Source organism: Lutibacter citreus (assembly GCF_003260195.1).
Lineage (GTDB): Bacteria > Bacteroidota > Bacteroidia > Flavobacteriales > Flavobacteriaceae > Lutibacter > Lutibacter citreus.
Genome location: NZ_QEIH01000001.1, coordinates 288,358 through 749,730, shown reverse-complemented (window position 1 = coordinate 749,730; position 461,373 = coordinate 288,358). Strand labels below are relative to the sequence as shown.

Genomic DNA, 461,373 nt, shown 5'->3' with positions numbered 1-461,373 from the left:
ATAACGATTTCTGGTTTGGATTTGAGCAAGAATACTTTATTATGGATGCTGACAATGATTTACCTTTAGGTTTCCCAAGAGGTGGTTATCCTGCTCCACAAGGTATGTACTACTGTTCAGTTGGTGGTAAAAACACTCATGGACGTGATTTAGTTGAAGAACATGCTGATTTATGTATAGAAGCTGGTTTAAACTTTGAAGGTATTAACCAAGAAGTTGCATCTGGACAATGGGAATACCAATTATTTGCAAAAGGAGCTAAAAAAGCTGGAGATGAAATCTGGATTTCTAGATATTTATTAGACCGTTTAACTGAAGGTCGTGGAATGTATATTGAATACCATCCAAAACCATTAGGAGATACTGACTGGAATGGATCAGGTATGCACGCTAACTTCTCTAACTCTATTTTAAGAGAATGTGGTTCAAAAGATAAATATATTGAGATATGTGAAGCTTTCCGCCCACTGGTAAAAGAACACATTGAAATTTATGGTGAATTTAACGATCAACGTTTAACTGGTAAGCACGAGACTGCTTCAATCAACGATTTCTCTTGGGGAGTTTCAGATAGAGGTGCATCAATTCGTATTCCAATTATAGTTGTAGAAAAAGGATACAAAGGATGGTTAGAAGATCGTCGTCCTTCTTCAAATGCAGATCCATACAAAGTAGCTTCAAGAATTATTAAAACGGTTAAGCCAATTAAATAATCTTTCACTTAATAAGTAAAAAAAAACACTGCAATTGCAGTGTTTTTTTTTACTTATTTTTTTAATAAAAATTAAACTAACATTGTATATATAAAGCCTAAATATAACGATAAAAGAATTAGACCTTCTTTCCAACTCAATTTCATTTTCACTGGTGCAAATACTAACGGAAAAACTAATAAAGCAAAAGCTAGCATCCAATAAATATCACTATTTAACAATCCTTCGTCTGTAACTTTAACTGGAGTAATTATAGAGGTTATACCCAATACTGCCAAAATATTAAACACATTAGACCCAATAAGATTCCCTAAGGATATTGCTTTTTCTTTTTTTAATATTGCTATTATTGAAGCTGCTAACTCAGGAATACTTGTCCCAACAGATACTATTGTAATACCTATAACTCGCTCACTAACATTAAATTTTTGAGCCATTCCTACAGCTCCTTCAATTAATAGTTCTGAACCTCCCCATAAAGCAACACCTCCAATTACTAAAAATAAAACATCTTTATATAAAGGTAGTTCAACATCATCTTCAGGAACCTCATCAACTACCGCTGTTTTTTGAAAACGTAATAAATAAATTAAAAAAACTATAAGCAAGGATAACATTATAATTCCTTCATACCTCACTAATTCACCATCAAATGCAATAAACCCATATAAAAGTAATGATGCAATAATCATCACAGGCCAATCTGTTTTATAAAAACTTTTTTCTACGCTAATAGTAGAAATTAAAATAGTAATCCCTAAGACCAATCCTAAATTGGCTATATTTGATCCTATTACGTTTCCTAATGCAATATCTGCGTGTCCTTCTAATGCAGATCTAATACTAACAATTAATTCTGGAGCTGAAGTTGCAAAAGAAACAACTGTCATACCAATTACTATTTTAGGAATAAGTAATCTTAATGAAAATCCTACTGCTGCTTTCAATAACCAATTTCCTCCCAAGATTAGTAGAATTAAACCAATTACTATAAATAAAAAATCCATAAATATTTTTTTGATGCAAATATAATAGAATATAAATCTTAAAAGTTGATGATTTAAAAATTAGCTAAACTTATTATGTTGTTAAATAGCTATTACTGTAGTTTAAATTTTTTAATATTATTTTCATTTTATAAATACTAGTTACGAAACTAGAATTAAGAATTACAAACATTTTATTTTAACCTAGAAACTTTTAAATACGAACAGTATTAATTCTAATTAAAACATTAACCTATATCACAAAATCTATTTTTAAATCGCATCTTACATTAAATAGGTTTACAACTACTTAGGAATATTTAAATTGAACTATTAACTCTTATATTAAATGAAACTTCTAGAATATTTTTTTTGGACGAACCTTAAACCGCTTACTCTATAAAATATCCTTAGATAGGATTTCAAAAAACCAATAATAACATATCATAAAGATCTTACATTTTGTAAGACTTTTTATTAGTTTTATTTTAGCTATATGAAAAAATCAATTTTTAAGATTATTGCAAAAATCAACAAAATTATCATTCCTAGCTATACAAAAAAAGGAATGGATTTAGCAAAAGCATCAAAATGGCAACTAGCTATAATTGGTTATCGATATTTTGTTACAAAAAATAGTTTGTAAATAATTAAATTATGTTATATTTGCACCCGTTAAAACGGCCTCGTGGCGCAACTGAATAGCGCACTTGATTACGGCTCAAGAGGTTACTGGTTTGAATCCAGTCGAGGTCACAAAATATACAAGCAACTATCTAATTATTAGGTAGTTGCTTTTTTATTAATAGTACTCCCCTCCTAACACCTGCCTTAACTTCTTGTTTTACAATAAATTACTTAGGTCTATTTCTTTTGCTCGTTTCACATTTTAAAGCTTTTCTACGTTCATTTTATCAATATTTCTAGAATTTAATTTAAATACTTATCTTAATTTTAGCTGTTTTAGGAAAGTAAACAACTGTAAAACCATTCTTTTTAATTATTTTTTTATTAAAATTGAAATTTAAAATTGTTTTGCCCTCCATTGAGAATAAAATGATAAAAGGGTAAAACAAGCATTTAATTCAAGGTGAAACTAGATAACCACTTTAAAATTTAATAAGTTGGGGAAATATGATAAAAAAAATGGAAATGGAGAAAAATGGACTTTATAAAAAAACTACCTCCAAAAGTGGTAATAATTATTCAAATCTCTAAAAAAAATAAAACACAACTCAAAAGCTCCTTTTTAAAGTTTTTGTTTTTAGAATTGTTTTTAAAATTATATATAAAAAGTAATAAATCTTTTATAAACACCTACTTATTTTAATTACAATTTCATCTTAAAAATTTCAAAATCATTTCTTTTAAAGCTTTAAATTGAGACGAATAACTCTTTTTTAATATAAATATTAAATATTTTATAAATAAGTTGAAAATTTATCAAATAATTTTTTAATAAAAACAATTACATAAACAACAGTTAATCAGGCTCTAAAAAACAAAAACAGGAACTAGTTTAATTAACTAACTCCTGTTTTAATTTATATATTTAAAAAAATATTTAAATGATGATAAAAGTCATAGAATATAAGAAGCTATTCGTATAAATTTGTCTCATATTTCATTACTTATTGAGATAGGTAATGTTTTTGATTTTTTTAGTTAGTAGTAAAAAAAAGAGAATTTGCAAGTCAAATTCTCTTTTTTTAATTGTGCTAAATAGTAAATCTCTTCTTACAAAGTAACAACTGAATTTTCTTCAGCTCCTAAACCACTATTCACAAACTTATCTGCGTTAGTGTCGTTTACCCATTTTTCACCATCTAAAAGATATTTAAATTGAAATTCCTTTTCAGCAGGTAAATCAATAACAACTTTAAATGATCCATTCTTTAACTTTTTCATAATAACTGGCTCAGCAGTGTTCCAGTTATTGAATTCTCCCAACAAATCAACTCTTTCTGCTTCTAAAGCTTCTTCTTTATCTAATAAGAATGTAACTTTACAAACAGGTTTACTTTTTAAATATTGTTTTTTCAAACTCATAATATTCTAATTTTTAATATGATACTACAAATTTACAGTATCATTCCTTGTTATTTTACAACTCTATTTCCTAATTAATATTCTAAATTAACCCAAATTAATAATTTTTAAATTTTTAGGTTAATTATTAACCAAAAATACTAATTTTTAAAAAAGTTTCAATTCTATATTAACCAATAAGTTTATTCATCTGATTTTTTGGCTAAAAACACATCTTTTCACTTAAATTCATTTTCCACTTTAAACTGACACATAAATCACATCATAAAAAAATGGTTTAATCATATTTTCTCCGCACTTAAAAATAATGAAAAACAAAATCTCTAAAAATTATAAAATTAATTTATTTTTTATATTTCAAAAAATCTCGTAATTTAAAAACTTAATTAATTGAATATCTGTCAATTTAAAATTTATGGGGAAAAAATTCAAAGTAAAAGTAGACGAGTCTTTTGAATTCAATTTAAAAACTTCTGATATAGATCAATTAGATTTAATCAAACTATCAAAAAAGAAAATTCATGTTATCAACAATAACAAATCTTTTAACGTTCATTTAAATGAAGCTCATTTTTACAAAAGAAATTATGTAATCACAATAAATGAGCACATTTACAATGTTAATATTTCAAATCAATTAGATCAATTAATTAATGAGTTAGGATTATCTAGTGGCATCTCAAAAAAGATAAATCTTATAAAAGCTCCTATGCCCGGTATGATCCTAAAAGTTAACGTTATCAAAAATCAACAAGTTAAAGAGGGTGACACGCTTTTAATTTTAGAAGCAATGAAAATGGAGAACTCTATTTTAGCTCCCAAGGATGGAATTATTAAGGCTGTAAACATTAAATGTAACGAAACGGTTGAAAAAGGCGAACTAATGATTGAAATGGATTAGAATTATAGCCTCCTTATTTATATTAAAAATCTATTATGAAAAAAATATTAGTCGCAAACAGAGGTGAAATAGCCATTAGAGTTATGAAAACCGCCCGTAAAATGGGGATAAAAACAATAGCTATTTATTCTGAAGCAGATAGAAATGCACCACACGTAAGATATGCAAATGAATCTGTTTGTATTGGTGAAGCCCCTTCAAGCAAATCGTACTTAAACGGAAATAAAATAATTGAAGTAGCCAAAAAATTAAACGCAGATGGAATTCATCCAGGTTATGGATTTTTAAGTGAAAATGCAAATTTCGCTGAATTATGTGAGAGAAATAACATCATATTTATCGGACCAAAATCAAAATCAATAAAAATGATGGGAGATAAATTAGCTGCTAAAGATGCTGTAAAAAACTACAAAATTCCAATGGTACCAGGAATAGATAGAGCTATTTCCAACCCTCAAGAAGCAATAGAAATTGCACACAAAATAGGATTTCCAATTTTAATTAAAGCTGCTGCTGGTGGTGGTGGAAAAGGAATGAGAGTAGTTCAAAAAGCTGAAAATGTAGAAGAACAAATGCAACGTGCAATCTCAGAAGCAACCTCAGCCTTTGGTGATGGATCTGTTTTTATTGAAAAATATATTACATCTCCAAGACATATAGAAATTCAAGTTTTAGCAGACAGTTATGGGAATGTACTTCAACTTTTTGAAAGAGAGTGCAGCGTTCAAAGAAGACATCAAAAAGTATTAGAAGAAGCTCCTTCAAGTATCCTATCTGAAGAATTAAGAAATAAAATGGGAGAAGCAGCAATTATGGTTGCTAAATCATGTGACTACTTAGGTGCTGGAACTGTTGAGTTTTTAATTGATGATAAGTTAAATTTCTATTTTCTTGAAATGAATACTCGCTTACAAGTTGAACATCCTGTTACTGAACTAATTACTGATGTAGATCTTGTAGAACAACAAATTTTAATTGCAAGAGGACAAGAAATCACAATTAAACAAGAAGATTTAAAAATTAATGGTCATGCACTAGAACTTAGAGTTTATGCTGAAGATCCTTTAAATAATTTTTTACCAAGTGTTGGTAAATTAACTACTTATAAAATTCCTACTGGTAAAAATATAAGAGTTGATAACGGATTTGAAGAAGGAATGGAAATTCCAATTTATTACGACCCAATGCTCTCCAAATTAATAACTTACGGCAAAACAAGAGATGAGGCCATTCAATTAATGATTGACGCCATTGAAAACTATAAAGTAGTTGGTGCAATGACAACCTTGCCTTTTGGAAAATTTGTTTGCAAACATGAAGCTTTTAGATCAGGTGCTTTCAATACTCATTTTGTTGAAAATTACTACACTCCTGATAAACTCGAAAAAGAACTTAAAGAAGAAGCCCAATTAGCCGCTTTAATTGCTTTAAAAATTCATTTAGATGAGCAGAAAATATTAAAAATACCTGGCGCAAACTACCTAAATAAATAATTATGGATAAAGAAATGAACACTAAAATTGAAAAATTAGATAAAAGAGTTGCGTTAGCTCATTTAGGTGGTGGTAAAAAACGAATAGCCAAACAACATTCTAAAAAGAAACTAACAGCTAGAGAAAGAGTAGCTTATTTACTAGATGAGGGTTCCTTTGAAGAAATGGGAGTATTAGTAACCCATAGAACTACTGATTTTGGTATGCAAGACCAAATTTTCTTTGGAGATGGTGTTATAACTGGTTATGGAACCATAGATAATAGATTAGTTTATGTTTTTGCTCAAGATTTTACTGTTTTTGGAGGTGCTTTATCTGAAACTCATGCTGAAAAAATTTGCAAAATTATGGATGCTGCAGTAAAAGTTGGAGCTCCTTGTATTGGCTTAAATGATTCTGGAGGTGCAAGAATTCAAGAAGGAGTTCGCTCCCTAGGTGGTTATGCAGATATTTTTCATAAAAATGTTCAGGCATCTGGAGTAATACCTCAAATATCCGCAATTATGGGACCATGTGCTGGTGGTGCTGTATATTCTCCTGCAATGACTGATTTTACAATAATGGTTGAAGACACCAGTTATATGTTTGTCACAGGCCCAAATGTTGTTAAAACTGTAACAAATGAAGAAGTTACTTCTGAAGAGTTAGGTGGAGCAAGCACACACTCTACCAAATCTGGAGTTGCACATCTTACTTCTGCAAATGATATAACTTGCTTAAATGATATTAAAAAACTATTAAGCTACTTACCGCAAAGCAATAAAGAAACAACTAAAAAGCTTCATTATGTTGTTGGTGAAGAATTACGTGAACATCTTATTAATCTAATTCCTACAGATGCTCACAAACCATATGATATGCATTCTGTAATTGGTGGAATTATTGATGAAGATACATTTTTTGAAATTCAGAAAGATTATGCAGAAAATATTATAGTTGGCTTTGCAAGACTTGCGGGAAGAAGTATTGGAATAGTTGCCAATCAACCAATGCAACTTGCGGGTTGTTTAGACTCTAACAGCTCCATAAAAGCAGCAAGATTTACTCGTTTTTGTGACTGCTTTAATATTCCTCTATTAGTATTAGTTGATGTACCCGGTTTTTTACCAGGTACCGATCAAGAATGGAATGGAATTATTAAAAACGGTGCTAAACTACTATATGCTTTAAGCGAAGCTACCGTTCCTAAAATTACGGTTATTACCAGAAAAGCATATGGAGGCGCTTATGACGTAATGAATTCTAAACATATTGGTGCAGATATGAATTTTGCCTGGCCTACAGCAGAAATAGCAGTTATGGGAGCTAAAGGAGCCGCCGAAATTATTTTTAAACGAGAAATAGCAAACGCAGAAAATCCTGAAGAAAAACTAAAAGAAAAAGAAGCTGAATACGCCTCTTTGTTTGCTGACCCTTACAAAGCTGCTAGGCGTGGTTTTATAGACGAAGTAATTTACCCTAAAAACACACGAAGAAAATTAATTAAAGCGTTTAAAATGCTTGAAGGAAAAGAAATTAATACCCCAAAAAGAAAACATGGAAATATTCCTTTATAAAATTATACTTTAGAAAAACCACTAAATATAAAAATATTGTAAGAAGATGTTGTATCTTACGTCTAACATTAAAAGAGTTAGTTTTTCATTTTTTAAATTAATAATGTTCTTTTGGTTAATTATAATAACTCTTTTTTGGAAAGGTCAGCATTTTAATGGTGACCTTTTTAAATTATTTCTGCAGACAAACCTTTTGTTAATAATTTTGAACACCTAGGTTCAAGGTCTTTATATTCTCCTGTTTTCACAGTACATTTTCCTTTATAATGAACTAAAATAGTACATTGTTCTGCTTGCTCTAAAGTATGTTCACACACTTCAATTAATGAATCAATTACAAAATCAAAAGTATTAACCTCATCATTAAAAAGCACTAATTCGTATTGATTTACTTCTTTTTCAAGAGTATCAACTTCTTCCTGTATTTTTCTTTCCGTACTCATAATTTCTACTAATTTATAAAAATTTCAAACAAACTATAGATTCTGCCGTTTTAATTTTAAACACTTCTGTTAATTTTATAGCGTTTAAATCCCTTTTAAAAACTGTTATATTATTTGAATCTTGATTTGAAACTATCAACCATTTTTCATTTGGTGAAATGGTAAAATCTCTTGGAGTTTCTCCCCCAGAATCTTTCTGATCTAATAATGTTAACTTTTCATTTTCTATATTAAAATTAAAAACGGCAATTGTATTACCCCCTCTATTTGAAACATATAAAAATTTCCCATCTGAACTCATTTTAATACCAGCTGCAGAAGGTGTTTCTTCATAATTTTCGGGCAAAGAACTTACTGTTTCAACTACTTTAAATTTAGAATTCTCTTTTTTTAATATTGAAACTCCTCCTGTTAGCTCATTTATAACAAACCCCAATTTACCTAAAGGATGAAAAACAATATGCCGTGGCCCTTCACCTAAAGGGATACTAATTTTATAATCTTCAATTAATTTGTTTTCTTTTAAATTATAAACAACAACTTTATCGATACCTAAATCTGGAACAAAAATTTGATTCCCATTGCTTTCAATCATATGCGAATGTGCACATTCTTGTCTTTCTACATTTACACTTGTTCCAACATTATTAATTGTTTGAGAAGTTGGTTCTAATGAACCATCTTTGTTTATTGGGTATAAATGAGTACTTCCTGTTTCATAACACACCACACCTAAAGTTACATCATTTACTAAATTTAAATGACAAGGTAACCCACCTTCAATAGATTGTTGGTTAATTAATTTTAATGAATAATCCTTATTAATTATAAACGAAAGAACCACTGGTTTCTTATCTTTTGAAACCTCTTCAAAACTAAATAAATATTTTTTATTGTTTGAAATAGCAATATAACTTGTATTTCTTCCTAAAAAAACATGGAGTAATTTTAAAGCTCCTGTAGTTTCATTAAAATCAAAACAATAGATTCCCTTTCCTGTTCCAAATAGGCCAGGTCCAACATCTTCAGTATAAGAACCACCATATAAAATCATTATTCAAAAATATATTTTAAAGATACCCAATTATTACGTTCAATTATTTTATCTATTTTCATTCCGTATTTAGAAACTTCAGCGTCTAAAATTGGAATGTCATTTTCATAAAAACCACTAAATAAAATTGTTCCATTTTCATTTAAACAACTCATATATGATTGCATATCATTAAGTAAAATATTTCTATTAATATTTGCTATAATTACATCATATTTTTTGTTTAATAATAAAGAAGCATCACCTTCATAAACTGATATTTGGCTACAATTATTACGCTCAACATTTTCCATTGAATTTTCATAACACCAATTATCAATATCAATAGCATCAATTGGTTGCGCACCTTTCATTTCTGCAAAAATTGCTAAAATCCCAGTTCCACAGCCCATATCTAACGTTTTTTTGTTGGTTAAATCCATCTCCAACAAATGTTGCACCATCATATGAGTAGTTTCATGATGTCCTGTTCCAAAACTCATTTTTGGCTCAATAACAATATCGTATTTTAAATTAGGGTTCTCATGAAAAGGCGCTCTAATACTTACCATATCATCCACTTGAATTGGGTTAAAATTCTTTTCCCATTCACTATTCCAATTAGTTTGCGCAATAACTTCTTCTACATAAGAAATTTCAAACTCTTTAGAATTTAATATTTGAATATCTTCTAATATCTCTGCATTCCAATCTACCTCTTGAATATAAGCGGTAACTCCGTCTTCATTTTCAACAAAACTTTCAAAACCTGCAAAACCTAATTGAGCAATTAATATTTCTGTTCCTGGTTCTTTAGGTAAAACCGTAAAATTGTATCCAATATATTTTAAATCCATAATCTTATTTTTCAGCATACAAAAATACGGTTTCCTTTTAACATAAAAGAAAACCGTATTTAAATTTTATTGTTCTAATTTCTTTAGAAAGATTTTACTAAAGCAATAAAGTTATCAGCATTTAATGCAGCTCCACCAATTAAACCACCATCAACATCTTCTTTAGAAAATATTTCTTTAGCGTTTTTAGGGTTTACACTTCCTCCGTATAATATTGATACGTTTTCAGCTACTTCTGCATTGTATTTAGCAGCAACAATTTTTCTAATAAAAGCGTGCATTTCTTGCGCTTGTTCTGGAGATGCAGTTTCACCTGTACCAATAGCCCAAACTGGCTCATAAGCTAAAACTATGTTTTTCCAAGCATCTGCTGGTAAATGGAATAAACCATTTTTAATTTGACTTTCAACAACATTAAAGTGGTTACCAGATTTTCTATCTTCTAAAACTTCACCAAAACAGAAAATTATCTCTAATCCATTTGCTAATGCAGCATCAACTTTTTCAGCTAAAATAGCATCAGTTTCACCAAAGTATTCACGTCTTTCTGAGTGACCTAAAATAACACTTTTTAAACCTAATGAAGTTAACATTTCAGCAGAAATTTCTCCTGTATAAGCACCACTTTTTGCTTGGTGCATATTTTGTGCAGCAACTTCAACATTAGAACCTTTTGCAACTTTAACAACTTCGCTAATATTTACAAAAGTTGGAGTAATAATTACTCTTGTGTTATCTAAAGCTAAATCTTTAACATTATTAACTATTTCACCAGCTAATTGTACCGATTCTTGAACGTTTTTGTTCATTTTCCAGTTACCTGCAACAATTTGTTTTCTCATGATATTATATTTTTGATATTATTGTTCTAAATTAACCCTACAAATTTACAATTAAAAGCCTAAAAACTAGCTTAAAACAAGTCTGGATTGCGCAATCGTTTTCGATTAATTTTTGAAGTAAAAAGGCTATTTAATTCTTATTTTAGGATCTAATAATCCATAGATAATATCCACCAAAATATTAATTACAATAAACATTGATGCTATCACTAAAACGCTTCCCATAATTATAGGTAAATCCAATGTATTTAAGGCGTTTACAATTTCTTTTCCCAGTCCATTCCAATTAAAAATATACTCTACAAAAACAGCTCCTGCCAATAATGAAGCAAACCAACCACTTATTGCAGTTACAACCGGATTTAAAGAGTTCTTTAATGCGTGAGTTTTTATTATTTTAAAGGTTGAAAGTCCTTTCGCTTTTGCAGTTCTTATATAATCTTGATTTAATACTTCTAGCAATGAATTTCTCATTAATTGAATTACAACAGCCAACGGGCGAATTCCTAATACTATTGAAGGTAACAACAAGTTTCTCCATTCAATGTATACTTTATCACCAAAATCATCTACCTCATACAAACTTCCTGTCATATTCAAATTTGTGTATTTATGCAATACAAAACCAAACAACCAAGCAAATAAAATAGCAGAAAAAAACGATGGAACACTCATACCTAATGTACTAATAATTGAAATAATTCTATCGAAAAAAGAATCTTTGTATAACGCAGATAGTATTCCAAAAAAGATCCCAATAATAATGGCAATTGTAATAGCCGAAACAGCCAAAATTGCAGTATTTGGTAATGTTTCTCTAACTACTTCTGAAACATTTTTATCGTTCATTTGAAATGATTTACGCAAATAAGGATATTTTACAACTATAGTTTTTTCACTAGAAGAAAACACTTTCGAAAAAGAATATTTCTGATTATCTAAGTAAGTATAATTTTCAGGATTTGTACTATGAATAGAAATTGGAGACAAATCATTTAAATAATATAAATATTGTGTAGAAATTGGCTGATCAAAACCATATTTCTTTCTAATATTTTGAAGTTGTTCAGTATCTTCTCGCTGATCAAGCATCATACGAGCAGGATCACCAGGCAAAATATTAAACAAAAAGAATATGACCGTAACAACCCCAAAAAGTGTTAAAATCCCGTAAAATATTTTATTTATTATATAGTTAAACAATACAGATTATTTATTGAACAAATATAGCTTAAACTATTAAAATTACTACTTTTGCGTAATTCTTTATTCAAAACTATGAACAAACAAGAACTTATAGCTCAAATTCAGAAAAAAAAATCGTTTTTATGCATTGGTTTAGATGTTGATTTAACCAAAATCCCAACGTATTTACTTTCTGAAGAAGATCCAATTTTTGAATTCAACAAACAAATAATTGATGCAACACATCACTTAGCCGTTGCTTACAAACCAAATACTGCTTTTTATGAAGCTTATGGTATTAAAGGTTGGCAATCTTTAGAAAAAACCATCAATTATATAAACTCAAATTATCCTGAAGTTTTTACAATAGCCGATGCAAAACGTGGAGATATTGGAAATACTTCAACCATGTATGCAAAAGCATTTTTTGAAGATTTAAATTTTGATTCCGTAACGGTTGCCCCTTATATGGGAAGTGATTCAGTTGAACCATTTTTAGCTTTTAAGAACAAAACTACTATTTTATTAGCATTAACATCTAATAAAGGAGGCTTGGATTTTCAAGGTTTAAAAACCGAAAAACAAGAAATATATAAAGAGGTTTTAGAAACAGCTCTTACTTGGAAAAATTCTGAAAATTTAATGTTTGTAGTTGGAGCCACTAAAGCTGAATATTTTAAAGACATCAGAAAAATAGTTCCAAATCACTTTTTATTAGTTCCCGGTATTGGTGCTCAAGGTGGTAATTTTCAAGATGTTTGTAAATATGGGTTAAATAAAGATTGTGGTTTGTTAATTAATTCTTCAAGAGGAATTATTTATGCAGGAAAAGATGAAAATTTTGCAAAAAAAGCACAAGAAGAAGCACTGAAGTTACAACAAGAAATGGCACATATTTTAAATGAAAACAATTAAAGATCAAATAGGACGAGAAATTGTATTAAAATCAATTCCTAAAAGAATAGTTTCACTAGTTCCCTCACAAACAGAATTATTATGTGATTTAGCATTAGAAAATGAAATAGTAGGAATCACTAATTTTTGTGTTCACCCGTTTCATTTAAAATCTACAAAACCAATAGTTGGAGGAACAAAGAAAGTAGATTATGAAAAAATAAAGGAATTAAAACCCGATTTTATTTTATGTAATAAGGAAGAAAATTCTTATGAAATGCTTCCTGAATTAGAAAAAATTGCACCTACTTATTTTTCTGATGTAAATACTATAAATGATTCAATAGATTTAATATTACACTTAGGCTCTTTTTTAAACAGAAGAACTGAAAGCGATAACCTTGCTCATAAAATAGAATATAAATTAGCTGATTTTAAACAATTTATAATGGACAAACCCTCAAGAAGGGTTGCTTATTTTATATGGGCTGAACCTTGGATGGTTGCAGGAAACGATACTTATATTAATGAGATGTTAAAACTAAATAAATTTGAAAACATTTATGATCACATGAGTCGCTACCCAAAAATTGTAATCAACAATATTAGACATGATGGTGATCCTGAAGTACTTATTTTCTCTTCTGAACCTTATAAATTTGAAGACAAGCATGCTATGGAAATTGGCTCTTTTACAAACCGTTCTATAACTGTTTTTGCAGATGGTGAAATGTTCAGTTGGCCAGGTGCAAGAATGCTTTTAGCCTTTGATTATTTTAAAGAGTTACATAAAAAACTAGAAAGTCATTTTTAAATAAAAATCACTTTCTTATTCAGATTCAAGAATAATAAATAAAAAAAGCCTTTCAATTTAAATTTAAACTGAAAGGCTTTTTTATTGTATTTAAACTATTTTATTTGTCTTGCAAGGCAAAAACTTTCTTTAATAAATCAGAACTTCTTTCACTTACTTTAGTTCTAATCTTAAGTTCTTCAACTTCAACCATTGTAAAAACCCCTTTTAACGCTTCACTTGTAACATATTCTGTTAAGTCTGAATTTACATTGTTTGTTAAAGGTAATGTATTATATTTTGTAATTAAATTACTCCAAATTTCATCTGCTCCAACTTTTTGGAAAGAGTTTTGAATAATAGGTCTAAATTTAGCTGTTAAAGCTTGTGTTGTTGATGTTTTTAAATAATTTGTTGCTGCATTTTTATCACCTAATAGTATATCCTTTGCATCATTAAATGACATTCCTTTTATGGCATCTACAAAAATTGGAATAGCTTCACCAACAGCATCTTCAGCTGCTCTATTTAAAACTTTCAATCCTTCATCTGCTAATTTAGATAACCCTATTTTTCGTAAAGTATTATCTACCTTTTGTAATTCTGCTGGCAATAAAATCTTAGTTAAATTATTTTTATAAAAACCATCTTTAATTGCTAATTTAGAAACTTGTTTGGTAATTCCAACATTCAATGCTTCTTTAAGCCCACTTCCTATTTGATCATTTGTAATTACACCTCCAGTGGTAGGTAATTGATTTATTACTTGTTGTAATTCTGAACAAGCTGTAAATTGAAAAATTGCAACTATTAAAATTATTCTTTTTATCATTATTTTTTTTATTTTTTAAATGAATCTGTTTTTTTATCGTATTCAAACGGACAATGTTTACATCCGTTTTTGCAGCAATATCCCCTTTTTAAATGATATTGTTCTGTAAAAACTCGAAAACCTTGTTCGTTTACATAAAAATCTCCTTCTGTTGGAGAAATTGGTTGTGTAAATTCCATAGCGCAAAAATAGCATAAAAAAAAGCGTTCTTAATTATAAGAACGCTTTTTTAATTATCTAACTTATTATTTTTTTTCTGGAGGATATTCCGAAATAATTTCAAAAACAAACTCCTTAATTCTTTCTTCTTTTTTAGCAACATTACGTGATGTATTTAAAAAACCACTTCCAATTCCTTGCCAAGCTAACTCTTTCTTTTCGGCATCAATCAAATCAATAAACAAAGTACCTTCAGTATATTTAGAAATCTGCATTCCAAAATTTGGCCCATAGTACCAAGGATGCCATCCCATATAAAACTGATTGTTATTATATATATCTACTTTTTGTCTTGCTTTCGTAAAAATATTAACTAATAAATCTGGATTATCAGACTTTGTAAATCCTTTTGCTAACATTTCATTTTCAATAGCTTTCAATATTCTTCTTTTATCTAGGTCCGAAATTTCAGCCTTGTCAATTCCTTTTTTATAAAAAGCAAATGTTTTATATTTTGAAAAATCAGTTTTAGTATCATAATCAGAAGTAACATTTACTGTACCACAAGAAGAAGCTACTAAAAAAAGTAATATTAACGGTAATATTTTTATCGCTTTCATTTCTATATATTTTTAAATTAATCAACCCTTAATCTCAAAATAATTCAATTCAAGATTCATCAAATAAACATCAATAACCATACCAAAAAACTGATAATTAATCCATTCAAAACTTATAACTTTTGAATATTTGATTAAAATGGAATAAAATTTGATTTACATAATAATGTTATGATAATAATATCCAAATACATTGTACCAAAAAATTATATAGGCCTTACAATTTATCCTTTCATCTTCCTGAAAAATAAGAAACTCATAAATAATCAGTTTTTATTAAATCATGAAAATATTCATTTACAACAACAAAAAGAATTATTGTGGATTTTCTTCTTTATATGGTATGGTAGTGAATATTTAATTCTCTTAATTCAATATAAAAATCATAATAAAGCTTATAAAAATATAAGTTTTGAGAAGGAAGCTTACAAAAATGAGGAAAATTTAAATTACCTTTTAAATAGAAAAAACTTTAATTTTATCAACTATTTTAAATAATAAAAAACTTAACCTACCTTAATATTTAACTCTAGTTAAATACAACGGTTTTATTATTATACACCATAACTTTGCGTTTTGTATGCAGTTTTAAAGCTCTAGACAAAACTATTTTCTCTAAATCTCTACCTTTTAAAATAAAATCATTTATTGTATTTGAATGAGAAACACGAGTAATATCCTGCTCAATAATTGGTCCTTCATCTAAATCTTCTGTAACATAATGACTTGTTGCTCCAATAATTTTCACACCCCTTTTATATGCTGAATGATAAGGTTTTGCCCCGGGGAAAGCTGGTAAAAATGAATGATGAATATTAATTATTTGATCTGGATATTCAGCAATTAAATTAGCTGAAATAATTTGCATATAACGAGCTAGAACAATAAAATTTATATTGTTTTCCTTTAACAATTTTAATTGAGCTGCTTCCGCTTCTTGCTTAGTGTCCTTTGTTACTTTAATACAGTGAAACGGGATATCAAAAGATTTTGCAATATACTCTAGATCTGGGTGATTACTTATTATTAATGGAATCTCAACGTCTAGTTCATTTGAATTGTATCTACTTAAAATATCATACAAACAATGTTCATATTTAGATACAAAAATAGCCATTTTAGGTTTTAAGTCTGAATCGTGTAACTGCCAATTCATTTCAAATTTCTTACCAATTACTTCAGCAAAAATATTTTTGAATACCTTTAAAGAAAATACTTCTTTAGAGAACTCACATTCTAAACGCATAAAAAACATGTTCTCTTCCCTAGCAACATACTGATCTATATATACAATATTACCATTTTGTTGATGAATAAAATTGGTTACAGAACCTATGATACCTTTTCTATCGTTACAATTTATTAGAATGGTTATTCTTTTCATTTCCCTATAAAATTAGGCATCAAAAATACTCAAAAAATGAATGTGAATTTATTATAATTTAAATCTTTATCTATTTATTATTAAATATGAAATATTTTTAAAATATTCATAAATTGCATTACCAATACTAGCTAAAATTACAGAATGAACAAAATTAAACCATATAAACCCAAAAATAAAATACGAATTGTTACTGCAGCCTCACTTTTTGATGGGCATGATGCATCAATTAACGTAATGAGACGTATTATTCAGGCAACAGGAGTTGAAGTAATCCATCTGGGTCACGACAGAAGTGTTGAAGAAGTTGTAAACTGCGCTATTGAAGAAGGAGCAAATGCAATTGCACTAACATCCTACCAAGGAGGTCATAACGAGTATTTTAAATATATGTATGATTTACTTAAGGAAAAAGAAGCTTCAAACATTAAAGTTTTTGGAGGAGGAGGCGGTGTAATTCTTCCTGAAGAAATTAAAGAATTAATGGATTACGGAATTACTCGTATTTATTCTCCAGATGATGGCAGAGAAATGGGCTTGCAAGGTATGATTAATGATATGGTTGAAAAAAGTGATTTTGCAACCGGTGAGTTTATTGATTTTAATATTGAAGAGTTAGCAAATAAAAACTCCCATCAAATAGCAAAAACAATCTCGGGAGCTGAAAATTTTTCAGAAAAACATATTAATTTTATTTCTGAAATTAGAAAACGATCAAAACAATCTAAAATTCCTGTTTTAGGAATTACAGGAACTGGTGGTTCAGGGAAATCATCTACAGTTGATGAGATTGTTAGACGTTTTTTAATTGATTTCCCTAAAAAAACAATAGCAATTGTTTCTGTTGATCCTTCAAAAAGAAAAACTGGAGGAGCACTATTAGGTGATAGAATTAGAATGAATTCTATTAAAAACGAACGTGTTTATATGCGTTCTTTGGCTACCAGACAAGCAAATTTAGCGCTATCAAAACATGTAAATGATGCCGTTGATATTTTAAAAGTTGCTGGTTTTGATTTGGTTATTTTAGAGACCTCTGGAATTGGGCAAAGTGATACAGAAATATTAGATCATTCTGATGTTTCTTTATATGTAATGACCCCAGAATATGGTGCTGCAACGCAATTAGAAAAAATTGACATGATTGATTTTGCCGATGTTATTGCTTTAAATAAATTTGACAAACGTGGTGCTTTAGATGCCTTGCGCGATGTTAAAAAGCAATACCAACGCAATCATAATTTATGGGAAAATGATGTTGAAACTATGCCCGTTTATGGAACTATTGCTTCGCAATTTAACGATCCAGGAACCAATGAAATATACACTGTTCTTATTAAAAAACTGAACGAAAAAACAGCAAGCAATTTTAAAAGTTCTTTTATATTAGATGATAAATTAAGTAAAAAACAATTTATTATTCCTCCTAACAGAACCCGTTACTTATCAGAAATTACTGAAAACAATAGAGCTTATAGCAAAGCAAGTATAGCACAAAAAGAAATTGCTCAAAAATTATATGGTATTTATAAAACAATTCTTTCTGTCTTTGCGAATGAAACAAAGCAATCTCTTATTATAACATCTGGATTAGATAATGATGAGATTCTGAAACAAGTTCAGAATGACGAAATTCCGTTTATAAAATTACTTTTAGCACAATTTGAAAAGGTTAAACTAAATTTAAATCCTCATAATTGGAATATTATTTTAAACTGGGAAGCTAAAAAACAATCGTATAAAAATGAATTGTATTCATATAAAGTACGAGATAAAGTTATAAATATTAAAACACATAGCGAATCACTTTCTCACACTCAAATTCCAAAAATAGCTTTACCAAAATATGAAGCCTGGGGAGATTTGTTATTATGGAATTTAGAAGAAAATGTTCCTGGAGAATTTCCATATACTTCTGGTCTTTTTCCTTTTAAAAGAACAGGTGAAGATCCAACAAGAATGTTTGCCGGTGAAGGTGGTCCAGAACGTACCAACAGAAGATTTCATTATGTAAGTTTAGGCTTACCTGCTAAACGATTATCAACAGCTTTTGACTCTGTAACATTATATGGAAACGACCCAAATATACGTCCAGATATTTATGGTAAAATAGGAAATGCAGGTGTTTCAATTTGCTGTTTAGATGATGCAAAAAAATTATATTCTGGTTTTGAATTAACAAATCCTACGACTTCTGTTTCAATGACAATTAACGGTCCAGCACCAATGATGCTAGGTTATTTTATGAATGCTGCCATTGACCAGGTATGTGAAAAATACATTATTGAAAATAATTTAGAAAAAGAAATTGAAGAAAAAATAGCTGCTATTTACAGTAAAAAAGGAGTTGAAAGACCTAAATACCAAGGAGATTTACCAGAAGGAAATAACGGTTTAGGACTGCTTTTATTAGGTATTACTGGAGATGAAGTTTTACCTTCAGAAATTTATAATAAAATAAAAAACGAAACTATTTCAAAAGTAAGAGGAACTGTACAAGCTGATATTTTAAAGGAAGATCAGGCTCAAAACACGTGTATTTTTTCTACTGAATTTGCATTGAGGTTAATGGGTGATGTTCAAGAATATTTTATTAAAAACAACATTCGAAATTTCTATTCTGTTTCCATTTCAGGATATCATATTGCGGAAGCTGGAGCAAATCCAATTTCACAATTAGCATTTACCTTAGCAAACGGTTTTACGTATGTAGAGTATTATCTTTCAAGAGGAATGGACATAAATAAATTTGGTCCAAACTTATCATTCTTTTTCTCTAACGGAATTGATGCAGAATATGCTGTAATTGGAAGAGTTGCTCGTAAAATTTGGGCAAAAGCCATGAAACATAAATATGGAGCAAACCCAAGAGCTCAAATGTTAAAATATCATATTCAAACATCTGGAAGAAGTTTACATGCGCAAGAAATAGATTTTAATGATATTAGAACAACACTGCAAGCTTTGTATGCAATTTACGACAACTGTAATAGTTTACACACCAATGCATATGATGAAGCAATTACAACGCCAACCGAAGAAAGCGTAAGAAGAGCAATGGCTATTCAACTAATTATTAATAAGGAGTTAGGGTTAACCAAAAATGAAAATCCAATTCAAGGATCATTTATTATTGAAGAACTAACAGATTTGGTTGAGGAAGCAATTTATGTTGAATTTGATAGAATTACAGATCGTGGAGGAGTTTTAGGCGCTATGGAAACTATGTACCAACGCAGTAAAATACAAGAAGAAAGTTTGTATTATGAAACTTTAAAACACAATGGTGCATTCCCAATTATTGGTGTAAATACTTTTTTAAGCAGTAAAGGTTCACCAACAATTTTACCTCAAGAAGTTATTAGAGCTACAGAAGAGGAAAAACAATATCAAATTGCTGTTGTTGAAAATTTAAACAAAGGAAATAAATCAAAAACAGCGAAACAACTTCAATTATTAAAAGAAAAATCTATTAATAATGAAAACATTTTTGAACAATTAATGGAAGCTTGTAAAGTTTGCTCTATTGGTCAAATTACAGAAGCTTTATTTGAAGTTGGAGGACAATACAGAAGGAATATGTAAAATATTTTATTTTAAATGCATCTTTTTAGTCTTTTCACAGTCTACTAAGTGAATTTAAAATTTAATATTATGAAAGATAAAAATGAATGCACTTGTAACTGTGATGGTTGCAAAACTGGAAACTGTGAAAACTGTACTTGCGATAATTGTAACTGTACAAATTGTAACTGTTAAAATATGACAACAAATCAAGTTTGGAATAAATATTCAACAGATTTAAAACAATTTATCATCAGCAAAGTAAAAGATACTACTATTGCTGATGATATTTTGCAGGATACTTTTATTAAAATTCACACAAATATTCATAGATTAAAAGATTTAGATAAGCTTAAACCTTGGGTTTTCTCAATAGCTAGAAATTCTATTATGGATTATTTTAAATCTAAAAATCTTGTTTTTGATTTACCTGAATTGGAAATAAATTATGAATTAGAAGAACAAGATCACTCCGAAAAAGATTGTTTAAGAGGTATTTTAAAAAACCTACCAAAAAAATATAGAGACCCTTTATTTTTATCGGATATAAAAGGGCTTAAACAACAGGAAGTTGCCGACTCGTTAAACTTACCCTTACCAACCGTAAAATCTCAAATACAACGCGCTCGTAAACTAATTGCGAAAGGTTTTATGGATTGCTGTGGTTATGTAATTAATGAAAAAGGTGTTTTACAAGGTGAATTAAGGGCTAAAAAAGATTGTACCGTTTGTAATTTATAAACTCATTGTTTTATAAAAAGGTTCATGAAATTATTTATTTAAGGTTACTATAAATTTACTTCCCTTCCCTAGTTCACTTTCAACTTTAATATTACCTCCTATCTTTTCAACAAATTCTTTACATAAAATAAGTCCTAACCCTGTACCTACTTCTCCATTTGTACCTTTTGTAGAAATTGTTTTATCTATTTTAAATAATGTGCTTAAACTATCTTTACTAATTCCAACTCCAGCATCTTCAACTATTATTTTAACTCCTTTATTAACTTTGTTTTCTATTACTTCTAAACAAACTATTTTTATTTCCCCTCCTATATATGAGAATTTTAAGGCATTAGAAAGTAAATTTCTTATTACTGTAGAAAGAATATATTTATCTGATTTAATAGTCAATTCTTCATTGCAAATTATGTTGAATTTTATCTTTTTATCTATTGTACTTTTAAAAGTTATATCCATTGCATTAGCTATAACACTATTTAAGTTAATAGATTCTTCATTAATTTGAATTTTATCTGAATGAGATCTAGACCACTCAAGAAGATCACTAAGTAGTAAAAACGATTTATTTGCAGAAGAGTGGATTATTTTAAGAAATTCCTTAACTTTTTCTAAATTAGAATTTTCAATATTTTCAATTGACAATTTACTAAAACCAATTATATTGCTTAATGGTGTTTTTAAATCATGACCAATAATCGAAAAAAAGCTATTTTTCATAGCATTTAACTCTTTGAGCTTTCTTTTACTTTTAATTAAAGAAGTTTCCGTTCTTTTTTGAAATGATATATCTGTTACTGAACAAAGCACTCCAATTGGACTATCCTTATCATCTTCATTATAAATTACAGTCTTAGCAACTTTTAACCATTTTAAACCTTCACCACCTAAAACTTCCCATTCTTCTTTTCCATGAATCCTTCCAGCCAATACTTCTTTATCTCCTTTAATATATTCCTCAGCTTCTTTTTTAGGAAAAAAATCATAATCTGTTTTACCTATAATTTCTTCTTTTTTTTTCCCTAAAAAGTCACAAAAAGATTTGTTTGCCTCAATATATACCGAGTTAATATCTTTTACTACATAAATATATGGTGTAGCCTCTAAAATATTTTTATAAAAATCGTTTTTATTTATATCCAATAAATGAGTATAATCTGCCTTAATAATTTGACTTTTGGATTCATTATTTTTGAGTTCACTAATTTCAGACTCTAATTCTAATATCCTATTTTCAAGATCATAAGATGTAGATTTTTTAACTACCATTATAAAAATATTTTTGACAAATATAATTATATTATTAAACCATCCAATAAATGAGCGATTTATAAAAAGCTTACAACATAGAATTCAAGTAAAGTCTATGCATTTTTCTAAGACTTTTTAATTCTTTTCTGAGTAAACGAACAAAATCTTTTCCTTGAATTTTAGAATCTTCTAATTTCACACAATTTATATACAACCTATCAATTATATATTGCAATGACATTGCATACTTTAATTTTAATACTGGGTTTTGTTGAATTTCAGCTTCAGCAACTTTTGGCACTAAACCTAAAGAATCCATTACTAAATTATCTGCATACCTATCCGATTTTAATTTAGAAATATGCATAGAATTAATATCTTTTTCATTTGTAACATACGCAGCAATACGTCTTGTCAAACGAAAAATATCAATAGATTTTTGATAAATCCTTGATTGTTTTAATCTATTTTCTGGTGATTCTGGCATTTTATAAATTAATCTAACTCAAATTTACTTCTAAAATTTAAAGCAAATACTATAATTTAATTTAAATTTTAATATTTGTTAACCAACAACACTTACAATTATAAAAATTGATGCTATAAAATTTAAACACTAAACTTTCTAAAAAAAATATAAACAACTAACAAATTAATAACTTGCTTGAAATTATAGAATTACAGGAAATGAAAATATAATATTATTAAAGACTATTTAAACCGATCGTTAAAGAAAGAAATCTTTGGTTAACTCACTAAATGAAATATAGCAACACCGTAAATAGCAAACCTAGCGAAACGCAATAATCCAAATAATAACACACCTTTTAAAGGATATTTAATCATACCACCTGCCATACAAGTTATAGAAAATGGAATTGGTAATAATGCGCCAACAGCAATTAAAAAACCACCCCATTTACTTGTGTTTTTTAAGTGTTTAGACAATTTTGTTTCAAAATAATTTTTAACAACTTCAATAGTTAAGATACTTTTACCAATAAAATAAGATACAACACCACCAATATATGAAAGTGAAGCCAGAATGCTTAAATTAACAATCGGATTTGAAGTTTTTTTAGTCCAAGCAATAAAAATTTCTGGCGGAATTAAACCTAATAAAGATTCTGACGCAAAAAATACTATTAAAATTTGAAGGTCTGTAAATACCGTAGTTATTTGTTGTAACCCTTCATTTATACTATAAACATATTTATTAAAAAGCACCAAACTAATTACTATAATTGTTGCTGGTAATAATGCTTTTTTTAAACTACTTCCTAAAAAAGAATAAAACCCAGTATATGAATAGTATTGATGTAACAATGCTATTTTTGATTTTCTTTGGGTCCTCACTCGATCTTTCATACTTACTTATTGATAATTTTAGCTGAATTGCAAAAATAACAATTATTTTTTTTAATGCTACAACAAAATAGCAATTGAGACTAGATTTACAACAATTTTAACATTAATCTAAAAAAAGGACTATTAATTCTCCTTATCAATAATAGTTAAGCCCAATCTAATTTTAAAATACTCTATTTCTGAATTCAAATGCTCGTAATAAGGTTTTAAGGCAGGTGGACTTTTCAATTCTTCTTTTGCTTTTCTTATTTTTTCAACTTCTTCTTTAGTTACAAAATCATAAATTTCAATATCTTTTCCTTCTGTATATAATAATGCTAAATGAGAAAAAATGGTTGTAGATTTTAAATTTCTTTTTTCGGCAATTTCATCAATATTTAAACCCTCCTTATATAGGTCATAAGTTACTTTATGCGTATCTTTCTTTTTTCTCGTTTTTATTTTCTCATTAGAAAACTTCACAATTTCGGCTATAAAATCTTCTCCATAAACTTCTAACTTTCGCTGTCCTACACCACTTATTTCTAAAAAATCAGATTCACTCATTGGTCTGGCTCTTTCCATTTCTTTTAAAGCAGCGTCGCTAAAAACTAAATATGCAGGAATATTTTCAGCAATGGCAATTTCCTGACGTAATTTTCTAAGTCTTTCAAACAATGAATCTTTCACCGCTTTTTTACTTTTAACTGTTTTAGCTGTTTTTTGAACAGCTGGCTGCTCAGTAACATCAATAGGCTGTGTTAAATTAACAGTTTCTTTTTCAAACAATACTTTTTTCGAAAAACTTGTTAATTGTAATGCGTTATTTTTATGAAAAGCTATTTCACAAAACCCTTGATTTGTAAGTTGAATTAAATATTGTTGCCAATCTCTCCAAGAAATATCACTTCCTACTCCGTGAGATTTTAATTTATCATAACCTTTTTCTAAAATTGTTGCATTGTGAGCTCCACGAAGTACATCTATAACAGTACCCATGGCTTCAGACTCCTTTAAACGAGTAATAACAGAAAGTGCTTTTTGAGCTATTATTGTTCCATTAAAAAACTGTGGTGGGTTTTTACAAACATCACAATTTCCACAATCTTCTGCCAGTAATTCCCCAAAATAACTTAACAATATTTTTCTTCGGCAAGTAGTAGCTTCAGAAAACTGTTTCATTCTGTCTAATTTTGCTGATTGAACTTCTTCATTTGAAGCTCCACTTATAAACTTCTTCAACTGAATTACATCTGCATAACTATGAAACAACAAAGCATTTGCCTTTAAACCATCTCTACCACATCTGCCTATTTCTTGATAATAGCCTTCAATATTTTTAGGCATATTATAATGAATTACCCACCTAACATTAGATTTATCAATTCCCATTCCAAAAGCTACAGTAGCACAAACAACTTTTGTTTTATCATATATAAAATCCTCTTGTGTTTGTGAACGTTCAGCAAAATTTAAACCTGCGTGATACGCCGCTGCATTAATTCCATTTTGCTTTAATTTATTAGCAGTTTGCTCAGTTCCCTTTCTACTTAAACAATAAATAATTCCAGATTCATTAGGCTGTTTTCTAATAAACTTAATTATTTGTGAAATTCTATCATTTGCCGTTCTAACTTCTAGCTCAATGTTTTTTCTATCAAAAGAAGAAATAAATTGTGTTGCCGCTGGTATTTTTAATTGCTCTACAATATCTGCTCTAGTTGCTTTATCTGCAGTTGCAGTTAATGCAATAATTGGTGTATTTGGTAAAGATTGTTTTAAAAAACCTAGTTGTTGATATGAAGGTCTAAAATCGTGTCCCCAAGATGAAATACAATGCGCTTCATCAATAGCAACTAAACTAATAAACTTTTCATTTAATATATTTTCTAGCAATTGCAAACTCTCTGGTGCAACATATAGCAGTTTTAATTGTTTGTTATAAATTTTCTCAAAAATTTCTTCTTGTTCAAAACTTTCCTGACTACTATTGTAAAAATCAGCTGCAATACCGTTAGCTTTTAAACCGTCAACCTGATCTTTCATTAAAGCAATTAATGGCGAAATAACCAAGGTTAAACCATCTAATAACAATGCGGGTAATTGAAAACAAATAGACTTCCCTCCTCCTGTTGGCATTATTACTAAATTATCCTTTTTTAAAAGTACCGATTCAACAATTTTTTCTTGTTGATCACGAAAACTATCATATCCAAAATAGGTTTTTAATGTGGGTATTAATTTTTCTTTTATTTCTAATGATAGCATTTAACAAATTTTTGACAAAAGTACGTTAATTAACAAATTAGAAAAAATTGAATTTCCAAGCGCATATCAATCCTTAATTTATATATACACCAATGATATGAAGATACATTTAACATATCCTAAATTATAGTACCAATAGTATAGAAATCTGTTATTTTACGCTCTTGTTCTTTAAAAAAAATCGTGTTACCCTCATAAAACTTTCGTAATTTTGCAAACTTGAATGAATGACTTATAAATTAAAATAAAAAGACATGAGCAAAATTATGACAGTCGACATTTTGTCGAGTATTAAAGGAGCACAGCCATCTGAGTCTGTGAACAAATTATTTGATGTAATAAAAAATGCAAATTTAACAAATAATAATTCTTTAAATAATGTTAATAATAATTGCGTGTCTATAAATAATTTAAGAGAAGATGTTGTAATAGAGAGTTCGGCTATAGAAAAACAACTAATTATAGAAAACTTCCCGAACAAGAAAAATGGATATTTAGTAGTTGCGAAAGTTATAGAAGGTTAAAATGGATTCTCAAATAAAACACATACACCAACAACTGGTGTCTAAAGAAATAACTTGTACAGCTTTGGTACAAGAAAGATTAGATTTACTTAAAGAAAACACTTATAACACTGTAAATTCCTTGCTTGAAATTACAGCTCTAGAATTAGCAGCTAAAGTAGATGCTAAAATTCAAAAAGGCGAAAAAATTGGTCTGTTAGAAGGAATTCCTTTTGGAATTAAAGATGTATATATGGTTCAAGGAACATATACAACTGCTAGTTCAAATTTGTTAAAAAATTACAAATCACCTTATACAGCAACAGCTATTCAAAAATTATTAGATGCTGGGGCAATTCCTTTAGTAAAAGAAAATTGTGACAGTTTTGGTCACGGATCATCTAGTGAAAATACTATTTTTGGAGCTGTAAAAAATGCAATCAATCCAGAATTGGTTGCAGGAGGTTCAAGTGGTGGATCTGCTGTAAATGTAGCCAAAGATTATACTGTATTTTCAATTGGTGGAGATACTGGAGGATCCATTCGTCAACCAGCAGGATACAATAACATTTATGGTTTAAAACCAACTTACGGAAAAATTTCTCGTTTCGGATTAATGGCATATGCTTCATCAACTGATTGTGTTGGTCCATTAGCAAAAACGGTTGAAGATATTCGTATTATTTTGAATGTAATGAGTGGAAAAGATTCTAAAGATCAAACTTCTTATAATTCAAAAAGTATTTCTGAAAAAGAAATTTCAACAAACACAATTAAAACCGTTGGTTATTTTAAAAACTTTATTGAAAGTAAAGCTATTGATCCTGATGTAAAAGCTGATTTTTTAGCTAGTATTGAAAAAATTAAAGCAACCGGAATTAAAATAAAAGAATTAGATTTTTTTAAATCTGATATTTTAGTTTCAACATATTATACTTTGGCAATGGCTGAAACAGCTTCTAACTTATCTCGATTAGATGGAACTAATTATGGTAATAGAATTGAAGCTGAAAACTTAATTGAAACCTATGCCGTTACACGTTCTGAAAACTTTTCAGAAGAATCAAAACGAAGAATTGTTGGGGGAAATCAAGTATTATCCCAAGGATTTTCTGATGAAATATACTTAAAAGGATTAGCTTTAAGAGATCAAATTTCTGAAAATTTTAGAAAAGATTTTCAAGAAGTAGATGTGATTTTATCTCCCGTAACTCCTAGTTCACCTCCAAAAATTGGTGAAAGTTTAAAAGATCCACATGCAATGTATTTATCAGATGCATATACCGTAGGGTTTAGTTTAGGTCAATTACCTACACTTACGGTTCCTCAAGGAACGGTTACTGGCTTGCAAATTTCTGCAGCAAAAAATAATGAAGAATTGGTACTGAAGTTTGCTAACTTCTTAAAAGATACAATATAATGGAATTGGAACAGTTAAATGCGGCTATAAAAGCCAACGATTTAGAATTGGTAATTGGACTGGAAACACATGTTCGATTAAATACCAAAACAAAGTTGTTTTGTTCTTGTCCAAATCAAGAAATAGAAACACCAAACCACAACATTTGTTCAGTTTGTACAGGACAAATGGGAATTTTACCGGCAATAAATAAAGAAGCTATTACAAAAGCTATTTATTTTGGAAAAGCAGTAGAATCTTCATTTGATAATGAAGTAATATCCTGGGATAGAAAACATTATGAATACCCAGATAATCCTAAAAATATTCAAATTACGCAGTTTCATAATCCAATCATTCCAGACGGACACGTATCTTGTTACCGAAATGATGGATCACAATTTACCGTGAACTTAACTCAAGTTCATATTGAGGAAGATGCTGCAAAATTAATGCACGAGAAAAAAGTTTCGTTAGTAGATTTTAACAAAGCTGGTGTGCCATTAATTGAAATTGTTACTGAACCTTGTATTAGAAATATTGAAGATGCCTCAACTTATGCACAATACATTCAACGTATTGTTCAAAATTTAGGAATTTCTGAAGCAAACCTTGAAAAAGGAGAGTTTAAATCAGATGTTTCTGTTTCTTTACGTAAAAGAAGAAGTTACGATTTAAACCCTAGAACTGAAATTAAAAACTTGAATTCGTTTAAGTTTATGGTGGATGCTTTAAAGGAAGAAATTGAAAAACAACTTAATTATTACGTTGAACATAAAGAGTTTAGACCAGATCAAACAACAGTACTTTGGGATGCAGATTTAAAGCAAACCAAAACAATGCGTAAAAAAGAATTTGAAGCTGATTATCGTTTCATTTCTGAACCAGATTTACCTTTTGTAAGTATTAAAAATGAAATTAAAGCAATTTCTGTTGATACAAGCGCATTGCCTTTTGCTGTTGAAACTGTTTTAATTAAAGGTGGAGTTTTACCACAAGACGCTAAATTCTTTACTGCAGATGCTGTTCGCTCAAAAGTATTTATGGATATCAATAATGAATTGAAAGATCCTTCTTTTGTTGCAAAAACTTTGGTAAATAATATTAAGCCAGATGATTATGTTGCTATTAATAATATAGACAGTTTAATTGAAATTTTTCAGTTGTTTAAAGCTGAAAAAATCACTGCTGTTTTAGCTCAAAACGGAATTACTTCTTACTTAAAAGATAGAACTTTTGATTATAACAAGTATTTTGAAGACAATACTATTTCAGAAGAAAAAATTAAAGAAGCTATTCAAAAAGTAATTTCAGAAAATGAAGCTATTGCAAATGATATAAAAGCTGGAAACCAAGGTAAAGCTGGTATTTTAGTTGGTAAAATTATTGGAATTATTGGAAAAGGAGCTTCAGGAAAGGTTATTAGAAAAGGTATTTTAGATGAATTAAGTTCCGTTGGGACTAAGCAAACTAAAAGTGATTCAGACAAAGACACATCTACAGATCATACTTCAGAAAAAAAAGATCATGATGAAAGCTTACCCGAGATTCCTATTATTATAAAAGATAATTATAGAACACATAAAGCCTCTCAATTATCTGAAAAAACAATCTCAGAAAAAGTAACTTTAGCAGGTTGGGTTTCTAGTGTTCGTGACCACGGTGAATTAATGTTTATTGATTTAAGAGACTCTAGTCAGGAAATTTTTCAAGTACGTTTAAGTAGAGAATCATTTCCTAATTTAGATGAATTGGTAAAACTAAAACCTGAAACTGTAATTTCTGTAACTGGAATTGTGGTTCAAAGAAATGAAGATGATTATAATGCTAGTTTAAGAACTGGTAAAATTGAATTAGAAACTTCTGAATTAGAAATTTTAAATTTATCTAAAACGCTTCCTTTTGAAATAAAAAGAGCCACAAAAACTAGTGAAACTGTTCGTTTTCAATACAAATTTTTAGATCACAGAAATGATGATGTTAGAAGAGCAATTGTAAATCGCCATAAGGTTATTAAACTAATGCGTGATATTTTAGATGAAGAGGAATTCTTAGAAATTGAAACACCAATTTTAACAGCCGGAACCGATGAAGGAGCTAGAGAATTTATTGTTCCTACACGTAAACAAGCAGGTTCTTTTTACACCTTACCACAAGCACCTCAACAATTTAAACAAATGTTAATGGTTAGTGGTTATGAAAAATATTTTCAAATTGCACGTTGTTTTAGAGATGAAGATTCTCGTGGAGATCGTCAGCCAGAATTTACGCAATTAGATATTGAAATGGCATACGCAAGTATGCAGCAGATTATAGATTTAAACACCAAAATGTTTAATGAAATAGTGAAAAAAATATATGGTAAAAAATGGATTTTACATCCGTTTGAAGTAATTACCTACAAAGAAGCTATGGACTTTTACGGTTGTGATAGACCTGATTTACGTTTTGGATTGAAAATGCAAGACATTACCAACATTGTAAAAGATACAACGTTCCAAGTATTTAGCAAGCCTATTGAACAAGGGGGAATTGTAAAATGTATTAAAGTTACTGCAAAAGAGCAAGGAAGCAAGCGTATGTCTAAAGGTCAGATTGAAAACTTGACTGCAATTGCACAACAAAACGGACTAGGTGGTTTAGCTTATATTATTGTAAATGAGAATGATTTACAATCTCCTATTATTAAGTTTTTAGGTGCAGAAATTGCTGCAGGAATTATTAATGAAACAAATGCTGAAGTTGGTGATATTGTATTTTTCTCTGCCGCAGATTATGAAACAGCAAACAAAGCTTTAGATGCTGTTCGTCAGGAAATGGGAAAAATATTAAATTTAATTAACCCTAAAGAATTACGCCCTGCTTGGGTTGTAGATTTCCCAATGTTTGAAAAAACTGATGAAGGTAGATGGACATTTACTCACAATCCATTCTCAATGCCTGCTATTTACGATTTAGAGAAACATATGAGTGGTAAAGAGGACGAAATTGGAACTATTATAGCTCAGCAATATGATTTAATCTTAAACGGTTTTGAAATTGGTGGAGGATCTGTTCGTGCGCACAAAGCTGAAATATTAGAGGCAACTTATAGAAATATGGGTTACAATAAAAATGAAATGATTAAAAGTGTTGGAGCTATGTATAAAGCTTTCCAATACGGAGCACCACCACACGGAGGAATTGCTTGGGGAGTTGATAGATTAATGATGATTTTAGAGAAAAAAGCTTCTATAAGAGAAGTAATGGCTTTCCCTAAAACAGGAACAAGTGATGATTTACTTTTCGGAGCTCCTTCAATGTTATCAGATAAAAAAATTGAAGAACAAAATGTTAGGGTTCTAAAAAAGTAATTCTACTTTTAATATTAAAAAAAAGGCTGAATAAAAAGGAATTAAAACCGTCATTCTGAAATTGAAGATTCAGCATAGCTGATTAAGTTCAGATTGACGAATATTTTACTTTTTTATCAGCCTTTTTTTATAAATTAAATCCAATAGTAAACATTAATACTTTTATAACAGTTTCCTTAATTAGTAATAACATTTTAAATAGTCAATAAACTATCATTTATTAATTTACCCTACTTGCGCATCTCAAAACTATATTTTGCAATTAGCTAAATTTATTATAGTAAATTTACGCCTTAATAAATAAACTTTATGCCACAAATAACATTAGTAATTGCAAGTATTTTAGGAGGATTAGCTGTAATTTTCGGTGCTTTTGGAGCGCACGCTTTAAAAAAGATACTTTCAGAAGAACAATTAAAAAGTTTTGAAACTGGTGTAAAATACCAAATGTATCATGTTGTTGTTTTATTACTTATTGGGTTCAATTTCAATTTAGAGTCTGCCTCTGAAAAATATATGGTTTATTCATTTATACTAGGAATTATACTATTTTCTTTTAGTATTTATGGCTTAGTTATTTCTTCAGCTAAGAATAAAAAATTGCGATTTTTAGGCCCAATAACACCTTTGGGAGGATTGTTATTAGTTTTAGGATGGTGTTTGTTAACTTATAACGTTTTAGGATAATAGAAGTAGTTATTTATTCTATTTAATAATAGTAGTAACCTATTTTTAAAAATAAAAAAACCAGCACTTTACAAAAGTAAGGCACCAGTTTTTCAAACATTTATTCAAATAATTTATTTTGAAGAAAATAATTTTGGTTTAAAGGTAAACATTACCCAAGCCCAAGAGTTGTTTTCATCCTTGTCACCTCCTTTTATTAATTCCATAGAATCATTAGCAAATAATAAAGAATAACCTGCATTTACCGTAATATCATTGGAAATTTTATATCCTAAATTAAGATCTATTTCAGCACCTAAATTGTTGTCTTTTTTCACAGAACCAATATAAATATCAGCTGCAGAAGAAAAGAAATGAGGCATTAAAGTAGCAGAGAACTTATCTTTTTTATAAGTTACAACAGCATTTAAATCAACTAAACCAACATTTGCTCCGTGATTACCAACATAAAAATAATCCATCCAACCATTAAATTTATGGTTAGTACCATATAAAGGTGAGAAAGATTTATTTTTAGAATCTAGATTTGTATTTGTTGCAAAATCAATATCTGAACCTGATAAGTATTCTGCTCCAACACCTACTGTAAATTCATTTGAAGCTTTATATTTTAAGTTTGCAGTTAAATAACTTGCACTAACATCATTATTACTATTCTCTCCACTTTGCAAGTATGCAGCAGCATCCGCAGCAATTTTATTTTTTCCATAAGTTAATCTACCTCCTAAAGTTTGAGTGTAATCAACTTTTTGATCAGCTCCATCTAAAAATTCAATACCATTATTTAAAGCCAATAAACTTAATCCAAAATTATCATTTAACTTACTATTGTACCAAGCATATTGAAACGTTTTATAACCAGCTACATTTGAATATAAATTATCTAATGCTGCTTGAGAATCAGAATTTAATGCAAACCCTAAATCAAGTTTACTATTCTCTGAAATTTTAAATTTAGCTAGCAAAGCATCATGACTTCTAGCTTGCTGTGCCCAACCTACGTTACCAAAAATTCTACTATCATCATAAACAATCTCTTGTCTACCAAATTTTAAAGAAAAAACATCAGACAATAAAGCTTCAGCCCAAGCTTCGTGTAATTGTGTAGATTTATCATCTGAAGCCAATGTACTAACATCACCCCAAACACGAACATTTTGTAAAGAAACTCCTAATTTAATTTTATCTTGTGTAAAATTGAAGTTTAATCGTGTACGTTGAGAAACAAAATTTGATCCATCAGCGTTAGTTGGTAACAGAGACTTAACTCCATGTTGATTTTCATAACGAGGTCTAATTTCAGCAGACAAATCAAATTGTTGAGCAGATAAAGTTGTTACTAATAGCGTTACTAATACTGTTAAAAAGAAAAATTTTTTCATTTTAAATAATTTTAATTTTGTTGAAATTTATAAATATAAAGACCTTTTTATCTTTATATAAAGCGAAAATACATGCATTAATAGATTTAATCACTGACTTTTGTCAACTTTTTATATTTTTTTATAAAAAAGATATAATTATAATTGAAAACAGAACTAAATAAAACAGCACACTTGCTTTCCAAAATATATGTGCCTTTTTAAGCTCCATAAAATAAAATGAAATTCCAATAAATTTTACAACTGCAAGAATTATAATTATTGATGAAGCATAATATAAACTAGAATTTGAAACTAAAGCAGAAATAACGGTTAACACTATTAAAGCAATCCACACTCCTAAAAACTTAGAATTCTTCATGTTAAAATATTAAATAAATTATAGGAAATAGTAATAACCAAATTAAATCACACATATGCCAAAAGGCTGCACCTGCTTCAAAATCTTCAATATTTGTTGAGTTTTTTCCTTTTTTAATTCCATAGAAAATAGAAATTAAAATAACCAAACCAACAATAACATGAATTACATGGAACAAGGTTAGCATCCAATAAAACGAGAAAAAAATATTATACCCAATAGTTAATCCCGCACCTATTTTTCCATAATACTCAATACTTTTTAGTATTAAAAATAAAACTCCTCCTAACATTGTTAGTTTTAAATACAATGAAGTTTTAGTTGTATTATTTTCTTTATAGCTTTCAACAGATTTTGCCATAAAAAAACCACTTGTAATTAAGAATACAGTATTTATTGCTCCAAAAGTTGAGTTTAATAACAAACGTGAATTATGAAATATTACAGGCTCATCTTTACTATAAAACACCATAGCTATTAAAGCCATTCCGAAAGTAATTAGCTCCAAAAAAATTACTATCCACATTAAGATTCCACCTGGTGGATAATAAAGACTTTTATGATTTATTTTTTGTGTTTGCATACTATAAATTTAATCCCAGTCTAACAATCTTTTTTGACCTTCAAGTTTTTGAATTTCTGTAATATCTTGCGACATTTCAATTACACCCTTGTACTCTTTTTTGTCATTTCTTATTGCAAAATATCTAATATGAATTATGCGTCCTTTAAAATTAAACCAAAACTCAGCAACATCTTTTGTTCCTGCTTTAAATTCTTCAACAATACGTAAAACCATATCAACACTTTTTGGAGGATGGCAAAAACGAACCTCTCTTCCAATAATTCCTTTACTTCTAGGAAAAACACGATCATCTCCCCTGTTGTAAAATATTACTTTATCATTTTCATCAACATACGTAATATCTATTGGTAAAAAACGAAGTAATAAATTTACTTGTTCAGGTGTCATATATCCCTCATCATAATGAAAAGTATTATCTAATGAAAAAGATAATTCACGCTTTTTAAAATCTTGACTCGGGTGAACATATTCTTCCTTTTCAATTGCCGGAAATGGTACCGGTTTCTCTAATAACATCCAACCTATTTCTTCATCACCTTGGTAAAACTCTTTCCATTCATCTTCACTCAACAAATCCATTGAATTTGGAAACAGACGTGTATCTTCAATAGACATTAATCGCTTAACACCTTCAATTAAATATGGAATATTATCAACAATTTTTTCTGTATTTTTTTCTGTATTATATCCATTTAACAAACGAATTTGATCACGTAAATTATCATGAAAAGACCACATACCTTGGCTTGGACCTTCCCAACCGTGTTTTTCTAAATATGGAAATAATTGATTTTCTTTACGTGCAAAACGTTTTTCAATGGTGGTTAATTGATTAAAAATATTGAAGTATTTTTGAAAATCTTCAACAGGATCAGCATCATATAATTCTAATAATATATTTTGTATTAAGGCTCCTTCCTGGTAATAAACTTTTATAGGATGTCCTTCTGGTAATTTTTCAACAGTTGGTAAAAATGAATTCATTATTCAATAATATTTAAAGCTTTTGGTATTAATACATTTTTTTCAAAATGCATGTATTTATGAACTTCGTGCTCAAGTTGTTTTAAATTTTTATACAGGAATTTGTATGAATTACAACCGTCTTCCGGAACTTGATAATTTGATGATAAACTAGCTATTTCTTTAAAAGAATCTCCAATTAATTTTTGAGCAATTTCATTTCTTTCAATGGCTTTTTGAAAGGCTTGCAATGTATCTATTGAAACCTCCTCAGATTTTTCATTTGCATCCACAATTTCATTAATAATTGGATACAAACTCATAAGTGAATTTCTAAACGTTTCATTAATTACTAATTCAACATTTTTATATAAATCATTAATTTCAACTAATTCTTTATGTGCTCCACCGTGAACATTTGCAACTTTTTCAGCATAAGGTGATATTTCATAAAAAGCATCGCTAATTACTATATGATACACCTCTTTTACTTGATCAATTAATGTTGGTATATCCAATTCTTCAATAGCAACACCTCCAGAAATTTTATTATTTAAAGCTTCAATTTCTTGTTTTAAAACTTCAAAATCAATTCCCTTTTCATTACAAGCTTTCTCTAACGTATCTCCACCTCCACAGCAAAAATCAATTTTATATTTGCTAAAAACGTGATCAGACCCAAGGTTTTTTGATACTACCTCAGCAACTGTATTTTCTTTTGTTATATCCATAATCATATATTTAGAGTACAAATATACATAATAAAAGACAAAGTTATCCTTTTTTATTTAAATAACACAATAAACTATACTACAACGTTTTAGGTAAGTAATTAAATGAATAAAACTAGCTGATTTTCAACAATTAAATTAAGATTGATGCTTGATTTTTTCGTACAACTGAACTAAAGATTTTAGTAATTCTACTGGTGTAGTTAAAATTTGATAGTGGTTTTGACCAAACATTTGTGGCAGATAATATTTTGCCTGAGCTTCAATTGCAAGAGCATAAGAATTAATATTTCGTTCGTTCAATTCACGAAGTGCTTGCTTAACATCGTTAACTCCGTATTTCCCTTCATACTTATCGTAATCGTTTGGTTTTCCGTCCGAAATTAAAATTACCCATTTATTTTTTGTGTCTCTCTTATCTAACATAGCACCTGAATGACGCAATGCAGCTCCAATTCTTGTATATCCACTAGGTTCTACTGCACCAACTTTAAATTTGGCTTTATTCCAATCTTCATCAAAACCTTTAATTGTTATATATGAAGAATGATTTCGTGTTTTTGAGTAAAAACAATCAATAGAGAAATCTATATTAAACTCTTCCAAAATTTCTCCAAATAATATTGAAACTTGTTTTTCAACATCAATCACTCGGTTTCCTGCCGCGTAACCATCACTAGACAAACTAACATCTAACAATAATAAAATGGATAAATCTTTTTCTTTTTTTCTTTTTGAAATATATATTTTTTCCGAAGGTGTATGTCCAGTTTTTACATCAACAAATAAATCTGTAATAGCATCTATATCAAACTCCTCACCCTGTGTTTGTCTGCGTTGTTGTTGGTATTTATTATTAACCGTAGTTAACATTTTTCGCAAACCATTTAAAGTTGAACGGTTATCGTTTAATGTTTTTTTGTAATATGGAACATCTGTTTTTAATAATGATTTTGGGTACACTTTACAAAAATCAGGTTTATAGCTTCGCTTTTTATAATCCCATTCATCATATTTTATACAATACCCTTTCTCATCAATTTCTGAACTTTCTGAAACCGTTGTGTTTTCAATAAAATCAGCCTGATAAACAGAATGCGCAGTATCATCAACACGAACTGTATATTTCATATTAATATCTTCTAACGCATTGGAATGATCATCTAATTCATCTTCACCATCAAAATCACGGAATTTCCCACCAAATTCTTCAGCAGTTTCTACTTTTTCAAACTGATGTTGCAAAACAGCATCTTCCTGTTGTTTAATATCTACCTGAACAGAAATAATTTCTTCAACAGCATTAGATTTTAAAATAGTTTTTGGCTTCTCTTCATCTGCTTTTTTAACCTTTTCTGTAAAATTCTGTAATTTTTCTTCTGAAGCTTCTTCAGGATTATTCCGCATCCATTTTCCGTAGATAAATGAAAAGTCTTTAGCAGTGTTACTTTTTTGTTTTTCAGAATAAAATTGAACAAATTTGTTATGATATTTTTCCGTTACTGGAAATTGTTCAAACAATGAATCCAAAACTTTATTAGAATTTTCTTTGGCTTTCTGCTGACTCTCTGCCAACTCGTGTTCTTGATTATCATTCCAATTTAACTCTAAATTCTTTTGAACTGACAGATATAAAATTCGAAATAAATAAAATGAAATATTTTCATCAACAGAAGAAAATTCAACAAAACGACCCGGAAGAAAAAAGTTATTATTTTTATAACCTCCTTCTCGTTCAGCTTCATAAATTTCAATAGATTCACCAGTAATAGCACGCGCCAAAATAGTTAAACGAGGTTTTAAATCGTTTAAATTTACAGCATGTAAAATATCTGCCTGCCTTTTTTTACTTTTCCGTTTAAAGTAATAGGCAAGTTTTGTAAAAAGATATTCATCTGGTTCAAACATTACTTTTAGTTATTGAGTTTAGTTTTTGGTTAATTGCTATTTGTTGTTGTGTGTATTTTTATGTTGATGAGATTCTGAAACAAGTTCAGAATGACGTGACGAACTAATTATAGTGTTGACTCCGCTCAGTAACCGTCAAATTCCAACTTCTGACTTCTGACTTCCAACTTCTCACTTCCAACTTCTGACTTCTGACTTCTCACTTCTGACTTCCTTAAATCATTAAGTTACATAAATCTTTTAACGCTTCAAGCACATCTAAATCATCGGTTAAAGGTTCTACAATTGCAACTTCAACGGATAAACGTTTTGGTAATCCGCTATGAATTAATTTAGCAGCATCAACCAACAAACGTGTTGAAACAGTTTCTGCCAAACCAAGCTCTGTTAAATTTCTAATCTTAGCAGCAATATTTACTAGTTTTTTAGCAATATCCTTATCTACCTTAGTTTCATTTACTAATATTTCAGCTTCAATTTTAGCTTCAGGATATGCAAATGAAGTTGCTATAAATCGCTGACGAGTAGATGGTTTTAATTCTTTAAATCCTTTTTGATAACCAGGATTAAAGGATGCAACCAACATAAAATCTTCGTGAGCTTTTACAGTTTCACCCAATTTATCAATAAATAATTCTCGTCTATGATCGGTTAATGAGTGAATGGCAACAATAACATCTGGTCTTGCTTCTGCAATTTCATCTAAATAAATTATTGCTCCTTGTTTTAAAGCGGTTGTTAAAGGACCATCAGACCAAATAGTTTCGGCCCCTTTTATAATATATCTTCCAACTAAATCCGTTGAAGATGTTTCTTCGTGACAAGAAATTGTAATTAGTTTTTTATCTAATTTATGAGCCATATACTCAATAAATCTAGATTTACCAGTTCCTGTAGGACCTTTTAATAAAAACGGAATTTTGTTTTTATAAGCATGTTCAAACACCTCTACTTCTTTTCCTATTTGATGATAATATGGTAATTGTTTGCTCATACTTATTTTGTTGTTATTTCAATAATTTTTGAAATGGTTTCTTTATTATCAACTCCTAATCCTTCTTGCTGATGTACTAATTCTCCACCAGCATTAAACACACTAATTATATTAGAATGTGAAAAATCTAACGGTGAAATTTGTTTGTATTTTACGGCTAAAACATTAGCAAATTCACGAACTCCAGAAACAGAACCTTGTAAAAATGTCCATTGTTCATCATCCATATAATTTTCAATTGCAAATGCTTTTAATTTTTCAGGTGTATCCGTTTCCGGATCTATACTAACCAGTACAAAATTAATATTGCCTAATAAACCTCTTGGAATCTCTTTTTCAATATTTCTCATATCGGCAACCAATCTTGGACAAGCAGCTTTACACGTGGTATAGATCATTACCATTACCAAAGTTTTACCTTTTAAATCCTCTAATTGAATAGTTTTACCTTCTTCTGTATTCCACTTAGATGTTAAGTTAAATATGGAATTATCCGAAATTTCATCTGTTGCTATTTTTTTTAAAACTTGTTCTGAAATAGGTTTCAAATCCATTTTACAAACACTGCAACTTCCAGGTTCTGTATATGTTTTTTCACCTTCACATTTCATTGGACATTGATAAACTACTTCAGCTTTTTTATTTGAAGTGTTTTTACAAGATTGAAATCCAATTACAACAAGTAAAATAACTACTATGTATTTTAATATTTTCATGTGATTATTATTTTTTTAAAGGTCATACTTCGTCTCAGTTCAGCACGTCCTAATTGTTTTGTTCGCTATATGAACGTATAGCGAGATAAACTTTTTAGCATCTTGATTTCATTTTATAAATCTTTTACACATCTAAAACCTAGGTTTTTCATTGTGTATTTTGCTTTACTGCTTCCACGAATTGCATAACGCATAAAAGCCGCATAATTCATTAAATCTGTAGCACCAAGTGCAGCGCTTCCACAAAACAGATTACTATCGGTATCAACATCTTTACGAGATTCACCTGAAATTAATACTGAATTAAAATCTGAAGTCCATTCCCAAACAAGTCCGTGCAAATCGTAAACACCCCAATAATTTTTAAATGTGGAACCTATTTCATTATTAAATGTTTTTGGTTTTTCGTACCACGCTAAAATAAAATCGTTATAGTTTTTTAAGATTCTAGCATCTGGAATATCCTCATTTGCCATTGCTACATATTCCCATTCATCAATAGTTGGCAATCTTTTTCCCTGACATTCACAATAATCATTTGCCGCAAACCAAGAAATATTTGTTATTGGTGCTTTTAATAATTGATTATCACCTAAAATTGTATCTGATTTCCAACCTCTTAAATAATTGGCATCAGCAAATAAACTTTTAACGTTGGATTTTCTCCATTTAGGATATTTTTTAACAAACTGAAGATATTCTTCATTAGTAACTGGATATACATCCATTTGAAAATCACCAATTGTTACTGTTAACGAATCTCTTCCATATAAAGGAATATAAGTACCTCCTTTAATTAATACCATTTTAGATTGACAATTAACATGAATTGTAAAAAATAATAACATCCCAAATATCAATCTAAAAATAGTATTCATTATATAAATTTTAGTGAGAATTTTTAACTTCAGTAACCATCATTGGAGTAACTTCGGTTTTGTTATTTCCCCAAGAATTGTAAACATAGGTTAATACATCAGCAACTTCATCATCAGTTAACGTTTGTTTAGTCATAACACTGTTATATTTAGCTCCATTTACAGTAATTTCACCTGTTTTACCGTGTAATACAATACCTATTGCTCGTTTTACATCTGCATTTAAATAATCTGAATTTGCTAAAGGAGGAAATGCATTTGCAATACCTTCTCCATTTGCTTGGTGACAAGCAAAACAAGTTTTTGTATAAATTTGGCTTCCTGATTCAATTTTTTGAGCTAACGATTTATTTGGGTTAACTTCTTTTTTATCAGCTCCATTTGGCATTGTTTGTATAGTTCCACCTTCAGGATTATAAATTCCTTCTTGTTTTACACCAGAATAAAGTTGTTTGTCTTCTTCTCCTTTTACTTTTAGCATTCCTAAAGCACCTTTATTAAAGGCTCTAAAAATAGCGTGATCAACCAAAATAAATGTTCCAGGAACTTCAACTTTAAACTCTACAATTGCTGCACCACCTGACGGTATTGAGGTTGTTTGTACATTTGTATTAATAGATGAACCTCCTTCAATATGAACTCTGTCGAAAATTTCACCAATAACATGGAAAGATGAAGTTAAATTTGGACCACCATTTCCTATATATAAACGAACTGTTTCGCCAACATTTGCAGTTATTGCATTATCACCAGTTAATGCCCCAACAGATCCGTTAAAAACAACATAATCAGCATCTTCATCAACTGCTTTTTGCATATCGAACTGTTGTAAACCTGGCTCTCCATTTTCTCCTTTTGTATAAAAATCACCTTGCATAATGTAGTATTCCTTATCTACTTTAGATAAACCTCCTTCTGGTTCTACTAAAATTAAACCATACATTCCATTAGCAATATGCATACCTACAGGTGCTGTTGCACAATGGTATACAAACAATCCTGGGTTTAATGTTTTAAAAGAAAATGTTTTTTCGTGACCTGGTGCTACAAATGAAGAAGTTGCACCTCCACCAGGGCCAGTTACCGCATGTAAATCTATATTATGTGGTAATTTATTATCTGGGTGATTTGATAATGTAAATTCTACTTCATCCCCAACTCTTGTTCTAATAAAACTTCCAGGAACAGAACCTCCAAAAGTCCAATACATATATTTTACACCATCAGTCATTGTTCCTTCTTGTTCCAATATCTCCAAATTAACAATTAATTTTTTTGCAGGTCTATCACCAACCGGAGATGGTACAAAAGGCGGAGCTGTTAATTCGGCATCCATTGTTCCAGACACCTGTATTTTTGAAGAATCAACAATTTTCTTTTTTTCTGATTTAGAACAACTCGAGACTACAAGTAGCACTAGCACTAATAAAATTGTGCTAGTTAGTTTGTTTAGTTTTTTCATTTTTTTGAGTTTTAGTTATAGTTTCATTTTTCAAAATATATTAAAATTTTGAGTTTATAATATTTGAAAAAAAATGGAGAAATTAAATCCCAAATTCAGGACTTAAATTTAAAATAACCAGAGTCTTCATTTATAATGTAGAGACCTACACATTAATTTAAACTCTGGATATCAATCTATAAAATATCTAATTATGAATCTCTAAAGCTTCATCGGTTGGTGTACCGTGCTTGTAAAAATCTATCATGTATAAAATAACACCTGTTGTAAATAACGTAGCACAAACAATTAAAACCATAAAATGAACTTCGGTTAATTTTTGTACTTCCATAAAGTCTATTTTCATAATACGCTCTAAATACACCTGTGCAACACCCGCTACACCAAAAGCAACCGTCATACCGATCATTCCAATATTTGAAAACCAGAAAGCCATTCTTCCTATTGTACTATCGTATAATTTTCTCCCTGTCATATTTGGTAAACTATAACTAATAATAGCTAAAACTATCATTGCATACGCTCCCCAAAATGCTAAATGTCCATGCATTGCTGTAACTAAAGTACCGTGTGTGTATAAATTTGTTTGAGGTAATGTATGTGCAAAACCTAACAATCCTGCACCAACAAAAGATACAATTGCAGCTCCAAGAGTCCAATATAAGGCTAATTTATTTGGGTGTTTTTTCTCACCTTTTCTGTACATATTTACAGCAAATAATGCCATTGCTAAAAATGCTAAAGGCTCTAATGCTGAGAATATACCACCAACAACTAACCAAATTTTATTTACACCAATATAGTAATAGTGATGTCCTGTTCCTAAAACTCCCGATAAGAAAGTTAAACCAACAATTACATATAACCATTTTTCAATAACTTCTCTATCTACACCAGTTAATTTTATTAATAAGAATGATAAAATACCACCCATAATTAATTCCCAAACACCTTCTACCCATAAGTGAACTACCCACCATCTGAAAAATGAATCTGTTACTTGGCTATCAAAAGGTAACATACCTGGTAAGTATAACAATGCAGCAAATAAAAGCCCCATTGAAAGTACCAATGATGTTGTAGTTCTTCGTTTTGATTTAAATAAGGTTAATAAAATTATTCCTAAAAATAAAAGCACATTAACTACTACTAGGTAATCAAGACCTCTAGGTATTTCTAAAAATTTACGTCCTTCCCAAATATTAAAGTGAAAACCAATAATTGCAGCAACACCTACTAATGCTAAACTAATTAATTGAACATAAGCTAATTTAACACTTACCAATTCTCGCTGAGACTCTTCAGGAATAATATAATAAGCTGCTCCCATAAAACCAGATAGTAACCAAACTACTAGAAGATTTAAATGTACTGCTTTTGCAGTGTTAAAAGGTATAATTTCATGTAACCCGTCATATCCGGCATGTGCAAAACCCATAATAAAACCGTAAACTATTTGCAAACCAAACAATAACATTGAAAGGGCAAAAAACCAATAGGCTACTTTTTGTGATTTATATTTCATAATGTCTTTTCTTATTTGTTATTTTTATCTTTTGCTAATGGAGATATTTTTCTATCTACACCTACTACGTCACCAAAACCGTTTAAATCAATTTCACCTATCCATTTGAAAAAAGCTACTACATCAGAAGCTTCGGCTTCTGTCATTCCGTAAGCCACCATTTTTCTACCATTGGGTTGCCAAGGTCCTTCAGACATTAAAATACTTTTAATAACTTGTTCTCCTTGTCCGTTGTACTTTAAGTTTAAACGATCAATAACTTTTGTTAATTCAGGAGCATAGTAACCTCCTTCTCCTAATATAGTATGGCAGCCCATACAATTATTAGTTTCCCAAATTTCTTTCCCCCTTACCACAGCAGGAGTAATATTCTCGTGGTTTGTTTGATCAACATCTTTTGAAAGCGAAAAAATAGTAAGTCCTATGAAAATAAGGAATGTTACTAATGTTCCACCTAAAAAGAATGCTCTTGCTTGTTTTTTAGATAACATTTGTTTGTTTGTTTAGTTGTTATATTATTACATAATATTAAAAGGTCTTTTTATCCTTTATAGATGCAAATATATAAATATTTAATTTTACAAACAAATGACAAATGTCATTATAAAAACTATTTAGAGTCTTTTATTTCTCCAGGAATAATATCTTTCAGTGTTAATTTACGACCTTGAGCTACAATCTCTTCAGAAAACTCCATGATAGTTTTATCTCTAAACTTTCCTAAAATACTTTGTTTAAATGGTTCTACAATAAAATGAACTGGACAAGGGTTTGCCCCATCACACTCATTTAAACCCAAAAAACATTCATTTAGCCTGTTTAAGCCATCAATATTTTCAATAATATCTAAAACAGATTTCTTTTGATTACTCTTTGTTAAGTAAAAACCTCCATTTGGTCCTTTTGTAGACGAAATTATTTTCCCTTTTACCAACTGTTGAAACAATTTAGCCAAAAAAGGACTAGGAACATCTATAGTTTCTGCAATAACTTTTACACTAATTTTTTTCTTTTCTTCTACATGTTCTGCCAAAAATAAAGTTGACAAAATTGCATATTTACTTGCCCTAGATAACATCATAACACTTATTTTTCAATTTCAATGCTGTAAAATTAACAAAAAAAGATAAATAAGTATTATATTTTATCAAATTCAATTGTAAAATGTCTCATTATTGGTGCTTCATTAATAATTTTATACCCAGATTTTGCTTCTTCCCTTGTATTATAAATCATCTTTAATGTTGCTGCAACGTAATCCATATGATTATTTGTATAAGTACGTCTTGGAACAGCTAATCTTACCAGTTCCAATTCTGGATATCTGTTTTCACGAGTAATAGGATCTCTATCTGCTAATATCGTTCCAATTTCTACACCTCTAATCCCTCCAACAACATATAACTCCAAAGCTAAAGCTTGAGCTCGAAATTCTTCTCTTGGAATTGTTGGTACAAATTTATTTGCGTCTAAAAAGATAGCATGACCACCAAACGGTTGCTGAACCGGCACCCCATATTCAACTAACTTTTCCCCTAAATATGCTATTTGCTCTACCCTACTCTCTAAATAATTAAATTCCGTAGATTCTTCTAAACCTACAGCTAACGCTCCCATATCTCTACCGTTCATTCCTCCATAAGTTATAAAACCTTCAAACATTATATTAAAAACAGTAGCTTCTTTATATACTTTTTTATTATTTAAAGCTATAAAGCCTCCCATATTTACAAGACCATCCTTTTTTGCACTCATAGTCATTCCATCACCATATGAAAAAACTTCTTTTACAATTTCCTTTATTGTTTTGTTTTCATAGCCTACTTCTCTTTTTTTTATGAAGTAAGCATTTTCTGAAAAACGAGCTGCGTCAAAATATAATGGTATATCGTATTGTTTACACAATTTAGATACTTCAGAAATATTTTTAATTGAAACTGGTTGTCCTCCAGCACTATTACAAGTAATTGTTAAAATAACAAACGGAATTCTTTCTTTTGGGTATTTTTTAAAAACTACTTCCAATTTATTTATATCAATATTCCCTTTAAAAGGGTGCATATTTGATGTGTCAAAAGCTTCATCAATAGTACAATCAATAGCTGAAGCTTTTCTAAATTCTATATGTCCTTTTGTTGTATCAAAATGTGAATTTCCAGGAACAACATCACCTTCTTTCACCATAGCCGAAAATAATACATTCTCAGCTGCTCTACCTTGGTGAGTTGGCAAAAAATATTTAAAACCTGTTATTTTTCTAACTGTTTTTTTAAGTTTTTTAAAAGATGATGACCCTGCATAACTTTCATCTCCAACCATCATTTCAGCCCACTGTCTATCGCTCATTGCTCCAGTTCCTGAATCTGTTAACAAATCAATAAATACATTTTCAGATGCTAAGTTAAAGAGGTTGTAATGAGCTTTTTTAATCCATTTTAAGCGTTGATTTTTTGTTGAACGTTTTATATGTTCAATCATTTTAATTTTATACGGTTCTGCATATGGTAATTCCATGAAATATAATTTTTAATTTAAAAAGCCTAATAAAATTGATACTAATTAATGTGAAGAAACTATTTAATAAAGCATTCAGGTCGCTTTATATTTAAAAATAGGTTTATATTAGTATATGCTTTCATATTTAGTAAGTCACTCTATACAAATTTATAAACATTTCTTAAAATTATCTATTTTTCAGATATATTTATTCCATATTATATGCTACAATCATCAATATTAACAATAAAGGTTACAATTCTACTTAAAACAAAATTTTAAACAAGTTAAAATTAGTTAATAAGACCATTATCTGACATTTATCACTATTTTTGCAAAATATTTATTTTAACGATTAAACAATTGAAATGAACAAATTTCTTAAACTTATTTATTCAACCAGATTAATGGCCGTTTTGTTTCTTGTATTTGCAATTGCAATGGGAGTAGCAACTTTTATTGAAAATGATTACGGTACTGAAACTTCAAAGGCTTTAGTTTACAACACTTGGTGGTTTGAAGGAATTATGCTACTTTTTGTTTTAAATTTCTTTGGTAATATTTTTAAATATAAACTATTTAGAAAAGAGAAGCTTGTTGTTTTATCTTTTCATTTAGCTTTTTTATTAATTATAATAGGTGCTGGAATAACAAGGTATATTAGTTATGAAGGAATAATGCCAATTAAAGAAGGCACTGCAACTAATAAATTTCTTTCTGAAAAAAACTATATTAGTATTACTATAAATGACGGGAAAGAACAAAAAACACCTGTTCAACACCCAATTTTACTATCTGCCTTAGGAAACAACTCATATAATTATAAAACAGACTTTAAAGGAACTGATGTTTCTGTAAAGTTAACTAATTACATACCAAATGCTTCAGACGTTTTTGAAGAAAGTGAAAATGGAGAAGAATACATTCTTTTTGTTGAATCTAGTAATGGCGGAAGACATAACCATTATATTAAAAAAGGTACATCTGAATTAGTTCATGGTGTTTTGGTAGGATTTGATGCTCCAACAATAAACACAGTTGACTTTAATTTTATTGATAATAAACTAAAAATAAAATCGGCCGTAGATGGAAATTTCTTTAGAATGGCAGATAGCTTTCAGGGTTCAATCACCAAAGATTCTGTACAAGATTTTTCAATATTAGCAGTTCATAATTTAGCTGGTTTACAATTTGTAATTCCTAAAAACCCAGTGAAAGGAAGTTACAAAACTGTTTCTGGTGACAAAGATCAAAATTCTTTAGCTCAATTAAATTTTGATGTTTCCGTTGGAAATGAAACCAAACATATTAAACTTAATGGAGGTAAATTTGCAATTCAACCAGCAACACAATTTTCTGTTGGAAATTTAAATTTCAATATGAGTTATGGTTCAAAACAAATGGAATTACCTTTTAGTATAAAACTAAACGATTTTCAATTAGATAATTATCCAGGTTCAGAAAGTGCCATGTCTTTTGCTAGTGAAATTACTGTAATTGACCCTAGTGAAACTTTTGATTTTAGAATTTTCATGAATCATATTTTAGATTATAAAGGGTATAAATTCTTTCAATCTAGTTACAATATTACCTCTGAATATGAAGAAACACATCTTTCTGTAAATCACGATTTTTGGGGAACCCTAATAACTTATATTGGTTATTTCTTACTTTATACATGTCTTATTTTAATAATATTTATGAAAAACACTCGTTTTGACTCATTAAGAAAAAGTCTTCAAAAAATGAGAAAGAAAAAGAGTTCAATTGCTATTTTAATATTACTTCTTATTTCATCAGTAAGTTTTTCTCAACAACATAATCATAATTTAACAGCAACACAAATTGACTCTGCTTTGGTTGCCAATGTTATTGATGCAAATCATGCTGAAGCATTTAGTAAAATAATTATTCAGGATGCCGGAGGGAGAATGAAACCAGTGCATACCTACGCTTCTCAATTATTGAGAAAAGTAAGTAAAGATGACACCTATAATGATATGAATGCTTCTCAAGTATTTTTATCTATTCAACAAAATCCACGATTATGGTTTCAAGTTCCTATTATCTATGTTGAAAAAGGAAATACTAAATTAAGAGATATTATTGGAATTCCTCACGAACAAAAATTTGCTACACTAGCTAACTTTTTTGATACTAAAGGAATGTATAAAATTTCAGAGTATCAACAAAAAGCTCAGAAAAGTAATATTAAAAGTAAGTTTGAAAAAGATATTATAAATGTAGACAGAAGAGTGAACTTATTCTACTCTGCAATAACGGGAGATATCTTACGAATATTCCCTATTCCAAATGACCCAAAAAACACTTGGGTTTCGCAAAACAAATTAAATGACGCTCATTTTAAAGGACAAGACTCTTTATTTGTTCGTCAATTATTACCAATATACGTTCAAACACTTTCAGAAGCTTCAAAATCTAATGATTATACAACCGCCAATCAATTATTAAAAGGATTGTCTGATTTTCAAAAGAAATTTGGAAGTCGTGTTTATCCTTCAGATGATAAAATTGAATTAGAAATTGCATATAATAAATACGATGTATTTAAAAAGCTCTTTAGTTACTATATGTACATAGGTACTTTAATGTTTTTCTTTGTAATATTTCAAATTTTCAACAACAATAAAACAATCAACTATTTAATAAAAGGGAGTATTGCTATTATTATAGGCTTATTTATAATGCATACTGGTGGTTTAATAGCACGTTGGATAGTTAGTGGTCACGCACCTTGGAGTAACGCTTATGAATCTATGATTTATGTTGGTTGGGCAACAATGCTTTTTGGATTAATTTTTGGAAGAAAATCTTCTATGACAATTGCTGCAACTGCTTTTTTAACGGCATTTATTTTAATGGTTGCACATTGGAATTGGATGGATCCTGAAATTGCAAATCTTCAACCGGTATTAAATTCTTATTGGTTAATGATCCATGTTGCTATAATTGTAGCTAGTTACGGTCCGTTTGCCTTAGGTATGATTTTAGGATTAATTGCATTAATTCTTATGATTTTAACTACTTCAAAAAATAAAGCTAAAGTTGGTTTAATGATTAAGGAAATAACTATAATTAACGAAATGTCTATCACCGTTGGTTTAATAATGCTTACTATTGGTAACTTTTTAGGTGGTCAGTGGGCTAATGAAAGTTGGGGTAGATACTGGGGTTGGGATCCAAAAGAAACTTGGGCATTAATAAGTATTATGATTTATGCTTTTGTTTTACACCTAAGATTAGTTCCTGGATTAAGAGGACGGTTTATTTTTAATGTTGCATCTGTTGCTGCATTTGCATCTATTTTAATGACCTATTTTGGTGTTAACTTTTACCTTTCTGGGTTGCATTCTTATGCTAGTGGAGATAAAGCAATAACTCCTACATTTGTTTATTATGCAATTTTGGTTGTATCTGTTCTATCAATTTTTGCCTTTATTCAGTATAAAAAACATTACAAAAAATAATTAAACTCAAAGCAAAAATGTAACTTTGCATCTTAAAAAATAAAAATCAATGTTTAATAAGTATATAAAATTAGTAATAGCGGCAGTAATTTTAGTTTGGGCAATTTTTCAATTTGTTGATGGAAACATTATGAATGGAATTTCAATAACTCTATTGGCTGGAATATTTGTATTGTTCTACTTTAAAAATGAATTTATATTATTGGCCTTTTTACAATTAAGAAAACAAAATTTTGCTGGGGCAAGTAAATGGTTAACTTATATAAAAAACCCAAGCAGTGCTTTAATTAAAAAACAACAAGGATATTATAATTTTTTACAAGGAATTATGGTTTCCCAAACAAACCTTACTCAGGCTGAAAAATTCTTTAAAAAAGCTTTAAGTTTAGGGTTAAATATGAAGCACGATGAAGCAATGGCTAAACTACAACTGGGTGGAATAGCAATGTCTAAAAGAAGAAAAAGAGAAGCAACTATGCTTATAAATGAAGCTAAAAAATTAGATTCTCAAGGTGTTTTAACCGATCAAATTAAAATGATGAAAGATCAATTGAAAAAGATCTAATTCCTTAAAAATAATCATAAAAAAAAGCGCAACAATTGTTGCGCTTTTTTTTATGATTAAAGTTTTACTATTTTAAAATAATTGATGAAAGATCACTATTGTAGTGAACAATATAAACTGCATTATTTTCAAAACTTCCAAATTGTTTCTTGCTATAATTAAACTTAGAAGAAATTCTTGATGATTTACCAGCTTTAAGTGCTTCTTCAAAACTTTCTTTACTAGCCAATCTTGCTAAAACATCGTAAGTAACATCAAAACCTCTAACAGCAAATTTAGATGGATTACTATTATTTTCTGAACGAAAGTGACTGTAAAATCTTTTAACATTCGCATCCTCTACATTTATAAAATCTTTAGATGCAAAAATAAAGTTCAATTGCCCTAAAAAACTATTATCAATAGTATCAAAATTTTTCCCCTTATTAACAGAAAACAACGTAATATTATATTCTTCCTTAAAACCTTTTAGGTTATTAATAGCAGCCGCTGTTGTAACATTTTCATCACTAATTAAGAATATCCAATTATTAGAATCAAGGCTTAGCTTTTCAGCAAAATTAGAATTATTAATATATCCATCATTAGATTTAATAACAGATACATTTTGAATAGAATCAAAAGACTTTAAAGTACTTACTGCTTTCCATAAATTACTTTGAGAATCTGCTTTCCCATCATTAATTATTATTACATTTTCACCTGCATATATCTTTTTCATATAATCTAATAAAATACTTTCTAAATCATTAGAGTCTGATTTAACTAAATTAGATCCTGATAAATCTTTTTGCTTTTTTGAATACACTGGAGCAATAACAGGCACATCTACCTGTTTTGATAGCCAATGGGCTTTTTCATAAAATAAAGGTCCAATTATAACATCTGTAGCTCTAAAATCATTCTTATCAACAATAGTTTTAAGTTTATAATTTGATTTTTCAGTATCAAAATAACTCACATTAATTTTAAGTCCTTTTCTTTTTAATGAATCAATTGCAATTTCTGCACCCATATGAAAATCAGTAGCAATACTTAAAATACTATTATTATTTCCAAAACTTCTAGCTCTTGTAGAATCTGTGTACTTATCTATTTGATAAGGTAACATTATTGCTACATTAAGTGTTTTATTAAAATTTAAATTTTCAACAAACAGACTAGATTCATCAAGTAATTCATCTCCTTCAGTTAATTCTAATCCTTCTTTAAGTCTAATTTTCAATACCATTCCTAACTTCAACCCTTCCTTTAAAGTAGGATTTAGTTTTAACAGTTCATCTTCCGTTACCTCAAATCGTTTAGTTAAATTATAAACGGTATCATCTTTTACAACAGTATGTAAAACATAAGTTACCTCTGTTAAGTCTTTGTTGATTTCTTCTTGAATAGGAATTTTTATTTTCATCCCAATCTTTAAACCTGTTGCTAACTGAGGATTTAAAGCTTTTAATTCTTCAATAGTTACATTATTCTTTTTTGAAATACCATATAAAGTTTCTTTTGGCTTTACAATATGGTACTCTCCTTTAAAATCATCTTTAACTTCAATAATTTTACCATAATTTATATTTGGTACAATTATAACGGTATTTGCTTTTGGTTTTCTTCCAACATCAGGGTTTAATTTCATTAAATCCCTTCTTGAAATCTTATAAACCTTTGCAATACTTTTTATTGTTTCACCTTTTTGAACAGTGTAAGGTACATACTTTTTTTGCTGAGCTACTAATGTAATAGTGCACAACATTAAAATTGAAAAAACAAATTTTATTATTCTCATGTGTCTACATTTTTATTTTAATAGGTGACACATGATTTTTGCTATTAGTCATTTTCTTACGTGTCAAAATTGGAAATGCTCGTTTCATAAATATATTTAATTTAAGTGGTTCTTATTCCCACTCAATAGTTGCTGGTGGCTTAGAACTAATATCATATACTACTCTATTAACGCCTTTAACGCCATTTATTATTTTATTTGAAGTTTTTTGTAAAAACTCATATGGTAAATTTACCCAATCAGCGGTCATACCGTCTGTAGATTCAACTGCTCTTAAAACAACTGCTTTCTCATATGTTCTTTCATCTCCCATAACACCAACTGAATTTACGGGTAATAACATTGCTCCAGCTTGCCAAACTTTATTGTATAAACCGTCTTCTTTTAAGCCTTTAATAAAAATATGATCAACTTCTTGTAACATTCTTACTTTTTCAGCTGTAATATCACCTAAAATTCTAATTCCTAAACCAGGACCAGGAAAAGGATGGCGACCTAATAATTCTTCATCAATTCCCATTGAACGTCCAACTCTTCTTACTTCATCTTTAAATAACGTATTTAAAGGTTCAATAATTTTCAACTTCATAAAATCAGGTAAACCACCAACATTATGATGTGATTTAATAGTTGCTGAAGGTCCTCCTGTTGCTGAAACTGATTCAATAACATCAGGGTAAATTGTTCCTTGTGCTAACCAGCTAACATCTTGAATTTCATTTGCTTCATCATCAAAAACCTCAATAAACACACGACCTATTATTTTACGTTTTCCTTCAGGATCAGATTCTCCTGCCAGTTCTTTCAAAAAACGTGCCGAAGAGTCAACTCCTTTTACATTAAGCCCCATATGTTTATATTGGTCTAATACGCTTTCAAATTCATTTTTACGTAACAACCCATTATTCACAAAAATACAATACAAGTTTTTACCAATGGCTTTTGAAATTAAAGTTGCAGCAACTGTAGAATCTACACCTCCTGATAATCCTAATACAACTTTATCATTACCTAGTTTTTTCTTTAACTCAGCTACAGTTGTTTCAACAAATGAATCTGGCGTCCAAGTTTGCTTTAAACCAGCTATATTAACAAGGAAATTTTTTAAAATTGTTAAACCATCTTTTGTATGATAAACTTCTGGATGAAATTGAATTCCATAAGTTTGTTCATCTTTAATTTTAAAAGCTGCTTTATGTACATCATGAGTACTCGCTATTAATTCAAAAGTATCAGGTAAATTTATAATTGTATCACTATGGCTCATCCAAACCTGACTCCCAATATTTACGTTTTCAAAAAACACTTCATCTTCCTTAATAAAAGATAAATTTGCTCTACCATACTCACGTGTATTAGAAGCTCCTACTTCACCCCCAAAATTATGAGCCATATATTGCGCTCCATAACAAACACCTAATAAAGGTATTTTTCCTTTAATACCAAACAAATCTGGATGTGGTGCATCTTCAGCTCTTACTGAATATGGGCTTCCTGAAAGGATCACGGCTTGGTAATCTTCTACGTTAAAACTTTTACTGTTATATGGGAAAATTTCACAAAAAATGTTTAATTCTCTAACTCTTCGGGCAATCAACTGCGTGTATTGCGAACCGAAATCTAAAATAAGTACCTGATGTTGCATCCGCAAAAATAATATTTAATTAATTATACACTAAAGCTTTGAGATTTTTTTTCCCAACTTTACAACAAACAGCCAATTTATAAGGCTTCCATAAATTACTTTTAATGCATTTTTATCTATTTTAAATATTTCTTTATAAATAAAAACACCTATTTTTTAATTTAACGCAATTTTTAAGCTTTTTAAGACACTTTTACGCAATTAATAAATTGTTAATAACTTAAAACCAACCCGGCTTCTAACCTTTTCTTTTACCTTCACTTATTGTTATATTTGTGTGTTAGAAATTTACATAAAAACTAAGATTTTATGAGCGAAGAAGCAAAAAAAAATAATTATGACGCTTCCAGTATTCAGGCGTTGGAAGGAATGGAACACGTACGTATGCGTCCATCCATGTATATTGGTGATGTTGGAATTAGAGGTTTACACCATTTAGTATATGAAGTTGTAGATAACTCTATTGATGAAGCAATGGCTGGACATTGTGATACTATTAATGTTATTATTAATGAAGATAATTCTGTCTCTGTTAAAGATAACGGTCGTGGTATTCCGGTTGGAATGCATAAAAAAGAAGGTGTTTCTGCCCTAGAGGTTGTAATGACCAAAATTGGAGCTGGTGGTAAATTTGATAAAGATTCTTATAAAGTTTCAGGTGGTTTGCATGGTGTTGGTGTTTCAGTTGTAAATGCATTATCAGCCCATTTAAGAGCTACCGTTTATTCTGGTGATGGACAAATTTGGGAGCAAGAGTATGAGCGAGGTAAAGCAATGTACCCAGCAAAACCAATTGGAGAAACTACTGAAAAAGGTACAATGGTTACTTTTACACCAGATAAAACCATTTTTGCGCAAACAACAGAATACAATTACGAAACTCTAGCAACCAGATTACGTGAGCTGGCTTATTTAAATAAAGGATTAACAATTACTTTAATTGATAGAAGAACAGCTGATGAAGAAGGAAATTTTGCCGTTGAAACTTTTTATAGTGATGAAGGCTTACCTGAATTCATTAAATATCTTGATGCTACACGTGAGCAGTTAACAGCTAGTGTAATTTCAATGGAAGGTGAAAAAAATGGTGTTCCTGTAGAAGTTGCAATGGTATACAATACATCTTACACTGAAAATTTACATTCTTATGTAAATAATATTAATACACACGAAGGAGGAACGCATTTATCAGGTTTTAGAAGAGGTTTAACAGGTACTCTTAAAAAATATGCTGAAAATTCTGGAATGCTTAAAAACCTAAAATTTGAAATTGCTGGAGATGATTTTAGAGAAGGTTTAACTGCAATTGTTTCAGTAAAAGTTGCTGAACCACAATTTGAAGGACAAACAAAAACAAAATTAGGGAATCGTGAAGTTTCTGCTGCAGTTAGTCAAGCAGTTTCAGAAATGCTAACTGATTATTTAGAAGAAAACCCTAATGACGCTAAAATAATAGTTCAAAAAGTAATTTTAGCAGCAACAGCACGTCATGCAGCTCGTAAGGCCCGTGAAATGGTGCAACGTAAAACTGTAATGAGTATTGGTGGTTTACCTGGTAAATTAAGTGACTGTTCTGAAACTGATCCAGAAAAATGTGAAATTTTCCTTGTTGAGGGAGATTCTGCGGGTGGAACAGCAAAACAAGGTCGTGATAGAGCTTTTCAAGCTATTTTACCTTTACGTGGTAAAATTTTGAATGTTGAAAAAGCAATGCAGCATAAAGTTTTTGAAAATGAAGAAATCAAAAATATGTTTACTGCTTTAGGTGTTTCTATTGGAACTGAAGATGATCCAAGAGCTTTAAATTTATCTAAATTACGTTATAATAAAATTGTTATTATGTGTGATGCCGATGTTGATGGTAGTCACATTGCTACATTAATTCTTACTTTCTTTTTTAGATACATGAGAGAATTAGTTGAAAATGGACATATATTTATTGCTACTCCACCTTTATATTTAGTAAAAAAAGGACAAAAAAGAGAATATGCTTGGGATGATGATCAGCGAGATATGATCTCTTTAAATTTAGGAGGGAATGTAAATGTTCAACGTTATAAAGGTCTTGGAGAGATGAATGCTGAACAACTTTGGGATACAACTATGAATCCGGAGTTTAGAACTTTACGCCAAGTTGTAATTGATAATTTATCTGAAGCGGATAGAGTTTTCTCTATGTTAATGGGAGATGAAGTACCACCACGTAGAGATTTTATTGAAAAAAATGCAAAATACGCAAATATAGACGCTTAACCATAGCTTTTAATTATACATATAAAAAGACCACTGAAAAGTGGTCTTTTTTTTTTCATATATTTGAAAAATATAACCCCACAATATAATCTATGAAAACTACATTTTTTTTAACAGTCGCCCTAATTTTAACTCTTTCAACAAAAGCACAAAGCCCAAATGGTTTTGAAGCTATATTGCTTACAGGAACAGAAGATGCCTCTATATTAACAAAAGCATACATAAAACCCGCTATGAAAGGATTAATTTATGGAATGAATAATGGATGGTATCACACCGCTAAAACTCATAAAACATTTGGTTTTGATATTTCCTTTGGATTAAATACTGCACTAATTCCAACAGAAGATGAAATATTTAAATTTGCAGAATTAGGATTATCATCATCAACAACATCAACCTCCACTTCAGGAGCAACTGTAGCAGGAGAAAACTCTTTAAAGGCTCCAGTCACTTTTAAGGGGACCGTAGAAGGTCAAGAAGTTACTACTTCATTTAATATGCCAGGTGGAGTTAAAGACGATCTACCTTTAAGCGCAATGCCTTCTCCCAATATTCAACTATCAGTTGGATTACCAAAAAAAATGGATATTATTATACGCCTTGTCCCAGAAGTTGGCTCAGATAATGTAAAAGGTAAATTATATGGTTTAGGATTAAAAAAAGATATCACTAATATTTTTGGCCAATTTGAAAAACTCCCTTTAAATATTTCATTGCTCGGCGCTTTTACAAAAATGAATGTAAACTATGATATTCAAAATGATAGTTCAATTTCAGGAACAAATCAAGAAGCTGAATTTAAATTAAATTCATATACCGTTCAAGCTATTGCATCTTTAAACTTTCCTGTATTTAACCTTTATGGAGGAATTGGATATAACGGAGGAACCTCAAAACTTAATATGAAGGGAACTTATGAATTAAAATACAATACCAATGCTCCAGCTCCAAATGACACAATAACTAAAGAAATTACAGACCCGTTTTCTTTAGATTTTGATGCAAAAGGAATAAGAACTACTCTTGGTGCTCGATTAAGTTTAGGTCCTATAAAAATTTATGGAGATTACACATTACAAGAATACAATACAGTTACTGCAGGAATAGCAATTAGCATCCGATAAAACAATGACATATGTCATATAAGCCATTGAAAATAGGGTGTTTTAACTTTTTTTTAAAGTAAATAACGATTTCGTAAATTAAGACATATGTCATAATTATATAATATAAAATTAGTATTTTTGTTACATCAAAAAATGAATATTAATACAATAATAAAAATATGAAAGTAACAGTAGTAGGTGCTGGTGCAGTTGGTGCAAGTTGTGCTGAGTACATAGCCATTAAGAATTTCGCAGACGAAGTAACAATAATTGATATTAAAGAAGGTTTTGCCGAAGGTAAAGCAATGGATTTAATGCAATGTGCATCATTAAATGGGTTTGACACTCAAATTACTGGTGTAACAAATGATTACACTGCAACAGCAGGTAGTAACGTAGCCGTTATTACAAGTGGTATTCCTAGAAAACCAGGAATGACTCGTGAAGAATTAATTGGTATTAATGCAGGAATTGTAAAATCTGTATCTGAAAATTTAATTAAACACTCTCCTGAAGTTATTATTATTGTGGTTAGTAACCCAATGGATACTATGGCTTATTTAGCTCATAAATCTACAGGATTACCAAAAAATAGAATTATTGGTATGGGTGGTGCTTTAGATAGCGCTCGTTTTAAATTCCGTTTAGCTGAAGCTTTAGGATGTCCTTCATCTGATGTTGATGGAATGGTAATTGGAGGTCACAGTGATACTGGAATGGTACCTTTAATTGGTAAAGCAGCTCGTAATAGCGTAAAAGTTTCTGAATTCTTATCAGAAGAAAGAATGCAACAAGTTGTTCAAGATACTAAAGTTGGTGGAGCTACATTAACTAAATTATTAGGAACTAGTGCTTGGTATGCTCCAGGTGCAGCTGTTTCTGCAATGGTTCAAGCAATTGCTTTGGATTCTAAAAAAATGTTCCCTTGTTCTGCTTTATTAGATGGTGAATACGGATTATCTGACATTTCAATAGGTGTACCATGTATTATTGGTAAAAATGGAATTGAAAAAATTGTTGAGATTGAATTATCTGACGCTGAACTTGCTAAAATTCAAGAAAGTGCAGTTGGTGTAAAAGCTACTAACGCTTTATTAGACTAATTATAGTTTAAAACATATAATTTAAAAACTCCTCAATTTTAAAATTGAGGAGTTTTTTTTATTTAAGATAATCCTGAAATAACACCATTATCGTCTATTTGCATATTTTCTGAAGCAGGTACAGATGGCAAACCAGGCATACGCATCATTTGTCCAAATATTGGAATAATGAATCTAGCACCTGCAGAAATACTAATTTCACGCACTGTTACTACAAATCCCTTAGGTCTACCTCTTAAAAATTCATTATCAGTAAATGATTTTTGAGTCTTAGCATTACAAATTGGAAACTTATTAAAACCTAATCTTTCAATTCTTTTTAAATTAAGTTTTGCTTTCTTATCAAAATCAACACCATCAGCTCCATAAATTTCTTTTGCAATTATTTCTATTTTTTCTTTAATAGGTAAATCCCAATCATATAATGGCTTAAAATGAGAATTATTATTCTCAACTACATTTACAACTGCTTCAGCCAATTTTACGCAGCCTTTACCTCCATTCGCCCAACCATCTGAAACCACAGCCTGAACACCAATTTTTTCACACTCATTTATAATAAAATTAATCTCATCTTGAGAATCCCCCATAAAATGATTAATTGCAACAACTGGCTCAATTTCAAACTTTCTAATATTTTCAATATGTTTTTCTAAATTACAAAACCCAGATTTCACACAGTCTAAATTTGGTTGGTTCAATACATCTTTACTAGCACCACCATGATGTCTTAACGCTCTAATTGTTGATACCAACACCACTGCTTTTGGGCTTAACCCAGAAGCGACACATTTAATATTTAAAAATTTCTCAGCTCCTAAATCAGCTCCAAAACCAGCTTCAGTAACAACATAGTTAGAAAGTGAAAGTCCCATTTTTGTAGCAATAATTGTATTAGTACCTTGAGCAATATTTGCAAAAGGACCTCCATGAATAATTGCTGGGTTCTCTTCTAAAGTTTGAACTAAATTAGGTTGAATAGCATGCTTTAAAAGAATGGTCATTGCACTTTCTGCTTTTAAGTCTCTCGCAAAAATTGGCTTTTTATCAAAGGTAAAACCAATTAATATATTCCCTAAACGCTGTTTTAAATCTTTTAAATCTTTAGCCATACACAAAATAGCCATCACTTCAGAAGCAGGTGTAATATTAAAACCATCTTCACGGGGAATTCCATGTGCAGTTCCACCAAGCCCAATCGTAACATGACGCAATGCTCTATCATTTAAATCAATTACGCGCTTCCATAAAATAGATCTGGGGTCTAAATTTAAATTACAACAGCTACTTTGTAAATTATTATCTATTAAAGCAGAGAGTAAATTATTAGCCTTTTCAACTGCATTAAAATCTCCTGTAAAGTGTAAATTAATATCTTCCATTGGTAAAACCTGTGAATATCCACCTCCAGCTGCTCCACCTTTCATTCCAAAAACAGGTCCCAAAGAAGGCTCTCTTAAAACTACTGTTGCTTGTTTTCCTATTTCATTTAACCCTTCCGTTAACCCAATTGAAACAGTCGTTTTCCCTTCTCCTGCAGGAGTGGGAGTCATTGCCGTTACTAGTATTAGGTTGTTTTTCTTTATTTTTTCTTCATCTATTAAACTTAATGGTAACTTCGCTATATATTTTCCATATAATTCCAAATCATCTTCATCAATATTTATTTTTTCTGCAATTTTTTTAATTTTCTGCAGCTCCTTGCCTTGCGCTATTTCAATATCAGTTAAATGCTTCATATTTTTAATATTTATGACAACAAATATATAAATTCCACCGTACGAAATAAATTTAAACAGTAAAGCTTAAATTAATACCCATAAAAAGGCAAAAAAGTATTGTCAGTCTCTATTTGAAATTATATATTTGCACGTTTATTACAAAAGAATTTTTTATTAAAATAATTTAAAATGCAGAACAAGGGACTTATAAAGTTATTCGCTATCCTATTTGGGTTAGTTAGTTTATACCAATTATCATTTACATGGTTTACAAATGGTGTTGAAGATAAAGCAAAAATATATGCTGAATCTAAATCTGAAGACGGAAAAGAATTGGCAAAATTAGAAAGAGTTTATTTAGACTCAATCGCCAACAAACCAGTTATTGATTTAGGTTTTGCTAAATTTAGCTACAATGACATTCGTGACAAAGAACTAAATTTAGGATTAGACCTTAAAGGAGGTATTAATGCTATTTTACAAGTATCTGTAAAAGATATCTTAATTGGTTTATCAAACGAATCTAAAAACCCAGTATTTAACGAAGCTATTGCTAAAGCAACAGAAGCGCAAAGAAGTAGTGATGATCGGTTTTTAGATTTATTCTTTAATGAATTTGAAAAAGCAAGTGCTGGAACGGTTAAATTAAGCGATCCTAGTATCTTTGGAAATAAATCTCTAAGAGAAAAAATCAACTTTAAACTTTCAGACAAAGAAGTGCTTCCTATTATTGAAGCAGAAGTTACTGGTTCTGTAAATACTGCTTTTGAAGTATTAAGAAGTCGTATTGATAAATTTGGTGTTACTCAACCAAACATTCAACGTATTGGAAACTCTGGTCGTATTTTAATTGAATTACCAGGAGCAAAAGATATTGACCGTGTAAAAAAATTATTACAAAGTACTGCTGAATTGCAGTTTTGGGAAGTTTACACAAACCAAGAAACTTCAAATTTCTTTTTTCAAGCAAATGCCGTTATAGGTGAATACTTAAAAGATGAAGCTCCAGAAACGGATGAAGATGCAACAACTGCAAAAGATGATTTAGAAGATTTATTAGGTGAAGTTTCAGATTCAGTTGCTGCAAAACCTGCTGAAAATTTATTTACTTATTTATCACCAAGTATTCCTCAATCACAAAATCAAATTTCTTCTGTAATAGGGACTGCTAAAGTTATTGATACTGCTAAAGTAAATTCTTACTTAGCAATGAAAGAAGTTAGAGCTTTACTTTCAAATGATATGAAGTACGCTAAGTTTCTTTGGGATGCTAAATCTTTTACAACTGCTTCAGTTGATGGAAGTGATGCTACTGAATTAATCTACTTATACGGAATAAAATCTAACAGAGAAGATGCTCCTACAATTGAAGGAGATGTTATTGATGATGCGAGTCAAGAATTTGGACAAACAGGAAAACCTGAGGTTAGTATGACTATGAATGCTAGTGGTACAAGACAATGGGGGAAAATGACTACAGAAAATGTAGGGAAATTTGTTGCTGTTGTTTTAGATGATAATGTACACACTGCTCCCTCTGTAAATACAGCTATTACAACTGGTAGAACTTCTATTTCAGGTGGAAGTATGACAGTTGAAGAAGCTCAAGATATTGCAAACGTTTTAAAAGCTGGTAAATTACCTGCTGCTGCACATATTATTCAATCTGAAGTTGTTGGACCATCACTTGGTCAAAAAGCAATTAATAGTAGTATGAGCTCATTTGGTTTAGCCTTATTATTAGTATTACTTTGGATGATCTTTTACTACGGTAAAGCTGGAGTATTTGCTGATGTTGCTTTATTAGTTAACTTATTATTTATTTTTGGTATTTTAACGGCCTTCGGAGCTGTATTAACTTTACCTGGTATTGCAGGTATTATTTTAACAATAGGTATGTCGGTTGATGCCAACGTAATTATTTTTGAAAGAATTAAAGAAGAACTTGATAAAGGAAAAGGTTTAAAAGGAGCCGTTGAACACGGATTTAGTTTTAAAGGTGCCTTATCTGCAATTATAGATGCTAACATTACTACAATGCTTACAGGTATTATTTTATATGTATTTGGAACAGGACCAGTAAAAGGTTTTGCTTATACATTAATGGTAGGTATTGTTACTTCTTTATTCACCGCAGTTTTTATTACTAGATTGTTAATTGACTGGTATGCTGCTAAAGGAAAATTATTTACATTCAATACTAATATTACCAAAAAATGGTTTCATAGAATTGATATTGAATTCTTAAAAAGACGTAAAATTGCATATGCAATTTCAGGAATAGTAATTATTGTAGGTCTTGGATCTTTATTTACAAATGGATTAAATTATGGTGTTGATTTTGTTGGAGGTAGAAACTACGTTGTTAAATTTGACAAAGTTGTTAGCCCTACAGACGTTGCCGCAACATTAAAAGATGCTTTTGGAAGTGCTCCTGAAGTTAAAACTTATGGTGAAGCTACTCAATTAAAAATTACAACAAAATTTAAAATAGAAGAAGAAGGAAATCATGTAGATGACGAAGTTCAAAACCTATTATTTAAAAACTTAAAAAGTTATTTACCTGCTGGATTAACTATGGATGAATTTAAACCTGGTTTTGACGGAAAGAAAACTGCAGGTATAATGAGTACTGTTAAAGTTGAACCTACTATTGCAGATGATATTAAAACTGCTGCAGGTTGGGCTATTTTTGGTTCATTATTAGTTGTATTCTTATACATCCTTTTAAGATTTAGAAAATGGCAATACAGTTTAGGTGCTGTAATAGCAGTATTCCACGATGTTTTAATTGTATTAGCAATATTCTCTATATTCTATAAAATTTTACCATTTGATATGGAAATTGGACAATCATTTATTGCCGCAATATTAACGGTGGTTGGTTATTCATTGAATGATACCGTGGTAATTTTTGATAGAATTCGTGAATTTACAGGAATACACTCTGGATGGAAATTTTCTAAAATTGTTGATACAGCCTTAAGTAGCACTTTAGGTAGAACAATAAATACATCTTTAACAACTTTAGTTGTGTTAATGGCAATCTTCTTATTTGGTGGAGATTCTATTAAAGGATTTATGTTTGCATTAATAGTTGGTGTTGTAGTTGGTACTTATTCATCACTATTTATTGCATCACCTTTAATGTATGATACAGTAAAAAAAGTAGATTCTAAAAAATAATATTTTTAAAGAATTTAATACATAAAAAACCGTCTTGAAAATTCAAGACGGTTTTTCTATTTCAAATTAGCATTTTAAATTATCAACATCTTTGATAATTATTTATTGATTATTACATTTGTAACAAACAGAAACAATGAGCATAATAAAACTACACGACAAATATTTCAAATCGTATATTTCGGAAAATGAAATACAACAAGCAGTACAATCTTTAGTTAAACAAGTAGAAAATGATTGTAAAGGTGAGACTCCAATATTTATTGGTATTTTAAATGGCTGCTTTATGTTTGTAGCAGATTTTGTACGTGAGTATAATGGAGATTGTGAAGTGTCATTTGTTAAACTAGCATCTTATCAAGGTACTGAATCTACAGGGAAAATTAAACAACTAGTTGGAGTAAATGAAGACTTAGAAGGAAGAACTGTTGTTATTCTTGAAGATATAATTGATACTGGTAACACTCTTCAAGAAATTTATAAAATCTTTGAAAACAAAAAATTAAAACAACTTAAAATAGCAACTTTATTCTTTAAACCTGATGTGTTTAAAAAAGAACTTCCAATTGATTATATTGGAATCTCAATACCAGACAAATTTATTGTAGGGTACGGTTTAGATTTTGACGGAATAGGAAGAAATTTTGCTAGCATATATCAACTTACAACAAAACCAACCATGAAAAACATTGTATTATTTGGCCCTCCAGGTGCAGGAAAAGGAACTCAAGCAGATTCATTAAAAGAAAAATATAGCTTAAAACATATCTCTACAGGTGACGTTTTTAGATTTAATATTAAAAATGAAACTGAACTTGGTTTATTAGCAAAATCTTACATGGACCAAGGTGATTTAGTTCCTGATGAAGTAACAATTGATATGTTAAAAGCAGAAGTTGAAAGAAACTCAGATGCAAACGGATTTATTTTTGATGGTTTTCCTCGTACTGAATCTCAAGCTGCAGCTTTAGATACCTTTTTAGAAGAAAAAGGAGAAGCTATTAGTGGTATGGTTGCTCTTGAAGTTCCAGAAGACTTATTAGTTGATCGTTTATTAGAACGTGGAAAAACTAGTGGTAGATCTGATGACCAAGATGAAAGTAAAATTAGAAACAGATTTAACGAATATAATACCAAAACAGCTATATTAAAAGATTACTACCAAGCTCAAAATAAATATTTTGGAGTTAATGGCGTTGGAAGTATTGAAGATATTACTGTTAGGTTAAGTGAAGTTTTTGATAAACTTTAATAACTAAGGTTTAAATAAATTAGGTTAACAACATTAAAAAATTCCTCCCTTTGAAGGAATAATTATAACAATGACTGAAGGAAATTTTGTAGACTATTTAAAAGTATATGCCTGTTCTGGTAGTGGTGGTGGTGGATCTACTCATTTACACAGAGAAAAGTACATTACAAAAGGTGGTCCAGATGGTGGTGATGGAGGACGTGGTGGTCATATTATTGTTCGTGCAAACTCTAATTTATGGACTTTATACCACTTAAAATTCAACAAACATTTTAGAGCTGACCACGGTGGTCATGGAGCAAAATCTAGAAGTTCGGGTAAAGATGGTGGCGATGTATATATTGAAGTACCTTTAGGTACAATAATTAGAGATGCTGAAACTCAAGAAGTACTTTTTGAAATTACAACTGAAAATACAGAGCAAATCTTATTAGAAGGTGGTATGGGTGGACTTGGAAATTGGAATTTTAGATCTTCAACAAATCAAACACCTAGATATGCACAACCTGGTATTGAAGGAAAAGACGCTTGGTTTCAATTTGAATTAAAATTATTAGGGGATGTTGGTTTAGTAGGATTTCCAAATGCTGGTAAATCTACATTACTTTCAGTATTAACTTCAGCAAAACCAAAAATAGCTGATTACGCTTTTACTACTTTAAAACCTAATTTAGGAATAGTTGAATACCGTGATTTTCAAACTTTTGTAATTGCAGATATTCCTGGTATTATTGAAGGTGCTGCTGAAGGGAAAGGTTTAGGACATAGATTTTTAAGACATATTGAACGTAATTCAATCTTATTATTTCTTATTCCAGCAGATTCTGATGATATTAAAAAGGAATATGCTATTTTACTAAATGAGTTAAAACAACACAATCCAGAATTACTGGATAAAGAGCGTTTATTAGCTATTTCAAAAAGTGATATGCTAGATGACGAATTAATAGATGAATTAAAAAAGGAACTTCCAGAAGGTATTAAAACCCTATTTATTTCTTCAGTAGCGCAACAAGGTTTGGTTGAATTAAAAGATGATCTTTGGAAAATGATTAATGCTTAAATTAAACACTAAAACTATTTTTTCTTATAGGGTGCTTTTAAATAAAACACTTTAATTAAAACAAGATTTAAAAACTAAAAAGCTCAAGTAAAAATTTTACTTGAGCTTTTTAGTTTTTAAAAATAATTGGTAATGTAAATTCAATAGATACAGGCATTCCTCTTTTTATACCAGGTTCCATTTTTGGCAATACATCAATTCCTTTTTTTATTAAACTATCCAATTTAGGAATTTGGTTTTTAATTATTTCAGAAGAATTTATATTTACAAGAGACACATTCCCTTTATTATCAACAAGTAGTTTCACCAAAATAGTATCGTTTACCTTTTCAGCAATAATCAATTTATTTGAATCTAAAGTTGCATATAAATGTTCCGAAAGTTTTATTTGAGAACAAATTCGTTGTTTTTCTTCAGAAGGAATACTATCACAACTCGGAAACAACGGAAAAACGTCAACGCTATTAAAATCTATAATAGTGTCTATTACTGGTATAGTTGTTTTCTCTGTATTATTCACAAAATAAGTACAAGATAAAACAAGTACACTTAAAATTAACAATGCAATTAATTGCTTCAAAATAAGTTTTAAATTCACAATGTGAAAATACAACTTTTTCGTTTAGTCAACAATTTCAAAATGCATAATTAACTTTGAACTAACTATTCAACCTTACTTGTAATTTCAACAACTCCATTTTCACCTTTTACACCATACTTTTTTATTGCTGCCTCACCTTTTAGTACATCAATCCTCTTAATTTCATCTGGTTTTATATTTTTTTGTTCTTCCTCGGTAATTTCTTTACCATCTAAAATAAACAATGGTTTATCTTCAGTGCTCATATTATCAAGATCTAACAATGTTTTCTCACTTTTTTTACCTTTCACTTTAAAAGCAATTGGTAAACTATACTTAACATTTACAAATTTGTTTTTATGCTTTCCTGGTTTCATCTTAGGAATTAATTTAACAACTCTTATAGCTTCTTCAACTAATTTTTCATGAGCTGCTCTTGCCTTAACATCTATAATATTTCCTTCATAATCTATTTTAAACAATACAAAAATTCTAGAAATACCAGGATTTAAACCTAGGTTATCACCTAACTCAGAATTAAAATTAGAAGCAACATGCTTTGTTATTCCTTCCTGTAAGCATTTTCTTAATTCATCTTGTGAGCCTTTACAACCTTCAAAGATTGGAACTTCATCAATAGTTGCAAAAGAGACATCTTTAATAGAGTCTAATTTTAAGTTATTAGCTTCAGGAAATTCTAAAGAGTTAGTACTTATAGAAAAAGATTCTATTTCTGAATTATTTTTTGAAAATGAACTAAACATTAACATGCCTAATAATATAGGAACTAATAATAAATATTTAAGTTGATTTACTTTTTGAGATTTACTTTTTGAAATCATAGTTATTCTTTTTTTAATTAATGAATGTTTATAAAATTGATTTATAAATGAAATATTTTCTACATTAAATGTTTCTGATAATAATTTATTAAAATATGTTTCTTTAGTACTATTCTTAACTACCTCAGCATCAGAAATAAACTCGTGTAATACCGTAATTCTTTTTTGATATATATAAACCAACGGATTAAACCACATTACAATCTTTAGAATCTCAAAAAAAAGTAAATCTAGAGTATGACGTTGTTTACAATGAATAAGTTCGTGTTCAATTATAACTAATTCATTACGATCAAATAATTCTTTATTTATAAAAATATAGTTGAAAAATGAAAAAGCAGATTGTTTAGATTTTAAAATAACCAAATTATACTTCTCTTTTTTCACAACCTTACTACTATTAATTAACTTAAATATTTTAACCAATCTTTTTATAAAAACAATTGAGATAATTATTGCTCCAACAAAAAATACAATTTGAAAATAATTAATATGAGCAACATTTGAATTTGACAACACAAAAATACTTTCAGGATTAATTATTACTTCAGGTAATCTATTTAATTGCTGGTTTACAACATCATTACTAATCCTTTCCAATCTTACCCAAGGAATTATAAATGAAATTAAAGGAGTCATTAAAAGGTAAAATCTATTCCAGTTAAAAAACGTTTCCTTTTGTAAAAACAAATCGTAAACTGCCAAAAATATAGTTTGAAAAAATAGTACTTGAATAATATAATTTATCATTTCTCTGTCTTTTTGTCGTTAATTTGCTTTAAAATTGATTCCAATTCGTTGATATTAACATCATTTTTTTTCATAAAAAAAGACACCATATTATTAAAAGAACCTCCAAAATAACCATCCATTAACTTGTGTAAACTTTGATTACTATAAGCTGTTTTTTTAACAAGAGGAAAATAAATATGCCCTCTCCCCTTAGCTTTATGGTCTACAAATTTTTTTGTTTCTAAAATCCTAATTATCGTAGATACAGTATTATACGCTGGTTTTGGCAAGGGTAATTCTTCAATAATTTCTTTTACGGAAGCCTCTTCCAAATTCCATAAAACTTGCATTAACTGCTCCTCTGCTTTTGTTAATTGTTTACTCATATTACCAACTAAGTTTTTAGTTTAAAAGACAAATATAACTAAATATTTAGTTTAAACTAATTTATTAGTTATAAAATTGCACGATTGTTGCAATTAAATTCCTATAATTTAAATTTGATAAAAAGTTACATATGGATATTTTTCTTTTAATTGTTGGTGTTTTATTTGCCTTTCTTGGTGTTTTAGGCTCTTTTCTTCCTGTTTTACCAGGACCAATTACTAGTTGGGCTGGATTACTGCTTCTTCATTTAACTAATGCCGTTCCTATGAATTGGACTTTTCTTGGAATAACTTTGGGAATATCCCTTATTATATGGATTATTGATTATATAATTCCTGCCTTGGGAACTAAAAAATTTGGTGGTACCCGTTATGGAGTTATAGGAACAATGGTAGGTTTAATTTTAGGCTTGCTCTTCTTTCCTCCTTTTGGAATAATAATAGGACCTTTTATTGGTGCATATATTGGCGAAATGTTAAATAATAAAGATTCAAAAAAAGCATTAAAGGCTGCTTTTGGTTCATTTATAGGTTTTTTAACTTCAACCTTCTTAAAATTTATAACAGCTATTGTATTTATTGGATTGTACTTTTCAATCTTTTGGGAGAACAAAGAAGCGTTTTTAAGTGTTTTTCAATAATAAAACCTCTATAAAATAAAAAAAGCGTCCCGGTTTTTCGGGAAGCTTTCCATTGGTTTAAAAAACCTATTGACGCTATTAAACGCCAAAACAACACAACTTAATCGCCGTAAAGCGATACGCAAAGATATAAAATTTATTATTTCAAATCATAAATAAAATAGTTTTTCTTTCTAAGCTATATTAATTACGTATTTGATTGTATCTTTGCGAACCGTTAATAAAAAGTAATTTAAATAGATCGCATAATGCAATTATCAGCACTTGAAATAGTTAGAAGAGAATCGTTACAAAAGTTACGAGAATTAGGTATAAATCCTTATCCTGCTGAAGAATTTAAGACAACCTCAACCATTGAGAAAATAACATCAAATTTTGATGCTTTTGAAGGTAAAGAAGTTGTTTTAGCCGGAAGAATGATGAGTAGAAGAATCATGGGAAAGGCTTCATTTGCTGAACTTAAGGATACTTCTGGCAGAATGCAAATCTATGTAAATAGAGATGAGATTTCTTCAGAAGAAGATCCAACAATGTACAATACTGTATTCAAAAAATTATTGGATATGGGAGACATTATTGGTATTAAAGGTGAAGTTTTTAAAACCAAAGTTGGTGAAGTATCTGTAAAAGTAAAAGAACTAACTGTACTATCTAAAAGTTTACGTCCCTTACCTGTTGTAAAAACAGATGCCGACGGAAAAGTGCACGATGCTTTTTCTGATGCCGAGCAACGTTACCGCCAACGTTACGTAGATTTAATTGTAAATGACCACGTAAAAGAAACGTTTATAAAAAGAACAAAAATCACAAATTCAATGCGTGATTTTTTCAATAAAAAAGGATATTTAGAAGTTGAAACGCCTGTATTACAACCAATTCCAGGTGGTGCAGCTGCAAGACCTTTTATGACACACCATAACGCTTTAGACATGCCATTGTATTTACGTATAGCGAATGAGTTATATTTAAAACGATTAATTGTAGGTGGTTTTGATGCTGTATATGAGTTTGCTAAAGACTTTAGAAATGAAGGAATGGACAGAACTCACAATCCAGAGTTTACGGTAATGGAGCTATATGTTGCATACAAAGATTACCACTGGATGATGAATATGACGGAGGAATTACTTGAAAAAATTGCAATTGACACTAACGGAACTAGCGAAGTTACAATTGGAGAAAATAAAGTAAGTTTTAAAGCTCCTTATCCTAGAGTACCAATTTTAGAAGCTATTAAAATTCATACTGGTTATGATGTTGCTGGGTTGGGTGAAGTTGAATTAAGAGATGTTTGTAGAAAAGTTGGCATAGAAGTAGACGAAACTATGGGTATTGGTAAAATGATTGATGAATTATTTGGTGAAAAATGTGAGCACCTTTACATTCAACCAACATTTATTACTGATTATCCAAAAGAAATGAGTCCGTTAACAAAAGAACATAGAGATAATCCTGCTTTAACAGAGCGTTTTGAATTAATGGTAAATGGTAAAGAATTAGCAAATGCTTATTCTGAGTTAAATGATCCAATAGATCAACGTGAACGTTTTGAAGATCAATTATCATTATCTGAAAAAGGTGATGATGAAGCAATGTTTATTGATCAAGATTTCATTAGAGCTTTAGAATATGGTATGCCTCCAACTTCAGGAATTGGAATTGGAATTGACCGCTTGGTTATGTTTATGACCAATAATGCATCTATACAAGAAGTATTATTTTTCCCTCAAATGAAACCAGAGAAAAAAGCACCAGCTTTTGAATTGAACGATGATGAAAAAGCAGTTTTTGAATTACTTAAAAAAGTTGAGAAAATTGAATTAGCAGAATTGAAAACTAAAAGTGGTTTAAGCAATAAAAAATGGGATAAAACCATTAAAGGCTTAACTAAAAATAATATTGCCAAAGTTAATAATACAGATGAAGGTTTATTTGTTGAACTAGTATAATTAATACTTTATGTAAAATTAGACTTGTTCTAGTCTTTTAAAATATAAAAAAAGGAATTACTTAAATGTAGTTCCTTTTTTGTTTCAGTTACAACCTCAATCATTTAGTATTATAATTAGATAATTTTTATAAAATCTTAATCAGTTAAAATTCTTAACTTCGAAAACTTAATTTAAAATCTAAACATGTTTCAAAAATTAAAAGGATTTTCAAGAGCATTCTGGACCGCAAATATTGTAGAACTTTTAGAAAGAGGTGCTTACTATGGTGTATTTATTGTAATTACACTTTATCTATCAAGAATATTAGGATTTACAGATGTTGAAGCGGCATTAATTTCTGGTGTTTTTTCTGGAGGTTTGTATTTATTACCAACATTTTCAGGAGCATTAGCAGATAAAATTGGATTTAAATATTCCTTAATAATTGCATTTTCATTATTAAGTATTGGTTATTTTGGTTTAGCTTCTCTTCCAACAGCATTAGAATCAATTGGACTAGTTGACTATTCTAATGGAATTAATTTTACAGGATTAATTGAGTCAAGCCACAGATGGGCAATTGTACCAATTATGTTGATTATAATGATTGGTGGTTCTTTTATAAAATCTGTAATAACAGGAACAGTTGCTAAAGAAACTACTGAAGCAAATAGAGCAGCTGGGTTTTCAATATTTTATATGATGGTAAATATTGGTGCCTTTTCTGGAAAAACAATAGTAAAACCTTTAAGAAGCGCAATGGGAGATATGGGATTGGTTTACATCAATTACTTCTCTGCCGCAATGACTGCTCTTGCATTAATTATGATCATCTTTTTTTATAAAAGTGCAAAACACGACGGAGAAGGAAAAACTCTTAGTGAAATTTGGACATCACTTATTAAAGTAGTTACCAACGGAAGATTAATTACACTTATAATTATTATTACTGGTTTTTGGATGGTACAACATCAATTATATGCAACCATGCCAAAATACGTTTTACGTATGGCAGGTGAAGGAGCTTCTCCTTCTTGGTATGCAAATGTAAATCCATTAGTTGTGGTATTAACAGTTACTTTTATAACTAGAATTATGTCTAGTAAAACACCTTTATTTTCAATGACAGTAGGTATGTTTATTATGCCTTTATCTGCAATTGCCATGGCAAGTGGAAACTGGTTTCATGGTGGTGAAATTGATTTAGGTTTTATTAGCATGCATCCTGTAGCCCTAATGATGATTGTTGGTATTATTTTACAAGGTTTAAGTGAGTCTTTTATTTCACCAAGATTCTTAGAATTTTTCTCAATACAAGCACCAAAAGGTGAAGAAGGTTTATACCTTGGCTTCAGCCATTTACATTCCTTTTTAGCATCTATTATTGGTTTTGGTTTATCAGGTTACTTACTTTCTAAATATTGTCCAGATCCAAAATTATTTGACACAACCGAAGCTTGGCAAGCCGCTACTGTAAATGCACATTATATATGGTATTACTTTGCTGCAATTGCATTTGTATCTGCTATTTCATTAATTATATATGGAAAAGTTATAGCTAAATTAGATGCTAAAAAAGCTAACTAATTGCATACAATTAAAATTCTAGATTTTATTAAATATAGAATTTCAATTTCAAACAAATTAAACCTTCATTCAAAATAACTCATTGAGTACATTTTAAATGAAGGTTTTTTTATTTCCTCTTAATTGTCTCTTTTATATTTACCTAATTATTAGTAACTTGTAAAATAGAAAATATCACAATTTTAAATTCGTGTATTATGAAAAATTATCAAAACTTCTTAAATATAAAGCTAAGCCTAAAAACTGTTTTTTTATTTTTTGTTTTCCTTGGTTTTCAAAATTCCAATTATGCTACAAATAAAATATTAACAGACACTATTGGGTTTGAACAGTATAGAGGAATTGTAATAAATAGTAAAAACAAAAAACCTTTGGTTTATGCCACTTTAATAGTTAACAATACTAATATTAGCTCTATTACTAATTCTCACGGTGAATTTCTTTTAAAAATTCCTACGGAATATAAAAATAACCGAATTACAGTCTCCTTTTTGGGGTATACAAGTAAAGTAGTTGATTTTAAAGATTTTGATAAAGAAAAAATTGTAATTAAACTAGAAACTCATATTGAAGAATTAACAGAAATTGCAATTGAAGTTAAAGATCCTGAAACACTTATTCGTGAGATGCTAAATAGAAAAGTAGACAACTATTTTGATTTCCCTACAGAAATGACGGCTTTTTACAGAGAAACCATTAAGAAAAGAAGAACCTATGTATCGCTTTCAGAAGCTGTTGTAGATATTAAAAAACAATCATATAATAGTAGCCGAGTAGATTTATTAAAGTTATTTAAGGCTCGAAAAAACACCGATTATAACAAACTTGATACCATTACATTAAAATTAAAAGGAGGACCATTAAGTGCAATTAGAATTGATGTTATGAAAAATACCTCCGATTTTTTCGATTTAGATACTTTTGAAAAATATGATTTCAAATTTGATACCTCAACTAAAATTGATAACAGGCCTATTTATGTAGTAAATTTTAAACAAAAGCCTTCCGTTGAAGAATCTTTAAATTATGGAAAATTATTTATTGATGCCAATACCTTTGCCTTAACTAGTATTATCTTTCACGTTAATTTAGAAGATAAAGTAGCCGCTACTAGAAGGTTTATAGTTAAAAAACCACGAAAAGCTAAAGTTGAAGCTATTGAAGCCTCCTATCAAATTAATTATAGAGAAAAAAACGGAAAATGGTTTTACGCCTATAGTAGAATTCAATTAGGTTTTAAAATTAATTATGACAAAAGATTATTCAATTCTGTATATCATTTAACTATGGAAATGGCAATTACTAATTGGAAAAAAAATACTGAAGGCAACACCTTTAAATTTAAAGAAAGATTAAAATCTTCAGTAATTTTAAGTGATGAAGCCTCAGGTTTTTCAGATCCTGAATTTTGGGGAGATTACAATGTTATTGAACCTGAAAAACCAATTGAATCTGCAATTAAGAAAATTCAAAAGCAATTGAAAAAAGCTAAAAAGTAATTAAATTCGAATTTTAACAAAAAAGCCGTTTTACAAAATGTAAAACGGCTTTTCTTTAACATATTTTTAAGATTTTTTAGATCGTCTTTTAATACTTTTAAAAAAAATCTATTATCAAACATCCTACTATTTATGATTAAAAAAATATGTACAAGCCTTGTAGCTTTAGTGCTTATTCTTGGTTTTTCAACAGATATAAATGCTCAAAGAAAAAAGAAGAAAAACAAAAAAAGTGATATTGAAATTCCAAAGCCACCTCCACAAAAAAAAGGTGCTATACAACCTTATTCTAAGGTTATAACTAAAGAAGTAAAAACAGATTCGGGGCTATTTAAAGTTCATTTTGTTGATGATAAATACTTATATGAAATACCAGATACTCTTTTAGAAAGAGAAATGTTAATGGTTACGCGTATTGCCAAAAATACTTCTAACACTAAAAATTTTGGAGGTCAAAAAGCAAATACTCAAGTTTTACGTTGGCAGAAAAAAGGTAAACAAATTTTATTGAGAGTAGTATCTTATAATACCGTAGCAGATGAAAATTTACCGGTTCATGAAGCCGTTGCAAATTCAAACTTTGAACCTATATTATTTACCTTTCCTATTAAAGCCTTTTCAAAAGATAAAAAAGGAACCGTAATAGACGTAACTGATTTATTCACAACAGACGTAAAAGCAATTGGTTTACCAAGTTACGCTAGAAAGGGATATAAAATAACACGTTTAGATACTAAAAAATCATTTATTGATAGTATAAGAAGTTACCCTTTAAATATTGAAAGTCGCCATGTAAAAACATATGCGGCAACTGCTCCTCCATCTAATACTAGCACAGGAACTGTTTCTGTTGAAATGAGTAATTCTATGATTTTACTTCCAAAAGAACCTATGAAACGTAGATATTTTGATGAACGCATAGGCTGGTTTACTACTACGCAGACTGACTATGGGGATGAAGCTCAAAAAAGTAAAAAAAATATATTTTTAGATCGTTGGAGATTGGAAGTAAAAGATGAAGATCTTGAAAAATTTAAACGAGGAGAATTAGTAGTTCCTAAAAAACAAATTGTTTATTATATTGATAGAGCTACTCCAAAAAAATGGAGACAAGCAATAAAAGATGGAATTGAAGACTGGCAAGTTGCTTTTGAAGCTGCCGGTTTTAAAGAAGCCATTATTGCAAAAGACCCACCAACTAAAGAAGAAGACCCAGATTGGAGTCCTGAAGATGTTCGTTATTCAGTTGTCCGATATTTAGCATCTCCTATTCCAAATGCAAATGGACCACATGTTAGCGATCCTCGTTCAGGTGAAATTTTAGAGTCAGACATTAACTGGTACCATAATGTAATGAGTTTGGTTAATGGCTGGTTTTTTGTTCAAACCGCTGCTAATAATCCAGATGCTCAAAATTCTGAATTTAGTGACGAAGTTATGGCTGAATTAATTCGTTTTGTATCGTCTCATGAAGTAGGTCATACATTAGGATTACCTCATAATATGGGTAGTAGTAGCGCTTACAAAGTTGAAGATTTACGTAATCCCGAATTTACTAAGAAATTTGGTACGGCTCCTTCAATAATGGATTATGCAAGATTTAATTATATAGCACAACCAGAAGACAAAGGCGTATCATTATTTCCAAATATTGGAGTTTACGACAAATATTCAATTGAATGGGGATACAGACCTATTTTAAATGTTTCCTCAAAAGAAGAAAAAGCAACATTGAATAAATGGATTATGAAACACGCAGGTGATCCTCTTTATCGATTTGGGCATCAGCAAGTAGGCGATGTAGTTGACCCAAGTTCTCAAACTGAAGATTTAGGAGATGATGCTATTTTAGCGAGTTCTTATGGTATTAAAAATCTTAAAGTAGTTGTTTCTAATCTAATTAATTGGACAACTAAAGATGGTGAAACATATGAAGACTTAAAAACAATGTATGGACATGTATATGCTCAATTCAATAGATATATGGGACATGTTGCTGCCAATATTGGTGGTGTTTATGAAAATTATAAAACATCTAATCAAGAAGGAAAAATATATGAATATGTTGATAAAACACATCAAAAAAATTGTTTAAAATTTATTAATAGTGAATTATTCAATACTCCAACTTGGTTAATAGACAAAGAAATTATTGGTAGAACAGCATATTCTGGTTTCACTGAAAAAATGAGAGCAACACAAACAGCCACATTAAATAAAATTTTAAGTTTAGGAAAAATGATGAGAATGGTTGAAAACGAAACTTTAAATGGAGCTACCGCATACACATTAGTTGCACTGATGTACGACCTAAGAAATGGTATTTGGAGTGAATTAAAGTATAATAAAAGCATTGATACTTATAGAAGAAATTTACAAAGAGCATATGTAGAGCGTTTAGCCTATTTAATAACAGCTAAGGATATTAGTGATAAAAAGTCTTCAAGTTATGTTAAAACAACTTCAGTTACTGTAAAACAATCTGATATTATTCCTATAGTTAGAGGAGAGTTAAATAGAATTAAAAGAGACGCTCAAAGAGCTTCTAATTCTGTACCAAATACAATTACTAGATATCATTTACAAGATATTGTAAAGCGTATAGACGGCATACTTGATCCTAAATAAAATTCAATTAAAAAAGTATTTTAAACCGATGTTAATAGCATCGGTTTTTTTGTGCGTTTTTCTTTTAAAACAAACTCTGTAAATAACAATTGTAATTATTGAATAATTTTTTCTAATACCTTAATAGCAGCATATTTACCACTTGTTCTCAATCAATAATTCTTTAATTAACAACCTTTATTTTATGTGACTAAATAGCTAAAAGAGTGTCAAAAGAAAGTATCTAAACTTAAAATTATTATGATAACTCCAATTAATATTGCAACTAAAGTAAAATACGAAGAAAAGTATAGAGTTTATTTAAACCAATACTCAATAAATGGATGGAAAACTAGAGTAACAAGTTTAGAAGATTTTATTCAAAAAATAATTCCTAATAATTAAATAATAAAATTTAATTTTTTACTATAAAAGCAAACCTTTTATACTATTAACTGCAGTAAAATTTAAAAAATTTCTGATTAAGATAATACTACATTATTTAGCCTTAATAGTAAAGTTAATTTAGATATAAGCTTACCTTAATTTGTCTTATAAAAAAAGCTTCCAATTTTGAAAGCTTTTTTTAAATATTTAATATTTCTCAGGAACAAATGTTTGATAATCTATTGGTGGCCTTACATATCCAATATACTCTGGTAAAGAAGGTAATTCAATAGGTTCTAAATTCATTTTCTCATAAGGTATTTTACTTAGAATATGGCTAATACAATTTAGTCTTGCTTTTTTCTTATTATCTGCATTTACAACAAACCAAGGTACTTGTTTAGTATCTGTATGGGCAAACATAGCATCTTTAGCTTTTGAATATTCTAACCAACGTGACCGAGATTCTAAATCCATTGGACTAAATTTCCATCGTTTTACTGGGTTCGCTATTCTATTCTTAAATCTTCTTTCTTGTTCTTCATCACTAACTGAAAACCAATATTTTAATACAATAATACCAGACCTAACTAGCATTCTTTCAAATTCTGGACAAGATCTTAAAAACTCATTATATTGTTTATCTGTACAAAACCCCATTACTTTTTCTACTCCTGCTCTATTGTACCAACTTCTATCAAATAACACAATTTCACCAGCTGCTGGTAAATGTGGCACATAACGTTGAAAATACCATTGAGATTTTTCTTTTTCAGTAGGAACACCCAGCGCAACTACTTTACAAACTCTAGGATTTAATGGTTCTGTAAATCTCTTTATAGTTCCTCCTTTTCCTGAGGCATCTCTTCCTTCAAAAATAACAACTACTTTTAATCCTTGAGATTTTACCCATTCTTGAAGATGTACTAATTCCTTGTGTAAAATTTCAAGTTCTGCATCATAATTTAACTTTTTCCCTTTTCCAATTTTTGTGTTTGATTCTGCCATACGCTAATTTAAAAAAAAACATAAAAAAAGCCTTCATTTCGAAGGCTTTTTACTTTAATATTTTATTTTTTACAAACCAAGAGTTTTAACTCCTTGTTCAAAAACAACATCAACAGGTATATTTTGCTCACTTAATTTATCCAAATCAGCTTGTAAATCAGCAGGAATAATTCCTTTTTCAGCAACTAACTTTTTTACACCATCATAGTCTCCATTACCTTGTAATGTTAAAATTAAGTTAGATAAATCTTTCATAGCACCTTCAAGTTTATCATAATTTACTTTATAAGTTCCATCTTCATTTTTAGAAAATGCTCCTTTTTCTTTAAAAAAGTTAAAACGAATCATATTTGCTTTTCCGTGTGCACTTGAAGCTCCAAAACGTACAGAACGGAAAATACCAGCCATAAATGTGGTCATATAATCTTTCATATCTCCATCAATTTCACCTTTTTTGTGTAATTGTTGTACCATATATAAACCAAGAATATCTGCTTTACCTTCTTCTAATGCTGAAGCTAATTCTTTTAGTGAAGCTCTTACCATTCCTTTTCCGTTTATGGTTTTTTTAATACCTAAACCGTGAGCTACTTCATGAAACATTGTATTTGCAAAAAAAGCATCAAAAGTAATGTGTTTTCTTTGACTTTTTTCAATTAATTTATCTGCAATAGGAATTAAAATTTTATCGAATTTAGCTCGCATTGCATTTTTTAACTGCAAACGTCTTGAACCGTTTTTTAACTGAACTTGTTCATCATTTGGTAAATTAATTGCAATTGTTTTACTACCAGCATTACAATCACCTGAGTAATACACCACATCATACGCGTTTAATTCTGAATCTGTTCCTGGTTTTTCTTGCTTGTAAGCTTCATCAACAGGCAAACCAACTTGTAATTCTGGTAAAAACTGTGCAAATTTCTCTAGTTTTTTACTCCATAACATATCTTTAATTAAAACATATGCTGAGTGTGAAGCTTTGTTTCCAAATAATTGATCTTCATAAGTTTCAATTGGACCAATAACAATATCTAATCTATTGGTTTTCATATCCATCCAAGCAAAATCACTTGCTTGATAATCATCTGTTAAAAAAGCTTGAGACCGTAATTCTAAATATTTTTTTAAACCAGCATCTTCAGCTAATTTTGAAGCTTCTAATAACAAATCTGAAACTTCTTTAACTTGGTTTTTAAACTGAACTTTATAAGGAATGGTTTTTAAACTTCCATCTTCATTTCTTCTAACAAACGTATATAAACTTGATTTGCTTTTATCCTTAAAAGCTTCAAATTCTGTTTTTGTCATATCAGCGGGATAGTAATTTGCCCCTAAAGGTTTTGCTCCTATAGCTTCAACAAAAGATTTATTCCCATTTAATCTATCCCAAGGACCGTAATTAATTTCAGTAAATTTTTTGGTATCTTCATCTCTAATTCCTTTCATTAATTCTACTTTGTTCCCGTAAGATTCATACCAAAACAATGCATTCATTTTATCAGCTGCCTTAATTAAAATCGGCAACATTTTACGCTCATTTTCAGATAAAACACTTACATTTGAAGTTAATTTAAAAGACACATATTTATCCAATTTTTTTTCCATTGTAGTTGAGCTTTCTTCAACAATTACCTGTTTTTTAGGTTTACGAGCTTTTTTTTCCTCGGTACAAGAAAATAAAACTATAGCCACAAAAAACAATATTATTTTTTTCATATTAAAAAATTTAAATCTATTCAAAAATAAGCTAATCCCATGGGTATATCAAAAAATCTCATATAATTTAATACTATCTATGAAATAAAGGAAATAAAGACATATATGTTACTGATAAAGACATTTAAATCTTTAATTATTGACATTTTTGTTAAGTTTGATGTAATTATTATAAACCGTTATATTAAACTTTTTACAAACTTAAAACAACCATAAAACACTTTCAAAAAAATTAACATTCAGTAAAAAAGGGGAAACACTGAATAACAAAACTGGCTTTTCACTATAGTTTAAACCGTATTCATTTTAAATACCAATAATAAAATAAAACAACAACCCAAATTATATATTATGAAGAAAATTACTTTACTAATTTTATTACTATTCTTTTTTTACGTTGGGTTTTCCCAAAATGAATTTATAACAACTTGGAAAACTACTTCGGCTAACGAATCCATTATAATTCCAACATCTGGGACAGTTAATGATGTATATTCTTACACTGTTAATTGGGGTGATGGATCACCAAATGAAACTGGGGTTTCAGGTGATGCAAATCACTCTTATACAAATGCAGGCACCTACACCGTGAAAATATCAGACAACTTTCCTCGAATTTATTTTAATGGAAATTCAGATACAGATGCCTCTTTAAATAAAAACAAAATAATTAGTATAGAGCAATGGGGAGATATAAACTGGAAATCTTTTTGGAAAGCTTTTCAAGGGTGCACCAATCTTGAGGCAATTAATGCTTCAGATGCCCCAAATTTAACAACAAAATATAATGAGAATTCTTTTGACAATACAAAAGCAGAATGGATAGGTTATGCTTTTAGATTTACAAAATTAACTTATGTAAACCCAGCTATAAATAATTGGGATGTTTCTGAAAGTAAACGACTTGATTTGATGTTTGCTGACTCGGGTTTTGATGCGGATATTAGTAATTGGAATATAGCAAGTGCAGTAAACGTTCAGAGTTTTTTTAGAAATTCTAAACTATCAATTGAAAACTATGAAAAATTATTAATTGGCTGGAGTACAAATGTTCTACCAACTGGCCTTGATTTTAATTCTGGTAATAGTGAATATTGTAGTGATGAAGCAGAAACTGCCAAACAACTAATTGAGAATACTTATCTTTGGAATATAACCGATGCAGGTAAAAACTGCCCTGTTATTGAAACTCCATTTATAACTACTTGGACAGTAGATACAGGAGATAAAATTATTATTCCTATAACGGGATCTGGATATTCCATAGATTGGGGAGACGGCTTTATTCAAACCAATCAAAGTGGAACAGCTTCTCACACCTATTCAGGAAGTCATACTTCTACTGTTACTGCTGAAAAAGGAAATATTACTATTGAAATTTCAGGTGAAATTACCAGTGTTATTCTAAAAAATTCAGCTAGTAATACAAAACTAATTTCAATTGAACAATGGGGAACAATGCCTTGGAGTTCTATGGCTAGTAGTTTTGAAAATTGTAGTAATTTAAAATACATACATGATTTAGAATCCCCAAATTTGAAAAATGCAATCACCCTTAAAAAAGTATTCATAAGAACCGATTTAAGTGGAATTACTAATGAATTAAATAATTGGGATGTAAGTACAATTGAAGATTTTGGGAATGTATTTTCCAATACTAAATTTAATGGTAACATTGATAAATGGGATGTTTCTAATGCTAAGAAATTCACATATATGTTTTCAAAAAACCCTGTATTTAATCAAGATATAGGAAATTGGGATATTGGAAATGCTTTTGATTTGGCTGGAATGTTTGGTGATGCAATCGCTTTTGATCAAAATCTTTCAAAATGGGACATTAGAAAAGTAACTAATCTTCAAAACTTTTTCAACAGTTCTACACCTGGTATTTCTTCAAAGCTTTCTGTTGCAAATTATGACGCCTTACTAAATGGTTGGAGTAGTTGGATTGCAGAATTACCATCATTAGCAACAAGTCCAAAATTTGGTGATAGCAAATATTGTAATTCTTTAACTGCTAGACAAGCATTAGAAACCGCTTGGGGAAAAGTAATTAATGATAAAGGAACAGATTGCTCTACATCCTCTTTTAACACTACCTGGAAAACAACTTCGGCAAACGAGTCAATTACTATACCAACTTTTGGTACTGGATATAATTATTATGTTGATTGGGGAGAAGGAGGATTAACAGTAAATGGTCCCTATAACGGAGATGCTACTCATGAATATGTTATGCCTGGTACTCATACAATTAAAATAAGTGGAGATTTTCCTAGAATTTATTTTAATGGTAATGCAGCTTCTAAAGACAAGTTGATAAGCATTGATCAATGGGGAACTATTCAATGGAAATCTTTCGCCAAAAGCTTTAAAGGTTGTTTAAATTTAATTAGCATTATTGCAACCGATGTGCCAATTTTATCTAGTGTAGAAAAAATGTATATGAATAGTGCCTTCCAAGACACCCCTAATTTAGAAAATATAAACCCTGCATTTAATAATTGGGATGTAAGTAATGTTGTACATATGGGATCTCTTTTTTCATACAATACAAACTTGGTTGCTAATGGTTTCATTAGCAACTTTAATCCAGACATTAGTAATTGGGACGTAGGTAAAGTGAAATTTTTCTCCTATATGTTTAGCAATAGAGGTAAATTTAATTCAAATATAAGTAATTGGAATGTTGAAAGTGGAGAAAACTTTCAAGCAATGTTTAACTATAATTCATCGTTCAATCAAGATTTAAGTGCATGGAATGTTGAAAATGCAACTAATATGATTTCAATGTTTTATGCTGCATCATCATTCGATCAAAATATTGGAAGTTGGAATGTAGGCTCTGTAAATGACATGACTGAAATGTTTAAAGGTGTTACACTTTCAACTAATAATTACGATGCTCTATTAATAGGTTGGAATAATTCACTCAGTTTACAACCTAATGTTACTTTTTATGGTGGAAATAGCAAGTATTGTGCTGGAGCAAGAGCTCGTGCTAATTTATTATCTGCCTCAGGGCATAATTGGACAGCAATTGCTGATGGTGGCCCTGTTTTACCAACTGCTAGTTGTAAACCTATTTCTATATATTTAGATAGTACAGGAAATGCAACTATCACAGCAGAAATGATAAATAATGAATCCCAAAGTTGTGATAATAGTACGGTAACTTTAAGTGCTAGCAAAACTGCATTTACTTGTGATAATATTGGTGCAAATACAGTAATCCTAACAGTTACGGACAATTATGGCAACGAAAGTAATTGTAACGCAACAGTTACAGTACTTAAAACGGAAGCTAATTTTACTAGTAATTATTCCTTTGCTTGCGGACCAAACACGGTTAAATTCAACAATACTTCTTTAAATTCCAGTTTGAGCGATAGCTGGCAATGGGACTTTGGAGATGGTAAAACTTCTACTGAAGAAAGTCCAACACACACCTATACTGCCGATGGAAAATTTGATGTTACCTTAACGGCTAATATAAATGGATGTACTTCTGAGAAAAAAGTAGAAAATTTAATTGAAATTAAAAATCTAAAAGCTTCATTTACTTCTATTGCTGAATGCCCTGATTATAAAAAAGTAATTTTTGAAAATAAATCTGTTGGAGCAACCTCTTGGAGTTGGGATTTTGGAGATGGTAATACTTCTACTGAAAAAAATCCAACACATACATACGCTTCTTTTGAAACTTATAATGTATCCTTAACAGTATCAGATCCTGCTGGCGGAACCTGTACTAGTAACTTTGTTAAAGAAATAGTAGTTGAAAATAAGGACAAAGAAGATCCAAAGGCAATTTGCAAAGATATATTTGTAAATCTTAATTCTCAAAATATTGCGAATATAACAGCTGATATGATTAACAATGATTCAACTGACAATTGTGGTATTGCTTCTATTACAGCATCCAAAACCTCTTTTAATTGCAGTGAAATAGGTGAACATGTTGTTACTTTAACTGTAACCGACTTAAGTGGAAACACAGATTCTTGTGAATCTATTGTAACAGTTAGAGATTTAATTGCTCCTGTTGCTATCTGCAAGGCTTTAACTGTTGAATTAGATGAAAATGGAGAAGTTACTGTTGCAGCTAAAGATTTTGACAATGGATCAACTGATAATTGCGGAATTTCAATAATGGCTACAAAGATTAATTATCGACTTAATTATTTAGATAATAAATTTACTTGTGAAGATATTGGAACCAAAGATGTTGAGTTTATTGTTAAAGATAGAGGAAACAATAGAACAAGTTGTTTTACAACTTTAACTATTGTAGATAAAATTGCCCCAATAGTTGTTACCAAAAATATTGATGTATTATTAAACGAAGATGGAAAAGCTTCTATTTCAGCAAATGATATAGAAAATGGTTCAAGTGATAATTGCGGTATTGAATCTATTAGTTTAGATAAAACATCTTTTAATTGTACTAATATTGGTGAAAATACTGTAATATTAACAGTTACCGATGTTAATGGAAACGTTTCTGAAAAAGAAGCTATTGTTACTATTAATGAAACAATAAAACCCGAAGTATTAACTCAAGATATTTCTATTCAATTAAATGAAAATGGAACTGCTGAAATTACAGCTGAACAAATTGATAATGGATCAAATGATAATTGTGAAATAGCATCTATTGTTTTAGATAAAACATCTTTTGACTGTTCTAATATTGGAGAAAATAAAGTTACTTTAATTGTTACGGATGTAAACGGAAATAAAGCTACTAAAAATGCAATTGTAACTGTTAAAGACATTCTAAAACCTATTGTTTTAACTAAAAATGTTTCTGTTCAATTAAACCTTGAAGGAAAAGCTTCAATCTCAATTACTGATATTAATAATGGTTCAACTGACAACTGTAACATAAAATCTTTAAACTTAGATAAAACTTCCTTTAACTGTTCTAATATAGGTGAAAATATAGTGAATCTTACTGTTTTAGATGTGAACGGAAATAGCGCTAGTAAAAATGCAACAGTTACCGTTAAAGAAACAACTGCACCAATTGTAAAAACTAAAGATTTAAATCTGAAACTAAACTCTGAAGGAAAGGTTACTATAACACCTACAGATGTTGATAATGGTTCTTCAGATAATTGTGCTATTGAATCTATGGTTATTGATTATAACTCTTTTGATTGTAGTAATATTGGTAAAAATAATGTAACACTAACTGTAACGGACAAGAGTGGAAATAAATCTACAGGTGTTTCTATTATTACAATTATAGATGATATTGCTCCTATAGCGTTAGCTAAAAACATTACAGTTGAATTGGATGCAAATGAAAAAGCAACCATTTCTGTAAATGACATTGATAATGGATCTAGTGACAATTGTAGTATTGCTTCTTCAGTTATTGATAAAGATTCTTTTGACTGTTCAAATATTGGAGAAAATATTGTTACACTTACTATTACAGATGTAAATGGAAATAAAACTAGTACCAAAGCAACTGTAACTATTAAAGATATTATAGCTCCAGTAGCAAATTGCACTGTTCCTTTTGATTTAGTTTTAGATGAAACTGGAAATGCTTCAATTTCAATAACTGATATTAATAACAATAGTAGCGACAATTGTACCATTAAATCAACCTCTATTGATAAAACATTATTCGATTGTTCAAATATTGGTGAAAACACAGTTACCTTAACAGTTATTGATATGAGTGGAAATAAATCTACTTGTACTACAACAGTTACTATTAAAGATAATACTTCACCTATTGTTATAACAAAAGATCTTACCATTGAATTAAATTCCTCTGGAAGTGCTTCAATTACTTCTGAAGATATTAATGATGGTAGTTTTGATGAATGCGGTATTGACTCAATTAATTTAGATAAAACAACTTTTAACTGTCCTTTAATAGGCGAACAAGTTGTAACTCTTACAGTTTTAGATAAAGCAGGTAATAGTAGTTCAGAAAAAGCAATAATAACTTTTACTGCTCCTGACCTTGATTTAGATGGAATTGCAGATGCCTGTGATGATGATGTAGATGGAGATGGTGTTAACAATGATATAGATAATTGTAACACAAGCCACAATGCAGACCAGGCAGATATAGATGGAAATGGTATTGGAGATGCTTGCCAAGGTAAATTATATGTACCACGAAGTTTTTCACCAAATAATGATGGAATAAATGATGATTTATTTATTGAAGGATTACATAATTATCCTGGTAATAAATTAGAGATTTATAACCGCTGGGGAAACAAAGTTTATGGAGATACTAATTACCAAAACCATTGGAACGGTGTTGCTCAAGGAGCTAATGTAATTGGAAATAATGAAAAGGTACCTGTGGGCGCGTATTTCTATGTCTTAACTATTAAAAATCAACTTATTTACAAAGGTTGGATTTATATAAACTATTAAAAAAAAGATAAATGAAAATTATATCACAATATATATGTATAATAATACTAATATTAAATAGTTTTAATGGGTTTTCTCAACAAGACCCTCTTTATACTCAATACTATAATAATTTTAGTTTAATAAATCCTGCTTACGCTGGTAGTCATGGTTATTTTACAGCTACAGCAAGTATTAGAAGTCAATGGGCAGGAGAAGATGGGGCCCCTAAAACTGAAGCTATATCTGTACATGGAGCAACCGGAAAAAATGTAGGGTTAGGTTTATCAATTGTAAATGACAAGGTTTTTGTTTTAAGTGAAAAGCACATTTATGCTGATTTTTCATATGCTTTAAAAGTTTCAGAAAAATCTACTTTAGCATTCGGGATAAAAGCAGGAGCTAGTTTTTTAAATATTGATTTATTAGAATTAGAAATATTTAATGATCCTCTTTTAAATGAAAACATAAATCAAACTAACCCCAACATTGGAGTTGGAGCATTTTATTATTCAGATAAGTTCTATGTAAGTTTATCTACAATAAATCTACTTGAATCAACACGTTATGAAAAACGGAATGTAGTCACTTCTGCAAATAAAAATATAGTGGCTTATCTGTCTTCTGGTTATGTTTTTGATTTAAGTAAAGAATTTCAATTAAGACCTTCATTTTTAATAAGAGCAGTAAATGGAGCTCCGCTAACAACAGATGTTTCAGCAAGTTTTTTATGGAATAACTTATTAGAAATTGGAATTTCTCATAGATTTGATGAATCTATTTCAGGCTTATTTCAAATTAGATTAAATGAATATTTAAAATTAGGTTACACTTATGATAGTTCTACGCAAAATATAGGAAACTATACTAGTGGTGCTCACGAATTAAGTATAATAGTTAACTTAAATAAATCTTCTTCTAAATTTAAAAAACCTAAAGTACCATTTAATTGGTAGTACAAATAAAAAAATGTTATAGCTTTTATAACAATAATTTAAAATCTCAGAGAGTTTAACTTTCTGAGATTTTTTATTTTTACAAGTTTTAATTTTACCTATAATGTTGTTTCTCTTTTAAATTTAGTTTTACACATAATTTAAAAGTTGGGTATAGCTATTGAACAATAGCTTAAGGTTTATCAAATTACAACAATGGTTTTCACAAGCTTTCATTTATTCTAAATATGGGGAAAATAATACTAAAAGAAACCATCTCTTCTCTAGATGAAAAACAAATATTCTAAATAAATTTTATCAAAACATATAGCACACTCATAACACCAATGTATTAATATGCTGTTTTAAAAATATTTTACTCTCTATTTAATATCCCAAAATAAACTACGTGGTACTACGTATAAAATTACGTGGTACCACGTATTGTTTCATAAAACTGCCTAAACTATTTTTACAAATTGTATAAAGGAAAAAATAGCAATATAACTTATATTAATTTTCATAAAAAAATGAATTATAAAGTAATATAGCTCAAATACAAGAATGTCAAATACTTAATATTTTACACTATTTACCTTGTATTTCATATATTTTATTATATTATATTGAAATATTAACATTTATAGAGATGTTTTATATATGTTTATAACCATAACTAAACTAACTTTAAAATGAATCATAACTCCTCAAGAAGGTTATTTTTGCGAAATACTGCAATGGTAACAACTGGAATCGCATTATTTTCTTCAACATCTGCTATAAATGCTTTTACTAAAGAAGCCTGCCCGTTTGAAGGGTACAATCCTTATGCCGAAGAAACTTCTGATTTAAGAACATCTTCAATATATGGTAAGCATTTATCTGTTGAAGGTATAATATTTGATAAAACCGGAACTTTCCCATTATCAAATACTTCTGTTGAAGTTTGGCATTTATCACCTAATTCTAATAAATACAAACACCAAGCTATTTTAAAAACCAATAATAAGGGTGAATATAATTTTGTTACCGACTTTCCTAATAAAGAAACAGGTAAAATGTCTAGAATTTATTTTAAAGTTTCAAATAATTCAAAAACTTATTTTACCGAATTATTAGTAAACGATTTTGGAGCTCATATTACAGGAAAGCATTGGGAGGAAAATTATCAGTTAAAAGAAAAATTATTTCCACTAAAAGAGGGAGCTTCAAATTTCTCTACAGTGCAATTCAACATATCAATCTAATTAACATAAACTTAAAAATATTTATTATTATGGAACCATTTATAGGACAAATACAAGCATTCGGATTTAATTTTGCACCAAGAGGTTGGGCGCAATGTAATGGACAAATTATCGCCATTTCCTCTAACACCTCACTATTTGCACTTTTAGCTACCACCTATGGTGGTGATGGACGAACAACTTTTGCTTTACCAGATTTAAGAGGTAGATCTATGGTACATATAGGTCTTCCTGGTACTGAGTTAAGCGGAATTAGAATTGGAGAAAGAGGGGGAAGAGAGAATATGACCCTTAATATTTCTAATTTACCATCACATACACATACTGTTACAGTTGCTACCAGCTCAAGCCTTGGATCAGAAGCTTCGTCAACACGTTTTATAGCAAATAATCCTGGAGGGTTTAATGAAGAAGCTTCAGGTAGCCAATTAGCAGGAGTTACAGTTGGTAATACAGGAGGTCAACAGGCTTTCAGTACAAGAAGTCCATATTTGGGTATAAATATTTGTATTGCTTTGATCGGAATTTACCCATCTAGAAGTTAAAATGAGCTATAAAATTGCACTTTTATTACCAAGGTCAGATATGTTCCCATCCCTTGCTTTAGACTTTTTAAACGGTTTAAAGCAAGTTTTAAACAGTACTAATAATAACAATATTTTTCCGAATTTAATTATTGAAGGTATTGGTAACGCTACAAATGATTCTTTATTAAGAATCGCTGAAAAAATGATTTTACAAGAAAATGTAGATTTAACAATCTCTTTTTGTGGCATTAACCATCTTAAAGAATTAACAAATATTTTTAATTCTTATAAAAAACCACTCATACATATAGATTTGGGTGGTCATATGTTAAAAAAGGAACATTTAAGTTCATATGTATTACATCATACGCTAAATTTATGTCAATCATCATATCAATCAGGCATATATGCTGCTAAAAAATTTGGAAAAAATGCAGCTTTAGCAATTTCTATATATGATGGAGGCTATCATTTATCTCAAAGTTTTATAAAAGGATTTACTGAAAACGGCGGAAACATAGTTTACACATATGTAAGCCCTATGGATTATAAATCTGAAACTTTTGAAACAATGATAAAAGGGATTGAAGAATCAAATCCTGATGTAGTATTTAGCTTATTTAGCTATAAAGAAGGGATAAAAGTTTTTGAGGCATTCGCTAAATCAGGTTTAAATGGAAAAATTCCCCTTTTAACTATCCCTTTGATGGCGGATGAAACCATTAATACTAAAAATTATGAAATTGAAGATGTATACTCATTAGCATCTTGGGCTTTTGATGAAGAATCTCTTGAAATGAAAAATTTTATAGAAAACTATAAAAAATTATATCAAGAAAAGCCAAATATTATAAGTTTATTAGGCTTTGAAGTTGGGTTAACCATTATAAAATCAATAAATACTGATGGTAGAATTCCTTTAAAAATTGCAAAACATTTAAAATTAAAAACTATTACCACCCCTAGAGGTAAATTAACATATAATAATTTTAATGAATCTCAATTAACACAATTTAAACTCCGAAAATTAGAATATCATAAAACATCATACCATAACACAGTTATAGAAACTTTAGATTCACCTTATAATGAAAGTTTATATCAAGAATTTGAAGAAACTCCTTTAACAGGATGGCTAAATCCTTATATCTGTACATAAAAATATTATTATGAAAAAAAATACTTTTTTTACATTATTTCTTATTCTATTTATAGTTACAACTAATGTTTTTTCACAAAAAGTTGCAGTTATTGGTATAAACCATATAACTCCCGATGGCTTTTCGTTTGTAGCAACAGAAGATTTACCTTCAGGTGAAATCATCTATTTTACTTCAAATGAATATGATGCTGTTAACAACGAATTTACAATTAATGAACAGCCAATTGGAGAAGGCCTTGTTGTTTTTACAGCAACTTCAACTATTAGTAAAGGTACTGTTGTTTTTATTGATGAAACAGGAGAAACAACTAATCTATTTACTGTTACATGTTCTGGAGGAGGCTCATGCGGTACTGCTATCTTTAATACCTCTTCAACTGAAAGCTTTTCATTAGCTACAAATGGCGACAGTATTTATGCTTACGCAGATACAGATTCAGATCAAACCAATGGCATTGGCGAAATTTACTCAGTAATGTTTACTGGTACAGGGGAAGGTGCTAATCAAAACGGTGGGATTATTCCATCAAATGAAAATCCAACTCAAGGAGGAAATCATCCAAATGCAATTGTTGTAGATGGATTTCCTGATGATGGAGATATTCTTATTGGACCTGATAGAGTAGAATATAAATTTGACCCTTCTACTCTAAGAGATGCAGTAAGTAAAGCATCCTTAGAAAACCCAACAAACTATCTATGGTTACAATCTAACCAAGATTTATCTATCGTTCCTTTCACAAACTTAAACTTTCCTCCGGCTGTTACAAGTATTGCACTTACAGGCGCACCGGCAGCAAATGCATCTACAGTTGACTTTACTGTTACTTTTAATGAAAGTGCTAATAACATAAGTACAGACGATTTTCAATTAACAACTACCGGAACAGCAGGAGGAACAATTAGTTCTGTTAGTGCAGCATCAGGGAGTTCTATAACTGTAACTGTTGGAACAATTGTAGGAACAGGAACAATTCGTCTCGATTTAAAAAGTAATACCAATATTACCGATGATTTAGGGAATGGAAATGGAACCAATGGCTTCGTTTCTGCCTATATTTCAGGCACTACACATACCGTAGACAGGGATGCGCCAGTAGCACCAACCACCCCAAATATTACCGCCGCCTCTGACACCGGTTTATCGACCACCGACAATATCACAAGCGATACCACGCCGACCTTTATAGGTATTGCCGAGGCCAACTCTGAAGTTACCATCACTTCCTCAATATCCGGCGTCGTGGGCACTACTACTTCGAACAGCTCCGGCAATTTTCTGGTCGCCAGCAGTACCATTCCCGAGGGCAATCATACCATCACTTACACGGTTGTCGATACCGCTGGCAACAACAGCCCCCCCTCTTCTGGGCTCATTGTGATAATAGATACAACCGAACCGGCTGCGCCGAGCACACCCGATCTGCTCGCAGCTTCTGATACTGGATCTTCAAACTCAGACAATATCACCAATAACAATACACCAACCTTAACTGGTACGGCAGAAGCCAATTCCATAGTTACCATTATTTCCTCTTTGGATGGCACTCTCGGAACTACAGTCACCAACGGTGCCGGAGCTTGGGACTATACAACTTCAACATTAACTGAAGGTACTCATATATTCACCGCCACAGCTACTGATGTAGCGGGTAATAACGGAGTAACTGGATCTGGTCTTTCGGTTACAATTGATACCACTCTGCCAACTGCAATTTGTAAAATTTATACATTACAACTTAATGCTACTGGAAATGCCACACTTTTTGCTACAAACATAGATGATGGTTCTGCAGACAATATTGGTATTTCCACATTAAGTATTAGTAATGCCACCTTTAATTGCAGTAGTATTGGAGATAATACAGTTACACTAACTGTTACAGATTTAGCAGGGAATACAAATACTTGTAATTCAACGGTTACTGTTGAAGATAATATATCACCAGCAGTAACATTTACAGCGCCAGCTGATTTATGTATTGATGAAGGAGTACAAACTAATCTTGGTGGTGCAACTGCTGTAGGGGGAGTTTACTTAGGACCTGGTGTTACCGACGATGGAAACGGAACAACCTATAGTTTTGACCCTACAGCAGCTGGTGTTGGAACACATACGCTAACTTATACTTTTACAAATGCTAATGGATGTACAAATAGTGCTTCTGACGATGTGGAAGTATTTGCTTTACCAATAGTAACATTTACATCGCCTGCTGATTTATGTATAGATGCTGGTGTACAAACAAATTTAGGTGGAGGAACAACTGCAGGTGGTGTTTATTTAGGGCCTGGAGTTACAGATGACGGAAATGGAACAACTTATAGTTTTAACCCAGCTGTTGCCGGTGTTGGAGTACATACTTTAACATATACTTATGAAAATAACTTAATAACTCAATTAGGAATAGACATAGACGGTGAGGCTGCTGGTGATTATAATGGCTATTCAGTATCCTTATCTTCAGATGGAAACACAGTTGCCATTGGTGCACCTAATAATGATGGGAGTGGGTCAAATGCAGGACATGTGCGTATCTACAAATGGAATGGCACAGCTTGGATTCAATTAGGAACAGACATAGACGGTGAAGCTGTTGGTGATTATAGTGGCCAATCAGTATCCTTATCTTCAGATGGAAACACAGTTGCCATTGGTGCAGTATATAATGATGGGAATGGAACATCTGCAGGACATGTGAGTATCTACAAATGGAATGACACAGCTTGGATTCAATTAGGAACAGACATAGACGGTGAAGCTACTGGTGATTATAGTGGCTATTCAGTATCCTTATCTTCAGATGGAAACACAGTTGCCATTGGTGCACGATCAAATGATGGGAGTGGGTCAAATGCAGGACAGGTGCGTATCTACCAATGGAATGGTGCAGCTTGGATTCAATTAGGCACAGACATAGACGGTGAGGCTGCTAGTGATCAAAGTGGCTTTTCAGTATCCTTATCTTCAGATGGAAACACAGTTGCCATTGGTGCACCTAATAATAATGGGAATGGATTATCTGCAGGACATGTGCGTATCTACAAATGGAATGGCACAGCTTGGGCTCAATTAGGAACTGACATAGACGGTGAGGCTGCTGGTGATTATAGTGGCTATTCAGTATCCTTATCTTCAGATGGAAACACAGTTGCCATTGGTGCACGATTAAATGATGGGAATGGAACAGATGCAGGACATGTGCGTATCTACCAATGGAATGGTGCAGCTTGGATTCAATTAGGCACAGACATAGACGGTGAAGCTGCTGGTAATTATAGTGGCTCGTCAGTATCCATCTCTTCAGATGGAAACACAGTTGCCATTGGTGCTCAATCAAATGATGGGAGTGGATCAAATGCAGGACAGGTGCGTATCTACCAATGGAATGGTGCAGCTTGGGCTCAATTAGGAACTGACATAGACGGTGAGGCTGCTGGTGATTATAGTGGCTATAAAGTATCCTTATCTTCAGATGGAAACACGGTTGCCATTGGTGCACCTAATAATGATGGGAATGGAGCAGATGCAGGACAGGTGCGTATCTATAATTTGCCTAATGGCTGTTCAAATTCAGCATCAGATACTATTGAAGTATTCGCTTTACCAACAGTAACTTTTACAGCACCGGTGAGTCCTTATTGCCCTAACACCACATCAAACAACCTTGGAGGAGGATCTCCAGCCGGAGGTATTTATTCTGGACCAGGCGTTACAGATGATGGTAATGGATTAACTTATACTTTTGATTCAAGCGTATCTGGTGAAGGAGATATTACTATTACCTATACATTTACAAATACTAACGGATGCACATCTAGTGTCTCTGAAGATGTTACTGTAGAAGATAATATACCTCCAACGGTTGTTACTCAAAATATCACTGTGCAACTTGATGCCAATGGGAATGTAACAATTACACCTGCACAAATAAATAATGGTTCAACAGATAATTGTATCATTGCTTCTATAAGTTTAGATAAAACAACTTTTACCTGTGAAGATACTGGTGAAAATACCGTTACTTTAACCGTAACAGATGTTAATGGTAATGTAGCAACAGAGGATGCAATTGTTTCCGTAAAAGACAACATTCCACCAACAGCTATTTGTAAAAACCTTACTTTAGAGTTAGATGAAAATGGAGAGGTTAAAATAGCTCCAAAAGATATAGACAATGGCTCAACCGATAATTGTAGAGCCCTAGCTTTAGGATTTAAAATTAATAACACACAGTATTTTACTGAACAAACGTTAGACTGTTCTTTTATAGGAGAAAATCAAATTGAATTGATAGTTAGAGATGGAGGAGGAAATAAATCCAGTTGTTTTGCAACTGTAACAGTTTTAGAAACCGTTGCTCCTACTGTAATTACAAACAATATTGCTATTGAATTAGACGCAGATGGTGTTGCTAGTATTGTTGTTGCTGACATTGATAATGGAAGTAACGATAATTGTGAAATTGAAACTTTAGCTTTAGATATTACAGAATTTGATTGTTCAAATATTGGAGAAAACACCGTTACATTAACAGCAACAGATATTAATGGAAATAGCACAACTGCAACAGCAATTGTAACAATTGAAGACAACATCGCTCCAACAGTAATCACTCAAAATATAACTGTTGAATTAGATGAAAATGGAACTAGAACAATTTCCGCAGACCAAATAAACAATCAATCAACAGATAATTGTGAAATTGAAACTTGGGAGTTAGATGCAACAACATTTGATTGTGCAAACCTTGGAGAAAATGTAGTAACACTTACAACAACTGATACTAACGGAAATAGTTCAACTGCAACAGCAATTGTAACCGTTGAAGACAACACCGCTCCAACAGTAAACACTCAAAATATAACTGTTGAGTTAGATATTAAAGGAACTGTAACAATTACAGCAGATCAAATAAACAATGGTTCAACAGATAATTGTGAAATTGAAACTTGGGAGTTAGATGTAACAACATTTGATTGTGCAAACCTTGGAGAAAATATAGTAACACTTACAACAACTGATACTAGCGGAAATAGTGCAACTGCAACAGCAATTGTAACTGTTGAAGATAACCTTGCACCAACTGTAATTACACAAAATATAACTGTTGAATTAGATGCTGATGGAAATGCAACTATTTCAGTTGATGCCATAAACAACGGTTCTTCTGACAATTGTGAAATTGAAAGTTTAGTTTTAGATACCACAACTTTTGATTGTACTAACATTGGTGAAAATAATGTGATACTTACAGTTACCGATGTAAATGGAAATAGTGCAAGTGCTGATGCAATTGTAACTGTTGAAGATAACCTTGCACCAACTGTAATTACACAAAATATAAATGTTGGATTAGATGCTGATGGCATTGCAAACATCGTTGTTGCTGACATTGATAATGGAAGTAACGATAATTGTGGTATTGATGTTATGAGTATTGATCTTAGTTCTTTTGATTGTAGTTCTGTGGGTGAAAATATTGTAACATTATCTGCTACGGATATTCATGGTAATAGTGCCAATACTTCTGCCACGGTAACAATTGTAGATACTGTGATGCCCGTTGCAAGTTGTGTGGCTCCTTTTGCATTGGCCTTAGATGATACTGGTAGTATTTCTATTACTGCTGCTGATATTGACAATGGCAGTTCTGATAATTGCGAGATTGCTTCCATAGAAATTGATAAAGATTCTTTTGATTGTAATGATCTTGGTGATAATTTGGTTACTTTAACAGTAACAGACACCAGTGGAAACAGTACTTCTTGTACAACTACAATTACTATTGAAGATGCTACTGACCCACTTGTAATTACTCAAAATATTTCTGTTGAGTTAGATAGTAATGGAAATGCAACAATAGCTGCTCAAGATATAGATGATGGAAGTTTTGACAGTTGTGGAATCGCTTCTATAAGTTTAGATATCACAACTTTTAATTGTCCAACATTAGATGAACATACGGTAACATTAACTGTTACGGACAATGCTGGTAACAGCGCTTCTGAAATGGCATTTGTAACATTCACTTCTGATGATTTAGATAATGATTTAATTGCAGATAGTTGCGATGATGATCTGGATGGAGATGGCATTGATAATTCAATAGATAATTGTCCGGATGTTTCAAACTCAAACCAAGCCGATATAGATAGAAATGGTATTGGTGATGTATGTGATGAAGGTGAACTAGAAATACCAAAAGGATTCTCTCCTAATGGAGATGGCGCTAATGATGAATTTATTATTGCCGGACTTCATAAATATCCAAATAACAGTATACAAGTCTATAACAGATATGGAAATATGGTGTATGAATCTAAAGCATATCAAAATTACTGGGATGGTATTTCTTCAGGTAAAAACAGAAGACTACCAGCAGCACCCTACTTTTATGTGTTAAGCATAAATGGAGGAAGTAAAATAGTAAAAGGATGGGTTTATATTAATTATTAAAAAAAATAAATATGAAAAATAAATTAAAACAACTCGTAATTATAAGTGCTTTTTTAACAATCTATAAAAGTAATGCGCAACAAGACCCATTATATACACAATATTATAACAACTTTAGCTTAATAAATCCTGCATATTCAGGAAGTCACGGATTGTTTACCGCAACAGCTAATATAAGAAGTCAGTGGGCAGGAGAAGCCGGTAGTCCGGAAACCCAAACACTTTCTTTACACGGACAAACGGGTAAAAGCGTAGGTTTAGGATTGTCTATTGTAAACGACAAGGTTTATGTATTAAACGAAACGCACGTATATGCAGATTTCTCTTATTCAATTTATCCTAGTGAAAATTCTACGTTAGCTTTTGGATTAAAAGCAGGAGGTAGTTTTTTAGATGTAGATTTGCTAAAATTAGGCATTGAAAACGATAATTTATTCAGTGAAAACATCAACCAGTTTAATCCAAATATAGGAGCAGGAGCTTTTTACTATACCAATAAATTTTACTTAAGTATCTCAACGGTAAATATTTTAAAAACAAAACGCTATACTAAAAGTGATAATGTAGTTTCAAGCGCTTCAGATGAAATGGTATTTTACTTTTCATCGGGCTATGTTTTTGATTTAAATGATACATTTAAACTAAAACCATCCGTAATGTTTAGAGCTGTAAATGGAAGTCCGTTATCAACTGATATTTCTGCTAGTATTTTATGGAATGATAAATTAGAATTTGGAATCTCTCACAGAGTAGATGCATCCATTTCTGGATTGTTTCAAATAAGATTAATGGATAATTTAAAAATTGGATATTCATATGATGCAGTAACATCCAAACTATCAAACTATAACAATGGTTCCCACGAATTTAGTATTATCTTAAATTTAGGAGGGAATGAAACAAATAAATCAAAAAGAAAACCACCATTTTATTGGATGAAAGGTGAAAATTCTGAAGAAATACAGGAAATGGATGTAAATTAGAGCTATTAAAAATAAATAGACATTCATATTAAAAATAAAAAGAGCCCCAATAATTGAGGCTCTTTTTATTTTTAATATATTTTAGTGAGATTATTCTTTTTTAACTATCCCATCTATTATTTCTTGAATTCTTTTTGAATCAATATTATAATCTAAGGTTATGCCTTTTTTCTCCGGAAATTGTTCAATCATTAATGTAGTAGAAGGGAAAGCAAAATCTACTCCAATTTCAGCAGCCAATTTTAAAATAGCTATATGCAAACTATGTTTGGATGATTGTTCTTTATTCCAATCTAAAGCAACAAAATATACATTTACAAGAATTAATAAAGACGAATCTCCAAATCCAGAAAACTCAACATTAAATGCATCATCTCTAGTATTTTGATGTAATTTTATTATTTTTCGAACTCCTTCAACAAAAGCATCAATTAATTCTGGCGGAGTATCATAACGCAATCCCAAATTAGTAGTATACCTTCTGTATGCTCTTAATCCTTTGTTATTAACTACCATTTCAGACAACGAACTATTTGGTATTTGATATACCGATGTGTCAGCTGCTCTTACAGTAGTGGATCTAAAACCAACCGTTTCAACTGTACCTACAACGGTTCCTGCTTCAATCCAATCACCAATATGAAAAGGCTTGTCTAAAAAGATCATTACGGTACCTATTAAGTTTTTAACGGTATCTTGAGATGCTAAAGCAACTGCCAAACCACCAATAGAAGCACCTGCAATTACAGTTACCGGTTTAATTCCAAATAATGTTAATAATTTTAAAAAACCTATAAACACAACAATTCCTGTTAAGAAATTATTCAATATAGGTACTAATTGATCATCTAATTTACTATCCGTTGTTTGTACATACTCTTCGTAAATACTCATAATAACTTTTACCAATTTTAAAAACACATAAATCCAAAATACAGTTACCATTATATTTAATGATAAAAATAAAATAGTGTTTAAATCTAGCGGTAATAATAATGAAGGTAAATAAGACTTTACAAACCAAATTACAACTAACAAAACAATTGGTCTTGTTAATTTTTTTAAAGCCGTATTTATCTTATCATTTGTTTTTGGAATAATCCACAATTGAGTTTTCTTTAAAATAAAATAAACTATTTTTTTAAAAATAAAGAATACTAAAAAACTTAAAACTAAGAGTATTATTAAACCTAGATATTGCCAAAGTTCTAAAGTGAAAAATTTCTGATGCCCAATTTCTGGTATAATTTGTTTAATTTTTTCTGTATACCAAGGAAAAACTTCCTTATATAAATCGTTTACTTTAGCTGTTGTTTCTGAAGAATAATACCACTTTCCTCCTATTCTTTCAACATAAACTTCAGGCATTATATAAGGAAAAAGCAAATATCTTTGTCCTATTTTATAATCTGTTGTATCTGAATAAACCTTATTTGTTGGAACTTTTGAAAAATCTACCTTTAAACCCTTTCCGTCTAATATCTTCTTTAGTTTAATTGCTATTTCTTCAGCCTCTTTCCCTTCAAATCCATAAATTGTTTTAGCAGCCTTTTCTGGCTCATATGAATCTGATTGTAAAAAATACAAGTGTGTATAAATGGTTGAATTAGGATTACTTAAATCAACTTTCACCTCTTTTTGCGCAAAAATTGAAGTTGATATTAACAAACAAAATAATATTATTTTCTTCATTTTGAAAACCTTAAAATTTAGATTCAAATTTAATTTTTTTTTCTGTCGTTATAAATAATATTTTAAATATTATCTACTTTTCCTTTTATTAAATTTTTTCTTTTTCTTTGAAGAAAAAGTAATAGTATCGTTAAACGTATCTTTTGCTTTTTCACTTTTATTTTTTTTCCAAGAATTGGTTGAAGGAAGTAACTTTTGCAATAAATCTTCTCGTCCTACTTTTGTTAGCGTATTTCTTATCCAAGCTTGATTTTCTTTTTTGTACCAAAAGAAAAATCTGTGCTGTTCATCTTTTTCTTTTTTAGATTTTGGTGTTCTTGTTTCTTTTAAAGAATATGGATGAAATCCACTATAATAAATAACCGTAGCAACCGTCATAGGTGTTGGTGTAAACCCTTGAACTTGTTCTAACTGAAAACCTAAATCTTTAGTTTCTGAAGCTAAATTCGCCATATCTTCCAATTCACAAGCAGGGTGATTTGATATAAAATAAGGTATTAATTGAAGGTTTAATTTTTTTCTAAAATTAATTTTATCAAACCGCTCTTTAAACTTATGAAAATAAGAAAAAGAAGGTTTTCTCATTAATTTTAAAACCGCATCAGATGTATGTTCGGGAGCTACTTTTAATCTTCCAGAAACATGTTTAGTCATCACTTCTTCCGTATAATCATCTAACTCTTTTGGATCTGCTAATTTATTAAATTCAGGAACTAATAAATCATGTCTAATTCCACTACCTATAAATGATTTTTTAATTTTCGGATGGTTATCAACTGCTCTATAAAGTTCTGTTAATGGTTTATGAGAAGTATCTAAATTATGACAAATAACTGGTGAAATACAAGATGGAGAAACACATTTATCACATATTTCCTGAACCTTTCCTTTCATTTTATACATATTTGCCGAAGGTCCTCCAATATCTGATAAATAACCTTTAAAATCTGGCATATTTGCAACCTGATCAACTTCTTTTAAAACAGATTCCTGACTTCTACTTGCAATAAATTTTCCTTGGTGAGCTGATATGGTACAAAAACTACATCCTCCAAAACATCCTCTGTGAATGTTAATTGAGAATTTAATCATTTCAAAGGCCGGAATTGGCCCTCTTTTATTATACTTTGGATGAGGTAATCGCGTAAATGGTAAATCAAAAGATGCATCAATTTCCTTCTCTGTCATTGTCTCATAAGGAGGGTTAATAACTAAAGTAGAATTACCTACATTTTGAAAAACACGATTTGCAAATAATTTATTTGATTCTTGTTCAATTACTTTAAAGTTAGAAGCAAATAGCTTTTTATCTTGTAAACAAACCTCATGTGAATGGATTGTAACATCACTCCAATTTTTATTTTTTGGAATTTCTTTGTCTTGTGGTAATAAAAATGCTGTTTGTTTTATAGTTGTTAAACTTGAAAACGGCACACCTTTTTGCAACAAATTTACAATTTCACGTAAAGGTTGTTCTCCCATTCCATATACCAAAAGATCTGCTTTAGAATCTTTTAATATTGTTGGTTTTAAAGTATCACTCCAATAATCATAGTGCGTAACTCTTCTTAAAGAAGCTTCAATCCCTCCAATTAAAACGGGAACATCTGGAAATTTCTCTTTTAATATATTAGTATATACTGAAGTTGCATAATCTGGTCTAAAACCTTTATCTCCATTAGGTGTGTAAGCGTCTTTATCCCTGCTTCTTTTACTTGCAGTATAATTACTTACCATTGGATCCATACATCCGCCTGTAACTGCAAAAAACATTTTTGGAGTTCCAAGCTTAGTAAAATCTTGTAAATTATCATGAACGCTGGGCTGAGGAACAATAGCAACTCTTAATCCATAACTTTCTAATATTCTACCAACCACAGAATGCCCAAAAGCTGGATGATCTACATAGGCATCTCCGCTAAACAATATTACATCTAGCTCATCCCATCCTCTAAGTTTTACCTCTTTATTTGTTGTAGGTAACCAATCTGAAAGTTTATTCATTATCATATTTTGCAAAAATACACTAAATAAAACAATTCTAAATAAGCTATAAAAGGTTAATATGTGTTAACGAGTGTTAACATATTAAACCTTTTTAAAATATATGGGTCTTAGAAGCAAATACATTTATAAACCTTAAAATAACATATAAAATGAAAAAATTAGTTGGAATTCTTACTTTAGTCTTAGTATTTACATTATCAAGTACTGTAAATGCTCAACAACAACAAAAGAGATCTCACAAGAAATCAAATTATTCTTCTGAGCAAATGGCAACATTAATGACCAAAAAATTAACACTTCATTTAGACTTAGATTTAAAACAACAAAAGGAAGTATTAAATTTAATCACTAAGGAAGCTACACAAAGAAAAGCTATGATGGAGAAAATGAAAGAAAGACGCGCTAATGGTGAAAAACCAACTGATGCTGAAAAATTTGAATTTGAAAACAACCGTTTAGATAGACAAATAGCTCAAAAAAATGACATGAAAAAAATTCTTTCAAATGAGCAATTTGAAAAATGGGAAAAAGTACAAAATGCAAAAATGAGACACGGTAAAAAAAGCAAGCACTCAAAAGGGAAAAAAAATTCAAATATGAATAAAGGTCAAAGAACTAAAAAAGCTTAAAAATAAAATTTAGTTTGGTTACTAGTTTAGATAGATGAAAAAGCGCTGCATTAATTTTGCAGTGCTTTTTATTTTATTAACACCAAGGTTTGACCTATAGAAATATCATTAGATTCAAGACCATTTATTTTTTTTAATTCACCAACTGATAAACCGTATTTTCTAGAAATTGAATACAAGGTATCTCCCTTTGCTACCGTATAACTGGTAACAGAATTAGATATTGTATTTTGCGGTTTATATGGTTTTCCTAAAACTTTAGTATCATATTTATGTAAGTCGTATTTTTCTATAAGAGCAATCAATTTTGCTGGGTATCTCCTATCTGTTGCATATCCTGCAGAACTTAACCCTTTAGCCCACCTAACATAATCTCCTTCTTTTAACTTAAATAATTTTGCATACCGTGAACGGCCTGTTAAGAATAAAGAATGATCTTTAAAAGATTTAGCAGGATCTTTGTATTTTCTAAAACATTCTCCTTTTTCATCATCATCATGATATACTTTTTTTCCTGTCCAACCTTTATGACATTTAATCCCAAAATGATTATTTGATCGCAAAGTAAGTTCACTATATCCACTACCAGACTCTAAAATTCCTTGAGCCAAAGTAATACTCGCTGGAATTTTATGCGTTCGCATTTCATACATAGCTGTAGCATTAAAACGTTCTATATATTCTAATGTTTTGTTTTGATATGTAGATTCTTTTGTAACAGGTTTTGTTGAAACAACATCTTCTCTTTTAGTCTCAACAACTTCTCTTTTATGCTTTATGGTTTTTCTTACAACCTTCTTTTTTGATTTACAACTTACAATTAAGCTAACTATTACTAAACTATATAAAAAGTATTTCAATTTCATTATTATTCAATTATGGGTAATTTTTTATTTTTCAATACATTGTTCATTCCTATAATTCCTTGTAAACCACCAGTGTGAATTGCTAGAATTTTTGATCTTTTGGGAAAATAATCTTTTTTAATTAAATCAACAATACCATACATCATTTTTCCCGTATAAATAGGATCTAATGGTATGTTAGTTTCTTTTTTGAACTTATTTATAAAATAAATTAATTCTTCAGATACTTTTCCATATCCTCCAAAATGATAATCAGTATTTAAACTCCATTTTTTTGAAGTTAGTACATACTTTTTAATTTCATTTTTAAGAAAATCTCCTTTTAAAGCAGGAAAACCAACAACTTTTTGATGTGGTTTTAATGAATTTATTACTCCTGAAATAGTCCCACCTGTTCCTATTGACGAACAAACAATATCGTAAATTTCATCTTCTTTATTTAATATCTCTTCACAACCTTTTACAGCTAATTTATTTGTACCACCTTCAGGGACTAAATAAAATTTACCAAATTTATCTTTTAAATTATTAATAAATTCTTTGGAAGTTTTGTTTCTATAATCGCTTCTAGATACAAACTCAAATTGCATGTTATGCTCAGAAGCAAACTTTAAAGTAGCATTAGTTACAAATGTCTCATCCAATTTAAAAGCCAATTCATCTCCTCTAATTACCCCAATTGTTTTAAATCCAAACTCAACACCAGCAGAAGCTGCAGCTGCAATATGATTTGAATAAGCACCTCCAAAAGTTAAAAAAGTATGATGCTTTAATTTCTGTGCTTCTTCTAAATTATATTTTAATTTTCTGTATTTGTTCCCTGAAATAAAAGGATGTAATTCATCTTCTCGTTTTACAAATATTGAAATGTCTTTATCTTCAATTTCAGAAAAGTGAACTTGTTGTACTCTGCTATTTTTATTTTCTAAGAACAATTTTCAACTTTTTCTTCAATTTCAGACCAATCTTCCATTAGCTGCTCAACCTGATTTTTCTTCTCTTTATAATTTTCGAAAAAATTTGGAATCGCCACCGTAGTATCATAATCTTCATCAAGAGCGGCATCCATTTCTAAAACTTCTTTTTCCAAAGTATCAATTTGGCTCTCAATTTTTGATAATTTATTTTTAAGTTTCTTCAACTCTTTTTCTTCGTTTCTAGATAATTTATGGTCCACTTTTTTAGCCGTAACTGGCTTTTTAGCCACCACCGTACGTTTTTCTGCTTCACGTAAATTTTCAATTTGGTGCTGCTCCAAGAAATAATCAATATCTCCTAAATATTCTTTAATCACCTTATCTTTAAAACCGTAAACTGTAGTAGTTAAACCCTGTAAAAAATCTCTATCATGTGAAACAACAATTAGCGTTCCGTCAAATTTATTTAATGCTTCTTTTAGCACATTTTTAGATGCTATATCTAAGTGATTTGTTGGCTCATCCATTATTAAAACATTAAACGGAGACAATAATAGTTTACATAGTGCCAATCTATTTCGCTCACCTCCCGATAACATTTTTGCCTTTTTATCTGCCGCTTCACCACTAAATAAAAACGCACCTAACATATCCCTAACTCGCATACGGTTAGTATCTGTAGCGGCATTTTCCATAATTTCCAGCACAGTTTGTTCTGGCTCTAAATGCTCGGATTGATTTTGGGCAAAATATCCAATTTGTACATTATGTCCTAATTTTAAATGGCCACCATAAGCTATTTCGCCTACTAACATTTTTGCCAAAGTAGATTTCCCTTGTCCATTTTGACCCACAAAAGCAATTTTACTATTTCTTTCAATAAGTAAATCAACGTTTTCTAATACGTGTTTATCTCCATAACTTTTTGATAAATTTTCAGCTTCAACAACAATTTTACCAGGTTCTTTAGAAATTTGAAATCTAACATTCATCACCGCATTATCATCATTATCAACTTCAATCCGTTCAACCTTATCCAGTTTTTTAATTAAAGATTGCGCCATAGTTGCTTTGTTAGCTTTGGCTCTAAACTTATCAATTAATAATTGGGTTGCCTTAATTTCTTTTTCTTGATTTTTCTGTGCTTGAAGTTGTTTTTCTTTTATTTCTCCACGTAATAATAAAAATTGTGAATATGGCTTCTTATAATCGTAAATTTTACCTAATGAAATTTCTATAGTTCGGTTAGTAATATTATCTAAAAACATTTTATCATGCGATACCAATACAATTGCTCCTGGATACCCCTTTAAGAAGTTCTCCAACCAAATTATAGATTCTATATCTAAGTGATTTGTTGGCTCATCTAATAATAAAATATCATTATTTTGAAGTAATAATTTAGCTAGCTCAATACGCATTCTCCAACCTCCAGAAAATGTATCAGTTAACTTATCAAAATCATCTCTTTGAAATCCTAATCCTTGTAATATTTTTTCAGTATTTCCTTTATAATTATAACCTCCCAATAATTCATAACGATGCGAAAATTCATTTAAATTAACCATTAAATCATGATAGTATTCACTCTCATAATCTGTTCTTTCTGCTAGTTCTACATTAATTCTATCTAATTTAGCTTCTAGTTGTTTAATTTCTTCAAAAGCTTCATACGCTTCTTCCAAAATTGTTCTTCCTTCAACAAAATCAATATCCTGACGTAAAAAACCAATACGGATATCCTTGTCAAAAGCCATAGTTCCACTAGAACTTTCAATATCTTTAGAAATTACTTTTAATAAAGTAGATTTCCCTGCACCATTTTTCCCTATCAATCCTATTCTATCTCCTTTATTCAATTTAAATGTGATTCCTGAAAACAAATCGGAACCGGCAAAAGAAACCGTTAAATTATGTACGTTAAGCATTTAATTATTTTAATTTTATGTAGTTTTGCGTTTTATCAAAATTCTTGCAAATTTACTATAAATTAAATTGGTACTGAATTAAAGTTTTTAGTTTTCTAAATATTATACATTGAATAACGTACAAACAAAGCATGTTTAAAAAAGGATCAAAGCTATATAGCATTATATTTAATAAATGCCCAAGGTGCCATGAAGGTGATTTTATGGAAGAAAAAAACATCTTTAACTTAAAAAAAGCATCAATAATGAAGGAAAGATGTCCAAAATGTAATTTAAAATACATGATGGAACCATCTTTTTATTATGGAGCTATGTATGTAACTTACGCATTAACTGTTGGTATTTCAATAATAACCTTCATAATATCTACGTTGGTTTTTAATTTAAGTATGATTGAAAGTTTTATACCAATTGTACTTGTGCTAATATTAACTTCACCAATATCATTAAGGTTTTCAAGAATAATTTGGATAAATATATTTGTACACTATGATCCAAATTCAATAAAATCTAAAACCGACTAATTGATATTTCTTTAGATAACTCAATATCGTTTTCTAAATAGTTGTATAACTCTTTTGAAGATTTAGGAGCAATCATTACTCCTCTTGTGCCTAAACCATTTAAAATGGCCAAAGAATGATATTTAGGATGTTTTCCAACTAAAGGTCTTCTATCTTTAACTGTTGGTCGAATTCCGGCAACATGGTCCACAATTTTATATGAAACATTAATAACGGTTTCAAGTTTTTCTATCAATTCTTTTTTTCCTGAATCTGTAGGCAGTGTAGTTTTATCCTTCCAATTAAATGTTGCTCCAACTTTAAAATAATTATCACCCAAAGGCATCACAAAAACTGATGCTTTAATCATAAAATCTACATTTAAATTAGGTGCATGAATTATTAATAATTCACCTTTAGCTTCTTGCATTGGTAAATAATTAAAAAATGGATTTTTAACCAACCCAAACCCTTCACAAAATACTACTTTTGATGCCTTAACATCATCATACTCCACGCCTATATCATTAATTTTTAAGCTCTTATAAATAAACTTATCCTTTCTAATTATGTTTTTATTTAATAAATAATCTCTATAATCATTAATTAGTTCTTTTGTATCTATGCGACCTGTATCTATTAACTTTCCAAACCCAAAATCCGATTCAACCCCTTCATACTTATTAAGTTCAATTTCAGGAATCATATATTGTGAAAGTAATGGTTTATCACAAGCTACAAACCAATTATTCTGCTCTTCAACAGATTTGAAAACTCGATAAATATCAACATCATAAATGTATTTCTTTTGAAAATCTCTTTCTAACGCTTTATAAAAAGGTATTGCAATTTCAAGTTGCTCAATTGCACTCCATACGGGTGTAAATCTTTTTAAAATTACAGGATTATACATTCCTCCAGCTACAATAGATGATTGCTGCGAATTATCTTCATAAACAACGTATGATTTATTATGTTTCTCTAATTCTCTTGAAAAAGCAAGCCCTGCTAGCCCTAAACCTACAATAATATAATCTACCTTCATCTTTAAACATTACTTTTTTAAACAAAAAAACTCTTGCAAAAGGCAAGAGTTTTTTTTATGTTTTTCAATAGAATTAGTAATTCCACATATCAAGCTCTTTGTTTCTAATATCATCTTTAATTTTATTAGATTCAAGTACTTGAAATAAAGAATTTCCTTTTACATATTCAGATATATCTCTATCTCCGTAAATATTTTCTTCTCTATAAATAATAGAACTAAATCTTCTAGCATTTAGTAAATGATCATAAGAAATTGGAAACGAAGAATTTTTTGGATTAAATACTTTCATATCGTGTAAAATATTTCTTGAATCTGGGAACCAAACCCAAAATAACGCCAATTGTTCAGTAATATCAATATCTTCTCTTCCCATGGTTTGAACATCTGGTGCAATAGGAGCAATACCTAATAGTCTATACTTCATTTCACCCTGTCTTTTGTCAAAATACCAAAGACCTTTAATTTTAAAACCTTCAATATCTTGAGATGTAAGATTTATCTTATCAACATATTCACTAATGTTAGTTGCCCCAGCATTTAACTCATCATAACCAGCATCAGTAGTATCTATTCTAAATAGTTTCCTATTGATTTCTGCCTTTGTCATTTTAGAATTAAAATATGAATCATCATAAACTTCAGTAATTTGATCATTTTTAATTCCTTTTAATAAAGTATCAAATAATGATCTTCTATTTCCTGAAACATTAGTTGTATCAACAGGATAATAATATGGTAAATTAATTTTTTCATTTAAATCAACATATTCCCATACCACTTTAGACCATAAAATATCTCTATCATCAACGTAACCATATTCTAATGGTTTATCATTATCAACTTTTTGTTGTTGAACAGTCTTTTTCCCAATATCAGAAGGTGTTTTGACATTTAATAAATTAGATTGAGCATTTATAACTTGCACCATTATTAACGCCAAAATAAAAATTCCAATATTTTTCTTAGTCATCATTTATTTCAATTTATTGAATTTCAACACTTACAGGTGAAGCATTTTTAATTTTATAAGTTGTATTTCCTACTAACGTAGATTTTACATCAAATATTGTAATAACATCTCCTCTTTTAGCTTTTGCAATAGCCTTCTTTGCTGATGAATTCATTTTATTACCTCTTACTACTACCGCTCCTTGACCAGGAACTTTAAGTGTAAATCCAGTAGTACTTAGTTTTAGGTCAAAATCAAAATCAGGTAATTCAGCACCAACTGTTGAGTTACCTAAACTTGTTTTAGGCATTTTTACAACACCCGATTGTTTTCTTACTGTACCTTGAGGTGAAGGAATATCTTTAATTCTAAAAGTTTGAGATGAGCTTACAGTTTTTCCATTTTGTAATTTTCCAGAAACATTAATTTTCACTTCTCTACCAGATGATGGTGTCATAATATATTTTCCTGAACCTGCAACTTTTCTTAATCCACCTGCTGTAGCTTTCACTAAATTATCAGCAATACCTGGAATTGAAATAGTCATTGGGTTTGGTACACCTCTGTAAACTACATTCATTTTATCTGCTGAAATAACCGCACTATTAGGTGTTGGTATAACTGCATAGCTTGAAGAAATTGGAATTTCAATTGCTTCTCCATTTTCTGTAAATACAAATTTTCCTTTTATATTATGTTCTCCAACATTTCCTGCTGGAAAATCTAATAATACTTGACCTTCTTTAATACTAGATTCAGGTAATTTAGAACCTCCTATTTCAACTAAATCAGCTTTTAAAGTTGGATCTTTTTTACCTAAATAAATTTTACCTGTAAACTTTTCTCCTTGAAAGAAAGCCGTTTTATCTGCAACAACAATTGCTTCAAAATTAGTTAAAGAAACATCACTTTCTAACTGACCTCCTAAAAGGCTTCCAAATATTTCAGATTGTGTAGTTTTAATATCTGTTTGCATTGATGTTAAATTGGTAACAGTAGAAATTAAAGGAAATCCTTCATATCTATTATTTAGCCAAGGTTGTTTTTGAATAGCATCTTTAATTTTTTGATCTGAAGTATCAAATCTTTTATTTATTGAGGCTACCAACGGGCTATTCTCCCCAATTAATTTAATAACACTATTTTTATACCCAGAGATATTATCTAAAAACTCTTGACCTGCCTTGGTGAAGGTATTATTTTTAAAGAAATGTTCATCTACAACTGCAGATTGGTCCATTGCTTCATAATTCTTTATATCTTCTTGTCCTTTAAGTAATAAAACTTTTTTAGCATTTAAATAATCATCAAATTCTTTTGATAACTTATCAACTTGCTTAGCCTTATCAAATAAAACACTATATTTTTCTGGTTGCTCACCTGCCTTTGTTGCTAAATTTGCAAGTATCTCTTTATTTTTTACTGTAGCAGTAACATTATTATCTGCTAATTTTTCATTCATAAAACCAAAAGCTGACAAAACCTCTTTGGACATATTCATTGCTAACATAGAAATAAATACTAAGTACATTAGGTTAATCATTTTTTGCCTTGGTGATAAATTACCTGAAGCCATTCTAATTAGTTTTTTAATTAATAAATTTAGTTTTTAAACTAATTATTTTTTTGGAGTCATAGCAGTTAACATACCTCCATAAACACCATTTAAAGATGATAAATTAGCTGTTAAAGATTCCATTTGTTCTTTTAACTTACCTGCATTTTCAGCCGCTTGTGAATTAATTTCGGTTTGTCTAGAAGTACTTTCTAATTGAACTTTATATAAACTATTTAATGATTCCATTTGTGAAGCAGCTAAAGATAATTGCTCACTATATTTATTGGTAGCTGCAATAGAGTCTACTGCAGGTGCTATATTTTCAGCAGCTCCTTTAAAGTTTCTAATGCTATCTCCTAAGCTTTGCATTAAGCTAGCATCTAATTTAGCATCTTTTAGCATATCATCTAACTTTTGAGATAAAACGCCTTGAGCCTCAAAAGCTTGTTTTTTATCTTTTTCTTTTTCCATTCCTCCTGTTAATTCAGGATATACTAAAGACCAGTCTAACTCATCATCTACAGGTTCAAAAGCTGAAATAGCAAAGATTACTGCTTCTGTTATTAAACCAATTGCTAACATTACCCCACCTGTTAAAAATCCGATATGGAAATGTGTTAGTTTAAAAAGAGCTCCTACAATAACTACAGATGCTCCAAGCCCGTAAGCCATATTAAATATTTTTTTTATTTTTTTACTCTGTGCCATAATTTAAATATTAAAGTTTGTTAATTGTTATTGGGTTGATTATTCTTTTATTAATTCAGTTCCTAAAAAATCTTGAACAGTTCTAAAACCTATAAAACTTCTTGCGGAATCGGAATATTCATAGTCACGAGTACTTACTTCTAAAAAATAAGCAACATCTTTCCATGAGCCTCCTCTAATTACTTTTCTATGATTTTTATCTTTTCCTACATTTGGATTCATTGTAGATGTAATATAATAGGATTCATCACTGTAAGTTGAATTTGTCCATTCAGCAACATTTCCTGCCATATTATATAATCCATAATCATTTGGAGGATATGATTTTGCTTCTACAGTATATAAAGCTCCATCTACAGCGTAATTACCTCTACTTGGTTTAAAATTAGCTAAAAAACAACCTCTATCTGATGTTGTATAAGGTCCTCCCCAAGGGTATGTTGCATTTTCCAATCCACCACGTGCGGCATATTCCCATTCAGCTTCTGTAGCCAATCTAAATTGAGGGATTAGGCTTGGTCTTCTTGTAGTACTTAAAAAATCATTTTTCTTTTTTGTTCTCCATCTACAAAATGCTTTAGCTTGAATCCAAGACACTCCAACTACTGGGTAATCATTAAATGCTTGATGGTAAAAATAATCCTGATGCATTGGATCATTATATGAATAATTAAAATCTCTTACCCAAACTGTAGTATCTGGATAAACTTTTATTACTTCTTGTTTTATAAAATCTCTTCTTTTTCCTTTTTTACGTGCTGCTGCTTCTTGATCTAACCAATAAAATTTAAATTTTAGTCTATCCACATCAAGCATTCTTCTACCTTCAAAACTATCCTCAATTGGTGTTAATACAGAATCAATCATAACCTCTGCATATTCTTCACTTGGAAATTGATTAACATTCCAAATAATTTCTTCATCCCAATTTAACATCTTTCCTTGTGTAGGAGAATTTAAATCACCAAGACTACCATAAGTTTTCATCATATATTTTTGATATGGTGACATATCTGTTGAGTCTATATTTAAAAACTGATAATCTTCTAAAACAGGCTCTCCCTCTACAGACATTAATTCTGAATATAAGGCTAATTCAGTTCTTACGATTGAATCTCTAACCCAGTAAACAAACTCTTTATATTCACTATTGGTAATTTCTGTTTCATCCATATAAACTGGACGAACTGTAACAGTTCTAGATGGGGAATTAAGTGAACCTGCAACATCTTCACTTTGTTTACCCATTGTAAAAGATCCTCCAGGTATATAGGTCATCCCTAGTGGTCTTTCAGAATGCCAACTATTTGAAGATCCAACTCCAACTAATTCACCTTGTTCATTAGATCCGCAACTAAGTACTAAAAAAACCAGTGAAATATACAATGATATTTTCTTCATATTAATTTTTTGTTCTGTTATGGTAAACGTATTACTAATTATTTTAAAATACAATAATATTTAATCAGTTTAAACTGTTAAAATTATATTTTATTATATATAATCTGAAAAATTATACCAACTTTTTTAATGTTCTTATCCATCTTTCAGGGATATCTTGATTACTTGCACTTATATAATCTTGATATGTACAAGGTATTAACGCATGTCTTTTAAATTTATTATTATTACTTATATCTATTTCCATCCACCATCTTCCACTTTTATGACTCTTATAAAAATGTAATATTTGATCTTCTATTGGAACAATAAACTTTTTATATTGATCTTTTAGACCAAAAGGATAATCATGAGCTCTATAATTATACCCCTCTATGAAATACCAAATCATTTGAGAAATTAATTGAGCCGTTTGATTTTTATCGTCAAAAATAGGATTATATTCAAAAATACCAAATGAGGAAACTTTATCACTTATTCCTGCATATCTGGAGATTGCACAAATTTCCGCTCCTGAAAGTCCATTAGGACCAGCATTTTTATTTGCTGGAGCATAAGAATTTTTAATAGAGGATATATCTACACTAACAATATCAGCATCTCTTAATATTGGTTCAACAATTTTAATATCGTTTACTAGTTCTCCTAATCTGTGCGTTTCAAAAAACAAGCTATCTAACAAATCTAATTCATCTTGTGAATTAAAATAGGTTTGATACCCTAAATTGCAAAAATTAAATAAATTATTAGGTTCGTTCATTACAACCTTACTCAAATATGAGTTTGAAGCTAATTCATCTTCTATTGAACCTAAATCAAACTTATTATCAACCGCAACAATATTTACTGTCTGCTCTAATTTATCATATGCTCTATAATTTGCATATGTTAAATCCTGACCTCCACCAATAATTATTGGGATAATTTTATTTTTTATCAAATATTCGAGTGATTCACCCAAGGCAAAATAAGTATCTTTAATTGTATGCCCTTCAACTATATCTCCTAAATCCACCACATTAACTGGCCAATTTCCAGGATATAATTTATATAATTCTTTACGGATTTCGTTAAGATTTGTACCTGTACCGTTATTTCCAACGGAACCTCTTCCGTCCAAAACACCGATAATTGCAATTTTTTTATTTATTAAATCAGGTTGACTACTCTTATCTGAATATATATCAATGCATTGTCCAAATGTGCGGTCGGACTGCATTTCTATAAAAGATAATATAGAATTATCAACGGGATTTAAGTAATCGAAATTCATTCTAAGGGGTTAAAGCACTATTTCGGACGGCAAGATAACTAAAAATCTTATTTCTTTTTAGTTTTTCTTTTAGTAGTTTTCTTTTTTGGTGCTTTTTTTTCTATTATTCCTTTCACTTCTTCTAGAGTTAGCTTGGTCGCATCAACGGTTTTTGGTAATTCTATTTTTATTTTACCTTTTAAAATATTAAATCTTCCCCAACGTGCCTTTTCAACTCTAATACCTTCTTCTTCCCAATTGTGGATTACTTTTTCAATTTCTTTTCTTTTTTTGTCTTCAATTAATTCAACCAAATTTTCTCTGGTAAGATTATCAAAATCGTATTTTTTATTAACATTAATAAACATACTATTCCATTTTATAAATGGCCCAAACCTTCCTACTCCTTTTTGAATTGGTAAATCTTCATATGTTCCAATAGGTGCGTCTGCTTCTTGTTTTTCTTTAATTAACTCAATAGCTCTGTTTAAATCAACAGACATTGGGTTCTCATCTCTTGGAATAGACACAAACATTTTATCAAATTTAATGTACGGGCCAAATCGTCCACTTGCAACTATTACATCAACATCTTCATATTCACCAATGGTTTTAGGAAGTTTAAATAAATCCATTGCCTCTTCATAGGTAATTGTTGTTAAGGTTTGATCTCCTTGTAAGCTCGCAAATTTTGGTTTTTCCTCGTCTGTAGCTTCTCCAATTTGAACCATTGCTCCAAACCTACCTAACCTAGCGTATACATTTTTACCGCTATCAGGATCAATTCCTAACAAACGTTCTCCTTTAGCTCTTTCTGCATTTGCTGCAACATCTTCAACTATTGGGTGAAACGTTTTATAAAAATCTTTAATCATTTCAATCCAATCTTCCTTTCCTTCAGCAATATCATCAAATTCAGATTCAACCTTAGCCGTAAATCCAAAATCTAACACGTTTGAAAAGTTTTCAACTAAAAAATCGTTTACAATATTTCCAATATCAGTTGGAACAATTTTCCCTTTATCCGAACCTACTTTTTCTGTTAATACTTCAGAAACAACCTTATCGTTACTTAATATAATTTGAGTATAATCTCTATCTACTCCATCAATTGCTCCTTTCACAACATATTCTCTTCTTTGAATAGTTGAAATTGTTGGCGCATAAGTAGATGGTCTTCCGATCCCTAGCTCTTCTAATCTCTTAACTAAAGAAGCTTCAGTATATCTGTAAGGTGGTCTTGAATAACGTTCTGTGGCAATAATATTCTCATTAGAAAGCAAATCTCCAATTGTTAAATTTGGTAACATACCATCTTGCTCTTCATCTTCATTATCGGTTCCTTCTAAATATACTTTTAAGAAACCATCAAACTTTATCATTTCACCATTTGCAGTGAAAATTGTTTTATTATTTGAATTAGAAATTTTAACATTCGTTCTTTCCAATTGAGCATCACTCATTTGTGAAGCAAGCGTTCTTTTCCAAATCAAATCATATAATCTGTCCTGATCATAATCAACAGAAACAGTATGAGTACTCATATCAGTAGGTCTAATAGCCTCATGCGCTTCTTGTGCACCTTTAGTTTTATTACTAAAACTTCTTGGCTTGCTATATTCCGCTCCATATGAAGATGTAATTTCTTCTTGTGCATTAATTTTTGCATCATCAGATAAATTTACACTATCTGTTCTCATATAGGTTATTAAACCTGCTTCATATAATCGTTGCGCCATCATCATTGTTTTGGCAACTGGAAAATATAATTTTCTTGAAGCTTCTTGCTGCAAGGTAGATGTTGTAAAAGGCGCTGCAGGAGACTTTTTTGCTGGCTTTTTCTGTAAATCATCAACTTTAAAATCAGCCGCAATACAAGAATTTAAAAATGCTTCTGCATCTTTCTTTGTTTTAAAATTCTTTGGTAAATTAGCTTTAAACTTTTTCCCTTCTGAATTTGAAAATTCTGCTACTACTTTATAAGATGCAACTGGTTTAAAACTTGTAATTTCTCTTTCTCTTTCAACAATTAATCTAACTGCTACAGATTGTACCCTTCCGGCAGATAAACCTCCTTTTATTTTTCTCCAAAGTACAGGTGATAATTCATACCCCACCAACCTATCCAACACTCTTCTTGCTTGTTGAGCATTAACTAAATTGTAATCTATACTTCTTGGATTCTCAACAGCTTTTAATATTGCTTTTTTTGTAATTTCGTGAAAAACAATACGTTTTGTGTTAGTATCTTTTAGTTTTAACTGCTCAAATAAGTGCCAAGCAATTGCTTCTCCCTCGCGATCCTCATCCGAAGCCAACCAAACTGTATCAACTTTCTTTGCTAAATCTTTCAGTTTTTTTACAACTGCCTTCTTATCAGTAGAGACTATATATTTAGGCATAAAATCGCCTTCAACATCAATTCCTATTTCTTTAGATGGTAAATCTGCAATATGTCCAAAACTAGATTCTACTTGAAAATCTTTTCCCAAAAATTTTTCTATTGTTTTTGCTTTTGCAGGTGACTCTACTATTACCAAGTTTTTTGCCATAAATATTCTCTTTTTAGATAAAATACACCATTCAGATATTTGGTGTTTTAGGTTTGCAAATGTATATAAGATTTTTAAAACTTATCAAATACAATTTACAAAAAAACAGAAAAGCAGGCTGTAGAGCCTGCTTTTACTAACTAAATAAATTATTAATTTAAATGAAACTCACTCAATAAATCAATGCTTTCACCTGAATATTTGTATTGATAAAGTGTATTATCACCTATTAACAACAAATTATTTTCCATTGGAATTACATCAAAAGTATTTATATTTTTAAAAGTATTTATTAATTTAAGCTCTTCAACATTTTCTTTATTGTACACCTTTAATCCTGAAGTACCATCACATATAAAAAGTAAATCATCCTTTATTCCCAAGCCGTATGGGTTGTCCATAGAATAAGATTTAACGTGTTCAATATTATAAATATCAGAAACATCTACAATTTCTAAACTACTATCAAATGCACCACAAAAATTCCCAGCTCTTAGCGTAATATACGCATATTTATCATCAACTACAACAGGATCACAAGCTGTACCGTGCTGAAATTCTGACACAAATTGAGGTGAGCCCGGTTTTGAAATATCATAAATATACATTCCACTCATACTTCCCAAAAATAATTGATCTCCTCTATTAAAGATAGTTTCAATATCAAAACCCGCATGAACATCATTTAATTCTCTAGGTTTTTCTAAATTCGAAATATTAAAAATATTTATATTATGACTATCAACCGCATATAAATATTCATCAACAATTTTAAATCTTGCTAAAGAACCTCCTTGCCCAGTTGATTCTGAAGAAGCTAAAGCAAAAGTATTATCAAAAAACACCCCTCCTGTATTATAATCATTTTTCACATCTTCAATATTTCTTCGTTCTTGAGAAATATCCCAACCTACAATAATTTCATTTTGAGTATTATCTCCCTCTCCGTAATCAACAATTAAATTATCTACTAAAGGCATTGGAACATACCAAGGAAACACATCTTCTAATCTAGCTACTTCAAAAATGTTATTTAAATCTGAAATGTCAAAAACCACTAAATCCATTAAACTATCGGCATATAAAAAATCGCCTTTAATCTCCATGTCTTTATTGGCTATAATTTTAATAAATGCTTTTTTAACAGGTTGAGCTGGATTGGAATTATCTATAATATGAATTCCTTTTTCAACATCATTAACCAATACAAGATTTTTATATGCGTATATTTTCCCTGATTCATCAATTGGTCTTGGAGCTATTATATCAACAGAACTTCTTAAAGCTTTGAGCGACATATACTCCGCTTTTGCAACATTTACGGTTTCAAGATTATCATCTTTTTCATTACACGAAAGCATAAATAAAAGTGTTGCAAAAATTAAAAAAATATTTTTAGTTTTCATTTTAGTTTGGTTTAGTAGTTAATACTATCATCAATTTGTATTTTAGAACAAGCCTACCTTATTAATACGTGTAAATTCTTTAAAACGCTACACAAAATTATATATTTTTAATTTACCATCTGAATATCAACATTTAACCCTCCAAAAACAAGGGATTAATCACTTTTAAAAATACAATTTGAAAATGTTAATTTTCTGCCAATATGTCATATTTTAGAAAAATTGGTTATATCTTTGCAATCCAATAAAAAAATAATGGGTAGCGAAAAAGTTATAGAAGAAAAAAAGCAAGGACAAGCGCTTTTAACGGATAAGATAGATGGAAACCATAAAAAACTTTATATAGAAAGTTATGGTTGCCAAATGAATTTAAATGACACAGAAATTGTTGCTTCAATACTTTCAAAGGAAGGTTACAATACCACTCATTTACTGGAAGAAGCCGATCTTGTTTTGGTAAATACTTGTTCTATTAGAGAAAAGGCAGAACAAACCGTTCGTAAACGTTTGCAAAAATATAATGCTGTAAAAAAAATAAACCCAACAATGAAAGTTGGTGTTTTAGGTTGTATGGCTGAACGTTTAAAAACTAAATTTTTAGAAGAAGAAAAAATAGTTGATTTGGTTGTTGGACCAGATGCTTATAGAGATTTACCTAATTTATTAGAAGAAGTTAGTGAAGGGCGTGACGCCGTAAATGTTATTTTATCTAAAGAAGAAACTTACGGAGATGTTTCTCCTGTAAGATTAAATAGTAATGGTGTTTCAGCATTTGTTTCAATTACTAGAGGTTGTGATAATATGTGTACTTTTTGCGTTGTACCATTTACTCGTGGACGTGAAAGAAGTAGAGACCCGAAAAGCATTTTAGAAGAAATAAGAGGTTTAGTAGCCAATAATTATAAAGAAATAACTTTACTGGGCCAAAATGTAGATAGCTACCTTTGGTATGGTGGTGGATTAAAAAAAGATTTTAAAAACGCCTCAGAAATAGCTCAAGCAACAGCTGTTGATTTTGCTCAATTATTAGATTTAGCAGCCACTGAATTTCCAAAAACCCGTTTTCGTTTTTCAACATCTAATCCTCAAGATATGAGTTTAGATGTTATCCACACAATGGCAAAACACGAAAACATATGTAAATACATACATTTACCTGTTCAATCTGGAAGTACTTCTGTTTTAAACAGAATGAACAGACAACATACCCGTGAAGAATATATAGAATTAGTTGATAATATTAGAAAAATATTGCCAGACTGTGCCTTATCACAAGATATGATTACAGGTTTTTGTGGTGAAACAGAAGAAGAACACAAGGATACCTTAAGTTTAATGGAATATGTAAAATACGACTTCGGTTTTATGTTTGCCTATTCTGAAAGACCAGGAACACCTGCCGAAAAACGTATGATAGACGACGTTCCAATTGAAGATAAGAAAAGGAGATTGAATGAAATAATTCAATTACAACGTAGTCATGGTATGCTTAGAATGCAGGAATTTATTGGTAAAAAATATGAAGTTTTAATTGAAGGAACTTCAAAAAAATCTGATTTACATTGGAAAGGGCGAAATTCACAAAATGCTATGGTAATTTTTGAAAAAGGAGACGAACAAATTGGTGATTTTGTTAATATTATAGTTGAAAATTGTACATCTGGAACGCTATTAGGAAAAAGAATTTAAGATTATGGAATCACTGCAGGTAATTAAACAACGATTTGGAATTATTGGAAACGATGCTCATTTAAATCGTTCATTAGAAAAGGCAATAAGAGTAGCCCCTACTGATATTTCAGTTTTAGTTACAGGAGAAAGTGGTGTTGGTAAAGAAAATATCCCTAGAATAATTCATAATTTATCGCATAGAAAACACGCCAAATATATTGCTGTAAACTGTGGAGCAATTCCTGAAGGAACCATAGACAGTGAACTTTTCGGACATGAAAAAGGGGCTTTTACCGGTGCCACAGCTACCAGAAATGGCTATTTTGAAGTGGCTGATGGTGGGACAATATTTTTAGATGAAGTAGGTGAACTACCATTAACTACTCAGGTAAGACTGCTTAGAGTTTTAGAAAATGGCGAATTTATTAAAGTAGGTTCTTCTAAAGTTCAAAAAACAGATGTTCGCATAGTAGCTGCAACTAATTTAAAAATGCAGGAAGCCATTAACAAAGGTAAATTTAGAGAAGATTTATATTACAGATTAAGCACTATTGAAATTGATTTACCACCATTACGTGAACGATTGGGAGATATTCATTTATTATTTAGAAAATTTGCCTCCGATTTTGCGCAAAAATATAAAATGCCTACAGTTAGATTAACTGACGATGGTGTTAAACTTTTAGAAAATTACAGCTTCCCTGGAAATATTCGTCAACTAAGAAATATTGCTGAACAAATATCTGTAATTGAAGAAAACAGAATAGTTTCATCTGAAGGGTTGTTACAATATTTACCTAATAAAGGAACAAACCTTCCTTCTGTTATTGGCAGCAACAATTCTAAAAGTGATTTTGCAAGTGAACGAGAAATTATGTATAAAATCTTGTTTGATATGCGAAATGATATCAATGATTTAAAAAAACTTACTTTAGATTTATTAAAAGGGAAAGACACGTCAGAAGTTCAAGAAGAAAACAAAAAATTGATTCAAAAAATTTACCAAGAAAAATCTTTTAAAGAACAAGATAATCAAGTAGAAGTAGTTAGAATTAATGAAAAATATACAGACACTGAAGATTTTCATTTTGCAGAAACCATTGATTCTGACGAAAGTTTATCAATACAAGAAAAAGAAATTGAATTAATTAAAAAATCATTAGAACGAAATAATGGTAAAAGAAAACTCGCAGCAAAAGAACTAGGAATTTCAGAAAGAACATTATATCGTAAAATAAAACAATACGATTTGTAGTTTAATAATTAACTTTGAACTCAAAAATATTAAAAACACTAAAAACATTAAATGAAAAAAATTGGTATAACCTTAGCTCTACTAGTAAGTTTTACGCTTGTTAAGTGTGGTATTTATTCATTTACCGGTACAAATATTAGTCCCGATGTAAAAACTATTCAAATAGATTTTTTCCCTAATAATGCAGTTTTGGTTGAGCCTTCTTTAAGTCAAACATTTACAACCGATTTTAGAGATTTATTTGATACTCAAACCAATTTAACATCAGTTAGTTCTGGCGGTGATTTACAATTTGAAGGTGAAATTACTGGCTACAAAATTAATCCAATGACTGCTACTGCTGAGCAAACTGCAGCGCAAAATAGATTAACAATTACTGTTAATGTTCGTTTTTTCAATAATAAAAATGAAGATGACAACTTTGAAACAACATTTTCTCATTATTATGATTTTGATGGAAGTTCACAATTAGTAGGAGGTTTATTGGATGATGCTTTTGATGAAATAATTGAACGAATTACCCAAGATATTTTTAATGCTTCTGTAGCTAAATGGTAAATTTATGAATAATAATGAGTTTTCTTTATTAATGCAAGACCCAACAACAATAGACGTTTCAAAAACCGAAAAATTGGATGCAATTATAAATGAATATCCTTATTTTCAATTGGCAAGAGCGCTCCAATTAAAAGGTTTAAATAATACTAATAGTTTTAAATATAATGAATCATTAAAAAAGACGGCGGCACATACTATAGATCGTTCAGTGCTTTTTAATTTTATTACGTCATTAAATCTATCAAATAAATCTTCAAACAACGAAATTATTTTAGAAGAAATAGAAGTTATAGAACCTATAACTGTTGAAGTTTTTCATAAAAAAGAAAATATTACACCTAAGCAAAAAAAACAAATTGTAACAATTAAACCTAAATTAAAGGAAGATAACAATAAAAAAAGCGCTTCTGAAATTTTAGAAATAGGCAAACCTTTAAATTTTAAGAGTTCAGAGCCACATTCATTTAATGAATGGATGCAATTAGCTTCAAAAAAACCAATTATTAGAGAACATTCAATAAAAAAAGAACCATTAAAACCTAATAAAAGTAGTTTAATTGAAAAGTTTATAAAAACAAACCCAAAAATTAAACCTTTAGATAAAAACGCTATAAACAAAGACGTTTCAAAAGAAAGCTCATCTGAAAATGATAGCTTAATGACCGAAACTTTAGCTAAAGTTTATCTAGAACAAAATAAATTTGAAAATGCAATAAAAGCTTACCGCATTTTAAGTTTGAAATATCCAGAAAAAAGTGGTTTCTTTGCAGACCAAATTAAAGCAATAAATATTTTACAAAAAAATAAGTCATGACGTATACATTATTTCTAGTTCTGATTATGATAGTAGCATTCTTGCTAATATTAATTATTATGGTTCAAAACCCTAAAGGAGGAGGATTATCTTCTTCGTTTGGAGGCGGTGGTACACAATCTTTAGGTGGTGTGCAAAACACTACTAACTTTTTAGATAAAAGTACTTGGACTCTTTCAATAGCTTTATTAGCTCTAATCCTTTTATCTAACTTTGCTGCTCCTAAAGTAAATGCAGTTGATACAAGTTCAGAAATTGAAAATACTATTGAAAATCGTGAAGTACAAGATACACCTGCACAGCCTATGGCTCCAGAAACACAAGATAGTGTACAATAATTCTTTACTAAGATTTTAAAAAAAATGCCAACGTGTCACACACATTGGCATTTTTTTTTGTTTTTTTTCTTCAAATAGTACTTTTGTCAGTTTTAAAGAATTGGCACGTTTTTGGGAAGCTAATCTTCCTAATTAATAATTTATAAACCAAAAAACATGAGTAAAATAAATATCAAACCGTTAGCCGATAGAGTTTTGGTGGAACCTCTACCTGCAGAAACAACAACAGCTTCAGGATTAATTATTCCAGATTCAGCAAAAGAGAAACAACAAAAAGGAACTGTTTTAGCAGTTGGTAACGGAACTAAAGACGAGCCAATGACTGTTAAAGTTGGTGACACTGTTTTATACGGAAAATATGCTGGTACTGAAATTGATGTAGAAGGTACAGAGTACTTAATCATGAGAGAAAGTGATATTTTAGCAATTGTTTAATTTTTAAAAAATTAGCTTAAAATAATTAATAACTAACAAATAGCCAATGGCAATTAGCCTATAGCTCTTTTGAAAAAAAACATAAAAAATGGCAAAAAATATAATTTTTGATATAGAAGCACGTGACGGATTAAAACGTGGAGTTGATGCTTTAGCAAACGCTGTTAAAGTAACTTTAGGACCAAAAGGAAGAAATGTTGTAATAGGAAAAGCATTTGGAGGACCTGCAATAACTAAAGATGGTGTAACTGTAGCAAAAGAAATTGAACTTGAAGATCCCCTTGAAAATATGGGAGCTCAAATGGTAAAAGAAGTAGCTTCTAAAACCAACGATTTAGCAGGTGACGGAACAACAACAGCTACTGTTTTAGCACAAGCTATTGTTAAGGAAGGATTAAAAAATGTAGCAGCCGGTGCAAATCCATTAGATTTAAAACGTGGAATTGACAAAGCTGTTGAAGCAATTGTTGAAAATTTAAGAGCACAATCTCAAGAAGTTGGAAACAAATCTGATAAAATAAAACAAGTTGCATCAATTTCAGCAAATAATGACGAAGCTATTGGAGATTTAATTGCTCAAGCTTTTGAAAAAGTTGGAAAAGAAGGTGTAATAACTGTTGAAGAAGCAAAAGGAACTTCTACTTATGTAGATATTGTTGAAGGAATGCAATTTGATAGAGGTTATTTATCTCCTTATTTTGTTACTAACACAGACAAAATGTTAACGGATTTAGAAAATCCTTACATTCTTTTATTTGAGAAAAAAATAACAAATCTTAAAGATTTATTACCAATATTAGAACCTGTAGCACAAAGCGGAAAACCATTATTAGTAATTGCTGAAGATGTTGAAGGTGAAGCTTTAGCTACTTTAGTAATGAATAAATTACGTGGTGCTTTAAAAATTGCTGCTGTAAAAGCTCCTGGATTTGGAGATCGTAGAAAAGCAATGTTAGAAGATGTCGCTATCTTAACTGGAGCTACTGTTATTTCTGAAGAAAGAGGTTTAACTTTAGAAAAAGCTACTTTAGATATGTTAGGTACTGCTGAAAGAGTTACAATTGATAAAGACAATACAACTATTGTAAATGGTGCAGGTGATGCAGATATGATTAAAGCAAGAGTTGCTCAAATTAAATCTCAAATAGAAACTACTACTTCAGACTACGATAAAGAAAAACTGCAAGAACGTTTAGCTAAATTAGCTGGTGGAGTTGCTGTTTTATATGTTGGTGCTGCAAGTGAAATTGAAATGAAAGAGAAAAAAGACAGAGTTGATGATGCATTACATGCTACTCGTGCTGCTGTTGAAGAAGGTATTGTTGCAGGTGGTGGTGTTGCTTTAGTTAGAACTATTGAAGTATTAAAATCAATTACTACAGATAGTTTAGATGAAGTAACAGGAATTAAAATTTTAGCAAGAGCTATTGAAGAGCCATTAAGACAAATTGTTGAAAATGCGGGAGGTGAAGGTTCTGTTGTTGTAGCAAAAGTATTAGAAGGAAAAGGTGATTTTGGTTACAATGCTAAAACTGAAGAATACACTAATATGTTAAAAGCTGGTATTATAGATCCTACTAAAGTAACACGTGTTGCTCTAGAAAATGCAGCTTCGGTTGCTGGAATGATTTTAACTACGGCTTGTACATTAGTTGACATTAAAGAAGATGCTCCTGCCGGTGGAATGCCTCCTATGGGTGGTGGAATGCCAGGTATGATGTAAAAAACAATTATTTTTTATATAAAAAAGCTTTACAGAAATGTAAAGCTTTTTTTATTTTTATTGTATCCTGATATAAAATAGTTTAATTCACTTAATTTAGTCTTATAAGGTATAAACAATTTATATCAAGCTAACCATACCTCTTTTAAGCATCTAAAATTTAAACTCATTAATAATGAACACAAAAAATAATTCATTTAAATAATATTAAATATTTTTTAAATTTACCAAGTCCTTAAATTCAAATTTCAAACAAATTTTAAGTACTTTTGTTCATTCTAAAAAAATATAAATTTCCCTAATGAGCACCAACGAAAGCATAACAAACATTGAAGATTGCAGAGAACTATTAAAAAAGGAAATTAAAACATTTCCTGATTGGCCAGAAAAAGGAGTTAATTTTAAAGATGTACAAAGTATTTTATACAAACCAGAATTAGCTACACTTACTTCACATTATTTACAAGAATTACTTCCAAAACAAGGGGCAGATTTTTTATTCAATAAAATATTATGTTTTGATGCTAGAGGTTTTTTATTTGGATTTGATTTAGCAAAAGCATCCAAAACTCCAATGATTTTAGCTAGAAAACCGGGAAAACTTCCTGGTGAAATAATTACACAAACTTTTGAAAAAGAATATGGTACGGATGAAATTCAAGTGCAAAAAGGCTTAATTAATCCTGGAGATAAAGTTTTAATACATGATGATTTATTAGCTACAGGAGGCACGGCTACTGCTGCTGCAGAGATTATCTTAAAATGTGGCGCAGAAATAGCTGGATTCAATTTCATAATGGATTTATCCTTTTTACCAGGGAGAGAAGCACTTCAAAAATATGTAAGTAATGATAAAATAAAAGCATTACTAACTTTCTAAAACAAAAAAGGGCCTATTTAGTATACTAAATAGGCCCTTTTTTGTTTTTATAGGAAAACGAACTAGGCTTTACATTCGCAACTTCCCGGTTCACAATGTGAACATTCTTTTTGCATTTTAGCAACTTCTTTTTCACAAACACATTCACCTGGTTCACATTTACAATCTCCTCCATCTATACATTTACAGTTATCTGCATGCTTAGCTTCTTTCTTTGAGGATTTTTCTTTTAAATCCATTTTACAAACTGGACACGAACCTTTTTCAGCATATATTTTTCCTTTTTCACAATCCATTGGACATTGATAAGCTAATTCTGCAGAACTACCTTCTTTTGAATGATCGTGATTTTCATGATTCATTTCTCCTTTTTTTGAATCTTTACAAGAAGTAAACATCAATGAAACAGATAACACTAATGTTAAAACAAAAATTATTTTTTTCATACTTTAATTTCTAAATTTAGATTATTTATTTGCCTAAAATACTAAAAATTATGTATTCTTATTTTTTATTATAATTTTTTGATAGTAATTAAAGGAGTAAGTAAAGTAAATAAGAACAATAGATTAAGTTATCTGTGTATAAAAAAACCTCAATTATTATTTGGCTTTTCAACAAATAATAATGAATATAACATAAACAAAACTGCATAAATCCTAAAAACTTAACAAGAAAAATTAGGACTGTTTTATTATTATATGCCAAAGAGTTTTATTTTTGCAAAAAATCATAAATAAAATGAATACACCTCTACTAAAAGAATCTGTAAATAATATTTTTAAAAGACATTCAAGTAATGAAAAAACACTACAAGAAATATGTGATCTTTTAAAACAAAATATTAGTTATTATAATTGGGTGGGATTCTATTTTAAAAATGGAAATAAAGAAGAACTTAAGCTCGCACAATTTGCAGGTGAACTTACCGAGCATACTATTATTCCTTTTGGTAAAGGAATTTGCGGACAAGTTGCTGTTAGTAATAAAAATTTTGTTGTACAAGACGTTTCTAGTCAAGATAACTATATTTCTTGCGGATGGAAAGTGAAAAGTGAAATTGTAATTCCAATTTTTGTAAAAAACAAAAACATTGGTCAGATTGATATTGATTCGCATTCCGTAAACCCTTTTACAAAAGAAGATGAGGTTTTATTAGAATTCATTTGCGAAAAGGTATCTCAAATTTTATAATTGAATTTTAATATAAAACTACACCTAAAATATTAAAGAAAATACTTCGTTTTATAAAAAAAGGAATAAATAAATTGTTTAATTATCAACGAAAGAAATTTTACACCATAAATTATAATGAATTTGTTGAAAAGTTTAATATAAAAGTTAAAAAAACAACTAAAATTCACCTTAAATTATATTGTTTAAGCTATTGATAATTATTAGCTTTGCGCAAAAGCAACAACACTACAAATGAATACAACTAAAAAGGCAAAATCTGCACTAATTTCAGTCTTTCATAAAGATGGATTAGCGCCAATTGTTAACAAATTAAACGAATTAGGAATTACAATTTATTCTACAGGTGGAACTGAAAGTTTTATTAAAGAACTAGGAATAGATGTTATCCCTGTTGAAGACTTAACCTCTTACCCTTCTATATTAGGTGGAAGAGTTAAAACTTTGCACCCAAAAGTATTTGGAGGAATTTTAAACAGACGTGAAAATGAAGGTGATCAAAAACAAATTGAAGAATTTGAAATTCCTGAAATTGACATTGTAATTGTAGATTTATATCCTTTTGAAAAAACTGTAGCAAGTGGTGCTCCTGAACAAGATATAATTGAAAAAATTGATATTGGTGGTATTTCTTTAATTAGAGCTGCTGCTAAAAACTTTAAAGATGTAATCTGTGTATCTTCTATGGATCAATACAGTGAATTTTTAAATATTATTTCTGAAAACAACGGTGCTACAACAATTGAACAACGTAAATTATTTTCAGCAAAATCATTTGCAGTTTCTAGTCATTATGATACAGCAATATTTAATTATTTAAATGATGACCAACCAACTTTTAGACAAAGTTTTGATACTGTAAAACAATTACGTTATGGTGAAAACCCACATCAAAAAGGGTATTTCTATGGTGATTTAGGAGAATTATTTGACCAATTACATGGAAAAGAATTATCCTTCAACAATCTTTTAGATGTTGATGCTGCGGTAAACCTAATTAAAGAGTTTAAAGGTGAAGCGCCTACTTTTGCTATTTTAAAACACAATAACGCTTGTGGGTTTGCGCAAAGAGATACTTTAGCTCAAGCTTATGTTGACGCTTTAGCTGGAGATCCTACTTCTGCTTTTGGAGGTGTATTAATTGCAAATAAAGAAATTGATGAAGCAACCGCAACTGAAATTCACAGTTTATTTTGTGAGGTTGTAATTGCGCCTTCTTATTCAGATGCTGCTTTAAAAATCTTAAAAGGAAAGAAAAACAGAATCATCTTAATTCAAAAAGACGTTGAATTTCCTAATATTAGTTACAGAACTGCATTAAATGGTGTATTAGCACAAGAACCAAATAATGTAACAGATACTAAAGAAGGATTAAAAAACGTTACTAAAAGAATAGTTTCTGATAATGAAATTGAAGATCTTTTATTTGCTTCAAAAATATGTAAGCATACAAAATCGAACACAATTATTTTAGTTAAAAATAAACAATTGTGTGCTGGTGGTACAGGACAAACTTCACGTGTTGATGCTTTAGAACAAGCAATTGTAAAAGCAAAAACATTTAATTTCGACCTAAATGGAGCGGTAATGGCCAGTGATGCTTTTTTCCCTTTTCCTGATTGTGTAGAAATTGCTGGAAAGCAAGGAATTAAAGCTGTGATTCAACCTGGAGGCTCAATAAAAGACCAATTATCTATTGATTATTGCAATGATAATAATATTGGAATGGTTTTCACAGGAACACGTCATTTTAAACACTAATTTCACTAACTTTGTGAAGTTAAATTAAAAATTAAAAAACAATTAAAAAAATATGGGTTTTTTCGATTTTATGACCGAAGACATTGCCATTGATTTAGGTACTGCAAATACACTAATTATTCATGATGGTAAAGTTATAGTTGATGCTCCTTCAATTGTTGCAAGAGATAGGACTACTGGAAAAATAATTGCAACTGGAAAAAAAGCCAGTTTAATGCAAGGAAAAACTCATGAAAATATAAAAACAATTAGACCTCTTAAAGATGGTGTAATAGCTGATTTTGAAGCTTCGGAGCAAATGATAAAAGAATTTATCAAAAACATTCCAAGCATTAAAAAACGTTTTTTCACTCCATCTTTAAGAATGGTTATTTGTATTCCTTCTGGTATTACTGAAGTTGAAAAACGTGCTGTAATAGATTCTGCTGAACATATGAATGCTAAAGAAATTTATCTTATTCATGAACCAATGGCAGCCGCTATAGGTATTGGTATTGATACTATGCAACCAAAAGGAAATATGATAATTGATATAGGTGGTGGTACAACAGAAATTGCAGTAATTGCTTTAGGCGGAATTGTTTGCGACAAGTCTGTTAAAGTTGCTGGTGATGTTTTCACTGCTGATATTGCTTATTATATGAGAACACAACATAACCTTTATGTTGGAGAACGAACTGCTGAAAAAATTAAAATTCAAATTGGAGCAGCAACTGAAGATTTAGAAACTCCTCCGGAAGATATGCTTGTTCAAGGTCGTGATTTATTAAGCGGAAAACCTAAACAAGTTCAAGTATCATTTAGAGAAATTTCAAAAGCTTTAGACAAATCTATTTTAAGAATTGAAGACGCTGTTATGGAAACATTATCTAAAACACCTCCAGAATTAGCAGCAGATATTTACAATACAGGAATATATTTAGCAGGTGGAGGTTCTATGTTACGTGGTCTTGATAAAAGATTATCTAGAAAAACTGATTTACCTGTTTATGTAGCTGAAGATCCTTTAAGAGCAGTTGTTAGAGGTACAGGAATAGCTTTAAAAGACCTAAACAAATACAAAAATGTATTAATGAAATAATACAACTTTACTTCTAGTTAATATATGCAGCAATTAATTTATTTCTTTAGAAAATTTAAATATTTTCTGCTATTTGTACTTTTGGAAATAGTTGCATTTATTTTTACAATTCAACATCATTCATATCATAAAAGTAAATTCATAAATTCCGCTAATTCAATTACCGGAGGAATTTACAATTCTGCAAATTCAGTGCAAGAATTTTTTCAACTAAAAAAAGATAATCGCTTGTTAATTGAAGAGATTACAACCTTAAAAAATTCAATTAATACTGTAAACATTAACAAAACTAGAGACAGTTTCAAATTATACAATTCAGATAAGTTCAGACAAAAATACCAGTACACTTTTGCTAAAGTAATTAACAATAATTTTACAAATAGAAATAACACCCTAACTATAAATAAAGGTTTAAACCAAGGTGTTACTTCAGATTTAGGTGTAATAAATAGCAATGGTATTATTGGAGTTACAAATAGTACTTCAAAAAACTATACTACTGTTCTTTCAATATTAAATAATAGTTCTAAGATTAATGCTCGTTTAAAAAACAGTAATCATTTTGGAACATTAACATGGGATGGTGAAGATTACAATATTTTGCAACTTATTGATATTCCTAGACAGGCACAAATAAAAAATGGAGACACCATTATTACTGGTGGAAAGTCAGCCATTTTCCCTGAAGGAATAAATATTGGAATAGTTAATAGTTTTAAGTTTGAAAATAACCAATACAAAACAATTAATATTGAATTATTTAATGATATGAGCAACTTAGGGTATGTTCAAATTGTAAAAAATCTGGAGAGAACTGAACAATTAACCCTCGAAAAAGAAAGCGCTAATGAATAATTCAATTTTAAAAAATTCTTTTCGCTTTATTTTATTAGTAATTGTTCAAGTACTTGTATTAAATAATTTAAATTTATTTGGCTTCCTAAATCCAATGATATACATCATTTGGGTTTTCCTATTCCCTATTAGAAAAAGTAAATCTTTATTTTTAATTTTAAGTTTCTTATTAGGTTTAACTATAGATTTTTTTTCAAACTCAGGAGGAATTAATGCAGGAGCAACTTTATTCATTGCCTATATAAGATTACCTATTTTACAAGCCGTTTTAAAAAAATCGGATTTTGATTATTTATTATTTAACCTAAGAGCAATTTCATTTGGAAAAGCATTTACTTTTATTAGTATTTTAACTTTTATTCATCATTTTATTATTTTTAGCTTAGAGTACTTTAGCTTTAATTCTTACTCGTCTATAATTTATAACACTTTATTAACAAGTATTTGTACAATAATTATAAGTATTTTAAGTATTATATTATTTACAAATAAAAAATAAATGAAAAGATCTGGACTATTAGCCTTTTTAATTATTTTAGTTGCAATAATATTTATAAGCAGGTTGTTCTATTTACAATTAATTAACAATTCTTATACTACTCCAACTCTAAATAGTTCTGCAGTTAAAGTAACTTATGATTATCCAGAAAGAGGATATGTTTATGACAGAAAAGGAACTCTGTTAGTAGCAAATCAACTTTCTTATGATATAATGATTATTCCAAGGGAAGTAAAACCTTTGGACACATTAGAATTCTGTGATTTATTAAAAATCACTAAAGAAGATTTTATTAAAAAATATACAAGAGCTAAAACCTATTCACCAAGAATACCTTCAACATTTGTTGCCCAAGTATCAAAATCTGATTATGCCTATTTACAAGAAAAAATGCATAAGTTTAAAGGTTTTTTTATTCAGAAAAGGTCTTTACGGGAATATCCTATTAAATCTGCACCAAACGTACTTGGCTATATTAGTGAAGTAAATGAATCAATGATTCTAAAAAACCCATATTACCAGCTAGGGGAATTAATTGGAACTGCAGGTATTGAAAAAACATATGAAGAAACTCTTAGAGGAACTAAAGGAGTAAAACATATACAAAGAGATAGATTCAATAGAGAAATTGGACCTTATAAGGGAGGTATATATGATACGCTACCAGTACCTGGGAACGATTTGTTCTTAACAATAGATAGCAAGCTTCAAAAATACGGTGAAGATTTAATGGTTAATAAACGTGGAGGAATAGTTGCAATTGAACCTTCAACTGGAGAGATTTTAGCATTAATTTCCATGCCTACATACGATCCTAATTTAATGGTAGGAAGAGAACGTTCAAAAATTTTCTCACAACTTTATTTAGATACTATAAGAAACCCCCTATTAGATAGAGGTTTAAAAGGTGAATATCCTCCAGGCTCTCCATTTAAAGTTATTACAGCTTTAGCTGCATTGCAAGAAAAAGTAATTACCGAAACTTCAACTATTAAATGTATTAATAATAAATATCACTACGGAAACCGAACAATGGCCTGCCATTGTAATACTTTTGGTAGTCCAGTAGCCTTAAATAAAGCTATTTATAGATCTTGCAATAGTTATTTCTCAAACGCCTATAGAAAAACTATTGAAAAATATCCAACTCCCGAAGAAGGAATGAATGTTTGGAGCTCTCATGTAAAAAGCTTTGGATTGGGAAATTATTTAAACAATGATTTATCTGTTGGTAGTAAAGGCCTTGTTCCTGATGGTAATCTTTATAACAAATGGTATCCAAATGTTGGTTGGTCTGCAACTTATTCCATTTCAAATGCAATTGGACAGGGAGAAGTATTAACAACCCCAATTCAATTAGCAAATATGACTGCTGCGGTAGCAAACAGAGGTTATTATTTCACTCCTCACATAGTTAAAAAAATAGAAGGGCAAGAAATTGATGAAAAATTTACAATCCCGAAACACACCTCAATTGATGAAAAATATTTTGAGCCTGTTATTGAAGGTCTATTTAATGTGTTTGAAAACCCTAGAGGAACCGCACATTGGTCTAAAGTTAAAGGAATTGAAATTTGTGGTAAAACGGGAACAGCTGAAAATCCTCATGGCCAGGATCACTCTATTTTTATTGCTTTTGCGCCCAAAGACAATCCAAAAATAGCCATTGCTGTTTTTGTTGAAAACGGATATTGGGGATCAAGATGGGCTGGTCCAATTGCTAGCTTAATGATTGAAAAATATTTAAAAGGAGGAACTTCTACTCCTTGGAAAGAACAAGCTATGTTTAATGGTAGTTTAGAAGATGAGTATAACAAACAATTAATAGAAGAAACGCCACAAATTGAGAAGTAGAAAAACAAATATATTTTACGGTATAGACTGGATATTGGTACTTTTTTATTTTGTGCTTATATTTTTTGGGTGGATAAATATCTATTCTGCTACTGCAACAGATGAATCACTAGATCTCTTCAATTTCTCAACAGAATATGGAAAACAACTTATTTGGATTTGTCTCAGCTTCCCTCTTATTCTATTGATATTACTTTTTGAAGCAAAATTTTATGAAAAGTACGCTTCACTTATTTATATAGTTTGTTTATTCTCCTTAGCAGGGCTTTTTGTGTTTGGTAAAAATATAAATGGCGCAACCTCTTGGTACGATTTTGGAGGTTTTAGCCTTCAACCTTCAGAGTTTGCAAAAGCTGCTGTTGCTTTAGCAATCGCAAAATTAGTGAGTGAAAAACAATTCAATTTAAATAAACTAAATAATCAGGCTCAAGCCTTAATAATTTTATTTATTCCGGCTGTATTAATTACTTTTCAGCCAGATCCTGGATCAGCATTAGTATATTCAGCTTTTGTGTTTGTTCTTTATAGAGAAGGACTTCCTTTTTATTACATAACAATTGGATTTATAGCTGCGTTTCTATTTGTTGCTACATTATATTTTGGCTTTTTATATTCAATATTAGGCTCTATTGGTTTATTCTTATTGGTGTTATTATATTTTATTTACTATAGAAATAAGGCTTTTAAAAAGGGTTGGGTTAAAATAGTTGGAATTTATTTAATATCAGCACTATTCATTTTTAGTGTAGACTTTGTTTTTAATAATGTCTTTGAACAACGTCACAGAGATCGATTTAATATTCTATTAGGAAAAACAGTAGATGTAAAAAGTATTGGATACAATACCAACCAGTCTGTAATAACAATAGCCTCAGGAGGTATGACGGGTAGAGGTTTTTTAGAAGGTGAACGAACTCAAGGAAATTTTGTGCCAGAAAATCAAACAGATTATATTTTTACTATTGTAGGGGAAGAATGGGGCTTTATTGGAAGCCTTACTGTTATTCTTGTTTTTGTATTTTTTCTTCTCAGAATTTTACAAATAGCTGAAAGGCAAAAATCTAAGTTTAGTAGAGTTTACGGCTATAGTATAGCTGCAATATTTTTCACACACTTTACAATTAATATAGGAATGGTTATTGGAATTTTACCTACTATTGGTATCCCACTACCCTTTTTTAGTTACGGAGGGTCTGCGCTATGGGGATTTACTGTATTGCTTTTCTTATTTATCAGGTTAGATGCTAATCGCTCTTATGAGTGGTAAGAACACATCTAATTATTATTTCTAAATATTTTTCAACAAAAAAAGCATCCAAATTGGATGCTCATTATTTTTATAAATAAAAAACCTAATTAAAGCGTAGCTACTTGCTTAGCTAATTTAGATTTCATATTACTTGCTTTATTCTTATGAATAATGTTGTTTTTTGCTAACTTATCTAACATTGCAACTACTTTTGGAAATAATTCCTCAGCTTCTTTCTTTTCTGTTGCAGCACGTAAGTCTCTTACAGCATTACGTGTAGTTTTATGCTGATATTTGTTTCTCAACGCCTTAGCTCTATTGCTTCTTATTCTCTTTAATGCCGACTTATGATTTGCCATTATAATTTTTGTTTAAATATTGTAGTCCGTAGGGGAATCGAACCCCTGTTACATGGATGAAAACCATGCGTCCTAACCCCTAGACGAACGGACCATTATTATTATTCTTATTATTTCAAGTAGCAAATATAATATATTTTTTGCTACAAACTACTTTTGTAGTCCGTAGGGGAATCGAACCCCTGTTACATGGATGAAAACCATGCGTCCTAACCCCTAGACGAACGGACCGCTAATTTGCAATTAAGAAATAAATATCTCAATTTGCGGTTGCAAAAATACATGCTTTTTTTTACCAAACAATGTTTTTTTTAAAAAATTTAATAAGCTTTTGCAAATAATACTCTTTGTGTAGACTTTTCGCCAGTAAAAACACACTTTCCTTCTTCAATTTTACCATCTAAAGGTATACATCTTATAGTCGCTTTCGTTAATTCTTTAATTTTATCCTCTGTTTCGGCCGTTCCATCCCAATGAGCAGACACAAAACCTCCTACATTCTCAATAGCATCTTTAAACTCTTCAAAAGTATTTACTACTGTAGTATGTTCCTTTCTGTAATTAATTGCTCTATCAAATAAATTATTTTGAATTTCCTCTAATAAATTTGAAACAACCTCCACTACATCATCTTGAGAAACTGTTTGTTTTTCTAATGTATCTCTTCTTGCAACTTCAACTGTATTACTTTCTAAGTCTCTTTTACCAATTGCTATTCTAACTGGCACACCTTTTAATTCGTATTCAGCAAATTTTGCTCCTGGTCTATAAGTATCTCTAGTATCAAATTTAACCGATATACCTTTTTCCTTTAATTCTTTAACAAAAACATTTACTTTGGCTGAAATCGCTTCTAATTGCTCCTCTCCTTTATAAATTGGCACAATTACAACTTGTATTGGCGCTAATTTAGGTGGCAATACCAAACCTAGATCGTCTGAATGCGTCATAATAAGCCCTCCTATTAATCTTGTAGAGACTCCCCAAGAAGTTGCCCAAACATATTCTTGCTTTCCTTCTTTTGAAGTGTATTTAACATCAAATGCTTTAGCGAAATTTTGTCCTAAAAAATGAGATGTCCCTGCTTGTAAAGCCTTTCCATCTTGCATTAAAGCTTCAATTGTATATGTTTCATCAGCTCCGGCAAAACGTTCACTTTCAGACTTAGCTCCTTTAATTACGGGCATTGCCATATGGTTTTCAGCAAATTCAGCATATACATCTTGCATTTGTCTTGCTTCAATTAGTGCTTCTTTTTTTGTAGCATGAGCCGTATGACCTTCTTGCCATAAAAACTCTGCTGTTCTTAAAAACAAGCGAGTTCTCATTTCCCAACGAACAACATTTGCCCATTGATTTATTAATAAAGGTAAATCTCTATAAGATTGAATCCACCCTCTATAAGTATTCCATATAATTGCTTCAGAAGTTGGACGAACTACTAATTCTTCTTCTAACTTAGCTTCTGGATCAACACGAAGTTTCCCTTTATTATCAGGATCATTTTGCAATCGATAATGTGTTACTACAGCACATTCTTTTGCAAAACCTTCAGCATTTTTCTCTTCTGCCTCAAACAAACTTTTTGGCACAAACAATGGGAAATAAGCATTCTCATGGCCAGTTTCTTTAAACATTCTATCTAATTCTGCTTGCATTTTTTCCCAAATTGCAAATCCGTATGGTTTTATAACCATACATCCACGAACTGCTGAGTTTTCAGCTAAATCGGCCTTTACAACCAGCTCATTGTACCATTTGGAATAATCTACTTCTCTCTTTGTTAAATTCTTACTCATAATAAAAGTTTGGCATAAATATTGCATCTTTTTTATTGAAAAATGCTAATTTGGACAAAATTAGTTTTTTTTAAATAGTTAACAATAAAAAATTTAAATGATTATGGAAGTTTCAAAAATCTTATACCGAAAAAGTTCTCAAATTACTTTGATTTTATTGTTATTTGTAAGTTTATATTCGTGTGGTACTTACCAAAGCGCTTACAATTATGAAGATGATGGGATTTACGCTTCAGATAATCAAATAAAAAATAATGATGTTGTTACTGTAGATCAAGAAGAATTTGATGAAAATTATTTTTCATACAAACTTGATGAAATTCAAAATGTTGGAGAAGAAGATGTCTTTACTGACATAGATGACTATTATTATGATGACACTTATGACAATGATTCAATAAACGCTGAATACTATGAACCTTGGGAACACACAAATAATGTTACTATTAATGTAGATTCAGGTTTTGGAAGTATGGGGTATTATTGGCATAATCCTTTTTATTACAACCAATTTAATAATTACTACCCTTTTTATCAAAACTATTACAGCCCATGGAGAAATTATAGATCTTGGGGTTATGGTGGTTACAACAACGGATTTTATGATCCTTTTTATGGAGGATATGGATATTACGATTATAATTACCCTTATTATGGCTATAATTATGGTTATGGCTATTATGGTTACAACCGTTATGGGTATTCTAGATTTGGGTATTCTGGTTTTAATGGTTATTACCCATACAATAACAACCTAAGAAGATATGATTCTTACGGAAAAAGATCTTCATATTCTGCAAACTCAAGAAGATCTGGTTCAAATAATTCAACTATAAGTAGAAGAAGCAGTTCTTCAAGAACTAATAGTAACATTGGTAATTCTTCTTCAACTAGAAGATCTTCTACAAATTCTTCGAACACTAGAAGTAGATCTACAAACAATAGAAGCATTAATAGAACTCCTTCTAGATCATATAATAGTGGGTCTCAAAGAGGTTATACTCCAAGTCGTTCATACCCTTCAAGATCATCTTCTTCAGCAAGACGAAGCACATCTTATAGCTCTAGTCCTACTTCAGCTCGCTACTCATCAAGTAGTGCAAGAAATAAAAATGTAAATACTAATTATGTTTCAAATAAAAGGTCTTCTAGAACAAATTCAAGGCCTTCTTCTAGCAGTACAAGTTCTAGATCTACGAGAACCTACTCTCAACCAAGTAGTAGCTCATCAACTAGTTCTACAAGATCTTATTCGTCTCCAAGCTCATCATCATCTTATAGTTCATCCTCGTCTAGAAGTTCTTCTGTTGGTTCTTCTTCATCAAGAAGTTCATCTTCAAGAGGTTCGTCTAGAAGATAATTAATATTAATAACGTATAATTTTAGCTTTATGAAAAATATAATTCTATCTGCAGTGGTTTTTTGCATTGCACTCATATCAAACGCCCAAACATTAGGTTATAATGATCTTGGTGTTTTATTTTCAAATGAAAGTATAAATGGAACTGCACGTTACAATGCAATGAGCGGAGCATTTGGAGCATTAGGTGGAGATTTATCTGCCATTGAAACAAACCCTGCTGGAGCTGCAGTATTTATGAATAGTGAATTCTCTTTAACTTTTGCAGCAGATAATATTGAAACTTCAGCAAATTTTTACGGAAATAATATATTAACTGAAAATGATAACTCAAACATTACACAAGCAGGTGGGGTGTTTGTATTTAGTACCAATAACAGATCTAACTGGGGTAAAGTTGCTATTAGTTTTAATTATAGTAATATAAATGATTATGAAAACAACTGGTTTGCAAATGGAAATAGCGGATTTGCGCCTGTTACTGATTTATATGATACAGAACCTATAGTTTACATAAATTCTGAAAATCAAACATTTGAAAATTTCACTGATGGTGAAACCAAAAAATATTCTTTTACAATTGCTTCAGAATACAATAATAATTTATACTTGGGAGCGTCAATAAACACATATGATTTAGAATATTTTCAACGTACCATTATAAACGAATATAATAACGATGGAAATGGAAACACCTTAGATATTTCACAAGCTCAAGAATTATTTACTTATGGTAATGGTATTTCACTAAATTTTGGTTTAATCTCAAAATTAAATGATAATATGAGAATTGGACTTGCTTTTCAATCACCTATTTGGTATTCTCTTTCTGAAGAATTCTTAGAATATGATGACAATGTTAATGAACCCAATAATGCTTTAGGCTTAACACCTGGTTACTCTGGAATAAATGGGTTTGACTACAATTTAAAAACACCTAGTAAATTAACAGGAAGTTTAGCTTATATTTTTAACAAACAAGGTTTAGTTAGTTTAGATTACACTTATAAAAACTACGGAAACACGAAATTAACAAATGCTGAATTTTCAAACGAAAATCAAAATTTTAAAACAGATTTGGAAAGCTCAGGAGAATTAAGAATTGGAACTGAATGGAGAATTGAAAATATATCATTAAGAGGTGGTTATTTTTATCAGGAATCACCTTACAAAAATGCTATTGATTCAGATAATGTTGACGGATTTTCTTTTGGTGCGGGATTAAAGTTTAGAGGTGGTAAAATAGATTTATCATACCAAAAACAATCTAATACTTTACCATATAATATTTATGGCTCTCTTAGTAATGACGTAGATTCTGCAGAATTAAACATTGACAGATCTAAAATAACAGCTACCTTAGTTTTAAATATCTAAAATTAATAACATATAAATTAGAACGTCTCTTTAAAAGAGACGTTTTTTAATTTTAACAAAAAACCTAAAATTGTTTTAGTACTTTTACACAAATATTCAATAAAAATGGAACCTATTTCTTTTACAATAAATACAACAACTTCAGATACAATTATTAAACTTACTGCAACTAGCGTTTTAACTAGCGGAAGTCACGAATTTAATAATATTGATGAAGCCAAAAACTCACCACTAGTTCAACAATTATTTCATTTACCATTTATTAAGCGCGTATTAATATCTGCAAACTTTATTGCCTTAGAAAGATATGCTATAATTGAATGGGATACTGTACAAGAAGAAGTTAAAGAACAAATAGAAAACTATTTGAATAGCGGAGGTGAATTAATAATTGAAGAAGAATCAAAAAAATTGGTTCCTGTTGAAGTTTATTCTGAGGTTACACCAAACCCTGCTGTTTTAAAATTTGTTTCAAACAAAAGAATTGTTGAAAAAGATTTTGAATTTAAAAATATTGAAGAAGCTAAAGGCTCTCTATTAGCAACCGAATTATTTAATTTTCCGTTTGTAAAAGAGGTTTTTATATCTGAAAACTATGTTTCTATTACTAAATTTGACATTGTAGAATGGAGCGAAGTTACTAATGAAATAAGAAGTTTTGTAAAACAATTTATTGCTGAAGGAAAAACAGTTGTTTCAGAAAATATAGAAACAAACTCCAAAGCCGAAAACAAAATTGAATCAACTGAAACTGAAAATTTAGATGATGTTTCTAAACAAATAATAGATATTTTAGATGAATACATTAGACCGGCAGTGGCAGCTGATGGCGGAAATATCTTATTTCAATCATACAATGAAGAAGAAAAAATTGTAAGTGTTATTTTACAAGGAGCTTGCAGTGGTTGCCCTTCTTCTACTATAACATTAAAAAATGGAATTGAAAACATGTTAAAACAACTAATTCCTGGTAAAATTGAAGAAGTAGTTGCAGTTAATTACTAATCTATTTTTATGGCAGAAAAAGTAAAACCTTATAAAGACTCCAATCTTGGAAAAAAAGAGCAGGTCACCAAAATGTTTGATACTATTTCAAATGAATACGACGGGTTAAACCGTGTTATTTCTTTTGGAATTGATGTAAGTTGGAGAGAAAAAGTTGTTAAGATTATTGGAGATTCCAACCCTAAAAACATTCTTGACATTGCAACAGGAACAGGTGATTTAGCTATTAATTTAACAAAAACTAACGCTTCAAAAATAATTGGATTAGATATTTCTGAAGGCATGCTAAACGTTGGTAAAGGCAAAATTGAGAAATTAAATTTAACAAACCAAATAGAAATGGTTTTAGGTGATTCTGAAAAAATCCCATATGAAGATAATTTCTTCGATGCCATAACTGTTGCATTTGGTGTTCGTAATTTTGAGGATTTAGAAAAAGGGTTATCTGAAATTTATAGAGTTTTAAAACCTTCAGGTACATTTGTGGTACTGGAAACTTCTGTTCCTACCAAAAGTCCTTTTAAACAAGGATATACTATTTACACTAAATATATAATGCCTACAATAGGTAAAGTCTTTTCAAAAGACAAATCTGCGTATAAATATTTATCAGATTCTGCAGCATCTTTTCCTTATGGTAAAGCTTTCAACAATATTTTATCAAAAATTGGGTTTATAGATATTGAAAATAAGCCACAAACCTTGGGTGTAGCTTCTATTTATATAGCAAAGAAATAGTTTATGCAAAAATTTATTACTGTAGTAGTTCTGTTATTAATAGTAACTAGCTTAAATGCGCAAAAAAGAGATATTGTTCAATACAAACAAAACTGGGACAAGCAAACTATTTTTTGGGGATATTACTTAGGTATAAATTTAAAAGATTATAAAATATCTTATAAAGAAGGAGGATCTTTTGTTAATGTAACTCCTAGCACGGGGTTTAATGTGGGGTTAATTGGAGATTTAAGAATTACTAACAATTTAAATATTCGGTTAGAACCAGGCTTATCAAGCAATACAAAAGAATTAGCTTTTACCCATATTTCGGGAGCATTAGACAGTATTAGAGATGTAAACTCTACTTATTTAAGAATTCCTCTTTTATTAAAACTAAATACAAACAGATATAATAACATTAGACCATATCTTGTTGGAGGTGTTTCTTACGATTATAATTTTTCAAGTAATCAGGATAATCCAGATGATAATTCAGACGGTGAATTTAGAATGAAAAAAAATAATTTTTCTTACGAAATTGGTATTGGTGTTGATTTTTACTTGCCTTATTTTATTTTCTCTCCTTCAATAAGAGGTGTATTTGCTATAAATGATGAACTTGTTAGAGATAAAAGTTCTACCAGCCCCTGGACAGGAAACATAGATTATTTTGGTACACGAGGGATATTTTTAAAATTTGCCTTTCACTAGTTTTATCTTTTAAATTCACTTAGTAAAATTGCTGTTGCTGTAGCTACATTTAAACTTTCTGTTTGCTGTAAATCACCAAACCGAGGAATAGAAATACTATTATTTAGAATACTTAAAATTTGAGTACTAATACCATTAGCCTCATTCCCCATTACTAAAATGGCACTTTTAAGTAGTTTTGATTTATATACATTGTCTCCTTCCATTAAAGATGCATAAACTGGCTTTGTAGTGTTCTCTAAATAATCTTTCAAATTAGTATATAAAACATTAATTCTTGTTAAAGATCCCATTGATGCTTGCACAACTTTTGAATTAAAACAATCTACTGTATCTTCCGAGCAAACTAATTGTTCTATTCCAAACCAATCACAAAGCCTAATTATTGTTCCTAAATTTCCTGGATCATTTATCCCATCTAAAGCCAATTCCAAACCAATAACATCATTAGTTATAAATTCTGGAATTTTAAAAATTGCTAAAACATTATTTGGCGACTTTAATGAACTAATCTTTTTTAATTCATTATCAGATATAAGTGAACGATTCTCTAAATTATTAAAAGAAAAATCATCAACACAATAAAGATGCTCCAATTCAAATTTTGAATTTAAAAATTCATTTACAACTTTAGTTCCTTCAACAATAAATAATTTGTATTTTACTCTGTACTTTTTTTGACGTAAACTCGTTATTAATTTTAGTTGACTCTTACTTAAACTCATTATTGGAATTATAAAAATAGAAATTGGGTAATACTTTGAAAAGTTTTACATTTGAAACAAATTTAAACTCTTATTTATTGAAAAACAATTTTATAATATTAATAATTCTATTAAGTATAACTTTTAGTTTTTCTTCGTGTAATTCTGTTAAGTACGTATCTGAAAATGAACACCTCCTAACCCAGAATTCTATAATTGTTAATAACAAAAAAAACGTTAAGGATGAAATATCCGATTACATTATTCAGAGACCTAATCAATTAGTTTTTGGGGTACCTTTTCCTCTCTACTTTTACAATATTGGAAATAAAAATTTTGAAACTACTTTTGAAGAATGGGAAACCAATCACCCAAACACTTATAATTTCACAAACAGTGTATTTTCTAAAAAACAAACTATAGGTTTATTCAATTTTAAAAAAAACACACATAAATGGTGGCTCACTAATGGAGAGGAACCTGTTGTTTTCGATTCAAAAAAAGCCAAACTAACAGTAAATAATCTTACCAATCATTTTCAACAAGAAGGCTATTTTAATGTAAAAGCAAGTTATAAGGTAAATTATTCAAAAAATAAAAAAGCAACTGTTAATTATATAGTAGACACAGATAGAGTTTATACTATTGATTCTATAAAAACAAGTATTGAGTCTAAAGTTTTAGATTCTATTTATTCATTAAACAAAAAGAAATCATATTTAAAAAAAGGAGCTCAGTTTAAGTATTCTTATTTTACAGATGAACAAGATAGAATAACCGAATTATTTAGAAATTCTGGTATTTATAGATTCAATAAAAATGCAATATTGGTTGATGCTGACACGGCCAATTACAAATCAAACATTGATTTAATAATAAATGATAGTATTGCAAATGTTCCTTTTAAAATTCAAAAAATAAAAAACATAAACATTTATACTGATTTTTCTTACAATACAAAAGATAACCCTGCTAAGGATAGTTTAAATTATAATGGATTTTTATTTCTGTCACAAAAGAATTTAAAATACAACCCTAAATTATTATTGAATTCAGTTTTTCTTGAACCTAACTCAATTTACCAAGATAAAACAAGAGAATTAACAAGAAAAAATTTAAGACGATTAAATAATTTTAGAACAGTAGATATTAAATACAATGAATTAGAAGATGATTACCTAGAAGCTTCAATTTACTTAACACCACTAAAAAAATATTCAATTGCTGTTAGTTCTGAACTTACCCATTCTAATATTAGACAATTAGGTATTTCTACAAAATTATCATTTTTAAATCGAAATATTTTTAAAGGATCAGAAATACTGAAATTTTCCGTTCAAGGATCATTTCTAGATTCAAAAGACGCTGCAGACAATGAAAAGTTCTTTAATGCTTGGGAAGTTGGAGCTGATGTTTCAATTGAATCTCCAAGAATATTGTTTCCCGTTAATGTAAACAATCTAATTTCTAAAGAAATGTCTCCTGCTACAATGTTTACAATTGGTACTAGTTTGCAAAATAACATAGGGTTAGACAAGCAAAAATTTACCGGAATAATAGATTATACTTGGCAAACAACTAAAACAAAAAAACATAGTTTTCAAATACTTAACGCTCAATTTATAAAAAACTTAAATATAGATTCATATTTTGACATTTATACCTCTGAATATAATGATTTAGTAGAAATACAAGAAGAATATTTCTCTGGAGTTGATTTAAGTGAAGATTCTGCTATATCATTTATTAAGACTTATATTAATGATGCTTTTGAATCATCTAACGAAACTGAATATCAAACAGCAAAAAATATTGAAGCTAGGTATAATATTATTACTGAAGATGTTGTAATACCATCCGTTGCATACACATTTACCTATAATAATAGTGAAAATTATAAAGATACCAATTTTTCATTTTTTAAAGCTCGTTTAGCGTCTTCGGGTAGTTTACTTACTTATTTATCTTCTGAAAAAGATGAAAGTAATGTAAAAACAGTATTTAATACTCCAATTGCACAATATGCAAAAATGGATTTAGAGTATAAGAAATTCTGGAATTTTTCTTTAGAAAATGTATTGGCGTTTAGATCTTTTATTGGAATAGCTTTACCATACAATAATTCAAATTCAATCCCATTTAGTAGAAGTTACTATATTGGAGGGCCAAACGATTTAAGAGCTTGGAAAATTTATGATTTAGGCCCCGGAACCACTAAAACTGGATTAGAGTATAATATTGGGAACCTAAAATTTTTAAGTAGTTTAGAATATAGATTTAAAATAATTAATAGTGTAAAAGGAGCATTTTTTATTGATGCCGGAAATATTTGGGATATTTCAAATTCAGAATTAAATACTTCGGAAGCAAAATTTAAAGGATTTAGTTCATTACAAGATATAGCTATTGGTTCTGGTTTTGGTTTAAGATATGACTTAAGTTTTATCTTAATCCGTTTAGATTTAGGATTCAAAACTTATGAACCTTACTTAACTCAAAATAAATGGTTTCAACATGTTAACTTTAAGAATAATGTGTATAATTTTGGTATAAGTTATCCGTTCTAAAAAACACTATAAAACTATTTCGTTTTCGCTTTTTTTCAATTCAAAATCAAATAACTACGTATAAATCATTAATTTTGGTAAATCAAATTTAATACAATTAACACAAATAAATATTATGAGTGACACAATTAAAACAGGTGTAGCAACAGGAAGCCAAGTTCAAGAAATATTCAAATTGGCAAAATCAAAAGGATTCGCTTTACCTGCAGTAAATGTAATAGGTTCAAACACTATTAATTCTGTTTTAGAAACAGCAAAGAGTTTAAACTCACCAGTTATTATTCAATTTTCAAATGGTGGAGCTCAGTTCAATGCTGGTAAAGGATTATCTAACGAAGGTCAAAAAGCTGCAATAGCAGGTGGAATAGCTGGAGCAAAACACGTACATACTTTAGCAAAAGCCTACGAAATTCCAGTAATTTTACATACAGACCACTGTGCTAAAAAATTATTACCTTGGATTGACGGTTTATTAGATGCTGGAGAACAATTCTACAAAGAGAATGGTGTGCCATTATTTAGTTCTCATATGATTGATTTATCTGAAGAACCTTTAGAAGAAAATATCAAAATATGTAAAACTTATTTAGCTCGTATGGCTAAAATGGGTATGACTTTAGAGATTGAATTAGGTATTACAGGTGGTGAAGAAGATGGTGTTGACAATTCTGATGTTGATGCGTCTAAACTATATACACAACCTGAAGAAGTTGCATATGCATATAATGAATTAAAGAAAGTTAGTGACAATTTTACAATTGCTGCATCTTTTGGTAATGTTCATGGTGTATACAAACCAGGTAACGTAAAATTAACTCCAAAAATTCTTGACAATTCTCAAAAATATATTGAAAAAGAAAACGGAACAGAAGCAAACCCAGTAGATTTTGTATTTCACGGAGGTTCTGGTTCTACTTTAGAAGAAATTAGAGAAGCAATTGGTTACGGTGTTATTAAAATGAACATTGACACAGATTTACAATTTGCATTTACTGAAGGAATTAGAGACTATATGAATGACAAAATTGAGTACTTAAGAACTCAAATTGGAAATCCAGATGGAGCTGATGTACCTAACAAAAAATACTACGACCCACGTGGTTGGTTACGTAAAGGAGAAGAAACTTTTAAAGCTCGTTTAACTGAAGCTTTTAAAGACTTAAATTGTGTAGATGTATTATAAATTATACAATTAAATTATAAAAATTTTAAAGAGAACATATTTTTTATGTTCTCTTTATTTTTTTTTAGTAATTTGCACATCTATTTTTCAACTAAAACAATATATATATGTCATCTTGGTTTAAAAGAAAAGATAAGGGAATCCAAACCCCTACTGAAGATAAAAAGGATGTACCAAAAGGCTTATGGTATAAAACACCAAGCGGTAAAATTATTGATACCGAAGAGTTAAAAGAAAATTATTATGTAAGTCCAGAAGATGGATATCATGTTAGAATTGGAAGTGCTGAGTATTTTGAAATTCTTTTTGATGATAATAAATTCAATGAATTTGATAAGGATATGGTATCAAAAGACCCATTGAAATTTACAGATACAAAAAAATATACAGATAGATTAAAACAAGCCACTCTTAAAACAAAGTTAAACGATGCTATTAGAACCGCTGTAGGAAAATCATGCGGAAAAGACTTAGTTATCGCTGCTATGGATTTTGCTTTTATAGGAGGATCAATGGGAAGTGTTGTTGGTGAAAAAATTTGTAGAGCAATTGATTACTCTATGAAAAATAAGATTCCTTTTTTACTAATATCAAAATCAGGTGGGGCAAGAATGATGGAAGCCTCTTACTCTTTAATGCAATTAGTAAAAACATCTGTAAAACTAGCTCAATTAGCTGAGGCTGGATTACCATATATATCATTATGTACCGATCCAACAACAGGTGGAACAACCGCATCATATGCAATGCTTGGTGATGTAAACTTTGCTGAACCAAATGCATTGGTAGCCTTTGCAGGACCCAGAGTTGTAAAAGACACCACAGGAAAGGATTTACCTCCAGGATTCCAAAAATCCGAATTTGTTTTAGAACACGGTTTTTTAGATAAAATTATTGAAAGAAAAAACCTCAAAAAACAAATAAATCTATATATAGATTTAATACAAAACTTACCAGTAAGAAATTAAATAAAAAAAGGCGAGCTTAATTAAATGCTCGTCTTTTTTACATGTAAATTTTTTCTTTTCAGCTACTTTCACAATAAACTAAACATTTATAACTAAGCTTTTTAAAACTGAAAACACTTTTTTAATTGTTAAAAATAAGTATATCGCAATTAATTGTTAATCAAAATAATAATGGTATATTTGCCGCCTGTTAGCTTGCAATTGTTGCACTAACAATACATAAAAATTATTATTAAAATTAATGTTAGCATGTACTTAACAAAAGAAAAAAAAGCAGAGATTTTTGCAAAACACGGTGAATCAGCAACAAACACTGGTTCTTCAGAAGGGCAAATTGCCTTATTCACTTACAGAATTAACCACTTAACAGAACATTTAAAAAAGAATCGTAAAGATTATAATACTGAGCGTTCATTAGTGAAGTTAGTAGGTAAAAGAAGAAATTTACTTGATTATTTAATTAAATCTGATATTGTAAGATATCGTGAGATAATTAAAGAATTAGGAATAAGAAAATAATTTCTAAAAAAATTAAGAGGCAATTATTGCCTCTTTTTTTTTATTTTTTTCAATCTAAAAGAAAGCTTAAATTAAACTTTTCATTGGTAAAGACAACACAACAACAACCAATTGTTTAATTAAATTTTAAAAAATTATTTATGATACCTAAGGTACATACACAAATTATTGAATTAGGAGATGGAAGAACTATCTCTATAGAAACAGGAAAATTAGCAAAACAAGCGCACGGTTCGGTTGTTGTTCAAATGGGTAAAGCCATGTTACTATGTACTGTAGTTTCTAACTACAAACAAAGTGATCTTGACTTTTTACCTTTAACAGTAGATTACAGAGAAAAATTTGCTGCTGCAGGTCGTTACCCAGGTGGTTTCTTCAAAAGAGAAGCAAGACCTACAGATGCTGAAGTATTAACAATGCGTTTAGTAGACAGAGTTTTACGCCCTTTATTTCCAAAAGATTACCACGCTGAAACACAAGTAATGATTCAGTTAATGAGTGCTGATGAAGATGTAATGGCAGATTCATTAGCTGGCTTAGCTGCTTCTGCTGCTATTCAGTTAAGTGACATTCCTTTTGAAACTCCAATTTCTGAAGTTAGAGTTGCAAGAGTTAATGGTGAATTTGTTATCAACCCAAGTAGAACATTATTAGAACAAGCTGACATTGATATGACTATTGGTGCATCTGCGGATTCTGTTATGATGGTTGAAGGTGAAATGGATGAATGTAGCGAAGAAGAAATGGCTGAGGCTATTAAATTTGCTCATGAAGCTATTAAAATACAATGTGCTGCTCAAGTTGCTTTAGCAGAAGCTTTTGGTAAAAAAGAAACTCGTGAATATGCTCCTGAAGAAGAAAATGAAGAATTAGCTGCAAGAATTCATGAAGCTGCTTACCAAAAATGTTACGACATTGCTAAAAAAGGAACTTCTAAAGTTGAAAGAACAAATGCATTTGCTGCGGTAAAAGAAGAAATTATTGCTTCATTTACTGAAGAAGAAATTGCTGAATTTGGTGGATTAGTTGGAAAATACTTCAACAAAGCGAACAAAACAGCTGTACGTGAATTAACATTAAGTGAAGGTTTACGTTTAGATGGTAGAAAAACTACTGAAATTAGACCAATTTGGTGTGAAGTAGATTACTTACCATCAACTCACGGTTCTGCAATATTTACTCGTGGAGAAACTCAAGCATTAGCAACAGTTACTTTAGGAACATCAAGAGAAGCAAACCAAATAGATATGCCAACTTACCAAGGTGAGGAAACATTCTATTTACATTATAACTTCCCTCCTTTCTGTACAGGTGAAGCAAGACCTTTAAGAGGTACTTCACGTAGAGAAGTTGGACACGGAAACTTAGCACAACGTGCATTAAAAGGAATGATTCCTGACAATTGTCCTTATACTGTAAGAGTTGTATCTGAAGTATTAGAATCTAACGGTTCTTCTTCAATGGCTACAGTTTGTGCTGGTACAATGGCGTTAATGGATGCTGGTGTTCAAATGAAAAAACCAGTTTCTGGTATTGCTATGGGATTAATTTCTGATGGTGACCGTTATGCTGTATTAAGTGATATTTTAGGTGATGAAGATCATTTAGGTGATATGGACTTTAAAGTAACAGGAACTGCTGACGGTATTACTGCTTGTCAAATGGATATTAAAGTAAAAGGATTATCATACGAAATTTTAGTGAGTGCATTAAAACAAGCTCGTGATGGTCGTTTACACATTTTAGGAAAATTAACTGATACTATCGCACAGCCAGGTGAAGAAGTAAAAGCACATGCTCCAAAAATGATTACAAGAAGAATTCCAAATGAATTTATTGGAGCTCTTATTGGACCTGGAGGAAAAGTAATTCAAGAAATGCAAAAAGAAACTGGATGTACAATTGTTATTAATGAAGATCCAGTAACTGAAGAAGGAATTGTTGAAATTTTAGGAACTGATCAAACAGGAATTGATTCAGTATTAGCTAAAATAGATTCTTTATTATTTAAACCTCAAGTTGGTAGCGTTTACGAAGTAAAAGTTATTAAAATGTTAGACTTTGGTGCTGTTGTAGAGTATTTAGAAGCTCCAGGAAACGAAGTTTTATTACATATTTCTGAATTAGCTTGGGAACGTACAGACAATGTTACAGACGTTGTTAATATGGGTGATGTATTTGATGTAAAATATTTTGGTAGAGACCCTAAAACTCGTAAAGAGAAAGTTTCTAGAAAAGCTATTTTACCAAAACCTGAAGGTTTTGTTGCTAGACCACCTCGTGATAACAACAAACCTAGAGATAATAGATCTAGAGATAACAGAGGTGATAGAAAACCAAGACAACCAAGAAACGATAAAGAATAGTAACTTATTTTTTAGTGAATATTAAAAAAGCCTCTCTTAATTGAGAGGCTTTTTTTAGTTTAAAAACAAAAGAAGGTAAATTACAAACAATTTTATTTGCAACTTACCTTCTGCCGTTTTTTAGAAAAACTTAGTATGTTTTTCTAATTTTTGAAATCTAAGAAATGACTAACCCATAATCATATCTACACTTGAAAATTAAGCTTACAAGAGTTTTAATCATAAGCTATAACTAATGGTTTGTTTTAACTCTCTTAAAAATAGAAATTAATTAACTCTTTATTTCTATTAAGTTTTCTAATAAACGATTTTATTTCTTATTTTATTTCAATATCCTGATCTACAAATTTCTTAATTGGTAAAACAACCGTTCCTTCTTTAGTTTTAATTGTAATACATATATTATCAATTTGCTGAATTACTCCTTCAAAGTTTTCTGTTTTTATCTGTTGCCCAACTTCAAAATTTTTCCTTGAATAAAATCCAAATAATAATCGAGTAACAATATCTCTGGCTCCTAATCCAAAAGCTATTGTAAAAGCAATTAATACAGAACCTAAAATTAAGGTTAAATTGTTTGTAATAATGTCTGTCTCTATTTCAGCCTGATTTAAAGCTGTAATTGAAACTACAACTACAATTGCATAAAAGGCAATATTTCCAACTAGATTAGCGCCACTTAATTCCAAAGATTTAAAAGTATCATGAATTGCATTCTTAATTAGTGAAGCCATATAAACTCCAACAACAAAAATTAACAACGCACTTATTAAAACTGGTAAATAGGCAATAAAACTCCCTATACCTTCAGATACCATTTTTAAACCTAACATATCTGATGCGATAACTATAAATATTAAAATCAAAAAATATTTTACAAACTTTAATATTATTTTAGAAGGAACAACCGTATAATCGCTTTTTCCAAAAAGTTCAGCATCATTTAATTTAGTTGTTAAGGAATCAATGTTTGATACTTTTAATAATTTTTTAAGTATAAAATTAACAACCTTTAATATTATCAAGGCTAAAATAATTAAACCTATTCCCAATAATAATTTAGGCATAAAACCTAAAAATTGATTCCATAAATCTTGCGCAAAGGATAAATTCATCTGATCTAATTGAATACTTAATTTCATTATTTATAATTTTGGGTTAGTTTTCTAAATTTACTTCTTTTTATTATTAATTGGTTTCTTTTCCGTATCCAACAGCTCAGAAACAGTATTAGGGTATTTTATTACAAAAAGATCGGCCAAATCAATAGAAAGCTTTATTAATGATATATCATTAATAACTTTTTCCTTCAATATTTTTGGAACCTCTTCGTTATGTAATATTTTCTTAAAAGGGTTATCCATTATTTAAGATTTTTATATACACTAATTAACTTTTCTTTTGCTCTTTTCAAACGCATTTTAACAGCGCTCCCCCCTATATCCATTGCTTCCTGAATTTCTTTTATTGAAAAATCATCTTGATATTTTAGCAATAAAATCATTTTTTCATTTGGATCAATCATTTCCAAAGCCTTTTTCAGCTTTTCAGATTTCATACTAAAAATAGTTTCATCACTTGAATCTAAGTCAGTATCATCCGGAATTTCACCTTCAAAATTCTTTTCATTTTTCTTATAATTATTTCGTGTAACATAATTTACACAAAAATTATATGTAAAAGAATACAGCCAGGTTGAAAACTTAGCTGTTCCTTTAAATGTTCTTAACTTAATAAAAAGTTTAATAAAAATATCATGTGTTAAATCTTGTGCCTCTTCTTTTGATGAAGCAAAACCATAACACTTATTGTAAACAACAGATGAATACCTATCATACAATACTGCAAACAAATGGGTGTCATTTGATTGCACTATTCTTTGAATTAATTCGTTATCCGATAATAACGATATGTTATCCGGTTGTTTCAAAAAATTACTATTGGGTTATAAGTTTTAGACACTAATTGATTTATTAAGTCACATTAAAAAAAAATCTTATTCTTTTTTGTAACATTTACAAAAATACAACGTATATATTATGTAAGCTATACATAAATCAAAAAAAATTAGATTTTAAATGAGACAACTAAAAATTACCAAGCAGGTTACTAATAGAGAAACTGCTTCATTAGATAAATATTTACAAGAAATTGGAAAAGTTGACTTAATTACTGCTGAAATGGAGGTAGAATTAGCACAACGTATTAAAGCTGGAGATCAAGTTGCGTTAGAAAGATTAACAAAAGCCAATTTACGTTTTGTTGTTTCTGTAGCAAAACAATACCAAAATCAAGGATTAACTTTACCTGATTTAATTAATGAAGGCAATTTAGGATTAATAAAAGCAGCAAAACGTTTTGATGAAACTCGTGGGTTTAAATTTATCTCTTATGCTGTTTGGTGGATTCGTCAATCAATTTTACAAGCATTAGCTGAGCAATCTCGTATTGTTCGTTTGCCTTTAAATAAAATTGGTTCTATTAACAAAATTAATAAAATGTATGCTTTTCTTGAGCAAGAGAATGAAAGACCTCCTTCTGCTGAAGAAATTGCAAAAAAATTAGATATGACCGTGAACGATGTTAAAGAGTCTATGAAAAACTCTGGTCGTCACGTATCAATGGATGCTCCACTTATTGAAGGTGAAGATTCTAATTTATACGATGTATTAAATACTGGAGAATCTCCAAACCCAGATAAAGCATTATTACACGAATCTTTAAAAGTGGAAATTGAACGTGCTTTAGAAACATTAACTCCTAGAGAGGCGGATGTTGTGCAATTGTACTTTGGTTTAGGTGATGCTCACCCAATGACATTAGAAGAAATTGGTGAAACTTTTGATTTAACTCGTGAACGCGTTCGTCAAATTAAAGAAAAAGCTATTAGACGTTTAAAACATACTTCTAGAAGTAAAATTTTAAAAACATATTTAGGATAATATTTTAATTACGAATTAGTAATTCGTAATTGAGAATTCACATTTAAAAAAGGCTTTTTGTTATTTCAATAACAAAAAGCCTTTTTATATATTTGTAAAAACTTAAATAACACTACTAAAAAATGAATAAACTTATTGCTCCATCAGTATTAGCGGCAGATTTTGGAAACTTACAAAGAGATGTTGAAATGATTAACAACAGCAAAGCTGATTGGTTTCATATTGATGTTATGGATGGTGTTTTTGTACCAAACATTTCTTTTGGAATGCCTGTTATTAGCGCCATTAAAAAACACGCGAAAAAAACAATGGATGTGCATTTAATGATTGTAAATCCAGATCGTTTTATTGAAGACTTTAAAAAAGTTGGAGCAGACATTTTAACCGTACATTATGAAGCTTGTACTCATTTACATAGAACAGTTCAAGCAATTAAAGCTGCGGGAATGAAAACTGGTGTTTCTTTAAACCCACACACTCCTATTGCTGTTTTAGAAGATATTATTAAAGATCTTGATGTAGTTCTTATTATGAGTGTTAATCCTGGTTTTGGCGGACAAAGTTTTATTGAAAATACATATAAAAAAGTACAACAATTAAAAGCTCTAATTGTATACAGTGAAGCTAATACATTAATTGAAGTAGATGGCGGAGTAACCGATCAAAACATAGAGCAACTTTCAGAAGCTGGTGCAGATGCTTTTGTTGCAGGTAGTTTTGTGTTTAAAAGCGAAAACCCAACAAATACTATTGCTGATTTAAAAAACTTAGTTTGCCCAAGTTAAACGGCATCTAATTCATATTGCTTTAGTAAATACATTAAAATATCTGTAGTTGTAATTATTCCAACTAAAATGCTATTATCAACTACTGGTAGTGCATGAAATTCGTTTTTTGATAAAATTTCAACTACAGCTTTTATTGTAATATTTGAATTAATGTGTATTGGATTTTTAACCATTATTTGTTCTATACTCAACATATTATAAATAGCGTTGTCTATTTTAATTTCCTGGGCATCATACGAATCTAAAAAACTAATTCTTTTTAAATCCGTTAAACTTAACATACCAACAATATGCTTATTTTTAACAATAGGAATATGACGAATATGGTTTTCCTTAAATGCTTTTTCAGCTTTATACAAATCATCATTTAAGCTTAACGTAATAAGTTTTTTTGTCATTATTTTAGATACCGGCTCAAGACGTTTCATAAAATTAGTTTTTTAGTTTACTTTAAAGTTCGATAAAATGAATTAAAATTATTATGATTTAAGTCATATTATTAATTTTGGAGGTAGTATCTTAGCTTCATCTTCAAACTAGTTTTTATCTTAATAACTATGTACTACAAGGTTTTTATCTTTTTAACATCTTTCCTCTTTTTAGGATGCTCATCTTCAAAAGAAGAAAAACTTCATATTGCAACTGCTGCAAACATGCAATTCGCTATGAAAGAGCTAACTAAAGAGTTTACGCAAGAATTTGGTGTAAAATGTGAAGTAATTATTAGTTCTTCAGGAAAACTAACTGCACAAATAAAAGAAGGAGCTCCTTATGATATTTTTGCTTCTGCAAATATGAAATATCCTGAAGAATTGTTTACAACAGGTTTCAGTATTAAAAAACCAAAAATATATGCATTAGGAAAACTTGTACTTTGGACAATGATTGATACTCTTAAACCGTCCATTAAAATTTTATCAAATAAAAGTATAAAACATATCGCTTCTGCAAATCCCAAAACAGCACCTTATGGAATTCCCTCAGAAAACGTATTAAAACATTACAATTTATTTAATAACCTACAACATAAACTTGTTTATGGAGAAAGTATAGCACAAACAAACCAATTTATAACTACTATGGCTGCCGAAATAGGGTTTACCGCAAAGTCAGTTGTTTTATCCCCTTACATAAAAGGTAAAGGTAATTGGATTGATATAGACCCAAATTCCTATAAACCTATTAAACAAGGCGTTGTTATTTTAAAAAATGGCCCTGGTTTAGCTAAACAAAAAGAATTATTCTATAAATTTCTGTTTTCAGAAAAAGGAAAACATATTTTAAATAAATTTGGGTATTCAACAGATTTGTAAATGAATGTATTAAAAGGTAACATACATAAATTAACGGTTAGCAATAATTTAACTTTAGTTAGTACTAAAGTTAATAATATTGAAATATTTGCCATTGTTATTGATACCGTAAATTCTGCACCTTATTTACAAGAAGGTAATGCTATTGATGTTTTATTTAAAGAAACAGAAGTTATAATTGGTATAGGAGAAACAAATGAATTAAGTATAAGAAATCAATTTATAGGAAAAATTGAAAGCATTAATTCTAATGAATTATTAAGTAAATTAGTAATTAAAACATCTGTTGGTTATATAAATTCAATAATTACTACGCATTCTTTAAAGCGGTTAAATTTAGAAATAGGAACTTTAGTAACCGCAATGGTAAAAACAAACGAAATTATGCTATCCGAATGATTGATTGGCAACCTTTAATATTAACTTTTAAATTAGCTTTTATTACAACAATAATATTGTTGTTTGTTTCTATTCCTTTAGCTTATTGGTTGGCTTACACAAAATCTAAACTAAAACCCGTATTTGAAACTTTTGTTAGTATGCCATTAGTTTTACCACCAACAGTTATTGGATTTTACTTATTAATTGCATTTAGCCCCTCAAACTCATTTGGAAGTTGGCTTAATAATTGGCTAGGTATAAAACTAGTATTTTCTTTTGAAGGCTTACTAATAGCATCTATAATTTATAGTTTACCTTTTATGGTACACCCAATACAAGCGGGGTTTTCAAACTTACCTAAATCATTAAAGGACATGTCTTATGTTTTAGGAAAATCAAGAACAACAACTATAATAAAAGTACTTTTACCCAATATTAAAACATCTCTACTTACAGGAATTGTACTTGCTTTTGCACATACTATAGGAGAGTTTGGGGTAGTTTTAATGATAGGTGGAAATATTCCAGGAAAAACAAAAGTTGCTTCCATTGCTGTTTATGATGAAGTTGAATCTTTAAACTACGATGCTGCAAATTCTTATTCATTAATTCTATTTGCACTTACATTTACAATATTACTAGTTGTCTATTTAATAAATGGAGGTTATTTAAATCACATTAAGAAATGATTGAAATTGATATTCATAAAAAATTGACATCTTCCTTAGGTGAAATGGATTTAAATATTCAAACAACAATTACAAAAGGTAGCTTAGTTACTTTATATGGAAATTCAGGCGCTGGAAAAACATCTATTTTAAGAATTATTGCAGGGCTTCTTCAACCAAACTCAGGAAATATTATTGTAAATGGAGAAACTTGGTTAAATAGCGCTAAAAGAATAAATTTAAAACCTCAGAGACGAAAAGTAGGTTTTGTATTTCAAGATTACGCGCTGTTTCCAAATATGACTGTTAAAGAAAATTTATTGTTTGCACTAAATAAAGGTGATAACACTAAAATTGTAAATAGTTTAATTGAAATTATTGAACTTGGAGAGTTGCAAAACAGAAAACCAGAAACACTTTCAGGCGGTCAGAAACAACGCGTTGCTTTAGCAAGAGCTTTGGTTCAAAAACCTTCTATATTAATGTTAGATGAACCACTTTCTGCATTAGATTCTGAAATTAGATTTAAATTACAACAGTATATTTTAAATGTTCACAAAGAATATAACCTTACAACATTATTAATAAGTCACGATATTTCTGAAATTATAAGAATGTCTGATAAGGTTCTTGAAATTGAATTTGGAAAAATTACGCGTCAAGGAAAACCTAACCAAGTTTTTAACTATAAAGATTTAAGTGCTAAATTTCAATTCACAGGAACAATTATTGAAATTAAAACACAAGACTTTCTATATATCCTTACAATTAGAATTGGTAAAGATTTAGTAAAAGTAGTTGCTGATGAAACCGAAGGTGAACATTTAAAAGCGGGTGATAAAATCTTGGTTTCTGCCAAAGCTTTTAATCCCATCATTCATAAAATAGGTTAGGGATTATTTTTTATTATGTATCCATGGTTATTTTAAAATAAGAAATTTGTAAATTTCTTATAATATACTTTTAATTTATAGTTAAATAAAACTCTTCGTTAACCTTCAAAATAACATATATCACAACTTTTTTTAAAATTTAATGGGCATACACTTTGCTTTTTTAAAATTTCTAAATTTACTGTTAAAAATCATTTTCAAATTTAAAACAGCTCCAGAGCTGCTGTATTTTAACATATTTTTAAGAATAAGCACATATGTTTCAACTTAAAAAACATATGTTATCCGTTTAACTTGTTTTTTTTTAAACATTTGTAACATCTAAACTTAAAAACAAATTAAATATGAAATTCAATTTTCTTGTTAATTGGAAACTCAAAGCCTCTTTTATAGCAGCAATGTTATTATTGAGCTTTAGTGCAATTCAAGCGCAGACGCTTACCGTAAAGGGTAATGTAACTGGAGATGGGCAACCACTACCAGGTGTAACAGTCTTAGTAAAAGGTACAACTAACGGAGTATCAACAGACTTTGATGGAAATTATGTTATTAAAGCCAATTCAACTGACACATTAATATTCAGTTTTATGGGATTTAGTTCAAAAGAACAAAGGGTAAACTCAAGAACTAGTATAAATGTTGTATTAGATACTGATGTTGCTGCTCTTGAAGAAGTTGTAGTAATTGGTTATGGAACTCAGAAAAAGAAAGAATTAACCGGTGCTGTTGTGCAAGTAAAAGCTGATGTATTGGCTCAAACTACAACTTCAGATATTGGTGCTGCTTTGCAAGGACAAATTGCAGGTGTAAACGTTGCTTCTAGTTCAGGTGCTCCTGGTGAAGAAGCAAACATTGTTATTCGTGGTTTTAGTTCATTAATGGATGGACAAAGTGGTCCATTATACGTAGTTGATGGTATTCCTTATGATTCGGATCCTCAATTAAGTATTAGTGAAATACAATCTGTTGATGTATTAAAAGATGCCGCTTCTGCTTCTATTTATGGAACTCGTGGTGCCGGAGGGGTAATTTTAATTACTACTAAACAAGGTACAGTTGGTCAAATGAAAATTTCAGTTGATTCTGAATATGGTGTCCAACATATTACTTCTAGTTTCGATCAAATGACTAAAGAAGAATATACCTACCTTCATAATTTAAGAGGCTCTTTAAATACTAATAAAGTACAAGGAGGAGTTGATGGTGATATTTCAAGAAATGCAAGTTATTTTACGAATAACACAAACATTGGAGATGTATTATTAAATGACAATGCACCAATTCAAAATCACCGTATTAATGTTTCTGGTGGTACAAAGGGATTAACATATAACTTTAATGCCAACTATTTCCAACAAGAAGGGTCTTTCTACAACTCTGACTACAAAAGATTTAACGTACGTGCTAATACGATGTTTACCAAAGGTAAATGGAAAATAAATACTGCATTAACCTTTAAAAGAGATGATCAATTAAAGCCTTGGACGGGTATGATGAATAGAATTTATGAATACCTTCCTTTTAAACCTGCAATTAATTTAGATGCCAATGTACTTTCAGACGCTTCTGAAATAAGTACTGACGATCCTCTAAATGACTGGAAACTTAATGAAGCTCGATCTTTAGCTAATTCGTTAAGAACTATTAAAACCACAGACAACAGAGCTGGTAACAGCCATACTGGAAATATTACAATTGATCTTGATGTAACAGAATCATTAAAACTGACTGGTAGATTTGGAATTCAATATGGAGATAATAAATGGGTGAAAATAGTTCCAAGATATGATATTTACAATACGGAAGGTAATTTAATTACGAATCCCGCAAATATTACATCACAACAAATTACAGACATTACTTCATCTAAACTTACATCAGAGGTTTTTGCTAATTATAGTAAAACATTTGGATTACACAGTGTAAGAGTTTTAGCAATGACTTCATTTGAAGAATCTAAAAATGAACGCTATAGCTTAGAAGTTAGAAATAATTTAAATCCTGCAATTACAGTTTTAGACAATTATGAATTACTTTGGGATATTTCTTCTGGAGGATATGATTTCACAAAAACATTGATTGGTAACTTAGCCAGAATACAATATAATTATGATGGTAAATACTTATTAAGTGCAAGTGGACGTTATGACGGTTCTTCGCAATTTGGAGAAGATAACAGATGGGGGTTCTTCCCTTCAGTATCTGTAGGTTGGAATGTATCTGATGAAAATTTTTGGGATCCATTAAAAAGTGTAGCTAACTCTCTTAAATTAAGAGCTAGTTATGGTACTACTGGTAATGATAGATTTTCACCATATAGTAACCAAGCAGTTGTAGAACCAGGAAATGACTATGTTTTTGGTAGTAATAGTCCTTCTGGAGATGTTAATAATCCATCATCAGAATCAGGTGCTCTTGGAACCACTCAATTGGCATATTCAAATGCAAATTTAAAATGGGAAACCAATGTTGAGCAAAATTTCGGTTTCGACCTTGGATTGTTTAGAAATAAATTGACTATTTCTGGAGATTTTTACAAAAATGAAAAGAAAGATTTATTATATCAAATTGTAAACCCACCATCAACTGGTGTATCAGGAGGTAATCGTAGCACCGTATTTAATGTTGGTAATATGGAAAACTCTGGTGTTGAATTTGCTGTAAATTACAGACACAAAACAAGTGGAGATTTCAGTTGGAACGTTTCAAGTACCTTTACACAAAATACTAATATTGTTACAAAAACAAGTCCAAATAATCCTATTATATACTTAAATAATGGATATCTTTCTACTAAAGGTTCTAGAGAAATTGTAACTGTTATTACAGAGGGTTACGAAGCAGCTGCCTTCTTTTTACGTGAAACAGCTGGAATTATAAAAACTCAAGAGCAATTAGACCAGTATAAAGTATTAGATGCTAGTGCTAAAATGGGAGAGTTAATGTATATAGATCAATTAACTGTGGATACAAATGGTGACGGGATTGCTGATGCTGCCGATGGACAACTGAATGACAGTGATAGAGTATACCAAGGTAGTGGATCTCCAGATTTTGAAGGAGGGTTGAATTTCTCTGCAAAATTCAAAAGATTTGATTTTTCAATGGCATGGTATGGTTCCTATGGTGCTGAGATAATGAATGGTAGTAAAGCGTATGCATACCAGGCAGGTGTACATAAAGATTTATTCTATTCTTGGACACAACATAACCAAACTTCCGATGTGCCTTGGTATGATGGTAATGGAACCAGATCTTATAGAGGTGGTTCAGACTTTTTCTTAGAAGATGGAGATTTTATTAGATTGAGAAATATTTCTTTGGGGTATTCACTACCTAAAAAGGTAATTGAAAAATTAGGATTTAGTAAATTTAGAATTTACGCACAAGCCCAAAACATATTGACTATTACTGACTATACTGGTTTTGATCCAGAAGTAGGTGGTAACGGATTAAGCACGCGTGGAATTGACCAAGGAAGATATCCAATATCTTCTCAATTCAAAGCCGGTATACAACTTCAATTTTAATTTAAAACAGGCTGAAGATGAAAAATATACACAGAAAATATAAAAAAAATATATTAATGATACATAAGACATTTTATAAAGGTTTAATTGCCCTAGCTGTAATTGCCTTTTCATTTCAATCCTGTTCAGATGAATTGGAGCAAGTGAACCCAAATGCACTAACACTTAGTACATATTGGCAAAGTGCAGGTGACCTAAATGGCGGATTAAATGCTGCTTACGCCTCACTAAGAGACGAGAATATTTTAGGTATAGAATGGGAATATACACGTACAGATATTGCGGTACCATTCTCACAAAGAAGTAAATCAACAGGTAACCCAATTTATGATCAAAGTTTTGATTTAACAACCAATCAGGTACAAAGCAAATGGGATGCATGTTATAAAGGTATTTTTAGAGCGAATCAAGTAATTGATGGATATAAGAAAATTGAATCTACTTTTGTAGGAGATGATGCGATAGAAACAGCTAATTTAATAGTTGCACAAGCCAGAGCCTTAAGAGGTTATTTTTACTATGTTTTACACCACGCATATAACAAAGGGTCAGTGCCATTATTTGATGCAGTTCCTGTAGATCTTGCAGATTTTCAAAAAGCTTTTTCTTCTGCAGAAGAAGTACTAGCATTTTACAGAGCCGATTTACAATTTGGAATGGATAATTTACCAGGAACTTACAATGCTTGGCAATCTGAAGTTGGAAATGGTAATTTAGGACGTATTACAGGTGGTTTTTGTGAAGCTTTATTTGCTAAAAGTTATATTAATGAAAATGATTTTGCTACTGCAGAAATCTACTTAAAGAATGTAATGGATAATTATGGATATAACCTTACTGCTGATTTAGCTGAAAGCCTTACAGGTATGGCTGAATTTAATGAAGAATCGATTTTTGAAATCAATTATTCATATGATGCCAATCCATTAGGTTTAGGAGAACAAAATCTTTCTCAAAGACTTTCACACAGGTTAAACGACGGTAGTGTAGTTCAATATACTTCTTGGCTTACACAAAAATACAGAAATGAAAGAGTAGATCCTTTAGATCCTGCAAACAGAGTAAATAGAAATATTTACCTTGCTAATGGTGATCTTGATAGTATTCAGGAAAATGTTTTGAGATATTACAGCCATCGTATGAACAATTCTATGTCGTCTGTTGATGATAGAGATGGTACAATGTATGGTGAAAATAATGCATTGTATGGAGCAGCAGTAAGCGCTGGTACTCACTCAAGACAATTCCCTAACTATATTAAAAAGTTTACAGGCTGGAATGTAAATAATGGTGGTGCTGGTGAAGATGAAAGCACTGATAAGAATGATAGATCTGATATTAATATTCCTATTATGCGTTTAGCTGAAGTATATCTTTTATATGCTGAATGTATGATTGAAAAAGGAGATTTAACTGAAGCGTTAAGATATATTAACCGTATTAGAAAACGTTCTCATTTAATTTTATTAGGAAAATCTAGTGAGTCAAGTGCCGAATTTGCAGGTGGAACTACTACGTATATGGATGATATTGATTTAGATGCTTCAAACGGAGAGCAATTTGTAACTTTAAGTAATTTAATGGACCATTTAAGATTTTCTGAAAAACCACTAGAGCTTGCATTAGAAGGTGACAGAACAATTGACTTAAGACGTTGGGGGGTTTGGAAAGAACAATTAATACATATTGCATCATTTCAATATGATAGTTGGAATTATAAAAACAACGCTCAGGCTAAAAACCCTACTAGATGGAGATCATTTGCTATGCCAATAGGAGAGATTCCTACATATTCAGATCCCAATCTTCCGGTTTATCCATTTAGACTACCAAAAGAAAATCCAGCAGACCTTTTTGTTAATGGAAATAGAAGAGCTAACGAACCTCATTTAAGAGATCAATTAACGGGTTCTCAGAACTTTATTGAAGATATTCATAGTTACCTTCCAATACCGCAAGATGAGATTAATTCTAACTTAAACTGGAATAATTAATTTAAGAATTCAGATTTAAAACCTGAAAGTTTAAACTAAAATATTAAATTATGAAAAACATAAATAAACTAATAAAAACAATGTTTTCATTGTCGCTTATAACACTACTATTTATTAGTTGTGATGATGATGAATATGTAGCTCCTGGATCTTTTACAGATTTGTCGTTTACTTGGACAACGGGTGCTTCCTCAGACAGAGTGTCGGAGGTAAATCGATTCTATTCCATTAGTGATCTATCAGCGGGAGCTGAATTCGTTGAATGGACAATTCCATCAAGTGCTTTCTTTTTAAAGGGGCCAGTTCCTAATAATTTAGACAATCACGATGCCTATATTCAAAATCCTGGAGAAACTACATCTAATGATAAAACAATTAGTGTATTATGGAAAGAAGGAGATTCGCTTTCCGAAATAAGATACTATGGTATTTTTAATGATTCCACTTCTTTTATCTTTAATTTATATTACGACAACACACCTGGAATTCAAAGAGATGTACCAGACACTATTAAAACTGTGAATATCGATGGTAAATGGATCGCTGATTATACATTCTTAATTGATGTTTACGATACTGTAGTTGCGGTTCCTGAAGTAAGATATATGGATGGAACAATTCTTGACCATCAAAACACAGATGCTGTTACCGTAACTTTTGGAGATAAATTAATTTTCGAAGATATGAGTGGATTAAGACCTGATAATGAAAATATTGGACGCCCTGAAACTGCTAAATGGCGTATGCACACTCTTGAAAGTGATACAACACAACAAACAAATGTTTTTAACCAAACTACAACTAGAGTTGAATTAACAGATAGAATAGTAGATACTATTACGTTTGATGACCTTGGTGAATATCAAGTTGAATTAAAAGCATCAAGAGCAAGAACGGAACGATTAAAAGCAAGTGATAATATTTATGATATTCCTACTGTATTTACCGTTGTACCTTTAAATGAACCTTTAACATATTTAGGAGATGTTGTAGAATCTGATGCAGATTTAATTCAAATAGACTTAAGTCATAGAATAAGACCATTAACAGAAAATGTTGCTGGTAATTTTACTGTAGAAGTTGATGGAATTGCAAAAACTATTGAGTCTGTATCTAGAAATAGTAACGGTACACGATTATTTATAGCTTTAGTAGACCCTATTGTTCCTAGTGATGCATCAAAAATAGTTACTATTTCATATGATGGTGCTAATGCAGACCTTAGATCTTTTGACGAACGTCCACTAGAAGCATTTGATAATTTACCAATTGATGTTTATGTTCCACAACCAGTGGTTCAACAAGGAGATATTGTTGAATTAGAGGATCAAACAATACAAATTCCTTTTGACTCAGCATTTGATCCTACATCATTAACTGATCCAACTGTTGGATTTGAAATTTTAGTAAATGGAACATCATTTGATATTGCTTCAATTAGTATTAATGTTAGTGACGCTAAAGTATTAGATGTTAAATTGGTTGAGCAAATTTACAGACCTGATGTAATTACTGCTTCATATGATGGCTCTGGTACTATTGCCAATGTTGGAACTGGAATAATTAATGCATTCATTGCTAAAACAGTGGTAATGCATGATGTAAACTTATTTGGAGAAGGTGGAATGGAAGATGCGGAAGGATCTTCTTGGGTAGCTGATGCAGCTAATGCAGGAGGGACTGTTGAGTATTCAACAGAGCAAGCTGCTAATGGAACTTATAGTCTTAAAATGGCTACAGTTGGTGCTGAAAGAGCAAGAGCCAATAACTTGTTAAGTCCTGCTGATCTAAAAGCTGGTGTAACTTATTCTATTACTTACAAACAATATATTGTTTCAGGGAATACAATGACAGCTGATAAAGTTTACACAATGGTTCCTAAAACTCAGTTAAAACCAGTAACTTTTTATAACGATAACCCTAAAGATGCATGGTTTGATGTAACTTATGATTATACTCCAGGTTCAGATGTTTCTCAATACATGTTTATTCAAATAAACCCAGGAGAAGGAACAATTTATTTTGATGATTTCAAAGTGCAAACAAAAGAAGTTAGACCTTAATTAAGTTTATAATATTTAATAAAAAACCTGCAATTAACATTGCAGGTTTTTTTATATACTTGTGTTACATAATATTGTAATGTAGGCAACAAAATTTAGTACATTTGCAAAATGGAAAACGAAGTTTCAAAAATATTTGGTTTAAGAGCTGTAATAGAGGCTATAGATTCAGGTAAATCAATTAGCAAGGTATACTTACAAAAAGGTTTAAGTAGCCCTTTACTTTCAGAATTGAATATACTTATAAAAAGAAATAAAATTTCTACGAGTTTTGTTCCTATAGAAAAACTAAACAGGTTATCTAAAAACGGGAATCATCAAGGAGTTGTTGCACAAACCTCAGCAATTGAATTTGCAGATTTAGATGCACTTATTACTTCTTCTTTAGAAAAAACAAAGGCACCATTATTTCTATTATTAGATCAAGTTTCAGATGTTCGAAATTTTGGAGCTATTATTAGAACTGCTGAATGTACAGGAGTTGATGGAATAATTATTCAAAAACAAGGTAACGCACCCGTTAGCGCTGATACTATAAAAACTTCAGCAGGAGCAGCATTTAAATTACCTATTTGTAAAGTTGATCATATAAAAGATGCAATTTTTCAATTTCAAGCTGCTGAGATACAAATTGTAGCGGCTACTGAAAAAACAGATAATCTTGTTTATAGTGTTGATTTTACTTTACCTACAGCATTAATTATGGGTTCTGAAGATAGAGGTATTAATCCTTCTATTTTAAAAATAGTTGACGTAAAAGCTAAACTTCCTTTATTAGGAGATATAGAATCTCTAAATGTTGGTGTGGCTTGTGGAGCTATTTTATACGAAGCAACAAGACAAAGATTATTATAATTTAATAATCTCACTACAAATAAAAAAAGGTGTAAAACTATTAAATTAGTTTTACACCTTTTTTTTATTTAAAAATCTAAATTTCTTCTATAGATTCAGGTTCTTCTTCTGGAGGATTAAAATTACCATCTTCATCAAAATAGCTTTCAAACTCTTCATTTTTAGTATATTCAAACTTTTTCTGTTGAGGCCCCATTTTTCGATATATAACTGCAAATAAAATTCCTGTTATAAAACCAGCTAAATGACCTTCCCAGGAAATTCTTTCTTCAGTAGGAAATATATACCAAATTATACTTCCATACAGAAAAACTACAACAAAAGAAAGTGCCGTTAATCTATAGTATTTCCTAATTATACCGCTAAAAAAGACAAAACTCACCAATAAATACACAATTCCACTAGCTCCTATATGATAAGAAGGTCTTGCTATTACCCAGGTTATTAAACCTGTTAAAATCCCTCCATAAATAAGAATTTTAAAGGCTATCTTTTTATAAAAAAAGAATAAACTCCCCATCATTACTAATAATGGAACTGAATTATTAAATAAATGTTTAGCATCTCCATGTATAAATGGAGAAAATAAAATACCTCTTAACCCCACCAAAGATCTTGGATAGACTCCATATTTATTAAAATTATAACCAAATTTAATTTCAATAAAATAAACCAGCCACATTAATATTATTATAAAAACAGGAATTGAGACTACTCCCCTATTATATTTAAAATTCTGTTGATCCATAGTTTTATTGTATATCAAATATACACCCAAAAACTTAAAAAGGAAATAATGACAGTTCCTTTAAAGTTCCTTTCATTTATTTATTATTTTTACTCCATGAATGAACCATTAGCAGAAAGAATTCGCCCAAAAACTTTAGAAGACTATATTAGTCAGCAACATTTAGTTGGAAAAAATGGCGCATTAACTCAACATATTAAAAGAGGATTTATTCCTTCTCTAATATTATGGGGGCCTCCTGGTATTGGTAAAACCACTTTGGCTAATATAATTTCAAAAGAATCTAAACGACCTTTTTACACGTTAAGTGCTATAAGTTCAGGCGTTAAGGATGTAAGAGACATTATTAATAAAGCAAAACAAAGTGGTGGTTTATTTACTGAAAAAAATCCCATTCTATTTATTGATGAAATTCATAGATTTAGTAAATCTCAACAAGATTCTTTATTAGGAGCTGTAGAAAAAGGTTGGGTAACTTTAATTGGAGCAACTACAGAAAACCCTAGTTTTGAAGTAATTCCTGCCCTACTTTCACGTTGTCAGGTTTACATTTTAAATTCCTTCAGTAAAAATGATTTAGAAGAGTTGCTAAAAAGGGCTCAAAGTAAAGATGAATTCATTTCAAAGAAAAAGATTGAAATTAAAGAAACAGAAGCTTTATTAAGAGTTTCTGGAGGAGATGCTAGAAAATTATTGAATATTTTTGAATTGGTTGTTAATTCTGAAGATGAACCTATTGTTATAACTAATGAAATGGTTTTATCAAAAATTCAAAAAAATACCGTTTTATACGATAAAACTGGTGAGCAACATTATGATATTGTTTCTGCTTTTATTAAATCTATTAGAGGAAGTGATCCAAATGGCGCTGTTTATTGGCTTGCAAGAATGATTGAAGGTGGTGAAGACGCTAAATTTATTGCTCGTAGACTTTTAATTTTAGCTTCAGAAGATATCGGAAATGCAAACCCTACAGCCTTAATTATGGCAAACAACACCTTCCAAGCTGTAAATACTATTGGCTTTCCTGAATCACGCATCATTTTAAGTCAGTGTGCTGTGTATTTAGCAAGTTCACCAAAAAGCAATGCGAGTTACGAAGCTATTGGAATGGCGCAACAAATGGTTCGTGAAACTGGTGATTTATCCGTTCCATTACATTTGCGAAATGCCCCTACAAAATTAATGAAGGAGCTTAATTATGGAAAAGAATATAAATATGCCCATAGCTACGATGATAACTTTGTTGAGCAAGAATTTTTACCAAAAGAAATACAAAATACTCAATTTTTTAAACCAGGTAATAATCCTAGAGAAAATAATTTAAGAGACTTTCTTAAAAAACGGTGGAAGAATAAATACAATTATTAATTGTCATTCTGAGTGATAACGTAGAATCTTAGGTGTTAGTAAATCTAGTATTCTTTATTTCGTTTCACTTCAGTCAGAAATTCAAGTTAAATCCGTCACACTGAACTTGATTCAGGGTCTCATCATATTAGTTAAAAGTAATTATAAAATGCTGAAACCAGTTCAAGCACAACGTAATTATTAATCTACCCTTTTATAAATTTTAGAACCATTATTAATATCTATTTTTAGATTCCCGTTGTTAATTACTTCTAATAACTGAGGCTGTTTAAAAGCAGCCCATTTTATAATATAAATTGTTGGTTTTGATGTTTTGTAAATTGTAGCAAATTGTAAATTTTCATCACCTCCAATTACTGAGTAAGCATTATTTTTTTCAGTAATTACACTTTTTCCCCAATTATCAAATAAAAAGGCTCCGGTAACATTATTACTAACAACCTTATTTATAGTTTTTATTTTATTTTCAACAGAAGTTTTAGCTTTTTCTTTAGTTGCAATAGGTTTAGAAACCTCTTTTTTTACAATCTCCTCTTTAACTATTGGTAACTCTTTAGCAACTACTTGTTCCACCTTTTGTGGTTGTTCCGCTTTTACTGCAAATACTTTTTCAGATATATTTGTAGTTGGTTCATATGAATAATTTAAATTTTCAATATCCTCAAAAGCTGTTCTAATTACAGAATGATACGCTTTCTTAAAGTCCTTCTCTTTTGTTTTTGCTTCTTTAGTAACAATAACCACACGATTATTGCAATCTACTAATTCTATAGTAATTTTGGTTGCTAAAAATGAAGGTATAGTTTTAACTTTTGCTTTTAATGCAAGACATCTATCTCTTGCTAAATCTTCTGGATATGTTTCATCTGTAAACAATGCTGTAAACCCAGCTCTTTCAAATAAAAATTTTGTTAGTGAATTCACTTGATAGCTATCTTCTTCATTTTGAAATTCAAATTGCTTTGGAACCAAAATGTATTTGTAATTATTAATGGTTTTTTGAGCAAACAATGCTGATATTGTTATTAATAAAAATGATATTGTTAAAATTGATTTTCTCATTTGATATATGTTATAAGTATTTTTTAATTTCGTTTAAATTATTTACCGATTTGAAATTTTCAGAAATGGGCTGATTGTTAAAATTACAAAAAATAACATCTAAGCCAACATTTTTTGCGCCCATAATATCTGCCTCCCAATTATCACCAATCATTATTGATTCACTAGAAAGTGCATTTGCCTTGTTTAATGCATATTCAAAAACTCTAGGATTTGGTTTTTTCACACCTACTTCCTCTGAAGTTATAATATTGCTAAAATATTTACCCAACCCTGAATTTATTATCTTTCTGTTCTGTACTTCTTCAAACCCGTTCGTAATTATATGCATTTTATAATTTGGTTGCAAATAATCTAGAATTTCAAACGTACCATCGAACAAAAAATTATTCAATGGTAAATAATCGATATAATCAACAGCTAAAACATCAATCAATTCATCATCAACTTCAACCTTTATTATTTTGAAGGTGTCTTTCAGTCTTCCATAGCGTAATTCTTCCTTTGAGACCTTTTCTTCTCTATAAAGTTTCCAATATCTTTGATTTACACCTTGGTAGTAATTTATAAACTTTTCAAAACTTATAGTTACATTATGTTTTTTAAAAATAGACTTGAATGCTAAATCTGAATTAGTTTCAAAATCCCAAAGGGTATGATCTAAATCGAAAAAGATGTGGTTAATATGTTTCATTTATTATATATTTGAACAAAGTAATAAAAATGGTTTTTAACATTACATAAAAATGCATATTTAATTAACCAAATAATCAGATTCTAAAAAATAAATGCAAATACGTTCTTATTTTGAGGAAAAACTAAAAAATAAATTTTTAAAAAACTTCCTAACCCTCTTAACTGGTTCTGTAATTGGGCAATCAATTATTTTGTTTTCAATTCCTTTCTTAACAAGATTATTTTCAAAAGAAGCATTTGGTATTTACACTTTATTTACTTCAACTGTAATACTATTAAAAACACTTGCTACACTTAATCTTGAATTGGCTATTATTTTACCTAAGAGAGATAAAGATGCCGTAAATATATTTGCGCTAAACATTTTAATGATATTTATTTTTAGTATTCTATTATTGTTTATTGTATTTTTTTTTAAAAACAATTTAGCATTATTCCTAAACATAGAACAATTATCAAATTTTATTTACTTAATTCCGTTAAGTGTATTTTTACTTGGAAATATTTCAGCCTTAGAATATTGGAACAATAGAAAAAACACCTTTAAAAATATCACCATAGGCACTATTTCAAAATCCGCAACAATGAGTTCATCTCAGTTATTAACAGGTTTTAGTAGTTTTAAATCGATTGGCTTAATTCCTGGATTGTTGGTCGGACAATTTTTAAACGTAATTATTTTAACAAAATTCTCTTTAAAAAGCCTAATAAGTTTAAAAGATCATATATCAATCAAAAGAATGTTCTACCTTGTTTTTAAATATAAAGATATCCCTGTTTTTAACACCATTCTAACCTTTACAAATAGTTTATCAAATGAATTACCTGTAATTCTTATATCAAAATATTTCGGGTTTGGCACGTCAGGTTTATATGGCTTAACAGTTAAAATTTCTAAAACACTACCTGGAATAGTTGGACAATCAATTAGTTTAGTTTTTTTTAATGAAGCTAGTAGATTATATAATAATGATGGTGACCTACATCAATTATTAAAAGTAATGCAAAAAAAGCTTTTTATTGTTGCTCTCTTAATATTTGTTCCTGTTTTTATTATTTCTTATTTTTTAGATTTTATTTTTGGTAATAATTGGAATGAAGCTGGAATATATGTTCGAATTTTATTACCATGGTTATTTATTATGTTTTTAAATTCACCTATATCGTCTCTAATAGAAATTTTAAACAAACAAAAAACATTTTTAGTTTACGGGATAATTTTACTTATTGCACGTTTTTTAGCATTATATTTAGGATTTACAATATTTAATGATATTAAAATTTCACTAATGTTTTTTTCAGGAGTAGGAGTCTTATTTAACTTATTTGTTTTTATATATTTTTTAAAAATTACAAAACATAGCAATCTTCAACAAAAAAAAGTTTATAAATAAATATAAATTATGGTTTTAACATTTACTGGAGATCTGAGCATAACAGGCTCATTTGTTGAAAAAATAGAAAATAATGAAGAAATATTTTCTTCTAAAATTTTGACCGAATTAAACAACAGTGATTATGTAATAGCCAATTTAGAAGGGCCTATAACTGATATAAATCCTAAAGAATCAACAAATGTAAAATTTAATAGTCCTAAAAAATCAATAGATTATTTATCCGCAAGAAATTTAAATGTCTTTAATTTAGCCAATAATCATATTCTTGATTGTAAATCAAATGGTTTAATTGATACTATTAAAACTATAAATCATAATAATTGTAAATATTTTGGGGCTGGAAACAATTTAGCTTCAGCAACAAAAACTTGTGTATTACAAAGTGAAGATATAAGAATAGCACTTGTTGGTTTAACTGTTCCAAGTGTGAATTGCAAAAATGAAACTTTTAAAATTTGCACTACCAAACATTTAAATATTTTAAAAAAAAATATTTCTAAATTAATAAGTAACACGGATTACATAATCATAAATTATCATGGAGGTGAAGAATTTACAAATTATCCTTCACCTACTAAACGCAGATTCCTTAAAAAAATATCTAGAATTGAAGGTGTTGATATTGTAATCTGTCATCATTCTCATACTTTACAAGCTTATGAAAAATATCGTGGAAAATACATATTTTATTCTTTAGGTAATTTTATTTTTGATATACCAACACATTATCCCTATAAGTACACCGATAAAGGATTTTTATTGAAATTTTATTTTTCAAAAAATAAATTCCATTTCGATTTGGTTCCTTTTTATAGTAAAAAAGGGAACATCAAAGATCTTAACAAAACCGATTTTAATAATTATTTTGATACACTTTGTGATTTTAATAATTATAAACAAAAATGGAGAGCTGAAGCTTATAGAGTTCTATTTAGGTTTAACCTAATTCCTCAAAAAGAAAATATTTCTATTGAACGGTCTATCCCATTGCAAGAAAAATCTCTTTTACAACTTATTTTTTCGAGTAAATTCTATTCAAAAGCAATAAGTATTCTACTAAGTAATAACTATAGAACACTCTATATTAGTGCTATTATACATAAATTGAAATTAAATAATAAATTTTTTCAGCTACTATTTAATAGGTAAATTAATACGCTTTAACTTTTTATTCCTATGCATACGTCAATTTTAAAAAATAATAAAGGTTTCCAATGGTATTCTAACCAGAATATTTGTATAAAAGGTAGTTTTTTCGATTCTAAAAATAATTATTATGAGAAGGAAAAATTAGTATCCTTTTTTATAAATATTGAAAATAGTGAGCAATTTATAAAGAGAATAAAAAATATTAACGGAATTTTCACCGTCTTAATTAAACTAAATCATCAAATATTTATTGCTTCAGATACAACAAGAATATTTCCTTTATTTTATACTTTTAAGAATACTGAATTAAATATTTGTGATGATATAGAATATTTAAAAGAGAAATTTAATCTTAAAGAAGTTGATGAAAAATCGTCAAATGAATTCTTATCTTCTGGTTTTACAACCGGCAATAAAACACTTTTAAAAAACATTTACACTCTTCAATCAAATGAATATATAATTTTTGAAAACAATAGAATTAATAAGAAAGGATTTTTCTTTTCCTATGCTACTAAAAAGTTTAACAATTCTGAATATTATGAATTAAGGAAACTAGCCATTGAGGCTTTTGAAAATGCATTTAATCGTTTAATTGTCTCATTAAATAGCAGAACCGTGGTTATTCCTTTAAGTGGTGGTTACGATTCTCGCTTAATTGCCTTAATGTTAAGAAAGCATAATTATAAAAATGTTATTTGCTATACATATGGCAAAAAAAACAATATTGAAATTGAAAATTCTAAAAAAGTTGCGGAAACTTTAAATTTTAAATGGGTTTTTATTGAATATACAAATCAACTTCTTGAGAACTATATTAAATCAGAAAAATTTAAAGAATTTGCTCATTACACTTGCAAATATATTTCAATGCCTTCTTTACAAGATTTTTTTGCAGTAAAATATCTTTCGGAAAACAACCTTATTCCAGATGATTCAATTTTTATACCAGGTCATTCAGGTGATTTATTAGGCGGAAGTCAATTTTTAAAAGTTATTCCAGAAAATTTAAAATCTTTTGAAATTTCCAACTTAGTTTTAAAAGAAAAATTTAATCATAATAAAATCTCACATAAATCTAAAAAAGCGATAAAAAAAAGCATCGAACAATTACTTCTCGAATTTGACAATAATTATTTTAATAAGGAACCATCATCAGTTTTTGAAGATTTTGATATAAAAGAAAAAATTACAAAAATAATTTTTAAAGCTTCTGGAGGATATACATTTTTTGGCTACGAACACAGATTTCCTTATTGGGATAAGGAACTACTGTTATTTTTTAAAGATGTGCCACCAAAATATAAAAAAATGAAGCTTTTATATGATGACGTATTAAAAAACTATTATTTTAATCTATATAAAATAAATTTTGAGAATGAAATACAACCAACATATTTTAAAATATATTTACAAAAAATTAAAAAAATAATTAAACTAATCTTTCCTAAAACTTTAATAAAATATTTTTTACGTAAAAATGACTGGCTAAATTCTCAAGCTATCACCAATGAAATGATTAAATCTATAAAAGAGAATGGCATTCATTACAATACAAATATTAAATCGTATAACGAAGTAAATATTCATTGGTATCTTAACTTTGCTAAAAACTTCATTAAAAAATAAAATATGAGAAAAACAACTTTGTTAAATAGAATTGATTTCCTCTTATTTGGCTGGATCGTAAATTTAGTATATCCAGAATATTACCGTCCAAAATATGGATATCAGAAATACTATATTTTATTTTTCCATTATTTAATTCCTCAAAAATTATTTCGATTAAATGGTTCAGTTAAATGGCCTGTGCACTTCACATCAAAAATTAGTTCGCCCGAAAACATTACAAAAGGTATTATTTGTGATCCAGGTGACAATCCAAGTATTTACATACAAGCTAATAATGGTATTATAATTGGCTCTAATGTTGGTTTTGGAGCAGGAACTAAAATAATATCATCAATTCATTCACATAAAAACCACTCAGAACACGATAAAACGAGTCCAATAATTATTGGTGATAATGTTTTTGTTGGAGCTAACAGTGTAATACTTCCTAGTGTTCACATTGGAGATAATGTTGTAATTGGAGCGGGAAGTATAGTTATTAAAGATATCCCTTCTAATTGTATTGCTGTTGGTAATCCATGCAAGGTTATAAAAATAAAGGATGCCTATCTCGAAGATTTTTCTACAATAATATTTAATAAAGAAATTCCAAAAATTTATTCAGATTTCTTGAAATAATTAAAACATTTTTTGAAAACCAAAATACTTTTCAAACTCCCCTCCAAAACTTTTATAAAAACCGGCAACACCATTTATCATCGAGCCTTCAAAATCCAATTTTACCATACTCCCAGAAAATTGAATCATCAATTCATTTACGAGCAAAGTTGGAATCCCCAAACCTTTACCTTCCTGATTTGAAAATGGCAACAAATAGGTAATTTGCTTTTTCTCTTTTAACCACAGCAATCCCGTTATTAAATTGCCATCCTTTAAAACTCCCCATAATTTAATACTTGGATTGTTTGAGTTTAATAATTTATTGAGTGTCTTTAACTGACTAGGATGTAATTTATAATTTTTATTAGACTCCAAATAATACTTCAAAAAAACATCTTTATTTATTCTTTTTTCTATTCGAAAATTGGATTTTTCAACACTTTTTAAAATACGTTTCCTATTTGTATTAAATCCTTTATAAATATCTTCATACGATTTATTTAAAGGCAATATATAATTTGTTCGATTTTCTACTTTAAACAAACTTAAATCATTCTCAGCATTAAACTGAATAGTAACTTTTTTAAACTTTTTAGGAATAGAGTTAATAAAATCTCGAATTAAATCAGAATTTAATTTTCGGCTTGAAAAAATCCCTAATTGCTGTGTCCAAGCTGGTGGATATATATACTTAATAAAATATTTTTGTCGCCAAGGCATAGGCATTACGGCCTCATAATCATTCAATATTAATACGTCCCAATTATCTGCAACACAATCTAAATACCAACTATATGCGTAAATTCTGCTATTAATTGAATTTTCAATACAAGCATTATATTTTTGAATATCAATCTCTTTTCTTTTTAAATATTGAATCATTTATTATTCTATCAACATTTTCTTGTAAATCTCACTCCAACCTTTCCATTTATCATTTTCACTTAAGGTATCATTATGAAAAACACTTATAAATGTTCCATTTACTTTTTTAATTTCATTTTTAATTTCTATAATTTTCTGTAAACTTTCCGTATTTGAAAGTTTCATTCCATCTTTAAGAGCCATATCCATTATTGCGAATGGAAACAACTTTAACGGAGTTTGAATTTCAAAATCTAAATCATAAAAATAATAAGGAGAACATGTACTTGCTCTAAAACCAACATGTTTAGCATATCCCATTGAATAATCTTCTTCAATATCCAAATCAATTAAATTTTGATAAGTTTCAGGAATAATTAATCTTATATAATGTTGGCGCGAAAATGTTACAGGAGTATTTATAATTCCTTCCAATCTATGTTTTTCCTTTTTTAACTTTTCTTCATTTTTAACAGCAAAATAAGATGGTTTTAATCCTACTTTGGCATAATCGGCTACAGATTTTATTAAAGAAATAAACTTAGTGGAGTTAGAAGAAATATTTTTATCATAGGTTGAAAAATCACTAATCAAAAAGAAAAATAACGTGTTTATTTTATAATTCTTTTTAATATTTAATATTTCCGAAAATGTATTATAAGGATCTTTTCTTAAATTTAAATTAGATAATAAATGATGCCATAGATTAACAAATCTTAAATGCACCAGATCATTAATATAACCTCCTATGGATCTTACAACTCCCTTATGTTTGTAGGCAAAAGCCATATCAACATCAATGGTTGAGATTAAATCAAACTCTCTACTTTTAATTTCATAATTTGGAAATTTCTCTTTCAATTTTTCCAAAAATTTTCTCGCCCATATATCAATAACAGGCTTTTCTAAAAAACCATTTTTAAATGCTAAACTTTCATTTGCTGGAAATCGTTCATGCTGATCTTGTACGTGAGGTAAATATTCCTCATACCTACTAATTAAATAAAAACTTGCTGCAAATAAATCATAAGGAACACTTGAAGCCTCCCCTGCTGGAAAAAAACAAGGAGTTTCATCCCAATTAGAAATATTAATATCTACATCATTAATACCTTGTTCAAATAATAAATCATGGCTTCTAATAAAAAACTCTGAAGCCAGCGGACTTTTTGCATAAGTGATTTTTGGCCCATTATGTGCCACAAACTCATCAACCTTTGTTGAGAACTTTACGCGTATTTGTAATATTCTAACAAAAATATGCTTAAATATAAAATTAATTCTGGGTGTAATTTTCTGTGTATAAACTAATAACATTTATTTTTTTATAAATATTGGTCTAATTATATTAAACTTTCATCTGCAAAGCTAAAGTACGCATTTTCGGTTATAATTATATGATCTAATACTTTAACATCAAGTGTTTCTCCTGCTTGTTTTAATTTGTTTGTTATCATTTTGTCTGCATTGCTGGGTTGCAATTTCCCTGAAGGATGATTGTGACATAATATAATAGCTGTTGCATACAGTTCAATTGCTTTTTTAAAAACCAATCTAACATCAACCAAAGTGCCTGTTAAACCACCTTTACTCATCTGGTACTTTAATAAAACCTTATTAGAATTATTCAAAAAAACTATCCAAAATTCTTCATGTTGTAATTCACCAATTATTGGTTGCATTAAATTAAACACTGTTTTACTACTTTTTATTTTTGGTACCTCTAGTGCTTCTTCCAACCTTCTTCTTCTCCCTAGTTCTAAAGCTGTTATTATTGAAATTGCTTTTGCTTCACCAATTCCTTTAAATTTTTGTAATTCTGAAACTGATAATTTCCCTAACCTATTTAAATTATTTTCTATTGAATTTAAAATTTTCTTAGCCAAATCTACAGCTGTTTCATTTCTACTCCCCGACCCAATTAAAATAGCTATTAATTCAGCATCTGATAATGAAGCCTTTCCTTTAAGTAATAATTTTTCACGGGGCCTATCATCTTCTGCCCACGATTTTATCGAAAGGGTTTTCTTACTATATTCCATATCAATTTTTTTTTCAAAGATAAGAGTAATATCTTTGTTGTAAATATATTAAGTATATGAAAATTATTATTGCTGGTGCAGGTGATGTTGGATTTCATTTAGCCAAATTACTTTCATTCGAATCTCAGGATATCTATTTAATAGATTCTGATACTGAAAAATTAGAATACGCCAGTAGTCATATTGATGTTATCACTAAAAAAGGAGATGCAACTTCTATTAAACTTTTAAAAGAAGTTGGTATTGCTCAAGCTGATATTTTTTTAGCGGTAACAGAGTCTCAAAACACTAATTTTACAATTTCAGTTTTAGCAAAAAAATTAGGAGCAAAAAAAACAATTGCCAGAATTTCTAATCACGAATTTAGTCAAAATTCTGATATTGATTTTTCTGAAATTGGAATAGATTTTATGATTTCTCCAGGTGAATTAGCATCTGATGAAATTAAAATGCTCTTAAACCAATCTGCATTTAATGATACCATTCAGTTTGAAAATGGAACACTAAATATATTAGGAAGCACTTTAGATTACAATTCCCCGCTAATTAATTTAACGGTTCAAGAAGCCCGAGAAAGATTTTCAAATATACAATTTATAACTATTGCTATTAAACCAGAAAATAGCGACGAAACTATAATTCCTCGAGGAAACACTGTATATCAGGCAAATGATCAAATTTACTTTTCAGCCCCAAAAGAAAGCATAAAAGAGTTATACACCTTAATGGGTAAAACCCAATTTGGAGTTAAAGACGTTATGATTTTAGGCGGTGGAAAAATTGGTGTAAAAGCAGCCAGAAACCTTTGTAGCAACTTTAATATTAAACTTATTGAAATTAATAAAGACAAAGCTTTTGAAGTTGCTGAAAAAATTCCAAATGTTCTCGTAATAAAAGGAGATGGAAGAAATGTTGAGCTATTAGAAGAAGAAAATATTGCCGAAATGGATGCTTTCATTGCTGTTACAGGAAATTCTGAAACTAACATAATGTCCTGTTTAGTTGCCAAATCTAAAGGTGTTAAAAAAACAATAGCTTTAGTTGAAAATATGGACTACATAAATATTTCGCAAACAATTGGTATTGATACTTTAATAAATAAAAAATTATTAGCCGCAAGTGCTATTTTTAAACATGTAAGAAAAGGTGAAGTTTTAAAACTGGCCAACTTACATAATGTTGATGCTGAAGTTTTAGAGTTTTTAGTAAAAGAAAATTCTCCTGTTACTAAAAATGTTGTGAGAAATATAAGAATTACTAAAAAAGCTGTTTTTGGTGGCGTTATCAGAAGTGGTGTTGCCCATATGACTTTTGGAGATTTTCAAATAAAAGCTGGAGACAAAGCAGTTGTATTCTGTTTACCTGAAGCTATTCATAAAGTTGAAAAATTATTTAATTAATAATGAAACAACTTAACATTAAAATTATAATTAGTTTCTTAGGTTTAATATCTATGCTTAACGGATTGTTTATGCTAATTGCTGTGCCTTTTAGTATTTACTATGATGAAGAATCTAAATGGGGAATTTTATACGCTGGTATAACAACTATAGTATTAGGCTTTTCTCTTTGGTTTACTAATAGAAATGCTAAAAAAAACTTAGGAAAAAAAGAAGGTTATATTATTGTAACCTTAGGATGGTTAATGCTCTCTTTTACGGGTGCTTTACCATACACTTTCACTAATACAATCCCTCAATTCACCGATGCCTTTTTTGAAACTATCTCAGGATATTCAACTACTGGATCCTCTATATTAACAGACATAGAATCTATGCCAAAAGGAATATTATTTTGGCGAAGTGCAACCCATTGGATTGGTGGAATGGGAATTATTGTTTTAACAGTTGCCATATTACCTTTATTAGGTATTGGAGGTATGCAGTTATTTATGGCTGAAGCTCCAGGACCAAGTGCAGATAAAATGCACCCAAGAATTACTGAAACAGCCAAAAGGCTTTGGTTAATCTATTTTTCATTAACATTTACTGAATTTTTTCTACTGAAATTTGCAGGTATGACTTGGTTTGATGCCATTAACCATGCAATGGCAACTATGAGCACAGGTGGTTTCTCTACTAAAAATGCAAGTGTAGCATATTATAATAATTTCCCAATAATTCAATACATAATAACAATATTTATGTTTATTGCTGGAGCTAATTTTGTGCTTACTTATTTTGCATTAAAAGGTAAAATTCAAAAAGTTTTTAAAAGTGAAGAATTTAGATATTACTTTTTTGGTGTTATTGGTTTTACCTTAGTACTTACTGTAATAATTTTAAATTATAGAGATCCAAATTTAGTAACAACTATTCATCATCCAGAACCTTGGGGAAAAGTTGAAAGTGCTTTTAGGCACGCATCTTTTCAAGTAGTTTCAGTACTTACAACAACAGGTTTTGTTTCTGCTGATTTTACAATGTGGAGTTCCATTGGTACAATACTAATGTTTTCATTATTTTTTATAGGAGGTTCTGCAGGTTCTACCAGTGGAGGTGTTAAAATTGTAAGACATATTGTAATTATAAAAAATAGTATTTTAGAGTTTAAAAAATTACTACACCCTAATGCAATTTTACCATTGCGTTATGATGGTGCTCGTGTACAACAAAATATTGTATTTAACATACTTTCCTTTTTTGTATTGTATATGGGAATATTTATAGTTAGCTCAATAATTTTAGCAATTTTCGGTCTAGATTTTATTTCTGCAATGGGAGCTGCAGCATCATCACTAGGTAATATTGGTCCGGCAGTTGGAACGGTAAGTCCTGTTGATAATTTTTCACATTTATCAATTCCGGCTAAATGGACTTGTTCTTTTTTAATGCTAATTGGTAGATTAGAATTGTTTACCGTTTTAATATTATTTACACCATTTTTCTGGAAGAAATGTTAATTATAAATACCAACTATTTATTTTTATTTCAATAAAGAGCACACACAATTTTTAAAAATGTGTTCTTCTATTTTATGCATAAAACTACATGTGTTACAAAAAATAATATCATCTTTTGATTTATCAAATTTTTAATGAATAAGCCCTTTTATTTTTTATTGAACTACTTTTTGTTTAACGCTGCTGCTAACGGAGATAAGTCTATCCATTCTGAAGCTGGAATATTCAATTCTTCAGTATTTGTAAAAGTCCTATCTGTATAATAATACTTTATATATAAACCATAAAACGGTTCTTTTATAATCTTAACTTTTTTAATTCCTGAAAGTGGAAAATCCCAATTATGAAAAAAACCATTTATATATACGAATTTTTTTCCTATTAATATTTTTCCATCATTTTTCAGATTCCTATTTTTATAATAAAATGGCATTCCGAAGGCAAAAAATGATAAAAAGACAATGAGACCAATTAAGACAAAAAACATGGCTAATTTTCCTTCATCAATAACTAAAATAAATATTCCAAAAATTATAACTGAAAGAAATGAAATTACTAACAGAATACCTTTATTTTTTGACTTTTCGTTTTCAAATAAGAAATTAACATAGTTTCTTTTTTCTAAATCAGATAAAGTCCAAGCAGCTAATAATTTTTCACCAGATATTAAAGATTGTAATTTTTTTTCTCTACTTCTAAACATAAACCCAATTACTATAGCTGATAAACAAAAGAATATTGAAAGCATTACAATAGCTGGATGAATTGGTAAACTATCAAAATCCATAATTGCCACTACTACCACAAATGCAAAAAAACCAGCAGCATACCAAGATTTTTTAACAATGGATGTTTGATTGTTTTGTAGCTTAATTACCTGATTTATTTTATTTATCTCGCTTTTATTTATATCAACATAATTTTGCTTATCTAATTTTTGCTCTATTGGTTTAGGTGTTTCCTTATTTTTCTTAATATTTTTAACCTTCTCACCACAATTGTTGCAAAATTTTGAGTTTTCGTCTAATTCTTGTCCACAATTTTTACAAAACTTCATAAGTTTATTTCTTTAGTTTTTTAATATTCCAACTGCTTTTTGTTAAGGTGCTAAAAAACACCAATTTGTTTTCTTCCTCATAAAAATGTAATGCAAAATCACCTTTTACACCCCTTAAGTGAACTATTGCTTGATAATTATTTGAACCAAATGGAGTTATTTTGGCTTCGAACAAACCATTTTCATCTTTTCCTACAACAATATTGTCTTTTCTAGTTAAAATAATTACGGCTTCTTTTTCTTCTAAAATAATTCCAGCGGGATCATACCATTTACCTTCTAATTTTGTTAACTGCTCAATTGGTGAAAATGGCTTTTCTGAGGAATCTACATCCTTTAAAAAAGATTTTCCAATAAAAAACAGTACCGTTAAAACAACTATACCTAAGAATGCTATTGAAAGTCTCTTTCCTTTATTTGGTTGGTTTAAACTTTCTTCAACAAGATTTACTTCTGCATTTTTTTTAGCATTATTTTGATTGTTACTGCTTTTTAGTGAAGCACCACAATTGGTGCAAAATTTTGTTTTTCCTTGGATTTTAGTTCCACAATTTGGACAATTATTTGATTCCATAATAACTAACTTTTTTTGTTACCACTAATAATAAGTTTCACATTTATAATAATTAACAACACTAAACACACAATAACAATTAAGTAAAAAACATCCGAGCCTATAAATTCAATCAATTGCATTAAATATGAAAAAGCAAGAATTGCTTGTAACACCAAAACTATCTTTGCGATTATATTAAAAGGTTTTTCCTTTTTCTTACGGAAAAAATAAATAGCCCCAACTATTGCCGAAAAAATAAGAATCCCGGTAATTTCATTGCTTCCAGAATTAAAAAGTACAAGAAGTACATTCACAACAATATAAAAAAGCATCCATTTTTGACCTTTCGTAGATCTTCCCGTTTTTTCTAAATTTCTACCTTCATTTTCTATATCAATTTGAGATTTAGATGCATTATTGTTAGATTTAGAAAACCCTTCTTCAATAATATTTTTAGCTTCATCTCCTACAAATGCTTTAGCCTTATTCCCAATTGTGTTTTTCACACTATCTTCTAAGCTTTTTACCACACCTTTTTGCATTTTTCTTTTTGGAGGTGGTCTTCTTTTGTTCTTATCAGAATCTACTGTTATTTCCATTCCACAATTTGGACAGAATTTAGAATTATTTTTATTATCAGTTCCACAATTAGTACAGTATGCCATAGCTTTATATTTTAGTTTAATTTATTACCACAATTTGCACAAAATTTAGAATCTTTTATTACTGGAGTTCCGCAGTTAGCACAGAATTTTGGCCTTTTTTCCATCTCATCATTATTAATATCGTCATCATCATATTCTAAAATAATCATACAATTTGTTGAAATTTTATTCTGAATATGAACTGGATAATGATAACCAGAAAGATCTAAATATGGACAATCTGCAATTGTATTATGAAGTTCTAAGGATTCATCATCAATAGAGATCCATTTTAATTTTCCTTTTTTAATCCAGGAAGCAATATCAAAATCATATTCCTCTTCATCATCAAAAGTACTGCCCATAACAGCTAATCCATCAATGTCCTCAGCCAAATATTCATTAGTTCCCCAAGTATTAATTCGTTCTATTTCTAAAGTTTTATCTTTTGAATAGTAAACGATAGGGTAAGCATCATAGATTCCAATCTTAATATGAGATAAAACAGCAATAATATTTTCATCATTTAAAAGTCTTGGAGAAACCCAGGGTACTGCTGGCCCAGGTTTCATGGAAAATGAGACTTCGGGAAGTTCATCGAGAATCGAAATACTTCCTGTTATTGCAAAAAAGGTCTTGATCTCTTCTTCAATTCCTCTTACAGGTTGTTCAGAAACCCACCAGGGACCATCCAATCCAAAAGTATCAATAGAAAGTCCAAAAGGTTCATTAGAAAAAGGACAACGCGATATTATTTTATAAACTAACCCCTGTATATATTGACTCTCTACTTCTTCGAGCTCAGTTGCTGTTTTATCAAGCTTCTTCATTAAATACTCTTGTACAATCTCATCATCAGAATTGTTTTCCATTTCAAAGGAAAACTCTTCCATTTTTTTTCTGAGTTGAAAGATTGTTGCAATAATTTTATTTCTTTCTTCAATTGTGATTTTTTCAGTCTTCATATATAGTAATTATCCTTTGTACAATACACTTTTAATTTTCACACCTTTAGAAGTCCCTGGATCAAATTGAACTAAAGACTCTTTTTTACCTTTTTTACTAACATTTTGTGCTATAGATTTATCCCCATCCATGGTATGAGTTCCTATTATTTTTTCGTAGATTTCTTTTGCAATTCTTCTATCGTTTGGATCTTTTATACTTCTCCAATCCCATTCTACATGTGCCCCATGTTCAATATTAGTTTTAACATTTGATTTTCTTAATTCATTAATTATTTTATTAATCCTTTCCGGAGGTAATTTTTGTCCGTTAGCACCTCTTATATCAAATACATCAATATCACCTGTAAATGGTTTACCCGTTAATCTGTCATAAACAACTCCTTTTTTAACATAAAGTTTGTCATAATTTTCAATAATATGTTGAGCCTGATCTGTATACTCTGCACTTCTTTGTCTATATCTTTTAACAATTTCTCGGCGCATCGCTTTAGGTAATTTCTTTATCTGTTGCCTTGAAAGTTTTGGCTTGAAACTTCCAACCTTTCCTATATTTTTCTTTGAAGCACCCAAAAAAGTATCCAAAGCATTAATTGTTTTGTTTTTTACAAACATTTTTTTAGGTACCGCCTCACCTGAATTCAATAATCTTCTGGCAGCCCCAGTAGTAGGTCTTGTTATTATTCTTGCTTTAAATTTGTTTGCTACTCGTTGTATGGATTTTATACTACTACTTGTATAACCACTCACATCTGGTGGATTTGGATCCTTTACGTAATCTTTGGTTCCTTTCTGATCTTTAACAGTAGTTTTATCTTTTGGATTATTTTTAGCATCAACCTTTTTTTCATTCTCTGCTTTTAATCTAGCTTGTCCTTTTTGTACTTGACCATTTAAGAAAACTATTATAAGTTCATCTCTTAATTGTCTTGCCGTCATTTTTGCAGCTTCTGGTATTGATTTTGTTCTTCCGTAAGATATTGCAAATGTTGCTACAGCATATATTGCCCAAACTTTTATCTTATTTCCTTTATAAATTTTTTCAATATTTCGAGTATTTATAACACCCCCTTTGGCAACACTGAAAAGAACTTCTTTAAAACTTGATATTTGTGCATCAATAAAATCATCTACAGATTTTCCTTCTATAACCATTCCATATCCTGTAAGTGTAATTTCTTTAAAGGTACTTGCTCCAAAACCTGTGAAAGGCCCCAGATAAGTAGAGACAACAACTTGAAATGCAATATCACCCATCCAAACAACCCACTCTAGAGTATCAATTATTGCATCATAAGAATTAGCTTCAGAAATGTATTTTTCAGCTTCATTTATCATTAAATCGTGAGCGATTAACCAAATCTTTTTTCGGAAAGCAACCATTCCTTCAACATCAAACTTATCCTTGTTCCGCTCGAGCATATCGAGAAGTTTATTTCTTTCTTTAGAATCTTTGAAGTAATCATAAATAGTAGTCTTACAATCATTATAGGCTTTTTCCCAAGCTGGAAATTTATCACCCATGCCGTACGATTGAACTTTTAGTGTTATAATCTGTTCAAAAGCTTTTGGATTTTCTGTATTAGAAACAGGTGCTTTTACCAGATATTTAAGATTATAGACATCACCAAATCCCGGAAATTTATTAGGAACTTCTATACTATAATATCCATGGTGCATAGTGGTAATAAATTTTTCAAAATAGAGCTTTGGTTCTAATACTGTATTTATATTTTTTTCGACTTTATTATCACTAACCAATTCGAAACTTAGATTTTGTAGGGCTTTTTTATCTACCTCCATTTGATCTGTTTCTGGATTATACCAGTTTAATGAAAATTCTAATTTGTCTTTAAAATCTCCTTTGGCAAGAAATGTGATTTCGTTATTCTTAGTTACTCCACTTTCAATAAAAAGTCCTTCTTTTGTAACCATTACGTAAATATGTCTTTCCAATGGTTTTTCTTCTTTTTGTTGTGCAGAGATTACGAATAGTTTACGCAGATATTTTTCTCCCTCTTTTGGTTCTATAATAGGCCCTGTTAAGGTGATGTTTACTTTTGTTTCAGAAACTTCTTCAATAGCAATCTCTGTTAAAGGTTCGCTATCGGGAGTTTCATAATCTTTCATATAAATTGCCTTAAATTTCCAAGGGATTTCACCATCACAGTTTTCAATAAATGCTTTGCAAGTAACTTCAGATTTTTCTTCAGAAACTGGAAAAGTAATATCTTCTAAATTGGTTTCCAGCATACAATCTAGTAATTGTATTTCTAAATTATTTTCTAGACGTATATCTTTTTCTTCTTCTTTATATTCTACATAAATATCTAAAGTAACCGATTTAGGAGGATGTGAAATATCATATTCTCCTTTGGGGTCAGAAGCCCCAACAAGAATAGCAGCCCAACCTTCATCAAAATACGGCCCTTCATCTAATAAATCAACCCATCGATCTTTTGAATTATCAAATTTTATTTTTTTTGTTAATTCTGGAATATCATTATCATCTGCATCCACTACTTGTGCAAAACAAGTTAGGTTTTGGTCTATATTGGGGCGCAAACTCCGTGTATTACCTGGTGCGGTTTCTATGATTAGGCGGTTTTGCATTCCAGCGTTTATCCGCACTTGTTTTTGATAGGAATGTCCGTCAACACTTGCAGTAACCGTAATATAGAATTGATTTTCTTTAGGCTTGTCTTTTAAAGATAATTGACTATTAAGAGTACCAACCGCACTAAAAGGCATTACCTTAAGTGCTTTTTCTGAATTTTGAATTTTTATAGTAGCATTGGCTAGTGATTTTCCTTTTTCTGTGATTTTCCACACTTTTGCTGTTAAGGTTTTTGACTCGTTTGGTTTTAAAGAAAACTCTTCTTTATTTAATTGTAATACGTAACCTGCTTTTTCTTCATCTTTTTCACTTTTCTTTTTAGAATTCTTTGATTTTTTTAACCGCTTTCTAATTGCAACAATAGCTGCACCTAAAGCTGCACCACCAATAATAACTTCCCAAGGAAATTCATCATCTTCAGAATCTGGATAGGCAGGGTCTTGTTCTGAAGAAGGAGAACTATTCTCATTTAAAATTATATCTAATTTTGGTGCAAATCCAGGTGCGATATCTCCCTTAATTATTTCATTTCTTAAGTCATTATATGCCTGCCCAATAGAAACATTTTCAGGATCAGGATATTTTGAAACTAAAAAATAACCACCATCGTTAAGATAAAAACTTTCTGTATCATATTCATAAGATAAATATGGTTGGCCGAACATATGGTAGTAATGAATATCTTTTTTTCCTCTATTTTTACCCCATATAGGTATATTATCGTAAGTTATTGTTCGTTTCTCAGTAATCTTTACAGCATAGACAAGTCCTGAGATATTAAATCTAGAACATCCTGAAACTTCATAAGGTTGGCGTGTTTTTTCAAGTAGGTCTCTTCGATGATGTTTAATGGGTGAAGAGAACTCAATACTCTCTATTATAGTTTCGTCTGTATACCCCTCACTTCCTCTACTCTTTTTATTAATTATATTCTTTTGATTACTTATGTATTTGTTTTTTACTTGTTTAATTTCTGATTCAGTTGGAAATCTATCCCAGCTTTGCCCATAAAGAGAATTAACACCCAAAAACAATCCAATAAATAATAGAAGAGAAAGTTTAAAACACCTTTTCGAGGAATGAAAAAAACTACTATTTGAATATAAAGAAGAAATCTGGAATATTTTCATAACCATCTAATTAAATAATCAATTAATAATGGGGTTACTAATCCAATTACGATTGATTTTTTAACTAGTAGTACTTTAAATTTACAACTTGTTTGTTGATTTTCAAAGAGAAACAACAAAATTAAATATTATAGTTTAATGTCTTTATTCTTTTATTTAAAAAAAAACATTAAATTAATTCGTTCACTTTCTCAAAATCCAAACCTCCATAATTTCCTGAGCTCATCAATAACAGCGCAGAATTATCAAAATTTTGATTAAATAGATACGCTCTAAATTCTTCAGGGTTTGTAAAAATGATTAAATCTTCTCTATTAAAAGCGTCCTTAATTTGCTGTTTAGTAACTTTTTCTAGTTTTTTAATTTCAACTGCGTGAGGAGAATAAAATACTACAGCAACATCTGCACTATCCAAAGCACCTTCATATTCTTTTAAAAAATCAGCATTTAAACTACTATAGGTATGTAACTCCAAACAAGCCAATACAGTTCTATCAGCATACTGATTTTTAACCGCATTCGTTGTTGCTTCAACTTTACTTGGCGAATGCGCAAAATCTTTAAAAACTACTGTAGATTCACTTTCGGCAATTTTCTCTAAACGCTTACTGGCTCCTTTAAAAGTTGCAATGGCTTCATAAAATTGCTCTTCATTTATTCCCATATGTTGGCAAATCCATTTTGCACCAGCCATATTTTGTAGATTATGTTCTCCAAATATTTCTAAAGGCATTTCACCATCAGGAGTTTCAATAAAAGTTGTTCCATTTACAATGGTATATTTTGGAGTTGAATATGCATACTTTTTAATCGGATTTTCAGAAGATTCCACCACTTTTTTAACCTCTTCATCTTCTTCATTATAAACCATAATTCCACCGTTGGTTAATGAATCTGTGAAAATTGAAAATTGCTCTACATAATTTTCAAAAGTTGGAAATACATTAATATGATCCCAAGCAATTCCACTAATCAACGCAATATTTGGTTTGTATAAATGAAATTTTGGACGTAAATCTATTGGTGAACTTAAATATTCATCACCCTCCAATACCATAAATTCATTTTCATCCGTTAAATGAACCATAGTTTCAAAACCGTCTAATTGAGCACCAACCATATAATCAACCTCAACATCATGATAATTCATAACATGTAAAATCATTGAGGTTATGGTAGTTTTTCCGTGAGAACCACCTATAACAACACGTGTTTTATCTTTACTTTGCTCGTACAAAAACTCAGGATAAGAATATATTTTTAAGTCTAATTCTTTTGCTTTTAACAACTCGGGATTGTCACCTTTTGCGTGCATTCCTAAAATAACCGCATCAATTTTTGAAGTTATTTTTTCTGGAAACCAACCAAATTCTTCTGGTAATAAGCCACGTTTATTCAAACGAGACTTTGATGGTTCAAAAATAGTGTCATCACTTCCCGTAATTTGGTATCCTTTTTGTTGTAAAGCAATAGCAAGGTTGTGCATAGCGCTTCCTCCAATAGCAATAAAATGTATATTCATACTAAAATTTTTGTTGCGTAAATGTACAAAATAGCTTTCAAAATTTTTATAAATTTAGAAACACTAATTAAAAAGTTACATTAACTCATTATAACGTGTTGTTTACTCAATTAAACGTTTGGTTGATACTTAAACAAAGTATCTTTAGATTATAAATGATATAATTATGAAAAAAATTGCCTTAACTATAATGACAATATTTTTATTTTCACACATTTCAAAAGCTCAACAATTTGATAATTACAGTAGTTTGTGGAAAGAAGTTCAACAATTTGAATTGAAATCTTTACCAAAATCGGCTTTAAAAGTGGTTGAAACTATTTACAATAAAGCTAAAAAAGAAGAGAACTCACCGCAAATTACTAAAGCTTTAATTTATAAGTCTAAATTTGCTTTAACTTTAGAAGAAAATGCGCAACTAAAGGTTATTAAGCAGTTTAAAACTGAAATTGAAGATTCTAAAACACCAACCACAAATGTTTTAGAAAGTGTATTAGCAAACTTGTACTGGCAATATTTTCAACAAAATAGATGGAAATTTTACAAACGAACAAAAACAAACGAAAAAGTTGATGAATCCGATTTTAGTACCTGGGATTTAGAAACTATTTTCTCTGAAATTCATTTTCATTTTCAAAACTCTTTAAAAAACGGAATTATACTTCAACAAACAAAACTTGAAGTATATAATGAAATTTTACATTTACAAAAAGATTCTAAAAAATACAGACCAACATTATTTGATTTTATTGCAAATAACGCTTTAGACTTTTATAAAACAACTGAAAATTCTATCGCAAAACCTGCTGAAAAATTTGAAATATCAGCAATACATTTTAACAATATTGACAACAATTTAATTGAAAAACCAAAATACTTTTCTTTACAATATAATGCTCTTGAAATATATAATGATTTAACTGCTTTTCATTCAAAAACCAACAATTTATATGCATTTGTTAACACAGAATTAGAGCGTTTAAAATTTATAAAACAAAATGCTCATTTTGAAGGAACAGACAGTATTTATTTAGCAAAACTAGAATCATTAAAAAATGAAAATAAAAAACATGAATCTTCTACCTTAATAGATTTTGAAATTGCTACAATCTACAGGAATGAGGGTTTAAAATATAAACAAAATTCTAATGAAAATTCTCAATTTAAAATTACTGAAGCATTAGAAATCTGTAAAAAAACCATTGAAATATTTCCTGAAAGTTTAGGTTCAAAAAAATGTAATAACCTAAAAGAAAACATTTTAAAGCCAACCTTAACAATTACGGCAGAAAAAAATATCCCATCCAATTTACATAGTAAATTTTTAGTCTCATATAAAAATTTAAATAACCTAAACACTTCTATTTACAGTTTATCTGATAATGAAATTAGAGCATTTAATAAAATTAATAATGATTCTAGTAAAATTGATTTCATTAAGAAATTAACGTTAGTTGAAACTGTTCAAAATACTTTAAAAAACGAAAAAGATTATCAATTACATAGTACTGAAATTATTATTCCACCAATTAAAAATGGTAAATTTCTTATTATTTGCTCTCCTGAAAAGGAAGTTACAAAAAACGGAATGTTTGCAACTGCAACAATTCAAGTAACTGATATTTCTTTAATTCAAAAAAGTAATAACGAACAAAACACATATCAAGTAATAAACAGAAATACAGGAAAGCCTTATATCAATGCTAAAATAACTGTGAAAAATTATAATATTGGCAGATACAACAAAGCCATTTCACGAAATTTTACAACTAACAAATATGGCAAATTTAGTTTCACAACAAATAGTTATCATAGAAGCGTTGTTATTTCTGTTGAAACTGAAACAGAAAAAGCCTCATTTGGAGATTATTACTTAAATGAAAATAGAAAGCCAAATAACAACAATGAAAAAGAATATACGACAGTTAAACCTTTTATTTTTACGGATAGAAGTATCTATAGACCTGGACAAACAGTTCATTTTAAGTCTATTTTTATTGAAAAAACGGGAGATAAATCAATACCATTTAGCAATAAAAATGTTACAGCCGCTTTATATAATGTAAATAATGAAAAAGTTAAACAAATTGATTTAAAAACTAATGAGTTTGGTTCGGTTAGCGGAAAATTTATACTACCAAATAATGGCCTATTAGGACAATACTATTTAAAATTAAATACAAAAGAAAATTTTAATAACACAACCTATTTTTCAGTTGAAGAATATAAACGACCAAAATTTGAAACAGAATTTAAACCTATAACCGATACTTTTAAAGTAAATGATTCAGTAACTGTAAAAGGAAATGCCATTGCTTTTGCTGGAAGTAACATTACTAACGGAAAAGTAACCTATAGAGTTCATAGAAAAGTAGTATATCCGCGTTGGTTTTATTGGTACAGACCTTCGTTTAATGCTGTGGAAGCTATGGAAATTACGCACGGAGAAACAATAACTGATAATGAAGGAAACTTTGAAATTACCTTTAAAGCCATTCCTGATAAGAGTTCAGATAAAGAAAATAAGCCTGTATTTACTTATGAAATTGAAGCTGATGTAACCGATATTAATGGAGAAACCAGAAGTGCAACTACCAATGTTAAAGTTGGTTACCACACACTAACAATTACTGCAACAATTAACGATAAGATAGATAATGTAGAGAAAAATCATAAAATTAATTTAGAAACCACTAATTTAAATGGTGAATTTTCTGCAACTAAAGGAGTTTTAAAAATTTATAAATTACAAGCTCCTCAAAACGTTTTACGAAACAGACCTTGGAATGTTCCTGATTATCAAGAAATTTCTAAAAAAACATATCAGCAATTATTTCCTCACGAACCTTATACCAATGATGAAAATAATATTAATAATTGGAAAAAAGGAGAACAAGTATTTGAAACTAATTTTAACACTGAAGAAAGTAAAGAAATTACTCTAAAAAAAATTAACAATTGGAAAACTGGCAACTATACTATTGAAGTTGAGGCAAAAGATAACTACAATCAATTAGTTGAAGATAAACAACGTTTTAGAGTTTTCAATTCAAAAAAACCACAAATAGCCGACAAGCAATTATTTGAAATTTCAACAACTAAATTCACTTACAAACCTAATGAAACAGCCATTTTAAAAATAGGTTCAGCTTCAAATAATATGGCAGTAACTATTGCTATTGAAAAAAACCATAAAATTGTAAGTCAGCAAATTATAAATTTAAACGATGAAGTTAAATTCGTTAAAATTCCTGTTACTGAAAATGATTTAGGTGGTTTTGTAATTAAATATTGTTTTTCAAATTATAATGAATTTAAAAGTGGAACCATTCAAATTCCTGTACCAAATTCCATAAATAATTTAGAAATTGAAACACGAACTTTTAGAGATAAACTACAACCAGGACAAGATGAAACTTGGAGTTTTAAAATAAAAGGTAAAAACACTGACAAAGTTACTGCTGAAATTTTAGCAAGTATGTACGATGCTTCTTTAGATGAATTTAAATCGCATAGTTGGAATTTTGATCCAATTCAGCATACTTCTTATCACTCATATAATAATTGGAATAGTCGTAATTCTTATGGTAACACAAACTTTAGAGTCTATAATTTACCAAGAAATAATTATCAAAATAACACTCAACAATTTGATGCTTTAAATTGGTATGGATTACACTTTGGGAATATTAGAATGATGCGTTCTTTAAGTGGAAGAGTTTCAGGAATTGAAATGAAAATGAACAAAACTGTAATGGTTGTAGAAGATGAAATGGAGGTTGAAGAATCAATAATAGAGTCTACAGCAGCCGATATGAACGAAAAAATAATGATTAGAGGTACGGGATCTATTAAGGGTAATTCTAGCCCATTAGTGGTTGTTGATGGAGTTATTGTTGATGCTAACGTTTTAGAATCTTTAGACATGAATAATGTTACATCTTTTGAAGTATTAAAAGATGCTGCTACAACTTCAATTTATGGTTCTCGTGCCGCTAATGGAGTTATTATAATCACTACAAAAAGTGGCCAAGAAAAATTAGAAAAAGAATTATCTAAAGTTAAAGCTCGTAAAAACTTTAATGAAACTGCCTTCTTTTTCCCTCATTTAAAAACAGATGAAAAAGGAAATGTAAGTTTTAGTTTTACAATGCCAGAAGCGTTAACACGTTGGAAATTACAATTATTAGCACACACTAAAGATTTAGCAACTGCAACAAAAACATTAACAACAGTAACTCAAAAAGAGTTGATGGTATTACCTAACCCTCCTCGTTTTTTACGTGAAGGCGATGTTTTACAGTTTTCAAGTAAAATTTCTAATCTATCAGCTAAAACTTTAAATGGGATTGCTCAATTAGTGTTAACCGATGCTATTTCAGGAAAAGAAATCAACAATTTAATTGATAAAAACGCAACAACTCAAAATTTTATAGTTGACGCTAAAGGAAACACCAACGTAAATTGGACGTTAACTATTCCAGAAAATGTGCAAGCAATTCAATATAAAATTGTGGCAAAAGCTGGTGAATTTTCCGACGGAGAACAAAATGTGCTACCTGTTTTATCTAACAGAATGTTAGTTACAGAAACGTTACCAATGTGGGTGCGTAGCAATCAGACCAAAACATTTTCATTAGATAAATTAAAAAATAATAAATCAACAACATTAAAGAATCATAAATTAACGTTAGAGATTACTTCCAATCCGGCTTGGTATGCAATTCAAAGTTTACCGTATTTAATGGAATATCCGTATGAATGTGCTGAACAGACATTCTCTCGTTATTATGCAAATACTTTGGCAAGTCATATTGCAAATTCAAATCCACGAATTCAAGAAGTATTTAATTTATGGAAAACAAGCGATGCTTTGGTTTCTAATTTAGAAAAGAATGAGGAATTAAAATCTATAATTATTCAGGAAACTCCTTGGCTACGCGATGCACAAAGTGAAACCGAACAAAAGAAAAGAATTGGCTTATTATTCGATTTAAATAAAATGAAAAACGAGCAAGAAATTGCTTTAAATAAATTGAAAGAATTACAGTTTTCAAACGGTGGTTTCCCTTGGTTTAAAGGAAGTAAATATCCTAACCGATATATTACGCAACACATTGCATCTAGCTACGGACATTTAAAACACTTAAATGTTACCGAAAATAAAGAAACTGAAAAAATGATTTCAAAAGCTGTTCAGTTTTTAGATGATGAAATTTTAGACGACTATAATAAACTTTTAAAGGAAGGTAAAAAAATTAGAGATAAAGCAAAAACAACCTCTAAAGGAATTAAAGCGGAAAAAGAATTTTTAGCTAAAAACCATTTAGGAAATACACAATTGCATTATTTGTATATGAGAAGTTTTTATAAAGACTTAAAAATTTCAGAAAAAGTTAAAGAAGCTATTGATTATTACACAAAACAATCTGCAACTTATTGGACAGATTACAACTTGTATTCAAAAGGATTAATTGCTTTAATTCAACATAGAAAGGATAATAATAAAACTGCTTCTGCAATATTAAAATCTTTAAAAGAAAATAGCATTTCTTCTGAAGAATTAGGAATGTATTGGAAAGAAAACACTGCAAGTTGGTATTGGTACAAAGCTCCAATTGAAACACAAGCACTATTAATTGAAGTATTTTCTGAAATTGAAAATGACATTGCCACTGTTGACGAGCTGAAAATTTGGTTATTAAAAAATAAGCAAACTTCACAATGGAAAACTACCAAAGCAACTACCGAAGCTGTTTATGCTTTATTATTACAAGGAAGCGATTGGCTTTCTGTAAATGAAACCGTTGATGTTACTGTTGGAAACAAAAAAATAGAACCTTCAAAACTAGAAAACGTAAAAGTTGAAGCAGGAACAGGTTATTATAAAACTTCTTGGAATGGAAATGAAATTACTCCAGAAATGGGACAAGTAACTATTTCTAAAAAAGATGAAGGTATTGCTTGGGGTGGATTGTATTGGCAATATTTTGAAGATTTAGATAAAATTACTTCTGCGGAAACACCGTTAAAATTGTCGAAAAAATTATTCTTAAAATCGAATACTGATACAGGCAAAGAATTAACTGAAATTACAGAAACTTCAAACTTAAAAGTTGGGGATTTAATTACTGTTAGAGTTGAATTAAAAGCTGACAGAGAAATGGAATTTGTACATATGAAAGATATGAGAGCTAGTGGTTTAGAACCTATAAATGTTTTATCTAGTTATAAATGGCAAGATGGTTTAGGTTATTATGAAAGCACTAAAGATGCTTCAACAAACTTTTTTATGGAACGTTTACCAAAAGGCGTATATGTTTTTGAATACGATTTACGTGTAAACAATGCTGGAAATTTCAGTAATGGAATTACAACTATACAAAGTATGTATGCTCCTGAATTTAGCAGCCACAGCAAAGGAATTAGATTAAAAGTAAACAAATAAAATAAATCAGATTTATTTAACACTTTAAACAAGCACAAAAGTCTTAATAAGAAAATAAAAAAGCGATAAGTTTACCTATCGCTTTTTTTTATCTATTTAGATGTATATTTATAACCCAAATCTTCTTTTAGTATTCCAAGTTGAACTTTTTGTATTTCTTAAACCTACAACAGTTGTCCTTTTCTTTACTTCTTGATTTTTTAGTATTTTAGTAACTTTCATAATTTGATATTTTTAATTTTAGTAGCCGGCAAAAGTACTGTAACTTAAACTCCCTTTAAAATTAATATATACTTATCTACGAAAACGTTTACATACCAGCAATTACAAACCCTACTACATATAAATCAAAACATTAACACCAATATAAAAAAAACACTACTGCTACTATTTTGGGCTATAATTTCTAAAACAGCCATAAAAACCACTACTTATTTAAATAAAAGAAGAGTAATTTTAGAAAAATAAAACAATTCAAAACCCAAATATTACAATTTTATTTTAATTTTTTCTGTTTCATTTACATCATATGAATGAGAAAACCCAAAAACTTTATATAAAATTTTTCCTTTATAATTCACCTCTATCTTTTTACTAAAAAGACTCCCTATTAAACCTCCAATATTTTTGTTTGAAAAAATACTATCTGTTGGAATATTAACTTTTAAAGGAATGGTAAATTCTTCTTTTGCAGGCACATCAAAACTATCTGAAGTTACTGTTGCCATTTCATTTCCGTTAACAAAGACTTTGATTCCATCTGCTTTTAAATTACCTCCAATATCATTTAGATTCCTAAACAAGGCATCTCCTTTTATTGTTATATAAGTTTTCGTGGATTCCAAAACTTTTATGTTTTTAACCCCTATAAATTCAGGTGGTTCTTTCACGGTACAACTAATAATAACAAATGCAAACGCAAATAATAACCCTAATATTTTTTTTAACATCTTCTTTTTATAAATAAAATTTTGAGTAAAAATATGAATTATTTATTTTTTCGATTTTGAATTTGATCTTTTTTTTACTTGCTTTTGCCAATGGATTAAAATTTAAAGCTAATTGCAACCAATACTCTAAATCGTTATCCAAATCTAATGCATCTGCATTTAAGTAAACATAACCTTTCATTGGTCTGCCTGTAAAGGTCATTTCGCTACATCCTTCCTTTAAAAGTGCTTCTTTATAATTTTCTGTTCCAATTCTTGCCATTAATTCATCCTTAATAATACCAACACACATTTTATTTTCAACCATAAAACACAAGCCTCCAAACATTTTCTTTTCGAAAAAATTCACTTTTTTATCATTTAGAATTCTATTTATTCTATCTGCCAAATGTTAATTATAAGCCATAATTGTTTGTTTAAAAATTCAACTCAATAAGTTACCTTTGCCTAAAAATATAAAAAAATGGATTTAAATCTGATTCCGAAGATAAAACATACAAATAGTAATAACTTTTTTTTATTAGCTGGACCTTGTGCTATTGAAGGTGAAGAAATGGCTTTACGTATTGCAGAACACATTTTAAAAGTGACAGACAAGTTAGAAATTCCTTTTATTTTTAAAGGAAGTTTTAAAAAAGCAAACAGAAGTAGAATTGATAGTTTTACAGGAATTGGAGATGAAAAAGCGCTTAAAATATTGAGGAAAGTTTCTGAGACTTTTAATGTTCCAACGGTTACCGATATTCATACAAATGAAGATGCTGCATTGGCGGCTGAATACGTAGATGTTTTACAAATTCCAGCTTTTTTAGTTCGTCAAACAGATTTAGTAGTAGCTGCTGCAAAAACAGGAAAAGTGGTGAATTTGAAAAAAGGACAATTTATGAGTCCAGATGCAATGAAACATGCTGTACAAAAAGTTAAAGATTCTGGAAACGATAAAGCTTGGATTACTGACAGAGGAACTATGTTTGGTTACCAAGATATGATTGTTGATTTTAGAGGAATTCCTGAAATGCAAAAATATGCACCTACAATTTTAGATATTACCCATTCTTTACAACAACCAAATCAAACTAGTGGGGTTACTGGTGGAAGACCAGATATGATTGAAACAATTGCAAGAGCTGGTGTTGCAGTTGGTGTGGACGGTTTATTTTTAGAAACTCATTTTGATCCTAAAAACGCAAAAAGTGATGGCGCAAATATGCTTGATTTACAATATTTAGAAGGTTTATTAAGTAATTTAGTTGCTATTAGAAAAACAATTAATAAATTTAAATAACCATTTTAGTTATGCTAAACTCGTTTTAGCATCTCATCCTATAAAACTAAACTTAATGCGACCCTGAAATAAATTCAGGGTTACGGTACATATATTATATAAACCAAGCTCTTTTACTATTTTCAATTGAAAGGGCTGCATCTTTTAATAATTGAATAAACATTTGTTCATCAAAATCTTCAATTGATTTTACTTGAAGTGAGCGAACCTGCTTTCTTTTATTATAATTTTTAAGCTGAGGATATTTTTCTTCTAATATAATTCCTTGCACAAAAGCAATATCAACAAAACTGGTCCCTTTTAAAACATTTAAATACAACATTGGCTTTTTATTAATATTGAAAAATGGAATTCTATAACTAAACTTTTCCTCAACTTGGGGTAGTGTTCTATTAATAATACTTCTTATATAAAGCATTATTGATTGGTAAGGTTCCTTTTGGCTATATAAATATTCGTCTATTGGCTTCATAAAAAAACACCAACAAGATATAAAATCTTAATGGTGTTTTAATAATTAATATTCTAAAAATAACTATTTAAATATTCTATCCACATTTAGAGTGTCCACAACTTTTACATTTTAAACATCCTTCTTCATAAATTAACCCTTCCGGATCTCCACATTCAGGACATTTTTTATCAACAGCTTCTGTACCATCTATAACAAATTGTTTTAAAGTACGCGCAATACCATTTTTCCAAGTATTAATATTAGTATCGTACATATTTAGGTTGTTAACCAAATCAACAACATAAGGAATTGGCATTCCGTGACGTAACACTCCTGAAATTAACTTAGCATAATTCCAGTATTCTTTATCAAAAGTTCTAGATAAACCTTCTAAAGTTACTTTGTAACCTTGTTTGTCTGCAAATTGGAAATCGTATCTAGTTTTACCTTCATCATCTTTATTTTTAATTACCCAACCACCTTCTAACCAACTAGGTAATAAAAATGCATCTTCTAACTTACCTGTAAAAATTTCATAAGGACGTTTATCTATTAAACCAACAACTGCTACCCATTTATCATAGTCGTTTTGAAAACGAACTACTTTTGCTTCAATTGTTTTTGGTCTTTTAGGGAAAATAGTTTCAGCAAAACAATCTCCTTTTTTCTTTTCTTTTTTATCATCATTTGCAACAAGAATACCACTTCTAGAACCATCTCTATAAACTGTAATTCCTTTCAATCCTTGTTTCCACGATTCAATATAAATATCACCTACTTTTTCAACTTCAACATCTTTAGCTAAATTAATTGTTGAGCTAATAGAATGCGTTGTATATTTTTGAACCAATGCTTGCATTTCCACACGCTTTCTCCAATCAATTTCAGGTGCTGTAGCTCCTTTATATGGACTTTTTTCAATATCTGTTTCACCAGTAATTTCCATCCAAGTTTTTAGTTTTCCGTGATAAACATCAAATTCCTCAAATGCATCTCCCATATCATCTACATAAGCAACCTTAGCATTTTCATCTCCGTCATTTACCTTTCTTCTTCTTTTATATGATAATAAGAAAACAGGTTCAATTCCTGAAGAAGTTTGAGCCAACATACTTAAACTTCCTGTTGGTGCAACCGTACTAATTGAAATATTTCGTCTTCCATAAGTCATCATTCTGTCATATACATCTGGAAAATCTTTTTCCATCATTTGGACAAACTCAGAATACTTTTCAATATCAGTATTAAACACCTCGAATTTTCCACGAGTTATTGCCATATCAATACTACTATCAAACTCACCTCTAAGTTTAGTTTTCATAATTTCATCAACAACCTCAATTGCTTCATCAGTATCAAACTTTTTACCTAAGGCAGCCATTGCATCAGCTAAAGCAGTAAATCCTAATCCTGTTCTTCTTCCTTTCTTACCTGTTTTATATAATAATTTCCAAGTATCAATTTCAACTTGTTTAATATCATTAGGTTCTTTATCATGCATTATTTTGTTAAAAATCTTATCAACGGCCTCTAGCTCTAAATCAACTAAATCATCCATTAAACGTTGAGATTCATATACAACTTTATAGAATTTTTTATAATCAAAAGATGCTTTATCTGTAAAAGGATTGTCTACAAAACTATATAGGTTTACAGCTATTAAACGACAACTATCACCACCTTGCATTGCAATTTCTGAACAAGGATTTGTTGAGCTATTTTTAAATCCAGGATATACTGAAGATGTTGAATAATAATGTTGACGATCCCAAAATATTAAACCAGGTTCAGCAGTGTTATGAGCACATTTTATTATTGAATCCCATAATTTTTTTGCTTTAACAGTTTTAGTATACGTTGGTGTTTTACTTTCAATTGGCCAACGCAATGTATAATCATCATCATTAACAACCGCTTGCATAAATTCATCCGATAATCTTAATGAAATATTTGCACCTGTAATTTTTGTTAAATCTTGTTTTACAGTAATAAACTCTTCTATATCTGGATGCGCAATATCCATTGTAAGCATTAATGCTCCTCTTCTACCGTTTTGTGCAACTTCTCTTGTTGTATTTGAAAAGCGATCCATAAATGAAACAGCTCCCGTTGTAGTTCCTGCAGAATTAGAAACCTGAGCTCCTCTTGGTCTTAAATGAGATAAATCAACTCCAACTCCACATCTACGTTTAAATAACTGTGCTAATTGTTGGTCTGTATGAAAAATCCCTCCATAAGAATCCAATACTGGTGGAATTACCACACAATTTGATAGTGAAGCAATCACATTTTCATTTCCTAAAGACGACATAACACTCCCTTGAGGAATGATGTATTTAAAGTCTTTAAATAACTCATAAATGCCATCTTCAGATAAAAAATCACGTGTTTTACCATATTCAGATAAACCTTCAGTGCTCTTTTCTTTGTTTGCATACTTTTTTTCCATCCTACCAAATTCAACTGCCATTCTTTTATGCATTTGATCAGGCACACACTCTAAGTATTCTCCTTTTTTATTTTTAACAGCATACTTGTTCATCCAAGTAGTAGCTGCAAGTTCGTCCCCGTTAAAGTAAGCTAAACAACTCTCTAACACGTCTTTATATTCGTAAATTTTAGGAAATACTAATTCTTCTGTCATCATGAGATTAAATAATTTGAATCAATTTTTGAAAAAATAAAATTAGATAATATTTAATTCTAAACCTCCTTGACAAGAAATTAGTAATTAACATTTTTATGTTGAAAAGTTGTTTTAATAGAAAATATAGACTTACTTTGCATTTCAAAGTACTTTTATCATGAGTGAAAAAGATTATTTACAAGACCTTACAGAAATTAAATCTATAATGAATAAATCTACAAGGTTTGTTTCCCTTAGTGGACTCTCTGGAATTTTAGCTGGAGTGTATGCTTTAGTAGGTGCTTTTTTTGGTAAATACTTAATTAATTCGTATCAGTCTGGCGAAGGAACTATTGCTTTCTTACCAATCTCATTTTTTGAACTAATTTTATTAGCCGTAGCCTTATTAGTTTTAATACTATCCGTTACTACAGCTTTTTTTCTTACAAAAAAGAAAGCAAAAGCAAACAATGAAAAAATATGGAATACATCTTCTAAAAGATTGTTAAAAAGCTTTTTAATTCCGCTTATTACAGGAGGATTATTATGTATTGTAATGTATCAATACAACCTCATAGGTTTAATTGCTCCTTTTACTTTAGTGTTTTATGGGTTAGCTTGTGTAAATGCTAGTAAGTTTACCTTAGGAAATATACATTATTTAGGAATTGTAAATATTCTCATTGGATTAGTTGCAACTCAATTTATTGGTTTTGGAATTTATTTTTGGGCATTAGGTTTTGGAATTTTTCATATATTATATGGAGTTATGATGTATACAAAATATGATAAATAAATTTTATGAAATTAACATGGCCAATTTTTATATACAAGAGAATAATTAATAACAAACACCAAGTGTCACTTATTAAAGTAAAAAATTAGACACATGAAAGATATTCTTAAAAATATTAACAAAGCATTTGACAATAAAATAAGACTTGGAATAATGGCCGCTCTTATGGTAAACGAATATCTAGATTTTAATTCATTAAAAGAAATTTTAGGAGTAACAGACGGAAACCTAGCCAGCCATATAAAAGCACTAGAAAAAGTGGATTTTATAAAAATTGAAAAACAATTTATTGGTAAAAAACCAAATACTAGATACAGCATATCTAAACTCGGAACACTAGAATTTAAAAAGCACATTGCCGCATTAGAAAAATTAATACATAACAAATAATATTTTTTTAACTATTTACTTTGTTTTTCAAAGTACTTTTAATTTACAATAAAATGAATAAACCACAAAACAAATTTGGAAACTGGATTAAAACATCAATCTCAGCTAGAATGCTAATGGTAGGATTATTAATCCTTATCTTATTAATTCCTCTCTCCTATATTAAAAGTTTAATTACTGAACGCTCTAACAGACAAGAAGAAGTTGTTAATGAAATAAACAAAAAATGGGGTAGCGAAGTACTTATCTATGGTCCAATATTAAAAGTTCCCTATAAAACATACACCGAAAAATTAATAACCAATGGAGATACCCAGAAAGTGACTAAAGAAACTTTAGAACATATTAATTACGCCTATTTTTTTCCAAATGATTTAAATATTACAAGTCAAATAAATCCTAAAATTAAAAAAAGGGGCATTTACAAAACATCCGTTTATAAAAGTGATTTGCTGTTAAACGGTGAATTTAAAAAACCCGATTTCAGTTCAATTGAAGCAACAGACAAAGATATACTATGGAATAAATCGACGGTAATTATAAAAACATCAAACTTAAAAGGAATAAACAATCAAGTAGAAATACTGTTAAATAAAAACAACTATTCTTTTGTACCTAAATATGAAGCGCAAAAAAATGGTAATTACAAAAACAAATCATTTCATAAACTTGAAACTTCATATCTTAAAATAGAAGAATTTACAAATAATAAAAACACTCCATTTTCAATTAGTTTAACTGTTAGCGGAAGTAAGCAATTAACAATAATTCCCATTGGTAAAGAAACTAATTTAAATGTAAAATCAAACTGGAAAACCGCAAACTTTATTGGTAGTTTTTTACCTTTAAATTCAGATAAAATTTCAGAAAATGGGTTTGATGCAAAATGGAAAGTATTACATATTAATAGACCCTTTTCTCAAGAGTATTTTCAATTACTTCCTAATTTAACTCAATACGCTTTTGGAGTTAATTTTATGATTCCAGTAGACGAATATCAAAAAAGTGAACGTTCAGCTAAATATGGATTTTTGGTAATAGCTTTAACTTTCTTAATATTTTTCTTAATACAAAGTATTAGTAATATTCCAATTCACCCGTTTCAATATTTAATGATTGGGCTAGCATTAACAATGTTTTACACCTTATTAATATCAATTTCTGAACACAGTAATTTTTTTAATGCTTATTTAATTGCCAGCATTTCAGTTATTGCACTTATTACCCTTTATTCTAAGTCTATACTAAAAACATTTAAATTCCCATTATTTATAGCTATTTCACTAACTGCTCTTTACACATTTATTTATGTAATTATTCAACTAGAAAATTACGCTTTACTTGTTGGAAGTATTGGTTTGTTTACAATTTTATCTATTGTAATGTACGCTTCAAGAAAAATAGATTGGAATTAAAAGCGAAGTAATTAAACGTCATTGCGAATGAAACGCAGAGTAATGAAGTAATCTGTTAATTTAGAACTACAAATAATTTTTAGATTCTGTTCAAGAGATTGCTTCGTCGCAAAAGTTACTCGCAATGACGGTTTTAAATAATTCCGTAAACAACTGTATTTCCATTAGTTATTTAACAAAAAACTCATATAGGCTTTAAAACTTTATAAACTACAAATGTTAAAATTCATCCCTAAAAACTTTATTGTTTTTATTTTACTCTTAATTATTGAAGTAATAATTGCACTGTATATTAAACAGCATTTTATTAGACATGTTTTTGGGGATTATCTGTGTGTAATTATGCTCTTTTATTTTTTTAGAAGTTTTTTAAAGCTAAAACCAATTTATACAGCATTAATTGTACTAATAATATCCTTCTTTATTGAAATACTACAACTTATTAATATAATAAGTATCTTAAATATTCAAAATAATATTATTAAAATAATTTTAGGTACATCCTTTAGTGTAATAGACTTAGTTGCTTATTGCTTAGGAATTTTAACTGTTTTAATTATTGAAAAATTAAACAGTTCTCAGTTTTCTCACTAAATCTTCTAAGCCATTTAATTGAATTTCATAAACCAGCCTAAGCATGTCTCCTAACTTCCCTTTTGGAAAACCTTTGTTGTTATACCATACAATATAATGCTCTGGTAATTCTATTAAAAAGGTACCTTTATACTTTCCATATGGCATTTTGGTATTTGCCAATTTTTCCAATTCGTGTTGTTGGTTATTCTCCATCAATAAAATCCTGTAGATAGTTAAAACGTTCAGTTAATTTCTCATCCTGAGTCATTCTAGCTCTAAAAAGAACCCCATTTTCATCATTATTAAAAAAAGCGGGAATTACATTTTTTGAAAAACTTTCTCCAAAACCTTCTGAAGCATCTTTTGGTAACTCACAAGGTAAATTATCTACAGCCATTACTGCAATTGCCTTTTTATTTTTAAAATCTACTTCTTTTTCCTTTATAGGATTGTAACCATACATTGGTTCTGCAATGGTTGACGACCTAATTGTTGAAGCTACTGGACCATCAATATCACAACTAATATCTGCAATAGCTTTTATATGAAAATCTTCTGATTTTGCATCTTCCCTTGTAAAAAGGTACGGTGCTCCATCTCCATAAAAATGACAAGCTATATATAAATCTGCCACTTTGGCAAACCTCATAAAATCACTTAAATATTCGGTTGGGTTGTTAAAAAAATCTTGTTGATTTTTAACCTGTCCATCTTTTCTTTTATTATAATCTAAAACATCTATTTGCACATAAACAGCTTCGTCAAAAGTTTTTGTTAAAAAGTCATGTACTGTCACCTTTTTCATCCCCATACCTTTCAGCATTTCTTTTGCTCCATTTCCTACTCTGCCCTTTCCTGTTAAAAGCACTTTTATTGCCGGTAGTTTAATTTTTTGCAATTCGTGAATAAGCATTAATTGATCGTGTAAATCTTCTGCTTTAGGTAATTTAAACAAATTAAATTTTAATCCGTAGGTTCTAAAACCGTTATAAGCACCAACAATACCAGCATATCTACCAAAAGCCACCAACCTTTGTCCTTTCTCATTTACTATTACTTCGTGATCATACAATTCAATATTATTAGCTAAAATAGCTTGCAATAACCCTCTGTTATAACTTTGTTTTTTAATAGTATGTGAAAAGAAAAAGTATTTTTTGTTTGGAATTAAGTATTTAATAGGCACCTCTTTTACTCCCAATAAAACATCGCAATCACTTACATCATTAACAACTTCAATCCCTTCAATTTTATAATCTTCATTGGTGAAAAAACGATCTTCAGACCTTTCTACTTTAATAGAAAGATTAGGATATTTTTTCAACAATCTTCTACATTCTTTTGGAGATAAAACCACTCTTCTATCGGGTGGATTCTTGCGTTCTTTAATGATTCCTATTTTCATTATATAAGTTGGTATAAAATTTGTACTAAGGTATTATGAATTAAAGGAAGAAACAAATAATTAATCTAACGGATTTTTTATACATTTGCATTCTTTAAAAGATTAAGATCTTTGACTTATTGGGGACGACTGGTTTTGACTGCAAGGTCAATTAAACTAGAAGCATGTCGAGTAATGAAATAGCACTCGTAAATCACAATTTCAAATTTTTAAACGGCGAAGATAACTACGCTTTAGCTGCTTAATCCGAATTATAGTAGGATGAGCCTCGGCACACTAGGTGTGCAAGCTGAATGCCCACTGAGAGCCTTGGTTAGCGGCGATCAATTTACGGGCATCGTAAAAGTTAACATAGAAATGCTATTGTTTCGCTAGCATTTTGAAACTAAAGAAACTAAGTTTTAGGTAGATTGTTTTCGATCAGCCTTTTATCGAAAATTTAAAGAAAACTAAGCATGTAGAAGCTACTTTGGTTGCTTGTTTGGACCCGGGTTCGATTCCCGGCGTCTCCACTATTACACCTTACAAACCCTTATTCTATAAGGGTTTTTTATTTTGAGCTCGTGGTAGCGTTGATAATCTATCCAAACTTATTTTATATTGTTGTATCAAACAAATTTACTATTTTTATACTTAATTACTAATTATTAATATAAAACGATGAGTGTCTTCAATATTTACATTTTACTTATACTGGTAAGTTTCGGTTTTAGCTTAATCCATTTCTGGATTGTTTCACAAAGATATGCAAGTAAATTTGTTCCTTATTTTTTCAATCAAAAAATAATATGGGATCCAAATATTGATAGGTTAAAACTTATATTTACAGCAATAATTTTAATATCTCCTTTAGTTGCATTAAAATCTATTATAGAATTTAACTTAAATAATGAGTATTTTAATTTTATTGGATTAAGTACTATTATACTCCTTGGAATTTTATGCCTGTGGTTTGATGTTAAAAAACTTAATCCTCTTAAAAATAATTCGTTCAAAAAACAAGAAGATAAAAATATTCCTTCTGAAAATGAAATTTCATTAAAAAAAAATATTTCTCAGGAAACGACAAACAAAAATTATATTATTAATTATTTCAATACTTTTCAATATAATTACTCAAATATTAACTTTTTTAATAAAACGGAATTAAAATCAAATATTAAAAATCAGACTAGAGGCCCAAAACAATTCACAAAAAATATTTTTATTGCACTTAAGTATTATATTATTCATTATTATGACAAGGAACAAAGATCTAACGACTTCCATATAACAAAAAAATCATTCTTTGAAAGAATAGCCACTTTAGAAAATATAGATGCTGGAACTTTAAAAAGTGAATATGGTAAAATTGAAAAAGATCGCAACCCAGATATTTTTTTACGAGATAGAAAATATAAAAAATACATACTTCACCTTTTACAAGATACTACAATAAAGAAAAATAAAGAAATTATTACTCTTTTAGAAAAATTCAAATAATAAAGGGAAAAAGAATTAATTCGAATTAATTCTCATATACTTTGTTACTCATATTTGTGGAAATAAATTAAAAACCATAAAATATGAATTATTACGTAGATCCATTTAAGAATCTTTTCAAACAATTAGATGAGATAAAAGAAATAGCCCTTTCAATTAAAGATGCTCCAAAAGAAGATTACACACTAAAATTCTATACAGTCCCTGAGGCTAGTAAAATTTTGAAAGTAGATTCACAAACTATCAAAAATTATAACAAAGCTGGTTTTCTTCATATAGAAACTTATGGAATTAACCGAAAATTAATCCATCATTCCGACCTATTTACTGAGGACAATAAGCCCAAGTCATATAAATATCTAAGAAAGTCATAATAGTTCGATCAAAAACTAGCTATTATGGAAAATTCAAAAAGGATTTTTACTGGGGTATGGATACCTAAAGATATTTATTTAAGTACAGAGGCTAAATGGATAACTAAAGTTTTGTTTATAGAAATCCACAGTTTTACAGCGAATGGAAAACCTTGCTTTTTTTCAAATAATTATATCTCAAATTTTCTAGGTGTTTCTGATAGACAAGTTTCAAGATTAATTTCAGACTTAAAAAAATTGGGATGGATAACTGAGACACATTTTGATGGTAGAAAGAGATACTTAAAGAGTAACCTTGAAATAAATTTTCAAACTGGCGAAGCTGCATTGACAAAATTGTCTAAACCAGAAAGTCAAAAAAATCCTTCCAGCATAGACAAAAATGTCTACCATAATATACCAATTAATAAGTCCATTGATTTTTCTTTTGAAGAAAATAATTTAGACACGCCAAAAAACAAAAGAGGTGCCCCTCTTAATTAAATTATAAAAAATGAAACAATCAAATTCCATAAATAGTATCCTAAAAAAACACTCTTTAATTTTAGGAAAAGGGAAAAAAAATAAACAAAAATCAGAAAGTGATATTGATACAAATCAATTGAAGCAACTTTTTAATATTGAAGCAAAAGAATATTATACCTCCAAAAATAAAATATTCACTATTGATACTAACAATAAAAACTTCTTAAACCAATTATGCCGATACTTTTCAAAAGATGAAGCCTTTGAAACTATTCATAATGGAGACTTAAACAAAGGTTTATTTATATTCGGAAACCCTGGTGCCGGAAAAACATCAAGCCTCTCTATTATACATCAAATCTCAAAAAAATACACCTTGAAAAACCTGTGGTTCCCAATAATTGAAACATCAGAAGTTGTGATGAAATTTAATACAGAAAAAAATAAAGATTTTGTCATTAAATACTATTCAAATGGCAACTATATGCTAGATGATTTAGGTTCAGAACCTTTTGCTAGTAATATTTTTATATATGGAAAAGAAGATATTTTTATTCGAATTTTAGAAGCACGTTATGTTCAATTCATTTCAAAAGGTACCAAAACTTATATAACCTCAAATTTAACACTTCAAGAAATTAAAAAACGATATGGATTAAGGATTGAAGATCGATTTATTGAAATGTTTAATATTCTAAAACTGGATGGAGAAAGTCGTAGATGAAAGAATTCAATCATTTTTTTAATCAAAAAAACCTTTTCTATGAGCAATGCAATTGCGAATAGCCAGGCGGGATGTTGTACACGTAGTGTGCGCACTTCCCACGACTGGCAAGAGCAATATCTCATATTCTCTTTACTCCATTTAAAATTAAAAATTTATGAATAAAAATATCCTAAAAAATAAAAAAAGAGTAGTCTTTTATTTAAGTACAGAAGACAAAGAATTACTAAATGGTCAGTGTGAATTATTGCAAATAAGAGCTTCGTTTTTTATAAGAAATTCAGTCCTTGAAAAATTAGGAAAGCCAATTTTTAATGTCAAAAAGCAAGATTTAGATACAAAAGGTTACATCTCAGAATTGATTAGAATTGGAGTTAACTTGAATCAAATATCCAAAAAATTAAATTCTGGAGTCAAATTTATGTTGGCAGATCAACAGACTGTTTTAAATGATATAAAAAATATTAATAACCACATTTTAGAAATAAAATCTAAACTATAGTTTGTAATGGAAAATTCAAATACCAAAGCTGTTTTCAATTTAATGCAAAATATCGTTGATAAACTTGATGAAGTTTCAGCTAAAATTGACATAAAAAATGATACTGTTCAAAAACCTGAATCAGACTTTTTAACAAACCTACCTATTGAATTCAATAAGTTATTATTGCAACAAAATAATATTTCAAAAAGAATTGATACTTATAATCAAGAACTCACTAATTCTTTAAAATCAAGCATAGGCACGAACGAAACCAATAATTATGAATGTATTATTTTCGGTAAAGACTCCCCACTTAATACCAAATTTGTAATTATTGTTATAGCATTTATATGTATCTCCTGGGCAGCTATAAAATATGTCCCTCCATTTTTATTGAATCGTAGTGAATTAAAACAAGAAAAAGAGAATTACCAAACTTTTTATAACTACATCTACTTAAAAAAATTTGAATCCCATAAAGAATTACCGCAAGACTTGGAGAATTTATTTGAGAAAATAAAAAGTAAAGAAGCTATTTTAATGAATGAATATAATGAGCTAAACGAAGTTTATAAAAAGGAAATGCGCAAACAAAAGTTAGAAAGTGAACTTAAAAAATTACAATAATGATAACCAAATTACAATCTATTTCATACACTCAAAATGCTTTAGAGTATTGCGAAAGGGGGGGAGACATTATTTATTCAAATCAATGTCTAGGAAACAGCAAAGATATCTATTTACAGATGCTAGAAAATAATGCATCTAACGATAAATGCTTAAAACCAACATTTCATATTAAAGTTAGGATAGCTCCTGAGGATAGGAAATTGCTTTCAATCGATGACTGGCTAAATATTTCAAATGACTATGCTGCTAAAATTGGTTTCCAAAATAACCCATTTGCAGTATATGTACATGAGGAAGGAACTAAAAAAGAGCATATTCATATAGTTGCATCTAGGATTACAGAAAATAATAAAGCTGTTTCTGATAGTTACACACATTATAAAAATATGGACTTCTGTAGAGAGGTTGAAAAAAAATACAATCTTCGAAAAGTTAAACGAGTTTTCGAAACAGTGAAGAATAATGAGGTTTTTAAATCTTCTGATAAACGAATTCAACCTTTAAAAGAAAAGATATTTAAAGCTATTGAAATGTCCGATTCTATAGATGATGTAATATTTCATTTAAAAAATGAGGAAATTAAAGTTAAAATTGGAAGAGGAATAGGGTTCACTTACAAAGATGTGTATTTTAAAGGATCTAAAATTGACAGGGGGCTTTCACTAAAAGGAATTGAAAAATTATTAAGTTATGAACACCAACAAAACCAACAACTAGAACAGAATACTCAACAAAATACTTTTCAGAATACGGAACAAAATACTGAAAAGTTTAATTCAGATTTAATATTTGATACTGTAAATAATTTAATCGAAAATAATTCAGATTCTAATGATTTTGAAGATGCTCCAAAGAAACTAAAAAAACGTAAAAACCGAAGAAGATTATAATATGACTAAAATTATACTCATAACACACCAAAAAGGTGGTGTTGGGAAGTCAACACTAGCTTTTTTACTAGCTCAAAATATCAGCAGCAATGCCAAAGTAGCTGTTCTTGATATGGATGTACAAGGAAGTTTGTCTCAATTAAAAGATTTAGTGACAGATTTTGATATCATTCCATACCAGGATACAATAGAAAAAATTAAAGATTTAGAGTACGATTTTATTTTTATAGTTACTCCACCCTACTTGTCAAATCATTTATCAAAATTAATGCAACTAGCTGATTTGATTTTAATTCCAACGAAAGCAGGTTTTTTAGATTTACTAGCTATAGAAAGCACCATTAATTTGATTAAATCAGAAAGTAAAATTGGACAAGCAATGGTAGTTTTTAACATGATTAAAGTGAATACTACTTTAACGATTGATATACTAATTGGACTGGAAGAGTACAATATAAAAATTGCAAATACACATATTAGCGATCTCGTTTCTATTACACGATCTGTACTAGAAAAAGGGATTAAAAGCAATAAAAACGCTCAAAGACAACTTGATAATCTTACAAAAGAAGTATTAACAGCACTTGTATGAAAATATAATGCTATAAATCTATAATTATGGAAAAAACAGATTTTAATAAACTCATTAACAAAGCAAAATCTTCTAACAGTAATAAAACAATTCAAAAAGTAACACCTGTAAACTCAAAAACTGCTGATGAAACCCAATTCTCATTTTATATTGAGAAAGAACTTCTAAAAAAACTAAAGTTAAAAGCGTTAGAAGAAGATGCAAGTATTAAGTCAATTGTAAATAAGAGTATTGAAACTTATTTAACTAAACAATAAATATAGAATTAAGAAAAAGAATACTTAAATTTGAATTTAAATTAGAAAAATTTAATATTAAATATAAAGCGTATAGCTTTTGATTTGGTCTAGAAACTCGCCAGTTTTAATTCCTCCAATATCAAAGTTAAGACGCCCACGTTCTGCGTGGGCTGTTCTTATTTGGAGGAAAGGTTTCTGGCGAGACCACTAAGACCGATAAGATACAGTTCCACGCTTTTTTTATTCCTAAAATTATGAACGAAACAAATTTCCATTCAAAGTATCTCATTGAAATACTAATAGAACAATATCAGGCTAATGAAATAGAATTATCTACTTTTAATAACATTATCAATAATGAAAAACTAGCCTTTAAAGTGATTATATTTATTTCACAAGTTGAAGCATTTGTTCCATATGAAGATTTGGATTTTAGAAAAAAAATAATACAAGGAGCTTGCCACATTGCATTAGAAGCACTTTCTGAAAATCCTACAATAAACTTATTTGAGTCCTTTTTAAAAAAAATATGAAGTGACTACAATGGTGACTAGTTATAATTAAAAATACTAATATTTTTTTAATTACTTAAATATATAATTGTACAATTATATAATCTTATTTGTAATAGACTCCCTATATTTAACCTTAAAAAAAGCTATGATTACAATTAATGATAAATTATACATTACAAAAGAAGTAAACAATATTGTTGTTAGCTATGCTAAAACAATTGTATTACGTAAATTATTAATCAATTTTTCATTTAAAAAAGATAGCAAAAATAAAATTATCACCGACCATTTAGAAAGTGTAAATCATTGTAAAGGAGTGTTAGATGTGTTTGTTGAAGAAGAAATGGATGATTTTATATATCCTTTTGTGAAAAATCTAGATAAAGATGAAACAACAGCACTACATTTTTGGACCTTAAATAAATTATACTTGAAATATTTCCAAGATTCAGATTATAATGATGATGATGGTATTGACATAGAACATTCTGATGCCGATTTTGATTTCAAATTTGGAAGAAAGTTAGCACATAAAATATATGAGCCCGAATTTACAGAATTAGATAATGATTTAATTAAAGAGTTGAAAAATCTACTTGCCAACTTTGCTTCAGAATTCGATTTGTCTATGGTAACTAAATATACAAGACAAAACATTCTAGAAACAATCGAGAATTATTGCAGTTAAATTTATTTTTCAATTATACTAATACCTATATTCTTATATAAATGTATTTTTCTATAATTATATAAAAAGGTTTTGTAAATTTATTGCTTAAATTTGATAAATCAGCAAAACAGTTGATTTCAAATAGAATTGCTAATTCGAAATTTACTTAATGGCATTATATCAAACCTCAGTACTTAAAAATTACCTGAATAGACAGGACGAACTTATTGTCCAAAAAGCATATAAAAAATATGTAAAATACTTTCACAATACTGGTATTCAAGAAAATATTAAAAAGTCAAAAGAAGAAGAGTATCAAGGTATTTTTTTAACGGAACTCTTTGTAAATATCTTAGGATATACCATTAAGCCAAATGTAGATTTTAATTTAGTTGCAGAATATAAAAATCAAACCAATGCTCAAAAAGCAGACGGTGCAATTTTAAAAGAAGAAACAGCAATTGCAGTTATTGAATTAAAAGGTACAAAAACTAAAGATTTAGAAAGTATTCGTAAACAAGCATTTGATTACAAAGCAAATCAAAAAGGTTGTGAATATGTAGTAACTTCAAATTACGAAAAACTACGATTTTATATTAATGATGCAACGGAGTATGAAGAGTTCAACCTATTTACACTCACAATTCAAGAATTTGAGTTACTCTATTTATGTTTAAATAAAGAAAACATATTTAATAATTTACCTTTAATAATTAAAGAAGAATCAATAACTGAAGAAGAGAAAATAACAAAAAGTTTCTATTCAGATTATTCAATGTTTAAGCGTGAATTATTTAGAGATTTAGTTAAAAAAAATGCAAAGGATTTAAAACTAATTCGTTCTTCTGAATTGAGTTCAGAATCGAGTACTTCTGAAGAAAAAGAATTGCATCAATTTGAGAAAAATGTAAAGTTGACACTCTTTAAAAAATCTCAAAAATTAATAGATCGATTCCTATTTATATTTTTTGCTGAAGATAGAGATTTATTACCACCAAATTCAACCATTCAAATTTTAGATAAGTGGAAAGAGGATATGGAATTTGGGGATGAAAGACCGCTTTACAACCTATTTAAACAATACTTTAACTACTTAGATTCTGGAAGAAAGCAAGTGGGTAAAAGAGCCGAAATATACGCTTATAATGGAGGTTTGTTTAAGCCAGACCCTATTTTAGACCAATTAGTAATTGATAGTGAGTTATTATACAAATACACTAGTAAACTGGCTAAGTACGATTTTGAAAGCCAAGTAGATGTAAATATTTTAGGACACATTTTTGAAAACTCTTTAAATGAAATTGAAAGTGTAAATGCTGAAATTGAAGGAGGCGAATTTGACAAGCAAACAAGTAAACGTAAAAAAGATGGTGTTTTTTACACGCCCAAATACATTACTAAATACATAGTTGAAAATACGGTTGGCAAATTATGTGAAGAGAAAAAACAAGCTCTAGTTTTTAAAGAAGAAGAATATTACAAAAGTAGAAAAGGTCGTCAAAGAGAAACCTTAGAAAACCTACTAAAAATACTAGATGATTATAGAGCCTGGTTATTGCAATTAACTATTTGTGATCCTGCTTGTGGTTCTGGAGCATTTTTAAACCAAGCCTTAAATTTTTTAATAAAAGAGCACCATTATATTGATGAACTAAAAGCAAAACTATTAGGCGGTGGTTTGGTATTTAGCGATATTGAAAATACGATATTAGAAAACAACATATACGGTGTAGATTTAAATGAAGAATCTGTTGAAATAGCAAAACTCTCTTTATGGTTACGCACCGCACAACCAAAGCGTAAATTAAACGATTTAAGTAACACTATTAAATGTGGCAATAGTTTAATTGATAATAAAGCAATTTCTGGTGATAAAGCCTTTAATTGGGAACAAGAATTTCCTCAAATATTTGAAAAAGGTGGTTTTGATGTTGTCATCGGGAATCCTCCTTACTTAAGAGTTCAAGGGTTAAGAAAGAATTTTAGTAAAGAGTCAGAATTTTATGAGAAAACATTTAAATCAGCAACAGGTAGGTTTGATGTTTATGTGCTTTTTATGGAAAAATCATTCTTTTTAATCAAGAAAAAAGGTATTGTTTCCTTTATACTTCCTCATAAATTTTTAGTTAGTGATTTTGGTGAAGGTATTAGAGATTTTTTTATTCAAAATAAATCTGTTGAGTCTATACTCACGTTTGGTTCAGAAATGGTGTTTTCTGATGCATCAACATATACCTGTATTATTAACTTAAAACATAACAATTCAGAAATAAAATTTAAAGAAATAAAACCCAACGAGATTTTTAATATTTTTGATTTTGAAATTGCGAATTACGATTCTTTATCAAAGGATAAATGGAATTTAACGAATCAAACAATAGAAAAACTTTTTAATAAATTACATTCACAACCTTGGACTGTAAAAGATGTTTTTGAAAACATCAGTCAAGGTGTAGTTTCCGTTGGAGATGATATATTTTTAATGAAAGGTCATATTCAAGGAGATTTGTTTATTGGTTACTCTGATAAAATAGGACAGAATATTACTATTGAAGCGGAAACGGTTAAGCCTTTACTAAAAGGTGAGGATGTGAAAAAGTATGCCTCTTTAAACAATAGTTATTTTTGTTTATATCCTCATTATGAGAAAAACGGAAAAACTATTCCTTTCGAAGAAGAATACTTTAAAGAAAACTACCCTTTGGCTTATGATTATATGCTTCCTTTTAAAGATGAGCTAATAGAAAAAAAGATTAGATATAAAACTAATCCTAAAGCTTGGTATAGTCTTCATAGATCAAGAGAAATGAGCCTTTTTGAACAAGAAAAAATTGTAACTCCAGAAACATCTTTTGGAGGTAATTTAACTATTGATACTTATGGGTATTATCATAATACTCAAGTTTATACGCTTGAAAAGAATCAAAATGTAGAATGTGATAATAAATTTTGGTTAGCGATTTTAAATTCTTCTGTTTTTTGGTTTTATTTACAACAGACAGGTGCAGTTTTAAGAGGTGGTTATTTTAGATTTAAAACAAAATATTTAGAACCATTTCCATTACCAAAACTTGAAAGCATAGAAGGTCAAATACCATATGTTGAGAAGGTTAATTTAATGCTTTCTAATACTAAATATTTTCAAAATATTACAGGTAAGTTTACAAAATACCTTCAATCTCAATTCCAAATAGAAAAACTAACTAAAAAACTACAAAATTGGGATGAATTAGATTTTGGAGATTTTATTAAAGAACTAAATAAAGCGATTAAAGCGACCAATAAAGAACGTTTAAAAGCAAACCAACAAGAAGTACCATTACTAACTAAAAAAGATGAATTTGAGTGGTTAGATTTATTTGAAGAAAACAAACAAAAAGCACAAGAACTACAAAATCAAATTAACCAAACAGATAAAGAAATTGATGCTATGGTATATGAATTATATGGGTTAACGGTAGAGGAAATTAAAATTGTAGAGAATAGTTAAAAATCATTTATGGAAAATTTATTAGAAATATTAGCAACACCTAAACAAGTTGGGTTATTGATGGGCGCAGGAGTATCTAAAGCCTGTGGATTGCCAAATGTAGAAGATTTGACTAAAGATGTTAGAAAGAAAATTGACAATGTGAAATTTAATGAGTTATTAGAAGATGAAGATAATGTCGAAACTATATTAAACAAAGTTCAGCAATTAAAAACACTAATTTCTGGTGATAAAAAGATAAATGAATTGACCATAGACCTGGTTGAAACTATCGAAAAGGATATTAAGGAAACTATATTTAAAAAGTTATCTATTCAAACACCATTTGATAAGTTATCTGATTTAGTTATTTGGCTTAACTTCATTAATGGAGAAAATCAAAAGGAAGTGTTTACTTTAAATTATGATTTGCTAGTGGAAAATGCTTTAGAGAAGAATAGTTTACCATATTTTTCTGGATTTATAGGGAATGTAAAACCATTTTTTATGGCTGATTCTGTAGATGATTTCACAGGACTTTATGTTAAACAAAGTTGGACGAAATTATGGAAATTACATGGATCTCTTAATTTTAAAAAATCCAAAACAAAGCAGATATTTATTGAAAATAATACGAATTCTGAATATGAAGATTTATTAATATACCCTTCAATGGATAAATATTTATCATCAAGAAAAGCTCCTTTTATAGCATATTTGGATAGGTTTCGGAAGTATTTATTAAATAATGAAAAGGTATTACTTATATTGGGTTATTCGTTTTCTGATGACCATGTAAATGACATTATAATAAATGGCTTGAACAATAATTCTAGACTTTCTGTTTTTGCATTTTGTTATGATGAAAAAACACTAAACAAATGTATAGATGTACTTGGTAAATATCCTAATATTTCGGCTTATTCAGATAAACAGAAATTTGTAAATAAAACAAAATCTAAATTTAAAAGTAGCACAAACATTGGTGATTTTAATAATTTTATTACAGTTGTAAATTCATTAGTTAATCAAAATAAGCCTATGAAGGCTGATGAGGAAAATATTTAATAATGGAAAAAGAATTTATAAATGGTAAAATTGGCAAAGTAATCGAAGTTAATTCTGAGAGAGTAATTATTGAAGTAAGTGAAGAGCTTAATAATTACAATATTATACATAAAGGAAATCTTTATAGAATTGGCCAAGTTGGAAGTTTTATTAAAATCATTAACGGCTTAACCTGTCTTTATTGTGTTGTTGAATCTTTTTCAACGTTTTTACAATCAGGAGATAGTATTATTAATAAAAAAGTAATAAATGTAGCTCTGTTAGGTTATAAAACTATTCATGGCGAATTTGAAAGTGGAGCTAAAATAACTCCGAGCATAGATGATTTTGCATACATAATTGATGAAGAAGATGTTAATATAATCTTTAAATCAGATGTTAAGTACCCGATTAAAATTGGTGACAATTACTTCTCTAATAGTCTACCAGTTTATGTTAATTTAAATGAATTCATACTTAAACATTCATTAGTTGTAGGAAGTACTGGAAGTGGGAAATCAAATACGGTAGCTTATTTACTAAATAATATTGTTTCGGAATACCCTAGCTCAAGGTCGGTTATTATTGATATTCATGGGGAATATATGAATTACCTGAATAAAGATGCTACTGAATTTTCTGTATTTAGTAAGGAAAATAAGTTCATTATCCCTTATTGGATGCTAGATTTTGAGACCTTATGTAAACTATTTGGTTTTCAAATAAATACAATGTCTTCTGCTACTGATTTATTTAGAGATAGAATACTTCAAATGAAGAAAGATTTTATTTCTGGAGGTGAATTGAAAGATAAGATTAGTCTTAATGATGTTGATATAAATTCTCCTATTCCATTTAATATAAAAGAAATTTGGTTAGAATTTTATAGTAGAGGATATGGAACATATACAGTTTCTGGTGAAAGAGTTCCAAAGAACTATGCTTATAAAACTGATGAACATGGAGCTGAATTAAAAGGAAATGCAGAAAAATTAGAAAAGCCTGAATTTCAAGTTTACACAGTGATTGGAACTGCTCCTTATAAATCCAATGAAGTTAATTTTAGAGGTATTTCAGATTCTATTTTAAATATTATCAGTAATGATGATTTTAGATTTATGTTTGGCAATGATGAATTCATAAAAGGGGAAAAAAATATTGAAGAGTTAATTTCTAGCTGGATTGAAAATAAAAAACAAATAACAGTTTTAAATTTAAGTGGAATACCATACAACATTCTTGACGTTGTAATTGGAATTATTTCTAATCTATTATTTGATATAATTTATTATTCGTTAAAAATCAATAAATCCTATGAAGGTAGGCCATTATTAATTTGCTTTGAAGAAGCTCATAAATACCTAAATTCAAATACTCAAAATAGTTTTTCCCAAAAATCTGTTGAAAGAATAATGAAAGAAGGGAGAAAGTTTGGAATTGGAGCTATGATTATTTCGCAAAGACCAGTTGAAATACCAAATGCGATTATTTCTCAAGTTAGCACTTTCATAGCGCTTAGGTTAACAAATAGTAGTGACCAATCTCAAATTATCAAATTTGCTCCAAACAATTTTTCAACCTTTCTTAAGTCATTACCATCTCTTGGAAATGGAGATGCTTTTGTGATAGGTGAATCAATGAAGATACCTATGAAAGTAAAAGTTCCGTTATTGGAATCTGTCAAGAATATTGATTTTGACAAGAAGATTGGAATTTGGAAAAAAGAAAAAAATGAAAAATTTAGTTACACAAATACTATCGAAAGATGGATACAAAAATAATATGATATGGAAAATTTAGAATGGAATGAAATTGGACACGATTCAGACAATATAATTAGAATTGCTCATTCAGGGCAAGATTTATACGTTGAATTCAAAAATGAAAGTGGTTATAAGTATGACAACGTACCTATAGAAATTTTTCAACGAATATTAAACAAAGAATGTATAAGTAAAAGTAAAGGTAGACCATCATATGGCTCTACTTTACATCAATTAGTAAAAAAGGCTGGATACATACCCGAACAATATAAATAGTCCCTTTTATTTTTATCAATTTAGACTACTGAAATTATTAAGGTAAAAAACAAACCCAAATAATATGTCCTAATTGTGGTACATCAATAGATATACAAGATATATTATCACATTAATTAGAAGAAGAAATAAAACAAAGTGAAACCAATGCCCAAATGCTAATACAAGCGGTGTTAAAAGAGGCGTTTAAAGAAAAATATGAGTTTAAATAATTTTTACAAACTAAGAAAAAATTTCATTTTATTAGGTTTAACAGGAAAAATGCAGTCTGGTTCAAGTGAAATAACAAAACTTTTAAGTCAAGAAAAGTTAGATAAAGAACAGATAGATTTTTTCACGAATTTTCAAGAAATATACAAAGATATAAGTGATGGTGAATCTAGTAAAATTCGTAGAATAAATGACTTTTTTAAATACGAAGGTAATTGGGTGAAATTTGATGTTTTAGATTATAGGAATGTTTTGCTCTTATTTATGTTACATCACAATTATGATGAAAATTCACAAAAATTTGCAAATAACATTTCTAGTTGGATATGTAGATTAGGAAACTATAAAGATGATTATCCCGAAAAAGATAAGTTTATAACACCTAGATTTGGAGGAACAGTTGATCTTGCAAAAGGAAGTGATACATTTTTAAAAACAGATTTTAAAGATGCCTTAGAAGAACCATTAACTAAACTAAACATAACCTTTGAAAAAGATACTCTTTTAGATTTCTTAGATAAAACAGAAGATAATTTCTTCTTCAATGAAAACTATAAACAATTTGCAAATTTATTTTACAAACAACTAGATGCTTACAGTCCATTTTTAAGACACAAACTAATGCATGTAAGTGCTTATTGTTTAAGAAGGTTTGGGACTTTAGAAATAGAAGTAATAAAAGAAGATTCTGAAAATTTAGGATTAAATCATATTTATATTATTGCGAATGCAATTAACCAACTAATTAAAATTCATAGAAAAGCATCACTAGGTGTGAATAAGGATAAAGTAGCTCATGTAATTATTGATAGGTTAAAAAATTCTTATGAATTAATGTACTTTAAAGAAAAGTATTCTGGTTTTTACATGATTGCCTCAAACTGTAATGAAGCTGAAAGAAAAAATAGAATTAAAGAAAAATATGACAATCTCACTTTTAAAACAGATAAAGAAGAAAATTTAAAACTAATTTCAGATTTAGATGAAACTGAATACAAAGTTAAAGAGTTTAAAAAAGGGATTTTTGATAGCTTCGATGTCGAAAACTGTGTTCAAAAAGCAGATTACCACATGTATTTAAATAGAGTAGAAGATAACAAAACTATACTAAAAACATATTCTTCTGCAGCAGATAAAATAAAAGATAAGGAATTAGAAAAAACAAATGAATTTTATGTTTATCAACCTCATTCTTTACAAATATTAAAGCTTATTGCACTTATACAACAGCCTGGTTTAATTACACCTACTTATATTGAACGTATTATGCAAATTGCACATACCACAAAGTTAAATTCTGGTTGTATTTCAAGACAAGTTGGTGCGGTTGTAACCGATTCTAGTTTCTCTGTTAAGGGCATTGGATGGAATGATGTACCACAAGGACAAGCACCTTGTGCAAATAGAGATTTAAGAGATCTAATTAACAATAAAGAAAAAGATTTTACACAATTTGAATTAGGTAACACAGATTACACGTATGATGATGGTGAAAGTTTTAATAAAAAAATAAAATCTGATTTTGTTAAGTTTTCTACTAATTTAAATAAAAACCTAGAAGGAAGACCCTGTGCTTATTGTTTTAAAACTTTTCACAATAATTACGAAGGCGTAAATAACCAGGTACATACAAGATCTTTACACGCAGAAGAAAATGCCATGTTACAAATTGCTAAAAATGGTGGTCAAGGTTTATATAATGGAAATTTATTTACAACAGCTTCTCCTTGTGAGTTGTGTTCTAAAAAAGCCTTTCAATTAGGAATAAAAAACATTTTCTATATTGATTTATATCCTGGAATATCTCAACAACACATTCTTCAAGGAGGAATGAAAAGCAGTTCTAATCCTAATGTATATCAATTTCAAGGTGTTATTGGTAGAGGCTATCAAAAACTATATGAACCTTTTATGACTATAAAAGATGAAACTATTTTAAGATCGGGAATTCAACCAACACCTAAACCTAAAAAAGAATCAGAGCCAGAACTCAATAAATAATTATTTTTTAAATTAACAAAGTTATACCTCTATGAAACTACTAACTAAATCGCGCTTTAAACTAGGACTTGAGTGTCCTAATAAATTGTACTATACTCGTAAAAAAGAATATGCAAATAAAAAGCAAGAAGATCCTTTTTTACAAGCATTAGCACAAGGTGGTTTTCAAGTAGAGGAGTTAGCACGTATGCACTATCCTAACGGTGTACTTATTGAAGGGAAGGACGGAGAATACGAACAACTCTGGCAACAAACACAAACATTATTAACGCAAGAAAATGTAATAATATATGAGCCTGCTTTTCTTGTTGATGGGTTATTTATAAGAGTAGATGTCTTAGTGAAAAAAGGAAATAGCATTGAGCTTATTGAAGTAAAATCTAAATCTTTCACACCAGATGATGATTATCTATTTATAGGTAAAAGAGGTAGTATGGTTTCTAGTTGGAAACCTTATTTATTCGATATCGCTTTTCAAAAACACGTCATTCAACTATGTTTTCCTACTTGGAATATACAATCTTATTTAATGATGGCTGATAAAACTAAAAAAGCTAGTATAGATGGGTTAAATCAATTATTTAGAATTAGTAACAAAGAAGGAAACAGAACAGGGATAACAAAAAAAGTAAACACCTTAGCAGAAACAGGAAATCCTGTTTTAGGAAGAAAAAATATTTCACAAATAGTGGCAGATATAGAAGCTGATAAACATAAATATCATGATAATTTAGGCTTTTTAGAATCAATTACTTTTTTAAAAAACAATTATTTAAAAGATAATTATGCCAATTGGCCAACAAGTTATGCTACTTGTAAAGCTTGCGAATTTAAATGTACTCCTGAAGATGATAAAAATGGTTTAAAATCAGGGTTCAAAGAATGTTTTATAAAGCAACACAAGTGGACAAAAGCCGATTTTAATAAAGAAAATATTTTTGATATTTATAATTTTAGAAAAGGAAATAAAATATTTGAACAAGGTCTTTTTTTTAAGGATCAACTTACCGAAGAAATAATAGATTTAAAGTTAGATGCTAATAAATTAACAACATCAAATAGACAAATTCTACAAATAGAAAAGGCTATTGAAAAAGATAAGTCCCTTTTTGTAGATAAAGAAGGGTTGAAAAAAGAAATAGAAAGCTGGAACTATCCTTTACATTTTATAGATTTTGAGACAAGTACAGTTGCTCTGCCTTTTAGCAAAGGATTGAAACCTTATGAGCAAGTTGCTTTCCAATTCTCACATCATATCTATCACAAAGACGGAAAGATTGAGCACGCTAATGAATACATAAATAACAAAGCAGGGTTCTTTCCGAATTTTGAGTTTATTAGAGCTTTAAAAAAAGCTTTAGAAAATGATAATGGTTCAATACTTAGATATTCTAATCATGAAAATACAATTTTAAATGCAATTTATGTTCAATTATTAGCTTCTAATGAAGCTGATAAACAAGAATTGATAGATTTTATTCAGCATATTTCTCATTCAAAAAAAGAAAGTACCATAAAATGGAAAGGAGAACGAGATATGATAGATTTGTGGGAAATAGAAAAAAACTTTTATTACAATCCATTAACAAAAGGATCTAATTCTATCAAAGAAGTTTTACCAGCTTCACTAAATTCTAGCAAATTTTTACAAGAAAAATATTCTAAACCAATAAAAGATATAAAAATTACAAGTAAAAACTTTTCAGAAAATCATATTTGGCTAGAGGTTGAAAATGAAATAGTAAATAGTCCATATAAAATGTTACCATCTGTTTTTGAAGGTTGGTCCGAAGAACAATTAGAAAATACTTTATCTGAAATTGAAGATATAGACAATGGAGGTGCTGCTTTAACGGCCTATGGCAAACTACAATATACAGATATGACACAATCAGAAATAGATGAATTATCCTCTGCGTTACTTAAATATTGTGAATTAGACACACTAGCAATGGTAATGATATTTGAGCATTTTAAGGAAATTTTTTAAGACTTATATCCTTTATGGGATAGTGTCAAATGCTCTCTGTGGAGCTAGTTTAGTCCGGAATATACAATTTATTAAGTTGCATATTTTTACGCTTGCTAATCAACTACAATTGGATTTAAGTTATTAATAAAAGAAATTGCTGATTCAAAATCGAAATATCTCTCTTTTACAATCTCACATTTATATTTCATTGGTAAATATGAACCCCATTTAGAAAAACCCAATAAAGATTCATTTTTCTCAAGTTCTAAACTAAGATGTGAATCTATTTTTTCATACACTTCATTAATTAGGGTAATTAGTCCTTTAAAACTATTATAACTCATTTCCAATTCGAAACAGCTGCTATGGTCATCAAGTGATACTTTTGTCCCTGTTAAGTTTATTAAGAAGCTTAAACTCTTATTTATTTTAGTTCCAGTAAATGAATAAATAATAATTTTATTCTCCTTAATTACTACAGGACGGTCATGATTATAATACTGTATTTCGAATCCTCTAAAGTCATTCCTTAATTCTCTTAATATAGATTGACTTTCTAAGTTTAATTCATCATAAGATTCATCCGTTTTTAATATACGTAGCATTTGTTCTCTTACTTTTTCATGAATATTTCCTCCACCACCAAAAAACATAGGTTTTTTACCATCAAATGCTGATATCACTTCAATTTTTGAACCTTTGAAATCAACATCTCTAATTTTCCATATTTTTGCTGCAAGTAATATATTTTCATCTATTTTAATTTGTGGAGAAAAAGGAATGTCTCCAATTTTCCTACCTGAATGCATTACTTTAAATGTTGGTTCCGATATAAACACACTATAAAACTCTCTAGAATTTACGATGTTTTCTCCTTCAATTCCTAAAATTATATCATGTTGAATCACTTCAAGATAATCCAACACAATTGCTTCATCTATAATTGAATTTAATTCAATTTCTGGCACCATCTCAAAGGCAATATTCATTTTTAAACGATTTACTAAATCAATCCTTTTACAACCAGACAATTGTTTAACTATTGAAAGTAATTGATGAAGTAAAATATCGTAAGGTTTATTAGCTGATTTAATAGGTTCTAAAAATTCTTCTTTATACAATTGCCAACAGGCTAATGTTTGCAATAGGCTCCATTCATTTGTCGCATATAAATTAATTATACTTTTTTCTCCATCTTTACGTCCACTTCTGCCCATTCTTTGAACAAGTGAGGCAACAGAGTGAGTAGAGTCTATTTGAACAATTTTATCAACGGTACCAATATCAATACCAAGCTCTAAAGTAGAAGTACAAGAAATGCAAAAATTAAATCTTTCATTATTCTTTGCGAAATACTCAATACTTTCCCTAATTTCCTTATCAACAGAGGAATGGTGTGAATAATAATTCTTGTGACCTCCAACAAGATTAGAAATTTTTCTCAACTTCACAGCGATTTCTTCAGTTCTTCCACGACTATTAGGAAATACAAGAACCTTGCTCTCACTTGTTTCACGATATAAATCTTTTAATAAATCTAGAGAAAGCTCAGCAGAACTATTTTTAAAATATTTAAACTTTGCATCTGTTTCTTTCTTTGTTCTATCTAATAACACTTTAGTATTAGTTACATCACCTGTTATTTTTTTAGCTTCAACATAATTGTCATTGCCAATTGTAGCAGATAAACCTATAGTTGTAATTTTGTACTTATTTAATTGTTGAATTCTAGAAAGTAAAGACATTAATTGAATACCTCTATCAACACCTAAAAAAGAGTGTATTTCATCGATTACAATATATTTCAAATTCCCAAATAACAAAGAAACATTATATGGAGCATTTACGAACATGGCCTCCAATGATTCAGGTGTAATTAAAACTATTCCATTCGGATTTTTAATTAAGTTCGTTTTTAAAGACCTATTGGCTTCCCCATGCCATTTTGTTACTTTAATTTCTAAATCCTTACATAAATCTTCAATCCTAAAAAACTGGTCATTAATTAATGCAATCAAGGGTGATATGTACAATACTTGCACTCCCTTTTGGTTAAAGTCTGTTTTTGAAAGTATAGGTAAAAATGCCGCTTCAGTTTTTCCAGATGCAGTCCTTGATGCTAAAATATAATTATTATCCGTAGTTAATATTTTTGATATTGCAGCAGCCTGAATAGGGCGCAATGATTCCCAACGTTTATCACGTATATATTTTCGAACTGGTTCTGATAATAACTTATATGACATTACAATTCTTCAATTGAATCAAGGTTTTTTTCATCAGGTCTTTCATCCGTAATCTCTATATCTAAAATCAAACTCGATTTATCAGCCTTAGGGTTTTGCCTCAAAATACTCAAGATATTTAAGAAGTCCCTTATAACCTCACGAGGAGTTAGAAACTCATCAGCCCCCGGTTTATTAAATATTTCTTCCATAAACAATTGGATATCATGTTCTGAAATATTCAGTTCAATTCCAAAATTTAAATCAAAAATTTCCTTTAATTTCTTAAGAAGTACAAATATCTCATTATGGTCCAACGGAGCTAGCTTAATAACTGGCTGAGCAAAATCACGATGCTTTGCAGTTTCAAATTTATTTGACTCTAATCTTGTCTTTAATGCATCATAACTGAACAAACCTCTCCTCTCATTTTCAAGAAACTCTTTAGTTCCTGCAAAATTTATAAACAAGTTTGCTACTTTTCCTTGAAAACAATCATTGAATATGGTTAGAATCTTTTCGTAATTTTTTGCTCTTGTTGCTGAAGTAGAAATCTTATATAAATTAACTGCCTCGTCAAGATTAATCATAAAGCCACTATATCCCATACTTACGAATAAACGGCTGAAATTTTTGAGCATATCATAATAATTCAAGTCATTTATAATTTCTCGAACTCCTAAATCTTGACGAGCTTCTGTTTTTGTCCGATATTCCCCTTTCAACCATTTTAAGGCACTTCTTCTTAAATAGTCATCATTCTTAATATAACCTTCATAATATTTTATTACAACAACTCCGAAATCAAAACCTCCTGTTTCCGTGACTTCATTAACTGTCTGCATAATATTTTCTTGAATAAGATTAAAATAGCATTCATCCCTAATTTTAGTAATAGGAATGTTGTTAAGCTGCGCCGTTTTAGAAACAACTTGTTCAATCCATTTATCCAATAAAGTAGGTAAAGCTCCACCTTCTGGCTTTGTTTGAATTGCTATATTATCCATTATTGCACTATATAGAGCCACAGCTTTACCATCATTAGAATAAAGTCTGTTATCCGGTGTAAAATCAGCATTGGCTACAACAAATTTTTGTTTTGTTGCAACGATATTTAATAAATGAAGCATAAAAGATTTTCCTGACCCAAAATCTCCAATCCAAAATTTCACCATGCTATGACCATTTTTCACATCATCTAATGCTGAAGTGAAAGCTTCAATTTCTAGCTGCCTACCAACTGTAATATACTGAACTCCAATCCTAGGAACTACACCTCCCGAAAGTGAATTTATTATTGCTGTTGCTTCTTTTGATTTAATTTTTAATGCCATATCTTTTATTACTTATAATACTATTTCTTTATAATATGATTCTTCAATAATATAATTTTCTTCATCTTCCTCTATTAATACTTCCCCTTCAAGATAATCTTCACATATTTCATTTATACTATCTACAAGCTGGTTCTTAAATAACCCATTCTCTAATGCGAATTTATCTACTTCATCTTGATGAATTAAAAACAAGTTATTTGCTATTTTTAAAAGTAACTTTTCTTGAATATCATTTATGCGTAACTCAGGTTTAAAAATCGAGCTTTTTTTTGAAGAAGAAATGAATGCTAATTCAACTTCTTTATTTTCTTTACTTTCAACTCCATCGTCTTCATTAAGATACTCATTTAATAATTCAACAGTCCCACTATGTTTATGCTCAACCTCTTTAATTTCAGTTTTATTTAGAAGAATTTTCTTTCTTTTAGGAATATAGATTTTTGAAATACTTTCCAATGCACTTTCAATATTCCTTGTTCTAATTAATTCCTCTATTATTACTGTAAATTCAGTTAATTGCTCTTCAGTTTTAAATAATGATTTTTTAACTGAATTCATCAGTTGTTTGTTATTAAACTTTTTAGAATTCAAATCATAGTAAATATATGTTGCATAATATTTTAAAGCTTGAACATCATCATGTTTTGAAATAAACTTAGATGCCTCATAAAAAATATTTTCAATATTTGAACATTTTTTATTAGCTTCCTCAAGATCAGATATTCCTTTAATAAAAATATCCTTTTTTTCTATTTGAAAAGAATTTTTTAAATCTGCGAATTCTATTTTCCACCTATTTACATTCTGTCCATTTAATTCAACCTGTGTTAAAATGTCAGGTTCTTCAATTTGACTTTTAAATTCTTTAATTAATTCTTTAATAATATCTCCAATTCTTTTTTCAATTTCTTGATTTATATTATTATCATAGAACAGGAAATCTTCAGAAAGACTCTTTTTGTGTCCAAAGTTTTTACGAACAGAGTTTTCTACTCGCCTAAATATTGTGAGATAGGTATCAGATTCAATCCTTTGGTTAGAATAAGATATATCATAGTAAACTTGTTCAGAGTTATTTCTAGTTTTATAAAACTTAGTGATTTTCTCTTTAAAATAATTAACTTCTTTTGTAATTGAACTATCCTTTGCATTTAAATGCTTATTCGATTCCTTTAAAATAAAAATATACTGCTTTATTACAGCAATAAGACAACCTTTAATATTAGTAAAACCATTTGATTGCTTCCGAAATTTATTCAACCAAGCAACTTCCTGTTTACTGAGCCCTAGTTCATCTTTATACTTTTTACCTAACTTATATTCATCTGGATCATAATCAGAATATCCATACTCATATTGATAACTAGAATTCTGTAAATTTTGAAGTTTTGTTATTGAATAAGAATCATTTCTATTCTTTAATAAGTCCTTTAAAGACATTAAACTATAGCTCTTTGTTTTAGGACATATTTCTCCTAAAAATTTAAACCGTTCCTCAAGAAGTTTAATATCTTTATTGTCCTCATAGTCATTAAGTAAATCAAAATATAAAATGAATGCATAGTTTGTAAATCCTTGAATGTTTACAAATTCTCCCTTTAAAAATAATTTTCTAAAATACTTGTAAAAGTTCTTCTGCTGTTGATTAGCATTGTTTATTTCATTGTAAGAATAAACATAAGTATGGCTCCAATAAGGTACTTCAATAGCCGTGTCTTTTTCTATACTTAGATCTAGAATTTCTGAATTAACATCAATAATTGTATTATCTACATTATAATGAATGGTTTTATTTTTTTCTAATTCTTCTTTTTCATCTTGGAAACTTTTATAATTAATTATGCTATCATTTTTAAGAGTTGTATTGTTGTATTTGTTATTAAAATCCTTCTTTTTCATTATCACTAATTTAAAAAAATCAATTAATCCAATTAAGAAAGGAAAAGGAGTCCAACAAAATAGTAAAGAAATTATACCTCCTTTTTTTTGCCCTAAGTAGAATTTTTGAAACCCAAATATTCCTAAGAAAAGAGCGAGAGTTGATGCAATATACCTATCTCTATGTTTCTTTCCAGATTTCGATACAAAATATATAATTCCAAGAACAAAACAAAACCCCAACAGTACTTGATAAAAGGAATTATCATCATTTAAATTTTGTTTATTATCATCCTTAATTAGGTCTGTTTTTTCTTCAAATTCCTTAAAATATTGGCTTGATGTAAAACCAACTAGCTCCCTATGCTTAATTTTAACCCAATTAGAATTTATTGTTTCTAACAATTCAACAGTATCTTTTTTTTGAATTACTTTTAAAGGTTTATAGGATATTCCTGGACCACTCCTCATATTTATATCAGAAGTTATTATTCTAAAATTTTGAGTATAAATCTTAATCGAAAAACTTAAAAATAAGACAACCAGAAAAAATCTTAAATTCATAATTAATTTAATAAACCCTAGCAAGGAATAAAGAAAACTTGCAGAATATAATTTTTTATTTGATTTAAGATTCAACGTTCTTTTATTTTTTTTGTATGAAGTTAGCTTCTTTTTTATTAAATTCTAAATTAACATAATCCAGAGGAATTTTCTCTTGCTCTAATCTCCAGTTATTTTCTTTTAATTTGTTATAGATTACTAATTCAGGCTCAGTTAAGTTAAGCTCAATTGACACTTTTGAAATAGTTCCTAAATCATTTTCAAAGAATTTATCAAAAGTATTTTCATCCATCAAAATACTTTGTGTTTTAGGAAAATAGCCTCTAACTTGTGATAAAATCTCAAAACCTTGAGCATCTAAATCTCCCCAATATAAAATTTCAACTTCGTTTAGCCATTCTATATTTTTTATATTAGAAACTTGAAAACCCTTTCCGAAAATGGCAATTGTATTTTCTTGATTTGGTAAAGTCAGCGTAGTGTATAAGTTTATTTTATTTTCAACAATGATAACCCGCTTAACTGGAATTTTTAAGGTACTAAATTGACTTACAGGTATTGAAATATCGCTGATTCCTGAAAAATATTCTGAACTTATTAATTCATCCAAAATTTTAAATCTAACAAGAGATTCGCTATACTTTAAGCTAAATCTCTTCTCAAAATCATTTTCAAATAGATTTACTGAATTTGCAATAATTATATCTAATAGCTCCTTAATTATTCCTTTGTTATTTTCAATAAACTTTGTATGAACTTTAATAGGTAATTCTCTAATATATAAATTAGGTTTTGGATTAATTTTAAAGAATCTACATACTTTTAAAATGTTATTCCAAACGGAAATATTAGCAACTAATTTAAGTGGGTATTTTTCAATCCAAGGCTTAGATTCTGGAAATTCCTCTATAGTTTGTTTGCTTAATAAAATAAAAAGATCTACTTCCTTTTCTTTTTTTAAAAATTTAATAAAATCATTCTTTGTTTCAAAATAAATGCTTGAAGGAAAGCTTTGTGTGCCTAACAATTTCGTTTTTCTTACTTCATAAGTAATCGTGTATCCAAATCCTTTTTTTTCTTTTGAACTAGCAATTAGATTAGTAATTTCATCTTTAAAATTTGAAAGAGACTTACCTGGTTTTTTATCACCTAAAATAACCAATGGGAAAATTTCTATTTTTTCAACTATAGATTGAAGAAAATTTTTATACTTTCTCTCAGCTTTTATTTTTATTTCTTTAGCACTTATCATACTCCAACAACATATTTTTCTCGCTCTTCTTGAAATTGCTTAATCGGCATATCATACAACCAAGAATTTCTGTCGTTTTTTCTTTCAACAAAATGAACAAAAGAAATATGAGGCTCAACGATATGAATATTATCACTAGGTGTTACTACTAAAAGTTGTAAATGAAGTTGTTTACATAATTTCATTAAATATTGAGCTTTGTCTTCATCTTGAGCTTTAAATGCTTCGTCAATCGCTATAAAACGGAAAGAATTAGTTTGCAATCCTTCTTTTGTCAATCCAAATTGATACGCAATTGCAGAACCTAAAATAGTATATGTAAGCTGCGCTTTTTCACCTCCAGACAATTGCCCCATCCCAGAATATGTTTTAAACTTTTGATTTGTTTCTAAATAAAATTCTTCAGCTTTGTATTCAAACCATGAGCGAACTTCCATTGCTTTATTTCGCCATTTTTCATCTTCTAATTTCTTTATTAAAGGTTCAATATGATTTTCAAAATGTACTTTTTTCCCATCTATTGAACTATCAATTTCTTTAAAATTTGGTATTGCATTATGCAATAGATTTTTAAACTCTTTTATCTCATCACTAGTTTTAAATTGAGCAATGAGTTGGATATATGTTTTTGGACTATTTTTAAATTCAATTTCCCTCAATGCATCATTTAACGAATCAATATTTTTCTTTATGTCATCTCCCCAATTTTGAAAAAACATATTAAAACCACCTACTTTATCTGTAATAGTATCTTCTAAATATTTATTAAAACGATTTTCAAATTCAATAAGCCCTTCTTCTATTAGATCTTTGTACTTATCTTGATATTCACTTATGAATTCAATTTTTTCAGGCAAAGAACTAACATCTGAACGCCAAGACTTGTATTTAGATGAAATTGATTCAGAAGGGTTTTTAAAAGCACTGATTTTCGGAATTACTTCCTCTTTTAAATTTGATTTGTTTTTGTTTAATTCGGTTAATTTTAAAGAATTATTTGTTTGAAATGAAGCCCTAACAACTTCAAAATTCGAATAATTAATATTTAATAAATTTTTATTTTCAAATTCAAATTCAACCAAGTCTGCATTAATTTCTTCAATAACATTTAAAATACTTAGATGATTTGCTAATTGACTTTCAGCATCATCAAGCGAAATTTTCAATTTTGATTTTGTATCCTTTTCTTCATCTATCAAGTCTCCGTTTTTACTCAAAAGTTCTTTAGTTTCTTTCAATTGTTCTTGAAGCACCCTTACTTTATCATTTGCTTTTTCAAGCTTTGTTCTTTGTTCTTGTTTTAATTTTATTTCTTTAGCAAACGTGAGCCAATCTATTTCGTCAAACTTAGTGTATAGTTTGAATAATTCAGAATAATCATCTTGAAGTTCTTCAATCTCATTAATAGACTTATCTATTTTTCTTAACTGTACTAAATTTTCTTTTTGCTCTAATTGATAAAGTTTTAATTCTTTTTTCCACCATTCTAATTTTTCTTTATTATCCCAACCTAAAATATAATTTTCTTTACTTATGATATGTTTACGGTCATCCTTTTCATGTCTTCCTTTTCCAAACTTGACGAGTCCTTTCTTAGTTATTGCTTTTTCTTGGACATTAAACTCTTCCAAATTATCTGCACATATATAATTAAATTGTTGAATTATTTTTTCTTCAATCCAATCTGTATATAAGTTATTTGGTTTAAAACTAATCTTATTGATTAAGTATTTTTTATCAAAACTAATGCTCTGCATAGTTAAAAGAGAAACTTGTTGCCTATAACATTGATAGTTTATCTTCCCTTTTAAATTAATATTATTCACATATTTATTCACTTGATGGTAGTATTTTTCTGGAACAATTAATTGTAAAGAAAAATTATGAAGTACTTTTTCTATTGAAGACTCCCATTCTTTTTCAGAATCATTTATATTAATTAATTCTGCAATAAATGGTATCTCTTCTTTAGTTGCTCCAATTTCTAATAAAATTTCTTCTCTAATTTGAGCAACTCGTCCTGAAATATTATTTTTGTTTTGCTGAAGTATTTTTACCGTCTCAAGACCATTACTTACATTAAACTCTATTTCATCTTGTTGATTCTTTATCTTTCTTAAATCGTCCCTAAGCGCATCTTCCTTATGTTTACACTCAGCCTTTTTAATCTTAGTTGTTTCTCTTGTTTGTAAGAAAACTTCTTTATTAGGGTTTGTTGGTAAACTTAGTTTTTGTGATAATGAATTGTAATTATCTAATTTGTTTTTTCTAGTATCTCTGAGTTTTTCAAATCTCAGGATTTCTTTACTTAATTCTGATATTTGTTTGCCAACTTCATCACTTTTAATTTGAACACTTAAATCAGTTTCTTCCTCTTTCAAATCAATTTCTTTCGCTTTTAGCTTTTCAATTTCAGCATCACAAAGGACTAGCTTAGCATTGATTACTTCAATTTCTTTTTCACAAATATTTTTCCCTTTTATTGAAAACCAAAATACACTAATTTCTTTATCAGCTTTTAAATTCTTAATACTACCCTCAATTTTTTCAAGTTGGTTTGCAATATTATTTATAGGTTCAAGTTGTTTAATTTGCTCTTTAGCTTTATCAATATTATTTTTTGCATCCATTAAAGTAACAAAGCTCTCTTTAAGTTGAATGTATTCATTTTCAGCATCTCTCCATTCTAGCATATTTACACGAATAAATTCATCTAAATCACCTAAAACCTTAATTCCAACAACTTGATTAAATAAACTAAGAGCTTTTGATGATTTCATACCAAATAAAATAACCATTCTTTCGGCATATTTTGTTGGTCCCTCAAAAAACTCTACTTTTTTCTTTAGACTATTGGAATTATATATTTTATCTATTAGTTTTTTCCAATTTCCTTTTGAATCAAATGGGAAAAAATCATTTTCAATATTTAGGGATTGATGAGCAATGCCAAATGATCTTTTTAACACTCCACCTGAAAACCATCTTACCTGGAAAAGTGTCACAGTTTTCTGGTCTGTATTAGCAAAACAAGCCAAAATAACAGAATATGACTTCTTATTTCTTAACATTTGAGTTGTACTACTTAACTCACCTTCTTTCTGTATATCACCATAATGACCAAGAACATAACTTTCTTCATCTCTATCTCCTTTTTTTTCTACACCAGATGATTGATTGTAAAAACGGTCTTTTTTAGATGGAACTAGTAATGTTAATAGAGCATCAATATATGTTGTTTTTCCTGAACCATTAGCTCCAGTTAAAAGAGAGTTATTACTTAATGGACTGATTTTGAAAATTTGTTTGTCAAAAGTCCCCCAATTATAAACTTCCATATATTGAAGTCTAAACCCTGCTTTATCAGAACTTGTACTAAATAGACTGTACATAATTTTTTAATTTTTCTTTAAATTCATTCAAAATATCAAGTGTCACCTTTTCTTTAATTATTCTATGTATTTTATACCTTGCCTCTCCCTCATTATTTTTTATTTCTTTCAAATAACCTAATTCTATTACACGTTTAATATAAGTATCTAAATCTTTTAAAAATTTAACTTTATTATATTTTTCAGGTAGAAATAATTCAATTTCATCTCTAAGTTCTGTATGTGAAATATTCTTTTCTAACCCTTGAAATTCAATTGGATTTTGCTCGAATTCTTCTATAATTTGCCTTAGTATTACTAAAAGTATTGACATTTCAAAACCAACTTGTCTTCTTGAAACCAATCCTATGGTATTTCCATCATTGTCTATTTCAAATTGTTTCACAAAGGCATATCCATCATCTTCTTTAAGAATCAATTCTAAACCAATTTGATTAATATAGTCTTGAATTTCATCTCTGTAATTTAATATTTCAGCCCAAGTAATATCTTTACTTTCTACTGTTCCTCTTAGCAATTTAACTATCGCTTTTGAATATGGTTTTATTTTATCTTGTAAGTGACTCATTTAAGAAGTATAATTTCAGGGATTTTAATTGATTTTAAGTTTTTAGTATCAAAAACTATTTCTTGTTGTTTGTCGGGATTAAAATTATGAGTAAAATCTTTGATTACATTAAAATATCCAAAAAGCTCAGGTAAACCTTTATCTATTCCTCCATTAGATTCAATTACTTCAAAAAGAGTAGTTTGAGAATTTATGTCCAATGCTTTTTTGATTCTATTAGAAAGTTCTTTTTTGTCGATAACATCTTTATCAAAGATTTTATTTAATTGATCTGATTCATAAATATTATTGTCAGCTAAAACTGGTTTACTATTATATACAATATCTTCCTTTTGTTCGTGAGTTAACCGTTTTTCAAAAGGGATTTTCAAATACAATTCATCTTCTAATTCAATTGAGAGATCAGGAGTGATTTTCAACTTGCTTATTTCACTTAAAAATGACTTAATTTCTTGAATTAATTTATCTGTGATTTGCTTTTGCGATATTTGATTATCTTTAATAATTCGACTCAACTTTTGAGCCATCTTATCATTTGCTTTTGTTACTTTTCTACCAGAATTATAAAGGTGATTTTTCATTCCTTTTAGAAACGAATCTTTGGACTCAATACTTTTTTGAGACAATGTTTCAAATAATTCAAGTGTTAGGCTTTGCCATTGTTCTTGAAGCCCTCTATCCATTAAAAATCTCCAGAAAGCATAAAAACTTTTTCCTTGATGACTATCTTTTAACTCATCAAGGGCATCAAATGTAAAACCAAGGATATCACTCTTTGTTAAGCTACTATCGGAATGTTTGTGGTATATTTCTTTTGTAATATTTTTGAAGTTGTCTTCAACTTCTTTAAAGTCCGACAACAGCTCTTTTGCTGATTGATTGAGGTTATTGAATTTTTCAATAATTTGATAATCTTCAAAAACATTAACATCTTCTCCAAATTGTAATTGTTGAATTTGATGTTCAATTTCAAGTTTTTTACTCGTAAGTATTTCAATCCGTTTTTCTATATCTTCATTCGTATATTCAACCAATTCTTTTAACTGGTTAAATATATCTTTGAATTTTGATTCTGCTCCTACAAATTCTTTCTTTTTTAAGCTTGAAAGCCAGTCGATAGTTTTATTAGTATGAGAAGTTAATTCAAAATAAATTTCATCATTTTCACTATAATTCGTTAGAAATCCTTTTGAAGTCCAGTTCTTTATATATTTTTTTGCTTTCTCTTCAAATGTATCAAATACTTTAATGTCACTCTCTTCATCATCCTGAACGTTTTTATATTCTAAGAAGTCAGAAAGATCAGCATGTAGTTTATCCGAAGTAATTATAGTTTCTTCCCCCTTGAATTCTCTAATAAAAAATTCAATAGTTAAATCTCTTTGTCTAATTCTTAAAAGCTCAACACTTGGAGAATTAGACAATATTTCAATCATCTCATCTGGTTCTATCATATATTTCGGATAGCAACTGGGAAATTATGCCCACACATTGTTGGTGCATTTTAGAAAAAGGGCAATATCTCTTAGCAATTATTAAAGCATAAAAATAGTGAAATTTATATAAATATAGAATTATATAAATCTATATTTTATAGAACAAGGAGGTTTTTGTTTGGTTTCTAAAAATATTTATTAATTAGCAGAAATTTTTCAGGTCTAATTTCTGTTTAAGTAGTTACCAAAACTTGAATTGTGCTATATTTAAAAATCGACTCATAAGGATTTTAAATAAATAGTTTCATTATTTGGGTTTCGGACAGCTATATAAATACATTATAATTTTATTTGCCTGAAAAGCACTTCATTTATTTAAGAGCTTTTATAACGTTACACTTCTAAAGAATTTTTATACTCCAATTTACTAGTTATGTAACTAAATTTAATTCTGTCAATAAATATTGTATTGTTTCCTGGTTAAAAGTATTCGATTCATTTTCAATAACGAATAGTTGAAAATCAGTTTTATTTATCCCTAGTTCTTTTAATTTTTCAAATCCAACAGAAATTAAGGCTACATCAAGAAGTGACTTTGTTTTTTTTGTAAGTTTGATAATCATAATTTAATTTATTAAATATTTTATCAAAGCTCTATATTTAATTTTTAATCAAAGTGTCATAGCAGTAATGTTACATATATATTTTATATCTATCCAATTACAAAAGTAAAAACTTATAAGACAATTTAATCAAACATAAAAGCTCTGGCTTTCAAATCTTGATCTGTTCTTGATAACCCTATATTATTAGCTACAATTCTCCAATTATTAACGGCGTGTTTAACTTCATTTATTATGCTAATGGCTTCGTCATTTCCTAACCTGAAATATTGTGAAACATCAAGAGCCAAATCTAAATCTAATGCATTGTCATTTTCAGAAATATTTAATTTTAATCCCGTTCCAGTTTCAACTGGATTAATATCATATGCTGGAGAAAGAATCCAACCATTATTTGTTAAAATAAAACCGTGATTCCTTAAATGATCATCTGTATTGGAAACGCAAATACTAAATACTATTCTTCTCCATAACTGTTTTAGATCCGTTTCAACATTAGCACCATTAGTTGAAATAAATTCTACCAATTCTAAATAACTAACTCCATCCGAATAATCTTGTCCATCCGTATATCCTAACAAAGTCATTGCAGATGCAAAATGAATTCTTTTTCCCTCTTGGGTTCGGTCAAATCTTTTAGTTAAAAATGTATGATATTTACTACTAAATTTTTGAGCTCTACATTCTGACATTTCAATACCCGATTCCAAAGCTAATTCATAAGTAACCATTTCCCATGCTCCAATATTTTCTCCATCATTTTTACTTGGAAATTTCGCAATCCATAATTCATTATTCTTATCTACTATACTTGCTTTTGGTCTAGCACCACCCAAAGAAGAACCTGGAGCAACCAACATACTTAACCAATTCAAATAACCTGGATCATCTACAACATCTTCATCTTCTAATCGTAAACTAATTTGCTCTAGCTCTCTAATAGATGACCAGGGTGGACTTGCTAATTTTTTATTATCATTTAAAAAAGGTCCATCAATTTCTAACTTAAATCGTAATGCACCCATCCTGTGTCCATCATAAACACCTAATAAATAATCTGTTTCAAATAAACTACTTTCTTTTCTTTCTTCTAATCTAGCCATTGCAGCTTCTCTCCTACGCATTAATATTCTTCCCCAACGATCTGGAGAAGAATCTAAAAATAGTCCGAAATTAGTTTTAATATCATCATTTAAATAATGTAATCCAGCATACAATTGCAAATCAGGATCTAATAATTGAGCTTTATCTGAATTTAACCACTCTTTGTCATATTCAAACGAAAATATTTCTTTCCCTCTTAATAATTCGGCAAAAAGTATACCCATCAACTGAGGTGTTTCCAATCCATCCCAATCAGCATATACAAATATTGATCTTTTAGTATTTCTTTTAATCATCATTTATTTTTTAGGAGCCCTCTCTTTTACTGTTAATTTAGCATCTTGTAATTTTCTTCCTAAAACATCATCCTTAGCAACATCAAGAAAATCCTTTTCTAAACCTAAAACTTGAAGTACCAATAAATAAGAGCCAATACTAACACTTTCAGAACCTTTTTCAATACCTGATAAAGTAGGTCTGCTCATATTTGCTCGTTCAGCCACTTGTGCTGCACTCAATTTTCTTCTAAGTCTTGCGAGTTTAATATTCTCACCTAACTCAGATAGAATTCTCTTTACCTTTGGTAATAATATAACTTTTCTTCTTGCCATAATCAAATATAATGTAAACTATATATTACAAATATAGCATTTTTTGGTAAATATAGTTTACATTATTAATAATATTTAAGATTCTTATAAATTTTCACATCCCACCAAACACAGATTCCACAGCATCAATTCTAGCAGTGTTATTGACTTGATGATAAATATTAAAAGATTTAATATCTCTATGCCCACTTATGCTCATTATTGTTTTATCAGCAATTCCATTATTTCTCATTATGGTAATAAATGTTCTTCTAGCCGTATGCGAAGATATTCGTTGATAAAACTTCTTTATAAAAGTTACTTGCTCAACACCTTTAGTTCTTGTGTATTCAACCTCATGAATAAATCCGGCATTTTCAACAACTTCTTTTATATAATCATTACACTTTTGTATTGTAATTATTGGAAGTTCATAATTATACTTCACTAAAATCCCCTTTGAAATAGCAATTAAAGGAATTTCCCTATCTGGTTTTGAAGAATCTTTTTCTTCTTTCAAGACAAAATAATTATCAAATACAACTCGCTTATTTACTTTCTTCAATTCACCACCTCGTAAACCCGTTAAAGATTGAAAAATAAAAATATCCTTAACCTTGGTTAACCTATCAGAACTACAATCAAAAGAATTTAAATATTTAACATCTTCCAATGAAAAAACTTCTTGTCGAGTTAAATCTTTAGCTGGCTTAACAAAATCCATAAAGGCATTATTGAAAGTAAATTCTTTTTTATAAGCCCAATACATAAATGTTTTAAACAACCCAACATTTCTGCTAAATGTACTTGTATAATGATCTTTATACTCATAACAGAAATCAGTAAAATCAGTGTAAAATGAATTGTTAATTTTACTAAAAGTTAATTTATATTTATTTACTTTTTCAAATTCAAGCAATATATTTTTTACATTATAATATCTCTTTACAGTAGTTTTTTTCCATTCTTTTCGTTTAATTTTCTCATCCATAAATTTTTCATAAACATCAAAAAAAGAACTTTGCTTAGCTGTTACAATACCAAAGGCTTGATTTAAATACTGTTTTAACAAATCGCTATTAAATTCCGTTTTACTTAATTCACATCTAGATTCAAATGTATCAAACTCATCGGTGAACTTATTTAATGTATTGGTAATCTTTTTTTGATTAATAGCTATATTTTTCCCCTTATTCTTGGGTTTATTATTTTCAAAATCCCAGTGAATAGGGTGTATTGTTTTTCTTGTTGAATAAACAAATTGCTTTTGTTCATTTTTAAAATAACACGAAAAAAGTATTAATGTTTCCTTTTCACCTTTTGGTTTTCTCAAATAAAATGTGTGCCTCATAATTTTAATTATTTTTATGCGTTGATAAAATGGTTGATAATTTTATTATATCTTATTATTAAAAAAAATGATAATAAGGCATAAAAAAATTGCTCAACACCTTGTTTTACAACAACATAAGAACAATATTTGGATAATAAAAATTAACTTAAATATGAGCCGGCGTCTCCACTATTATCAATTCAACACAATGCAAACAATCGCTACCCCCTAATAAATCAATAACTTACTACTCCTCCCACATCTTGTAAAAGCATTATTACAGTACCATTTTAATTCCCATTTTATATTATTTTATTTTGGGTACTGCTTTTTTTTATATAATTTTATTATCTAAAAAATTGAAAATGAAAACAACATTCAACATCATATTCTTTCTTAAAAAAGTTCCCCCGCCTAAAAATGGAGATTTCATTTTTTTTCACAAAGCTCGTCTTGAAACTTAAAAATTCTCTTTCTCAAAAAAATTAAATCGAAATTAAAGACAACGTATTTGGATGTTTTAACAAAAAAAATCACATTCCAAATTCTAACGATATATGATATTTAATGAATCTGAGAGTGTAACTCAGAAAATAACACTTTCAATAGATTCTATAAGGACTGTTTATTGTCGTGCAATATATATTATTAAGACTAATCAAGGTAAACTAAATAAACATCACATAAACCGACTTCATATCCAAACAGAATAAAAAATAAACTAACAACATATAAAAAAAATTACTAAATTTGGTTTAGCTAAAGGTTGTTGCATTTTTAAAACTTCTGAATTTCCTTCAGAGACCCCTAGCTAATAAAATCGCAACTTTCCTTATACATTAAAGTAACCTCCAATTTTAAAAAGTACCCCTACATTTAATAACTTAACCCTTTAAGTTGAACTATTTTAAACTAAACAAGAAATGCTAAACCTTATAGAAAACAGGATATATGCAAAAAAACAAAGAAAAACTGGAGCAAATAATTTTTAATGACTATATCTTAAAACCATTCATTAATCAGGTTCATAAAGATTTAAATGCATTTTGTATAAATGAAGAGTTCTTTAAATATATAGAATTAGGTAAAGCAACTTCTAAGATTAGAGATAGTTTGCAAAAACAAAGTTTTGTTTCTAAAAATATAGGTTTAGTTGTAAATGACGATTTAGAAACTTACGCTTCAATATTTGCAATTTGGTTAGAAGGCTTAGCATATGTACCTCTTCACCCTCTGCAGCCTATTGAAAGAAATATAGAAATAATTAGTCAAGCAGAGGTGGGTTTAATATTAGATTCTTCATTTGATAATAAATATGAAAAATTTAGAAAAATAAACACAAATGAATTATTATTTACTAAATTTAATTTAGAAATAAACAAAATAGAAGATAGTGAATTAGCGTATATTTTATTTACATCAGGAAGTACCGGAAAACCTAAAGGTGTGTCTATTACCAGAGAAAATGTAGGAGCTTTTATGAAATCATTTTTTGAAATAGGATTTGATATTACTGAAAAAGATAGATGTTTACAACCTTTTGATTTAACATTTGATGTTTCTGTCCAGTCTTACTTAGTTCCGCTAACAAAAGGAGCATGTACATATACAATACCGCATAATCAAATTAAGTTTAGCTATGTATATGGACTATTAGATGATCATAAAATTACGTTTGGAGCTATGGCTCCTTCTATGTTAAGATACCTTAAACCTTATTTTGATGAAATTGAAATACCTAGTATGAGATATAACATTCTTACAGCTGAAGCTTCCCCTGTTGAATTGGTTGATGAATGGATAAAATGTGTGCCTAATGCACGATTATTTAATTTTTATGGACCAACTGAAGCCACTATATATTGTACATATTATGAAATAGATAGGAAAATAGAGAATAAATCATTAAACGGAATGTATTCTATTGGTAAAGCAATGAAAGGTTTAGAGTCTGTTATACTTTTTGATGGTGCTATTACTAAAAAACCAGGTATTAAAGGAGAATTGTGTATTGCCGGAAATCAAGTTACACCCGGCTATTGGAAGAATGAAAGCAAGAATAAAGATTCATTTATAATAAAGAAAATTAATCATAATGAGTTAAGGTTTTATAGAACTGGCGATTCCTGTTATTTTGATCAAGATGGCGACATATTATTATTTGGAAGAATTGATCACCAAGTAAAAATACAAGGATATAGAATAGAGCTTGGAGAAATAGAATATAAAGTTAGAGATTATCTTAACGGAGTAAATGCTATAGCAATCGCTTTTACTAATAAAAATGGCAATACTGAACTTGCATTGTTCATAGAAAGTTCCGAAGTGTCTAGTGATGACGTCAAAAATTATTTGGCAACTAAATTACCACTCTACATGATTCCTTCAAAACTTTATTTTTTGAAGGAATTTCCATTAAACACGAGTGGAAAAATTAATAGACTAGAACTAAAATCATTAATAAAATAAGGTGTATTATGAACATTAACTATAAATTTCATCATATAGGAATTGCAACAAAGAGCATTAATAAATGCATAACATTTTATGAGAAGCTGGGTTATTCACCGTCTGACATTAAAATCGAACCTTCCCAAAATGTACGAATTTGTTTCTTAAAAAAAGAAGATAATCCAATAATTGAGATAATTGAAGAATTAAATGAAGATTCAGCCATATCCTTAATACTGAAGAAAATGGGATCAACAGTATATCACACTTGTTATGAGGTAACTGATATTGTTGCCGCAGCAGACGAATTAGAAGATAGCGGGTTTAGATTGTTATTTGAACCTAAAATTTCAAACACAATGGATAATGGTTTATTTTGCTATCTATATTCTGTTAATTGTGGATTTATAGAATTATATCAAAAACAAATTTAAGATACTCGTTAATTGTATTTATATAATAATACTAATAGGAACTCATTCTTTTATTCTTGCATTTAAATTTAAAATATAAAAAAGAGCTATAAAATAAATTTTCAGTCTATTCAGTTTAAGGTCAGGATTTTAAAACTAAATATATTTTTAAAAAAACAAAGATTAATTAAATCTCATAAAATAAAGTTTAATACATACTCTATACCTTAGCTATTAATAGATAATAGAAAAATATTACTAACCATAAAATAATTAATATGAATAAGACTAAAATAACACAAGAAGTTGAAGCTATCTTCAGAAAAGTTTTTGATGACGATAAATTAGTAATTAACATGACAATGACTGCAAACGATGTTGATAATTGGGATTCTTTAACCCACATGTTGCTAATTGTAGAAGTGGAGAATACTTTTAATATAAAGTTTAAATTAAGAGATTTGAATAAAATGAAAAATGTTGGAGATATGATTGATCTTTTAGTACTAAAAATTGGATAATAGCCTATGATATTTAATTCTCTTAGTTTTTTAATATTTTTTGTTATTGTATTCTTTTTATATTATTTCTTATTTAAAGAAAATACCAAGTACCAAAATTGGATATTACTTCTTTCAAGTTATTTCTTTTATGGATATGTAAATTGGAAAATTATCCCAATACTCTTAATTGCTACTGTTATAATATTTACTTTAGGTATTGCAATTCATTCAACTGAAGAAAATGAAAAGAAATCTTCTTGGTTAGCAACCCTAGGTATACTGCTAGGAATTGGTTTATTAGTTTATTTCAAGTATTTCAATTTTTTTATTGATTCATTTTCATCCGTTTTAAACACGTTAGGATTAAAATCAAATATAGGAACCTTCAATATTATTATGCCCATTGGTATAAGTTTTTTTACTTTTAAACTAATTAGTTATATTATTGAAGTTCATAGTGGCCAAATTGAACCATCTAAAGATTTTGGAGTCTTTGCAACTTATGTAGCTTTTTTCCCTACAATTATGTCTGGCCCAATAGATAGACCAAATAATTTTATTCCTCAACTTTTAAGCAAGCGATCATTCAAATATGATTTGACCGTAAATGGTTGTAGACAAATTCTGTGGGGTTTATTTCAAAAAGCAGTAATTGCAGATAATTTAGCTACGATTATTAATGGAGTTTGGGATGATATCCCAAACCAATCAGCGAGTAAATTACTCCTTATTGCAATTCTTTATAGCTTTCAACTATACACTGACTTTTCTGGATATTCGCATATGGCAATTGGTGTTGGTAAAATTCTTGGTTTCCATATTACTAAAAACTTTAATTACCCATATTTTTCGAGGAATATAGCTGAATTCTGGAGGAATTGGCATATATCTTTAACATCTTGGTTAACAGATTATATTTTTATGCCATTAAGTTTCAAGTTTCGATCTTTTGGTAATTGGGGTTTAATTTTGGCTATAATTATTAATTTCATATTAGTTGGGCTATGGCATGGAGCAAATTGGACATTTGTTATTTATGGTCTTTTTCATGGCTTACTTTTTATTCCTCTGATTCTTACAGAAACAATTTTTAAAAAGAATAAACTAAATGTAAACAAGTATGGGTTACCATCGATAAATGATTTTTTTAAAATTATTGGAACATTTTCAATTTGGACATTAAGTTTAATAATTTTTAGAGCTGACAATATTCTTCAGGCTTGGAATTATTTCTTAGACATTTTTTCTCCCTCCCTTCTTAATGCTCCAAAATTCACAAGTCACGATTTAGCATTAATTTTTATAATAATTATTTTTATATTTATTTTTATGCTGATTGAATGGTATGGTAAAGAAACAGAATGCCCATTATTCCAACTAGATAAAATGAAAAATAAATATAGTCGTTGGGTTATCTATTTTATTATTTTATTATCAACAATAATATTTACTGGAGGGAAACAAGTCTTTATTTATGTTCAATTTTAAACCAAAAAATTAAATGAAAAAATTTATTGGAAATATAATTTTATTTTGCTCAATTATAATCACCATTTTATATTTATTAGATTATACTATTACAAAAGGTTTAAGAAAAACGCATTTTCATACGTTTAATAATTTAACGAAAATATACAATAGTGAGTTAAATTCTGATTTAATAATTAACGGTAGTTCTGCAGCCAAATTTCAATTATCACCATACTTACTTGATTCTATTTTGGAGCTAAATTCCTACAATCTTGGTATGGAAGGAGTAGGATTTATCCCTCAAAACTTACAAAGTGATCTCTATTTAAAATATAATAAAAAGCCAAAAATAGTACTTCAAATATTAGGTGACTTTGAATTATTTAGAAGAGACGGATTAATTGGTTATATGCAATTCTCTCCTTATTTAAATATGGATGAGGTTAAAAAAGTAACCAAAATGTATAAAGGATTTTCAGTTTTAGATTATTATATTCCGTTTATTAGATATTATGGAAGTCCTTTTGATATTATAGATGGATTTTTCAGTTTTTTCGGTTTAGAATTAAGAAAACCCACTGGATATAAAGGCTATTTTGAACAGGACTTAAAATGGAATAGTGCTTTTGATAAATTCAAAAAAAACTATAAGGACGGTAGATTTATAAAAATGGATCCTGAATCAATGAAACTATTTGAGATTTATATTGCAAAGTGTAAAAAAAGTAAAATAAATATCTTTTTTGTTTATCCTCCAAACTACTACGAATACAACCAATATATAAAAAACCAAGATGAGATTATATCATACTACACTAAAATATCTAAAAAATATCAAGTTCCCTTTCTTAATTATTCAAATAATCCCCTTTCACTTTCAAAAGAATACTTCTATGATTCACAACATTTAAATAAAAAAGGAGCTGAGTTATTCACTAAAATACTAAGTGAAGATATTAAAAAAATAATTGAAGACTCAAAATAGAAAACTTAAAATCTACATTTTAAGTTTTTACTTTGAAGACATTTTATATTTGTTACATTTTCAATAATTTTAATTTAAACAAGATATTAACAAATATTCAAAACCCTGCGTTTTCATTATTTATTATAAACTGCCCTTTTTAAGGGTGATTTCCACAGCTCCATTTCCTCCTCTAACTCCCCAATGGCCTGCTTCATTGCCAATTAACACTTTAATAGTTTCAACTTGAATTGGCTGTATTGAAGAAATTTCATCAACAACAATCCCATCAACTACTAATAGTGCATAAGGGTCTGCAAAGAAAGAATTGGGGCCTCTTGTTATTAAGAGCACCTTCTCGCTTCCTGTATCATCTGAAATTCTAGCTCCTGGACAAACACTTTGAATAACTTCAAATATTGATGTCATATATTCAAAATTATTGTTATCTATTAATAAATTTTCTACGCAATAATCTAAAATACTTTTTTCTAAATTATTATTTTCTAAAACACTTTGGTAAGACTTTTCATTATTTCTATAAATCATGTTAAAGTTTAATGAATCTTGCTTGCCCAGCTTAACATACTGATATTCAAAACCATCTAACTCTACTCTTAACATATCTTTTTTCTTACATGAAATACTAAACAATCCCAGTGAATCTGTCATTACCTTCTCTTTAGACTTTTTTGCAGTAATATTTACACCTTTTAGTGGAAATTTCTTAAATGCAGTAACTTTCCCTTTTATAATTTGAGTTTGAGCCATTAGTGGCACATTTAATAAACAAATTATTATAATAACAAAACAGCTTATTTTTTTCATTTGACAAACGTATAATATCCAATTCTTAAATTTAAAACAAACAGTTTTTTAACAACTATTTATTACCCTACTAAATTACACACAATTTTTTAAAACAATCATTCCAAATCCAATAAATAATAATTATAATGAATTTTTGAGCCCTTAATCTTAAGTTTAATTATCTATTTTAAATCAATTATTGAGCCCTTAAAAATTAATTAAAATTTTAACAAAATTTAATATTTTATTTGCAAATAAGTTGTATCTTTGTAACTGGTAAGCCTTACGGTTTATCAATCTTTTTCATAGCAATTTTCCTCACTCAAGACTTTGAGTGAGGTTTCTTTTTTATAAAGACCTTTAAATTAATTAAATGTTATTAAATATACCTTATTCAGAGTGGGTTGGCTATACAGCCTCAGTAGTACTAATGATTTCTTTTTTAATGAAAAATATATACACCTTAAGAATAATAAATTCTATTGGCGCCATACTTTTTATTTTATATGGAATAATGTTAAATACCTCTTGGCCAATTATTATCACTAATCTTTTTATTTTATTAGCAAACATATATTACCTTTACAATAGATCTAAATTAATTTAAAATAATTCCATTTTTGAAACGAATTATTGTTTCTGTAACAAATGACTTAGTAAACGACCAAAGAGTGCATAAAGTTTGCTCCACTCTCTTAGAGATGGATTATGACATTGTATTAATTGGAAGAAAATTAAAGAATAGTCAATCTATTGAAAGACCTTATACAACTATTCGCTTAAATTTAATTTTTAACAAAGGATTTCTATTTTATGCTGAATACAATATTCATTTATTTTTTAAACTACTTTTTTTAAAAAAAGATGTTTTATTAAGCAATGATTTAGATACATTACTACCAAACTATTTAATTAGTAAACTTTTTAAGAAGAAATTAGTTTATGATAGCCATGAGCTATTTACAGAAGTACCTGAATTAATTGATAGACCTTTTGTAAGAAGCTTTTGGTTAGCTATTGAAAAATTAATTTTACCCAACATAAAAAACAACATTACTGTATGTAAATCAATAGCCAAGTATTATAAATTTAAATATGGCGCTGATTTTTCAGTTATCAGAAATTTTCCTAAAAAAATAAATAGCATAAAAACAGGAAGTTTTCCATTTAAAATTGAAATTCAAAAAATAATTCTTTATCAAGGTGCTTTAAACATAGGTAGAGGTCTTGAACTAATTATTGACACAATGCTTTTTTGTCAAAACACAATTCTTGTAATTATTGGGTCAGGAGATATTGAACACGCTTTAAAAAAGAAAGTCTTAGATTTAAAACTATCAGATAAGGTTAAATTTATTGGTAAAATTAATCCTTTTGAATTAAAAAAATTAACTCGACTAGCGGATTTAGGATTGAGTTTAGAAGAAGATATTTGTTTAAGTTATAGATTTGCCCTACCAAACAAATTATTTGATTACATTCAGAGCAATGTTCCTGTTTTGACATCGGATTTACCAGAAATGAAAAACATTGTTTTAAAATATAAAGTTGGTGAAATAGTAAAAAATAGAAATCCCGAAAAATTAGCAAGTCAAATTAAAATATTACTTAAAAATACCAATTACTTTTCAATTGAAAAATTTGAATACCCAAAGAATGAATTAAATTGGGAAAAAGAAAGTGAAAAGCTAAAAAACATTTATCGTAATTTAAAATGATTGTTATTTATAGCGAAAACATATCAAACCGTTTGATTTACAGTTTAAATGTAGTTTTTAATCATGTATTAAAAACTACATTTAAAATCGTTAATCTTGAAACTTTTGACAATTCTAAAAATCAAGTTCGTGTAAATTACAGTTCTAAAAATTTAAAAGATTGTATTTCAATTATTCCTCATAAAATTCTTTTTGAAACTGATATAAATAAACAGAAGATTAAACCTAAATGGATAGAAGATGTTCCATATTTCTTTAAAACATGTGATAATTCACTTTATGGTTTTGACATCTTTGCAAGTACCTTTTTTATGGTTTCTCGGTATGAAGAATATTTTCCCAAAAATTTAGATAATCATTATAGATTTAAAGCTGAAGATTCATTTGCTTTTAAAAATAATTTTTTAGAGCTTCCAGTTGTAAACCTATGGGCATTAAATTTAAAGAAAGAAATTGCTAATCTTTATCCAGATTATAATTTTCCTCAAACCAAATACAAGTATATAAATTCAATAGATATTGATATTGCATATGCATATAAAGGTAAAGGGATTTTTCGGTTGTTTGCTGGATTTACAAAATCAGTTTTAACTTTAAATAAAAGTGAATTAAAAAATCGGCTTAAATTTATTCTAAAAAAACATGACATTTACAATTCTTATGATTTCATAAATAAAATTCAAGAAAAATATAATACTACAAATCACTATTTTATTAATTTAGGAGATTATGCCAAATTCGACAAAAACTTGCATCATAAAACTAATTCAATTCAACAATTAATAGCCTCTCTTAACTTAAACAATAAAAACCAGATTGGAATTCACCCTTCCTACGCTTCAAACAAAAATCCATTAAAAATTGGAATTGAAAAAAAACGATTAGAGAAAATAACCAATCAAAAAATAACTAATAGCAGACAACATTTTTTAATGTTAAGCTTCCCAAGCACCTACGAAAATTTATTAAAAAATAACATATCCCATGATTATACAATGGGTTATGCCAGTAAAATTGGATTTCGGGCAGGCATTTGTTCAACCTTTCCCTTTTTTAACATATTAAAAAATGAGGAAGAAGATTTATTAATTACTCCTTTTCAAATAATGGATGGAACTTTAAATCATTATGAAAAATTAAAGCCCGAGCAGGCAATTAAAAAAATAAATAAAATTATTAATTCTATAAAAAAAGTAAATGGATCATTTGTATCCTTATGGCACAATTCATCATTAAGCGAAACCAATGATTGGGAAAATTGGACAATTGTTTATGAAAAATTAGTTGAAGAGGCTAGTAAACATTAAGTTTTATTCCGCTTTTGGAACTGAACACAAATACCCCAATTTATATAAATCGAACAAAAATAGAGAGGGGAAATTACTTAATAAATTTCTTTCTATCGGTTTTTTAAAAATGTAAAATAAACCTTTAATTATCCAATTTAGTTTTACAGAAGATAGAATTCTAAAGCTTTTTAATAACTTTAAATTGTCTCCTTTAATTATTGCATTATTACTCAAATATAACAAGTTTTCAATCCCTTCTTTGGTTTTATTTAAAAAAGTTAAATTATTTTCAATACCAAGATGAAAAACAGGATTATTAATATGATCAATTTTAATTCTGTTAAGTTTTAAATTTTCAACAAAGAGAACATCTTCAAAACCATATTTAACTATGTTTTCATTAAATTTTATAGAGTTAAAAATTGTTTTATGAATCAAAACATTTGTACCAGTAGCAAATTGATAAGGGCTTTTTTTCCTTCTTTCAGCTGAAATTTCTTCTCTTTTTTTCCCATAAACCAATCTAAGAGGTTTATTTTCAATTTCATCTACCTCCTTATATTCAATACCTCCAAAACAAACCTTTGTATTGTTTTTTTTAATAAAGTTTAAATAATTAGAGATGAATAAATCCTCTTTTGGAATAACATCTGCATCTAAAAAAAGTAGCCAATTGAAATTTGATTTTTCAACCAACAAATTTCTAATTTTACTTCTGCCAATATTTGTACTAAGTGTTATTAAATTAGTATTTAGGAAACTATTAACAAACTTATTTTCAGTAATATATCTATTTGAAGCATCACAAATACAAATAACTTCAAAATCAACTAAGAGCCCTTCAAATTGAGCATGTATCGTTTCAACAAGTTTTACTACATTATAATTATATATTGGTATTAAAACCGATAGCATTAAACTCCAGAATTTTTTTGCTGTACAACTTCAAACAATTCTCCCCCTTCACATTTTAAGGTTCTATAAGGAAATTTTAAAATTAATGCATAATCATGTGTTGCCATTAAAATTGTTTTTCCAGTTTGATGAATTTCTTTTAAAACATTCATAACACCAACAGAAGTAGCTGGATCCAAATTTCCGGTTGGCTCATCTGCTAAAATTAAATCAGGATCATTTAGTAAAGCTCGTGCTATTGCTACTCTTTGTTGTTCTCCTCCAGAAAGTTGAAAAGGCATTTTAAAGTCTTTAGTTTCCATACCTACTTTAGATAAAACCTCCATTATTTTTGACTTCATTTTTTCTGAATCTTTCCAACCCGTTGCTTTTAAAACAAATTTTAAATTTTCAAAAACATTTCTATCATTCAATAACTTAAAATCTTGAAATACAATTCCCAATTTTCTTCTTAAAAAAGGAATTTCCTTTTCTTTTAACATGTTTAAACTAAAATCTACAATACTTCCTGTTCCTTTTTCAAGAGATAAATCTCCATACAAAGTTTTCATTAAACTACTCTTACCACTTCCCGTTTTACCTATTAAATAAACAAATTCTCCTTGGTTAATATTTAGATTCACTTTCGATAAAACTAAATTATCGCGTTGGTATATTTCTGCATTCTGTAAAGAAAGTATGGTTTCAGACATTTAATTGGTTTTTAACAAAACTAAATATTTAAAAATAAAATTTCAACATATAGTCATTTATAATTAAAATTATTGACAAATATTAAAAATTGGAACAACTATTGCTATCAACTGTTGATAAAAAAACAACTAAAAAATGCAATTTCGAAAAAAAAATGCGTTATTAGATTATAGTTTTAAACTTCAATTTTTATTAAAATGAATTATAAAAAATTCGTACTACCATTTATAATATTTTTTATTACCTGTTCAACGTATGCGCAAAAAACAGCTATTTACACAAATCCCTTAAAAGATTATAATCATGCTATTGAATTATATCAAAATAAGGCTTACGTGGCTGCCCAACATAAGTTCAATAATATAAAAAGTAATTTTGAGAACACTTCAGAATTAAAAGCTAATTGTGAATATTATGCCGCAAATTGTGCTATTAGATTAGGACAAAGAAATTCGGATAATTTAATGCAAAATTTTGTAGATAAATATCCAACAAGTACTAAAAGAAATAATGCTTTTATTGATGTTGCTGATTATTATTTTAAAATTGGCAAATATTCATATGCCGCAAAATGGTATAAAAAAGTTAACACTACTAATTTATCCTTAAAAAAAGAGGAAGAGTATAATTTTAAATATGGATATTCATTATTTGTAAATAAAAATTATTCTGAAGCTAAAAACTATTTTTTAGGATTATTAGATTCTCAAGAATATGGAGCTCAAGCCAAGTATTACTATGGTTTTATAGCTTACAACCAAGATGATTACACCACGGCAGATAAATATTTAGGAGAAGTTGAAAATAATACTTCCTTCAAAAAAAATGTATCCTACTATTTAGCTGATATGAATTTTAAACTAGGTAAGTTTGAAACTGCTATTGAAAAAAGTGAGCCTTTATTAGCAAAATCTAGAGGTTTAGAACATTCTGAAATTTCTAAAATAATTGGAGAGAGTTATTTTAATCTTCAAAAATATGACAAGGCTATTCCACATTTAAAAAAATATAAAGGGAAGAGAGGAAAATGGAACAATACAGATTATTATTTGTTAGGTTATTCTTATTACAAACAAAATGATTTTGAAAATGCTATTAATTATTTCAATAAAATAATAAATGGTGATAATGCTGTATCACAAAATGCTTATTATCATTTAGCTGAATGTTACTTAAAATTAGATAAGAAAAATGAGGCTTTAAATGCATTTAGAAATGCCGCGCATATGAAATTTGAACCTGAAATTCAAAAAGACGCTTGGTTAAATTATGCGAAATTAAGCTACGAAAACGGGAATCCTTATAAAAGTGTCCCTGAGGTTTTACAAGAATATAATACGTTATACCCTAATTCAACACACAATAACGAGATAAACGATTTAATTATTAGTGCATATATTACTTCTAAAGATTATAAAGGAGCCTTAGAGTTCTTAAAAAATAAAAAAAGCAAAAAAGATATAGGACTATATCAAAAAGTTGCCTTTTACAGAGGTGTTGAATTATTTAATGAAGGAAAATTTGAACAAGCAAATGAAAAATTTAAAAACTCCATCTCTAACCCACAAGATCCTTCTTTTACCGCAAAATCAACATTTTGGAAAGGAGAATCCAACTATAGGTTAAATAATTTTACAGATGCCTTATCAGATTTTAAAAGTTTTTCTGTAAATACCGAAGCCTCTAAAACAGTTGAATTTGAACAGGTAAATTACAACCTTGCTTACACCCTATTTAAACAAAAAGAATATTCTAAATCAATTGAATATTTTAAAAAATACATCAATAAAAACACCAATGATAAAATAAGAATAAATGATAGTTATTTAAGAATTGCTGATGGATATTTTGCAAACAGAAATTACTCAAGTGCTATTAATTATTATGACAAAGCTATTGGTTTAAATGGTATTGACGGAGATTATGCTCATTTTCAAAAAGCTATTAGTTACGGCTTAACTGGAAAAGAAAATCAGAAAATTGATGAATTAAACTTTTTTCTAAATAAATACGCAAGATCAACTTATAGAGATGATGCATTTTATGTTTTGGGTAATTCATATATTAAAAAAGGGAATACACAAAAAGCAATTTCAAATTTTGATCAACTTATAATTAATTTTAAAAGGAGTCCGTTAGTATCTAAATCACTTCTTAAAAAAGGTTTAGTTTATTATAACAGTGATCAAAATGAGAAAGCTTTAGCTAGCTATAAAAATGTGGTTAACAGATTTCCTAATACAGCTGAAGCCAGACAAGCGGTTAAAGATGCACGTCAAATTTATGTAGATTTAGGAAGAGTTGACGAATATGCTAGTTGGGTAAAAACTGTTGATTTTATAAATGTAACCGATGCTGAATTGGATAATGATACTTATGAATCGGCTGAAAAACAATACTTACAAAACAATCACAATAAATCAATTACTGGATTAAAAAGATATATTCTAAAATTTCCAAATGGTTTACATTTACTTCAAGCAAATTTTTATTTAGCGCAATCATTATTTTCAGTTAACAAACGTACCGAATCTATTCCTTATTACACTTATGTAACAGGGCAGCCGCAAAATGAATTTACTGAAAATTCTTTATCTAGGTTAGCTTTAGTTTTATTAGAAAACAACAATTGGCAACGTGCCATTCCTATTTTAGAAAGGTTGGAAAATGAAGCGGATTTACCTCAAAACATAACCTTTGCACAATCCAATTTAATGAAAGGATACTACGAGAATAAAAACTACAACAAAGCTGTTAAATATGCCGAAACTGTACTAAAAAATTCAAAATTAGAAACCCGAATAAAATCTGATGCTCATATTATAATTGCCCGTTCTGCCATAAAAACAAATAATGAAAATAAAGCTAGAGCAGCTTATAAAGAAGTTGAAGCAATTGCTACTGGAGAATTAAAAGCTGAAGCTCTTTATTATAACGCTTATTTTGAAAATAAAGACGGTAGTTACAGAGTTTCAAATCAATTAGCTCAAAAAATAGCTTCAGAATATTCAGCTTATAAATATTGGGCTTCAAAAGGATTAATTATTATGGCAAATAATTATTATGAATTAAAAGATGCCTACCAGGCTACTTATATTTTAGAAAGTGTTATTAAAAACTTTTCACAATTTAATGATGTAGTTGATGAAGCTAAAGCGGCACTTAGTAAAATAAAAATAGAAGAAGCAAAAACTAATGAATCTGTAAAAAACTAAAATTTACAAATTCAAAAGAAAACATTTTATAGTTAAACAGAAAAATTTATCCAATGCGTAAGCTAATTATAAGTTCAATATTCATATTAACAGCAACTATTTCTTTTTCTCAGGAAACTAGAATAGACACTTTAAGAACTGAAGAAATATCGGTTGTAAAACCATATACGCCTTCTATTTCAGATGCTTTTAAAATAAAATCAAATCCTGTAATTGATACATTATCAAAAATTAAAAAAGAAAAAGTTAATTATAGTATTTTCAGTATCCCTGTAGCGTCAACCTTTACTCCTTCAAAAGGAAAAGCAAAAGGTATAACTAGAGCTCCAAAAGAACAGTTATATGATAATTATATATCTGCGGGTTTTGGAAATTATACCAGCCCTTTATTTGAAGCATATTTACATACGGGAGATCCTAGACATAACGATTTTGGAGTTTTCATAAATCATCATTCTTCTGAAGGAGGAATAAAAGATTTACAATTAAATGACAATTTTGCTAATACTAGAATTGATGCTTTTTATGAGCAATTTGATAAATACTACAATTGGCAAATAAATGCAGGTGTACAACGTAAATTGTTTAATTATTACGGAATACCAACTAATGTTCAATTTGATGAAACCGTTGTTAATTCAATTGATGAAAAACAAATTTACAAGAATATTTATGTAGGAGGAAATGTAAGTTTTGAAGATTCATTTTTTAAAGGAGCTACTGCTGAGTTAATGAATTTTTCAGACAATTATGATAGTAATGAATTTAGGTTTACAGTTAAGCCAAAATTAGAATTTCCTATTTCAACTGAATTTATTAATAGTGAATTTTTAGTTGATGTAATTAAAGGGAAATTTGAGCAAAACTATCAAAATTCAAATGCAATTGATTATAGCTTTTTAAATCTTGGTTTTAGCCCAAGTTTTGAGGTTTTACGTGAAAATTTAACCGTAAATCTAGGTGCTAAAATTTATTATTCAAGTGATTTAGATAATAAAACCAATAAATTTTATGCCTATCCAAATGTTACAGCTTCACTTAAAGTAGTTGATGAAGTATTTATTTTGGTTGCAGGAGCTACTGGTGATTTAATTCAAAATAATTATCAAGATTTTTCAAATGAAAATCCATATGTATCGCCAACATTAAATATTTTACAAACAGATAAACAGTACAAAGCTTTTGTTGGTGCTAAAGGTAAATTGGCTTCAAACGTTAGTTATAATTTTGAAATAAGTCATACAAATGAAAATGATAAACCTTTGTTTATTCAAAATCAAACAAAAACAAATGGAAGCTTAGATGTTTCTCAAGGATATGAAGCTGGAAATTCATTTAACGTAATATACGACAACATTAAAACATTAGGATTTTCTGGAGAGGTTGCTATTGATGTTTCAAAAGAATTTAATTTTGGTGGTTCTATAAATTATTCAAATTACACTACAGAAACCGCATTAGAAGCCTGGAATTTACCATCTATAAAAGCATCAATTAATGCCAATTACCTTAACAAAAATTGGTTTGCAGGTGCAAAATTATTCTTTAATGGAGAAACTAAAGATTATATAATTCCATATGGTTTAAGCAATACTGAAGGAAATATTATTGAAAATAATTCTTACGTAGATTTAAATTTAAATGGAGGATATATGTTCTCTGATAGGCTTACTGCTTTTGCTAAAATTAATAATATTTTTGCTGATAATTATGAACCTTTTGTGAATTACCAAGTGCAATCTTTACAAATTTTGGCAGGGATAACTTATAAATTTGACTTATAAAAGATAAAAATATTATTTATGGGATTTATGCTCTTTTGTTAAATTTAGTTGCTTAATCCCATTTATTATATTTTCTGAAAGATTTAATAACCACTTTAATTGCTCAGAAACAAGTTGAATTTCATGTAACTGAATTTTCATTGTTTCTGTTATCATTTTTCCTTCCAATATTTCTTGATCTCTTTGTTTTGATAAGTTATCAAAATAGTTGTCATAAAATTCTTGGGCTTCTTTTAATTTAATCTTTTCCTGGCTATTAAAACTAAATTCATTATTTAATAGTTGAACTGAAATATCTAAATTTTTAGAAATATATTTAATATAAGTTTCAAATTGCTTTGGAACTTCCATTGTTTTATTGGTTCTTAAAAACATTCCCAACGCAGAAAGAGAAGATAAAAAAGTATTGCTAAAGGTTACCAATTCATAAATTTCACCAAGCTCTTTCTTTTTAGACTTAGGCTCCTGATTCATCCTTTGATATGCTGCATTTAAATCTCCTACTTTAAGAAAAGAATCTTTTCTTGCTAACTTATAAGATGTAGGCAGTTCCCCTTTATTATGATAAAAAGTATCTATTTCTTTTAAAAACACTTTATTGGCAGAAATTGTTTTAATTAAAAATTCATTTATATTTTGAATTTGCCAAGCTGGCCATAAAAAATAATTTGCAGTAAATGCTAAACCTGCACCAATTACAGTATCCAATACCCTAAATTTTATAACTTCTAAAATATTTGGTTCCAAGGAAGCATAAATAAAAATTACATGTAACGTAATAAATACAGCTGCATTTCTATAATTTAACTGAATAAATGATAGTGCAATTGGCAAAGAAATTACTGCAATTACCCCATAAACCCATATATTTTGAGTAATAAAAATAATACTAACTGCAATTACCGCTCCTATTAAAGTTCCTATAACTCTATTTTTAGATCGTTCTTTAGTTAACCCATAACTAGGCCTCATTATTACAACTAAAGTTAGCAAAACCCAATAAGAATTTTGCATTTCAAACATACTTCCCAATATAAAACCCAAAGCCATTGTAACTGAAAGACGCAATGAATGTTTAAAAATTGGTGATTTTAAATTAAAATTAGCCCAAAGCTTTTTTAAATCATAATCTTGCGGAGTGATAAAACGTTCGGCATCCTTTATTGCTACAATTTTATCATTATGAATATAATTATTTAAAATTCTTTCAATACCCGATATTCTTTGTACTTGCTTTTCTTGGTAAGTCTTTAAATTTAATAGCATTATTGTTCCAACTCTAGATTTGGGTAAGCCTACCAAAATTCTATAATAATCTATTTGAGTTTTAATATTGAATAATGTTTTCTTAATTTCTAAGTTCTCTTTTAAGTTTTCTTGTTTTAAAATTACTTTAGAAATATGCTCTAACTGATTTCCAATTTCAGTCATTAATTTTTTAAAACCAACAATTTTCTCTTGATGATCTTCAAAAATTAAATCAAATTTATCATAATCAACAGGATTTGAAATAGCTAAATCATACATTTCCATTAATTGAGCGAATAATAATTGCTCCCTCCTTGTTCTATTTGAAAAACCAGAATTTATCCTTTTTCTAAGTATAACTTCGCGTATATTCTCATGATTCTCATTCAATTCTGTTTGAAGTTCAAACATTCTTTTAAAAAGAGCATCTCTATTTTCTTTTTCAACTAATAACTTACCTCTAAGTTTTAAAAATTCTGCTGTTTTTTCAATAGTTTCAACAAATAAACCATCTGTTTGGATTTTTGGAAATAAAAAATTAGCTAATAAAACCAACCCCAACAACCAAAAACCACCCAAAGCAACTAATAGAGAATGATTGATTAATGAAATATTAGAACTATTTTGAGTAAAGCTTAAAACTATAGCCAATAAACCTGTAAATGAAATTAATGAAGCTCTAAACCCAAAAATGGATATATAAGATATTAAAAATACTAAAATCACTAAAAGAGGTAGAAAAACATAGATATTAGATGAAATAGAGCCAGTAATAAAAGTCATTGAAAACGCCAATAAGATTGCACTTAACAATCCAAAAAATAAATGCTTCAAACTTCCAGGAGCATATGCTGGTGAACAAAATACAACACCCAAAGAAACACTAAAACCAATACTAACACTACCTAAAACAAAATTTGAGATAAGTACAGGCGAAACTGTTGCTATTCCAATAACAATTGCTTTTACAAAATTTACACTTTTAAAAAATCTCTTTAAACCTGCTATCATACACATTAAATAATTGACAAATTTACATAGTATTTATTAATTCAGTAGTTTTATAAATTATATTATTGTTAACCAATTTCTATGTTTTTACACAAACACCCATACAATCCTTTTATACCACAAAATGCTACAAAATTAATTGTAGGCACATTACCTCCTCCTAGATTTTATAAAGGTCTTTTAAAAAAGGGTGATGTGGACTTTTGTTATGGTAGTATTGATGGTCAACTTTGGAAAATTTTAGATGAAATATTTTCTCTGAATCTTCAGTTTGAAACCACTGATTTGGCAATTAAACAACGTAAAGACTTTTTAATAAATAATAATATTGGAATTTGTGATATTGTTGACTCCTGTAAAAGAGAAAAAATTGACGCTTCAGATTTAGGAATGAAAAATATTAAGTTAAGAGATTTAATTAACTACTTAAACCTTTTCCCTAAAATAGATACATTATTATTAACTGGAGGCAATAGTAAAAATGGTCCGGAATATCATTTAAGAAGACTTTTAAAATCTAAAAACATTGAAATTTTAGCAATTGAATTACAAACTCCAAAAATTCATTCATTTAAAATCAAACACAGAACCATTAAAGTAGTATCATTAACTGCACCATCTGGCGCTGCAAATAGAGCAGTTGGAAGCAATCCTGAATATAAATTGTTAAAACATAAAAACCCTGAATTTAACACTTTCGATTTTCGAGTTTTACAATATAAAAGGTTTTTTTAATTATTTATGCGATCCATCACAAAACGGACTATTTTTAGTTTCTTTGCAAACACATAAATATTTTGTTTCTGTCTTTTCTGCCGTAAATACCTGAGGACTCATCCCCTTTCCTTTATGATTCCCATCACAAAATGGTTGACTTTCTGATAAACCACAAGTACACCAAGCATATTTTTTCCCCTCTTCTAATTCTACAGCAAGAGGATTATCTCCTGCTCTTTTTGGTAAATTCATAATAAATTATATTTAGTTATTTGTTAAAAATAAGAATCTAATAAATGGAATCCTATTTTCCCTCCAATAACTCAACAAATACTTAAAAATTTTAACAAAAAATAATTACTTTTTAATGTAAATTTGCAAATAACTTAATAATTTAAAATATGAAAGCATTTTTCTCAATTCTACTATTAGCATTCGTTGTTTCGTGTAACTCTTCAGATGATGATATTTTAGCTCCTCTAGGACAGACTGAAGATAATATTATTGAATATTTAGCCACAAATAATATAAATGCAGAAAGAAGTGATTCTGGTTTGTATTATATTATTGAAGAAGAAGGCGAAGGAGATTTAGTTGATATAGAAGCTTTAGCAACAATCAGTTATACAGGATATTTTCTTGATGGTACTGTTTTTGACGCAAGTGGAACAAGTGGATATTCTTTTTATATAAATAACTTAATTAAAGGTTTTTCTGAAGGAATTACAAAATTTAAAAAAGGTGGAAAAGGAAAATTATTTATTCCACCAAGCTTAGGCTATGGAAACTCAGGAACTTCAACTATTCCGGGTGAGGCAGTATTAGTTTTTGATATAGAAGTTATAAATGTAAATAACCCACAAAATGAAGATAATATAATTGCATATTTAAATGATAATAATTTAGTTGCCGAAAAGACAAACACAGGCGTTTACTATATCACAGAAAATGAAGGAGATGGAGAATCTGTATTAGAAAATTCTAATGTTACCATAAACTATAAAGGTTATTTTTTAGATGGAACAGAATTTGAAAACAGTCCAGATGGTGGAGCTACAATTGAACTACAAAATACAATTAAAGGTTTTTCTAATGGATTGTCTCAATTTAAATTAGGAGGAAAAGGAACCATCTTAATAACGCCAGATTTGGCTTACGGAGAAAATGGTATTTCAAATCTTATACCACCAAATACTGTTGTTATATTTGACATAGAGATCTTATCTATAAATTAAAACATAAAAAAAGGGTAGAAAATTTTCTACCCTTTTTTTTATCTTATACTTTTTATAAAATCAGGAATTTTATCTATTCCTTTATCCGTTATATAGTTTACAAAAGCAGAACCTATAATAGCGCCTTTTGCTTTTGAAGTTGCCATTTTAAATGTTTCAGCATTAGAAATACCAAAACCAATTACTTGCGGAGCTTTTAACTTCATACTAGCAATTCTTTCAAAATAGGTTTCTTGTGTATTACCAAAACTGTTTTTAGCACCAGTAACACCTGCTGAACTTACCATATAAATAAATCCGTTTGAAATACTATCAATAAAACGAATACGTTCATTAGAAGTTTGAGGCGTAATTAAAAACACATTTATTATGCTGTATTTTTCAAAAATAGCTTTGTAATTTTCATTATAGTCCTGCACAGGTAAATCTGGAATAATTAAACCATCAATACCAATTTCAGCACATTTTTTACAGAAAGCTTCCACTCCATATTGCATCATTGGGTTAAAATACCCCATAATAATTAAAGGAATTGAAACTGTTTTTCTAATATCTTTTAATTGATTAAATAACACTTCTGAAGTCATTCCGTTTTCTAAAGCAGCAGTAGAACTAGCTTGAATAGTTGGTCCATCAGCTAAAGGATCACTAAAAGGTAATCCAATTTCAATAAAATCAACACCACTTTTCTCTAAGTTTTCAATTACCTCAACTGTATCATTTAATTTCGGATAACCAGCCGTGAAATATATGGAAAGCAACTTTTTATCTTCTTGTAATTTTTTATTTATTCTGTTCATTTTTATGTCTTATTATGTTCTCCGTCACTCTGAACTTATTTCAGGGTCTCATCAAGATTGATGATTCAAAACCCATTTGATGAGATGCTGAAACAAGTTCAGCACGACGAATTGTTTAAATATTTCTTTGTTATAATAATTTCAACGTTTCTAATTTAGGATTCTTTTCCTTTATCAAGTTAATTTTCCAATTTTTACGCCAATTTTTTAATTGTTTTTCTCTCAAAATTGCTTGATTAATATCTGTATACTCTTCAAAATAAACTAATTCAGTAACATTATATTTTAATGTAAAAGTTGATCCTCTTTTTTCTGAATGCTCACCTATTCTTCTATTTAAATTATCTGTAACTCCTATATAAAACGTGGTTCGATACTTATTAGTTAAAATGTATATGTAACTTAATTTCATATTGATTGAGAACAAATTATCGTCAACCTGAACTTGATTCAGGTTCTCATAATGAATAGAAACCTATAAAATGTGATGCTGAAACAAGTTCAGCATGACGTAACCTTTACTATTTTAAAACTTAAAATATTTAATATATGTATCTAAATCTTTATCTCCTCTACCTGATAAATTTAAAACAACAACATCGTCTTCTTTAAATTTCTTGGTTTTAAAAACAGCCAATGCATGTGAACTTTCAATAGCTGGAATAATTCCTTCTAGTTTACACAATTCTAATCCAGCTTGCATAGCTTCATCATCCGTAATTGAAAGAAATTCAGCACGTTTACTTTCGCACAAATGTGCATGTAAAGGTCCAACACCAGGATAATCTAACCCTGCAGAAATTGAATAAGGTTCAATTATTTGTCCATCTTTAGTTTGCATTAATAAGGTTTTACTTCCGTGAATAACACCTTCATTCCCAAGTACACTGGTTGCTGCACTTTCTCCGGAATCTACACCTAAACCAGCTGCTTCAACAGCAATTAAATTAACTTCTTCTTCATCTAAATAATGATAAAAAGCACCAGCAGCATTACTTCCTCCTCCAACACAAGCAATTACATAATCCGGATTTTCTTTTCCTTCTTTTGCTTTTAATTGCCATTTAATTTCTTCTGAAATAACAGATTGAAACCTAGCAACCATATCTGGATAAGGATGTGGCCCAACCACAGAACCAATAATATAATGTGTATCAACTGGATTATTAATCCAATCTCTAATTGCTTCGTTTGTTGCATCTTTTAATGTTCTACTACCTGATAATGCAGGAACAACAGTTGCGCCTAACATTTTCATACGAGCAACATTTGGAGCCTGACGTGCAATATCAATTTCCCCCATATACACAATACATTCTAAGCCCATTAAAGCACAAACTGTAGCCGTTGCAACTCCATGTTGTCCTGCTCCAGTTTCGGCAATAATTCTATTTTTACCTAGCCTTTTAGCCATTAAAATTTGCCCAATAGTATTGTTAACCTTGTGAGCTCCTGTATGACATAAATCTTCTCGTTTTAAGTATATTTTAGTGTTATACTTTTCAGATAAACGCTTTGCAAAATATAAAGGAGTTGGTCTTCCAACATACTCTTTTAACAATTCATCAAATTCTTTTTTAAAAGAAGCTGACTGCATTATTTTTAAATAATTCTTACGTAATTCTTCTACATTTGGATATAACATTTCAGGAATGTAAGCTCCACCAAACTGACCGTAATATCCATTTTCATCTACAAAATAACTCATTATAAATTTTGTTTAAATTCTTTAATATCATTTATATTTTTCAAAGCAGGTTTAATTTCAAAACCACTATTTATATCCACTCCTGCAAAAGCTTTATATGAAATCTCCTTAATTCCTTCTGCATCTTTTTTTGAAATTCCACCACTTAATAAAAATGGGGTTTCCCCTTTGTAATTGTCTAAAACCTGCCAATTAAACTTAACTCCGTTACCACCATAATCTTTTCCTTTTGTATCAAAAAGTAAGAAGTCGCAAACTTTCTGATAGGCATCTGTTCTTGAAAAATCAAAATTATCATCTATTGAAAACGCTTTGAATATTTCAACTTTTCTAATTAATAAAACTTTTAATTCTTCAATATATTCAGGAGTTTCATTTCCGTGTAATTGAATAGCATCTAATTTATTTTCATCAACTATTTCAATAACATTATCAATAGATTCATTTACAAAAACCCCAACTTTTTTTATTTCTGAAGGAATTTCTATCTCCGGAAAATTAGTTACAAAACGTTTCGATTTACCATAAAATATAAAGCCTAAATAATCTGGTTTTAATTTTATTAGTTCCGAAATATTTTCGGCATCTCGCATTCCACAAACTTTAATTTTCATTTTCTTATCCTATTTGATCAATAAATTCTTTACAAGCTTGACCTGGATTTTCAGTTTTCATAAAATTTTCACCAATTAAAAATCCTTGAAAACCATATTCTTTCAACCCTGTAATAACTCTTGGATCGCTTAATCCACTTTCAGAAACTTTAATACAACTATCGGGTATTTGACTTGCCAATTCTATAGAATGCTCTAAATCAACCTTAAATGTTTTTAAATTTCTGTTATTAATTCCTATTATTTTATTCTCTAATTCTATTTTATCCAATTCTTCTTGATTGTGAACTTCATACAAGACATCTAACCCTAAATCTTCAGCTAACTTTCCGTAGTTCTTCAATTCTTCTTTGGTTAAACAAGCTGCAATTAACAAAATTACATCTGCCCCAATTGCCTTTGCTTCAACAATTTGAAATCCATCAACAATAAAATCTTTTCTTAAAATTGGAGTTGTATCTTGCACTGCACGCGCTTTCATAACATCCATAATGTTACCCCCAAAAAAATGAGTATCAGTTAAAATAGATTGCGCCGCAACTTTTGCATCTAAGTATCCATTAGTTACTTCTTCAATTGTAGCTTTATCATTTATAATTCCTTTGGAAGGAGATTGACGTTTAAATTCAGCAATAATCCCTGTCGAGCCAATACTTAACAAATTCTTTTTTAAGGATAAAGGTACTCTCTGAAAATTAGGACTTTTCACTAATTTTTCAATTTGAACTTCTTTTTTTAACTGTGCAACTTCTTGCTTTTTATATGCTATTATTTCTTCTAAAATATTCATATTTAATTACGAATTTTCAATTATGAATTACTCTTTATTTAATGCGAAACTGAAACAATTCCAGCACGGCGATTTATCCCTAATTATCAATTAATTTTGATAAACTTTCTTTTGCTTTTAATCCAAACAATGAATCTTTTGCTTCTTCAAAGGCCGTTTCAAAAGATTTATTTGCATCAAATGTTTTCAATGCAAATGCCGCATTTGCCAATACCGCATTATTTTGTGCACTTGTTCCTTTTCCATCTAAAATTGAAACAAATATTTTAGCAGCCCCTTCAACAGAATGACCTCCAAATATTTCCGATTGCTCTAACCTTCTTAGCCCTAAATTTTCTGGAGTAATTACCTGTTCATTATCTTTTGTAAACAACTTAAAACCACTAGTTAACGAAATTTCATCGTAACCATCTAAACTATGAACTATTGCATAATTTTGAGTAGTTTCTTGCAATAAATAATTATAAAGTCTTGCTACTTCTAAATTAAAAACTCCAACCATCTGATTTTGAGGATTACTTGGATTTACCAAAGGCCCCAACATATTAAAAAATGTTTTCATTCCCAATTCTTTACGAGCTGGACCAACTGCTTTCATTGCCGGATGGAATAATGGAGCATGTAAAAAACATATATTTGCTTTATCTATTTGGTTTTTTAAAGTAGCTTCATCATTTGTGAATTTATACCCCAAATATTCTAACATATTTGACGAGCCACTAATTGAAGATGAACTATAATTACCGTGTTTAGCAACTTTATTTCCAGTACCAGCAACAATAAAAGATGTTAATGTTGAAATATTAAAAGTATCTTTTCCGTCACCTCCTGTTCCACATAAATCAATAGCATTAAAATCTGATAAATCTATTTTTACCGCCAACTCTAATAAAGCTTCTCTAAAACCTGCTAATTCATTAACAGAAATTGGACGCATTAAAAACACTGTTAAAAACGATGCTATTTGAGTATTGTTAAACTTTTCAGCAGCAATTTCAATTAAAATTGCTTTCGCTTCTTTCTTTGTTAAGCGTTGCTGCTCAAATAATTTATTTAGTATATTTTTCATTTAATTTATTTTAATGAAAGAGATTGCCACAATTGTACCTCCTTCAAAAGGTCAACTTTTATTTATTTGCATCTATAAAATTACGAACCATTTTTTCACCCGTTGGAGTTAAAATAGATTCTGGATGAAATTGCACCGCACTAATATTATATTCTTTATGTTGAATACTCATAATGTCTCCAAATTCATCTTCTGCTGTTATTTCTAATTCAGAAGGAAAATCTTTTTTTGAAGCAATCCAAGAGTGATAACGAGCAGCTTCAAAATTTGATGAAAAATCTTTATAGATTACTGCATCCTTTTTTGTAATATTCATTGTTGTTGCAACTCCGTGAAAAACTTCATCCATATTTTCTAAACTTCCACCAAAAACTTCAGTAATTGCTTGCAAACCTAAGCAAACCCCAAAAATTGGTTTTTTCCCTGCATACATTTTAATAGTATCTTTTAAAATTCCTGCTTCATCTGGAATTCCAGGACCTGGCGATAAAAATATTAAATCAAACTCATTTATAGCATGAATAGCTATTTCATCATTTCTAAATACTGTTGGATATTCACCTGTAATATCCTCAATCATATGAACCAAATTATAGGTGAATGAATCGTAATTATCTATTATTAAAATTTTCATTGTATCAATTTCTATTTTCATCCCCCTGAATTTAGTTCAGGGTCTCATCATTTTTCAAAGAGATTCTGAAACAAGTTCAGAATGACGTGTTTTATTTAAATATTTTCTGCTAGAATTAATGCTTTTTTCAAAGCAGCTAATTTGTTATTTACTTCTTGTAATTCTCCTTCTTCTGAAGATTTCATTACAATCCCTGCCCCTGCTTGATAATATAATGTATTGCTTTTACTTACAAATGAACGAATAGCAATTGCCAAGTTTACACTATTATCTAAGCCTATAAAACCAACTGCTCCCCCATAAAAACCACGTGTTTGGTTTTCATAAGTATCAATTAATTCCATCGCCTTAAATTTTGGTGCACCACTTAAAGTACCTGCAGGAAACGTATCTCCAACAATTTCAATAGCCTTTCCTTTTGGTTTTCCTTGCACTGTTGAAACCAAATGAATTACATGACTAAAATATTGAACTTCTTTAAATACTTCAACATTTACATTACTTGCGTGTTTACTTAAATCGTTACGCGCTAAATCTACCAACATTACATGCTCGGCTGTTTCTTTTTGATCCTTTGAAAGCTTTTCACCTAACAAAATATCTTTAGCCATATCACCAGTTCTTCTAAATGTACCTGCAATTGGATTAATAATTGCTTTTTCCGTATCTATCTTAATTTGTGCTTCTGGTGAAGAACCCATTAATTTAAAACTTCCATAATCGAAATAAAATAAATATGGCGAAGGGTTTATTGACCTTAATGCTCTATAAACATTGAATTCATCACCTGAAAAAGATTGTTGAAACTGACGAGATAAAACCAATTGAAAAACATCACCTCTTTTACAGTGTTGTTTTGCTTTGGTTACATTATTTTTAAAGTATTCATCTGTTATATTTGAAGATTCTTCTCCTTCAATTTCAAATTTATACAATCCGTAAGTACGAGAATTTATCAAAGTTTCCATTTCGTGAATTCTAGATTCCTCCCCTTCTTCAATATTTTCAATTAAAGTTAATTCATCATTAAAATGATTAATAGCTATAATAAAACGGAAAAAACTAAATTGTAAATCTGGAATTTCAGATGGTGCTTTTTTAGCTTTTAATTTTATAGTTTCAAAATACTGAATAGAATTGTAAGAAATGTAGCCATAAAAACCATTAAAAGATTTAATTGCTTCATCACAATCAACAACTACTTTACTTTTATAATCTTCAAAAATTGGATAAAAGTCTCTATTAATTTCTTTTGAATCTAATTGTTTTCCTTTGTAACTATATGTAAACTCGTTTTTATCTGCCTTTAAAGTAACTATAGGATCAGCGCATAAAAAAGTATAACTCTCTTCTTTACTATGATAATCTGAACTTTCTAACAACAAACTATTAGCGTATTTATCTCTAATTTTAGAATACAAACCAACTGGTGTAACCGTATCTGCTAATTGCTGTTTTGAAATAGTTTTAAATTTTATGTTTTTCATTTTAGTTGAAATAAAAAAAGGACTTATCGCGAGATAAGTCCTTTTTTGTTATATATTATTTTTTAAATATAATGGATGCTTCTCGCTTATTTAATAAGAGAGTTCCACCACCAAATCATATTTAAACTGTTATTCATCATTCTTGGCACAAATTTAGCATTCATTTTTAAATAAGCAAACTATTCATTAAGAAATTAATTTATTAAATTTGAAAAAACACATTTATGAAAAATTCACATAAAATCGCATTAATATTTACATTATTAATAATTGTAAATATTAATTCTCAGGAAAAATTAAAAGGAAATAAGGAAGTAAAAACTGAAAATAGAGATATTTCGGATTTTAACAAAATTGAAGTTATTGATGATCTTGATGTTGAATTAGTTTTTAAAGAAAAGCAATCAGTTAGTGTTGAAACAGATTCAAACTTACAAAGCAGTGTTATAACTGAAGTAATTAATGGAACACTTTCTATTAAATTGAATAATAAAATAGTTAGAAAAAAAGAACTAATTGTTTATATAGGTGTAAATGAAAAATTAAGAGGCATAGATAGCTATAACAACTCAAATATAAAATCAAAAATTTCAATACTAATAGACACCCTTTCTATAAATGCATTTGACAACTCTGATGTTGATTTAAAATTAAACTCTAAGCAAGTTAAGATTAACAGCAAGAAAAACAGCGATTTAGACCTTGAAATATCTACAAATTCCATTTCAATATTAGCAGAAGAATCATCTGAAATAAAAGGAACTATTGAAGCTAGTGAAACTCAAATTAATTTAATGGATAGATCTTCTTTAAACATTTCTGGCTCAACAAATAATTTAGAAATTGAAACCCTTGATAACAGTACTTTTAAGGGAAAAGATTACAAAGCCAAAACTGCAATATTAAATGCAACAAACTCTTCAAATGCATATATTAACAGCCAAAAAACGATAGAAATATTTGCGAAAAATTCTTCGGCAGTTTATTTATATGGTACTCCTATAATAAAATTAACTGAGTTTTTTGACAAAGCAACTTTATACAAGAAATAGTTACAATTAAACTAAACTTAAAATTTGAACAACAATAATTAACAGCACCATTGCAATTGGATAAACAGTTGCATAGGCTACCGCAGGCGCATCTGTATCAACTAAATTATCAATTGCTGCTAAACCTGGAGTACTTGTCATACTTCCTGTTAAAGTACCTAAAATTGTAAGTATGTTTATTTTTAAAACATAAATGGCAATTATAGTGGTAATAATCATTGGTATTAATGTAATTGCAATACCGTAAACAAATAACTCAACACCATATTCTAAGAAAGTTTCAACAAGACTAGATCCTGCACTTGTACCAACAGCAGCAAGGAAAAACAATAATCCAAATTGTCTTAATAATTGATTCGCTGCACCCGTCATAGTCCACATAATTGGTCCTGTTTTACCAGTTCTACCTAACACAAGAGCCACTAATAAAATACCACCTGTTAAACCTAAACTAAACGAAAATGAACTAAAATTAATACTCAACTTCCCTACTAAAATTCCCAACAAAATTCCAGCTGCAATAGGCATAAAATCGGTATTTGATAGCTTACTTGTATCATCACCAAAAATACGACTTACGTGTTTCATAGTATCTTTATGACATACTACAATTAATTTATCCCCAAATTGCAATTTAGTAGATGGACTTGGAGAAATGTTTATACCTGAACGACGAATTCTAGTAATAGTAGCACGATAGGTTTCTAAAATATTTAGTTGCCCTAATGTTTTCTTAACTACATCTTTATTAGTAACTAATACAGATCTAATATCAAAATTATTATCAGATGGTATTTCTTGATCTGTTTCACCACCAATTAATAATTTAACTCGCTCTAAAGCATCATTAGTACCTACAGCTTTTATTATATCTCCTTTATGAAAAACTACTTTTGGCTCTGGTACAATAACAACATTATTGTGCATGATTCTAGAAATCACTGCTTTGGTCATAAATCGGATATTTAATTCTCCTAAAGTTTTACCAATAACACTTTCATTTTCAACAATAAAATATTTTCTTGTAATTTCTGGAAATCCCGTAAGAACTTCTTTTTTATAAATATCTTCTTCTTTTTTAAGATCTATACGAAGTATTTTAGGTAAAAAACTAACAAAAAGAATAACACCAATAACACCAAATGGATAACCAATACCATAACCAATTGAAGCTAAAGGAGATCCTGTTGCATCAATTGCAGCTGCTAAACCTGGTGTACTTGTTAAAGATCCATTTAACAAACCAATACACAAGTTTTTATCAATACCTAAAAAGTAAAAAACGCAAAAAGTAATTAAACCTGCACTTGAAATAAGCACAGTTGCTAACAGAGCTAATTCTCTTCCATTTTTCTTAAATGATTCAAAAAAACTTGGTCCGGCTTGTATTCCTATCGTAAAAATAAACAATACCAAACCTAAATATTGAAAGTCTTTTGGAATTACTACTCCAAAATGCCCAAATACTAATGCTACAAAAATAACAGCAGAGACATCTAATGAAATACCTTTTATTTTAATTCGACCAATAATAAAACCTATTAAAATAATTAAGAACAATGCAAAATAACTGTTGGACAATAAATTCATACTTCTGTTTTTTGATATGCAAAATTACTCAGTATTTCAGACTAAGAATAAAATATTTACAGTAATCACGAAAACGATTGAAGAAAAAAAATATAATAAACGAAAAGAAGGCTGTCTAAAAAATGAAATTATCTTTAATCTTTACTTGTTTCAGAACCTAATACTGTTTAATTATCAGTATAATGAGATTCTATAATAAACTCAGAACAAATAACTTAACTACTTTTTAGACAGCCTTTTAAAATAATAACCAAGAATTTTTAATCCAAAGCCCCTAAATATCTTTCAGCATCTAGAGCTGCCATACATCCTGTTCCTGCAGCAGTTACAGCTTGTCTATATTCTTTATCTTGTACGTCTCCAGCCGCAAAGACACCTGGTAAATTTGTTTTAGTAGATTTACCTTTTGTTTGTAAATAACCAGTCTCATCCATATCTAAAATTCCTTTAAATATTTCTGTATTAGGCTTATGACCAATAGCAATAAAGACACCTGCTACATCTATCACTTCTTTTTCATTTGAAATATTATTAAAAACACGAACTCCTTCAACAACGCTTTCTCCTAATACTTCATCAATTTCTGTATTATATTTAACTTCTAAATTAGGCGTTTTATCAACTCTATGTTGCATTGCCTTTGAAGCTCTCATATAATCTTTTCTAACTAAAAGAGTAACTTTATTACAAATATTAGATAAATATGTTGCTTCTTCAGCAGCTGTATCTCCAGCTCCTACAACTACAACATCTTGTTTTCTATAAAAGAATCCATCACAAGTAGCGCAAGCAGAAACCCCACCACCTATTAAACGTTGTTCACTTTCTAATCCTAAATACTTTGCAGTAGCTCCTGTAGAAATAATTACTGATTCCGCTTCAATCTGTTTGTTTTCATCAACAGTAACTTTATGAATACCACCAACTTTATCGCTAAAATTAACAGCTGTAACTAAACCAAATCTAACTTCAGTTCCAAAACGTTCTGCCTGATTTTTTAAGTCTTCCATCATTGCAGTTCCATCAGTTCCATTTGGGTAACCAGGAAAATTATCCACTTCAGTTGTTGTTGTTAATTGCCCCCCCATTTGCATACCGGTGTACATAACAGGATTTAAATCTGCACGCGCAGCATAAATAGCAGCAGTATAACCTGCTGGACCAGAACCAATTATTAAACATTTTATTCTTTCAATTGTATCAGACATAATTAATTCATTTTAATTTTTTGTGAAACAAATTTATATCAATTTATCAAACTTGAACCATTTTGTTCATAATTTTTAATAATGATGGTATAACTTCAATTAATAAGACGAAATATTTTCTAAAAACCCTTATATTTAAAAAATATTAAAATCAACTTTCATTAACATTAAAATGCAAAAATATAATTCCATTGAAGAAATAGAAAAATTTATTTTGAATACAAACTTTGTCTTATTGTATTTTAATACTATTTCTTGCAGTGTTGGAGAGGCTCTTGAGCCAAAAGTGAAAAAATTAATAAAAGATAAATTTCCAAAAATCGAATATTATAACGTAGATATAAACTTATCTCCCGAAATATCAGCCAAATACAACGCTTTTGTAGAACCAACAATATTAGTTTTTATTGAAGGAAAAGAATACATTAGAAAAAGTAGAAATATTGGTTTATTTGAACTAGAAGAAGCCATAAAAAGATTATATGAACTTATTTTTTAAGTTTTCCTTGCAAAATCTATTTATAGTAGTATCTTTGCAGTCCGAAATTATTCGGGGTGTAGCGTAGCCCGGTTATCGCGCCACGTTTGGGACGTGGAGGCCGCAGGTTCGAATCCTGCCACCCCGACTGAGATTAAAAAAACCTTGATAAAATTTATCAAGGTTTTTTATTTTTAATCTTGGCCCAACTAATTAATAATTGGGCCTAAAATATAGATTAATAGATTCCTATGTAAAAAGAGTCGGCACCGCTATCAAGTTCTGCTCCTTTTGTAAAACCATCAGGTAATGTACTTTTAGGATCAAACATATAAATATTTCCTTTTTCTCCTAGAGGCGCAATAGTCATATAGAAATTTCCATCTTTCCCTAAAACCCCAGATTGGTAGTACCACATCCAAAGGTTATTTGGTAAATTCAATTTAACAACCGTTTTACTATATAAATCTACTCTTGCAACTCCCCAAGGTGTAGCAGTATCATTACCACTTCCAACAGAAGCATCATAAAAGGGAACGTACCCAATCCCATTACCAACATAAAACCATCCATTTGCACCAACTTGAGACATACCTAATGCAGTTGACAAATCTAATTCATAAGAATTATCATATGCCCCTCCTTCAATTTTAATTATTTTAGCAGGCTCTGCAGTTAAATGGTAAATATCTCCCAATTCATCTGTATGGTAAACAGGCGCTCGATAACCATAAGTTGAACCTTTAGCTATTTCAGATTCTAACAATATTGGATTTTGTAAAGAAGGATAATCTACAACCAATGTTGTAGCTTTATAGTCACTTGTATTTATATTTTCATCAGTATTTGGGTCGTAACCTCGTTTAGCAACTCCATAATATGCTTTACCTCCTTGAATAGTTGGGTTATCTATACGCCAAATATGTAAACCATCTTCTGTTCTTGGTAAAATAAGCTCAGAATTTTCAGCTAAAGATAAATCAGATAATACAATACGCTGTAAAACGGCTGTTGCATCAGTATAAGAATACACATCTTTTTCGTAAATATTCTCGGTATTTACGGTATGTACAAGGCCATCATCTCCATTGAGCACTTTCCATCTTGGGTAAGCCGTACCCATTGCAATTTGAACATTTGTTTCTTCTAGCTGAACATAATTAGAAGCTCCTTTTATTTCATATTTATAAAGCATACCTCCTCCATAACTAAGATTGTACAAGTACTTCCCTGAAGGCGAACCGTATATTCTTGCAGTACGTACAGATGGCACCTCAAAACCTTTCCCTTTAAAAGAAATATTTCCGCTTGATAAATCTGTAAATGCTTGCGCATAAGTACCTGAGTTTCCCTCAGAACTAACTCCAAAAGCTACATTGTAAAATTCTTGACTTCCTTTTGGAAATACTTCTTCTTGATCTGTATCGTCAGAGTCGCAACTCGTAAACAATGCCCCAACCATAGTTGCTGATAATAACAATGTTTTACTAATTGATAATAGATTTGTTTTCATAATATTGATAATTAAATTTAAATTGAGTTTAAAATATTGGTCTATATGTTAATTTTACGTAAAAGGCTCTACCTGGTTTTTGCATTGCCCAGTTGTCGAAAACCTGTTCATTTGTAATGTTTTTCGCATTAAAACTTATTGTAGTTTTATTATTAGGAACAGTATAAGAAATACCTATATCGTGTAATGCTTGTGTTGGGATAAATGCCTTCCCACTACTTGCCAAACTTTCCCAGTTTCTGAAAAATTGATGTGTGTAGCTAAAATTATAATTAATAGATAATTTGGATTTTTCTTTTATAAAATCACCTAACTTGTATTCTATATAAGTATTGGAAGTTAAATAAGGTGCATTTCTTAACCTATCTTTATAATAAATGTATTCCGATCCAAAATCATCATATCTTAAATTATAGCGGGCATTAAAATTTGAAAAATTAGTTGTTACAAACAAACGATTGTTATAGTGGTATTTTAATTGAGCATCAAAACCTGTACTTTTTACTTTTCCTAAATTTTCATATCCATAAGTGTCTGATATACTTCCGCTAATTCCTCTTGTAATCATATCTCTAATATCTCTTATAAAAAAATTAGCTTCCAGATTAAAATTATGCCTGTTTAGTACGTAAGTTCCCAGTAAAAAACCAAGATTAAAATTATTGCTTGTTTCTGGTAAAAGTTCGTAAGTTGGCTGTATACCTTCACTTGTATTACCTAATAATTCAGAAGCCCCAGGCATACGCAATGCTTTTTCTGCTGAAGTTTGTAATGTTAATTTAGGTAAAATAGCATAAGAAATAGCCACCCCATAACCATTATGGTTTATATCTCTTTCATATTCAAAAGAAGCAATAGTGTTTCCTTCTCGTATAGGGTCTGAGAGTTTAACATGTTGTTTGTAATGTTTAAAAAATATATTAGTTTTTAGTTTTTCATCAAAAAAGTTACTTTCATAAGAAAAACTAGCAATTTGTTTGGTAAGGTAACGTGTGTCCGTTAAATCTCTTTCAGATTGTGGACGCATAGTGTCGTCTACATCTCTAGTAAATCTATTAAAAAAATAATGCATACCTATTTTATGCCGTGGATGTAATTGATAAAATATCCCCGTTCTGTTAGCAATATTTGTTTCTTTATTATTAGCCAATGAGGCTTCTCCCGCTTCACCTCCGTTATTTTGCCAATTGATAGGATTTCCATCATTGTCTCTTATTATTTTGCCCAACCAATTATACATATACGGAACGGTGTCTATAACCATACGGTTTGTGTGTGAAAAAGAAGTTAATATTTGAGCTGAGAGACCATCAATTAAAATATCTTTTTTACTGTATTTTAAGGAAACCATTTTACTGTCAAGCTTACTTCTTCTATTTCCATATACAATATCCATAGTAGGTCCAGTTTGTATGTCGTTATCCATGTCAGATATCATAAGACCAAGTGTAATTTCATCTGCCCAACTCTTAGAAGAATAACCAATGTTGGTTTTTATACCTTTCGATTTATAATTATCATGAAAACGTTCAGCTCTTACATAATTAACCTTACCTGAGTTTGGATCAACCACATAAACATTATCTCCCCACACCTTATAATTGTTATCTGTACTATTAAGAAAAGTTGAAAAGTCTACATTAAAATTTGTTTTAGTATTTCTATATCCTGCGTCAACATTAATTTGATGAGTATTAAAAGATCCAAATGAGTAAGCTGCACTTAAATGTGTATTAATACTTTTTTTTAAGATAATGTTAATCCCACCACCCAAAGCATCCTCGGTTAACTCAGCTGGCAGAACACCTTTATAAGTTTCAATACGTTCAATCATTGCTGGTGGTATACTAGATAGAGAAAATGACTCTCCATAATTTCTAAGCGGTATACCATCAATAAAAATCCGTACTGAACTACCAGTAAGACCATTAAGATTAAAATGTGTGTGAGAACCTAACCCTCCTGTTTGTCTAATTTTAACACCAGCTGTTCTTCCTAATATCTCAGTTGCTTGTAAATTTTGAATTGCCATTTTTTGCGTATTTACAATACCAACAGTAAATCCCTTTTCTTTAACAAGCTGACCTTTAGATTTACTTATTACTGTAATAGTGTTTAAAGCAATACTTTCATTTTTATCTAATTCAATAGTTATATGGTCAGATTTTAAACTTAAATCTACATTTACAGTAATCCCTTCTGTTTCAAAAGGTTTTACTAAAACCGTATATTTTCCAGCAATAATGTCAGAAATAATAAAATTTCCATTTTCATCAGTGTATGTGCTTCTATTAATTTTTTTTATATAGATCAATGCCAATTCTACTGGCGAACCATTTTTGTAACTTACTTTACCTAATAAATTTATGGGACCATCTTTTTTTAACGAATTACTGAAGCTGTTAAGGCAGGTAAATACTGAAATAAATATTAGAAATTGAATTTTCAAAACGTTATGCTTATTTAGATTAAATAAAAATAAGGTGCAAATATATAAATATTTATTATTTAGACTCATTATAAATAAGAAATATTTTAATTTTTTTAACTAAAGAAATATGTTATCAATAGAAGTAAGCAAGATTTAGCTATTCTATTTATTTTCTAGTTTGGCGTATAATTAATCTTGTTTATAAATACTAATTAGCTAACCTTCATAAGAATTAAAACAAAAGATTTTATTAAAAGCAGTTGCTTATTAGCTTCTCTATTTTTATTTAACAAAATGGAAGGTGCGCATCCTTGGCTAGGAAATTAAAAAAACCTTGATAAATTTTATCAAGTTTTTTTAATTTTAATATTTATACTAAAACACTTCTCCACACCAACTTTGGAAATATTTAAAAATCATTAATAAAATAATTTAACAATTTTAGAAGATAAGAACCTCTAAACCTACCATATTACTTGATATAAAATAAATTTAGCACAAATTAAATTTAACATTTTCACATTAAAATTATGCATACATTTGAGTAAATCATAAATTAAAAAAACTTAAATGAAAGCAAACCAACTATTTATATTTATGTTGTTTTTTTTAACAGTACACATGTTTGGGCAAGATGTATTGCCTTTAAATATTGCTCCTGAAAATGTAAAACCATTATTTAGTTTAACCAATGCTTCACTTCAAAAAAATTTAGAAAAAGAACTTAATTTAAATTCTAATTGGAAATCATTAATTCAACAAAATAAAATGGCCGTAGGTCTTGTTGATTTAAGCAATCCAAAACTTACAAAATATGCAAGTATAAATGGAAACCATATGATGTATGCTGCCAGTTTACCTAAAATTTCCATTTTATTAGCTGCAATGGACGCCATTGAAAATGGAGAACTTATTGAAACTGCAGAAGTAACCAATGACATGAAATTAATGATTAGTAAATCTGACAATCATGCGGCAACAAGAATGATTGACAGGGTAGGTTATGAAAAAATTGAAAGTGTAATGACTAGTAAAAAGTATGCATTATACGATGAAGAAGAAGGCGGAGGCCTTTGGGTAGGAAAACGTTATGGTGGCGGTGGAGATACAAATAGAGAACCTTTATTAAATTTAAGTCACGCTGCTACGGCAGACCAAGTTTGTAGGTATTATTATTTATTAGCTAACGGTAAATTAGTTAATGAAAATCGTTCTAAACAAATGCTAGATATTATGGAAAACCCTGCATTACACCATAAATTTGTTAATACTTTAGACCAAATAGCTCCTAATGCAAGATTGTTTAGAAAATCTGGTTCCTGGAAAAATTTTCATGCCGATTCTATTTTAGTTTGGGGAAAAGATCCTAAAAGACGCTACATTTTAGTTGCTTTAATAGATAATGAAAATGGTGAGCAAATTATTAGAAATTTAGTAAAACCTATAGAAAAGGCGCTAAAAAAAGCAACACAAAAAACTTAAAAATAGAAAGCCTAAATAATTTGAACAAAATAATTTAGGCTTTCTATATGCAAATTGTTTAATATAAATCCTTTGGCTTAAATTTGTAAATTCTATACCTTTAGCTACATAGATTTTTAATCTTAATAATTAAATGTATTCAACAAATTAGATACATTACTAAATGCTAAACACCAATATTCTTAAAAAGTATATATTAAAAATTTTTGATCTTAAAGAAGAAGAACTTAAAAAAACGCTATTACTTCAACTTAATATATTTTTAATTATAACCACTTTACTTATTGTAAAACCAACAATAAACTCACTTTTTTTATCAGAATTAACTTCAGATGCATTACCTCTAGGCTATGTATTAACAGCTATAATTGCAATTATTGGATCCTTTATTTACGATAAAATATTAGAACAAAAAGCATTAAATAAAGTTATTGAAGGTACAATTATTGGTTCCGTTGTTTCATTAATTATTTTTGGAATTGCGTTTACATTTAACATAGCTGGCGGTATCTTACTATACATACCTTATATTTGGGTTGCAATTTTCGGCTTATTAACGGCCTCTCAATTTTGGATTTTAGCCAACCTAGTTTATAATGTTCGTGAAGCAAAACGTGTTTTTGGTTTTATTGGTGCTGGTGCCATTGCTGGTGGAATTTTTGGTGGTTATTTAACTTCAATTTTAACAACCTTTTTAAAAACTGAAATGTTATTTTTTGTTGCTGCTCTACTATTAACATTTTGTATTCCAATTACAAAATACATTTGGAAAAATGAAGTTGTAAAATTAAATACTTTTCAAGTTTCACTCCGTACTGAACCAAAAACAGAATCGCCATTTAAACTTATAAAACAATCTAAATTATTAAGTTTAATTGCTATTGTAATTGGTTTAAGTGTGTTGGTTGCCAAGTTAGTTGATTATCAATACAGTGATTATGCTTCAAGACTTATTGAAGACCAAGAAGAATTAACATCTTTTTTTGGTTTTTGGTTCTCAACACTAAGCGTAATTTCTTTATTAATTCAACTATTTTTAACACAACGCATTGTAGGAACTTTTGGAGTAGGAAAATCTTTACTTTGGTTGCCTTCTGGAATTTTAATTGGCTCTATTTTATTGTTATTTCTACCTCAAATTTGGGTAATTATTGCCATAAAAATTATTGATGGAAGCTTAAAACAATCCGTAAATAAAGCTGCCACTGAGCTTTTATCAATTCCAATACCTATTGAAACAAAAAAGAAAACAAAAACATTTACCGATGTTGTTGTAGATAGTATTGCAACTGGTTTTGCTGGTTTTATTTTAATCTTTTTTGTTAACGGACTAAATATTTCCTCAACATATATTAGTTTAATTATTATCGCTTTAATATCTGTATGGCTCTATTTTATTTATCATTTAAGAAAAGAATATATTGTTTCTTTTAAGGTATTACTAGACACTTCTGAAGTTAAAAAAGAAAAAAACATTAAAAAAGAAATTAAAATAACTTCCATTATTGGCACTGTAAATAGAGTTTTAAGTAATGGTTCTGAAGGCCAGATTTTACATATGCTTCAAAAAACTTTAGAAGCAAAAGATGAACGTTTCTTTACAGCAATTAAAAATTTATTAACACACGAGTCTCCTAAAATTAAAGCATTAGCCATTGAAAATTTATACTTTTTGAAATCTGAAAATTTATGTTCAAAAATTGAATTAATGGTTAATGATTACGACCAACAAGTTACAACAGCAGCTTTCCGATATTTATTAAAAAAATACGATAAAGATACTATTGAGCTTTTTAACAAATACTTAAATTCAACCGATGCTACTATTGTAAATGCAGCTCTTATTGGCTTAGCATTGGAGCTTAGAAATAACATAGAATTACAAGATAAATTCAATTTAGAAAATCGATTAAATTTAGAACTTCAACAATACAACCTATTAATTTCTGAAGAAGAAAAATTAAATAAAATACAAGCTATTGTTGAAGCAATAGGAAATGCAAGAGTAACTAAATTTTATCCAATATTAAAACAACAATTAGACTCAAAAAACTTAGAAATACAAAAAACTACTATTTTAAGTGCCGCTGAAACTTTAGATCAACAATTTATCCCTTTAATAATATCACATTTAAGTACTAAAGACACCCGAAAAACTGCTATTGACGCGCTGTTTAGATATGGAGAACCTATATTAAATATTTTGGTGCAAAAAATACAAGATGATGCTATTGAATTAGATGATGCTATTCATATAATAGCAGTTATTGAAAAATTTGCATCTCAAAAAGCGATAAGTTCTTTAAAAAAATTAACAGACGGAACAGAACATTCTGTGAAAATTGAAGCAATTGAATCTTTAAAAAGATTGAAATGGAAATATCCTAACCTTTATATTAAAGATCGTTTTATTATTGATAAAATTTTGGACGAATGTCATTTATACCAAAATACACTTTCAGTAATACATTCTCAAATTGTTATTCAATATAAAAATAAAGATAATTCAAAAGAAAATATAGAAATTATTGAAGCCCGAAATGGCTTAATGCAATTGTTAGAACTGCGTTTGGATAGACAATTACAACGTATTTTTAAGTTTTTAGGTATAAAATATCCACCAAATGATGTAGAACCTATATTAAACATTATTTTAACGGGTAAAGAAGAACAACGTATACACGCTATTGAGTTTTTAGATAATCTTTTAGATAATCAACTGAAAAAAGAGCTAATTCCAATTGCAGAATCTGTTTTAGTTGAAGCTATTTCTGAAGAAAAAATAAAAAAATTGAATTTAAAAATACTCAGTGAAACAGAGTGCTACAGAACATTATTGGAGCGTAAAGATATTAAGCTAAAACAAGCTGTACTGTATTTAATAGAAAAAACCAACGATCCAAAATATAAACCATTGGTTGCATTGGTTTTAAATGACACAAATGAAAAGGTTAGAAATAAGGCTCAAGAAATTTTAAATTCTAAGGCTTAAATTTAATTATTAATTAATTTATCTATGCTTCCTGCCAAATACATATGATCACTTGCAGAATTTTTTCGCAACACATTAGTCATTAAAACAACCATATATTTTTTACCATTATCATGCTCAACTATAGCGACAGAATTCATAAAATTTTGAACATTTCCCATATATTTTCCGCAAGCCTCCCCTTTACTTCTATCGCATTTATATAAACTACCAGATTTAAAGTAAACCGCAGCATCTTTTAAAGCTGGTGACTGTGCATATCTAATTCTTCTATCTGTCATAAACATCAATCTTTTCATTTCTAAACTAGATTTTTCATCAACTACTTTTCCTTGTTCTAACTGAACTAAAAATTTCATTAATCCAACCGTACTTCCAATACTTCCACCTTTATTACCTAAATAATTGTTAGCTCCTCGCGTAAAAAAACTTCCTAAACGCCATTCATCAGTAGTAATTCCTAAATTACGCAATGGCAAATTAACAACATCGTTTCCTAAATCTGTTAATTCATTTTTGGGTGTATTTTTAAAATAAGCATCTGCACCTTCTTGTGTTAAAGCGGGATAATCTTTACCAAAAGCAGCCATTAACAACACCTCTCTCCAAACAATACTTGCAGCACCATTATTACTAACAGACATCATATGATCCGCCCATTCAAACAATGTAAAAACATCACTTTCAATCACTTGTCTTTTTACTAATTTGTTTGTTTCAATATTAAAAATTGGCACCGTATGCTCATCGGTTAAACCCCATAAACCTGCTTTTACAGATTTCGTTTTTAACAATTCAATTCGTTTTTCAAAAGACTCAGGATAAATTTTAGCAAGTTGTGTAAACAAACCGTTTAAAACAGCAATTTTACCAACACTTCCTGGCTGATAACCTGCGGTCTCATTTCTTGCTGCATAACGTATATTATTTAAATCTGAAATATCTATAACAGACAAAGAGTAACTTTTATCCAATCCATAAAACAGTCCATTTATTTCTTTGTTAAATTGATCATTTTTCACTAAAAACTGAGCAGTACTATCTTTCTTTTTTGAAATCAGATTTAATTTAATATCATTATATCCTTTCATTGCACCAGCAGGAAGGTTAAGGGTTTCCTTTATTTCACCACTTTTAATTCTTTCTAAACGTAATAATCTTTTAATTCCTGTTCTTGAATATCCATCTATTGGGTACGGATTAATCCCCACAAAAGACCAACATAACGCTACAACAACAGTTATTTTTAAATAATTTATCATCTGTTTAAATTTTATTTTTTAGTGGTAACAGCTGCTGTTCGCTATTAATCATTCGTTTGTATATCAAAATTTGTAATGCTCGTTTCATTTTATATTTTTTTTGAAAGTAGTACTTCCTTGTTTTTATCAATTTTTGGAGTTATAGATTCTAAATAACCAGAACTCAACGCTTTTTTATTTTCTACAAACGGACGAATTTGAAACAACCACAATTTATTATCTTTAAATCCAAGTTCTACATCATAAGCTCCTGTATAAGTTGCATTTACCTCTTCGGCCATTTTTCTCTTCACATTTTCTGCTAACTCTCTAATCTCTTTTATGTTTTGTTTATTTAATATAGAATTTTCAAAGGTGGTTGTTTTTTTAGCTGTTCCACCCGTAATTGGCAAAGTATTATAGTTAGCTTCTCTAGCTGGTGCAATTAATTTTGAAGCACCTTCAAAACTTAACTCATATGCTTCTGCCGATTGTCCATCTACAGCACCTCCTGCTCCTCTACTAAAAGCAATTGTTAAATCTTTTGAATTTCCAGAATTTATTCCGGTAGTAATCATAACCCCAGAATAGTCTACATCTACACTTGGTATTACCAAAATTGAAGGGAACACATTTTCTGGATTCGATAAATATTTTTGACGCCATTTAAAACTACGTTCTGTATAAGGCGATGCCCAAACATCTTTTATTCCTTGTAAAATTTTATCTTTTGCTACCACATTAAACAGTGTTAAATTTAATCCTGCTCCAGAAAAATCTTTTAAATCTTCCATATTGGTATCGCTTCTTAAAAACACTGGTATTTCTCCTAATTTCTTTCCTAAAACCGCTTCAAATTCACTTTCTAATTGAGAAATAAAACTTGCTATAATGGTCATTTTTTTAATGGCATCGCGTAATATTTCTAACTGTTTTAATTGATATTTTTCAACATCATTTTCAGTAATATTATTAGCTCGTTGCTTGTCTGCTTCTAAAAACATATTGGTTAAAAATTTCCAATAAGAAACATTTTGACCTGGCATTTGCTGATCCATATGAGATTTAAAAATTCCAAAAGGTATTACAACTCCTTCAACAACTTTATCTGGAAACATTTTTTTCAATTGCCCTAAATTAGCTGCTTTAGGCCCACATAATTTACCTGAATCTTTAGCGTCTACTTTTCTCATATTTAAAATACTATTCACATCTAATCGAATATTTTCAATAGGAACAGCAATTTTGGCTTCATTTCGTGCTTTTTTAGAAAATAACGCAACCTCTTCAGAAGTCATATCATTTTCTAATTTCAAAATAACATTTCCTTTATTAGAAACTGCATAAAACACTTTTTGCCCATTAAATTTCTTTAAACTTTGAAGATTATCGTCAGACAATGCAGCATTTGGAATACCTAAATTACGTGCCAACAATTGTACGTGAGATACTAAATTTCCTTCCGCAACAGTTGCAATTCCTGCAACAGGTTTTAAATCGGAAGGTGGTTTTTGAAAAATATAAATTTTGTTTGAAGACACCTCAACTCCTTCAGGAGAACCATCAATAACAACTAACTCACCAAAAGCATAACCTGGATTTAAACCACGTACTGAGCTTTGGTTAGAAATATTGAATACCTTATTGGTTAATGAAGATTCAGTTGCAATAATATCGCCCAAATCGGAAACTGCTTTCCCTAAATGTAAAGCCACAGAGCTTCGTATTTTATCATCAATAAAACCGTAAGATTTAGGTTCAAAACCAGTATAAACCATTACTACATCATCATAAGTAGCTTTTACCATAGCCGAACTCCACTCTACAACACTTCGTGCAGATTGTAAAATTGCAGTTAACTCATTTAAAGTAAGTGATGCTTTATTTTTTGGCTTTAAAACTGGTTCAATTTCATTCCATTCCCACAATTCAATATAACCAGCTCCGGCTGTTGCTTTTCCTAAATAATACGTTTTATTCAACAATTCTTGTATTGTTGTAGGTTGCCATTGCAATGCATTTTTAAATACAATTTCTTCTAATTTTAAAGAAGCATCTAACAATTGAATTCTTGCAGCACCTCTCTTCTCAACTAAAATAGCTTTTCTAATATCTAACAATAAATTAGCCGACTCTGTAACCAAATTAGCAGGCTTGGACTCTATACTATTTTTTATTGAAAATTCTTTTATAGCATTTCCTATAGGTGTATTTTTAACCAAGTTTGTTTTTTGAGGCAAAGCTTGAATATCAATCGGCTTGTAAAAATTATGCATAGTTACAAGCAACTCATCAAATTTTAAGTTTAATGCATTTGTTAATTTTGAAGCATTTTTTATTTTGAATTGTTTTACTTTCTCTATGTCTACAAATTCCGGTTGTCCGTGAATTTTAACACGTAAATCCATAAATTGCGAAAATAAATCAGACAAAACCTTAGATTGACTTCTCATTAATTGCGCCACATTATCATCCCCTTTATGTGGAATATCCTTTAACGATTGACGAATTAAAAAGTAGTTATTTGTAATACTTGTATCACCGGTTAACAACCATTTATAAAAATCTATCCCCCAAGCTTCTTCATCTTCAACCTGCACAGCTCCTCTATAATATTGTGCTTTTTGTAAAATCCACCCATCATCTACACTTCTTAAATACTTATCTAGCTGATATTGTTTTAAACGTGAATTATGATTTTGAGAATCCCAAAATTCTTGATTTGTGGTATAGGCTAAAATTTGACCTAAAAAAACACCATTTTTCTTTGCTATATTTTCAACTACATCCTTATATCTAGCGTGTTGAATTCCAGAACCTATAGAATCTGGACAAGGATCTTTTGGCGTTCTTATACTTCCATCTTTACAAAACCAACGAATATCCTTATACGGACCTCTTATATCATTTTTAAAAAGTGATATTTGATCTTTAATATATTGATTGCTAACACTCTGAGAAATAACACTAGCAGTAAAAAGAAATACAATAAAACTAAGAATGTATTGTTTTTTCATTTGAAAATTAATTTATAGACTTTATATTTATTTTCAAATATAATGCCATAATCTATACAAATTACAAACACAGTAAACTAAATATGTAAATACACTTACATTACTAATATTTAATAGCTTAACACATAAATACATTTAATTTTTTACACAAAAAAAGCAGCCAAATGGCTGCTTTTTTTGTGTGATTTAATCTTCAAATTTTATAACAACATTTTCTTAGAAAAAATTCCATTCGATAATTCAATATTAACAATTATAACGCCTTTATAATTAACCTTAATAGACATATTGCTTTCATTTTTAAAATTTTCTTGTTTAATTAATTGCCCAAGAACATTGTAAATTTTAATTTTTGCATCTATTGGTTTATTACTTCTTAAAATAACTTTTTCTTCTCTTGTAAACAAGGTTAAACCTTGCTCTAAAAATTCTTTATTAGTACTTAAAGAAGACGGCGTTTGATCATAGGTTTGAAAACCTGCAAGTATAACCTCAGAAGTTTTTAAGGTTTCATCACCACCTCCGCCAGAACCAGATAATGCCGCTATTTGATGCTCCATGGAAATAGTATAAGCGCCATTACCCACTAAATCTTCCATTAACCCAATAAAACCTCCCGCACCTAAATTAGCATTTTCCGGTATATAGCGATAATATTCTTCCGCAGTTCCACTACTTGCACCACTTACTTTCAATTGATTTCCGGCTCTCATTCTATCACTTCCATCTAAATTAGATGCACTAACCAAATACTGTGAGTTAACAAATAAATTGGTGCCGGTACTACCAATATCAGCTGCAGCAGTAAAAGTGGCGGATGTTACAGTGGTAGCTGGTGTATTTAAACCTATTATATCTACTCCTGTTGCGTCTACTTCACTATAAAAAGCTGGAAAATATCCTCCATTACTGTGTGAAAGAGCTACAGCAACAAGATTACTGTTATGTGTGGTAACTGTGGCAGATCCGCTAACTCGTTTATGGGCTACCCTAAATTTAAAATCATTATCAGCAGCTTCACCTTGAAGCAACCCTACCAAACTTACAATACCATCATCCCAAATATTTATCATTGAGCGTTTAATAGGTTTTCCTAAATCTAACCAATTACTACCATTATCAGTAGAGTATTGTAATTTATATTCAGCAACTGCAGCTCCATCAGCTTTTCCATTTATGGAGGCCGATACATAAATATCTCCTTTTACAGGAAGGGTAATAGCTTCAGTTGTTAATCCGGTTACAACTGTAAAACCAGAAGATGTTGTGGTTACCCCTGTTTCCCCCAACCTTTTTACATCATTGCTTAATTCGTAATGGTTTATGGTTGTACTAAGTGCTACCACAGTAAGACGAGCTTTTGATTCAACATTTCTTCCAACCTCAGCAGTTCCCTGATTACTGTGTTCTAACTTATAAGTTTTAGTTCCAGAGAGTCCACTTACATTAAAAATATGAACCAACGTACCAATTCCCCATCTTTGCACATCAGGCTCACCATTAAGAGCTTTTATCTGCCTTTTAATTACACCACTATTGTCTGTTTTGTCATCACTTCTATAAATATTATAATTACCTTCCCTTGCAGAAGTATTAGTGAGAGGAAAGGGACCGGGACGCATATTAATACTTGCGGTCACCAGAACATATTTAGTATCTGAAATATCACTACCAAGATCTATTGTTACAGAAGCTCCTGGAATGTCTGTCCATTCTTGAGAGTTATCAGTTGTGATACCTGATCCAGTTGCAGTAACTGATTCTAAGTAATCTTGCGCATTTAAATTTAAACAATGTAGAATGAGTACAAGGGTTAATATTTTGAGGGGGTTTTTCATTCAGAAAATTATTATGTAGGGTTCCACAAATTTACTCTATTATCCTTCATTTTTTTATGATGAAAATCATATAATAAAACAATAAGCGCTGTTAATAATTAAATTAAAGAAATAATTAGTTTTTAAATTATTGAATTGTTTTTGTAATTATTTCAACACAATCTAATAATTGTTCTTCATTCATAACCAATGGTAGTGCAAAACGAATTATGTTACCGTGTGTTGGTTTTGCCAATAAACCGTTATCTCTTAATTTTATATGAGTATCCCAAGCTATGGAACTATCTTCAGAATCATTAATTACAAATACGTTTAACAATCCTTTTCCTTTAACTAGCCTAACTAAATCACTTTTATTAACCAATCTTTTTTATTTTTAAAACTTTTTATTCAATTTATTGATCAATTACACTATGAAATTTATTTTTTATATTAATTTATTTTTCATTCAATTTTCTCACTTAAAAATAGTTAGCTAATATTTTTTAATCTTAAATAAAAAAAAGTAAAAAAATACTTGTGCATTAATTAAAAATGAGCTTAATTTGCGCCATCAAAAAATAAGCCGATGTAGCTCAGCTGGCTAGAGCAGCTGATTTGTAATCAGCAGGTCGTGGGTTCGAGTCCCTCCATCGGCTCAAAAAAGATTATCCTAACAGATAATCTTTTTTTTATGCCAAATTTCTAATTATTTGTTCATAAATTAAAAAAAAGCACAAAAAAGCACCTTTCAAAAAGAGAATCATTATTTTTGTTTAAATTATAAATTATTATGTTAATTATTGGTATTGCCGGAGGTACAGGAAGTGGAAAAACAACTGTTGTTAATAGAATTTTAAATGAGATTCCAGCAGATGAAGTTTGTGTAATTTCACAAGATTCATATTATTCTGAAACAAAACACTTATCATATGAAGAACGTACTAAAATAAACTTTGACCACCCAAAAGCAATAGATTTTGATTTATTAGTTGAACATTTAAACTCTTTAAGAAACGGTGAAACAATTGAACAGCCTGTATACTCTTTTATTACACATAACAGAACTAAAGATACACTAATCACCCATCCTAGCAAAGTAATTATTGTTGAGGGTATATTAATTTTCAACAGCAAAGCTTTACGTGATCTTTTTGACATAAAAATATTTGTTCATGCAGATACCGATGAAAGATTAATTAGAAGATTACGAAGAGATATTGAAGAAAGAGGAAGAGATTTAAATGAAGTTTTAAGCAGGTATCAAAATACTTTAAAACCAATGCATCTTCAATTTATAGAGCCAACAAAAAACTACGCAGACATTATAATACCTAATCACCGACACAATAATGTAGCCATAGATATAGTTAAAACTGTTATTACAAACAAACTATAATTTTATGACATTTAAACAATTCAGAAACAAACCAATTATAAAATTAGTGTCAAATAAGTATTTTTTAATACTTATTACTTTTCTTGTATGGATGTTTTTTTTTGATGAAAACTCCTTCTTAAATCACCAAGAATTTAATAAAGAAATAAATAAATTAAAGAAAGAAAAAGAGTATTATAAAACTGAAATTAAATCTGACAAAGAATTAATTGAAAAGTTAGACGATAAAGAAAAGTTAGAGAAATTTGCACGAGAAGAGTACAAAATGAAAAAAGAAAACGAAGAAATTTACATTATTGAATATGATACTTTAAACAAGCGTTAACAATAAAACGCATTCCCATATTTCTTAAATAAAGTATTATTTTTTCCCAACTATTAAAAATATGAGCGACTTTTATTTCAACGATTTTCCATCAAGTTCTTCTGCAACTTGGAAACAAAAAATTCAATTTGAATTAAAAGGCGCTGACTACAACCAAACTCTTCTTACAAAAACAATAGAAGGAATTACTATTAAACCATTTTATCATATAGATTCTTTTGAAAAACTTGATATTCCAACAATAAATTCACAGATAAAAATATGTGAAAAAATTGTAATTGATTCAGACAAAGAAGCAAACCTAAAAGCGCTTAAAGCAATTAACAACGGAGCCTCATCTTTAAAATTTATTTCAACCAAAAGCTTTAATATTACTACTGTTTTTGAAAAATTAATAAATAAAAATATCGATTTTCATTTACAACTCTCTTTTTTAGATGAAGACTTTATAAATGAGCTAATTTGTAAATTAAAAAACGAAAGTGTTTTTTATAATATAGATATTATTGGCAACCTAGCTAAAACAGGTAATTGGTTCAATTCTTTAAATTCTGATTTTAAATCAATTGAAAAATTAATAGAAAAAAACCCAACTAACTATATCCTTAGTGTAAATTCAAATACTTATCAAAATGGCGGAGCAAACATAGTTCAGCAGGTTGCTTATAGCCTTGCACATGCAAACGAATATTTATTAAAATTCGGATCAGATGTTGCTTCAAAAATTCAATTTAATTTTGCAACAGGCGGAAATTTCTTTTTTGAAATAGCCAAAATAAGAGCTTTTAGACACCTCTTTAATCTTATACTTGAAAAATACAACACATCTTCGGTTGCTACTATTTTTTCAGAACCAACATACCGTAACAAAACAAAACTAGATTTAAAAACAAATATAATTAGAGCTACCACTGAAAATTTCAGTGCAATTTTAGGAGGTACAAATACAATTTCTGCCTTTTCTTTTAATGAGTTATATAATTTAAAAACTGAATTAAGTGAAAACGTTTCAAAAAACCAATTACTTGTTTTAAAAGAAAAGTTACAAATTAAAAACCAAAATGAAATTAGTAACAATTCATATTTTATAGAATCTTTAACCGTACAAATAGCAGAAAAAGCTCTAGAAATTTTTAAAGACATTGAAAATAGTGGAGGTTTTTTAAAACAACTTAAAGAAGGTACAATTCAACGAAAAATTATTGAGAACGCAAAGAAAGAACAATTTCTTTATAATTCTGAAGAGCTTGTTTTAACTGACATTTACAAGAATAAAAAAAATACAACAACCAAACCCTCAAATATTAAGAACCAATATAAAACTTTAATTTCACCAATATTAGCAAAACGCATACACCAAGATTAAATTGAAAAATAACAATATGATACGTAAAGATTTTTCAGACTTAAAAATTGAAATCCAAAGCAACAAAATTTCTTGTTATGAACATGAAAATTATATTGCTGGTGTTCCTCCTTTTTTAAGAGGAAACTCTTCTACAATGTATCTTCAAACTCCAATAAAATCTAAATTTATAATTGAGAACAACTCTCCTACTTCTGGTAATTCAATAATTAAAGAAAAAATTAAATTAGGATATAATGCGTTTACACTAAAGTTTAATTCAAAAAACAATAATTCTGGAATTTTATTAAATTCTATAGATGATATGATTTCTCTTTTAAAAGATATTTCTTTAGATGAAATTTTATTTACATTTAACACCAATAATGAAAATACAATTCCAATTATTGCATTTTTCATTTGTGCTTCAAAAGAACTTGGCTTTAAAAAGGAACTTTTAAAATTTGCAATACAAATTAATTCTGAAAATTTCACTAACAGAAACACCCTATTAAACTTCTTAAAGCACACAATTAATCAACTACCTAATTTTGAATCAATTTCATTTTCAGCTTCAAATTATTCAATTAACGGTAACCTTCAAAACAGTCTATCTAATTATTTTACAACCACTTCATCTTTCATCCAAAATTGTATCTCAGAAGGAATAAAAATTGACACTATCGCCTCAAAAATTAGCTTTAGTTTTGAATTAGATAATAATTATTTTTACAATATCGCTATTTTGAAAGCTTCGAGATTTCTTTGGGCCAAAATGATTTCTGAATTTCAACCAAAAGATCAAATATCAAATGCATTACAAATAAATATAATTAACTCTAAAAGTTATTTATCTACACTAACAGCAATATTAGGAGGGGCACAAAGTATTGAAACTACTATAGATAATTCATTTTTTATTGAAAAAGAAACCTACATAACAAAAACAGTTGACCCGCTTGGAGGATCTAGTGAGATTGAAAAATTCACTGAAGAAATTATATTAAAAACTTGGAAAGAAGTTATAAATAAACAGAAAAACGACTCTTTTAATCAGATAAATGAACAAGTTGTAATCTCAAATGAAAATTTATTAGAACTTGCCATAGGAGCTGCTAAAAAAAGAATTAAATTAGATGAAATTTTTAAATTAATCTCAATTAAAATATAAATAACACTTTTAAAATATATAAATATGTCGGCAAATTATTTTAAAAAACACCCAAATAAGGACGGTTTTTTTAATGAATATGGTGGAGCTTTTATTCCTCCACAATTAGAAGTAGAAATGAAAAAAATTAATGATGCTTATTTTGCAATAAGTAAATCTCATAAGTTTATATCAGAATTAAGAGATATTCGTAAACACTTTCAAGGAAGACCAACTCCCGTATATCATTGTCATAGATTATCTCAAAAATATGGTGGGCAAATTTATTTAAAACGTGAAGATTTAAATCATACTGGTGCTCACAAATTAAATCACTGTATGGGGGAAGCTTTATTAGCTAAACATTTAGGTAAAAAGAAGCTTATCGCTGAAACCGGAGCCGGCCAACATGGTGTTGCACTAGCTACTGCAGCTGCTTATTTTGGCTTAGAATGTGAAATTCATATGGGAGAAGTTGATATTGCAAAAGAATATCCAAATGTTCTTAGAATGAAAATATTAGGAGCAACTGTTGTTCCTGTAACTCATGGGTTAAAAACTTTAAAAGAAGCTGTTGACAGTGCTTTTGGAGCTTATTTAGAAGATCCAATTAACACAATTTATTGTATTGGCTCAGTTGTTGGCCCTCACCCTTTCCCAATGATGGTACGTGATTTTCAACGTATTGTTGGTATTGAAGCTAAAGACCAATTCTTTGAAATGACAGGTGAACTCCCAGACAACATTGTTGCGTGTGTAGGAGGAGGTAGTAACGCCATAGGAATGTTCTCAGCATTTTTAGAAGATGAAGAATGTAAATTATTTGGAATTGAACCAGGCGGAAAATCTTTAGATACAATAGGCGATCACGCAGCAACTATGACCTTAGGTAAACCAGGAATTATTCACGGTTTTAAATGTTATGTTCTACAAGATGAAAAAGGTGAACCTGCTCCTGTACACTCAATTGCAAGTGGTTTAGACTATCCAGGCGTTGGACCTGAACATAGTATGTTAAAAGATTTAGACAAAGTTACCTATGAAAGTATCTCAGATAAAGAATGTATAGATGCATTTTTTGAATTAAGTAGACTGGAAGGTATAATTCCTGCACTTGAAAGCGCCCATGCCGTTGCTTACGCTATTAAATTAGCTCAAAAATCACCTAAAGAATCAATCTTAGTGAATTTAAGCGGTAGAGGTGATAAAGATTTAGATTTTGTTGTAGAAAATTACGGAATACCTGAATAATCATCTTATATTATTTTTACTAAAAATTAATAAACCCATAACTTAGATTTTCATCTTTGTTATGGGTTTCGTAAATATAAATAAACTACCGTAATTAAATATTTTCTAAAAAAGACTAACTGCTAACTGAACTCTTGCAATTTTCTGAGAAGGATTCCATAATGTTGTTGCTGAAACTGGTAAACTATAATTACCCAACATTACTGTTTTTGATGCCGTTAACCCAACATTTACTAAATCAAAATTTTCTTGACCATCTCCATATAAATGAGTATCTCCGTTTAATGAAAATCCTGCACCTACAAACCCATCTAAATTAACCTTAGAGTCTTTAACTATAGGGTATGAAGCTTGAACATAAGTTGAATAACGTTGTTCAAAATCAAGATTATCATATTGACTATCCCCACTTCCAAATAGCAGCATATCAGCTTCCAATCTTAAAGGAAAGCTTTCACCAAAATTATATGAAGTTCTTAAATCTAATAAGTGACCAGAAGTTTCTTTGTCATAATCCCAAACATCTGGACTAGCAACTCCTCTAGTATTAAACAAATCCCATAAACCAATAGAGAATCCATTGTCCGCATACTGTACATAATAATTTATCTCCTTGTATGAAGATCCATCACTTTCATTTGAAAAAGACATCCCTCCCCAAAAACCTGTTGTAAAACTTCCTGATTTATTCAATTTAATTGATGTAAATACAGCAACCATTGGTTTATCTGTTATAACCAATCCTCTCCAAAGATGATTACTTTTTATATCAACACTAAAATCTATTGGACTATCTTTCAATTCAGTGTCTTGAGCAAAACCTACTTGCACTGATAAAATAGCAACTAAAACTACTAATAATATTTTTTTCATTATTTTCTTCCTTTAAATAATATTTTACATTAATGCTGCAAATAATAATGCTGCTAACACACAACCAATAATTGGCCCTACAATAGGAATCCAAGCATATCCCCAATCACTACTACCTTTTATTGGTAAAATAGCGTGCATAATTCTTGGTCCTAAATCACGTGCCGGATTAATTGCATAACCTGTAGTTCCTCCTAAAGACAATCCAATTACCCATACTAAAAACGCAACAGGAACAGCTCCAATAGAACCTAAACCTATAATTGCTCTAGCATCTACTTCACCCATAATATCAAGGCTTGGTCCTGCTAAATAAAATATTACAAAAACCAATACAAAGGTTCCAATAATTTCACTCATCATGTTTGAAAATGTATTTTTAATGGCTGGGCCTGTGCTAAAACAAGCTAATTTTCCTCCTTCATCATCTGTTGCATTAAAGTGATCTCTATAAAATACCCATACTAAGAAAGATCCTAACATTGCTCCAATCATTTCTCCTGCAATATATTCAGGCACTAAGCTCCAAGACACCTTTCCCGCTACTGCTAACCCTACAGTTACTGCCGGATTTAAATGTGCTCCACTAGAAGGTCCTGCAACTATAACACCTACAAACACAGCTAACGCCCAACCTGTAGTTATTACAATCCACCCCGAATCGTTTCCTTTTGTCCCTTTTAAAACAACGTTTGCTACAACTCCATTACCTAATAAAATCATTAACATCGTTCCTAAAATTTCTGCTACTAAAATTGACATAATTTAAATGTTTTTATGATTATTAATTTATTCTTCTATCCAATTTTGTGCACATTTCACTGCTTTATGCCAATAGTGTAACATGTTTTCAACTTTCTCTTTTTCTAGTTTTGGATAAAATTCTTTATCAACAATCCACTGTGCCTGAATATCATCAACACTATTCCAATAACCAACTGCCAAACCTGCTAAATATGCAGCTCCTAAAGCTGTAGTTTCTAAAGTTTTTGGACGAATAATTTTAAATCCGAATAAATCTGATTGAATTTGCATTAACAAATTACTTGCTGCTGCACCTCCATCAACTCTTAATTCTATACTTTTCTCACCTGCATCAGCTTCCATTGCTTTCACTATATCATACACTTGAAAAGCAATACCTTCTAATGTAGCACGCGCAATATGATTATCTGTTGTTCCACGAGTAATACCCATAATTGCACCACGAGCATATTGATCCCAATATGGAGCACCTAACCCTGTTAATGCAGGTACAAAATAAACCCCTCCATTATCATCAACCGTATCAGCTAATGTATTTACACCTGGAGCCGTTTTAATTACTCTTGCACCATCACGCAACCATTGAACAGCTGCACCACCCACAAATACACTTCCTTCTAAGGCATATGTAGTTTTACCATTAATTTTCCAAGCAATAGTTGTTAGTAAATTATTTTCAGAATAAACAGCTTTTTCACCTGTATTCATTAATAAGAAACAACCTGTACCATATGTATTTTTAACCATTCCTGGTTTTGTACACATTTGCCCAAATAAAGCAGCTTGTTGATCTCCAGCTATACCGGCAATAGGTATTTTAGTTGAAAATAATGTAGTAGCAGTAGACCCATAAATTTCACTACTTCCTTTTACTGTAGGTAAAATTGCTTTAGGTATGTTAAATAATTTCAATAATTCTTCATCCCACTCCAAAGTATGAATGTTAAGCAACATAGTTCTACTAGCATTAGAAACATCAGTAATAAACATTTTTCCTCTAGTTAATTTCCAAACCAACCAGGTATCAACAGTACCAAAACATAGTTTACCTGCTTCAGCTTTCTCTCTTGCACCTTCAACATTATCAAGAATCCATTTTAATTTAGTTGCAGAAAAATATGCATCTAAAACCAAACCTGTTTTCTTTTTAATCATATCTGTATAACCTTCAGCTTTTAATCCATCACAATATTTAGCTGTTCTTCTATCTTGCCAAACAATTGCATTATAAACTGGTTCGCTAGTTTCACGATCCCAAACAATTGTAGTTTCTCTTTGATTTGTAATACCAATTGCAGCAATTCCTTCTCCTGATATACCTTCTTGAGCAGTAACCTCTGCAGCAACCGATATTTGAGAAGACCAAATTTCATTTGGGTTATGTTCTACCCATCCTGGTTTTGGAAAAATTTGTTCGAAAGGCTTTTGTGATACTCTTACAATTTCTCCATTATGATTGAACAGAATTGCTCTTGATGATGTCGTACCTTGGTCTAAGGCTAAAATTAACTTGTCTTTCATTATATATTTGTTTGTATTGGTTATTTGTTTCTTATAAAATATAATTAGATGTTACCTCTTGATAATCTGCTACTTGGCTTTTTTGCCAAGAGAGATCCTTACCTAATTCTTTTGCCATTATCTCAGCTACTTTTGGAGCCATTTTCAAACTCTCTCTTGCATCTAATAATTGACAACGAGTTCTTCTAGCTAAAAAATCCTCTACAGTTCTTGCCATTTCATTCTCTACAGCCCATACAACTTGCGCCTCAATTACTTTTGTAGAAGGACCTATAAAAGCATTTAGATTTTTATCATCTGCTAGTTTTAACATTTTTTCTTCATCAGAACCATAGAAATAGAAAGGTTTTGTAAAATCTACATTTTCTTTATATCCGTGAATTTTTAAGTGTCTTGTTTTTGTAGGAATATGAGACCAACCATTTAATTTCTCAGATTTATTTACTAAATCTTCACCCATTTTTCTAAAAGTTGTCCACTTACCACCTACAATGGTTAACATTCCTGATTTTGAAGTGTAAATTTTGTGACTTCTTGAAATTTCTTTTGTTTTATCTCCATTCCCTTTAGTTGCTGCCAAAGGACGTAGACCTGCAAATACACTTAACACATCACTTCTTTTAGGTGCTTTAGTTAAATATCTACCAGCTGTATTTAAAATAAAATTAACCTCCTCTTCAAGAGCAACAGGCTCTAACGATTCTTTTCCTATTGGAGTATCAGTTGTACCAACTATAACTCTGTTATGCCATGGTACTAAAAACAATACTCTACCGTCATCAGTTTTAGGTATTGTAATTGCATCATCTCCAGGTAAAAATGATTTATCTAACATTAAATGAACACCCTGACTTGGAGCTATTGTTTTTTCTGCTCCTGGAGAATCCATTTGCAATACATCATCAGCGAACACACCAGTTGCATTCACAATTTGTTTACCATTAATCTTATGAATTTCACCACTTTCTTCATCAGTAAATTCAACACCTGTCAACTTCCCAGAACCATCTTTAATTAAACTATTTACATTACAATAATTTAAAACAATAGCCCCCATTTCTGTTGCACTTTGCAAAGTGTTAATTGCCATACGAGAATCATCAAACTGACCATCATAATAAACAACACCTGCAGATATTTTATCTGGATTAATAAGAGAAATACGTTTTAAGGTTTTATCTTTTGAAATTCTCTTAGATCTACCTAAGCTTAATTTCCCCGCTAACAAATCATAAAATGTTAAACCTACGGTATATAAAATTTCATCATACAAACCATGTGTTGGTATGATAAACGACTGACTCTTTGTTATATGAGGTGCATTTTTAAGCATTAGACCTCTCTCTACAACAGCCTCTCTTACTAGACCTACATCTCCTTGCGCTAAATATCTAACACCACCATGCACTAACTTTGTTGCTTTACTTGAAGTAGACTTTGTAAAATCTGACTTTTCTAACAACACTACAGAATATCCCCTTGCAGAGGCTTCTAAAGCAATACCAATCCCTGTAGCTCCACCACCAATTACAATGAAATCATATTCTTTATTACTCTTACCCACCTTTTTTATCATTTCACTTCGTTTCATGACTTCTTTTATTATACGTTAAAATATTTATATTTACTTTCAATGATGTAAATTTATATATTATTTGAAACAAAACGAAACTTTTTGAAACTTTTTTTAAGGGTTTTTTAGTTTTATTAGATTTTATAAGGGTTCAACTATAACGATTTAGTACGTATTTATATCAATTTTGAACACTTTAAGGTTATTTTTACATTTCGTTTTAGTTTTTTTCATCTCAATTTCTTCCTAAAACTTTCACTTTAAAATTAAAATCAAAACTTTTCAGGTATTATTTTATGTATATTTGTTATATAAAATTGATTCCTATGAGTATTAAAATAGCTGAAAGACATAAATTAATCCTTGGAAAGATTGAAAATGAAGGCTTTGTAACGGTTTCCGATTTAAGTAAAGAATTTAATGTATCATCAGTAACAATTAGAAAGGACCTGAAACTTCTTGAAGAATTAAACCTTTTATTTCGATCTCATGGTAAGGCAATACCCGCAAACCCTTACACAACAGAAAAATCTGTAAATGAAAAGGTGAAAATTCATAAGGAAGAAAAAAATAGGATCGCTCAAGCCGCGGTAGAAACACTAGTTCCAAATGACAGTATAATTTTAGCTTCAGGAACATCTATAATTGAATTTGCCCATCACCTTCATGATTTACAAGACCTTACAGTACTTTCGGCATCCCTAAACGCCGCACTTATTATATCTGAAAGAACAAATATAGATGTATTACAATTAGGTGGAGTTATAAGAAAAAGCTCCTCTTCAGTTATTGGCCCAATAGCAGAAAACCTACTAGCTGAGTTCAATTTTACAAAATTGTTTTTAGGCGTTGATGGAATTGATATAGAGTACGGCCTCACAACCACAAGCTCTATGGAAGCTTCTTTAAACAAAAAAATGATTTCTGCTGCTCAAAAAATTATTGTACTTGCAGATTCTTCTAAATTTGGAAGAAAAGGATTTGGGAGAATATGTGGCTTAGAAGAAGTAGACCAAATAATTACAGACAACAATATTGAAGACAAAATAAAAAAAGAATTAACGGAACTTGGAATTGATGTAGTTATCGTTTAATTTACACCAATCATGATAAAATCATTAAGCTTAATTCTCATATTAATCACTTTTACAACACTTGCTCAATCTTCAAATGAAAAAAAAATAGGTGATAAAATTTCAAATTTTTCAGCTATTGATGATCAAGGAAAAACCTGGGAATTAATTAATAATAATTCAGAATTCTTAATTGTATATTTCTACCCAGCAGCTATGACTGGCGGGTGCACAAAACAAGCTTGCGCATACAGAAATGATTTTACTTCATTAAAAAATCTAAACACATCAATTATTGCAATAAGTGGAGATAACCAAAAAAACCTAAAATATTTTAAAGAAACTTACCAACTTAACTTCCCCTTACTTTCTGACAGTAAAGGAAAAATTTCAAAATTATTTGGGGTACCAACCAAAAAAGGAGGTTCTATTTCTAGAGAAATAAATGGAATAACTCAAATATTAAACAGAAAATTAACAACTGCCAGATGGACATTTATTCTTAACAAAAACAGAGAAATTATCTATATAAACACAGAAGTAAACACAACTGAAGATAGCAAAAACGCAAAAGAAGCCATTAAAAATTATTTAAAATAACTCCTTTTACAATTTAACTTTACATTTACTTATTAGATAATAACATATTTCTTAAAACAAACATTAATAGAATAGCCACAAAACCCAAGCTCCCCATTAAATACCAATTTGCATTAAAACCAAATCTATCAATTATTTCCATCCCCGTTTTAGCACTAAAAATATGCGCAAACGAAAAAGCCATTGTATAATACGCTAAATACATTCCATCCCTACCTTTAGGAGCTCTACTCATAGCAAAACTATTAGTAAAAGGAAATGCCAACATCTCACCAACAGTAATAAATAACATACCAATAATTAAAACTCCTATCCATCCAGAAATATTTAACACCAAAAAACTTAAAGCCATTAAAAATAAACTCCAAGAAATCACCTTCATTTTATCCCATAGAGTTTTTTCTATATAATGAATTAAAGGCATCTCCAACAAGAAAATAATAAATCCATTTAAAGACATTATCAAGCCAATTTGCAATTCAGTTAACCCATGAACATCTTTATAATACAATGGCATTGTGGTAAATAACTGTAAAAAAATAAAACCCATTAAAAAAACTACAGTTAAAAATATTACATATGAATAATCTTTAAAAACCGATTTAGGATTTTCTTCTACTTCCTCCACTTGAACTACTTCAATATTTTTTGAATTCATTTTTTTAGGACTCAATACCGCTTTCATTAAAAAAACAGCAGCAATACACGTTAAACCGTCTACCCAAAAAAGCCCTCCATATCCCAACGTTGAAATAATTATCCCTCCTAAAAAAGGACCAAAGGAAAACCCTAAATTAATTGCCATTCTTATTAAAGTTAATGACCTTGTTCTATTCTCAAGCTTACTATATACTTTTAATGACACAAACATTGCAGGTCTAAATGTATCCGCTATAAGCATTGTAAAAAATATACCTATAGTAAAACCCATAAATGAATTTATATATTGCAACATTAAAAACAGAAACCCTGTTGATAGCAAACTCCAAAACATTACCTTATAAAAACCAACCTTATCGGTTAACTTTCCACCTAACCAAGACCCCGCCAAAGACCCAACTCCAAAAGCCGACATTACCCAACCAACCTGAGAAAGAGTCAAATTCAAATCCTCTGTTAAATATAACGACAAGAAAGGCAGCACCATAGTACCCGCCCTATTTATAAAGGTTATTAACGCTAACCACCATATTTCATTTGACAATCCTTTAAAAGATTCCGCATAGATATTTACAGCTCTTTTTACCATATTATAAACTAAAAAACCCAGCAAAAGCTGGGTTTATATTAAATTGAAATTATTTATTTTCTAATAATTAAATCACATATAAACCCGAAAAGTCCCAATAAGACTTTTTTATCAAGGCAAAATATAGCGTACAATTATTCATTTTTACTTTTAAATTTTAACCAAAATTACATTATTTTTTTCAAATTAAAGTTCTTTTCGTTTTACTATTCTATTTTTGCCTTATTAAATTACAAAAACACATATGAAATCACATATTTTAATTCTTTTAGCACTACTCGCCGCTAGCTGTACGAATAATAAAAAATCCTACACAGATGAAATAAAGATGTTTCAATACAAATTAAACACTGAATTTTCAAATAAAGAAGAGTCTCCTTTAACCGAAAAAGATTTTAATTCATTCAAATCTTTAGAGTTTTTTACCATAGATAAAAACTACAGAGTAAAAGCTACAATTACTTTAACCCCTAAATCCCCTATTTTTGAAATGCAAACCACCACAGACAGACTTCCCTTGTACAAAAAATACGGAATTGCAAAATTTGAATTAAATGGAGAAAAGTTAGAATTAAGCATATTTCAAAACCAAGATTTAAAATTGAATTTTGAATATAAAAATTATTTATTTATACCATTTAATGACGCCACTAACGGAAAGTTAAGCTACTCAGGAGGTAGATATATAGATTTAGAAATTCCACAAAAGAAAGATAACAATACAATTATTATTGACTTCAATAAATCATATAACCCTTATTGCGCCTATAATAATAAATTTTCTTGCCCAGTTCCCCCAAGTGAAAATATTTTACCAATAGAAATAAATGCTGGAATTAAATTATTTAAGCATTAACAAAAAAAACCCGTTTAAAATTAATTAAACAGGTTTTTAAAATTTTACCAAATATATTTTAATGTTGATTCAATCGGAAATCTGGATATGCATCCATCCCATGTTCATGAATATCTAATCCATCTTGCTCCTCTTCAGAAGAAACTCGAATTCCAACAGTACTTTTTAACGTTTTAATTATAGCATATGCAGAAAGCACACAAGTTGCACCAACAGCTACAACACCAATTGCTTGATATCCTAGTTGAGCCCATCCAGCTAAATCACCAAAAATACCAACAGCTAACGTTCCCCAAATTCCACAAATTAAATGCACTGCAATTGCTCCAACAGGATCATCTAATTTTATTCTATCTATCAATGCCACACCTAATACAATAAGCGCCCCAGCAATAAATCCAATAACTATAGCGTCTGTTACACTCATTAAATCAGCACCTGCGGTAATCCCTACCAATCCACCTAAAACACCATTTAAAAACATAGATAAATCATATTGCTTATATTTAAACAATGAGACTAAAAATGCAGACATTCCACCAGAAGCGGCAGCAACACAAGTTGTTACTAAAACTAATGAAGTAGCACCTGGATCTGCTGATAATACAGAACCTCCATTAAATCCAAACCATCCTAACCATAATATAAATACACCTGCAGTTGCAAACGGCATATTATGCCCCGGAATAGCCCCTATAGAACCATCTTTTTTAAATTTTCCAATACGCGCTCCAAGTAACCATATAGCAACTAAAGCAGCCCACCCTCCTACAGAGTGCACCAAAGTTGAACCTGCAAAATCATAAAATCCTAATTGATCTAACCATCCTAATCCCCATTTCCAAGAACCTACAATTGGATAAACCAATCCTACATAAACTAAGGTAAATACCATAAAAGCACCCAACTTAACTCTCTCTGCAACTGCACCTGAAACTATTGTAGCAGCCGTTGCCGCGAACATTCCTTGAAATAAAAAATCTGTCCAATAAGTATATCCTCCACCAGCATAATCTGCAGTTAAACCATTTTCAGGTAAACTTAAACCAAATAAGTCTACAAAATAATCAGGTAATACACCACCCCAAATAAATGAACCAGGATACATTAAATTAAAACCTATTAATGCATATAAGATAAGTCCTATACATAAAATAAAAACATTTTTAAATAAAATGTTTATCGTGTTTTTTTGTCTTGTTAAACCAATTTCTAAAAGTGAAAAACCTAAATGCATTAAAAATACCAAAGCGGTACATATCATCATCCAAACATTATTCACTGTAAAAAGCGCTTCTTCCATAATTATAATAATCTTATTTTTTATTTAAGAGTGTCGCTCCCTTTTTCTTTAGTTCTTATTCTATACGCCTCATCAATTGTTGATACAAATATTTTACCATCTCCAACAGCACCTGTATTCGCAACCTCCAAAAGTTTATTTACTGTACGTTCTAAAAATGGATCTGAAACTACAATAGACAAATATCTCCTTTGAATATCAGAAGTACTATAAACAACTCCCCTATACACATGCCCTTCTTTTTCATTCCCAACTCCAGTTACATCCCAATAACTAAAAAAATTAACCTCTATCCCATGTAAAGCCTCTTTAACTTCATTGAATTTAGATTTACGAATTATTGCTTCAATTTTTTTCATAATAAACTATTTTAAATAATTGATTTACGCAAAAGTATAAAAAATATTTTTAACCCCTTCACTGTAAAGGGGAGTCTGTTTTATTTTTACTATATAAACATCAATACCCCTATTTTTTTGTAGGATTTAAAATTTTAATTCAATATTTAAAAAAATATTCAATAAAAAATTGCCTAACAGACCAAACTGTTAGGCAATTTAAAACTAAACTTCTATCATTATTTTATAAAACTTTAAACATATTGGCTTATTCTTAGAAAGAATAAATAGCAGCAATTAAGAATGACGATAAATTATCACTTGCCATTCCATCCCCATCTAAATAAGGAGTATCATCACTCCAAGTATCTAATCTAAGCTCTGGCTTAATTGTTAAGTTTTCAACAGTATAACTTCCTGTAATTGTTGCAGCAAACACACTTGCTTCTGGATCAATATCAGACATTGTAGAAAAATACTCACCTCTTAACCCTAATGTAAAATCATCAGAAACACCTACTTGAGGATATAATGCAGCTCCGTAAAATCCTTCACCATCATTATCAGCATACGCAGCATTAATTCCTAAAAAGAAAGAATCAGTTAAATCAAACCCTCCAGTATAATCAATTTCAAAACCTAAAGCTTCTCCATTATCATAATACAAGTTTAAGTATTGACCTGAAATCCCTAATTGAGCACCCAAAGAATAATTACCCGTTAAGTTATTATTAACATCAGTAACATTCATAGTTGCCAACATTAAACTAACATCTTCAGATAAAGCAAAATCTGCTTTTAAACCTACGTGAGAAAAAGGACCACTTGAGAATAAATAAGAAGTACTATAGTTAAAGTTCCCTACAGGAGAAATAACTTCGTACCCTAAAAAGGTATTAAACCTACCTAATGTTAAAGTTGTACTTTCAGAAACATTTAAATAAGCATACAATTGATTTAGATTAAAACCACCAGTAGCATCATCACCACGAGGACCAAATGTCACATCAGCAACCATACCTGTTTTCTCACCTTCATAAGCAGCAACCACATTAGCCATACCCATTGCAAAACCTAACTCATTTGCAAATGACGATCCAAAAGACTGTGCCTCCGTATCTGAAGCACTTAAATTTGTTTGGTAGTAAGCATCAATAGACCCACTTACACTTAATTTCTTTTCCTTAGCATCTTCCTCTTGTGCAAAAATTGTAGTAGTCGCAAACATTACCGCGAATAAAAATACCGCCCTTACTTTAATTGTATTTGAAATTGTTTTCATGTCTTTAATATTTAAAATTTAATGTTCTTTTTTATTATTTAATCTTAGTTATATACATTTGATTTATGCTCATGGATATCTAAACCATCTACTTCTTCTTCTTTAGAAACTCTAATTCCAACAGTTTTCTTTAAAGTAAAAAACACAATAAACGCCATAGCAGCAGCCCAAGAACCAATTGCTAGAACACCTATAGCTTGAACACCCAACAATGAGAATCCACCACCATATAATAAACCACCATCAGTTGCAAAAACACCAACTAATAAAGTACCTAACGCACCACACACACCGTGAACAGAAACAGCACCTACTGGATCATCCACTTTTAATGTTTTATCAATAAAATCAATAGACAACACCACAACAGTACCACCAATTAATCCTATTATAGCAGCTCCCATTGGGCTAACAGCAGCACAACCAGCAGTTATAGCAACTAAACCAGCCAACGCACCATTTAAAGTCATAGAAACATCTGGTTTACCATACTTTATCCAAGAAATCGCCATAGCAGCAATTGCACCTGCAGAAGCAGCTAAATTTGTAGTAATAAGAATTCCTGAAACAGCATTGGCGCTATCTCCTGAGATTGCTAATTCAGAACCAGCATTAAATCCGAACCACCCTAACCAAAGTATTAATACACCTAGAGCTCCTAATACCAAATTATGCCCCGGTATTGCATTTGATTTTCCGTTTGTATATTTCCCTAATCTAGGACCAACTAAAATAGCACCTACTAATGCAGCCCATCCACCAACTGAATGCACAACTGTAGAACCTGCAAAATCAACAAAACCAAGCTCTGTTAACCAACCTTCTCCTTGCCATACCCAGTGACCAGATATAGGGTAAATTACAACAGTCATAATAAATGAAAATACAATATAACTAGTAAATTTTGTTCTCCCAGCTATTGCACCAGAAACTATTGTAGCAGCCGTTGCAGCAAACACTGTTTGAAAAAACAGGTTATGCATATCTTCTACATTATCATAAAACAAAGTTGGCTTCCCTATAAAAGAACCAATTGTATCGCCATACATAACTGTATAACCAATAGCCCAAAAACCTAAACTACCAATACAAAGGTCTAGTAAGTTTTTCATTATTATATTCCCTGCATTTTTCGCTCTGGTAAATCCTACCTCTACAAGCGTAAATCCAGCTTGCATAAAAAACACTAAAATCCCGCAGATCACAATCCACATTAAATCTAAAACAGCGTTAGTCTCCATAATTTTTTATCTTTTTAATTATATAATTCTTTTTTTTGATTTTTTTAGTTTACTGCGTCAGTACCCTTTTCTTTAGTTCTTATTCTGTAAACCTCATCGATAGTAGAAACAAATAATTTACCATCTCCAACCATTCCAGTTCCAGCAGTTTTTAATATTGCATTAATAGTGATTTCCAAAAAAGGATCAGTTACTACAATTGACAAAAATCTACGTTGAATATCTGATGTGCTATAACTAACACCTCTATAAACGTGACCTTCTTTCTCGTTACCAACTCCAGTTACATCCCAGTAACTAAAAAAATTGACTTCGATCTGATGCAAAGCCTCCTTTACTTCATCAAATTTTGATTTTCTAATAATAACTTCAATTTTCTTCATAATAAAGTGATTTTTATAATTGATTTCGGAGCAAAAATATATTCTTTTTTCTTACCCCCCTAATTTTATAGGGTCATAAATGTTATTTTTACATTTTATTAATTTTTACCCCTATTTTTTTATGGGTTTTTAAATTTTCTATTCTTTTTTATCCATTTTAAACGTGTTTTACTAAGAGCAATGAGCTTAAAGGATAAAAAAAGACATAAAAATGTATTATAAATGAGTATTTCAAACTTGAAAAACAATAGAAAAACTACTAAACGAACTAAATTACGGCTCTATATAAATAAAAAAGAAAATTAAATAGCAGCTTTCACAAAGCAGCAAGAGCTTTTTAAAGTTTAACCTTTAAAAAGCTCTCAAATATTTAAAAATTAGAGAAATGAGTTTAAGAAATAGCTAATTAAACTAACAAAAGAAGATTATTGTAATTAATTTAACTTAAAACAAAGTATAAAAAGACTACTTATATATAAGGTGTAATATTCCAAAAAAAAATTACATATTTTTTGGAAGGTTATTGATTTTAAATTTTTCAGATTATAACGATTAAGTTACTTTAACTTTATTTTAAAGCACAAATATGTATATTTCATTAAAATAAGTTAATATACTTCCCCTTAGCCCATTTTTAGCTTTAGTTGAAAATACAGAATAACATAGGTAACAACTTAATACCGTTTAGTAAGTGTAAACAATATTAATTCTACAGATAAAAATTAAATAAGTACGATTTTATTATTTAAGTATAATAGCATCAGCATCTATCCAGCTCCTTTTCTCTGCAACTACACCTTTATTAAGTGTTATTACCCCCGGATTAGCTCTAATTATTGTTTTTAACATAGTTTCATCTCCAAACAACATATCAAAATTAAGATTGTACGTTTTTTTAATTTCAACAAACTCTTCATTTAAAGAAGCTGATAAAGCGTAAACAGTATAACCCTTAGCTATGGCCTTATCTGTAACTAATTTTATATTTTTAAAACCTTCTTTATCACTAATATCCAAGTTATACGCAACAACTAACAACACATGCTCACCCTCTAAAACTTTTGAAGTAAGATCTTCCCCATCCATAGTTTCAAGATAAAAATCATGAATTGGAGGTTCTACATCTCCAACATACTCCATTCCTTCAGGAATACTTTTGCCTACTGCATAAGGTCTAAAATCAATAATTGGTAAATGTACCAACACATGGTATATTATATAAAGGAATAAGAAAAATGATAAAAAAGAAGCCCACTTAACAATTCCAACACTAAATAAAGGCTTAACATATTTTACTCCAATTACTAAAATTACAATTAAACCTACTAATACAATATTCTTATAAAAAGTTCCCCAGCTAGATAATTTAACCGCATCTCCAAAGCATCCACAATCCGTAACCTTATTATAATAAGCAGAATACCAAGTTAAAAACAGAAACACCACTATTATCCCCAATAAACTCCAAACCGTAAATTTTGGCAAATAACCAACAAGCAACATCACCCCAAGCATTATCTCTGCTAAAATTAATAATATTGAAAAAGGTAATGCGTATGGAATTAAAAATTCCAAGTTTAATACATCAGCACCAAAATACTCTTGAAATTTATATGTAGAACCTAAAGGATCCACTAATTTTACAAAACCCGAAAAAAGAAATGTTATAGAAACAATTAATCTGGTAATATATACTAATATTTTCATTTTTTAAAAATTCTCGTTAATATGTATTAATGCGAAAACAGCATAATTTATCATATCTTGATAGTTTGCATCAATTCCTTCAGAAACAATAGTCTTTCCCTTATTATCTTCAATCTGCTTGACGCGTAATAATTTTTGCAATATTAAATCTGTTAAAGAACTAACGCGCATATCTCTCCATGCTTCACCATAATCATGGTTTTTATCTTCCATTAGTTTTTTTGTAATTGCAATTTGCTTATCGTAAAACTCAATAGCATCTTCTGTTGATAAATCTGGTTGTTCAACAACTCCTTTATCTAATTGAATTAACGCCATTATAGAGTAATTTATAATTCCTATAAATTCAGAAACTTCACCTTCATCAACTTTTCTAATTGAATTTTGTTGCAATTGACGAATACGTTGTGCCTTTATAAATATTTGATCTGTTAAAGAAGGTAAACGCAAAATTCGCCATGCGCTTCCATAATCTGTAAGTTTATTAATATATAGTGATCGGCATTTCTCTATAACCTCGTCGTATTGTTTTGAAGTTTGTTGCATGTAACTTTAAATATTTCCGTAAATTTCCAACAAATTTAACGAATTAAAAAATCATTTAATAAATTATGAAGAAAGTTGCTGTTTTTTGTGGTTCAAGTTTAGGATTTAGTGATGTTTATAAAAATGACGCTATAAAACTAGGTGATTATTTCGCCAAAAATAATATTGGATTGGTTTATGGAGGTGGAAAAATTGGTATGATGGGAGTTTTAGCCGACACAATTATTAAAAACGAAGGAGAAGTGATTGGTGTTATCCCAGGTTTATTAAGACATGAAGAAGTTGCTCATAATAATATTACAAAAATGATTGTAACTAAAACAATGAGTAAACGAAAAGTTAAAATTAGTAGATTAGTTAACGGATACATTGCATTACCTGGCGGATTTGGAACTATGGATGAAATTTTTGAAGCGCTCACTCTTAACCAACTTGGTATTGAACAAAAACCTGTTGGAATCTTAAATACCAATGGTTTTTTTGATTATTTAATAAAACAACTGGATGTAATGGTTAACGAAGGTTATTTAAAACAATCAAATAAAGAAATGCTTATTGTCTCAGATTCCATTGATGATTTATTATTAAAAATGTTTAATTATAAAGCTCCAGAAAAAACCAAAGTTACTAACAAAGTAGTAAGCTAATGAAGAATATTAATTGCAAAGGAAAACTAATTGATTTAAAATCTCCAAAAGTAATGGGGATTTTAAACATTACTCCAGATTCTTTTTTTGATGGCGGAAAATATTCAAACCAAAAAGAAATATTACTTCAAGTTGAAAAAATGCTAAGCCAAGGAGCTACTTTTATTGATATTGGCGCATATTCTTCTAGACCAGGAGCTAAACATATTTCAGAAAAAGAAGAATTAAATAGGATAATTCCTGTAATTCAATTATTAATAAAAGAATTTTCAGAAATTTTTATTTCAGTTGATACTTTTAGAAGTGAGATTGCAAAACAATCTATTTTTGAAGGCGCTAGTTTAATAAATGATATTTCTGCAGGCGAAATGGATTCTAATATGTTTCAAACCATTGCAAAACTTCAAGTACCATATATTATAATGCACATGGCGGGTACGCCACAAAACATGCAAACATCCCCAACATATAAAAATATTGTTACTGAGGTTGTATTTTACTTTTCAAAAAAAATAAAAGAATTACGAAATTTAGGTGTAAACGATATTATTACTGATGTTGGTTTTGGATTTGGAAAAACTATTGAACATAATTATACACTTTTAAACAACTTAGAGTTGTTTAAAAATCTTAACACCCCAATTCTTTCCGGTGTTTCAAGAAAATCAATGCTCTACAAACCTTTAGAGATTTCACCTAAAGAGGCTTTAAACGCCACAACTATTGCCAATACAATTGCGCTACAAAAAGGATCCAATATTTTAAGAGTTCATGACGTTAAGGAAGCAATGCAATCAATTAAAATTTTAGACTTATTAAATAAATAGAATGAAAAAAATTATATTGCTATCAATTATAGTCATTGCTGTTAGCTGCTCAAAAAAAGAAATTAAAATCCCAACCTTAGGCGTAAAAGGAATTCAAGAAGTATACGATCATTCGCAAGTTTGGATGTTTTTTGAAACCAATAAAACAGATACTATAGCAAATATTAATAGAAAAAATACCATAAGTTCAACAAACTGGATTTATAATATTGATAAAAATTTACCCTTAAAAACTATCATCCCTTCAATAATAAAATTGAAATATAAACATGCAAATGGAATTCATTCTAAAAAAGGAAAACATGATTATTTTAGCTATTCAGATACAATTTCAAAAAAATTATCTTTTATTGAATTTGATAAATTAACATTTAAAACAGACAGTATTTTATCAAAAACATATATTAAAGAGAATAGTAGCAAATACAAAACCTACAATAACATTAACCTCACGTTTAACCCTTCTAATACTTGGATAAATGATGCTAAAATGGAAAATGGAGAATTAGAAACTACACTATCTGAATTTATTGAGTTTTCTTCAGAAGACAAACAAACAATGCTTCATTTAAATTTTAATGAAAATTTGCATTACAAAGACTATTTACACTATCTAACTTTAATTCAATCTATGGGTAGCAATGCTATTTTAATTAATGATTTAGAATTTATTTTTAACCCAAACAAAGTTCCCGATTGTGGCTGTGATTAAGTTTATAATATGTAAACTTTTCCCTACTTTTACCAAAAACAATTCTAATGCTAGACTTTTTAGATTTCACTTTTCTTGATGCACTAGATATAGTATTAGTTGCAGTGCTACTTTATTATATATACAAACTTTTAAAAGGAACGGTAGCCATTAATATATTTATTGGAATTGCCTTAGTTGTTTTAATCTGGAAAATTACGCAAGCATTACAAATGGAAATGCTCAGTGGTTTGTTGGGTACTTTAATAAGTGTTGGTGCAATTGCTGTTTTAATTGTATTTCAGCCAGAGGTTAGAAAATTTTTATTAATGCTAGGCTCTACTAATTTTACAAATAAAAAAAACTTCTTAAAACAATTGAAATTTTTAAATACTGAAATCCATACAAATATGGATGTTGAAGCAATTATTTCTGCATGTGAGTCTATGACTTCAACCAATACAGGAGCACTAATTGTTTTAGAAAGAACACATAATTTAGATTTTGTAAAAAATAGCGGAGATACTATGAATGCAGAAATAAATCAACCAATTTTAGAAAGTATCTTTTACAAAAACAGCCCATTACATGATGGAGCTATTATTATAAAAGATAATTATATAATTGCCACCAGAATTGTTTTACCTCTTTCTAGTAAACATTTGCCTTCTCGTTTTGGCTTAAGACACAGAGCTGCTATTGGAATTACCGAAAAAACAGATTCTTTATGTTTAGTGGTTTCAGAAGAAACAGGAAAAATTTCATATATAAAAGATGGTGAATTTGTTCTTTACAAAAACACTAATGAACTAGCAGAAACTATTCGCTACGATTTAAATTAGATTACCCTATTAAACAGCTTCATTTGCAAACTGCATATCATACAAATTTTTATAATAACCATCCTTTTCAAGCAATTGAGAATGAGATCCCTGCTCAACAATTAAACCTTTATCCATTACAATAATTCTATCAGCCTTTTTTACTGTAGTTAACCTATGGGCTATAATTATTGATGTTTGATACTTAGTTATTTTATCTGTTGCTTCTTGAATTAATTTTTCAGAATAAGAATCTATAGATGAAGTTGCCTCATCTAAAATAAGCACACTCGGATTGCTAATATAAGCTCTAAGAAAAGCAATTAATTGTCTTTGTCCAGAAGAAAGCATAGCTCCTCTCTCTTTTACATTATAATCATAACCTCCCGGAAGACTCATAATAAACTTATCAATTCCAATTTCTTTTGCTGCCTTCTTCACATCATCAATTGAAACCCCTTCTTTATTTAAAACAATGTTATTGAATATTGTATCTGAAAATAGAAAAACATCTTGCAACACTACCGCAATTTGATTTCTTAAAGATTGCAAAGTATACTGTTTTATATTAATATCATCAATACAAACTTCTCCTTTATCAATTTCGTAAAAACGATTTACAAGATTTATAATTGTAGATTTCCCCGCGCCAGTAGCACCAACTATTGCTACAGTTTCTCCTGCATTAACTTTAAAAGAAATACCTTTTAAAACTTCCTCTCCTTTTATATAACTAAAATAAACATTTTTAAAGGCAATATCTCCTTTAAAATGCTTAGCCTTAATTTTTCCTGTTTTCGAAATTTGACTTTCAGTATCTAATACTTCAAAAATACGATCTCCAGCAACCATCCCCATTTGTAACGTATTAAATTTATCTGCAATTTGTCTTAGTGGTCTAAACAACATTTGGGACATCATTATAAACGCTATAATTTCACCTGCATTTGTAATTCCAGAATTAATAATATCAATTCCTCCAAACCAAACCATTAAACCTACTGCAATTGAAGTTAAAACTTCAGCAATAGGAAAAAATATAGAGTAGTACCAAACGGTTCTTATATATGCCTTTTTATGCTTATCATTAATTTTTACAAAGTTTTCATATTCCAGTTTTTCACGATTGAATAACTGAACAATATTCATACCCGTAACCCTTTCTTGAACAAATCCATTTAAATTTGCAACTTGAGTTCTTACTTCTTGAAAAGATGATTTAATAGCTATTTGAAATATTTTGGTTGCGTAAATTAAAATTGGCAAAACTATAAATGCAACCATGGCAAGTTTCCAATTCATAAACAACATAACAACAGCAACAACTAGCATTTTTAATAAATCACTAACTATCATAAATAATCCTTCTCCAAAAAACTGGGCAATTGTTTCAGTATCCGAAACCAGTCTTGTAACTAATTTACCTACAGAAGATTTATCAAAGTAAGCCATTTTAAACTGCAGCATATGCTTTTGCAATTTCACTCTTATATCTTTAATAATATGTTGCCCCAACCAGTTAACTTTATAAATAAAAACAAATTGTAATAACACTTCCAAAAACAAAAAACCACACATTATTAAAGAAAAATTCAACAATCCTTCCTTATTTTTTGTTTCAAAGTAGTTATTTACTATTTCTTGCAGTAATATTGGTTTTGCAACCGCTACTAAAGAAAGTAAAACGGCTGCCAATGTACTTGCAACAAATTCATAACGATAATTTTTAGCAAATGACATTAGCCTGCTAAATATTTTCAAATCAAAAGCTTTTCCTGTTACTTTTTTACTCATTTATAAATATATTTTTCGGATATTTTACCCTGGTCAAGAACAACCCTTTTGCTGGAGCCGATGGGCCTGCATTCCGTCTATCTTTACCCTTTATTATTTCAATAAAATCTTCTATAGTAATTTTTTCTGTACCAACATCAATTAACGTTCCAACTACTGCCCTAACCATATTTCTTAAAAAACGATCTGCTGTTATATGAAAAACTAATTGATTTCCTGACTTAATCCATACCGCATTAGTTATATCGCAATTATATGTTCTAACATCAGAATTTGACCTAGAAAAACATTTAAAGTCGGTGAAAGTTAGCAAAATTTCAGCGGCTTTATTCATTAAATCAATATTTAACTTTTTATTAATAAGTTGCCATGTTGTTTCAATTAAAAATGGATTTTTCCCAAAATGAATGCAATACTCATAACTTCTACTTTTTGCATTAAACCTTGCATGTGCATCATCAATTGTTTTAAAAATATTTAATACTGCAATATCTGAAGGTAGTAATGAATTTACTTTATATAAAAGCTCATTTGTATTAAAATCGGTTTCAAAATCAAAATGAGCAAATAATTGTTTTGCATGAACTCCAGCATCAGTCCTTCCAGCCCCAACAACATTCAATTTTATTTTAAGCACAGTAGATAAAGCTTTATTAATTAGCTCTTGAACAGTAATTGCATTGGGTTGTAATTGCCAACCATGATAATTTGTACCTTTATATGCTATTTCTATAAAATATCTCAACTGAATTGTTAATTTTGTTCGGCTGCAAATATAATGCTTATTTGTTAGTATAAATTTTCCATAACAATGAAAAAAATTCTCCTTTTATCAGATACCCATAGCTATATTGATGCTCAAATTATGAAACACGTTAAATGGGCAGATGAAGTTTGGCATGCAGGTGATATTGGCTCTATTGAAGTTGCTGATCAAATTTCAGCTATTAAACCTTTAAGAGCTGTGTACGGTAATATTGATGATAAAGTAATTAGAATGGAATATCCTTTAGATAATAAATTTGAAACCGAAGGAGTCTCTGTTTGGATTACGCATATTGGAGGATACCCAAATAGATATGACAAACGAGTTAAAGATGATTTAGTTCAAAATCCGCCAAAAATATTTATTAGCGGGCATTCCCATATTTTAAAAGTAATTTTTGATAAAAAATTAAACTTACTTCATTTAAATCCAGGAGCAGCGGGGAAACATGGGTTTCATAAAGTGAGAACAATGTTACGTTTTGAAATTGCTAATGAAAATATCAAAAATTTGGAAATTATTGAATTAGAAAAACGCTAATTTACTATAGGAACAGAAATAATAATTTGAGTTCCTTTATTTTCTGAAGAAATAATATCTATTTTACCTTTTAGGTTTTTTATTCGAGCTTCAATTTGTCTTAATCCTACACCATTATTCAAATGAATTTTATCAATATTAAACCCTTTTCCATCATCTAAAACTTTAAGAATTAAGCTTCCTTTTAATTGTTTAAGATTTACAACTCCGTTGGCTGCATTACTATGCTTTAAAATATTATTAATACACTCATTAGTAATATTAAATATCTTCAATTCAAAATCTCCATCAAATCTTCCAACTTCTTCAGATTGATATTGTAAATTTATTTTTGAATTTGAAGACTTTTCACATAAATCATGAATTGCAACACTTAAACCAAAATTAACCAAAACAGAAGAAATTAATTTATGAGATAAATCTCTTATTTGTTCAGAGGCTTCTTCTAAAATATTCTGAGCTTTTTCTATTTCAACAGGAACATTACCATTCATTTTCTTTTTACTTGCAAACAAATGTAAATTGGTTGCAGATAATAAAGCACTAACATTGTCATGCAAAACACTTGCAATTTTTTTTCTTTCATTAAGCCTACCATCCAATGTTGCAGAAATTATTTGCGATTGAGAATCACTTTTAATTTTTTCAATTTTACTTTGGTTAATTAGATGCTCTTGATCAATTTGTAATTGATGATTTTTTTTATTCAATTTATTCAACTTAAACAAAATATAAACCCCAACTAAAAGCAGTATTACAGCTAAACTTAAACCATAAGTTAAAACTTCAGCGTCCTTTCTTTTAGCTTTCTCAATTTCATTTTCTCTTTCTTGTGTAGCTAAATTATATTTTGATTCAATTTCTGAAATCGCTCTATACTTAAGTTCCTTTTGTAAAGAATCATTTAATGAAAAATATTTATCCTGATATTCAAATGCTTTTTTAAAATTCTTTAAGCCACTATACGCATATGCCATATTTATATAAGAGTTATTTCTAACTCCTTTTTGAAAATCATCTTGCCCATACCCTACCAAATCAAATGCTTTTTTAAAATTATTAAGCGCTTTTTTATATTCACCTTGCACATAATACAATCCTCCTAAATTATTTAAAATCCCAGCTTCAATTTCTTTGTTTCCGAGAACTTCTTGAAAACTCGCTGCTATTTTGTAATTTTTAATTGCATTCTTATAATCTCCTTTTAAATAATAAATACCAGCAAGATTTGCATAAATTTTAGCCTTTAAATTTTCATTATTTAAAACCTTTTCCCCAATAAAAAGAGACTTTTCATAATAAAATTTTGCAGAATCTATTTGTCTATCTTTTTGAAAATTCCCTCCTTTTTTAAAATATACATATTCTAAACTCTTAAAATCTTCAGTTACCAATGGTAGCAAATTATCAAGAACAGCAGTAGACTTTTTATAATCTCCATTTTCACGGAAAATATCGGCCAATAAAATTTTAGCTTTTATTAGTTTATTAATTTCATTATTAGCTTCAGACTCCTCAATATATTTATGCAGTTTTTCAAGAGCCCTTACTGTATTACCTTTTTCTAAAAGATTTTGAATTAATATTATTGTTTCATCCTCTGAATCCGAAACTTCATTTTCTTCAGTAGTAATAATTATAGAATTGCTAGACTTTGCAAAGGATGAAAAATTTAAACAAAATAAAATAATAAGAAAATAATAAAAACATTTAAACATAATTAAAAAGGTAAGTATTCTTTCTTAAACTATGTTATGTTTTACAGCATAAATTGCTAATCCAACAACATTTTTTACTTGTAGTTTATTAATCATGTTTTTTCTATGAGTTTCAACTGTATTGACACTTATATGAAGGTTTGAACTAATTTCATTTGAATTCATTTGCTTACAAATTAATTTAAGAACATCAGTTTCTCTAGGAGTTAATGTATTTAAAAAAAAACCGTCTTGAGAAACTTCTTCGAAATTAGATGTTTTTTTTGAAAATGATAATAGCAACTTATCTTTAATACTTTCACTAAAATATTGTTTCCCAAGAAAAACTTGATTTATAGAATCTACAATACTTTCTCCAGCACATTTTTTTGCCAAAAAACCACTAGCTCCAATTTTCAATACTTCTTTTATTAATTTTGAATCATCATAACTTGATAAAACAATAACTTTTTGCTGAAAACCACGATCTCTAAAACTTTTTAAGACAGCAATACCATCTAACTTTGGCATGTTAATGTCTAAAATTAAGATATCTGCTAAATTTGAATCAAACCAATTTACTACTTCTTCACCATTAAGAGAGGTTCCGACAATTGTAATATTTTCTTCTGAAGATAATACTGCAACCAAACCATCAATTAGCAATTGATGGTCATCGGCAATATGGACTGTAATCTTTTTCATAAATTTCCCCAATTCAAAGATATTATTTATTCAAATATAATACCATACTCAAAAGTAATGATATTTTTCACTCACGGAAAACCGTTATAAATAAAAAACCATTTTAAATTAATAAAATGGTTTTATCGCACTAAATATACTAAGATGTTAGGTTTATCGCAATCTGTCTACAGATTTTACAAGCTCCTCATCCCTTTTAATTGCTTTATTAGCCATTACAACTAATACAATACTTAAAATTGGAATAAGCAACCCAATACCCTTCTCCGAAATTTTCATTTCTCCAGATAAGTTTTGCGCAAAATACACGAGTATCCCTAATAAAATAAAGTTAATCAAAATTGAAATTCGTCCTAAAACAAATTGTAACTGTCTTTTCTTAAATTGAAAAATAGCTATAAATGTAAATAAAGACGATAAAACAAATAATACAGCTTGTACTTTTAATAAAATACTATTAGTACTAAATGAATCAAATACAAAAAATTTATTACCTTCTTCGGTTAGCCATAAATTTAAAATAAAAATCAAGCCTCCCGAAGAAATGGAAGCTAATAATAAATATATGGTTTGTATTCTTTGTAACATACTTTGTAAATGGAATGCAAAAATACATATTATTTTTAAAGAATTAAATATTATTTTATGAAATAATTTTATATATTTGCGTATCAATTGTTATGACAGAGCAATTCGACTACAATTAAAACAACTAACCATTACTTAGTTTAACTCACATTTAATTCTTGGCAAGAACAATTTATTGCTAACGTATATAATAACAATAATTACAAATTAACATAATGTTTGAAATTTCCCAACTAAAGGAGAAAACTCTTGTAGAACTACAGGAGATAGCAAAAAAAATTGGAGCAAAAAAATATAGTCAATTAAAAAAATTAGATTTAGTTTATTTAATATTAGATATTCAAGCTACAACTCCTTCTACAACCCCAAAAAAAGAACCAGTTAATGCTGATAATAAACCAAAAAGAAAAAGAATTTCTAAAAAGGTTCCTGTTAAAAAAGAAACTAAACCAGAAATTATAGAAAAGACTCCAGAAATTCAAGAAACTCAGGATATTAAGGATATTAAGGATATTAAAGATCCAAAGGAAACTCCAAACGTTATTGAAAATAAAGTTGTTAAACCAGCAGCGCCTAGAGAAAAGAAAAAAACACCACCTAAAGCTAAGGTTGAGCCAGTTGTAAAAAAGGAAACTAACAAAGCGGAAACTATAAAACCGAAAGAAGTTAAACAACCTGTTAAAACTCCGGCTCCTCAAAAGCTTCAAAATCCTAATCAACAAAAGCCTCAAAACCCTAATCAACAAAATAGGGCTAAACAGCAACATCAAAATACTCAACAAAGAGACATTAATAAAGGTCAACGCAAAAGCAATAACCGCTACAGAGACCCTGATTATGAATTTGATGGAATTATTGAAAGTGAAGGTGTATTAGAAATGATGCCTGACGGATATGGATTTTTACGTTCTTCTGATTACAATTATTTATCATCTCCTGATGATATTTATTTATCTCAATCTCAAATAAAATTATTTGGATTAAAAACTGGTGACACTGTTAAAGGTGTTGTAAGACCTCCAAAAGAAGGAGAAAAATATTTCCCTTTAATTAGAGTATCTAAAATTAATGGATTAAACCCAAATGTTGTAAGAGATAGAGTTTCATTTGAACATTTAACACCTTTATTTCCGCAAGAAAAATTTAATTTAGCTGGAAAATCAAGTACATTATCTACACGAATAATGGATTTATTTTGTCCAATTGGAAAAGGACAAAGAGGTATGATTGTTTCTCAACCTAAAACAGGTAAAACAATGCTACTTAAAGACATTGCAAATTCAATTGCTTCAAACCATCCTGAAGTTTATCAAATTATATTATTGATAGATGAAAGACCTGAGGAAGTTACAGATATGCAAAGAAGTGTTAGAGGTGAAGTTGTAGCATCAACTTTTGATGAGCCAGCAGACAAACATGTAAAGGTTGCTAACATTGTATTAGAAAAAGCAAAAAGATTAGTTGAATGTGGTCATGACGTTGTTATTCTATTAGATTCTATAACTCGTTTAGCAAGAGCTTACAATACAGTTGCTCCTGCTTCAGGTAAAATTTTATCTGGGGGTATTGATGCCAATGCGTTACACAAACCAAAAAGATTCTTTGGTGCGGCAAGAAATATTGAAAACGGAGGTTCCCTTTCAATTATTGCAACTGCATTAACAGAAACAGGCTCAAAAATGGATGAAGTAATTTTTGAAGAGTTTAAAGGAACTGGTAATATGGAACTTCAATTAGAAAGAAATATTGCTAACCGTCGTATTTACCCAGCTATTGATTTAGTAAAATCTAGTACTCGTAGAGATGATTTATTACTTGATCCTAAAACAGTGAAACGTATGTGGGTATTAAGAAAATATTTAGCTGACATGAACCCTGTTGAAGCTATGGAATTTATTAAAGATAAAATTCAATTTACAACATCTAACGAAGAGTTTTTAATCTCTATGAATGGATAGTTGAAATTATACAATTATAAAAAAAGCGAGCTTATGCTCGCTTTTTTTATACCTATATATTATGTTTTAATAAAATTCAACAATCAAATATTTTAAAAACTTAGAAAGAATAGAATTACAAATTTCTATTCAATTGAAATATTTATGATCTTATTAATTATAACTAGTTATTACTTTAGCAAAACTATACTTTTATAAAGCCTATTTATTAATTAGCTATAAATAACTTAAATTATAAGACTAGCCAAGCATATATAAGTCTTTTATAGGCTCTAATACTCTCCTTATATTTATAATTTCTTACGCTATTAAGAAAAACATATAACACAAAAGAATAAGTCTTTAAAATGTTTTTCATAAAAAAAAGCGAGCATAAGCTCGCTTTTTTTATATTTATAGTTAAGGTTAATTAAAAGAATCTACCTCTATTATCATTAATATCAGCTGTTTCTTCTAAAACTTTAACAATTTGATTTCCTTTACTTTGATATTGAGTTACCATTTTCTTTCTAAATGAATCATAATTCTCTAAATCAACAGGAGATTCACGTTTTGTTACTTTTACAACAAACACTCCTTTTTCTCCAGATATTTTATCTGAAACTTCATTCAATTTAATTGTAGACATTGCACCTACAACAGATGGCTCATTTCCTACTCCAGAAATTAAAGGACTTGATAAGTTAACTAAAGAAGCGTTTCTTACTGTTACACCACTATTTTTAGCAATCTCTTCAAGTGTATTACCTGTCATTTTCTTTGCAATTAAATTAGCTTTTTTCTCTTTTACTAATTCTTTACGAACCTTTAACATTTCACTTGAAGAAACAGAAACTCCAGTTGCACTAGTAACTCCCGTTAATTTTGCAACAGCGTAACCACGTCTTCCACTCATATCAATATCAAACCTTTTAGAATCACCTAATTCTCTTTCTTCTTTAAAAGCCCAAGTAACCATTTGTCTTTGTGCTCCTAAACCAGGTATTTGCTCAGCTAAAACTTTTAAATCTACAGCTGATTGAATTTTGTAGTTATGTTCTTTTGCTACTTCATCAATATCTTTTCCCTCTGCTAATTCTGCATTTAAAGTTTCTGCTTGTTCAAAAATTTTGTTTTCAGTTTCTTCAGAAGCTTCAATTAATCTAGCGAATGTAGCTAATTTAACTGCTTTTTCAGATTTTGTTTGCTCATCAACTCTAATAATGTGAAAACCAAAAGCTGTTTCAACTATATCAATACTACCTGCTTTATTTTTATAAATAAAATTGGCAAAATCTTTATCAAATGATGGAGAAAAAGCTTGATCCTTACGAACCCATCCTATATCTCCTCCTTTACCTTTTGTTCCATCTGAATTTATTTCATCAGCAATTTTGATAAATTTTGCTTTACTTTTTTTAACAATAGTAAATATACTGTCTATAGTTTTTCTCGCTTCTTCTTTTGTTTTTGTAGAAGTTGATCTAGTTGTTCCTACATAAGGTACAATTATATGACTAGCCTTTACAGAATCTGGAATTTGAGTAGTTTCAACTATTTTTGAAATTTTATAAAATCCGTTTTCTTTATAAGGACCAACAATATCACCAATTTCAGCATTAAATACTTCTTCAGAAATTGAAGCTAAAATTTGATTCTTAAATTTATATCCATTGTCAATATTTAAATCTGATTTGTTATCATTTAAAAACTCTTCATTATCTGAAGCATTTTTAAAACCAGCAACTTTAACAGTACTTTTAGCCGCATTACTATATTCCTCTCTATCGTTTATATAGCTAGCAACAATTTTCTTAGTTTCTGCATCATCTGCTTCAGAAGGTAAAATATCAAATTTCACATATTGCAATGATCTTGCAGCTTCAGGCTTATAAAGATTAGCATTCTCTTTTAAATAGTTCTGAACATCATCATTAGAAACTGTAGCTAAACCATCTTCAATAGAAGAATAAGGAACGTATACAAACTGACCGTCCATTTTTGTGTTATTATATAGATAATCACGTTCTCCTTCTTTTAATGAAGCACCTATACCCGCTTTTACTAAAGAAGTGTATGCTTCTCTTTCTAAATTTTGTTTTATGCTTTTTTCCGTAGCTAACCAACTCATCCAAGCTTGAGTGTTTCCAGCATCGGCATCGTCTTTCATATTAGCTATATATTCTTTAAGCTTTTCTTCATCAAATAAACCAGCCTCATTTTTAAACATTGGTGAGTTTTGAATTTCATTTAAAGAAGTCATTGCATCCCAAATATCTTTCTCTCCAACTACAATTCCAGCTTTTTCTAATTGGTCTTGAAAAACTTTTTCTCCAACCATTCCACTCCAAACAGCATTTACTGCCTGCATTTGAGAAACTCTACCTCCACTTTGAGATCTATAATTCTCAACCTGACTTGCAAATTCTTCTCTATCTATCTCTACTCCATTAACTTCTCCTATAGCATTAACCTTACTTGTACTGAAAAACTGCGATATAGAGCTGGGATCTAATACAAATGCAAATAGTGCTAATCCAACAATAAGGATTAGGAACATTGAACGATCTCTAATTTTTGATAAAATTGCCATTATGTTATTTATTTTATTATAGTGTGCGAAAATACAATTAAGTATTTAATTATGAAAGTGAAATTGGTAGAATTAATCAGTAAAAAAGCTTATCGCAAATAATAATTTTAATTAATCTGCTTTGTCAAGAATTTTTAGATAAACTTCGTTAATTTTTGAAGAATCAACACGTAACATTTTAAAATGTAAATCGTTAATTTCAAATATCTCATCTTCCTTCGGAATATCCTCAAGATGATAAACAATAAAACCTCCTAAAGTTTCATATGCTTCGTTTTCTTCTATATTTAAGTTATAGGTTTCATTTAAATAATCTACCTCTAGTCTAGCTGAAAATTCAAACTCTCTTTCATTAATTTTGTTTTCTAATAATTGAACAGTATCGTGTTCATCTATTATTTCTCCAAATAATTCTTCTACTATATCTTCAACAGTAATTACTCCTGAAGTTCCCCCAAATTCATCCAGTACAACAGAAATACTACACTTCTTTTTTGTTAATATGTTTAAAACATTATTTATCATCATACTTTCAGGAACAAATTCAACTGGAAGTAAGATAGATCTAATATTTTTGGGTTTTTTAAATAATTCAAATGCATGAACATAACCTAAAATATTATCAAGAGAATCTTTATAAACTAAAATTTTTGAGTAGCCTGTTTCAATAAATAATTTTTTTAAGTTTGATAATGGCTCATTAATATCAACAGCAACAACTTCAGTTCTAGGAATCATGATCTCCCTTGCTTTTACATTGTCGAAATCTAATGCATTTTGAAAAATTTGAATTTCTGTATCAACTTCTTCATAATCTCTGGCATTTTCTAGTTGCTTGGAAATATAATTTCCTAATTCTATTTTAGTAAATTCCATTTGTTTAATATTCTCTGTGGAATTAAAAAACAATTTCAAGAAAAAATCGGAAAGAAATGTTATAAAACTTGAAATAAAATGAAAAATAATATAGAAAAAATATGCTAATGGCGCAAAAAACCACAACGTTTCATTAGCGTATATCCTAAACAAGGCCTTTGGTAAAAATTCTGCTGTAATTAAAATTACAATGGTTGATATTATTGTTTGAATAAATAATACGGTAAATTCATTTAAAGTTTCTATTGGCAATAGTTGTACCAAAAAGTCACCCATAAAAAAACTATATACTACCAATGCTATATTGTTTCCAATAAGCATTGTTGTGATGAACTTAGATGAATTTGCAGTAAGCCTACTTAAGATTCGAGATGTTAGCCCTTCTTTTTTCTTCTCTAGTTCTACCTGAAATTTATTAGCTGAAACATACGCTATCTCCATTCCCGAAAAGAAGGCCGACAGCATAATTGAAATTAAAATTACAGCTATATCTATTTCCATTTATTGTTTATTTCGGTTTTCAATTCTAGCTCTAAATTTTTTTCTAAAAAAATACATAAACACTGCTAATACAGCAAAAATTAACTGCAAATAGGACTTTGATCTATCAGTATTCCAATTTAAAACTGCTTCTACTAAAAAAATAACAGCTACTACTAAATAACCGTATTCAAATATTTTTGAGATTGTCTTCATTTTATTCTTTTAATTGAATTATTCCGCTTTGATTCTTAACCCACCATAAACTTAAATCTTGAGATGCTTCAAATCCTGTTCCATAAATAGTATCTGACTCGGTGTAAAATACAAACCTTTTTTCTGTAAAAAAATATTTAGATTTTTGATCCCAATAAATTTCAGAAGTTTCTAATTTATTTTTTTTTGCATGATTAATTATAACAACATTATCTCTAATCTCAGAAACTTCTGTTTTATCATAACTTTTTGCATAATCACCTTTAATGGTTGTTGAATCTCCATTTTTTTCAATGGTTGTAATAAACACACCTTCTGGGAATTCAGAATAAGGATGATTAGCCCTATTTCTAAAATCTAACATTATGGGTGCTTTCATTTTTACATCTACTCTACCAGAATCAGTATGTTTCAGATAAATATTATTTGCAACACCTATTGGTAAATTTTTATCAGCTAAAAAGTCTCTAACTTCTTTTGCACTATTAGTACATGAAAAAAACATTGCTATTGAAAATACAATAACAATGTTTCTTACATTATGTACAATTGATTTTGTCATATAACAAATATATCAATTATAATATTTTAATTAAAGGTTTTATGGAACTCTTACAGTTTCGTTAATCCAACATCCGATTGTATGAGATGTTCCTGATTTTACACCAGCTACAAATAAATCTTTTGTTGATGGAACGTTATCTGAATAAGAGTTTATAAATCTGTTAGCTAAAGAACCAATACTTGGATCAACAGATTTTGCTTTTCTTGCTTTATTTAAGGCTGCAACATATACCATTCTTTTAGATACAATATCAGTACCACAAGAATTAGCACTTGAAGCGTACATACTTCCTATTAACAAATATGCTTTCCCCATTGTTGGTTGCTCTTTTAAAGCTTGATAACAATAGCTTCTTGCTTCTGATTTTCTTCCTTTTCTGCTTAAAATTTGAGCTACTTTATATAAATGACCCGCTTTTTTATAAGAATCTGTTTCTTGATCAACAGCTTTTTTGAAGTAATCCATTGCTTTATTGGTTTCACCATTCTTCATTAAAATACCTGCATAAAATACAGATGCTTGAGGTGAAGGATCTGCCTGAACATAAGCTTCTACTAATTCATCATACAAAGGATCATCTGTACATTCTTTATTGTACATTCTTGATACAGCTCTTTTTAACCAAATACCATCAGTTCTAAATTTATCAAAATTCTTTCTGTTAAAAGGTATCAAACGCTCACAAGTTGAAATTGTAGCTAATTTTTGATCCAATCCACTTTCTACAATAGATAAATTTGTAGTTAATTGTTGATATATTTTTCTATTCTTTACGTCTTTAGAAGAAATCTTCGTAGAGTCTTTAGCATTAATAATCCCAATTTTTTTAGAATAATACTCTCTCTTCAACTCAACAGCTTCACCAACCTCATCATAAGTATCAAACACTTTTTGAGTATCCGTATCTTTATATTTATTTAAAATAATATCAAAATACTTGTAAATATTTTTTGGAGATAATTCTATAGGGTCTTCTTTAAATGTTTTTTCTAACCAAACATAAACTTCATCATCTGTAGCTCCTTGTTCTCTTTTAAAAGAAGCAATATCATCATATATAGCTGCTTTATCTTTAGGGAAATGCTTTAATCTTTGAGTGTAAACTCGCATTACAAGTTCAGTTGCCGCTGGTTTATCAGCTGCAGAAGCATTTTCTAGTTTATTCTCTGCAATTTTAACTCCATATTTATAAATATTTACAGATAATGTAGGACAATTATCCATACACCACAACCAATTCTCATATGCATTTTCATAGTTTTTAGCATTGTAATCCCCTTTAAAAAGGTTATACTTAATTGTACAATCTGCATTCGCTTGTGCAAAAACAATTGGTGCTGAAACTAATAAAAATAACAAGGTTAATACATGTCTCATTTTTTTCATTTTCTTTCTTTTTAATTAAAATATTTCTCGTTTTTTAAACCATTTATCATTTAATGAAAAACTCACTCTAAAGTTAAAATAATTTTCTTCAATCAAACCTTTTGTAATTTCTCCTCTTTTTCCAAATTCAAAACCTAGGTTCAAGTTTGATAATTGATTACTTACTGGTAGTCCTACTCCAAAAGATATGCCAAAATCATCTATTGCTGTAAAATCGTTCCCAATACCACTACCATTTACCATTAAACCAGTTTTCTCTAATTTCATTCCTGCTCTATAAGTAACTCTTTCCCAATAGCTATTTATTGAATTAAATTTAGGTGTATAAAAACCTCCTATAGAAATTTTGCTATACTTATCATAAGCAACCTTTGAATAATTATTATTTATACTTCCTTGTAATTCAATTGCATCTTGAAAACTATAATCTACTCCTGCAAACCATTTATTATCTTTTCCAAAACCAACACCTAATGAAGTTTTTAATGGTGATTTTATCACACCATCACTTTGAACAGTCATAATTGTATCTCTTGGTATTGTAGCCAAAGATACAGAATAAATATATTCTTCATCATCGGCATCAGTATCCGATTCTAAATCAAAATTTGCTCCAAGGTATAAATCAAACTTATCTGTTATTTTTCTTTTATATTGAAAACCACCAGTTAAGGCCAAACCTTTAACATTAGATTTGGTTTCATATTTTGTACCTAAAGCAACATCTCTATGCTGATATAATATACTATTCTCTACGTCTCCAAAAATATAGTTACCTTGTAATCCTACGCTGAACCCTTTAAAAACCTTAAAACCAACTCCTAAAAATACTTTATTAGTTCCTCCTTCTCCTTCGTACAAAGTAGCTTCACTTATTTCATCTGAAGAATCTAAAACATTACTTGTTAATGAATATCCTACAGAAGTATTTGGCAACAACCCAAAGGATAATCCTGCATTTTTTCCCAATGGTACACCCATTGCTATGTATGAAAGATAAGTAGATGCTCCTTTCTCAGAGTTTACACCATCTTTTGCTGTAAGATTAATATTTTCTATTGCTAAAGTATATGTAGTAAAGTTTAAAGAAGATAAAGATGCTGGGTTTGAAAAATTCAATCGAAAAGTTTCTCCTAAAGATACTCCAACCCCACCCATACTAATTTGTTCAACAGTATTTGCATTATTCTTGTCTCCAATTCCAAAAAATGAATATGCCGAAGCATTATTTTTTTGAGCAAAACTGATAACCGACATAAATAGTGTTAATACTACTATTATTTTTCTTATCATTTATTTTAAATTATAGGTCAAAATTGTATTTAATCCTTCAAGCAAAAAATTAGGATTGGCAAATATGCTATTTTTTAATTTATTTGACAAGAAATTAGCATCTCCTCCTGTTAAAACTACTGTTAATTCTTTATTTTTTTTTCTATAGTCTAAAACCGCACCATCAATTTCATTTATAACTCCGTTAATTATCCCTGAATGAATACTTTCCTCCGTTGAGTTTCCAATTCTTTCAGTTGGCATTTTAGGTTTTAACAATGGCAATTTATGTGTAAATTGATTTAATGATTTATATCTTAAAGATATTCCTGGTGAAATTGCCCCACCAATGTAATAGTTTTCATTATTAACAAAATCATAGGTTATACATGTTCCCGCATCTATTATAAGCACATTTTGATTCTTGTAATTTGCAATTGCAGATGCTACTAATGCAATTCTGTCCACTCCAAGTGTTTTTGGAGTAGAATAATGGTTTTTAAATGGGATTTTGGTATCTGAATTAAGTTCAATTAGGTTAATTTTTGATTTAATTTCATCAATTTCATTTTTTTTTGCATTTCCTACAGAAGAAATTATTGCATCAGTACAACTATAATTTTCAAGTATTTTCAACACCTTTTTCACGAAGTTATTTTTCGTAATCACTTCATTATAAATTAATTTGCTATCATTAAAAACCGCAACTTTAATTCTAGTATTCCCTATGTCAATAATTAAGTTCATCAATAATTTTAAATTAGTTTCAAAAATACGACAGATTTTTTAAAAAATGTTTGGATTAGAATAAAAATTGTGCTTATATTTGCAACCGCTAAAGCGATGGTGCCTTAGCTCAGTTGGTAGAGCAAAGGACTGAAAATCCTTGTGTCCCTGGTTCGATTCCTGGAGGCACCACCATAAAAACCCGAACTTTAGTTCGGGTTTTTTATTTTTAAATATCTCACAAAAAAAAAGCTATTGATTAAAATCAATAGCTTTTTTAATAAATTTTTATTTTTATTAATCGTCTAAATCAATTGACAGATCTACATCATCTATATCAGAATCAGGATTAATTTCTAGATCTTCGTCTTCCTCTTCATAATTATCCATTGAATCAACAAGCTCATCACTTATTTTAACAAGGTATACCGTATCTTCAGTTTGCACCTCTACAGCATCAACATATTTTCCTTTAGGATTCGTAAAATGGACAATATCTCTGATCCCATAGCCATCAGGAAACTTTTCTACCAATAAATTTAAAATTTCTGGTGTCAACTTTTTATAATCTACTATTACTCTCTTCAAAATAAATACCTTATAATTTGATTTTAAATTCCTTTAACTTTTCGTTTAATTTTTATTTGAACTTCTCAAATATAAAAAAATAAATGACTGAAAAAATAAAGAATTAAAAAAATATAATTTTTTATTTAACATATATACATAAAAAAAACCAAGATTTCTCTTAGTTTTTTTTATGTATATATGTTATAAAAATAGCTTTACAGCATTTTAAGATTGTTTACTTCCATTTCTGTTAAATGTCTCCAATGCCCTCTTGGCAAATCTTTTTTAGTTAACCCGGCAAAAATCACTCTATCTAGTTTTGTAACAGTATAATCAAAATGTTCAAATATTCTTCTTACAATTCTATTTCTTCCTGAATGAATCTTAACTCCAACTTCACTTTTAGGTTGATTTATTATATAAGAAATTTCATCAACTAAAACCCTACGTTCATCTAAAACAAATCCTTCTCCAATTTTATTTAAATCGGCATTGGTTAGCTTTTTATCTAGGGAAGCGTGATAAATTTTTTGAATATTATGTTTAGGATGCGTAAGCTTCTTAGCTATTTCTCCGTCATTTGTAAATAACAAAAGACCTGTTGTATTTCTATCCAATCTTCCTACCGGATAAATACGCTCTTTTGAAGCGTTACCCACAAGTTCCATTACTGTTTTACGTCCTCTATCATCATCCATTGTAGTAATGAAATTTTTAGGCTTGTTTAACAGCACATATCTTTTAATTTCTGGACTAATTAAAGACCCGTCAAATCTTACTTCATCAGTAGGCATAACTTTATAGCCCATTTCTGAAATAATTTTTCCATTTACAGATGCATTTCCAGCTGCAATGTATACATCAGCTTCTCTTCTTGAGCAAATACCCGAATTAGAGATGTATTTATTCAATCGAATTCCCTCTGAAGGTTCTGATTTAACAACTACTTTTGGTCTTGAATTTGTTTCTGGTTTATTTCTAAAATTCTTTTTTGATCTAAAATCTTTACCAGATGATTTGCGAGGATTGCTATTACTAGCTTGTCGTCCTCTCGACGAGTTTTTCTTTGATTCCATTATTATTATTTTTTTGCAAAAATAACTTTAATCTCTTAATAATCTAGCAAATAGATAACAAATTAAGCTAGTATTTTATCTTGAAGAAAACTATTATAATAAAACCTGAAATAACTTTCTTATTTCAAAACCATAAATTTTATCATTTTTATAAAAAAATAAGTAGAAGAAAATTACTTATATAAAGTAACATAATAGAAAACTTAGATAAAATAATAATTGTTTTGAATTTTTCTAACCAATTAATAACTTGTTAATTATTACTGAATAATCAATTAAGGCTAAACTACAGACTCCCGCAAATATTAAAAATTTCAACACTAAATGAAGGTACTTGTATCTCTTCTTGGTTTTTGAAAACCATAAACCAATTACAAATAATGTTAGTAATAAAATACTTCCATAAAAATAATATCGCATCCCGCCAATTTCCGGGTATTTCATTAAAAAGTAAATTGGATTTAACGTTAATAAAACTAATATTGTAATTAATATTTTTGTAAAATGCTCCCCATATTTTACAGCTATTGTTTGATAATTTTGAACAAAATCACCTTGTATTCTCTCTAAATCCTTTACTAATTGACGAATTAACAATATAAAAAATAAGTAAGCTGCATGTGTAAATATTATATCTGAAAAATTTTTATAGTAAACAAAAATTGCAAAAAAAGGTAGTATTTCTAAAATAGCAACAGAAAATAATCCTGTTAAAGGATACTTTTTTAATTTATGCGAATAAAACCATATTCCAAAAATATAAATAGCAAAAAAAAGTCCAGCTTTCCAAGAAACTAACAATCCAATACCAACTCCAATAAAATTTAAAACAAAATAAATTTGAAGTTTAATTTTTTGACTTACAATTGAATCAATCTTAGATTTTATAGGCTTATTAATTCTATCTGATTCTGAATCATAAAAGCTATTTATTATGTAACCTCCAGCAATTACACAAATTGTAGATAAGACAATAAAATACAAATGAACATCTAAAAAAACGTACTTTAATGATTTTTGAGGTGAAAAAATAAAAATTGATGCTAAATACTGAGCCACAATAATTAAAAAAATATTATATCCACGAACAACAGAAAAAAGACTTAATATTTTAATATATAAAGGTCTATTCTTTTTACTATTATTTTTTGAAATCTCTAATAAATCCATAGAAAAATAACCTCAATTAAAATCGATATACCAATTCTAGTTTGAAATTTTTTAAAACCTCTTTAGTTTTATCAAAATCTTGTGTAAAACCTAAAATGTAACCTCCACCACCAGAACCACAAAGTTTTAAATAATAATCGTTAGATTCTATCCCTTTTTGCCAAACATTATGAAATCGTTGAGGAATCATTGGTTTAAAATTTTCTAAAACAACCGTTGATAAACTTTTAACATTACCCAAAAGTGATTTTACATTTCCATGTAAAAAATCATCAATACAAGCATCAGTATGTTTTGCAAAATCTTCATTTAACATTTTTCTGAAACCTTCATTTTTCATTTTATTCATAAAAATGTTAATCATAGGCTCAGTTTCGCCCATAATTTCTGAATCTAATAGGAAAACAGCACCTTTACCCTCTTTTTGAGAAGGAATTCCAGTAGCCTCTAAATTATCTTTTGAATTAATTAAAATTGGAATACTTAAATAAGAATTAAGAGGATCTAAACCAGAACTTTTACCGTGAAAAAAAGATTCCATTAAAGAAAATATTTGCTTTAATTTCAACAATTTATCTCTTGTTAAATTTTCTAAAACAGTTATCTTATTCTCTGCATATTTATCATAAATAGAGGCAACTAAAGCTCCTGAACTCCCAACACCATACCCCATAGGAATACTAGAATCAAAATACATTCCTTCTTCAACATCTGCTTTAAATTCATCTAAATTAAAAACAACCAAATTAGTTTCTAATTTAGTTAAATAATTGTAAAATTTTAAAAGGTTTTTTGTAGATTCTATGGCCTCTACGGAAGACTTCTCAGACTTCTTTAAAGCTCCTTGATAACTATTATATGGTATTGCTAATCCTTTAGAATCTTTAATAATTCCATACTCTCCAAAAAGTAAAATTTTTGCGTAAAAAAGTGGTCCTTTCATAGATGTTATATCTTGGATAATCGTTTTGCCCCAAATCCAATTCTATCACAAATATAATGATTTTCTTGACAATATTGAATTAACTCACTTGTTATAAAATTGTTAACAGCGTCTTTTTCAACTTCTGGAAATAAAATATGAACGTTTGCACCTGCATCTAACGTAAAACAAATGTTACTATTTGTCTCTGATCTAAAAGCCCAAATTTTGTTAATTATTTTTAATGTATTTGGTTTCATTAAAATAAAATAAGGATTACTTGTCATCATCATTGCGTGTAAACTCAGGGCTTCACTTTCAACAATTGCAATAAATTGTTTTAAATCTCCATTTTGAAGCACTTCAGATAATTTTGAAATATTATCGTTTGCTTGTTTAAATCGTTGCTCTGCAAATGGGTGACCTTCCATTAATTTATGCCCAATTGTACTTGAAACTTGTTTCTCTCCTTCGTCTACTAATAAAATAGTATCGTGGTAATTTTTAAAGTTTTTGTGTACTTTGTAAGGGTACTTTACACCAAATAAATTTGAACTCCCTTCAATACCATTATGATTTCCCCAAACAATTAATTCTCCCTCAATACTTCTACAAGCACTACCTGAACCTAAACGGGCTAAAAAAGATGCTTTTTTATTAAAATATCCATCTGTTATTTCCGGCTTTAACTCTTTCTCAATACTCATTATACACAACGCTAAAGCACTCATACCACTCGCGGAAGAAGCAATACCACTGCTATGAGGAAATGAATTTCTAGATTCAATTACAAAATCAAAATCTTTTAAAAACGGAACATATTGTTCTACTCTTTTGAAAAAGGTTTCAATTTTCGGTTTAAAATCCTCTTTCTTTTCACCTTCAAAATAAACTTCAAAATTAAAATTACTCGAACCTGATTTACGTTCCTTGTATTTTAAAGTAGTTAAAGTAAAACAAGCATCTAATGTAAAACTCACTGAAGCATTTTCAGGAATTTGAGGTTCTTGTTTCCCCCAATATTTAACTAATGCAATATTACTTGGTGTTTTCCAGATTACACTTCCATTAGAAGCTTTTTTTGTGTCAAAATTGGATAAAATGAAATCGGTTTCAGTCAAAACAAAAATTTTGAACAAAGATAACTCTTTTAGAGATTAGAAAAAAGAGCAAAAAGAAGAGACTCTTTCAATAATACACGTTAATAAACTAAACATTTTCTAATCTAAGTAGCACATCTTTTTTATAACTTCTACTTATTGGCAATGCTTTTTTATTAATCTCAATAAACTCGTTTGTAAAAGACTCTATTTTAGGAATTGAAACTATATAAGAACGGTGTATTCTTAAAAAATTAGACTTGGGTAACTTAGCTTCAATATTTGAAATAGTTTCTCGTGTAATAATTGTTTTATCTGCGGAAATAATTTTAATATAGTCGCTAAAGCTTTCTACATAGTTAATTTCAGCAAAATTTACTTTTACCATTTTTCTATCTGCACGCACAAAAATAAAATCATTTTTTTCCAAAGTAATTTCTGAAGTCTTAGCTACTTCTACTACACTATTTTCTCCAAGATATTTATTAACGGCTTGCAACAATCTCTCAAAAGAGATTGGTTTTAATAAATAATCAACAGCTTGTAAATTAAACCCGTCTATAGCATACTCTCTGTAAGCTGTTGTAAAAATTACCTTAATATTTTTATTGATTGATTTTGCAAATGAAAGCCCCGAAATTTCAGGCATATTTATATCTAAAAAAATTAAATCTATTTGATTTGAATTAATTTCATTAAAAGCTTCAATAGCATTTTTACAAGTAGCAACTACATTTACAGCATCTACTTTTTGCAAATGGTTTTCTAAAATTTCACGAGCCATTGGTTCGTCATCAACAATAATACAATTACATATTTTGTTCATTGTTCAACCCTTTTAAATTACTTATTATTAATTGCACCTTAAATTTATTCTTACTTTGATCTATTATAATTCTATGAGCATTTGGATACAACATTTTCAATCTTTTTTCTATATTCTCTAATCCAATACCTCCATCTGTATTATTATCTTCTAAAAATGTATTTTCAATTTCAAAGAACAATTCGTTCTCTTTAGTTTTAAGCAAAATATTCACGTTTAACTTCCCTTTAATAATAGCACCATGCTTAAAAGCATTTTCAACAAAAGGAATTAATAACATAGGAGCAATTTGAGTATTTTCATTTTCTATATCCGTTTCTATTTCAACTTCAAGAGTATCATGAAATCGCATTTTTTCAAGAGAAACATAATCTAATAAATGATTAACCTCATCTTGCAACAAAACACTTGGCTTTTCTATTTGATATAAAATATAATCCAATAAATTAGACAGCTTTAATATCATTTCAGGTGCTTCATCTGCTTTTTTCAAAGCAAACCCATAAATTGTATTTAAAGAATTAAATAAAAAGTGAGGATGAATCTGCATTTTCAAAAACTTTAATTCTTGTTCTTTTAGCTCTAACTGTGTATTTAAAATTTTACTGTTCAAACTTTCGTTCTTCACAATTGACTTATAATTATGCATTACTAAACTTAAAGAGACCATAATCAACACTACAAAATACACCCCTAAAATAATAAACGGCAATGTTTTGGTTAACGGAACAGTATCCAGCTCTTTATAACCTTCGGAATATATTAATCCATATAAAATGGATAAAAGAATAATAAATACAGAAAAAACAAACGTGTAAAAACTGTACAAAATAAAGTGCAAATACTTTTTTGTAAGTAAATAATTAGGTATTAAATAATAGATTAAAAAGTAACTAACTAAAATAGTGGGAGGCAATAAAAACCCAGAAAAGAGATTAACATACTTTATATTTGAGCTACCATAACCTAAAAAGTATGCATAAAAATAATAGATTACTACCCAAAACATAATATGACCTACTATGGTTAAAAAATATTTTAAAATACTATTCTTACTATTCATAAAGTGCAATATGCAATTATTGTTAAAGCTACCATTATTTTATCGACAGAAATAGAGAACACCACCTCTTTCTACAAGTTTTCAGCTTTATTTTACAAATTTCTTATTTAATCTGTAGATTATCGTAACTTTCTTGTTAAATATCGCATTTAAAATTAATTGATTAACTAACAATTTACTTTTGATTTATAATTTTAAAAAATCATATTATGTTATTAGCTTCACTAAGTATTAAACCTTTAATTGGAAACCCTTTTATTGCAAGATTAAATGAAGGCGGACCATTATTTATGTACACAACACTTTTTATTTTAATTGTAATTATAGCTCTTTTAATAAGAGGTTTTGTAAAGCCTTCAACACGAGACAAAACTGTTACATTAGTTAGTTCTATAAGTTTATTTGTATTGGTTTGGGGTTTTTTAGGACAAATGTTAGGTTTTATATCTGCTTTTGATGCTTATCAATCTACTAGTGATATTTCGCCATCTATGCTAGCTGGAGGTTTAAAAGTTGCCATACTTTCTCCGTTGTTTGGGGCGATTGTATTCCTAATTGCTAGAATTGGAATTATTATTTTGAATATTTTAAAAAAGTAATCTAAATAAAACAATTACAATATCTGCCTTTTTAGTTATTTTTACACTCTATGAAAATTAAAAAGGCTTTTGTTTTATTAAACGGTTTAGAACCTTCTATTTTCCCAGATTTATCTTCATATGATATTGTTTGTGCTATTGATGGCGCCTACAATCATTTTGAAAAAAACAATATAGTTCCAGATTTAGTTACAGGCGATTTCGATTCTATTCATAAAATCCCAGATTCTGTTGAAGTTATAAATACACCTGATCAAAACTTTACCGATTTTGATAAAGCATTAATGATATTAAGGGACCGTGATTTTTTTAATATTGATGTTTATGGGGGAAGCGGTAAAGAACACGATCATTTTTTAGGAAACATTAGTACGGCACTTCAATGGAAAGCAACATTAAACATTTCGTTTTTTGATGATTTTGGCAAGTACTTTTTTATTGAAGAAAGTATTCAACTTAACAATATTAAAGGTAGAAACATATCATTAATACCTTTTCCCATTGCTGAAGGAATACACACCAAAGGATTACATTACCCTATAACAAATGGCACCCTTGTTTTTGGCAAGCGAATAGGAACTAGAAATAAAGCTAGCGATAATAATATTAAAATTTCATACAAAAAAGGAGACCTTTTAATTTACATTAGCAATGAATAGAAAATTAAAACTTATTTGGGATTTTCGTGGACCAGCTTCACAAAAAACAGCAGAACACCATTGTATTCACTTAAAAGAATTTGCCAACATAGAAAATCTACATTTTTATGAAGTAGATTTTAATATAGTTTCTGAAATGCATACCATTGCTTTTATTACTGTTGATGAAGTTGATATGAAAACCTATAGAGATGCTTTAAAACCTCATCGTGGCCAATTGGCTGAATAATTTTAAAAATTCAATTTTTTAAATATTGTATTAAGATCTTTGAGTGAATTTTTATCTATTAATTTTCCTTTAATTTTTAATTCACTGTTTTCAGTTTGCAAAGTATAATCTTTTCCTTTTCTGTTAACCTGCTTCAGATCCCTTAAATTTATTTTCTTTGAAAACAAGGAGTTTAGCGTAACTGTATCTTTTTCAAAAGTTAAATATTGAAATTTACTTTTAAACAAATAAATCCCAAAACAAAGCATAGCAGCTATTAAATAGCCATAATTAAAATAGTTTTCTGTATTATTTGTGATAGATATTATTCCTAATACCATCCAAAACAATCCATAAACAAACATCCATCTTAGGTGCATACGTTTATATCGTATTTTAATTTTCTCCATTTCTTAATCCAAAAGAGAGTTTGCTACAATCCAACCACCTGTCCAAGCATTTTGAAAGTTAAAACCACCAGTTACAGCATCAATATTTAAAACTTCACCAGCAAAAAAGAGATTCTTATGAATTTTACTTTCAAATCTTTTGAAATTAATTTCTTTTAAATCAACACCTCCAGCTGTTACAAACTCATCTTTAAATGTACTTTTTCCACTTACTTTAAAAGTGCTTTTTGTTAATTGATTAGCTAAATCTTCTAATTGTTTATTGCTTAATTGCGCCCATTGTGTAGTTTCAGAAATTTTAGCAGCAGCAACTAATTTAAACCATAATCGCTTTGAAACATCTTCAAAAACCGAACGTAAGATTACTTGTTTCTTTCCGTTATTTTTCTTCTGTAATTTTAAGAAATCTAAAACTGCATTTGTTGTTTTAGATATCCAATTTACTTCTATTTCAAACTGATAATTTTTCTTAAAAAGTTCTAATGCTCCCCAAGCTGAAAGTTTTAAAATCCCTGGCCCACTCAAACCCCAATGGGTAATTAACAAAGGACCTTGTTCTGCTAATTTTGAATTTAAAATTTTTACAGACGCTTTTGGAACCGAAATTCCCGGAATATCCTTTAAACGTTCATCTTTAATATTAAATGTAAATAATGAAGGAACTGGTTGTTGAATTTTATGTCCTAAACCTTCTATTAAATTCCAAACCTTGGTATTACTTCCTGCTGCAATCAACACAAAATCGGCTACAAATTCCCCTTCATTCGCTTTAACAATAAATTGTTCATCTTTCTTTTCTATTGAATCAACTCTGGTACTTGTTTTTAAAACAACGCCTGCATTAATTGCACTTTCAACAAAACAGTCTATTATACTTTGCGATGAATTACTTTCAGGAAATATTCTGTTATCATCTTCTATTTTTAAAGGCACTCCTCTATTTTCAAACCACTCCATAGTATCACCAGTCATAAATTGATGAAAAGGACCTAATAATTCTTTTTGTCCACGTGGATAAAACTCAGTTAAATCTTTAGGCACAAAACAAGCGTGGGTAACATTACAACGTCCTCCTCCACTTACTTTTACTTTTTGTAAAACTTTATTGCTTCCTTCTAAAATAACAACTTCCAAATCTGAATTTAATTCTGCTGCATTAATTGCTGCAAAATATCCTGCTGCCCCACCTCCTATTACTATTAGTTTTTTCTTCATTTTTTCAACTTGCTTGTTTTTCGCTAACCTAAACTTATTTTAGGTTCACATAATAATTGTTACCTAGATTAATTATATTCTGAACTAAATTCAGAATGACGGATGCAATCTAAATTATTAAATCCTGATAAGGGATTACAGTTTGAAACCCTTTTTTATTAAAATAATTTAATGTGTCATCATTTCCAGTTGCTAAAATAAAATCACCACCCCATGCTCCTAAACTTTTTGTTTGTCCAAAATAATCTGAAAAATAAATATCTTGAGCTGTTTTTAGTTGAATTGTTTTTGAAACCAATTGTTCATGTTCAATAATCAATTTTTCAAAATCTAGTAATTTATTACAATTCAAAAACGCATCTGTTAAAGTTGAAATATCTTTTATTTCTGAAGTTAAATTCCCTTTTAACTCTTTAAATCGTTTAATTCCTTCTCTACTATTTTGCTTTTTATTTAAATACACAAAATACAATTGCTCCTTAAACGAAGGATTAAAATCTACCTTTTCAATAATTGGATTTAGCCCATTTTTTGTATATAAAATAGATGTATTATGGGCTGCACAAGCTAAATCGTAACCACTTCCTCCAAAAGTTTTCTCCAATAATTTATACGGATTTACTTTTGCCCAATTTGCTAAGTTATTTATTAATGTTGAAGAAGTTCCTAACCCCCAGTTTTTAGGAAATGTCAAATTTGTTTTCACCAAAAAACCATTATTTGAATTTAAAAAAGCTGCATTTAACACTCTTACTTCTTTTAAAATTTGCATTAAGTTTTCAGCTAACGTATCGTTCCCTCCATCTTCAGTAGCTTCAAAATCTGCACTAAACAAACGTAGTTTTGGTAAATCGAAAATAGCTTCTAACCAAATCTCTCCTGTATTGGTAAAACTTTGCCATACTAATTGTGGTTCTTTTATAGATTCAACTGTTAAACCTTGTCCGCATGTTGTTGGCACTGCTAATGATTTTGCGCCATCTAAAACAAAATATTCACCTGTGAGTAATAATTTTCCGTTACTGTAAAATTCTTTCAAATCGTAATTTTTTCTTTTTGACATTAAAAAACTGAACACAAAATTTTAAATCACTACAACTCCGTTCACGTTCAGCTACCAACTTTAAATAGATTCTTGCAAATTATCTTAAGAACTTACTTATTTCAGAAATAGTTGAAACTTTTAAAAATTCAAATCCATTGGTGTTTTCTTTAACTTCTTCATGTACCCAAGTGGTATGAAATGGCACGTGAATTGCTTTTGCTCCAATTTCTAAAACAGGCAGCACATCAGACTTTACAGAATTACCAATCATTAAAAAATGCTCTGGTTTACAATCTAAGTTTTTTAATAATTTTGAATAATCAGTGCTTTTCTTATCACTCATCACTTCTACGTGATGAAAATGTTCTTCCAAACCAGATTTATTTAACTTCCGTTCTTGATCTAACAAATCTCCTTTAGTTGCTAAAACCAATTTATAATCACTATTTAAACTTTTTAAAAGGTTTTCAACACCATTTATTAATTCTATTGGCTTATTTAACATTTCCTTTCCTAAGGCTATTGTTTTGTTAATCAACTCTAGGTCTCCCGAATTGTTGGTAATTTCAGATACAGTCTCTATCATAGAAAGCATAAAACCTTTCACGCCATAACCGTATAATGGAATATTCCCAATTTCATTTTTAAACAGTACATTGTTTATTGATTCTTCAGGTAAATAAGCTTTCAATAAGTTACAAAACGCCTGTTCAGTTTCTCGAAAATAAGGCTCGTTTACCCACAAAGTATCATCTGCATCAAATGCAATAACTTTAACATCTCTCATTTAATTTCTCCTATTTTCTTAAATTATTATAAGCTTCCACAACGGCATTATGAGTAACCGTTTTATTTTGAAAATAATTAATTAAAAATTCTTTATCTGCTTCACTTGCACCCAATCCTTTTATAATATTTGTTAAATGCATTTTCATATGTCCTTTTTGAATTCCGGTTGTTGTTAAGGCTCTTAAGGCTGCAAAATTTTGAGCTAAACCTGCAACGGCTATAATTTGCATTAATTCTCTTGCTGAAGGTTTACCTAACATTTGCATTGCTAATTTTGATAATGGATGTAGTGACGTTAAACCACCAACAGTTCCCAAAGCTAAAGGAATTTCAATCCAAAATTTAAAAATACCATCTTCAATTGAAGCATTTGACAAACTTTTATACCTACCATCTTTTGAGGCATATGCATGAACACAGGCTTCAATTGCTCTAAAATCATTACCAGTTGCAATTACAACGGCATCTATACCATTCATTATACCCTTATTATGCGTCACTGCTCGGTGCGGCTCCACATTAGCAATTTGAACAGCCTGAACAAATTTTTGCGCTAAAAATTCAGAATTCTCAACGTATAAATCCTCTACTTTACAACTAACCTCAGCTCTTACCAAACATTCTGGAACGTAGTTTGAAAGAATACTCATAACTACGATTATTTCATCGTTTTCAAACTCTTTTGCTATGGCCTCCAAACAAGAATTAATAAAATTTGCGCCCATACTATCAACCGTTTCAAAAGAAACATGTAGTTGATAATAATTATTAAGTTCAGCAGTTTTATCTCGCAATTCAATAGCCAAAATACCACCTCCTCGCTTTCGCATGTTTTTGGTAATATTTTCAGTAGATTTTAATAAATCTTCTTTTTTTAAATCAAAATATTGTTGAAGTTCCTCTTTATCGCCTTCAAACATAAAATGTACTTGTCCAATTTTTACTGTTGAAATAACCTCAGCTTTAAAACCTCCTCTACTACTCCAAAATTTTGCTACTAAAGCAGCAGCAGCCACAACAGAACTTTCTTCTATAGCCATTGGTATGGTATAATCCTTTCCATTTATTACAAAATTTGGTGCAATTCCAAAAGGTAAATAATAGTTAGAAATAGTGTTTTCAATAAAATCGTCATGTAAATCTTGAATTTCTTTAGTATCGTTCCAATACTGTTTTAATATTTCTTTTGATTTAGAACTATTCCCGAAAAAATTTTCTATCAGCCAATCAATTTTTTCATTTTTTGAAAGTTTAGAAAATCCGTTAACCGTTTTTGACATATTTTAAGTTGTAATATATTACGGCAAAGATAATTGAATATTAAGATTATTTAACTAAACAATTTATCTTAAATTTTGTTAAAAACGGAACAAGTTGACATATTTCATCCTTTTTTTAACAAAATTTCCTTAAACTTGGCCTTTATTTTAAGAAACTATAATTCATGAAGAAATTTTTTTACCTACTTTTTATCATAACTTCCTTAGTAACAGCACAAAAAAAAAATATAGAAATCGATGAAATTTGGAATGGTACGTTTAGCACTCAACGTATGAACTCTTTAAATTCAATGAATGGTGATTATTATACACTATTAAATTATAATAGAACTACACAAAGTTCAACAATAGACAAATACAGCTATAAAACTTTAGAAAAAACAACTACAATTGTTGATGGTAAAGATTTACCTTATTTAAATACTTTTGAAAGCTACCAATTTAACAAAAACGAAACTAAACTGTTACTTTGCAAAGATTCTAAACCAATTTATAGACGATCTAGCTTAGGTATTTTTTATGTTTATGATATTGCTTCTAAAAGTTTACATTTAGTGGATGAAGAAAGAATTCAGGAACCTACATTTTCTCCAGACAGTAAAAAAATAGCCTATTCAAAAAATAATAATATTTATATTAAAAACCTTGAAACTAAAGAGCTAATACAGATAACTACAGACGGAAAAAAGAATGAAATTATAAATGGTATTAGTGATTGGGTGTACGAAGAAGAATTTGGCTTTGTAAAAGCTTTTGAATGGAGTAATGATAGCAATCACATTGCTTTTTTGAGATTTAATGAAAGTGAAGTCCCTACTTTTTCAATGGATATTACAGGTACAGATTTATACCCAACTCAACAAGTTTTTAAATATCCTAAAGCTGGAGAAAAAAACGCTGTTGTAACGCTTCATATGTATAATATAAATTCTAAAAAAACTTCAAAAATTGATTTAGGAGATTATGAATATATCCCAAGAATTAATTGGACAAATGACTCTAACATTTTAAGTGCAAGAACTTTAAATCGCCATCAAAATAATTTAAAACTATTTTTTATAAATGCTTTAACTGATGAAACCAAGGTTGTTTTAAATGAAACTGAAAAAGCATATGTGAATACTCATGACAACCTAATTTTCTTAAAAGATAATAGTTTTACATGGACTAGCGAAAAAGATGGATTCAATCATATTTATCTATATTCGAGTGAAGGAAAATTAAAAAATCAAATTACATCTGGTAACTGGGAAGTAACTAAATTTTATGGTGTAAACGAAAATAACAAAACACTTTATTATCAATCTGTTGAAGATGGATCAATTAATAGAACTGTTTATTCCATTAAATTAAATGGGAAAAATAAAAAACGCCTAACAAATTCTCAAGGTACAAATACTGCTTCTTTTAGTAAAAATAAAAACTATTTCATAAACACCTTTTCTGATGCAAATACACCAACAATTTATACTTTACATAATGGAAAAGGAGATCTATTAAAAGAAGTACTTAATAACAATGATTTACTTACTAAACTTAAAGCATATAAGATTAGTGAAAAAAAATTCTTTTCAGTTGAAACTAAGAATGGATCTTTTAATGCTTGGATGATAAAACCAATAAATTTTGATGCTAATAAAAAGTATCCCCTATTTATGACTCAATATTCTGGCCCAGGTTCACAATCTGTTAGTAATAGTTGGAACGATTATAATGATTACTGGTACCAACACCTTGCACAAAAAGGATATATTATTGTTTGTGTTGATGGTAGAGGAACGGGATTAAAAGGACGTGATTTCACAAAGGTTACTTATAAAGAACTTGGAAAATATGAAGTTTTAGATCAAATTCAATCTACTCAAGAATTAGCTAAACTCAACTACATTGACGAGAATAATATAGGAATTTGGGGTTGGAGCTATGGTGGTTTTATGGCTAGTAATTGCTTATTAAAAGGAAATGATACTTTTAAAATGGCAATAGCAGTTGCTCCTGTAACAAGTTGGAGGTTTTATGATAGCATTTATACAGAACGTTATATGCAAACACCGCAAGAAAACCCTTCTGGCTATGATGAAAATTCACCGTTAAACTTTGCACCATTGTTAAAAGGAAACTTTCTTTTAGTGCACGGTAGTGGAGATGATAATGTACATGTACAAAATACAATGCGCTTAACAAATGCCTTAATTGAAGCTAATAAACCATTTGAACAAGCCATTTATCCAGATAGAACTCATGGTATTTATAGAGGTAAAAATACAAGGTTACATCTTTATAATAAAATGACTATTTTTATCGAGAAAAATTTAGGAGAAAAAATAAAATAAATTTAATTATTAACCAACTAAGATAGTACTTTAGTAAAAGTAAAAATCTATTAAAATAACTTTTTAGAATATGAAAGAAATACCATTTAGAAAAACCCATCCAAAAGGTTTGTATACTTTATTTGCTACAGAAATGTGGGAAAGATTTAGTTATTATGGAATGCGTGCCTTATTGGTATTGTATTTAACAGCAGAACTTGTTAATGATGGTTTCGGTTTAAATAGAGAAGAAGCATTAGAAATGTATGCTATTTTTACGGGGTTGGTTTATTTAACACCAATTTTAGGAGGATGGATTTCTGATAAATATTTAGGCCAGCGAAAAACCGTTTATATAGGTGGGTTAGTAATGGCTGTTGGACAGTTTTTATTAGCTGCTAGTTCATTTTTAGATCATTCATTAGACACTGACTCTCGTTTATTTTTATTTCATTTTGGTTTAGGTGTACTTATTATTGGTAATGGTTTTTTCAAACCAAATATTTCTACAGTAGTAGGTTCTTTTTACAACGATAACGACCCAATGAAAGATGCTGGTTTCAACATTTTTTACTTAGGGATTAATTTAGGTGCAATTTTAGGAACATTTATAGCCGGTGGTTTAGGTGAAAGTGTAAACTGGGGGTATGGTTTTCTCGCCGCAGGTATTGGTATGATCGTAGGTGTACTTTGGTTAAACTATAGAGAAACTACTCTAGAGAACAATGGCTTACATGAAAGTGTTCCAGACGGCAAAATTAAACTAGATGGTAAAGATTGGTCTACAATATTAATATATTCTGTAAGTTTAATTTTAGGTACGTTAGCACTTATTTATGTTTGGGGATTTTTACCTGAAACCGCTAGAAGTTATATAACATACATTGGTTTTGCTGCAATCATAATAAGCTTATCCTTTATAATTTTTAAAGGAACAAATGGCTCAAACGAATGGAGTAGAATGGCTGTTATAATTGTACTAGCGCTTTTTAATATTGTTTTTTGGGCTGGTTTTGAACAAGCTGGTGGTACTTTTAGCTTGTTTGCAAAAGAAAATACTGATAGAGTTATGTTTGGCTGGGAAATGCCAGCAACTTGGTTTCAAAATGTAAATTCATTTGCTATTTTAATATTTGCAACATTATTTTCTTTAATGTGGCTCTGGTTAGATAAAAAAGGCTGGAACCCTCGTACTCCTGTTAAATTTGCTCTTGGATTATTTTTAGGAGCTTTAGGTTTTTGGGTAATGACACAAGCTTCAAATTTAGCTGATGCTGGAAATTTAGTTTCTCCTTGGTGGTTAGTTACCGTTTATACTTTATTAACTTTAGGTGAATTAATGCTATCTCCAATTGGACTTTCAATGATTACTAAATTAGCACCTGCTAAGTTAGTTTCTGTTGTAATGGGACTATGGATGGCAAGTTTTGCTGCAGGTAATTATATGGCCGGTATGCTAGAAAGCATTTTAGAAAAATATGATTTTGCATTGTATCCTTTTATTACAATGGTTATGCTAGGATCTGGAGTTGTACTTTTATTACTGTCTCCGTTTTTAAATAAAGCAATGAAAGGAATTCATTAAAATGGCAACCTTTTAAACATATATAATTATAATAAAAGCTCATACATTTAATTGTTTGGGCTTTTTACATATAAATTCAATTTAAAAAAATTAAAAAATGAGTACAGAAAAAAAAGATTTAGGGTTTATTGGACTTCTTAAATCGTTCACCCAACCATTTTGGATTGCTAGTGCAATGGAATTATTTGAACGTTGGGCTTGGTATGGTTTATTTGCTGTTTTAGCACTTTATTTAACAGGTTCTACAGATGAAGGCGCATTAGGATTTTCTCATATTGAGAGAGGGGAAATAATGTCTTATGTTACTTTTATTTTGTACTTATTACCTATTGTTACTGGTGCAATATCTGATAAAATAGGTTACAAATTATCTTTAATAATTGCTTACTTATTATTAGGAATAGGTTATTATTTTATGGGAGAAGTCACTTCATATTCTTCTGTTTTTATAATGTTTTTAATTGTAGCAATTGGAGCTGCAATGTTTAAACCTGTTGCCTCTGCAATTGTTACTAAATCTACCAATGAAACTAATTCATCTTTTGGATTTGGAGTATTTTATATGATGGTAAACATTGGAGGTTTTTTTGGACCACTATTTTCTGCTAAATTAAGAGATGAATATGGTTGGAGAATTGTATTTATCATGGCAACAGTAGCTATAGCTGTTAACTTAATAATAGTAATCTTCTTTTTTAAAGAACCAAATAGAGAAAAAAATGAAGATTCATTGGGAAAAACAATCATTAATTCTATAAAAAATATTATTGAAGCGCTTTCTGATATGAAATTGACCTTACTACTTTTAATAATGGTTGGTTTCTGGTTAATGTTTAATCAATTATTTTATACGTTACCAGTATTCATTGAGGAATGGGTTAATACAAAACCTCTATACGAAGCATTATCAAATTACGCTCCTACAATTGCTGAATTTTTCAAAAACAAACATGGTGGAATTAACCCTGAAATGGTTGTAAATCTTGATGCATTTTTTATTGTTATCCTACAAATGATTGTATCAACCATTATATTAAAATGGAAACCAATTAATGCTATGATGACTGGAATTTTTATTGCAGTTATTGGTATTGCTTTATCTTTTTACACGTCAAATGTATTCTTTACAATATTTGGTATATTAATTTTTGCAATTGGAGAAATGACTTCAAACCCAAAATTCTCTGATTATATAGCAAAAATCTCTCCTAAAGGAAAAGAAGCCCTTTATATGGGAACTTATTTTCTTCCAATTGCATTTGCAAATTTATTAACAAAATGGATTACTGGAGATTTATATCAAAATATGTCTGATAAAGTAGTTTTAATAAGAAAAGAGCTTTCAAACATTAATATTGAATTACCTGAAATAAGTGAAACATTTACAAAAAATGATTTTTACGCTCAAGCTGCTAATAAATTACAAATGACACAAGATCAAATGACACAACATGTTTGGGATAACTATCATCCTGGAAATATTTGGTACGTTATTGCTGTAATTGGTTTTTTAACAATTATTGGACTAGTACTTTATGATTACGTTATAAAAAAACAGTTAAAGAACGCAAGTAATTAACACTTTTCAATATGAACAAAGAAAAAAATGAATTTTTTGAAACCCAAGTATTAGGTCATCCATCAGGATTATTTGTATTATTTTTCACTGAAATGTGGGAGCGTTTTTCATTTTATGGAATGCGTGCTTTATTAGTACTATTCTTGGTAAGTTCCTTAGGAATTGGTGGTTGGGATTGGCCACGCGAAAATGCATTAGCATTATACGGAACCTATCTTGCACTGCTATATTTAACTCCAATTATTGGAGGAACTTTAGCTGATAAATACTTAGGAAACAGAAAAGCAATTATTATTGGTGCGCTTATTATGACACTTGGTCATGCAAGTATGGCCATAGAATCTAATCCAATATTTTTATACCTTGGATTACTTTTATTAGTAATTGGAACAGGTTTTTTTAAACCTAATATGAGTTCATTTATTTCTATTTTATATAAGGATTTTCCAGAAAAGAAAGATGGAGCCTACACCATTTTTTATATGGGTGTTAATGCCGGTGCCTTTTTAGGAATAATGCTTTGTGGTTATTTAGGTGAAATACTTGGGTGGAGCTGGGGATTTGGTTTAGCTGGTATTTTTATGCTATTAGGTTTATTACAATTTACCTTAGCACAAGGTATTTTTGGAGATGCAGGAAACAAGCCTAATGTTACAAACAAAAAAATTGAAGCTGATGATCATACAGAAATTGAAGATAAATTAAATCCGTTTACATTAATAGATAAAATTTTAATTGCAATTGTAGCTGTTTTTGGATTAACCTGGGTAATTAATGATCCTCTTTCAAAAATTGTAGATTTCAATATTTTAAGTGTTGGTGATTTTGATTTTTCTGGGCAAACAATTATTGTTGTTCTCATTTTATTTTTAGTACTAATTGCTACACGTATTGCAAGATATAGTACAATTACACGAGACAAAATGATTGCCGTAGTTGTTATTGCGTTTTTCATTATCTTCTTTTGGGCTTCATTTGAGCAAGCAGGTGGATCTATGAGTATTTTCGCAAAAGATTATACAAATAGAATACTTTCTGGTAATGCCGCATTTATATTCAATATTGTTGATGTTATAATAACTGTAGTACCTATTGCTTTAATTACATGGGTTTTATACTTACTATTTAAACAAACTTTTAAAAAGTATTTAATTTCTAATTTAATTTTAGGATTTAGTTTTGTACTGATATGGGCCATTGTTGGTTGGAAAATCTATAACAACTTTAATACTTATTCATATGAAGTTACTTATAACACGTATAAAATTTCTAAAACAACTGAAGATAAACCACAAGTAATAACTGCTGAAACAAAAGCTCCTGAAAATGCTATTATTACTAGTAAAACTGCGGTAATAAGGTCTTCAAATGAATTTTTAACTAACGATAAGCTTTCAATTATTGATATAGATAAAAAGGGTGTTAAATTTAAATATCTATCTGAAGATCAAGCCGCAAATGTAAATACAAGTATAAATGCAACTATAGTCCGAAAAAAAGAAAATGAAATTGAAATTCCGGCAACTTGGTTTTTAATTTTAAACTCATTATTTATTATTGCGTTTGCACCACTTTTTTCAAAATGGTGGGAAAGTAAATACAATCCCGCTCCTGCATATAAATATGCAATTGGATTGTTTCTTTTAGGTATTGGATTTGCATTTTTAGCTTTTGGAGCTACAGGAATTCCACAAGGAGCAACAACAGCCTCCGTAAGCATTCTCTGGCTCGTTCTAGCTTACCTATTCCATACTTTAGGAGAACTATGTGTTTCCCCTGTTGGTTTATCATATGTTAGTAAGTTAGTACCTGCACGTATGATTGCTTTTATGTTTGGTGTTTGGTATTTAGCATTGGCTATTGGTAATAAAGCTTCAGGAAAAATGGGTGCTATGATTGATATTATTACGGCTAAATATGATATAGCAACTTTCTTTTTAATTTTTACTTTTGTGCCTTTAATTATTGGTGTAATTGCTATTTTATTAAATCCAGTATTAAAAAAATTAATGCACGGAGTAAAATAAATTTATTAGAAAATTGTAATTTTGGCAACATATTTGCGTCAAAGAATTTATTACAAACTAAATTAAACAAATAAATATGAAGAAATTTTTAATACTTTCAATAACATTATTTACTATTTCTCTTTCAGCTCAAGAAATTAACTGGATGAGTTTTGAAGAAGCAATAACTGCTCAAAAAGAATCTCCAAAAAAAATATTTATGGATGCTTATACAGTTTGGTGTGGACCTTGTAAAATGTTAGATAAAAATACCTTTCACAATAAAGATGTTGCTAAATATGTAAATGAGAATTATTATGCAGTAAAGTTTAATGCTGAAGGAAATGAATCTATTAATTACCAAGGAAATAAATTTGAAAACCCAAATTTTAATCAAAATACAAAAGGTAGAAATAGCTCACATGAGCTGTCTAATCATTTTAGTATTAGAGCATACCCTACCATTCTATTCCTAGATGAAACTGGAAATCTTATTGCTCCTTTACCAGGGTATAAAACTCCAAAACAATTGGAAATTTATTTAAAGTTGTTTAAAACTGATGATTATAAAAATATAACAGCACAAGATGATTGGAAAAATTATCAAGATAAATTTAGTTATGAATTTATAGATTAATTAAATTATTCTTTCAAAATAAAAGCTCCTTTTTGCATAGTATTGTAAAAAGGAGTTTTCTTTTTATTACAAGTACTTTCCCAATTTTTAATATAACTGCTATAATTACTTGCGTCTGTTACAATTACTTTAGGTTTATGCAATTTTAACAATCTTTCTAAATTAATTTTAGGTGAATTTTGTAAAATTATAACAGAAGGTTTTACAGATGAAAAATTATAAATACCTAAACTGTCTACTACCAATATTTTTTCATTTTTAAATTCATAATAATTTTTCGGGTTCCTATTTTTAAAATCTTCGGTTAAACCAATTTTCAACAAATAAGGTTTCAAATTATAATTAAACTTAACTGAATCTAAATTGGAATACACCTCCAATTTTTTCCCAAACCTACTAGTTAAAATATTTCTTCTACTTTCATTAAAAACAATAAACTCATTAGTAGTTTCAAGTTTATAACGTTCAACTATTAAAACACATTGAATGCTAATAAACAATAACAAGGTTGAAATTACTCTGTAGAAACTCATTTTTTCAGTGTATTTAAAGAAAACAACCATAAAAGCATAAATAGCAATCATTAGTACCAATGAAATTGAAATATTATCAATAATAAATACTTGTTTACTCCCAATCCATTCAACAAAATTGTTTAAATATTTTAATATTTCTATAAAAATATCCGCCAAAGTTTGTGGCAATAAATTAAATAACCCCAAAATAATCACAAAAATACCATAGATAAGAAGAACTCCTAAGAATGGGATTATTACCAAATTAGAAATGAAAAATAGACCAGGAAATTGATGAAAATAAAATATACTTAAGGGTAAAACACCTAACTGAGCCGCAAAAGAAACCGTTAGTAATTGCCAGATCTTTCTTAAAAACCAATTTTTTGGAATTATTAAATTATATAATTTTGGTTGAATCCAAACTATTGAAAACACAGCCAAATAGCTCATCTGAAACCCAACCTCAAAAAGATAATAGGGATTAAATAACAACAGAAAAAACATTGAAATAATTAAAGTATTGTATGTATTAGTTGGCCTATTCAAATGCATTCCTATAGATAATGCTGTAAACATTGAAACAGCTCTTACAACCGAAGCTGACAAACCCGCTACAATAGCAAAAGCCCATAATAACATTATTATGAGTACACTTGAAATTAGCTTTCCATTTTTAATTCTATGCAATGGTTTAAATAAAAATGTTAAAATCATTAAAATAATTCCAATATGTAAACCCGAAACTGCTAAAATATGTATGGCTCCAGCATTTGAATAACTCTCTATTAAATCCTTTGAAATTGATTGTCTTTGCCCAAGTAATAAGGCGTTTATAACGGCTAATTCATTATCTTTAAAACCATAATTTACCAATGAATTATTAATAGCCTCTCTTAATTTACCAGCCATACCTTTAATAGAATTCACCTTATTAGAAATTAACAAGTACTCATTGTTATTTATAAATACCTGATGATGAATTTGTTTATTTTCCAAATACTTTTTATAATCAAAAGCATACGGATTTAAAGGTTTATTTATTTCCAAAAAAGGTGCATCAATTAAAACAAAATCATCAACATTTAAGTTAATTACGCTTTTACTTTTTTTAAGATTTAAAACAATTTTACCTTTGGTTTTAAATCCATCATAAGTTGTAATTTCCGTAATGTACCTATTATAATTCCCTGTAGATTTAAGAACCTCTCTGATATATAAAACAGCTGTTTTATTGGTTTTAGCTTTAAAATTTAGGGTATTGGAATAATGATTACTCTTATTCAATTGATTTCCTAAAATTATTGAGGAAACACCAATAGTAATTATTAAAAGGAATGAAAAAAACGTATAAAAAACTGAAGGTTTAAGTTTCTTAAATGAAATAATATAAAATACAGAAAGAATTACAAACAACCCAATACTCATTATTATTAAACTATAGGAATTAATTGAAAAATAATGACCAATTAAAATACCAATAGTTAATAATAAAGTTAATTGTACAGGAACAAACTTTAAAAATTTAATCATAGCTTGATAAAGCTACGAAAAAAAATTAAACAAGTTTTTTTGAATTCACTTCTGAACTAAGCAATTCATTTTCAATAAGTAACAAAAGTTACAAAATGACTTATATCATAATAGCCTAGTCCCTTAACGCTTAATTTTGATAGAAACCAACTTAGATTAATATGAAAAAACTAATATTCAGTTATTTAGCTATTATTTTTATAGGGATTAATTCATTTGCACAAGAAATTTCTCCGTATATAAAAGTTTCCGAATCTACAGAAAGTATTGACCATATTTCAGAAAAAATAATTAACGTTCTAAAAAGTAGTTCTTTTGAAATTTTAGGAATTTACACCCCTTCAAATAAAAAATCTTTAAAGGTAATTGCATTTACAAATAAAGACCTAAAAAACACCGTTATTAAAATTAAAGATAGAGGAGCTCTAGCAGCTATATTCAAGATTGGATTGGTTACTCAAAACGGTAAAACAACAATATCTTACACAAACCCAGATTACATTTTAAGAGCCTACTTAAATACAAATTATAATAACTTTAAACCTGTTTTTACAAAATTCAGTTCTGAGTTAAAAACCTGCCTATCTATAATTGGAAATGAGTTTAAACCATTTGGAGGTACCGTTAAAGCTTCTAAATTAGGAAAATATCATTATAAAATTATGATGCCCTATTTCACCGATCCTATTACTTTAAATGAGTTTACTTCTTTTGAAGAGGGTTTGAAAATAATTAACTCTAATTTAAGCTCTAAAAATAATAACACAACTCAAGTTTATAAATTAATTTATTCAAAAGAAAAAGTTGCCGTTTTTGGAATAGGCTTAAAAAACCCTGAAGATGGAGAAGCTTATTTTTTACCCAAAATTGGAGAAGCTCACGCAGCAGCCTTGCCATATGAAATTATTCTTCAAGGAAAAAAAGCTACAATGCTTCATGGAAAATACAGAATTGCATTGCATTGGCCTGAATTAACTATGGGAACTTTTATGAAAATTATGAGTACTCCAGGAGATATTGAAGACACCCTAGAATCCATTTGTAAAGAAAAAAGTATTTATTAATTCAATAATTTCAATTACTCCAAGACAATTTATAGTTTTGGGGTAGTTGAAACAATTAATTTTGCTGCTTTTGTTGAAGCTCCCACTCCTCCTAATTTTTTTTCAAGATCATAATAATCTAAAAACATTTTAGAACGTTCAGAATCATTTAGAATTTTTTTCATTTCAATTTCTAAATTAGATTTATTAAAATCTTCTTGAATCAATTCTTTAACTACTTCTTTATCCATTATTAAATTTACTAAAGAAATAAACTTTAAGTCTATTAATCGTTTTCCAATTTGGTAAGATAACCAACTGGTTTTATAACAAACTACTTCCGGAACCTTTAAAAGTGCAGTTTCCAAGGTAGCCGTTCCTGAAGTAACCAAAGCCGCGTAAGAAATTGATAATAACTCATATGTTTTATTACTAATAAATTTCACATTTTCATCAGTAATAAACTGTTTATAAAAATCATATTCTTGGCTTGGAGCTCCGGCAATTACAAACTGGTAATCTTGAAATTTCTTAGCTACTGAAAGCATTATTGAAAGCATTTTTTTTATTTCTTGCTTTCTACTTCCTGGTAACAATGCAATTATAGGCTTATCAGATAAATTATGTTGTTTTTTAAACTCAATTTCATGAATCTTTTTTCTATTAGCAATAGCATCCAATAAAGGATGCCCCACAAAATTAACATTATAATCATACTTTTTATAAAAATCTTTTACAAAAGGTAAAACAACATACATTTCATCTATATCTCTTTTAATATCTTTTACCCTTCCAGGTCTACTTGCCCAAACTTGTGGTGAGATATAATAAACGGTTCTAAATTTATTTATTTTGGCCCATTTTGCTATTCTAAGATTAAATCCTGAATTATCAATAAATATAATTTTATCAGGATTAAATTTTAAAATATCCTTTTTACAGAATTTTATAAAACTAAAAATTTTTGAAAGGTTTGTAATAATCTCTGCAAACCCCATAAAAGCTCTTTCTTTGTAATGACTTACCAAGGTACCACCAACTTCTGCCATTAAATCACCTCCCCAAAAGCGTATTTCAGCTTTTAAATCTTGTTCAAATATAGCTTTCATTAAATTAGACCCGTGCAAATCTCCTGAAGCCTCTCCAGAAATAATATAATATTTCATGTGTTTAAATTTTTATTATAATAGGTAACACATGCTGCTCACTATTAATAATTCCCTTATGTGTAAAAATTATAAATACTTGTTTCAAATTACCCCAAAATATTCAATAGCAACACTAAAAAAGCGACTAAAAATGTTTCTATAAGCACACCTCTTGCTCTATAAATTTGTTTTTTCTTCAAAAACACGAAAAACACGAAAAAATTAGCTAGAGCACCAAGCATTAATACTTTCCCTCCTAAATCACCTTCTTTTATTAATTCTAAACTTCTATTAAAGTTAAATTTTGAAAATAATTCAATAAAAATATATGAACCAATAAGTGTAGCTACAATAGCAACTAAAAAACCAATTAAAATTTCCTTTTTCATGCGTCTAAATTTTTATTTATATTATTATCATTCAATGTTTAGCATTAATCATTTCAATATAAATCAAAATTAGACATGCTTATTTCTATAAATTCCAATTATTCAACTTTTGAATAAAATGATGTGCAGTTAAATCAAATTGCACAGGAACCAAGGAAATGTAATTATTTGCCAACGCCCATTCATCTGTATCCTCTCCTTTATCCATATTAACAAATTCACCTGTTAACCAATAATAAGTTTTTCCTTGCGGATTTACACGTTTATCAAACTCTTCCACCCAATTAGCACGTGCTTGTCTACAAATCTTAATACCTTTAAAGCTTTCACTATTTGGGAAATTTGCATTTAGTACAACACCTTCAGGCAAACCATTCTTTAAAACATTTAAAACTATTTGTTTTATATAAGGTTTTAAAGGTTCAAAATTTGCGTTCCAAGAATAATCTAACAATGAAAAACCGATGGCAGGTATTCCTTCTATTCCTGCTTCTACTGCCGCGCTCATTGTACCAGAATAAATAACATTAATTGAAGAGTTAGAACCATGATTTATTCCAGATACACAAATATCTGGTCTTCTATCTAAAATTTCACTAACTGCTAACTTTACACAATCTACAGGAGTTCCCGAAGATTTAAATTCTTTTTGCGAACCACTATCTAACTTTATTTCATTACAATATAACGTTTCATTAAGTGTAACAGCATGTCCCATACCACTTTGCGGCCCTTCTGGAGCAACCACAACAACGTCTCCAATTTCGTTCATTACTGAAATTAATGTTCTTATTCCTGGAGCTGTAATACCATCATCATTGGTTATTAAAATTAATGGTCTTTTCTTCATAATTCAAAATTTAAAAACAAATTTACTACATTTTATTTGGTTTGAATAAATTAAATTTTAACATTTTATAGTGATAAAACTGTAGTAATTTTAATTATTATTGTACGCCTTTATTATCAATAATTAAATTGGATATAAACTTAGTTTTATTATTTAATTGAATGATATTCTAGAAAAAACTCAAAGCATTTCGTAAGATTTATAAAAAAATGTTAATTTAGGCACATAATAGATATGTTGGCACTATTTTAGTTATATTAATATCAACATTTATATATAATTTTGACAAGAAAGACAATGATGAAAAAATTAAATTTTTTATTACCAGTACTTGCAGTAATAATGCTTTTAACAAGCTTTATAAGGTTAGAAAATACTGATCCAAAGGATAAAGCTTTAATAACAATTTTAAATTATGTTTTAACGCAGTGGCATTATGAACCAAGGGAAATTAATGATGATTTTTCAGAAAAAGTTTATGATAATTTTTTAGAACGTTTAGATCCTTCTAAAAGATATTTCTTGCAATCTGATATTGATGAACTTTCTAAATATAAAAAAGACATAGATGATCAAATTAAAAAAGAAGATTTAACCTTTTTTAATTTGGCGATTGAACGTTTTAACCAACGTTTTGAAGAATCTAAAACCTACTACAAAAATATTTTATCTTCCAAAATAGATTTTGACTCAAAGGAAACATTAAATGTTGATTATAAAAAAGTTAATTTCCCAAGCAATCAAAACGAATTAATTCAACGCTGGGGTAAATTAATGAAATTTAGCACTTTAACACGTATTTATGACAAAGTTCAAGAAGAAGATGATAAATTAAAAAAGGATGATACTTATAAAATAAAATCATTTTCAGAACTTGAAATTGAAGCTAGAAAATCTACCTTATCAAATATGGATGAATATTTTGTTAGATTATCAGAATTAGAACGTTCAGACTGGTTTTCAACTTATATAAATTGTATTTCAGAATTATTTGATCCTCATACAACTTATTTTGATCCAATTACTAAAAAAGGATTTGATCAAAGTATTTCAGGTAAACTAGAAGGAATTGGTGCTAGACTTCAAAAAAAGAATGAATACACCAAAGTGAGTGAATTAGTTAGAGGTGGACCTGCTTGGAAACAAGGTGAATTAGAAGCTGAAGACTTAATATTAAAAGTTGCTCAGGGTGATGAAGAACCTACTGATATTGTAGGTATGAGATTAGACCACGCTATAGAATTTATAAAAGGAAAAAAAGGAACAGAGGTAAAATTAACTGTAAAAAAAGTTGATGGTTCTATAAAAATAATATCAATAATAAGAGATGTTGTTGAATTAGAAGAAACCTTTGTTAAATCAAGCGTAGTAAAAAAGGATGGTAAGAAATTTGGAATTATAGACTTACCAAAATTTTATATAGATTTTGACGAAAAAAATTATAGAAATTCAACTACAGATATGACTCAAGAAATTGATAGGTTGAAAAAAGAAAATATAGATGGTTTGGTTATAGATTTAAGAAATAATGGAGGTGGATCATTAAAAACAGCCATTGAAATTTCAGGTTTATTTATTAATCAAGGACCTGTTGTACAAGTAAAATATAGAGATAAAGAAGCCGAAGTAAAAAAAGATACAGACTCAAAAATACAGTGGGATGGACCTTTAGTTGTTTTAGTGAATGAATTATCTGCATCTGCTTCAGAAATTTTTGCTGCCGCCATGCAAGATTATAATAGAGCTGTTATTATTGGAGGAACGCAAACATATGGTAAAGGAACCGTTCAAAGTGTTCTTGATTTAAACAGATATCATAATTTAAATGAAGATCTTGGAGCCTTAAAAATTACAATTCAAAAATTTTATAGAATTAATGGAGGTTCAACTCAATTAGAAGGAGTTCATTCTGATATTGTACTACCAAGTAAATTTTCATATATGGAAATTGGTGAAAGAGATTTAGAAAACCCATTAAAATTTGATAAAGTGCCGCAAGCTTCATATGCCTTGTGGAATAAATATGACAACTTTAATACAGTTATTAATAATAGTAAAAAAAGAATTGCTGACAATAAATATTTTAAATTGATTGATGATAATGCTAAATGGTTAAAAAAATCTCAAGATGATTCTATAATCTATTTAAATTATGACAATTATAAAAATGATATAGAGATACATAAAAAAGAATCAGACAAGTTTAGTGCAATTAAAGATTACACAACAAACCTAACTTTTCAATCTCCTTTATATGAGCAAACCCTTGAAAAAGATGATGAAGATTTATCTGAAAAACGTGAAATCTGGCATAAAAACTTAAAAAAAGATATTTATGTTGCTGAAGCTTTAAATGTATTGGATGATTTAAAATTGAAGCCAAAGTATCATTTAGTAAAAAATTAATTTTAAAAAGTTGTAACTTTATATTTATAAAGACAAACTATTGAATACAAAAACAAATTCACTTTCAAAATTAGCACTCCAGAAGTTTAAAAAAAGCACTACTGGAGTGTTTAGTTTTTGGTATATTATTTTGTGTGGATTTATAGCTATTTTTGCCTATATACTTGCGCCAGACAATAGCAGTAATGCAAATCAAATGCATTTAGAAATTCACTCTAAAAAACCTGGGTTTGAAGTGTTAATGCTTACGCTTCCTACAAAACGTGTTGATGATCAACCTTTTTTTAATAAATTTCTATATGGTAAAAAACAACCAATTACGGAAATACCAATCTCCCATTTTAAAATTTCAAACAATAGTTTAACCATTTTTCCTTATACTGAAATTGGCTCAAAAAACATATCTAAATTGTACCCCATTTCAATATTTGAAGGGAATGAAATTACTAATTATATAAAAACAAAAAAATTCTATTTAGGAACCGATAAATATGGAAGAGATTTATTAAGCAGAATGATTATTGGAACCCGAATTTCATTTTTTATTGGGTTTATCGCTGTTTTTATATCTTTAATAATAGGAATTTCTATAGGTGCAATAGCCGGGTATTTTGGTGGTAAAGTAGACGCTTTTATAATGTGGATTATTAATATAACGTGGTCAATACCTACACTGCTTCTTGTTATTGCAATAACACTTGCTCTTGGAAAAGGATTTTGGCAGGTTTTCATTGCCGTGGGTTTAACAATGTGGGTTGAAGTTGCACGTGTAGTTAGAGGACAAATTATGAGTGCCAAACAAATGCAATATGTTGAAGCTGCCAAAGCTCTAGGTTTCTCAAATTATAGAATCATATTTAACCATATACTTCCAAATATTATGGCTCCTGTTATTGTTATATCGGCCGCTAATTTTGCCGGTGCAATTTTAATTGAAAGTGGCTTAAGTTTTTTAGGTATTGGAGCGCAACCTCCCACTCCATCTTGGGGAGCTATGATTAAGGACCACTATAGCTATATAATTCTAGGAAAGGCATATTTAGCCGTTATTCCAGGTTTAGCAATAATGAGTTTAGTAATGGCTTTTATGTTAATAGGTAATGCCTTACGTGATGCTTTAGACGTGAAAAATTAGTTGTCCATAATTTCTTTTTACCATTCCTTCAACTATAAAACAAGCTTTAAATTTAAAAGAAATATTAAAATAAAACAGCTTTTTATAATTTATAAAGATAAACAAACAGCTCATCCAATCATTATATTTTTATTTAATTACCAATTTTATATTTATAAAGTTTGAAGTACAAAAAACTTAATTATCAATTAAAATTACTCCATTACCACTTAAATACCAAATAGTTAAACAACTGCTTCACATTAAATAATATTTCGAATTTTAATAATCTCAAAAAAAGACCATCCTACTTATTTCACCCACTTTAAAAATTAACTTAAAAACTTTTTCACCTTTAAGAAGGTAACAATTAATCTATTTTTTTGATATACAAATAAGCATTATAAATTATTAATGTAGCTATTAACAAAAATCAAATTTCATTATGAAAAAATTAAGCATTCTTATTTTTTTTGTGTTTGTAACCACTAGTTACTCACAAAATATTAGCAATAACGCGAGCAGAAGTAATACAACCTCTTCTAAAGCACAAGACCATAACGCAAGTAGAAGTAATACAACCTCTTCTAAAGCACAAGATCACAACGCGAGCAGAAGTAACACAACCTCTTCTAAAGCACAAGATCACAACGCGAGTAGAAGTAATAAAACTTCTTCTAAAGCACAAGACCATAACGCGAGCAGAAGTAACACAACCTCTTCTAAAGCACAAGATCACAACGCAAGTAGAAGTAACACAACCTCTTCTAAAAAATAGTGGTTCAATAATACTAACAAAACCTAAAAAATAAAAAGCAGATAAAAAAAAGAAATTAAAGTTTAAAAGACCTCCTTGTTAAGAAGCTCTTTTTTATTCAAAATCATGTAAATTAGCAATCTGAAAAATTATATATGGATTTCGAAGTTACTTTTAACACAAAATGGTCAGATTTTGACCCAAACAGACATATGCGCCACACTGCATATAATGATTATGCCGCCGAAGTAAGAGTTAGATATTTTCAAGAACACGGCTTATCTATTAATGAATTTGCGAAGTTAAATATTGGACCAATTCTTTTTAAGGAAGAAACTTCTTTTTATAAAGAAATTAATATTGGAGAAAACATTACAGTTCATATGGAATTAGAAGGTGTTTCTAAAGGTATTGAACGCTGGAGATTTAACCATCAAATTTATAATAAAGATGGTATTTTATCTGCGGAAATTAAAGTTTACGGAGCTTGGATTGATTTAATAAAAAGAAAATTAACCTCTCCACCTGCTGATTTTGTGAAAATTTTTGAAGGATTACCTAAAACGGAAAACTTTAAAGAAATTCCGCTAAAAAGTGAGAAATAGAAAAACTATTTACATTGTTTTAACTTTAATATTTTCAGTTGGATTTTATCTATATGATAATTTTTCAACTGAAGATTTTATAGAAACAACAAAAGAAAAAACTTCCAATATAAAATTAGATCTTTCTCCAACTTCAACTACTGGTCAAATTATAGAACATGCCTTTTATAAACTTTCATATAGCGAAAAAGATGAACAGGCAGAATGGGTAGCCTATCAATTAAAAGACGAAGATATTTCTTCTTCAAACTTTAAACGTCCATATTTTATAAAAGACCCTAAAGTTTTAACCAAAAGTGCTCATTATAAAAATTATTCAAAATCAGGTTTTGATAAAGGTCACCTTTGTCCTGCAGGAGATAGAAAATTTTCAAAATTAGCTTATAATGAAACATTTTTAACCAGTAATATATCTCCTCAAGAGCATAAATTTAACGCTGGTATCTGGAACCGTTTAGAACAAAAGACAAGGTATTGGGCAAAGAAATACAAAAGTGTTTATGTTGTAACTGGTGGTGTTTTAAAAAACACTTCAAAAACAATTGGAAGTGAAAAAATTACAGTCCCTAATTATTTTTACAAAATTATTTTAGACTATCAAGAACCAGAAATAAAAGCAATTGCCTTTTTAATTCCTCATAAGGAATCAAAGAGTGCTCTATATAAATTTGTAACTTCTATTGATGAAATTGAAAAAATTACAGGCATTGATTTTTTCCCTAAACTAGAAGATTCCTTAGAAAACAAATTAGAGAAATCTTCTAACTATTCCAATTGGATTTTTAGATAAACAAGATTTCAAAATTATAAAGGTTAACTAACTTTACAATAATATGTTTAGTTGTTAGTACTCACTATTTTTTCTAACTCTAACCTTTTAAATCCAGACATATCTAAATTCACTAAAGAATTAATAATTAGCTAACTATTAATTTAGATAATCTAGGTGGACTTTATAAAACATTTAACTCAAAACCGTAAAAAAAGGCTTTCTAATTAAGAAATAAACTTTTAATGGTAACATTTTTAAGTACTTGTTGATATAGTAGTAAAGAAACAAACTATAAAAACAACTATTATGGAAACTAAATTATTAATCTCAGCTTTTTTATTAATTTCAACAATAGTTATTTACAAACTTCAAAAAAGGCTTTGATCACTTAACAGTTATAGAATGAATAAAGTAGAATTAACTGGCTCTTTTACAAAAGATACAAGCAATTGAAATTCTTCTAAAAATGTTTCGAAACTAAACCCGATGGGACTAAAGCTACAGATTATAATTGCTCTGGACGCACTCTGGACGTACTCTGGACGTAATAAATGAAAACATTAAATAAACAATTATCTATATAATTTAGTTTGTAGAGATCTATTTTAATAACCTTTATTTTAAATACAAAAAAAAAGAGTTGACTTTCATCAACTCTTTTTTTTATATTAAAATCTTATTTTTAATTCCAGAACATTGAATATAATGCAACTAAAATTAACATTATTGCAAAGGCTCCAATATTAAATAATGGACTTGTTTTAAACAATTCTTTTGTAATTTCAATTGCTTTTTCATCATCCTTCCCTTTATGTTGAATTAAACTAGTAATAATAATTACAACCATAGTTAAAACAGCGGTTAAACCCATTTGGTCCATCCAAGGCATTGAAGTAGCTTTAAAAGCTAAAGCAATTGGAATAGAAACTAACGCTCCAATAATTGCTGCTTTGTTTGTTGTTTTTTTCCAGAATAAACCTAAAATAAATACGGCTAAAATACCTGGACTTACAATTCCTGTATACTCCTGAATAAATTGGAAAGCTTGATCAATTCCTCCTAAAAGAGGAGCCATAATACAAGCAATTATTAAAGCAACACCAGCAGAAATTCTACCCATATTTACGGTAGCTTTATCACTAGCATTTTTATTGATATATTGCTTATAAATATCCATCGTAAAAATTGTTGACGTTGAATTTAACATTGAAGCTAATGATGATACAATAGCCGCTGTTAATGCTGCAAATGCAATTCCTTTCATACCTGTTGGTAAGAATTGTAATAACCAAGGATACGCTTTATCTGCTTGATCTAATGATGGTAGGTTTTTTAAACCAGCTTCACCTAAACGAGCCATAATTTCAGGATCATTTACCATAACCCAAGCAGCAATACCAGGAACCACTACAATTACAGGAATTATTAATTTTAAACCTGCAGCTAATAAAATACCTTTTTGAGATTCTTTTAACGATTTAGCAGCTAAAGTTCTTTGAATTATATATTGGTTGAAACCCCAGTAATAAAAGTTTGCTACCCATAAACCTCCTACTAAAACTCCTATACCAGGCAAGTTGTTATATTCAGGGTTAGATTCATCTAAAATCATTGCAAATCTTTCAGGAGCAGCTTCATAAACTTTACTTATTCCGGCTAACACACCTTCTCCACCTGATACTGTATTTAAGGCTAAATATGTTGTTACTAAACCACCTAATACCAAGAAAATAACTTGAATAACATCTGTCCAAGCCACTGCTGAAAGCCCTCCATATAAAGAGTAAGCAGCTGCAAACAATGCCAAACCAATTACACCATACATCATAGGAACTCCCATAATTGTTTCTAATGCTAATGATCCTAAATATAATACAGAAGCAAGGTTAACAAATACATAAAGAGCAATCCAAAATACAGCTAAGATAGTTTTTAAGTTTGTTGAAAATCGTTTTTCAACAAATTCAGGTATTGTATATAATCCTTTTTCAATAAAAATTGGTAAAAAATACTTACCAACTATTATTAATGTTATGGCCGCCATCCATTCGTAAGAAGCAATTGCCAAACCTAGAGCAAATCCAGACCCTGACATTCCTATAAATTGTTCTGCAGAAATATTGGCTGCAATTAAACTTGTTCCAATAGCCCACCAAGGTAAAGATTTACTTGCCAAAAAGTAATCTTCAGCATTTTTTTCATGTCCTTTTTTATCTCTAGATACCCATAAACCTACCCCTAAAATAAGAACGGCATAGGCTATAAAAATGACGTAATCTAAAATTCCGAAAGTTGTTGTCATAATAATATATAAATTTAGTTTATTGTTGATTATAAATTAATTCCTAACTTATACTAATTACAAATATCAATTATATCTCATCTTTAAAAAGACACTATTGAATTATTTTGTATGAGTTATGGTTTAATTTGGTTAATTATTTGGTTTCACTTATTGATGTTCCTCCACAAGGGTTGGCCTCAAATGCTGTTAACTTGATATTAAACTTATCAAAATATGCTTTTTCAGCTGCTTCAGAAAACTCTTTAACAGCGTCTTCTTTAATTATGTTAATAGTACAACCACCAAAGCCACCACCCATCATACGAGAACCAATTACTGAATCATAATTTTTAGAAAAATCAACTAAAAAGTCTAATTCATCACAACTTACTTCGTATAATTTTGAAAGCCCTTCATGAGTTGCATACATATTTGCACCCATTTCATCAAGTTTGTTGTTTTTTAAAGCTTCAACAGTATCTAACACACGAACTTTTTCATCAACTACATAAGAACATCTATTATATGTAACATCATCTAAAATTCCTTTAAACTCAGTTAACATTTCAGGAGAAACATCTCTTAAAGATTTTACTTCTGGATATTTCTTAGCTATTGTTTCTACACCAGCTTCACACATGGCTCTTCGCTTATTGTATTCACCATCTGCTAAATTATGAGAAACATTGGTATTTAATAACAATATTTTATAAGGCTTAATTGTAATTGGAACATATTCATATTCTAATGATTGGCAATCTAATAAAATTACATGTCCATCTTTACTCATTACAGATGCAAATTGATCCATAATTCCACATTTAGTTCCAACATAATTATGCTCAGCCATTTGACCAATTTTAACCATTTGTAACCTTGTTAAACCTAAATCAAATAATTCATTCAAACCAAATGCTAAACCACATTCTAATGCTGCTGAAGAACTAATACCTGAACCTACAGGAATATTACTATCCAATGTACAATCAAAACCTTCAATTTTATCAGTTAACTCCTGAATACCAGAAATTACACCTAAAATGTAATTTGCCCATTGTTCTTTACTTGGTTTAACATCTTTTAAACTGAAAGAAAAGTCTGTGTTAAAATTAGCACTGTGAACTGTACACTTATCAGCACTACCATTCTTTCTAAATTTAAATTTAATTATTTTGTCAATTGCGGTAGGCAATACAAATCCGTTATTATAATCTGTATGCTCTCCAATAATATTAATTCTACCAGGAGAATCAACTACTAAATCGTATTCTGTAGCCATAATACTTTATATTTTTATTAATTTGGTTTAATTTTTATAATGCTCTTAATTTATCAGCCGCAAATTCTGCTGTGATATCTCGTTGAGGCATTGCAAACATTTCGTAACCTACCATAAATTTCTTAATTGTTGCAGATCTTAATAATGGTGGGTAAAAACTCATATGCCAGTGCCATTCTTCATAATCACCACCATCTGTTGGTGCTTGGTGAATACCTGCTGAATATGGGAATGATGTATCAAACAATTTATCAAATTTTTGAGTTAAAGTTTTTAACTGCTCAGCAAAATCTTCTTTTTGCTTATCTGATAATCCTTTAATATTATTCATTTGTTCTTTTGGTACAATCATAGCTTCATAAGGCCATTTTGCCCAAAACGGAACCAAAGTAACAAAACTATCATTTTGAGATATTATTCTTGTTCCTTCTTCTAATTCTTGTTCAATATATGCTTGTAGTAAACTTTTACCATTCTTTTCAAAATATTCTTTTTGAGATTCAGTTTTATGTTGAATTTCAGAAGGAATTGAGTGTTGCGCCCAAATCTGACCATGTGGATGTGGGTTACTACATCCCATAATTGCACCTTTATTTTCAAATATTTGGATGTAATTTATTTCAGGTAAACTTCCAAGTTCTGTATATTCTTTTTGCCAAGTTTCAACAACATCTATTAACGCTGGTATTTCCATATCTGGAATTGTTAATGAATGATTTGGTGAAAAACAAATTACTTTACAAATTCCATTTTCTCCTTCAGCTTTCATTAAACCTTCATTGTATTGAAAATTTGGAGTTTCTTTTAAAAGTGCTCCAAAGTCATTTGTAAATACATTAGTGCTTTTATAATCTTCATTTACCTCTCCACTAATTCTAGAGTTAGTTGGACATAAATAACATTCTGGATCGTATGCTAATTCTTCTTTTTTAGCATTGGTTTCTGTTTTACCTTGCCAAGGTCTTTTATTTCTATGTGGAGAAACAAGTACCCATTCTTTTGTAAGAATATTATATCTTCTGTGTGGATGATCTTCTAAAAACGAATTCATAATAAGTTTGGTTTAATTTATTTTATAATTTATTGTAAATATCAAATTCAACAGTCTTTAAATTTCAAACTTCTCTTCCAACCTTACTCTAGCCTCTTAAAGTTCAAAGACTTATTAATAAACGTCAAATTTACATTTATTTTTTATATTTTAAAAATTTTATGACTAAAAAGTATTTAATTTAGAGCTCAAAATTGGAGCCTTTCGCAATAAAAGCATCAAATTTATCCTTATTAAACATATATAAGAAAGCTCCTTTCTTGGAACTACTCTTATCTTTCTCTCCTGTTTTTGTTAAAATATCAAACGAAAGTATCTTTTTTCTAAAATTTCTATCGTCCAATTTTCTTTGATAAACACATTCATACAATGTTTGTAATTGTGGAATTGTAAATTTTTCAGGTAATAATTCAAATCCTATAGGCTGATGAGATGCTTTAGCTCTTAATCTCTTAAAAGCATCATCTACCATTTGTCTATGATCTAATATTAAATCTGGTATATCATCAAAATCAAACCAATGAGCATCATACTTTTCTACACTTTTTAATTCAAAATCGCTAATACGAATTAAACTAAAAAACGCTACAGAAATAACCCTTTCACCAGGATCCCTATCTACTTTACTATAAGTTTGTAACTCTTGAAGATAATTATTTTCAAGACCAGATAACTCCAATAAAATTTGTTTAGCTGCATTATTAAGGCTTAAGTTATTTTTTATAAATGCACCAACAAGAGACCACTCACCTTTAAGAGGCTCTACCTTTCTTCTAAAAAGTAGTAATTTTAACTTTTCAGAATCAAATCCAAAAATAATACAATCAACTGCCACTAATATCTTTTCTTGACCCTTATAAATAAGTGACGAATCCAATAAATTCATAATTTTATTTTATTTGAAAACAATTACATTAAAATAACCGTTGATTATACAATTAAAAATTGGTTAGCTAACTTACTACAATTTTAGGAATTATTTTAATTTTATTTTGAGGAAAAAAAAAGCTTATAAAAGTAAAAAGCTTCTCATTTCTGAGAAGCTTTTTTTTGGTGCGGGCGGAGAGACTCGAACTCTCACACCTTGCGGCACTAGATCCTAAGTCTAGCGTGTCTACCAATTCCACCACGCCCGCTTTATTATTGTGCGTGCAAATATACACAATTGTTTAAAATTGCAAAGGACATGTTGAATATTTTTTTTAACAATATAAAACCAAATTAATTTATGTATTTTTGAGTATAATTAATCCTAAAATTTTAATGGAAAATATAAAATCATATATCAGTCAACATAAAGATAGATTTATTAATGAATTGATTGAATTATTAAAGATACCTTCTATAAGTGCAGACAGTGCTTATAGCCAAGATGTATTAAATACAGCTGATGTAATAAAAGATTCACTTATTAAAGCTGGCTGTGACAAAGTAGAGATATGCGAAACACCAGGATACCCAATTATATATGGTGAAAAATTAATTAATCCTGAATTACCTACTGTTTTAGTTTATGGGCATTATGATGTTCAACCTGCAGATCCAATTGAACTTTGGACCTCTCCTCCGTTTGAACCAATTATTAAAACTACTGAAACACATCCTGATGGAGCAATATTTGCTCGTGGAGCTTGTGACGATAAAGGTCAAATGTACATGCATGTAAAAGCATTAGAATATATGACTGTAAATGGAAATTTACCTTGTAATGTAAAATTTATGATTGAAGGTGAAGAAGAAATTGGATCCTCTAGTTTGGCTTGGTATGTTAAAAGAAATCAAGAAAAATTATCTAATGATGTTATATTAATTTCCGATACAGGAATGATTTCAAACTCTCAACCTTCAATAACAACAGGTTTACGTGGTTTAAGTTATGTTGAAGTTGAAGTAACAGGACCAAATCGTGATTTGCATTCAGGTTTATATGGTGGTGCTGTAGCAAACCCAATAAATATTCTATCAAAAATGATTGCTTCATTACAAGATGAGAACAATCATATTACTATTCCTGGTTTTTATGATAATGTAGAAGAATTATCTTTAGAAGAAAGAGCTGAAATGGCGAAAGCACCTTTTTCATTAGATGCATATAAAAACGCCTTAGACATAGATGATGTACATGGAGAAAAAGGCTATACAACCAATGAAAGAAATTCTATTCGCCCTACATTAGATGTAAATGGTATTTGGGGAGGATATACTGGTGAAGGTGCAAAAACAGTTATTGCTAGTAAAGCTTATGCTAAAATTTCCATGCGTTTAGTTCCAAATCAAAAATCAGAAAATATTACTGAATTATTCACTAAACACTTTGAGAGTATTGCTCCTAAATCAGTAAAAGTTAAAGTAACTCCACATCATGGTGGTGAAGGTTATGTTACACCTATAGATAATATTGGTTACAAAGCTGCAAACAAAGCTTATACTGAAACTTTTGGTATTCCTGCAATTCCACAACGTTCTGGAGGTAGTATCCCAATTGTAGCCTTATTTGAAAAAGAATTAAAAAGTAAAACTATTTTAATGGGATTTGGTTTAGATAGTGATGCAATTCACTCTCCAAACGAACATTTTGGAATTTTCAACTATTTAAAAGGAATTGAAACTATTCCTTTATTCTATAAATATTTTACTGAAATGTTTAAGTAAGAAACTTAAAAAAACAGAAAAAGAAGCTTTCTAAAAAGTGAAATTTACGTAAACCTGAACTTATTTCAGAAAAACGAATCTTATTATCTTTTAGAAAGCTTCTTTTTTATTTCTAAGCTATCTGTTTTTTCTTAGCCAACAAAATATGGTCACAAACTAATACCAACTCGTCTCTTTGATTGAAAATCTCAACGTGTTCATTTATTTGACCCAATTCTGGACGTTTTGATTCTTTTTTCTCGCTGATTGTAATAACTACCCTAATGGTATCTCCAATATGTACAGGCTTTACAAAACGCAATCTATCATATCCCTTTGAAAAAGCTTCTGGATTAATCTCAGTTGCTGTCATTCCAATTCCAACGGCAAATGTTAAAGTTCCGTGTGCTATTCTTTGTTTAAAAGGTTGGGTAGCGCACCACTCTGCATCCATATGGTGAGGAAAATAATCTCCTGTATGGCCTGCGTGAACAACAAAATCAGTTTCTGTAATTGTTCTCCCTAATGTTTCTCTTTTACTACCTAACTCGTAGTCTTCATAAAATCTTGATATAATATACATCTATTCTTATTTTTTTTATTACTTAGTTTATAATTTCTTTTTACAAAAATGCTTATTTATTTTATATCCTTTAAAATTCTTATAATGAACAAATAAAATCTTCTAAATTTATTTCGCTTGAAATTCCTAATTTTTTTCTTAATCGATATCTTATTGTATGCACAGATTCAACAGATATACCCAATAAACTAGCCATCTTTTTGCTTGAAATATTTAATTTAATTAAAGCACATATCTTTTGGTCTCTTTGACTTAAATTGGGATAATTAGTTGTTAGTTTTTTATAAAACTTATCATTTACAGAGGTAAACCTCAATTTAAATTCCTGCCAACTCTTTACATTACTAATTGTAATAGAATTTGTTAATTTTTTAATTTCACTAATACTAATATCATCTTTCCCTGTTTTAAGCTTACTCTTTAATTGCCGTAAAAATTCATCTTTTTCAGCTAATTGTAACGCAAAACTTGCTAATTCTTTATTTCGTAATTCTAAAGTTTCATTTGCTTTATTAATTTCTTTTTTCTTGTTCTTTTTAATTATTCGTTTTTCAATTTTATGTTGAACTTTTACAGACCACAAATAAACAAATCCGATAATTAAAGTTGAAATAACAATTATTACAAGTATAACTCTGTGCAACAATAAAATTTCATCATTATGTTTATGTTTTTTAAATTCTTGCTCTTTTAATATTTCTGCTTGATTTTTCTTTTCTATCCTAAATGCATCTTTTATCTCCAATAAAGGTCTATTATTCTCACTTCTACTATCAAAAAATTGCGCATCTAATTTCTTTGCCATTTCAGTATTTAAATAAGCCTCATAAAAATTATTATTTCTTAAACTTATTTTTGCCAATTTTTCATAAATTAAAGGAGTAAAATCAATATGCGCATTATATTTTTTTGAAATCTCTAGAGCTTTTTCGTAAAAATACCTACTATTAGAAAGGTCATTTTTTTTCGCATAAATATCTCCTAAACAGGAATTCACCAAAACCCCATAAGAAGGTTTACAATCTCTAAACCAAGGAATTGCATCTAACAATAAATCTTCCGCTTGTTCTAAATTATGATCCTCAGACAATAATACTGCTTCTTCAACCTGTATTTGTTTTCTATTAATTATACTTGAATCGTTATAGAAAATTAAACAGCTATCTAAGCACTTTTTGGCATTATCAAATTCATTTAACTCTCTATATATTTTTAGTTTTTCATAATAATTCTCAACTAAAATCTCTGAAGTTTTAATTCCTTTTTTAATAAGATTTTTTCTAATCTCTAATGAGTTATTTAAATAATCAATTGCGATATCTTTTCTTCTATAAAATGAATAAAGTCTTCCTATTCGCACAAACAATAGTGCTTTTAATTCTTTATTATTTATTTCATCAGCCAATAAAAGTGCTTTCCAATAAAAATCGTAAGCCTTATTATAATTTGCTCCATGGCTATTATTAACCCCTATTTCCATTAAAATCTTAATTGCTCCAATAGTATCACCTTCTTTTAAATGTTTCTCAGATTTTTCTTTAAGAAAGTTTACTGAATTTTCAATATTCTTATATCTTATTATGGTTGCTTCTTTTATTACATTTTTAATTGACAGACTTAATGAATCACTTTGTGAATAAACTACATTTGCACCAAAAACTATAAAAAACACTATTTTTAACAATAAAAAATCACTTTTTACCTGCAATAATTCCCTCATACTAAAATTTAGACTTTAAACAATACCTCTTTTACAAATTTAAAAACTAATAAAACACTGTGTTTCTTCCTTTTAAACTAAATTAAACAACAAGTAATATTTTAATTATAAACAAGTAATGAAGCTACTAAATTAAACTAAAATACTTTTACTCACAATTTAGAATACATAAAAAAGCCGATAAGAAAATTAAATTCCCTACCGACTTTTACAACCTCTATTTCTTTACTATTAATTCGCTAAATTTGGATTTCTTGCAACTGCATCAGCAGGAACTGGAGCTAAATAAGTACTAGTTTCTAAACTACCAATAATTGGGCTATGCTCAGGAACAGGACCACTAACATCATCTCTTACAGAAAGTACCTCTTTTACTTTTTCCCTACGCATTAAATCATACCATCTTTTATATTCACCCGCAAACTCCCATTTGCTTTCTTCAAATGCTAAATCAGCTAAATCTCCTGAAGTTAAATCTACACTAGGGTTTGGAGTAGCAAATGGCAAACCAGCTGCTCTACGTCGTATTTTATTTAATGCTTCCCACGCGTCTGGAGTTACATTACCTGAAAGACCAGATGCTTCAGCATAAATTAACAATATCTCAGCATAACGCATAATCATGTCATTTCTTTCTGTAATAAAATCACCAGGTTTTAAATCACCAGGAGGCCCTGTAATTTTTTTAAATATTGGACTTTTCTGAGCATTAAAAGTTAACCAATCTAACTCAGTTCTATAAGTAGCCTCTTTTCTTGGCCCTTCTGGGAAATCTTCAAAAAATTTAATTTCTGCAAAAGTTTCATTCCATCCACCTAAATCGGCAGGTAAACCTAACCTACTAAATTTTCTATTACCTACGGCATTATTTGGACAACCTACACAATATGCTATTGTATACATAGATTCTTTACTAAAACGCCCAGCCAATGTCCATAAATCTTCTAAATCATCTACTAAACCAAAACCATGCATTTCTGCATTATCCATAACATTTTTAGCAGTTGAAGCTGCCAATGCATATTTCGAATTATCTTTTATTGGAAATCCTGCCCAATCCATATACAATCTTGCTAAAAGTGCTTTAGCAGAACCTTTATTTGGTCTTGGAGCCCCTGGAAGAACACCGGGATACACATTAGGAAGTCTTTCTTCTGATGCTAAAAAATCAGATTCAATTTGCATATATACTTCTTCTATAGAAGATCTTGAGATATTAGGATCTGGAAATTTTGTAAGCGGTAATGGAATTCTTCCATGTACACGTGCTAATTGATAAAATAGAAAGCCTCTTAAAAAATAGGCTTCACCTATATATTGTTCTAAAAGAACCTGATTTACAGCTTCTAAACCTACCAAACCAGCAGAACGCTCTAATACTCCGTTAATAGCATTTACTGCATCAAAAATTGCATTCCAGTTTCTTAACAATCTATTGTTTGTAGATAAAACAGCTCTTTGGTCAAATTCTCTAAAATCTGCTTTATTCAACCCTCTATGAGTTGTCATATCATCTCCACCCCAAGCTGGTGCGTAAAAAGTAGTCATACGTGCTGCTAAAGTCACCTGACTATAAACTCCTCCAATACCACTATCCATTTCTTCTAAACTTCCAAAAGATTCAGGTGGTAAGTTGAACTCAGTTGGATCTGGGTCTAATTCTGCGCAACTTTGAACAGTTACACCTATTACAGCAAATACAAAGAACAAACCAAAAACTGGCAAAATTCTAAATATTTTATTTAATTTAATTGTTTTCATATATTTTAATATTTTTATTTAATTTTTGACTTAACTAACACCTATTAAAACTGTACTTTAACACCTATGGTGAATGATACAGGATTTGGATAAGCACCTACATCAATACCTGCTCCAGCATCTGTATTAGCACTTTCTCCTGTATATGATCTTACGTTTGAAGAAACTTCAGGATCAAGACCTTTATAGTCAGTTATTAAAAATAGATTTTGTCCACTTGCGTAAACTTGTAAGCTATTTATACCTTTAATTAAATTATCATTAAAAGTATATCCTAATTTAAGATTGCTCAATCTAATAAAATCTCCTTTTTCAATCCAACGTGATGAATTCAATACATTTGCTGTACCGGCTTTAGGAAGGTCTGTTTCGTTTTCAGGTGTCCATCTGTCATAACGATCTGGAGACAGATTACTTCTGTTACCGCCGTTACCTGTAATAACTCCTCTAACTTGGTTCCATACTTCAAATCCAAATGATCCGTTTAAGAACATGTTTAAATCCCAGTTCTTATAAGTAAATGTATTATTAAATCCAAATGTTACATCTGGCATTCCACTTCCAAGCGTATTAAATTCAATTTGATTATTTTCATCTAATTTAAACTTTTCATCACCAGGTTGGAATAATGCATTTCCATCACCATCAACTGGGATATTATCTGTAGACTTCCATGTTCCTTGAGCTTCATAACCCCAGAATGTACCTAGTGGCTCTCCAACTTTTATAACATTTAATCGGATTCCACCTCCACCAATACCGGCAGCGTTACCAACAATAAATTCTGTATCACCATTCAATTTGGTCACTTCATTTTTAATTTTTGATACATTTAAACTAGCATCCCAACTAAAGTCATCTGAATTAATAATATCTGCAGATAATGAGAAATCAATACCTTTATTATTAACCTCCCCTGCATTTATAAATGTTCTAATAGATGTACCTGGTATAATAGTTTGTAGTAATAAATCTTCAGTATCTTTATTAAAGTAATCAATAGAACCTCTAATACGTCCATTTAAGAAACCAAAATCTAAACCTATATTAGTTTGAGCTGTTGTTTCCCAAGTTAAATCAGGATTTCCTTCTTGTGATTGAACCGACCCTGTATTTGTTGTTTCTCCATCAATAGTATACAATCCAGAATTATTATTTAATGAGAACCTTGCTGATGCATTGATGTTTTGGTTACCTACTTTACCCCAACCAGCTCTTAATTTTAAGCTAGATAAAGGACTATTTTCAATAAATTCGAATTTACCTAAGTTTAATGCTACAGCTCCTGAAGGGAAATACCCAGTTCTATTACCTTTAGCAAATTTAGAAGATTCATCAATCCTCATAGATGCGGTTAAATACAATGTTCCATCATAATTATATTGCGCCCTACCTAAATAAGATTGAATTGATGTTTCATTTCCTGAATTAGAAAAACTTTCATTAGCACTATCATCTGCTAAGTATAGACCTCCAACATTTAAATCCTGTACACTATAACCATTACTAAGGCCACGAGCTCCCTGAAATTCATACACCCCTGTTACATCAAGACTATGCTTATCAAATTCCTTTTTCCAATTTAAAATATTACTCACCTGATGTGAAGTATCATTAAAATTTCTATAAGAAATGTTAGAGAATCCTGTAGCTGCAAAATCACCTTCAATTCTAAATGACTCGGTATCACTATGCAATGTTGAAATTGACGTAATTAAAGTATACGTAAAGTTATCAGTAAAATTATATGTACCATTTAAAGTAATATTTAAACGATCTGCAAATACATCATGGTTACTTAATTCAAATCTTCTAATTGGATTATAATTATTATTTGCAACCTCTCTAATAGATCTTAATACATATTCTCCATTCTCATCACGTACTGGTGATGTTGGATCCCAAGTTATTGCTCTTGTAATTGGACTACCATCTCCACCACTAAATACATCTTGGTCATTATGTGTAATTTCTCTACTTGCAGTAACATTTGCAGAAATAGTTAATTTATCATTAAACTTTTTACTTAAATTAGATCTAAAAGAATATCTTTTATAAGCAGAAGTTATTTGAACCCCGGTTTGATCAATAAAATTACCTGATAAAAAATATTTTACTCCATCATCTGTTCCTCCACTAATTGAAAGTTGAGTATTGTTTGTAAACCCTTGTTGAAACATCATATCTTGATATTTTAATGGGTTTGCTTCAAAATCTGCAATTTGAGCCGCTGAGTAAGGTGCATCTGCCGGATTATTAACTGGGTTTGCAATAAACTCTTCGTTTTCTAATCTTGCAAATTCTGCAGACCCTATAACTGGTATACGTTTGTTCATACTTGAAAAAGTAACAAACTGATCAACAGAAACTTTCGCTTTTCCTGAACCTTTTTTAGTAGTAACTAAAATTACACCATTAGAACCTCTAGAACCATAAATTGCTAATGCAGATGCATCTTTAAGCACCTCCATAGATTGAATGTTATTAGGGTTAATTGTTCTTAAATCGCCACCAAATACACCATCTACAACAACCAATGGGTCGTTATTACCTGTAATTGAGTTCACCCCTCTAATTCTTACTTTAATTCCCTTTCCAGGTGCTCCTGATCCTGCAACTGTTACCCCTGCAGCTCTACCTTGTAAGGCATTCTCCACACGAGTCATTGGTTGATCTTCAAAAGACTTTGCTGTAACTTGTGCTACTGCACCTGTAACATCACTTTTCTTTGCTGTACCGTACCCAATAACTACTACTTCATCTAACGAAGCAACATCAGGCTCAAGGTTTACATTTATTGTTAAGTTGCTTCCTACAGTTACCTTCTTTGTTCTGTAACCAACAAAAGAAAATACCAATACATCTCCTTTATTTGCTGAAATATTATAAATTCCATCAAAATCTGAAGTTACACCTGAAGAAGTACCTTGTTTAATAATGTTTGCACCAGGAACACCCTGGTTTGTTTCATCAGTAACCTTACCAGTTACTGTTTGCTGAGCATAAATTTGTTGTACACTCATTAATGCTAAAAAAACCCCAAAAACGGAAAGTCTCCTTAAAATTCGCATAAAATTTTTTGTCATAATTCGATTAGATTGAGTTAATAAATAATTTGGATATTTTTTTTGCAATTCGAGTAACTATTTGGCTATTGTATTATAAGATTCCCCTTGCCAATTACCGCTTTTTGAAGTACAAATAAATTAAAGTTCTACTTGCAATATAAACTTTTTTTATAAAAAAACTCAACCAACATAGATAATATAGTATATTTTTCAGGTAAAAAAGCACATTTTATTTGTTACTATTAAATTCTTTAAAGTATCATTTAAGTTACTTTAGTTACAAAAAAAATGATTAATAAATGTAAAATCGACTCTTACTACTCTAGCTTGGTAGGTTTTATGTTAATTAATATATTTTCATAAAAAAAAAGCTCAAAAGGATTAACATTAATCCTTTTGAGCTTTTTTTATTTCTTTTGAGAAAAATTCAAAAAAAGTATTATTCAAGCATTTTTCATTTAATTATAGAGAAAACATCATGATAATTGTTATTATTTACAACAAAAATATATGATCTATTTTTACCTTCTACTTCAACCATATTTCTAACATCTTTATCTACAAAAAAACCTGATTCTAAGTTTGAAATATATTTAAAGGATCCAGTATTATCACCTTTCAAAAAAGCTCCAATACCTCCATCTGCTCGTGTAGTTTCAACTTCAGATTGGTAATTATTCCCGGCCAACAATAAGTCTTTAATTCCATCATTATCAAAATCATTAAATAAAATACTATTTATTGGAGATCTTTGAACTAAATTAGAAAAAGGTTTAAAAGCAAAATCATTACCCCCATTATTAATAAAAATACCAGATTTAAACTCGTTAACCTCATAATGTAATGCCGTTTTTATACCTGCACCAACAATCCCTTCAATATCTCTACTTGCAAAACTCTCATAAGTTTTAATTTTATTATTTAAATGTGGCATTTGTTGAGCTGTACATCCTTTACCTCTAACTGGAACTTGTTTATTATTATAGTATTTTGCTAAAAACACGTCTTCTACTCCATTAAAATCAAAATCTTTAGCATATACGTGGAATGGTTTTTCTGTTGAAGCATGAAACTTATAATTTAGCCCTAAATTTCCAGCAACTATATCTTCATCTCCATCATTATCTACGTCTGCAATCAATAATTTATTCCACCATCCTTTCGCGGAATTTAAAGAATTGTAATAGTTACTTTTCTCAAATTTTCCATCAATATTTAAAAACACTTCAATTCCCATCCATTCACCACAAACAATCAAATCTTTGGTATTGTCCTTATTTATATCAAACCAAACAGCATCTGTAACCATTCCTACAGTTTCTAATTCAGGTGCTACGTTAGAAGTTTCAATAGTGAAAGTTCCTTTATTATTGTTCAACAAATAACTAATTGGAGCATGTGGATATTTATTTGGTATAACTCTACCTCCTACAAATAAATCTAAATCTCCATCGTTGTCATAATCTGAAGGCACAACTACAGAACCAGCAGATAACATTTCTGGTAAATTATTCTTAGCTAATTTAAAATCTCCTCTTCCGTTATTTAAATACAATCTATCTTGTAACATTCTTGGATTTCTGAAAAATTCATAACTTCCACTTACAACATATAAATCTTGATCACCATCATTATCTGCATCAAAAAAGCAAGCTCCCACATCTTCTTTTTGTTTATCAAAAAGAAAATCAGAAACAGATTTAGTTTTAAAACCATTTTTCCTATCTCCTAAAAGTAACTGACCTAGTTGACCATGACCTCCACCAATGTAAACATCTTCAATTCCATCTTTGTTAACATCTGCTTTTGCAATTGCAGGCCCAGTTTGTGATAGTTTATGTGGCAATAATACTTGATAATTGTAATCATTAAAATAAGGATCTACATGCTTATAATCTGTATTTAATTTAGCAAAAATAAGATTGCTTTCTTTTTCTGTTTCGTTTGAAACATCCTTCAATACGGCATTTGCATACTTTATTTTAACATTCTGATTTGCACTAATACCTGTCAATTCTTGTTTTTTCCCATCTTGCCAAACAATTTCCAATTTTTTAATAGAATCATTCTTTTTTAACCCAAAATGCAATTTATTTGAAACTGATGATAAAAATCCACGCGTATTTACTAACTGTCTAGTCTGTAAAGTTCCATTTTCTAAATAAATATTAGCTATAACCCCATTACCAAACTTATTTGTTTTGGGGCCTTCAAATGAAATTTGTAAAAAATTTCCTTTATTCAATTCTATTGCATTGTTTTTTAATAGCGTTGCATTATCATTAATATTATTTACTATTAAATCCAAATCACCATCATTATCTAAATCCGCATAAGCTGCCCCATTTGAAAATGTAGCTGTTGAAACTGTCCATTTAGTTGAAGTATTTTCAAAAGTTAAATCTTCATTATTTTTAAAAAAATAATTAACTAATTTTTGTTGAGGGAACATTTTTGCATAGTTAAAGAAATCTTCAGAAGTAGGTTTTCTATTATTCTTTCTTAAAATCCCCAAAATTTTATTATTCATGTCTTTGTCTATCACATCTCTATACACTCCATTTGTAACATAAATATCATTATAACCATCCAAATCAAAATCAGCAGACAATAATGACCAACTCCAATCCGTATCGGCCATTCCCGCCATTTTACTAATATCACTCATAGTTCCATTACCATTATTAATATGTAGCATATTGTGCATATATTGATGATGATATCCTTTACTAACCATTTCTTCAAAAACACTAATAGATGTCATTCCCATAGTAGTTTTTGACCTCACATAATCCTCTGGATTCATATCTAGAGTCATTAAATCTAACAAACCATCATTATTAATATCAGCTAAATCACCACCCATACTATTGAAAGACATATGTTTAAATAACTCATCACGACTTTCAGTAAAAGTACCATCTCCATTGTTTAAGTAAGCAAAATCAGGAATATTAAAATCATTATTAACATATATATCTAACCAACCATCATTGTTAAAATCTCCAATTTCTGGATTTAATCCAAAACCAGTTTCTGGCATAATTCCTGCCTTTTTAGAAACATCTGTAAAATGACCAGTTCCATCATTATTATATAATCGATCACTTCCCTTTTGAGTAATAGTTTCAGGATCATTTTGTAATGTTTTTAAATCTATTACTTGAGTTTGTTTTCTGCTTACAATATCAGATGCATTTGAAACATAAACGTCTAAATCATTATCATTGTCATAATCAAAAAATATTGCATTTATACTTCTATTGTTATCTGCCAAACCAAGCTCCTTTGCTTTTTCAGAAAAAGTTAGATCTCCGTTATTTATATATAACATATTTTCAAATTCATTATTATCATTCACGGCACCTCCTCTTGAAATATATATATCTAAATAGCCATCGTTATTCACATCAACAACAGAAACTCCAGTATCAAAACCAGCTCTTTTTTTAACACCTGATTTGTTTGTAATATCTTCAAATTTTAAATTTCCTTTATTCAAATAAAGCTTGTTATCATGAGTATTCGACGTGAAAAATAAATCTACCAATCCATCATTATTAAAATCGGCTGTCGCCACACCACCTCCAATATATGTGTAATTGTATTGAAAATAATTAACATCAAGAGTTTCCTCTAATTTATTTACAAAAGTAATACCTGAATCTGTTGAATTAATGGCTGTAAATAATTTTAATTCTGAATCTTCAGTTTTAATATCTAAAGTTTGTTTTTTTGAATCTTGACAAGAATTCAAAATAGAAATCACGAAAATTAATACTATTAATCCACTAATTTTCTTGAGTATTTTAATTAATCTCATTTTTAAATATTTATTCTAAGTTGGTTGGTTAGTTTATAAAAGATAAGGCCTATACTTTCAAATATACAAAATTGTTTTTTCTATAAATAAAAAAGCGGTAAGATTTTTCAAATCTTACCGCTTTTGAAAACACTAATTCAAATATAATTTAGTTCGCCAAATTCGGATTTAAATCTATCTCTATTTGAGGAATAGGAGCATAATAATTATCTGTAGATAATGAACCTAAAACAGGATTGGCTATTGGAATATTTGTATCCAACGGAGTACGTGCATCATTATTTAATGCATCTGCAACTCTTTCCATTCTAACTAAATCATTATAACGTAAAAACTCTCCGGCAAATTCCCATTTTCTTTCTGTAAATGCCAATTCCGCTAAATCACCTGAAATAACATCTACACTAGGATCTGGCGTATTAAATGGATTTCCAGCAGCTCTTCTTCGGATCATGTTTAAAGCTTCCCAAGCATCTGCACTATTAGCACCAGATCTTCCAGATGCTTCAGCATAATTTAATAAAACCTCAGCATAACGCATATAAAAATCGTTTCTATCTGTAGACCATTGACTTGGTAAATCTCCAACTGGGCCAGCAACTTTTGCAAATATAGGTTGTACTTGATCTTTAAAACTTTTCCAATCTAAATCTGTTCTATAGGTAGCTTCTTTTCTTGGTCCTTCTGGAAAATCTTCAAAAAATCGAACTTCTGCAAAAATTTCTGACCAACCACCTTCTACATCAGAAGGATATCCTAAAATACCATATTTTCTATTACCTAAACCAGCTGGGTTATTATAGGCTATCGTCCATACAGATTCATTGTTGAATCTATTTGAAACTTTCCATAAATCATTTAAATCATCCAACAATTCAAAACCATGAGCTGTATGGTTATCTATTACTTTTTTTGCAACGTTAGCTGCATCTGTATATTTTGCATTGTCTTTTACTGGAAAACCAGCCCAATTCATATACAAACGAGACAACATTGCTTCGGCACTTCCTCTGTTTGGACGAGGTGCTCCTGCTAATACACCTGGATAAATATCTGGAAGTAAGCTTTCTGCTAATAATAAATCACTTTCAACTTGTTCATAAACTTCTACTTGTGTAGCTAATTTTATGTCAAAATCTGGAGTTGATGTTAAAGGCAAAGGAATTCTACCATGAATTCTAGACATATGTAAGAAAAGTGTTCCTCTTAAAAAATGAGACTCACCTAAAAGTGTATTATAACCGTCTTGATCTGGCACATTTAGGCCTTGAGCACTTTCTATAACTGCATTTACCGCACGAATCATAGAATAAACATCTTTATAATTACTTAATGATCTTGGATTATCACCGGCAACATTCATTTGGTCATATTCTCTAAATGGCGCTTTATTTAAAGCTTTGTGGGTAGTTATATCATCACCAGCCCAACCAAAAACATTAAAGGTTGTCCACTGAGCAGCGGTACGTAATTTCCCATAAACACCAGTTACACCTAGGTTAAAATCCTCTAATGATGAAAATTCTCCAGGAGCCAACTGCGATTTTGCAGGGTCTTCATCTAAGTCAGTACAGCTTTGTATTGACACTACAAACACCAGTAATACTAATGATATACTGCTGCTCAAATATTTTATGAATTTATTTTTTGTATACATAATATAATCAATTTTTATTTATTAAAAATTCAATTTAAAACCTAAAGTAATAGTTCTAGGATTTGGATAGGCACCTGCATCAATACCGGCTGCAACATCTCCATTACCTCTTTCATCCGGATCTGCAGATACAGATGTAAGCTCAGGATCATAACCTCGATAATCTGTAATCAAAAATAAATTTTGACCACTAGCATATAATCTCAATGATTCAATAGAACCTAAATCACGAATAGTATATCCAATAGCTAAGTTTTGTAAACGAATAAAGCTACCATCTTCTACAAATCTAGAAGAACCAATAATACTTTGCCCTCCTGCAGGAATATCTGTTTCATTTTCTGGTGTCCATTGGTTCAATTGGTCAGGTGACATAAAACTTTTTGCTGGACCATTGATAGTACCACGTATAGTATTATAAACATCAAAACCGTGAACTCCTTGTAAAAATACATTCATATCCCAATTCTTATAGGTTAATGTATTACTGAAACCCCAAAATGTTGTTGGTGTACCATTACCTATTGTTTGATAAACTATCTCACCTGATTCATCTCTTAAATATTTTGGGTCTCCAGGAGCTCTACCAAATACTGAAGCCTCTGTAGCTTCTGCTGTTTTCCATGTTCCTAAAAAAGTAGCTCCTAAAAACTGACCTAAAGGTTCTCCTTTCTCTATAATATTCCAGTATTGTTGCGTACCATCTGTAGCTTCAAAAGAACCTTGTATGGAATTCACGCCTCCTAAATCAACAACTTTATTTTTAACATATGAAAAATTAAAATTTGTATCCCATTTAAAATTATCGTCTCTGATAACACTTCCTCCTAAAGAGAAATCTACCCCATAATTTTCAACTTCTCCAATATTTTGTGTAATTACCCCACCACCATTGGTACCTGGTACAGGAACGTCTAATAAAAGATCTGTAGTGTTCTTTTTGTAACCATCAATAGTTAAGTTTGCTCTTCCATTCCAAAAAGCAAAATCTAATCCTAAATTGGTTTGAGTGGTTGTTTCCCAAGTTAAATCTGGGTTTCCATAACCATCTGGTATGGCTCCGGGCTCTGGTGCTTCACCTGAAAAAGGATAAGATGCATTTGTCCCTCCAATTTGTGAACTTGGATATGTTACGTAAGGAGCTACATCTTGGTTACCTACTTGTCCCCATCCTCCTCTAACGGATAAATCAGTTAAAAAATCATTACTACTTAAAAAATCCATTTTTTTAAAGCTATATTTTAAAGCTACTGATGGAAAATATCCAGTATTATTGTCACTTCTAAATCTAGAAGATTGATCCATTCTAACTGTGGCTGTAACAAATAAATTTTCATCATAAATATATGCTGCTCTTGCCATAAGAGATTGGATATTAGACTTATTGTAAGCATTAGAAGCTCTAAAAGAACTTGCCAATTCAGCTAAATAAAAGTTACCGGAAATAATATAATCGTTAGCTGAATAACCATTTTGACTATATTCACTTTGAGAAAATTCATATAAACCAGTAGCTGAAATATTGTGCTTACCATATGTTTTAGCCCAAGTAACAATATTACTCACCTGATATCCAGTAGTTTTAGCTCCACTATAATTTGCATCTGGTAAAGTTGCGCTAACAATATATTTTTCTAATGTATTATTAATAGTATTTGCACCTACTACAAGTGAATATGTAAGGTTGTCTGTTATACTATAAGATCCATTAAAATTAACATCAACTCTATCTCTAACATTTTCTATATTTGATTCTCTCATATCAGCAATAGGATTATAAGTACCACTTGCTACACTATTTAAAGAATATAGATTATAATCGCCGTTTTCATTATAAAGAGGAGTAGTTGGATCCCAAGTTGTTGCTTGAAATATTTTACGTGCTTCAAATAAATTAAACTGGTCTAAATTATTTTTAGTCTTTGCTCTAAGAACGGATAAATTTAAACCAACTTTCAACTTATCACTAATTTCAGCGTTTACATTAGAACGGATAGAATATTTTTCATATCCAGTTTCTATAGCCATACCTTCTTGGTTAATATAGTTACCTGAAAGGAAATAATTAATTTTACCATCTTCAGAGCCTCCACTTGCTGAAAGTTGTAGATTTTGTGTTAGTCCTTGCTGACCTAGTAATTCTTTTTGATAATTAGTTCCTCCATTTGCCTCAAATGCTGCAATTTCTGCATCTGAATAAATAGCGGGAGAATTTACTCGAGCTCTACTAGAATTTTCTATTCTTGCAAAATCAGCAGCTCCAAGAGTAGGTAAATATTCAGGCACATTGTCAAAAGAAACAAAATAATCTACATTTACTTTTGCTTTCCCTTTTCCTTTTTTGGTAGTAACTAAAATCACCCCATTTGAACCTCTAGAACCATAAATTGCAGTTGCTGATGCATCTTTTAACACATCCATAGAAGCAATATCATTTGGATTAATAATACTTAAATCACCTCCAATTACACCATCAATAACAACTAAAGGGCTGTTATTACCTGTAATAGAGTTAACTCCTCTAATACGTACCTTAATTTCTCCTCCCGGTTGTCCCGAACTTCTAGTTACTTTAACCCCAGAGGCTCTACCTTGTAAGGCATCTTCTACACGGGTAACGGGTTGATTCTCAAAAGACTTGGCTGTCACCTGAGAAACCGAACCAACTACATCACTTTTCTTGGCGGTACCATAACCAATTACTACTACTTCATCTAAAGAAGCAACATCTGGCTCTAGGTTTACATTTAATGTTAATACACTTCCAACAGTAACTGATTTTGTTTTGTACCCCACAAAAGAAAATACTAATACATCTCCTTGTGAAGCAGATATGCTATAATTACCATCAAAGTCTGAGGTAACTCCTGTATTTGTTCCTTGTTTAAGAATGTTTGCTCCTGGAACACCTTGATTGGTTTCGTCAGTAACCGTTCCCGTTACTGTTTGAGCATAAAATTGCTGAACACTCATCAACGCTAAGAAAACGCCAAAAATGGACAGCTTTCTTAAAAATAGTGTGAAATGTTTTGTCATAATTAAATTTTAATTAAGTTAATAATGTTTGGTTAATACTGTATTTGATTAATAATTAAGTTTCGACTTAATTCTAAAACTTTCTTTATTTTCAATTAAACAAATCTAGTTTTATCATTAAAATCTATGCAATGTACTTAACCAGTTTCTCATAAGCATAAATTTAACCTAGACATTTCATAGACAAACTAACATTAACCTAGACAAACCATAAACATTTTATAAAAAAACACCTCTTAGGCATTATAAATATTGAGTTAATAAATTTAATTGATATTTCATTTACTTTAAAAAAACACTCAGAAAACAATACTTCACAAAGGTTTATTTGTTCAATTCACCAATATATCTCGGCAAATTAACACATATTAAACAGCTAAATAACTCTTAAATCATGACATACAAAAAGACTATAATATCTTAATTTCTTTAATTGAATTAAGATATTATAGTCTAAATTATAAATTTAAAAAAATAGGAATTCTACCTCCTAAATATTGTAATTTGGAGGTACTCCTCCATTATTATTTGATTCGTAGGCAGCTTCAACAATTGCCATTGAATGTACTACATCTTCAACACTTGTTGGTAGTTCATCTGTTGAACCTTCAACATAACGCATTAAAGAAGCCATTGTACCCACAAATGCATCTGGAAACCAAGAACCTTCTAGTTCTACTTCAACCCATTTTGGATCCTCCCCTTCTTTTACAATACAATATTGAAATAAATCTGGTTTTCCATTTGGATAGTCTAACAGCAGTCCAATTCTTGCCTTAATTGCCCCTTTTGTTCCTTCCCATTTCACAAAACTCTCTTGGTTTTTCTCACCAAAATTATGATCGTGATTTGTATTGATAACTGCTCTCATACTATCACTATAATCCATAATTGTAGTTGTACGAGTAGATGACATTGGTTTCGCTGGATTCTTTAGTGTTTTAGAATACACTTTTCCTGGATTCCCTAAAAATGAACGAATTAAGTCTATATAATGAATACTATGTTGTTGAATTTCTAAACGTGGGTGGTTTACTACATTTGGAAAATATTCCCAAGGTGTATAAATAGATAAACGCACTTCAAAATCGTATAATTCACCTATTAAACCTTGTTCAATTAAATATTTTGCGGCCATAACATATGGTGCGTATCTCATTTGACAGTTAATTGCGGCTTTTAACTTTTTTCTACGACAAACTTCTAAAATATCCAAAGTCTGTTCGTAATTATCACCCATTGGTTTTTGAATCAAAACAGCTGCTTCATCAGGTAATAATTCTAAAGTTTCAACAAACTGATTTGGCATTAACGTTAAGTCGAAAACAGCATTTTCTGGCGCTGCAGCAACCATTTCTTCAACACTATTATAAACATTAGGAATGTTAAAAGACGCTGCTAAATCTATTGCACGTTGTTTTGTTCTGTTAACAATCCCCTCAACAACAAAACCCGCATTCTTATATGCTGGTAAATGTGCATCACGAACTATTCCTCCTGCTCCAATAATAAAAATCGGACGTTTTTCTTTTGGTAATTCTGGCTTATATTTTAATTCCATAATTAAATATTTTCTATACGATTTATTTCTAGCTGTGCTTCATCTAAAATAGTTTTAATGTCTTTGGAAGTATTTATAACTTCTAAAACCAATTGATCAATAACATCAGCTATTTCAGACCAATTACTTTTTCTAGGAAGTGATCGTGTTTTTTTATGTAATTCTTCTAATTTATGATAATAAGGTACCTCTCTATTAACATCTGAATCATGCCAAGTAGATTTTCTGCAACCAATTGCCCCTTCTAATGTTAGTAACTTATCATTTTCTTCACTTACAGCAAATTTAATAAATTCGTATGCCAACTTTTTATGTTCGCTTCCAGTACCTATTACGTACATCCAATAGGCATTTAATGAAGTTCCTTCTCCTGTTGGGCCTGCAGGTACATTTGCAATATCTACTTTTCCTTTTACTTTTGAATCTTCTAAAAATTCACACATTGATGCAAAACCAAACCAGTTTACCATCATAGCTAAATTTCCATTTGCAAAAGCTAACCCCGATTTTACTGAATCAAAATCTCTTGAATCTGGATGAATTGCATTGGTATTTTTTAATGCTTTTCTGTAGAATTCCATTCCTTCCACAGCAGCTTCAGAATTTAATTTTATTTTTTTGTTTTCATCAAATAACTCACCGTTACGTGTCCATAATTGTAAACAGAAATCAAATACCGTATTATGACCATCAGGAAATGCAGCAAATGTAGTTCCGTATAAATCTTGTTCGGGTCTATTAAAGAATTCAGCAACCTGCATTAAATCATCCCATGTTTTAGGAATTTCCAATTCTTTCCCAAATTGCTTTTTGAAGTTTTCTTTTTCTAAAGTAGCTTCAAATAAATCTTTTCTATAAATCAAACATTCTGGCCCATCGTGAAATGGTAATCCAACTGTTTTTTCTTCAAATTCTTGTTTGTACAATAAAGATTTTGACCATCCATTTGGAAAATCTTGTGGCGCTTCTTTAGCAATATATGACGATAAATTTTCTACCGAATTTGAAGCATAAGCTTCAGTAATCCAATCTGTATTTATTAAAGAAACATCCCAAGTTCCATTTTTTAACCCATCTTCTTTTAAAATGGTATCGTATAATGGATGTAAATCCAAAGGAACTGCTTCCAATTCTAGAGTACATCCAGTTTTTTCACAAAATAACTTCCATATTTTATCAATTGCACTTTCAAATGCATCAAACTTACGGACTGCTATTCTGAATTTATTAGAACTCATTAATTTTCAATTAATTCTTTTACAATAGATGCAGTATGCTCTCCTAAGGCTGGTGAACCTAAAGTTGATGTTAAATATTCACCATCTATTTTAATAGGGCAACGTGTAGTTTCATATTCAAAACCATCACCCATTGTTACCTTTTGAATCATATCCAACACTTTAAATCCGTCTTGAGCAAACAAGGTGTCCCAATCCATAATACTTGCACACCAAATATCGGCAGGTTCTAAAATGGACAACCATTTTTCAGTAGTATCTGTTGCTAAATGATCTGCCAAAATAGATTTTATCTCATCTCTTTTTGTAAACCAAGATTCAATTTCTTTGTATTCAGTTAAAGCTTCGCAACCTAAAAGTTCTCCCAAAACAGGAATAGAACCCATTGCAAGCGATATATAACCATTTTGAGTTTGGTAAACACCATAAGGCGCTCCTAAATAAGCGTGTGCGCTATTATTTTTTGGACGAACTGTTGGCGCTCCACCATCGTGATAAAAAGTTGTAATAGATTCAAATTGAAAATCTACAATAGACTCCATCATACTTACTGAAACTTTACTTCCTTCACCCGTTTTAGAGCGTTTTAACAACCCAGCCAAAATACCCTGAACCAAATGTGCTCCAGTTAAAATATCAACAACAGCTAATCCAACTGGAGTTGGACCAGTACCTTCAATCCCATTTAACCAAGTTAATCCAGACAGTGATTGTACTAATAAATCTTGTCCTGGTTTTTTAGCCCAAGGACCTTCTGATCCATATCCTGAAACATCCCCATAAACAATACTTGGATTTATTTTTTTAATTGTATCATAATCAAAACCTAATCGCTCAATAACTCCCGGACGGAAATTATGAACCAAAACATCCGCTTTTTTAATTAATTTTAAAACACGTTGTTTATCAATATCATTCTTTAAATCTGCTTGAAAACTTTCTTTATTTCTATTGATTGCTCTAAAAACAGAGGATTCTCCATTTAAAATTACATTTGAAACATATAATTGACGTGTAATATCACCTGTTTCTGGTCTTTCAACTTTTATAACTCTAGCTCCTAAATCTGCCAATCTTAATGTAGCGGAAGGCGCTGATAAAAACTGACTTAAATCTATAACTAATATATCTTCTAATGGTTTCATTTTTACTATAGATTAAATTCTTTAATAATAGCTGCCGTATGCTGACCAACTCTTGGTGCTGGTTTTTGAGAGAACAAACGTTCATCATTCATTCTAATAGGGCAGCGCGTTGTATGTACTTCTTCTCCTGAAAGTAATGGTAATTTCTGATCCATTTGAAGGACTTTATACCCTTCGTGATTCAATAACTCTTTATAGTCATAAACATCAGAACACCAAATTCCTGCTGGCTCTAAAATTGCCAACCATTCTTCTGTATTTTTTTCAATAAGAAAAGACCTTAAAATATCCATAATTTCGTCTCGTAGCGTAAAACAAGATTCTGGATCTGTATATGTTTTTAAAGCATCACATTTTAACACCTCAGCTAACTTAATTAACGATCCCATTGCTAATGATAAATATCCGTCTTTTGTTTTATATACTCCATAAGGCGCCCCTAAAAATGGATTCGCAGAACCTTTTTTTGCGCGCTCAGGTTTTTTGCGACCATCATTTAAATAGGTTGTAATAAATTCAAACTGAAGATCTAAAGTTGACTCCAATAAGCTAACTTCAATTAAAGCACCTTTATTTGTTTTTTCTCTTCTTAATAAACTTGATAAAATACCATGTGCTAAATGCGTACCGGTAATAATATCAGAAATTGCAGCACCTACTGGCACTGGATCTTCATCTCTATCTCCGTTTAAATTTGCAAAACCAGACATAGATTGAACCAATAAATCTTGCCCAGGTTTTTTAGACCAAGGACCTTCTGTTCCATAACCCGTTACAGTTGCATAAACCATTTTAGGATTAATTTCTTGAACAGTTTTATAATCCAATCCAATTTTCTCCATAACTCCCGGACGGAAATTATGAGTCATAACATCAGCTTGTGCTATTAATTTTTTAACACGTTCTAAATCTTCTGGATCTTTTAAATTTGCTGCGTAAGAATCTTTATTTCTATTTGCTGTATGAAACACCAAGCTACTTCCGTCTAAAAATAAATTTTTAAGCGCAATTCCTCTACCAGCTTCGCCGCTTCCTGGTCTTTCAATTTTTATAACTCTAGCTCCTAAATCTGCTAATTTCAATCCAGCTGAAGGACCAGCCATAAATTGAGCAAACTCTAAAACTAATACACCTTCTAATGGTCTCATTTTATATTGTTTTATTATTATGAAACTAATTTTATTGACTTTTAAACGTCATTCTGAACTTATTTCAGAATCTCATCAAATATTTCCTCTGAGTGTTAGAACCTGAAACAAATTCAGGTTGACGAACAGTATATATTTAATTTGGTTTCAATCTTAATTTTTAAATTTCTAATGATTTTTTATATACTTCGTTCAATTGAGAAAGCAATGCTTTTTCATCACCACCATTCATCATATATTCTCTAATTGGCGCTCCTGCTCTATCTTGAAAATACATATGTCCGTTATATCTAGGACGTAAAAAAGACCTATCTAAGCCAGGCAGTGTATTTTTAAAGAAATTTGCAGTTAAACTGTTTGTATGTTCATCTGTCCAAGCTTTTCTATGACCTGGTTGTCCTCCATTATCAAAAAACACGGTTTTCTGACAATCTTCAGAACCAACATATTCTACATACTTCATTACAGCATCAATTTCTTTTGTTTCAGCTGAAACCGCTAAACCAGTTCCTCCTAAAGTTGAAATAGCTCCTACTCCGTTAATTTTAACCATATCGTGGAAATGCAATAATTTACGCGCATATCCATTTCGGCTATAATTAGTATATCCATACGCCCAAGGGCAGTATGCATACTTATCTGTTTGCGTCATCGCTTCATAAATTTTAATTGGATTCCAATCAAAAATTTGAGGATCCATTTCAACAGCCAATTCACGTAACATTTTTAATGCTTTTATCCCAACTTCCTCACTAACAACGTGTTCTTTTGAAGTACAAACTTCTTCTCCTAAATTACAACACATCATATAAAAATTCATTAATGTGTCTTGAGGAATTCCTGGCATAATAACCAAACCTTTTTTTGCAAGCGCTAATAAATCGTCATAAGTTTCAGGTAATTTTAAACCTTTATCTGCCAAAATATCTGGTCTACTTGAAGCTACTGGAGTTGCAGCATCAACAGCCAACGCCCATTGATGGCCATTTGAAGAATAACTTTCGTGAGAACGACCAACAGAATTCTCTGCTAGGTCTGTTAAAAATTCTTTAGGAAGATATTCATCTAAAGGTAAAATTACATTATTTTTTCCTGCAAATCCAGCCCAAGGATGATCAATAATTAATAAATCGTACCTCTTTGCCAATTCATTTATTGGCTCATCTGCAAATGCTTGCAACGATCTTTTCTCCCAAGTAATTTCTATATTAGGATTTAATTCTGAAAAACGTTGTGCCGTAGCAACCATTGAAGTAAAACCTCTACTATGGTTCCAAGTAATTCCTTTTAATTGTATTGTTTTTGTACTCATCTTATTTTCTTTCAATATTTTTTAATGACCTCCAATATTTCCTTCACCTAGCATTGTTCCGTAAGCCATAACCACAAAAGAGGCTATTAAAACAATTAATGCTAAAATTAAAACTGTATTTGTTTTTTTAGACACTTGTGTCCATTCTTTCATTATGATACCAACTATGTAACTAAAGAAAATTAACATTGACATGTGAATTACCCAACTAGCAAAACCAAAATCGCCCATATTTGTATGCCCAATTCCATAAAAGAAAAATTGACCATACCATAATGCACCTGTTAAAATTGACATCCCTACATTTAATGAATAAGCGCTAACACCAATTCCTTTAACATCAATTAATTGCTTTAAAGTTCCTTTTTTAAGACCTACAATTGTAAACCATATTAAGTTAGTTACAAAAGCTCCACCTGTTGATAAAATTAATTTCGCATTACCCTGAAATTGCCCTGCACCATTTGCTTCAGCAATTGCTGATATAGGATCTCCTACTTCCAAAGAAATTCCAAAAACAGCAGATAAAACACCTGCAATTAATGTTAAAGTTAATCCCTTTTTCATATTAAAGGTTAACGGTTCTGCTCCTTCAATCTTTATTTCTTTTAAATCATTCTCTTTTTTATATCCTGCAACACCGCATATTACAATTCCAATAAGTGCAAAAAACATTCCTAAAAAAACAACTTTCCCACCTGGTGCATTATACTTTTCAACTAATTCACCATGCATAATTAAAGGAACAATTGTCCCCAATATTGCTGAAATACCAATTGAAATTGTATAAGTTAACGAATAACCAATATGTCTAATAGCCAACCCAAAACACATACCTCCAAAACCATAAATAGACCCTAGTAAGGTCGCATTAATTAAAACTGATGTATCTGCTGTAGCAAAAACATCCATTAAGTTGGGTACAGTTAAAAAACCTATAATAAATGGAAAAATAAACCAAGCAAAAGAAGCTTGTAATAACCAATAGGTATCCCAAGACCATTTTTTAACTTTTTGAAGTGGTAAATAACAAGTTGATGCAGATACACCACCTATTGCATGAATTAAGGTTCCTAATAATGGATTTGCCATATTTAATATTTTTTATATTTCATATGCAAAACTATATTTTATATATGAATTACGCAAGAAACAAATTTCTTTTATTAAATTTGTAAATCTAAAGTTTAAATATGGCTGAAAATATCCCTACTAAATACAATGCACCAGCGCTTGACAAAGGGCTTGATATTTTAGAATTACTTTCGCAAGAAGGTATTCCGCTATCTCAAGCTGAAATTGCACAAGGCATCAATAAAACACCTAGTGAAATATACAGAATGTTGGTTTGTCTTGAAGAAAGAAAGTATTTAATAAGAGGAGCAAATGCCGGAAAATACAGACTTTCATTAAAAATGTATAGTTTATCACATAGACATACTCCTTTTGATGAATTAAAACGTGTTGCATATTATCCAATGCAATCATTATCTGAAAAAATAAAAGAATCTTGTCATTTAAGTGTTATGAACAATGACAAACTACTTATTATTGGTCAAATGAGAAGCCCGAGCGCAGTATCCTTATCTATTGAAGAAGGAACTCATTTTCCTATTTCTTTAACTACTTCTGGAAAAGTACTACTTTCTACATTTTCAAAAGAAAAATTAACAGATATACTTACCAGAGATAAGTATTATAATACTTGGAATAAGACAAAACAAAATGAATTTTTAGATTCTGTAGAGAAAGCTAAAAAGAATGGATACTTTTATTCAAGCAGTACTTTAACAAGTGGTGTTACTGATATTGCTATGCCAATAGGTGAAAAGGAATCAGAATTAAGTGCTGTTCTTGCAATTTCGGTCTTTTCCTCTAACCTACAAGAGCATCAAAATTTAGATTTTATTTTAGATCAATTAAAGAAAGCTCAACAAGAAATTAATCAATTTATTTGTAAATAATCTTCTAAACATCAAATGTTATTTTAATTACTTAAAAAAAGCTATTATCAGTTAAATTCTAGTTAAGAATAGATTTGTTCAGTATTTGTCTAGTATATTTTTTAGGCGTTTCATATTTAAATCATACTTTTACCTGTAAATTTAATAAAAGTAAAAATATGGCTTCAAAAAATAACTTTGTTATTAGAATTGCAATAATAGTTGCACTAGGTGGTTTCCTTTTAGGATTTGATGCTTCGGTTATTTCCGGAGTGGTAAAATTTATTGAGCCTGAATTTAATTTATCTAAAATTCAATTGGGTTGGGCGGTAAGTTCAATAACACTAACAGCTGCTTTTGGAATGATTATAGCGGGTCCAATGAGTGATAAACACGGTAGAAGAAAACTCCTAAAATACGCTTCCATATTATTTACAATTTCAGCCATAGGTTCTGCCTTAGCTGGTTCTTTCTTTTGGCTTATTATATTTAGAATGATTGGTGGTTTGGCTGTTGGTGCTGCTTTAATTATTGCACCAATGTATATTGCTGAAGTTGCTCCACCAAAAAAAAGAGGTCAGCTAGTTTCTTTTAACCAATTAAATATAGTATTAGGAATTTCAATCGCCTTTTTTACAAATTATTTAATATTAAAATGGGGAAATTCAGATGCTGCTTGGGCGCAAACTCTTGGTTTTGAAAAATGGAACTGGAGATGGATGTTAGGTCTTGAAGCATTACCTGCTATTCTATATTATTTTGGTCTTTATATGGTTCCAAGAAGCCCAAGATGGCTTATGGTACATCACAAAAAAGAAGAAGCGTTAAGCGTAATGAATAAGATTGTTTCTAAAGAAGAGGCAAAAATTCAAATAGAGGAAGTTGAACAAAGTATTTCGGATGATAAAAACAAAGAAAAATCTAAACTAGCCGATATTTTTAAACCTTCAATGAGAAAAGTTATTATCATTGGTTTAGTTGTTGGTGTTTTTCAACAAATTGTAGGTATAAACGCAGTACTGTTTTACGCGCCTATGATTTTTGAACAAACAGGAATCGGTACCGACGCTTCTTTTATACAAGCCGCATTAGTTGGTGTAACCAATTTAGGATTTACAGTTGTAGCAATGTTAGCAATAGACAAATTTGGAAGAAAACCACTTTTAATAATAGGTATGGCTGGTATTGCAGCTTGCTTATTCCTTTTAAGTTACGGATTTAATGATGCAACCTATACCTTAAATAAAGATGCAATAGCAAATCTTCCTTCTGAGATAAATAAAGAACAAATAATTCAGCTTCAAGACAAAATTTTTGAAAACGATCTTGACTTTAAAGCTGCAATTGTAACAACTTTAGGTACAGAAAGTGCTAGAATTCATGAAGCAACACTTGTAACAGCTTCTGCAAAAATGAATACATTACTTATTCTAATAGGAATTATCGGTTTTGTAGGTTTCTTTGCTATGTCTATTGGACCTGTTATGTGGGTTTTATTTTCAGAATTATTTCCAAATAGAATTAGAGGTATTGCCATTTCATTTGTAGGGTTAATAAATCTTGCAGTGGCATTTTTAGTTCAATTATTATTCCCTTGGGAACTTTCTATATTAGGAAACGCAATGACATTCCTACTTTTTGGAATTTTCGCAGTTATAGGTTTTATATTTATTTGGTTTAAAGTTCCTGAAACTAAAGGAAAATCATTGGAAGAACTAGAAGAATTATTAATCAAATAAAAATGAGACATTTAAAATTACTTTTCTCCTTCAGCACAACACTTATTGCTGTACTAACCTTAAGCCTAATTAGTTGTAATATAAAAAAACATGAGAATTATTCAAAAGCTGAGGAGTTTGTTTTATTTGATTTTGAAGAAAATTTTAATAAATCTCAATTACAACCTCAAGATGCGACTTTCAAAATAATTAAAGAAGAAAACAATAAATTTCTTCAAGTTAATAATAGTTTTACTTTAAGAGAAGCTGGAGTAAAATTAAAGAGTGATGCAGACAAACCTTGGAATTTAAATGGATTTTATCAAATAAAAGCCGATGTATCCAATACCGGTGATGAAATTATACAGGTTGAATTATTTGTTGGAAATGACCCAGACGGGTTAAAAAGATGGTATTGCTCAGATTATATTGATTTAAAACCGGGTGAAAAAGGTACAATTACTGTTGACTTAGCTTGGACTCCTTGGATTTTTAAACCTCAACTAAACATTGTTGGAATGCGAGGAATACCTGGAGCATTAAAAACTGATATTAATAAAATTCAAGAAATGGTTTTTTGCTCTCGTTACGCAACACAACCAAATCAATTTACTATTGACAATGTTAGAGCTGTTGGAAAACTTGAAGAAAAAAAACCAGATAACTTTTTCCCTTTTGTAGATGAATTTGGGCAATATATTCATAAAGATTGGAGTGGTAAAATGCATTCTGAAGCCGAATTAAAAGCAGCAGCAACAAAAGAATTAGACAAACTATCACAGGATATAGGGCCAAAAGACTTAAGTAAATTTGGTGGTTGGAAAAAAGGACCGAAATTAAAAGCTACTGGTTTTTTTAGAACTGAAAAGGTTAATAATAAATGGTGGATTGTTGATCCTGAAGGTTATGTTTTTTGGACTGCAGGTTTAAATTGTGTTGCTTCAACTTCTGTATTTACTGGAATTAGTCATAGAGAAAATTACTTTAAATTTTTACCAAAAGAAAATGATCCTTTAAATCAGTTTTACGGAAAAGGGACGCACGCTTCACACGGTTTTTATAAAGACAAACTGCCTTATAAATCTTATAACTTCTATCAAAGTAACTTATATAGAAAATATGGTGAGAATTGGTTGGGAAAATTCCAAGAAATGGCTCATTTAAGAATTAAAGATTGGGGAATGAACACTATTGGTTTTGTTTCTGATTTTGGAGCAACAAGACAACATAAAACGGCTTATGTAGGTTCAATATGGATTAGAAACACACCAAAAATAGAAGGTTCAGAAGGTTTCTGGGGTAAATTTCATGATGTATTTGATCCAAAATTTAGAATAGCAGTAAAAAATTCTGTCATTTCTCAAAAAGAAGGAGCGAACGATCCTTGGTGTATTGGATATTTTGTTGACAACGAATTATCTTGGGGACTATTAGGCTCATTAGCTGAAGGAACATTAAAAAGTCCTGCAAATCAACCCGCGAAAATTCAATTCATTAAAGATTTAAAATCTAAATATGACAAAATTGAAAACTTAAACAAGGTTTGGAACACTAAACATACTTCTTGGGATGCTTTATTAACCTCTACAGAACTACCAAATAAAGAAAAAGCAAAAGAAGACTTAATTAATTTCTATAAAAAAATAGCAGATACCTATTTCAGTATCATAAATGAAGAATTGAAAAAAGTAGCCCCTAACCAAAATTACTTGGGTTGTAGATTTGCTTGGGCAAATAATGATATTGTTTTAACAACAGCAAGCAAGTATTTAGATATTATGAGTTTCAATAAATATGAATATAGTATTGAAAATTTTTCACTTCCAAAAGGTGTTGACAAACCTGTTATGATTGGTGAATTTCATTTTGGATCTTTAGACAAAGGAAGTTTTCACGTAGGAATTAAAAAAGCTAAAAATCAAGCTGAAAGAGGAGAAATGTATAAAAATTACATTCAAGGAGCTTTAAAACATCCAAATATTGTAGGAGCCCATTGGTTTCAATATTTAGATGAACCAAATACAGGAAGATTTGATGGAGAAAATTACAACGTTGGCTTTATAGATGTTTGTGATAACCCTTACGAAGATTTAATTAAAAAAGTAAAAGAAACTACATATTCAATGTACGAATACAGAACAAAAAATTAGATAATAAAAATTAAATGTTATAAATGAAAAATATTAGTCAAGATGAGAAGGACTACCTTAAAGGTGATGGGGAAACTTCTACCGATAAAATTGTGTTAGATCTTTCAGGTAGCAACTGGCAGATGGAAGGTATTAGACCTGATGAAGGAGTTAAAGTTGGTTTTCACGAATTAAATTTTGACATCACAGGAGATTCATTTAATTGGGGTTTTGCTAAAGTCCCTGGTGATGTTTATACAGATCTTTGGAGACAAGGAAGAATTGAAGATCCTCATTTTGGAAGAAATAGTTTAAAAGCCAAATGGGTTCCTGAAAACGAATGGTGGTACAAACGCCAGTTTGATGTCCCTAAAGAAATGGAAGGAAAACGTATTCAATTGGTATTTGATGGTGTTGACTTTGGTTGTGATGTTTATTTAAATGGAGAATTATTAGGAACACACGAAGGAATGTTCTCTAAATTTAAATTTAATGTTACAAAAAACATTCGTTTTGAACGTTTACGTTTTGGAACAAATGTATTAATGGTTAGATTGCATCCTGCTCCAAGAAGATACAGTCAGGTTGCTGGAAGAAAACCAGCTTGGCACGGAGATTATTGGGTTGCCTTGCCTCCTACAGGAATTTGGAAACCAGTTTATTTAGAAGCAATGGGAAACATTACCATTGAAGATACTTATGTGAAACCAATTATTACTTCAGAAAATTCAGCAAAACTAGATATTGAAATTGAAATTGAAAACCATAATTATTCTAATCATAATATTAATGTTGAAGTAGAAATTGAAGGTGAAAATTTTGAATCTAAAACATACACAATAAACAAAGATATTAGTGTTATTTCTGGAACCAATAACGTAGAGTTAAGCATAGATATTAATGATGCCAAATTATGGTGGCCTTGGGATTTAGGTGATCAAAACTTATACACAGCGAAAGTTACAATTTCAGAAGAAAATGAGGATATTTTAGATACTACGGAAACTTCTTTTGGTATTCGTGAAGTAAAAATGGCTCACAATCCTGGTTTCACTAGAGAGGAAGTTGAAAACCCTTGGACGGTTATGATTAATGGTAAACGTCATTTTATGCGTTCAGGAACTTGGGGTGGACCTCCAGATATTTTTATGGGTCGTGCGCATCCTAGTAAATACGTAGAATTAATTAGATTGGCAAAAGAAGCTAACTTTAATAACTTACGTATTTTCGGTTGGCATCCAGAAGAAATTCCATTGTTCTACAAATTATGTAATGAAGCTGGTATTACAGTTTGGCAAGATGTATTGCCTTTGGCTAGTTTATCTTTACCAAAAGATCAAGAATTTAAAGATGCTGTTTTTGCAGAAGCAATTTCATCTGTTAAAGCTCAACGTAATCATCCTTCAATTGTATTGTTAGAAGGTTCAGAAGAATTATTTATGACAGCTTCTGACCCTCAGCATAACTTAGAGTTTGTAAATGCATTGGGAGAAGCAATTAAACCATATACACCACTACACTTTATTCCTTCTTCTCCTTTAAGTGATGAAGTAGGATTGAATTTAGGCTTTAAACCAAAAGAAAGTTTCCACGCTAATGATTTATTTTATGGTGAAGGTGAATTTGTAATGGAAGATTATTTTCCTAGTTTAGATTACGCTGTAATTCCTGAATTAGCAATTTCTTCTTGTCCAAATATTGAAAGCATTAAAAAGTTTATTCCTGCAGATGAAGTTTGGCCTCCAGGACCAAGTTGGGGTCATCACTGGACAGATTTTGACGCTTTAAGAACATTAAATTTTGAAGTAGTTGGAGATCAAAGCACCGATAGTTTAGAGAGTTTTGTAACCGCTACCCAAGTTGCTCAAGGAGCTATTTTTCAATACGCTTTAGAACATTTTAGAACTAGAAAACCAAGAACAAGTGCTATTTGTATTTGTCATTATATCACATTTGCTCCAGACATGAAATGGGGAATTGTAGATTACTATCAAGAGAAAAAATTATCTTTTGATTATGTAAAAAAAGCCTATCAACCTGTTTTATTAACTATGAAACATTATGACAGACGTTGGTTACCAGGAGAAGAATTTAAAGGTGAATTATGGGTAGTAAATGATTATTATAAATCATACGCTAACTGTAAAGCAAGTATTAAATTCTTGGATAATAACAAGAATGTAATTAAAGAAGAACAGTTTAATATTTCAGAAATAGGTGGTGATAGTTCTTCTAAATATGTTGATGTTTCTTGTAAAGTACCAGGTAAAATTGGAGATAAATTCTATGCTGAAATGACGTTAGTTGATGCTGATGGAAATACATTGTCTAAAAATGATTATATGTTATTAGTAGCTGATAAAAAGAAAGATAGAGCTGAATTAAGAGCTATTGGACTAGAAGCATTTGAAATTAAACAAAAGTATGGTTGGGCAAATTATTTTAGATATTTCCCAGGATTAGGTGCTGAAGAAGGTCATTTAGAAGCTGATCAAAAAATGCCAATCGCTAGAGGTTTTGATAAAAAATAATAAATATGTTTAAATTTGAAAAAATAGATAGATTGGGGATTATCACACTAGATAAATCCCCTGCTAACAGTTACGACATTCACTTTTTCAATGAATTTGAAACAATTTTAAATTCCATTGAAAACGACAAGGACATTTCAGTTGTACTTTTAAAAAGTGGCATTCCAAAATTTTTCTGTGCAGGAGCTGATATTAAAGTATTTGCGAGCAATACTGTGGAGCAAAATAACCAAATGGTTGCTATGGCTAATAAAACTGCCAAATTGATTAGTTCAAGCTCAAAAATTTATGTTGCTTTTTTAAACGGCCATACGTTAGGTGGTGGATTAGAATTGGCTTGTGCTTGCGATATTCGTTTGGCTTCAAACAAAAAATTCTTGATTGGATTACCTGAAGTTAAACTTGGTTTAATGCCAGGAAATGGAGGTATTCCAAGATTGGTAAACGCTGTTGGTCATTCTTATGCTTTTGAAATGGTTGTATCGGGTAATCCAATAAATTCTGAAGAAGCCTTTAGAATTGGATTAGCTCATAAATTATACAACGAAGAAACAGCTGAAGAAGAAGCTTTAGCATATGTTAAAAACTTATCCCAAGGTCCTAAAATAGCTATGGCAACAGTTAAGAAAACTTTTGCATTAGGAGTTGGAAAAAGCACCCAAGATTTCTTAAAATTAGAAACTGAAATGGTTGACACACTTTACGATACCTTCGATGCTAAAGAAGGATTTCAATCATTTGTAGAAAAACGAACACCAAAATTTGAATAAACACTATAAATTTAAATTCCATAGTTTTAAATAAAACAATTGTCATTCCTGCATAGGCAGGAATCTATGAAAGTAAAAATAGATTTCTCTAAAAACAGGAATGACAATATTTATGGCTAAGTTTATAAAACCAAAATAACCGTTATAAAATTGTAGGGTTTAACCTTTAATTTTATAATAAAAACATAACCAAATATGAATTCAACAAATATAAAACACTATTCCTGCTATATAAACGGAGAATGGCTAGATGATAAAACAAGAGAAACTATTGAAGTAGAAAATCCAGCTAACAATGAAGTTTATGCTACGGTTACCGCTTGTACAAAAGACGATGTTCAATACGCATTAGAAAGTTCAGAAAAAGCACAAATAGGTTGGGCATTAACTCCTGCAAACACAAGAGCACAACATATTATTGAAATTGCTAACAAATTAAAAGCAGAACGTGAACATTTCGCAAAGCTTTTAGTTATGGAGCAAGGAAAAACATATCCTGAAGCTTTGGGAGAAGTTGACGATACTATTACATATATGACCTATTCGGCAGAATCTGCTCGTAGAATACAAGGTGCTATATTCCCTGCTGAACAAGCAAACAAAAGACTTTCAATTTACAAAGTGCCTTATGGTGTAACTGTTGGCTTATGTGCTTTTAATTATCCTCTAGCATTAATTGGAAGAAAAGTTGGACCAGCACTAGCTACTGGAAACACAATGATAATTAAACCACACGAATTAACGCCTACAACAGCTTCAGAATTTTGTCGTTTAGTTGATGAATCTAGCTTGCCAAAAGGAGTGATAAATATGGTTTCAACTAAAAATGCAGAAGCTGCATCGCTATTAGTTGAAAGTCCTATTACTAAATTAATTTCACTAACTGGAAGTACACGAGCTGGTAGAGCAATGTACAGAGCTGCTGCTGATAACATTACTGGATTAATTTTAGAATTAGGAGGAAAAGCGCCTTTTATTGTATGTAAAGATGCAGATATTGATAAAGCTGTTGAAGCTGCCGTAATTTCAAGATATGCAAACTGTGGACAAGTTTGTATTTGTAACGAAATGGTATTTGTTGATGAAAAAATTGCAGATGAATTTACAGAAAAAGTTGTAAAAAGAACGCAACAAATTAAAGTTGGAGATCCTTTTGCTGAAGGTGTACATATGGGACCTAACGTAAGCAAATTTGGTTTAGACCGTGTTAATAAATTAGTTCAAGAAAATGTAAATAAAGGTGCAGAATTGTTATTAGGTGGAGATATACCTGATGGTGAGTATTTTGAAAAAGGAAACTGGTATGCTCCTACTATTTTAGGAAATGTAAAAGGTGATGATCCAACTATTAGTGAAGAATTATTTGCTCCTGTAATGCCTATTGTAAAAGTAGGTGGTTTTGATGAGGCTATTGCATTAGCTAATAATAGAGAGGAAGGTCTTTCGGCATATTTATATACAAATGATTATAGATTACACCAAAAAGCTATTGATACCTTAGAAGTTGGTACAATTTTCATCAATCAACAAATTATTGGTAATATTCAAGGGTATCATTCAGGTCATAAAACATCTGGTAATGCAGGTGAAGATGGTGTATTTGGTATTGATCACTACTTACAAAAAAGAACTATTTATTTAAACTACGAATAAACCAATAGTATGGGAATAGGAATATTTTGGGTATTACTAGCTGCAATAATGCTGGGTTTTTATGCCTTTCCAAGTAAGTTTGTAAAAAATTACGAACTTGAAAATTTATGGGGTGTTTTTTGGGTACTAGCAATGTTTATTGTTCCAATTATTTCAACGGTAGTATTGGTTGATAATTTGAGCGAAACTTATGAGCAAGTATCCAATTCAATTTTCTTATCCATTTTCCTTTTAAGTATTTTATGGGGAATTGGTAATTTGTTATGGGGAATTAGCATTTCAAAAATTGGAATGGCTTTAGGTTTTTCTTTACTTATTGGAGTTTCAACTTTAGCAGGTTCTATTCTTCCATTTTTTATGGGAGGTGCAGATAAATTATCTACTCCTGGTGGTATGGTTATTCTTGGTGGAATCTTTATCATAATGCTTGGAATTATAGCGAACGGTAAAGCTGGTTTACTTCGAGAGAAAAATGAGAACGCAGATAGTGAAAAAGTAGCCTCTAACAATAATACTATGAGAAATGGTATTATACTTTGTATTATTGGAGGTATTTCGGCAGCAGGTTTTAACTTAGCTTACCACGTTGCAGATAATATTGGACATATTGGTCAAATATCACAAGAACAATTCGGAAATCCACCTTGGATTGCTCGATTAGCTGTTATGCTTCCTTCTTTTATTGGAAGTGGAATTGCAATTATGGTTTATTTTATCATTCAACTTACTAAAAATAAAAGTTGGGGAAACTTCAGTCATAAAAATAGTCCAAAAAACATCTTTTACCTTTTAATTATGGCAGTGGTTTATTGTGCGTCCTTAATTATATACGGTTTAGGTGCTTATGAATTGGGTCCTTTAGGAACTTCTGTTGGATTTGCAATATTTCAAACAGGTTGTATTATGGTTGCTAATATTTTAGGCTTTTTTACTGGTGAATGGAATAAAGCAGGTGATTTAAGTAAGAAATGGTTATTTAGTGGATTATCAATTATGACAATTGGAATTATTATTGTTGCCTATGGAAACTCTATTGTTTAGCTTCAATTAAAAATTATAAAAAGAAGTATTTAAAGAGTCGTCATTCTGAATTTATTTCAGAATCACAGGCTATTTTTCGTCAATTCTAATGAGAACCTGGATCAAGTTCAGGTTGACGAATAGCCACTTTTAAATACTTCTTTTTTTATTAAATCTCATTAAAAAACAGCAGCGTATCTTTTATATGCTCTTCCCAATAGCACCACTCGTGCTTTCCTTTAAATTCTTCATAAACGTGGTCAATATTAGAATTCTTTAATTTTTTGTGTAATTCTCTATTGTATTCAATTAATAAATCATCCTTTCCACAATCAAATCTAAAAGGTGGCAAATTGTTTTTATTCTGAAGCATTAACTCAAAAACATCTTCATTTATTGAGTTTTCTTGCTTATAATTATCTTCATTTTCTTCAACAAATAAATGCATTTGATTTTTGTTTGTAATTGAAGAATGTCCGGATAAACCTTTATACTTTGTTGGATATTTTGCACCCAATCTTAATGCTCCATAACCTCCCATTGAAAGACCCGTAATAAATAAATCTGAAGCCAAACTTACACATTCAATATTTTCAATTAAGGCATCAATAACATCATTTACAATCCAATCTTCAAAGTTATTGTTATTGTGTGGTAAATAAGCGGAACCATCTCCCCACAATCCATCAGAAGGCATTGCCAATACCATTGGCTTGATTAAACCCTGTTCCATCATTTTTAAAGCCGTAAAATGTACTCCTGCTTTATGAGCCCATATCCAAGCACTTCCATAAACACCATGTAACAAGGTTACGATAGGAATATCTTTTAAATCTCTTATTGGAGGAACAAAAATACATATATCTCCTCTTCCATTTAAATTGGGAGTTTTTACAGTAATAAATCTTAAATTATTACTTTCAAACTCTGGATTTGATATTTCTGTAGTTTTAAATTTTGAATTCATGAACAGTTAATTTACTATTAAAGCATTGTTTATGGCTTTAAAATCACCCGATGTTGTTTTCAAATTTATGGTCCCTTTTTTAGTAGATTGAACATAGATTACAGCTTGACCATTAAATAATTTTCGCTCAGGTTTTGAAAGATTTTGCACATTGGTAGGATCTCCATTTCCTGATGCTAAAAACTCTGCAGCACCACTAACTTCAATTTTCATGTTTTTACTATAATGCGGACATAAATTTCCATCCTTATCTACAATTGAGACAACATAAACACCTACTTCTCCTGATTTTATTGAACTTAACTCTGCTTCAATTTTAATTGCATGTGGAGCACCTGCTGTAACTCTTATTATTTCACCTACTTTCTTATTTTTCTTATTATAAGCAATAACTTTTATTTCACCAGGTTCATAAACAACATGTTCCCAAACCATTGAATATGCTTTTAATTGAGCCATGGTTGTACCTCCAGATGTTTCTTTTTCAATTGTACTTGCTAAAAACTCAGGCACTTCAGGTTTTTCTTTAGTTTTAACACCATAACTTTTACCATTTACAAATAATTCAGCTTTTTCATAAGTTGTGTAACAAACTACTGGAATTTCTTTTACGTTTAAGTTTGGCCAAGTCCAATGAGGGTAAACATGCAACACATCTAAATTATCATTCCACTCTCCTTGGTATAAATAAAATTTATCTTTTTCCAATCCTACTATATCAACAGGAGCAAAATATGAACTTCTAGATTTTGCTGTATGATAAGGTGAAGGCTCTCCTAAATAGTCATAACCAGTCCAAACAAATTCACCATATACAAAATCATTGTACTCTTGAGACGCAAATTCTTTATAAGGAGAATAACCCCAAGGAACGTTTGTGTTTTCATAATTTCCAGGCTGACCATCTTTATATAATTCTGTTTTTAGTGAAGCGCCTCTTTTATTTTGAGCAGTTTCAAAATTAACAGGAAATTTATATGAATTTCTAGTACTTAAAGATCCTCCTGTTTCACTAGCAAAAAATTTTAAATTTGGATATGCCTCTCTAATTTTATGATAAACTCCTGGCTTATAATTAAATCCTGCAACATCAACTGTTAAAGCTAATCCATTTTTTAAGCTTCCACCAACATTATTAAACCCTGCCGTTGTTGCTCTTGTAGTGTCTAAACTTTTTACAATGTCATTTAAATATTTAGCAACTTCTCCTCCATCTGCTTGGTATTGTTCCATAATTTCATTCCCAATACTCCACATCATTATACTTGGATGATTTCTATCTCGCAAAATCATATCAGTTAAATCTTTCTTTGACCATAAATCGAAATGCTTAGAGTATCCGTTTAAAACTTTTCCTTTTTTCCACTCATCAAAAGCCTCATCAATTGCTAAAATTCCCATTTCATCACAAATATCTAATGCCTCTGGAGCTGGTGGGTTATGAGAAAAACGAATTGAATTCACGCCCATTTCTTTCATTTTTTTCATTTGACGGACAAATAATTCTTTATGAAATGCCGCTCCAACCGGTCCAAAATCATGATGCATATTCACCCCTTTAAATCTTATTTTTTCATCATTTAAATAAAATCCATTTGTTTCAAATCGTATTTTTCTAATTCCAAATGAAGTTGTATAAGAATTAATTTCTTTTCCTTCTTTTAAAATTGTTGTTTTTAACTTGTATAAATATGGCGTTTTTAATCCCCATAATTTTGGTTTTTTAACTGTGAAATTTTCAGCTATTTTCTGTTCACCTTTTAAGTTGATTTCTTGAACTTTTTTAGCTAAAGAAACTCCTTCAGCACTAAATATTTCATTTTCAACGGTACAATTCCCTTCTCCTAATATTTCTACGTCTAAATTAACTTGAGCGCTTTTTTTAGTTATTACAGGTGTTGTAACAAATGTTCCCCAAGTTTTTACATGTGTTTTGTTTGTTTTTAAAACCGATACTTTTCTGTACAAACCAGCTCCAGGATACCAACGTGATTGACTATTAAAATTTTCTAGTCTAACTGCAATTGAATTATCTCCAGATTTTAAATATTTTGTAATATCAAAATAGAATGAAATATATCCAAAAGGTCTTTCTCCAACATAATTCCCATTAACATAAACCTTGGCATTGCTCATTGCTCCGTCAAAAAGCAATTGTACTTTTTGTTCTAAATCTCTAGATGAAACATTTAATTTAGTTCTGTACCAACCAATACCCACATATGGTAAAGCACCAGTTCTACCAGTTCTGTATTTTGGTTGAGTTTCACCATCTTGCACCACCATAGTCAACTGAATATCATGTGTGAAATTGAAATCTTCTTTTATAGCCCAATCGTGAGGAACGGTAACAGACTCCCAATCGTAATCATTAAAATCCTCTTTAAAAGCACTTCCATAATCATAATTAGTAAATTTCCAATTTTTTAACAACTCTGTTTCTTGAGCTGAAATTTTAAGACAAGTAATAACTACTAACAGACAAATTATACGTTTCATATTATATTTTACTTTTTATTTATTCAAATACTATTACACCTTTTGCATTTTTACCCGAAAGCATATCATTAAATGCTTGTTGTAATTTTTCTAATGGATAGGTTCTTGTTATCATTTCATCTAACATAATTTCACCATTTTTATAATAATCTAATATTTTTGGAAAATCAGTTTGCGGGTTACATTTTCCATACAACGGATTTATGTAAATTTTATCCCATTCAAAAAGTGCCATATCAATTAAAACTTTTTGTTCTATTCCACTTACCTGAACTGCAGTCCCTGCATTTCTAACCATTGCTAAAGGAGCGACTCCTAATTCAGGAATTGCAGTACATTCAAAAGCATAATCTGCACCTCTTCCATTGGTCATTTCTTTGACTTTTTCAGCTGCGTTTAACAATCCCTCGTCTTCTTTATCTGCTAAAATTGTATGAGTTGCTCCAAATTCAACAGCCATATCTAATCGTGTTTGATTGATATCAATTGCAATAATTTTTTTGGCTTTTGAAACTTTTATTCCTTGAATAACATTTAACCCTACTCCTCCTGTACCAATAACAACAGCGGATGAACCTTCAGTTACTTTTGCTGTATTCACTGCAGAACCAAAACCTGTCATAACACCGCAACTAACAATACTTGCTGCACTAAATGACATATCTTTAATTGGATTTTTAACAACTGCAGATTCTTTCACTAATGTATATTCTGAAATAGTACCAATATTAAATGAACGCTCAATAGTATTTCCGTTCCAAGTAGTCCCTTCAATATGTGCGTGCCCATCTGTATAACCATTTCCTCCAGCAACTACTGGTGAATTATTCTCACAAATATGTTCGTTTTCATGTTCACATTGAAAACAAGTTCCACAAGGTGTAGCCCAATTTAAAATAACAGCATCACCTACCTTTACACTTTTAACTTCTGAACCAATTGCAGTTACAATACCAGCACCTTCGTGCCCCATCACAATTGGTTTTCCCCAATTTAAAGAATCGTGGTCTGTATGACATAATCCTGCTGCTTTCACCTGAACTAAAACCTCATCTTTATTTGGATTTTGTACTATAATTGTATCAATAGTAAAATTACCGTCTCCAGTTGCAATTGCAGCTTTACATTTTATACTCATTTTTATTTTTTTAGTAGTCGTTTTTTTAATCTTTTAAGAAACTAGTAGGTTTAAAAGGGATTTTAGTATCCTTTAATTTCCCTTTATCAAGTTGCTGTTTTCCCTTTATAAAACGTGTTCCAAGAACATAAGCTTTTCCATTATTAACTGCATCTACAGCTAATAATTCATCATCCTTAAAATACCAAACAGATTGGCATTTTTCATTTTCTTCTTCAACGCGTTGTATAACTTCATTATAACCTTGTGACAAACCAACCATTTGTAATTTAACATCATATTGATCGGACCAAAACCAAGGAATTGCATTGTAAACAACTTCATTTCCACAAATAGCAGATGCTGCTACTTTTGCTTGATCAACGGCATTTTGTACCGATTCTAATCGAATAAAACGATTGTAATGTGGATTAAAATGATAGGTACAATCGCCAATTGCATAAATATCAACATCACTTGTTTTTGCGGTTTCGTCTACTTTAATACCGTTCTCAATTTCTAAACCTGCTTTTGTAGCTAATTCAGTATTCACTTTAATCCCAACTCCTACTACTATTAAATCTGCAAAATACGATGTATTATCATCACAAAAAACTTCATTAATACCCTTAACAGTTTTAATTTCAATAACGTTTTTATTGGTTAATAAATCAACATTATTTTCTTTATGTAATTTATTGAAAAAAAATGACATTTCCGGAGCCGTTACACGTTCTAAAACACGTTCTTCTCTTTCTAAAACTACTACATTAGCACCTGTTTTTTTTAATGAAGCTGCAGTCTCCAACCCAATATAACCACCTCCAATAATTACAACTCGTTTCTTTTCAGAATTCTTCATTGCATTTTGAATATTAACCGTATCGGCAAATGTTCTCATTGGAAACAAATTATTAGCAGTTTTTATCCCGTTAATTGGAGGAATAAATGGACGTGCTCCAGTTGCAATAACCAATTTATCATAAGATTGCTTACTCTTATCAGACAAAACAATATATTTTGATTCTTTATCTATTGAAACAACTGATTTTCCTAAATTCAATATTATATTTTCTGAAGCATAATTTTGCTCAGGAAATAACAAATCTAATTGTGTATTATCTTCAGCCGATAAATAAGCTTTTGACAAGGGAGGTCTGTGATAAGGAATTTCCGGGTCACTATCAAATAATATAATTGCCCCTTCCCAACCTTCTCTTCTTAATGTAAACGCAAAATTCACTCCCGCGTGGCTTGCTCCAATTACTACACAAGTTTTATTTAATGAACTAGAATCAGACATTTTTAGTTTGCTACTTTTAAAACAATTCCGTCTAAATCTTCACTTATTTTCATTTGACAAGATAAACGACTATAATCACTTACTTTTTCGTCAAACTCTAACATATCACTTTCCATTGAATTTGGAGCACCTACTTTATCCCAATCAGAAGGTTCAACGTGAACGTGACAAGTTGCACAAGAACATACTCCTCCACAATTACCATCAATACCTTTAATTTTATTTTGAACTGCCAATTCCATTACATTTCCTGAATTTCCTTCTACAGTTATTGTTTCATTACTTTGAGTTACAAATGTTATTTTAGCCATTTTATTTTTGATTTTTTTAGTTCTATTTTTATTCTTTTAGTTTAGTTGTATGCGTAATTCTAGTTAAATTTTACGTTAATGTTATCAAAACCTACTTTTCTTTTAAATTCACCTAGCGTTTCAATGTTTTCTTTAGCATCTATAATTTCTATGGATGATACCTTTTCAATTAAAGTATGAATTAAAACTTTTAATATTTGACGTGCATGCGTTGCTCCTAAACAATTGTGAGTACCAAACCCAAAAGCAACATGAGGATTCATTTTTCTATCAATTACTACTTCATTTGGATTTTCAAAAACATTTGCATCTCTATTTGCTGAAGCCCAGTTCAATGAAATTCTAGTATCAGCTTTTACAGCATGCTCACAAACTTGAGTATCTTCAGTTGCAACACGCCCCATTTGAGTTAATGGAGAAAAATAGCGTATCAATTCTTCAATTGCAAAATTGATTAATTCAGGTTCTTTTTTAAGTCTTTCTAAAGATTTAGGATGTTCAGAAAAATAAGCAATTGAATTGGTTACTGCATTAATTACAGTATCTCTACCTCCAGCAAAAGTTAAAATTACAACTCCTTTAATTTCTTCTTTAGTCAACTTTTTACCATTAACCTCTGCAGCCAATAATTTTGAATAAAAATCTTCTCCAGGGTTTTTTATGCTATTTTCAATTTGTGCATCAATATAATCGTACAAAATATTAGCTTTAGATGCATCTAAGGCAGATTCTTCACTTCTAAAAACGTGAGTTCCCCAAGAAATCCAAGTTTCAGATTCAGAAAAAGACACGTTAAATAATAATGTTAAAGCGCGCGATTGCAATACTAGAGAAAACTCTTTAATAACCTCAACACTATCTTTTGTTATGGCTTCTTCAACCAAAGCACCAATTTGCTTTTCTAATTGAGCAGTATATGCTTCCTCTAATGGTCGCTTAAACCACTGTTCAACAACGGCTCTATATTCTCCGTGCATTGGAGGATCAACTTCAAAAGGAATTTGACGTATGTCTCTAATATTTACTTCTGAAGGAATAACAATTCTACCTGGTTCTGCTCCAGATTGAAATGTTTTGTGATTATGTGCGCATCTTCTTACATCTTTATGACGCAACGCCATTACTACTGGATCATTTTGATCGTCCATTTCTCCAAAACCTTTTTCCAATCTCGCTTTTTCAAATGGATCAGGAATATTGCTATTCTTCATATATTTTAACTTTATAATTAGTAGAACTTTATTGTTTTTCAAAAATGAAAAATCTAAGTGAAAAAATTATAATGTTTCTTAGCTAAAAAGGTGCTTATCTTGACCTTGATATGAATTTAACAGTATATTTATGTCAAAATAAGTAATAAAGACTAAATCATCTTTAATGTTTTACATACATTTTTTTTGCTCTGTAAACACATTGAGTGTTTTTACAAGTATCGCATATATAACCAAGATATTTAACATCTTTCCCTATACCAACAATTCCACTAACTGATTTTACAGGGCTCATTAATGAAGATTCACTTAAACTAACATTACAAAATTTGTTAGGGAAAAATGAAAAAAGTTTTTGTTGATCTACTACCAACCAATCACAATAACCAGGACTATATCTATTTGTTATAGTTAAATTGTTTAGGCTTGCCATTGTTTTTAGTTTTTCATAAATAATATCCATGGCTCCTTCAACAAGCATTGATCCTGTTGAATCAACTACATAACTCATTACAAAATCGCCTTCATCTTTATATTTATGACTCCATTTTTCAACTTCATAACCTGCTGTACAAGTAAACAGTGCCGCAAATTCTGCTTTTCTTAAAAAGGAAGTAATCATTCTTCCTGTATTAAATTTTTTAGTTTCAATTTCAACAAAACCTTCTTTTGCCGAAAAATCTGTTACAGGTTTAATTGTAAATCCACCTTCAATATTTTTATTGTCTGTTAACAATTCAATAGCAGTATCAATCATACTATTAAATGGTTCATCAGGAACTGGACCTAAACCCATAAATGATGAAATCTCCTCTTTTTCCAGGGCTATTTCTGAAAAATCTATTTTATATGAATATATACCTTTCACTATTTTTTATTTTGATTTTTGAAATAACGCTCTTAATGTTTTCAAACTCATTTTTTCTCCAAAAGCAATTATTTCACAACTACCTGTGTAATTTTCAAGTGAAATAATTTCAAATTGATTATATGTTAAATGAAATAATTTAAACTTGTTATTTGCTACTCTTACAAAGCCTTTTGCCCGAATACTTATGTTACTCAACTCTTTTAAAAAGGCTTTTAAATTTTCTTCTGAAATAATATCTGTAGTTCTATAAACTGCCGTTTTTATTTCTTCTGGTCTTGTATCTTCAGTGGTTAATGTTGGAATTTCATTTACTTTATTTAATTCAACAGTTTTAATATTGCAAAATTGTTGTTTTTCAATTTCAGCAAACGGGTTTATTTCTTGTATTTTTTCAACAACCTTTTTTATTTGATTGTCATCAACCAAATCTATTTTGTTTAAAATAATTTTATCTGCAACTCTAACCTGATGTTTGGCACGTTGTACAAACAAGGCACTTTTATTAAAGTTTAAAGCATCTACCACACACCATGCTCCAGCATAACGAACTTTACTACTTATCTCTTCTTTATTTAATAATTCACATATTGAAATTGGATCAGAAATTCCTGAAGCTTCCAAATAAATAATTTCAGGATTGTATTGTTCTATTAATGTTGAAATAGTTTCAATAAAATTACTTAACAAACACACACAAAACACCGAACCATTGTTTATTTCAACAAGTTTAAAATTATCTTTGGAAAGTTTTAATTCTTTACCATCTACTCCAGATGGTGCAAACTCATTTTGTATAACTGCAATTCTTTTTCCTTTATGTAAAGAAAGTAAATTTTTAAGCAGGGTAGTTTTACCACTGCCTAAAAATCCACTAATAAGAATTAAATCTGTCATTAAATATTTTAAATTATTTTAAAAAAACGTCTCCCTGAACTTGATTCAGGGTCGCATCCTCATTGGTTATCTTTATGAGGAGATGCTGAAATAAGTTCACCATGACAGATTAAATAATACTATAAATTAACACCAATTTTAGTATCTAAATGCTTTTGTATACGTTTTACCAATTCCATTTTTGGAGGAATAATTGAAATAAATTCAATATTACCATCAATACAAATTGTTGGTAAGTTTCTAACGCCTAAACTCAACATCATTTGAATACCTTCTTCTTTTTTAATCTTATGCTCTATGTATTCAATATTATCGGCTCCTATTTCTTTTACAGCCAATTCAACAGCTTGCATCATATATTGGCAAGGCGCACAACCTTCAGAATCTAAAGTAATTACATCTATTTTTACTTTATCGTTTGTAAAGTAATTTTCTAAATCTAATAACTGAACATCTTTAGCTGTTTGTCCTTTTGTTCTTAAAACATCTTGTTGATATTCATCGTGAATAATTTCAGCTATTGCTTCTAAATTTTCAGGAGGAGTTGCCATTGGTAAATCGCAACCAGGAGCTAAAATAAATCCTTTTTTACCACCAATATCCATACATTCTATTGCTTCAAACTTACAATCTTCTGGAGTTCCAATTAGTAAAACCGAAGTTAACTTCATATTTCCACCAAAGCTAATTTCATATTTATCACATTGTTCTTTTAAGAAATCTAACGGAATATTTTCATCAATTGAAATATTGTCTGGCTCACATTTACACATTTCTTCAATGTTTTGTGTCGCATTTCCACATACAAAGAAAGAACTTAACGCTCCACACTCTCTAATATGACTAAAAACCTCTTTACAATAAGGGGAAACAAACATTTCGAAAGACATTGGGTCTATTTGGCTTACCATAGGATCTACCACCGCAACTACATCACAACCAGCTTCAATATAATAATCAGACATTGCTTTACCAACCTTGGTACAATAATCCATTACTTTACCAACGTACTCTGGGTCTTCAAATAATTTCATAAAAATATCTGTTCCCATTAAGTGTAATGCCAATGTAAACGGTCCTGTAATTAAACCATACAATGCAATATCTGGATGTGCTTCTTTTATTTTTGTAGCGGCATTCATTACCGTTGCAATTCTTCCTTTACAACGACAAGGAATTTTTAAATCTTCCAATTTTAAACTTCCATCAGCTAATGGATGAGAAACTACAGCCGGAGGATTATCATCTGACCATTTTAAATCACAACCTAAAACTTCTGCTTCAATTTGCAAATCAAATGTAACAGGAATTCCATCTGGATTGTATTTTTTAATCGCTTCTTCAGCGCCATCAATAATGTTTTGTTCAGATTTAAAATAGTCGGTAGCATTTAAACCTAACAAATGTCCTGCATGCGCACCAACAAATGGTACCCAAGGCACACGTTCCACTTCTTTACGATTCATTGCTGCTTTTACTAATTCTAATCCTGTCATTATGCCGATATTTTAAGATTATTCATATACTCAACAACACCTTGCGGATCTGCTGAAAAATTATCCGCTCCAATTTTATCACAAAAATCTTGTGTAATTGGCGCACCACCAATAGTAACTTTTTGATTTGGATGCACAGCTTTTATTTCTTTAACTATATTTTCCATACTAGCCATTGTTGTAGTTAACAATGAAGAAAGTCCAATAATTGCATCTGGAAATTCATTAATAGTATCAATGAATTTTTTAGCAGGAACATCTGTTCCTAAATCAATTACTTCGTAACCATTTCCTTCAACAATCATAGAAACCAGGTTTTTACCAATATCATGTAAATCCCCCGCAACAGTACCTATAATAAATACTCCTTTTTTATCCGCATTTCCTAATGCAAACAATGGTTTTAAATGTTCCATTGCTGTATTCATTGCTTTTGCCGACATTAAAACTTGAGGAACAAAAACTTTGTTTTCTCTAAATTTAACACCTACTTTTTCCATACCTATAATTAAACCTTTAGCTAAAACATCACCAGCTGAAGCTCCTTGTTCTAATGCTTGAATAGTATATTCATCTGCTCCATCTTGATCTTTCATATTTGGTGGATATGGTGAAACTTTATTAATTTTACCAAACTCTACACAAGTCGAAATTTTATTAAATAATTCTTCCATTACGCTAGTTCTTTTTCTTTTAGTTGCGCATGTGCAACCTCAATAAATGTTAATATATTTTCTAATGTAGTATCGCTTTCAACGGAGTGTGAAGGTGAAAAAATATATCCTCCTTTTTTACCCATTTCAATTAATGCTAATGATTCTTCTCTCACTTCTTCAGGTGTTCCAAAAGGCAATGTTTTTTGCATTGATAAACCTCCGTGGAAACATAATTTCCCTAAATAATCATTATGAATTTGGTGTACATCCATTACTTCTGGTTGGAAAGGATTGAAACAATTTAAACCTGCATCAACTAATGCTGGAAATAATTCGTCTACATCACCACAAGAATGAATCATTACATATTTTCCTGCATCCTTAACTCTTTTGTACATTCTTTTAATTTGTGGCAACATAAATTCGTTCCATAAATCAGCTCCCATAATTAAACCGTGTTGTTGTCCCCAATCATCACCAAAATAAACAGCATCAATATCATATTCTAAAGCTTTATCTATTTGTGCAATATTGTAATCTCCTATTTTTTCGAATAAAGCGTGTACAAAATCTGGATACATATAAAAATCCATCAACAAATTTTCCATACCTCTCATTGCCCAAGCTCTTTCATATAAAGAAAACCCTATTTGAAATACTCTAAATAAATCTGGTTTCTTTTCAATTTCAGACTCAATATTTGCAAAAAAACGAGGATCGTGTGGATTTGGAAATTCCAAACCTTCAATAGTTGGTTCTTTAATTATATCTTCAATTGGCATTCCAATATCCTTATCAACACTTCTATCCCAAACTACACCAAAAACATCTTTAAAATGATCTTTTTTTACTTCATCAAAAAAACCAATATCGCTACCTAAGTTTAAAATATGATTTCCTAGAACAATATCTAAATCATCAGTTTTATAATACTCCTCAAGCATTTCTTTTGGCTCTTTCGTAAATTTAAAAGACCATGGTACATATGGTGGTTTTTCGTGATTTAAAACCGCTTTTATTATTTCTCTTTTAGTCATTATTATAGTAGATTTATATTCATAACAAATTTAATATCAAATATTTAGTGAATCCACCTTAATTTTAGCTATTTACTAACTTATTTTGATATGATTTTTATCATATTATTTATTTACAAGTTATTATTGATTATCTTTAAACTCTAAATTAATTAATTTGAAAGCACATTTTGAAAAAGTAACATCTTCCATTAAAAGTTCATTTAAAGCAAGTGTTTATGAAGATAAGAACTTTGATACCCCTTGGCATTTTCATCCTGAATATGAACTCACATTTATTGTAAAAGGTGAAGGAATACGATATGTTGGAAATAGTGTTGAAAAATTTGAGGCTGGAGATTTTGTTCTCCTAGGCTCAAACCTACCACATTGTTGGAAAGATTCTATTCAGAATAACGGAAATGTAAAATCATTAGTCTTTCAATGGAATGATGATATTTTAGGAGTAAATTGGATGGAAAAGAATGAATTTCAAAACATTAAAAGCCTATTAAAAACAGCTCTAAAAGGAATTAAATTTACAAGTAATAATCATTCAAAAATTCAGACACGGTTATCTAAAATAATGAATAAATCTCCGTTTGATAAGCTAATTAATTTTATTCAATTCTTAGAAGAATTAAGTAATGGGGAATTTGAAACGTTAACGACAACTGATTTTACACCTAGTTTAAATATTAAAGCAAACAACAGAATTGATAAAGTTTATGATTATCTTCAGGAGAATTATGATAAGAAAATAAAATTAAAAGATGTTTCAGCATTAGTTTCAATGGGAGATGAAGCATTTTGTAGATTCTTTAAAAAATCATTGAATAAATCATTTTTCACTTTTGTAAATGAATATAGAATAAACCTTGCTTGCAAAGAATTAATTGAAACCAACAAACAAGTAAGCCAAATAGCTTATGATTGTGGTTATGAAAGTTTACCGTTTTTTTATAGGCAATTTCAAAAATTTATGGATTGTTCTCCTTTGGTTTTTAAAAAAATGTATCTGAAAGTAAAGTCAACTTAAAAAAAATAATAATTCATTTTTTATCCAACTACTCCCTTTTTCAAAATTAATTTAGCAGTTTATTGTTTGTTGCTGATTTATAACTGGGTGAGATTAAGCTGTCTTTACGAACCAAATGCAATGGAGTAAAGCAATCTGTTAATTTATAACTATAACGAAATACAAGTACTTCTCATGAGATTACTTAGTAGCTAAGGCTTCTCACAATAACATACAATTCAATTATTTTAATATGCAATCCTTTAAACTAATTCCCAATAGTTTTTCAGAAATATTATTTAGGTCTTTTTCACTTCCAGAGAAATGATACACTCTATGAAAATGTTTTAACTTTTCATTTGGTTTCAATTCTACAAATGGAGAAGTTGTTTCCAGTTCATAAAAACTAGTTTTATCTGTTTTGGAATAATCCATTGTTCCGTTATTGTAAATTGGAATTACTTCCCCTTTATATGGTTCTTTTTGAATTGATACAGTAGAATTTGAAAAACTATTTGAAACTGTTTTTTTATATTGAATAATAGTTAATCGTTTCTTTCCTTTTGAATAACAACCATAAATTTCTGGGGCAATATTATTAGGTACTCCTATTTTGCTTCTGTACTTTCCATCTGCTTTAAATAATAACACATTTTTTAACACCTGAAGCCTATCACCTCTTAACTCTCCCAAATATTTATAAATAATATCCTTCGAAGAATTTTTAGCTAAAGGAATAATTACAACCATATCATTAGTTCCTTTATACATCCCTGCACTCCAAATACCCGCCAATCCAGTATTTTTCTCCCAAGGTTTATCTCCTACATTTATTAATTCATGAGAACTTTCAAATGCAACAAATTTTAAATTTTCAGGAAATTCTAATTGCAAATTTTTATTGATTTCAGTAGCCGATAATATTTTAATTGTGCGGTTAACTCTAATATTAAACCTTGTGTTTTTGAAGTTAGTTAGAGTAAATTCTTTTGTCATTTCAACTTTAGAAGTACTCGAATTTAACAACTCATATTTTTCATCACTTAAAGCCGAAGGAACTTTCCAATTATCTTCATTAAGTGGATTAATTTGTTGATAGTAAAATGAAAATTGACTTCCCAACGGTGTAATCCAAACTCTATCCTCTCCTCCAATACCTGCAATATTATTTTCAGCTAACGCTTCTCTATTAATCCACCCATTACTTTCTCCTGGCAAACCATTAAATGAGCTTGTCATTATTTTTCCCTGATATTCTGGAGTAATAAACAATCTTGATCTCCCCTTATTAGCTGTTAACTCAACAATAGTTGTTTGCCCTTTTATTAAGTTTAAATCTGATTGATATGTAACTTTACTAGAATTACATGAGATTAGTATAATTATAAAAACAAAGAAAAATGTATGTTTCATATTAATTCAATTTAACTAATTTAAAAGTATGAGTTTTAGGTATATTAGATTGATATACTTGTATATTTTGATGTGTTTTAGAATAATTAGCCAAATTCACCTTTTATTTTAATTGTTTTGAACTAAAAGTATCAATCTCAATAGCAGTAATAAACAATGTAAATTTTATTTTTTTATATCCGTAATTAGTAACAATATAGCATTACGTCATGCTGAACTTGTTTCAGCATCTCAATACTATTTTACATACAGCTACTTATTGAATGCCACCCTGAAACAAGTTTAGGGTAATGAACCTATAATGTAACATTGCGGGCAATTAATTTTCCTTTTAATAATTTTAAAAGTTCATTATTAATATTTATTCAATAAATTCCATTAAACCAAACATATTTGGTTGATGCACATCCTTTTCTTTAATATTTTCAACTGGAAATATTGTTGAAGTTACTCTGCGCTGTCCTTCAACTTCATTTCTACCTTGTCTCAATGCTAAAAATGCCCATTGGTTTCCAGCCTCAATAGGATAATGCCTATCAGCACCTAAAAAAGCTTCCTTAGGGATTACAAATTCCATTGTCCAACCTTTATCAATATCTGAATTATCGTTGACGGTACCATTTATTTGAACTCCAATTTTAACATTATTTGGATTATAACCTTTTACTGCAAGACCATTTCCTTGGTTAAAATCACTTACAAATACTAAATCATTTACTGCTTTGTTTAAATTAACTTCAAAACATATATGTGCATTTGAACTCTCTGGAGCAGGTGTTAAAAATATCTCTGCACAATCATCATAAAATGGCATTCCATCTCTTTCTGTTTCTCTTGCAGTTATAAACTTATCTTCACATTCATAAAACAAATATATGTGTTCATCATCCCACAACATTCTAAATTTTGTTTTTTGAACATCATCTGTTTTTTCATCATTATAGGTATATTCAAAAGAACGAGCTTCACTCTTATCCCAATCTTTTTCGTTCATTTTACCGTCAGCAATAATTTCACTTGAAGATTTATGAACCTTAAATATTGGTCTATCTTCTAATGAAAGTTTATACTCTTGTTTACAAGATATTGAAGAAGCTAAAACAGCCATAAACAAGCAAACGATAATCAAATTGTAACTCTTTTTTATTGAAACCATAAAACATTTATTTATAATAAAACAAAGTTACTATTTCGAATTTAACTCTACCCTATTTGAGGTTAATTTATCATTTGATGCACTAACTTTTATAAACCCAGATTTTTCTGTGGATTGAAGAATTATAATAGCCTTACCATTATGCGTAATAATTTTAGATGTTTTATGGGGTTGTATATTCATTTCCCATCCATTATCAACTCCTAAATTTTTAACTTCACCTTCAATATTAAATTCAATTTCTTGATCTTTATCAATAACCAAGTCTCCTTTTTCATTTATTAATTTTGCTATAATAATAGCCACATCATATCCATTAGCATTTAAAGTTGTTTTAGTTGATTCAATCTCAATTTTTGAAGCTTTATCAGTTGTATTTAAAATATACTCATCAACCTTTTTACCATTATTATAACCTATAACTTTTAACTCTCCTTTTGCATAAGGAACCTGCCATTTTATAATATTATCAGTTTCACTAAAATCGGAAAGTTTTTGCTTTCCTAATGAGGTTCCATTTAAAAATAACTCAGCTTCCTCACAATTTGTATATGTTTGAACAATAATCGGCTCATTCTCTGCATACTTCCATTTAGAATACGTTTTATACCATTCCCATTTTCGTAACATTTTCCATACTGGAGCTGGTGTAAATTGCATCTCAAATTTCCAACCATCTTTTTTAGTGAAAGAAAATTCAGATTCATTTGCAGGAGTTGTAACCATATAAACTTTAGGTTCTGGTTTCCAAAGGCATTCAAAAAAGTGACCACGAGAAGTTTTAAACCCAGCATAATCAAAAAATGAAATTTCCAATCCTTTTCTAGGCCATAAACCTGCTTCTCCCATATAAGCAAAACCTGTCCAAGCAAAAATCCCCGAAACAAAATCACGTTCTTTTACATTTTTCCATTCGCTATAAGCTCCCCAATTTTCAGTTCCTAAAATTTTTAAATCTGGATATGTTTTGTGAGCAATATCATATTCTGAAGCTCTATAATTAAACCCAAAAACATCCACAACTTTACCATAACCACTTACCATTCCTATTGAAGGCAACACACTTCCGCAGGTAATTGGGCGAGAAGTATCAACTTCTTTTGCCCACTTAACTAATTGTGTTGCTGTTGAAGTTAATTCATCTTCACCTCCAGCATTTTTATAAAAAATTTCTTTAATATCAGCCTCTTCATATGTTGGTACAAGTTCATAACCTTGAGCTCCTGATTTTTCATTAATTTCATTAAATGCTTTTGAATAATACGGAAACGTCCATTCAATTTCATTTCCAATACTCCACATAAATACAGATGGATGATTAAAATCTCTTTTAATTAAATCTTTTAAATCTCTTTCTGCCCACTCTTTAAAATAAACTGAATATGATTTTGCTATGGCTCCTTTTGCAGCATTATCTCCTAAATACACTTTACTTTTTGCTTTTGGCACGTGCCATTCATCAAAAGCCTCCGCCATTACAAGTACACCTTTTTCATCACAAACTTCCATTAACTCAACAGAATGAGGATTATGAGACATTCTAATAGCATTTACTCCAATAGATATTAATTTATCTATTCTATATTCCCAAACACCTTTTGGAACAGCAGAACCAACAGCTCCAGCATCGTGATGTAAATTAACACCCTTAATCTTTAGAGTTTCACCGTTTAATGAAAATCCTTTATTCGCATCAAACTTAAAAGTTCGTATTCCAAATTTTTCTGTAGTTACATCAACTAATTTTTCGTTTTGAAATACTTCAACCTTTAAAGAATATAAGTTTGGATTTTCTACTCCCCATAAATTTGGATTTTCAACTTTTATAATTGTCTTATTTAAAAGTGAATTATCTACTTCAGAATTTCCTTCACTAACTATTAATCCTTTTTCATCTAAAACAGTATATTTTAAGGTAATATTTTCAGAAGAAACACCTCTTTTATTTTCTAACTTTGAAGTAATAGCGACTTCTGCAGATTCTTTAGAAACTTTAGGAGTAGTAATTTCAACTCCCCATTGTGCAATATGCAATTTTGAAGTTTTTATTAACTGAACTTTTCTATAAATTCCTGAACCTGTGTACCAACGAGAATCAGCATATGCCGTTCTATCTACTTTAACCGCAACAACATTTTCCTTACCATTAAAATTTAAAAAATCTGTTAAATCATATGCAAAAGAACTATAACCATTAGGTCTTTCACCTAACAAGTGTCCGTTTATCCAAACTTTTGAATTGTTGTAAACTCCATCAAACAATATAGAAATATCTTTATTTTTATCTTCCGATGAAAGTGTAAATGATTTTCTGTACCAACCAATTCCTCCAGGAACAAAACCAGTACTTGCAGCGGTATTTTCTTGTTTATATCCTTCTTCTATACTCCAATCATGTGGAACATTTAATTTTCGCCATGAATTATCATTAAAATCTGTTTGAAATGCTTCACTCTCATCACCTAAATTAAATTTCCAATTGTAATTAAAATCTTTAACAACACGTGGGGTATCATCCAATTTGTTTGAACAAGATGTAAATAAAAATAAAGCAATAATTATACTAGTTAAAAATCTCATAATTTATTTTTTAATATTTTGAAGTAAGATAATTTAGAATAATTAATAACTCACTTTTATCACTATCAAAAGTATTAACCTAAAAACTAAAGGAAAGTAACATTTAACTTAAATTTTAGAACTATTGGTTTATTAGAATAATAAAGAGGCCATCTAAAAAATAATAAAATATTCATCAACCTGCAACTCCAACTTCGTTCAGTGAATAATTCAGAATAACGCGTTTTATTAATTTTTTAACAGCCTCTTTTTATAATTAAAAACTATACTTATTATTGTTGTTGTTTTACCATTTTATAAACTTCTGATCCTGCCGCTAAAAATGCTCCCGTACCATAAACTTCTGTTTTATCTGCCCAAGCTTTTCCTGGTGCCGCACCAATTGGCTGTACATATCCCAACATTCCGTCTTTTGTAATATAACCTACCAATGCATTCCAAGCTTTTTCTACGTGAGGTTTATAGGTTTCTTTATCTAATAAGCCATTATTTATTCCCCAAGCCAATCCAAAAGTAAAAAATGAAGTTCCACTAGCCTCTGACGTTGGGTAAATTTCCTGATTTAATAAACTCATTGCCCAATGCCCTTCTGGAGTTTGAATTTTGATTAGCTTTTTAGCCATTTTTAAATAAATATTTTTAAAATATTCATACTCTTTTGTTCCTGGCTCGTATTCATCCATTATTAATGTTAATCCACCAAAAACCCATCCGTTTCCTCTTGCCCAAAATATTTTTTTACCATGGTCTAATGTTCCTATATAACTATTGTCTCTGTAAAATAAATCCTCCTCATTATCATATAAATGATTACGTGTTGCTTCAAACTCTTTCATCATAAAGTTTGTGTACTTTTTATCTCCAGTTTCCTTTGCTAATTTAGCCCAAACCGGTGGAGCCATAAATAATGCATCACACCATGTCCAACGTTCTAAATGTTTATATTTATCTAAAGTAATTGGTTGCTTACTAGGATTTTCAATTATATAATCAAAACTTTCTTGGGTTGGTTTAATCATATAATCATCGCCATATTTACGATACAATTCAAAATACATTTGACCAATTGTATGATCATCTGCATGGTATTTTCTATTATGTAATTTCCAATTTTGCTCTTCTCCTATTCCCTTTAACCATTTATAATAGTTTTTACCGCCTTTCATTTGAGCCAACTTTACCATACCAACATATAAAGCTCCATTTGTCCAAGCAGCTATATGATGTGGTTTTTTTCTTCCACTATATGTTTCTCTAAAATGCTCAATTTGCCAATTGGCAACCTTTTTCATTTCTTTTTTAACCGATTTTGGTTTAATAGTTTGAGATTCCGCTGAACTAGATATACCAATCAGCACTGTTAAAATTAATATTAGTTTAAAAATTTTCATATGTAGTTAAATTAGTTCAAAAACAAATATATTAAAAATCCAATCGATTGTATTGTTTCAAAAAGATAAATTTAATAACAATTAGTAGTTCAATTCTGGTAATAGATGTTTAATTCTTATTTTTTTTAGGTTTTTTGAGGCAGTTGAAGTTTCTACAGATTATATATATATCCGTTTTTAACTGACTTGTACTTAAATTTACTGTGTCATTTAAAACCTAATACTCTTTTTAAATGTGCTTAAATACCCTAATTATCAAATTTTTAAAATAGAAAAAGGTGTAACTGAATAATTATCAGTTACACCTTTTAGTTATATTATATTTTTGTTTTATTTCTTTGGAGTAATTTTAAATGAAAAAGCGTGATTTCCAACTTTTTCTTTTGGAAGGTTTATTGTTAGTCCTTTTTCATTTGAACTAAATTTTAGATCCCCTTCATTCCCTAATAATTGAATAGATTCAATTTGGTGTTTGTACAATTGATTTCCTTCTTTTAAAGAGCGGATTGTAAAGTCTTTTCCTTTTGGCCAATCAAGTACAGTAGCGTACAAAATATCTCCTTTTGTTGTAAAACGAATATCTTTTGCCGTATTATCACCATTACTTCTTTCACTTAAATGTCCTTCAACAACAGTTGCGTCACCTTCTCCATAAATCTCAAAAGTTCTAGTCCCATAAATGGCTTCACCATTTATTTTTAACCATTGTCCCATTTCTAACAAACGTTCTTTAACAGGCTCAGGAATAGAACCGTCGGCTCTTGGAGTAATATTTAAAAGTACTGCTCCATTTTTACTAACAACATCTACTAAAAAGTCAATTAATCTGTCTGTAGATTTATATTCAGGATCACTAATATCACACCAAGCTTTCCAATCTATAGAATCATCTGTTAACCATGGAAAATCTTTTTTCTCGCTCATTCTAGCACGTTCTAAATCATAAACGGCAGAACCTTTTGCAAAATCATAAAATTTATATGTTGAAACAACTTCTTGATTCTTCTTATCAGCTTGATTGTAATAATACTCTAAAAATTCTTTTCTATGTTCTTCACTAATAACATCCATTTTGTTATCAAACCAAACTAGATCTGGATTATATTTATCAATAATCTCTTTTAATCTATTTAACCATTCATCATTAAATTCTTTATCTCCAACAGGATAATAACTTTCAATACCTTCATCAATTTGATGTTTACTTCTAGGCATTTTATTATCACCTTTTTTTAATTTAGGCCCATATAACCCTGCATATTTAGGATCAGATGCATCTGTAGTTTCATCCCAAGTTGGGTACCAACCAAATAACCAATGACGGTGAAAGGTTGCAATAAATTTCATATCACGTTTACGAATTTCTTTAGATAATTCGCCCATAATATCTCTTTTAGGTCCCATATCTTTTGAATCCCATTTTGTAAGATCAGAATCCCACATTGCAAAACCATCTGCATGTTCAGAAACTGGTCCTGCAAATTTAGCTCCTGCTTTTTCAAATAAATCAGCCCACTCAGCGGCATCAAATTTTTCAGCTTTAAACATTGGAATAAAGTCTTTATATCCAAACTTATCTAATGTACCATATGTTTTCACATGGTAATCATATATTTTATGCGCTTTACCATTTTTAGCTTCAGGATTGTCTTTGTTTACATACATCCAGTGCGAATACCATTCGGTTTCATGTGCAGGCACTGAATATGGTCCCCAATGACAATAGATACCAAATTTAGCATCTAAAAACCAGTCTGGGGTTTTATGTTGTTTTAAAGATTCCCAATCAGCAGCATATTTTTCAGCTTTCTGTTGTTCTACTTTAACTTCCTCTTTTTTCGCCTCACCACATGAAGTAAAAATTAAGGTTACTAAAACTATAGTTATTAGTTTAAATAAATGTTTAAAATTCATAATTCTTATTTTTTTTGTAAAAATATAATTCTATTGGGTTTTGAACTATCACAAATAGATTAAATTCTAGCACCATTATCTTTTATATATAAATTATCACTTTACTTATGAACTATTTCCACTCGCTTAGCTCAAAAGCATTTAACCAAATACCTTTATTACCTTTGCCGTTGAAATTAATAATTACTGGTTTATTATCATCTGCTTTAAATATAATTTCTGAAGTTCCTGGTAAATCCCATTGCATCTCTTTTCCTTCGGTTATTTTTGAAATTACAGCATTACCATTAATTGATAAACTTGAAGTTACCGTTACTTCTTTTTCATAAGGAAGTTTATAAATTGATTGCGCTCTCATTGTTTCTTGATTAGGATCCATTAAATCTGAATTTGTTCTAGGTGCGTGGTGCCAACTTTTTAGCTTGTAAATTCCTTTAGGTAAATTTTTCAATTCTAAATTCATTCCTTCTTTATCTATTGAAATAACACCTTCACCAAAAGCAAAGCCATATTTTCCAATAACGTTCATTTCGCCTAACCAACGAATAATTCCATTAGAAGAACCATTTTTTAATTCTGCTTTAACACCTTTAAAATTTTTGAAAGAATATTCATTTTTAGCTTTATCTTTTCCGTTCCAAGCATTCCACCCGAATTGTAATAATTGATCAGGTGCACCTAAATCTACTCTTTCTTTAGTAAAATCGTAAATTGGTTTTGCATTTTTCTGAATTTCATCAATATTGTTTGCAACCAATGAAATATTTGATTTGGCTGATTTTAATCCTTTAGATTTTGCTGTAACAGTTATTTCCCCAACAGTTTTCCCTGCTCTAATTAATGCTGGAGCAACTCCATATTCTGTAAACATTGGATTTGCATTAATAGTTGCTTTATCTCCAACAACGGTTGCATCTCCTTTTATAGAAAACTTAATTTTCTCTTTAAAATCACTAACTACGTTACCATTTTTGTCTACCACAGTTGCATAAGCTACAATTATATCATTATTATCAGCTGTAAAAGTTCTACCTTCAGAATCAACTTTTAATTGAATTGCATATGGTTTTCCTGGCGTAGATTTTTTAGCTTCAAGCGTTGTTCCATTTTTAAAAATAGCCTTTGCTACTATACTTCCTTTTTTATAATTAATATTTTTAAAATGAAAAGGAGCGTGTTTTAAACCAACGTAACTTGTATCTGCACTAGGTTTTAATTTCTTAATTAATTTTCCGTTTAAAAATAATTCAACATCTGGAGCGTTACTAAATACAGTAACTTCTTTAATTCCTTCTTTCCAATCTTCAACTATTTTAACAAAAGGTTCAGTCTTAAATTCGGTTTTGTACCAATCTAATTCTGGTCTTGGATATCTAAAAATAGTCATCATACCACTTCTTGTTCTGTCAACTTTATCGTTTGCTCTAGCATGAGTTGGGTGAAAGGTGTAATAAGCGTGTGCTGTCCAAGAAATCAATCCAGTCATTAAAGGATCTCTCATATATGGAGCAACACCAGCAGCACCGCTTCTTCCTTCCATTGCAAACATTGGTTCAGCTCTATCCCAAATAAATGGCCCGTACAGCATATTTGCATTGATATCTGTTAATCCAGATGCCTGCCAACCAGTCCATCTTGCACCTTGCGAAGCTGTTAACCTTGTTGGATCTTCTTGTTTAATAGCATTGTGAACTCTTGGTACATAACCGCGGTGATTTACACCTGCGCCCCACATAACAATTGAAGGATGATTTCTGTGATTTCTTACCAGTTTTCTAGCTGCGGCTTCTAAATTATCCCACCAAGCGTCATTTTGCGACATAGAAATCCAAGTTGGTGCTTCTTCATAAGCCAAAATACCTAATTCGTCACAAGCATCTAATAAAGCATTGTCTTGTGGATAATGAGCTGTACGCAGAATATTAAATCCAAACTCTTTAAACTGTAACATATCTTTATAATGCAACGAATTTGGAACTGCATCTCCTATATAAGGATATTGTTGGTGACGGTTTGCTCCTATTAATTTAATTGGTTTATTATTTAAAATAAAACCTCTGATAGGATCTAATTCAAACTTACGTAAACCTATTTTATTTTCAACAAAATCAACTTCTTTATTGTTAATTTCAATAACGCTGTTAACTCTGTATAAATATGGGTTTTCAGTATCCCAAAAATGAACATTGTCTTCAATACTTCCTATTTGGTTGAATTGAAATTCTTGTCCGCTTTTTATTTCAGAAGTATTTACCAGCTTTAAAACAACAAGCCCTTCTTTATTAATTAATCTTGTAACTAATTGGCAATTTATAGCTTCTGCATTTTCGTTTTTAACAGCTGTTTTTATATTAATAGTTGCATTTTTGTTAACCACATCAATAGTTGGAGTAGTAATATTTACTCCAGAATTTAATGTTTCCCAATTAAAAGTAACGTGTACTGGATTGGTTTCAACCAAATAAACATCTCTGTACAATCCACTAAATTTTACATAATCAAAAGGACCTGGATCTGGTGGAATAATTTCGTTTCTTCTATTATCAACTAAAAGGGTAACCTGGTTATTTCCTTTATTTACAAAATCTGTAATGTCGAAATGAAAGGGAGAATATCCTCCAACAGCATGTTGGCCAACGTGTTTTCCGTTTACCCATAAATCTGTTACTTGGTGAGCGCCTTCAAATTCTAAAAATATTTTTTTAGAAGAATTATTAACTTCAATATTTCTGCGGTACCAGCCAACTTCTCTATGAAAAACCAATTGTGTTTTTTCATCTTGTAAACCATCTAAGGTAAGTGATGTTAACTTTAAAGTATGTGGCACAGTAACAGATTCCCATTTAGAATCATCCAAAGAAACTTCAAAATTCTTAGCTTCTGGATTTCCTAAATGAAATTTCCAATCTTGATTTAAATTTAACTTTGTTCTATCTGTTTTAGGGAAACCAAATGGCAAATCTTGAGCAGATATTTTTAAAGTCAATGAAACCAGCAAAAATATTAAAACAGGTATTTTAATCTTATAAATCATAGTTGTTGTATAATCTTTAATAATTTGTTTGAATAACAAATATAAATCTCTTTATAAATTATAAATGCAACAAATGTTTTATTGTTTAAGTGTATTGGTTAATGATACAAAAAAAAGGCTATTCCAAATGAAATAGCCTTTTTATATTACTATGGTATTTATAAAGAAACTACTTTAGAAATAGTTTTTGAAGCACCCAAATCTAAACTTCTTTGAGATGGTAAAGATCCTCCAATATAAACTTTATAATCTCCTTTTCTCAATACTTCTTTTCCTTCTGCATTAAACTGATTGAAGGTCTCTTTCGTTAAATTAAACGTAATAGTTTTAGTTTCTCCAGCTTTAATAAACTCACGTTTAAACGATTTTAAATCGTAAATAGGGTCTTCTTTTCCTGCTAATGGAGAACTAATATATAACTGAATTACTTCTTCGGAATCTAATTTCCCTGTGTTAGTAATTTCAGCAGTTACTTTGTAATTGTTGTCTATTATTAAATTTTTGTATTCAAATGAAGTATATGACAACCCAAATCCGAAAGGATATAAAGGTTCTTTACTCATATACTTATACGTTCTACCTGCCATATTATAATCAATATAAGGAGGTAATTGATCTACAGATTTAGGAAAAGTAATTGGTAATTTTCCTGAAGGAGGAACATCTCCAAATAATACATCTGCAACAGCATTTCCGCCTTCTTCTCCAGGATACCATACAAAAAGAATCGCATCAACTAAATCGTGTAATTCTGGAATTGCGATTGGACTTCCACCTGTAAGAATTAACACAATTGGATTCTCCGTTTTACTTCTAATTTTCTTGATATAATCAATCTGATTTTGAGGTAATTTAATATCTTTTCTATCTCCACGAGAATCTGAAGCAATTGCTTCACCCTCTTCACCTTCAAGCAAACCAGAAATACCCATCACAGCAATACAAACTTCAGATTCTCCAGCTTCACCTGTAGACCAATCTATTGGGTTTACATTGTGTCTAAAAGGTAAAACACCCGATTTATAATTAATAGTAGTTCCAGGACTAACTTTACTTACAATACCATCTAAAATAGTTTGAGTACTACTTGTTAAACCATAGTAGTTACCTAATAAAACTTCTTCACTAGAAGCATTAGGACCTACAACATACATTCTTCTTGCATCTTTTTTTAATGGTAAAATATTGTTTTTATTTTTTAATAAAACAATAGATTTTTGAGCAACTTCTTTTGCTATTTGTCTGTGTTTTTCAGAATCTATAACAGAAGCCGTAATGTTGTCATATGGGTTTGTGCCAATTGGATCAAACATTCCTAATTTAAATCTTGTTAATAAACTTTCTTTTAATCTTTGATTGATTAATTCAACAGTTATTAATTTTTGATCTAAAGCGCTTTTTAATACAGAATAAACATTTCCACAGTTAATAGTTGTACCACTTATTAAAGCTAGTGCAGCAGATTCTTCAGCTGTTTGAGTTACTTTATGAAATCTATGAAAATCGCTAATAGCTCCACAATCTGAAACTATATATCCCTCAAATCCCCAATCTTTTCTTAAAATATCTTGTAATAAATATGGACTACCACAACAAGGCACACCTAAAGTACGGTTATAAGCCCCCATAACACCTTCAACTTTTGCTTCTTTCACTAAAGCTTTAAAAGCGGGTAAGTAGGTTTCAAATAAATCTTTGTTGTTTACAACAGCATCAAATTCATGTCTAAATTCTTCTGGCCCAGAATGTACAGCGTAATGTTTTGCACATGCCGCAGCTTTCATATATTTTGAATCCGTTCCTTGCAAACCTTTAACAAAGTTCACACCTATTCTACTAGTTAAAAAAGGATCTTCACCATAAGTTTCTTGACCACGTCCCCAACGAGCATCTCTAAATATATTTACATTTGGAGACCAAAAAGTTAATCCTGCATAACGACTTCTATTACCTATTTTTATAGACTCGTTGTATTTTGCTCTAGCCTCATCTGAAATTGCAGTACCAACTCTTAATATTAAATCTTCGTCAAAAGTAGCACCAAATGCAATTGCTTGAGGAAAAACAGTTGCTCTACCATTTCTAGCAACTCCGTGTAAAGCTTCATTCCACCAATTGTATTCTGGAATATCTAAACGTTCAATTGGAGGGCAAACATCTAATAATTGCGAAGTTTTTTCTTCTAAAGTCATTTCAGCAATCAATAAATCAACTCTTTCTTCATTTGAAAGAGAAAGATTATCCCATTTGAATTTTAACTCTTTGATAGCTTGTTTTGGCGCTTCGTTTTTTTGATCTGTTTTACAGCTGTAAAAAGATATAGTTGCAATAATTGCAACTATAAAATAACTTGTGATTTGTTTAAATTTCATATCTAATTTATAAAAAAATAAAGAGGTACATTAATAAAGTTTAAATGTACCTCTTTTAACATTAATTCAAAAAATATTATTTAATTAATATGCTTATAGTATAAGCATAGTCACATGGTTTTTTTGAAGGCATTGTTACAATTAAACCTTCTTTTGTTTGTTCCCATTTTATAGCTTCTTCACTTCCTAAAACACTCACATTTTTTATGTTAATGTTTTTAGCGTATTGAGAATTTTTAGCTAACGTAGTTATGTTCACTTTACCATCTTCTGGCCAATCTAATGCAATAGCATATAAGTTATTTCCTTTATGCGTAAAACGAATATCTTTCGCAGATAAATCTTGGTTATTTCCTTCTGAATGATGACCTTTTTTTACCTCTGTTGGACCTTCACCAAAAGTATCCCAATATTTAGTATCATAAATAGCTTCGCCATTTATTTTTAACCAATCTCCCATTTGAAGTAAAATTTCTTTTTGATCTTCAGGAATTGTACCATCAGATTTAGGGCCAACGTTTAATAATAAACATCCATTTTTAGAAACTATATCAACTAAATCATCAACCAATTGATTTGCTGTTTTAGATTTCCAGTTAGTTACATAACTCCAAGAGTTTTTACCTATTGAAGTATCTGTTTGCCAAGGTAATTTTCTTATACCTGGTAATTTCCCTCTTTCTAAATCATAAACAACAGTTCCTTCAGGAAAAGCTTCATGTGAAAAGTTTTTATCTTGTAAAACAACTTCTTTATTCCACTCAATACCTTTATTATAATAGTATGCCGCCAATTTTGGTCTCATATCTGCAAAATCTGGAATATCTAAGTAAAAATCGAACCATAAAATATCTGGTTGGTAATTATCAATAACATCTTTAGTTCTTGCCCACCAACGCTCTTTAAATTTTTCGGAAACAGGCTCTGTTAAATCTTTTCCTTTTGAAGAATATAAATCTGCATATTCAGGGTCAGTAGTATCAAAATGATCTTTTTTATTGTAGAAAGACCAGTTAAAAGCAAAATGTGATGATGTTCCCATTATCATTCCTTTTTCTCTACCTGCTTTAAATAATTCACCTAAAACATCACGTTTTGGCCCCATATCATAAGCATTCCATCTTGTAGTATTAGATTTGTACATTGCAAAACCATCATGATGATCAGCAACTGGAATTACATATTTAGCTCCTGCATCTTTAAATAAATCTATCCATTCATTTGCATTGAACTTTTCGGCTTTAAACATTGGTATAAAATCTTTATAACCAAATGTTTTTTGATCACCCCAATTTTTCTTGTGATGTAAAAACTCTTTTGTTGGCCCTGGATGTCCTGTACCTAATTGAGCATTAAAATTTGCCGTATCCATATACATTTGTCTAGGGTACCATTCTGAACCGTACGCAGGAACTGTATAAGCTCCCCAATGGATAAAAATTCCAAACTTAGTTTTATTGAACCATTCAGGGTCTTTGTAGTTTTCCTTTATAGATTTCCAGTTAGCTTCGTAGGTTAACTTCCTTTCTTTAGATTCAGATGCACCTGCTAATTTTTTTTTACTTGTATTACAAGATGCAAAAAGAAAAAGCATTGCAAAAAAACTTAATATTAATAATCTCGTTGGTTTCATTAGTTGATTGTTTTTTGGTTTACAAATTTTGATAATGTAAAAATCGCATTATTTTAGTTTTTGTGTTAAAACTATTAGATTAAAACCCGTAACAATTGTGTTATTTATTGTTTTTCTTAATTTATAAGTTAAGAAACAATATACCTCATAAACCTAATATTAAGATACTTAATAATTTTAAAACATAAAAAACAAACTCTATTATGAAGATCCTATAAAGTATTAAAATTATTTTTTAATAAAACAAAAGCCCCTTTGAAACTAATCAAATGGGCTTTAAATCCAAACTTTAACTTATTTGTTATGGACGTTCTTCTTTTTCAATTAATTTGAAATCATCATAGTAAACTGTTAAGTCGCTATCTAAATTTCCATTTATAATTCTTAAATAAAAACCAGTAATGTTAGATGCTGCAAACTCTCCAGTAACTGTAACCCATTCTCCTTTTGGTTTATCATCTAAATTAACCCAAGTTTGAGCCCATGTAGGGAATCTAAATAATCCCATTGCTCTTCCTGATGTATTAGAATCTTCCGTAATGAACATTTTCCAACTTACTACAAACTTCTCTCCAGATTTATTAAGTATTGGAGTAAAATCACTTGCAGGAGTACTCATAGACGCTTCTTTTTGTCCAGGTACCATATCTAATTTTATACTATAATCACCTGAAAATGCTATTTCTCTTGAAAATTCAGCAGTTGCATTATTACTCCAATATACTGCCCATGCAGTTCCTCCGCCATCTTCAAAGCCAGATTGGTTAGCTGTTAATAAATTTACATCATGCATTATTACAGGTATATCTGTAAATGCAACAGGTACTCTTGTATCTGTTGACTCTATTCCACTACCATCTAATAATGAGATAGTTATAACATCTGGTCTGTAAATTTTTTCAGCCAAAACAATATCTAACAATGTGCTATCATTTGTATTAATAGAAACAGAAGAAACCGCAAAATCAACTCCATTAACTGAAACTTTAAAAAACTCTTCCTTTTCTAAAAATGGTGCAAATTCACCATTAAATGGAATTTGAATTGTTTCATCTTCCAATTCTTTAACAACACCTGTTAACACAAATGGTTTAGATGAAGGTATTACTTTAAAAGGTGAAGTTAAATTATATCTTTCAGAATCTCCAGGTAAATCTTGACCAGTTCTGTTAGCTGTAATACTAGCTGTAAAATTTCCTAACTTTTTAAATATAATATCTGCAACTTCTGCACTACTAGAAGCAACAACATCATTTTCAGAAGCCACTGCTCCTTCAACTAATGTTTTTCTCACAGACCAATATCTTCCTGTAGGCTCACCAATTGTTGTTTTATCAATAAATTGCACCTGATCTCCTGCTTCAACATAGATAGTATCTGTACTTTCATGATTTACTACAGCTCCAAATTGTCTAACTTCAATTTCTGGTATAATGGTATCATAAACTTTTACTACAATGGTAGTATCCATAACCCAAAAATTACCTTCTTTTACTGCTGGCTTAAAATAACTAACTTTTTCACCAGCGGCATCACTCCATTTATTCCCTCTGAATGTTACAGAATCTTCAAATATATTACGAAGTCTAACCTTTTGATATCCAGAATTATTAAACAATACATGTACTGTTTTATCTTCAGTAATAGTATCTCCATCATAAATTATAAATTGTTCCAATACTGAATCTCTACTATTAATTGGTCCTTCAAGAAAATTATTTCCCTTTTCTATTGACCAATTGTGTTCTATATACCCTTGAGATAAATCAGCGAATGATAAATAATCAAAAATATTTAATTGCAATGTATCGCTTTGTGTTCCTAATCCCGTATAAAACCCAAAATCTGAGAATGAATTAGGCGCCTCATATTCGTCTTCCTGGCATCCAATTAGGACCGCTAAAAAGGCAAAGCCTATTAATATTTTATTTTTCATGTTTTTCATTTTATTTTAATAAAAATTGTATTAAAAGAAATCTTTAAAAGACTATTCTTCTCCATTAACAATTGGATTAGTAATTATCTCGTTATTTGGTAATTTCCAATATGCGTGTTCACTTTCAACATAATTTACTGATGCTTCTTGGAATTCATTCCAATTGTCATCAACTAAAGAATCACTTGGATCTAATTCTTTTACAATTGATCCCCAACGTGTAGTTGTAGTTCCATCCTCTTTTGTAAATTCATAATTATCTGCAGTATATCTTCTTGCTGCAAGTTCTACGAAACGTTGTTTTTTAACACCCCATCTTCGTAAATCTGCATTTCTATTTCCTGATGCATTTCCTTCACAAGATAATTCTAATGGATATTCTTTATAACGCAAATGATTCATTAAGCTTTCAGCATCATAAGAATTGTTATCGTGGTCATTTAATGGATACTCTCCAGTACCTATTAAGCCTAATAATTGAACTCCTCCACGTCTTCTAACTCTGTTTATATATACTAAAGCTTCGTCAACATTACCCATTTCAATCAAACACTCAGCATATTGTAAATAAATTTCAGACAGTCTTATTAATCTAATATTAACTCCACTTCTTACTTTTCCTGGAGATAGGGCTTGTTCACTTTCAGCTCCTAAATCCCAGTTCGTATTCTTTCTCCAAAAACAAGTCATTTTCACATTAAAATTACAAGCCTCAGCTGTTTGGTCATAACCATAATAACCTATGTCTGGATCATCAACAATGGCAACAGAATACGAAGTTCTTAAACTAAATTTTCTAAAACGTTGCGTACCATCTTCTTCAGTAATAATATTTCTAGGATCAGCGTAATCTATAGGGTCATTTCTATACTCACCAATTAACCAGTTAGCGGCTACTGCTCCCCACCAACCGCTTGCACCGGTAAGTTGTTGTTGTATTGATGATGCTCCTGTATCTCTCCAATCCCATTGATTTAGCTCTTGCTTATAATCAGTAGAACGAACAATTTCTAAAATAGATTCTTCATTTAACTCATCCATTGTAGTAAAGTTACTACCAGGATTAGGTGTTAATGAATAACCATATTTTACAATAACATTTTTAAAATATTCTGCAGCTTTTGTAAAATCATTTTCTTGTAAATATGATTGTCCTAAAACAGCTTCTGCAGCACCAGCTGTAACCCTACCTTTTTCTTTGGCCTCCCAAGAAACAGGTAAATTATTCATTGCATAGTCTAAATCTGCACGAAAGAAATCTTTAACCTCTTGAGAAGTGCTAATACTACGGTAAAAACCATCTTCTCCACCTGGTACTTTGTCCCATATAACAACTTTACCATCATTAAAAGATTGATTTAAAATAAAATACGCAAACCCTCTAATAAATTTAGCTTGAGCTCCAATTATCACAGCTTCTGCCTCATCATTATTATTACTAAAAGTACCTTTTAAATTATCTACAGCTTCTATTACTTGATTTGCTCTAAAAATGGTTGTATATAATTGAGCCCATTTTTTCTCGCCATCTGAAGAAGCTTCATTAAAAGTTTGTAAATATTTTTCATTTATATTAAATGGTCTTTGGTAACCAGATGCCCAAGCTAAATCACTTCTTTGCAACTCAGCAAGCAATTGATAATTATTATCACTTCCAAATGATTTATAGGTAGCTACAAGCCCCGTATTTAAATCACTAATTGTTTTCCAATAACTATCTGTTGATAATTCATTTGGATTTGTTTGTTCTAGAAAATCATCTGCACAACTAACCATAGTAAATACAAATAGTATCATCAAAGTTAGTTTGCCTATTACTATATTTTTCATGTTAAAATATTTTTTTTGAATTTTTATATCTAATTTTTTCATAATAACGTATGTTTTAGATTAAAATTCTAGTTGAACACCAGCTCTTACTTGAGAACTTACAGGATAAGTACCTTTATCTATACCTCTAGTACTTAATCCGTTATTCCCTACCTCAGGGTCATACCCAGTATAATCAGTTAAAGTTACTAAATTCTGACCAGCAACATAAACTCTTAACCTTGACAAGCCCATTTTTTCAATTACACTTTTAGAGAAACTGTACCCTAAAGATATATTACGTAACCTTACGTATGTCCCATCTTCTAACCAAAAATCATTTCTTCCTCTCACATTATCATGAGTTTGAGAACCTCTATACACAGGTATTTCAGATGTTGTATTTTGAGGAGACCATTGGTACACTAAATCTTGGTGATTACCATATTGATAAGCATAAGCTTTACTACCATTCATAATCTCACCTCCAAATGCACCATAAATCTGTGCAGATGCATCGAAATTTTTATAAGAAACTGAAGTATTAAAACCTATCTCAAATTCAGGAGTTCCACTACCTGAATATTGTCTATCATTAATATCAATAACTCCATCTCCCGTATCAGCAACTCCATCTCCATCAGAATCTACAGTTAAAGCATCAACCAATCTCAAATCTCCAAGTTTTGCACCACTAGATGGTAATTCAACTAAATATGCATCTAACTCCTCTTGGTTTTGAATAACTCCATCTGTTTTAATTAAGAAAAAAGCACCACCCTCATAACCTTCAGCTAGTACTGATACAGCATCATTGTCATTATCTGCACCTGAAATATTACTATCATTAAAATAAATGATTTTATTTGAACCACTCATTTTAGTTACTTCATTTGTATTTCTTGTGTAATTTAATCCAGCAGTCCAACGTACTTTACCTTTATTTCTATAATTTAAAGCTAATTCCGTACCATTGTTCTCCATATCACCAACATTTAAAACAACTGAAGCGTCACTTCCTGAACCAGCACCAACTGTAATTGGCAAGTATACAGGGAACAACATATCTTCTTTATTTGTTTTATAAAAATCTGCAGAAAATGTTAATCTATTTTTTAAGAAAGAAAAATCAATACCAAGATTTTGAGAAACTGAAGTTTCCCAAGAAACCAATTCATTTGCATATGATTGTTGAATACCTCCTAATTGTAAATTAGTATTATCTCCAGATCCAAAAACATAATCATTTTCTAATGTAATACTTGAAGCATATGCATAATCTGCAATACCTTGGTTACCTGTAGTACCATAACTAGCTCTTATTTTTAATGAAGATATAGCATTTTTTAGCGGTTGAAAGAATTGTTCATCACTTACATTCCAACCTGCAGAAAATGAAGGGAATACACCCCAAGGCTCCTCTTTAAATCTTGAAGAACCATCTCTACGTACACTAGCACTTAATAAATATTTTCCTTGATAGTTGTACTGTAAACGAGCCAACATACCTATAAGAGTATTTTCTCTATCTTGCCCCCATTGTCCTTTTCCAGAACCTGCATTAGGATCTCCTGTTGCACCATTCAATACAGTAATATCATTATTATTTATATCAAATTTAGAAGCAAAAAATGAAGTAAAACTGTATTTTTCAGCAGAATATACACCTACAAAATTTAAGTTATGATCTCCAAATGATTTTTTCCAATTAATAATATTCTCCCAAGAAAATCTTTTTGATGTTGAACTATAATTGTAAATTTTAGATTGTTCACCTGGTAAAGGATCTCCTTCCCAGTTATATGCAACAAATTCTGGATTAATTACTATTCTTGTTCCATTTTCCCAACCACCAGATACTCTAGTTGTAAATTTTAAGTTTTTATTAAAACTATACTCAGCTCCAAATCTTCCATCAAAATAATGGTTTTCTTGATTATCACTTTGTAATAATTTTCTACCTAAATAAGATAAGTTAGAGGCTGAACTTCCGTCACCAGCATCATCAATAGACTCTAAGTTATCAGCTAAATCTGTTTGAAGTGCTTGATATCTATAAGCATCTTTTAAAATTCCCCAAGGGCCATTTTCCTTATTTTCAATTCTAAAAGATAAACCACTTGTAATATTCCATTTCCCTTTTTTCATTTGAGAATTGGCTCTTACATTAAACCTATCATAACCAGAATTAATTACCATACCGTCTTGATTGAAAAAGTTACCTACAATATTGTACGTTAATCCTGCTTTACCACCAGATAACATTAAACTATAATTTTCAATAGGAGCATCATCATTTTGAATTAAATCAATGATACTTGTATTATTAGTTAACTGACTAGGATTTTGTTCAGCACTGTGCCAAGTATTACCATACACATTACCATTTACAGCCCAAGATTGTAAAAAGTGAGAATACAATCTATCGTTTGCATCCATAATAAAAGTACTAGAAGTAATACTTTGAACTCCATAATAAGCATTGGCACTTATTTTCATAGAGCCTTCTTTACCCTTCTTTGTTGTAACCAAAATTACACCAGCAGCACCACGCGTTCCATAAATTGCAGCAGAAGCGGCATCTTTCAACACATCAATACTTTCAATTTCATTAACACTTAATTTAGGATCTCCTTCAAAAGGAATTCCATCTACAACATATAATGGTTTGTTACCACCATTAATAGAGGTTAAACCACGAATCATCACATTTGCTTCCGATCCTGGTGCTCCAGAACTAGCAACAACTGTTACACCCGCAATTTGTCCTTGTAATGCTGAATTCATATCAGATGTTGCTGTTTTACTCAATTCATCAGAATTAATTTTAACAACTGCACCTGTTACTTCTTTCTTAGCTTGAGTACCATACCCAATTACAACAACTTCTTCTAGAGCCGCTACATTAGTTTTAAGTACTACATTAATGTTTTTACGTCCGTTAACGTTAATCTCCTGAATATCAAAACCAATGTAACTATAAACAAGTACACTGTTTGAATTCGCATTAATCTCATAGTTACCGTCAAAATCAGTAGCTACTCCATTTGATGTTCCTTTAACAAGAACACTTACACCTGGTAGAGGTTGTCCATCTCCAGTAACTGTACCTTTCACGGTTACAGATTGTGCTTGAATTGTACTAAAGCTAAGAAATAACATAAATGTTACGAAATAAGCTTTGAGTTTCCAATTAACAAGTAAATTGAATTTCATATTATTATTGTTTTAAGTTTGATGCTACAAATTTTAACATCTTTTAACAATAAGTGGGTAACAATCGTCCTAATTAGTAAAACTATTAGATGATTCACTCTTATAACTACTTAGTTTACAAGCGTGTTTAAAAACTAAATTGTAAAATTGATGATTTAAGGAAATTTTATGACTTTAAAAATAATAAGCTTTTAAAGAGCTGATAAATAAGTTAATTTTAGATATAATTATTAATTATATTGCTCAATAAAACAACTAACTATATAAAAATGAATATTGAAGAATGTAGAAACTACTGCTTATCTAAAGGGTTTGTAACTGAAAGTTTTCCTTTTGATGAACAAACATTAGTGTTTAAAATTGATAATAAAATGTTTGCCCTATCTAGTTTAGAAAAACTTCCGGCAAGCATAAACCTTAAATGTAATCCTGAAAGATCAATTGAACTAAGAGCTAAATATAATGAGATCACTTCTGGCTACCATATGAGTAAAAAACATTGGAATACTGTACAGATTGATGGTAATTTGACTAGTTCGGTTATAAAAGAACTAATTGACCATTCTTATGAGTTGGTAGTTAAAGGTCTTTCAAAAAAAAGACAAAAAGAGTTAGGCTTTACTTAAAAATAGTATACTTAGTGCCTCTTTCTAAATTCTGAAGGTGTAATTCCTTTAGTAGCTTTAAATTTTCTATTAAAATTAGCTAGGTTATTAAACCCTGATTTATAAGAAATTTCAGTGATACTTAAATCATTTTTCTTTGCTAATAATTTACAAGCATTTCCAATTCTAATATCAATTAAAAAATTTACAAATGTTTTATTAGTTCTTTGCTTAAAATATCTACAAAAAGCATTTGGAGTCATATTAGCAATATCCGCTACATTCTGAAGGGTTATCTCTTTTTGAAAATTATTCATTGTAAATTGAAAAATATCACTCATACGCTTTCCTTCATCTCCTGCATATTTTTTCAAATTAATTAACGAAGATAATTTCTGTTTTTCAGACTCTGATATTATTCGTAAAATTTCTAAAAATGAAATAAATTGATTGTATTTTGATAATTTACTCAATTCTTCTAATAATTTAGATAACTGAAGTTTATTAGAAAGAATTCTATACCCTAAATCTGAATTATTGAAAAAACCCTTAAAACCTTCAAATTCTGGCAAAGTAAAAAATACTTCTCCAAAAGCATTTTTAGCAAAAAATACGGTAACCATTTCTGTTTCATTTTCAAAAGCCACATCTCTTTTAAAAACATGTGGTAAATTTTCACCCAAAACAAATATGTCATTTTCTTTAAAATGACCAACACAATCGCCAATAATATAGGTACCTTCACCCTTAAGCACCACACTAATTTGAATTTCTTTGTGTTGGTGAAGTTTCTCGTAAAATGATTCTCCCTTGTAATTTTGTAAATACAAGGTTACATTTTCTGGTTTTGGTATTTTAAATGGTAATACTTTCATAATTTGAATGCTTCAAAATTAGTTATATTTTTCAAATAAGTATCATATCAGGATAAAATAATACTAATATCATCTTTTTAATTAAAAATATTAAAACAACTATTGGGTTTTTAAAAATCAAGATTGTGTAAATTTGTTTGAAATTTTGTTAATTAGCTATAATGATTACTGGAAAAAATTACATTGGAAACTTATTATCATCTATTGGAGAAAAAACTTTTACAACCTTTAATCCAATTGAAAATAAAGAAAACGAAACTATTTTTTATGAAGCCAATAAGCTAGAAATAGAAGAATCTTTATCCTTAGCCGAAAGAGCTTTTAATAAATATCAATTAATATCTGGTATAGATAAATCTAGATTTCTTAATGAAATTGCTTTTGAAATTGAAAAATTAGGCGATGAATTAATAAACACATATTGCTCAGAATCTGGTTTAACAAAAGAAAGAGCACTAATAGAAAGAAACAGAACTGTTTTTCAATTGCATTCTTTCTCTAAATTAGTAAAAGAAGGTAGTTGGGTTGAAGCCTCCATAGATACATTCAATGAAGATAGAAAACCAATTGCTAAAAAGGACATTAGAAAAATGTTGGTTCCAATAGGACCAATAGCCGTATTTGGATCAAGTAATTTCCCTTTAGCATATTCTACTGCGGGTGGAGATACTGCTTCTGCATTAGCCGCAGGTTGTCCTGTAATTGTAAAATCACATCCAATGCATGCTGGCACAAGTGAATTAGTTGCATTTGCAATTATTCAGGCAGCCGAAAAAACAGGAATGCCAAATGGCGTATTTTCAAATTTAAATAGTAGCGATAATACCGTTGGCGAATATTTAGTAAAACATTCAATTATAAAAGCCGTTGGTTTTACAGGAAGTTTAAAAGGAGGAAAAGCTTTATATGATTTGGCTTTAAAACGATCTGAACCAATTCCCGTTTTTGCAGAAATGGGAAGTACAAACCCTGTTATTTTGTTACCAAAAGCAGCTTCTAAAAAAGGAGCTTATTGGGCAAAAAAATATGCATCCTCAATAACATCTGGCTCTGGGCAATTTTGTACAAATCCAGGTTTAATAATAGGTATTAATGGTGATGCACTATCTAACTTTATTAAAATACTTTCAGAAGAAATAAAAACAATTGAACCTTCTTGTATGCTTCATCCAAATATAGTTGAAGCCTATGAAAAGAATAAATTAAAATTATTAGACAATAAAAATGTTATATCAATAATTAAAAACAAAAAAAACACTCCTGTTAACTTTGGAAAACAAACTATAGCAACTGTTGATGGCGCTACTTTTCTCAAAAATAAAAACTTACATGGAGAAATATTTGGCCCTTTTTCTTTAATTGTTCAATGTAAAAACACCAATGAACTAGAAGAAATTATTTCTAATTTAGACGGACAACTGACTGGTACAATTCTTGCAGATGAAAATGAAGAAAAAAACTATTTAAGTTTAATTAACTCTTTAAAACAGCACGTAGGAAGACTTATTTTTAATGACATTCCTACTGGTGTAGAAGTTTGTGACTCTATGGTTCACGGAGGTCCATTTCCCGCTACAACAGATAGCAGATTTACAGCTGTTGGAATTAATTCAATAAAACGTTGGGTGCGCCCTGTTTGCTTCCAAAATTGGCCAAATAGTATGTTACCAGATGAGTTAAAAAATGAAAATCCATTAAAAATAACCCGATCCGTTGATGGAGCAGTTCAAAAATAGCCAATAAATTAAATAAGAAATAAAACTATTAATATTCAATAAAAAATAATTAGCATTTATGAAATTTTTAAGACCTCTTTTGTTACTAATAATAATTAGTGCTTCAACAATAGGATGTAGAATAAAACTAGAACCCGTTGAAATTTTAACATTTCAACAAAAAATTGAAAAACTTTTTCCTAATGCTCAAATAACCAAAATGGAAGTAAAAGATCATTTTACAAAGGCATATCAAATTGTTTTAGAGCAGCCTTTAGATCATAAAAATCCAGATGTAGGTACCTTTAAACATTATATGTATTTATCTCATATAGATGAAGCAAAACCAACTGTTATTGTTACTGAAGGTTATAATGCAGTTCCTAGAACTTACGAGTTAAGTAAAATTTTAAAAGGAAATCAAGTTCAAGTTGAATATCGCTTTTATGGGAAATCTAGACCAGATTCCATCCCTTGGCAATATTTAAAAAACGATCAAGCAATTGAAGATTACCATGCCATCGTAACCAAATTAAAACGATTATATACTGGTAAGTGGATTTCAACAGGAATAAGTAAAGGTGGTGAAACAGTTTTAATTTACAAATCTATTTACCCTTGGGATGTTGAAGTAGCTGTACCTTATGTAGCACCATTAATTAATACTCAAGAAGATCCAAAAACTGAGCAACATATAAAAACAGTTGGAAGTGATGCATGTAGAGCAAAAATTACGCAATTTCAAAGACAGGTTTTAATGAAAAGAGATTCAGTTTTAAATGAAATTTTGAAGTATGCAGAGGGGAAAAATATGAAATTTACAGAATTGTCAACAAATGAAGCTCTGGAATATGCCGTTTTAGAATTTCCTTTTTCATTTTGGCAATGGGGTGGAAATTGTGATGAAATACCAACCAAAAATGCAACCTCAAAAGAATTGTTCAATTATATAAATAAAATAGTGGGAATTAGTTTTTACAACGATAAAACCTATTATAATTTATTGCCTTCATATTACCAACATATTACAGAGTTAGGTTACTATGGTTTTGATACAGAGCCTGTAAAAGATTTATTAAAAGTAGTGAAAAAACCAACAAATTTACGTTTTGCTCCAAAAAATGTAGATTTAACTTATAACCCTTCATACATTAAAAATGTACGTGATTTTGTTGAAAATAAAGGGAAAAAGATATTATATATTTATGGCGAATATGATACTTGGGGAGCTTGCGCACCAAACCCAAAACCACATGTAGATGCTTTAAAAATGGTATTAAAAGGAGGTTCTCATAGAACAAGAATTAAAGATTTTTCTGAAGAAGATCAACAATTAATTTACGATAAACTTCAAAATTGGTTAGGGTATAGCGTAACTATTTTTCCTTTAACTAATAATTAATTATTAACTATATGCTGTTGGTTTTTATGAAAAGCACCTGCTTATAGTTACAATATTTAATTTATTTTTATTTTATGTCCGTAAAGAATCATAAATATATAAAAGGCGTCATTCTGAACTTGTTTCAGAATCACATAATGAAATAAGTGAGAATGATATGATACCCTGAAATAAATTCAGGGTTACGTGTGAGAAGTATATGACAGAAAACGATTATACAATATTATTTTATAATAATTGTGTTTACAATAAACTTTTACATCATGTTCTTAACTATATTTTAACAAAATTACAAATTAACTTGTATATTTGCTCAAATTTATTTTTTACGAAAGCCGTAAATTCAATTGATATTAAAAAAAATTGTAAAAATCAAAACCAAAAAACTATTTATGAAAACTTATTTCAAAGCACTTTTTTTACTGTTATTTATGTATTCCTGTGCACCAGAGGAGGAAGTAGAAATATCTTATAATCTTAATAAAACGGTATATCCTAGTGGATCTGGAACTGTGGCATCTGTTATACAAGGGCAACAAATTCAATTAATTGCGATACCACTAGACAATTATAGATTTATTGGTTGGTACCTTAATGATGAGTCTACAGTTTTAGAAACTGTTAATCCCATTAATATGTATCTAACTGAAAATAAAAATGTAAGAGCTATTTTTGAACTTAAAGATGAAGATAAAGATGGTGTTGCAGATATTAATGATAATTGTGATAATACTCCTTTTGGTGAAGAAGTAGATGCTAGCGGATGTTCTAGCTCTCAAAAAGATAGTGATGTTGATGGTGTAATGGATAACCAAGATTTATGCCCTAATACTTATTATGGATATTCAGTTGATATAAATGGTTGTGCCGATTACCAAAAAGATACTGATAACGATGGTGTAATGGATAACCAAGATTTATGCCCTAACACATTAAATAATGAAAGCGTTGATTATAATGGTTGTGCTGAATCTCAAAAAGATGATGATAACGATGGTTTAACAAATGATGTTGACCAATGTAATTATACTCCAGCTGGTGAGTCTGTTGATTATTATGGTTGTTCAGATTCTCAAAAAGACGGAGATAATGATGGTGTAACGGATAGCCAAGATTTATGCCCTAATACTCCTTTTGGATCTCCTGTTGACAATAACGGATGTGCTGATAGCGAAAGAGACACAGATAACGATGGTTTTATGGATGATGTAGATGTATGCCCTAACTCACCTGCTAATGCTACAGTTGATGCTTACGGTTGTGCAATGGCAGACAAAACGTATGTACCAGATGATGTTTTTGAACAATATTTGATTGATAAAGGTTATGATCATGATAATATTTTAGATGATTATGTACCAACTAATAGAATTGTAAATGTAACGTACCTAAATTTTGATTACGCTTATGGTTTAGCTGATTTAACAGGGATTGAAGATTTTACAAACTTGGGGTATATAAATGCATATAAAACGCAACTTACTAGTTTAGATGTAAGTAATAATTCTAAATTGTATCGCTTAAGAATTGGTCGTGCCCAACTTACCAGTTTGGTATTTGGAAATAATCCTATTTTACAAAGCGTATATGCCTATAACAACCAACTTACTAGTTTAGACTTGAGCAACCTTCCTTCTTTGAAATACTTGAGTGTTGAAAATAACCAACTTACTAATTTAAATTTGAGTAATAATCCAAATTTAAAAGATTTCTTCGCTAGTAACAATCAACTTACTAGTTTAAATATTACAAATACTCCTTATTTGTATAATTGTTACGTTGCTCAAAACAATCTTTCTACTTTAGATTTAAGTAACCGTTCTAACCTACGATATGTGCAAGCTCAAAACAATCAGCTTACTAGTTTAAACACAAGTAATAATACTAATTTATACAGTATATATGCTTATAACAATCAACTTACTAGTTTAAATGTGAGTAATAATACGTCTTTACGTTATTTAAATTGTGATGATAACAAACTTACTAGTTTAAATGTGAATGGAGCAACAGATTTATATGATTTAGATTGTGATGATAACCAACTTACTAGTTTAGATGTAAGTAATAATACGTCTTTACGTTATTTAAATTGTGATGATAACAAACTTACTAGTTTAAATGTGAATGGAGCAACAGATTTATATGATTTAGATTGTGATGATAACCAACTTACTAGTTTAGTTTTGGGTAATAATACAGTCTTATATAATGTAAGTGCGAATAATAACCAACTTACTAGTTTGGATGTGAGTGGAGCAACAGCTTTAGAGTATTTATATCTCAATAATAACAAATTTACTAGTTTAAATTTTAGTTACAATACAAGTATCAAAACTTTAAATATTGTGTATAACGATCTTCTTACTAGTTTGGACGTAAGTAATTTAGCAGGTTTAGAAAATTTGAGCGCCAATCAAAAATATAATGTCGGTAGCTCATTTACTAGTATTGTTTTGGGTAGCCATCCAAAATTATATCGTATAGATATTAATTATAGCAAAATAACTAGTTTAGATGTAAGTAATTGTCCTTCCTTAACTAGACTCCTTGCTTATACTGGATATGGTAATGTATACTCTTTACAATGTGTGCAAGTTAGCCAAACTCAACTGGATAATATAAATGCTATTCCACCAACTACTGATTGGTATTGGTATACTTATGTAGCAATTCCTTCAACAACAGGTTGTACTCCTTAATTGAAATAGAAAATTAAACAATATAGTATTAATAAAAAGAAGCTTCCAGAAATGGAAGCTTCTTTTTATTGTAAAAATATGTATAGGCGGGGGTATCTATTACAAAAGTTGGTTTCGGGTTCCTGCCTTCACTGGAATGACAGTAATTTTTTTGTCATGCTGAACGATAGTGAAGCATCTCACGTAATAGTGAGTTTAAAGATTCACCTTTTCGTTTCATTGTATTCATAATGAAAGGGTTAAGTTGTAATTCCTGTTAAAACAGGAATCCATAACACGTTTTGAGTAGTGATAAAGGGAAACCTGCTTTCGCAGGAATGACAATAGTTATTTAATAAAACAATTGTTTTTTATTTCACCCAACAATTTTCTGTTGGCTTTTATGAAAAGCATCTGCTTGAAATTGTAAAATTTCACGTGCTTTTTGTTTTTTGTAATTGTATAACTCTTCTTCTTCGGCTAACTCATTATAAATAGCTTCATTTAAAGCAGTATCAGTTTTTAAAACATTGGCTCTTTGGTTTTCCTTTTGAGTTACCCAAGTTTTTGTTGCATTTTCTATATCTTGTAATTTATAATCGTATTCACCTTTTGGAGCAATTAATTTTGAAAAAATTGGTGAAGTTTCAATTGCTAAAAATAATAGAAATATAAAAAATGAAGGTAACCAAGGAAGTTCATTTAAAGCATTTATGCGAGCCATTAATCCGTCAAAACCATCAATAATTGGTTGTGTAGTTGTTTCTTGTTCTTTTTGTTGATTTGTTAATACTAAAATTTGACTTTCTTTTTCAGTAATTTTTAATTTATTATCCGTTTTAAGTTGTTGTAATTCAGCTAAAGCAGCATCGTGTTTGTCGCGTTTTTCTTTATAAACAGGTCCTTTGCCAAGTAGTTTTGTTCCGGCAGTTCCTTCTGCTTCAGTAATATAAGTGTTATATAAAGCGTTGGTTTCAGATTCTTTTGTAGCTATTTCTTGTTTTAATTGCTCAATTTCTGTTTGAATAGTTGTGATTTCTGGAGTAAATTGATCTGCTATTTGTGCTTTATTAGCTAAGGTTAAATCGTTTTTTTGAGTTAACAAAACTTGATTAATTTCCTTTTCAAAAATTTTCATTTCTAAAGGTTTAGAAATAACCACTGCAATTATAATTGCTAAAATAATACGGGGTGTTGCTTGTAAAACTTCTTTCCATTTATTGTCTTGTTTTTTAATTGTTGAAACAATAAATCGGTCTAAATTAAAAATTAGTAAACCCCAAACTAGTCCAAATATTATGGCTGTGTAATAATTATCAAAAATTGTATATAAAGCATAACTTACGGCAATAAAAGCCATTAATGCAGTAAAAAATACGGTTCCACCTATACCTGCAAATTTAGTTTGTTCAGCTTTTGAGCTGTTTTTTAAAATATCGGTATCTGCTCCGGAGCACATCCAAAAAAATTGTTTAAGCATAACATAGTAGTTTGTTATACAAATAACGTAAAATGTGTATTGATATTATATTTAGTAAGTATTAAAACAATAATTAGTGCTAATTTAAACTTAATTTGAAAGTAATTATTGCGTTAGGGATAGCAGTGGAAAGCCCACAGCATTTGCGAGGACTTGTAGCGCATAGCCCGACCGAAGGGAACGCCCAAAATTTATAGAAAAAAAATAAGAGGTTGTGATAACTGTTTAATATGTGTATTTTTGCGCCTTATAAAAAAACTAAAAAATGAGTATTTTAAATAAATTACAAGATCGTAGTGGGTCTAAATGTGAATTGTGTGCTTCGGAAGAAAATTTAAGTATATATAAATTGCCTCCAATGCCAGTTGGAACTGTGGATGATAGTATTTTGGCTTGCGGTACTTGTATTGATCAAATTGAAAACCCTGATAATGTTAATGTAAATCATTGGCGTTGTTTAAACGATAGTATGTGGAGTGAAGTTCCTGCTGTTCAGGTGGTTGCTTGGAGAATGCTAACACGTTTACGTGCAGAAGGTTGGCCACAAGACTTATTGGATATGATGTATTTAGATGATGAAAGTTTAAAATGGGCAAAAGCTACAGGTGAAGGTCTTGAAGATGAGCATAAAGTAATTCATAGAGATGTTAACGGAGTTATTTTACAAGCCGGTGATTCTGTTGTGTTAATTAAAGATTTAAAGGTAAAAGGATCTAGTATGGTTGCAAAACAAGGAACTGCTGTTAGAAGAATTTCTTTGGATCCTGAAAACGAAAAATATATTGAAGGTAAAGTTGGTCCTACACAAATTGTAATTATTACTGATTACGTTAAAAAACTATAATAAAACTTGCCGCTTGGCTTACGTTTTTTATTTAAAAAAAATGAATATCTAATTATTATAATTAAGTATTCATTTTTTTTTGTTATATTTAGTAAGCCTAAAAGCTAAATAAATTTACTTGGTTTTTTAATAGTTCTTATAAAAAAACGATGTAAAAAATTAGATATTCTTCTATAATCAGTAAGACATCCTAATTATAGAGGTATATTTTACTAATCTTAATTTTTATTATTATGAGAAAAAATTTCCTTGTTTTATTAGCATTATTACTAAGTTGTTCATTCATTTCAGCACAGGATGTAACCTCACATCGTTATAGAAAAGTAGCTCCAGAAAACTTGGCTGAATATTTAAACAATGAAGTTACTTATTGGAGCGCATTTTCACAAAGTGAAATTGACAAAGGATATTTAAAATTTTGGGCAGTACTTGAAAGAGTTGGAGGTGAAAACCTACGTGATGAACCAAATATTTTATTAATCACTCAATTTAATGATATTGATAGACCCGTAGATTGGGAAAGTATTAAAGAATTATTTCCTAATGAAAAGTTTAAAGATATGATGATGGAAGATCTTTTTATAAATACAGACATAATTTATTTAAGAGATTTAGGGAATGATATATTTAGCCCAAATATAGATCTTGAAAAAGATATTAAATATGTTCGTATAAACTATCATAATATGACGGATATGTGGTGGCACTTAAATTTTGAAGCTCAAAAAGTGAAACCGTTTTTTGAGGAAGCAATGAAAAAAGAAAAAACAACTATAAAAGGTTGGGGTAATTCATTAATCTTAACACCAAAATCAGACGGCTTTAAATACAAAACTGAATCTCACGAATATTTCTCTAATTTTAGAGATGCTTTAGGACCAAATGATTTTTATGATTATGATTTTCCTGATGGATTCTTTAAAGACTGGCAAAAAAATTATGTTGGTGAACGAAATGCTCGTATCTATAAAATTATAGCTTTTAAACAAAAAAAATAATTAGCACAATAAAACAAAAAAGGGCGCTTGTAAATTTACAAGCGCCCTTTTTTGTTTTATGAATTAAAATCTTTAATTATTCATCTGAATCCTTTTCATTTGTTTTTTTAAATTGACTAACGTATTTACTTGGAATTACACCAAATTGTTTTTTAAAACATTTAGAAAAATAAGATGCGGTGTTAAATCCTGTCATAAACATTATCTCTTTAACAGATAAGTTACTTTTCTCTAGTAACTGCATTGCTCGTTTTAATCTTATATTTCTAATAAATTCTCCCGTAGACAATCCCGTTAATTCTTTAATTTTTAAGTAAAAAGTACTTCGGCTTAAAGCCATTTCTTTTACTAAAATCTCTACACTAAAATCACTATCCATCATGTGTTTTTCAACAATTTCAATTGATTCTTGTAAAAATTTCTCATCAGTAGAAGTAACGGTTACTTCATTTGGTTGCAAGGTTATTTCCCTATTAAATCTTTTACGTAACTCTTCACGATGTTTTAATATATTTTTAATCTTAAGCTCAACAACCTCCATATCAAATGGTTTTCTTATATAAGCATCAGCTCCTGTTTTTAAACCTTCAATCTCCCATTCTTCAGAAGTTTTTGCTGTGAGCATAATTACTGGAATATGACTTGTTTCTTGCGTTGTTTTAATTTTATCACAAAACTCTATTCCATCCATTACTGGCATTAAAATATCAGTAACAATTACATTTGGCATTAATTTATTTGCTAATTCAAAAGCGCGCAAACCATTTTCCGCTTCATAAATATCAAACTTATCTTTTAATCCTTTTTTCACAAAAGATCTAATATCTGCATTATCATCAACAACTAAAACTACTGGTAATTTTGATCTTTTCTTTATAATGTTTTCATCAACAATATCATCTAAAACACCAGTTATATGAGTTTGAGCATTTGTATCAGTTATAAATGTTTTACTTTCTTCTTCAGTAGAAAAACTTACTCCTTTTTTACTTTCATAGGCTCTTTTTTCTCTTGGTATCCAAACAATAAAGTTAGTTCCCAAACCTTCATCACTAACAACATCAATAACTCCGTTATGCAACTCTACCAATTTTTTTGTGAAATTCAATCCAATACCAGAGCCTTCTGAATTAATCTTTCTAAAATCTCTATCTACATAAAATCTTTCAAAAATTATGTTAATTCTATGCTTTGGTATCCCCGGCCCAGAATCTTTAACTTGAATAACAATATAATTATTACCATCAATATTTGTTTCTTTTCCTTTAGGATGAATAAAATCTTTTCCTTCACATATCTCAACACTAATACTCCCTCCTTTTGGAGTGAATTTAAACGCATTTGAAAGTAAATTATTTGCAATTTTTTCAACCGCATCTGGATCAAACCATGCTTTAATAGATTCTTTTGTAGCATTAATTTGAAAATCAATATTCTTCTTATGGCTTAAAAACTGAAATGGCTCACCAACAACATTAATAAATTTTACAATATCACTATTTCCAATTTTCAACTCCATAATTCCTTTATCCATTTTTCTGAAATCTAATAATTGATTTACAAGTCTCAATAGATAATTTGTATTTTTAGACATTAATTCATGCTGTTCTCTTACATCTTTTGAAATAGTTTGGTCATCTAATTTTTTTAGATAGTCTAAAGGGCCTTTTATTAAAGTTAGTGGAGTTCTAAACTCGTGAGAAATATTAGTAAAAAACTCTAGTTTTAATCGTTGAACCTCCTCGTAATTTTCTTTTTCTAAATGCTCTAATTCTAAATCATGCTTTTTTGTAGATCTAATAATGGTAAATCTTCTAAACAATATTAAGCCTCCAAAAAATAAAAGTATATATATAAAATTAGCAAAATCTGTACTCCAAAACGGTGGTATTATATTTACCTCTAATTCAACTGGAGTCTCATCCCAAAAGCCATCATTATTTGAGGCTTTCACTTTAAACGTATATTTACCCGGCTCTAAGTTTGTATAGGTTGCATATCTTTTATTAGAGGTTGTATATATCCAATCTTCATTAAACCCTTCTAGTTTATAAGCATAATGATTTTTAGCTGGTGCAGAATAGTGCAGTGCTGCAAATTCAAAAGAGAAACTATTTTCCGTATATTTAAAATCAACTTCTTTTGTAATATCAATTGGTTTTTCTAAAAGAACTCTTCCTTCAAGCTCTTCTCCAACATTTACTTTTTTATTAAAAACAAGTAAATTTGTAATAACAGTTTCAGGCATTTCCTTATTATCTTCTATACTTTCAGGAGAAAAAACATTAAACCCATTTACACCACCAAAAATCATTTCACCATTATCCCTCTTTAAACATACAAGCTCGCTAAATTCATTACTTTGAAGGCCATCATTAACATCATAATTTTTAAACTCTTCATTGGTTATATTAAACTTTGAAAGCCCGCCATTGGTTGAAAGCCATAGATTATTGTTGTCGTCTTCCAAGATTCCTTTAATAACATCGTTTGGTAGACCATCTTTTTTAGAATAAACTTTAAAACTACCATTTTCACCGTTTTTAGATGGAATAAATTTATTTAAACCTCCCCCAAATGTTCCTATCCAAATATCTCCTTTTGAACTTTCAAAAACACTTAATATATAATTGTGACTAAGGCTATTTTCATCTCCTTTAATGTTTTTATAAATTTTGAATTTTGGATTTTTTTTAATTGATTCTTCTTTTGTTAAATAACACAAGCCATTTGCAGTTGCAAACCAAATATCCCCTTTTCTATCTTGAAAAATATCTCTAATTATATTATTTGAAATACTTTTTGAATCATTAGGGTTGTTAAATAATATATCCTTTTTATATTCATTATCTCCACTTTTTAACCATCTATAAAGCCCTCCATTATATGTTCCAAACCAAAAATTAGAATTTTTATCTTGTAAAATTGAAAAAAGACTTTTACTTATCTCAGTATTAATCTTAAAATTAGTTTTTTTGTTTAGTTTTTTATCTGTTATATCTAAAGAAAATAAACCACTAGAGTTCGCAACACCAAAATATAATTTCTTTCTTTCACCTTCTTGAACTTCAATAATCTCAATTGGACTTATAGATAACCTTTCATCTGTATATTTTTTAAAAGAAGAATAAGTTCCATCATTCTCTTCTTTAGTTACAGCATTTAAACCTCCTTCTTCTGTCCCAAACCACAAGGTTCCATTACTATCTTCAAATACAGATTTTACATTCGCTACACTTAAGCTATTTGGGTTTATTGTTTTACTAAAAAATCTAAATCTTTTTCTATTTGGATCAATTTTACTTACTCCTCCTCCATTTGCACCTACCCAAATTATACCCGTTTTATCAATAAACAAAGACTTAACACTACTTTTAGACAAGCTGAATTTCGGATTATTAGGATCAAACTTAAAATGATCTATTTCTTCTATTTTACCTGTAATTTCATTTGTTTCTAAATGTATTAGCCCATCTAAAGTACCTGTCCAAATTTGATTTTTAAAGGTTTCTAGTTTATTAAAAACACCACTTTTTATAATTTCTTTATTTACTGTACCATTATTTTGATGAACAATAAATAATCCTCCAGTTGTTCCTAAAAGTAGTTTTCCATAAATATCTTCCCCAATGCACCTAACAGCTATATTCTGAGAGTAAAACCCAAAATAAGCATTTACATTTTCATAAATAAAACCTTCTTTATGATCTCTTACAAGCCTCCCAATACCATTTGTTTCACAAACCCACAATTGGCCATCTTTATCCTCAAAAAAGGAAGTTATTGAAATTCTTTTTGATGCAAATGGATAATCTTCTGAGAATTGTATATGGTTAAATTTAGGTTTATCCGTCTCCTCATTTAAATCAAGCATATCAATTCCCTTTAGAGATGATACCCAAAGTCTATTTTTTGAATCTAAAAAAATTGAATTTACATGATTGTTATTAAGGCTATTTTTATCGTTATCATCATGGACAAAATGGGTGAATTTATTTGTTGATCTATTATAAAAATCTAACCCGCTTCCTGTAGTCGCAATCCACAGATTATCATCTTTATCACCAATTACTTCAAAAATTAAATTACTATTTATACTTAATGAATCATTTGAATTTGGCTTAAACACCTCAAACTCATAGCCATTATATTTATTAAGTCCATCATGGGTTCCAAACCACATAAAACCTTTTTTATCTTGGTATATACTATTTAAATCATTCTGAGACAGACCATCTTCCGTTAACAAATGTTCTACTCTTATAGAATTTTGAGCATAAGAAGATTGATTTAATAAAAGAAATATTATTGTACAAATAATAAAAAAGAAATTTCTATATCCATTTTTAATTTTCATAAGGCAAAAATAAATTATATGGATTATAAAAAAACCATATACTTAAAATAATTAGTGATTATTTAATATTTGTGATTCAAATAAATGATTTTTAATAGCAATAAAATTCAACTACTCTTTATCTTTAATTTGTTTATCTTTTGAAGTTGGCAATACTAATTGTGAATAGTTTAATCTCCAACCTGAAGTTTCTAACAGTTGTTCAATCATTAAAATTGTGTCCAATGCTTCTTTTTTTGCAGCTTCTATTAATCCACTTTCAGGAATTTTATCAATTATAAAAGTCTTGGCTTCTTTATTTAATCCTGTTAAATCTGAGGCATCGAACTTATTAAAAAAACCATCTACTTTATCGTAATACTTAACTTCAGTTTCAATAGTTAAAACTTTCGGTTCTGGAAAATGAGTAAGAATAATTTCTTTTTTATTTGTATCAGATTCTAATTGAATTTGAGATAAATCATATCCTATATGAGCCTTTGCATTAATTAACAAGATTGCTTTCTTTTTACTTGTTATTAAATTTAAAAAACGATTTTTAGTGTTTTCATAATGATAAATTTCAGCAAAATCACCTTCAACTGAAATTAATTTACAAACACTTTTTATTTTTTCAATTAATACAACGGATTGTCTTTCTGTTTGCTGAACTCCTTTTTTCTTATTAAAAAAACTCATTCCCCAATAAGAAATAATGACACCAAATATAATTCCTAAAAATAATTCCATAATTAAAGTTATAACTCAAATATAAGCATAGTTTAGATAATAAATAAATCTGAAGCTATACCATCTGCTAAAAATTTTCCTTTCTGAGAAGTTGTTACCGTTTGCTTTTTCTCATTAAAAATTAACAATTCTCTTTTAAGAAATGGTTGTATATTTTTTATAAACTGGTTCAACATAATGTCCCCGAAATTCAATTTAATTTTATTCAAATTAACCCCCCAAACAGTTCTTAAACCGGTCATCACCGTTTCATTAAACTTATCTTCTATTGATAATATTTCAACTTTCAGTGGTAGTTTATTTTCATTTAAAGACATAACATACTTGGCATTATTAGAAATATTCCAAGATCTTTCAACACCATTATATGAATGTGCAGATGGGCCAATTCCTAAATAATTTTCTCCTAACCAATAGGAAGTATTATGTTTTGAAAAGAAATTAGATTTTCCAAAATTCGAAACTTCATATTGAACAAAACCCTTTTTTTTAGTTTCTTCAACTAAAATATTAAAATGTTCTAATGCCAAATTTTCATCAAGTGGTGCAACTTTTCCTTTTTTTATAAAACTGTGCAATGCTGTTTTTTCTTCAACGGTTAGTGCATAACTCGAAATATGAGGAATCCCTAACTCAAATGCCTGATTTAAATTATTAAGCCATTTTTTATTTGACATATTTGGTACGCCATAAATTAAATCAATTGTTATATTCTCAAAGTATTTTAACGCATCTTTTAAACAGTTTTTAGCTTCTGAAGCATTATGCGCTCGATTCATAAATTTTAGATCATCATTAAAAAAAGATTGAATCCCAATACTTAACCTATTAATTGGAGATTCTGATAATTCTATAATTTTTTCTAATGATAAATCATCTGGGTTTGCTTCTAAAGTAATTTCGGGACTTTCAACTACCGTATAGTTATTATAAATAACTTCAAATAAAGATTCTATATCGCCCTTAGTAAGTAAAGAAGGTGTTCCTCCGCCAAAATAAATAGTCTCTATTACTTGATTTTTTAATTCTTCTTGCCTTAATTTCAGCTCTTTACTTATAGCATTAAGTACCTCTTCTTTTCTTTTTAATGATGTTGAAAAATGAAAATCACAATAATAACATGCTTGTTTACAAAATGGTATATGTATATATATTCCTGCCAATTCTAGGGTTTTATTATTTGAAGTTAAATTAAAAAAAGAAACTATTCTTTTACCCGGTTTCCATTTTGTTTTACAAATGAAGCCCAACCTGTATAATTCTTATCAGTTGATATTTTTCCGCTATTATAAAAATGACAAACTGCAGCTGCCAATCCATCAGTTGAATCTAAATTTTTTGGTAATTCCTTTATTTTCAAAAGGCTTTGTAACATTTTTGCAACCTGCTCTTTACTGGCGTTTCCATTCCCTGTTATTGCCATTTTTATCTTCTTTGGCGAATATTCAGTAATAGGAACTTCCCTTGATAGCCCTGCAGCCATAGCTACTCCTTGAGCCCGCCCAAGTTTTAACATAGACTGTACATTTTTACCAAAAAATGGTGCTTCAATTGCAATTTCATCAGGATGGTAAGTTTCAATTAAATGAATTGTTCTTTCAAATATTAATTTTAATTTCACATAATGGTCATTATATTTTTTTAAAATTAATTCATCCAACTGCATCAATTCCATTTTTTTATCAACTACTTTAAGTAATCCAAATCCCATAATAGTAGTTCCAGGATCAATTCCCAATATAATTTTTTCTGAGCTCAATTATTTGTTTATTTTAAAGCCAAATGTACAATAACTTACATAAATAGAAACTTTACCTAAGTAGCTTATTAAATTAAGAATTGTAGTACTTCTCTCTATTTCAGTTCATTTAATTATCAAAAGACATAAGGTTCTTGTTTAAAAGTACTATTTTTTAACAGGCACTATTTTAACCAAATAAATTGGTAATTATGGTCTCAATATTGTACCATAAAAAAATAATTAGCATTAACAAAATTGCCAAAATAATACCTCTTTTATAATTTGGTTTCTTTCTTTTTTTAAATCTATTTTCCATTTAATCTATTATTTTTACAGCTCTTAACATTTCTCGTTTTCCTGGAGGACCAGGCAGTCTTTCTACTTTAAAACCAACCGCTTGCATAGCTCTTCTTACACTTCCTTTTGCACTATAAGTAACCAAAACACCGTTTACTTTTAAGGCATCGTACATAATTTTAAAAATATCTTCCGTCCATAAATCTGGTTGTACTCTAGCTCCAAAGGCATCAAAATAAATTAAATTAAAAGTATCTAAATCATTAATTTTGTTAAAGAACTGCTTTCTTTTTGTTAATGAAAATTCAGTAGAAATCATCTTTTCTAATTCCCATTCCTGCTTATGCATTTCATTAAAAACAGATTCAAAATTTTGAGCTTTAAGCTCTTCTACATAATTTAATTTATTAATTTCATCAAACAAAACTGGATATGCTTCAACACCAACATAATTAATTGTTAAATTCAATTTAGGAGCTTCTAAAAAAGTAATAAAACTATTTAAACCTGTTCCAAAACCAATTTCTAAGATCTTTATATTTTGTTCAGAAAATAAATGAAGTCCACTTTTAATAAATACATGTTTAGCCTCTTGAATTGCTCCATGTATAGAATGATACTGCTCATTCCATTCTGGTAAATGTATGGTTGAAGAACCATCTGAAGTTATTATAATTTTTCTTTCCAAATTTATTTCAATTTTACAATATCAATATCAACTAATAAAAAAAGATATAAAACATTACCAATGAACATTTTAAATTTATAATTTTTTTACACTTTAGAAAATTATTTTGCCTATTAAATGCTAATAATGCAATTTTATTTTCTCGTTAATACTTAATTGAATATTTTTACCAAATATATTAAAAATAAGGTAGTACAATCAATGTAAAACAAATTTCCTATTCAAAAAAAAGGAGTAATTTTGTTTAAACTAAATTTACATTAGCAATGGCTTTAGAAATAGAAAAAATAGCAAAATCGAAAATCGCTGAAGTTGATTTCAGTAATTTGTCATTTGGTAAATTATTTACTGATCACATGTTCGAATGCGATTTTGAAAATGGTGCATGGAAAACCCCAAAAATTAAACCTTATCAAGCTCTAACGCTTGATCCTTCTGCAAAAGTTTTTCATTACGGACAAGCAGTTTTTGAAGGAATGAAAGCCTACAAAGATGATAATGATGATATTTGGCTATTTAGACCAGATCAAAATCAAAAACGTATTAATATTTCTGCTGAAAGATTAGATATGCCAGCTTTCCCAAAAGAATATTTCTTTGAAGGTTTGTCTGAATTATTGAAACTAGATAGTGCGTGGGTTCAAAAAGGAGACGGTAACTCTCTATATGTCAGGCCATTTATTATCGCAACGGAAAATTGCGTTTCAGCCTCTGCTTCAACTAATTATAAATTTATGATTATTTGTTCTCCTGTACAAGCTTATTATGGAGGTGAAGTTAGAGTTGTAATTGCCGATAAATATAGTAGATCTGCAAATGGAGGAGTTGGTTTTGCAAAAGCAGCTGGTAATTATGCCGCTTCTTTTTATCCTGCTAAATTAGCAGCAAAACAAGGATATCAACAAGTATTATGGACGGATGCTTCTACTCATGAATATTTAGAAGAAGCAGGTACTATGAACGTTTTTTTTAGAATAAAAGACACATTGTTAACTGCTCCAACAAGCGAGCGTATTTTAGATGGTGTTACTCGAAAAAGTATTATTCAATTTGCTGAAGATGAAGGAATAAAAGTTGAAGTAAGACCCATTAAGGTTACTGAAATTCTTGAAGCTGCAAAAAACGGAGACTTATTAGAAATGTTTGGTGCAGGAACTGCCGCAGTTATAAGCCCTATTCTTGGATTTGCACATAAAGATGAAAAAATTGAATTACCAAAAGTTGAAAATAGTTATGCTTCTTTTATAAAAAAGAGCTTAACAGACATTCAAAGAAATCTTGCTGAAGATAAATTTGGATGGAGATTTAAGGTTGAATAATCATAATTTGTATTAATTTAACTAAAATCATAACTTTTTTATAAATTGCAATATCTTAAAGCAATCGGATGCACATCCGGTTGTTTGGCATATTTATTGGTCTTAACCAATTAAAAACAACCATATGACTACATTAAAAGAAGCAAAAAAGAATATTCAAGAAAAAGGATTTTTAGATATTGAAACACCTAAAGACATTGACTATATAGCAGAAATAAACAGATTAAGAAAAGAAAAAAATGCTGTTATTCTAGCTCATTATTATCAAGAAGATGCAATACAAGATATTGCTGATTTTGTAGGTGATAGTTTAGCCTTAGCTCAAAAAGCAGCAACTACAGAAGCTGATATTATAGTTTTTGCAGGCGTTCATTTTATGGCAGAAACTGCAAAAATTCTTAATCCTAAAAAGAAAGTATTACTTCCAGATTTAAAAGCTGGTTGTTCTTTAGCAGATTCTTGTCCGCCAGCTGAATTTGCAGCTTTCAAAAAAGAACATCCAAATCATTTAGTTGTATCATATGTAAATACTTCAGCTGAAATTAAAGCTTTAACTGATATTGTTTGTACATCTTCAAATGCGGAAAAAATAATTAATTCTATTCCTAAAGATCAACCAATAATTTTTGCTCCAGATAGAAATTTAGGAGCCTGGTTAATTAAAAAAACAGGTAGAGATATGCTACTTTGGGATGGAGCATGTATGGTACACGAAGCTTTCTCTATTGAGAAAATATTAGATTTATATGCTGAAAATCCTGATGCTGAAATAATTGCTCACCCTGAGTCTCAAGCTCATTTATTAAAAGTAGCTAAATATGTTGGCTCAACATCTGGATTATTAAAATACGTAAAAAATAGCAAAGCCAAAAAATTTATTGTTGCAACTGAGGTTGGTATTTTACACCAAATGAGACAAGATGCACCAGATAAAATTTTAATACCCGCTCCAGTTGAAGATGACAATTGTAACTGTAGCGAATGTTTTTATATGAAAATGAATACAATGAAAAAATTGTATTTATGCTTAGAACACGAATTACCAAATGTTGAAGTTGACGAAGAATTAAGTAAAAAAGCCTTAGTTTCTATAGAACGTATGCTTGAACTTTCAAAATAAACAAACCACTTTCAAATGAATGCTGAAAAAAAATTACAATATTCGGATTTTTTAATAATAGGTTCTGGAGTTGCAGGACTATCATTTGCTTTAAAAACAGCAAATGAATTTAAAAATTCTACAATTACTATTATTACTAAAACTGATAAAAATGAGTGTAATACTAAATATGCTCAAGGAGGTATTTCAACAGTTTGGGATAAAACCGTAGATTCATTTGAACAGCATATTGAAGACACACTAACTGCTGGGGATGGACTTTGTGATGAAAAAGTTGTAAAAATGGTTGTTGAAAGCGCACCCGATAGATTAAATGAATTAATTAAATGGGGAACTAAATTTGACAAAACTGAAAGTGGCGAATATTCTTTAGGAAGGGAAGGTGGCCATTCTCAAGATCGTGTATTACACCATAAAGATATTACTGGAGCCGAAATTGAACGTGCTCTTATAGCACGAGTTGAGGAAACGAAAAACATTACTTTTTTAACGCATCATTATGCTATTGATTTAATAACTGAACATCAGATAACAAAGAAAAAAATAAAAAGAAAAGAAAAAATCACTTGTTACGGCGCTTATGTTTTAGATGAAAAAAAAGGTGTTGTAAAAACTTTTTCTTCAAAAATAACAATGTTAGCTACCGGTGGCAACGGACAAGTTTATAATACTACAACAAATCCTGTAGTTGCTACAGGTGATGGTATTGCAATTGCTTATAGAACCAAAGCTGAAATATCTGATGTAGAATTTATTCAATTTCACCCTACAGCCTTATTTAATCCTGGCGAATACCCTGCTTTTTTAATTTCTGAAGCCGTACGTGGAGAAGGTGCAATTCTTAGAGATTATTACGGCAAAAGGTTTATGAAAAAGTATGATAAACGAGAAGAACTTGCTTCACGTGATATTGTTGCTCGCGCTATTGATAATGAATTGAAAAAAAGCGGAACGCCTCATGTTTATTTAGATTGCACACATTTAGATTTTAATTCTTTTGAAAAACATTTCCCAAATATTACAGCTAAATGTTTAACGTTGGGAATTGATGTTCGTAAAGACTTTATACCGGTTTCACCTGCTCAACATTATATTTGTGGTGGTGTAAATATTAATAAAAATGGTAAAACATCAATAAAAAACCTATACGCGTCAGGGGAAGTTACTAGATCTGGATTACACGGAGCTAACAGATTAGCTTCCAACTCATTATTAGAAGGTCTCGTTTTTTCACATAACGCTTGCCAAAACCTAAAAAAAAGATTTTCAAAAATTAAAGAACCACAAAATATTCCTGTTTGGAATGATAGTGGAGTTGTAAAAAACATGGAAAAAATATTAATTACACATGATAGAAACGAAGTAAAAACTATTATGAGTAATTACGTTGGAATTGTACGTTCTAATGAACGTTTATTGCGTGCTGAAAGAAGATTAAGAGTTCTGTATGAAGACAACAAACGCTTATATGATTATTCTGAACTTTCTACCGATTTATGTGAATTAAGAAATTTAATTACAACAGCCTACCTAATAACTCAATTTTCTAAGAACAGAAAAGAAAATAAAGGTGGCTTTTATAGCGCAGATTTAGTTAATAAATAAACTTAATTTATAAAGTTTTAGGTTTTAAATTTAAGGTTTTTATATACTGAGTTTATATTCTTGTTTTAAGAATCAAATTATTATTAATTTGTGAATCTATAATTTCAAGTGAATAAAAAACTTTTAAAAACTAATGAAATTAGCCTTTCTCAACTTTTTTCTGATAATATATTTGCCTTAACCATAAGGCATTGTAAATTATTTCAGATTTTTTATTATTCAACATTAAACCTTCTATCATTTTTACAGTCTAATATTTCGTGAAATATTAGACTGTGTTAATTTAGTATTGAGAAATTAAATTGGCACTATTTTTGATAAATAAAATAACTGTATTTTTTACTTTTATTCATAAAAAGTAAAAACATATTATTTACTCTCAACTAAAAAAAATGATAAAAAAAACGTATTTATTAATTGCTATTCTAACTTGTCAATTAGCCGCTTTTGGTCAAAATAAAACTCCTAACACTAAACCATCAATACTTGAAAAAGTTTACCTTCATACAGATAGATCATACTATAACTTAGGAGAATCTTTATGGTATAAGGCATATGTTACTGATGTAAAAGATAACAAACTTATAAACCACAGTAATTTATTATATGTTGAATTAGTTGCTTCAGATTCAACAATTGTAACTAAAAATACTACTTTTATAAATAATGGTCTTGGACATGGAGATTTCATTTTAAATGATTCTATTGGGGTTTCAGCTGGTACATATCAGCTAAGAGCTTACACAAATTGGATGCGAAATTTTAAAGATAATTTTGTATTTAAAAAGGAAATTGAAATTATTGATTTAAATGAGAAAAAGAAAATAGCTGAAACTTCAACTACTGAAGCTAAAAAGAAATCCAAATCCAACATAGAAATTCCAATTATTAAACAATATAAATCTATTGATCTTCAATTTTTTCCTGAAGGAGGTTCTTTAGTTTCCAATGTACCTTCTAGTATTGCTTTTAAAGCAACTGACAGTAACGGTTTCCCTATAAAAACTGAAGGAAGTATTTTTGATGATGATAACAATAAAGTTGCTTCATTTAAATCTATTCATGACGGTATGGGAAAATTTAAATTTATCCCTTTTAAAGACAAAACATATTATGCTGAAACTACAGACCTTAATGGTGAAAAAATAACTATTAAACTTCCAACAGTTTTAAATTCTGGCTTTACATTAGGAATAAGCAAATTGGATGAAAAACTTATTGGATCTATTAAAACAAATCAAGAAACTTTAAATAACAAACCATCTACTACCTTTAAAATTGAGCTTTCAATAAGAGGTGAAGTTTATTTTGAAGGAGCTATTACAGCTACCAAATTAAGTTCTGCATTTCTGTTACCTACAAAAGATATTCCAACTGGTATTGCTCAAATTACTATTTATGATGAACAAGGAAAACCACATGGCCAAAGACTTGTTTTTATTGAAGAGCAAAACAATAACTTTCAAGTAAATTTAAATACAAATAAAGGAGTTTATAAAACAAAGGAAAAAGTTAATATAGATATTTCAACAAAAACAACAGATGGCGCAGTGATTCCTTCTAGTTTTTCAATTGCAGTTACCGACTCTAATAATTTAGATGCAGGCTCAAATAATGGAATGAATATTAGTTCGTATTTTTTAATGCAATCAGATATAAAAGGAAAAGTACATAACCCTGGTTATTATTTTAATGATTCGAATGCTGATAGATTTCAAAACCTAGATTTATTATTATTAACACAAGGTTGGAGAGATTTTCTTTGGAAGAAAAACAACTCACTTTATAGCAAAGAATTTTTTAATGTTGAAAAAGGATTTTCTATTTCAGGAAAAGTTAAAAGACTTTTTTCTTCAACAATTAAAGAAAATAATGATGTTTATTTATATTATGTAAATCAGGGAAAATCTAATTTAAAATTTGATAAAACAGATAGTTTAGGAAGGTTTAAATTTAATAATTTGTTATTAATTGGAAAAACTGGTGTTCGCTTAAATGTTAAAGATAAAAAGCACAAGAATAAAGGTATGATTGTTTTAGATTCTGCGACAGTTGCTCCTTTACCTATTGATTTTAAAAATCTAAAACCGATTACTCAAGAAAAAAGTAAAACAGAAATAATTAAAGAAAATATTTTTAAAAAATTCATCAATTTCAATGTTCCAATGGATAATAGATTAGATGAAATTTTAATTATTGGTAAAAAGAAGGAAGAAGAAGATCAAAATGATTTTGGTTTTTCTGATCACCGTTATGTAGCATCTAAAGAAGATGCAAATTTCTCAAGCATTTATGATTTAATTCAATTTTCAATACCTGGTACTGTAATCGCTAATGATACTATAAGTTTTAGTAGAAATAATGGTGCTCCAGCATTAATAATTGTTGATGAGATGGAAACAGAGTCTACTGATGTTAGTGTAATTCCTCCTAGTAGTGTAGCCCGAATTGAGGCTTTAATTGGTGCTAATGCAGCTGGTTTTGGACCTAGAGGAGTTAATGGTGTTATTTTAATTTATACAAAAGACGGAAAAGGAATTCCAACCGAAAAAAGAAAATTCCATACAATTACTAAAATTATTGATGGGTTTTATAATGCCCGTAATTTCTATTCACCTAATTACGATGTGAAAAAAGAAAAAGCTTGGGATGAAACCGCTGATATTAGAAACACACTTTATTGGAATCCGTATGTACATCCTGATGCAAATGGAAACGTAAGCATTTCTTATTTTAATAGTGAGGTTAAAACAACCGTAAATATTTCTTTGGAAGGAATTACTCAAAATGGAATTCCAATTGTTATTAAAAAAAATTATTTAGTTGAATAAAAAAAATCAGGATGTTAAATAAATATTTATTTAACATCCTGATTTTTTTATTTTCTTTCAGATAAACTTTGTTCCATTATAACTAATGAAATAAAGTAGTCTCTTCAATTAAATTATGGGATTCTTCTGAACAATTGTAAAGAATTTTTAAAAATAATTTTCTTTTTTTCTATCCCAAAATTTCTCCAATATTTGGTTTAAAATAATTTGGACCTTTCATTACCTTACCATCTTCACGGTAAATTGGTTTTCCATCTGCACCAAGCTTACTCATATTACTTCGTTGAATTTCTTCAAAAACTTCTTCAATTTTATGTTGCATTCCGTGTTCTAGTATTGTACCACATAAAATATATAACATATCTCCAAGCGCATCAGCCACCTCTACAAGATCATTATTTTCAGCAGCTTCCAAATATTCTAAATTTTCTTCCTCCATTAAAGCAAAACGCAATTTCATCTTTTCTTTTGTTATTACTGTGGTTGGATACTGTTTAACACCTAACCCAAAAGCCTTATGAAACTTTTCTACTGCTTTTAATTTATTTTTCATAATAATAATTTACGTATTTTTGAGCTTAAATATACACATTAAATATGTTTACAAAAGGTCAATTAATATTTGCAGCTTGTTTTGTGATTGCATTTACACTCGCAATGATATGGAGCTATAGAAAAGATATAAAAATTCATAAAAAACATTATAAAAATACCTTTATTATTGTAATATCTTTATTTCTAGTTATTGTTGTATTTGCTTTAATAACTTTTTCGCTACACTAAATTTTCAACTTCACTTAAAATATGATGATCTAAAACAGTGAATCCTTGATCATTAAAGTGTACAGAAGATGAAAACTTAACATCAACCAATAAATTTTCCATTTGATAAGAATGAAGTTGGTGTACATTCTGCGCAAATGTTTCATCATGATATTGTATTAATACATACCATTCAGCATCTAACATTTTTATTTGGTTGTTAGACATATTATAAAAAGGACTTTCTTCATCAATTTCGTGCACCACCGTCCAGGTTGTTGTTAAATATTTTAATTTATCTAATTCTAAATTTAACTTATAAAAATTTCTTTTAAATCCTTTAGAGTGTTTATTATCCGTTAAAGAAAAAATTACAGTCACTTCAGGATCAATCATAATGTTAGGCCTACTATTCATTAGTTTAAACATTATTGCTTTTCCATTATTAAATTTTCTTAAAATAATATTTTCACTAAATCTAACTGCTGCTTTGGGTTTAGAAAACCTACCATACAGCAAACCTGTAATAAAAGAAAAACTTAATAAACCAACCAATGCTTGAAAACTTGAAATAAGATTCCCTAAAAAACCTTGTGGCGAAATACCTCCATAACCAACCGTGGTAATAGTTTGGGCACTAAAAAAGAATGCATTGAAAAAATCATCTAATAAATTTCCGGTTGGAGATGTAATTTCTTCAATTCCAATTAACAGATAAATAATCGCAAAAAATGAGTTAACAACTATATAAGATAAGAATACTAACAAGAAAAATTTAAACCAAGATATTTGAATTATGTATGAATAAATATCATTAATACTAAAAGCTTTATTTTTATGTAAAACATTAGAACCTCCTCTTTTATTTATTATACTTTTAGCTCCTTTACGTGATAAATAACCAAATCCCGGATCTTTAATTTTCTTCATATTAAATTTTGATCTGAATAAACCAAAAATAAAAAAGAGACTGTATAAAAGTTAATTTTTATTAACCTGAAATAAATTCAGAATAACGATTTTTATTAATTTTTAGATAGCCTCTTTTTTACCTCTATTTGTAATATTATACTAATTTACATTTGGTAATGTTGTATAATTTTTTGCATAACTTAACATTTGTTCCGTAAAACTCTTAGGTTGTACAACCTTTACATTAACAATGTTTCCATTTGCATCTAATTCAGGAGTTAACACAGGATTTACGAACCCACTATAAGGAGCCGATTTAAATTTACTGTTACGTTCTAAAACTTCTTTATGAATTGCCTGATCAACTTTTACACCATAATTTTCAACCAATGCTTTTCCTGCTTCAAAATCACCTTCAGATTTAATTCGTTGAATTTCTTTCAATAATTCTCCAAACAAATATCTAAGTTTTGCATAATCTCTAACAACAAAATAAGTTTTATTATCCTTAACTACTTTTTCTATCACATTATCACTTTTACCTTTTTCAAAAGCCCAAGCCGCAACTAATTGTCTGTTTCTCATATGAGCCTCTTCTATATCATCTCCTAAATTTAAACGAACTAATTGCGTTAATAATCCATTTCTAATATAACCGTCATAAGCTGCCTTACCAATTCCTGCTGCATTTGGAGAAATTTTCATTTCAACCAATTTTGTGTCAGGTAAATAATACAAACCAACTAAATCTGCACGAGCCTCCTCTAAAGTTGATGCATAATTTTGTAAAGTTTCTTTTGGCTGCCCTACTCCTGGATTAATTTTTCCACTTGCATGACCAATTACTTCATGTAATGATGTATGTAATTTATCAGCTGTTTCTCCGTATTTTATTTCAGCATTTATCTCATCTTCATCATAAGCAAACTCTTTTAATCTGTCTGTTCCTCCAGCTTGGCTATATGCTTCAATTAAATTTCCTAATGAAACAGATTTAGAACCATGATGTTGGCGTATCCAATTATTATTTGGTAGGTTAACACCAATTGGAGTAGAAGGTGAAGAATCACCAGCTTCAGAGGCCACATTAACTGTTTTATATGAAACCCCTACAACATTTTTCTTTTTGTGTTCAGGTAATAGTGTTGAATTGTCTTCAAACCATTGCGCATTTTCAGATACAACGGCCATTTTTTTAGACATATCAAAATCCTTAATTTGAATAACTGTTTCGTATGATCCTCTATAAGCTTTTGGATCGTTATAAACTTCAATAAATCCATTTATGTAATCAATATCTCCTTCGGTATTTGTAGCCCAAGCAATATTATAATCATCCCAAATTTCTAGATCTCCAGTTTCATAATACTTAATAAGCAATTTAATAGCATTGGCTTGTTTTTCATTTTCAGCAACTTCACTTGCTTTTGTTAACCAGTACACAATCTTTTCAATTGATTTGCTATACATTCCTCCTACTTTCCAAACTTTTTCTTCTAAAGATCCATCTGCTTTTTTAACCAACTTAGAATTTAATCCGTATTCAATCGGTGTATCATCAGTTCTGTCTACTTTAGCCGCATAATAATTGTCAATATCTTTAGCTGTTACATTTGGCGAATAGAAATTAACTGCAGAACCTGCAATTAAACCTTTACTTTCATCTAAATTTACTTTTTTACTATCAGAATCATTAAAAAGAACATCATAAGCTTCTCCTTTAAGAGTTGTGTTTGTTGCTTTTAAAAGTGAATTAAAATATTCTTTTGAAAATTCAGGAATAAATTTATCGTTTGAATAATGATGATGAATTCCGTTTGAAAACCAAATACGCTTTAAATAAGTTTCAAAATCAGCCCAATCTTTAGTTGTTTTATCTCCTGTATAATTTTGATAAATATTTTCTAAATCTCTTCTAATCTCTAAATTATGACGGTAGTTTTGATCATACATAATATCTCTACCTGATAATCCTGCCTGAGATAAGAAATAAACCAATTTTTTTTGTCTTAATGAAAGCTCATCAAAACCGGGGATTTGATATCTTAAAATCTTTATATCAGCAAATTGCTCTAAATTATAATTAAAAGCTTCTTCAACTTTTACTTTATTTTCAACTTCTTTTTCTTGTTTACAAGAAAATATTGTTAACGTTGAAATTAACAATAACATTAAATATTTAATCTTCATTTTCTACTTTTTAATTTTAAAATCCAAATTTAGTGAATTTAAAATATTATAATTGTTAAATTAGCATTGTAACTTTGTTTAATTCCCTTTTTTATGAAATATCTAAAATATATTCTATTATTAGTTTTAATTTTAACTATTGGTTTTTCCATATACATTTCTACACTAGATTCAGAATACGATGTTAGTGCTAACAAA

361 protein-coding genes, 7 tRNA genes, 1 other RNA gene and 1 pseudogene (2 of these 370 cut by a window edge) are annotated in these 461,373 nt (G+C 29.4%); 170 read left to right on the top strand and 200 right to left on the bottom strand.

All coding sequences use genetic code 11. From position 1 onward, the window contains the following. Positions 1–713, top strand: the 3' portion of a protein-coding gene (locus DAD81_RS02960) for a glutamine synthetase beta-grasp domain-containing protein (protein ID WP_111706729.1). It extends 304 nt beyond the left edge of the window; 713 of the gene's 1,017 nt are visible here — the last part of the coding sequence; the start codon falls outside the window, past its left edge; the stop codon is at positions 711–713. A gap of 71 nt (positions 714–784) precedes the next feature. Here DAD81_RS02960 and DAD81_RS02955 read toward each other — a convergent pair whose 3' ends face one another. Continuing rightward, positions 785–1,720: a calcium/sodium antiporter gene (locus tag DAD81_RS02955; RefSeq protein WP_111706728.1), complete on the bottom strand. Its 936-nt coding sequence runs from the start codon at positions 1,718–1,720 to the stop codon at positions 785–787. 475 nt (positions 1,721–2,195) lie between these two features. Between DAD81_RS02955 and DAD81_RS02950 the strand changes: the two genes are divergently transcribed. Both DAD81_RS02950 and DAD81_RS02945 read left to right on the top strand, forming a co-directional pair. Next, positions 2,196–2,345 carry an SsrA-binding protein gene (locus tag DAD81_RS02950; protein ID WP_111706727.1) on the top strand — a complete coding sequence of 50 codons (150 nt, stop codon included), beginning with the start codon at positions 2,196–2,198 and terminating at the stop codon, positions 2,343–2,345. A 36-nt stretch (positions 2,346–2,381) separates the two neighbouring features. Next, positions 2,382–2,455: transfer RNA gene (locus DAD81_RS02945), tRNA-Arg, on the top strand. Between the two features lie 981 nt (positions 2,456–3,436). On the opposite strand, the gene DAD81_RS02940 is transcribed toward DAD81_RS02945, so the two are convergent. After that, on the bottom strand, positions 3,437–3,748 hold the full coding sequence (locus DAD81_RS02940) for an isoamylase early set domain-containing protein (RefSeq protein ID WP_111706726.1): 312 nt from the start codon (positions 3,746–3,748) through the stop codon (positions 3,437–3,439). Between the two features lie 415 nt (positions 3,749–4,163). Between DAD81_RS02940 and DAD81_RS02935 the strand changes: the two genes are divergently transcribed. The 3 genes from DAD81_RS02935 to DAD81_RS02925 are packed head-to-tail and all read left to right on the top strand — an operon-like array spanning position 4,164 to position 7,698. Then, positions 4,164–4,649, top strand: coding sequence for an acetyl-CoA carboxylase biotin carboxyl carrier protein subunit (locus DAD81_RS02935; RefSeq protein WP_111706725.1), 486 nt, complete (start codon positions 4,164–4,166; stop codon positions 4,647–4,649). Between the two features lie 35 nt (positions 4,650–4,684). Then, positions 4,685–6,142 carry an acetyl-CoA carboxylase biotin carboxylase subunit gene (locus tag DAD81_RS02930; protein WP_111706724.1) on the top strand — a complete coding sequence of 486 codons (1,458 nt, stop codon included), beginning with the start codon at positions 4,685–4,687 and terminating at the stop codon, positions 6,140–6,142. A gap of 14 nt (positions 6,143–6,156) precedes the next feature. Continuing rightward, the gene (locus DAD81_RS02925; protein ID WP_111706767.1) at positions 6,157–7,698 is read left to right on the top strand and encodes an acyl-CoA carboxylase subunit beta; all 1,542 of its coding nucleotides are present in this window, start codon (positions 6,157–6,159) and stop codon (positions 7,696–7,698) included. Between the two features lie 167 nt (positions 7,699–7,865). Here DAD81_RS02925 and DAD81_RS02920 read toward each other — a convergent pair whose 3' ends face one another. The 5 genes from DAD81_RS02920 to DAD81_RS02900 form a co-directional block, all read right to left on the bottom strand. Continuing rightward, positions 7,866–8,141 (bottom strand): ATP-dependent Clp protease adaptor ClpS, encoded by a 276-nt coding sequence (locus DAD81_RS02920; protein ID WP_111706723.1) that lies wholly within the window; start codon positions 8,139–8,141, stop codon positions 7,866–7,868. Positions 8,142–8,154: 13 nt separating this feature from the next. Beyond that, positions 8,155–9,195 (bottom strand): lactonase family protein, encoded by a 1,041-nt coding sequence (locus DAD81_RS02915; protein WP_111706722.1) that lies wholly within the window; start codon positions 9,193–9,195, stop codon positions 8,155–8,157. Beyond that, positions 9,195–10,031, bottom strand: coding sequence for a 50S ribosomal protein L11 methyltransferase (gene prmA / locus DAD81_RS02910; protein ID WP_111706721.1), 837 nt, complete (start codon positions 10,029–10,031; stop codon positions 9,195–9,197). Before prmA ends, DAD81_RS02915 begins: the two co-directional genes overlap by 1 nt. Positions 10,032–10,114: 83 nt before the next feature. Further along, a complete protein-coding gene (gene tpiA / locus DAD81_RS02905) occupies positions 10,115–10,873 on the bottom strand; it encodes a triose-phosphate isomerase (RefSeq protein WP_111706720.1) in 759 nt (252 codons plus the stop codon). Between the two features lie 126 nt (positions 10,874–10,999). Next, entirely contained in the window at positions 11,000–12,076 is a 1,077-nt protein-coding gene (locus tag DAD81_RS02900; protein ID WP_111706719.1) for an ABC transporter permease, read from the bottom strand. Positions 12,077–12,151: 75 nt separating this feature from the next. On the opposite strand from DAD81_RS02900, the gene pyrF reads away from it, so the two are divergent. Together pyrF and DAD81_RS02890 are read left to right on the top strand one after the other, a co-directional pair. After that, a complete protein-coding gene (pyrF, locus tag DAD81_RS02895) occupies positions 12,152–12,973 on the top strand; it encodes an orotidine-5'-phosphate decarboxylase (protein WP_111706718.1) in 822 nt (273 codons plus the stop codon). Next, positions 12,960–13,766 carry an ABC transporter substrate-binding protein gene (locus tag DAD81_RS02890; protein ID WP_111706717.1) on the top strand — a complete coding sequence of 269 codons (807 nt, stop codon included), beginning with the start codon at positions 12,960–12,962 and terminating at the stop codon, positions 13,764–13,766. Before pyrF ends, DAD81_RS02890 begins: the two co-directional genes overlap by 14 nt. Positions 13,767–13,866: 100 nt before the next feature. Here DAD81_RS02890 and DAD81_RS02885 read toward each other — a convergent pair whose 3' ends face one another. The 3 genes from DAD81_RS02885 to DAD81_RS02880 form a co-directional block, all read right to left on the bottom strand. Beyond that, positions 13,867–14,577: a DUF4197 domain-containing protein gene (locus DAD81_RS02885; RefSeq protein WP_111706716.1), complete on the bottom strand. Its 711-nt coding sequence runs from the start codon at positions 14,575–14,577 to the stop codon at positions 13,867–13,869. Positions 14,578–14,585: 8 nt separating this feature from the next. Then, the gene (locus DAD81_RS20670; protein WP_157961063.1) at positions 14,586–14,756 is read right to left on the bottom strand and encodes a DUF5522 domain-containing protein; all 171 of its coding nucleotides are present in this window, start codon (positions 14,754–14,756) and stop codon (positions 14,586–14,588) included. Positions 14,757–14,822: 66 nt separating this feature from the next. After that, positions 14,823–15,356: a DUF4136 domain-containing protein gene (locus DAD81_RS02880; RefSeq protein WP_111706715.1), complete on the bottom strand. Its 534-nt coding sequence runs from the start codon at positions 15,354–15,356 to the stop codon at positions 14,823–14,825. 171 nt (positions 15,357–15,527) lie between these two features. Here DAD81_RS02880 and DAD81_RS20970 point away from each other — a divergent pair, with 171 nt between their 5' ends. Further along, positions 15,528–15,854 (top strand): hypothetical protein, encoded by a 327-nt coding sequence (locus tag DAD81_RS20970; protein WP_111706714.1) that lies wholly within the window; start codon positions 15,528–15,530, stop codon positions 15,852–15,854. Between the two features lie 31 nt (positions 15,855–15,885). Here DAD81_RS20970 and purU read toward each other — a convergent pair whose 3' ends face one another. After that, positions 15,886–16,740, bottom strand: a complete 855-nt coding sequence (gene purU / locus DAD81_RS02870; RefSeq protein WP_111706713.1) for a formyltetrahydrofolate deformylase — start codon at positions 16,738–16,740, stop codon at positions 15,886–15,888. 144 nt (positions 16,741–16,884) lie between these two features. Here purU and DAD81_RS02865 point away from each other — a divergent pair, with 144 nt between their 5' ends. Beyond that, positions 16,885–20,325, top strand: coding sequence for a methylmalonyl-CoA mutase family protein (locus DAD81_RS02865; RefSeq protein ID WP_111706712.1), 3,441 nt, complete (start codon positions 16,885–16,887; stop codon positions 20,323–20,325). A gap of 177 nt (positions 20,326–20,502) precedes the next feature. After that, positions 20,503–21,045, top strand: coding sequence for a sigma-70 family RNA polymerase sigma factor (locus tag DAD81_RS02860; protein WP_111706711.1), 543 nt, complete (start codon positions 20,503–20,505; stop codon positions 21,043–21,045). A gap of 30 nt (positions 21,046–21,075) precedes the next feature. Here the strand turns inward: DAD81_RS02860 and DAD81_RS02855 are convergent, their stop codons facing one another. The 4 genes from DAD81_RS02855 to recQ all read right to left on the bottom strand — a co-directional run bounded on the left by DAD81_RS02855 (position 21,076) and on the right by recQ (position 25,911). After that, positions 21,076–22,314 (bottom strand): PAS domain-containing sensor histidine kinase, encoded by a 1,239-nt coding sequence (locus tag DAD81_RS02855; protein WP_111706710.1) that lies wholly within the window; start codon positions 22,312–22,314, stop codon positions 21,076–21,078. Positions 22,315–22,384: 70 nt separating this feature from the next. Then, entirely contained in the window at positions 22,385–22,783 is a 399-nt protein-coding gene (locus DAD81_RS02850; protein WP_111706709.1) for a hypothetical protein, read from the bottom strand. 260 nt (positions 22,784–23,043) lie between these two features. Then, positions 23,044–23,664 carry a YqaA family protein gene (locus DAD81_RS02845; RefSeq protein ID WP_111706708.1) on the bottom strand — a complete coding sequence of 207 codons (621 nt, stop codon included), beginning with the start codon at positions 23,662–23,664 and terminating at the stop codon, positions 23,044–23,046. A 123-nt stretch (positions 23,665–23,787) separates the two neighbouring features. Then, positions 23,788–25,911, bottom strand: coding sequence for a DNA helicase RecQ (gene recQ / locus DAD81_RS02840; RefSeq protein ID WP_111706707.1), 2,124 nt, complete (start codon positions 25,909–25,911; stop codon positions 23,788–23,790). A gap of 254 nt (positions 25,912–26,165) precedes the next feature. Here recQ and DAD81_RS02835 point away from each other — a divergent pair, with 254 nt between their 5' ends. The 4 genes from DAD81_RS02835 (at position 26,166) to DAD81_RS02820 (ending at position 31,853) form a co-directional block, all read left to right on the top strand. Continuing rightward, on the top strand, positions 26,166–26,435 hold the full coding sequence (locus DAD81_RS02835) for an Asp-tRNA(Asn)/Glu-tRNA(Gln) amidotransferase subunit GatC (RefSeq protein ID WP_179950013.1): 270 nt from the start codon (positions 26,166–26,168) through the stop codon (positions 26,433–26,435). 1 nt (position 26,436) lies between these two features. Then, positions 26,437–27,834, top strand: coding sequence for an amidase family protein (locus DAD81_RS02830; protein WP_111706705.1), 1,398 nt, complete (start codon positions 26,437–26,439; stop codon positions 27,832–27,834). Next, a complete protein-coding gene (gatB/aspS, locus tag DAD81_RS02825; RefSeq protein ID WP_111706704.1) occupies positions 27,834–31,166 on the top strand; it encodes a bifunctional amidotransferase subunit GatB/aspartate--tRNA ligase AspS in 3,333 nt (1,110 codons plus the stop codon). The genes DAD81_RS02830 and gatB/aspS overlap by 1 nt, the downstream gene beginning before the upstream one ends. Before the next feature lie 309 nt (positions 31,167–31,475). Beyond that, entirely contained in the window at positions 31,476–31,853 is a 378-nt protein-coding gene (locus DAD81_RS02820) for a DUF423 domain-containing protein (RefSeq protein ID WP_111706703.1), read from the top strand. A 113-nt stretch (positions 31,854–31,966) separates the two neighbouring features. Here the strand turns inward: DAD81_RS02820 and DAD81_RS02815 are convergent, their stop codons facing one another. The 14 genes from DAD81_RS02815 to DAD81_RS02750 all read right to left on the bottom strand — a co-directional run bounded on the left by DAD81_RS02815 (position 31,967) and on the right by DAD81_RS02750 (position 45,873). Continuing rightward, entirely contained in the window at positions 31,967–33,235 is a 1,269-nt protein-coding gene (locus DAD81_RS02815; RefSeq protein WP_111706702.1) for an alginate export family protein, read from the bottom strand. A gap of 121 nt (positions 33,236–33,356) precedes the next feature. Beyond that, positions 33,357–33,596, bottom strand: a complete 240-nt coding sequence (locus DAD81_RS02810; protein ID WP_111706701.1) for a cytochrome C oxidase subunit IV family protein — start codon at positions 33,594–33,596, stop codon at positions 33,357–33,359. A 1-nt stretch (position 33,597) separates the two neighbouring features. Then, positions 33,598–34,179 carry a cytochrome c oxidase subunit 3 gene (locus DAD81_RS02805; protein ID WP_111706700.1) on the bottom strand — a complete coding sequence of 194 codons (582 nt, stop codon included), beginning with the start codon at positions 34,177–34,179 and terminating at the stop codon, positions 33,598–33,600. A 9-nt stretch (positions 34,180–34,188) separates the two neighbouring features. Further along, positions 34,189–35,166: a DUF438 domain-containing protein gene (locus tag DAD81_RS02800; RefSeq protein ID WP_111706699.1), complete on the bottom strand. Its 978-nt coding sequence runs from the start codon at positions 35,164–35,166 to the stop codon at positions 34,189–34,191. Then, entirely contained in the window at positions 35,166–35,876 is a 711-nt protein-coding gene (locus tag DAD81_RS02795) for a DUF542 domain-containing protein (protein WP_157961062.1), read from the bottom strand. Before DAD81_RS02795 ends, DAD81_RS02800 begins: the two co-directional genes overlap by 1 nt. Before the next feature lie 138 nt (positions 35,877–36,014). After that, the gene (locus DAD81_RS02790; protein ID WP_111706697.1) at positions 36,015–37,784 is read right to left on the bottom strand and encodes a nitric oxide reductase activation protein NorD; all 1,770 of its coding nucleotides are present in this window, start codon (positions 37,782–37,784) and stop codon (positions 36,015–36,017) included. Positions 37,785–37,998: 214 nt separating this feature from the next. Then, positions 37,999–38,778, bottom strand: a complete 780-nt coding sequence (locus DAD81_RS02785; RefSeq protein ID WP_111706696.1) for a CbbQ/NirQ/NorQ/GpvN family protein — start codon at positions 38,776–38,778, stop codon at positions 37,999–38,001. 2 nt (positions 38,779–38,780) lie between these two features. Then, positions 38,781–39,494, bottom strand: coding sequence for an SCO family protein (locus DAD81_RS02780; RefSeq protein WP_111706695.1), 714 nt, complete (start codon positions 39,492–39,494; stop codon positions 38,781–38,783). A gap of 113 nt (positions 39,495–39,607) precedes the next feature. Then, positions 39,608–40,372 carry a formylglycine-generating enzyme family protein gene (locus DAD81_RS02775; RefSeq protein ID WP_394340145.1) on the bottom strand — a complete coding sequence of 255 codons (765 nt, stop codon included), beginning with the start codon at positions 40,370–40,372 and terminating at the stop codon, positions 39,608–39,610. 10 nt (positions 40,373–40,382) lie between these two features. Beyond that, on the bottom strand, positions 40,383–41,834 hold the full coding sequence (gene nirK / locus DAD81_RS02770) for a copper-containing nitrite reductase (protein ID WP_111706694.1): 1,452 nt from the start codon (positions 41,832–41,834) through the stop codon (positions 40,383–40,385). A 187-nt stretch (positions 41,835–42,021) separates the two neighbouring features. After that, the gene (locus DAD81_RS02765) at positions 42,022–43,359 is read right to left on the bottom strand and encodes a cbb3-type cytochrome c oxidase subunit I (protein WP_111706693.1); all 1,338 of its coding nucleotides are present in this window, start codon (positions 43,357–43,359) and stop codon (positions 42,022–42,024) included. Positions 43,360–43,370: 11 nt separating this feature from the next. Beyond that, a complete protein-coding gene (locus tag DAD81_RS02760) occupies positions 43,371–43,850 on the bottom strand; it encodes a c-type cytochrome (RefSeq protein ID WP_111706692.1) in 480 nt (159 codons plus the stop codon). Positions 43,851–43,969: 119 nt separating this feature from the next. After that, complete coding sequence (locus DAD81_RS02755; protein WP_245949167.1) at positions 43,970–44,440, bottom strand: RrF2 family transcriptional regulator; 471 nt, start codon at positions 44,438–44,440, stop codon at positions 43,970–43,972. A 56-nt stretch (positions 44,441–44,496) separates the two neighbouring features. Beyond that, on the bottom strand, positions 44,497–45,873 hold the full coding sequence (locus DAD81_RS02750) for a tryptophanase (protein WP_111706690.1): 1,377 nt from the start codon (positions 45,871–45,873) through the stop codon (positions 44,497–44,499). Between the two features lie 350 nt (positions 45,874–46,223). Between DAD81_RS02750 and ccsA the strand changes: the two genes are divergently transcribed. Then, positions 46,224–49,343: a cytochrome c biogenesis protein gene (gene ccsA / locus DAD81_RS02745; protein WP_111706689.1), complete on the top strand. Its 3,120-nt coding sequence runs from the start codon at positions 46,224–46,226 to the stop codon at positions 49,341–49,343. A gap of 49 nt (positions 49,344–49,392) precedes the next feature. Continuing rightward, positions 49,393–49,908 carry a DUF2892 domain-containing protein gene (locus tag DAD81_RS02740; protein ID WP_111706688.1) on the top strand — a complete coding sequence of 172 codons (516 nt, stop codon included), beginning with the start codon at positions 49,393–49,395 and terminating at the stop codon, positions 49,906–49,908. A 67-nt stretch (positions 49,909–49,975) separates the two neighbouring features. Here DAD81_RS02740 and DAD81_RS02735 read toward each other — a convergent pair whose 3' ends face one another. After that, entirely contained in the window at positions 49,976–51,691 is a 1,716-nt protein-coding gene (locus DAD81_RS02735) for a lytic transglycosylase (protein ID WP_111706687.1), read from the bottom strand. A 112-nt stretch (positions 51,692–51,803) separates the two neighbouring features. After that, positions 51,804–53,336 carry a glutamine-hydrolyzing GMP synthase gene (gene guaA / locus DAD81_RS02730; RefSeq protein WP_111706686.1) on the bottom strand — a complete coding sequence of 511 codons (1,533 nt, stop codon included), beginning with the start codon at positions 53,334–53,336 and terminating at the stop codon, positions 51,804–51,806. Positions 53,337–53,645: 309 nt separating this feature from the next. On the opposite strand from guaA, the gene gyrB reads away from it, so the two are divergent. From gyrB to DAD81_RS02715, 3 genes are all read left to right on the top strand, one after another. Beyond that, positions 53,646–55,589 (top strand): DNA topoisomerase (ATP-hydrolyzing) subunit B, encoded by a 1,944-nt coding sequence (gyrB, locus tag DAD81_RS02725; protein WP_111706685.1) that lies wholly within the window; start codon positions 53,646–53,648, stop codon positions 55,587–55,589. 92 nt (positions 55,590–55,681) lie between these two features. After that, a complete protein-coding gene (locus tag DAD81_RS02720) occupies positions 55,682–56,716 on the top strand; it encodes a DUF6588 family protein (RefSeq protein WP_111706684.1) in 1,035 nt (344 codons plus the stop codon). A 161-nt stretch (positions 56,717–56,877) separates the two neighbouring features. Beyond that, positions 56,878–57,801, top strand: coding sequence for a malate dehydrogenase (locus tag DAD81_RS02715; RefSeq protein ID WP_111706683.1), 924 nt, complete (start codon positions 56,878–56,880; stop codon positions 57,799–57,801). A gap of 62 nt (positions 57,802–57,863) precedes the next feature. On the opposite strand, the gene DAD81_RS02710 is transcribed toward DAD81_RS02715, so the two are convergent. After that, complete coding sequence (locus DAD81_RS02710) at positions 57,864–59,540, bottom strand: formate--tetrahydrofolate ligase (RefSeq protein WP_111706682.1); 1,677 nt, start codon at positions 59,538–59,540, stop codon at positions 57,864–57,866. A gap of 171 nt (positions 59,541–59,711) precedes the next feature. On the opposite strand from DAD81_RS02710, the gene secDF reads away from it, so the two are divergent. From secDF to obgE, 3 genes are all read left to right on the top strand, one after another. Continuing rightward, positions 59,712–62,708, top strand: coding sequence for a protein translocase subunit SecDF (gene secDF, locus DAD81_RS02705; RefSeq protein ID WP_111706681.1), 2,997 nt, complete (start codon positions 59,712–59,714; stop codon positions 62,706–62,708). A gap of 136 nt (positions 62,709–62,844) precedes the next feature. Then, positions 62,845–63,960, top strand: a complete 1,116-nt coding sequence (locus DAD81_RS02700; RefSeq protein ID WP_111706680.1) for an adenylate kinase — start codon at positions 62,845–62,847, stop codon at positions 63,958–63,960. Positions 63,961–64,030: 70 nt separating this feature from the next. Continuing rightward, entirely contained in the window at positions 64,031–65,023 is a 993-nt protein-coding gene (gene obgE, locus DAD81_RS02695; RefSeq protein ID WP_111706679.1) for a GTPase ObgE, read from the top strand. 109 nt (positions 65,024–65,132) lie between these two features. Here obgE and DAD81_RS02690 read toward each other — a convergent pair whose 3' ends face one another. The 3 genes from DAD81_RS02690 to DAD81_RS02680 all read right to left on the bottom strand — a co-directional run bounded on the left by DAD81_RS02690 (position 65,133) and on the right by DAD81_RS02680 (position 67,563). Continuing rightward, the gene (locus DAD81_RS02690) at positions 65,133–65,603 is read right to left on the bottom strand and encodes a hypothetical protein (protein WP_157961061.1); all 471 of its coding nucleotides are present in this window, start codon (positions 65,601–65,603) and stop codon (positions 65,133–65,135) included. Positions 65,604–65,686: 83 nt separating this feature from the next. After that, positions 65,687–67,195 carry a M56 family metallopeptidase gene (locus DAD81_RS02685; RefSeq protein ID WP_111706677.1) on the bottom strand — a complete coding sequence of 503 codons (1,509 nt, stop codon included), beginning with the start codon at positions 67,193–67,195 and terminating at the stop codon, positions 65,687–65,689. Further along, complete coding sequence (locus DAD81_RS02680) at positions 67,192–67,563, bottom strand: BlaI/MecI/CopY family transcriptional regulator (RefSeq protein ID WP_111706676.1); 372 nt, start codon at positions 67,561–67,563, stop codon at positions 67,192–67,194. Before DAD81_RS02680 ends, DAD81_RS02685 begins: the two co-directional genes overlap by 4 nt. A gap of 131 nt (positions 67,564–67,694) precedes the next feature. Between DAD81_RS02680 and DAD81_RS02675 the strand changes: the two genes are divergently transcribed. The 6 genes from DAD81_RS02675 (at position 67,695) to DAD81_RS20665 (ending at position 76,233) form a co-directional block, all read left to right on the top strand. Next, the gene (locus DAD81_RS02675) at positions 67,695–68,204 is read left to right on the top strand and encodes a DUF456 domain-containing protein (protein ID WP_111706675.1); all 510 of its coding nucleotides are present in this window, start codon (positions 67,695–67,697) and stop codon (positions 68,202–68,204) included. A 248-nt stretch (positions 68,205–68,452) separates the two neighbouring features. After that, on the top strand, positions 68,453–70,153 hold the full coding sequence (gene lysS, locus DAD81_RS02670; protein WP_111706674.1) for a lysine--tRNA ligase: 1,701 nt from the start codon (positions 68,453–68,455) through the stop codon (positions 70,151–70,153). Between the two features lie 186 nt (positions 70,154–70,339). Continuing rightward, a complete protein-coding gene (locus DAD81_RS02665) occupies positions 70,340–71,722 on the top strand; it encodes an MFS transporter (protein WP_111706673.1) in 1,383 nt (460 codons plus the stop codon). A gap of 197 nt (positions 71,723–71,919) precedes the next feature. Further along, positions 71,920–73,221, top strand: coding sequence for a carboxypeptidase-like regulatory domain-containing protein (locus tag DAD81_RS02660; RefSeq protein WP_111706672.1), 1,302 nt, complete (start codon positions 71,920–71,922; stop codon positions 73,219–73,221). A gap of 132 nt (positions 73,222–73,353) precedes the next feature. After that, on the top strand, positions 73,354–75,849 hold the full coding sequence (locus tag DAD81_RS02655) for a zinc-dependent metalloprotease (RefSeq protein WP_111706671.1): 2,496 nt from the start codon (positions 73,354–73,356) through the stop codon (positions 75,847–75,849). Positions 75,850–76,089: 240 nt separating this feature from the next. Continuing rightward, positions 76,090–76,233 (top strand): hypothetical protein, encoded by a 144-nt coding sequence (locus DAD81_RS20665; RefSeq protein WP_157961060.1) that lies wholly within the window; start codon positions 76,090–76,092, stop codon positions 76,231–76,233. Positions 76,234–76,422: 189 nt separating this feature from the next. On the opposite strand, the gene ppk2 is transcribed toward DAD81_RS20665, so the two are convergent. Both ppk2 and DAD81_RS02645 read right to left on the bottom strand, forming a co-directional pair. Then, positions 76,423–77,223 carry a polyphosphate kinase 2 gene (gene ppk2, locus DAD81_RS02650; protein ID WP_245949166.1) on the bottom strand — a complete coding sequence of 267 codons (801 nt, stop codon included), beginning with the start codon at positions 77,221–77,223 and terminating at the stop codon, positions 76,423–76,425. Positions 77,224–77,292: 69 nt separating this feature from the next. After that, positions 77,293–78,942: a dipeptidyl-peptidase 3 family protein gene (locus tag DAD81_RS02645; RefSeq protein ID WP_111706670.1), complete on the bottom strand. Its 1,650-nt coding sequence runs from the start codon at positions 78,940–78,942 to the stop codon at positions 77,293–77,295. Positions 78,943–79,293: 351 nt separating this feature from the next. On the opposite strand from DAD81_RS02645, the gene DAD81_RS02640 reads away from it, so the two are divergent. The 7 genes from DAD81_RS02640 (at position 79,294) to DAD81_RS02610 (ending at position 96,649) form a co-directional block, all read left to right on the top strand. Further along, complete coding sequence (locus DAD81_RS02640; RefSeq protein WP_111706669.1) at positions 79,294–85,356, top strand: BspA family leucine-rich repeat surface protein; 6,063 nt, start codon at positions 79,294–79,296, stop codon at positions 85,354–85,356. Between the two features lie 11 nt (positions 85,357–85,367). Continuing rightward, the gene (locus DAD81_RS02635) at positions 85,368–86,291 is read left to right on the top strand and encodes a PorP/SprF family type IX secretion system membrane protein (RefSeq protein ID WP_111706668.1); all 924 of its coding nucleotides are present in this window, start codon (positions 85,368–85,370) and stop codon (positions 86,289–86,291) included. 671 nt (positions 86,292–86,962) lie between these two features. Further along, on the top strand, positions 86,963–87,517 hold the full coding sequence (locus DAD81_RS02630) for a hypothetical protein (protein ID WP_157961059.1): 555 nt from the start codon (positions 86,963–86,965) through the stop codon (positions 87,515–87,517). A 29-nt stretch (positions 87,518–87,546) separates the two neighbouring features. Then, positions 87,547–88,062, top strand: coding sequence for a phage tail protein (locus tag DAD81_RS02625; RefSeq protein WP_111706666.1), 516 nt, complete (start codon positions 87,547–87,549; stop codon positions 88,060–88,062). Position 88,063: 1 nt separating this feature from the next. After that, on the top strand, positions 88,064–89,203 hold the full coding sequence (locus tag DAD81_RS02620) for an ABC transporter substrate-binding protein (protein WP_111706665.1): 1,140 nt from the start codon (positions 88,064–88,066) through the stop codon (positions 89,201–89,203). A 10-nt stretch (positions 89,204–89,213) separates the two neighbouring features. Further along, a complete protein-coding gene (locus DAD81_RS02615) occupies positions 89,214–95,666 on the top strand; it encodes an Ig-like domain-containing protein (RefSeq protein ID WP_111706664.1) in 6,453 nt (2,150 codons plus the stop codon). A gap of 11 nt (positions 95,667–95,677) precedes the next feature. Next, entirely contained in the window at positions 95,678–96,649 is a 972-nt protein-coding gene (locus DAD81_RS02610) for a PorP/SprF family type IX secretion system membrane protein (protein WP_111706663.1), read from the top strand. A gap of 90 nt (positions 96,650–96,739) precedes the next feature. On the opposite strand, the gene DAD81_RS02605 is transcribed toward DAD81_RS02610, so the two are convergent. Together DAD81_RS02605 and DAD81_RS02600 are read right to left on the bottom strand one after the other, a co-directional pair. Next, complete coding sequence (locus DAD81_RS02605; RefSeq protein ID WP_111706662.1) at positions 96,740–98,341, bottom strand: mechanosensitive ion channel family protein; 1,602 nt, start codon at positions 98,339–98,341, stop codon at positions 96,740–96,742. A 69-nt stretch (positions 98,342–98,410) separates the two neighbouring features. Then, on the bottom strand, positions 98,411–100,351 hold the full coding sequence (locus DAD81_RS02600) for a YgiQ family radical SAM protein (protein WP_111706661.1): 1,941 nt from the start codon (positions 100,349–100,351) through the stop codon (positions 98,411–98,413). A 146-nt stretch (positions 100,352–100,497) separates the two neighbouring features. On the opposite strand from DAD81_RS02600, the gene DAD81_RS02595 reads away from it, so the two are divergent. Beyond that, positions 100,498–100,977, top strand: a complete 480-nt coding sequence (locus DAD81_RS02595) for a hypothetical protein (RefSeq protein WP_111706660.1) — start codon at positions 100,498–100,500, stop codon at positions 100,975–100,977. Positions 100,978–101,045: 68 nt separating this feature from the next. On the opposite strand, the gene DAD81_RS02590 is transcribed toward DAD81_RS02595, so the two are convergent. From DAD81_RS02590 to DAD81_RS02580, 3 genes are read right to left on the bottom strand one after another with little or no spacing between them, the layout of a single operon-like run. After that, entirely contained in the window at positions 101,046–101,843 is a 798-nt protein-coding gene (locus DAD81_RS02590) for a glucosaminidase domain-containing protein (protein ID WP_111706659.1), read from the bottom strand. A gap of 2 nt (positions 101,844–101,845) precedes the next feature. Beyond that, positions 101,846–102,778 carry a 1-aminocyclopropane-1-carboxylate deaminase/D-cysteine desulfhydrase gene (locus tag DAD81_RS02585; RefSeq protein WP_179950012.1) on the bottom strand — a complete coding sequence of 311 codons (933 nt, stop codon included), beginning with the start codon at positions 102,776–102,778 and terminating at the stop codon, positions 101,846–101,848. After that, complete coding sequence (locus DAD81_RS02580; RefSeq protein ID WP_111706658.1) at positions 102,769–104,688, bottom strand: ABC-F family ATP-binding cassette domain-containing protein; 1,920 nt, start codon at positions 104,686–104,688, stop codon at positions 102,769–102,771. The genes DAD81_RS02585 and DAD81_RS02580 overlap by 10 nt, the downstream gene beginning before the upstream one ends. A 203-nt stretch (positions 104,689–104,891) precedes the next feature. Here DAD81_RS02580 and DAD81_RS02575 point away from each other — a divergent pair, with 203 nt between their 5' ends. Beyond that, on the top strand, positions 104,892–105,212 hold the full coding sequence (locus tag DAD81_RS02575; protein WP_245949165.1) for a DUF983 domain-containing protein: 321 nt from the start codon (positions 104,892–104,894) through the stop codon (positions 105,210–105,212). Here the strand turns inward: DAD81_RS02575 and DAD81_RS02570 are convergent. From DAD81_RS02570 to DAD81_RS02535, 8 genes are all read right to left on the bottom strand, one after another. Beyond that, positions 105,199–106,236 (bottom strand): NAD(P)/FAD-dependent oxidoreductase, encoded by a 1,038-nt coding sequence (locus tag DAD81_RS02570; protein WP_111706656.1) that lies wholly within the window; start codon positions 106,234–106,236, stop codon positions 105,199–105,201. The genes DAD81_RS02575 and DAD81_RS02570 overlap by 14 nt on opposite strands. Before the next feature lie 73 nt (positions 106,237–106,309). Continuing rightward, on the bottom strand, positions 106,310–107,212 hold the full coding sequence (gene porN, locus DAD81_RS02565) for a type IX secretion system ring subunit PorN/GldN (RefSeq protein ID WP_317047308.1): 903 nt from the start codon (positions 107,210–107,212) through the stop codon (positions 106,310–106,312). A gap of 10 nt (positions 107,213–107,222) precedes the next feature. Then, the gene (gene porM, locus DAD81_RS02560) at positions 107,223–108,764 is read right to left on the bottom strand and encodes a type IX secretion system motor protein PorM/GldM (protein WP_111706654.1); all 1,542 of its coding nucleotides are present in this window, start codon (positions 108,762–108,764) and stop codon (positions 107,223–107,225) included. A gap of 42 nt (positions 108,765–108,806) precedes the next feature. Continuing rightward, positions 108,807–109,454 (bottom strand): type IX secretion system motor protein PorL/GldL, encoded by a 648-nt coding sequence (gene porL, locus DAD81_RS02555; RefSeq protein ID WP_111706653.1) that lies wholly within the window; start codon positions 109,452–109,454, stop codon positions 108,807–108,809. A gap of 39 nt (positions 109,455–109,493) precedes the next feature. After that, a complete protein-coding gene (porK, locus tag DAD81_RS02550; protein WP_111706652.1) occupies positions 109,494–110,855 on the bottom strand; it encodes a T9SS ring complex lipoprotein PorK/GldK in 1,362 nt (453 codons plus the stop codon). A 112-nt stretch (positions 110,856–110,967) separates the two neighbouring features. Then, positions 110,968–112,128 carry a formimidoylglutamase gene (locus DAD81_RS02545; RefSeq protein ID WP_111706651.1) on the bottom strand — a complete coding sequence of 387 codons (1,161 nt, stop codon included), beginning with the start codon at positions 112,126–112,128 and terminating at the stop codon, positions 110,968–110,970. A gap of 47 nt (positions 112,129–112,175) precedes the next feature. After that, positions 112,176–114,659: a type I DNA topoisomerase gene (topA, locus tag DAD81_RS02540; protein ID WP_111706650.1), complete on the bottom strand. Its 2,484-nt coding sequence runs from the start codon at positions 114,657–114,659 to the stop codon at positions 112,176–112,178. A 152-nt stretch (positions 114,660–114,811) separates the two neighbouring features. Beyond that, on the bottom strand, positions 114,812–116,065 hold the full coding sequence (locus DAD81_RS02535; protein WP_111706649.1) for an LVIVD repeat-containing protein: 1,254 nt from the start codon (positions 116,063–116,065) through the stop codon (positions 114,812–114,814). A 255-nt stretch (positions 116,066–116,320) separates the two neighbouring features. On the opposite strand from DAD81_RS02535, the gene miaB reads away from it, so the two are divergent. From miaB to DAD81_RS02495, 8 genes are all read left to right on the top strand, one after another. After that, positions 116,321–117,754: a tRNA (N6-isopentenyl adenosine(37)-C2)-methylthiotransferase MiaB gene (gene miaB / locus DAD81_RS02530; protein WP_179950011.1), complete on the top strand. Its 1,434-nt coding sequence runs from the start codon at positions 116,321–116,323 to the stop codon at positions 117,752–117,754. A 4-nt stretch (positions 117,755–117,758) separates the two neighbouring features. After that, positions 117,759–118,991, top strand: coding sequence for a sigma-54 interaction domain-containing protein (locus DAD81_RS02525; protein WP_111706648.1), 1,233 nt, complete (start codon positions 117,759–117,761; stop codon positions 118,989–118,991). 51 nt (positions 118,992–119,042) lie between these two features. Then, entirely contained in the window at positions 119,043–119,549 is a 507-nt protein-coding gene (locus DAD81_RS02520; protein WP_111706647.1) for an LptE family protein, read from the top strand. Positions 119,550–119,553: 4 nt separating this feature from the next. Then, positions 119,554–120,363 (top strand): hypothetical protein, encoded by an 810-nt coding sequence (locus DAD81_RS02515; RefSeq protein ID WP_111706646.1) that lies wholly within the window; start codon positions 119,554–119,556, stop codon positions 120,361–120,363. Continuing rightward, positions 120,360–120,701, top strand: coding sequence for a preprotein translocase subunit SecG (gene secG / locus DAD81_RS02510; protein WP_111706645.1), 342 nt, complete (start codon positions 120,360–120,362; stop codon positions 120,699–120,701). The genes DAD81_RS02515 and secG overlap by 4 nt, the downstream gene beginning before the upstream one ends. A 156-nt stretch (positions 120,702–120,857) precedes the next feature. Then, positions 120,858–121,136, top strand: coding sequence for a co-chaperone GroES (locus DAD81_RS02505; RefSeq protein WP_111706644.1), 279 nt, complete (start codon positions 120,858–120,860; stop codon positions 121,134–121,136). An 88-nt stretch (positions 121,137–121,224) separates the two neighbouring features. Further along, a complete protein-coding gene (gene groL / locus DAD81_RS02500) occupies positions 121,225–122,859 on the top strand; it encodes a chaperonin GroEL (protein ID WP_111706643.1) in 1,635 nt (544 codons plus the stop codon). 301 nt (positions 122,860–123,160) lie between these two features. Next, entirely contained in the window at positions 123,161–123,739 is a 579-nt protein-coding gene (locus DAD81_RS02495) for an adenine phosphoribosyltransferase (protein WP_111706642.1), read from the top strand. Positions 123,740–123,801: 62 nt separating this feature from the next. Here the strand turns inward: DAD81_RS02495 and DAD81_RS20800 are convergent, their stop codons facing one another. After that, positions 123,802–124,185: a heavy metal-binding domain-containing protein gene (locus DAD81_RS20800; protein ID WP_179950010.1), complete on the bottom strand. Its 384-nt coding sequence runs from the start codon at positions 124,183–124,185 to the stop codon at positions 123,802–123,804. 295 nt (positions 124,186–124,480) lie between these two features. Here DAD81_RS20800 and DAD81_RS02485 point away from each other — a divergent pair, with 295 nt between their 5' ends. From DAD81_RS02485 to rodA, 7 genes are all read left to right on the top strand, one after another. After that, a complete protein-coding gene (locus DAD81_RS02485; protein ID WP_111706641.1) occupies positions 124,481–124,933 on the top strand; it encodes a GAF domain-containing protein in 453 nt (150 codons plus the stop codon). A 234-nt stretch (positions 124,934–125,167) separates the two neighbouring features. Next, a complete protein-coding gene (gene purH / locus DAD81_RS02480; protein WP_111706640.1) occupies positions 125,168–126,694 on the top strand; it encodes a bifunctional phosphoribosylaminoimidazolecarboxamide formyltransferase/IMP cyclohydrolase in 1,527 nt (508 codons plus the stop codon). Positions 126,695–126,746: 52 nt separating this feature from the next. Beyond that, positions 126,747–127,775, top strand: coding sequence for a rod shape-determining protein (locus DAD81_RS02475; protein ID WP_111706639.1), 1,029 nt, complete (start codon positions 126,747–126,749; stop codon positions 127,773–127,775). A gap of 24 nt (positions 127,776–127,799) precedes the next feature. Further along, entirely contained in the window at positions 127,800–128,630 is an 831-nt protein-coding gene (gene mreC, locus DAD81_RS02470; RefSeq protein ID WP_111706638.1) for a rod shape-determining protein MreC, read from the top strand. After that, entirely contained in the window at positions 128,623–129,129 is a 507-nt protein-coding gene (gene mreD, locus DAD81_RS02465) for a rod shape-determining protein MreD (protein ID WP_111706637.1), read from the top strand. The genes mreC and mreD overlap by 8 nt, the downstream gene beginning before the upstream one ends. After that, positions 129,130–130,983, top strand: a complete 1,854-nt coding sequence (gene mrdA, locus DAD81_RS02460; protein ID WP_111706636.1) for a penicillin-binding protein 2 — start codon at positions 129,130–129,132, stop codon at positions 130,981–130,983. Continuing rightward, entirely contained in the window at positions 130,973–132,250 is a 1,278-nt protein-coding gene (gene rodA, locus DAD81_RS02455; RefSeq protein WP_111706635.1) for a rod shape-determining protein RodA, read from the top strand. Before mrdA ends, rodA begins: the two co-directional genes overlap by 11 nt. An 89-nt stretch (positions 132,251–132,339) precedes the next feature. Here the strand turns inward: rodA and rpsT are convergent, their stop codons facing one another. The 4 genes from rpsT to proS form a co-directional block, all read right to left on the bottom strand. Next, on the bottom strand, positions 132,340–132,591 hold the full coding sequence (gene rpsT, locus DAD81_RS02450; protein WP_111706634.1) for a 30S ribosomal protein S20: 252 nt from the start codon (positions 132,589–132,591) through the stop codon (positions 132,340–132,342). A 22-nt stretch (positions 132,592–132,613) separates the two neighbouring features. Then, a tRNA-Glu gene (locus DAD81_RS02445) sits at positions 132,614–132,685 on the bottom strand. Between the two features lie 65 nt (positions 132,686–132,750). Further along, positions 132,751–132,822 (bottom strand) — tRNA-Glu (locus tag DAD81_RS02440). A gap of 89 nt (positions 132,823–132,911) precedes the next feature. Continuing rightward, positions 132,912–134,390: a proline--tRNA ligase gene (gene proS / locus DAD81_RS02435; RefSeq protein ID WP_111706762.1), complete on the bottom strand. Its 1,479-nt coding sequence runs from the start codon at positions 134,388–134,390 to the stop codon at positions 132,912–132,914. Between the two features lie 103 nt (positions 134,391–134,493). Between proS and DAD81_RS02430 the strand changes: the two genes are divergently transcribed. The 5 genes from DAD81_RS02430 to porT all read left to right on the top strand — a co-directional run bounded on the left by DAD81_RS02430 (position 134,494) and on the right by porT (position 139,563). Further along, positions 134,494–135,750, top strand: a complete 1,257-nt coding sequence (locus DAD81_RS02430) for a hypothetical protein (protein ID WP_157961058.1) — start codon at positions 134,494–134,496, stop codon at positions 135,748–135,750. Between the two features lie 30 nt (positions 135,751–135,780). Beyond that, positions 135,781–137,127 carry an OmpP1/FadL family transporter gene (locus tag DAD81_RS02425; protein ID WP_111706632.1) on the top strand — a complete coding sequence of 449 codons (1,347 nt, stop codon included), beginning with the start codon at positions 135,781–135,783 and terminating at the stop codon, positions 137,125–137,127. 105 nt (positions 137,128–137,232) lie between these two features. After that, on the top strand, positions 137,233–138,132 hold the full coding sequence (locus DAD81_RS02420; protein ID WP_111706631.1) for a NifU family protein: 900 nt from the start codon (positions 137,233–137,235) through the stop codon (positions 138,130–138,132). A gap of 9 nt (positions 138,133–138,141) precedes the next feature. Then, a complete protein-coding gene (gene ubiE, locus DAD81_RS02415; protein WP_111706630.1) occupies positions 138,142–138,870 on the top strand; it encodes a bifunctional demethylmenaquinone methyltransferase/2-methoxy-6-polyprenyl-1,4-benzoquinol methylase UbiE in 729 nt (242 codons plus the stop codon). 3 nt (positions 138,871–138,873) lie between these two features. Then, a complete protein-coding gene (gene porT / locus DAD81_RS02410; protein ID WP_111706629.1) occupies positions 138,874–139,563 on the top strand; it encodes a type IX secretion/gliding motility protein PorT/SprT in 690 nt (229 codons plus the stop codon). Positions 139,564–139,565: 2 nt separating this feature from the next. Here the strand turns inward: porT and DAD81_RS02405 are convergent, their stop codons facing one another. Next, entirely contained in the window at positions 139,566–140,288 is a 723-nt protein-coding gene (locus tag DAD81_RS02405) for a TrmH family RNA methyltransferase (RefSeq protein ID WP_111706628.1), read from the bottom strand. A 77-nt stretch (positions 140,289–140,365) separates the two neighbouring features. Between DAD81_RS02405 and tamL the strand changes: the two genes are divergently transcribed. The 5 genes from tamL (at position 140,366) to DAD81_RS02380 (ending at position 147,870) form a co-directional block, all read left to right on the top strand. Next, positions 140,366–142,834: a translocation and assembly module lipoprotein TamL gene (gene tamL, locus DAD81_RS02400; protein WP_245949164.1), complete on the top strand. Its 2,469-nt coding sequence runs from the start codon at positions 140,366–140,368 to the stop codon at positions 142,832–142,834. Between the two features lie 115 nt (positions 142,835–142,949). After that, on the top strand, positions 142,950–144,017 hold the full coding sequence (gene fbaA, locus DAD81_RS02395) for a class II fructose-bisphosphate aldolase (protein WP_111706627.1): 1,068 nt from the start codon (positions 142,950–142,952) through the stop codon (positions 144,015–144,017). Positions 144,018–144,124: 107 nt separating this feature from the next. Next, positions 144,125–144,985 (top strand): acetyl-CoA carboxylase, carboxyltransferase subunit beta, encoded by an 861-nt coding sequence (gene accD / locus DAD81_RS02390; RefSeq protein WP_111706626.1) that lies wholly within the window; start codon positions 144,125–144,127, stop codon positions 144,983–144,985. A 249-nt stretch (positions 144,986–145,234) separates the two neighbouring features. Beyond that, positions 145,235–145,504, top strand: coding sequence for a 30S ribosomal protein S15 (gene rpsO, locus DAD81_RS02385; RefSeq protein WP_111706625.1), 270 nt, complete (start codon positions 145,235–145,237; stop codon positions 145,502–145,504). 140 nt (positions 145,505–145,644) lie between these two features. Next, the gene (locus DAD81_RS02380; RefSeq protein ID WP_111706624.1) at positions 145,645–147,870 is read left to right on the top strand and encodes a polyribonucleotide nucleotidyltransferase; all 2,226 of its coding nucleotides are present in this window, start codon (positions 145,645–145,647) and stop codon (positions 147,868–147,870) included. A 317-nt stretch (positions 147,871–148,187) separates the two neighbouring features. Here DAD81_RS02380 and DAD81_RS02375 read toward each other — a convergent pair whose 3' ends face one another. Genes DAD81_RS02375 through DAD81_RS02365 form a run of 3 tightly spaced genes read right to left on the bottom strand, consistent with a single transcriptional unit; the run spans position 148,188 to position 149,800 of the window. Continuing rightward, on the bottom strand, positions 148,188–149,012 hold the full coding sequence (locus tag DAD81_RS02375) for a mechanosensitive ion channel family protein (protein ID WP_111706623.1): 825 nt from the start codon (positions 149,010–149,012) through the stop codon (positions 148,188–148,190). Between the two features lie 30 nt (positions 149,013–149,042). Next, a complete protein-coding gene (locus tag DAD81_RS02370; RefSeq protein WP_111706622.1) occupies positions 149,043–149,234 on the bottom strand; it encodes a hypothetical protein in 192 nt (63 codons plus the stop codon). After that, the gene (locus DAD81_RS02365; RefSeq protein ID WP_111706621.1) at positions 149,234–149,800 is read right to left on the bottom strand and encodes an RNA polymerase sigma factor; all 567 of its coding nucleotides are present in this window, start codon (positions 149,798–149,800) and stop codon (positions 149,234–149,236) included. Before DAD81_RS02365 ends, DAD81_RS02370 begins: the two co-directional genes overlap by 1 nt. Before the next feature lie 148 nt (positions 149,801–149,948). Here DAD81_RS02365 and DAD81_RS02360 point away from each other — a divergent pair, with 148 nt between their 5' ends. Together DAD81_RS02360 and rpe are read left to right on the top strand one after the other, a co-directional pair. After that, positions 149,949–150,812 carry a sigma-70 family RNA polymerase sigma factor gene (locus DAD81_RS02360; protein ID WP_090225171.1) on the top strand — a complete coding sequence of 288 codons (864 nt, stop codon included), beginning with the start codon at positions 149,949–149,951 and terminating at the stop codon, positions 150,810–150,812. 122 nt (positions 150,813–150,934) lie between these two features. Further along, a complete protein-coding gene (rpe, locus tag DAD81_RS02355; protein WP_111706620.1) occupies positions 150,935–151,597 on the top strand; it encodes a ribulose-phosphate 3-epimerase in 663 nt (220 codons plus the stop codon). Here rpe and DAD81_RS02350 read toward each other — a convergent pair. Further along, entirely contained in the window at positions 151,594–152,028 is a 435-nt protein-coding gene (locus DAD81_RS02350) for a CBS domain-containing protein (RefSeq protein ID WP_111706619.1), read from the bottom strand. The two genes, rpe and DAD81_RS02350, sit on opposite strands and share 4 nt — an antisense overlap. Before the next feature lie 129 nt (positions 152,029–152,157). Between DAD81_RS02350 and modA the strand changes: the two genes are divergently transcribed. From modA to rlmB, 8 genes are all read left to right on the top strand, one after another. After that, complete coding sequence (modA, locus tag DAD81_RS02345; RefSeq protein ID WP_111706618.1) at positions 152,158–152,913, top strand: molybdate ABC transporter substrate-binding protein; 756 nt, start codon at positions 152,158–152,160, stop codon at positions 152,911–152,913. Beyond that, positions 152,914–153,312 (top strand): TOBE domain-containing protein, encoded by a 399-nt coding sequence (locus tag DAD81_RS02340; protein WP_111706617.1) that lies wholly within the window; start codon positions 152,914–152,916, stop codon positions 153,310–153,312. Continuing rightward, a complete protein-coding gene (gene modB, locus DAD81_RS02335; protein WP_394340147.1) occupies positions 153,312–153,983 on the top strand; it encodes a molybdate ABC transporter permease subunit in 672 nt (223 codons plus the stop codon). Before DAD81_RS02340 ends, modB begins: the two co-directional genes overlap by 1 nt. Beyond that, positions 153,980–154,855, top strand: coding sequence for a sulfate/molybdate ABC transporter ATP-binding protein (locus tag DAD81_RS02330; protein WP_111706615.1), 876 nt, complete (start codon positions 153,980–153,982; stop codon positions 154,853–154,855). The genes modB and DAD81_RS02330 overlap by 4 nt, the downstream gene beginning before the upstream one ends. A gap of 344 nt (positions 154,856–155,199) precedes the next feature. After that, positions 155,200–158,385 carry a SusC/RagA family TonB-linked outer membrane protein gene (locus DAD81_RS02325; RefSeq protein WP_111706614.1) on the top strand — a complete coding sequence of 1,062 codons (3,186 nt, stop codon included), beginning with the start codon at positions 155,200–155,202 and terminating at the stop codon, positions 158,383–158,385. Positions 158,386–158,441: 56 nt separating this feature from the next. Continuing rightward, positions 158,442–160,379: a RagB/SusD family nutrient uptake outer membrane protein gene (locus DAD81_RS02320; RefSeq protein ID WP_179950009.1), complete on the top strand. Its 1,938-nt coding sequence runs from the start codon at positions 158,442–158,444 to the stop codon at positions 160,377–160,379. A gap of 50 nt (positions 160,380–160,429) precedes the next feature. Beyond that, entirely contained in the window at positions 160,430–162,442 is a 2,013-nt protein-coding gene (locus DAD81_RS02315; protein ID WP_111706612.1) for a hypothetical protein, read from the top strand. 111 nt (positions 162,443–162,553) lie between these two features. Beyond that, positions 162,554–163,297, top strand: coding sequence for a 23S rRNA (guanosine(2251)-2'-O)-methyltransferase RlmB (rlmB, locus tag DAD81_RS02310; protein ID WP_111706611.1), 744 nt, complete (start codon positions 162,554–162,556; stop codon positions 163,295–163,297). 76 nt (positions 163,298–163,373) lie between these two features. On the opposite strand, the gene DAD81_RS02305 is transcribed toward rlmB, so the two are convergent. Then, positions 163,374–164,045 (bottom strand): rhomboid family intramembrane serine protease, encoded by a 672-nt coding sequence (locus tag DAD81_RS02305; RefSeq protein ID WP_111706610.1) that lies wholly within the window; start codon positions 164,043–164,045, stop codon positions 163,374–163,376. 96 nt (positions 164,046–164,141) lie between these two features. Between DAD81_RS02305 and DAD81_RS02300 the strand changes: the two genes are divergently transcribed. Further along, positions 164,142–165,416 carry a replication-associated recombination protein A gene (locus tag DAD81_RS02300; protein ID WP_111706609.1) on the top strand — a complete coding sequence of 425 codons (1,275 nt, stop codon included), beginning with the start codon at positions 164,142–164,144 and terminating at the stop codon, positions 165,414–165,416. A 180-nt stretch (positions 165,417–165,596) separates the two neighbouring features. Here DAD81_RS02300 and DAD81_RS02295 read toward each other — a convergent pair whose 3' ends face one another. Then, the gene (locus DAD81_RS02295; protein WP_111706608.1) at positions 165,597–166,478 is read right to left on the bottom strand and encodes a hypothetical protein; all 882 of its coding nucleotides are present in this window, start codon (positions 166,476–166,478) and stop codon (positions 165,597–165,599) included. Positions 166,479–166,488: 10 nt separating this feature from the next. Continuing rightward, complete coding sequence (locus tag DAD81_RS02290) at positions 166,489–167,172, bottom strand: YjjG family noncanonical pyrimidine nucleotidase (protein ID WP_111706607.1); 684 nt, start codon at positions 167,170–167,172, stop codon at positions 166,489–166,491. Positions 167,173–167,266: 94 nt separating this feature from the next. Between DAD81_RS02290 and DAD81_RS02285 the strand changes: the two genes are divergently transcribed. From DAD81_RS02285 to DAD81_RS21185, 4 genes are read left to right on the top strand one after another with little or no spacing between them, the layout of a single operon-like run. Next, complete coding sequence (locus DAD81_RS02285; RefSeq protein WP_111706606.1) at positions 167,267–168,568, top strand: lipopolysaccharide biosynthesis protein; 1,302 nt, start codon at positions 167,267–167,269, stop codon at positions 168,566–168,568. A 9-nt stretch (positions 168,569–168,577) separates the two neighbouring features. Next, positions 168,578–169,720, top strand: coding sequence for a CapA family protein (locus DAD81_RS02280; protein WP_111706605.1), 1,143 nt, complete (start codon positions 168,578–168,580; stop codon positions 169,718–169,720). A 27-nt stretch (positions 169,721–169,747) separates the two neighbouring features. Beyond that, on the top strand, positions 169,748–171,349 hold the full coding sequence (locus DAD81_RS02275; protein WP_111706604.1) for an asparagine synthetase B family protein: 1,602 nt from the start codon (positions 169,748–169,750) through the stop codon (positions 171,347–171,349). Between the two features lie 3 nt (positions 171,350–171,352). Next, entirely contained in the window at positions 171,353–171,970 is a 618-nt protein-coding gene (locus DAD81_RS21185; RefSeq protein WP_111706603.1) for an acyltransferase, read from the top strand. On the opposite strand, the gene DAD81_RS02265 is transcribed toward DAD81_RS21185, so the two are convergent. The 3 genes from DAD81_RS02265 to radC are packed head-to-tail and all read right to left on the bottom strand — an operon-like array spanning position 171,971 to position 174,858. Continuing rightward, positions 171,971–172,834 (bottom strand): hypothetical protein, encoded by an 864-nt coding sequence (locus DAD81_RS02265; protein ID WP_111706602.1) that lies wholly within the window; start codon positions 172,832–172,834, stop codon positions 171,971–171,973. It lies immediately after the preceding gene. A 3-nt stretch (positions 172,835–172,837) separates the two neighbouring features. Continuing rightward, on the bottom strand, positions 172,838–174,133 hold the full coding sequence (locus DAD81_RS02260) for a polysaccharide deacetylase family protein (RefSeq protein WP_111706601.1): 1,296 nt from the start codon (positions 174,131–174,133) through the stop codon (positions 172,838–172,840). 26 nt (positions 174,134–174,159) lie between these two features. After that, positions 174,160–174,858 carry a RadC family protein gene (gene radC / locus DAD81_RS02255; protein WP_111706600.1) on the bottom strand — a complete coding sequence of 233 codons (699 nt, stop codon included), beginning with the start codon at positions 174,856–174,858 and terminating at the stop codon, positions 174,160–174,162. Between the two features lie 56 nt (positions 174,859–174,914). On the opposite strand from radC, the gene trkA reads away from it, so the two are divergent. After that, positions 174,915–176,258 (top strand): Trk system potassium transporter TrkA, encoded by a 1,344-nt coding sequence (gene trkA, locus DAD81_RS02250; RefSeq protein WP_111706599.1) that lies wholly within the window; start codon positions 174,915–174,917, stop codon positions 176,256–176,258. A 2-nt stretch (positions 176,259–176,260) separates the two neighbouring features. Continuing rightward, positions 176,261–177,760 carry a TrkH family potassium uptake protein gene (locus tag DAD81_RS02245; protein WP_111706598.1) on the top strand — a complete coding sequence of 500 codons (1,500 nt, stop codon included), beginning with the start codon at positions 176,261–176,263 and terminating at the stop codon, positions 177,758–177,760. Between the two features lie 163 nt (positions 177,761–177,923). On the opposite strand, the gene DAD81_RS02240 is transcribed toward DAD81_RS02245, so the two are convergent. The 6 genes from DAD81_RS02240 to DAD81_RS02215 all read right to left on the bottom strand — a co-directional run bounded on the left by DAD81_RS02240 (position 177,924) and on the right by DAD81_RS02215 (position 186,251). Continuing rightward, complete coding sequence (locus tag DAD81_RS02240) at positions 177,924–178,817, bottom strand: zinc-ribbon domain-containing protein (protein ID WP_111706597.1); 894 nt, start codon at positions 178,815–178,817, stop codon at positions 177,924–177,926. Positions 178,818–178,821: 4 nt separating this feature from the next. Further along, positions 178,822–179,391, bottom strand: coding sequence for a zinc-ribbon domain-containing protein (locus DAD81_RS02235; RefSeq protein ID WP_111706596.1), 570 nt, complete (start codon positions 179,389–179,391; stop codon positions 178,822–178,824). A gap of 5 nt (positions 179,392–179,396) precedes the next feature. Then, on the bottom strand, positions 179,397–180,038 hold the full coding sequence (locus tag DAD81_RS02230; RefSeq protein WP_111706595.1) for a zinc ribbon domain-containing protein: 642 nt from the start codon (positions 180,036–180,038) through the stop codon (positions 179,397–179,399). Positions 180,039–180,049: 11 nt separating this feature from the next. Next, on the bottom strand, positions 180,050–180,982 hold the full coding sequence (locus DAD81_RS02225; protein ID WP_111706594.1) for a zinc ribbon domain-containing protein: 933 nt from the start codon (positions 180,980–180,982) through the stop codon (positions 180,050–180,052). 9 nt (positions 180,983–180,991) lie between these two features. Continuing rightward, positions 180,992–184,729 carry a hypothetical protein gene (locus DAD81_RS02220; protein ID WP_157961057.1) on the bottom strand — a complete coding sequence of 1,246 codons (3,738 nt, stop codon included), beginning with the start codon at positions 184,727–184,729 and terminating at the stop codon, positions 180,992–180,994. Between the two features lie 169 nt (positions 184,730–184,898). After that, positions 184,899–186,251 carry a UDP-N-acetylmuramate--L-alanine ligase gene (locus DAD81_RS02215; protein ID WP_111706592.1) on the bottom strand — a complete coding sequence of 451 codons (1,353 nt, stop codon included), beginning with the start codon at positions 186,249–186,251 and terminating at the stop codon, positions 184,899–184,901. Positions 186,252–186,417: 166 nt separating this feature from the next. On the opposite strand from DAD81_RS02215, the gene DAD81_RS02210 reads away from it, so the two are divergent. Further along, a complete protein-coding gene (locus tag DAD81_RS02210) occupies positions 186,418–192,699 on the top strand; it encodes an alpha-2-macroglobulin family protein (RefSeq protein ID WP_111706591.1) in 6,282 nt (2,093 codons plus the stop codon). Between the two features lie 488 nt (positions 192,700–193,187). Here the strand turns inward: DAD81_RS02210 and DAD81_RS02205 are convergent, their stop codons facing one another. Beyond that, complete coding sequence (locus DAD81_RS02205) at positions 193,188–193,649, bottom strand: LEA type 2 family protein (RefSeq protein ID WP_111706590.1); 462 nt, start codon at positions 193,647–193,649, stop codon at positions 193,188–193,190. Positions 193,650–193,656: 7 nt separating this feature from the next. Further along, on the bottom strand, positions 193,657–194,037 hold the full coding sequence (locus DAD81_RS02200) for a TfoX/Sxy family protein (protein WP_245949163.1): 381 nt from the start codon (positions 194,035–194,037) through the stop codon (positions 193,657–193,659). A gap of 75 nt (positions 194,038–194,112) precedes the next feature. Between DAD81_RS02200 and kdsA the strand changes: the two genes are divergently transcribed. Continuing rightward, the gene (gene kdsA / locus DAD81_RS02195) at positions 194,113–194,934 is read left to right on the top strand and encodes a 3-deoxy-8-phosphooctulonate synthase (RefSeq protein WP_111706589.1); all 822 of its coding nucleotides are present in this window, start codon (positions 194,113–194,115) and stop codon (positions 194,932–194,934) included. A gap of 94 nt (positions 194,935–195,028) precedes the next feature. On the opposite strand, the gene DAD81_RS02190 is transcribed toward kdsA, so the two are convergent. Both DAD81_RS02190 and DAD81_RS02185 read right to left on the bottom strand, forming a co-directional pair. Then, complete coding sequence (locus DAD81_RS02190; RefSeq protein ID WP_111706588.1) at positions 195,029–195,406, bottom strand: DUF1801 domain-containing protein; 378 nt, start codon at positions 195,404–195,406, stop codon at positions 195,029–195,031. A gap of 76 nt (positions 195,407–195,482) precedes the next feature. Then, the gene (locus DAD81_RS02185) at positions 195,483–198,035 is read right to left on the bottom strand and encodes an adenosylcobalamin-dependent ribonucleoside-diphosphate reductase (protein ID WP_111706587.1); all 2,553 of its coding nucleotides are present in this window, start codon (positions 198,033–198,035) and stop codon (positions 195,483–195,485) included. A 157-nt stretch (positions 198,036–198,192) separates the two neighbouring features. Between DAD81_RS02185 and DAD81_RS02180 the strand changes: the two genes are divergently transcribed. From DAD81_RS02180 to DAD81_RS21215, 4 genes are all read left to right on the top strand, one after another. Beyond that, complete coding sequence (locus DAD81_RS02180) at positions 198,193–198,810, top strand: hypothetical protein (RefSeq protein WP_111706586.1); 618 nt, start codon at positions 198,193–198,195, stop codon at positions 198,808–198,810. 93 nt (positions 198,811–198,903) lie between these two features. Then, positions 198,904–199,200, top strand: coding sequence for a winged helix-turn-helix domain-containing protein (locus tag DAD81_RS02175; RefSeq protein WP_111706585.1), 297 nt, complete (start codon positions 198,904–198,906; stop codon positions 199,198–199,200). A gap of 53 nt (positions 199,201–199,253) precedes the next feature. Further along, positions 199,254–200,615: a cell envelope integrity protein CreD gene (gene creD / locus DAD81_RS02170; RefSeq protein WP_111706584.1), complete on the top strand. Its 1,362-nt coding sequence runs from the start codon at positions 199,254–199,256 to the stop codon at positions 200,613–200,615. A gap of 216 nt (positions 200,616–200,831) precedes the next feature. Beyond that, positions 200,832–201,209, top strand: coding sequence for a DUF2809 domain-containing protein (locus tag DAD81_RS21215; RefSeq protein ID WP_111706583.1), 378 nt, complete (start codon positions 200,832–200,834; stop codon positions 201,207–201,209). Here the strand turns inward: DAD81_RS21215 and DAD81_RS02160 are convergent. Together DAD81_RS02160 and DAD81_RS02155 are read right to left on the bottom strand one after the other, a co-directional pair. Further along, positions 201,183–201,404 carry a DUF3820 family protein gene (locus tag DAD81_RS02160; RefSeq protein ID WP_111706582.1) on the bottom strand — a complete coding sequence of 74 codons (222 nt, stop codon included), beginning with the start codon at positions 201,402–201,404 and terminating at the stop codon, positions 201,183–201,185. The two genes, DAD81_RS21215 and DAD81_RS02160, sit on opposite strands and share 27 nt — an antisense overlap. After that, positions 201,394–202,596, bottom strand: coding sequence for an NAD(P)-dependent oxidoreductase (locus tag DAD81_RS02155; RefSeq protein ID WP_111706581.1), 1,203 nt, complete (start codon positions 202,594–202,596; stop codon positions 201,394–201,396). Before DAD81_RS02155 ends, DAD81_RS02160 begins: the two co-directional genes overlap by 11 nt. A gap of 121 nt (positions 202,597–202,717) precedes the next feature. Between DAD81_RS02155 and ssrA the strand changes: the two genes are divergently transcribed. The 18 genes from ssrA to DAD81_RS02065 all read left to right on the top strand — a co-directional run bounded on the left by ssrA (position 202,718) and on the right by DAD81_RS02065 (position 220,417). After that, positions 202,718–203,111: a transfer-messenger RNA gene (ssrA, locus tag DAD81_RS02150) on the top strand. A gap of 145 nt (positions 203,112–203,256) precedes the next feature. Then, the gene (locus DAD81_RS02145; protein ID WP_111706580.1) at positions 203,257–204,078 is read left to right on the top strand and encodes a hypothetical protein; all 822 of its coding nucleotides are present in this window, start codon (positions 203,257–203,259) and stop codon (positions 204,076–204,078) included. Positions 204,079–204,161: 83 nt separating this feature from the next. Further along, complete coding sequence (locus tag DAD81_RS02140; protein ID WP_111706579.1) at positions 204,162–204,452, top strand: MerR family transcriptional regulator; 291 nt, start codon at positions 204,162–204,164, stop codon at positions 204,450–204,452. Between the two features lie 24 nt (positions 204,453–204,476). After that, a complete protein-coding gene (locus DAD81_RS02135) occupies positions 204,477–204,935 on the top strand; it encodes a helix-turn-helix domain-containing protein (RefSeq protein ID WP_111706578.1) in 459 nt (152 codons plus the stop codon). A gap of 10 nt (positions 204,936–204,945) precedes the next feature. Next, a complete protein-coding gene (locus tag DAD81_RS02130; protein WP_111706577.1) occupies positions 204,946–205,641 on the top strand; it encodes a P-loop NTPase family protein in 696 nt (231 codons plus the stop codon). Between the two features lie 157 nt (positions 205,642–205,798). After that, on the top strand, positions 205,799–206,143 hold the full coding sequence (locus DAD81_RS02125) for a plasmid mobilization protein (RefSeq protein ID WP_111706576.1): 345 nt from the start codon (positions 205,799–205,801) through the stop codon (positions 206,141–206,143). Between the two features lie 6 nt (positions 206,144–206,149). Then, complete coding sequence (locus DAD81_RS02120; RefSeq protein WP_111706575.1) at positions 206,150–206,752, top strand: hypothetical protein; 603 nt, start codon at positions 206,150–206,152, stop codon at positions 206,750–206,752. Beyond that, positions 206,752–207,645: a relaxase/mobilization nuclease domain-containing protein gene (locus tag DAD81_RS02115; protein WP_111706574.1), complete on the top strand. Its 894-nt coding sequence runs from the start codon at positions 206,752–206,754 to the stop codon at positions 207,643–207,645. Before DAD81_RS02120 ends, DAD81_RS02115 begins: the two co-directional genes overlap by 1 nt. Before the next feature lies 1 nt (position 207,646). Next, positions 207,647–208,237: a ParA family protein gene (locus tag DAD81_RS02110; RefSeq protein ID WP_111706573.1), complete on the top strand. Its 591-nt coding sequence runs from the start codon at positions 207,647–207,649 to the stop codon at positions 208,235–208,237. Positions 208,238–208,263: 26 nt separating this feature from the next. Continuing rightward, the gene (locus DAD81_RS02105) at positions 208,264–208,494 is read left to right on the top strand and encodes a hypothetical protein (RefSeq protein WP_111706572.1); all 231 of its coding nucleotides are present in this window, start codon (positions 208,264–208,266) and stop codon (positions 208,492–208,494) included. 236 nt (positions 208,495–208,730) lie between these two features. Then, on the top strand, positions 208,731–209,009 hold the full coding sequence (locus tag DAD81_RS02100; protein WP_111706571.1) for a hypothetical protein: 279 nt from the start codon (positions 208,731–208,733) through the stop codon (positions 209,007–209,009). Positions 209,010–209,136: 127 nt separating this feature from the next. Then, the gene (locus DAD81_RS02095) at positions 209,137–209,679 is read left to right on the top strand and encodes a hypothetical protein (RefSeq protein WP_111706570.1); all 543 of its coding nucleotides are present in this window, start codon (positions 209,137–209,139) and stop codon (positions 209,677–209,679) included. 151 nt (positions 209,680–209,830) lie between these two features. Next, positions 209,831–213,151 (top strand): Eco57I restriction-modification methylase domain-containing protein, encoded by a 3,321-nt coding sequence (locus DAD81_RS02090; protein WP_111706569.1) that lies wholly within the window; start codon positions 209,831–209,833, stop codon positions 213,149–213,151. A gap of 9 nt (positions 213,152–213,160) precedes the next feature. Continuing rightward, on the top strand, positions 213,161–214,198 hold the full coding sequence (locus DAD81_RS02085) for an SIR2 family protein (protein WP_111706568.1): 1,038 nt from the start codon (positions 213,161–213,163) through the stop codon (positions 214,196–214,198). Positions 214,199–214,200: 2 nt separating this feature from the next. Then, complete coding sequence (locus DAD81_RS02080) at positions 214,201–215,958, top strand: ATP-binding protein (RefSeq protein ID WP_111706567.1); 1,758 nt, start codon at positions 214,201–214,203, stop codon at positions 215,956–215,958. Positions 215,959–215,964: 6 nt separating this feature from the next. Then, positions 215,965–216,216, top strand: coding sequence for a KTSC domain-containing protein (locus tag DAD81_RS02075; RefSeq protein ID WP_111706566.1), 252 nt, complete (start codon positions 215,965–215,967; stop codon positions 216,214–216,216). 198 nt (positions 216,217–216,414) lie between these two features. After that, complete coding sequence (locus DAD81_RS20960) at positions 216,415–218,427, top strand: cytidine/deoxycytidylate deaminase family protein (RefSeq protein WP_111706565.1); 2,013 nt, start codon at positions 216,415–216,417, stop codon at positions 218,425–218,427. Positions 218,428–218,458: 31 nt separating this feature from the next. Continuing rightward, positions 218,459–220,417: a DUF2779 domain-containing protein gene (locus tag DAD81_RS02065; protein ID WP_111706564.1), complete on the top strand. Its 1,959-nt coding sequence runs from the start codon at positions 218,459–218,461 to the stop codon at positions 220,415–220,417. Positions 220,418–220,512: 95 nt separating this feature from the next. On the opposite strand, the gene DAD81_RS02060 is transcribed toward DAD81_RS02065, so the two are convergent. The 11 genes from DAD81_RS02060 to DAD81_RS02010 form a co-directional block, all read right to left on the bottom strand. After that, positions 220,513–222,645 (bottom strand): DEAD/DEAH box helicase, encoded by a 2,133-nt coding sequence (locus DAD81_RS02060; protein WP_111706563.1) that lies wholly within the window; start codon positions 222,643–222,645, stop codon positions 220,513–220,515. Further along, on the bottom strand, positions 222,645–223,958 hold the full coding sequence (locus DAD81_RS02055) for an ATP-binding protein (protein WP_111706562.1): 1,314 nt from the start codon (positions 223,956–223,958) through the stop codon (positions 222,645–222,647). Before DAD81_RS02055 ends, DAD81_RS02060 begins: the two co-directional genes overlap by 1 nt. 12 nt (positions 223,959–223,970) lie before the next feature. Then, the gene (locus tag DAD81_RS02050; RefSeq protein ID WP_179950008.1) at positions 223,971–226,310 is read right to left on the bottom strand and encodes a tellurite resistance TerB C-terminal domain-containing protein; all 2,340 of its coding nucleotides are present in this window, start codon (positions 226,308–226,310) and stop codon (positions 223,971–223,973) included. Between the two features lie 175 nt (positions 226,311–226,485). Beyond that, positions 226,486–227,655: a Wadjet anti-phage system protein JetD domain-containing protein gene (locus DAD81_RS02045; RefSeq protein WP_111706560.1), complete on the bottom strand. Its 1,170-nt coding sequence runs from the start codon at positions 227,653–227,655 to the stop codon at positions 226,486–226,488. Next, the gene (locus DAD81_RS02040; protein ID WP_111706559.1) at positions 227,652–231,047 is read right to left on the bottom strand and encodes an ATP-binding protein; all 3,396 of its coding nucleotides are present in this window, start codon (positions 231,045–231,047) and stop codon (positions 227,652–227,654) included. Before DAD81_RS02040 ends, DAD81_RS02045 begins: the two co-directional genes overlap by 4 nt. After that, positions 231,031–231,615 (bottom strand): DUF4194 domain-containing protein, encoded by a 585-nt coding sequence (locus DAD81_RS02035; protein ID WP_111706558.1) that lies wholly within the window; start codon positions 231,613–231,615, stop codon positions 231,031–231,033. Before DAD81_RS02035 ends, DAD81_RS02040 begins: the two co-directional genes overlap by 17 nt. After that, entirely contained in the window at positions 231,612–233,069 is a 1,458-nt protein-coding gene (locus DAD81_RS02030; protein ID WP_111706557.1) for a DUF3375 domain-containing protein, read from the bottom strand. The genes DAD81_RS02035 and DAD81_RS02030 overlap by 4 nt, the downstream gene beginning before the upstream one ends. 413 nt (positions 233,070–233,482) lie before the next feature. Continuing rightward, positions 233,483–233,674, bottom strand: a complete 192-nt coding sequence (locus DAD81_RS02025) for a hypothetical protein (protein WP_111706556.1) — start codon at positions 233,672–233,674, stop codon at positions 233,483–233,485. 125 nt (positions 233,675–233,799) lie between these two features. Continuing rightward, positions 233,800–235,077, bottom strand: a complete 1,278-nt coding sequence (locus DAD81_RS02020) for a type II toxin-antitoxin system HipA family toxin (RefSeq protein WP_245949162.1) — start codon at positions 235,075–235,077, stop codon at positions 233,800–233,802. After that, positions 235,078–235,389: a helix-turn-helix domain-containing protein gene (locus tag DAD81_RS02015; protein WP_111706555.1), complete on the bottom strand. Its 312-nt coding sequence runs from the start codon at positions 235,387–235,389 to the stop codon at positions 235,078–235,080. It lies immediately after the preceding gene. 94 nt (positions 235,390–235,483) lie between these two features. Then, entirely contained in the window at positions 235,484–236,719 is a 1,236-nt protein-coding gene (locus DAD81_RS02010) for a tyrosine-type recombinase/integrase (protein WP_111706554.1), read from the bottom strand. Positions 236,720–237,652: 933 nt separating this feature from the next. Between DAD81_RS02010 and DAD81_RS02005 the strand changes: the two genes are divergently transcribed. The 5 genes from DAD81_RS02005 (at position 237,653) to DAD81_RS01985 (ending at position 242,523) form a co-directional block, all read left to right on the top strand. Continuing rightward, entirely contained in the window at positions 237,653–239,170 is a 1,518-nt protein-coding gene (locus DAD81_RS02005) for an AMP-binding protein (protein WP_111706553.1), read from the top strand. An 8-nt stretch (positions 239,171–239,178) separates the two neighbouring features. Continuing rightward, complete coding sequence (locus tag DAD81_RS02000; protein ID WP_111706552.1) at positions 239,179–239,586, top strand: VOC family protein; 408 nt, start codon at positions 239,179–239,181, stop codon at positions 239,584–239,586. A gap of 257 nt (positions 239,587–239,843) precedes the next feature. Further along, positions 239,844–240,086 carry an acyl carrier protein gene (locus DAD81_RS01995; RefSeq protein ID WP_111706551.1) on the top strand — a complete coding sequence of 81 codons (243 nt, stop codon included), beginning with the start codon at positions 239,844–239,846 and terminating at the stop codon, positions 240,084–240,086. Positions 240,087–240,092: 6 nt separating this feature from the next. Beyond that, positions 240,093–241,556, top strand: a complete 1,464-nt coding sequence (locus DAD81_RS01990) for an MBOAT family O-acyltransferase (protein ID WP_111706550.1) — start codon at positions 240,093–240,095, stop codon at positions 241,554–241,556. Positions 241,557–241,569: 13 nt separating this feature from the next. After that, positions 241,570–242,523 carry an SGNH/GDSL hydrolase family protein gene (locus tag DAD81_RS01985; RefSeq protein ID WP_111706549.1) on the top strand — a complete coding sequence of 318 codons (954 nt, stop codon included), beginning with the start codon at positions 241,570–241,572 and terminating at the stop codon, positions 242,521–242,523. Positions 242,524–242,646: 123 nt separating this feature from the next. Here the strand turns inward: DAD81_RS01985 and DAD81_RS01980 are convergent, their stop codons facing one another. Then, the gene (locus DAD81_RS01980; protein WP_157961056.1) at positions 242,647–243,273 is read right to left on the bottom strand and encodes a carboxypeptidase-like regulatory domain-containing protein; all 627 of its coding nucleotides are present in this window, start codon (positions 243,271–243,273) and stop codon (positions 242,647–242,649) included. Positions 243,274–243,932: 659 nt separating this feature from the next. On the opposite strand from DAD81_RS01980, the gene DAD81_RS01970 reads away from it, so the two are divergent. Beyond that, positions 243,933–245,030: a glycosyltransferase gene (locus DAD81_RS01970; RefSeq protein WP_157961055.1), complete on the top strand. Its 1,098-nt coding sequence runs from the start codon at positions 243,933–243,935 to the stop codon at positions 245,028–245,030. After that, positions 245,027–246,337 carry a polysaccharide deacetylase family protein gene (locus DAD81_RS01965; protein WP_111706545.1) on the top strand — a complete coding sequence of 437 codons (1,311 nt, stop codon included), beginning with the start codon at positions 245,027–245,029 and terminating at the stop codon, positions 246,335–246,337. The genes DAD81_RS01970 and DAD81_RS01965 overlap by 4 nt, the downstream gene beginning before the upstream one ends. A 3-nt stretch (positions 246,338–246,340) precedes the next feature. Here DAD81_RS01965 and DAD81_RS01960 read toward each other — a convergent pair whose 3' ends face one another. Continuing rightward, positions 246,341–247,234 (bottom strand): glycosyltransferase family 2 protein, encoded by an 894-nt coding sequence (locus tag DAD81_RS01960; RefSeq protein WP_111706544.1) that lies wholly within the window; start codon positions 247,232–247,234, stop codon positions 246,341–246,343. After that, entirely contained in the window at positions 247,234–247,926 is a 693-nt protein-coding gene (locus DAD81_RS01955) for a cell division ATP-binding protein FtsE (protein ID WP_111706543.1), read from the bottom strand. Before DAD81_RS01955 ends, DAD81_RS01960 begins: the two co-directional genes overlap by 1 nt. Before the next feature lie 198 nt (positions 247,927–248,124). On the opposite strand from DAD81_RS01955, the gene DAD81_RS01950 reads away from it, so the two are divergent. Then, positions 248,125–251,142 carry a tetratricopeptide repeat protein gene (locus DAD81_RS01950; protein WP_111706542.1) on the top strand — a complete coding sequence of 1,006 codons (3,018 nt, stop codon included), beginning with the start codon at positions 248,125–248,127 and terminating at the stop codon, positions 251,140–251,142. Between the two features lie 53 nt (positions 251,143–251,195). After that, a complete protein-coding gene (locus DAD81_RS01945) occupies positions 251,196–252,926 on the top strand; it encodes a TonB-dependent receptor (RefSeq protein WP_111706541.1) in 1,731 nt (576 codons plus the stop codon). Between the two features lie 12 nt (positions 252,927–252,938). Here DAD81_RS01945 and DAD81_RS01940 read toward each other — a convergent pair whose 3' ends face one another. After that, positions 252,939–255,185, bottom strand: coding sequence for an FUSC family protein (locus tag DAD81_RS01940; protein ID WP_179950007.1), 2,247 nt, complete (start codon positions 255,183–255,185; stop codon positions 252,939–252,941). Between the two features lie 81 nt (positions 255,186–255,266). On the opposite strand from DAD81_RS01940, the gene DAD81_RS01935 reads away from it, so the two are divergent. Continuing rightward, the gene (locus DAD81_RS01935; RefSeq protein WP_111706539.1) at positions 255,267–255,920 is read left to right on the top strand and encodes a uracil-DNA glycosylase family protein; all 654 of its coding nucleotides are present in this window, start codon (positions 255,267–255,269) and stop codon (positions 255,918–255,920) included. Here DAD81_RS01935 and DAD81_RS01930 read toward each other — a convergent pair whose 3' ends face one another. Beyond that, complete coding sequence (locus DAD81_RS01930) at positions 255,921–256,154, bottom strand: CDGSH iron-sulfur domain-containing protein (protein ID WP_111706538.1); 234 nt, start codon at positions 256,152–256,154, stop codon at positions 255,921–255,923. 149 nt (positions 256,155–256,303) lie between these two features. Here DAD81_RS01930 and DAD81_RS01925 point away from each other — a divergent pair, with 149 nt between their 5' ends. Then, on the top strand, positions 256,304–257,137 hold the full coding sequence (locus tag DAD81_RS01925) for an FKBP-type peptidyl-prolyl cis-trans isomerase (protein ID WP_111706537.1): 834 nt from the start codon (positions 256,304–256,306) through the stop codon (positions 257,135–257,137). A gap of 38 nt (positions 257,138–257,175) precedes the next feature. Here DAD81_RS01925 and trpA read toward each other — a convergent pair whose 3' ends face one another. The 8 genes from trpA to DAD81_RS01885 form a co-directional block, all read right to left on the bottom strand. Continuing rightward, positions 257,176–257,937: a tryptophan synthase subunit alpha gene (gene trpA / locus DAD81_RS01920; RefSeq protein WP_111706536.1), complete on the bottom strand. Its 762-nt coding sequence runs from the start codon at positions 257,935–257,937 to the stop codon at positions 257,176–257,178. Between the two features lie 130 nt (positions 257,938–258,067). Next, a complete protein-coding gene (locus DAD81_RS01915; protein WP_111706535.1) occupies positions 258,068–258,349 on the bottom strand; it encodes a GIY-YIG nuclease family protein in 282 nt (93 codons plus the stop codon). Positions 258,350–258,463: 114 nt separating this feature from the next. Then, on the bottom strand, positions 258,464–259,645 hold the full coding sequence (gene trpB, locus DAD81_RS01910) for a tryptophan synthase subunit beta (RefSeq protein WP_111706534.1): 1,182 nt from the start codon (positions 259,643–259,645) through the stop codon (positions 258,464–258,466). Then, the gene (locus DAD81_RS01905) at positions 259,645–260,259 is read right to left on the bottom strand and encodes a phosphoribosylanthranilate isomerase (protein ID WP_111706533.1); all 615 of its coding nucleotides are present in this window, start codon (positions 260,257–260,259) and stop codon (positions 259,645–259,647) included. The genes trpB (DAD81_RS01910) and DAD81_RS01905 overlap by 1 nt, the downstream gene beginning before the upstream one ends. 4 nt (positions 260,260–260,263) lie before the next feature. Then, positions 260,264–261,049, bottom strand: coding sequence for an indole-3-glycerol phosphate synthase TrpC (trpC, locus tag DAD81_RS01900; RefSeq protein ID WP_111706532.1), 786 nt, complete (start codon positions 261,047–261,049; stop codon positions 260,264–260,266). A gap of 79 nt (positions 261,050–261,128) precedes the next feature. Then, a complete protein-coding gene (gene trpD / locus DAD81_RS01895; RefSeq protein WP_111706531.1) occupies positions 261,129–262,118 on the bottom strand; it encodes an anthranilate phosphoribosyltransferase in 990 nt (329 codons plus the stop codon). 58 nt (positions 262,119–262,176) lie between these two features. Further along, the gene (locus tag DAD81_RS01890; RefSeq protein ID WP_111706759.1) at positions 262,177–262,752 is read right to left on the bottom strand and encodes an anthranilate synthase component II; all 576 of its coding nucleotides are present in this window, start codon (positions 262,750–262,752) and stop codon (positions 262,177–262,179) included. A gap of 95 nt (positions 262,753–262,847) precedes the next feature. Beyond that, on the bottom strand, positions 262,848–264,239 hold the full coding sequence (locus DAD81_RS01885; RefSeq protein ID WP_111706530.1) for an anthranilate synthase component I family protein: 1,392 nt from the start codon (positions 264,237–264,239) through the stop codon (positions 262,848–262,850). Positions 264,240–264,463: 224 nt separating this feature from the next. Between DAD81_RS01885 and DAD81_RS01880 the strand changes: the two genes are divergently transcribed. Next, positions 264,464–265,291, top strand: coding sequence for a GIN domain-containing protein (locus tag DAD81_RS01880; RefSeq protein WP_111706529.1), 828 nt, complete (start codon positions 264,464–264,466; stop codon positions 265,289–265,291). 6 nt (positions 265,292–265,297) lie between these two features. Here DAD81_RS01880 and DAD81_RS01875 read toward each other — a convergent pair whose 3' ends face one another. Further along, a complete protein-coding gene (locus tag DAD81_RS01875; RefSeq protein WP_111706528.1) occupies positions 265,298–266,881 on the bottom strand; it encodes an aspartate:alanine exchanger family transporter in 1,584 nt (527 codons plus the stop codon). Positions 266,882–267,141: 260 nt separating this feature from the next. After that, entirely contained in the window at positions 267,142–268,089 is a 948-nt protein-coding gene (gene trxB / locus DAD81_RS01870; protein ID WP_111706527.1) for a thioredoxin-disulfide reductase, read from the bottom strand. Between the two features lie 172 nt (positions 268,090–268,261). Between trxB and DAD81_RS01865 the strand changes: the two genes are divergently transcribed. Next, positions 268,262–268,588: a thioredoxin family protein gene (locus DAD81_RS01865; RefSeq protein ID WP_111706526.1), complete on the top strand. Its 327-nt coding sequence runs from the start codon at positions 268,262–268,264 to the stop codon at positions 268,586–268,588. Positions 268,589–268,640: 52 nt separating this feature from the next. Beyond that, a tRNA-Pro gene (locus DAD81_RS01860) sits at positions 268,641–268,715 on the top strand. A gap of 90 nt (positions 268,716–268,805) precedes the next feature. Here the strand turns inward: DAD81_RS01860 and DAD81_RS01855 are convergent. Together DAD81_RS01855 and DAD81_RS01850 are read right to left on the bottom strand one after the other, a co-directional pair. Then, positions 268,806–270,080, bottom strand: a complete 1,275-nt coding sequence (locus tag DAD81_RS01855) for a hypothetical protein (protein WP_111706525.1) — start codon at positions 270,078–270,080, stop codon at positions 268,806–268,808. Between the two features lie 28 nt (positions 270,081–270,108). Continuing rightward, a complete protein-coding gene (locus tag DAD81_RS01850; protein WP_245949161.1) occupies positions 270,109–272,529 on the bottom strand; it encodes a TonB-dependent receptor in 2,421 nt (806 codons plus the stop codon). A gap of 552 nt (positions 272,530–273,081) precedes the next feature. On the opposite strand from DAD81_RS01850, the gene DAD81_RS01845 reads away from it, so the two are divergent. Together DAD81_RS01845 and DAD81_RS01840 are read left to right on the top strand one after the other, a co-directional pair. Continuing rightward, positions 273,082–273,993 (top strand): serine hydrolase, encoded by a 912-nt coding sequence (locus DAD81_RS01845; RefSeq protein ID WP_111706523.1) that lies wholly within the window; start codon positions 273,082–273,084, stop codon positions 273,991–273,993. A gap of 163 nt (positions 273,994–274,156) precedes the next feature. Further along, positions 274,157–276,985, top strand: coding sequence for an Npt1/Npt2 family nucleotide transporter (locus DAD81_RS01840; RefSeq protein ID WP_111706522.1), 2,829 nt, complete (start codon positions 274,157–274,159; stop codon positions 276,983–276,985). A 2-nt stretch (positions 276,986–276,987) separates the two neighbouring features. Here DAD81_RS01840 and DAD81_RS01835 read toward each other — a convergent pair whose 3' ends face one another. The 4 genes and pseudogenes from DAD81_RS01835 to DAD81_RS01820 all read right to left on the bottom strand — a co-directional run. Further along, positions 276,988–278,247, bottom strand: a complete 1,260-nt coding sequence (locus tag DAD81_RS01835) for a serine hydrolase (protein ID WP_111706521.1) — start codon at positions 278,245–278,247, stop codon at positions 276,988–276,990. An 89-nt stretch (positions 278,248–278,336) separates the two neighbouring features. Beyond that, the gene (locus DAD81_RS01830; protein WP_111706520.1) at positions 278,337–281,243 is read right to left on the bottom strand and encodes a PEP/pyruvate-binding domain-containing protein; all 2,907 of its coding nucleotides are present in this window, start codon (positions 281,241–281,243) and stop codon (positions 278,337–278,339) included. A gap of 200 nt (positions 281,244–281,443) precedes the next feature. After that, on the bottom strand, positions 281,444–283,081 hold the full coding sequence (locus DAD81_RS01825) for a T9SS type A sorting domain-containing protein (protein ID WP_111706519.1): 1,638 nt from the start codon (positions 283,079–283,081) through the stop codon (positions 281,444–281,446). Positions 283,082–283,208: 127 nt separating this feature from the next. After that, positions 283,209–283,436, bottom strand: a pseudogene (locus DAD81_RS01820) (aminotransferase class III-fold pyridoxal phosphate-dependent enzyme); the annotation flags it as partial. Between the two features lie 209 nt (positions 283,437–283,645). On the opposite strand from DAD81_RS01820, the gene DAD81_RS01815 reads away from it, so the two are divergent. From DAD81_RS01815 to trpB (DAD81_RS01790), 6 genes are all read left to right on the top strand, one after another. Then, positions 283,646–283,719: transfer RNA gene (locus tag DAD81_RS01815), tRNA-Thr, on the top strand. Between the two features lie 134 nt (positions 283,720–283,853). Beyond that, a complete protein-coding gene (gene udk, locus DAD81_RS01810) occupies positions 283,854–284,459 on the top strand; it encodes a uridine kinase (protein ID WP_111706517.1) in 606 nt (201 codons plus the stop codon). Between the two features lie 4 nt (positions 284,460–284,463). Continuing rightward, a complete protein-coding gene (locus tag DAD81_RS01805) occupies positions 284,464–284,784 on the top strand; it encodes an FtsB family cell division protein (RefSeq protein WP_111706516.1) in 321 nt (106 codons plus the stop codon). Positions 284,785–284,845: 61 nt separating this feature from the next. Then, on the top strand, positions 284,846–286,150 hold the full coding sequence (locus tag DAD81_RS01800) for a methylmalonyl-CoA mutase family protein (RefSeq protein ID WP_111706515.1): 1,305 nt from the start codon (positions 284,846–284,848) through the stop codon (positions 286,148–286,150). Between the two features lie 16 nt (positions 286,151–286,166). Continuing rightward, positions 286,167–287,300, top strand: coding sequence for a methylmalonyl-CoA mutase family protein (locus DAD81_RS01795; protein WP_157961054.1), 1,134 nt, complete (start codon positions 286,167–286,169; stop codon positions 287,298–287,300). A 24-nt stretch (positions 287,301–287,324) separates the two neighbouring features. Then, a complete protein-coding gene (trpB, locus tag DAD81_RS01790) occupies positions 287,325–288,530 on the top strand; it encodes a tryptophan synthase subunit beta (protein WP_111706513.1) in 1,206 nt (401 codons plus the stop codon). Positions 288,531–288,635: 105 nt separating this feature from the next. Here trpB (DAD81_RS01790) and DAD81_RS01785 read toward each other — a convergent pair whose 3' ends face one another. The 4 genes from DAD81_RS01785 to DAD81_RS01770 are packed head-to-tail and all read right to left on the bottom strand — an operon-like array spanning position 288,636 to position 293,280. Further along, the gene (locus DAD81_RS01785) at positions 288,636–289,403 is read right to left on the bottom strand and encodes a hypothetical protein (protein ID WP_111706512.1); all 768 of its coding nucleotides are present in this window, start codon (positions 289,401–289,403) and stop codon (positions 288,636–288,638) included. A 24-nt stretch (positions 289,404–289,427) separates the two neighbouring features. Continuing rightward, entirely contained in the window at positions 289,428–290,165 is a 738-nt protein-coding gene (locus tag DAD81_RS01780) for an MIP/aquaporin family protein (RefSeq protein WP_111706511.1), read from the bottom strand. A 27-nt stretch (positions 290,166–290,192) separates the two neighbouring features. Next, complete coding sequence (gene glpK / locus DAD81_RS01775) at positions 290,193–291,689, bottom strand: glycerol kinase GlpK (RefSeq protein WP_111706510.1); 1,497 nt, start codon at positions 291,687–291,689, stop codon at positions 290,193–290,195. Positions 291,690–291,720: 31 nt separating this feature from the next. Further along, the gene (locus tag DAD81_RS01770) at positions 291,721–293,280 is read right to left on the bottom strand and encodes a glycerol-3-phosphate dehydrogenase/oxidase (RefSeq protein ID WP_111706509.1); all 1,560 of its coding nucleotides are present in this window, start codon (positions 293,278–293,280) and stop codon (positions 291,721–291,723) included. A gap of 308 nt (positions 293,281–293,588) precedes the next feature. On the opposite strand from DAD81_RS01770, the gene DAD81_RS01765 reads away from it, so the two are divergent. Then, positions 293,589–294,356: a DeoR/GlpR family DNA-binding transcription regulator gene (locus DAD81_RS01765; protein ID WP_111706508.1), complete on the top strand. Its 768-nt coding sequence runs from the start codon at positions 293,589–293,591 to the stop codon at positions 294,354–294,356. A gap of 12 nt (positions 294,357–294,368) precedes the next feature. After that, entirely contained in the window at positions 294,369–294,935 is a 567-nt protein-coding gene (locus DAD81_RS01760; protein WP_111706507.1) for a peroxiredoxin, read from the top strand. A gap of 25 nt (positions 294,936–294,960) precedes the next feature. Here DAD81_RS01760 and DAD81_RS01755 read toward each other — a convergent pair whose 3' ends face one another. Then, the gene (locus DAD81_RS01755; protein ID WP_111706506.1) at positions 294,961–296,184 is read right to left on the bottom strand and encodes an MDR family MFS transporter; all 1,224 of its coding nucleotides are present in this window, start codon (positions 296,182–296,184) and stop codon (positions 294,961–294,963) included. Between the two features lie 244 nt (positions 296,185–296,428). Between DAD81_RS01755 and DAD81_RS01750 the strand changes: the two genes are divergently transcribed. After that, complete coding sequence (locus tag DAD81_RS01750; RefSeq protein ID WP_111706505.1) at positions 296,429–297,040, top strand: DUF1684 domain-containing protein; 612 nt, start codon at positions 296,429–296,431, stop codon at positions 297,038–297,040. 58 nt (positions 297,041–297,098) lie between these two features. On the opposite strand, the gene DAD81_RS01745 is transcribed toward DAD81_RS01750, so the two are convergent. The 7 genes from DAD81_RS01745 to DAD81_RS01715 form a co-directional block, all read right to left on the bottom strand. Next, the gene (locus tag DAD81_RS01745; RefSeq protein ID WP_111706504.1) at positions 297,099–298,343 is read right to left on the bottom strand and encodes an ammonium transporter; all 1,245 of its coding nucleotides are present in this window, start codon (positions 298,341–298,343) and stop codon (positions 297,099–297,101) included. 20 nt (positions 298,344–298,363) lie between these two features. After that, complete coding sequence (locus DAD81_RS01740; RefSeq protein WP_111706503.1) at positions 298,364–298,702, bottom strand: P-II family nitrogen regulator; 339 nt, start codon at positions 298,700–298,702, stop codon at positions 298,364–298,366. Between the two features lie 253 nt (positions 298,703–298,955). Next, entirely contained in the window at positions 298,956–299,963 is a 1,008-nt protein-coding gene (locus DAD81_RS01735; RefSeq protein ID WP_111706502.1) for an outer membrane beta-barrel protein, read from the bottom strand. Positions 299,964–300,007: 44 nt separating this feature from the next. Continuing rightward, positions 300,008–301,204 carry an ammonium transporter gene (locus DAD81_RS01730; protein WP_111706501.1) on the bottom strand — a complete coding sequence of 399 codons (1,197 nt, stop codon included), beginning with the start codon at positions 301,202–301,204 and terminating at the stop codon, positions 300,008–300,010. Between the two features lie 44 nt (positions 301,205–301,248). Next, complete coding sequence (locus DAD81_RS01725; RefSeq protein ID WP_111706500.1) at positions 301,249–301,587, bottom strand: P-II family nitrogen regulator; 339 nt, start codon at positions 301,585–301,587, stop codon at positions 301,249–301,251. Between the two features lie 741 nt (positions 301,588–302,328). After that, a complete protein-coding gene (locus tag DAD81_RS01720) occupies positions 302,329–303,294 on the bottom strand; it encodes a DoxX family protein (RefSeq protein ID WP_111706499.1) in 966 nt (321 codons plus the stop codon). 3 nt (positions 303,295–303,297) lie between these two features. Beyond that, on the bottom strand, positions 303,298–303,840 hold the full coding sequence (locus DAD81_RS01715; RefSeq protein ID WP_111706498.1) for a DUF1599 domain-containing protein: 543 nt from the start codon (positions 303,838–303,840) through the stop codon (positions 303,298–303,300). A gap of 65 nt (positions 303,841–303,905) precedes the next feature. On the opposite strand from DAD81_RS01715, the gene DAD81_RS01710 reads away from it, so the two are divergent. From DAD81_RS01710 to cdaA, 4 genes are read left to right on the top strand one after another with little or no spacing between them, the layout of a single operon-like run. Then, on the top strand, positions 303,906–304,487 hold the full coding sequence (locus DAD81_RS01710) for an LOG family protein (RefSeq protein WP_111706497.1): 582 nt from the start codon (positions 303,906–303,908) through the stop codon (positions 304,485–304,487). Beyond that, complete coding sequence (gene folP, locus DAD81_RS01705; RefSeq protein WP_245949160.1) at positions 304,487–305,314, top strand: dihydropteroate synthase; 828 nt, start codon at positions 304,487–304,489, stop codon at positions 305,312–305,314. Before DAD81_RS01710 ends, folP begins: the two co-directional genes overlap by 1 nt. 1 nt (position 305,315) lies before the next feature. Next, positions 305,316–306,026: a hypothetical protein gene (locus DAD81_RS01700; protein ID WP_111706496.1), complete on the top strand. Its 711-nt coding sequence runs from the start codon at positions 305,316–305,318 to the stop codon at positions 306,024–306,026. Between the two features lie 47 nt (positions 306,027–306,073). Beyond that, positions 306,074–306,847, top strand: a complete 774-nt coding sequence (gene cdaA / locus DAD81_RS01695; RefSeq protein WP_111706495.1) for a diadenylate cyclase CdaA — start codon at positions 306,074–306,076, stop codon at positions 306,845–306,847. Between the two features lie 9 nt (positions 306,848–306,856). Here cdaA and DAD81_RS01690 read toward each other — a convergent pair whose 3' ends face one another. Then, entirely contained in the window at positions 306,857–308,620 is a 1,764-nt protein-coding gene (locus DAD81_RS01690) for an ABC transporter ATP-binding protein (protein ID WP_111706494.1), read from the bottom strand. Further along, complete coding sequence (gene truA / locus DAD81_RS01685) at positions 308,613–309,365, bottom strand: tRNA pseudouridine(38-40) synthase TruA (RefSeq protein ID WP_111706493.1); 753 nt, start codon at positions 309,363–309,365, stop codon at positions 308,613–308,615. Before truA ends, DAD81_RS01690 begins: the two co-directional genes overlap by 8 nt. A gap of 66 nt (positions 309,366–309,431) precedes the next feature. Here truA and DAD81_RS01680 point away from each other — a divergent pair, with 66 nt between their 5' ends. Continuing rightward, entirely contained in the window at positions 309,432–309,926 is a 495-nt protein-coding gene (locus tag DAD81_RS01680) for a metallophosphoesterase family protein (protein WP_111706492.1), read from the top strand. Here the strand turns inward: DAD81_RS01680 and DAD81_RS01675 are convergent. The 3 genes from DAD81_RS01675 to DAD81_RS01665 form a co-directional block, all read right to left on the bottom strand. Further along, positions 309,923–311,644 (bottom strand): tetratricopeptide repeat-containing sensor histidine kinase, encoded by a 1,722-nt coding sequence (locus DAD81_RS01675; RefSeq protein ID WP_111706491.1) that lies wholly within the window; start codon positions 311,642–311,644, stop codon positions 309,923–309,925. The two genes, DAD81_RS01680 and DAD81_RS01675, sit on opposite strands and share 4 nt — an antisense overlap. Before the next feature lie 24 nt (positions 311,645–311,668). Further along, a complete protein-coding gene (locus DAD81_RS01670; protein WP_111706490.1) occupies positions 311,669–312,328 on the bottom strand; it encodes a response regulator in 660 nt (219 codons plus the stop codon). 153 nt (positions 312,329–312,481) lie between these two features. Then, positions 312,482–312,916, bottom strand: coding sequence for a DUF4293 domain-containing protein (locus tag DAD81_RS01665; protein WP_111706489.1), 435 nt, complete (start codon positions 312,914–312,916; stop codon positions 312,482–312,484). A gap of 215 nt (positions 312,917–313,131) precedes the next feature. Here DAD81_RS01665 and rho point away from each other — a divergent pair, with 215 nt between their 5' ends. Continuing rightward, complete coding sequence (rho, locus tag DAD81_RS01660; protein WP_111706488.1) at positions 313,132–314,874, top strand: transcription termination factor Rho; 1,743 nt, start codon at positions 313,132–313,134, stop codon at positions 314,872–314,874. Between the two features lie 409 nt (positions 314,875–315,283). Here rho and DAD81_RS01655 read toward each other — a convergent pair whose 3' ends face one another. The 7 genes from DAD81_RS01655 to DAD81_RS01625 form a co-directional block, all read right to left on the bottom strand. Then, positions 315,284–317,446, bottom strand: a complete 2,163-nt coding sequence (locus tag DAD81_RS01655) for a peptidylprolyl isomerase (RefSeq protein ID WP_111706487.1) — start codon at positions 317,444–317,446, stop codon at positions 315,284–315,286. A gap of 111 nt (positions 317,447–317,557) precedes the next feature. Beyond that, positions 317,558–318,823: a hemolysin family protein gene (locus tag DAD81_RS01650; protein WP_111706486.1), complete on the bottom strand. Its 1,266-nt coding sequence runs from the start codon at positions 318,821–318,823 to the stop codon at positions 317,558–317,560. Then, positions 318,824–319,018 carry a hypothetical protein gene (locus tag DAD81_RS01645; RefSeq protein ID WP_111706485.1) on the bottom strand — a complete coding sequence of 65 codons (195 nt, stop codon included), beginning with the start codon at positions 319,016–319,018 and terminating at the stop codon, positions 318,824–318,826. 1 nt (position 319,019) lies between these two features. Then, the gene (gene lptC, locus DAD81_RS01640) at positions 319,020–319,580 is read right to left on the bottom strand and encodes an LPS export ABC transporter periplasmic protein LptC (protein WP_111706484.1); all 561 of its coding nucleotides are present in this window, start codon (positions 319,578–319,580) and stop codon (positions 319,020–319,022) included. Between the two features lie 39 nt (positions 319,581–319,619). Further along, on the bottom strand, positions 319,620–320,969 hold the full coding sequence (locus tag DAD81_RS01635; protein ID WP_111706483.1) for a tetratricopeptide repeat protein: 1,350 nt from the start codon (positions 320,967–320,969) through the stop codon (positions 319,620–319,622). 15 nt (positions 320,970–320,984) lie between these two features. Then, positions 320,985–322,262 carry a hypothetical protein gene (locus DAD81_RS01630; RefSeq protein WP_111706482.1) on the bottom strand — a complete coding sequence of 426 codons (1,278 nt, stop codon included), beginning with the start codon at positions 322,260–322,262 and terminating at the stop codon, positions 320,985–320,987. Continuing rightward, positions 322,263–322,988, bottom strand: coding sequence for a type III pantothenate kinase (locus DAD81_RS01625; RefSeq protein ID WP_111706481.1), 726 nt, complete (start codon positions 322,986–322,988; stop codon positions 322,263–322,265). 98 nt (positions 322,989–323,086) lie between these two features. On the opposite strand from DAD81_RS01625, the gene DAD81_RS01620 reads away from it, so the two are divergent. After that, positions 323,087–323,162: transfer RNA gene (locus DAD81_RS01620), tRNA-Phe, on the top strand. A gap of 102 nt (positions 323,163–323,264) precedes the next feature. On the opposite strand, the gene DAD81_RS01615 is transcribed toward DAD81_RS01620, so the two are convergent. The 7 genes from DAD81_RS01615 to DAD81_RS01585 form a co-directional block, all read right to left on the bottom strand. Continuing rightward, on the bottom strand, positions 323,265–323,555 hold the full coding sequence (locus DAD81_RS01615) for a hypothetical protein (protein WP_111706480.1): 291 nt from the start codon (positions 323,553–323,555) through the stop codon (positions 323,265–323,267). Between the two features lie 197 nt (positions 323,556–323,752). Continuing rightward, positions 323,753–324,613, bottom strand: a complete 861-nt coding sequence (locus DAD81_RS01610) for a pseudouridine synthase (RefSeq protein ID WP_111706479.1) — start codon at positions 324,611–324,613, stop codon at positions 323,753–323,755. A 234-nt stretch (positions 324,614–324,847) separates the two neighbouring features. Beyond that, positions 324,848–325,783, bottom strand: a complete 936-nt coding sequence (locus DAD81_RS01605; RefSeq protein ID WP_111706478.1) for a geranylgeranylglycerol-phosphate geranylgeranyltransferase — start codon at positions 325,781–325,783, stop codon at positions 324,848–324,850. 16 nt (positions 325,784–325,799) lie between these two features. After that, positions 325,800–326,726 (bottom strand): mevalonate kinase family protein, encoded by a 927-nt coding sequence (locus DAD81_RS01600; protein ID WP_111706477.1) that lies wholly within the window; start codon positions 326,724–326,726, stop codon positions 325,800–325,802. A gap of 5 nt (positions 326,727–326,731) precedes the next feature. Further along, entirely contained in the window at positions 326,732–327,826 is a 1,095-nt protein-coding gene (locus tag DAD81_RS01595; RefSeq protein WP_111706757.1) for a diphosphomevalonate/mevalonate 3,5-bisphosphate decarboxylase family protein, read from the bottom strand. 88 nt (positions 327,827–327,914) lie between these two features. Then, positions 327,915–328,631, bottom strand: coding sequence for a LytR/AlgR family response regulator transcription factor (locus tag DAD81_RS01590; protein WP_111706476.1), 717 nt, complete (start codon positions 328,629–328,631; stop codon positions 327,915–327,917). Further along, positions 328,615–329,694 carry a sensor histidine kinase gene (locus DAD81_RS01585; protein WP_111706475.1) on the bottom strand — a complete coding sequence of 360 codons (1,080 nt, stop codon included), beginning with the start codon at positions 329,692–329,694 and terminating at the stop codon, positions 328,615–328,617. The genes DAD81_RS01590 and DAD81_RS01585 overlap by 17 nt, the downstream gene beginning before the upstream one ends. Positions 329,695–329,903: 209 nt before the next feature. Here DAD81_RS01585 and DAD81_RS01580 point away from each other — a divergent pair, with 209 nt between their 5' ends. From DAD81_RS01580 to DAD81_RS01570, 3 genes are read left to right on the top strand one after another with little or no spacing between them, the layout of a single operon-like run. Next, complete coding sequence (locus DAD81_RS01580; RefSeq protein WP_111706474.1) at positions 329,904–330,293, top strand: MotA/TolQ/ExbB proton channel family protein; 390 nt, start codon at positions 329,904–329,906, stop codon at positions 330,291–330,293. Positions 330,294–330,343: 50 nt separating this feature from the next. After that, positions 330,344–330,952 (top strand): thiamine diphosphokinase, encoded by a 609-nt coding sequence (locus tag DAD81_RS01575; protein ID WP_111706473.1) that lies wholly within the window; start codon positions 330,344–330,346, stop codon positions 330,950–330,952. Next, the gene (locus tag DAD81_RS01570) at positions 330,945–331,181 is read left to right on the top strand and encodes a hypothetical protein (protein ID WP_111706472.1); all 237 of its coding nucleotides are present in this window, start codon (positions 330,945–330,947) and stop codon (positions 331,179–331,181) included. Before DAD81_RS01575 ends, DAD81_RS01570 begins: the two co-directional genes overlap by 8 nt. Positions 331,182–331,183: 2 nt before the next feature. Here DAD81_RS01570 and DAD81_RS01565 read toward each other — a convergent pair whose 3' ends face one another. The 5 genes from DAD81_RS01565 to DAD81_RS01545 all read right to left on the bottom strand — a co-directional run bounded on the left by DAD81_RS01565 (position 331,184) and on the right by DAD81_RS01545 (position 335,899). After that, a complete protein-coding gene (locus DAD81_RS01565; protein WP_157961053.1) occupies positions 331,184–331,570 on the bottom strand; it encodes a hypothetical protein in 387 nt (128 codons plus the stop codon). 3 nt (positions 331,571–331,573) lie between these two features. Beyond that, a complete protein-coding gene (locus DAD81_RS01560) occupies positions 331,574–332,785 on the bottom strand; it encodes a BaiN/RdsA family NAD(P)/FAD-dependent oxidoreductase (protein WP_111706470.1) in 1,212 nt (403 codons plus the stop codon). A gap of 109 nt (positions 332,786–332,894) precedes the next feature. Continuing rightward, positions 332,895–333,848, bottom strand: coding sequence for a GYDIA family GHMP kinase (locus tag DAD81_RS01555; protein ID WP_111706469.1), 954 nt, complete (start codon positions 333,846–333,848; stop codon positions 332,895–332,897). 79 nt (positions 333,849–333,927) lie between these two features. After that, positions 333,928–334,617: an HAD family hydrolase gene (locus tag DAD81_RS01550; RefSeq protein ID WP_111706468.1), complete on the bottom strand. Its 690-nt coding sequence runs from the start codon at positions 334,615–334,617 to the stop codon at positions 333,928–333,930. Positions 334,618–334,627: 10 nt separating this feature from the next. After that, positions 334,628–335,899: a hydroxymethylglutaryl-CoA reductase, degradative gene (locus DAD81_RS01545; protein WP_111706467.1), complete on the bottom strand. Its 1,272-nt coding sequence runs from the start codon at positions 335,897–335,899 to the stop codon at positions 334,628–334,630. A 164-nt stretch (positions 335,900–336,063) separates the two neighbouring features. Here DAD81_RS01545 and DAD81_RS01540 point away from each other — a divergent pair, with 164 nt between their 5' ends. From DAD81_RS01540 to DAD81_RS01520, 5 genes are all read left to right on the top strand, one after another. Continuing rightward, positions 336,064–338,232, top strand: coding sequence for a S9 family peptidase (locus DAD81_RS01540; protein WP_111706466.1), 2,169 nt, complete (start codon positions 336,064–336,066; stop codon positions 338,230–338,232). A gap of 70 nt (positions 338,233–338,302) precedes the next feature. Continuing rightward, positions 338,303–339,796: a peptide MFS transporter gene (locus DAD81_RS01535; RefSeq protein ID WP_111706465.1), complete on the top strand. Its 1,494-nt coding sequence runs from the start codon at positions 338,303–338,305 to the stop codon at positions 339,794–339,796. Between the two features lie 97 nt (positions 339,797–339,893). After that, entirely contained in the window at positions 339,894–341,375 is a 1,482-nt protein-coding gene (locus tag DAD81_RS01530; protein ID WP_111706464.1) for an MFS transporter, read from the top strand. A gap of 11 nt (positions 341,376–341,386) precedes the next feature. Continuing rightward, on the top strand, positions 341,387–343,402 hold the full coding sequence (locus DAD81_RS01525) for a peptide MFS transporter (protein WP_111706463.1): 2,016 nt from the start codon (positions 341,387–341,389) through the stop codon (positions 343,400–343,402). 76 nt (positions 343,403–343,478) lie between these two features. After that, positions 343,479–344,018 carry a thioredoxin family protein gene (locus tag DAD81_RS01520; RefSeq protein WP_111706462.1) on the top strand — a complete coding sequence of 180 codons (540 nt, stop codon included), beginning with the start codon at positions 343,479–343,481 and terminating at the stop codon, positions 344,016–344,018. Between the two features lie 5 nt (positions 344,019–344,023). On the opposite strand, the gene DAD81_RS01515 is transcribed toward DAD81_RS01520, so the two are convergent. Next, positions 344,024–346,066, bottom strand: a complete 2,043-nt coding sequence (locus DAD81_RS01515) for a ComEC/Rec2 family competence protein (protein WP_111706461.1) — start codon at positions 346,064–346,066, stop codon at positions 344,024–344,026. Between the two features lie 161 nt (positions 346,067–346,227). Between DAD81_RS01515 and DAD81_RS01510 the strand changes: the two genes are divergently transcribed. Next, positions 346,228–347,130: a hypothetical protein gene (locus DAD81_RS01510; RefSeq protein WP_111706460.1), complete on the top strand. Its 903-nt coding sequence runs from the start codon at positions 346,228–346,230 to the stop codon at positions 347,128–347,130. 29 nt (positions 347,131–347,159) lie between these two features. Here DAD81_RS01510 and lpxB read toward each other — a convergent pair whose 3' ends face one another. From lpxB to surE, 3 genes are all read right to left on the bottom strand, one after another. Further along, positions 347,160–348,275, bottom strand: a complete 1,116-nt coding sequence (gene lpxB / locus DAD81_RS01505) for a lipid-A-disaccharide synthase (RefSeq protein WP_111706459.1) — start codon at positions 348,273–348,275, stop codon at positions 347,160–347,162. An 89-nt stretch (positions 348,276–348,364) separates the two neighbouring features. After that, complete coding sequence (locus tag DAD81_RS01500; RefSeq protein ID WP_111706458.1) at positions 348,365–348,646, bottom strand: hypothetical protein; 282 nt, start codon at positions 348,644–348,646, stop codon at positions 348,365–348,367. Between the two features lie 85 nt (positions 348,647–348,731). Next, positions 348,732–349,496: a 5'/3'-nucleotidase SurE gene (gene surE, locus DAD81_RS01495; RefSeq protein ID WP_111706457.1), complete on the bottom strand. Its 765-nt coding sequence runs from the start codon at positions 349,494–349,496 to the stop codon at positions 348,732–348,734. A gap of 297 nt (positions 349,497–349,793) precedes the next feature. Here surE and DAD81_RS01490 point away from each other — a divergent pair, with 297 nt between their 5' ends. The 5 genes from DAD81_RS01490 to DAD81_RS01470 all read left to right on the top strand — a co-directional run bounded on the left by DAD81_RS01490 (position 349,794) and on the right by DAD81_RS01470 (position 355,168). Further along, entirely contained in the window at positions 349,794–351,902 is a 2,109-nt protein-coding gene (locus tag DAD81_RS01490) for a carboxy terminal-processing peptidase (RefSeq protein ID WP_317047307.1), read from the top strand. A 40-nt stretch (positions 351,903–351,942) separates the two neighbouring features. Further along, positions 351,943–353,037: an ABC transporter permease gene (locus DAD81_RS01485; protein WP_111706455.1), complete on the top strand. Its 1,095-nt coding sequence runs from the start codon at positions 351,943–351,945 to the stop codon at positions 353,035–353,037. A 424-nt stretch (positions 353,038–353,461) separates the two neighbouring features. After that, a complete protein-coding gene (locus tag DAD81_RS01480) occupies positions 353,462–353,794 on the top strand; it encodes a hypothetical protein (protein WP_111706454.1) in 333 nt (110 codons plus the stop codon). 134 nt (positions 353,795–353,928) lie between these two features. Then, a complete protein-coding gene (locus tag DAD81_RS01475) occupies positions 353,929–354,378 on the top strand; it encodes an acyl-CoA thioesterase (protein ID WP_111706453.1) in 450 nt (149 codons plus the stop codon). Beyond that, positions 354,368–355,168, top strand: coding sequence for a DNA/RNA non-specific endonuclease (locus DAD81_RS01470; protein WP_111706452.1), 801 nt, complete (start codon positions 354,368–354,370; stop codon positions 355,166–355,168). The genes DAD81_RS01475 and DAD81_RS01470 overlap by 11 nt, the downstream gene beginning before the upstream one ends. A 664-nt stretch (positions 355,169–355,832) precedes the next feature. Here the strand turns inward: DAD81_RS01470 and DAD81_RS01465 are convergent. From DAD81_RS01465 to DAD81_RS01445, 5 genes are all read right to left on the bottom strand, one after another. Next, on the bottom strand, positions 355,833–357,452 hold the full coding sequence (locus DAD81_RS01465) for a sodium/sugar symporter (protein WP_111706451.1): 1,620 nt from the start codon (positions 357,450–357,452) through the stop codon (positions 355,833–355,835). Positions 357,453–357,588: 136 nt separating this feature from the next. Continuing rightward, positions 357,589–358,713 carry a galactokinase gene (gene galK, locus DAD81_RS01460; protein ID WP_111706450.1) on the bottom strand — a complete coding sequence of 375 codons (1,125 nt, stop codon included), beginning with the start codon at positions 358,711–358,713 and terminating at the stop codon, positions 357,589–357,591. 34 nt (positions 358,714–358,747) lie between these two features. Continuing rightward, positions 358,748–359,764 carry a UDP-glucose--hexose-1-phosphate uridylyltransferase gene (locus DAD81_RS01455; protein ID WP_111706449.1) on the bottom strand — a complete coding sequence of 339 codons (1,017 nt, stop codon included), beginning with the start codon at positions 359,762–359,764 and terminating at the stop codon, positions 358,748–358,750. Between the two features lie 181 nt (positions 359,765–359,945). Then, complete coding sequence (locus tag DAD81_RS01450) at positions 359,946–360,650, bottom strand: NUDIX hydrolase (protein WP_111706448.1); 705 nt, start codon at positions 360,648–360,650, stop codon at positions 359,946–359,948. A gap of 165 nt (positions 360,651–360,815) precedes the next feature. Beyond that, positions 360,816–360,900 (bottom strand) — tRNA-Leu (locus DAD81_RS01445). Between the two features lie 127 nt (positions 360,901–361,027). Between DAD81_RS01445 and DAD81_RS01440 the strand changes: the two genes are divergently transcribed. After that, positions 361,028–362,416 (top strand): dipeptidase, encoded by a 1,389-nt coding sequence (locus DAD81_RS01440; RefSeq protein WP_111706447.1) that lies wholly within the window; start codon positions 361,028–361,030, stop codon positions 362,414–362,416. A gap of 112 nt (positions 362,417–362,528) precedes the next feature. On the opposite strand, the gene DAD81_RS01435 is transcribed toward DAD81_RS01440, so the two are convergent. The 13 genes from DAD81_RS01435 to DAD81_RS01375 form a co-directional block, all read right to left on the bottom strand. Beyond that, on the bottom strand, positions 362,529–362,978 hold the full coding sequence (locus DAD81_RS01435; RefSeq protein ID WP_111706446.1) for a MaoC family dehydratase: 450 nt from the start codon (positions 362,976–362,978) through the stop codon (positions 362,529–362,531). A 79-nt stretch (positions 362,979–363,057) separates the two neighbouring features. Next, entirely contained in the window at positions 363,058–364,698 is a 1,641-nt protein-coding gene (locus DAD81_RS01430) for a tetratricopeptide repeat protein (RefSeq protein WP_111706445.1), read from the bottom strand. Between the two features lie 231 nt (positions 364,699–364,929). After that, the gene (locus DAD81_RS01425; protein WP_111706444.1) at positions 364,930–366,459 is read right to left on the bottom strand and encodes a RagB/SusD family nutrient uptake outer membrane protein; all 1,530 of its coding nucleotides are present in this window, start codon (positions 366,457–366,459) and stop codon (positions 364,930–364,932) included. Between the two features lie 44 nt (positions 366,460–366,503). Next, the gene (locus DAD81_RS01420) at positions 366,504–369,545 is read right to left on the bottom strand and encodes a SusC/RagA family TonB-linked outer membrane protein (RefSeq protein ID WP_111706443.1); all 3,042 of its coding nucleotides are present in this window, start codon (positions 369,543–369,545) and stop codon (positions 366,504–366,506) included. Positions 369,546–369,981: 436 nt separating this feature from the next. Next, complete coding sequence (locus DAD81_RS01415) at positions 369,982–373,350, bottom strand: VCBS repeat-containing protein (protein ID WP_111706442.1); 3,369 nt, start codon at positions 373,348–373,350, stop codon at positions 369,982–369,984. A gap of 148 nt (positions 373,351–373,498) precedes the next feature. Beyond that, a complete protein-coding gene (locus DAD81_RS01410) occupies positions 373,499–375,007 on the bottom strand; it encodes a RagB/SusD family nutrient uptake outer membrane protein (RefSeq protein ID WP_111706441.1) in 1,509 nt (502 codons plus the stop codon). Between the two features lie 21 nt (positions 375,008–375,028). Further along, the gene (locus tag DAD81_RS01405) at positions 375,029–378,043 is read right to left on the bottom strand and encodes a SusC/RagA family TonB-linked outer membrane protein (RefSeq protein WP_111706440.1); all 3,015 of its coding nucleotides are present in this window, start codon (positions 378,041–378,043) and stop codon (positions 375,029–375,031) included. Between the two features lie 490 nt (positions 378,044–378,533). After that, the gene (locus DAD81_RS01400; protein WP_111706439.1) at positions 378,534–379,604 is read right to left on the bottom strand and encodes a Gfo/Idh/MocA family protein; all 1,071 of its coding nucleotides are present in this window, start codon (positions 379,602–379,604) and stop codon (positions 378,534–378,536) included. 2 nt (positions 379,605–379,606) lie between these two features. Then, entirely contained in the window at positions 379,607–380,842 is a 1,236-nt protein-coding gene (locus DAD81_RS01395) for an ABC transporter substrate-binding protein (protein ID WP_111706438.1), read from the bottom strand. After that, on the bottom strand, positions 380,842–381,987 hold the full coding sequence (locus DAD81_RS01390; RefSeq protein ID WP_111706437.1) for a CaiB/BaiF CoA transferase family protein: 1,146 nt from the start codon (positions 381,985–381,987) through the stop codon (positions 380,842–380,844). The genes DAD81_RS01395 and DAD81_RS01390 overlap by 1 nt, the downstream gene beginning before the upstream one ends. Positions 381,988–381,992: 5 nt before the next feature. Then, entirely contained in the window at positions 381,993–383,135 is a 1,143-nt protein-coding gene (locus DAD81_RS01385) for a CaiB/BaiF CoA transferase family protein (protein WP_111706436.1), read from the bottom strand. A 160-nt stretch (positions 383,136–383,295) separates the two neighbouring features. Next, positions 383,296–384,447: an ABC transporter substrate-binding protein gene (locus DAD81_RS01380; RefSeq protein WP_111706435.1), complete on the bottom strand. Its 1,152-nt coding sequence runs from the start codon at positions 384,445–384,447 to the stop codon at positions 383,296–383,298. A 21-nt stretch (positions 384,448–384,468) separates the two neighbouring features. Continuing rightward, entirely contained in the window at positions 384,469–385,539 is a 1,071-nt protein-coding gene (locus DAD81_RS01375) for an L-rhamnose/proton symporter RhaT (protein ID WP_111706434.1), read from the bottom strand. Between the two features lie 101 nt (positions 385,540–385,640). Between DAD81_RS01375 and DAD81_RS01370 the strand changes: the two genes are divergently transcribed. The 7 genes from DAD81_RS01370 to DAD81_RS01340 all read left to right on the top strand — a co-directional run bounded on the left by DAD81_RS01370 (position 385,641) and on the right by DAD81_RS01340 (position 396,232). Then, entirely contained in the window at positions 385,641–386,411 is a 771-nt protein-coding gene (locus DAD81_RS01370; RefSeq protein ID WP_111706433.1) for an IclR family transcriptional regulator, read from the top strand. Between the two features lie 158 nt (positions 386,412–386,569). After that, complete coding sequence (locus DAD81_RS01365; RefSeq protein ID WP_111706432.1) at positions 386,570–388,129, top strand: sugar porter family MFS transporter; 1,560 nt, start codon at positions 386,570–386,572, stop codon at positions 388,127–388,129. Between the two features lie 2 nt (positions 388,130–388,131). Then, entirely contained in the window at positions 388,132–390,258 is a 2,127-nt protein-coding gene (locus DAD81_RS01360) for a beta-galactosidase (RefSeq protein ID WP_111706431.1), read from the top strand. Positions 390,259–390,281: 23 nt separating this feature from the next. Continuing rightward, positions 390,282–392,768: a glycoside hydrolase family 2 protein gene (locus DAD81_RS01355; RefSeq protein ID WP_111706430.1), complete on the top strand. Its 2,487-nt coding sequence runs from the start codon at positions 390,282–390,284 to the stop codon at positions 392,766–392,768. A 5-nt stretch (positions 392,769–392,773) separates the two neighbouring features. After that, entirely contained in the window at positions 392,774–393,538 is a 765-nt protein-coding gene (locus tag DAD81_RS01350) for an enoyl-CoA hydratase/isomerase family protein (protein ID WP_111706429.1), read from the top strand. Between the two features lie 195 nt (positions 393,539–393,733). Further along, positions 393,734–395,191: an aldehyde dehydrogenase family protein gene (locus DAD81_RS01345; protein ID WP_111706428.1), complete on the top strand. Its 1,458-nt coding sequence runs from the start codon at positions 393,734–393,736 to the stop codon at positions 395,189–395,191. Between the two features lie 9 nt (positions 395,192–395,200). Further along, a complete protein-coding gene (locus DAD81_RS01340; RefSeq protein WP_111706427.1) occupies positions 395,201–396,232 on the top strand; it encodes an L-rhamnose/proton symporter RhaT in 1,032 nt (343 codons plus the stop codon). 148 nt (positions 396,233–396,380) lie between these two features. On the opposite strand, the gene DAD81_RS01335 is transcribed toward DAD81_RS01340, so the two are convergent. The 11 genes from DAD81_RS01335 to DAD81_RS01285 all read right to left on the bottom strand — a co-directional run bounded on the left by DAD81_RS01335 (position 396,381) and on the right by DAD81_RS01285 (position 408,573). After that, positions 396,381–397,178, bottom strand: a complete 798-nt coding sequence (locus DAD81_RS01335) for an alpha/beta hydrolase (protein WP_111706426.1) — start codon at positions 397,176–397,178, stop codon at positions 396,381–396,383. A 6-nt stretch (positions 397,179–397,184) separates the two neighbouring features. Beyond that, positions 397,185–399,677, bottom strand: a complete 2,493-nt coding sequence (locus tag DAD81_RS01330) for a glycoside hydrolase family 2 TIM barrel-domain containing protein (protein WP_111706425.1) — start codon at positions 399,675–399,677, stop codon at positions 397,185–397,187. 19 nt (positions 399,678–399,696) lie between these two features. Continuing rightward, positions 399,697–400,815 carry a Zn-dependent alcohol dehydrogenase gene (locus DAD81_RS01325; RefSeq protein WP_111706424.1) on the bottom strand — a complete coding sequence of 373 codons (1,119 nt, stop codon included), beginning with the start codon at positions 400,813–400,815 and terminating at the stop codon, positions 399,697–399,699. A 25-nt stretch (positions 400,816–400,840) separates the two neighbouring features. Continuing rightward, positions 400,841–402,097 (bottom strand): NAD(P)/FAD-dependent oxidoreductase, encoded by a 1,257-nt coding sequence (locus DAD81_RS01320; protein ID WP_111706423.1) that lies wholly within the window; start codon positions 402,095–402,097, stop codon positions 400,841–400,843. 2 nt (positions 402,098–402,099) lie between these two features. Next, positions 402,100–402,408, bottom strand: a complete 309-nt coding sequence (locus DAD81_RS01315; protein ID WP_111706422.1) for a 2Fe-2S iron-sulfur cluster-binding protein — start codon at positions 402,406–402,408, stop codon at positions 402,100–402,102. Between the two features lie 59 nt (positions 402,409–402,467). Beyond that, a complete protein-coding gene (locus tag DAD81_RS01310) occupies positions 402,468–403,619 on the bottom strand; it encodes a cytochrome P450 (RefSeq protein ID WP_111706421.1) in 1,152 nt (383 codons plus the stop codon). Positions 403,620–403,782: 163 nt separating this feature from the next. Next, positions 403,783–404,487, bottom strand: a complete 705-nt coding sequence (locus DAD81_RS01305; RefSeq protein WP_111706420.1) for a vitamin B12 dependent-methionine synthase activation domain-containing protein — start codon at positions 404,485–404,487, stop codon at positions 403,783–403,785. A 6-nt stretch (positions 404,488–404,493) separates the two neighbouring features. After that, positions 404,494–405,384 (bottom strand): CobW family GTP-binding protein, encoded by an 891-nt coding sequence (locus DAD81_RS01300; protein ID WP_111706419.1) that lies wholly within the window; start codon positions 405,382–405,384, stop codon positions 404,494–404,496. Positions 405,385–405,503: 119 nt separating this feature from the next. Further along, on the bottom strand, positions 405,504–406,880 hold the full coding sequence (locus DAD81_RS01295; protein WP_111706418.1) for a uroporphyrinogen decarboxylase family protein: 1,377 nt from the start codon (positions 406,878–406,880) through the stop codon (positions 405,504–405,506). Next, positions 406,880–407,554 (bottom strand): cobalamin B12-binding domain-containing protein, encoded by a 675-nt coding sequence (locus DAD81_RS01290; protein ID WP_111706417.1) that lies wholly within the window; start codon positions 407,552–407,554, stop codon positions 406,880–406,882. The genes DAD81_RS01295 and DAD81_RS01290 overlap by 1 nt, the downstream gene beginning before the upstream one ends. Beyond that, the gene (locus DAD81_RS01285) at positions 407,554–408,573 is read right to left on the bottom strand and encodes a uroporphyrinogen decarboxylase family protein (RefSeq protein WP_111706416.1); all 1,020 of its coding nucleotides are present in this window, start codon (positions 408,571–408,573) and stop codon (positions 407,554–407,556) included. Before DAD81_RS01285 ends, DAD81_RS01290 begins: the two co-directional genes overlap by 1 nt. A 157-nt stretch (positions 408,574–408,730) precedes the next feature. On the opposite strand from DAD81_RS01285, the gene DAD81_RS01280 reads away from it, so the two are divergent. Beyond that, positions 408,731–409,591, top strand: a complete 861-nt coding sequence (locus DAD81_RS01280) for an AraC family transcriptional regulator (RefSeq protein ID WP_111706415.1) — start codon at positions 408,731–408,733, stop codon at positions 409,589–409,591. Positions 409,592–409,813: 222 nt separating this feature from the next. On the opposite strand, the gene DAD81_RS01275 is transcribed toward DAD81_RS01280, so the two are convergent. The 11 genes from DAD81_RS01275 to DAD81_RS01225 all read right to left on the bottom strand — a co-directional run bounded on the left by DAD81_RS01275 (position 409,814) and on the right by DAD81_RS01225 (position 432,024). Then, the gene (locus DAD81_RS01275) at positions 409,814–410,983 is read right to left on the bottom strand and encodes a DUF6786 family protein (protein ID WP_111706414.1); all 1,170 of its coding nucleotides are present in this window, start codon (positions 410,981–410,983) and stop codon (positions 409,814–409,816) included. Between the two features lie 361 nt (positions 410,984–411,344). Further along, positions 411,345–412,139: a carbohydrate-binding family 9-like protein gene (locus tag DAD81_RS01270; RefSeq protein WP_111706413.1), complete on the bottom strand. Its 795-nt coding sequence runs from the start codon at positions 412,137–412,139 to the stop codon at positions 411,345–411,347. Between the two features lie 30 nt (positions 412,140–412,169). Continuing rightward, positions 412,170–414,719, bottom strand: a complete 2,550-nt coding sequence (locus DAD81_RS01265; protein WP_111706412.1) for a sugar-binding domain-containing protein — start codon at positions 414,717–414,719, stop codon at positions 412,170–412,172. A 272-nt stretch (positions 414,720–414,991) separates the two neighbouring features. Then, a complete protein-coding gene (locus tag DAD81_RS01260; protein ID WP_111706411.1) occupies positions 414,992–416,110 on the bottom strand; it encodes a glycoside hydrolase family 88/105 protein in 1,119 nt (372 codons plus the stop codon). A gap of 330 nt (positions 416,111–416,440) precedes the next feature. Beyond that, positions 416,441–418,024, bottom strand: a complete 1,584-nt coding sequence (locus DAD81_RS01255) for an alpha-L-fucosidase (protein WP_111706410.1) — start codon at positions 418,022–418,024, stop codon at positions 416,441–416,443. 112 nt (positions 418,025–418,136) lie between these two features. Further along, a complete protein-coding gene (locus DAD81_RS01250; protein ID WP_111706409.1) occupies positions 418,137–421,058 on the bottom strand; it encodes a glycoside hydrolase family 2 protein in 2,922 nt (973 codons plus the stop codon). Positions 421,059–421,216: 158 nt separating this feature from the next. Further along, entirely contained in the window at positions 421,217–423,430 is a 2,214-nt protein-coding gene (locus DAD81_RS01245) for a glycoside hydrolase family 3 C-terminal domain-containing protein (RefSeq protein WP_111706408.1), read from the bottom strand. 76 nt (positions 423,431–423,506) lie between these two features. Beyond that, positions 423,507–425,063: an alpha-L-fucosidase gene (locus DAD81_RS01240; protein WP_111706407.1), complete on the bottom strand. Its 1,557-nt coding sequence runs from the start codon at positions 425,061–425,063 to the stop codon at positions 423,507–423,509. A 301-nt stretch (positions 425,064–425,364) separates the two neighbouring features. Further along, positions 425,365–426,999, bottom strand: a complete 1,635-nt coding sequence (locus DAD81_RS01235; RefSeq protein ID WP_157961052.1) for a hypothetical protein — start codon at positions 426,997–426,999, stop codon at positions 425,365–425,367. 51 nt (positions 427,000–427,050) lie between these two features. Further along, the gene (locus DAD81_RS01230; RefSeq protein ID WP_179950006.1) at positions 427,051–428,829 is read right to left on the bottom strand and encodes a RagB/SusD family nutrient uptake outer membrane protein; all 1,779 of its coding nucleotides are present in this window, start codon (positions 428,827–428,829) and stop codon (positions 427,051–427,053) included. Between the two features lie 60 nt (positions 428,830–428,889). Continuing rightward, positions 428,890–432,024: a SusC/RagA family TonB-linked outer membrane protein gene (locus DAD81_RS01225; protein ID WP_111706404.1), complete on the bottom strand. Its 3,135-nt coding sequence runs from the start codon at positions 432,022–432,024 to the stop codon at positions 428,890–428,892. Between the two features lie 269 nt (positions 432,025–432,293). On the opposite strand from DAD81_RS01225, the gene DAD81_RS01220 reads away from it, so the two are divergent. Further along, positions 432,294–432,650 carry an MmcQ/YjbR family DNA-binding protein gene (locus DAD81_RS01220; protein ID WP_111706403.1) on the top strand — a complete coding sequence of 119 codons (357 nt, stop codon included), beginning with the start codon at positions 432,294–432,296 and terminating at the stop codon, positions 432,648–432,650. 11 nt (positions 432,651–432,661) lie between these two features. On the opposite strand, the gene DAD81_RS01215 is transcribed toward DAD81_RS01220, so the two are convergent. After that, a complete protein-coding gene (locus DAD81_RS01215; RefSeq protein WP_111706402.1) occupies positions 432,662–433,504 on the bottom strand; it encodes an AraC family transcriptional regulator in 843 nt (280 codons plus the stop codon). Between the two features lie 161 nt (positions 433,505–433,665). Between DAD81_RS01215 and DAD81_RS01210 the strand changes: the two genes are divergently transcribed. From DAD81_RS01210 to DAD81_RS21180, 3 genes are all read left to right on the top strand, one after another. Continuing rightward, positions 433,666–435,240, top strand: coding sequence for an aldehyde dehydrogenase (NADP(+)) (locus DAD81_RS01210; protein WP_111706401.1), 1,575 nt, complete (start codon positions 433,666–433,668; stop codon positions 435,238–435,240). 58 nt (positions 435,241–435,298) lie between these two features. Further along, positions 435,299–436,621, top strand: a complete 1,323-nt coding sequence (locus tag DAD81_RS01205) for a S28 family serine protease (protein ID WP_111706400.1) — start codon at positions 435,299–435,301, stop codon at positions 436,619–436,621. A 392-nt stretch (positions 436,622–437,013) separates the two neighbouring features. Further along, positions 437,014–439,323, top strand: coding sequence for a thrombospondin type 3 repeat-containing protein (locus DAD81_RS21180; protein ID WP_157961051.1), 2,310 nt, complete (start codon positions 437,014–437,016; stop codon positions 439,321–439,323). A 355-nt stretch (positions 439,324–439,678) separates the two neighbouring features. Here the strand turns inward: DAD81_RS21180 and DAD81_RS01195 are convergent, their stop codons facing one another. Then, positions 439,679–440,782, bottom strand: coding sequence for a DUF4407 domain-containing protein (locus DAD81_RS01195; RefSeq protein WP_111706398.1), 1,104 nt, complete (start codon positions 440,780–440,782; stop codon positions 439,679–439,681). A 265-nt stretch (positions 440,783–441,047) separates the two neighbouring features. Between DAD81_RS01195 and DAD81_RS01190 the strand changes: the two genes are divergently transcribed. Both DAD81_RS01190 and DAD81_RS01185 read left to right on the top strand, forming a co-directional pair. Then, a complete protein-coding gene (locus DAD81_RS01190; RefSeq protein ID WP_111706397.1) occupies positions 441,048–441,626 on the top strand; it encodes a PhnA domain-containing protein in 579 nt (192 codons plus the stop codon). Positions 441,627–441,859: 233 nt separating this feature from the next. Next, positions 441,860–442,624: a hypothetical protein gene (locus DAD81_RS01185; protein ID WP_111706396.1), complete on the top strand. Its 765-nt coding sequence runs from the start codon at positions 441,860–441,862 to the stop codon at positions 442,622–442,624. A 76-nt stretch (positions 442,625–442,700) separates the two neighbouring features. Here the strand turns inward: DAD81_RS01185 and DAD81_RS01180 are convergent, their stop codons facing one another. The 5 genes from DAD81_RS01180 to mnmD form a co-directional block, all read right to left on the bottom strand. Then, positions 442,701–446,981: a hybrid sensor histidine kinase/response regulator transcription factor gene (locus DAD81_RS01180; protein WP_111706395.1), complete on the bottom strand. Its 4,281-nt coding sequence runs from the start codon at positions 446,979–446,981 to the stop codon at positions 442,701–442,703. 111 nt (positions 446,982–447,092) lie between these two features. Further along, positions 447,093–447,710 carry a DUF4230 domain-containing protein gene (locus DAD81_RS01175; protein WP_111706394.1) on the bottom strand — a complete coding sequence of 206 codons (618 nt, stop codon included), beginning with the start codon at positions 447,708–447,710 and terminating at the stop codon, positions 447,093–447,095. Between the two features lie 32 nt (positions 447,711–447,742). Then, a complete protein-coding gene (hemW, locus tag DAD81_RS01170) occupies positions 447,743–448,873 on the bottom strand; it encodes a radical SAM family heme chaperone HemW (RefSeq protein ID WP_111706393.1) in 1,131 nt (376 codons plus the stop codon). Positions 448,874–448,914: 41 nt separating this feature from the next. Beyond that, entirely contained in the window at positions 448,915–449,469 is a 555-nt protein-coding gene (gene ruvC, locus DAD81_RS01165; RefSeq protein WP_111706392.1) for a crossover junction endodeoxyribonuclease RuvC, read from the bottom strand. Positions 449,470–449,767: 298 nt separating this feature from the next. Further along, positions 449,768–450,436 carry a tRNA (5-methylaminomethyl-2-thiouridine)(34)-methyltransferase MnmD gene (gene mnmD / locus DAD81_RS01160; protein ID WP_111706391.1) on the bottom strand — a complete coding sequence of 223 codons (669 nt, stop codon included), beginning with the start codon at positions 450,434–450,436 and terminating at the stop codon, positions 449,768–449,770. A 266-nt stretch (positions 450,437–450,702) separates the two neighbouring features. Between mnmD and DAD81_RS01155 the strand changes: the two genes are divergently transcribed. The 4 genes from DAD81_RS01155 to DAD81_RS01140 all read left to right on the top strand — a co-directional run bounded on the left by DAD81_RS01155 (position 450,703) and on the right by DAD81_RS01140 (position 457,311). Continuing rightward, positions 450,703–451,755, top strand: a complete 1,053-nt coding sequence (locus tag DAD81_RS01155; protein ID WP_111706390.1) for a branched-chain amino acid aminotransferase — start codon at positions 450,703–450,705, stop codon at positions 451,753–451,755. A 124-nt stretch (positions 451,756–451,879) separates the two neighbouring features. Further along, positions 451,880–452,875 (top strand): quinolinate synthase NadA, encoded by a 996-nt coding sequence (gene nadA / locus DAD81_RS01150; RefSeq protein ID WP_111706389.1) that lies wholly within the window; start codon positions 451,880–451,882, stop codon positions 452,873–452,875. 15 nt (positions 452,876–452,890) lie between these two features. Then, positions 452,891–454,480 (top strand): L-aspartate oxidase, encoded by a 1,590-nt coding sequence (nadB, locus tag DAD81_RS01145; RefSeq protein ID WP_111706388.1) that lies wholly within the window; start codon positions 452,891–452,893, stop codon positions 454,478–454,480. Positions 454,481–454,872: 392 nt separating this feature from the next. Further along, on the top strand, positions 454,873–457,311 hold the full coding sequence (locus DAD81_RS01140; RefSeq protein WP_111706387.1) for a TonB-dependent receptor: 2,439 nt from the start codon (positions 454,873–454,875) through the stop codon (positions 457,309–457,311). A gap of 169 nt (positions 457,312–457,480) precedes the next feature. On the opposite strand, the gene DAD81_RS01135 is transcribed toward DAD81_RS01140, so the two are convergent. The 3 genes from DAD81_RS01135 to DAD81_RS01120 all read right to left on the bottom strand — a co-directional run bounded on the left by DAD81_RS01135 (position 457,481) and on the right by DAD81_RS01120 (position 461,175). Further along, positions 457,481–457,864, bottom strand: a complete 384-nt coding sequence (locus DAD81_RS01135) for a pyrophosphohydrolase domain-containing protein (RefSeq protein ID WP_111706386.1) — start codon at positions 457,862–457,864, stop codon at positions 457,481–457,483. A gap of 221 nt (positions 457,865–458,085) precedes the next feature. Then, complete coding sequence (locus DAD81_RS01125) at positions 458,086–459,003, bottom strand: ion channel (RefSeq protein WP_111706384.1); 918 nt, start codon at positions 459,001–459,003, stop codon at positions 458,086–458,088. 141 nt (positions 459,004–459,144) lie between these two features. Then, on the bottom strand, positions 459,145–461,175 hold the full coding sequence (locus tag DAD81_RS01120) for a dipeptidyl-peptidase 3 family protein (RefSeq protein ID WP_111706383.1): 2,031 nt from the start codon (positions 461,173–461,175) through the stop codon (positions 459,145–459,147). 93 nt (positions 461,176–461,268) lie between these two features. On the opposite strand from DAD81_RS01120, the gene DAD81_RS01115 reads away from it, so the two are divergent. Next, a protein-coding gene (locus DAD81_RS01115; protein WP_111706382.1) for an SRPBCC family protein crosses the window boundary here: on the top strand, positions 461,269–461,373 show its beginning. 906 nt of this gene lie beyond the right edge of the window; 105 of the gene's 1,011 nt are visible here — the first part of the coding sequence; its start codon is at positions 461,269–461,271; the stop codon falls past the right edge of the window.

Coding starts and splice junctions, on each gene's coding strand:
- DAD81_RS02955 (WP_111706728.1), bottom strand. CDS start 1,720: ATGGATTTTTTATTTATAGTAATTGGTTTAATTCTACTAATCTTGGGA.
- DAD81_RS02950 (WP_111706727.1), top strand. CDS start 2,196: ATGAAAAAATCAATTTTTAAGATTATTGCAAAAATCAACAAAATTATC.
- DAD81_RS02940 (WP_111706726.1), bottom strand. CDS start 3,748: ATGAGTTTGAAAAAACAATATTTAAAAAGTAAACCTGTTTGTAAAGTT.
- DAD81_RS02935 (WP_111706725.1), top strand. CDS start 4,164: ATGGGGAAAAAATTCAAAGTAAAAGTAGACGAGTCTTTTGAATTCAAT.
- DAD81_RS02930 (WP_111706724.1), top strand. CDS start 4,685: ATGAAAAAAATATTAGTCGCAAACAGAGGTGAAATAGCCATTAGAGTT.
- DAD81_RS02925 (WP_111706767.1), top strand. CDS start 6,157: ATGAACACTAAAATTGAAAAATTAGATAAAAGAGTTGCGTTAGCTCAT.
- DAD81_RS02920 (WP_111706723.1), bottom strand. CDS start 8,141: ATGAGTACGGAAAGAAAAATACAGGAAGAAGTTGATACTCTTGAAAAA.
- DAD81_RS02915 (WP_111706722.1), bottom strand. CDS start 9,195: ATGATTTTATATGGTGGTTCTTATACTGAAGATGTTGGACCTGGCCTA.
- prmA (WP_111706721.1), bottom strand. CDS start 10,031: ATGGATTTAAAATATATTGGATACAATTTTACGGTTTTACCTAAAGAA.
- tpiA (WP_111706720.1), bottom strand. CDS start 10,873: ATGAGAAAACAAATTGTTGCAGGTAACTGGAAAATGAACAAAAACGTT.
- pyrF (WP_111706718.1), top strand. CDS start 12,152: ATGAACAAACAAGAACTTATAGCTCAAATTCAGAAAAAAAAATCGTTT.
- DAD81_RS02890 (WP_111706717.1), top strand. CDS start 12,960: ATGAAAACAATTAAAGATCAAATAGGACGAGAAATTGTATTAAAATCA.
- DAD81_RS02885 (WP_111706716.1), bottom strand. CDS start 14,577: ATGATAAAAAGAATAATTTTAATAGTTGCAATTTTTCAATTTACAGCT.
- DAD81_RS20670 (WP_157961063.1), bottom strand. CDS start 14,756: ATGGAATTTACACAACCAATTTCTCCAACAGAAGGAGATTTTTATGTA.
- DAD81_RS02880 (WP_111706715.1), bottom strand. CDS start 15,356: ATGAAAGCGATAAAAATATTACCGTTAATATTACTTTTTTTAGTAGCT.
- DAD81_RS20970 (WP_111706714.1), top strand. CDS start 15,528: ATGATAATAATATCCAAATACATTGTACCAAAAAATTATATAGGCCTT.
- purU (WP_111706713.1), bottom strand. CDS start 16,740: ATGAAAAGAATAACCATTCTAATAAATTGTAACGATAGAAAAGGTATC.
- DAD81_RS02865 (WP_111706712.1), top strand. CDS start 16,885: ATGAACAAAATTAAACCATATAAACCCAAAAATAAAATACGAATTGTT.
- DAD81_RS02860 (WP_111706711.1), top strand. CDS start 20,503: ATGACAACAAATCAAGTTTGGAATAAATATTCAACAGATTTAAAACAA.
- DAD81_RS02855 (WP_111706710.1), bottom strand. CDS start 22,314: ATGGTAGTTAAAAAATCTACATCTTATGATCTTGAAAATAGGATATTA.
- DAD81_RS02850 (WP_111706709.1), bottom strand. CDS start 22,783: ATGCCAGAATCACCAGAAAATAGATTAAAACAATCAAGGATTTATCAA.
- DAD81_RS02845 (WP_111706708.1), bottom strand. CDS start 23,664: ATGAAAGATCGAGTGAGGACCCAAAGAAAATCAAAAATAGCATTGTTA.
- recQ (WP_111706707.1), bottom strand. CDS start 25,911: ATGCTATCATTAGAAATAAAAGAAAAATTAATACCCACATTAAAAACC.
- DAD81_RS02835 (WP_179950013.1), top strand. CDS start 26,166: ATGAGCAAAATTATGACAGTCGACATTTTGTCGAGTATTAAAGGAGCA.
- DAD81_RS02830 (WP_111706705.1), top strand. CDS start 26,437: ATGGATTCTCAAATAAAACACATACACCAACAACTGGTGTCTAAAGAA.
- gatB/aspS (WP_111706704.1), top strand. CDS start 27,834: ATGGAATTGGAACAGTTAAATGCGGCTATAAAAGCCAACGATTTAGAA.
- DAD81_RS02820 (WP_111706703.1), top strand. CDS start 31,476: ATGCCACAAATAACATTAGTAATTGCAAGTATTTTAGGAGGATTAGCT.
- DAD81_RS02815 (WP_111706702.1), bottom strand. CDS start 33,235: ATGAAAAAATTTTTCTTTTTAACAGTATTAGTAACGCTATTAGTAACA.
- DAD81_RS02810 (WP_111706701.1), bottom strand. CDS start 33,596: ATGAAGAATTCTAAGTTTTTAGGAGTGTGGATTGCTTTAATAGTGTTA.
- DAD81_RS02805 (WP_111706700.1), bottom strand. CDS start 34,179: ATGCAAACACAAAAAATAAATCATAAAAGTCTTTATTATCCACCAGGT.
- DAD81_RS02800 (WP_111706699.1), bottom strand. CDS start 35,166: ATGAATTCATTTTTACCAACTGTTGAAAAATTACCAGAAGGACATCCT.
- DAD81_RS02795 (WP_157961062.1), bottom strand. CDS start 35,876: ATGGATATAACAAAAGAAAATACAGTTGCTGAGGTAGTATCAAAAAAC.
- DAD81_RS02790 (WP_111706697.1), bottom strand. CDS start 37,784: ATGTTTGAACCAGATGAATATCTTTTTACAAAACTTGCCTATTACTTT.
- DAD81_RS02785 (WP_111706696.1), bottom strand. CDS start 38,778: ATGAGCAAACAATTACCATATTATCATCAAATAGGAAAAGAAGTAGAG.
- DAD81_RS02780 (WP_111706695.1), bottom strand. CDS start 39,494: ATGAAAATATTAAAATACATAGTAGTTATTTTACTTGTTGTAATTGGA.
- DAD81_RS02775 (WP_394340145.1), bottom strand. CDS start 40,372: ATGAATACTATTTTTAGATTGATATTTGGGATGTTATTATTTTTTACA.
- nirK (WP_111706694.1), bottom strand. CDS start 41,834: ATGAAAAAACTAAACAAACTAACTAGCACAATTTTATTAGTGCTAGTG.
- DAD81_RS02765 (WP_111706693.1), bottom strand. CDS start 43,359: ATGAAATATAAATCACAAAAAGTAGCCTATTGGTTTTTTGCCCTTTCA.
- DAD81_RS02760 (WP_111706692.1), bottom strand. CDS start 43,850: ATGTTATCTAAAAAACAAGCAAGAGCATTCTTTTTAGGTGGAACATTA.
- DAD81_RS02755 (WP_245949167.1), bottom strand. CDS start 44,440: ATGATGTTATCTAGGGCAAGTAAATATGCAATTTTGTCAACTTTATTT.
- DAD81_RS02750 (WP_111706690.1), bottom strand. CDS start 45,873: ATGGAATTACCATATGCAGAACCGTATAAAATTAAAATGATTGAACAT.
- ccsA (WP_111706689.1), top strand. CDS start 46,224: ATGAACAAATTTCTTAAACTTATTTATTCAACCAGATTAATGGCCGTT.
- DAD81_RS02740 (WP_111706688.1), top strand. CDS start 49,393: ATGTTTAATAAGTATATAAAATTAGTAATAGCGGCAGTAATTTTAGTT.
- DAD81_RS02735 (WP_111706687.1), bottom strand. CDS start 51,691: ATGAGAATAATAAAATTTGTTTTTTCAATTTTAATGTTGTGCACTATT.
- guaA (WP_111706686.1), bottom strand. CDS start 53,336: ATGCAACATCAGGTACTTATTTTAGATTTCGGTTCGCAATACACGCAG.
- gyrB (WP_111706685.1), top strand. CDS start 53,646: ATGAGCGAAGAAGCAAAAAAAAATAATTATGACGCTTCCAGTATTCAG.
- DAD81_RS02720 (WP_111706684.1), top strand. CDS start 55,682: ATGAAAACTACATTTTTTTTAACAGTCGCCCTAATTTTAACTCTTTCA.
- DAD81_RS02715 (WP_111706683.1), top strand. CDS start 56,878: ATGAAAGTAACAGTAGTAGGTGCTGGTGCAGTTGGTGCAAGTTGTGCT.
- DAD81_RS02710 (WP_111706682.1), bottom strand. CDS start 59,540: ATGAAGCATTTAACTGATATTGAAATAGCGCAAGGCAAGGAGCTGCAG.
- secDF (WP_111706681.1), top strand. CDS start 59,712: ATGCAGAACAAGGGACTTATAAAGTTATTCGCTATCCTATTTGGGTTA.
- DAD81_RS02700 (WP_111706680.1), top strand. CDS start 62,845: ATGAGCATAATAAAACTACACGACAAATATTTCAAATCGTATATTTCG.
- obgE (WP_111706679.1), top strand. CDS start 64,031: ATGACTGAAGGAAATTTTGTAGACTATTTAAAAGTATATGCCTGTTCT.
- DAD81_RS02685 (WP_111706677.1), bottom strand. CDS start 67,195: ATGATAAATTATATTATTCAAGTACTATTTTTTCAAACTATATTTTTG.
- DAD81_RS02680 (WP_111706676.1), bottom strand. CDS start 67,563: ATGAGTAAACAATTAACAAAAGCAGAGGAGCAGTTAATGCAAGTTTTA.
- DAD81_RS02675 (WP_111706675.1), top strand. CDS start 67,695: ATGGATATTTTTCTTTTAATTGTTGGTGTTTTATTTGCCTTTCTTGGT.
- lysS (WP_111706674.1), top strand. CDS start 68,453: ATGCAATTATCAGCACTTGAAATAGTTAGAAGAGAATCGTTACAAAAG.
- DAD81_RS02665 (WP_111706673.1), top strand. CDS start 70,340: ATGTTTCAAAAATTAAAAGGATTTTCAAGAGCATTCTGGACCGCAAAT.
- DAD81_RS02660 (WP_111706672.1), top strand. CDS start 71,920: ATGAAAAATTATCAAAACTTCTTAAATATAAAGCTAAGCCTAAAAACT.
- DAD81_RS02655 (WP_111706671.1), top strand. CDS start 73,354: ATGATTAAAAAAATATGTACAAGCCTTGTAGCTTTAGTGCTTATTCTT.
- DAD81_RS20665 (WP_157961060.1), top strand. CDS start 76,090: ATGATAACTCCAATTAATATTGCAACTAAAGTAAAATACGAAGAAAAG.
- ppk2 (WP_245949166.1), bottom strand. CDS start 77,223: ATGGCAGAATCAAACACAAAAATTGGAAAAGGGAAAAAGTTAAATTAT.
- DAD81_RS02645 (WP_111706670.1), bottom strand. CDS start 78,942: ATGAAAAAAATAATATTGTTTTTTGTGGCTATAGTTTTATTTTCTTGT.
- DAD81_RS02640 (WP_111706669.1), top strand. CDS start 79,294: ATGAAGAAAATTACTTTACTAATTTTATTACTATTCTTTTTTTACGTT.
- DAD81_RS02635 (WP_111706668.1), top strand. CDS start 85,368: ATGAAAATTATATCACAATATATATGTATAATAATACTAATATTAAAT.
- DAD81_RS02630 (WP_157961059.1), top strand. CDS start 86,963: ATGAATCATAACTCCTCAAGAAGGTTATTTTTGCGAAATACTGCAATG.
- DAD81_RS02625 (WP_111706666.1), top strand. CDS start 87,547: ATGGAACCATTTATAGGACAAATACAAGCATTCGGATTTAATTTTGCA.
- DAD81_RS02620 (WP_111706665.1), top strand. CDS start 88,064: ATGAGCTATAAAATTGCACTTTTATTACCAAGGTCAGATATGTTCCCA.
- DAD81_RS02615 (WP_111706664.1), top strand. CDS start 89,214: ATGAAAAAAAATACTTTTTTTACATTATTTCTTATTCTATTTATAGTT.
- DAD81_RS02610 (WP_111706663.1), top strand. CDS start 95,678: ATGAAAAATAAATTAAAACAACTCGTAATTATAAGTGCTTTTTTAACA.
- DAD81_RS02605 (WP_111706662.1), bottom strand. CDS start 98,341: ATGAAGAAAATAATATTATTTTGTTTGTTAATATCAACTTCAATTTTT.
- DAD81_RS02600 (WP_111706661.1), bottom strand. CDS start 100,351: ATGATAATGAATAAACTTTCAGATTGGTTACCTACAACAAATAAAGAG.
- DAD81_RS02595 (WP_111706660.1), top strand. CDS start 100,498: ATGAAAAAATTAGTTGGAATTCTTACTTTAGTCTTAGTATTTACATTA.
- DAD81_RS02590 (WP_111706659.1), bottom strand. CDS start 101,843: ATGAAATTGAAATACTTTTTATATAGTTTAGTAATAGTTAGCTTAATT.
- DAD81_RS02580 (WP_111706658.1), bottom strand. CDS start 104,688: ATGCTTAACGTACATAATTTAACGGTTTCTTTTGCCGGTTCCGATTTG.
- DAD81_RS02575 (WP_245949165.1), top strand. CDS start 104,892: ATGGAAGAAAAAAACATCTTTAACTTAAAAAAAGCATCAATAATGAAG.
- DAD81_RS02570 (WP_111706656.1), bottom strand. CDS start 106,236: ATGAAGGTAGATTATATTATTGTAGGTTTAGGGCTAGCAGGGCTTGCT.
- porN (WP_317047308.1), bottom strand. CDS start 107,212: ATGATGACTAAGAAAAATATTGGAATTTTTATTTTGGCGTTAATAATG.
- porM (WP_111706654.1), bottom strand. CDS start 108,764: ATGGCTTCAGGTAATTTATCACCAAGGCAAAAAATGATTAACCTAATG.
- porL (WP_111706653.1), bottom strand. CDS start 109,454: ATGGCACAGAGTAAAAAAATAAAAAAAATATTTAATATGGCTTACGGG.
- porK (WP_111706652.1), bottom strand. CDS start 110,855: ATGAAGAAAATATCATTGTATATTTCACTGGTTTTTTTAGTACTTAGT.
- DAD81_RS02545 (WP_111706651.1), bottom strand. CDS start 112,128: ATGAATTTCGATTACTTAAATCCCGTTGATAATTCTATATTATCTTTT.
- topA (WP_111706650.1), bottom strand. CDS start 114,659: ATGGCAAAAAACTTGGTAATAGTAGAGTCACCTGCAAAAGCAAAAACA.
- DAD81_RS02535 (WP_111706649.1), bottom strand. CDS start 116,065: ATGAAAACTAAAAATATTTTTTTAATTTTTGCAACACTTTTATTTATG.
- miaB (WP_179950011.1), top strand. CDS start 116,321: ATGGGTAGCGAAAAAGTTATAGAAGAAAAAAAGCAAGGACAAGCGCTT.
- DAD81_RS02525 (WP_111706648.1), top strand. CDS start 117,759: ATGGAATCACTGCAGGTAATTAAACAACGATTTGGAATTATTGGAAAC.
- DAD81_RS02520 (WP_111706647.1), top strand. CDS start 119,043: ATGAAAAAAATTGGTATAACCTTAGCTCTACTAGTAAGTTTTACGCTT.
- DAD81_RS02515 (WP_111706646.1), top strand. CDS start 119,554: ATGAATAATAATGAGTTTTCTTTATTAATGCAAGACCCAACAACAATA.
- secG (WP_111706645.1), top strand. CDS start 120,360: ATGACGTATACATTATTTCTAGTTCTGATTATGATAGTAGCATTCTTG.
- DAD81_RS02505 (WP_111706644.1), top strand. CDS start 120,858: ATGAGTAAAATAAATATCAAACCGTTAGCCGATAGAGTTTTGGTGGAA.
- groL (WP_111706643.1), top strand. CDS start 121,225: ATGGCAAAAAATATAATTTTTGATATAGAAGCACGTGACGGATTAAAA.
- DAD81_RS02495 (WP_111706642.1), top strand. CDS start 123,161: ATGAGCACCAACGAAAGCATAACAAACATTGAAGATTGCAGAGAACTA.
- DAD81_RS20800 (WP_179950010.1), bottom strand. CDS start 124,185: ATGAAAAAAATAATTTTTGTTTTAACATTAGTGTTATCTGTTTCATTG.
- DAD81_RS02485 (WP_111706641.1), top strand. CDS start 124,481: ATGAATACACCTCTACTAAAAGAATCTGTAAATAATATTTTTAAAAGA.
- purH (WP_111706640.1), top strand. CDS start 125,168: ATGAATACAACTAAAAAGGCAAAATCTGCACTAATTTCAGTCTTTCAT.
- DAD81_RS02475 (WP_111706639.1), top strand. CDS start 126,747: ATGGGTTTTTTCGATTTTATGACCGAAGACATTGCCATTGATTTAGGT.
- mreC (WP_111706638.1), top strand. CDS start 127,800: ATGCAGCAATTAATTTATTTCTTTAGAAAATTTAAATATTTTCTGCTA.
- mreD (WP_111706637.1), top strand. CDS start 128,623: ATGAATAATTCAATTTTAAAAAATTCTTTTCGCTTTATTTTATTAGTA.
- mrdA (WP_111706636.1), top strand. CDS start 129,130: ATGAAAAGATCTGGACTATTAGCCTTTTTAATTATTTTAGTTGCAATA.
- rpsT (WP_111706634.1), bottom strand. CDS start 132,591: ATGGCAAATCATAAGTCGGCATTAAAGAGAATAAGAAGCAATAGAGCT.
- proS (WP_111706762.1), bottom strand. CDS start 134,390: ATGAGTAAGAATTTAACAAAGAGAGAAGTAGATTATTCCAAATGGTAC.
- DAD81_RS02430 (WP_157961058.1), top strand. CDS start 134,494: ATGGAAGTTTCAAAAATCTTATACCGAAAAAGTTCTCAAATTACTTTG.
- DAD81_RS02425 (WP_111706632.1), top strand. CDS start 135,781: ATGAAAAATATAATTCTATCTGCAGTGGTTTTTTGCATTGCACTCATA.
- DAD81_RS02420 (WP_111706631.1), top strand. CDS start 137,233: ATGGAACCTATTTCTTTTACAATAAATACAACAACTTCAGATACAATT.
- ubiE (WP_111706630.1), top strand. CDS start 138,142: ATGGCAGAAAAAGTAAAACCTTATAAAGACTCCAATCTTGGAAAAAAA.
- porT (WP_111706629.1), top strand. CDS start 138,874: ATGCAAAAATTTATTACTGTAGTAGTTCTGTTATTAATAGTAACTAGC.
- DAD81_RS02405 (WP_111706628.1), bottom strand. CDS start 140,288: ATGAGTTTAAGTAAGAGTCAACTAAAATTAATAACGAGTTTACGTCAA.
- fbaA (WP_111706627.1), top strand. CDS start 142,950: ATGAGTGACACAATTAAAACAGGTGTAGCAACAGGAAGCCAAGTTCAA.
- accD (WP_111706626.1), top strand. CDS start 144,125: ATGTCATCTTGGTTTAAAAGAAAAGATAAGGGAATCCAAACCCCTACT.
- rpsO (WP_111706625.1), top strand. CDS start 145,235: ATGTACTTAACAAAAGAAAAAAAAGCAGAGATTTTTGCAAAACACGGT.
- DAD81_RS02380 (WP_111706624.1), top strand. CDS start 145,645: ATGATACCTAAGGTACATACACAAATTATTGAATTAGGAGATGGAAGA.
- DAD81_RS02375 (WP_111706623.1), bottom strand. CDS start 149,012: ATGAAATTAAGTATTCAATTAGATCAGATGAATTTATCCTTTGCGCAA.
- DAD81_RS02370 (WP_111706622.1), bottom strand. CDS start 149,234: ATGGATAACCCTTTTAAGAAAATATTACATAACGAAGAGGTTCCAAAA.
- DAD81_RS02360 (WP_090225171.1), top strand. CDS start 149,949: ATGAGACAACTAAAAATTACCAAGCAGGTTACTAATAGAGAAACTGCT.
- rpe (WP_111706620.1), top strand. CDS start 150,935: ATGAATAAACTTATTGCTCCATCAGTATTAGCGGCAGATTTTGGAAAC.
- DAD81_RS02350 (WP_111706619.1), bottom strand. CDS start 152,028: ATGAAACGTCTTGAGCCGGTATCTAAAATAATGACAAAAAAACTTATT.
- modA (WP_111706618.1), top strand. CDS start 152,158: ATGTACTACAAGGTTTTTATCTTTTTAACATCTTTCCTCTTTTTAGGA.
- DAD81_RS02340 (WP_111706617.1), top strand. CDS start 152,914: ATGAATGTATTAAAAGGTAACATACATAAATTAACGGTTAGCAATAAT.
- DAD81_RS02330 (WP_111706615.1), top strand. CDS start 153,980: ATGATTGAAATTGATATTCATAAAAAATTGACATCTTCCTTAGGTGAA.
- DAD81_RS02325 (WP_111706614.1), top strand. CDS start 155,200: ATGAAATTCAATTTTCTTGTTAATTGGAAACTCAAAGCCTCTTTTATA.
- DAD81_RS02320 (WP_179950009.1), top strand. CDS start 158,442: ATGATACATAAGACATTTTATAAAGGTTTAATTGCCCTAGCTGTAATT.
- DAD81_RS02315 (WP_111706612.1), top strand. CDS start 160,430: ATGAAAAACATAAATAAACTAATAAAAACAATGTTTTCATTGTCGCTT.
- rlmB (WP_111706611.1), top strand. CDS start 162,554: ATGGAAAACGAAGTTTCAAAAATATTTGGTTTAAGAGCTGTAATAGAG.
- DAD81_RS02305 (WP_111706610.1), bottom strand. CDS start 164,045: ATGGATCAACAGAATTTTAAATATAATAGGGGAGTAGTCTCAATTCCT.
- DAD81_RS02300 (WP_111706609.1), top strand. CDS start 164,142: ATGAATGAACCATTAGCAGAAAGAATTCGCCCAAAAACTTTAGAAGAC.
- DAD81_RS02295 (WP_111706608.1), bottom strand. CDS start 166,478: ATGAGAAAATCAATTTTAACAATATCATTTTTATTAATAACAATATCA.
- DAD81_RS02290 (WP_111706607.1), bottom strand. CDS start 167,172: ATGAAACATATTAACCACATCTTTTTCGATTTAGATCATACCCTTTGG.
- DAD81_RS02285 (WP_111706606.1), top strand. CDS start 167,267: ATGCAAATACGTTCTTATTTTGAGGAAAAACTAAAAAATAAATTTTTA.
- DAD81_RS02280 (WP_111706605.1), top strand. CDS start 168,578: ATGGTTTTAACATTTACTGGAGATCTGAGCATAACAGGCTCATTTGTT.
- DAD81_RS02275 (WP_111706604.1), top strand. CDS start 169,748: ATGCATACGTCAATTTTAAAAAATAATAAAGGTTTCCAATGGTATTCT.
- DAD81_RS21185 (WP_111706603.1), top strand. CDS start 171,353: ATGAGAAAAACAACTTTGTTAAATAGAATTGATTTCCTCTTATTTGGC.
- DAD81_RS02265 (WP_111706602.1), bottom strand. CDS start 172,834: ATGATTCAATATTTAAAAAGAAAAGAGATTGATATTCAAAAATATAAT.
- DAD81_RS02260 (WP_111706601.1), bottom strand. CDS start 174,133: ATGTTATTAGTTTATACACAGAAAATTACACCCAGAATTAATTTTATA.
- radC (WP_111706600.1), bottom strand. CDS start 174,858: ATGGAATATAGTAAGAAAACCCTTTCGATAAAATCGTGGGCAGAAGAT.
- trkA (WP_111706599.1), top strand. CDS start 174,915: ATGAAAATTATTATTGCTGGTGCAGGTGATGTTGGATTTCATTTAGCC.
- DAD81_RS02245 (WP_111706598.1), top strand. CDS start 176,261: ATGAAACAACTTAACATTAAAATTATAATTAGTTTCTTAGGTTTAATA.
- DAD81_RS02240 (WP_111706597.1), bottom strand. CDS start 178,817: ATGAAGTTTTGTAAAAATTGTGGACAAGAATTAGACGAAAACTCAAAA.
- DAD81_RS02235 (WP_111706596.1), bottom strand. CDS start 179,391: ATGGAATCAAATAATTGTCCAAATTGTGGAACTAAAATCCAAGGAAAA.
- DAD81_RS02230 (WP_111706595.1), bottom strand. CDS start 180,038: ATGGCATACTGTACTAATTGTGGAACTGATAATAAAAATAATTCTAAA.
- DAD81_RS02225 (WP_111706594.1), bottom strand. CDS start 180,982: ATGAAGACTGAAAAAATCACAATTGAAGAAAGAAATAAAATTATTGCA.
- DAD81_RS02220 (WP_157961057.1), bottom strand. CDS start 184,729: ATGAAAATATTCCAGATTTCTTCTTTATATTCAAATAGTAGTTTTTTT.
- DAD81_RS02215 (WP_111706592.1), bottom strand. CDS start 186,251: ATGAATATACATTTTATTGCTATTGGAGGAAGCGCTATGCACAACCTT.
- DAD81_RS02210 (WP_111706591.1), top strand. CDS start 186,418: ATGAAAAAAATTGCCTTAACTATAATGACAATATTTTTATTTTCACAC.
- DAD81_RS02205 (WP_111706590.1), bottom strand. CDS start 193,649: ATGTTAAAAAAAATATTAGGGTTATTATTTGCGTTTGCATTTGTTATT.
- kdsA (WP_111706589.1), top strand. CDS start 194,113: ATGGATTTAAATCTGATTCCGAAGATAAAACATACAAATAGTAATAAC.
- DAD81_RS02190 (WP_111706588.1), bottom strand. CDS start 195,406: ATGAAGCCAATAGACGAATATTTATATAGCCAAAAGGAACCTTACCAA.
- DAD81_RS02185 (WP_111706587.1), bottom strand. CDS start 198,035: ATGATGACAGAAGAATTAGTATTTCCTAAAATTTACGAATATAAAGAC.
- DAD81_RS02180 (WP_111706586.1), top strand. CDS start 198,193: ATGAGTGAAAAAGATTATTTACAAGACCTTACAGAAATTAAATCTATA.
- DAD81_RS02175 (WP_111706585.1), top strand. CDS start 198,904: ATGAAAGATATTCTTAAAAATATTAACAAAGCATTTGACAATAAAATA.
- creD (WP_111706584.1), top strand. CDS start 199,254: ATGAATAAACCACAAAACAAATTTGGAAACTGGATTAAAACATCAATC.
- DAD81_RS21215 (WP_111706583.1), top strand. CDS start 200,832: ATGTTAAAATTCATCCCTAAAAACTTTATTGTTTTTATTTTACTCTTA.
- DAD81_RS02160 (WP_111706582.1), bottom strand. CDS start 201,404: ATGGAGAATAACCAACAACACGAATTGGAAAAATTGGCAAATACCAAA.
- DAD81_RS02155 (WP_111706581.1), bottom strand. CDS start 202,596: ATGAAAATAGGAATCATTAAAGAACGCAAGAATCCACCCGATAGAAGA.
- DAD81_RS02145 (WP_111706580.1), top strand. CDS start 203,257: ATGAGTGTCTTCAATATTTACATTTTACTTATACTGGTAAGTTTCGGT.
- DAD81_RS02140 (WP_111706579.1), top strand. CDS start 204,162: ATGAATTATTACGTAGATCCATTTAAGAATCTTTTCAAACAATTAGAT.
- DAD81_RS02135 (WP_111706578.1), top strand. CDS start 204,477: ATGGAAAATTCAAAAAGGATTTTTACTGGGGTATGGATACCTAAAGAT.
- DAD81_RS02130 (WP_111706577.1), top strand. CDS start 204,946: ATGAAACAATCAAATTCCATAAATAGTATCCTAAAAAAACACTCTTTA.
- DAD81_RS02125 (WP_111706576.1), top strand. CDS start 205,799: ATGAATAAAAATATCCTAAAAAATAAAAAAAGAGTAGTCTTTTATTTA.
- DAD81_RS02120 (WP_111706575.1), top strand. CDS start 206,150: ATGGAAAATTCAAATACCAAAGCTGTTTTCAATTTAATGCAAAATATC.
- DAD81_RS02115 (WP_111706574.1), top strand. CDS start 206,752: ATGATAACCAAATTACAATCTATTTCATACACTCAAAATGCTTTAGAG.
- DAD81_RS02110 (WP_111706573.1), top strand. CDS start 207,647: ATGACTAAAATTATACTCATAACACACCAAAAAGGTGGTGTTGGGAAG.
- DAD81_RS02105 (WP_111706572.1), top strand. CDS start 208,264: ATGGAAAAAACAGATTTTAATAAACTCATTAACAAAGCAAAATCTTCT.
- DAD81_RS02100 (WP_111706571.1), top strand. CDS start 208,731: ATGAACGAAACAAATTTCCATTCAAAGTATCTCATTGAAATACTAATA.
- DAD81_RS02095 (WP_111706570.1), top strand. CDS start 209,137: ATGATTACAATTAATGATAAATTATACATTACAAAAGAAGTAAACAAT.
- DAD81_RS02090 (WP_111706569.1), top strand. CDS start 209,831: ATGGCATTATATCAAACCTCAGTACTTAAAAATTACCTGAATAGACAG.
- DAD81_RS02085 (WP_111706568.1), top strand. CDS start 213,161: ATGGAAAATTTATTAGAAATATTAGCAACACCTAAACAAGTTGGGTTA.
- DAD81_RS02080 (WP_111706567.1), top strand. CDS start 214,201: ATGGAAAAAGAATTTATAAATGGTAAAATTGGCAAAGTAATCGAAGTT.
- DAD81_RS02075 (WP_111706566.1), top strand. CDS start 215,965: ATGGAAAATTTAGAATGGAATGAAATTGGACACGATTCAGACAATATA.
- DAD81_RS20960 (WP_111706565.1), top strand. CDS start 216,415: ATGAGTTTAAATAATTTTTACAAACTAAGAAAAAATTTCATTTTATTA.
- DAD81_RS02065 (WP_111706564.1), top strand. CDS start 218,459: ATGAAACTACTAACTAAATCGCGCTTTAAACTAGGACTTGAGTGTCCT.
- DAD81_RS02060 (WP_111706563.1), bottom strand. CDS start 222,645: ATGTCATATAAGTTATTATCAGAACCAGTTCGAAAATATATACGTGAT.
- DAD81_RS02055 (WP_111706562.1), bottom strand. CDS start 223,958: ATGGCATTAAAAATTAAATCAAAAGAAGCAACAGCAATAATAAATTCA.
- DAD81_RS02050 (WP_179950008.1), bottom strand. CDS start 226,310: ATGAGGAGTGGTCCAGGAATATCCTATAAACCTTTAAAAGTAATTCAA.
- DAD81_RS02045 (WP_111706560.1), bottom strand. CDS start 227,655: ATGATAAGTGCTAAAGAAATAAAAATAAAAGCTGAGAGAAAGTATAAA.
- DAD81_RS02040 (WP_111706559.1), bottom strand. CDS start 231,047: ATGTACAGTCTATTTAGTACAAGTTCTGATAAAGCAGGGTTTAGACTT.
- DAD81_RS02035 (WP_111706558.1), bottom strand. CDS start 231,615: ATGAGTCACTTACAAGATAAAATAAAACCATATTCAAAAGCGATAGTT.
- DAD81_RS02030 (WP_111706557.1), bottom strand. CDS start 233,069: ATGATAGAACCAGATGAGATGATTGAAATATTGTCTAATTCTCCAAGT.
- DAD81_RS02025 (WP_111706556.1), bottom strand. CDS start 233,674: ATGATTATCAAACTTACAAAAAAAACAAAGTCACTTCTTGATGTAGCC.
- DAD81_RS02020 (WP_245949162.1), bottom strand. CDS start 235,077: ATGATGATTAAAAGAAATACTAAAAGATCAATATTTGTATATGCTGAT.
- DAD81_RS02015 (WP_111706555.1), bottom strand. CDS start 235,389: ATGGCAAGAAGAAAAGTTATATTATTACCAAAGGTAAAGAGAATTCTA.
- DAD81_RS02010 (WP_111706554.1), bottom strand. CDS start 236,719: ATGAGGCACACATTTTATTTGAGAAAACCAAAAGGTGAAAAGGAAACA.
- DAD81_RS02005 (WP_111706553.1), top strand. CDS start 237,653: ATGCAAAAAAACAAAGAAAAACTGGAGCAAATAATTTTTAATGACTAT.
- DAD81_RS02000 (WP_111706552.1), top strand. CDS start 239,179: ATGAACATTAACTATAAATTTCATCATATAGGAATTGCAACAAAGAGC.
- DAD81_RS01995 (WP_111706551.1), top strand. CDS start 239,844: ATGAATAAGACTAAAATAACACAAGAAGTTGAAGCTATCTTCAGAAAA.
- DAD81_RS01990 (WP_111706550.1), top strand. CDS start 240,093: ATGATATTTAATTCTCTTAGTTTTTTAATATTTTTTGTTATTGTATTC.
- DAD81_RS01985 (WP_111706549.1), top strand. CDS start 241,570: ATGAAAAAATTTATTGGAAATATAATTTTATTTTGCTCAATTATAATC.
- DAD81_RS01980 (WP_157961056.1), bottom strand. CDS start 243,273: ATGGCTCAAACTCAAATTATAAAAGGGAAAGTTACTGCATTTAAGAAA.
- DAD81_RS01965 (WP_111706545.1), top strand. CDS start 245,027: ATGATTGTTATTTATAGCGAAAACATATCAAACCGTTTGATTTACAGT.
- DAD81_RS01960 (WP_111706544.1), bottom strand. CDS start 247,234: ATGCTATCGGTTTTAATACCAATATATAATTATAATGTAGTAAAACTT.
- DAD81_RS01955 (WP_111706543.1), bottom strand. CDS start 247,926: ATGTCTGAAACCATACTTTCTTTACAGAATGCAGAAATATACCAACGC.
- DAD81_RS01950 (WP_111706542.1), top strand. CDS start 248,125: ATGAATTATAAAAAATTCGTACTACCATTTATAATATTTTTTATTACC.
- DAD81_RS01945 (WP_111706541.1), top strand. CDS start 251,196: ATGCGTAAGCTAATTATAAGTTCAATATTCATATTAACAGCAACTATT.
- DAD81_RS01940 (WP_179950007.1), bottom strand. CDS start 255,185: ATGATAGCAGGTTTAAAGAGATTTTTTAAAAGTGTAAATTTTGTAAAA.
- DAD81_RS01935 (WP_111706539.1), top strand. CDS start 255,267: ATGTTTTTACACAAACACCCATACAATCCTTTTATACCACAAAATGCT.
- DAD81_RS01930 (WP_111706538.1), bottom strand. CDS start 256,154: ATGAATTTACCAAAAAGAGCAGGAGATAATCCTCTTGCTGTAGAATTA.
- DAD81_RS01925 (WP_111706537.1), top strand. CDS start 256,304: ATGAAAGCATTTTTCTCAATTCTACTATTAGCATTCGTTGTTTCGTGT.
- trpA (WP_111706536.1), bottom strand. CDS start 257,937: ATGAACAGAATAAATAAAAAATTACAAGAAGATAAAAAGTTGCTTTCC.
- DAD81_RS01915 (WP_111706535.1), bottom strand. CDS start 258,349: ATGAAATTAAGTTACATATACATTTTAACTAATAAGTATCGAACCACG.
- trpB (WP_111706534.1), bottom strand. CDS start 259,645: ATGAGTTATTTTGTAGATGAAAATGGATATTACGGTCAGTTTGGTGGA.
- DAD81_RS01905 (WP_111706533.1), bottom strand. CDS start 260,259: ATGAAAATTAAAGTTTGTGGAATGCGAGATGCCGAAAATATTTCGGAA.
- trpC (WP_111706532.1), bottom strand. CDS start 261,049: ATGAATATTTTAGAAGAAATAATAGCATATAAAAAGCAAGAAGTTGCA.
- trpD (WP_111706531.1), bottom strand. CDS start 262,118: ATGAAAAATATACTAAATAAATTATTTGAGCAGCAACGCTTAACAAAG.
- DAD81_RS01890 (WP_111706759.1), bottom strand. CDS start 262,752: ATGAAAATTTTAATAATAGATAATTACGATTCATTCACCTATAATTTG.
- DAD81_RS01885 (WP_111706530.1), bottom strand. CDS start 264,239: ATGAAAAACATAAAATTTAAAACTATTTCAAAACAGCAATTAGCAGAT.
- DAD81_RS01880 (WP_111706529.1), top strand. CDS start 264,464: ATGAAAAATTCACATAAAATCGCATTAATATTTACATTATTAATAATT.
- DAD81_RS01875 (WP_111706528.1), bottom strand. CDS start 266,881: ATGAATTTATTGTCCAACAGTTATTTTGCATTGTTCTTAATTATTTTA.
- trxB (WP_111706527.1), bottom strand. CDS start 268,089: ATGTCTGATACAATTGAAAGAATAAAATGTTTAATAATTGGTTCTGGT.
- DAD81_RS01865 (WP_111706526.1), top strand. CDS start 268,262: ATGCAAAAATATAATTCCATTGAAGAAATAGAAAAATTTATTTTGAAT.
- DAD81_RS01855 (WP_111706525.1), bottom strand. CDS start 270,080: ATGAAAACAAATCTATTATCAATTAGTAAAACATTGTTATTATCAGCA.
- DAD81_RS01845 (WP_111706523.1), top strand. CDS start 273,082: ATGAAAGCAAACCAACTATTTATATTTATGTTGTTTTTTTTAACAGTA.
- DAD81_RS01840 (WP_111706522.1), top strand. CDS start 274,157: ATGCTAAACACCAATATTCTTAAAAAGTATATATTAAAAATTTTTGAT.
- DAD81_RS01835 (WP_111706521.1), bottom strand. CDS start 278,247: ATGATAAATTATTTAAAAATAACTGTTGTTGTAGCGTTATGTTGGTCT.
- DAD81_RS01830 (WP_111706520.1), bottom strand. CDS start 281,243: ATGAAAAAACAATACATTCTTAGTTTTATTGTATTTCTTTTTACTGCT.
- DAD81_RS01825 (WP_111706519.1), bottom strand. CDS start 283,081: ATGAAAAACCCCCTCAAAATATTAACCCTTGTACTCATTCTACATTGT.
- udk (WP_111706517.1), top strand. CDS start 283,854: ATGTTAATTATTGGTATTGCCGGAGGTACAGGAAGTGGAAAAACAACT.
- DAD81_RS01805 (WP_111706516.1), top strand. CDS start 284,464: ATGACATTTAAACAATTCAGAAACAAACCAATTATAAAATTAGTGTCA.
- DAD81_RS01800 (WP_111706515.1), top strand. CDS start 284,846: ATGAGCGACTTTTATTTCAACGATTTTCCATCAAGTTCTTCTGCAACT.
- DAD81_RS01795 (WP_157961054.1), top strand. CDS start 286,167: ATGATACGTAAAGATTTTTCAGACTTAAAAATTGAAATCCAAAGCAAC.
- trpB (WP_111706513.1), top strand. CDS start 287,325: ATGTCGGCAAATTATTTTAAAAAACACCCAAATAAGGACGGTTTTTTT.
- DAD81_RS01785 (WP_111706512.1), bottom strand. CDS start 289,403: ATGAAAAAAATATTATTAGTAGTTTTAGTTGCTATTTTATCAGTGCAA.
- DAD81_RS01780 (WP_111706511.1), bottom strand. CDS start 290,165: ATGTCAATTTTAGTAGCAGAAATTTTAGGAACGATGTTAATGATTTTA.
- glpK (WP_111706510.1), bottom strand. CDS start 291,689: ATGAAAGACAAGTTAATTTTAGCCTTAGACCAAGGTACGACATCATCA.
- DAD81_RS01770 (WP_111706509.1), bottom strand. CDS start 293,280: ATGAAACGAAGTGAAATGATAAAAAAGGTGGGTAAGAGTAATAAAGAA.
- DAD81_RS01765 (WP_111706508.1), top strand. CDS start 293,589: ATGAGTATTAAAATAGCTGAAAGACATAAATTAATCCTTGGAAAGATT.
- DAD81_RS01760 (WP_111706507.1), top strand. CDS start 294,369: ATGATAAAATCATTAAGCTTAATTCTCATATTAATCACTTTTACAACA.
- DAD81_RS01755 (WP_111706506.1), bottom strand. CDS start 296,184: ATGGTAAAAAGAGCTGTAAATATCTATGCGGAATCTTTTAAAGGATTG.
- DAD81_RS01750 (WP_111706505.1), top strand. CDS start 296,429: ATGAAATCACATATTTTAATTCTTTTAGCACTACTCGCCGCTAGCTGT.
- DAD81_RS01745 (WP_111706504.1), bottom strand. CDS start 298,343: ATGGAAGAAGCGCTTTTTACAGTGAATAATGTTTGGATGATGATATGT.
- DAD81_RS01740 (WP_111706503.1), bottom strand. CDS start 298,702: ATGAAAAAAATTGAAGCAATAATTCGTAAATCTAAATTCAATGAAGTT.
- DAD81_RS01735 (WP_111706502.1), bottom strand. CDS start 299,963: ATGAAAACAATTTCAAATACAATTAAAGTAAGGGCGGTATTTTTATTC.
- DAD81_RS01730 (WP_111706501.1), bottom strand. CDS start 301,204: ATGGAGACTAACGCTGTTTTAGATTTAATGTGGATTGTGATCTGCGGG.
- DAD81_RS01725 (WP_111706500.1), bottom strand. CDS start 301,587: ATGAAGAAAATTGAAGTTATTATTAGAAAATCAAAATTTGATGAAGTA.
- DAD81_RS01720 (WP_111706499.1), bottom strand. CDS start 303,294: ATGAAAATATTAGTATATATTACCAGATTAATTGTTTCTATAACATTT.
- DAD81_RS01715 (WP_111706498.1), bottom strand. CDS start 303,840: ATGCAACAAACTTCAAAACAATACGACGAGGTTATAGAGAAATGCCGA.
- DAD81_RS01710 (WP_111706497.1), top strand. CDS start 303,906: ATGAAGAAAGTTGCTGTTTTTTGTGGTTCAAGTTTAGGATTTAGTGAT.
- folP (WP_245949160.1), top strand. CDS start 304,487: ATGAAGAATATTAATTGCAAAGGAAAACTAATTGATTTAAAATCTCCA.
- DAD81_RS01700 (WP_111706496.1), top strand. CDS start 305,316: ATGAAAAAAATTATATTGCTATCAATTATAGTCATTGCTGTTAGCTGC.
- cdaA (WP_111706495.1), top strand. CDS start 306,074: ATGCTAGACTTTTTAGATTTCACTTTTCTTGATGCACTAGATATAGTA.
- DAD81_RS01690 (WP_111706494.1), bottom strand. CDS start 308,620: ATGAGTAAAAAAGTAACAGGAAAAGCTTTTGATTTGAAAATATTTAGC.
- DAD81_RS01680 (WP_111706492.1), top strand. CDS start 309,432: ATGAAAAAAATTCTCCTTTTATCAGATACCCATAGCTATATTGATGCT.
- DAD81_RS01675 (WP_111706491.1), bottom strand. CDS start 311,644: ATGTTTAAATGTTTTTATTATTTTCTTATTATTTTATTTTGTTTAAAT.
- DAD81_RS01670 (WP_111706490.1), bottom strand. CDS start 312,328: ATGAAAAAGATTACAGTCCATATTGCCGATGACCATCAATTGCTAATT.
- DAD81_RS01665 (WP_111706489.1), bottom strand. CDS start 312,916: ATGTTACAAAGAATACAAACCATATATTTATTATTAGCTTCCATTTCT.
- rho (WP_111706488.1), top strand. CDS start 313,132: ATGTTTGAAATTTCCCAACTAAAGGAGAAAACTCTTGTAGAACTACAG.
- DAD81_RS01655 (WP_111706487.1), bottom strand. CDS start 317,446: ATGGCAATTTTATCAAAAATTAGAGATCGTTCAATGTTCCTAATCCTT.
- DAD81_RS01650 (WP_111706486.1), bottom strand. CDS start 318,823: ATGGAAATAGATATAGCTGTAATTTTAATTTCAATTATGCTGTCGGCC.
- DAD81_RS01645 (WP_111706485.1), bottom strand. CDS start 319,018: ATGAAGACAATCTCAAAAATATTTGAATACGGTTATTTAGTAGTAGCT.
- lptC (WP_111706484.1), bottom strand. CDS start 319,580: ATGACAAAATCAATTGTACATAATGTAAGAAACATTGTTATTGTATTT.
- DAD81_RS01635 (WP_111706483.1), bottom strand. CDS start 320,969: ATGAAAAAAATGAGACATGTATTAACCTTGTTATTTTTATTAGTTTCA.
- DAD81_RS01630 (WP_111706482.1), bottom strand. CDS start 322,262: ATGATAAGAAAAATAATAGTAGTATTAACACTATTTATGTCGGTTATC.
- DAD81_RS01625 (WP_111706481.1), bottom strand. CDS start 322,988: ATGAACTTAATTATTGACATAGGGAATACTAGAATTAAAGTTGCGGTT.
- DAD81_RS01610 (WP_111706479.1), bottom strand. CDS start 324,613: ATGGAATCAAAGAAAAACTCGTCGAGAGGACGACAAGCTAGTAATAGC.
- DAD81_RS01605 (WP_111706478.1), bottom strand. CDS start 325,783: ATGGATTTATTAGAGATTTCAAAAAATAATAGTAAAAAGAATAGACCT.
- DAD81_RS01600 (WP_111706477.1), bottom strand. CDS start 326,726: ATGAAAGGACCACTTTTTTACGCAAAAATTTTACTTTTTGGAGAGTAT.
- DAD81_RS01590 (WP_111706476.1), bottom strand. CDS start 328,631: ATGAACAAAATATGTAATTGTATTATTGTTGATGACGAACCAATGGCT.
- DAD81_RS01585 (WP_111706475.1), bottom strand. CDS start 329,694: ATGAATAGTAAGAATAGTATTTTAAAATATTTTTTAACCATAGTAGGT.
- DAD81_RS01580 (WP_111706474.1), top strand. CDS start 329,904: ATGTTATTAGCTTCACTAAGTATTAAACCTTTAATTGGAAACCCTTTT.
- DAD81_RS01575 (WP_111706473.1), top strand. CDS start 330,344: ATGAAAATTAAAAAGGCTTTTGTTTTATTAAACGGTTTAGAACCTTCT.
- DAD81_RS01570 (WP_111706472.1), top strand. CDS start 330,945: ATGAATAGAAAATTAAAACTTATTTGGGATTTTCGTGGACCAGCTTCA.
- DAD81_RS01565 (WP_157961053.1), bottom strand. CDS start 331,570: ATGGAGAAAATTAAAATACGATATAAACGTATGCACCTAAGATGGATG.
- DAD81_RS01560 (WP_111706470.1), bottom strand. CDS start 332,785: ATGAAGAAAAAACTAATAGTAATAGGAGGTGGGGCAGCAGGATATTTT.
- DAD81_RS01555 (WP_111706469.1), bottom strand. CDS start 333,848: ATGTCAAAAAGAAAAAATTACGATTTGAAAGAATTTTACAGTAACGGA.
- DAD81_RS01550 (WP_111706468.1), bottom strand. CDS start 334,617: ATGAGAGATGTTAAAGTTATTGCATTTGATGCAGATGATACTTTGTGG.
- DAD81_RS01545 (WP_111706467.1), bottom strand. CDS start 335,899: ATGTCAAAAACGGTTAACGGATTTTCTAAACTTTCAAAAAATGAAAAA.
- DAD81_RS01540 (WP_111706466.1), top strand. CDS start 336,064: ATGAAGAAATTTTTTTACCTACTTTTTATCATAACTTCCTTAGTAACA.
- DAD81_RS01535 (WP_111706465.1), top strand. CDS start 338,303: ATGAAAGAAATACCATTTAGAAAAACCCATCCAAAAGGTTTGTATACT.
- DAD81_RS01530 (WP_111706464.1), top strand. CDS start 339,894: ATGAGTACAGAAAAAAAAGATTTAGGGTTTATTGGACTTCTTAAATCG.
- DAD81_RS01525 (WP_111706463.1), top strand. CDS start 341,387: ATGAACAAAGAAAAAAATGAATTTTTTGAAACCCAAGTATTAGGTCAT.
- DAD81_RS01520 (WP_111706462.1), top strand. CDS start 343,479: ATGAAGAAATTTTTAATACTTTCAATAACATTATTTACTATTTCTCTT.
- DAD81_RS01515 (WP_111706461.1), bottom strand. CDS start 346,066: ATGATTAAATTTTTAAAGTTTGTTCCTGTACAATTAACTTTATTATTA.
- DAD81_RS01510 (WP_111706460.1), top strand. CDS start 346,228: ATGAAAAAACTAATATTCAGTTATTTAGCTATTATTTTTATAGGGATT.
- lpxB (WP_111706459.1), bottom strand. CDS start 348,275: ATGAAATATTATATTATTTCTGGAGAGGCTTCAGGAGATTTGCACGGG.
- DAD81_RS01500 (WP_111706458.1), bottom strand. CDS start 348,646: ATGAAAAAGGAAATTTTAATTGGTTTTTTAGTTGCTATTGTAGCTACA.
- surE (WP_111706457.1), bottom strand. CDS start 349,496: ATGAAGAAAAGACCATTAATTTTAATAACCAATGATGATGGTATTACA.
- DAD81_RS01490 (WP_317047307.1), top strand. CDS start 349,794: ATGATGAAAAAATTAAATTTTTTATTACCAGTACTTGCAGTAATAATG.
- DAD81_RS01480 (WP_111706454.1), top strand. CDS start 353,462: ATGAAAAAATTAAGCATTCTTATTTTTTTTGTGTTTGTAACCACTAGT.
- DAD81_RS01475 (WP_111706453.1), top strand. CDS start 353,929: ATGGATTTCGAAGTTACTTTTAACACAAAATGGTCAGATTTTGACCCA.
- DAD81_RS01465 (WP_111706451.1), bottom strand. CDS start 357,452: ATGACAACAACTTTCGGAATTTTAGATTACGTCATTTTTATAGCCTAT.
- galK (WP_111706450.1), bottom strand. CDS start 358,713: ATGGCTACAGAATACGATTTAGTAGTTGATTCTCCTGGTAGAATTAAT.
- DAD81_RS01455 (WP_111706449.1), bottom strand. CDS start 359,764: ATGAATTCGTTTTTAGAAGATCATCCACACAGAAGATATAATATTCTT.
- DAD81_RS01450 (WP_111706448.1), bottom strand. CDS start 360,650: ATGAATTTATTGGATTCGTCACTTATTTATAAGGGTCAAGAAAAGATA.
- DAD81_RS01440 (WP_111706447.1), top strand. CDS start 361,028: ATGGAAAATATAAAATCATATATCAGTCAACATAAAGATAGATTTATT.
- DAD81_RS01435 (WP_111706446.1), bottom strand. CDS start 362,978: ATGTATATTATATCAAGATTTTATGAAGACTACGAGTTAGGTAGTAAA.
- DAD81_RS01430 (WP_111706445.1), bottom strand. CDS start 364,698: ATGAGGGAATTATTGCAGGTAAAAAGTGATTTTTTATTGTTAAAAATA.
- DAD81_RS01425 (WP_111706444.1), bottom strand. CDS start 366,459: ATGAAAACAATTAAATTAAATAAAATATTTAGAATTTTGCCAGTTTTT.
- DAD81_RS01420 (WP_111706443.1), bottom strand. CDS start 369,545: ATGACAAAAAATTTTATGCGAATTTTAAGGAGACTTTCCGTTTTTGGG.
- DAD81_RS01415 (WP_111706442.1), bottom strand. CDS start 373,350: ATGAGATTAATTAAAATACTCAAGAAAATTAGTGGATTAATAGTATTA.
- DAD81_RS01410 (WP_111706441.1), bottom strand. CDS start 375,007: ATGTATACAAAAAATAAATTCATAAAATATTTGAGCAGCAGTATATCA.
- DAD81_RS01405 (WP_111706440.1), bottom strand. CDS start 378,043: ATGACAAAACATTTCACACTATTTTTAAGAAAGCTGTCCATTTTTGGC.
- DAD81_RS01400 (WP_111706439.1), bottom strand. CDS start 379,604: ATGGAATTAAAATATAAGCCAGAATTACCAAAAGAAAAACGTCCGATT.
- DAD81_RS01395 (WP_111706438.1), bottom strand. CDS start 380,842: ATGAGTTCTAATAAATTCAGAATAGCAGTCCGTAAGTTTGATGCATTT.
- DAD81_RS01390 (WP_111706437.1), bottom strand. CDS start 381,987: ATGAAACCATTAGAAGATATATTAGTTATAGATTTAAGTCAGTTTTTA.
- DAD81_RS01385 (WP_111706436.1), bottom strand. CDS start 383,135: ATGAGACCATTAGAAGGTGTATTAGTTTTAGAGTTTGCTCAATTTATG.
- DAD81_RS01380 (WP_111706435.1), bottom strand. CDS start 384,447: ATGAGTACAAAAACAATACAATTAAAAGGAATTACTTGGAACCATAGT.
- DAD81_RS01375 (WP_111706434.1), bottom strand. CDS start 385,539: ATGGCAAATCCATTATTAGGAACCTTAATTCATGCAATAGGTGGTGTA.
- DAD81_RS01370 (WP_111706433.1), top strand. CDS start 385,641: ATGGCTGAAAATATCCCTACTAAATACAATGCACCAGCGCTTGACAAA.
- DAD81_RS01365 (WP_111706432.1), top strand. CDS start 386,570: ATGGCTTCAAAAAATAACTTTGTTATTAGAATTGCAATAATAGTTGCA.
- DAD81_RS01360 (WP_111706431.1), top strand. CDS start 388,132: ATGAGACATTTAAAATTACTTTTCTCCTTCAGCACAACACTTATTGCT.
- DAD81_RS01355 (WP_111706430.1), top strand. CDS start 390,282: ATGAAAAATATTAGTCAAGATGAGAAGGACTACCTTAAAGGTGATGGG.
- DAD81_RS01350 (WP_111706429.1), top strand. CDS start 392,774: ATGTTTAAATTTGAAAAAATAGATAGATTGGGGATTATCACACTAGAT.
- DAD81_RS01345 (WP_111706428.1), top strand. CDS start 393,734: ATGAATTCAACAAATATAAAACACTATTCCTGCTATATAAACGGAGAA.
- DAD81_RS01340 (WP_111706427.1), top strand. CDS start 395,201: ATGGGAATAGGAATATTTTGGGTATTACTAGCTGCAATAATGCTGGGT.
- DAD81_RS01335 (WP_111706426.1), bottom strand. CDS start 397,178: ATGAATTCAAAATTTAAAACTACAGAAATATCAAATCCAGAGTTTGAA.
- DAD81_RS01330 (WP_111706425.1), bottom strand. CDS start 399,677: ATGAAACGTATAATTTGTCTGTTAGTAGTTATTACTTGTCTTAAAATT.
- DAD81_RS01325 (WP_111706424.1), bottom strand. CDS start 400,815: ATGAGTATAAAATGTAAAGCTGCAATTGCAACTGGAGACGGTAATTTT.
- DAD81_RS01320 (WP_111706423.1), bottom strand. CDS start 402,097: ATGTCTGATTCTAGTTCATTAAATAAAACTTGTGTAGTAATTGGAGCA.
- DAD81_RS01315 (WP_111706422.1), bottom strand. CDS start 402,408: ATGGCTAAAATAACATTTGTAACTCAAAGTAATGAAACAATAACTGTA.
- DAD81_RS01310 (WP_111706421.1), bottom strand. CDS start 403,619: ATGAAGAATAGCAATATTCCTGATCCATTTGAAAAAGCGAGATTGGAA.
- DAD81_RS01300 (WP_111706419.1), bottom strand. CDS start 405,384: ATGACAGATTTAATTCTTATTAGTGGATTTTTAGGCAGTGGTAAAACT.
- DAD81_RS01295 (WP_111706418.1), bottom strand. CDS start 406,880: ATGACAGGATTAGAATTAGTAAAAGCAGCAATGAATCGTAAAGAAGTG.
- DAD81_RS01290 (WP_111706417.1), bottom strand. CDS start 407,554: ATGGAAGAATTATTTAATAAAATTTCGACTTGTGTAGAGTTTGGTAAA.
- DAD81_RS01285 (WP_111706416.1), bottom strand. CDS start 408,573: ATGACTAAAAGAGAAATAATAAAAGCGGTTTTAAATCACGAAAAACCA.
- DAD81_RS01275 (WP_111706414.1), bottom strand. CDS start 410,983: ATGAAACATACATTTTTCTTTGTTTTTATAATTATACTAATCTCATGT.
- DAD81_RS01270 (WP_111706413.1), bottom strand. CDS start 412,139: ATGGTTTCAATAAAAAAGAGTTACAATTTGATTATCGTTTGCTTGTTT.
- DAD81_RS01265 (WP_111706412.1), bottom strand. CDS start 414,719: ATGAGATTTTTAACTAGTATAATTATTGCTTTATTTTTATTTACATCT.
- DAD81_RS01260 (WP_111706411.1), bottom strand. CDS start 416,110: ATGAAAATTTTTAAACTAATATTAATTTTAACAGTGCTGATTGGTATA.
- DAD81_RS01255 (WP_111706410.1), bottom strand. CDS start 418,024: ATGAATTTTAAACATTTATTTAAACTAATAACTATAGTTTTAGTAACC.
- DAD81_RS01250 (WP_111706409.1), bottom strand. CDS start 421,058: ATGATTTATAAGATTAAAATACCTGTTTTAATATTTTTGCTGGTTTCA.
- DAD81_RS01245 (WP_111706408.1), bottom strand. CDS start 423,430: ATGAAATTTAAACAAATCACAAGTTATTTTATAGTTGCAATTATTGCA.
- DAD81_RS01240 (WP_111706407.1), bottom strand. CDS start 425,063: ATGAAACCAACGAGATTATTAATATTAAGTTTTTTTGCAATGCTTTTT.
- DAD81_RS01235 (WP_157961052.1), bottom strand. CDS start 426,999: ATGAAAAATAAAATATTAATAGGCTTTGCCTTTTTAGCGGTCCTAATT.
- DAD81_RS01230 (WP_179950006.1), bottom strand. CDS start 428,829: ATGAAAAATATAGTAATAGGCAAACTAACTTTGATGATACTATTTGTA.
- DAD81_RS01225 (WP_111706404.1), bottom strand. CDS start 432,024: ATGAAATTCAATTTACTTGTTAATTGGAAACTCAAAGCTTATTTCGTA.
- DAD81_RS01220 (WP_111706403.1), top strand. CDS start 432,294: ATGAATATTGAAGAATGTAGAAACTACTGCTTATCTAAAGGGTTTGTA.
- DAD81_RS01215 (WP_111706402.1), bottom strand. CDS start 433,504: ATGAAAGTATTACCATTTAAAATACCAAAACCAGAAAATGTAACCTTG.
- DAD81_RS01210 (WP_111706401.1), top strand. CDS start 433,666: ATGATTACTGGAAAAAATTACATTGGAAACTTATTATCATCTATTGGA.
- DAD81_RS01205 (WP_111706400.1), top strand. CDS start 435,299: ATGAAATTTTTAAGACCTCTTTTGTTACTAATAATAATTAGTGCTTCA.
- DAD81_RS21180 (WP_157961051.1), top strand. CDS start 437,014: ATGAAAACTTATTTCAAAGCACTTTTTTTACTGTTATTTATGTATTCC.
- DAD81_RS01195 (WP_111706398.1), bottom strand. CDS start 440,782: ATGCTTAAACAATTTTTTTGGATGTGCTCCGGAGCAGATACCGATATT.
- DAD81_RS01190 (WP_111706397.1), top strand. CDS start 441,048: ATGAGTATTTTAAATAAATTACAAGATCGTAGTGGGTCTAAATGTGAA.
- DAD81_RS01185 (WP_111706396.1), top strand. CDS start 441,860: ATGAGAAAAAATTTCCTTGTTTTATTAGCATTATTACTAAGTTGTTCA.
- DAD81_RS01180 (WP_111706395.1), bottom strand. CDS start 446,981: ATGAAAATTAAAAATGGATATAGAAATTTCTTTTTTATTATTTGTACA.
- DAD81_RS01175 (WP_111706394.1), bottom strand. CDS start 447,710: ATGGAATTATTTTTAGGAATTATATTTGGTGTCATTATTTCTTATTGG.
- DAD81_RS01155 (WP_111706390.1), top strand. CDS start 450,703: ATGGCTTTAGAAATAGAAAAAATAGCAAAATCGAAAATCGCTGAAGTT.
- nadA (WP_111706389.1), top strand. CDS start 451,880: ATGACTACATTAAAAGAAGCAAAAAAGAATATTCAAGAAAAAGGATTT.
- nadB (WP_111706388.1), top strand. CDS start 452,891: ATGAATGCTGAAAAAAAATTACAATATTCGGATTTTTTAATAATAGGT.
- DAD81_RS01140 (WP_111706387.1), top strand. CDS start 454,873: ATGATAAAAAAAACGTATTTATTAATTGCTATTCTAACTTGTCAATTA.
- DAD81_RS01135 (WP_111706386.1), bottom strand. CDS start 457,864: ATGAAAAATAAATTAAAAGCAGTAGAAAAGTTTCATAAGGCTTTTGGG.
- DAD81_RS01125 (WP_111706384.1), bottom strand. CDS start 459,003: ATGAAGAAAATTAAAGATCCGGGATTTGGTTATTTATCACGTAAAGGA.
- DAD81_RS01120 (WP_111706383.1), bottom strand. CDS start 461,175: ATGAAGATTAAATATTTAATGTTATTGTTAATTTCAACGTTAACAATA.